337 protein-coding genes, 2 tRNA genes and 1 other RNA gene are annotated in these 409419 nt (G+C 62.0%); 155 read left to right on the top strand and 185 right to left on the bottom strand.

Features of this window, described 5'->3' with window-relative positions; translation table 11 throughout:
- Nucleotides 1–226: 226 nt before the first annotated feature.
- The 3 genes from JIN81_RS07850 to JIN81_RS07840 all read right to left on the bottom strand — a co-directional run bounded on the left by JIN81_RS07850 (nt 227) and on the right by JIN81_RS07840 (nt 2281).
- Nucleotides 227–820, bottom strand: coding sequence for a trimeric intracellular cation channel family protein (locus JIN81_RS07850; RefSeq protein WP_200278345.1), 594 nt, complete (start codon nt 818–820; stop codon nt 227–229).
- A 3-nt stretch (nt 821–823) separates the two neighbouring features.
- The gene (locus tag JIN81_RS07845) at nt 824–1876 is read right to left on the bottom strand and encodes a hemolysin family protein (protein ID WP_200278343.1); all 1053 of its coding nucleotides are present in this window, start codon (nt 1874–1876) and stop codon (nt 824–826) included.
- Nucleotides 1877–1942: 66 nt separating this feature from the next.
- The gene (locus tag JIN81_RS07840; RefSeq protein ID WP_200278341.1) at nt 1943–2281 is read right to left on the bottom strand and encodes a TraR/DksA family transcriptional regulator; all 339 of its coding nucleotides are present in this window, start codon (nt 2279–2281) and stop codon (nt 1943–1945) included.
- Between the two features lie 72 nt (nt 2282–2353).
- On the opposite strand from JIN81_RS07840, the gene JIN81_RS07835 reads away from it, so the two are divergent.
- Nucleotides 2354–2668 carry a hypothetical protein gene (locus JIN81_RS07835; RefSeq protein WP_200278339.1) on the top strand — a complete coding sequence of 105 codons (315 nt, stop codon included), beginning with the start codon at nt 2354–2356 and terminating at the stop codon, nt 2666–2668.
- Between the two features lie 97 nt (nt 2669–2765).
- Here JIN81_RS07835 and JIN81_RS07830 read toward each other — a convergent pair whose 3' ends face one another.
- Entirely contained in the window at nt 2766–4064 is a 1299-nt protein-coding gene (locus JIN81_RS07830; protein ID WP_200278336.1) for a glycosyltransferase family 4 protein, read from the bottom strand.
- Between the two features lie 76 nt (nt 4065–4140).
- Nucleotides 4141–6291 (bottom strand): glycoside hydrolase domain-containing protein, encoded by a 2151-nt coding sequence (locus JIN81_RS07825; RefSeq protein ID WP_200278334.1) that lies wholly within the window; start codon nt 6289–6291, stop codon nt 4141–4143.
- A gap of 134 nt (nt 6292–6425) precedes the next feature.
- Here JIN81_RS07825 and JIN81_RS07820 point away from each other — a divergent pair, with 134 nt between their 5' ends.
- Nucleotides 6426–7193: a glycosyl hydrolase gene (locus tag JIN81_RS07820; RefSeq protein WP_200278332.1), complete on the top strand. Its 768-nt coding sequence runs from the start codon at nt 6426–6428 to the stop codon at nt 7191–7193.
- A gap of 48 nt (nt 7194–7241) precedes the next feature.
- On the top strand, nt 7242–7460 hold the full coding sequence (locus JIN81_RS07815; RefSeq protein WP_200278330.1) for a hypothetical protein: 219 nt from the start codon (nt 7242–7244) through the stop codon (nt 7458–7460).
- A 118-nt stretch (nt 7461–7578) separates the two neighbouring features.
- Here the strand turns inward: JIN81_RS07815 and JIN81_RS07810 are convergent, their stop codons facing one another.
- Complete coding sequence (locus JIN81_RS07810) at nt 7579–8550, bottom strand: MerR family transcriptional regulator (RefSeq protein ID WP_200278328.1); 972 nt, start codon at nt 8548–8550, stop codon at nt 7579–7581.
- Nucleotides 8551–8739: 189 nt separating this feature from the next.
- Here JIN81_RS07810 and JIN81_RS07805 point away from each other — a divergent pair, with 189 nt between their 5' ends.
- Nucleotides 8740–9588, top strand: coding sequence for a sigma-70 family RNA polymerase sigma factor (locus tag JIN81_RS07805; protein WP_200278326.1), 849 nt, complete (start codon nt 8740–8742; stop codon nt 9586–9588).
- A gap of 187 nt (nt 9589–9775) precedes the next feature.
- Here JIN81_RS07805 and JIN81_RS07800 read toward each other — a convergent pair whose 3' ends face one another.
- From JIN81_RS07800 to JIN81_RS07790, 3 genes are all read right to left on the bottom strand, one after another.
- Nucleotides 9776–10807, bottom strand: a complete 1032-nt coding sequence (locus tag JIN81_RS07800) for a hypothetical protein (RefSeq protein WP_200278324.1) — start codon at nt 10805–10807, stop codon at nt 9776–9778.
- 205 nt (nt 10808–11012) lie between these two features.
- Nucleotides 11013–12809, bottom strand: coding sequence for a chloride channel protein (locus JIN81_RS07795; protein ID WP_200278322.1), 1797 nt, complete (start codon nt 12807–12809; stop codon nt 11013–11015).
- Nucleotides 12810–12904: 95 nt separating this feature from the next.
- Entirely contained in the window at nt 12905–14338 is a 1434-nt protein-coding gene (locus JIN81_RS07790; RefSeq protein WP_200278319.1) for a hypothetical protein, read from the bottom strand.
- A 60-nt stretch (nt 14339–14398) separates the two neighbouring features.
- Here JIN81_RS07790 and JIN81_RS07785 point away from each other — a divergent pair, with 60 nt between their 5' ends.
- Entirely contained in the window at nt 14399–14938 is a 540-nt protein-coding gene (locus tag JIN81_RS07785) for a septal ring lytic transglycosylase RlpA family protein (protein ID WP_200278317.1), read from the top strand.
- Between the two features lie 157 nt (nt 14939–15095).
- On the opposite strand, the gene leuD is transcribed toward JIN81_RS07785, so the two are convergent.
- From leuD to JIN81_RS07760, 5 genes are all read right to left on the bottom strand, one after another.
- A complete protein-coding gene (leuD, locus tag JIN81_RS07780) occupies nt 15096–15698 on the bottom strand; it encodes a 3-isopropylmalate dehydratase small subunit (RefSeq protein ID WP_200278315.1) in 603 nt (200 codons plus the stop codon).
- Between the two features lie 13 nt (nt 15699–15711).
- The gene (locus JIN81_RS07775; protein ID WP_200278313.1) at nt 15712–16206 is read right to left on the bottom strand and encodes a DUF2059 domain-containing protein; all 495 of its coding nucleotides are present in this window, start codon (nt 16204–16206) and stop codon (nt 15712–15714) included.
- Nucleotides 16207–16226: 20 nt separating this feature from the next.
- Complete coding sequence (locus JIN81_RS07770) at nt 16227–17174, bottom strand: TraB/GumN family protein (RefSeq protein ID WP_200278311.1); 948 nt, start codon at nt 17172–17174, stop codon at nt 16227–16229.
- Complete coding sequence (gene leuC / locus JIN81_RS07765) at nt 17171–18589, bottom strand: 3-isopropylmalate dehydratase large subunit (RefSeq protein ID WP_200278308.1); 1419 nt, start codon at nt 18587–18589, stop codon at nt 17171–17173. The genes JIN81_RS07770 and leuC overlap by 4 nt, the downstream gene beginning before the upstream one ends.
- A 263-nt stretch (nt 18590–18852) precedes the next feature.
- Nucleotides 18853–19008 (bottom strand): hypothetical protein, encoded by a 156-nt coding sequence (locus tag JIN81_RS07760; protein ID WP_200278306.1) that lies wholly within the window; start codon nt 19006–19008, stop codon nt 18853–18855.
- Between the two features lie 620 nt (nt 19009–19628).
- On the opposite strand from JIN81_RS07760, the gene lpxA reads away from it, so the two are divergent.
- Genes lpxA through JIN81_RS07745 form a run of 3 tightly spaced genes read left to right on the top strand, consistent with a single transcriptional unit; the run spans nt 19629 to nt 23386 of the window.
- Nucleotides 19629–20402: an acyl-ACP--UDP-N-acetylglucosamine O-acyltransferase gene (gene lpxA / locus JIN81_RS07755; protein ID WP_200278361.1), complete on the top strand. Its 774-nt coding sequence runs from the start codon at nt 19629–19631 to the stop codon at nt 20400–20402.
- A 25-nt stretch (nt 20403–20427) separates the two neighbouring features.
- Entirely contained in the window at nt 20428–21054 is a 627-nt protein-coding gene (locus tag JIN81_RS07750) for a hypothetical protein (protein ID WP_200278303.1), read from the top strand.
- Between the two features lie 4 nt (nt 21055–21058).
- Entirely contained in the window at nt 21059–23386 is a 2328-nt protein-coding gene (locus JIN81_RS07745; RefSeq protein WP_200278301.1) for a heavy metal translocating P-type ATPase, read from the top strand.
- A 118-nt stretch (nt 23387–23504) separates the two neighbouring features.
- On the opposite strand, the gene JIN81_RS07740 is transcribed toward JIN81_RS07745, so the two are convergent.
- Both JIN81_RS07740 and JIN81_RS07735 read right to left on the bottom strand, forming a co-directional pair.
- On the bottom strand, nt 23505–24167 hold the full coding sequence (locus JIN81_RS07740) for a vWA domain-containing protein (protein WP_200278299.1): 663 nt from the start codon (nt 24165–24167) through the stop codon (nt 23505–23507).
- A 120-nt stretch (nt 24168–24287) separates the two neighbouring features.
- Nucleotides 24288–25037 carry a PIG-L deacetylase family protein gene (locus tag JIN81_RS07735; RefSeq protein WP_200278297.1) on the bottom strand — a complete coding sequence of 250 codons (750 nt, stop codon included), beginning with the start codon at nt 25035–25037 and terminating at the stop codon, nt 24288–24290.
- A 126-nt stretch (nt 25038–25163) separates the two neighbouring features.
- Here JIN81_RS07735 and JIN81_RS07730 point away from each other — a divergent pair, with 126 nt between their 5' ends.
- Together JIN81_RS07730 and JIN81_RS07725 are read left to right on the top strand one after the other, a co-directional pair.
- On the top strand, nt 25164–27338 hold the full coding sequence (locus JIN81_RS07730; protein ID WP_200278294.1) for a GDSL-type esterase/lipase family protein: 2175 nt from the start codon (nt 25164–25166) through the stop codon (nt 27336–27338).
- Between the two features lie 61 nt (nt 27339–27399).
- A complete protein-coding gene (locus JIN81_RS07725) occupies nt 27400–27768 on the top strand; it encodes a hypothetical protein (protein ID WP_200278292.1) in 369 nt (122 codons plus the stop codon).
- 30 nt (nt 27769–27798) lie between these two features.
- Here JIN81_RS07725 and JIN81_RS07720 read toward each other — a convergent pair whose 3' ends face one another.
- Together JIN81_RS07720 and JIN81_RS07715 are read right to left on the bottom strand one after the other, a co-directional pair.
- On the bottom strand, nt 27799–28986 hold the full coding sequence (locus tag JIN81_RS07720; protein WP_234044568.1) for an AGE family epimerase/isomerase: 1188 nt from the start codon (nt 28984–28986) through the stop codon (nt 27799–27801).
- Nucleotides 28983–31727, bottom strand: a complete 2745-nt coding sequence (locus JIN81_RS07715; protein ID WP_234044567.1) for a sodium:solute symporter family protein — start codon at nt 31725–31727, stop codon at nt 28983–28985. Before JIN81_RS07715 ends, JIN81_RS07720 begins: the two co-directional genes overlap by 4 nt.
- A gap of 445 nt (nt 31728–32172) precedes the next feature.
- Between JIN81_RS07715 and JIN81_RS07710 the strand changes: the two genes are divergently transcribed.
- The 8 genes from JIN81_RS07710 to JIN81_RS07675 all read left to right on the top strand — a co-directional run bounded on the left by JIN81_RS07710 (nt 32173) and on the right by JIN81_RS07675 (nt 49062).
- On the top strand, nt 32173–33207 hold the full coding sequence (locus tag JIN81_RS07710; protein ID WP_200278285.1) for a substrate-binding domain-containing protein: 1035 nt from the start codon (nt 32173–32175) through the stop codon (nt 33205–33207).
- A 177-nt stretch (nt 33208–33384) separates the two neighbouring features.
- Nucleotides 33385–38148 carry a sialate O-acetylesterase gene (locus JIN81_RS07705; RefSeq protein WP_200278283.1) on the top strand — a complete coding sequence of 1588 codons (4764 nt, stop codon included), beginning with the start codon at nt 33385–33387 and terminating at the stop codon, nt 38146–38148.
- 130 nt (nt 38149–38278) lie between these two features.
- Entirely contained in the window at nt 38279–39445 is a 1167-nt protein-coding gene (locus JIN81_RS07700) for a sensor histidine kinase (RefSeq protein WP_200278280.1), read from the top strand.
- Between the two features lie 141 nt (nt 39446–39586).
- The gene (locus JIN81_RS07695; RefSeq protein WP_200278278.1) at nt 39587–39790 is read left to right on the top strand and encodes a hypothetical protein; all 204 of its coding nucleotides are present in this window, start codon (nt 39587–39589) and stop codon (nt 39788–39790) included.
- A 48-nt stretch (nt 39791–39838) separates the two neighbouring features.
- On the top strand, nt 39839–41002 hold the full coding sequence (locus tag JIN81_RS07690; protein ID WP_200278275.1) for a metallophosphoesterase family protein: 1164 nt from the start codon (nt 39839–39841) through the stop codon (nt 41000–41002).
- A 3-nt stretch (nt 41003–41005) separates the two neighbouring features.
- Complete coding sequence (locus tag JIN81_RS07685) at nt 41006–43693, top strand: AAA family ATPase (RefSeq protein WP_200278273.1); 2688 nt, start codon at nt 41006–41008, stop codon at nt 43691–43693.
- Nucleotides 43694–44341: 648 nt separating this feature from the next.
- Nucleotides 44342–45151 (top strand): SUMF1/EgtB/PvdO family nonheme iron enzyme, encoded by an 810-nt coding sequence (locus JIN81_RS07680; RefSeq protein ID WP_200278271.1) that lies wholly within the window; start codon nt 44342–44344, stop codon nt 45149–45151.
- 149 nt (nt 45152–45300) lie between these two features.
- Nucleotides 45301–49062: a beta strand repeat-containing protein gene (locus JIN81_RS07675; protein ID WP_200278269.1), complete on the top strand. Its 3762-nt coding sequence runs from the start codon at nt 45301–45303 to the stop codon at nt 49060–49062.
- 181 nt (nt 49063–49243) lie between these two features.
- On the opposite strand, the gene JIN81_RS07670 is transcribed toward JIN81_RS07675, so the two are convergent.
- Nucleotides 49244–50557, bottom strand: coding sequence for a hypothetical protein (locus JIN81_RS07670; protein ID WP_200278268.1), 1314 nt, complete (start codon nt 50555–50557; stop codon nt 49244–49246).
- Between the two features lie 669 nt (nt 50558–51226).
- On the opposite strand from JIN81_RS07670, the gene JIN81_RS07665 reads away from it, so the two are divergent.
- Genes JIN81_RS07665 through JIN81_RS07640 form a run of 6 tightly spaced genes read left to right on the top strand, consistent with a single transcriptional unit; the run spans nt 51227 to nt 61335 of the window.
- Nucleotides 51227–53503: a type I restriction-modification system subunit M gene (locus tag JIN81_RS07665; protein ID WP_200278267.1), complete on the top strand. Its 2277-nt coding sequence runs from the start codon at nt 51227–51229 to the stop codon at nt 53501–53503.
- 8 nt (nt 53504–53511) lie between these two features.
- Nucleotides 53512–54789: a restriction endonuclease subunit S gene (locus tag JIN81_RS07660; RefSeq protein ID WP_200278265.1), complete on the top strand. Its 1278-nt coding sequence runs from the start codon at nt 53512–53514 to the stop codon at nt 54787–54789.
- 3 nt (nt 54790–54792) lie between these two features.
- On the top strand, nt 54793–55974 hold the full coding sequence (locus tag JIN81_RS07655; RefSeq protein ID WP_200278263.1) for a DUF6161 domain-containing protein: 1182 nt from the start codon (nt 54793–54795) through the stop codon (nt 55972–55974).
- A 38-nt stretch (nt 55975–56012) separates the two neighbouring features.
- Complete coding sequence (locus JIN81_RS19295) at nt 56013–57572, top strand: anti-phage dCTP deaminase (RefSeq protein WP_200278261.1); 1560 nt, start codon at nt 56013–56015, stop codon at nt 57570–57572.
- 14 nt (nt 57573–57586) lie between these two features.
- Nucleotides 57587–60643 (top strand): type I restriction endonuclease subunit R, encoded by a 3057-nt coding sequence (locus JIN81_RS07645; RefSeq protein ID WP_200278259.1) that lies wholly within the window; start codon nt 57587–57589, stop codon nt 60641–60643.
- A 17-nt stretch (nt 60644–60660) separates the two neighbouring features.
- Nucleotides 60661–61335 carry an endonuclease/exonuclease/phosphatase family protein gene (locus JIN81_RS07640; RefSeq protein WP_234044566.1) on the top strand — a complete coding sequence of 225 codons (675 nt, stop codon included), beginning with the start codon at nt 60661–60663 and terminating at the stop codon, nt 61333–61335.
- A 666-nt stretch (nt 61336–62001) separates the two neighbouring features.
- On the opposite strand, the gene JIN81_RS07635 is transcribed toward JIN81_RS07640, so the two are convergent.
- From JIN81_RS07635 to JIN81_RS07620, 5 genes are all read right to left on the bottom strand, one after another.
- Nucleotides 62002–62394, bottom strand: coding sequence for a DUF4149 domain-containing protein (locus JIN81_RS07635; RefSeq protein ID WP_200278255.1), 393 nt, complete (start codon nt 62392–62394; stop codon nt 62002–62004).
- 117 nt (nt 62395–62511) lie between these two features.
- Entirely contained in the window at nt 62512–62832 is a 321-nt protein-coding gene (locus tag JIN81_RS18965) for a hypothetical protein (protein WP_234044565.1), read from the bottom strand.
- The gene (locus JIN81_RS18960) at nt 62819–63019 is read right to left on the bottom strand and encodes a hypothetical protein (RefSeq protein WP_234044564.1); all 201 of its coding nucleotides are present in this window, start codon (nt 63017–63019) and stop codon (nt 62819–62821) included. Before JIN81_RS18960 ends, JIN81_RS18965 begins: the two co-directional genes overlap by 14 nt.
- Before the next feature lie 586 nt (nt 63020–63605).
- Nucleotides 63606–63872: a TIGR03643 family protein gene (locus tag JIN81_RS07625; protein WP_325100861.1), complete on the bottom strand. Its 267-nt coding sequence runs from the start codon at nt 63870–63872 to the stop codon at nt 63606–63608.
- Nucleotides 63873–64324: 452 nt separating this feature from the next.
- Nucleotides 64325–64738: a VOC family protein gene (locus tag JIN81_RS07620; RefSeq protein WP_200278250.1), complete on the bottom strand. Its 414-nt coding sequence runs from the start codon at nt 64736–64738 to the stop codon at nt 64325–64327.
- A gap of 339 nt (nt 64739–65077) precedes the next feature.
- On the opposite strand from JIN81_RS07620, the gene JIN81_RS07615 reads away from it, so the two are divergent.
- Nucleotides 65078–65821: a hypothetical protein gene (locus JIN81_RS07615; RefSeq protein WP_234044563.1), complete on the top strand. Its 744-nt coding sequence runs from the start codon at nt 65078–65080 to the stop codon at nt 65819–65821.
- A gap of 152 nt (nt 65822–65973) precedes the next feature.
- Here the strand turns inward: JIN81_RS07615 and JIN81_RS07610 are convergent, their stop codons facing one another.
- Nucleotides 65974–66324: a hypothetical protein gene (locus tag JIN81_RS07610; protein WP_200278245.1), complete on the bottom strand. Its 351-nt coding sequence runs from the start codon at nt 66322–66324 to the stop codon at nt 65974–65976.
- Nucleotides 66325–66501: 177 nt separating this feature from the next.
- On the opposite strand from JIN81_RS07610, the gene JIN81_RS07605 reads away from it, so the two are divergent.
- The gene (locus tag JIN81_RS07605; RefSeq protein ID WP_200278243.1) at nt 66502–67176 is read left to right on the top strand and encodes an HAD family hydrolase; all 675 of its coding nucleotides are present in this window, start codon (nt 66502–66504) and stop codon (nt 67174–67176) included.
- Between the two features lie 72 nt (nt 67177–67248).
- Here the strand turns inward: JIN81_RS07605 and JIN81_RS07600 are convergent, their stop codons facing one another.
- On the bottom strand, nt 67249–68088 hold the full coding sequence (locus tag JIN81_RS07600) for an alpha/beta hydrolase family protein (RefSeq protein ID WP_200278241.1): 840 nt from the start codon (nt 68086–68088) through the stop codon (nt 67249–67251).
- Between the two features lie 74 nt (nt 68089–68162).
- Nucleotides 68163–68615 carry an FKBP-type peptidyl-prolyl cis-trans isomerase gene (locus JIN81_RS07595; protein ID WP_200278239.1) on the bottom strand — a complete coding sequence of 151 codons (453 nt, stop codon included), beginning with the start codon at nt 68613–68615 and terminating at the stop codon, nt 68163–68165.
- Between the two features lie 239 nt (nt 68616–68854).
- Between JIN81_RS07595 and JIN81_RS07590 the strand changes: the two genes are divergently transcribed.
- The gene (locus tag JIN81_RS07590; RefSeq protein WP_200278237.1) at nt 68855–71197 is read left to right on the top strand and encodes a S8 family serine peptidase; all 2343 of its coding nucleotides are present in this window, start codon (nt 68855–68857) and stop codon (nt 71195–71197) included.
- Between the two features lie 146 nt (nt 71198–71343).
- Here the strand turns inward: JIN81_RS07590 and JIN81_RS07585 are convergent, their stop codons facing one another.
- Both JIN81_RS07585 and JIN81_RS07580 read right to left on the bottom strand, forming a co-directional pair.
- Entirely contained in the window at nt 71344–72363 is a 1020-nt protein-coding gene (locus JIN81_RS07585) for an alpha/beta hydrolase (RefSeq protein WP_200278235.1), read from the bottom strand.
- A gap of 295 nt (nt 72364–72658) precedes the next feature.
- Nucleotides 72659–72733: transfer RNA gene (locus JIN81_RS07580), tRNA-Cys, on the bottom strand.
- A 183-nt stretch (nt 72734–72916) separates the two neighbouring features.
- Between JIN81_RS07580 and JIN81_RS07575 the strand changes: the two genes are divergently transcribed.
- Together JIN81_RS07575 and JIN81_RS07570 are read left to right on the top strand one after the other, a co-directional pair.
- Nucleotides 72917–74347, top strand: a complete 1431-nt coding sequence (locus JIN81_RS07575) for a class I SAM-dependent methyltransferase (RefSeq protein WP_200278233.1) — start codon at nt 72917–72919, stop codon at nt 74345–74347.
- A 98-nt stretch (nt 74348–74445) separates the two neighbouring features.
- Entirely contained in the window at nt 74446–75396 is a 951-nt protein-coding gene (locus JIN81_RS07570; RefSeq protein WP_200278231.1) for a thioredoxin family protein, read from the top strand.
- A gap of 124 nt (nt 75397–75520) precedes the next feature.
- Here JIN81_RS07570 and JIN81_RS07565 read toward each other — a convergent pair whose 3' ends face one another.
- Nucleotides 75521–76486 (bottom strand): 6-phosphofructokinase, encoded by a 966-nt coding sequence (locus tag JIN81_RS07565; protein WP_200278229.1) that lies wholly within the window; start codon nt 76484–76486, stop codon nt 75521–75523.
- 118 nt (nt 76487–76604) lie between these two features.
- Here JIN81_RS07565 and JIN81_RS07560 point away from each other — a divergent pair, with 118 nt between their 5' ends.
- Nucleotides 76605–77627, top strand: a complete 1023-nt coding sequence (locus tag JIN81_RS07560) for a hypothetical protein (RefSeq protein ID WP_234044562.1) — start codon at nt 76605–76607, stop codon at nt 77625–77627.
- Between the two features lie 26 nt (nt 77628–77653).
- Here the strand turns inward: JIN81_RS07560 and JIN81_RS07555 are convergent, their stop codons facing one another.
- The 5 genes from JIN81_RS07555 to JIN81_RS07535 form a co-directional block, all read right to left on the bottom strand.
- Entirely contained in the window at nt 77654–78925 is a 1272-nt protein-coding gene (locus JIN81_RS07555; protein ID WP_200278227.1) for a methyltransferase family protein, read from the bottom strand.
- Nucleotides 78922–79797 carry a hypothetical protein gene (locus tag JIN81_RS07550; protein ID WP_234044561.1) on the bottom strand — a complete coding sequence of 292 codons (876 nt, stop codon included), beginning with the start codon at nt 79795–79797 and terminating at the stop codon, nt 78922–78924. Before JIN81_RS07550 ends, JIN81_RS07555 begins: the two co-directional genes overlap by 4 nt.
- Nucleotides 79798–79979: 182 nt before the next feature.
- Nucleotides 79980–80345: a hypothetical protein gene (locus tag JIN81_RS07545; protein WP_200278223.1), complete on the bottom strand. Its 366-nt coding sequence runs from the start codon at nt 80343–80345 to the stop codon at nt 79980–79982.
- A gap of 108 nt (nt 80346–80453) precedes the next feature.
- Entirely contained in the window at nt 80454–81584 is a 1131-nt protein-coding gene (locus JIN81_RS07540; protein ID WP_200278221.1) for a hypothetical protein, read from the bottom strand.
- A gap of 65 nt (nt 81585–81649) precedes the next feature.
- Nucleotides 81650–82360 carry a class I SAM-dependent methyltransferase gene (locus JIN81_RS07535; RefSeq protein WP_200278219.1) on the bottom strand — a complete coding sequence of 237 codons (711 nt, stop codon included), beginning with the start codon at nt 82358–82360 and terminating at the stop codon, nt 81650–81652.
- 171 nt (nt 82361–82531) lie between these two features.
- Between JIN81_RS07535 and JIN81_RS07530 the strand changes: the two genes are divergently transcribed.
- The gene (locus tag JIN81_RS07530; RefSeq protein ID WP_200278217.1) at nt 82532–82831 is read left to right on the top strand and encodes a hypothetical protein; all 300 of its coding nucleotides are present in this window, start codon (nt 82532–82534) and stop codon (nt 82829–82831) included.
- 69 nt (nt 82832–82900) lie between these two features.
- On the opposite strand, the gene JIN81_RS07525 is transcribed toward JIN81_RS07530, so the two are convergent.
- From JIN81_RS07525 to JIN81_RS07505, 5 genes are all read right to left on the bottom strand, one after another.
- Nucleotides 82901–83293, bottom strand: a complete 393-nt coding sequence (locus JIN81_RS07525; RefSeq protein ID WP_200278214.1) for a (deoxy)nucleoside triphosphate pyrophosphohydrolase — start codon at nt 83291–83293, stop codon at nt 82901–82903.
- A 14-nt stretch (nt 83294–83307) separates the two neighbouring features.
- Nucleotides 83308–84030 carry a metallophosphoesterase family protein gene (locus JIN81_RS07520; protein ID WP_200278212.1) on the bottom strand — a complete coding sequence of 241 codons (723 nt, stop codon included), beginning with the start codon at nt 84028–84030 and terminating at the stop codon, nt 83308–83310.
- 152 nt (nt 84031–84182) lie between these two features.
- A complete protein-coding gene (locus tag JIN81_RS07515) occupies nt 84183–85103 on the bottom strand; it encodes a tetratricopeptide repeat protein (protein WP_200278210.1) in 921 nt (306 codons plus the stop codon).
- A 16-nt stretch (nt 85104–85119) separates the two neighbouring features.
- Nucleotides 85120–86022, bottom strand: coding sequence for an ABC transporter permease (locus tag JIN81_RS07510; protein ID WP_200278208.1), 903 nt, complete (start codon nt 86020–86022; stop codon nt 85120–85122).
- Nucleotides 86022–86873, bottom strand: coding sequence for an ABC transporter ATP-binding protein (locus JIN81_RS07505; RefSeq protein WP_200278206.1), 852 nt, complete (start codon nt 86871–86873; stop codon nt 86022–86024). The genes JIN81_RS07510 and JIN81_RS07505 overlap by 1 nt, the downstream gene beginning before the upstream one ends.
- A 218-nt stretch (nt 86874–87091) precedes the next feature.
- Here JIN81_RS07505 and JIN81_RS07500 point away from each other — a divergent pair, with 218 nt between their 5' ends.
- Nucleotides 87092–87901 (top strand): hypothetical protein, encoded by an 810-nt coding sequence (locus tag JIN81_RS07500; protein ID WP_200278204.1) that lies wholly within the window; start codon nt 87092–87094, stop codon nt 87899–87901.
- Between the two features lie 102 nt (nt 87902–88003).
- On the opposite strand, the gene JIN81_RS07495 is transcribed toward JIN81_RS07500, so the two are convergent.
- Nucleotides 88004–88510, bottom strand: coding sequence for a pyridoxamine 5'-phosphate oxidase family protein (locus JIN81_RS07495; RefSeq protein ID WP_200278202.1), 507 nt, complete (start codon nt 88508–88510; stop codon nt 88004–88006).
- 233 nt (nt 88511–88743) lie between these two features.
- Between JIN81_RS07495 and ahr the strand changes: the two genes are divergently transcribed.
- Entirely contained in the window at nt 88744–89754 is a 1011-nt protein-coding gene (ahr, locus tag JIN81_RS07490) for an NADPH-dependent aldehyde reductase Ahr (protein ID WP_200278200.1), read from the top strand.
- Nucleotides 89755–89776: 22 nt separating this feature from the next.
- Here the strand turns inward: ahr and JIN81_RS07485 are convergent, their stop codons facing one another.
- Entirely contained in the window at nt 89777–90787 is a 1011-nt protein-coding gene (locus tag JIN81_RS07485) for a transposase (protein ID WP_325100860.1), read from the bottom strand.
- 274 nt (nt 90788–91061) lie between these two features.
- Here JIN81_RS07485 and JIN81_RS07480 point away from each other — a divergent pair, with 274 nt between their 5' ends.
- Together JIN81_RS07480 and JIN81_RS07475 are read left to right on the top strand one after the other, a co-directional pair.
- Nucleotides 91062–92414: a CPBP family intramembrane glutamic endopeptidase gene (locus JIN81_RS07480; RefSeq protein WP_200278196.1), complete on the top strand. Its 1353-nt coding sequence runs from the start codon at nt 91062–91064 to the stop codon at nt 92412–92414.
- A gap of 36 nt (nt 92415–92450) precedes the next feature.
- Nucleotides 92451–95045, top strand: coding sequence for a protein kinase domain-containing protein (locus tag JIN81_RS07475; RefSeq protein ID WP_200278194.1), 2595 nt, complete (start codon nt 92451–92453; stop codon nt 95043–95045).
- Between the two features lie 14 nt (nt 95046–95059).
- On the opposite strand, the gene JIN81_RS07470 is transcribed toward JIN81_RS07475, so the two are convergent.
- From JIN81_RS07470 to JIN81_RS07455, 4 genes are all read right to left on the bottom strand, one after another.
- A complete protein-coding gene (locus tag JIN81_RS07470; protein WP_200278192.1) occupies nt 95060–95437 on the bottom strand; it encodes a globin domain-containing protein in 378 nt (125 codons plus the stop codon).
- 40 nt (nt 95438–95477) lie between these two features.
- Complete coding sequence (locus JIN81_RS07465; RefSeq protein WP_200278190.1) at nt 95478–96275, bottom strand: ABC transporter ATP-binding protein; 798 nt, start codon at nt 96273–96275, stop codon at nt 95478–95480.
- On the bottom strand, nt 96272–98104 hold the full coding sequence (locus tag JIN81_RS07460; protein ID WP_200278188.1) for a sulfatase-like hydrolase/transferase: 1833 nt from the start codon (nt 98102–98104) through the stop codon (nt 96272–96274). The genes JIN81_RS07465 and JIN81_RS07460 overlap by 4 nt, the downstream gene beginning before the upstream one ends.
- Before the next feature lie 101 nt (nt 98105–98205).
- Nucleotides 98206–98643 carry a universal stress protein gene (locus JIN81_RS07455; RefSeq protein WP_200278186.1) on the bottom strand — a complete coding sequence of 146 codons (438 nt, stop codon included), beginning with the start codon at nt 98641–98643 and terminating at the stop codon, nt 98206–98208.
- Nucleotides 98644–98767: 124 nt separating this feature from the next.
- Here JIN81_RS07455 and JIN81_RS07450 point away from each other — a divergent pair, with 124 nt between their 5' ends.
- Both JIN81_RS07450 and JIN81_RS07445 read left to right on the top strand, forming a co-directional pair.
- Nucleotides 98768–99142: a VOC family protein gene (locus JIN81_RS07450; protein ID WP_200278184.1), complete on the top strand. Its 375-nt coding sequence runs from the start codon at nt 98768–98770 to the stop codon at nt 99140–99142.
- Nucleotides 99143–99174: 32 nt separating this feature from the next.
- Complete coding sequence (locus tag JIN81_RS07445; protein WP_200278182.1) at nt 99175–100365, top strand: basic secretory protein-like protein; 1191 nt, start codon at nt 99175–99177, stop codon at nt 100363–100365.
- 49 nt (nt 100366–100414) lie between these two features.
- Here JIN81_RS07445 and JIN81_RS07440 read toward each other — a convergent pair whose 3' ends face one another.
- The 6 genes from JIN81_RS07440 to JIN81_RS07415 form a co-directional block, all read right to left on the bottom strand.
- Nucleotides 100415–101824 carry a sulfatase family protein gene (locus tag JIN81_RS07440; RefSeq protein ID WP_200278179.1) on the bottom strand — a complete coding sequence of 470 codons (1410 nt, stop codon included), beginning with the start codon at nt 101822–101824 and terminating at the stop codon, nt 100415–100417.
- A 59-nt stretch (nt 101825–101883) separates the two neighbouring features.
- A complete protein-coding gene (argB, locus tag JIN81_RS07435) occupies nt 101884–102762 on the bottom strand; it encodes an acetylglutamate kinase (RefSeq protein ID WP_200278178.1) in 879 nt (292 codons plus the stop codon).
- Between the two features lie 52 nt (nt 102763–102814).
- Nucleotides 102815–104188 (bottom strand): hypothetical protein, encoded by a 1374-nt coding sequence (locus JIN81_RS07430; protein WP_200278177.1) that lies wholly within the window; start codon nt 104186–104188, stop codon nt 102815–102817.
- A 64-nt stretch (nt 104189–104252) separates the two neighbouring features.
- Nucleotides 104253–105212, bottom strand: coding sequence for a phosphotransferase (locus tag JIN81_RS07425; protein WP_200278176.1), 960 nt, complete (start codon nt 105210–105212; stop codon nt 104253–104255).
- A 109-nt stretch (nt 105213–105321) separates the two neighbouring features.
- Nucleotides 105322–106209: a hypothetical protein gene (locus tag JIN81_RS07420; RefSeq protein ID WP_200278175.1), complete on the bottom strand. Its 888-nt coding sequence runs from the start codon at nt 106207–106209 to the stop codon at nt 105322–105324.
- Nucleotides 106210–106288: 79 nt separating this feature from the next.
- Nucleotides 106289–107215, bottom strand: a complete 927-nt coding sequence (locus JIN81_RS07415) for a nucleotidyltransferase family protein (RefSeq protein WP_200278174.1) — start codon at nt 107213–107215, stop codon at nt 106289–106291.
- Between the two features lie 217 nt (nt 107216–107432).
- On the opposite strand from JIN81_RS07415, the gene JIN81_RS07410 reads away from it, so the two are divergent.
- Nucleotides 107433–110444 (top strand): DUF7133 domain-containing protein, encoded by a 3012-nt coding sequence (locus tag JIN81_RS07410; protein ID WP_200278172.1) that lies wholly within the window; start codon nt 107433–107435, stop codon nt 110442–110444.
- 214 nt (nt 110445–110658) lie between these two features.
- Here the strand turns inward: JIN81_RS07410 and uvrB are convergent, their stop codons facing one another.
- Together uvrB and JIN81_RS07400 are read right to left on the bottom strand one after the other, a co-directional pair.
- The gene (uvrB, locus tag JIN81_RS07405; RefSeq protein WP_200278170.1) at nt 110659–112812 is read right to left on the bottom strand and encodes an excinuclease ABC subunit UvrB; all 2154 of its coding nucleotides are present in this window, start codon (nt 112810–112812) and stop codon (nt 110659–110661) included.
- Nucleotides 112813–112894: 82 nt separating this feature from the next.
- Nucleotides 112895–114277, bottom strand: coding sequence for an outer membrane protein assembly factor BamB family protein (locus tag JIN81_RS07400; RefSeq protein WP_200278168.1), 1383 nt, complete (start codon nt 114275–114277; stop codon nt 112895–112897).
- 188 nt (nt 114278–114465) lie between these two features.
- On the opposite strand from JIN81_RS07400, the gene JIN81_RS07395 reads away from it, so the two are divergent.
- Entirely contained in the window at nt 114466–115596 is a 1131-nt protein-coding gene (locus JIN81_RS07395) for a glycosyltransferase family 4 protein (RefSeq protein ID WP_200278166.1), read from the top strand.
- 453 nt (nt 115597–116049) lie between these two features.
- Nucleotides 116050–120387 (top strand): hypothetical protein, encoded by a 4338-nt coding sequence (locus JIN81_RS07390; RefSeq protein ID WP_234044560.1) that lies wholly within the window; start codon nt 116050–116052, stop codon nt 120385–120387.
- Between the two features lie 21 nt (nt 120388–120408).
- Here JIN81_RS07390 and JIN81_RS07385 read toward each other — a convergent pair whose 3' ends face one another.
- From JIN81_RS07385 to JIN81_RS07375, 3 genes are read right to left on the bottom strand one after another with little or no spacing between them, the layout of a single operon-like run.
- The gene (locus JIN81_RS07385) at nt 120409–121071 is read right to left on the bottom strand and encodes a DUF3109 family protein (protein WP_200278149.1); all 663 of its coding nucleotides are present in this window, start codon (nt 121069–121071) and stop codon (nt 120409–120411) included.
- Nucleotides 121064–122515: a GTPase/DUF3482 domain-containing protein gene (locus JIN81_RS07380; protein WP_200278147.1), complete on the bottom strand. Its 1452-nt coding sequence runs from the start codon at nt 122513–122515 to the stop codon at nt 121064–121066. Before JIN81_RS07380 ends, JIN81_RS07385 begins: the two co-directional genes overlap by 8 nt.
- Nucleotides 122512–123870 carry a DUF2868 domain-containing protein gene (locus JIN81_RS07375; protein ID WP_200278145.1) on the bottom strand — a complete coding sequence of 453 codons (1359 nt, stop codon included), beginning with the start codon at nt 123868–123870 and terminating at the stop codon, nt 122512–122514. Before JIN81_RS07375 ends, JIN81_RS07380 begins: the two co-directional genes overlap by 4 nt.
- A 65-nt stretch (nt 123871–123935) precedes the next feature.
- On the opposite strand from JIN81_RS07375, the gene JIN81_RS07370 reads away from it, so the two are divergent.
- Nucleotides 123936–124532, top strand: coding sequence for an NUDIX hydrolase (locus JIN81_RS07370; protein ID WP_200278143.1), 597 nt, complete (start codon nt 123936–123938; stop codon nt 124530–124532).
- Nucleotides 124529–125605: a DNA polymerase IV gene (gene dinB, locus JIN81_RS07365; RefSeq protein ID WP_200278141.1), complete on the top strand. Its 1077-nt coding sequence runs from the start codon at nt 124529–124531 to the stop codon at nt 125603–125605. The genes JIN81_RS07370 and dinB overlap by 4 nt, the downstream gene beginning before the upstream one ends.
- A 36-nt stretch (nt 125606–125641) precedes the next feature.
- Here dinB and rdgB read toward each other — a convergent pair whose 3' ends face one another.
- Entirely contained in the window at nt 125642–126253 is a 612-nt protein-coding gene (gene rdgB / locus JIN81_RS07360) for an RdgB/HAM1 family non-canonical purine NTP pyrophosphatase (protein WP_200278133.1), read from the bottom strand.
- A 78-nt stretch (nt 126254–126331) separates the two neighbouring features.
- On the opposite strand from rdgB, the gene JIN81_RS07355 reads away from it, so the two are divergent.
- Complete coding sequence (locus tag JIN81_RS07355) at nt 126332–126790, top strand: thioredoxin family protein (RefSeq protein ID WP_200278131.1); 459 nt, start codon at nt 126332–126334, stop codon at nt 126788–126790.
- Between the two features lie 32 nt (nt 126791–126822).
- Nucleotides 126823–127269 (top strand): thioredoxin family protein, encoded by a 447-nt coding sequence (locus JIN81_RS07350; protein WP_200278130.1) that lies wholly within the window; start codon nt 126823–126825, stop codon nt 127267–127269.
- An 89-nt stretch (nt 127270–127358) separates the two neighbouring features.
- On the opposite strand, the gene JIN81_RS07345 is transcribed toward JIN81_RS07350, so the two are convergent.
- Both JIN81_RS07345 and JIN81_RS07340 read right to left on the bottom strand, forming a co-directional pair.
- Entirely contained in the window at nt 127359–127907 is a 549-nt protein-coding gene (locus JIN81_RS07345) for an NUDIX hydrolase (RefSeq protein WP_200278128.1), read from the bottom strand.
- Between the two features lie 102 nt (nt 127908–128009).
- The gene (locus JIN81_RS07340) at nt 128010–129797 is read right to left on the bottom strand and encodes a fibronectin type III domain-containing protein (protein WP_200278126.1); all 1788 of its coding nucleotides are present in this window, start codon (nt 129795–129797) and stop codon (nt 128010–128012) included.
- 244 nt (nt 129798–130041) lie between these two features.
- On the opposite strand from JIN81_RS07340, the gene JIN81_RS07335 reads away from it, so the two are divergent.
- Nucleotides 130042–131877 (top strand): ankyrin repeat domain-containing protein, encoded by a 1836-nt coding sequence (locus JIN81_RS07335; RefSeq protein WP_200278124.1) that lies wholly within the window; start codon nt 130042–130044, stop codon nt 131875–131877.
- 84 nt (nt 131878–131961) lie between these two features.
- A complete protein-coding gene (locus tag JIN81_RS07330; protein ID WP_200278122.1) occupies nt 131962–133455 on the top strand; it encodes a HEAT repeat domain-containing protein in 1494 nt (497 codons plus the stop codon).
- Nucleotides 133456–133877: 422 nt separating this feature from the next.
- Here the strand turns inward: JIN81_RS07330 and JIN81_RS07325 are convergent, their stop codons facing one another.
- The 3 genes from JIN81_RS07325 to JIN81_RS07315 all read right to left on the bottom strand — a co-directional run bounded on the left by JIN81_RS07325 (nt 133878) and on the right by JIN81_RS07315 (nt 136959).
- Nucleotides 133878–134357 carry a VOC family protein gene (locus tag JIN81_RS07325; RefSeq protein ID WP_234044557.1) on the bottom strand — a complete coding sequence of 160 codons (480 nt, stop codon included), beginning with the start codon at nt 134355–134357 and terminating at the stop codon, nt 133878–133880.
- 282 nt (nt 134358–134639) lie between these two features.
- Nucleotides 134640–135875, bottom strand: a complete 1236-nt coding sequence (locus tag JIN81_RS07320) for a 3-keto-disaccharide hydrolase (RefSeq protein WP_200278118.1) — start codon at nt 135873–135875, stop codon at nt 134640–134642.
- Nucleotides 135876–135882: 7 nt separating this feature from the next.
- Entirely contained in the window at nt 135883–136959 is a 1077-nt protein-coding gene (locus JIN81_RS07315; RefSeq protein ID WP_200278116.1) for a Gfo/Idh/MocA family oxidoreductase, read from the bottom strand.
- 219 nt (nt 136960–137178) lie between these two features.
- On the opposite strand from JIN81_RS07315, the gene JIN81_RS07310 reads away from it, so the two are divergent.
- From JIN81_RS07310 to JIN81_RS07290, 5 genes are all read left to right on the top strand, one after another.
- Nucleotides 137179–137628, top strand: a complete 450-nt coding sequence (locus JIN81_RS07310; protein WP_200278114.1) for a type II secretion system protein — start codon at nt 137179–137181, stop codon at nt 137626–137628.
- A gap of 249 nt (nt 137629–137877) precedes the next feature.
- Nucleotides 137878–139575, top strand: coding sequence for a DEAD/DEAH box helicase (locus tag JIN81_RS07305; protein WP_200278112.1), 1698 nt, complete (start codon nt 137878–137880; stop codon nt 139573–139575).
- Between the two features lie 78 nt (nt 139576–139653).
- Nucleotides 139654–140955, top strand: coding sequence for a glutamate-1-semialdehyde 2,1-aminomutase (gene hemL, locus JIN81_RS07300; protein WP_200278111.1), 1302 nt, complete (start codon nt 139654–139656; stop codon nt 140953–140955).
- 4 nt (nt 140956–140959) lie between these two features.
- Entirely contained in the window at nt 140960–141523 is a 564-nt protein-coding gene (locus JIN81_RS07295; RefSeq protein ID WP_200278109.1) for a DUF1287 domain-containing protein, read from the top strand.
- A 1-nt stretch (nt 141524) separates the two neighbouring features.
- Nucleotides 141525–142193: a MarC family protein gene (locus tag JIN81_RS07290; protein ID WP_200278108.1), complete on the top strand. Its 669-nt coding sequence runs from the start codon at nt 141525–141527 to the stop codon at nt 142191–142193.
- A gap of 65 nt (nt 142194–142258) precedes the next feature.
- On the opposite strand, the gene trxA (JIN81_RS07285) is transcribed toward JIN81_RS07290, so the two are convergent.
- Complete coding sequence (trxA, locus tag JIN81_RS07285) at nt 142259–142579, bottom strand: thioredoxin (RefSeq protein WP_200278107.1); 321 nt, start codon at nt 142577–142579, stop codon at nt 142259–142261.
- 129 nt (nt 142580–142708) lie between these two features.
- Here trxA (JIN81_RS07285) and JIN81_RS07280 point away from each other — a divergent pair, with 129 nt between their 5' ends.
- The 4 genes from JIN81_RS07280 to JIN81_RS07265 are packed head-to-tail and all read left to right on the top strand — an operon-like array spanning nt 142709 to nt 146185.
- Nucleotides 142709–143629, top strand: coding sequence for a DUF6607 family protein (locus JIN81_RS07280; RefSeq protein ID WP_200278106.1), 921 nt, complete (start codon nt 142709–142711; stop codon nt 143627–143629).
- A 19-nt stretch (nt 143630–143648) separates the two neighbouring features.
- Nucleotides 143649–144338 carry a PEP-CTERM sorting domain-containing protein gene (locus tag JIN81_RS07275; protein WP_200278105.1) on the top strand — a complete coding sequence of 230 codons (690 nt, stop codon included), beginning with the start codon at nt 143649–143651 and terminating at the stop codon, nt 144336–144338.
- 18 nt (nt 144339–144356) lie between these two features.
- Nucleotides 144357–145376 carry a hypothetical protein gene (locus JIN81_RS07270; protein WP_200278104.1) on the top strand — a complete coding sequence of 340 codons (1020 nt, stop codon included), beginning with the start codon at nt 144357–144359 and terminating at the stop codon, nt 145374–145376.
- Entirely contained in the window at nt 145373–146185 is an 813-nt protein-coding gene (locus JIN81_RS07265; RefSeq protein ID WP_200278103.1) for a type IV pilin protein, read from the top strand. The genes JIN81_RS07270 and JIN81_RS07265 overlap by 4 nt, the downstream gene beginning before the upstream one ends.
- 4 nt (nt 146186–146189) lie before the next feature.
- On the opposite strand, the gene JIN81_RS07260 is transcribed toward JIN81_RS07265, so the two are convergent.
- The 3 genes from JIN81_RS07260 to JIN81_RS07250 all read right to left on the bottom strand — a co-directional run bounded on the left by JIN81_RS07260 (nt 146190) and on the right by JIN81_RS07250 (nt 148063).
- Nucleotides 146190–147056, bottom strand: a complete 867-nt coding sequence (locus tag JIN81_RS07260) for a helix-turn-helix domain-containing protein (RefSeq protein ID WP_200278101.1) — start codon at nt 147054–147056, stop codon at nt 146190–146192.
- Nucleotides 147057–147187: 131 nt separating this feature from the next.
- Nucleotides 147188–147355, bottom strand: coding sequence for a hypothetical protein (locus JIN81_RS07255; RefSeq protein WP_200278099.1), 168 nt, complete (start codon nt 147353–147355; stop codon nt 147188–147190).
- A gap of 21 nt (nt 147356–147376) precedes the next feature.
- Nucleotides 147377–148063 carry a hypothetical protein gene (locus JIN81_RS07250; protein ID WP_234044586.1) on the bottom strand — a complete coding sequence of 229 codons (687 nt, stop codon included), beginning with the start codon at nt 148061–148063 and terminating at the stop codon, nt 147377–147379.
- Between the two features lie 231 nt (nt 148064–148294).
- Here JIN81_RS07250 and JIN81_RS07245 point away from each other — a divergent pair, with 231 nt between their 5' ends.
- Nucleotides 148295–149647, top strand: a complete 1353-nt coding sequence (locus tag JIN81_RS07245; RefSeq protein ID WP_200278096.1) for an alkaline phosphatase PhoX — start codon at nt 148295–148297, stop codon at nt 149645–149647.
- A gap of 163 nt (nt 149648–149810) precedes the next feature.
- On the opposite strand, the gene JIN81_RS07240 is transcribed toward JIN81_RS07245, so the two are convergent.
- Together JIN81_RS07240 and JIN81_RS07235 are read right to left on the bottom strand one after the other, a co-directional pair.
- Entirely contained in the window at nt 149811–150173 is a 363-nt protein-coding gene (locus JIN81_RS07240; protein WP_200278094.1) for a DUF2237 family protein, read from the bottom strand.
- Between the two features lie 73 nt (nt 150174–150246).
- Nucleotides 150247–151461, bottom strand: coding sequence for an outer membrane protein assembly factor BamB family protein (locus tag JIN81_RS07235; protein ID WP_200278093.1), 1215 nt, complete (start codon nt 151459–151461; stop codon nt 150247–150249).
- Nucleotides 151462–151683: 222 nt separating this feature from the next.
- On the opposite strand from JIN81_RS07235, the gene JIN81_RS07230 reads away from it, so the two are divergent.
- The 26 genes from JIN81_RS07230 (at nt 151684) to JIN81_RS07110 (ending at nt 182005) form a co-directional block, all read left to right on the top strand.
- A complete protein-coding gene (locus tag JIN81_RS07230; RefSeq protein ID WP_200278091.1) occupies nt 151684–153717 on the top strand; it encodes a TonB-dependent receptor in 2034 nt (677 codons plus the stop codon).
- A 155-nt stretch (nt 153718–153872) separates the two neighbouring features.
- On the top strand, nt 153873–156116 hold the full coding sequence (locus JIN81_RS07225; RefSeq protein WP_200278089.1) for an outer membrane protein assembly factor BamB family protein: 2244 nt from the start codon (nt 153873–153875) through the stop codon (nt 156114–156116).
- A 127-nt stretch (nt 156117–156243) separates the two neighbouring features.
- Nucleotides 156244–157746 (top strand): outer membrane protein assembly factor BamB family protein, encoded by a 1503-nt coding sequence (locus JIN81_RS07220; RefSeq protein ID WP_200278087.1) that lies wholly within the window; start codon nt 156244–156246, stop codon nt 157744–157746.
- A 110-nt stretch (nt 157747–157856) separates the two neighbouring features.
- Nucleotides 157857–158420 carry an REP-associated tyrosine transposase gene (locus JIN81_RS07215; RefSeq protein ID WP_200278085.1) on the top strand — a complete coding sequence of 188 codons (564 nt, stop codon included), beginning with the start codon at nt 157857–157859 and terminating at the stop codon, nt 158418–158420.
- Between the two features lie 213 nt (nt 158421–158633).
- Entirely contained in the window at nt 158634–158858 is a 225-nt protein-coding gene (locus JIN81_RS07210; protein WP_200278083.1) for a DUF3311 domain-containing protein, read from the top strand.
- Nucleotides 158859–158943: 85 nt separating this feature from the next.
- On the top strand, nt 158944–160455 hold the full coding sequence (locus tag JIN81_RS07205; protein ID WP_200278081.1) for a sodium:solute symporter family protein: 1512 nt from the start codon (nt 158944–158946) through the stop codon (nt 160453–160455).
- Nucleotides 160456–160506: 51 nt separating this feature from the next.
- The gene (locus tag JIN81_RS07200; RefSeq protein WP_200278079.1) at nt 160507–161577 is read left to right on the top strand and encodes a hypothetical protein; all 1071 of its coding nucleotides are present in this window, start codon (nt 160507–160509) and stop codon (nt 161575–161577) included.
- A 113-nt stretch (nt 161578–161690) separates the two neighbouring features.
- Complete coding sequence (locus JIN81_RS07195; protein ID WP_200278077.1) at nt 161691–163142, top strand: aldehyde dehydrogenase family protein; 1452 nt, start codon at nt 161691–161693, stop codon at nt 163140–163142.
- Nucleotides 163143–163196: 54 nt separating this feature from the next.
- Complete coding sequence (locus JIN81_RS07190) at nt 163197–164309, top strand: iron-containing alcohol dehydrogenase (RefSeq protein WP_200278075.1); 1113 nt, start codon at nt 163197–163199, stop codon at nt 164307–164309.
- Nucleotides 164287–165489: an outer membrane protein assembly factor BamB family protein gene (locus JIN81_RS07185; protein WP_200278074.1), complete on the top strand. Its 1203-nt coding sequence runs from the start codon at nt 164287–164289 to the stop codon at nt 165487–165489. Before JIN81_RS07190 ends, JIN81_RS07185 begins: the two co-directional genes overlap by 23 nt.
- Nucleotides 165490–165715: 226 nt before the next feature.
- Nucleotides 165716–167038: a coproporphyrinogen-III oxidase family protein gene (locus JIN81_RS07180; protein ID WP_200278072.1), complete on the top strand. Its 1323-nt coding sequence runs from the start codon at nt 165716–165718 to the stop codon at nt 167036–167038.
- A gap of 72 nt (nt 167039–167110) precedes the next feature.
- Nucleotides 167111–169693, top strand: coding sequence for an FG-GAP repeat domain-containing protein (locus JIN81_RS07175; protein ID WP_200278070.1), 2583 nt, complete (start codon nt 167111–167113; stop codon nt 169691–169693).
- 120 nt (nt 169694–169813) lie between these two features.
- The gene (locus JIN81_RS07170) at nt 169814–170362 is read left to right on the top strand and encodes a hypothetical protein (protein WP_200278068.1); all 549 of its coding nucleotides are present in this window, start codon (nt 169814–169816) and stop codon (nt 170360–170362) included.
- Nucleotides 170359–171615 carry an NAD(P)/FAD-dependent oxidoreductase gene (locus tag JIN81_RS07165; protein WP_200278066.1) on the top strand — a complete coding sequence of 419 codons (1257 nt, stop codon included), beginning with the start codon at nt 170359–170361 and terminating at the stop codon, nt 171613–171615. Before JIN81_RS07170 ends, JIN81_RS07165 begins: the two co-directional genes overlap by 4 nt.
- Before the next feature lie 80 nt (nt 171616–171695).
- On the top strand, nt 171696–172223 hold the full coding sequence (locus tag JIN81_RS07160) for a hypothetical protein (RefSeq protein WP_200278064.1): 528 nt from the start codon (nt 171696–171698) through the stop codon (nt 172221–172223).
- A 29-nt stretch (nt 172224–172252) separates the two neighbouring features.
- Complete coding sequence (locus tag JIN81_RS07155) at nt 172253–173692, top strand: glycosyltransferase family 4 protein (protein ID WP_200278062.1); 1440 nt, start codon at nt 172253–172255, stop codon at nt 173690–173692.
- Between the two features lie 30 nt (nt 173693–173722).
- On the top strand, nt 173723–173983 hold the full coding sequence (locus tag JIN81_RS07150; RefSeq protein WP_200278060.1) for a ribbon-helix-helix domain-containing protein: 261 nt from the start codon (nt 173723–173725) through the stop codon (nt 173981–173983).
- On the top strand, nt 173980–174402 hold the full coding sequence (locus tag JIN81_RS07145) for a type II toxin-antitoxin system VapC family toxin (RefSeq protein ID WP_200278058.1): 423 nt from the start codon (nt 173980–173982) through the stop codon (nt 174400–174402). Before JIN81_RS07150 ends, JIN81_RS07145 begins: the two co-directional genes overlap by 4 nt.
- Nucleotides 174403–174409: 7 nt before the next feature.
- On the top strand, nt 174410–174532 hold the full coding sequence (locus tag JIN81_RS19290; RefSeq protein ID WP_267907969.1) for a hypothetical protein: 123 nt from the start codon (nt 174410–174412) through the stop codon (nt 174530–174532).
- A 9-nt stretch (nt 174533–174541) separates the two neighbouring features.
- Nucleotides 174542–174958 carry an acyl-CoA thioesterase gene (locus tag JIN81_RS07140; RefSeq protein ID WP_200278049.1) on the top strand — a complete coding sequence of 139 codons (417 nt, stop codon included), beginning with the start codon at nt 174542–174544 and terminating at the stop codon, nt 174956–174958.
- A 74-nt stretch (nt 174959–175032) separates the two neighbouring features.
- Nucleotides 175033–175239, top strand: coding sequence for a putative signal transducing protein (locus JIN81_RS07135; RefSeq protein ID WP_234044556.1), 207 nt, complete (start codon nt 175033–175035; stop codon nt 175237–175239).
- Between the two features lie 97 nt (nt 175240–175336).
- On the top strand, nt 175337–175879 hold the full coding sequence (locus tag JIN81_RS07130; protein WP_200278045.1) for a hypothetical protein: 543 nt from the start codon (nt 175337–175339) through the stop codon (nt 175877–175879).
- 48 nt (nt 175880–175927) lie between these two features.
- A complete protein-coding gene (locus JIN81_RS07125; RefSeq protein ID WP_200278043.1) occupies nt 175928–177136 on the top strand; it encodes a phenylacetate--CoA ligase family protein in 1209 nt (402 codons plus the stop codon).
- Nucleotides 177137–177252: 116 nt separating this feature from the next.
- Nucleotides 177253–177936, top strand: coding sequence for an ABC transporter ATP-binding protein (locus JIN81_RS07120; protein WP_200278041.1), 684 nt, complete (start codon nt 177253–177255; stop codon nt 177934–177936).
- Between the two features lie 174 nt (nt 177937–178110).
- On the top strand, nt 178111–181488 hold the full coding sequence (locus JIN81_RS07115) for an ABC transporter permease (protein ID WP_200278039.1): 3378 nt from the start codon (nt 178111–178113) through the stop codon (nt 181486–181488).
- A gap of 55 nt (nt 181489–181543) precedes the next feature.
- A complete protein-coding gene (locus JIN81_RS07110) occupies nt 181544–182005 on the top strand; it encodes a tetratricopeptide repeat protein (RefSeq protein WP_200278037.1) in 462 nt (153 codons plus the stop codon).
- A 39-nt stretch (nt 182006–182044) separates the two neighbouring features.
- Here JIN81_RS07110 and JIN81_RS07105 read toward each other — a convergent pair whose 3' ends face one another.
- From JIN81_RS07105 to JIN81_RS07080, 6 genes are all read right to left on the bottom strand, one after another.
- The gene (locus tag JIN81_RS07105; protein ID WP_200278036.1) at nt 182045–184198 is read right to left on the bottom strand and encodes a hypothetical protein; all 2154 of its coding nucleotides are present in this window, start codon (nt 184196–184198) and stop codon (nt 182045–182047) included.
- Between the two features lie 94 nt (nt 184199–184292).
- The gene (locus JIN81_RS07100) at nt 184293–186137 is read right to left on the bottom strand and encodes a sulfatase (protein WP_200278356.1); all 1845 of its coding nucleotides are present in this window, start codon (nt 186135–186137) and stop codon (nt 184293–184295) included.
- Between the two features lie 266 nt (nt 186138–186403).
- Nucleotides 186404–187843, bottom strand: a complete 1440-nt coding sequence (locus JIN81_RS07095; RefSeq protein ID WP_200278034.1) for an SDR family oxidoreductase — start codon at nt 187841–187843, stop codon at nt 186404–186406.
- Between the two features lie 57 nt (nt 187844–187900).
- Nucleotides 187901–188509: a nitroreductase family protein gene (locus JIN81_RS07090; protein WP_200278032.1), complete on the bottom strand. Its 609-nt coding sequence runs from the start codon at nt 188507–188509 to the stop codon at nt 187901–187903.
- A 96-nt stretch (nt 188510–188605) separates the two neighbouring features.
- Nucleotides 188606–188923, bottom strand: a complete 318-nt coding sequence (gene trxA, locus JIN81_RS07085; RefSeq protein WP_200278030.1) for a thioredoxin — start codon at nt 188921–188923, stop codon at nt 188606–188608.
- A gap of 307 nt (nt 188924–189230) precedes the next feature.
- Nucleotides 189231–189785, bottom strand: a complete 555-nt coding sequence (locus tag JIN81_RS07080) for a TetR/AcrR family transcriptional regulator (protein WP_200278028.1) — start codon at nt 189783–189785, stop codon at nt 189231–189233.
- 213 nt (nt 189786–189998) lie between these two features.
- On the opposite strand from JIN81_RS07080, the gene JIN81_RS07075 reads away from it, so the two are divergent.
- From JIN81_RS07075 to JIN81_RS07065, 3 genes are all read left to right on the top strand, one after another.
- Nucleotides 189999–193814, top strand: coding sequence for a non-ribosomal peptide synthetase (locus JIN81_RS07075; protein ID WP_200278026.1), 3816 nt, complete (start codon nt 189999–190001; stop codon nt 193812–193814).
- Between the two features lie 179 nt (nt 193815–193993).
- Complete coding sequence (locus tag JIN81_RS07070; RefSeq protein ID WP_200278024.1) at nt 193994–194869, top strand: alpha/beta fold hydrolase; 876 nt, start codon at nt 193994–193996, stop codon at nt 194867–194869.
- Nucleotides 194870–194987: 118 nt separating this feature from the next.
- Entirely contained in the window at nt 194988–195692 is a 705-nt protein-coding gene (locus JIN81_RS07065) for a carbonic anhydrase family protein (RefSeq protein WP_200278022.1), read from the top strand.
- A 63-nt stretch (nt 195693–195755) separates the two neighbouring features.
- On the opposite strand, the gene JIN81_RS07060 is transcribed toward JIN81_RS07065, so the two are convergent.
- Complete coding sequence (locus JIN81_RS07060) at nt 195756–196058, bottom strand: helix-turn-helix transcriptional regulator (RefSeq protein WP_234044554.1); 303 nt, start codon at nt 196056–196058, stop codon at nt 195756–195758.
- 83 nt (nt 196059–196141) lie between these two features.
- On the opposite strand from JIN81_RS07060, the gene JIN81_RS07055 reads away from it, so the two are divergent.
- Nucleotides 196142–197104: a sodium-dependent bicarbonate transport family permease gene (locus JIN81_RS07055; protein WP_200278020.1), complete on the top strand. Its 963-nt coding sequence runs from the start codon at nt 196142–196144 to the stop codon at nt 197102–197104.
- Complete coding sequence (locus JIN81_RS07050) at nt 197101–197421, top strand: P-II family nitrogen regulator (RefSeq protein ID WP_200278019.1); 321 nt, start codon at nt 197101–197103, stop codon at nt 197419–197421. Before JIN81_RS07055 ends, JIN81_RS07050 begins: the two co-directional genes overlap by 4 nt.
- Before the next feature lie 94 nt (nt 197422–197515).
- On the opposite strand, the gene JIN81_RS07045 is transcribed toward JIN81_RS07050, so the two are convergent.
- On the bottom strand, nt 197516–198589 hold the full coding sequence (locus JIN81_RS07045) for a baeRF10 domain-containing protein (protein WP_200278017.1): 1074 nt from the start codon (nt 198587–198589) through the stop codon (nt 197516–197518).
- Between the two features lie 292 nt (nt 198590–198881).
- Between JIN81_RS07045 and JIN81_RS07040 the strand changes: the two genes are divergently transcribed.
- Together JIN81_RS07040 and JIN81_RS07035 are read left to right on the top strand one after the other, a co-directional pair.
- Nucleotides 198882–199721 carry a hypothetical protein gene (locus JIN81_RS07040; protein WP_200278015.1) on the top strand — a complete coding sequence of 280 codons (840 nt, stop codon included), beginning with the start codon at nt 198882–198884 and terminating at the stop codon, nt 199719–199721.
- 165 nt (nt 199722–199886) lie between these two features.
- Nucleotides 199887–201824 (top strand): sugar-binding domain-containing protein, encoded by a 1938-nt coding sequence (locus JIN81_RS07035; RefSeq protein ID WP_200278013.1) that lies wholly within the window; start codon nt 199887–199889, stop codon nt 201822–201824.
- 23 nt (nt 201825–201847) lie between these two features.
- Here the strand turns inward: JIN81_RS07035 and JIN81_RS07030 are convergent, their stop codons facing one another.
- The 12 genes from JIN81_RS07030 to JIN81_RS06975 form a co-directional block, all read right to left on the bottom strand.
- Nucleotides 201848–202819, bottom strand: coding sequence for a KpsF/GutQ family sugar-phosphate isomerase (locus JIN81_RS07030; protein WP_200278011.1), 972 nt, complete (start codon nt 202817–202819; stop codon nt 201848–201850).
- Between the two features lie 55 nt (nt 202820–202874).
- A complete protein-coding gene (locus tag JIN81_RS07025) occupies nt 202875–204743 on the bottom strand; it encodes an ankyrin repeat domain-containing protein (protein WP_200278009.1) in 1869 nt (622 codons plus the stop codon).
- A 33-nt stretch (nt 204744–204776) separates the two neighbouring features.
- On the bottom strand, nt 204777–205118 hold the full coding sequence (locus JIN81_RS07020; RefSeq protein ID WP_200278007.1) for an SH3 domain-containing protein: 342 nt from the start codon (nt 205116–205118) through the stop codon (nt 204777–204779).
- A gap of 414 nt (nt 205119–205532) precedes the next feature.
- A complete protein-coding gene (locus tag JIN81_RS07015) occupies nt 205533–206909 on the bottom strand; it encodes an arylsulfatase (RefSeq protein WP_200278005.1) in 1377 nt (458 codons plus the stop codon).
- A gap of 143 nt (nt 206910–207052) precedes the next feature.
- Nucleotides 207053–207967, bottom strand: coding sequence for a Mul1B family putative transporter subunit (locus JIN81_RS07010; protein WP_200278003.1), 915 nt, complete (start codon nt 207965–207967; stop codon nt 207053–207055).
- A 23-nt stretch (nt 207968–207990) separates the two neighbouring features.
- On the bottom strand, nt 207991–210987 hold the full coding sequence (locus JIN81_RS07005) for a tetratricopeptide repeat protein (protein ID WP_200278001.1): 2997 nt from the start codon (nt 210985–210987) through the stop codon (nt 207991–207993).
- A gap of 131 nt (nt 210988–211118) precedes the next feature.
- Entirely contained in the window at nt 211119–211583 is a 465-nt protein-coding gene (locus JIN81_RS07000; RefSeq protein ID WP_200277999.1) for an ExbD/TolR family protein, read from the bottom strand.
- Nucleotides 211584–211622: 39 nt separating this feature from the next.
- Nucleotides 211623–212075 (bottom strand): ExbD/TolR family protein, encoded by a 453-nt coding sequence (locus tag JIN81_RS06995; protein WP_200277997.1) that lies wholly within the window; start codon nt 212073–212075, stop codon nt 211623–211625.
- Nucleotides 212076–212143: 68 nt separating this feature from the next.
- A complete protein-coding gene (locus JIN81_RS06990) occupies nt 212144–212929 on the bottom strand; it encodes a MotA/TolQ/ExbB proton channel family protein (RefSeq protein ID WP_200277995.1) in 786 nt (261 codons plus the stop codon).
- 122 nt (nt 212930–213051) lie between these two features.
- The gene (nth, locus tag JIN81_RS06985) at nt 213052–213705 is read right to left on the bottom strand and encodes an endonuclease III (protein WP_200277993.1); all 654 of its coding nucleotides are present in this window, start codon (nt 213703–213705) and stop codon (nt 213052–213054) included.
- A gap of 34 nt (nt 213706–213739) precedes the next feature.
- Nucleotides 213740–214399: a 3D domain-containing protein gene (locus JIN81_RS06980; protein WP_200277991.1), complete on the bottom strand. Its 660-nt coding sequence runs from the start codon at nt 214397–214399 to the stop codon at nt 213740–213742.
- A gap of 145 nt (nt 214400–214544) precedes the next feature.
- Nucleotides 214545–217205 carry a glycosyl hydrolase family 95 catalytic domain-containing protein gene (locus JIN81_RS06975; RefSeq protein WP_234044553.1) on the bottom strand — a complete coding sequence of 887 codons (2661 nt, stop codon included), beginning with the start codon at nt 217203–217205 and terminating at the stop codon, nt 214545–214547.
- Nucleotides 217206–217323: 118 nt separating this feature from the next.
- Here JIN81_RS06975 and rlmN point away from each other — a divergent pair, with 118 nt between their 5' ends.
- Together rlmN and JIN81_RS06965 are read left to right on the top strand one after the other, a co-directional pair.
- The gene (rlmN, locus tag JIN81_RS06970) at nt 217324–218406 is read left to right on the top strand and encodes a dual-specificity RNA methyltransferase RlmN (protein ID WP_200277987.1); all 1083 of its coding nucleotides are present in this window, start codon (nt 217324–217326) and stop codon (nt 218404–218406) included.
- A 77-nt stretch (nt 218407–218483) separates the two neighbouring features.
- The gene (locus tag JIN81_RS06965; RefSeq protein ID WP_200277985.1) at nt 218484–224036 is read left to right on the top strand and encodes a beta strand repeat-containing protein; all 5553 of its coding nucleotides are present in this window, start codon (nt 218484–218486) and stop codon (nt 224034–224036) included.
- Between the two features lie 78 nt (nt 224037–224114).
- On the opposite strand, the gene JIN81_RS06960 is transcribed toward JIN81_RS06965, so the two are convergent.
- On the bottom strand, nt 224115–225737 hold the full coding sequence (locus JIN81_RS06960; RefSeq protein ID WP_200277983.1) for a sialidase family protein: 1623 nt from the start codon (nt 225735–225737) through the stop codon (nt 224115–224117).
- Between the two features lie 202 nt (nt 225738–225939).
- Between JIN81_RS06960 and JIN81_RS06955 the strand changes: the two genes are divergently transcribed.
- Nucleotides 225940–226482: a hypothetical protein gene (locus JIN81_RS06955; protein ID WP_200277981.1), complete on the top strand. Its 543-nt coding sequence runs from the start codon at nt 225940–225942 to the stop codon at nt 226480–226482.
- Nucleotides 226483–226535: 53 nt separating this feature from the next.
- A complete protein-coding gene (locus JIN81_RS06950; RefSeq protein ID WP_200277979.1) occupies nt 226536–228164 on the top strand; it encodes a SpoIIE family protein phosphatase in 1629 nt (542 codons plus the stop codon).
- A gap of 11 nt (nt 228165–228175) precedes the next feature.
- On the opposite strand, the gene JIN81_RS06945 is transcribed toward JIN81_RS06950, so the two are convergent.
- Together JIN81_RS06945 and JIN81_RS06940 are read right to left on the bottom strand one after the other, a co-directional pair.
- Nucleotides 228176–228856 (bottom strand): response regulator, encoded by a 681-nt coding sequence (locus JIN81_RS06945; protein WP_200277978.1) that lies wholly within the window; start codon nt 228854–228856, stop codon nt 228176–228178.
- On the bottom strand, nt 228853–230784 hold the full coding sequence (locus tag JIN81_RS06940) for a sensor histidine kinase (RefSeq protein ID WP_200277976.1): 1932 nt from the start codon (nt 230782–230784) through the stop codon (nt 228853–228855). Before JIN81_RS06940 ends, JIN81_RS06945 begins: the two co-directional genes overlap by 4 nt.
- Before the next feature lie 379 nt (nt 230785–231163).
- Here JIN81_RS06940 and JIN81_RS06935 point away from each other — a divergent pair, with 379 nt between their 5' ends.
- The 5 genes from JIN81_RS06935 (at nt 231164) to JIN81_RS06915 (ending at nt 244006) form a co-directional block, all read left to right on the top strand.
- Nucleotides 231164–234187, top strand: a complete 3024-nt coding sequence (locus JIN81_RS06935) for a beta strand repeat-containing protein (RefSeq protein ID WP_234044552.1) — start codon at nt 231164–231166, stop codon at nt 234185–234187.
- 101 nt (nt 234188–234288) lie between these two features.
- Nucleotides 234289–235704 (top strand): glycoside hydrolase family 5 protein, encoded by a 1416-nt coding sequence (locus JIN81_RS06930; RefSeq protein WP_200277972.1) that lies wholly within the window; start codon nt 234289–234291, stop codon nt 235702–235704.
- Nucleotides 235705–235740: 36 nt separating this feature from the next.
- Nucleotides 235741–238161 (top strand): alpha/beta fold hydrolase, encoded by a 2421-nt coding sequence (locus JIN81_RS06925; protein ID WP_200277970.1) that lies wholly within the window; start codon nt 235741–235743, stop codon nt 238159–238161.
- 28 nt (nt 238162–238189) lie between these two features.
- Nucleotides 238190–241849 carry a hypothetical protein gene (locus tag JIN81_RS06920; protein ID WP_200277968.1) on the top strand — a complete coding sequence of 1220 codons (3660 nt, stop codon included), beginning with the start codon at nt 238190–238192 and terminating at the stop codon, nt 241847–241849.
- Between the two features lie 144 nt (nt 241850–241993).
- On the top strand, nt 241994–244006 hold the full coding sequence (locus JIN81_RS06915) for a beta strand repeat-containing protein (protein WP_200277966.1): 2013 nt from the start codon (nt 241994–241996) through the stop codon (nt 244004–244006).
- Between the two features lie 19 nt (nt 244007–244025).
- Here JIN81_RS06915 and JIN81_RS06910 read toward each other — a convergent pair whose 3' ends face one another.
- The 3 genes from JIN81_RS06910 to JIN81_RS06900 are packed head-to-tail and all read right to left on the bottom strand — an operon-like array spanning nt 244026 to nt 247276.
- Complete coding sequence (locus tag JIN81_RS06910) at nt 244026–244568, bottom strand: flavoprotein (RefSeq protein ID WP_200277964.1); 543 nt, start codon at nt 244566–244568, stop codon at nt 244026–244028.
- Nucleotides 244565–245161 (bottom strand): guanylate kinase, encoded by a 597-nt coding sequence (gene gmk, locus JIN81_RS06905; RefSeq protein WP_200277962.1) that lies wholly within the window; start codon nt 245159–245161, stop codon nt 244565–244567. The genes JIN81_RS06910 and gmk overlap by 4 nt, the downstream gene beginning before the upstream one ends.
- 6 nt (nt 245162–245167) lie before the next feature.
- A complete protein-coding gene (locus JIN81_RS06900; protein WP_200277961.1) occupies nt 245168–247276 on the bottom strand; it encodes a M3 family metallopeptidase in 2109 nt (702 codons plus the stop codon).
- 160 nt (nt 247277–247436) lie between these two features.
- Here JIN81_RS06900 and queA point away from each other — a divergent pair, with 160 nt between their 5' ends.
- A complete protein-coding gene (gene queA / locus JIN81_RS06895; protein ID WP_343217933.1) occupies nt 247437–248423 on the top strand; it encodes a tRNA preQ1(34) S-adenosylmethionine ribosyltransferase-isomerase QueA in 987 nt (328 codons plus the stop codon).
- A gap of 100 nt (nt 248424–248523) precedes the next feature.
- Here the strand turns inward: queA and yidC are convergent, their stop codons facing one another.
- From yidC to rpmH, 4 genes are read right to left on the bottom strand one after another with little or no spacing between them, the layout of a single operon-like run.
- Complete coding sequence (yidC, locus tag JIN81_RS06890; protein ID WP_200277959.1) at nt 248524–250380, bottom strand: membrane protein insertase YidC; 1857 nt, start codon at nt 250378–250380, stop codon at nt 248524–248526.
- 49 nt (nt 250381–250429) lie between these two features.
- A complete protein-coding gene (gene yidD / locus JIN81_RS06885) occupies nt 250430–250705 on the bottom strand; it encodes a membrane protein insertion efficiency factor YidD (RefSeq protein WP_200277957.1) in 276 nt (91 codons plus the stop codon).
- A 4-nt stretch (nt 250706–250709) separates the two neighbouring features.
- The gene (gene rnpA, locus JIN81_RS06880) at nt 250710–251039 is read right to left on the bottom strand and encodes a ribonuclease P protein component (protein ID WP_200277955.1); all 330 of its coding nucleotides are present in this window, start codon (nt 251037–251039) and stop codon (nt 250710–250712) included.
- Between the two features lie 44 nt (nt 251040–251083).
- The gene (gene rpmH, locus JIN81_RS06875) at nt 251084–251266 is read right to left on the bottom strand and encodes a 50S ribosomal protein L34 (protein ID WP_200277953.1); all 183 of its coding nucleotides are present in this window, start codon (nt 251264–251266) and stop codon (nt 251084–251086) included.
- A 196-nt stretch (nt 251267–251462) separates the two neighbouring features.
- On the opposite strand from rpmH, the gene JIN81_RS06870 reads away from it, so the two are divergent.
- Nucleotides 251463–251933 carry a GNAT family N-acetyltransferase gene (locus tag JIN81_RS06870; RefSeq protein ID WP_200277951.1) on the top strand — a complete coding sequence of 157 codons (471 nt, stop codon included), beginning with the start codon at nt 251463–251465 and terminating at the stop codon, nt 251931–251933.
- The gene (locus JIN81_RS06865; protein ID WP_200277950.1) at nt 251930–252169 is read left to right on the top strand and encodes a hypothetical protein; all 240 of its coding nucleotides are present in this window, start codon (nt 251930–251932) and stop codon (nt 252167–252169) included. Before JIN81_RS06870 ends, JIN81_RS06865 begins: the two co-directional genes overlap by 4 nt.
- A gap of 34 nt (nt 252170–252203) precedes the next feature.
- Here JIN81_RS06865 and JIN81_RS06860 read toward each other — a convergent pair whose 3' ends face one another.
- The 9 genes from JIN81_RS06860 to tkt all read right to left on the bottom strand — a co-directional run bounded on the left by JIN81_RS06860 (nt 252204) and on the right by tkt (nt 263413).
- The gene (locus tag JIN81_RS06860; RefSeq protein ID WP_200277949.1) at nt 252204–252887 is read right to left on the bottom strand and encodes a response regulator transcription factor; all 684 of its coding nucleotides are present in this window, start codon (nt 252885–252887) and stop codon (nt 252204–252206) included.
- On the bottom strand, nt 252884–254449 hold the full coding sequence (locus tag JIN81_RS06855) for a sensor histidine kinase (RefSeq protein ID WP_200277948.1): 1566 nt from the start codon (nt 254447–254449) through the stop codon (nt 252884–252886). The genes JIN81_RS06860 and JIN81_RS06855 overlap by 4 nt, the downstream gene beginning before the upstream one ends.
- Nucleotides 254449–255267, bottom strand: coding sequence for a hypothetical protein (locus JIN81_RS06850; protein WP_200277947.1), 819 nt, complete (start codon nt 255265–255267; stop codon nt 254449–254451). The genes JIN81_RS06855 and JIN81_RS06850 overlap by 1 nt, the downstream gene beginning before the upstream one ends.
- Nucleotides 255268–255353: 86 nt before the next feature.
- Entirely contained in the window at nt 255354–256160 is an 807-nt protein-coding gene (locus JIN81_RS06845; RefSeq protein ID WP_200277946.1) for a hypothetical protein, read from the bottom strand.
- Nucleotides 256157–257338, bottom strand: coding sequence for an NF038122 family metalloprotease (locus tag JIN81_RS06840; protein WP_234044550.1), 1182 nt, complete (start codon nt 257336–257338; stop codon nt 256157–256159). Before JIN81_RS06840 ends, JIN81_RS06845 begins: the two co-directional genes overlap by 4 nt.
- 58 nt (nt 257339–257396) lie before the next feature.
- Nucleotides 257397–258599, bottom strand: a complete 1203-nt coding sequence (trpB, locus tag JIN81_RS06835; RefSeq protein ID WP_200277944.1) for a tryptophan synthase subunit beta — start codon at nt 258597–258599, stop codon at nt 257397–257399.
- Between the two features lie 73 nt (nt 258600–258672).
- A complete protein-coding gene (locus JIN81_RS06830; RefSeq protein WP_200277943.1) occupies nt 258673–259104 on the bottom strand; it encodes a hypothetical protein in 432 nt (143 codons plus the stop codon).
- 73 nt (nt 259105–259177) lie between these two features.
- Entirely contained in the window at nt 259178–261238 is a 2061-nt protein-coding gene (locus JIN81_RS06825) for a sodium-translocating pyrophosphatase (protein ID WP_200277941.1), read from the bottom strand.
- A gap of 198 nt (nt 261239–261436) precedes the next feature.
- Nucleotides 261437–263413: a transketolase gene (gene tkt / locus JIN81_RS06820; RefSeq protein ID WP_200277939.1), complete on the bottom strand. Its 1977-nt coding sequence runs from the start codon at nt 263411–263413 to the stop codon at nt 261437–261439.
- 190 nt (nt 263414–263603) lie between these two features.
- On the opposite strand from tkt, the gene JIN81_RS06815 reads away from it, so the two are divergent.
- Nucleotides 263604–263678: transfer RNA gene (locus JIN81_RS06815), tRNA-Glu, on the top strand.
- 151 nt (nt 263679–263829) lie between these two features.
- The gene (locus tag JIN81_RS06810) at nt 263830–264753 is read left to right on the top strand and encodes an oxygenase MpaB family protein (protein WP_200277937.1); all 924 of its coding nucleotides are present in this window, start codon (nt 263830–263832) and stop codon (nt 264751–264753) included.
- Nucleotides 264754–264761: 8 nt separating this feature from the next.
- Here JIN81_RS06810 and JIN81_RS06805 read toward each other — a convergent pair whose 3' ends face one another.
- A complete protein-coding gene (locus tag JIN81_RS06805; protein WP_200277936.1) occupies nt 264762–265247 on the bottom strand; it encodes a hypothetical protein in 486 nt (161 codons plus the stop codon).
- A gap of 275 nt (nt 265248–265522) precedes the next feature.
- On the opposite strand from JIN81_RS06805, the gene carB reads away from it, so the two are divergent.
- Entirely contained in the window at nt 265523–268738 is a 3216-nt protein-coding gene (gene carB, locus JIN81_RS06800; protein ID WP_200277935.1) for a carbamoyl-phosphate synthase large subunit, read from the top strand.
- Nucleotides 268739–268805: 67 nt separating this feature from the next.
- Here carB and JIN81_RS06795 read toward each other — a convergent pair whose 3' ends face one another.
- Entirely contained in the window at nt 268806–269321 is a 516-nt protein-coding gene (locus tag JIN81_RS06795) for a gamma carbonic anhydrase family protein (RefSeq protein ID WP_200277929.1), read from the bottom strand.
- A gap of 194 nt (nt 269322–269515) precedes the next feature.
- Here JIN81_RS06795 and JIN81_RS06790 point away from each other — a divergent pair, with 194 nt between their 5' ends.
- Complete coding sequence (locus JIN81_RS06790; protein WP_200277927.1) at nt 269516–270334, top strand: hypothetical protein; 819 nt, start codon at nt 269516–269518, stop codon at nt 270332–270334.
- Between the two features lie 27 nt (nt 270335–270361).
- Here the strand turns inward: JIN81_RS06790 and rnhA are convergent, their stop codons facing one another.
- Nucleotides 270362–270829, bottom strand: a complete 468-nt coding sequence (gene rnhA, locus JIN81_RS06785) for a ribonuclease HI (protein ID WP_200277925.1) — start codon at nt 270827–270829, stop codon at nt 270362–270364.
- Between the two features lie 80 nt (nt 270830–270909).
- Nucleotides 270910–272106: a glycine C-acetyltransferase gene (gene kbl / locus JIN81_RS06780; RefSeq protein ID WP_200278352.1), complete on the bottom strand. Its 1197-nt coding sequence runs from the start codon at nt 272104–272106 to the stop codon at nt 270910–270912.
- Nucleotides 272107–272250: 144 nt separating this feature from the next.
- On the opposite strand from kbl, the gene JIN81_RS06775 reads away from it, so the two are divergent.
- From JIN81_RS06775 to JIN81_RS06765, 3 genes are all read left to right on the top strand, one after another.
- Nucleotides 272251–273099: a hypothetical protein gene (locus tag JIN81_RS06775; protein WP_200277923.1), complete on the top strand. Its 849-nt coding sequence runs from the start codon at nt 272251–272253 to the stop codon at nt 273097–273099.
- 73 nt (nt 273100–273172) lie between these two features.
- Complete coding sequence (locus tag JIN81_RS06770; protein WP_200277921.1) at nt 273173–273637, top strand: hypothetical protein; 465 nt, start codon at nt 273173–273175, stop codon at nt 273635–273637.
- A gap of 101 nt (nt 273638–273738) precedes the next feature.
- Entirely contained in the window at nt 273739–276549 is a 2811-nt protein-coding gene (locus tag JIN81_RS06765) for a DUF2339 domain-containing protein (RefSeq protein WP_200277919.1), read from the top strand.
- An 86-nt stretch (nt 276550–276635) separates the two neighbouring features.
- On the opposite strand, the gene JIN81_RS06760 is transcribed toward JIN81_RS06765, so the two are convergent.
- Nucleotides 276636–277865, bottom strand: a complete 1230-nt coding sequence (locus tag JIN81_RS06760; RefSeq protein WP_200277917.1) for an aspartate kinase — start codon at nt 277863–277865, stop codon at nt 276636–276638.
- Between the two features lie 99 nt (nt 277866–277964).
- Here JIN81_RS06760 and JIN81_RS06755 point away from each other — a divergent pair, with 99 nt between their 5' ends.
- Nucleotides 277965–278369 (top strand): iron chaperone, encoded by a 405-nt coding sequence (locus JIN81_RS06755; RefSeq protein WP_200277915.1) that lies wholly within the window; start codon nt 277965–277967, stop codon nt 278367–278369.
- A gap of 7 nt (nt 278370–278376) precedes the next feature.
- On the opposite strand, the gene JIN81_RS06750 is transcribed toward JIN81_RS06755, so the two are convergent.
- From JIN81_RS06750 to JIN81_RS06695, 12 genes are all read right to left on the bottom strand, one after another.
- The gene (locus JIN81_RS06750) at nt 278377–281187 is read right to left on the bottom strand and encodes a glycoside hydrolase family 97 N-terminal domain-containing protein (protein WP_200277913.1); all 2811 of its coding nucleotides are present in this window, start codon (nt 281185–281187) and stop codon (nt 278377–278379) included.
- Between the two features lie 85 nt (nt 281188–281272).
- Nucleotides 281273–284044 carry a hypothetical protein gene (locus tag JIN81_RS06745; RefSeq protein ID WP_200277908.1) on the bottom strand — a complete coding sequence of 924 codons (2772 nt, stop codon included), beginning with the start codon at nt 284042–284044 and terminating at the stop codon, nt 281273–281275.
- A gap of 104 nt (nt 284045–284148) precedes the next feature.
- Nucleotides 284149–285591: an anti-sigma factor family protein gene (locus tag JIN81_RS06740; RefSeq protein ID WP_200277907.1), complete on the bottom strand. Its 1443-nt coding sequence runs from the start codon at nt 285589–285591 to the stop codon at nt 284149–284151.
- Nucleotides 285588–286139: a sigma-70 family RNA polymerase sigma factor gene (locus JIN81_RS06735; RefSeq protein ID WP_200277906.1), complete on the bottom strand. Its 552-nt coding sequence runs from the start codon at nt 286137–286139 to the stop codon at nt 285588–285590. Before JIN81_RS06735 ends, JIN81_RS06740 begins: the two co-directional genes overlap by 4 nt.
- A 97-nt stretch (nt 286140–286236) precedes the next feature.
- Entirely contained in the window at nt 286237–287553 is a 1317-nt protein-coding gene (locus JIN81_RS06730) for a DUF1501 domain-containing protein (RefSeq protein WP_200277905.1), read from the bottom strand.
- A 13-nt stretch (nt 287554–287566) separates the two neighbouring features.
- A complete protein-coding gene (locus tag JIN81_RS06725; RefSeq protein WP_200277904.1) occupies nt 287567–289663 on the bottom strand; it encodes a DUF1549 domain-containing protein in 2097 nt (698 codons plus the stop codon).
- 117 nt (nt 289664–289780) lie between these two features.
- Nucleotides 289781–290629: an ABC transporter permease gene (locus tag JIN81_RS06720; RefSeq protein WP_200277903.1), complete on the bottom strand. Its 849-nt coding sequence runs from the start codon at nt 290627–290629 to the stop codon at nt 289781–289783.
- Complete coding sequence (locus JIN81_RS06715) at nt 290626–291504, bottom strand: ABC transporter ATP-binding protein (protein WP_200277902.1); 879 nt, start codon at nt 291502–291504, stop codon at nt 290626–290628. Before JIN81_RS06715 ends, JIN81_RS06720 begins: the two co-directional genes overlap by 4 nt.
- A gap of 12 nt (nt 291505–291516) precedes the next feature.
- Entirely contained in the window at nt 291517–292050 is a 534-nt protein-coding gene (locus JIN81_RS06710) for a type II secretion system protein (protein ID WP_200277900.1), read from the bottom strand.
- A 14-nt stretch (nt 292051–292064) separates the two neighbouring features.
- The gene (locus JIN81_RS06705; protein WP_200277898.1) at nt 292065–292688 is read right to left on the bottom strand and encodes a hypothetical protein; all 624 of its coding nucleotides are present in this window, start codon (nt 292686–292688) and stop codon (nt 292065–292067) included.
- A gap of 177 nt (nt 292689–292865) precedes the next feature.
- Nucleotides 292866–294404 (bottom strand): murein biosynthesis integral membrane protein MurJ, encoded by a 1539-nt coding sequence (gene murJ, locus JIN81_RS06700; RefSeq protein WP_200277896.1) that lies wholly within the window; start codon nt 294402–294404, stop codon nt 292866–292868.
- Between the two features lie 56 nt (nt 294405–294460).
- A complete protein-coding gene (locus tag JIN81_RS06695; RefSeq protein ID WP_200278351.1) occupies nt 294461–295450 on the bottom strand; it encodes an L-threonylcarbamoyladenylate synthase in 990 nt (329 codons plus the stop codon).
- 184 nt (nt 295451–295634) lie between these two features.
- Between JIN81_RS06695 and JIN81_RS06690 the strand changes: the two genes are divergently transcribed.
- The gene (locus JIN81_RS06690; protein ID WP_200277894.1) at nt 295635–297200 is read left to right on the top strand and encodes a beta-N-acetylhexosaminidase; all 1566 of its coding nucleotides are present in this window, start codon (nt 295635–295637) and stop codon (nt 297198–297200) included.
- 434 nt (nt 297201–297634) lie between these two features.
- Here JIN81_RS06690 and JIN81_RS06685 read toward each other — a convergent pair whose 3' ends face one another.
- The 6 genes from JIN81_RS06685 to JIN81_RS06660 all read right to left on the bottom strand — a co-directional run bounded on the left by JIN81_RS06685 (nt 297635) and on the right by JIN81_RS06660 (nt 304010).
- Nucleotides 297635–298951, bottom strand: a complete 1317-nt coding sequence (locus JIN81_RS06685; protein WP_200277892.1) for a pyruvate dehydrogenase complex dihydrolipoamide acetyltransferase — start codon at nt 298949–298951, stop codon at nt 297635–297637.
- Between the two features lie 143 nt (nt 298952–299094).
- Complete coding sequence (locus JIN81_RS06680) at nt 299095–299484, bottom strand: hypothetical protein (protein ID WP_200277890.1); 390 nt, start codon at nt 299482–299484, stop codon at nt 299095–299097.
- Nucleotides 299485–299685: 201 nt separating this feature from the next.
- A complete protein-coding gene (locus tag JIN81_RS06675; RefSeq protein ID WP_200277888.1) occupies nt 299686–301050 on the bottom strand; it encodes a sugar porter family MFS transporter in 1365 nt (454 codons plus the stop codon).
- A 154-nt stretch (nt 301051–301204) separates the two neighbouring features.
- The gene (locus JIN81_RS06670) at nt 301205–302191 is read right to left on the bottom strand and encodes an alpha-ketoacid dehydrogenase subunit beta (RefSeq protein WP_200277886.1); all 987 of its coding nucleotides are present in this window, start codon (nt 302189–302191) and stop codon (nt 301205–301207) included.
- Between the two features lie 45 nt (nt 302192–302236).
- Complete coding sequence (pdhA, locus tag JIN81_RS06665; RefSeq protein ID WP_200277884.1) at nt 302237–303319, bottom strand: pyruvate dehydrogenase (acetyl-transferring) E1 component subunit alpha; 1083 nt, start codon at nt 303317–303319, stop codon at nt 302237–302239.
- 43 nt (nt 303320–303362) lie between these two features.
- Nucleotides 303363–304010, bottom strand: coding sequence for a DUF6580 family putative transport protein (locus JIN81_RS06660; RefSeq protein WP_200277882.1), 648 nt, complete (start codon nt 304008–304010; stop codon nt 303363–303365).
- A 9-nt stretch (nt 304011–304019) separates the two neighbouring features.
- On the opposite strand from JIN81_RS06660, the gene JIN81_RS06655 reads away from it, so the two are divergent.
- The 3 genes from JIN81_RS06655 to JIN81_RS06645 all read left to right on the top strand — a co-directional run bounded on the left by JIN81_RS06655 (nt 304020) and on the right by JIN81_RS06645 (nt 307199).
- Complete coding sequence (locus JIN81_RS06655) at nt 304020–304409, top strand: cytidine deaminase (protein WP_200277880.1); 390 nt, start codon at nt 304020–304022, stop codon at nt 304407–304409.
- A 245-nt stretch (nt 304410–304654) separates the two neighbouring features.
- Nucleotides 304655–306523, top strand: coding sequence for a tRNA uridine-5-carboxymethylaminomethyl(34) synthesis enzyme MnmG (gene mnmG, locus JIN81_RS06650; protein ID WP_200277878.1), 1869 nt, complete (start codon nt 304655–304657; stop codon nt 306521–306523).
- A 166-nt stretch (nt 306524–306689) separates the two neighbouring features.
- The gene (locus JIN81_RS06645; protein ID WP_200277877.1) at nt 306690–307199 is read left to right on the top strand and encodes a hypothetical protein; all 510 of its coding nucleotides are present in this window, start codon (nt 306690–306692) and stop codon (nt 307197–307199) included.
- 279 nt (nt 307200–307478) lie between these two features.
- Here the strand turns inward: JIN81_RS06645 and JIN81_RS06640 are convergent, their stop codons facing one another.
- The gene (locus tag JIN81_RS06640; RefSeq protein ID WP_200277875.1) at nt 307479–307886 is read right to left on the bottom strand and encodes an acyl-CoA thioesterase; all 408 of its coding nucleotides are present in this window, start codon (nt 307884–307886) and stop codon (nt 307479–307481) included.
- A gap of 81 nt (nt 307887–307967) precedes the next feature.
- Here JIN81_RS06640 and JIN81_RS06635 point away from each other — a divergent pair, with 81 nt between their 5' ends.
- The 7 genes from JIN81_RS06635 (at nt 307968) to JIN81_RS06605 (ending at nt 317393) form a co-directional block, all read left to right on the top strand.
- On the top strand, nt 307968–309752 hold the full coding sequence (locus JIN81_RS06635) for a hypothetical protein (RefSeq protein WP_200277873.1): 1785 nt from the start codon (nt 307968–307970) through the stop codon (nt 309750–309752).
- A gap of 52 nt (nt 309753–309804) precedes the next feature.
- A complete protein-coding gene (locus JIN81_RS06630; RefSeq protein WP_200277871.1) occupies nt 309805–311583 on the top strand; it encodes a S16 family serine protease in 1779 nt (592 codons plus the stop codon).
- Between the two features lie 106 nt (nt 311584–311689).
- The gene (locus JIN81_RS06625) at nt 311690–313198 is read left to right on the top strand and encodes a trypsin-like peptidase domain-containing protein (RefSeq protein ID WP_200277869.1); all 1509 of its coding nucleotides are present in this window, start codon (nt 311690–311692) and stop codon (nt 313196–313198) included.
- A 52-nt stretch (nt 313199–313250) separates the two neighbouring features.
- Complete coding sequence (locus tag JIN81_RS06620) at nt 313251–314597, top strand: OmpA family protein (RefSeq protein WP_200277867.1); 1347 nt, start codon at nt 313251–313253, stop codon at nt 314595–314597.
- 17 nt (nt 314598–314614) lie between these two features.
- A complete protein-coding gene (locus JIN81_RS06615; protein WP_200277865.1) occupies nt 314615–314992 on the top strand; it encodes a hypothetical protein in 378 nt (125 codons plus the stop codon).
- A gap of 106 nt (nt 314993–315098) precedes the next feature.
- Nucleotides 315099–315923 (top strand): M23 family metallopeptidase, encoded by an 825-nt coding sequence (locus JIN81_RS06610; protein ID WP_234044548.1) that lies wholly within the window; start codon nt 315099–315101, stop codon nt 315921–315923.
- A gap of 60 nt (nt 315924–315983) precedes the next feature.
- On the top strand, nt 315984–317393 hold the full coding sequence (locus tag JIN81_RS06605; protein WP_200277861.1) for a hypothetical protein: 1410 nt from the start codon (nt 315984–315986) through the stop codon (nt 317391–317393).
- A gap of 23 nt (nt 317394–317416) precedes the next feature.
- Here JIN81_RS06605 and ffs read toward each other — a convergent pair.
- Nucleotides 317417–317511: signal recognition particle sRNA small type (ffs, locus tag JIN81_RS06600), an RNA gene on the bottom strand.
- A 409-nt stretch (nt 317512–317920) separates the two neighbouring features.
- Between ffs and JIN81_RS06595 the strand changes: the two genes are divergently transcribed.
- The 3 genes from JIN81_RS06595 to JIN81_RS06585 all read left to right on the top strand — a co-directional run bounded on the left by JIN81_RS06595 (nt 317921) and on the right by JIN81_RS06585 (nt 320815).
- On the top strand, nt 317921–319006 hold the full coding sequence (locus JIN81_RS06595) for an acyltransferase family protein (protein ID WP_200277859.1): 1086 nt from the start codon (nt 317921–317923) through the stop codon (nt 319004–319006).
- A gap of 80 nt (nt 319007–319086) precedes the next feature.
- The gene (gene tdh / locus JIN81_RS06590) at nt 319087–320115 is read left to right on the top strand and encodes an L-threonine 3-dehydrogenase (RefSeq protein WP_200277857.1); all 1029 of its coding nucleotides are present in this window, start codon (nt 319087–319089) and stop codon (nt 320113–320115) included.
- Nucleotides 320116–320257: 142 nt separating this feature from the next.
- Nucleotides 320258–320815: a hypothetical protein gene (locus tag JIN81_RS06585; protein ID WP_200277855.1), complete on the top strand. Its 558-nt coding sequence runs from the start codon at nt 320258–320260 to the stop codon at nt 320813–320815.
- Nucleotides 320816–320871: 56 nt separating this feature from the next.
- Here JIN81_RS06585 and nrdD read toward each other — a convergent pair whose 3' ends face one another.
- Together nrdD and JIN81_RS06575 are read right to left on the bottom strand one after the other, a co-directional pair.
- On the bottom strand, nt 320872–322662 hold the full coding sequence (nrdD, locus tag JIN81_RS06580; RefSeq protein ID WP_200277853.1) for an anaerobic ribonucleoside-triphosphate reductase: 1791 nt from the start codon (nt 322660–322662) through the stop codon (nt 320872–320874).
- A gap of 35 nt (nt 322663–322697) precedes the next feature.
- Nucleotides 322698–323183: a 4Fe-4S cluster-binding domain-containing protein gene (locus tag JIN81_RS06575; protein WP_200277851.1), complete on the bottom strand. Its 486-nt coding sequence runs from the start codon at nt 323181–323183 to the stop codon at nt 322698–322700.
- A 484-nt stretch (nt 323184–323667) separates the two neighbouring features.
- Between JIN81_RS06575 and glgP the strand changes: the two genes are divergently transcribed.
- From glgP to JIN81_RS06560, 3 genes are all read left to right on the top strand, one after another.
- Nucleotides 323668–325332 carry an alpha-glucan family phosphorylase gene (glgP, locus tag JIN81_RS06570; protein ID WP_200277849.1) on the top strand — a complete coding sequence of 555 codons (1665 nt, stop codon included), beginning with the start codon at nt 323668–323670 and terminating at the stop codon, nt 325330–325332.
- A gap of 365 nt (nt 325333–325697) precedes the next feature.
- On the top strand, nt 325698–326192 hold the full coding sequence (locus JIN81_RS06565; RefSeq protein ID WP_200277848.1) for a YciE/YciF ferroxidase family protein: 495 nt from the start codon (nt 325698–325700) through the stop codon (nt 326190–326192).
- Between the two features lie 60 nt (nt 326193–326252).
- Nucleotides 326253–326699 (top strand): DUF2383 domain-containing protein, encoded by a 447-nt coding sequence (locus tag JIN81_RS06560; RefSeq protein WP_200277846.1) that lies wholly within the window; start codon nt 326253–326255, stop codon nt 326697–326699.
- A gap of 132 nt (nt 326700–326831) precedes the next feature.
- On the opposite strand, the gene JIN81_RS06555 is transcribed toward JIN81_RS06560, so the two are convergent.
- The 3 genes from JIN81_RS06555 to JIN81_RS06545 form a co-directional block, all read right to left on the bottom strand.
- On the bottom strand, nt 326832–327644 hold the full coding sequence (locus JIN81_RS06555; RefSeq protein WP_200277844.1) for a TIGR03915 family putative DNA repair protein: 813 nt from the start codon (nt 327642–327644) through the stop codon (nt 326832–326834).
- A 14-nt stretch (nt 327645–327658) separates the two neighbouring features.
- Nucleotides 327659–328945: a putative DNA modification/repair radical SAM protein gene (locus tag JIN81_RS06550; RefSeq protein WP_200277842.1), complete on the bottom strand. Its 1287-nt coding sequence runs from the start codon at nt 328943–328945 to the stop codon at nt 327659–327661.
- Nucleotides 328946–329104: 159 nt separating this feature from the next.
- Nucleotides 329105–329284, bottom strand: coding sequence for a hypothetical protein (locus JIN81_RS06545; RefSeq protein ID WP_200277839.1), 180 nt, complete (start codon nt 329282–329284; stop codon nt 329105–329107).
- A 367-nt stretch (nt 329285–329651) separates the two neighbouring features.
- Between JIN81_RS06545 and JIN81_RS06540 the strand changes: the two genes are divergently transcribed.
- On the top strand, nt 329652–330707 hold the full coding sequence (locus JIN81_RS06540) for a lipid A deacylase LpxR family protein (protein WP_200277837.1): 1056 nt from the start codon (nt 329652–329654) through the stop codon (nt 330705–330707).
- Nucleotides 330708–330758: 51 nt separating this feature from the next.
- On the opposite strand, the gene JIN81_RS19445 is transcribed toward JIN81_RS06540, so the two are convergent.
- Together JIN81_RS19445 and JIN81_RS06530 are read right to left on the bottom strand one after the other, a co-directional pair.
- The gene (locus JIN81_RS19445; protein ID WP_200277835.1) at nt 330759–332948 is read right to left on the bottom strand and encodes an HAD family hydrolase; all 2190 of its coding nucleotides are present in this window, start codon (nt 332946–332948) and stop codon (nt 330759–330761) included.
- A 38-nt stretch (nt 332949–332986) separates the two neighbouring features.
- Nucleotides 332987–333763 carry an HAD-IIB family hydrolase gene (locus JIN81_RS06530; protein ID WP_200277833.1) on the bottom strand — a complete coding sequence of 259 codons (777 nt, stop codon included), beginning with the start codon at nt 333761–333763 and terminating at the stop codon, nt 332987–332989.
- 163 nt (nt 333764–333926) lie between these two features.
- Here JIN81_RS06530 and JIN81_RS06525 point away from each other — a divergent pair, with 163 nt between their 5' ends.
- The 4 genes from JIN81_RS06525 (at nt 333927) to JIN81_RS06510 (ending at nt 339142) form a co-directional block, all read left to right on the top strand.
- Nucleotides 333927–335852, top strand: coding sequence for a fructose-bisphosphatase class III (locus JIN81_RS06525; RefSeq protein WP_200277832.1), 1926 nt, complete (start codon nt 333927–333929; stop codon nt 335850–335852).
- 43 nt (nt 335853–335895) lie between these two features.
- The gene (locus JIN81_RS06520) at nt 335896–336348 is read left to right on the top strand and encodes a superoxide dismutase [Ni] (RefSeq protein WP_200277831.1); all 453 of its coding nucleotides are present in this window, start codon (nt 335896–335898) and stop codon (nt 336346–336348) included.
- A gap of 77 nt (nt 336349–336425) precedes the next feature.
- On the top strand, nt 336426–337133 hold the full coding sequence (locus JIN81_RS06515) for a hypothetical protein (protein ID WP_200277830.1): 708 nt from the start codon (nt 336426–336428) through the stop codon (nt 337131–337133).
- A gap of 101 nt (nt 337134–337234) precedes the next feature.
- Complete coding sequence (locus JIN81_RS06510) at nt 337235–339142, top strand: RecQ family ATP-dependent DNA helicase (RefSeq protein WP_200278350.1); 1908 nt, start codon at nt 337235–337237, stop codon at nt 339140–339142.
- Nucleotides 339143–339167: 25 nt separating this feature from the next.
- On the opposite strand, the gene arsB is transcribed toward JIN81_RS06510, so the two are convergent.
- From arsB to JIN81_RS06465, 9 genes are all read right to left on the bottom strand, one after another.
- On the bottom strand, nt 339168–340262 hold the full coding sequence (gene arsB / locus JIN81_RS06505) for an ACR3 family arsenite efflux transporter (RefSeq protein ID WP_200277829.1): 1095 nt from the start codon (nt 340260–340262) through the stop codon (nt 339168–339170).
- Nucleotides 340263–340283: 21 nt separating this feature from the next.
- Nucleotides 340284–340703 (bottom strand): arsenate reductase ArsC, encoded by a 420-nt coding sequence (locus JIN81_RS06500; RefSeq protein ID WP_200277828.1) that lies wholly within the window; start codon nt 340701–340703, stop codon nt 340284–340286.
- A gap of 21 nt (nt 340704–340724) precedes the next feature.
- Nucleotides 340725–341201, bottom strand: coding sequence for a DUF6428 family protein (locus JIN81_RS06495; protein ID WP_200277826.1), 477 nt, complete (start codon nt 341199–341201; stop codon nt 340725–340727).
- Nucleotides 341202–341220: 19 nt separating this feature from the next.
- A complete protein-coding gene (locus JIN81_RS06490; protein ID WP_200277824.1) occupies nt 341221–341517 on the bottom strand; it encodes an ArsR/SmtB family transcription factor in 297 nt (98 codons plus the stop codon).
- 73 nt (nt 341518–341590) lie between these two features.
- On the bottom strand, nt 341591–342301 hold the full coding sequence (locus JIN81_RS06485; RefSeq protein WP_200277822.1) for a sulfite exporter TauE/SafE family protein: 711 nt from the start codon (nt 342299–342301) through the stop codon (nt 341591–341593).
- 6 nt (nt 342302–342307) lie between these two features.
- Nucleotides 342308–342448: a hypothetical protein gene (locus tag JIN81_RS06480; RefSeq protein ID WP_200277815.1), complete on the bottom strand. Its 141-nt coding sequence runs from the start codon at nt 342446–342448 to the stop codon at nt 342308–342310.
- A complete protein-coding gene (gene ccoG / locus JIN81_RS06475; protein WP_200277814.1) occupies nt 342445–343857 on the bottom strand; it encodes a cytochrome c oxidase accessory protein CcoG in 1413 nt (470 codons plus the stop codon). The genes JIN81_RS06480 and ccoG overlap by 4 nt, the downstream gene beginning before the upstream one ends.
- A gap of 161 nt (nt 343858–344018) precedes the next feature.
- Nucleotides 344019–345497: a DUF1501 domain-containing protein gene (locus JIN81_RS06470; protein WP_200277812.1), complete on the bottom strand. Its 1479-nt coding sequence runs from the start codon at nt 345495–345497 to the stop codon at nt 344019–344021.
- 11 nt (nt 345498–345508) lie between these two features.
- Entirely contained in the window at nt 345509–348340 is a 2832-nt protein-coding gene (locus tag JIN81_RS06465; RefSeq protein ID WP_234044547.1) for a PSD1 and planctomycete cytochrome C domain-containing protein, read from the bottom strand.
- A gap of 122 nt (nt 348341–348462) precedes the next feature.
- On the opposite strand from JIN81_RS06465, the gene JIN81_RS06460 reads away from it, so the two are divergent.
- A complete protein-coding gene (locus JIN81_RS06460; protein WP_200277810.1) occupies nt 348463–349293 on the top strand; it encodes an AraC family transcriptional regulator in 831 nt (276 codons plus the stop codon).
- A gap of 6 nt (nt 349294–349299) precedes the next feature.
- Here the strand turns inward: JIN81_RS06460 and trmD are convergent, their stop codons facing one another.
- From trmD to JIN81_RS06445, 3 genes are all read right to left on the bottom strand, one after another.
- Nucleotides 349300–349971 carry a tRNA (guanosine(37)-N1)-methyltransferase TrmD gene (gene trmD / locus JIN81_RS06455; protein ID WP_200277806.1) on the bottom strand — a complete coding sequence of 224 codons (672 nt, stop codon included), beginning with the start codon at nt 349969–349971 and terminating at the stop codon, nt 349300–349302.
- A gap of 48 nt (nt 349972–350019) precedes the next feature.
- The gene (locus JIN81_RS06450) at nt 350020–351213 is read right to left on the bottom strand and encodes a zinc ribbon domain-containing protein (RefSeq protein ID WP_200277805.1); all 1194 of its coding nucleotides are present in this window, start codon (nt 351211–351213) and stop codon (nt 350020–350022) included.
- Between the two features lie 65 nt (nt 351214–351278).
- Nucleotides 351279–352361 (bottom strand): SPFH domain-containing protein, encoded by a 1083-nt coding sequence (locus JIN81_RS06445; protein WP_200277803.1) that lies wholly within the window; start codon nt 352359–352361, stop codon nt 351279–351281.
- A gap of 102 nt (nt 352362–352463) precedes the next feature.
- Here JIN81_RS06445 and JIN81_RS06440 point away from each other — a divergent pair, with 102 nt between their 5' ends.
- Nucleotides 352464–354314: an SLC13 family permease gene (locus tag JIN81_RS06440; RefSeq protein WP_200277801.1), complete on the top strand. Its 1851-nt coding sequence runs from the start codon at nt 352464–352466 to the stop codon at nt 354312–354314.
- A 15-nt stretch (nt 354315–354329) separates the two neighbouring features.
- Here the strand turns inward: JIN81_RS06440 and JIN81_RS06435 are convergent, their stop codons facing one another.
- The gene (locus JIN81_RS06435; RefSeq protein ID WP_200277799.1) at nt 354330–356324 is read right to left on the bottom strand and encodes a sialidase family protein; all 1995 of its coding nucleotides are present in this window, start codon (nt 356322–356324) and stop codon (nt 354330–354332) included.
- Between the two features lie 100 nt (nt 356325–356424).
- Nucleotides 356425–358266: an HAD-IA family hydrolase gene (locus tag JIN81_RS06430; RefSeq protein ID WP_200277797.1), complete on the bottom strand. Its 1842-nt coding sequence runs from the start codon at nt 358264–358266 to the stop codon at nt 356425–356427.
- 246 nt (nt 358267–358512) lie between these two features.
- Here JIN81_RS06430 and JIN81_RS06425 point away from each other — a divergent pair, with 246 nt between their 5' ends.
- Genes JIN81_RS06425 through JIN81_RS06415 form a run of 3 tightly spaced genes read left to right on the top strand, consistent with a single transcriptional unit; the run spans nt 358513 to nt 363773 of the window.
- Nucleotides 358513–359271 carry a hypothetical protein gene (locus tag JIN81_RS06425; protein WP_200277795.1) on the top strand — a complete coding sequence of 253 codons (759 nt, stop codon included), beginning with the start codon at nt 358513–358515 and terminating at the stop codon, nt 359269–359271.
- 39 nt (nt 359272–359310) lie between these two features.
- Nucleotides 359311–360987, top strand: coding sequence for a hypothetical protein (locus JIN81_RS06420; protein ID WP_200277793.1), 1677 nt, complete (start codon nt 359311–359313; stop codon nt 360985–360987).
- Between the two features lie 23 nt (nt 360988–361010).
- Nucleotides 361011–363773 (top strand): purple acid phosphatase family protein, encoded by a 2763-nt coding sequence (locus tag JIN81_RS06415; protein WP_200277792.1) that lies wholly within the window; start codon nt 361011–361013, stop codon nt 363771–363773.
- On the opposite strand, the gene JIN81_RS06410 is transcribed toward JIN81_RS06415, so the two are convergent.
- Nucleotides 363760–365073 carry a DUF5690 family protein gene (locus tag JIN81_RS06410; RefSeq protein WP_200277791.1) on the bottom strand — a complete coding sequence of 438 codons (1314 nt, stop codon included), beginning with the start codon at nt 365071–365073 and terminating at the stop codon, nt 363760–363762. The genes JIN81_RS06415 and JIN81_RS06410 overlap by 14 nt on opposite strands.
- A gap of 59 nt (nt 365074–365132) precedes the next feature.
- Entirely contained in the window at nt 365133–365969 is an 837-nt protein-coding gene (locus JIN81_RS06405) for an alpha/beta hydrolase (protein WP_200277790.1), read from the bottom strand.
- 138 nt (nt 365970–366107) lie between these two features.
- On the opposite strand from JIN81_RS06405, the gene JIN81_RS06400 reads away from it, so the two are divergent.
- Nucleotides 366108–366938 (top strand): hypothetical protein, encoded by an 831-nt coding sequence (locus tag JIN81_RS06400; protein WP_200277789.1) that lies wholly within the window; start codon nt 366108–366110, stop codon nt 366936–366938.
- A gap of 30 nt (nt 366939–366968) precedes the next feature.
- Here JIN81_RS06400 and JIN81_RS06395 read toward each other — a convergent pair whose 3' ends face one another.
- Together JIN81_RS06395 and JIN81_RS06390 are read right to left on the bottom strand one after the other, a co-directional pair.
- The gene (locus tag JIN81_RS06395) at nt 366969–368018 is read right to left on the bottom strand and encodes a ThuA domain-containing protein (RefSeq protein ID WP_200277788.1); all 1050 of its coding nucleotides are present in this window, start codon (nt 368016–368018) and stop codon (nt 366969–366971) included.
- A 41-nt stretch (nt 368019–368059) separates the two neighbouring features.
- Nucleotides 368060–368905 (bottom strand): protein-disulfide reductase DsbD domain-containing protein, encoded by an 846-nt coding sequence (locus JIN81_RS06390; RefSeq protein ID WP_200277787.1) that lies wholly within the window; start codon nt 368903–368905, stop codon nt 368060–368062.
- 93 nt (nt 368906–368998) lie between these two features.
- Here JIN81_RS06390 and JIN81_RS06385 point away from each other — a divergent pair, with 93 nt between their 5' ends.
- Nucleotides 368999–369523, top strand: coding sequence for a tyrosine-protein phosphatase (locus tag JIN81_RS06385; protein ID WP_200277786.1), 525 nt, complete (start codon nt 368999–369001; stop codon nt 369521–369523).
- 45 nt (nt 369524–369568) lie between these two features.
- Nucleotides 369569–370030, top strand: coding sequence for a hypothetical protein (locus JIN81_RS06380; RefSeq protein WP_200277784.1), 462 nt, complete (start codon nt 369569–369571; stop codon nt 370028–370030).
- A gap of 12 nt (nt 370031–370042) precedes the next feature.
- Here the strand turns inward: JIN81_RS06380 and JIN81_RS06375 are convergent, their stop codons facing one another.
- On the bottom strand, nt 370043–371236 hold the full coding sequence (locus JIN81_RS06375; protein ID WP_200277782.1) for a hypothetical protein: 1194 nt from the start codon (nt 371234–371236) through the stop codon (nt 370043–370045).
- Between the two features lie 132 nt (nt 371237–371368).
- Here JIN81_RS06375 and JIN81_RS06370 point away from each other — a divergent pair, with 132 nt between their 5' ends.
- From JIN81_RS06370 to JIN81_RS06360, 3 genes are read left to right on the top strand one after another with little or no spacing between them, the layout of a single operon-like run.
- Nucleotides 371369–371878, top strand: a complete 510-nt coding sequence (locus tag JIN81_RS06370) for a rhodanese-like domain-containing protein (RefSeq protein ID WP_200277780.1) — start codon at nt 371369–371371, stop codon at nt 371876–371878.
- 14 nt (nt 371879–371892) lie between these two features.
- Nucleotides 371893–372579 carry a response regulator transcription factor gene (locus JIN81_RS06365; RefSeq protein ID WP_200277779.1) on the top strand — a complete coding sequence of 229 codons (687 nt, stop codon included), beginning with the start codon at nt 371893–371895 and terminating at the stop codon, nt 372577–372579.
- Nucleotides 372576–374237, top strand: a complete 1662-nt coding sequence (locus tag JIN81_RS06360) for a sensor histidine kinase (protein WP_200277778.1) — start codon at nt 372576–372578, stop codon at nt 374235–374237. Before JIN81_RS06365 ends, JIN81_RS06360 begins: the two co-directional genes overlap by 4 nt.
- A gap of 85 nt (nt 374238–374322) precedes the next feature.
- On the opposite strand, the gene JIN81_RS06355 is transcribed toward JIN81_RS06360, so the two are convergent.
- A complete protein-coding gene (locus tag JIN81_RS06355) occupies nt 374323–374664 on the bottom strand; it encodes a hypothetical protein (protein WP_200277777.1) in 342 nt (113 codons plus the stop codon).
- A 67-nt stretch (nt 374665–374731) separates the two neighbouring features.
- On the opposite strand from JIN81_RS06355, the gene JIN81_RS06350 reads away from it, so the two are divergent.
- Nucleotides 374732–375301: an RNA polymerase sigma factor gene (locus JIN81_RS06350; RefSeq protein WP_325100858.1), complete on the top strand. Its 570-nt coding sequence runs from the start codon at nt 374732–374734 to the stop codon at nt 375299–375301.
- A 23-nt stretch (nt 375302–375324) separates the two neighbouring features.
- Complete coding sequence (locus JIN81_RS06345) at nt 375325–377433, top strand: vWA domain-containing protein (protein ID WP_200277775.1); 2109 nt, start codon at nt 375325–375327, stop codon at nt 377431–377433.
- Between the two features lie 40 nt (nt 377434–377473).
- Here JIN81_RS06345 and JIN81_RS06340 read toward each other — a convergent pair whose 3' ends face one another.
- The 7 genes from JIN81_RS06340 to JIN81_RS06310 form a co-directional block, all read right to left on the bottom strand.
- On the bottom strand, nt 377474–378202 hold the full coding sequence (locus tag JIN81_RS06340; RefSeq protein ID WP_200277774.1) for a methyltransferase domain-containing protein: 729 nt from the start codon (nt 378200–378202) through the stop codon (nt 377474–377476).
- Nucleotides 378203–378210: 8 nt separating this feature from the next.
- Nucleotides 378211–378594 (bottom strand): cupin domain-containing protein, encoded by a 384-nt coding sequence (locus JIN81_RS06335; protein WP_200277773.1) that lies wholly within the window; start codon nt 378592–378594, stop codon nt 378211–378213.
- Nucleotides 378595–378694: 100 nt separating this feature from the next.
- Nucleotides 378695–379909, bottom strand: a complete 1215-nt coding sequence (locus JIN81_RS06330; protein WP_200277772.1) for a M29 family metallopeptidase — start codon at nt 379907–379909, stop codon at nt 378695–378697.
- Nucleotides 379910–380010: 101 nt separating this feature from the next.
- Nucleotides 380011–381057, bottom strand: coding sequence for a 3-deoxy-7-phosphoheptulonate synthase (locus tag JIN81_RS06325; RefSeq protein WP_200277771.1), 1047 nt, complete (start codon nt 381055–381057; stop codon nt 380011–380013).
- A gap of 132 nt (nt 381058–381189) precedes the next feature.
- On the bottom strand, nt 381190–381609 hold the full coding sequence (locus JIN81_RS06320; protein ID WP_200277769.1) for a DUF2452 domain-containing protein: 420 nt from the start codon (nt 381607–381609) through the stop codon (nt 381190–381192).
- Nucleotides 381610–381728: 119 nt separating this feature from the next.
- Nucleotides 381729–382433, bottom strand: a complete 705-nt coding sequence (locus JIN81_RS06315) for a prepilin-type N-terminal cleavage/methylation domain-containing protein (RefSeq protein ID WP_200277767.1) — start codon at nt 382431–382433, stop codon at nt 381729–381731.
- A 201-nt stretch (nt 382434–382634) separates the two neighbouring features.
- The gene (locus JIN81_RS06310) at nt 382635–382901 is read right to left on the bottom strand and encodes a GlsB/YeaQ/YmgE family stress response membrane protein (RefSeq protein ID WP_200277765.1); all 267 of its coding nucleotides are present in this window, start codon (nt 382899–382901) and stop codon (nt 382635–382637) included.
- Nucleotides 382902–383009: 108 nt separating this feature from the next.
- On the opposite strand from JIN81_RS06310, the gene tilS reads away from it, so the two are divergent.
- The 3 genes from tilS (at nt 383010) to JIN81_RS06295 (ending at nt 386266) form a co-directional block, all read left to right on the top strand.
- The gene (gene tilS, locus JIN81_RS06305) at nt 383010–383957 is read left to right on the top strand and encodes a tRNA lysidine(34) synthetase TilS (RefSeq protein WP_200277763.1); all 948 of its coding nucleotides are present in this window, start codon (nt 383010–383012) and stop codon (nt 383955–383957) included.
- Between the two features lie 73 nt (nt 383958–384030).
- Nucleotides 384031–384903, top strand: a complete 873-nt coding sequence (locus JIN81_RS06300) for an alpha/beta hydrolase (protein WP_234044542.1) — start codon at nt 384031–384033, stop codon at nt 384901–384903.
- 25 nt (nt 384904–384928) lie between these two features.
- Nucleotides 384929–386266: a hypothetical protein gene (locus JIN81_RS06295; RefSeq protein WP_200277761.1), complete on the top strand. Its 1338-nt coding sequence runs from the start codon at nt 384929–384931 to the stop codon at nt 386264–386266.
- 67 nt (nt 386267–386333) lie between these two features.
- On the opposite strand, the gene argF is transcribed toward JIN81_RS06295, so the two are convergent.
- The 9 genes from argF to JIN81_RS06250 form a co-directional block, all read right to left on the bottom strand.
- Nucleotides 386334–387230: an ornithine carbamoyltransferase gene (gene argF / locus JIN81_RS06290; RefSeq protein ID WP_200277759.1), complete on the bottom strand. Its 897-nt coding sequence runs from the start codon at nt 387228–387230 to the stop codon at nt 386334–386336.
- A gap of 83 nt (nt 387231–387313) precedes the next feature.
- On the bottom strand, nt 387314–387685 hold the full coding sequence (locus JIN81_RS06285) for a four helix bundle protein (protein ID WP_200277757.1): 372 nt from the start codon (nt 387683–387685) through the stop codon (nt 387314–387316).
- A gap of 50 nt (nt 387686–387735) precedes the next feature.
- Nucleotides 387736–389004 carry an aspartate aminotransferase family protein gene (locus tag JIN81_RS06280; protein ID WP_200277754.1) on the bottom strand — a complete coding sequence of 423 codons (1269 nt, stop codon included), beginning with the start codon at nt 389002–389004 and terminating at the stop codon, nt 387736–387738.
- A 47-nt stretch (nt 389005–389051) separates the two neighbouring features.
- Complete coding sequence (locus tag JIN81_RS06275) at nt 389052–389954, bottom strand: DMT family transporter (protein WP_200277752.1); 903 nt, start codon at nt 389952–389954, stop codon at nt 389052–389054.
- A gap of 470 nt (nt 389955–390424) precedes the next feature.
- Nucleotides 390425–391423: a zinc finger-like domain-containing protein gene (locus tag JIN81_RS06270; protein ID WP_200277750.1), complete on the bottom strand. Its 999-nt coding sequence runs from the start codon at nt 391421–391423 to the stop codon at nt 390425–390427.
- Nucleotides 391424–392157: 734 nt separating this feature from the next.
- Nucleotides 392158–392463: a hypothetical protein gene (locus tag JIN81_RS06265; RefSeq protein WP_200277748.1), complete on the bottom strand. Its 306-nt coding sequence runs from the start codon at nt 392461–392463 to the stop codon at nt 392158–392160.
- A gap of 671 nt (nt 392464–393134) precedes the next feature.
- A complete protein-coding gene (locus JIN81_RS06260; protein ID WP_234044541.1) occupies nt 393135–394346 on the bottom strand; it encodes a DCC1-like thiol-disulfide oxidoreductase family protein in 1212 nt (403 codons plus the stop codon).
- Nucleotides 394347–394351: 5 nt separating this feature from the next.
- Nucleotides 394352–394837, bottom strand: a complete 486-nt coding sequence (locus JIN81_RS06255; RefSeq protein WP_200277745.1) for a hypothetical protein — start codon at nt 394835–394837, stop codon at nt 394352–394354.
- Entirely contained in the window at nt 394834–395634 is an 801-nt protein-coding gene (locus tag JIN81_RS06250) for a sterol desaturase family protein (protein WP_200277744.1), read from the bottom strand. The genes JIN81_RS06255 and JIN81_RS06250 overlap by 4 nt, the downstream gene beginning before the upstream one ends.
- Before the next feature lie 83 nt (nt 395635–395717).
- Between JIN81_RS06250 and JIN81_RS06245 the strand changes: the two genes are divergently transcribed.
- The 4 genes from JIN81_RS06245 to JIN81_RS06230 all read left to right on the top strand — a co-directional run bounded on the left by JIN81_RS06245 (nt 395718) and on the right by JIN81_RS06230 (nt 398206).
- Entirely contained in the window at nt 395718–396602 is an 885-nt protein-coding gene (locus tag JIN81_RS06245) for a LysR family transcriptional regulator (protein ID WP_200277743.1), read from the top strand.
- An 88-nt stretch (nt 396603–396690) separates the two neighbouring features.
- Complete coding sequence (locus JIN81_RS06240; protein ID WP_200277742.1) at nt 396691–397602, top strand: restriction endonuclease; 912 nt, start codon at nt 396691–396693, stop codon at nt 397600–397602.
- Between the two features lie 95 nt (nt 397603–397697).
- Nucleotides 397698–397913 (top strand): addiction module protein, encoded by a 216-nt coding sequence (locus tag JIN81_RS06235; protein ID WP_325100857.1) that lies wholly within the window; start codon nt 397698–397700, stop codon nt 397911–397913.
- The gene (locus tag JIN81_RS06230; RefSeq protein WP_200277741.1) at nt 397910–398206 is read left to right on the top strand and encodes a type II toxin-antitoxin system RelE/ParE family toxin; all 297 of its coding nucleotides are present in this window, start codon (nt 397910–397912) and stop codon (nt 398204–398206) included. The genes JIN81_RS06235 and JIN81_RS06230 overlap by 4 nt, the downstream gene beginning before the upstream one ends.
- A gap of 79 nt (nt 398207–398285) precedes the next feature.
- Here JIN81_RS06230 and queG read toward each other — a convergent pair whose 3' ends face one another.
- The 3 genes from queG to JIN81_RS06215 form a co-directional block, all read right to left on the bottom strand.
- Nucleotides 398286–399299 carry a tRNA epoxyqueuosine(34) reductase QueG gene (gene queG / locus JIN81_RS06225; RefSeq protein ID WP_325100856.1) on the bottom strand — a complete coding sequence of 338 codons (1014 nt, stop codon included), beginning with the start codon at nt 399297–399299 and terminating at the stop codon, nt 398286–398288.
- 23 nt (nt 399300–399322) lie between these two features.
- A complete protein-coding gene (locus JIN81_RS06220; RefSeq protein WP_200277740.1) occupies nt 399323–399874 on the bottom strand; it encodes a shikimate kinase in 552 nt (183 codons plus the stop codon).
- A 127-nt stretch (nt 399875–400001) separates the two neighbouring features.
- Nucleotides 400002–400448: a septal ring lytic transglycosylase RlpA family protein gene (locus JIN81_RS06215; RefSeq protein WP_200277739.1), complete on the bottom strand. Its 447-nt coding sequence runs from the start codon at nt 400446–400448 to the stop codon at nt 400002–400004.
- 195 nt (nt 400449–400643) lie between these two features.
- Here JIN81_RS06215 and JIN81_RS06210 point away from each other — a divergent pair, with 195 nt between their 5' ends.
- Both JIN81_RS06210 and JIN81_RS06205 read left to right on the top strand, forming a co-directional pair.
- Nucleotides 400644–401318 carry a hypothetical protein gene (locus JIN81_RS06210; RefSeq protein WP_200277737.1) on the top strand — a complete coding sequence of 225 codons (675 nt, stop codon included), beginning with the start codon at nt 400644–400646 and terminating at the stop codon, nt 401316–401318.
- A gap of 25 nt (nt 401319–401343) precedes the next feature.
- Complete coding sequence (locus JIN81_RS06205; protein ID WP_200277736.1) at nt 401344–401697, top strand: cupin domain-containing protein; 354 nt, start codon at nt 401344–401346, stop codon at nt 401695–401697.
- 10 nt (nt 401698–401707) lie between these two features.
- On the opposite strand, the gene JIN81_RS06200 is transcribed toward JIN81_RS06205, so the two are convergent.
- Both JIN81_RS06200 and JIN81_RS06195 read right to left on the bottom strand, forming a co-directional pair.
- Nucleotides 401708–403309 carry a serine hydrolase gene (locus JIN81_RS06200; RefSeq protein WP_200277735.1) on the bottom strand — a complete coding sequence of 534 codons (1602 nt, stop codon included), beginning with the start codon at nt 403307–403309 and terminating at the stop codon, nt 401708–401710.
- Nucleotides 403310–403352: 43 nt separating this feature from the next.
- A complete protein-coding gene (locus JIN81_RS06195) occupies nt 403353–404237 on the bottom strand; it encodes an alpha/beta hydrolase (RefSeq protein WP_200277734.1) in 885 nt (294 codons plus the stop codon).
- Nucleotides 404238–404355: 118 nt separating this feature from the next.
- On the opposite strand from JIN81_RS06195, the gene JIN81_RS06190 reads away from it, so the two are divergent.
- Both JIN81_RS06190 and JIN81_RS19440 read left to right on the top strand, forming a co-directional pair.
- Entirely contained in the window at nt 404356–404859 is a 504-nt protein-coding gene (locus JIN81_RS06190) for a PH domain-containing protein (protein ID WP_200277733.1), read from the top strand.
- A 32-nt stretch (nt 404860–404891) separates the two neighbouring features.
- Entirely contained in the window at nt 404892–405452 is a 561-nt protein-coding gene (locus tag JIN81_RS19440) for a sugar O-acetyltransferase (protein WP_200277732.1), read from the top strand.
- A 111-nt stretch (nt 405453–405563) separates the two neighbouring features.
- On the opposite strand, the gene JIN81_RS06180 is transcribed toward JIN81_RS19440, so the two are convergent.
- The 4 genes from JIN81_RS06180 to JIN81_RS06165 all read right to left on the bottom strand — a co-directional run bounded on the left by JIN81_RS06180 (nt 405564) and on the right by JIN81_RS06165 (nt 409271).
- Nucleotides 405564–406286 carry an AIM24 family protein gene (locus tag JIN81_RS06180; RefSeq protein WP_200277731.1) on the bottom strand — a complete coding sequence of 241 codons (723 nt, stop codon included), beginning with the start codon at nt 406284–406286 and terminating at the stop codon, nt 405564–405566.
- 70 nt (nt 406287–406356) lie between these two features.
- Nucleotides 406357–407619 (bottom strand): outer membrane protein assembly factor BamB family protein, encoded by a 1263-nt coding sequence (locus JIN81_RS06175; protein WP_200277730.1) that lies wholly within the window; start codon nt 407617–407619, stop codon nt 406357–406359.
- Between the two features lie 65 nt (nt 407620–407684).
- Nucleotides 407685–408704, bottom strand: a complete 1020-nt coding sequence (locus tag JIN81_RS06170; RefSeq protein WP_200277729.1) for an aldo/keto reductase — start codon at nt 408702–408704, stop codon at nt 407685–407687.
- Between the two features lie 123 nt (nt 408705–408827).
- On the bottom strand, nt 408828–409271 hold the full coding sequence (locus tag JIN81_RS06165; protein ID WP_200277728.1) for a ribosomal maturation YjgA family protein: 444 nt from the start codon (nt 409269–409271) through the stop codon (nt 408828–408830).
- Between the last annotated feature and the right edge of the window lie 148 nt (nt 409272–409419).

The raw sequence follows: 409419 nt of genomic DNA, 5'->3' as shown, positions 1-409419 counted from the left end.
TCGTCTCTCGCGCCGCTCCCTTTGGTGCGGCGGGGGGGAAACTACACGCCACCCCTCCCCGGTCAATACCTTTCGACACTTTTTTTGAAGATTTCCTCAAGACCCCTTCCCCGCGGCATTTGTAGAGCGCGTCTTGAGTCAGGAACCGGAAACCGCGACGCGCATTTCCTTCGGTCTTCCGAAACACCCTGTCCCGACACGCCATCGAAGCGGGACTCCGGAATCGCTACGCTTCGGATTGATGGATCGCGTAGCGAATGGCCAGCAGCCGGATGATCACGACAATTCCGGTGGTTGCAATCAGGGCGCTTTCTTCCGGCATGCCCAGGGCATCGAGCCCGAGAAGGGCGAGCCCTCCGACGATGCAGGCCGTCGCGTAGATCTCCTTCCGCAGCACCAAGGGGACCTCGTTCCGGATCACATCGCGGAGAAGCCCTCCAAAAGTCGCGCTGATCACGCCGAGGGCGAGAGCCGCCCACCCAGGCAGGTCGTGTGCCTGCGCGACGCGAATCCCGGTGACAACGAACAGCCCTAGCCCCAGGGCGTCCATTACCGAGACGGCACGGCGCATCCGGCTCCAGGCATTCGCCCCAACTACGGCAACCACCGTAGCTACGCCGGCCACGATGAAGTAGATCGGGTCCTTCAGGAAGGCCGGGGGCAGATCCCCGATGAGCAGACTCCGCAACATGCCTCCTCCGGTGCCCGTCACCAAGGCCACCACGAACATGCCGAACCAATCCATCTGGTTCTGGCGCCCCGCAATTGCCCCCGAAACGCAGAAGACGAAGGTCCCGAGGATATCCCAGAGAAGCAGCATGCCTTACGGGGTCTCGCTCTTCCCGTCCTCTTCGGTGCGGTCCGACCAGCGCTGGCGGGCAAGCTCCTGCATGTCCGTCACGGCGTCCTGTTCATCGACGATCTCGACCCCGACGATCGTTTCGAGCACGTCTTCCAGGGTTACGAGCCCCACAGTGGTCCCGAACTCGTCGTGAACGCTCATCATGTGGTGTCCACCTGCGATGAGCTGTTGGAACAGGATCTCGACACTGAGTTCACGCGGAATCGTGGGCAACGGGCGTTTGAGCGACTCCAACGGATCATCCTGATTCTTCAGGCAGCCGGCCAGCGCGTCTGCCCTCAGGATGAAGTAGTCGATCTTGTCCACATCATCCCCGTCGTACACGGGGATCCGGGAGAAAGGTTGGGCCGCGCAGGCTTCGGCAAACTCACACAAGGAAATCGTCCCGGGCATCGTGAACATGACCGGACGTGGGGTCATGATGTCGCTCACCGGAATCTCGCCGAGACGCAGCACATTGCGGACAACCTGACCCTCACTGGCATTCAGGACCCCTTCGGCTTCGCCCATTCGGGTGACGGCAAGGAGCTCTTCCCGGTGCATGGGCTCGGCATTGGCCTTCCCAAAAGTCAGAAGCCGGGTGATCTGGCGGCAGAACCAGACCAAGGGAGAGAGAATCCATTGAAGCTTCGGTAGAATCCAGGCGGTCGGCCCTGCCAGGGCGACGGAGTAGCGCGCCCCGATCGTCTTCGGGATGATCTCGGTAAAGACGAGGATGGCGAGGGTCAGGACCACGGAAAAGGCCGTGAGCCAGACGTTCCCGAACATCTTCTGGAACTGCGAACCCGCGCCCGAGGCACCCATGGTGTGGGCGATGGTATTGAGCGTCAGAATCGCGGAAAGCGGACGTTCGATGTCCGTTTTCAACTTCTCCATGGTGGGTGCCCACTTCGCGCCTTTGCGCTTTGAGGTCTCAATCACCGTCGGGCTCAGGGTGAGAAGAGTCGCCTCAAGGATGGAGCACAGGAACGAGAACCCGAGGGCGATGAGAATGTAGACGATGAGGAGGGTCATGAAGTATCCGTATAGTCCCCAATCCGGACCTCCCGTCAACGGGTGAGATGGCCCTTGTCGAAAACCTCACTCGATGACGCATCTTCCACACTGGAGGATCTCCGGCCGCGCCTTGAGCCGCTCCAGTTCGATCCAGTCCCCGCAGGCCGTGCAGAGCCCGTATTCCCCCAGATCCATCTTGCGCAGCGCCTCCCGCAGGCGGTGAATCCGCATCTCTCGCTGCCGACCGGCTTCCTTGGCGACCTCCTGCATCTGCATCGCATCCAATCTCGAGAGTCGACCAATCGCCTTGTCCGGGCTCACGGCTTCCCGGCTGGAGGCATCGGTCTGCTGCTCGGCTTCGAGTCGGGCAAGCTCTTCACCAGCCGAGATCTCCAAATCGATGAGGTCGTCGGTCTCCAGCATTCGGGAAGCTTATCAATCTCCAGGCCATCGACAAGTTCAGGAAGTCCTTGTCGAGGGTCGGAGCCTCCCGTCATGCTTCACTGGCCCATGCAGACCATCGTCCAGATCCCTGACAGCAGTTCACCCTGCACCATTCGTGAAGTGGTGCTCTCGTTGAAGAAGCAGAAGCTCGAAGTCCGTCACGAAGCCAAGAACTGGGGAGACTGGATCCATATCGATGGCAGCACCACCGTGATCAGCATTGAATCCATGCGTGGACTGACCAGCTCGGCCACGATCGAGCACGGCGAGGATGAACCCCATGATCCGCGCCTCGCCATCTTCGCCGCCTTCCATGCCCTCGGCTGGGTTGGAAACGATGAAGACGGAGAGTATCCGTTGGCCTAGCCCGGCAACACAACAGCCCGGCCGTGAGCGGACCGGGCTGCATTGAAAAACGACTCGGGCAAGACCCAAGGGGCGGGATCTCCCCGTGAAGCAACACTCAGGCCGCCTGCACCTTGTGCGATGCCCGCGAGACCAACCTCGCAAGAATTTCCTGACGGTCGAACTGGAGGGCGAACTGACGAGCCGCAGTGGCAAGCTCGGCGCGCTCCTCATCGGTCATCGCCGCCACCCGGTTGAGGCAATCGCGGAGTTCGTCCACGTTGCCGGCTCCATGCTCGAGGCAGTGGCCACCACTGGCCTCCGGGATCCCACCGGTTCGGGTTGTGATGACCGGACCAAGCCCACCGGCGAGCATCTTCTCCGCCACGGCGATGCCGAAGGTTTCGATGAACTCAGGCTTCGGCTTGCTCGGCAGACACCAGGTGTAACAACCATTCATGAGCGCTCCTTTTTCGTCATCACTGACGTCATCAAGCACCTCGATCCCGTCCAGTTCAGCAGCACGCTGTCGCATCTCATCCTTCGCCGGACCGTTGCCACAGATGATGAGCTTCTTCTTGCCGTAGAGTTCGCTCGTCGTCCACGCCTCGAGTAGATCGTCGACCCCCTTGGCAGGCGCAATGCGGGAAAGGAACATGGCGTATCCGTCGCGCTCGAGCCCGCGCTTGGCGAGGATGGCATCGACCTCGTCTCGCTTCATGTCCAACGAGGTGTAGGCCGAGGTGTCGATGGCGGGGAAACTGATGCCGACGCGACTCTCAAGTTGGCCGGTGAATTTCGTCCCCAATGCCTCATCGACCTGGCGCCCTGCCGCCACAATGAGATCCTTGGTGAAGCGGCTTACCGCCACCGGGTGATCGTGTTCGAGGAAGTTGGAAAGCACCATCTGCGCCGCGCCAGTCCGGCCTTCAGCGAGGGCGTTGTTGACCACATTGGTGATGTCCGAGCCAACTGCTTCCCCGACGGTGAAGACATTCGCCTCGCAGCCTGACATGCGGAAGCTGTTGACCGCATTCATCACCATCATGCCGTGGGGCACGAGATAGAGGTCCATGAGAAGCGTCTTGCCCGGGAGCTTGTGCAGGAGATCGACCAGGTGCCCGCCAATCCCAAGCCCGAGGCGACCATCGAGCACCTTGTAGTCGCCAAGCGGTTCCGGCCGGTCGACGAGAATGCCATTCGAGTAACGGCTGATGGTCTCGAGAGGTTTGAGTGGCAGACCGCTCTCCTGAAGCACGTCGATCGGATAGCTGACGATGTGAACCTCCTCGAGCCCCATCGCGACCGCTGCTTCCGCCAGGTTGCGGGCTTCGGTCGAGTGACCACAAATGATCGGGTCCGCCCGGACCAAGAACACTGCGCTGCGGATTTCGTCGTCGGTATAAGGGAATTCCATGGGTTGAAGATCGTGATTCAACCGCTCAAGAGGCAGTTTCCGTGCCAAGCACGTGGGCTCCGGAGTGACAATGCCTTCAGCTTTGGAAACTCGGGGGCCGATTCTTCTCCCCGAAGCCCGAAGGTTCCGGGCACATCTCCAGCACCAACTCCCCGCCCGTCAGGAACTCATCCATCTTCAACCACGCACGATTGAGCGGCTTTCCGTTGAGCATGGCACTTTTGATATGGAAATGCTCGGCCGCCTGTTGATCCGCCACGATCGAGAAATCCCCGCCCGGAAGATGGAAGGTCGCCCGGTCAAACAAGGGGGAGCCGATCAACATGACGGGCTGACCCGCAACCGGGAACAATCCCGTGGCGCTCCAAACGAACCAGGATGACAGACCACCCGAGTCGTCGTTCCCGGGAAGCCCACCCCGGCCGGTCGTGAACTCGCACTGCATCACCCGGCGCAGCACGGTCGCCGTGCGATCGTGTCGCCCGGCATAGAGATACGCGTAGGGAGCCTCCATGTCCGGTTCGTTGTTCAGTCCCTCGAACCGGAACACACGCTCTCCATGAGCGGCTTCCGCGAAGCCGAAGAACTTGTCCAGCAACCCAACAAAGCCCCGGTCCCCACCGGCGATCTCGATCCGCGATGCCATGTCCTGCACGAAACGGAACGAGTAGTTCCAATTCTCACCTTCATAGTAGGTCGAGTCTTCACGCAGCAGTCCCGTCTTCGCATCGAAAGCGTTCTTCCAGTGCTGAGACAGTGCCGAGGCGCGGTCGAAAACCAGTTGATGACCCACCTTCCGCGCCATCCGCGCCATGCAGAAATGCGCGTAGGAAATGTCCAGCGTGTGGGACAAGGGATCCACTTCACCAAAACGCGCATACTCGCCGAACCGCCCCTTCCGCCCCTTGCCGCTCTGACTCGTCTTCCACAGCAAGGACAGCACCCGGTCCCAATCGGCCTTGATGCCGCGCACCCGCGCATCCTCGAGAATCGCATGGCACAAACCCGTCGCCTGCTTGGTGAAGCGATCCGGAACGTTGTCCATCAGATAGCTCACCGGAAATCCCCCTTCCCGCTCGGCGACCTCACAGAGAAACTCCACGAAGGCCGCGCCCCGCTGAGGCCACAGGGACATCATCAGCGGGAGTTGCGTCTTGTAGAGGTCCCAGAGCGTCGACAGATCGAGGAAGAACGGACCATCCTCGCGGGTGAAAGGATTCTCATTCGTGAAGTCCGCCGGCTTGATGCACGAGTGGTACATCGCCGTGGCAAAGACCTCACGCTGCGCTGGCGTTCCACCTTCGATCTCGATCGACGACAAGAGTGACTCCCACTGAGTCGCTGCCGACGAGACCACCTCGTCCAACCCTCCGGCCACCGCCTGCGAGGCCCGATCACCATCCCGCAGCGAAAAGCCGAAACTCAATTCCATCGTCGGCACCCCATCGGTTCCTTCGAATGCGAATCCGAAGCTCGGCCGCTGCTTCTGCCGATCGAGCGTCAGCTCATAGTGCTCACTCTCGATCCGCCCCTCGTCCTCCCACAGATAGGCGCTTGCTCCATCCGCTTCACAGCGGAAATGGATCGGAATACCCTCCATCACCACGAAGCCTTCCACCCCGCCATCACACAGGCGGAACTCGGCACCCTGCGGATAGCTCGACATCTCGTCGATCAGCAACCCACCCGCCGACACATCCACAGCCACCGAGGGCCGCACACCGGATGAGAACCCGTAGCGATGCCTCACCCCCCGGGCGTCCGCCGCCACCTCGAAAGTCACATCCCTTTCCACGAAACGGCCACCATAGTAACCCGGCCAGGCTTTCTCATCCTCCAGTCCCTGACGATCCTGGCGCCCTTCGAGGCCGTCCTCACCAAGCGGGGTTGTTAGAAAGTAATTGTAGTAGCTCCGGATCCGCCCCGTCCCGCTCTGCTGGAAATGGGAGATCCCCAACGCCTCGTGCCGCTTGAATGCCACCGGCGGCGCATCGCCACTCAGGGACAGACCGTAGCGACCGTAACCGGTGACATACGCCCCGGAGTAGGCGCAGGCCGAAACCATCCCGAAAGGGAGCGTCGCACCGGGATGGGTGTTTCCGACCGGCGGCTTGGGCACCCACCATGTCGCCGCGATGCCGATGGGCTTGGGGAGATCGGCCTGCTCAGTGCCGAGAAACGGGTCGACCTCCCGCAGGCGGGGGCATTCATTCGGTGGTTCAAGCATTCGGTTCAGGGTTTAAGTGACTTACCCAGAGCAATCGGCGGGCCAACAAGGGTGCTTTGCGCTACAGCGAAAGCAAGTTCACGACTCGATGGCGCGTATGTGCCCGTGATTTCATCGGGATTCCCCCACCAGTCATGATCACACGACGCAGCTTCCTCGCCTCCTCCGCCGCCGCGCTCGCCACGGGCCCTTCCTTCGCCCTGACCAACAAGGCCTCAACCAAGAAGGGCTGGGCAGGCGGGGATGCCAACAAACACCGGCAGTTCGGCGTTCACTGGCACTACAACTGGACCCCGAACCGTGGCCACGCCACTCCGGAGTTCGTGCCGATGATCAAGGGTGCCTTCAACGTCAACGAGAAGCACTTCAACAAGATCCGCAGCTACAAGAACATCACCAGCCTCCTCGGCTACAACGAACCCGAACGGAAGAAGCAGGGAAACATCCCGCTCGACAAGGCCATCGCCCTGTGGCCCAGGCTGGTGAAGCTCGCCGAGCAAAAGAACCTGCGTCTCGGTTCACCCGCCCCCTCCTCGGACCAAGGCGGCATGAACTACCTCCACGAGTTCATGGAACAGGCCAAGCGCAAGGACCTGCGCGTCGATTTCGTCGCCGTTCACTGGTATCGGGGGCGGGATCCGGATGCCTTCGAGGACTTTGTCGATGACCTGGCCAAGGAATACCGCCTGCCCATCTGGATCACCGAATTCAACGGCTGGTCCGGCCCCGAGGATGAGAACCACGACTTTCTCAAGGAAGCGCTGAAGTTTCTCGAGAAAGAGCGAAAGGTTGAGCGCTACGCTTACTTCGAACCAGGGCGGGGCAAGCCACACAGCCTGTTCAAGAAGGACGGATCGCTGAGCCGCATGGGCGAGCTCTATCGCGACGCCGGCACCGCCTGATCGGCAATTTCATCGTCAGCCCGCCCCGATCCAGCCTAGCCTCACGGCATGCGACTTCAGCAGGGCCAGATCTGGCAAAAGGGGAACGATTACTACCGGATCGTCCAGTGGGCCCGTCATGCGATCGAGTACAAGCACATGACCGATCTGGAAACGAAGGAGGGGACCTTCCACGAACTGAGCAAGAAGGAGTTCTGTCGACTTCTCAAAGGCGCGAAGCTGCTCGAACCCGAAGAAAAGGATCCCGAGGCAGAGAGCACCCCCTGATATCGGGTCATCCGACCGTTCAGCAAGGGACCCCGCTGCGCTGCCGCGCTTCCTGCATCATCATTTGAGCTGAAGCGCGGCAGCGCCGCGCGCCCCCTTCACGGCCGCCGAGTATCACTCAATCCAGAGAGATCCCCTCGGCTTTCAGCAGGTGCTGAAGGGCATCCTCCATCGTTCGGCGCACCTGGGCCGTAGTACGATGGAGATAGGAGTGAACCATGGCATCCTCCGCATTTCGGTCTTCGCAGGCCTCGCTGTAGGCTTCGAACGCAGCCAGACTCTTCAGGAGTTCGGCAAGGTGGCGGGGGCATTCACAATTCACCGCGCTGTCGATCCGGGCCAACCTCGCCAGATGCTGCGCATCAAAGACCCGGTCCGGGATCGGCTCGGCATCCAATGGAGGCCCACCATGGGGACTCGCCTGCATGACCCGCAGTTGCAGGTAGCATTCACGACGGAGCCTCGCCGCATCGACCGGCCCGCGGAGCAAGCTGATCTTCGTGTCGGCCTTGATCAGATCCAGCTCATCCTTCCGCGATGCGAAGCGAAACACCACCAAGGCCCGGCCCGCACCGCTCCGCTGCATGAGCTCTTCCACGTGTCCCTTCGTTTCGGGAAACACACTGGCAGCATCGATCACGAGAAGGTCGGTCTGTGGCAAAGTGGATCGATGAAGTGCCTGATCAAGGTCGTCGATCAGCGGAACCAGCTCGAACTCACCGCCCCCGTCGCTTTCCAGAGCTGCGGCCAGCTCCGCTCCCACCACCAGCACCCGGTTCGTCTCGCGGGGCGCCTCCACAGAAGCCTCCTGCTCCGGCATGCCCACCAGATCCGCCTTCAGGGCTTCAAGCTGCGACAAGCCAAGATTCGCAATGCTGCTGATGCTGTGACCGGAGTCTGTCAGTTGCTTCATCAGCGCCAGACGCTCCACATCGGTCCGGCTGTACAAGCGACGGTTCGTATCGTTGCGCTTTGGAACCACAGCATCATACCGCTTTTCCCACATCCGAATCCCTTGGGCGGAGAGACCGGTGCGATGCACCACGGCTCCCATCCCGAAGACCTCCTCTGCGTCGTCCGAATTGCTCATGTGCCGAGCATAGATCGAAATCCCAAAATCAAAACAAAAAATAAACAAGGGTCCGTATTTTCACGGATTCTCCTCAAAGTTTACTTTTTGTGTTCTTTTTTCTTCCCCTCCCGCAAATCGATGATAGCCCTTGTTCAGTTTCAGCCATCCCTCAGGCTAAACAAACACTAAACCGAAACTGTCGAAACCATGTCTTCTTCTGAAATTGATAAGAATCTCCGGATCTACCTCAACGAGATTGCTCAAACGCCACTGCTGACGCCCGAAGAGGAGATCGAACTGGCAAACCGAATCCACGATGGCGACGAAAAGGCCCGTGAACACATGATCAAAGCCAACCTCCGGCTGGTCGTGAAGATCGCCCAGGACTACTCGGGCTACGGCGTCGCACTCGCCGACCTGATTTCGGAAGGCAACATCGGTCTGACCAAGGCCGTTGAGCGTTTCGACCCGACCCGCGGTGCCAAACTCAGCAGCTACGCCGCATGGTGGATCAAGCAGTCGATCAAGCGCGCCTTGGCCAACCAAGGCAAGACCGTCCGCCTGCCGGTACACATGGTTCAAAAGATCGCACGGATGCGTCGCATCGAGCGGATGATGGCAGAAGTTCTGGGTCGCCAACCGACCGACGAGGAACTCTCCGAGGAAACCGGCATCCCACGCCGGAAACTCAGCGCACTCCGCCGGGCCTCGCAGCGAACCACCTCGCTCGATGCTCCCATCAACGAAGGCGAGGCTGCCACCTACAGCGATACCATCGGCGACGAGAATGCCGCTTCACCGCTGGACGTCCTCAGCTTGAAGAACTCCGCTGACCAGCTCGGCGAATTGCTCGAACTGCTCGACGACCGTGAATCGCGCATCATTGACGCACGCTTCGGCCTGAATGGGAAAAAGCCGATGAACCTGGAGGAAATCGGACGCGACTTCGGTCTGACTCGCGAGCGGATCCGCCAACTCCAGAACAAAGCCTTGGAGAAAATGCGCTTCGCCCTGCACCGGAAGGACAATCCCCTTCCACGCGTCACCGAGGCGTAAGTCCAATGGCTTGAGGGAGCCACGAATCTTCCCAGGTCGGAGTCGGCAAGCCTGCTGACTCCGGCCTTTTTGTTTGTACCCATCCAACCGGCGTATCGATGGGGTGCTTGAGTGGAGTCACAGCAATCTTCAACTCCACAGCGCACTCCACTCCGGGGTTGCAGGAAAATGGTCGCCCTCACCCTTATCAATCCCACCCATAATCCTTCCTCCTCTGGATCACCGCGGCCTTCGCCTTCCGATCCCACTCAGAGCCATCCTCAGCCTTCAACCACCGATCAAAACCCTTTGCTTGCTCAAGACTGGGGGCTGTCAGCATGTTGTGAATCAATGCCGAGTCGGGCTCAACATGACCGCTCAACCATTCGAGGACGTCATCGTAGCGCGAATGGTAGGCAGGAATTTTCTCTGGCGTGTCCGGCCAGAAATGAAGCCAACCACTAGCAACAGCAGCCGGCCACTCGGCTTTCAACCCGTCCGCATGTTCTTCTGCCCACTTTGAAGCAGCAAGAGGCTCGGCTTTCGCCCATAGGCCAACCGCAAGCAAGGTCATCCCACTGGATGGGGAAACATCCACGTTGAACCAATGACCTCCCAAATAGTCTTCGAGAGACTTTCCTGGGCCGGTCTTCCACGCAAGGAATTCGGGTAGCCTCCCATCGGCCTCAGCCTCGGTCAGAATTCCATACACTGCAGCGGCCTCGAGTTCGCCACTCCACGGATGGCCAAGATGGTCTCCGCGCAACAATATCGCGCGTGCCACACGATCTGGGCGCCTCTCCATCCCGCGAAATATTGCCGAAGTATACATTCGACCAAAGTGCAGAGCTCCATCGTGCCTCTTGGTCCATATGGTCCCAAACACCCGATTGAGATCGGCAAGGGCCCGTTTGGGAGAGTTCTCGCCCAGGGCAGGAAAGAATTCTGCGCCGACCAGTAATCCGACCTCTCCAGCATCAATTGCCATCAGTGACCTCCACGAATTCTCCTCAATGAGTCGCTCGGCAATCATGCGCGCCAATGGCGCGCAACCTTCCAGCTCATCTTCCGGTCGCCCTTGAGGCTCACCCAAAGAGAGCAACGGAACCTCCCTCACTCTCATTGCTTCCCCGTCGAGTTCCCTAGAGACACGAACCAAGGATCGATATCCCATTCGCTGCACATCCTGCCGCAACTCGTGGAATGCCTGCTCGTTCAGCCGATGATCATCATCACTCACAAGATACCGAGCCGCCTCCCTAACCCGCCGCTCGGGTCCTGTGTTCACCCAATGGACCAAGGCTCCGCAGAGCATCACGACCAAGCCAACCGTCAGCCATGGTCTCCTGCGATCCCTCATACCCATTTCACCAAATGACACCGAAAGGGCTCTGCGCGCAAGGAAATCACTTCCCACTTTCTACTCGGCACTGCGGCGAAGCCGCCTAGCTCTCCGCGGCATTCTGCTGGCGCGCGATGTCATTGAGGGTCAGCCATCCGAGCATGCGGCGGGGGTCATTGGCGCTGACGACAGGGACCTGTTGGAAATCTCGGGCGATCATCCGGTTCGCCGCGTCCCGAATGGAAGTGTCCGGCGTCACACTGAGCAGCTGCTGACCTTCCAGCATCTCCTCAACTAACTGATCCCCTCCATTCTCCTCCAACTCGTGCCGCGTCACCACCCCGGCAAGCCGACCGTCATCAGCAACCACGGGGTAGGCATGATAACGCTTGTGGCTCACGCTGATGCGCTTCAGCGCCGAGTGCAGCGATTCCTTCGGGTCGAGGGCGAAGGTGTCGTGACTCATGATCGATTGCACCGGCAGCTTGCGATAATCCTGCGCACCCCGATACGCCGGCAGCCGCCTCAGCGTCACCCCGTCCTGCAGCAATAGCGCATTGTAGATGCTCACCGGCTGCAGCTTTTTCGCAATCTGCCACGCCAGCATGTTCCCCGCCATCAGCGGCAGGATGAGCGAGTAGTTCCCGGTCATCTCGAAAATGATGATCAGTGAGGTGAAGGGACAGCGCACGACCGCCGCAAACATCGCCCCCATCCCCAACAACACGCAGCCGCCGATCACCCGGTCGTCCGCGGGGAAGGCAGGGATCCACTCCCCCACATGCTGCACCTCGGCAAGCCCCATGCCGATCAATCCCCCGAGCATGCCGCCGAGAAAAAGGGTCGGGGAAAACAAGCCGCCCGAGCCACCCGACGCGTAGTTCAGCACCACAGCGAGGAATTTCATCACCAGCAGGGTGCCCAGAATCCCGACCGTCAGCTCATTCTCGAACGCCGCCTCCAGACTGTCGTAGCCGATGCTGAAGACCGAGTTGCGGGCGTCGCCCAGATGCTGGGTGATGTAGTAGGCCGCGAGCCCGAGAATCCCGCACGACAGGCCACCCGATGCCGGCCGAACCCACGCCGGGAGGAACTTCCGGTTCTTGAACCAGCCACGCAGCCCGAGCGTGCTGCGCACAAACAAGTGACCGATGAGCCCGGCACCCAGTCCGAGGGGCAGCGCCACCAGCATCCATGCCGAAGTCTCGTAGTCCTCTGCCAGCTTCGCCGTCAGCACCGGATCCTCGCCAAGCAGCGAGCGGGACACCGCCGCGGCAATCACCACCGCCACCACCATCCCGCCGAGCGCCTTCATCGAAAAGTTGTCCAGCAGCTCCTCGAACACAAAAGTCAGCGCCGACAAAGGCGCATTGAAGGCCGCCGCAATCCCGGCCGCCATGCCCACAGGAGCCATCGCCTGCACCCGCGCCGGATCGCGAAACGCCCAGCGCCCAATGCGTGACGAAATCGCCGTGCTGATATGTACCGTCGGCCCCTCACGACCCAGGCTGTTGCCCAGACCCACATAGAGCGAACCCAGCACGAACCGCCAGACCCCACTGCGGAACGAAATCTTGCCACCATCATTGTAGTAGGCCGCCTTGGTTTGCGGAATCCCGCTGCCCGCCGCCTCCGGCGCGAAAAACTGCACCCCGATGCCCACCGCCAGCCCGGCCAAGGTCGGAGCCGCCAGCAGGATGATCGCAAACTCGCGCGGATCGCGCGTCGATGCCTCGTGCCACAGCCAGTGGAACAAATGATGGATCGCATAGTGGAAGAGCACCGCCGTCAGCCCACACAGCAGACCGGCAAGCACACAGAGCGCGCCGAAGCGCTGCCCATCGCTCATCCGGCGCCGCATCCAATCCGGCAAGGTCCGCTTCTTCTTCTCGCCGCTCATCCGCTGCGAAGGCAGGTATCACGCCGTCAGCGGAAAGGCCAGTGGGGATGCAAAAGCAGTCCAACACCCTGAAGCATCCCACGGCAACCGGAAGGTCACTCCTTCTCCCGCTGTTGGCCATATAGCACGGAAGCCTTGAGGCTCACCTTCATGGCGACGCCGTCCACATGCTGGGATCCCAGATCCACCTCATGGCCTGCCAGGACGGTCGTCGCTCCTTTCCAAGAACTGCCTGGCGCTGGAACCAGCTCGTAACTGACATCCGCGATCTCACTTCGTGCCCCGAGAGTTCCCAAGATACCGATGCCTGAAGAATGCTCCTCGCCATCAAACACATCCAAACTTGAACGTTCACCCGACCGACTCCTAATCCCCACACCCCCGCCATTCCAATCAAGCTCCACCCAAAGATGAACTGGCGGACTGAATAAACCGGAGCTCAATATCTTCTCCACCAAGTCGTGGTCTGCGCGTGTGTTCACCATCACCAGCATGGAACCCGACCGAAAAAATCCGGCCATGGCCAGAGGATGAGAAAAACGAACACCGTTCGAACTCAAGATCCCAGCCGCATCCACGCCACCAAGCCCGGTGCCCCGGAGTGTGTCGGGAACCTCCAGCAACTTGATGGGCCGCCATTGCTCTTCTTCAGTCCGGCCGAATGGGAGTGCCTCAAGAAGACCAGGGGCCACATGGTAGCGTCTGAGCACGAGTCCATCCGGGAGCTCCACCTCCTTGGCCTCCCTCTCGGCCATCTCCCCTTCCGGGTGGAGTTTCTCCACCTTGCCATCGCGCTCCATCCAGAGCAGATCCTTCAGGGAGTATCCATCCATCGTCACCGGAGTGGCCGTTGCCATGATCTCCCATCGCTTTCCCGACTCATCCTCCCAGAAGCCCAAGGTCGTAGGCTCATCGCTGGCAAGGAGCACTCCACCCTCGAGTTTCAGCACGCGCCGCTCGTCCATGGGATGACAAAACTTCAGCCGAAGATCCACCCAATCAAACTCCCGCCGCGAACGCGCCTCGACTTCGATCGATACCGTCTCGACTACCCGCAATCCTTTTTCACCCGAGCGAACAAGAAGTTGATAGGATGAACCCGTATCTTCACTTGGTGATTTGAACACCACCTCACACCGAATCAAAATCGGCATCCTCTTCGACACCACAAGTCCTTCAATCAACCCGAGGTTCTCCCAGTCACCCTTGGCCACCAGCATCCGCGAGCGCTCATTCCACACCACCCAGTCTCCCTCAAAGGTCCGATCCTTTGACTCCGGGTGCGGCGCAAATGGATCGAGTTCACTCGTATTCTGATAGGGCAACACCTTGTTCAAGGCCGCCTTCACATCCACCAAATGATCTCCCTTCTCAAAGAAGGCCGATGCCTCCGGAGGCGCCGTGAGATCCCGGGTCGCGCCCTCCTGTGCCCAAGGCGAAATCAGCCAGTCCAACGGCACCCGCCAGCCGACAACCTCCGCCCCATGAGCGATCGCTGCCATCAGCCAGAGGACCAGAACACTTCTCATAGGGCAACGCTAGGCCATCACCACCCCGCAGCACAAGAACGGGCGTGCCTTCCTGCCGTCTTGAAATCGTCCCTCTTTTCCACGAAGCTCCCCGGCGTGCTCCGCATCCTCACCCTTTCCCTCATTGCGCTGGCCTTCGCCTCCTGTGCCCATCCGGGAAAATACGATGGCTACCAGACGCGCTCCTACACCGTGCGCGGGCAGACCTACCACCCGATGAGTGTGGACGAGGCGCTCTACCACAACGAGGTCGGCATCGCCTCATGGTATGACGAGTCCTCGTGGCTCGGACTGAAACGCGGCAACACCTCGCTCGGCGAAAAAGTCATGCCGTGGCACATCATCGCCGCACACAAGACACTGCCCCTGCCGGCCAAGGTCCGCGTCACCAACCTGGAGAATGGCAAGGACGTCGTCTGCCGGGTGAACGACCGCGGCCCGTTCATCGGCGACCGCATCATCGATCTGTCACCACGTGCCGCACGGAAACTCGGCTTTGCCGATCAGGGGCTCACCACCGTCGAGGTCGAGGTGCTCTCCGTCGGCGACGGAAAGCACAAGCGCAAGCGCAAGAAGAAGTGGTTCTTCGGCCTGTTCTAACACGGACCGCGGGCTTCAGCCCGCATCACCGTCCCCAAACCGAAGGCTCCAGCCCACATCCCATCTCCGGCCCGCGGGCTTCAGCCCGCTCCAGCACCACCACCCGTCAGCGTGACGATGACAGCACACGGTTGAGCAGACCCCAGGCTCACCAGACTCAAACGTAAGGAAGCGAGTCAGCCGTCGTCTGGATCTTCGAATCGTTGTCGAGGAGCTCCTGGATCGGATCCCAGCGACCGGCCGTCAGCGCGTCACGGGCGGACGCCGGCATCTCGCACGGGAAGCTCAGGCCGTTCGAAGAACGGACTTCGAGCGCCTCGACGTCCACCGTGACCTCGATCTGAGGGTCCGCCTCGATCGCCGCTTTCAACTGGGCGATGGCATCGGCGGATACGGTCACGCAGGGCATGCCGAGGGTCGTCGAATTGCCGAAGAAAATCTCCGCGAAGGACTCCGCGACCACGGCCTTGAAGCCATACTTGTTCAGCGACTGGGGCGCGTGCTCACGCGATGAGCCACAGCCGAAGTTCACGCCGGCAAGCAGCACCGAAGCACCGTCGAAACGGGGGTCGTTGAGCGGGTGGTCGGTCTTCTCGCCCGTCTCCGAATTGAAGCGGACATCGTAGAAGGCATACTCCCCAAGTCCGTCGAAGGTGACGCACTTCATGAAGCGTGCCGGGATGATGCGGTCGGTGTCGATGTCGGCGCCGGGAATGTGCACGGCGCGGCCGGTGACGGAGGTAACTTTTTCGAGTGCCATGATTCTGTCGGAGTTATTCTTCTGGAGCTGGTTCTTCGGCATCCGCCGCGAGGTGCTTTTCAATGATGGCACCCACATCTTGTTGAAACTTTGCCTGGTTCTTCTCGACCGCCTCCATGCCGATCTTCATCCCCTCCTCCATGATGACCGACTGCTCGGCGAGGATCTTGCGACCCAGCGGCGTCTTGTAGAAGGCGATCAGGTCAATCAGTTCGTCCTCGGTGAAGCGTTCCTCGTAGAGGGCCGCCACCTTGTCGACGACCTTGCCGTCGATGAAGGACTTCCTCATCATGTCCTGCGCCGCCACGGTGATTTCCTCGACCGCCGCCTTCGGAATCCCCTGAGCCTCGAGCTGGCCGATCATCAACTTGAAGGCCTTGAGCGCCGCCTCATCCGCGGTGCGCTCATACTCCATCACCTCCATGAGTTTCATCGCCGTGGAAGGCTCTTCATCCGCCCCCATCAGGGGCGATGCACACAGGACAAGGGCAGCGAGAAACAATTTCATGATGGTAGTGGGCGGATGGTTTACTCGGTGATCCGGGTCACCTTGTAGCCCTTCTTCGTCAGCAGGTTGCCAATGCTGTCCTTGCCGACGTAGTGCCCCGCACCCACGGCAAAGAAATGAGCCTTGGCCGGTTCAGCCTTGAGGCGTTCGACGATCCCATCCGTCATGCTGACGTTGCGGTCGTCAAGGAGCTGCTTGAGCAGGCGCTCGGCCAATGCCTTGTGCTCGCCCTTCGCCATCTCCGTGAAATTGCGTTCCATTTCCGCTTCGACCTTCTTCTCGTCGCCGCTCAGGTAGGCCTTCACAAGCTTGTCGATCGGGTCGTCCCCGCCAGCGCGTGATTCCTCCTGCATCCGCAGCCCTTCGGCGAGCAGCACGATCTGCTCTTCCTCCTCGAGCCCGTCGAAGATGCCGAACTGATCCATCGGCGTCTCCAGTGCTCCCATCGTCTTGCCTGCCTTCGAGGCGCGGTCCCAGACCACCTTGTCGAGGGGAGCGTCGCCGCTCATCTGGATCTTCAGCATGGGAATCATCACACCCACCGCCCAGGTCTTGAATGCCTGGAACGGCTTCGCATCCAGATCCGGGTTGATCGCCTTCAACTCGGCCTCGAGTTGCCCGCTCAGCTCCTCACCGATGGAGTCACTCAGGCGCTTGCCGTCATTGCGCACGAAGTGCTTGGCCAGACCCAGCTGACTGGCAGGGTCCATCGACACCTCGGTGTACACACTGTCGGATCCGTCCAGCGCCTTCGCCGCGGCCGGGTGCAGCTTTCCAAGTGGCCCCTTGCCCAGATGGATGGTCCCGAAGAGCCACGACGGCTTCTCCAGTCCCTTCCCCTCCACCTTCCAGAGGAGCGGTTTCGCCGGATGCTCCGCGGCCTCGGCCGCAGGTTCCTGTCCGCTGGCAAATCCGAGCGTGCAGGCAGCCAGGCCACCTGCGAGCCAATTGGAAAGACGTCGTCTCATGCAGCTTCAGTGGAAATCTCGAACACCTCACGGGCATCCGCCACTTCGCCCTTCACGGCGGCGGCCACAACCATCACGGGCGACATCAGCACCGTCCGACCCGTCGGCGATCCCTGACGGCCCTTGAAGTTCCGGTTCGAAGAAGAAGCGCACAGCTGATCCCCGACGAGCTTGTCGGGATTCATCGCCAGGCACATCGAGCACCCGGCGGCACGCCATTCAAATCCGGCTTCCTCGAAAATCTTGTCGAGCCCTTCCTGCTCGCACTGGACCGCCACGATCTGCGATCCGGGAACGGCAATGGCCTTCACCCCGGGTGCCACCTTGTGACCCTTCAGGTACTTGGCCGCTTCGCGGAAATCCGACAGGCGCCCGTTCGTGCAGGAGCCGAGGAAGGCCACATCGATCTTCACTCCCTTGATCGGCGTGCCGGCTGGGAGCTTCATGTAGGCCAGGGCCTCCTCGATCGTCGCCTTCTCCTCCGCATCCGCAGCCTGGGCAGGATCCGGAATCGACTCGGACACCGCCACACCGTGGTCCGGGGAGATGCCCCAGGTCACCGTCGGCTCGATGTCCGCGGCGTCGATCACCACACGGTCATCGAACTCCGCGTCGGCATCGGAAGCAAACGACAGCCAGCGTGCGGCCGTCTCGTCGAAATTCTCGGAATCCACATACGGGCGACCCTGCAGGTAGGCCACGGTCTTCGCGTCGGGATTCACATAGCCACAGCGGGCGCCACCTTCGATGGACATGTTGCACACGGTCATGCGCTCTTCCATCGTCATGCGGTCGAAGACCTCACCTGCGTATTCGTAGGCGTAGCCGATGCCCCCCTTGGCACCGAGTTGGCGGATGATGTGGAGAATCACGTCCTTGGCATAGACGCCGGGACGCAGGTCGCCATTCACCTCGATGCGGCGGACCTTCATCTTCTCCATGGCCATCGTCTGGGTGGCGAGTACGTCGCGCACCTGAGTCGTGCCGATGCCGAAAGCGATCGCGCCGAAGGCCCCGTGGGTCGCCGTGTGGGAGTCACCGCAGGCAATCGTGGTGCCCGGCTGGGTGATGCCCTGCTCGGGACCGACGACGTGGACGATGCCCTGCTTGCCGGAAGCGAGGTCGAAGTAGGTCACTCCGAAGTCATCCGCATTGTCGCGCAGCGCCTGCATCATTTCCGCCGCGAGAGGATCCGCCGGGCGGTCCTGGTTCTCGGTCGGAACGATGTGGTCGATCGTCGCAAAGGTGCGATTCGGAAACCGGACCTTCAATCCGAGGTCGCGCAGCATCCCGAAGGCCTGCGGCGACGTCACCTCGTGAATCAGGTGCGTTCCAATGAAGAGTTGCGTGCGGCCGTCGGCCAATGTGCCCACCGCGTGGGCATCCCAGACTTTTTCGTAGAGGCTCTTGCCCATGGTAATAGTCCCGCGTCGGGTTCAGCGGGGCGCGAAACTTGGTTCAGCCGCGGAGGAATGTCAAAGCGCGATCCTGACCGCAGCGCAGAGACCGATCCGGCCGCGCTCCGCATGGCTCCCGGCTCCGCCATTTCCGCCTGCCGGACCGAGCGCATGCCAGCCGCCCCTCATGGACGAATTCACCCCCGCCCCGACACGAAAAAGCACCGGGGGCCTGACGACCCCCGGTGCTCGGAAATTCGGTTGGTAGGTCTGAAAAAGACTTACTTGGTGTATTCCACCTCAGGAGCCGCAGGCATCTCTTGGAACTGAGGCATGTCACGGAGGCCTGGCGCAGCCGGCTCACCGGTGCAGCAGCAGGAAACACTCAAAAACGCGAAGGCGGACACACAGGCGGCGGCAAGAAGTCGGATGATCATTGGATTTTCAGTTCTTTGACAGGGAATGCTGTCGAAAATTCGGGGCGGACTGTCAAGCAGTCCGCCCCGCAATCGTGTATTCTGCACGAGCTAGGTCGAGCAGAAAAGAGGCCTTACTTGGCAGGTGCTACGTAGGTAGGAGCAGCTGGAGCAGGAGTGCTCTGGCAGCAGGAAGTGGCAAGGAAGGTACCAGCAGCAGCGGCAGCAAGGAGGGCGATCTTAGCAAATTTCATGATCTAGGTGTGTCGTTTGTGTTTAGTTGGTGTCCAGGGCGCATCAGCACAAGACGTGCCAACCCTAACCACCCCCATCCGATGCGCAAGGCTAAACCCAAGGCTGAAAATTCATCGTCTGGGACCGTTCCACCAGCCCCAGCTCGGCGCTCCTCCATGGTTTCGCGGGCCAGCCCGGTGCCCATCTTGACCGACCACGCTCCAAACGATTCACTGGGACTAACAATCCGATACCGTGCCCCCGATCCCCCACGTCCCGGCTCCCGAGTGACCCATCGGCTCGTGGCCGCCGAGCATCATGACCCCTGCAGGGATGGGTCCGGAATCATTCCGCCCGCCTTCACCTTCGGCTTGGCCAGAGGGCCCGGGGACGCCATGATCCGTTTCATGATTCACCCGACGGCGATCATTTCCCCCAAGGCCCAGCTCGGCGACGACATCCAGATCGGCCCCTATAGCGTGGTTGGTGATGACGTGGTGCTCGGCGACGGCTGCGTGCTCCACTCCCACGTGGTGATCGAGGGCCCGAGCCGCATCGGCAAGCGCAACGAGTTCTTCCCCTTCGCCGCCATCGGCGGAAAGACCCAAGACCTGAAATATGAATCCGAGCCGACCTACCTCGAGATCGGCGATCACAACGTCTTCCGGGAGAACGTCACCATCCACCGCGGCACACGCGCCGACACGAATACCCGGATCGGCCACCAAAACCTGTTCCTCTGCTACTCCCACGTCGCCCACGAATGCCAACTCGGCGATCACATCATCATGTCGAACAACGCCACACTGGCAGGTCACGTCACGGTCCATGACCACGCGATCATCTCTGGGCTTTCGGCGGTCCACCAGTTCAGCCGCATCGGCTGCCACTCGATGGTCGGCGGCATGACACGGGTCAATCAGGACGTCGCACCCTTCACCATCATCGAAGGCAGCCCGTCATCGACCCGCGGGCTCAACCAGATCGGCCTGCAGCGACGCGGCTTTTCCAAGGACGACCTGAGCGCCCTCAAGGTGGCCTACAAGAAGTTGTTCCTGAAGAAGGATGCCAACCTTTCCAACGCCGTCGCCGAGCTCAAGGAGTTGGACGCGGCCGCGAATCCCCACGTCCAGCACCTGATTGAATTCATCGAGACCACCGAGCGAGGGATCACCCGCTAGGATAATGCACGCAGGACCGAGCGAAGTGACTCTTCCATCCGCCCACCTGCAGCCGGACCGGTTGACAACCGTCGCGCACTCGGCCGCCTCGCCAACCCCGGCCGCCGGTGTCGATTCCCATGCCGCTGCCCGCATCCGCTCCGTCGCTGTGCCTGGGACCATCCTGCTTTCCATGGCGGTGCTGTTTTCCTCCTGCCTGAGCGACCCCTTCGCCCACCGATTCCTGAAAAAGGAGCCCGCTCTCGATGAAGCCGTCGGCACCTACCTGCTGACCGAAGCCTATGTCTCGATGATCGAAGCGGGTCTCGATGACAGGATCCGCTCACACGAGCCCACCCCAAGCATCGAGCTGCGCGACAACGGCACGGCCATCCTTCGTGATTTCCCGCTCTTCCACGAGCAGGCGAATGCCTTCGATTACGACTGGGTCGGCTTTCGCACCCTCGAGGCCCGCTGGGCCATCATCCCGGTCGGAGCCGTATCCAGCTCGGTCAATGATACGGCGGTTCCCGTATTTGGGCTGCGGCTCACCGATGCCGAAGAGCCGCTGGATTCCCCCACCTTCACCGGGAAGGAAGCCATCGATGGCATGATCTTCACCTTCTACGATGGGGACCAGGGACAGATCCTCGGATTCAAGAAGCACCATTAAAGCCATGCCCACCTGCGAACACTGCGGCACCGCCTTCTCCGCGACCAAGGAGAGCGACATCTATTGCTGCCGAGGCTGCGAGTTCGTCGCCAACATGATCCGCGAAAGCGGGTTCGAGCGCTTCTATGATCTCAAACAGGGACTCGCCACGGCGCCCGTCCGCAGCCGGCCATTCGAGCAGCATGACTTCGACTGGCTGGATGACCTGATCGAGAAGGGTGAGTCCTCACCCGGTGCCGCCAAGCTCGACTGCGCGATCGAGGGCATCTCCTGCGTGGGGTGCGTGTGGTTGATCGAAAAGCTCTTCGACAAGCACCCGGGCGCCATCCGCGCTGCCGCCCACCCGGCATCCGGGCGACTCCACCTCGAATGGCAGGCCGGCCACTGCGACCTGCGCGCCTTCGCCGAGGAGTTGACCCAGTTCGGCTACGTCATCGCCCCGGCCCGGCGCGATGCCCCCGATCAGGAAGGCCGACGACTCATCGGCCGCCTCGGGCTCTGCGGCGCCTTCGCGCTCAACGCAATGGGTTTCACCCTGCCGACCTATCTCGGCATGCCGGAGGACTTCGAGTTCGCCGGACTGTTCCGGCTCATTGCCTTCCTCTCCGCGACGCTCGCCATGCTCGTCGGGGGATCGTATTTCATCGACCGCGCCTGGCGCGCACTCCAGGCACGCAGCCTGCACATCGATCTGCCCATCGCCCTCGGTCTGGTCACCGCCTACTTCGGCTCCATCGCCGGATGGGCCTTGTCCATCCCCGGCCTGCACTACTTCGATTTCGTCGCCACCTTCGTCTTCCTCATGCTTGGAGGCCGCTACTTGCAAACGGCCGCCGTCGACCGCAATCGCCGCCGACTCCTGCGCTCGTCACCCCTCCCCCCATCGGTCCAGTCGGATGGGAAGGCCATCGCACTGGAAGCCATCCAGCCCGGGATGGAATACCGGATCGACCCCGGCCAGGCCGTCCCCGTGACCAGCGTGATCCGCGCCGAGCAGGCCGAGGTGTCACTCGAGTGGATCAATGGCGAAGCCGAACCGGTGCTCAAGCAAGCCGGCAGTCGACTCCCCGCCGGGGCCATCCTGCTCAGCCGCAGCGCGCTCACCCTCGCAGCAGCCGAGCCATGGTCGGACTCGCTGTTGTCCCGCCTCACCGCCACCGATACCACCGAACGCGGCTCCCCCATTCTCCAACAGGTCCTCCGCTACTACCTGATCGTCGTCCTGATCCTCGGCATCGCCGGCCTCGTCGTCTGGATCTCACTCGGCCAACCCGCACTCGGCCTGCAGGCGATGATCTCGGTCTTCGTCGTGTCTTGTCCGTGCGCCCTCGGTGTGGCGCTCCCGCTTGCCGATGAACTCGCCGCCTCGCGCGCGGAACGCCATGGCGCCTTCGTGCGCAATGCCACGCTCTGGGCGCGGCTCCGCCAGATCCGCAAGGTCATCTTCGACAAAACCGGCACCCTCACCCTCGAGCGCCCGGTGCTGGTCGATCCCTCGGTCGTCGATGGACTGGACGACGATGCCGCCCGCGCCCTCGCACAGCTCACCGTCGGCTCGCTTCACCCCGTCGGCCGCACGCTTCTGGAAGCGCTCGGCAACCGCGGTCAGCGCCTGCTTTCCAAGGGGGCGCTGCCTCCGCTGGAGGAGACACCGGGCCAGGGAGTCACCCTCACCGGAGAAGGCACCCGATGGTCGCTCGGCCGCGCCGGCTGGGCAGGTGATGCCGCCGATGGGTCCACCTCCCTCTGCCGGGATGGAGAACGCATCGCCGCCTTCCGCTTTGAGGACACGCTTCGCCCCGGAGCAATGGAAAGCCTCGACGTCCTCCGCCGCAGACGGAAAGAACTCTGGATTCTTTCCGGCGACACGCCGGACAAAGTGAGCGACCTCGCCGGGCGTCTCGGCATCCCCGCCACCCACGCCAAAGGCGGCCTTTCGCCCACCGAGAAAGCCGAGCGGGTACAACAACTCGACCAAGGCGACTCACTCTACCTCGGTGATGGCGCCAACGACTCGCTCGCCTTCGATGCCGCCACCGTCACCGGCACACCGGTCGTCGACCGCTCGCTTCTCGAAGCGAAGGCCGACTTCTACACCCTGGGCTCGGGACTTGATTTCCTCCCCGCCCTGTTTGCCACCGCAGACGCCCGCGCAGCCGGAGTCCGGCGCGCCTTCGCCTTCGCGCTGATCTACAATGCCGTGGCCGTCTCGATCTGCCTCACAGGAAGCATGAACCCCCTGCTCGCCGCCATCCTCATGCCCCTGAGCTCGATCGTCTCCGTCGTGCTCGTCGCACGCAGTGGCCGGCGGAACTTCTCCAGCCGCTCCTAGGGGAGTCATCGTACTTCAGGGCCGCCGGACACGGGAAAACCCGGTTCGCACGACTGCCATGGCTGCTCATGCACCCACGGTCAGCCGCCACGAACCGGGACGACACACCAAACAAATCCTAATCGCGTTCTTCCTCCTCGCCGGTGATGTCTTCCATCGGCTTGTGGAGGTCTTCGCTGTCCTTCGCGCTCCTCGTGTACTCACGGAGAGCACGGATCTTGCGCGACGAACTCCTGTAACTCGTGCGCAGGCCCTTTGCAGAGTGGTCGATGGACGAACTCATCTCGCGCGCAATGCCCATGCTGGCCGCGGTGGCGATCGCGTCCTCATTGGCCGCAAGGAAGATGAACTCCCATTGGTAGGTTTCCCGCTGGTGGGTGATCATCTTGTTGATCTGCTCCCGGGAATAGCGGCAGGACGAGTTCTCATAGCCATCGGTGAAAATGGCCACGATCACCTTCCCGGGGCGGCGCTCTTCGGGTTCCGCGGCAAGCTTCTCGCCGAGACGGTCAATCGTGAGGCCGATCGCATCGAGCAGTGAGGTCCCGCCACGCGGGACATACGTCTGAGTGTCCAGCTTGCGGACGTCCTGCAGGGGTGCCCGTTCGTAAGGAACGAGGAACTCATTGTCGAAGAGCACCAAGGAAAGGTTGGCGTCTCCGGGGGTATCGAGTTGATCGGAAAGGAACTCATTGAAGCCAACAATGGCGGCTTCGGTCATGGCAACCATCGAACCGGAACGGTCGAGGACATAGGCAATTTCAGTCAGTTGGGGATTCATGTATTCGGATCCAGGTTTGGGATTCACCTCCACCCTAACGGCGGGGGTGGGACATCGGCAGACCCACTCCATCCACAACCTGCCTACCGGCCCTTTTCGGGCTGCCGGGACCCGACCCGATCACCTGCCGTACTCCTGCACTTCGAAAGCCTCGGCATACCCCGCATCCAGTCCGGCCTCGCGCGCGATGTCCCGGTTCGTTCTGAGGATGCGTTCGTCGAGACCATAACCGCGCGACCGCAGATTCCGGGTTTGCTGGGACTCATGACAACGCAGCATCCCACCCTTCCACGCTGCTTCCTCATCCGAAAATGCCGTTACCAGATCCACCCGCATCCCCAGCGTCTTCGGGTCCTTCACCAGCAAGGCCAGCGTGGAGCCCCCCCGTTCACGCGCCCAGGCATCAAAGAACTGGAACGTCCGGCGATGATCCGCATTGCTGTCGCAGCCATGAGGCAGCACCACCGTGTCGGCATCCACCCGATCAAGGATGGCGCGCACACGCGACTCGTTGCTTTCATCGGCACGCATGTGCCCTTCCTCATCCTCATCGAGCCGGTGGAAACGCACCCGCTCGACCGCCAGCCCGAACAAGTGGCAACTCGCAAGCTGCTCCGCCTCGCGCGCCTCGGTCTTGGCCTCCCATCCATCCGCAAAGTCGTCCTCCACCCCACTCGCCCCGGATGTGAGCACCTCCAGGAAAACCTCCGCACCCGCTTCCTGCAATCGACGCAGGGTCACGGCCACCACATCGAGATCATCCGGGTGAGGGGCCAGCACCAGGCACCTTTTTACCAAGTCCCACGGTCCACGATCCCGCCCGAGGACCATGGCCCCACTCTCCAACGCATCACCCGCTCTCTCACCCATCCCCGAAACCCTCTCACGAATCCCCGCCGCGCGCAGCTCCCATTCCGCTGGTCGGATGAAACAACCACCGATTCCGCAGCCCCATTCCAACCCAATGGTCTAGACTCCCCCAAGACCTCGGCTTCCATGAATCCACTCACCCTTTCCCTCCTCCTCGCAACCGTCGTCGGCACGTCCCTCACGGCCGTGGCCGAAACCCTGCCCGCCCGCGCATTCACCGATCATATGGTGCTCCAGCAAGGACAGCCTCTTCCGGTATTCGGAACGGACCATGCAGGGCAGGCCGTCAAGGTCAGCTTCGCCGGACAGACCCAGTCGACAAGCACCGACAAGGACGGCCGCTGGAGGGTCGAATTTGCCCCGCTCCCGGCCAGCACCGTCGCCAGGGAAATGATCATTCAGGGAAGCTCAAGCGTCACCCTCACGGACATCCTCGTCGGCGAAGTCTGGCTCGCTGCCGGGCAATCGAACATGGATTGGAAAGTCCGACAGTGCTCGAACACTCCACACCCCGACAACTTCCCCCTCATCCGGATGGCGAACTGGACCGGCACTGTCGGCGCGGGTGCCTCGGACACCTATGAAGCGGAGGATCTCGACCAGCTCTCACCCGACACCTTCTATCAGGGATCCTGGACCACACTCGATGCCAGCCCGGTGGCCGACCAGTCGGCCGTCGCCTACTTCTTCGCCAATGCGCTCGCCCGTGAGCTGAGGGGACGGGGTCCGGAAAGCACCGACATCCCGATCGGCATCATCGACATCTCCTACGGCGGCACCACCACCGAGGCCTTCATCAAGCCCGAGGTGCTGCAGGCCAACCCCTATCTCGCCGCGGCATTCACCAACCCCCGTGAAGCCCGCACCCTCGGTCAGTGGGCGACATCAAGAATCCGCAGAAACCTCGGCAGCTACACCCACCGCGACCCCGCGCTCCCCCACCCCCACCCGTTCGCACCCGGATTTCTCCACGCCTCTGCGATGCCCCACCTCCAGCCACTCCGCATCCGTGGCGTGATCTGGTATCAGGGCGAATCAAATGCGGAGTTCAGCTCGGACGGATTCATGTGGAACGGCCAACGGCTTGCCGACTACCAGCATCAGGTCATGGCCACGCTGGTGAATTCGTGGCGCGATGAATTCCACCACCCGGACCTTCCCTTCTACATGGTCGAGCTGCCCCGGATCTCCGCACCGAACCGAATACTATGGCCATGGTACCGGAACGCACAGCAACGCACGGCCGATGAGATCGATCACGTCGAGCTCGCCGTCGTCACCGAATTCGGCTCCGCTGGATCGAACGTCCACCCCGGAAACAAGGAGCCGGTGGGAGAGCGCCTCGCCCGCATCGCACTCGCCGAACTTTACCGGGAAAGGGTCGCCCACCGCAGCCCCGTTTTCGTTGAACACAAGACGACCAAGGGAAAGATCCACCTGCGTTTCGATCACTCGGGTGGTGGCCTCGTCGACCGCGATGGCGGCGAACTCCGAAACTTTGAAATCGCAGGGGCGAACGGGAAGTTCGTTCCGGCCACCGCCACCATCGCAGGAACCTCCGTGACCGTCAGCTCGCCCGACGTCCCCGAACCCGTCGCCGTCCGCCACGCTTGGACGATGGATGCCGATGTCGACCTCGCCAGCAAGGAAGGCCTCACCGCCCGCTCCTTCCGCACCGATGCATGGCTCACCGCACCCGGACGCAGGATCCGGGTCGCCTGCATCGGCGACTCCATCACCTACGGAGCCGGCCTGGCCGACCCCGCCACCGAAGCCTATCCCGCCCGACTCGCCGGAATCCTCGGCGAAGCCCACGAAGTCCGCGGTTTCGGGAAATCCGGCTTCGGCATTCACCGCCCCGAGAAAAAATACGATCGCACCCGCGAATACCTCGACGCACTCAGCTACGCGCCCGACATCGTCATCTGCAACCTTGGCATCAACGACATCACCCAGTGGGGAACCTATCAGAAAGAGGACATGATTCGGGAATACCGGAAACTCATCGACGCCTTCGCCAGCCTCCCCACCCGTCCCTACATCATCCAGTGGAGCCCGCTTGCCCCCCTCTTCCCCGGGCAGAGATTCCACGCTGACCCCAACGTGGACACCCTCAACGAATGGCTGTCGGCCGCGGTCGCGCACACCGGCGTGGACACCATCGACATGTTCACTCCGCTGAAGGACCACCCCAAGTGGTTCCCCGACCACATCCACCCGAATGCCGAAGGATCGGAGGCCATTGCCAGGGCAGTGGCTCTGAAGCTGAAACAACTGGATGACGTACCCGCGGACCCATAGCCCACTCCACGCATGCACCATCCCATCTTGCCGCCGAGCCCGGGTACCCTACCCTCGTGCCATGACCCGGCTCTCCGACGCCCTCCGCATCCTTGCCGTGACCGGACTCGTGCTCACGACGAGCCAGTGCACCATGCACCGCACCGCCAAGTATGAGGAAGGCATGGCCGACCTTCGTCAGCAGGTGAAGATCGGAGACGACATCTTCGAAGCCGAGAAGCGGATCAAGGACCGCTATCACTACGTCACCGAACCTTACGACCCCACCAAGCTTGGCAAGGTGCTCTGGATGAACGTCGACTTCGGCCTCCAACCGACCTTCGTCGAAACAATCGCCTACACGGCTGACATCGAGCCCATCGGCGACAACAAACCGATCAGCGCCATCGTGGTTGCCGACCCTTCAGGGACCGTCACCGCCATCAAGTGAGCTTCTTTCGGCTCACACCCCGGCACTCGATCACTCCTCCAGCAGCTGCCAGCAGTACCACTGCATCCGCGGCAGGTGGAATGGCCCCTTGTAGTGGTTGCCCTTCATCGCGGTCGAGATTCGCCCGTCCCGATGCAGGTAGCCGAACCACTCCCCGTGCTCGGCATCGTGGAAAGTACGCTCGGCATAGTCGTGAATCATCCGGTGCCACTCGGCATACTTCTCGCGGCCCGTCATCCGGTAGGCGAGTAGCGTCGCGATGATCGCCTCGCACTGCGGCCACCAGAACTTCATGTCCTGCCAGTATTCCATCACCGGTTTGTCGTCCGGATCGCGGAAGTAGAGGATGCCTCCGTGCTCCTGATCCCAACCGCGCTCCCACATGTAATCCAGCATGCGGCACCCGAGGTCCTCCAGGTCCGCATCGCCACCGCGGCGCTTCGCTTCATGCAGGATGAACCACGCACCTTCGATCGCATGCCCCGGATTCAGCGTGCGTTCGGAGAAATGATCCACCACCCCGCCATCCGGCGACAACTGCTCGAACACACATCGCAGGTCATCCTTCACGAAGCCACGGATCTGCCCGACGAATCCATCGATCCGGCTGGCGGCATGATCATCCCCCACGGTGTCGCAGAGTTGCTGGGCGACATTGAGGAAGATCATCGGCACCCCGATCCCGATCGTCGGACGGGTATCGGTGAACTTCGGCTCCAGCGGGCGCTCGCCGTCCACATACTCCATGCAGCGGCGGAAAAGATCACGGGCATCCTGCGCCAGCGCCTCGTCTCCCGTCGCCTTCGCCGTCGCCGCGAAGGCCAGGATCGCAAAAGCTTCGGAGAAGAAGTAACGACGTTTCCTCAGCGGCTCGCCCTGACGGTTGACGAGGAAGAACATCCGCCCGTCGTCGTCGAAGCAGTGCTTCTTGAGAAACTCCACCCCGGACTTCGCCGCCTCCAACCACTCCGCACGCGGCTCGGTCGTATTGTAGAGCGTGGCCAGCATCCAGGCGAAGCGCCCTTGGAACCAAACCGACTTGTCGTCGTCGAGCAGGGTGCCGTCACGATCCCTCATGAGAAGGTAACCACCGTACTCCCGGTCCACGGAATCCGGCAGCCAGAATGGCAGCGTGTCATCCAACAACGACGTCCGGTAAAAGTCCCGGAGTCCGTCCAATTCTGCTGTACTGTAACCACTCATCACTTGCTCATTCATCCGTGCATGGACAGCCCGCGCCCGCGGTCGACCCCCGTCATCAGGCTCACCCCATACCCGACCACAAAACAGCAGCCGAAGCCGATGAAGGCATACAGCAGCCCGGAGACCGGAGAGCCGGAAAAGTAGAGCCCGAGGACGGTCGCGAAGCCGACCACCGCCCCGATCATGGCCCCGATCCCATTCGCGCGCTTGGTGAAGACCCCGAGCGCAAACAACCCACCAAGCGCCCCCGCCGTCAGTCCAATCAACTTGTTGAAGGTCTTGAAGGCGCTCTCGATGTCGGAGGTGGCCATGATGCACGCCACTCCAATCCCCAGCACCCCGATCAGAAACACGACCCACTTGGCCGCCCGGAGATAGGTGTCATCGCTTCGCCCCGGCCGGATCAGCCGTGCATCGAAGTCCTTGATCCACGCGGTCGCCACGCTGTTGAGCGAACTGGAAATGGTCGACTGCGAAGCCGCGAACACCGCCGCCACAATCAACCCGGACACCCCGACCGGCAGCTGCTGCATGATGAAGAACGGCAGGATGCTGTCGGTCTTCGGCAACGCCGGATCCAACTGCGCGGGATGGGTCTTGTAGAACGCGTAGATGGCCACCCCGAGCCCGAAGAACACCATCGACCCGAAAACCGACATCCACATTGTCGTCCACAGCGACTTCCTCGCGGCGCCAAGGTCGCGGGTGGTCACGTAGCGCTGCACCACATCCTGGCCGGACGTGTAAGGCACCAGCGAATTGAAGAAGAAAGCGACGAAGAGAACCACGGCACTCGTCGTACCATCGGCGATGTCGAAGTTCTTCCACTGCAGGTTCTCGAACAACTTGCTGTCGGAGTTCGCGATCGTCCAGACCTCACCGACCCCTCCATCCAGCCGCATCACGACCAGCGCAAAACACAGGATGGCCCCGCCCATCAGCACCAGCGCCTGGATCGCATCCGTCCAGACCACCGCCTCGATCCCGCCCATCACGGTGTAGATCACACACAGCACGCCGATCACAAGGATGGAGGGAATCACACCGATGTCGGACACCGCCGCCAGCGCCAGCGCCGGGAGATAGAGCACGATCGCGATCCGGCCGATGTGGAAGAGCACGAAGGACAGGCTGGCGAAGACGCGCGTCGCCACGTTGAACCGCCTTTCAAGGTACTCGTAAGCACTGGTCAGGTCGAGTTTGCGGAAGAACGGAAGGTAGCAGAACACCACCAACGGCACGACGATCAGAATCGGAAGCTGGCCGATGTACCAGGTGACATCGGTTTGATACGCCCGCGCCGGAATGCCCATGAAGGTCAGCGCGCTGAGCATCGTCGCGAAAATCGACAGTCCCGCCACCCACCACGGAACCCGCTGGCCGCCCCGGAAATACGCATCGGTGCTGCTGGCCGACTCCCGCTTCATGAACCAGTAACCCACCCCCACCATGCCGAGGAGATAGACCGCCACCACGGTCCAGTTGACCCACCCGAAATGCTTCGGCTGAGCCAGCGGCTTGCCGATCAGAACCTGGGGCGAACGGATGCCCGGCTTCACCTCACCGGTCGGCAGGATCACCTGACCCTTCCACGTGACCACCGGGGTCGTCACCGGCGCCCACAGACTCCCCGCCGGATTGCTTTCATGGTCCGGCCCGACCTGCTTCGCCATCACGCCGCCCGACGCCCAGGTGTCGGTGAGGGTATCGTAAACGAGCACATCCGCAGGGAACCCCGGATGCGCCGTACCCTGACCATTGATCTCCGGTCTCGCAGCCACCTGCTCCTTCAGAAAGTCCACCGGCACCCCACCGAGCACCGCCAGATGCGTGGCACCTACTTGAACCGCCGTAGATGGCGCCGCCGACAAACCATGGGGCAGGTCGGCAATCCGCCGCCAACTCATCCTGTCGGTATCGAGGGCGTAGCCGTCGGCGAGGAAATCCAGATCAAAGATCCGCTCGTCGGCCTGCTCATCGACAACCGCCGGATCAGCAAAATCCCTGCCGCCGATGAGAAACACGTCACCCCCCCGGACTCCCACCACCGGCAGCATCCGGCCGCGGGCAGGCACTCCGGCCGAGGCCTCGGGCCACGGCACGCTTTCCCACTTCCACGCATCCTGAGGCACACTGGTATCGAGCACCACGGCCGACTGAAGCACCTCGAAACCCGCCTCGGGATCCCCTCCCGGGTTCCCCACTCCGGCGAACACGAAAACCCTCGTCCCCACCACGACAGCCACACCATCGGTACGACCTTCCGGCAGGTCCGGTCCCTTCGTGAACTCGATCTCGCCATCCACATCACGCACGACGTGCACGGAAGCCAAAGCACGTTCCTTCCCGCTGGCCGCATCCACCTGCTTCCCCCCCATGAAAAGGCAGCTGCCATCGGGAAGATTCACCGACATCCCGTAGCCCACCGCCTCAGGCCATGGCTCGGACCACTTCCGCCAGCTCCCTCGAGTCCCAAGTGGCAGCACATGGATGCCATCGTGATACACCTTCCGACCACCTTCCCACGGCAGGCCATCGGGGAAATTTGCGCCCCCCACGACGATCAGCGAGGCGTCGTCCGCGTCCCCACCGAGCACTCCCGCATGCACCCCCGCGAAGCCATGCTTGTCGGGCATCGCAGGTAGCCGATCCCACTCGAAAAGCCCATCGCCCGCCACCGCCACGGTCATGCCAAGCAAGCACCACCACAGAACGGCTAGCCGACCGAGTCGGGGAAGGTTGTTTCTCTGGTCCATGGTCATCATCATGCCTTTGCACTCACATCGACGGCGATCCCATCGGGTCGAAATCCAGTCTGCCCGATTCCGGCACCGACTGCCAAGGACGCGCCCTCCCCACTGCTCCACGGGAAGCACACGCCCTTGGTTTCAACCAGCCATCCACACGCCCGGATCATCCGGCCATGGCGTCGCCGAAAGCAGCGGATGCCTCCATGGGAGTCACCGCCACCTCGTCCCCATCCATGGATTTCGAGCGCTTGCATTGCCGATCTGTGCAAGCCGTAGCACTCGGCCACTGGTCGGTGGTAATGTTTTCCCATGGTTGGCTCACCAGACCGGTTGGATGCCAACTGGTTGGTTCCATGGTTGCCGGGCCCCGAGCGAGCATGTATCCAATCGGATTGTGAGCGATGCGATGATCCCCCTCCGGAGCAGCTTGGTCGGCGAGTGCGTCCGGGTCATGAAATCCCGCATCGCCCAAGGCGATTGGTCCAATGACCTGCCCGGCGAGCGCCGGATTGCCGATACCCTCCAGGTCGGCCGCGACACCGTGCGACTGGCCCTTCAGCAGCTTGAGAAAGAAGGAGTGATCTCCCCGGCGGCGAAAGGCACCCGGAGAAAGGTGCTCATCCAGCAAGCCACCGACTACGACCCATCCACGCACGCCATCCGCGTCGGCCTGCTGTCGTCGAAGAATCTCGAGTTGCTCCCCCAGCCAACCCTGCTCGAAGTCGACCGGATCCGCATGGCTCTTGCCTCGCTCGGTGGCTCGCTCGCCGTCTTTTCCCCGTCATGGTTCCATTCGGCGCGGCCCGGCAAGCGACTGCGCGAGCTCCTCAAGGAAGAGCCCTGCAACGCGTGGATCCTTCACCGTTCCTCCGCCGCCATCCAGCGCAGCATGGAGCAGACCGGCACCCCCTGCTTGATCCGCGGCTACCCGCACGAAGGCATCACCCTACCCCATCTCGACATCGATTGGGCCGCCGCCGGACGTCATGGTGCTGGCGCGCTCTGGCGCCTCGGTCACCGACGGGTCGCCGTGCTCACACCCCCTGATGCGCTGATGGGCGTCCAGGCCGCCGTGCACGGGATTTCATCGCTCGGAGAGCCGGGTTTCGAAGTCGTGGTCGCCGAGGAGGACGGCACCGCCGAAGGCACGGCAAAGGTGCTCAACCGCGTGTTCCGGTCGAACAAGCCACCCACCGCCGTGATCGCCAGTCGCCCCCGGCAAACCGTCACCGCCCTGAGCTGGCTCAACCTCCAGGGCCTGCGCGTCCCCGAGGAGGTCAGCCTCCTCAGCCTCGGCCACGAACCCTTTCTCGACCACCTGCTGCCCGAGATCAGTGGCTACTGGACCTCCCCTGAAATGGTCGCCCGCCGTTTGGTCCGGCGCATCGAGGTCCTCTGTCAGGGTCATGGTCGCTCAGGCGGCAACCCATGGATCAATCCCGACTTCAGGAAGGGCAAATCCATCGGGCCAGTACGCACGCGCTGACGGACGCGGCCCGGCCGGCTAGCCGCCGTCCCACCCAGCTGGTTGGAATTACCAACCATGACTGTTTGCCTGCCGACGGCTGTTTCCACGCCTAGGTAAGGGGGAACCCCATGCCGTGGAGTCGCCTGCCGACCCGCCACGCCGTGTCAGCCGACACACTCCGCCCGATTTCCCCAGATGACGAATCTCACCCAGCCTTCCGGCACCATCGCCTCCAGCCTGCTTGCCACCGTGGTCCTTCTTGCCACCGCGGCTGCCGGTCCAGTTGCGAGTCCGGATGCCGCCAGCCTCCTCGCCACCGACGCCCCGGTGACGACAAATGTCCTCACCAACGACACCGTCGATCCCGGCGGGTCGCTGGAAATGCTCGGCCTCACCCGCACCACCGCCCACTACGATGCCGGCACCACCGGGTCACCCGCTGATCCCGCCACGCCTGCGGGAGGCTCGTGGACGGTGAACGATACCGAAGATGGCGACCCGAGCACCGGCAACCTCACAGGCACCGGGGTCGCCAACGACAATGGCAGCGGACTCGATGCATGGGTCGCCCGAGATCAAACCGGAGGCGGCGGGCAATTCCTACAGATCACCCACCCGCTCACCCCCACGGAGCTGAGCGATGCCACCAGCCACGGGTGGCACATGGATGCGGAGATCCGCATGGTCGACGACTACGACTCGGGCGTTTCCACGCTCATCCAGTTCGGCAATGGAACCCGCCGCTTCCTCGTCTTCCTCGATCTGGATGCCAATGACGACCTCACCGCCCTCCTCGTCGGCAGCGGAGGAGGAACGATCACCCTGACCAGCGGGGGAACCGGAACCGACAACTACCACAACTATAGTATTCTCTACGACCCCACCACCTCCACCGCCTCGTTTCTTGTCGACGGCACAAGGATGGACGGCGGCAATTGGTCGGGCGAGGCGAACGGCTTCTCCGGCGTCCAATGGGGAACCGGCTCGAGCGGAGGCCAGGGGGCCGCCGCCTACCACCGGGTGACCCATCGCGTCTTCTCACCCGCCCGCGTCCTCGATTCAGGCGCCATGGTTTCCCAATCGGGCGGAGAGATCACCTTCGACCCCGCCGGCGGATACGCCCCACTCGGTGTCGGGCAGTCCGCCAATGAACCCATCGCCTACACCGTGACGGATGGCAGTGGCGAAGCCTCGACCGGCCTGCTCACGGTCACCATTCAGGGCGTGAACGATGCCCCGCTCGGCGGCACCGACGAACTCGAACTCAATGGCACTTCTCCCCTGCTCATCTCCATCGACGACCTGCTGGACAATGACACCGACGTCGATGGCGACCCCCCGACGCTCATCGCCTTCGACACGTCGACCAGCAATGGGGGCAGCGTCACCGACAATGGCGACGGCACTCTGACCTACGCCCCCGCACCCGGATTCGCGGGCACGGATTCCTTCACCTACACCATCGAGGATGGCAACGGAGGCTCCGCCGTCGTCACCGTCGGGATCGCGGTCAATGGACGCACCCTCCGGATCTTCATCCTGACCGGTCAGTCAAACTCCCTCGGCACCCTGGCGACCAGCGATGCCACCATGCGGCGCGATGCCCCCGGCACCCACCCGGCCGAGAGCGCCATGAACGTGCCCTTCTTCTGGAACAACCGCGCCGACGGGACGCCCGCAGGCAGCGACGCCCTCGGTGACTCAGGTGGGGTCTGGGTCGACCTCGCACCCCAGCAAGGCGGCTACTACCCCAACAACGACGATCACTGGGGGCCGGAAATCGGATTTGCCCGGATGCTGTGGGACGCCGGCTACCGTGACTTCGGCATCGTCAAGGCCTCACGCGGAGGCGGCGGAAACAGCTTCTGGGTCAAGGGCTCCTCCGACTCCCACATGTACGATCACCTGGTCAGCACCGTCACCGCGGCCACCGCGGCCATCCCCTCCGGGTTCACCGACTTCACCATCTCCGGGGTCCTCTACCTTCAAGGCGAAAGCAACAACGCCATCGAAGCCGATGAAGCCGACAGCCGCTTCGACGACCTGCTCGACAACCTCCAGACCGACCTCGGCGCCAGCGCTCCACTGAACGGCGTCTTAGGCGAGATTGCTGGCGGCTCGAGCACCAACCGCAACCTCACGCGCAGCCGCCAGCAGACCCTTGCCAACACCCGGCCCGACATCGGCTACGCATCGTCGGCCGGCACCACCCAGCACGATGGGCTTCACTACACCGCCGACAGCCAGCTGCTCATCGGCGAGCGCATGGCCGCGGAAATGATCGGCACCGGAGCACTCGGCACCGAATCCCTGCCCGCATGGTCGGACCTCCATGCCTGGTACGTCTCCGATCACGGCACCCAAGCCGGCTCGGGCGACGTCATCGAACGCTGGGCCAGCCTGAACGACGGCAGCGCCGCGCGAGACCTCACCCGCACCGTCGCCGGTGGTCCATCCCAGCGCAGAGGCACCACAGAAAATGGCGAGCCGCGGAAAATCATGACCTTCTCCGGCACCAAGGACCTGTGGGCGTCGAGCAGCGAGTTCGGCACCCTTTCCAGCGGTCGCAGCATCACCGTGATGTGCCGCGTCATGAAAAGCTCCCAGGCTTACCTCTTCGACGGCACCACCAGCACGGGTCGCACCCGCGCAGGCACCGGCAACGACCAGTGGCAGATGGCTGTCACCACCACAGACTGGAACGAAACCGGGCAAGTCACCGCCCCGCTCGCCACCGGCCAATGGCAACGCCACGTCTTCACCTACGACGACTCCTCGGGATCCTCCGTCATGAGCCACTGGATCAACGGCACCCGGATCGCCACACCCACCGACACCGATACCACCGACCTGCGAGGACTCATCATCGCCTCCAATGGCGGCGGCAGCTTCCTCCATCTCGACTGCGAAATCACCGAGTTCGCCGTTTACCGGAAAGTACTAGACCCATCGGAAATATCCGCCATCGAGACCGCATGGCAGACACGCTGGGGCACTCCAACCGGCCCTCCCTTCGCGGTCCGCGTGCAGCAGACCCCGCGCGGCATCCCACGCTTCGGATCCCATCCGCTCCTGTTGATCGAAGTCGATGGCCCCACGACCGGCACCACCACCCTCGACAGCATCACCCTCACGCTCGCCCCCGGCACGCTCGATTCCTCCGCCGGACTCCGCGTGATCGATGGCGGCACCAACCCGTCCTTCGACGCCTCCGGGCCCGTGCTCGACTCCGCCGTGCCGCCGGCCACCGACACCCTGAGCTTCAACCTGAATGCGCCGCTCGACGAAGGCACCCACCACTTCTGGATCACCATCGAGCCCGAACGCTGGGCCGCCCTCGGCACCGAGCTCGATGCCCGCATCGATACCCTCACCTTCAGCGGGGAAAACGCCGGCACCCTCATCCCCGGCGACGGAGATCCCGTCGGAGTCCTCACTCTCGATCTCACGCCTTATTCCACCGACATCCGCACCCGCGGTGCCCATGGCTTGAATGCCAACTACCGCATCCCTGGCATCGCCACCGATGGCGACGGCGTGCTGCACGCGGTCTACGACAACCGCTACGGCTTCGGCGGCGACCTGCCCGGCGACATCGATGTCGCCTACAACCGCAGCACCGACGGAGGCATCACCTGGGAGCCCCAGAAGATCATCCTCGATTTCGATGCCAGCGTGCCCGGCTCACTGGGGAACGGCGTCGGCGATCCATGCATCCTCTGGGACCCGAATACCGATACTCTCTGGGTCGCCGCCCTGTGGTCATTCGGCAACAACGGCTACAATGGTTCCGGCCCCGGCACCGACCCCACCGAGACCGGCCAGTACGTCCTCACCAAGAGCACCGATGGCGGTGACACCTGGTCCGCCCCCATCAACATCACCGTCGATGTGAAGGAAGAACCCAACTGGAACCTCATCTTCCAGGGCCCCGGCCACGGTCTGGTCATGAGGGACGGCACCCTCGTCTTCCCCTCGCAGTACCGCGATGGAAACCTCGTCGGCGATGGCATCAACCAGGTCCGCTCGTGCTCCATCTTCAGCACCGATGGAGGTAAGACCTGGTCCTTCGGATCCGCCGTCCCTAGTACAACGGTCCAGACCAATGAGATGACCCTTTGCGAACTGGACGACGGGCGCATCCTCTTTTCCTGCCGCACCCCGTCCGGGGGAAATGGCCTGCGCGCCTGGGCCCACTACACCCCCGGCGGCGCCACCCCCATGCGGGACGGAACCTGGGGCACCACCGAGCTCGGCGTCGTCGATGACCTCTACCGGCTCCCGGCCGTCCCCGATCCCGTGGTCCAGGGCAGCGTCATCCAGTGGAAAAGCACCTTCTCCGGCGCGCCCAAGGAATACGTCCTCTTCGCCAACCCCGCCACCGGCGGACGCAATGGCATGACCCTGCGCCTGTCCACCGACGGCGGCATCACCTGGCCCGTCTCACGCCTCGTCTACGCCGGCCCTTCCGCCTACTCATCGCTCTGCATCCTGCCCGACAACTCGATCGGCCTGCTCTACGAAAAGGATAACTACAACACCATCACCTTCACCCGCTTGGAAGAGGCATGGTTGTTCGATCCGGATACCGATCGCGATAGCGACGGGCTGTCCGACAGCTGGGAAATCATCTGGGGCACCAACCCCGATGTCCCCGATGCCGATGACGACCCGGACGGCGACGGCAAGACCAACGCCGAAGAAAACACGGCCGGCACCGACCCGCTCGACAACGGCTCCTACCTGCACGCCACCCGCATCAATGGCGACGCCTCCTCCCTCACCCTCACTTGGCAGTCCGTGCCCGGCCGTGCCTACCGCTTCGAAGAAAGCACGGACCTCATCGACTGGACCGACCTCGGCACCACCGTCGTCGCCGACAGCCCGGAGAGCGAAGTGGACATCCTCGCCGACGGCTCCGATCCCCGGACCTTCTACCGCGTTCGCGCGCTCGATTGAGAGCCCGCCGCTGATACGCCCCCCTTGAATCTCGGAGAATCCTCCCAGTTCGGCCATCCCTGGATGGACCTGATGGCACACAATCCGACTCGACGCCTCACAATCAAGGGGATAGGAAGCGATCCATCAAATGAGCGACTTTTTCAGCAAGCTTCTGGATACCTCCGATTTCCCGGACCGCTGGAATTGTGGGAATTGGGATACTTTTCATGGCTGGCTCCATATCGGATCCGACCTCGCCATCTGGGCCGCCTACGGTGCCATCCCCATCGCGCTCGTCTCCTACGGCTGGAAGAAACGCGGCGAGCTCCGTTTCGGCCCCGTCCTGTTCCTCTTCGCCGCCTTCATCCTGAGCTGCGGTACCACCCACCTCATCGAGGCCATCATCTTCTACGAGCCCGTCTATCGCCTGTCCGGCCTGGTCAAGCTGATCACCGCCGTGGTTTCGTGGGCTACGGTGTTTGCCGTGGTTGGCCTTCTGCCTTCCGCCCTCAAGCTCCCCGGCCTGAAGGCCGCCAACGAACGCCTCACCGAGGAACTCGAGAAAAGACGCGAAGCCGAGCAACGCCTCGCCGCCGCCAACGACGAACTCCAGACCTTCACCTCCATGGTGACCCACGACCTGCGCAACCCCACCGGCAGCGCCCTGCTGATGGCCGAAGTTTCCCTCGAGTCGCTCTCGCGAAACAACGTCGAGCAACTCCGGGACCAACTTGAAGTCGTCGTCTCATCGCTGAAGCAGGTCGAGCACACGCTGTCGGAACTCAATCAACAAAGCCACGAACTCGACGGCATCGAGATGAAGGAACGTGTCGACCTGAACGAGATCGTCCAGCGTTCCCAAACCGGACTCAGCTCGACCATCGCCGCCTCCGGCGCCGTCATCAAGGTCGGCGAACTCCCCACCATCGAAGGGCGCAGCACCATGCTCGTCCACCTGTTCACCAACCTGATCGAGAACGCCATCAAGTACCGCACCGAGGACCTGCCCGTCGTCGAGATCGAAAGCATCGACACCGACCAGGGAAGCAGCATCCACGTGAAGGACAACGGTCGCGGCATCGACCCCGACGACCTCGGTCGGATCTTCGAGCCCAAGTACCGCGGAAACAACATTGAGGATGAAGCCGGCACCGGTCTCGGCCTCGCCTACTGCCAGCGCATCATGCTTTCCCATCAGGGCACCATCGAAGCCGCCTCCGACCCTGACGGCGGCACCCTTTTCACGCTCAAGTTCCCCCTCCCGGAAAACGTCTCGCCCCCACCCACCGGGGACAACGCCAGCCCTACGAGCTGAAGCCCACCCGGTCGGATCCGGCCGACCGGTGGCCCTCAGCAGCGAGGCACCGGGATTCAGGAAACGATGCATCCCCCGCATCGCCCTTCCCCATCCCCATCCCCCCATGCATGTCCCACCCTCGGGACCATCGTGCCCTCCATGCACGACGACCTCTTCATGTCCGAGCTTGAGGCCTTCCTCTTCTTCCACGGCGGCTTCGACTCCGAGAGCGAGTTTTTCGAACTCGCCGATTGCCCCGCTGGCGCCGCCATCGAGCCAATCCCGCTCAGCCCACCCCTGCTCGGCGAGCTGACGACCAACCCGCCACCTTCCCGGCTACCCAACCCGGACATTCTGCTCTAGCCTCCCGGGCAACGAGCCGTCTCTCACCTTCGATCCGTCCCTCCACCCATGCCCCTGACATTCCTCCACACCGCCGACTGGCAGATCGGCAAGCCCTTCGGGTCCATCACCGACCCCGAAAAGAAGGTCCGACTCCAGCAGCACCGCCTGCAGACCATCGAGAAACTCCGCTCCGCCATCGACACCCACCAGGCGCAACTCGTGCTCGTCGCCGGCGACCTGTTTGATTCGCCCAGCCCCACTCGCTCCACGGTTTCCTCCATGTTCAGCGCCATCGGCAAGCTCGAGGTCCCCGTCATCGCCATCCCCGGGAACCACGACTTCGGCGGCCCCGGTGGACCGTGGATCCAGGAATTCGTGCAGCAGGAAGCCGCAGCCCTCGCTCCCAACTTCCACATCCTGACGAAATCAGAACCCCTCATCCTCGACCAGGCCGTCATCCTCCCCGCCCCGCTCATGGAGCGCATGGAAACCGAGGACCCCACCCGCTGGATCCGGACCGCCTTCGACGACCACCAGCTCCCCGACGACCGCCCACGCATCGTCCTCGCCCACGGCAGCACCCAGGGATTTTCCTCCTCGGGCGATGAAGACTCCGCCGCAGTGTCCAACGTGCTGTCGCTCGAGCACCTGCCCATCGACGAACTCGACTACCTCGCCCTCGGCGACTGGCACGGCACCAAACAGATCTCTAACAAAGCCTGGTATGCCGGCACCCCCGAGATCGACCGTTTCCCCAAGGGCGACGACAACGACCCGGGCCACGTGCTCGTCGTGACCACCGAGCGCAACACCGATCCCACCGTCACCACCCTGCCGACCAGCACCGCCCGCTGGCACCACATCCGCTACCACTGCGACCTCGAATCCGACCTCGCAGGGCTCCGCGGCGAGTTCGAGGAAGTCGTTGGAACCGGCGCCGACGAAGCCCTGCTGCGGCTCGAACTCAGCGGCCAGCTCAGCCTCGAGCAGAGCCTCGAACTGCAGAACCTGTTGGAGACCTGGGATGCCCGGCTGCTCCGCCTCAAGCTCAGCAACCACGTCACCGAGTCCCCCTCCGACGAAGAACTCGAGAAACTCACCGCCCGCGCGGAAGACCCGCTCATCTCGCGAGTCGCCACCCGCCTGATGGAGGAGGCCGACGGAGATTCCGAAGAAGCCGCCGCCGCCCGCCTCGCCCTGCGCGAACTCTATCAAGCCACCCTCGCCTGAGCCATGCGTCTCCTTTCCCTCCACGTCCGCAACTACCGGGTCCACCTCGATCAGACCATCGAGTTCGATCCCGCACGCACCCTCATCGGTGGCCCCAACGAAAGCGGCAAGAGCACCCTCGCCGAAGCCGCTCACCGCGCCCTCTTCACCAACCACCGCTGGGGCGGCAAGATCCTCGACTCCATGCGCTCCCGCCACAGCAGCGAGCCACCGGAAGTGCGACTCCGTTTTCATGCCGATGGACAAGACTACGACCTCACCAAAGTCTTCGCCGGCACCACCAAAGGCCGCGCCGAACTCCGCGACGACCGCCAGAACCAATGGACCGGCAACGACGCCGAGGAAAAGCTCGCCCAACTTCTCGGCAACGAAGGCCCCGCCTCCAAGAAAGAGGCCGAATCCCAGTGGGCACACCTCTGGATCCGTCAGGGTGACTCCGCCGAAGACCCGTCCGAAGCCACCACCCATCAGAAGGACTCACTGACCGCACGCCTGCAGCAGGAAGGCGGCGCCGCCGTGCTCCAGTCGGACCGCGACAGCCGCGTCGCCAACGCATTCCTTGAAAAGGCCGACAGCCTCTTCAACCAGAACGGGAAGGCCAAAAGCCAGTCCCCGCTCGCCCAGGCCGAGCGCGCCCACGAGGAAGCCCGACAGCGCTTCGAACAAGCCCAGGCCCGCGCCAACCAGCTCCAACAGGCCGCCGCCGACCACCACTCGGCCCGCCAACGACTCGCCCAAGCCACCGCCGCCTTGCCCGAACTCGAGAAACAGCTGACCGAGAACCAGAAGCAACTCGCCCAGGCCGCGTCCCTCGAAGAACAGGACGAGAATGCCCGCAAAGCCCTCGAAGACTCCGAGCTGAGCCACAAGGTGCTCAAGGAAACCGACCTCAGGATCCGCGCGCTCGATGAAGAAATCGCCCAACAGTCGAAAGCCATCGGCCCCCGCGAGGAAGCGAGCCAACGACTGAACGAACAACTCCAAAAACTCGAAGCCGACCGCCAGAGCGCTGCCACCGCCGCCGACGAAGCCTCGCGAAAACTGCGCACCGCACGCACCGCCCTCGACATCGCCCAGGCCCACCGCCAGCGCATCGAATGCATCGCCGCCCAGCAGAAGGCCACCCGCCGACTCGAAGAAGCCGCGACCCTCGACACACAGCTCCAGGACCTCCGCAAACAACTCGCCCAGCTGCCCGCCATCACCACCGAGCGACTCGAAAAACTCCGCCAGCACAGCGCCCGATACGATCAGGCCAAGGCCGCGCTCGATGCCATGGCCACAGGCGTCGAACTCCTCGACGGCCCCGGACCCGCCCAGCTCGATGGCACCCCACTCGAAAAAGGAAGCCCACGCATCATCAGCACCATCGGCACCCTCGAAATCGCTGGCACCACGGTCCACATCCACCCCGGCGGAGGAAAGAACCTCGAGCAACTTCAGGAAGCCCTCAAGACCACGGAACAAACCCTCGCCGAGGCCTTTGCCACCCTCGGCGTCCCGTCCATCGAAGAAGCTACCCAGCACCTCATCAAGCGCGACAAACTTGAAAAGGAAATCGAAGCGCTCGCCACCAAACACGCCAGCCTCGAACCCACCGACACCAAACACGAGTCCGAACGACTCGCCGCAAGAAGGGTCGAAATTGACGCCCAACTCGAGCGCCTCCAGTCCCCATCGGAAGCCACCCCGCTTCCCGACCACGAAGCCGACATCGCCACCTTCGAAGCCGAGGCACGCAAGTCGATGGATGCCGCATCCACCGCCGAACAAGACGCCATCGGCACCCGCCATGGGCTCGAGAACCGACTCAAATCCCTGCGTAGCGAACAGCAGGAAACCGACGAACGCCTCAAGGCCGAGCGCCGCTCACTCGCCGAAGCCGAAGTCAAACAGAAGACCCTCGTCGAAGAGCACGGCAGCGCCCCTGATCGCACCGCCCGCCTTGCCGAGCTCCAACAGAAAGCCACACGCGCTCGCGAGCAGTTCAACGAGATCCACCGCCAGCTCAAAGCCCTCCAACCCGAGCAACTCAAGCACGACGAAGCCCGGCTGAATCGATCCATCCGCCAGCAGACCAACGTCCAGGCCAGCGCCCGCGAATCCCTCGCCGCCGCCCGGGCCACCCTGCAGAGCGACGGCTCCAGCGACCCCCACAGCGACCTCGCCGAAGCCCGGCAACAACTCGAAGCCGCCGCCGAAGACGAGCGCGCCGCCGCCCGCCGTGCCCAAGCCACCCAACGCCTCGCCGCGCTCTTCCGCGAAGAACGCCAACGACTGGCCGATCGATTCACCGCCCCCCTCTCCGCCAAAGTCGGCGACTACCTGAAGTGCCTGTTCGGCAGCGAAGCCGTCGCCGGTCTCAAGCTCGAAGACGGCAAATTCGGCGAGCTCGAAATCGGCCGACCCAACGGCCAGTTCGACTTCACCACCCTCAGTGGCGGCACCCGCGAGCAAGTCGCCGCCGCCATGCGCCTCGCCGTCGCCGAGCTCCTCGCCGCCGACCACGATGGCTGCCTCCCCATCGTCTTCGACGACTCCTTCACCCACAGCGACCCCGACCGCGTCCTCAAGCTCCAGCGCATGCTCGACCTCGCCGCCAGCCGCGGCCTTCAGGTCATCGTCCTCACCTGCACCCCCGCCGACTACAGCAGCCTCGGCGCCAGCGAAATCCAGCTTACCCAAGGCTGAGTGCCGACTTTTCGAAGGCCGAATGCCAAATTACCAATGCCAAAATCCCCCTCACCGCTCCCCGTCGCCACAGAAGACCGGACACCCGCAAACTCCCCACTTTTCACTTTTTACTTTCTACTTTCCACTCCTGCAAAGCGACCACCCAAACCCAACAAACCCAGCTGAGGCATAAGGCGGAACACCCGAGCTCAAATGCCAAAATCCCCCTCACCGCTCCGCGTCGCCACAGAAGACCGGACACCCACAAACTCCCCACTTCTCACTTTTTACTTTCCACTCCTGCAAAGCGACCACCCAAACCCAGCAAACCCACCTGAGGCAAAGGCGGAACACCCGAGCTCAAATGCCAAAATCCCCCTCACCGCTCCGCGTCGCCACAGAAGATCGGACACCCACAGACTCCCCACTTTTCACTTTTCACTTTCTACTTTCCACTCCCGCAAAGCGACCACCCAAACCCAGCAAACCCACCTGAGGCATAAGGCGGAACACCCGAGCTCAAATGCCAAATTCTCCCTCACCGCTCCCCGTCGCCACAGAAGACCGGACACCCACAGACTCCCCACTTTTCACTTTTCACTTTCTACTTTCCACTCCCGCAAAGCGGGCCTCCCCACTGAAAACCAGCAAACTTCCCCCGAACTCGTGAACCACCTCCTGCCCCTCCTCATCCTCACCACCATCGTCGTCGCAGAGGAGAAGAAGCCCGCCGCCGTCGCGGAGGAAAGGAAGCCCACCCTCTCCCCCGCCACCATCGAGCGCCTGATGAATGACATGGTCTGGGTCGAAGGCGGCAGCTTCACCATGGGGACCGATCTCGAAAGCGCCTCCAGCCACGAGAAGCCCGCGCACACCGTCACCCTGAGTGGCTTCCACATCGGCAAGCACGAGGTCAGCCAGGCGCTCTTCGAAGAACTCATGGGCTGGAATGTCAGCTATTTCCCCGCCCCCGACCACCCGGTCAACAACGTCAGTTGGTGGAACATCCAACTGTTCCTCGATCGGCTCAATGCCGTCACCGGTAAGACCTTCCGCCTGCCCACCGAAGCCGAGTGGGAATACGCCGCCAAGGGCGGTCAGAAATCCAAAAGCTATCGCTTCAGCGGATCAAACGTGATCGACGAAGTCGCCTGGTATGCCGGCAACAGCGGCAAGCGCCCCCATCCCTGCGGCAAGAAGAAGCCCAACGAGCTCGGCCTCTACGACATGACCGGCAACCTGTGGGAGTACTGCCACGATGACATCGTCACCAAGCCCTACCCGACCGTCGAACGCACCAACCCCGTGCAAGGGACCCTCACCAAGCCCTTCTCGACCCAGATGAAGGTCACCCGCGGGGGCGGCTTCGAGTACGAGGCCGACGAATCCGAAGTCTTCCGCCGCGATGGCGCCACCCCAAACGTCCGCCTCCCCGACATCGGCTTCCGCCTCGTCCGCGTCGGGGAGAAGAAGTAGCCTCTTGAACCAAGCACCTGCCTTGCTCAGCGGCCTTGGTAGGAGAAACGGAGCCAAGTTCAGGCTTAAAAATGACCGCTTCTCACCCGCCACTCCCCCCTCTCAATTCCAGCATTCCCTTTTCCCAATCCATTGGGTAACAGTGGGAAATGCGCACTCTCCCCACGCTCCCCCTCGCGGTGGTCGCTCTCCTTCCGGCACTCGCGCCCGCCGCCATCATCAATGCGACCTTCTCCGCCGGCGTCGACAGCGATTGGAGCACCCCGGGCAACTGGACACCCGTCGGCGTCCCGACCAACAACGCCACCGACCAATTCAACGTCTCCATCCCGACCGGCCAGCTTGCCAGCCTGAATACCAACCCGACGATCAATCAGCTCAACGTCGGCACCGGCGCCGCCCTGAACTGGATCAGCGGACGCTTCCTGACCTGTAGCGGAGACATCACCAACAGCGGGCTCCTTCAACTCATCGGCACCAGCACCAACACCCGCCTGACGGTCAACGACCCTTCCGACCACCTCGTCAACCTCACCGGCTCCGGCACCCTCCGCCTGACCGCGACCACCCAATCCATCACCGGCGTCGCCCCGACCGTCCTCTCGATCGGCTCAAACCAACGCATCGAGGGCTTCGGCACCCTCAGCAGCAACTCCATCGACCTCGTCAACAGCGGCACCCTTGCCGGGGACTCCGCCATCGCCCCCCTCGTCATCACGCCAAAGGACACCCTCCAGAACTTCGGCACCATCGTCGCCGAATCCAACGGCAAGCTCACCCTGAGCAGCGGACTCTTCACCGGTCCCGGTGCCTACCGCATCGACGATTTCGGGGCCCTCACCCTCTCATCCGTCACCCTTGAGGGCATCACCCTCTCCGTCACGAATACCGACGGCGACCTCTTCAACAACGTCGCCACCGTGGCCGGCTCCACCACCCTCAAGGAGTTCATCAACGAAGCGAAGCTCTCCAGCAACTTCGGCGTCCTCCTCGAACTGGGCGGCGACATCACGAACAACGGCATCATCGAGATCAACGGCGCGACCACCAACTCCCGCATCTCGATCAACGACACCGTGGATCAAAACGTCACCATCAACGGCACCGGATCCATCCTTCTCACGGAAGCCCAGCACCGCATTCAGGGCTCCAGTGGATCAACCCTCACCCTCGGCAGCGGCCAGACCCTCCGCGGCCTCGGCAACCTGGGTACGAACCTCGTCAATTTCGTCAACCAAGGCACCGTCGTGGCCGACCAAGCCGCAGGTTCCCTCGTCCTCGACCCCGCCCTCACCTTCATCAACAACGGATCGCTCCGCGCCGAGAGTGGGGGCATCGCCCAGTTCAATGGCGGCACCTACTCCGGAGCCGGTGCCTTCATCATCTCCGACAACTCGGAATTCCGCATCTCTTCCGGCACCTTCGAGAACCTCACCTTCACCTCCGACGACCTCGACGCCACCCCCGGGAACAACCTCATCTCCCTCACCGGCAGCGCCATCTTCGATGGCATCACCAACAACGCCACCATCGACATCACCTTCGGCCGCACGCTCACTTTGGTCGACGACTTCATCAACAACAGCACGGTGACCCTCAACGGCGCCACCACGAACAGTCGAATTTCCATCACCGACAACGACGATCAGGCCGTCCTCCTCGACGGAGCCGGCAGCATCAAACTCACCGACCTCGCCCAGAACATCACTGGCTCGAGCAGCCACTTGCTCACCATCGGCGCCAGCCAGACCATCCACGGCACCGGCAAGGTCGGCAACAACCAGCTCAACCTCATCAATCAAGGCACCATCACCGCCGACGTCCCCGGCGCATCCCTCGTCATCGACCCCGCCACCACCTTCGACAACTTCGGTACCGTCGAAGCCATCGGCGGCGGCGACCTGCTGTTCAATCCCGGGACCTACACCGGCACCGGAGCCTTCCTCATTCGCGACGCCTCCAGCTTCTCCCTCGCCGGCGGCACCTACACCCAGATCACCTTCAGCGCCGACGACCAGGACGCCATCGCCGGGAACAACGAACTCATCCTCAGCGGCTCCAGCACCTTCAACCAAGTCATCACCGATGCCGCCATCACCAAGCGGAGTGGAAGGGTCATGACCCTGACCGGTGACCTCACCAACAACGGCACCCTCACCTTCGAAGGCATCAGCACCAACGACCGCATCTCCATCACCGACAACGACGATCAGGCCGTCCTCATCGACGGCGCCGGCAGCATCGAGCTCACCGACATCAACCAGAACATCACCGGCACCAACAGCCACCAACTCACGCTCGGCGCCAACCAGACCATCCACGGCACCGGCAAGGTCGGAAACAACCAGCTCAACCTCGTCAATCAAGGCACCATCACCGCCGACGTCCCCGGCACCTCCCTCGTCATCGACCCCTCCACCACCTTCGAGAACTTCGGCACCATCGGAGCCGATCCAGGCTGCACCCTCATCCTGAACGCCGGCACCTACACCGGCGCCGGAGTCTTCCGCATCCCCGACACCGCCGGCTTCACGCTCGTTGGCGGCGGCATCTACGACGGCATCACCTTCTCCAACGATGGCAACCCCGATGACGACCTCACCAACAACGACATCAACCTCACCGGCACCGTCACCTTTCGGAACGTCACCAACCAGGCCACCGTCAACCTCGCCAACGCCACCAGCATCACCCTCGCCGATGACAACACCAACCACGGCCTCATCGAGCTCAACGGCACCAGCACCTTGACCCGGATCACCGTCAACGACCCCGTCGACCAATCCGTCCTCCTCGACGGCTCAGGCACGCTTCGTCTCACCGCCGACGAGCAGAACATCACCGGCTCCTTCGGCCACCTCCTCACCAACGGAGCCCTGCACACCATGGAAGGCTACGGCCGCGTCGGCACCAACATCATCAACCTCGTCAACCAAGGCACCATCCACGCCAACGTCTCCGGCGAAACCATCGCCATCGACCCCAGCACCAGCTTCTCCAACACCGGCACCCTCACCACCGACGCCGGCGCCACCCTCACCTTCATCGGCACCGGCCACGTCAACGAAACCACCGGCACCATCACCGGCAATGGCACCGTCACCACCACCTCCGCCGCCTCCTTCACCAACCACGGCACCATCGCCCCCGGCAACTCCGTCGGCTCCCTCACCATCGAGGACATGACCCACTCCGCCTCCTCCCAGTGGCAGTTCGAAATCGAAGGCACCGCCGGCCCGGGCACCGGGCACGACAGCCTCCACGTCGAAGGCGACCTCGCCCTCACCGGCCTGCTCATTCCCCAGCTCGTCGGACCCTTCATCCCCGCCCCCTCCGACACCTTCGTCATCATCACCGCGACGGGTGACATCACCGGCGACTTCACCGCCATCAGCCAGCCCGCCGGCATCGGTACCTGGACCGCCACCGTCGATGAAGTGAATGACCAGGTCATCCTCTCCTTCGTCGAGGACACCACCCTCGACTTCGCCGAATACCAAGCACTCTACTTCACCCCGACCCAGATCGCCAATGGCGATGCCGACCCGGATGCCGACTTCGATGGCGACGGCCTCACCACCTTCGTCGAGTGGATCTTCGGCTTTGATCCCACCAGCCCCGTCATCCCCGTGCCAACGCTCACCGTCGCACGCACCGGCAGCTTCATCGACCTCACCTACCCCGAGTCCGCCCTCTTGCCGGAGAATGCCTACGTCGTCGAAGTCGAGACCGACCTCGATCTCCAGAACCCGTGGACCCTGATCTCCGGGAGCGACTACACCCGCCACGCCGAGATCCCCTCGCCGGGGAATCCCAACATCGATCAAGTCACCCTCCGGACCAACACCCCCATCTGGTCCACCGATCCCAAACGCTTCTTCCGCCTCCGCTTCTCCGAACCGGTCGAGTAGCAAAACAAGCCGCTTCGGCGAACCCGTCCGCCGCCGCTTCTCCGAACCAGTCGAGTGAACGCATGCCCTCCCGCACGGTGCAAAGGCCCAATGCCCACACGGATCAAAGGCCCAATGCCAAGTCGCCCATGCCACCTGGCCGCACCAGCAAACTCACCACTTTTTACTTTCTACTTTCCACTCAGCTGACGCCCGGCGTCTTCGAATGCGCGTTCTGCGGGAAGTCGAAGGTCAAGACCAGCGGTTCACTGCCGAGGTTCTCGATTTCCACACCGCCACGGTCCAGCGCGGCCTGCGTGATGAATCCGATCTCGGGGTAGAGTTCGCCCAGCTTCATGTCCTGGTGATAGCGGACCTCGAGCTTTCCGACCCGACCGTTTCCGCCATTCGTGTGGAACAGCGCCGGGCTCTCCGGGCAGAAATTCGTCTTCGCGCCAGGGGCCAGCGTGAGGCGGAGAATGGAACACTTCTGGTCGCCGAGGACATCCCCGTAAACGATCCACTGCGCGTCCACGCCGTCGCCGGCGAATTCTTCCGCCGTGATCGCCGGACGCGCATTCTTCTTCACGAAGTCCGGATCCTGATTGGCCTCGAAGTCGAAGGTTTCCACCAAGAACTCCCAGTCCTCGTGCTTCGCCTTCGGATAGTCTTCCTCGCGGCAGGCATAGAACGCATCCGCCGCACCGATGCGGCCATCCAGCGTCCGGTCCTCGGCGAGGAAGTGCTCGTCCATCGTCACGTGCAGCTCGTGCGTGCAAAGGTCCGTCGGTGAGTGAAGCACGCCATTCGGCATCACGAAGCCGTTGTCCAGCTGCATCATCGTATGCGGCGAAAGATGCCGCACCCCGTTGTACTCGCCTTGTCCCCAGCGCTTCATGCAGGCCAGGAAATCATCCTTCGTCACGAACGGATACAGCCCCATCGCCGTGGTGTGATAGTGCGACGGATCCACTCCCGGATTGTCGAAGGAATTGATGTCGTACACCTCCCACTTCGCCCAGTGCAGGTGGTGCGGGATCGGATTCAGGTTGTCGAACTTCTTGGAAACGATCGGCCAGGTGATTTCACCAAACAAGGATTCGGACACCGCCATGATCTTCTCGCCCATGACAGCCTTCGGGTCGGCGGTGATCAGATCCTGCAGCGAGATGACCTGCCCGTCCGGCGTCAGCACGTGGGCTTCCCCTTCACGGAAGGGAGCCTTGCCCGTGCGGGTATCGATCACCCCCGTCACGATCGGCACCGTGCAGCACATCCAGATCTCATCCAGGCCGGTTCCGCCCATGTAGTCCGGATAGTACGACTTCGCATCCAGGCGGATCCGCTTCCCGGGCGTGCAAAACGTCCGACCCGCGTAACGGTGCAGCAGCTGCAACACCCCGTCGTTCTGGTTCAGGCAATCCTCGAGGATCGAACCCGGCCCCACGCTGGATCCATCGATCACATCCTGTTGCGGGTACTCGTGCAGCTGATCCGGAAGAATTGACGTGGACATGGAAAAATGGGTCTTGGGTAAGTGGGTTCGATAGCGCGATTTCCCATCGGTCGAAAGCCAACGAGACGGGCTGGAATTTCTGAAGATCCGGAAAGAATGTGGCAAGTGTGAATGACCCCGATTCGCGAGGGCCCCTGCGAATCCCGCCAAAATCGACCGGACGAGTTCCAAGTTCCAAGTTCCAAGTTCCAAGTGCCAAGTGCCAAGTGCCAAGTGCCGAGTGCCGAGTTCCAAGGGTTCAGGGTTCAGGGTTCAGGGTTCAGGGGTCAGGGTTCAGGGTTCAGGGTTCAGGGGTCAGGGTTCAGGGTTCAGGGTTCAGGGGTCAGGGGTCAGGGGTCAGGAGCCCAAATTTCCCACTTTCTACTTTATACTTTCCACCCCCGCGAAGCGGGTATCCCACTTTCCACTCGGTTGACGCCCTCACCCCACACGGCTCGGTCGGGCCTCCCGCCCACGTCACTTCGTTCCTGTCCATCACACCGACAAACCTTCGGTGTGATTCTCCCGCACAGCGGGCATCTTCCCCCGCAAAATCAGTGCACATCCACCCCCATTCTTGCCCTACCCCACCGAACTGCTAGAAATTCGTGCAACGCACCCCCCACCCTTGTCCGACCCGGGCCTGGACACTGCCCAAAATCCCCTCACACAAGCTTCCAGCCACCCCACATGGATCACGCCTCCCACAACAAAATCGTCTCCTTCATCTGGTCCATCGCCGACGACTGCCTGCGCGACGTCTTCGTCCGCGGCAAATACCGCGACGTCATCCTTCCCATGTTCGTCCTCCGGCGCATTGACTGCCTGCTCGAGGACACCAAGGACGCCGTCCTCGCCGAGGTGAAATTCCAGAAAGACGAAGCCGGCATGGCCGTCCTCGACCCCGATGGCCTCCGCGACGCCTCCGGCCAGGTCTTCTACAACACCTCCCAGTTCACCCTCAAGAAGCTCCTCGGTAACCCCTCTCAGCTCGAGGCCAACTTCAACCAATACCTCGACGCCTTCAGCCCAAACGTCGCCGAGATCATCGAGAAATTCGACCTCCGCAACCAGATCCGCAAGATGGCCGTGGCCGACGCCCTCCATGGCGTTATCGAGAAATTCGTCGCCCCCACCATCAACCTCTCCCACCACGACGTCGAGGGCCCCGACGGCCGCAAGCTCCCCGGCCTCACCAACCTCGGCATGGGCTACGTCTTCGAGGAACTCATCCGCAAGTTCAACGAAGAGAACAACGAAGAAGCCGGCGAGCACTTCACCCCGCGCGAAGTCATCCAGCTCATGGTCCACCTCCTCATCGAGCCCGTGAAGGACCAACTCCCGCCCGTCATCACCATCTACGACCCCGCCTGCGGCTCCGGCGGCATGCTCACCGAGGCCCAGGACTACATCAAGCTCCCCGACGGCCCCATCCAGTCCACCGCCGCCACCTACCTCTACGGCAAGGAGGTCAACCCCGAGACCTACGCCATCTGCAAGTCCGACATGCTCATCAAGGGCAACGACCCCGAGAACATCAAATTCGGCTCCACCCTCGCCACCGACGAATTCTCCAGCCTTCGCTTCGACTTCATGCTCTCCAATCCCCCCTACGGAAAGAGCTGGAAGACCGACCAGGGCCAGATCCTCGAGAAAAAGGGCTCAAAAACAGAAATCATCGACCCCCGCTTCGAAGTCCAGCTCCCCGACGCCTCCGGCGAAATCCAGACCGTCTCCGCTGCACCCGCCGTCGATGACGGCCAGCTCCTCTTCCTCATGGAGATGGTCAGCAAAATGAAGCGCCTCCAGGACGCTCCCCTCGGCAGCCGCATCGCTACCGTCCACAACGGCTCCGCCCTCTTCACCGGCAATGCCGGCGGCGGCGCCAGCAACATCCGCCAATACCTCATCGAGAACGACCTCCTCGAAGCCATCATCCAGCTGCCCAACAACATCTTCTACAACACCGGCATCACCACCTACATCTGGGTCCTCAGCAACCACAAGCCCGAGGCCCGTCGCGGCAAAGTCCAGCTCATCGACGCCTCCCAGCTCTACGAAAAGCTCCGCAAAAACCTCGGCGAGAAAAACTGCGCCTTCACCCCCGCCCACATCGCGCAAATCACCCGCGCCTACCTCGACCTCGCCGACACCGGCAAGGAAGCCGTCGACGGGCTCAAAGCCCAAGTCTTCGACAACCGCGACTTCGGCTACTGGAAGATCACCATCGAACGCCCCCTGCGCAAGTCCGCCCAGTTCACCGCCGAGCGCATCGCATCTCTCCGCTTCGACAAACGCCTCGCCGAGGAAATGCAGTGGATCTACCAGCAATGGGGCGAGCAGGTCTACGAACCCGGCTTCCTCAGCGCCAAGGAGCAAAAGGACGCCCTCGACGACTGGCTCGAGAAAGAAGAGATCGATCGCAAAGCCGCCGACAAAAAGAAGCTCCTCGATCCCAAATTCTGGACTGCCAAACGCGAACTTCTCCAGGCCGCCGAACAACTCCACCAACACCTCGGCGACGAGCTCTCGCACGACTTCAACCAGTTCCAAAAGGATGTCAAAGCCGCCCTCAAGGCGCTGAAACTGAAACTCGGCGCTCCCCAGTTCAAGGCCATCCTCGAAGCCGTCTCCTGGCGCGACCCCGAGGCCGTCCCCGTCCTTGCCAATGAGAAGAAAGGCGAAGCCGACGGCTACGAGCCCGACAGCGAACTCCGCGACACCGAAAACGTCCCGCTCAACTATGACGGTGGCATCGACGCCTACTTCCAGAGCGAAGTCCTCCCCCATGTCGAAGACGCCTGGATCGACGAGAGCAAGACCGTCATCGGCTACGAAATCTCCTTCAACAAATACTTCTACGTCCACCAACCGCTGCGCGACCTCGACGAAGTCGTGCAGGAAATCCGCGACCTCGAAGCCGAGACCGAAGGCTTGCTTGAGCAAATCCTCAGCTTCTCGAATTGAACCACCGGATGAGCGTCTACCCGAAATACGACCGCTACAAGGACTCCGGAGTCGATTGGCTCGGAGACGTGCCTGAGCATTGGGAGGTCGAATCACTTCGAGCGGCTGCCGAACTGTTTGTCGAAAAGAACCGTCCGGATCTTCCAGTTCTATCGGTCTATCGCGAATACGGTGTGATCCTCAAGGACTCGCGGGATGACAATCACAACGCGACCTCTCTCGACACCTCGAGCTACAAGGTCGTTCAACCCGGAGACCTCGCCGTCAACAAAATGAAGGCGTGGCAGGGTTCACTCGGTGTGAGCGAGCATCATGGAATCGTCAGCCCAGCCTACATCACCTGCCGTCTCAACCAAAAGAAGGTCAGCGGTCGCTATATTCACTACCTCCTTCGATCTAAGACGTTGGTCGGAGCGCTAGACTCAATTTCTTACGGTGTTCGGGTCGGTCAGTGGGACATGCGCTTCGAAGATTTCAAGAAGGTCGGCATCACCATCCCCCCCAAACCCGAACAAGACCGCATCGTCACCTTCCTGGATCGGAAGACGGCGGAGATCGACGCCTTGATTGCCAAAAAGCAGCGCCAGATCGAACTCCTCGACGAGCAAAAAGCCATCCTCATCAACCGCGCCGTCACCCGAGGCCTCAACCCCAACGCCAAACTCAAACCCTCCGGCATCGAATGGATCGGCGAGATACCCGCGCACTGGACAACAGAGCGGAGCAAACGCGTATTCGCACAGCGCAAGGAACTTGCACGGCCTGACGACATTCAACTCTCTGCAACACAGGCATATGGCGTCATCGGCCAAGATGACTACGAAAAGCGAATCGGAAGAAGGATCGTGAAGATCATGCTCCATTTGGAGAAGAGGAAGCACGTAGAACTAGACGATTTCGTCATCAGCATGCGCAGCTTCCAAGGGGGCCTCGAAAGAGCGTGGGTGAGTGGCTGCATTCGTTCCTCTTACACGATCCTTCGGCCCATCGCCGAGGTTGATGCCGGCTTCTTTACCCACTTCTTCAAGTCCCATAGCTACATCAAGGCTCTTCAGTCGACCGGCAACTTCATTCGGGACGGCCAGGACCTGAACTACGACAACTTTTGCGCGGTTGACATAATCCTGCCTCCGATAGCCGAACAGAAGGAGATTGGCTCAAAAATTCAGGAGTTTCTTGGCAAGACCGCAGAAGCAATCAGAGGCATCGAACGAGAGATTAACTCTCTCAAAACCCTCCGCAGCACCCTCATCGCCCACGCCGTCACCGGCAGAATCAAAGTCTGACCCATGTCCGAACAGAACGAGAATCTCATTGAGGTAGATTTGGGCAACGAAAACACGTTCGTCCTTCCAACACCCGAAGACGCACAAAGCTGGCTTGAGTCATATGAAGAGAAGTGGGGTTGGGCGCAGTCTCATCGACAGGGTGGCTCTCAACCGATCAATCAGGCAGCCCAACAGATTACGAACTTTATTGTAGGACTCCGGAAGCCTCTAACGCAACTGGAGGCAAACCCCCAGCAGTGGGCACAAACCAAGAAAAACCTAGAGAATCACTTTCGGGCTCATTGGACTAAGGGGTGGCAATCGGACTCTGACCCCAAAGCGCAGTTCGTTCTCGAAACAAAGAACTCTGTTGGCGACGTCCCCGCACTGATGACTCTGGCGTATTTTCTCGATCAGCCTTTCCAGCTAAGCCAGCTGGACAAGGGAGGCTTTATTGCCCTTCTCAACGCTGCCATTTTCGACAAGAAGCTGGCAGAACTAAAGCCATCCACGAAGGCGGCCATTACCAAGGGTATTGCTGCGCTTGAGGATGAACTCTCAAAGCTCCGTGAGCAACGGAAGGACCACGATGAATCATGGGAAACTCAGCTCCAGGCGATTACTGACACGCTCGGAAAACATGGCCAGAACCTCCAGGATTTACATGATACCCGGGCAGCATCTTTGGATCAGTTCGTTAATGAGACTAAGGCGGACATTGAAGCCTTCAAGAAAGCTCACCGCGAAGAAATCAATCTAAAGGAGCCTGTAACGTTCTGGGCAGGAAAGCAAAGCCGAGCCTTCTGGTCCTCGATTGTTCTCGCCGTTGTGTTCGCTGGGGGGCTCTACGGTGCCGGGCAGATCCTGGTGACTGAAAGCAAAGCGATCTACGAGGGTCTCAAGCTGGGAGATCCCATCGAATACTGGAGGGTGGCCGGAATGATCCTCTTGGGTGGTCTGGCATTCTGGTTCCTCCGGATTCTCTCCAAGATCTTCCTCAGTCAGCTTCACGCATGGTCCGACGCCCAAGAGCGCGTTGTCATGGTCAAAACATACTTGTCGCTACTCCAGGATGAAAAAGCTCTGGAGAGCAAAGACCGTCGCCTAATTCTTGAGGCGCTCTTCCGACCAGCTCCAAGTGGGATCATCAAAGATGATGGCGTCCCTCCGGCACTGTTCGATCTGATTTCCCGGCTTAAATAGTGGCTATCTGACTCTATTAACCTTCCTCTATCTTACTCGTGAACGCCGCCAATAGTGCTGAAATAATCTTAGCCTTCGTAGGGGGGGTAGGAGTAGACCTCACAATCGCTGAGGCGGCAGCAGAGACTCAGCTCAAGAAGTTCGGTTTTTCGGTAGAGACTGTAAAAATCACAAGAGATGTTCTCCCGCGGCTGGATAGCAAGGCCACGAGAGCATTCGATTCTGATTTCAAGAGAATCAACACTATGATGGACGTTGGGAATAGCGTCAGAAAGAAGTTTGGAAACGACATCTTGGCTTCTGGCGTAGCAAGTGAAATCGCTAAAATTCGAAAATCCAAGCCTGCCGCCAGAAGAGCAGTTCTGATTCACTCTCTTAAACATCCAGAAGAAGTTCGTAAACTTCGAGAAATCTATCCACGGAGTTTTTATCTTATCGGAATCCATGCACCGTTGGACGCCCGGAATACCCATTTGAAAGTTACCCGGAAGACCAGCTCTGCCGAAGCCGATGACCTAATTGATCGAGATCAGAAAGAGGAGCTTAAGCATGGGCAGCATGTGATCGACACCTTTCACCTTGCCGATTTTTTTGCAGGATGGGCAGGTGATGATGTCCCGACTGCATATCAAGAGTCATTTGATGATCTCCTAGGTGCTGGAGATTTCAAAGATGCTGCACCTAATTCGAAACGACTAAGCTCCAGCATCAATCGCTTTATCGAGGTGATCCTAGGGCACCCATTCAAGACCCCAACATTCGGGGAGTATGCCATGTTTATGGCATATTCGGCATCGTTGCGTTCGGCAGACTTATCGCGCCAAGTGGGTGCGGTAATCGCTAGCGAGCAGGAGATTTTGTCAACTGGAGCAAATGATTGCCCCTCATACGGTGGCGGCCTTTATTGGCCAGACATCAATCCACGCTCAGGCGAAATCACTGACTCTGAGAATGGGCGCGACTACATGCGTGGATTTGATTCGAATCGTCAGCAACAAGACGAGATCATTGAACGCATTATCGGCAGCGCTAAGGAAAAGATCAAAGACGAGTCGGCCATAAAAAAACTCCAAGATATTCTAGATCGGAGCGATCTGCGCAGCCTTACCGAATATGGGAGAGTGGTTCACGCTGAGATGGCTGCACTTCTTTCGTGTGCAAGACGAGGAGTTTCAACGTCAGATGCTGCAATCTACTGCACTACGTTTCCGTGCCATAATTGCGCAAAACACATAATTGCAGCGGGGATCAAAAAAGTGGTATTCGTCGAGCCTTACTTGAAGAGTAAGGCTGTCGAGTTCCATGACGAGGCCATCATTGTCACCCATCCTCAAGACAACTCATTCTCCAAGTCAGCGCCAGAAGGAGCGGGATCCCGAGTTCGGTTCGTGCCGTTTTTCGGAGTAGGTCCGCGCAGGTTTTTTGATCTTTTCTCCATGAAGCTGGGGTCTGGTCGAGAAATTGTCCGGAAGAACAGGAACGGGAAGAATGTCACTTGGGATGGAAAGACTGCGGTTCCACGAATAAACCAACAGGTTGAATCCTACTTCGAAAGAGAGAACGCTGCCAAACAGGCATTTGAGGCCAATTGCACCTAACAACGTGATAAAGAATGCCCACCGACACCACAGAAGCCGCTCTCGAAGCCTGCATCGAACGTTTCCTTACGGGCGAGGTCAGCACGCCCACCTCCAACGATGGCAAGGTCCAAGAAGCTCCCGCCACCTACCAGGCGGGCAAAGGCGTCGGCTACCTCCGTGGCCAGTCCTCCGACTTCAACGCCGAGTTCGCCCTCGACGAAGCCAAATTCTGGCAATTCCTTGAAGCCACCCAGGCCGACGAGCTCGCCAAGCTCACCTACAAGGCCGACTATCGCCGCCAGATCCTCGAGCGCCTCCACCGCAAGCTCAAGAAGGACGGTATCATCTCCGTCCTCAAGAAGGGCCTCGACGTCGACAACGCCCACTTCGACCTCCTCTACCGGCTCCCCTACAACGACCTCAACCCCGAGGTGAAGGCGAAGTTCGAGTCCAATCTCTTCTCCGTCACCCGCCAGATCTACTTCTCCAGCGCCGACCACAAGTCGGTCGACATGGTCCTCTTCCTCAACGGCCTGCCCCTCGCCACCCTCGAGCTCAAGAACCCGTGGACCGGCCAGAACGTCAACCACGCCAAGAAGCAATACCGCTTCGACCGCGACCCCAAGGAAACCCTCTTCCAGTTCCGCCGCTGCCTCGTCCACTTTGCCGTCGATCCCGATGAAGTCTGGATGACCACCAAGCTCGACGGCAAGTCCACCTACTTCCTCCCCTTCAACAAGGGCCACAACCACGGCAAGGGCAACCCGCCCAACCCCGACGGCCACAAGAGCGCCTACCTCTGGCAGGAAATCCTCACCCGCCAGAGCCTCACCAACATCATCGAGCACTACGCCAAGGTCACCGAGGAGAAGGACAAGAAGACCGGCAAGGTGAAGCAGACCCTCTTCTTCCCCCGCTACCACCAGCTCGAAGTCGTCCGCAACATCCTCGCCGATGTCCAGGGGCGCGGCGTCGGCCACCGCTACCTCATCCAGCACTCAGCCGGCTCCGGAAAATCCCACTCCATCACCTGGCTCGGCTACCAGCTCGTCGAGCTCTACGACAAGGCCGGACAGGACAACCTCTTCGACTCGGTCATCGTCGTCACCGACCGCCGTGTCCTCGACCGTCAAATCGACAAGAACATCAAAGCGTTCGCCGAGGTGAAAAACATCCTCGCTCACGCCGACAGCTCCGCCGACCTCCGCGCCCATCTCGAGAACGGCAAGAAGCTCATCACCACCACCATCCAGAAGTTCCCCTTCATCGTCGATGGCATCGCCGACATGAGCGACAAGCGCTTCGCCGTCATCATCGACGAAGCCCACTCCTCGCAGAGCGGCCAAGCCGCCGACAAGCTCAACATGTCCTTGGGCGGAAACACCAGCGACGAAGAACCCGAGGACTACCAGGAAAAGATCCTCGAAGCCATGGCCCGCCGCAAGATGGGCCAGAACGCCTCCTACTTTGCCTTCACCGCCACCCCCAAGAAGGCCACCTTGGAAAAATTCGGCACCCAGAACGCCGAAGGCGGCTTCGATCCCTTCCACCTCTACTCCATGAAGCAGGCCATCGAGGAAGACTTCATCCTCGACGTCCTCGCCAACTACACCACCTACAAGAGCTACTACGAGGTTCAGAAATCCATCGAGGACAACCCCGAGTTCGACACCGCCAAGGCCCAGAAGAAACTCCGCGCCTACGTCGAAGGCCACCAGGAGACGATTGATACCAAGGCCGCCCTCATGGTCGACCACTTCCTCACCCAGGTCGTCGCCACCAAGAAACTCCGCGGCGCCGCTCGCGGCATGGTCGTCACCCGCAACATCGAGAGCGCCATCCGCTACTTCACCGCCATCCAGCGTGAACTGAAGGAGAAGAACGCCAACTTCCAAGCCATCGTCGCTTTCTCCGGCAAGAAGACCGTCGACGGCATCGAGCACACCGAAGAATCCCTGAACGGCTTCCCGTCCAAGGACCTGCCGGACATGCTCTCCGGCAAATACGCCAGGGACAACCCGAGGAAAGAAGTTCCCACCTACAAACTCCTCGTCGTCGCCAACAAATACCTCACCGGCTTCGATGAGCCTCTCCTGCACAGCATGTACGTCGACAAGCGCCTGCAGGGCGTGCTCGCCGTTCAGGCCCTCAGCCGCCTCAATCGCTGCAACACCAGGATGCAGAAGCAGGACACCTTCATCCTCGACTTCTACAACACCGCCTCCGAGATCAAGGACGCCTTCGATCCCTTCTACACCGCCACCAGCCTCAGCGAACCCACCGACGTCAACGTCCTCCATGATCTCAAGGACGCTCTCGACGACTCCGGGCTCTACAGCGATGAGGATATCGAGACCTTTAACGAGCGCTTTTTCAACGGCGAAGATGCCGAGAAGCTCCACCCGATCATCGACGAGTGCGTCGACCGCTTCAACCTGATCGAAGACGAGGAGGACAAGGTCGACTTCAAGATCAAGGCCAAGCAGTTCGTCAAACTCTACGGCCAACTCGCCTGCATCATCCCCTTTGAGAACGCAGGATGGGAGAAGCTCTACTGGTTCCTCAAGTTCCTCGTCCCCAAGCTCAAGGTGGCGGAGAAGGACAAAGAGGAGATCGACGAGCTCCTCGATTCCATCGACCTCTCCACCTACGGCCTCGAGCGCGTCCACCTCAACCAGCACATCGGCCTCGACGACTCCGATACTGAACTCGAACCCGAGAACCCCAACGTCCGCGGCTACCACGATGACGGCAGCGAAGAATCGCCCCTCGACGAGATCATCCGCACCTTCAACGAGCGCTTCTTCGACGCCTGGGATGCCACACCCGAGGAACAACGGGTGAAGTTGATCAACATCATGGAGCACGTGAAGGCGAGCGATGACTATCAGCAGCAGGTCGTCGACAACCCTGATCAGCAAAACCGACGAATTGCATTGGAGAGCCTGATTTCGAAAGCAGTCAATCAAGAGCGAAAGAAGGATCTCGACCTCTACAAGATTTACGCCGGCGACACTGAATTCAAGAAAGCCTTCGAAGAGAGTATTATTCGAATCCTTTCGCTCCATGAGAAGAGCAAGCCTGCATGATCATTACTACGTGGAATATGAATCGAGGCAGCCGATCAAGAAAGCTGCCGCAGCTCGCCGCCTTGCAGTCGACTGTGCTCGCGCTTCAGGAGATCGGGAAACCAGAGGAACCGGTGCAGTCCGAAATTTGGACAGGAGAGAAGGACAACCAGGGAGTTTCTGTGAAGGCTGCTGAAGGTATCGAGGTCAGGTTAGATGAGACTTACAGTCCCGACTTCCCCGACACGCTGCCGACGGTGCTGAACGAAAAGTTCCAGGTGCTGGCCATTTGGTCCAAGCCAAGAAAAACCTACGTCCAGAACGTTCTCTCGATTCTCGATCAATTCGAGGAGTTCATTCATCGTCGTCCGACGGTGGTCTTGGGGGACTTCAATGCGAACCCGACATTTGACGCTGGCAATGCGAAGCACAGCAAGTTTCACCACATTGAGGAGAGAATGAACGCCGTGGGTCTCATCAGCGCCTACCACCAGTATTTTGGTGAGCCTTTTGGCGCTGAATCCAGAGCGTCAATCTACTGGATGTGGAAGGAGAACAAACCCTTCCATATCGACTACGTGTTTGTGCCGAAAACGTGGTCCCACCACATCACACGCGTGGATGTGGGCGACTACAACTCGTGGAAGTCTCTGAGTGACCATCGGCCACTGTCCGTAGAGCTCGGGACTCTTCCAGCCGAGGCGTGGCTCTAGTTGAAGCCGTCTTCAATTTAGGCAGTCCTTCCTGCTGTGCGGGGTCGGCCGGTCGGTCCTATAAATCGAGCACTCGCTGGGGACATTACTACCAGCGCCAATTTTCAAGCATTACGCTCCCTGAGGGTGGCGGCATTTGAGTGACCTGCGTGGTCGGCGGGCACACTGCCATCCATGGTTCCCGAAGGGTCGGCGGTGCGCGACTGGAGTCGCGCGCTCCGATTGAGGACGGTCGATCCTTGAATCGCGGCATTCTCGCAGGGGTCTCGCAGGGGTCTCGCAGTCGCAGGGGTCAGTCCCGTTTTTCAAGCGTTCAGGTCGCAGGGGTCTCGCAGGGGTCAGTCCCGTTTTTCAAGCGTTCGGAGTCGGAGGGGTTGATAATGCCGGCTAAAGCCGGCGCTCCGTTGAAGAAAGAGCCGTGGCGGGACACCACGGCAACGGACTGGAGCGGGACGCTCCAGTCACATGGCGCTTCGCTTGGCCCCTTAACCCCTCCCCCCCCTTGGCTTGGACGGCCCGATCAAAACGGCATTGGGGTCCGGCATTGCGGCATTGGGATCAGTCTCGATTTTCAAGCATGACTCTCCCTGAGGGTGGCGGCGTTTGAGTGGCGCGGTTGGTCGGCGGGCACTCTCTCATCCAAGGATCTTGAGAAATCGGCCAGCTCTACGCCCTCTTGTGCCAGCGGAAGGTATAGACGAGGTGCAGGATGAGGCAAAGGAAGGTCAGGCCGACGGTAAGGATGTGCAGGGCCTTCCAGAGGCCCAGGTTGTCTTGGTCCATGGCCGCATTGATGACGGGGACCATGAAGTAGCAGGTGGCCATGCTGAGGACTGTGGCGCCATTCACCAGCAACGCCGCTCTTTGCTTTCGCGTTGCCACCACCCCGACCAGTCCGAGGATACCGATCAGGGAGAAGAAGACCGGCCAGATGAACCGGAGGAGTACGGCCGCAGGTTCGACCGGCAGGGCGACGTTGATCGCCGGCGCTACCACCGCGGATTGGAATACGATGATGGTGGCGATGATGACCGAAAGGAAGCGTGCGAAGGGAGACATTTCTATGGATGAGGCCAATGAGTGCACCGAGCGCCGCGAAGGCCACGCAGGTTTCGTGCCGTCGGTGGCGAGGGTGCCCCGAGGGCTTCCGGTTGATGATGAGAGCTTATGAACCTCCTAGACCCGCCGGACGAGACCGAGGAGTGGAGTCAGTTGGATGGCGGGGCGGCCTTTCTTGAGGATGATCTTGCCGAAGGGTCGGCGCTTCAGTGCGAGGATGGTCGGGACGTCAAAGGACTGGAAAAGATTGGAGCCACCCGACAGCTGGTCGAGCAGATGCTCGACGTGGTGTCGGTAGCGATGCAGGTGGAAAAGCGTACGCCATCCACCGATGCGGATGACGACACAATCGTCCTGAGCATCGATTCCGACCTGATGCGGTCCAGAGCGGCAGTCGAGCTGCCCACGAATCCGCAGAGCTGGGCTACTCAGCCCCATCGCTTGTTCGGATTTTGAGGCTGCCGCTGACTTTCCAGAGCGTGTGGGTGGCGTCCGGGCCAACGCGATCAGGGACGTGGATCTCAAGGCCCTGGGCCTCGTAGGTGATCTCGGCGCCGCGGCCGGTCAGGCGATCATAGAGGGCAACTGCAAGGTCAGGCCAAGTTTGTGGGGTGGATTCATTCATAACGGGGAAGGAGTAGCACCGTTCAAGTTTGCCACAAGCGGCAGTCGACTTGATGCCCGGCGAGGGGATGGCCTCGGCGACCCGTGAGTGCCGAGTGAGAAGTTTGCCCCGCCGCAGCTTCTTGTCGTGCTGGAGTACTAGCGGAGGCGGGTGAAAGTGGCGGAGAGCGTGACACTCCCGCCCACGGATTCCGAGGGGTCGGCGGTGCGCGACTGGAGTCGCGCGCTCCTGAAAGGCCCGCCCGATTTGCCGGCGAGGATGAGGCGGTTGGCTGGGGGCCGGCCCCACTCCTCTACCCTCGGTTGCGGGTGACTCTGCCCAGTCTCATGCCGGCTGAAGCCGACGCACCGTTGATCAGAATGAGTCGCGGTGGGACGCCACGGCAATGAACTGGAGCGAGACACTCCAGCCACAGGACGCTTCGCTTGACCACTGACCCCTCGACCCCTCCATCCTTGCCTTCGCCGCTTACGGGTTTGGTCGATGCCGGCTGAAGCCGGCGCTCCGTTAGAGAAACCTCTCACAGGGAGTAGCCCCGTTCTTCAAGTGGGACGGCCAACAAAGCGCGTTCTCCGTGGCGAACCTCTCACCCATCGGGCGGAGTGGAGCCCCGCTGCCACTGCCGGAAGCGCTTTTCATGCTTCGTCTTGCGACCGCTGACGCGTTTGCGCCACAGTCGGAAGCTGGACGGTTTCAGTTCGCGGCGCATGAGCTTGATGATCTCCGCTTCGACGAAGCCCGTCTTTCGCCGGATCTCCTCAAAGGAGGTCCGGTCTTCCCAGGCCATGCGGATCAGCGCGTTCTTCTGCTCGGGAGAGAGCCGGGATCGGGAGGACTTCGTTGTCTTGGACACCTCGAACCATCGGACGGAGAATTTCTGAGGCCAACGAAATTTGCCAAGGTCGCTGCGGATCCGCCAATGTCAGCCGATAGGCCCTTTAAAGGTCGTGCTCGGCTTCTCGCGCCGCGGCCTCTTCCTGCTCCAGTTGCTCATACTGCTTCCGGCAATGGCCCGCCCACGAAAGACCGGCACCGAGAAGTCCGCCACCGATCGCAGCGACACAGAGCAACTGCCGCCGCGAAGTGGCACAGAACTGCTTCTGCTGCTGGAGGCTCGGTTTGATTTGGCGAGTTATGGATGTCGATCCTCTTCGGATCAGCCGTGCTGTGAGGCTTGGGAGATCCATCGACCCGGTCGATCTCATTCCCGCAGCACTCCAAGAGTGCTGAACCTCGGATCACCAAGCGCGTGCCATCCATTGCAAGGCGATGATCGGAGAGCCCGAGGATGGCTGGAAGGTCCCTTCAGCCCTTGAATCGTTCTTCTTCTTTCGAGAACGATTTGAACTCCAAAGGATTGCCGCTGAAATCGAGGACGAACATCGTCTTTTGTTCGCCCACTTGCCCTGCATAACGGGTCTGCGGCTCGACGATGAATTCGATGCCCGCGTCAGCGAGACGCTTCCGGACTTCTTCGAAACGATCGGATGGCAAGAGACACCCGAAATGAGGAATGGGAACTTTGACTCCATCCACCACCCCACAGTAATCAAGCGCCGGGCGATCCTGGGAGACGTGGGCGGACAGTTGATGCCCGAAGAAGTCGAAATCGATCCATCGATCGGTGGATCTGCCCTCGGTGCATCCGAGGAGCCCGACATAGAACTCCCTCGTGGACTCAATGTCGGCAACTTTGAATGCGTAGTGGAATGGAGTCATGCGATTTGGATCAGGTGAACCGAGGCCGGCTGCCAAAAGCTTCGCCGAAATCTGAAGGGGACTGTCGGAGAAGAGGTTTCGCAGGAGAAGCACTTTCGGATTCGGACAACGCTTTCCGGGTTCCTTTCGTCCGCCGGTCACGACTGATGGCCGTGACACACGCCGGCCTGGACTGGATCTCCTCAGGTTCAGTGCTCAGAATCCGGTCCGAGTGGAGGGGTCCGCGGGCGCGGGGAGCGGATCACATGGTGAGATTTTTCCAAAGGCACGGGCCGCTACCAGGCATGGAATCGGACGTTTCGTCATTGCTTCTGGAAAGGCGGATTCTAGTTTCGGGCGATGCTCTTCAGCCGTGCCATGATCTTCTGTCTCCTCGCCACCCCGATGATGGCGGAGAAGAAGGAATCTCTTTTCGAGAACTCGGTGGTTTCGAACGATTTGGAATTCATCCGGACCGATGATGAATCCGCACTGAAGGCGGTGAAACTGATCGGGCGTGAGCGGAAGGAGATGCCCGATAAGAGAAATGAGGATCTCTTCGCGGAGGGAGCGGCGGTGTATGAGGTGCTGTTCAAGGATGGCCTGCGGACTGAAATTTGGGCTCATCCTGATCTGGAGGATGAGGTGGAACTGAAGGAGTTGACCGCGCTGATCTCGGAAGGCCTGGGCAAGCTCCCCCGACTGATGCGGGCGAAGCTCTCTCATGTGGTGCTTCATGAGGGCGATGAGGTGGCCTTCGGTGAGGAGGTGGGACGCTTCTTTGTTCTGTATTCAAAGAACATCCGCAAGCGGGTGGAAACCCATGATCTGGAGGAAACCATTTTTCACGAAGCCTGCCATGCCACCTTGGAGAAAGAACATGCGCAGCATCAGGATTGGTTGGCGGCCCAGAAGAAGGACGCGGCTTTCATCACCAAGTATGCAGAGCGGCTTCCCTTGAAGGAGGATCTTCCGGAATCAGCACTTTTCGCCTACACCGTGCTCAAGCACCCGGGCCGATTGCCCCCTGGGACCGAGAAATCCGTGCGCGAATTGATTCCGAATCGCCTGCTCTACTTCGAGAAGCTGTTTCAGCTTCGTTGACGCCTTGCACGACGCAGGGGACGGCCCCGAACGGTGCGTTCCAGCCACGAGGTGACGCACAAACCGGATGACCCGGGAGAGTGTTCCCGCGGGTCTCATCGGGCCTTGCGGGATGCGGAGGTGCAAGGCCTAGATGAGGGTGGAGCGGACTCCTATTCGGAGAGAGCCTTGGCCTTGGCCTGTGCATAGGCGCTCTGCAGGGCCTCGGAGTTCTTGCTCAGGTCGGTCAAATCCATGCCATTGATTTCACCGAGCCCAATGGAGCCATCGGCAGTCATCAGGGTCACGATGCGGGAGGCTTGGGCAGGTGAAACCTCTTCGTCGAGTGAATGGATCTTCTTCACGGCCGAATCGAAGAAGCGGTTTCCGGTGGCAGGGGCATCCCCCGACGAAGCGGCCGCAGCGGGGGTGTCGGAAGAGGCGCCGGGGCCATCGGAGTCGGTCTTCTCGGAGCAGGAAACCAAGGCGGCGGCAAGGACAGTGGTAGCGGCAAGTTTCAACATCCCGGGAATATGGAAAATACGGCTCAGGGGTCAAAGGGGAATCCCCCCTTCGCCGCTCCCTGCGGTCCGAAACCCCATCAGCCTTGATCGAGCACCACCCGCTTCCCCCGCCCCATGATTTCGACAAAGGCTTTTCCGATGCCGCTCTCCCGATCACCCTCGGGCTCTTCCCACTTCATGAAGCCGAGCCAAATCCAAAACATCTTCTGGGACGTCGACGGTGTCCTCGCGGATCTCAACTACGCCTACTTCCATTTCCTAACCGGTCACCCGAACTACCGGGATCGCTACGCCGGTCTGAAATGGGAGCAGCTTCCCGAAGTGCTGCCCATCGTACCCGAGTATGGCGCACTGGAGCTGAAGACGCACCCGGAGCTCGGCGCGAAGATGGATCGCGACTTCTGTGCCGACCAGTCCTTCTTCCGCAATCGCCCGCTCTACCCGAAGGTGATCGAAACGCTCAAGCGCCTGAATGCCCAGGGCTGCCGCCAGTTCACCATGTCGGCGACCTTTGATGTCGAGGCGAAGACCGCATATCTCAATGACATCCTCGCGCCGGTGACCGACTTCCTCACCATCGAGTGCGTGCAGCACGGCGAGTTCATGCACGACACCGCCAAGGTCGACCGGCTAAGGGAGTGTTTTCGGAAGTATGAGCTCAACCCGGACGAGACCATCCTCGTCGACGACCGCATCTACAACCAGCATGCGGCGATCGAGTCGGGCGCCCACCCGGTCCGCCTACGCTGCGAATTCACCACCGACCTGCCTGAAGACCTCGCGTGGATCCCCGAGTTCAAGGATGTCGAAGCCGTCGCCGACTGGTTGTTAGGCGAAGAAGGAATCAACTAACAGAACGAAGGAACGAGCGCGCCGGAGGCTCATGGGATGGCGCGGACACGCGCTCGACCCGCAGGGTGGCGCTCAGAAGCCCGCCGCCTGCATCAGGAATTGCCGCAGCTCATCCGGTGGATGCAGCCCGTGCGGGTGATGCCCTGCCTCGGGTTTCTTCCACACCCGGACCGGACCACCGAGTTCCGCATATCGTTCGGCAAGCCGGAGACCATTCTCAGCGGCCGGCACGACGTCGTCCTTCAAGCCAAGCACCAGAGCCACGGGAACCTTCGCTTTGGCAAGGGGCTCGAGGCCATCGATCACCTGGGCATGCTTGGTCGCTTCCTCGTCGGTCAACTTCCAGACTTCCAGCAGTCGTTTCCAGTCGGCCTCGGAACGCTTCCCCGACGCAATGCCAGATGGCCAGGTCCGGAAATCACACACCGGATTGTCGCCATAGACGGCCGCCACCTTGTCCGGGTTCCGGCTCGCCCAGCGGAAGATCGGCAGGCCTCCGCGTGACATGCCCTCGAGCACCGGCTTGCTCGACAGTCCGGCTTTGACGAAATACGCATGGCAGCGGTCCCAGCGAGCCATTGCCTCATCACTCCCGTAGAGGTTGGTGACATCGCAATACACGACGTGCCAGCCGCGCTCGAGCAACTGCAGATCCAACGCCGGCTGATGGCCAAAGAAGCGGGCGCGCCAGATCCAGGGGCGGCCTTCGCGGACCACGCGCGGCACCACCACCTTCACGCTGCCCCCGGCATCCTCATGCATCAAGTCGTAGCGTGAATAGCCATGGAAGTCCCCGAGCTTGGCATCGGGAAGCTTCTCCACGATCGAGTAGCCCTGGTCCGCCGGCGCGACTTCCGCCATGGCGGAGATGGAAAGGGCGAGCAGAAAGCCGAGCGACGAAAAGCGGGTCATGAACGCTGAAACGGAGTGTTAGAGGTTCAGATTTCACCGGATGTCCCGGGAATGGGAAACCGCTGCCAAACGGATCAGCCTCGAACCCTTTCAAGACGAATGTCGAAGACCAGCGTGGCGTAGGGGCCGATCCGATCACCCGCTCCCCGTTTCCCCCACGCCAGATCCGGGGGCACGACGAAACGGAACCGCCCGCCCTCCTTCATCAGCGGCAAGCCCTCTTTCAGGCCGGGAATCGCTTCTTCCATCGTGAAGCGATCCGTATCCGGAGTGCGGAAGGTGTCCTTGATGACCGTCCCGTCCGCCAGCAGGATGCGTTGGTTGACCTCGACGGTGCTCCACTCCGTCGGGCTGGCTCCCTCGCCCGGATCCACGATCGAGTACTGCAGCCCGCTCTCCGTCTCGATGACGTTGGGCTTCAGGCGGTTCTTCTTCAGGAACTCCTCCGACTCCGCGCGGGTGTCCCGCGCATTGCCACGCGTCCGCTTCTTGCTCGAGCTTCGGTTCTTTTCCTTCCTACGTTTCATGGCGGGATGCTCAGACGGTTGAAGCAGAGTCGCTTCACAACGGCAATGCCACATGCCACAACCGGCCCCGGATCGCCTCCCCTGACTCACTCCGGAAATTTCCACTGTTCTCACTGCCGCAGGAAAGGGAGGATCGCGCTTGGTTGAAGAAGTCCCGGAATCTCCGAGATCCGCCTCGGGGACACACGGTTCCATTTCGAGAAGCCGCCCAAGGCATCCCCTCCCCTTCCCATCGCATCATGAATCCGATCCGCCTCTTCAGTACGATGGTGCTGACGCTCATCCCCTGCCTGCTACTTCCTGCCATGGCGGACGAAGAGACCCTTCGCTTGCCCTTGAGGGTGCACCTCGTGACCGACATCGAGATGGTGCGTGAGGTCGCGAAGCCGGATGGCACCACCCACAAAACCCGGATGGACATGCCGGTGACGGTGGCCGACGCGAAGGTCATGATGGCGCAGGTGAATGACATCTGGGCGCCGGCCGGCATCGAATGGGTGACCGATCCGGAGGCAGGCGGCGGCGGGATCATCAGGGAGAAGGCCGCGGGAGGTCGATTGCCACAGGAACCTCTCGACACGCTGGCGAAGCAGGTGGTGGCGAGGGAGCGTGGCAGTCAGGTGAACTACATGAGCGAGGTGTTCCCACGGCTCGCGGACCCGGCGAACAACGAAACGATCGGCGACGACGGCCGCTTCAACCGAACCAAGCCGGAGATGTATCATCTCTATCTCCTCCCTTACGTCGGCCAGACCTTGCAGGGCACGGCGACGATCTCCGGGAACTTCGCGATCGTCGGTGTATTCTCGGACAAGGCTCCGAACCGAAAGGGCTACCCGAAGCCGCGCACGCATGTCATCCCGGCGAAGACCCAGCCCACTCTAACCATTTCAAACTTCCCCAAGGCGGGCGCCCTTTCCGCCACGATAGCCCACGAGCTCGGCCACAACCTGAGCCTCCTGCATGTGGACGAAGGCATGAAGGACAACCTGATGAAGGGTCATGTGAAGCTCCGGCTCGGTCCCACCCAAATCACAAAAGCAAGGGCCCAGGCCATGAAGGGTCCGCGTCTCGGCAAGCTCGACGTCAGCCCGGGGTCCCCAAAACTCTCGATGGAGACCCTTTCAGGCGAAGGAGTGTGGATCTCTCCGCTCCCCCCCGGCTACCCGAGCCGGGGCGGACCGTTGCGCGTGACGGTGTGGTTTGAAACCCAGTTTCTCGGAGATGGCATGGGCTACGAGCGCAGGTCGAAGGAGTTTGCTGATGCAGGTCGGCGCGAAATGCGCACGCAGGTTGTCAAAGTCCTGAAGAACGAAAGCATGCGATCGCATCGCGAGGCGGATGCCGTGCTCCAGCGGTTGCTGAAGGACAAGACCATCGACGATCTCGATCGCCACTGGATCGTCAACGGCTTCAGTTGCACGATTTCAAAAGAAGACCTGCCCGCGCTGACCAAGGTCCCTGGTGTGCGCAAGATTTTCCTGCGCGCCGCAAGGACTCCGCCAAGCCCACCTCTACCCGAAGTGGCGCCCGTGCCGGATCTGCCGGGCCCCGACAAGCCATCCTACGAAAACCTTCCCTGGTACATCGAAAAGCTGAAGGCGGACCAGGTGTGGAGGGACTTCGGAGTGGCCGGAGAGGGCACCCTCAACGTGATCCATGACAGGAACTTCATTGCCTCCAACCATCTGGCACGCAGCATCTACCGGAATCCGGACGAGATCCCGGGAAACGGCATCGACGATGACCTGAACGGCTACGTCGATGACGTGCACGGCTACAACTTTGATCGACAATCCCCACAGCTCCACACCCAGTCGTTCTCAGGCGACCCGAAGGACCGGAGGGTTCTCCACGGCACAAGTTGCGCCAACATCGTCTGCGGAGCCGGCTCGGAGTCAGGCATTCCACAGGTCGGCGTTGCCCCGCTGGGGCGCTGGGCCGGCGTGATCAACCTCGGCGGGATCGAAAGATCCGTGGAGTGGGCCATCGAGCAGGGGGCCGACACCTACAGCATGAGTTTCTCCCGGCGAAAGCTCGGCGAATACCAATCCCACTGGCGGAAAGTGATGGAGCATGGAGCCTTCTGCGGAGTGTTCTTTGTGTCCGGTGCGGGAAATGTGGAACGGGGCGATGAGTCCCCTTTCCTCATGAACATCCCGCAGAACATTCCGAACGCGGTCTTCGCCGCTGCCGGAGTTCAGAAGGATCTGAGCAAGACGCCCTTTTCCTGCATCGGCCCGGTGGAATGGAATACCGAACACTATCAGGATGGCATCGTGCAGAAGCCCGAAGTGTGCGCGTTCAACATCGACGTGCCGTGCCTGCTTCCCGATGGTTCCGTCGTTGAAAATCTGCTTCGCGGCAACTCCTATGCGGGTCCCATGTTCTGCGGAACCATCTCCCTGATGCTCTCGGCGGATCCCGATCTCCTCCCTTGGGACTTGCAGGAGATCATCACGACCACGGCGACCGATGTCGGACCACCGGGAGTGGACCATGAGACCGGTCACGGACTGATCAACTGCCACGCCGCAGTGAAGGAAACCCTCAGGCGCAAAGCGCTGCGCAACTCGCGCTGAAAGGGGACGCAAACGGGCAAGATGACGCCCGCCATCAGAATTGGGGAAGTCGCAAGGAAATGCCAGGTCGGCGTGATGATCAGACGGTCGATCGTTGACCCGACCGGCTGATCAAGCACCGCAAATGCAAATCTCCGGCGAAGCACTCAGCGCTCGGCATCCAGTTCGGCGCAATGCTCACCGAGCCACGTGAAGGCCGCGGCGATGTGGGGAGCGTGGACGCCGTGCCCCCCATTGAATTCGACGTAGTTCTGCTTGCGGATTCCTTCCTTCTTCAATCCATCGAGCACTTGTTCAGCCGCAGAAGGTGGCGCCACCTTGTCGTTCTTCCCCTGACTGAAAAAGACCGCGACGTTGCCGCTGGCCTTGCGCGATGGAGACGTGGAACGATCCATTTTCGAGTAGAGTTCCTCATTGCATCCCGTCAGGAAAAGACCCGCGATACGACGGCTGCCGTACTCCTTGCTTCCCATGCATGCCAGCACCCCTTGCGCGGCCTTGGCACCCCCGGATGAACCACCCGCGGCAAGGTTCCACTCGACCGATGCAGGCCACTCCTCGTTCAGGACATCGAGGGCCGCATCGATCATCGTGATCCGCCACATCAAGCCGTAGTTCGGCGGACGACCCTTGACGCTGTCCGAAGTCATCACCACCCAGCCCTTCGCCGCTCCCGGGGCGCCAAAATGTCGGATCGAATTTGACTGCTTCGAGTTCTTCCCCGATGAAGTTCCGAGCGTGACCATGATGTTGTATTGCTTCGTTGGATCGAAGCCCTCGGGCAGGAAGATGTGGATGTTCGACTTGGCGGAGTGCGCCTTGTTCTTGTCGTCGAAGGGGTAGCTGCTCGTATCGAAAGGCACCACATTCAGCCCAGGTTTGACCGGCACCCCGAGCAGGGTCACCTGCCCCGCAGGCCCCTTCTTGGATTCGCCCTCCGTGGGCTCCTCAACCTGTTCCTTGATCCACTGCTGATCCTCCTCCGAGAGATCGGCAATCGCCATGCGGTGCTCCTTGTTCCGGATCTCGAGGACGACATGGGCATCCCCGTCCCTGCGCAGGAACTCCCCTTCCACCGACTGCCCCTTCTGATTGGTCCAGGTCCTCGCCGAAAGTTGCATTGTTAGAGAAATCAACAAACAAACATGGAGAGGGCACCTTTTCATGACGGTGAGCAGTGTGCAAACGACCTGCTAGGTGGCGCAATCCAATAATCCCCCTCGTATCCCAAGGGATGACCCAAGGTTCTCGACGACGGGTCGACGACGCAGAATCATCCCGGCGGCGGTCAGATCGATGTTCTCGATCAACGAGCCGGGTCCCTGGCAGCTCGGACGGCCCGGGAGAAGTCAGGAATGCAGCACGCCGGTTCCTGACCGAACCCGAGATCGTTCACCCATTCATGCACAGCAGGCGGGCACCCCGGCCCCATGAAACCCTGAAGAGTGGGAAACGAGCGGCTGGAGGCGGAGGCGGGAATCGAACCCGCGAATGTCGGTTTTGCAAACCGATGCCTTACCACTTGGCTACTCCGCCGTCACACGTTCCGCGTGCGGGGGGAGATTCACTACGCAGCGTCCGCGCGCCTGTCAATGCCCGGGTTGGTCCGTTTTCCTCGATCGGGTGTCCATTTCGGCCCCTCCGATCCGGGAACGGCGGGCCCATCATCACTGCGATCCATTCTGGCCATTCGCGCCACATCCATCGACATTCCCCGCCATGTCCGACCCCGTTCGCGAACTCTACTCCCAGAAACGATACCCTGCCCTCAGTCATCCTGAGGCACACCCGGGGGTGCTCTGCGCTTCGGCACGCTGCACGGGATTGGTGTCGCCACCGCTGCCCGAGCAGTGCCGGGTGCTGGATATCGGCTGCGCGTCGGGCCACCACCTGCTCGCGCTGGCCGAGCGATTCCCGGATAGCGAGTTCCACGGGATCGATTTCTCGGACTCGGCGATCCGCACGGCGCGACAGGCGGCGGAGGCGGTGGGGCTGAACAACGTGACCTTCGAGCATGCGGACCTGCGCGAGTGGCAGCCGGGCTCGTCGGCCTACGACTATGTGATCGCCCATGGCATGCTGTCGTGGATCCCGGATGAGGCGAAATCGGCGCTGATGGACTTGGTCGCCAAGTCGCTGGCTCCCCAGGGCATCGCCTACGTGAGCTACAACACACTGCCCGGCTGGGCCATGCGTCGGGAAGCGGCGATGATGCTGAAGGCACTCCCCCAGATCGGCCCCTGCGACGGGCTCGACGCCCAGCTCAAGCAACTCGCCGAAACCGCGGCGATGTCGGACAGCGCCCACGCTCAGGATCTGGCCGAGATTTTCCGCGACATGCGCCGAAAGGGGCCCGAGATCCTGGCCTTCGATGAGCTCGCCCCCTGCTGTGACCCTTTCCATTTCAGTGGGGTGCTGCACTTGGCCGGTCAGAAGAAACTCCGCTATCTCGGCGAATCGACCCTGCCGGGGAATCTCCCTCCCAACCTCAATCCAGAGGCACTGAGGACGCTCGAGACGCTGCAAGCCGATCCCGTCCTATTCCAGCAGACGCTCGATCTTCTGTCCGGGCGAACGCACCGCAGCAGCTTGTTCTGCCATGCGGATACGCAGCTCGACACCGGCACGACCACCTCGGTGGTACTCCATTTCGCCGCTCGCCTGCGGGTCTCATCGCTGCCGGAAAAGGCGATCCATGGGGAGATCGTCGGACATTTCCATGCCGCGCTGGCCGCCGCGTCACCGGCATCGCGGTCCGTCCCGGATCTGATGGAAGACTGTGCCCGCCGGCTCGGCCCTCGTTGGGAGCCTGAACAGGCATCGAAGGCGATCGCAGACTGGCTCTATCAGGCGGCGCGACTCGGTTGGGTCGAACTCCGCAGTGAGGAAGTCCACGCCGCCACCCACGCTCCGGCGCGGCCGTGCCTGGGTGCACTGAATCTCCACTTTGCCAAGCAGGGTGATCCGCTCGTCGACGCCTTCCACCAGACCTGCCGCTTCCCCGAAAGTCACCAGAAGGTCGTGAAGGCACTCGACGGAACGCACGGACACGACGAACTGCGTGCGATCGCCCGGGACCAGGCACCGGACTTGGATTTCGACCCGTGGCTCGCTCATCTGGCGACCCGTGGCCTCTTCCCACCAGCCTGATCGAGCGGTCATCGGCATTGGGTCGACACGTAATTCTGCGGACACTCCCGGGGCTTTTTCCCTCGACTTCCCGAATCCCGGCCCGACGCTTTCGGCCGATGAAAATGAACCAATTCTTCATGGCTGCAGGTTGTGCCGCCATGCTCAGCCCTGTCTTCGCCGGTGGCGATGGATGGACCTCTGACTTTGCAGCGGCCAAGAAGCAGGCAGCGGACGAAAAGAAGAGCTTGCTCGTCGATTTCACCGGGTCCGACTGGTGCGGCTGGTGCATCAAGCTCAACGAAGAAGTCTTCCAGCACGATCCCTTCAAGGAAGGTGTGAAGGACAAGTTCGTCCTGGTGGAGCTCGATTACCCGCGGGACAAGTCGAAGCTCTCGGATGAGACCAAGGCTCAGAACGAGGAACTGCGCAAGGAATACGCCGTGCAGGGCTACCCGACCATCCTCCTGATGGACGAGAAGGGCCGTCCATTTGCACGAACTGGATACCAGGCCGGTGGCCCGGAGAACTACGTCAAGCACCTCGATGAGTTGCTCGCCGCACGCACCAAGCGCGACGAGGCATTCGCCGCTGCAGAGAAGGCCGAAGGCACTGAGAAGGCCAAGGCATTGGTCGCGGCTCTGGACGCCATGGGACTGGACGATGCCGTCGTCTCCGCCCAGTACGGTGACGTCGTGGCAGCAATCAAGGAAGCGGACCCGGAAGATGAATCCGGTTTCATCAAGAAGATCGAAAGCAACAAGAAGTTCGCCGACTTCGAAGACTCACTCAACGCGCTGGCTCGCGAGAACAAGCACGAGGACGCGCTCGCGCTGACCGAGAAGGCGATCAATTCCGGTGACTTCGAGGGCGACAACCTTCAGCAGGCCACCATGATCAAGGGCATGATCTGTGCGCAAATGGGCGACTTCGATGCCGCTCTCGCCGCCCTTGATGCCGCCAAGGAAGTCGATCCCGACAGCGAGCTCGCAAGCCGGGTGGACACCTTCAAGGACCGCATCAATCAGATGAAGGCCGCCAAGGAGGCGGACAAGGAAGAGAGCGAGTAAGGGAGCCCTCGCCCCCATTCATTCCAAGCACGGTCGGACTGGTTCCGCCCGTGCTTTTTCTTGTCTGGATCAACCACCAGGCTGGCCAACGGTCGCAGATATCGAAGGACGAGCCCGCTTGGGATTACTTGCTCAGGTCGGCGCACATGCTCAGCAGCTTGGGATCGAGCACATACTTCGAATCACAGACCTCATTGATGGGCAGGTCACCGTAGTCGCCATCGCGATACACCATGATCGCATTGGTCTTCCCCACCTCCAGGGCCTCGATCGCACCAACCGCAAACTTGTGCGCCATCAGTCGGTCGCGGACCGTGGGAGATCCACCCCGTTGCACGTGGCCGAGCACCGTGAGGCGCGCTTCCATGTTGATCGAGTCGTTGATCCATCGGGTCAGGTAATCCCCCATCTGCGTGCCTTCCGCCACGATCGCGAGGACGTAGCGGCGGCCGTCAGCAATGTCCGCCTGCAGCCGGCTACCGATCGAGTCGAGATCGTAGGGCAGTTCGGGAGTCAGACAGATTTCCGCGCCACAGGCCAACGAGCTGACCATGGCGAGGTAGCCACAGTGGCGACCCATGACTTCGATCACGAAGGCACGGGAGAACGAGGTCGCCGTGTCACGGATCGAGTCGACCGACTGACGGATCATGTTCAGGGCCGTGTCGACGCCGAGACAGTAGTCCGTTCCGGCGATGTCGTTGTCGATGGTGGCGGGAATTCCCGCGAAGGGCACCCCGAAGTCGGCATAAAATTGGTTGAGTGCCCGGAATGATCCATCGCCACCGATCACCACCAGCTTCTCGATTCCACGCTTCTTGAGATTCTCGTAGGCCTTCTGACGGTGCTCGAGTTCGAAGAACCTCTTCGACCGGGCCGACCGCAGGATGGTGCCGCCGCGGTGGAGAATCCCGGATACCAGATCCCGCTCGGCACGGACGAATTGGTCGTCGATCAATCCACGCAGTCCATCATAGACGAGCCATGGTTCGTAGCCCCGCTTCGTGGCATACTCCACGACGCATTTCACGGCAGGATTCATTCCAGCGGCGTCCCCTCCAGAGGTAAATATGGCCAATCCTTTCTTCATCGCGCGCAGGGAACGGCAGCAGGCCGATTTGGGCAAGTCCCGCGTGCCTGAAGTTTTCAGCTGCAGATTGCAGCGCCCCATGCTCGCCAAACTCATCGGCGGCTGACATCTTCCAACCATGGCGATGATCTCCCGGCGCAAGAACCGTTACCCGGTTTCCCCGGCATTGGGGCAATACCTCTACCGCTTCGACCGCCTCCGCAACATCCCGCGCATCTACGAGGATCTGACCCGCTTTGCCGGCTCGATGCCCTACGAAGATCCCTCGGGAAAGGAAACCCTGTGGCTCACCGTGTTCTACGACCCGGAGCACATGCGCGAGCTGCGGCCGAAGCTCACCAAGATCTACACCGAGCTGAAGGTCAGCGGTCACGATACCCACCACGAACACCTTCAGGTCGACCGCATCGATTTCGGTGAGTTCGGCAACTCACGCCCCTTCCGCATCCGCATCACCAACCTCTACAATGACAACTCCGACTACTTCTACGTGAAGCACTCGGACGCCTCGCGGATCTACGGACTCGAACTGGAGCACATCCTTTCGCCGAACCGGATCAACTACCTGATCAATGAAGAGACGCTGATCGAGGAACACATCGCCGGAGTGCCCGGAGACAAATTCCTGAAGGACTACCTGAACGAACCCGAACTCAACCGCGTGCGGATCGCCAAGGAATTCACCAAGTTCAACGAGAGGTGCTTCATCCGGCTGCTTGGCGACATGCGCAGTGTGAACTACATCGTGGAAGTCACTCCCGACTTCGAGGAGGTGCAATACCGTGTGCGCCCGATCGACTTCGACCAGCAGAGTTACGAAGGCCGCGGGAAAACCTATTTGGCCTACCGCTTCGACTCGAACCGAACCGTCACACGTCTGGCATTCGAAGTCCTCAACCGGCGGTCGATCCAGCAGTATGTCGCCGAAGAGCATGCCCAGATGCGCCAGCGAGCCAAGGTCGAGCGGACCCGGCTCAAGGCGCTGCTGGGACTCATGAGCCGGGAGGAACTCGCACCCCGCGAGCATGTCGCGCGGCTCGCCCTGGATCTGTCAAAGTACCACCACGACGACGTCTACCGCGACTGCAAAACGATGGGTGAACTCACCGCGACCCACGTGTCGCACATGCTTGAGATCTGACCCACTTCCCTGCTACGGGTAGGCGACTAGGCATGATTCGTCGGGCAGGTCCTCGGGCCGAGCCCGGCGGCATCGAAGCAGCATTGGATCACCTGGCGCAGGCCGGGCGTTCCGAGGATGAGCCCGGCCAACGCCCATGGCAGCGCAAGGTGCTGCAGGGCCATGGCAAACGCAGACACTCCGGATTCCCTGCGCCCGGTGGCAGGATCCAGCCAGGTCATCCGCTGCAAGGGTTCGGCGGGCCAATCGCGGGCATTCCGAAGGCGGATCCGAACCGGATCGCGACGGGCAAACCACCCGCCCAGCGAAGCGCAGGGACCGCAGTCGAGATCGATCCAGAGTTCGCACTCCTCCTGACCCGCCGGCTTCCAGCGCGGTATCCAGCGCCTGACCCTGCTCCGATACACCTGCCATTCCCTGCCGAAACGCTCATCCATGTCGCGCGATTCCGACCAACGCGCGAATCCTTCCGAGTAGATGATTCCCAGACCGGCAACCACCAACGGCCACACGCTCCAAAGGTACGCTGCCTCTAGTAGGAGAAGCAGGGTCATCGAGATCTGCATCGGGTTGGCGACGAATCCGTAGCTCCCGTGGGTGACCAGGCGGACCGGCGGGTCCAGCGGCACAGGCGTGCCACCCCCGCCCCGGGCCAGATCCCGCATCGCGGTGAGCCCCGGCAGGGCGAAGAGCCATGCCGCCGGAATCCACATCGGCTCCGCGACCACTTTGCCGAGAACGGCCAGCGCACTGGATGACTCCAGCGTGGCGAGAAGCGGCAGACCGAGCAGGGTTCCACCGAAGCAGACTGCCAGCAATCCGACCCGTCCCTCCAGGTGGGTTCCGAGTTGCGTCCATCGGCACAAGAGCAGTCCCGGAAGCAGCAGGGTCGCGAACAGAACGATGTCGGCAATCCACCAAGAGGCGGAGAGCGTGACGACCGGCTCAAGCTGCGGCATGACTCCCAGATCGAGGGAAACCAACGCCATGACGGCAAGCGGCCAGCGGGCGCCGGCAGCGTGGATGGCGAGCGGGGCCAGCCAGCCCCAGGCGATGACCCAACCGAAGTAGAGGGACAGCGGCATGCCGGCCAGATTCGGACCCGCGGCCTGGTAGGACCACATCCCCAGCGCCCGCGCCCCGAGATCCAACCACGGCAACAAGGCGGCAATCCAAACCGTGGAGAACAGCAGTCCGATGGCGAGCCGACCTTGAGGCCTCAACCACAGGGTCAGCACCCCCGCCATGACCAGCGGGCCATAAAGCACCCCCACCTGAATGGCAGCCTCGCGGGTCATTGATAGGTCTCTTGCAGAAAATACTCGCCGGCCTTGCGCACGCCGTAACGTTCGATCGGTTTGAAATACCAGGCGGGGTCGAGCAGCCGTTCGTAACGCATGGTAAGTCGCACCCGGGTGCCACCCCGCTCCGGGATGAGCTCCCACTCGGCTTCCTGCCAATCAAGCCAGTGGGCGATGTGGCTGGTGTCGTCTTGTTTCACCACCCGCGCCCGACCCTCCCCACTGACCACCACTTCCGCTGTTAGATCGCCGGGCTTGCCTTCACCGCCGGCAAAGTGGATGCGCCAGTTGTCACCGACCTCCAGGCCGGTGCCGTCGATCTCCCTCGGCATCGGGAACCCCATCCGGAGGAACAAGGGCAGTCGGGAGAGATCGAAATCCGGGCCCACACTGAGCTCCTCCCACGCTTCCTCCGGCTTCATCGATGTCCACTGTTCCACCACGACCACCTCATCCCGTGGAAAGGACAACCAACCCGTGACGCCTTCCAGACTCATGAGCAGCAGCACGGGGAGGATCACGACGCGGAACCGGTTCATGTCCCGCTGCACGCGCGAGCGGTCCACGAAGATCCCGATGATGAACCCAATCGCATAGAAGAGCGGCGCCGCCATCACGATGCAGATGAATCCTTCAATGAACAAAATGCCCAGAAGGAGGAGGAACAGCGTGATGCCCCGCATGATCATCCCCGTCGCCGTCTTCGACGCGGGAAGATAGGCCAGCAGGACCGCAAGCAGGGTCGGCAGCCCGATGAACATGAGCGCTGTCTGCTCGTAGTGCGTTGCCACCAACAAGCGATACGCCAGCGAGACCACCGCGGTCGTGATGACCAGAGCAAGGTAGGGACCGACCTTTTTTCGTGGCATCGGTGGTTCGACCACAGGCTCTGGCGGAGTTTCCGGTTCCTCACTCATTTAATTTCTGAGTTTTCAGAAATCTCTGAAACTGTCAATGCTTTGCTCATGGGAGACCCGATGTCGGCTCATGCTTGAGATCCGAGAGCCCCGGCACGAGACAGGCGCCATGAGTTTCACCTCCGGTGAACTGGCTAGAAATCGAAGTCCCTTGCACTCGGCTTCACCAATAGGATCACGCCGAGGATGAGGGCCACCCAACCGTATCGACCGGGCGAATAGCGGCTGGAATAGGAGGTGCCACCATCGATGATAATCGCTGCGATCCCCAATAGAATGGCAATCGTACCGACCACCCGTGGAAGAAACTTCCCCAGCTTCGCCGGCTTCAACTCTTGCGCCGCCTTCACTCGAATCGAGATCCGCTCGATCCCCACATCGCCGAGAATGCCCTCCCACCCCTTGTCGTCGATTTCCCGGCGGACCACCTGCAGCGACTTACCCGCCAACAGCTGATCCTCCACCCATGATTCAAGTTCCTCGCGGGATGGAGTCTTCACGGAACGAGACTGACAGCCACAGGCCGCACCGACAAACCCAACCCATCTCCCAAGTGCCTGCACCGGTTCGGGTTCATCCCTTGCCACCGTACTCCCGCAGGACCGACGCTAATTCCAGCACTCCTCATCAAGCATCCACACGACGCTGGCCGACTGGATCTCCTGCTGCCTCAGCTTGAAGAGATTCTGGCGGGTTTGGACCTGGTCGAGCGTGACAAGCGATTGATCGGCGGTCGCTTCCAGCTTCGCGGCCTGAACCTGCGCTTGCTTCATCTCGCGCCAGCTGCGGATCAAGGTGCGGACTTCCTCGCGGACCGACTCCGTCTTCAGCCTGACATCCGGTTCACTACCCAGATCGATGTGAATCATCTCGGCCAACTTGTCGGTCACGAGCTTGGTTCCGGGCACCGCAGGCTTCTGTTGATCGTGCGCTTTCTGCAAGGCGGAGACGAGTTCCTGCGAACGGGTCAGCTTGCACCATCGCTGCCAATCGGTGAGGTCCGGCCTCTCCATCTTCCGGTACGTCGGAAGCCCGCTGCCGTCCTTCTTGAAATGCACGTCGTGATACTCCGCATTGAAAAAATCGCGGACCTCGGTGAGCCAGACACTGCGCGCCTGACGGAGCGAGTTCTGCCAGCTCTGACGCGCGGCCACGAGCTTCGGGTCCGCATCCTCAGGGAGTGGCTTTGCTTCACCGAGCTGGGCGATCTCCCCGTCGATCAACTCACCCGTCTTCAGGAGGCAATGGAGTTTGACCTTCTCTTTCCGCATGCGGACTTCGGCATCGAAACTCTCACAGGTCTTCTCCCAGGTATTCTGTTCGATCTGGTGGGACAGGTCCTTGAGCTTGCTGACCGAGCGGAGTTGCTGCGGTAGCTGGGTCACCGGAGTCTCGAGGCTCTTGAGCAGATTGTCGGGCTTGAGCAGGTCACCCAGAGACAGGTCCACCATGTCCTTCACCTGGTCGGTGAGTTCCTCGACGATCGGCGTGTGTTCCATCGCCTGCAGATAGCCGATTTCCGCCGAGCGGTATTCGAGATTGCGGGACTCCATCAGGTCCTCCGCCTCACTCCAACTGATCTCCACCGTCTCGAACGGTGATTGCGCCCTCACCTCGTCGGCATACCGCTTTCCCTCGACCCGCGCGTGCTCTTCAACCGAGCCAGTGACGTGCTGCGTCACACAGCCACCGGTTAGAACGACCACCGTGGCGATTGACGCCGGGAGCAAGGCATTCATCGCTTCCCGATACGGCCGGTGATCGGAGGGTCTTTCGGAAAGACAAAAGAGTCGTGACCGATGAATCAATCGGGCTTGATGAAGCGGAGACAGTAGTTGTCCTTGAATCCGGGAACCTTGAGCTTAGCGTCGAAGGTGAACCCGGCGTCTTCGATTTCCTTGCGAAAGACTTCCTCGCCGGCCCGGACATGGCCGAGCGTCCACTCACTGGACACTCCCTCGATGCGGATGAAGTCGATGAGAATGATGCGCCCTCCGGGTTTCATTGCCCGATGCAGGGAGGCAAGCGAGGTCTTCGGGTACTCGAAGTGATGATAGACATCGCAGATGAATGCCAGGTCGATGGATGCAGTCGGCAGGGTCACCGAATCCTCGGGGCAGAGGACGGTCGTGATGTTCTGCTGTTTCTCCTGCGCCGCCCGCGCCTGGATGTGCTCGAGGAAGCGCGCATTGATGTCCACGGCATACACCCATCCCTTCTCACCCACCGCCTTGGAGAAAAGCCGCGTGTAGAGCCCGGTGCCGGCCCCGATGTCGGCAACCGTCATGCCGGGCTGGATCTCGCAGATTTCCAGGACGTCCTTCCGGTTGTGGAATACTTCACGGGACTCGACCTCGAAGCGTTTCAGCCAATCGTCCACCTTGAGGTCCGGATCGAGATAGCGCTGGTTGATCCCCGGCTTGACGCTTTTCTCGCCCGTCGTCGGAGCATCCTGTGCGGTCACCGGCAGGATGAGGAAGAGGGCACTTAGACTCAGAAGGCAGGACCATTTCATGATCGGAACTCTGACAAGAAGCCGCGTGCGAAGCGAGCCACAAGTCAGCACCGACCACGAGCCACCGGACCTCCATGCTTGCCGTCCTGACCGCCGGATGATTCTCTCACCACCCCGGGTCCGTTAGATCCTGCATCGATGCGGATCGTGTCACCCGCCCGGGACTTGATCATGTTTGGAATCGTCATCACCGCCGCCTTGCTTTGCCTCATCATGTTTGTGCTCGCACGGCACGAGGCCGACTACTCCTTCCCGAAGGTGGCGCTGATTGCACTGGGACTGGGGCTTTCCAATTTCTGCCTCACGCTTCTGGCCGGAGACCTGATCGCCCTTGTCGTGGTGCTGGGGCTGATGGTGTGGGCGCTCCATCAGTTCTGCTACCTCCGATGGGGGATGGCCGGCCTGGTGACGGTCACCTATCTCGTCTGCCAGGTCGTGCTTGGTCTGGTCATCGGATGGCTGGCGAGCTAGGCGCACCGCCGTCCGGGGTCGGCCCAGGCCCCGAGCTTCGGACGGATCCTGTCGGAACCGGGTGAGGAACTATTCCGACTCGGAAGTCATCCACTCGGCAAGAATCGGCAAATCAGCGGCGGCGAGGTCCAACCGGGTCAGCTCCTCCGCGGTGCACCAGCGGAGTTCGGAGTGTTCTCTGGCGTCCAGACTTCCGCTCGCGATGCGACACCTCAGCGGGATGAGCTCAATCGGCCCCCGGCCGTAGTCGTGAACGACGGGAGTCAGCGCCTTGCCCACATCGACCGTCACCCCCAGCTCTTCCTGCAATTCTCGCACGAGGGCCCGCGCAGGGGATTCAGCCGCTTCGATCTTACCGCCGGGGAACTCCCACTTGCCGGCCAGGTGCTTGCCTTCCGGACGACGGCAGGCGAGCAGCCGACCCTGGTCGTCCTCGATGAGACCGGCAACGACGCGAATCATGATGAAACGCGGATTCAGCGCCCTTCGGCGATGCGCTCAGCGAGCATCTCGGGCAAGCCAGCCTCACGGATCTTCGCCTGGGTGGTGGCGATGTCGTACTCGAGACGGCGGAACACGATCAGTTTGTGCTCCAAATCGTAAATGGCATACGAGGCGCGCCAGTCGCCGTCACGTGGTTGACCGACAGAGCCCACATTGACGAAGTACTTCGAGCCATCCTCGATGGCGACGGATTCTGCGGCGACTTCCTCCACCTTGCTGCCCTTGATGTAGACGCGCGGCACATGGGTGTGACCGTGGAAACAGAGCTGGGTGAACTGGTAGGAGAAGTTCGACATCGCGTCGAAGCGGTTGGTCACGTAGTTCCAGTTCGACGGCTGGTCGAGCGTGCTGTGCACCACGGTGAAGTCTGCGATCTGGCGGACCATGCGCAGTCGGCGGAGCCACGTCCTCTGCTCCTCGGAGAGCTGCAGGCGCGTCCATTCCAAGGCCGCGGCCGCCACGGGATTCATGGTTTCCAAGGAGTGCTGCCCGGAGGCGTCCTCATCGTGGTTTCCCTTCACCGTCGGGCAATCGAGCTCGCGGATCCGCTCCAGACAGGCCGCTGGGTCGGCATTGTAGCCGACCACGTCCCCGAGACAGATGTAGTCGGTGCAGCCTTGATCGGCGGCGTCAGCCAGCACGGTTTCGAGGGCTTCAAGGTTGGCGTGGATGTCTCCGAAAATGGCTATGCGCATGGGACCGGCAGCGGACTCTTCAGACGGAGAAGCTGACGGAGCGGGAGCGTGGCTGTCGAGTGAAACCACGGGTGGAGCTGGAGGCGGTCCGCTGGGAGGCTGCATGAGTGTTTCGGAGGGTCGGGAAATTCGGTTTCAGGGAACGGCGTGGGCTACTCCTGGTTGAAGATGCTTCTCTCGGAGGGCACCTTGAGTTCGCGTTCGAGTCGACGGACCTCGGCTGCGACCCCGTTCATAGGGAAGCCTTCGCTGCTACTTAAGTAGTAATTTCCCAAAAGCTCGTACGCCCGCTCCGAATCTCCGAAAAGATCCAAAGCAAGCAGGTGAGCATCACGATCGGGTTGCTCGCGCATTTCCAAGGCAAACCGGAGCGACATCAAGGTCGGCACATTCCCGCCGGGCTCTTTCTGAAGTCGTCGAACCAAGGGCAGGGCCTCATCCACGCCATCCTCGGTCCGCGCCAGGGCATAGACGTAGGCCCGGGCCACGTAAGGCAGTGTGCCACCGATCTCCACGGCTTTCCCGTAGGCCTCGGCGGCCTTCTCATAGTCGACCAGCTTGTTCGGATCCGAATACAGCCAGCCGAGCTGCCGCCAGAGCAGGGCGTTCTCCGGATTCTGGCGGGTCCCTTCTTCGAGGAAAGCAGTTCCGCGCAGCACCCACTTGCGCCACTCGGCCTTGGCCCGGATCTCGGGAAGGGATGCATCGATCTGGTAGTGGGACGCGGCGTTGTAAGCCATGTGCCACGCGCCTGCATCCCAGTAGTAGGCCGAGTTCGGGGCCAGCTGGACGATGGTGTCGTAGGTGTCGGCGACCTTCTCCCACTTCTGCCCTTCGAAAAACCCGTAGGCGCGGAGGTTCAGTACGGTCGCCACCAAGGTCCGGAGACCACCCAGCGATACCGCCCAGAAACCCTGCCCGACCTTTTTCCGGGTCTCGAGGTTCAGCGGCTTCTGCAGGAGCGACTGCGCCCGGAGCTCCTCGGTCAACGCCTGCTCCACAGGCATGCGCACGATGCCCGCGACCAGCAACAGGCCGGCGGCAAGAAGGGTGCGACGAAGATTCGAAAACATGGCGCGACGATGAGGGTCAGAATTCCTTCCGCGAAAAAATCAGCCAGGACGCGAAGGTGTAGAGCACGAAGTAGAACAGGGTCACCGCGGCGACCTTCAACAATGAGGCCGCCGTCAGCAGCTTCCCTTCGATGACGGCATCGATGACGTTGTAGATCTGCAGGTCCGGCAGCACGATCGACATCACCGCGGAGCCCAAACGGCCGAGCATTCCCGTGCCGCTGAAGTAGAACTCACGCGCGTCGGCTTGGAAGAACCCGACGAAGAGCACCAGGAAACCCACGATGGCCGTAAACAATGTGCTGGTCGAAAAGGTGGAAAGGAGCAAGGCCACCGAAGCCATCACCACCGAACGCATGAAAACCACGGCTACCGCACCCTGGAGGTTCCAGGACGGCCCCAAGGCACGCGTTTCCTGCTCCACCTGGGCCATCATCTCCGTGGAGTAGCCCATGGCCTCTCCCATCTGCTGCTGGCTTTCCACGACCTGGTTCGTCCGCACCGTCAGGATCGCCGTCATCAGCAGATCCATCACCAGCAGGGAGACCAGAATGAGCGCCGTGATCCCGAGGAGCTTGCCGAGCAGGTAGTCGAGCCGCGGCACGGGTTTGGCGAGGATCGTGTAGAGCGTCCGGTCCTCCGCATCCTTTGGCAGGAGCAGGCCGGTCGCCACGATGGCCAGCACCAGCGAGAACATCGACATCAGCCCGATGCAGGTGTTCTTGATCGCGTAGAGCACCCCGATCCCTGCCGACTCCGGCGCTGAATGGGTCGGCAGATCGAGGAAGTTCGCAGCGATGGCGATGACGAAAAAGATGCCGAGGAAATAGAAGACCTTCATCCGCACCAGCTGGGTGAAGGTGTTTACAGCAAGCACCGCGATGCGACGCGGGTTCAGAGGTCGGTTCGGTGAGCCCATCAGTTCTTGCGGTCAGTGGTTTCGCGGAGAAAGAGTCGCTCCAGAGTCGTGCGGGGGCGCCCGGACCGGATCATCTCCCCACCGCCGCTCTCGGCGACGAGGCGGTTGATCTTTTCCAGCAACTCCGGCGAGGCATCCTTCAGGATCAGCTCGGTCTGGTCCTCGATCGCCAGCAACTCATCAAGCTGGCCTTCACGGATCATGCGCCCGCGGAAAATGATGCCCACCCGGTCACAGACTTCCTGAACCTGCTCGAGCAGGTGGGAACAGAGGAACACCGTGATGCCCCGTTTTTTCAGCGCAAAAATCAGGTCGCGAATCTGACGCGAACCAATCGGGTCGACCCCCGCCGTCGGCTCATCGAGAATCACCAACCGGGGTTCCTGCACCAGCGCTTGGGCCAGACCGATCCGCTGCAGCATCCCCTTCGAGTAGCCCCCGAGGCGTCGGTCCCGGGCGCTCTCCAGATCCACCAGATCCAGTAGCTCATCCACCCTGCTTTCGAGCGATCGACCGCGCAGGCCGCACAGTTTCCCGTAGAAGCGCAGGGTCTCCGCACCACTCAGGTGTTTGTAGAAATACGGGTTCTCCGGGAGAAATCCGACCTGCTCGCGCGAATCCACTTCCAGCGAGTCGGCCCCGAAGATCCGGCAGGTCCCCGAGCTGGGGGCCACCAGCCCGAGCAGCGCCTTCATCGTCGTGGATTTCCCCGAACCATTCGGCCCGATCAGCCCATACACCTCGCCGGGCTGGATGGTGATCGATACCCGGTCCACGGCACGCAGCGGCCGCCCCCCGAACTGAGGACGGAAGACTTTGACGAGATTCTCGATATCAACGGCAGGATCCATGATGGCTCGGCAGGATGATAGAAGCCGATCCCGAGCACTGGCAACAAGCTTCCAAAGCAGAGCAGAATCGCAGTGGATTTCCCCAATCGATCCGCGAAACACCCGCCAATCCAGAGCTGACTGGACGGCCCACGCACCACGCGCCTCCCCAACGGGGAATCCGTTTCGTGACAAACTTCGGATTGTCTTCGTCCGGCAAGACTGCGAATCTCAGCTTCATGATGAACAAAATACGCATGATTCTCGCGGCAGTGATCGCGCTCGTCGTGACCAGCTGCATCGAGCACCACGTCGTTCTGACCGTGAACAAGGATGGCAGCGGCACGATCACCGAAGAAACAACCATGGGCGGTGCCGCCCTCGGCATGATGGGCGCCTTCGGCGGAGAAGCCGCAGGGAACCCCATGGATGACCTCGTCGATGAAGAAGAGGCCAAGAAGAAGGCCGCCCTCATGGGCGAAGGGGTGACCCTCGACAAAGTGGAAGCCATCGACGCCAACGGTCGCAAGGGCGGCAAGGCCATCTACTCATTCAAGGACATCAACCAACTCAAGTATTCCTACGGCGACTCCATCAGCGAAATGGGAGAAGACGCAGCCGAGCAAGCCGGGGAGGAAGTCGAAAAGTCCGAGCCCATCGAGTTCTCACTCAAGGATGGTGTGCTGACAGTGAAGAACAAGGAAGCCGCCGAAGCCATCGCGGATGAAGAGGGAGGCGAGGAGGACGCCGCCGAAGAGGAGATGGACGAAGCCAGCCTGGCCATGGCCAAGCAGATGATGGGCGACATGAAGATGTCGTTCAAGATCGAGATCCCCGGCGGCATCGAGGAGACCAACGCCACCAACGTAGAAGGCAACACGGTGACCATGATGGAGATGCACATGGGCAAGCTCCTCGAAAACCCCGAGAACTTCAAAAAGCTCAACTCCGCCAAGCCCGGCAATGCGGCTGACATGCAGGAAGCCCTGAAAGGCATTGATGGCGTGAAGGTGGAGAGCAAGGAAGAAATCACCATCAAACTCAAGTAGGAGCACCCCGGTCGCTAGAACCCATCAAACGAATGGCGGAGCCGGTGAGCGGCTCCGCCATTTTCGTTGGGCGTTGAGTGGTCTTTGGAAAATCGGCCTGCCTCAGACCTTGAGGTCGCCCTCGACGCCAACCGTCGGCTCGTTCCCCGACACCGCGGCTCCGATGAGCTTTGCCATGGTAAGGAACTTGTTGTGCTTGGTGTCCCAGTAGTGGGCATTTTCGGGCTCCACGCAGATCAGGCTCAGGTTCGGATCCTCCTTGCCGCCGGGAAACCAATTGCTGACCAGTTGGTTCCAGAGTTCATCGACCTTCTTCGGATCACAAGTGATCGTCGCCTTGCCATACAAGGTCAGGAATTCAAAAGCGGACGGATTCGAAAAAATCAGGTTCACCCGCGGATCCGTCACGATGTGTTGGTTGTGTGCCGAGTCCGCCGCGCTGAAAAACCAGATGCGTCCATCCCGATCGGTCTGCTGCGCCTGCATGGGGCAAACGTGGAAGGGCACCTGGCCGAGCTGGGTCGCGAACATGCAGGTCGAGGCATCGTTCACGAGGCTACGGATCTTGTGAATGGCGTCTTGGTCAGTAAGATTATCGGTTTCGCTCATGGTTTGTCGTGTTTGGTGATGCCGGACTTGCTCCAGCACCCCTTCCCAAAATAGCTCGTCGCATGCCGGACGTTGGAATGCGGCTTCCAGCCGTTCGCCGAGCTTGAACCGCGGATTCTTGCATGCTCGGACGTTGCAGAATGCTCGCTTTCACCTGAATCCAACCCGACCGGACTGCCGGTGAGCACGCATTCGGCACCTTGCATTTCCGACAACCTGAGCTAGCAACCCGGATGGCCGATACATTTCACGCATTCGCAGCCCTCGAGCAGGGAAAGCCGTTGGAGTCGTTTGAGTTTGACCCCGGACCGCTCGGACCCGAGCAGGTTGAGATCCGCGTGGAATCCTGCGGCATTTGCCATTCGGACCTGTCGATGATCGATAACGACTGGGGCAATGCCCAGTTCCCCCTCGTTCCGGGTCACGAAGCGATCGGGATCGTGGAAGCCGCCGGTGATCAGGTGAAAGGCGTGAGAGTCGGTGACCGGGTCGGCCTCGGGTGGTTCTCGGAATCGTGCATGTCCTGTCAGCCATGCATGAGCGGCCGCCACAACCTCTGCGCCGATGCAGAAGGGACCATCGTCGGACGCCACGGTGGCTTCGCCGACCGCGTGCGGGCGCACTGGAGCTGGGCCATTCCCCTGCCCTCCTCACTCGAGGCAGTGAGTTCTGGTCCGCTCTTCTGCGGCGGCATCACGGTCTTCGGGCCGATTGCCCATTTTGGGATCAAACCGACGGATCGGGTCGGAGTCGTCGGCATCGGTGGCCTCGGACACCTGGCGCTGCAATTTCTGAACAAGTGGGGTTGCCATGTGACCGCCTTCTCGTCCTCCGAATCCAAAACCGAGGAAGCAAAAAAGTTGGGAGCTCACGAAGTAGTGAATTCCCGCGACTCCTCGGCCATGGAGAAGATCGCTGGCACGCTGGACTTCATCCTCGTCACCGTGAATGTCCCGCTCGACTGGGACGGCTACATTTCCGCTCTCGCGCCGGATGGCAGACTTCACTTCGTCGGAGCAGTCCTCGAACCTGTGCCCGTGCCCGTCTTCCCGCTGATCATGGGACGCAAGTCCGTGTCAGGCTCACCGCTGGGCAGCCCTGCAACCGTAAGGGAAATGCTCGACTTCTGCGGTCGGCACGAGATCGCACCGCAGATCGAGACCTTTGCCATGGCCGATGTGAATGATGCCCTCGAACATCTGCGCTCCGGCAAAGCCCGGTACCGGATCGTGCTGACCCGATAGACCCGGTCCTGGGGCGGTCCATCTACCCCACGCCGACGCGCAGGTCACGAGCAGTCCAGACTTCTCCCGAGAGCGCGGCCAGCGCTCCTCTCGGCTTGCGAGCGCCGCTCTTCCGATTGGCGCCGAAACGGTCCCGGCATTCGCGAAATACCTCATCCACAAACCCACGCCCGCCGATCACTGCACCATCGGAGAAGTACCTCACCCGGTGGCGGATGAGCTTCGAGATCGAAACATCACACCTTCTCGATTCCATCGCCGCCAATTCCCTTTCCGCCACGTCACGGTTCATTCCCTGGCGCTTCACCCTTCCATCCACCTTCACCTCGACCCCCTGACCTAACAAGATCGCCCGATACTCCTTGGCCAGGCCTCCCTGCGCCCACGCTCTGGCCGTTCCCGCATGGCCTTCGTGCCCGCGCAGGGCGCGCACCAAGCCCGCACGAGCCAACTGACCTCCTGCGACCGCCTCCGCATAGCTACTCCAACGGTAGTCCGCCGGGTCTTTGCAGAGCCCGGCACGCACCGGGTTGAGGTCGATGTAGGCCGCCATCGTCCGCGCCGCCACCCCGTCCTCGACCAGCACACTCTTGAACCGTTGTTCCCACAGCCGCCCAGTCCGCCCGTGAGTTCGATTGAACCAATGGCTGAAGCGCTGGAGCAGCGCCTTCATGAACTCGCTCAGGTCGTGCATTCGATAGGAATACTGACCGACAATTCGATCCGCCTCCGCATCGTCCCCAGCCTCCCGCGCAGTGCGCAACGACTCGCCGACAGCTTCCACCCGGGCTTTTGAATAGAGCACACCCAGTCGGCCAAGAAACATCTCGTCCGGAAGCCCGCCGTTCGGCATTGGTGGGACCTCCAGCAGAAGGTGGAAGTGATTGGACATCAAGCAGTAGGAGAGCACCCGACATCCGGTGAACTTCTCGATCATGCGCATGAACATGCCGAATTTTTCCTTCTCCTCTGGCCCGAAAGCCATCCGGCGATCCACCACACGTGAGATCAGGTGGTAGATCGCAGGTTTCACTTGCGAATCCTTCCAAGGAGCAATCCACCGCGGCTTGGCCATGTCCGGACCTTGCCATCGCCCGAGCCACCAGACAAGCAGAGATTCCTATAAAAGGTGTGTCCTTCTATAAGAATTCCTCTTTTGGAAAGAGCCGGAATGGATTTCGGGCGGCGGTGGCACTCGTGGGCTTGCCCCGGGAGGAGATTGCGCCGATTCTCTGGGTATCGAAGGCAAGCACCCCAATCCCTACTTTCAGCTCCGCCGTCGGAGGTTCTCCGAGCCTTTGCTGCTTTTGCTCATTTTTTTGCTCGGAGTCTGGCTTTGGGACAATCATCTGGGCAAACCTGCGCTGCCACCCGGTCAGTCCGCCAAGGCCGACACCTGGGAGCTGGCTTTCCGCAAGGCGGATCGAGATCTGCGGCTGGCTGAGGGAACCGCACACATGCCCTCTTGGGTGCAGCCTCTGCTAGGGATCGACAACCTCCAGCAGACGCTTGCAACGCGCATCAACGCTTTGGCGCCTCTGGTATATGGCCGGCACCGTCATGACGAAACGGATCCTCGTTCGACGGCCATGGCGGACGAAGGGGCGTTTGCGCTCGGGGTCATGATCGCGGTTCATGGTCAGGGCAATGCCGCCAACGGCCCCTTCCAGCAGTTGGGTATCCCTGGTGCTCCATCGACGGAGGAAATCATGTCCCGCATCATCGAAGGCCGCGAGCACTGGTGGGACCTCGCCTACCTTCAGGCATTGGAACTGCCGGCAAGTGAGGCGGAGGCAGGAGCCTTCGCCGCCCAATTGGTGGATGCCCGGACGCGTCATCTGGTCAGCAACACGATCAAGGCCCGGGGTGCAGTGATTGCAGTGACGCTTGGCGGCCTGATCTTTCTGCCCGGCACACTGCTGGGCTTCATGCGAAGCGATAGACCACGGGGGTATGTCGGGCGGTGGACGCTGTCATTCGGCCTAGGGGTGTTCCTGCTCGCCTATTTGGCCTACCTGGGATTCAGCCTCAGTTTCAGCCACAGCATTGATTGGATTTCCCGCATTCCGAGCGACGAGGGTGGCCCCCTGATGACCATGCCGGTATTCATCACATTGGATTCCCTGACGCGGTTTCTGCCCGCGCTGATCGCGCTAGGACTGCTTTTCCGTCGCTGCCGGCACGCGATTTCACGCCTTGGACTGGCTGGTCCACTTGATGGCCGCATGGTCCTCGGGGGCTTCGCGATCCTGCAGATCATTGAATTCGGCCTCCGGATGACCATCGACCGCTCCGGCACTCCGGACGCCACCGGTGGTCTGTCGATGATGGAGGTCGGGCCCTGGGGATTGGTGCTTGGGGTCGCTTCTGCCTGTCTGGCAGCACCGGTCGCCGAGGAAATCCTCTACCGCGGGGTCCTTTTCCGCTCTTTGCACAACCGGATGCGGCTAGCTCCCGCCGTGCTGATCTCATCGGTGGTGTTCGCGCTGGTCCACTTCTACACATTGCCGAGCCTCATCATGGTCGGCTGTGTGGGCGCGGTCTGTGCCTTGGGCTATTCAGCGAGTCGGTCGCTCCTGACGGCCATTGTCCTCCACGCACTCTACAATGCATCGATAAAAATTCCGGAATGGATCGTTTATCAGACAGCGCTGTCTTGATGATCAGGCGCGAATGCCCTTTCCTCCGCACAGCACATGACGCACGAGACTTTCCAGGCTCCAGAATTGGAGCACCTCGCTGAACTTCTACCAGCCTTCGACTTCCAGGCATTCATCGCCAAGGGAGGCATGGGTGCGGTTTACAAAGCCCGACAGCGGTCGCTCGAGCGCGATGTGGCGATCAAGGTGCTGCCGCGGGAACTCGGGGAGGACGCCGGGTTCCGCGCATCTTTCGAAGTGGAGGCGAAGGCGATGGCCCGCCTGAACCACCCGAACCTCATCAGTGTGTATGATTTCGGCGATGTCGACGGGATGCCCTACATCGTGATGGAATATGTCGATGGCAAGTCGCTCTACCACTCCGCTTGGAACAAGCAGATCGAGCCGAAGCAGGCCGTCAGCATCATCAAGGGCATCTGTGCAGGACTGGGTCACGCCCATGAAAACGGGGTGATTCACCGCGACATCAAGCCCGCCAATATCCTCCTGACTCCCAAAGCAGAGCCGAAGATCGGTGATTTTGGTCTCGCGCTTGCTGCGGAGCACGACGACTCGGGCGTCCTGATGGGCACTCCCGGCTACACGGCACCGGAAGTCATCGCGGACCATTCGAAGTTCGACCAGCGGGCTGACTTGTTCGCGGTCGGAGTCATTCTCCACGAACTGGTCACCGGCCAGCGCCCTGACCCGGAGGGCAAGACCCCGCGGAAGACTTCAGGAGACCCGAAGCTCGACGCCATCTGGAAGAAGGCCGTCCAGCCAAACCCCGCGCTTCGCTACCCCACGGCCGAAGCCATGGCCAAGGATCTCGACGAGTGGGCACAAAATGCCGCTGCTCGTGCGGCCAACCCACTGATGACGGGAGCCACGGCCGTTGCAGCACCCAAGGCACCTCAAAGCGCAGGTCCCCCACCGCCACAGGCGGATGGCACGCCCGCTCCCGTCCCGGAGGTGCAGATCTCGACCGGCTCCAGCTGGGGATTGGTGCGGAACCTTCTGATCATCGCGGTTCTCGTGGTGGCAATCGGCTTCACCTACAAGCTCCTGAAGGAGACGCGTGCCAAACGTCTCGTCGAAAAGGAACGCATCGAGCGTGAGCAATACGAAGCCGAGAAGCTTGCCGCTGCTCAGCGCAAGCGCGCCGAAGAGGAAGCCCGGCTCGCCGCCCTGCGCGAGCGCGACAAACCGAAACCAAAGCCGGACGGCACCGACAAGCCGGAGCCAGAGCCCGTCCCCGAGACGCCTCTCGAGTCCCTTGCCCGTCTTCAGGACGCCCTGTTCGATGGAAAACGCGACGAAATGCCCATTGGCACCACTCGCCGCGGAAGCAGCGACTATTTCGTCGTCCCCGAAGACCTGTCGTGGCACCAAGCCGCTGCCTACGCCGAACGCCACGGTGGCCACCTCGCGGTAATCACCTCCGACGAGGACATCAACTGGTTTGCCGAACTTCTTCCCCGGGACAGCATCGCATGGGTCGGTGCCGGACGTTCCTCCGGAAAATCCTGGATCCAGATCGATGGCTCTGACTGGCCGCTTTCCAAGAATCCAGGAGGCGTTGGCGACTACGCGGCCGTCGATGAGCTCGGATTGCTTCGTGCGCGCCCGGCGAAAGCCAAGTTCCCCTTCATCATCGAATGGCACCGGGATGGGTCGAACCCGGCATCCTTGGCATCCATTCTCCAGCGGACCCGTTCGACCTTGGACAGCCCGAACCCGGTCTATCCTCCCGGCACCAAATCCCTCGATGGTCGCCATTTCGCCATCATTTCCCGTCCCATCAAACGACGCGACGCCGCCCTGATGGCCGAGCAGTCAGGTGGCATCCTCGCCGTTCCCGCGACCCGCAACGAAGCCGACTGGCTGGCCGAAAAGGCGGTCGAACTCGGTGAAAAGCTCTCCTTCTGGATCGGCGGATCCCGTCAGGGTGCCGTGTGGAAATGGGACAGCGGCGAGCCGTGGGAATTCGCCAAGTGGGCCGAAGAGGCCGACCCGGAAGAAGGCGGTGAATCGCTCGCACTGCTGACGGGCGAAGGTTGGGAAGACATGGACCCCACCGAAAAGATCGACGGTTTCATCATCGAGTGGAGCACCGATGCCACCCGTGCCGATGAATCCAGCGAGGAGGAGCAAATGGCCAACCAAGAAGGCGGAAACAGCTTGGAAGCCTTGAACTCCATGGCCGCCACTGCCTTGGAACGGATCGGCAAGGAACGCGACGACAAGCTTGCTGCCAATGCACGCACCTTCAACTGGGACCTCGATGTCTGGTTCCGGGGGTTGAACAGCAGCGACACCACCAACTGGCAACCCCATGTCGATGCCCTCAAGGCACTCGTGGTCGACAACCGCGTGCCAGGGCCCGATGCCTTCGGAGAAGGCTCGGAAATCGCGCTGTCACCCCGCATGGGCGAGGTCTGCGACTACGGCTACAAGAAGCAAACCGAGATCGACTTGGAACACGAATCGGCGGCCGACCGCATCCGGGATGCCTACATCGACCGGGTCAACACCGCCGCTCAGGAAGCCCAGACGAAAGGTCAGGATGGCTTGGCAAACAACCTGCGTCGTGCAGGAGCCGCTGCGAGCGAAGACCTCGATGTCTGGATCGAGAGCATCGTCTCGGAGTGACGCTGGCGCGCCGCCTATTGGTTGCGCATGAAGTCCGCCACCTGGGCGAAGAACGCGCCAAGGGCCTCGCGGGTTTCGTCAGGCACCTTGGTTTCGATCATCGCGGCTTCCATCATTTCCAGCCACCGATCCCGCTCGGCTTCGCCGATGGAAAACGGTGCATGCCGCATCCGCAATCGCGGGTGACCACGCTTCAGCAAGTACGCCGACTCCCCCAACAGGCGGAAACATAGGAAATCGAGCAGGCGCTCCTCCGATCCTTCCCAATCATCCTCCGGATACATCGGCCCGATCAGGTCGTCCTCCTTCACGCGGCGGTAAAAGTCCGCCACCATGGACGTGAGACCCTCACGCCCGAGATCCCGCTTCACCTGTTCCTCGACGGTCGCCATGCCGCGGAATACCCCTTCGCCTCCGGATGCTCCAGAGTTTTCAGGAAGCTCCCCTCACATGGCACCACCCGCCGGACCAGCGCGCCCGCAGAGGAAGCCCGAACAATCCGCTGAGATGCTCGGAAGTCAGCCATGTCCTCGCCGGTCCATCAGCATGCACCCGCCCCTCCTTGAGCATCACCACGCGCTCGATCTCCGGGGGAATCTCACCCGGATGATGGGTGACGAGCACCAGCGTGTGCCCATCGCGAATCAATTCACGAAGGATGTCGCTGAGCTCCGTCGCTGCAGCGAAATCCAGAGCTGTCGACGGCTCATCGAGCACCAGCACACCCGGATCCGGTGCCAGTGCCCGGGCGATGAGAAACCTCCTCCGTTCTCCCGACGAAAGCGCACCGAACTCGCGATTCACCAGATGCCCGATCCCGAGCCGATCGACCGCCCGCGAAGCCGCGATCCGCTCGGTCTTCGAAAACCGCATGGTCCGAACCCGCCCATAGGCTCCGCGAAAGGCCGTCAGCACCACATCGAAGGCCAACTCTTCCGGATCGAAGCGAGCCACCTCCTCCGGCATCACCACCCCGATCCGCTCGCGAAGCTCGTCGATGCACCACCGTTCCTCACCAAACAGGCGACAGTACGACTCATCCCGTACTTCCGGGCGTAGCCCGCCAACCAGCAGTTGCAGCAAGGTGCTCTTCCCCGAACCATTCGGCCCGAGGATGGCGACACTTTCCCCCTGCCGGAAGCTCAGCGAAACATCGTCCAGCGCCGCGACTTCCGCCTCCTCGCCGCGCCACACGTGGACCCGTTCCAGTTCGAGAAATGGATCACTCACAGCTCGCCGCTTTTGATCCTCTCCGCGAACCGCTTCACATAGGCCCCTGCCTTGCGATCCTTCAGAGTCTCGTTCACCCAGGCTTCCGGGATGTCATCGATTGCATCCACCCTCATCAGCGCATTGATCAGGTATTGGAGTGAGTATTCATGCGTCTCGGACATCAGCTCCTTGAGCATTGCGGCACGGCCTTCCTTCTCTTTGCCCATCCGGCAGAGCGCCTCGGCAGCCGTCACCCGGTTGACCGAGTGCTCGTCACGAAGGCCCGTCAGAATTGCCTCCAAACCGGCCTTCTGACCCGCGATCTGAAGCCCTTGCAGCGCCCAGTAGCGTTTCACCGGGTCATCCGACGAGGCGAACTCCATCAGCGCCCCGACCTCTCCCAGATCAGCGCGACTGGCGAGGAAGGCCAGATCAAGCACACCTTGAAAATCGAAGCCGCTGCTGCGGACAAAGTCGGTGATCGGCTTCCCGCCGGCCAAGGCCGCCCACATCGGCTCGGGCACCAGCCCGGTGTCCTTCACTTCGGTCATTTTGCCCTTCAGCCGGGAGCGCATGGCGACGAGCCGCTCGGCATGCGCAGGATCCGCCGCCAGATTCCTCACCTCCCACGGGTCCGACTTGAGATCGAACAACTCCTCCTCCACCTGCGGTGCTTCCCACATCGCCTTGTGAACGCCATCCAACTCACCGTCCTGCCACGCCTTCCGGTAGGCGACCCAGCTGGGCATGGAAAATTGATAGAAGCTGTATGGCGCCGCCGCCAGTTGAGGCGTAAACCTCCGAATGTACTTCCATCGCCCGTCGGTGATACCACGGCGCATGCCGTAGAGCTCATCAAAACGGTCCGCATAGAGGAACACCATGTCATCCTCCGGCGCAGCCTCCCTGTGCTCTCCGAGAAACGCACGTCCCTGCATCGCATCCGGCTTCTCCAGCCCGATCAGCGACAGCAGCGTCGGCGCAAGATCCACGAAGGCCACCGGTTCATCGACCTTGCCGCCCCTCTTGAACGGAGTCAGATGACCCCATTTCGAGGGCACATGCACGACCATCGGCACACGCACGCCGGTTTCCTTGATGTAGCGCTTGCCCCGCGGCGTCACACCGCCGTGGTCGGAGTAGTAGAAAACAATGGTGTCCTCAGCCAAACCCGCCTTCTCCAACTCGTCGAGCAGTTCACCCACCTGGCCATCCATGGTCGTGATCTTGTCATGATACGCCGCGATGTCCTTCCGCACTTCCGGCAGGTCCGGAAGATACGGCGGCACATCGACCTCGGATGCCGCCAGCCGCCTCGGCTCCTTGCCCCGCTTGTTGGGGAACAGCGAACTCTCATGGCTCACCGTTAGATTGAACACCGCCATGAATGGCTGCCCTTCCGCACGATTCTTGTAGTGTGCCTTCCCGCTGCACTCATCCCAGATCGCGCGGTCATCGCCCTTGAAGTTGAAATCGGTCTTCGAGCGGTTGGTGCAGTAGTATCCCTGCCCCCGGAGGTAGGACACATACGACTTGAAGCGCTCCGGAATCGGATGCCGGCTGCGCATGTGCTGCGTCCCCTGGGTCACGGCATAGGCGCCATTGAGGATGGTCGAGCGAGCCACCGCGCAGACCGGAGCATTCGAGTAGGCGTGCAGGAACAGGTGGCCTTCGTCCGCAAGCGCATCGATCCGTGGCGTCTTCGCCTGCTCGTTTCCATAGCAGCCGATCCAGTGGGCCGAGTTGTCCTCACTCGTGATCCAGAGGATGTTCGGTCTCTCGGGCTTGTCCGCACCGAGTAGGGTCAGATTCAGCGAAATACCAAGCAGCAGCAGAGGTCGAAGCATGCCTCTCCATACTTCGTTCCCAGAACGTTTCCTACACGAATCCACGGAGGTCTGCGACATGCTCGCAGTCCCCTTCCGAACCGTCGTGCGATCGGGCTCTGCTACTTCTCAGGCGCGGGAACGACCAGCGTGGGCACCAGCGCCTTGCGGACCATGCCTTCAGCCACCGAACCGAGCAGCAGCGAAGCGACCATGCCATGGCCGTGGGAACCCAGCACCACGAGATCCGCATCCGTTTCCTTCACGTAGTCGGAGATCGCCGCCATGGGGCTGCCCTCCGCCAACCGCGAAGAAGCGCCGGGCGTTCCAGCCGCCAGCTCTTCCAAACGCTTGGTTGCACGCTTCCGCGCCTCCTCCTGAAACACATGCATGGCCGGGAACTCGTCCGGCGTGAAACCATAAGCCGTGTAGGCCGGCTCAGGTTCGAGCACATGCACCAAATGAAGCTCCGCACCGAAGGCTTGTGCCTGCGCCGAAGCCATCTCCACGACCCCTTGGGTCGAGTCCGAAAAGTCCACTGCAGCGATAATTTTCTTCATGATGGAAACCCTAGCACCCGATTCACGGTTTGACGACCCTTCGAAAAGGCATGCGCGTGCAATCGCAAATCATGCGCGATTCGCCCATGACAGGCGCCGAAACCCACTCCAGACTACGCCCGACATGATCAAGTTTCTCCACACCCGCATCCGCGTCCAGGACCTCGATGCCACCATCGCCTTTTACGAAAAGCTCGGATATCAGGAAAAGGAAAGGAAGACCTCGCCACAAGGGAACCAACTCGCCTTCCTCGAACTCCCCGGCAACGACTGCTTCCTCGAACTGACCTGGTCCGCCGACTACAAGACGACCTGCCCGGAAGACCTTATGCACATCGCCCTCGGCGTGCCGGACATCATCGACTACTGCGACAAGGTCGAGAAATCCGGCATCGAGATCTGGCCCGACGGCTGGCGCGAAAAATTCAGCTCCGGCGAGCGCAAGATGGCCTTCGTCACCGACCCCGACGGCTACGAGGTCGAGATCCTCGAACGCTGATGGGAGCCACCGGGCCCGTGAGTCGACCTCCCATGCTCCGACTCCTCACGCTGCTCTGCCTCGCGGGTCTGGGACTTGGGCTCAGCGCCGATGCCCTGTTGTACACGCTCGACGGGTCGAAGTCCGGCCCGCTCCCCGCGCTCACTCCCGGACTGCACAGCGACTACGCCGAGGGAACATGGAGCAGGCTGCCGCGTTTCCACACGCTGGACGGCATGAGCCATGGAGTGGTGAGTTCACCCGACCTCTCCATCCGAAAGCGCGACGACCATTTCGCCTGCCGCTTCCACGGCATCCTTCACGTCACCGATGCGGGCACCCACCAATTCACCCTCACCAGCGATGATGGCTCCAAACTCCGGATCGCAGGGGAAACCATCATCGATCTCGACGGCCTTCACAGCGCGACGGCGAAATCCGCGACCGTTGATCTCAAGCAGGGATTCTATCCTTTCGAGCTGAGCTACTTCGAGGCAACGGTCAGTGAGAAGCTTGAGCTCAACGTGACTTTTCCCGACGGCCGCCGCGGCCCCATCCCTCCCCAGTTGCTGCTGCATCCCGCCGACCGCGCCTTCTCGGCCGGCGAAAAAACCCTCCAATCCGAAGTCGTTCACCACAAGGAACCCTACCTGCTCAGGCTGAAGGTCGACTTCAGTGCGGCCCGCGACCTCGAGCCGCTGATCGGTCGCATCCATGAGGCCTTCACCTCCAGTTGGGCGCCGACTCTGGACCTGCTCGGCCAGCACAGCGACGCAGCCTCCAAGGTGGTCCATGTGACCTTCAAGCCCGGCATCAAGGCCCCCGCCTACGCCGAAGGGCGCAACATCACGATTTCCACCGCCCATCTCCGCCGCAACCCCGAAGACACCATCGGTGTCTTCATCCATGAGCTCAGCCACGTCCTTCAGGACTACCGGGGTCGGGGGCCGGGATGGTTCACCGAAGGCTCCGCCGACTACGTCCGTTTCAAGCTGAACCCCGACGACGCCTGGGCCCGTCACTGCCGGCGGAACATCCAGCGCGACAACCCTTTCGGCAGTTACTGGCCGTCCACGGCCTTCCTGCTCTACCTCGAAGCGACCTATCAGAAGCCGATTGTGAAGGCGGTGTCGCAGAGCATCATCGCCGAAAATTACCAGCCGGGCATCTGGCAGGATATCACCGGCAAGTCCCTTGAGGCACTGGCGGCCGAATACGCCAAGAGCAGCTGGACACCGGAGTAAGGCACGCGGGCCTCCAGGCGCCCACGCAGCAGACCACGCCGGCCGGGCTTCACTTCCGACCACCGCCCGATGCCCTGCAAGCCTCGAGCAGGGCGGTGAGTTCCTGAACTACCTCCGGGTGCTTCGCCTGTAGATTCGTCGTCTCGCCCGGATCGTCCTTCAAGTTGTAGAGTTGGATCCGGGCCGCGCTCTTCGGCATCCTCGTGCGCCCTCCCGAGCCCTTGCCCACAATCAACTTCCAGCCCCCCTTCCGCAGTGCAAACATGCCACTGCCCGAATGGTGGATGGTGAACTCCCGCAGCGCCCCGCTCTGGTGTTTTCCTTCGAGCACGGGCATGAAATCCACGCTGTCCTCGGCAGAACCCTCCGGCAGGGAAAGGCCGGCGGCAGCCACACAGGTCGCCATGATGTCGGTGGTGCAGATCACCTGATCCGAGACCTGACCACCCCCAATCTTCTCCGGCCACGAGATCATGAAGGGCACACGGTGTCCGCCTTCCAGCACGTCCGTCTTCTGACCACGAAAGTCCCCGTTCACCCGATGTCCCTTCTGAATCGTCTCATAGGCCTCCGGCACGGCGAATGATGCGTTGTCACTGGTAAAGACCACCATCGTGTTCCGCTCCACACCCGCCTTCTTCAAGGCCGCCATCACGCGCCCGACCGCCCAGTCGGTTTCCACCACGTAGTCGCCGTACTGTCCGATCCCGGAACTCCCCTGAAAGTCCTCGTTCGGAATGACCGGCTTGTGAGGTGAAGGCAGCGGCAGGTAGAGAAAGAACGGAGCGTCCTTTCCCGCCTCCTTCACGATGAATTCCTCGGCCTGCTCCGCGACCAGCGGCAGATAGTCGATGTGCTTGAACTCCGACGAAATCGCGCCACCACGGATGTAATCGAGTTGCTTCTTCACCGCCTCGAACTCCTCGTCCGGCTTCTGAATGAAGCGGTCATCCTTCACCAAGGCATACGGCGGCATGTCGAGCGACGCCGTGATCCCGAGAAAGGTATCAAAGCCCACCGTCGTCGGCCCCCGCTCGATCTTCCCATCGTAGTCCCACTTGCCCCCCGACTTCGCGATGTTCATCCCGAGGTGCCACTTGCCGATGCATGCCGTCCGGTATCCCGCTTCCTGCAAGACCGAGGCAACCGTCGCCCGGTCCTCCTCGATCAAGGCCTGACTGTAGCCATTCAGAACCCCACGCTTCAGCCGGCTGCGCCAACAGTAACGCCCGGTGAGCACCCCGTAGCGCGTCGGCGTGCATACCGAGGCATTGCTGTGCCCGTCCGTGAACCTCATCCCCGCCGCCGCCAGCGCATCGAGATTCGGTGTCTTGATCTTACCCTTGTCATAGTAGCAGGAGACATCACCCACGCCGAGGTCATCGGCGAGGATCACCACGATATTCGGCTTCGCCTGCGCAAGCGCAGCTCCGAGGAGAATCGTCAGGAGAAATTTCATCTGGCTGATCAAACGTCCACGCCCGGCCGGGCCTGTCACCCACGCCGGATCCGCGAGACTCATCTCGTCACTTCCGTGCCGATCCCGTAGTCGGTGAAAATCTCCAACAACAGGGCGTGAGGCAGCCGCCCATCGACGAAGTGGACCTTCCGGACTCCGGCATTCAGCGCATCCAGCGCACTCTTGATCTTGGGAATCATCCCACCTGAGATCGTGCCATCCTCCAGCAAGCCATCGGCCTGCTCGCGGTTCACCGATTTGATCAGGGTGTCCGGATTGCTCGGATCCTTCATCAGGCCCGGGACATCGGAGAGATAGACCAGCTTGGTCACACGCAGTTCCTTGGCCAACGCGGCCGCTGCGAGGTCGGCATTGATGTTCAGCGGGCGACCGGTCGCCAGCTCGGCCGCCAGTGGCGAGATCACCGGAACGATCGCCGCATCGTGGGCCGCCGCCATATGCTCAACGCGACAGCCCAGCACTTCTCCCACGCGGCCGATATCCGCCGGGTTGCCCTGGTCATCCTTGACCCTCATCTTCTCACCCAGAAACACATCCGTCCCCGGAATTCCCGTCGCCTTGCCACCGAACTCGCGGATCATCTGGACCAAGCCCGGATTGATCTCGTTCGACAGCACTTTTTCCACGATCGAGATCGCCTCGTCCGTGGTGCGCCGGAAGCCACCGACAAACTCGGCCTCCAGGCCCGCCTCTTTCATCGCGGCCGAGATCGCCTTGCCGCCGCCATGCACCACGATCGGGTTGATGCCAGCCACTTCGAGGAAAACGATGTCGCGCATCACCTTGCGCACCAGATCGGGATCCTCCATGGCCGAGCCCCCCATCTTGATGAGGAAGGTTTTCCCGCGAAACGCCTGGAGATAGGGCAGGGCTTCAATCAGGGCTTCGGCTTTGTCGATCGGTTGTTGGAGACTCATGGCGGACGGGCGACATCATACGGTCCCCACCCGCCGCTGGGAAGCCTCGGCCTCACCGACGCTTCTTGCGCCGCTTCTTCGGACGCTTGGACTCATCCGGCTTGGCCACCTTCGTCGCCATGCTCGCCTGCTGGCTGGAATCCACCACCTCCACCCGCTCGCGCGCGGCCAACCACACCGAAGCCACCACCGCCCCGATCGGCATCGACAACCACACCAGTGGCATCGGTCCGATCTGCGCGAAATGAATCAGCACCGCCAGCACCACGGCCAGACCAACCGTCCAACAGAGCGCGACCACCACGGAGCGCTTCACGACATGCCGCGACATCGTCGCGCCGATCGCCAGCGCGAGCAGCGAAAGGATTCCAACCAGAATCCGGCGATCCACCACCTTCATCTGATGACTCTCCGTGCGCACCGGGGCTCCACGAATCGCCGCATCGACCCGTCCCAGCCGCTCGGCCCACTCGCGGTCGGCCTTCCCTCCGAGAAGACGTTCGTCCGTTAGAATCAATGTGGCCCCCTCGCGGGCGAAATCCTCCGGCAGCGTATCGGCAATCACCGCCGTCGCCTTCAAGGCCTCGCGCTCCGGCGCCACCTCCGGGAGATCCAGCCGACCGCGGAAATCAATCGGGATGCGCGGCCCATCGGTTCCCAAACGGATGAAGCGCCCCATGTGGACGTGGACCTCATCGAAGCTCAACCCCCGCCTCGCCACCTCCACCGCCAACGGAAGCGCGAACACCACACGGTCCGACCAGCGCGCCAGCAGATACTCGCGCTCCGCATCCGGCTCCTCGGTCTCGATCCCCGTGAACCCCGCCAGGCTCCTGTCGCCACCCATCTCCGGAGCCACCCCGCGGATCCCGTTGACCACCGGCAGCTTCGTGCCATCGCCGATCACCTCCGAATAGGCCAGCGACGCCCGTTGGAACGGAGCGGCGACCGGCGCCGGCGCCGTGCTGTCCTTCAACCGATACCCGAGCACCAGCCCATCCATCCGATCCATCACCCGCCTCATCGCCTCGACCGCCAGCGTGTCCGGATCATCCCACTGCAGCGGGTATCCCACGCCCATCGCCTTCACCCCACGCTCCTGCAGGCGCGCCATCAGCACCATCACATCCGCCGGGGGCGGCGGCACCTGCTCGAAAAACCCATCCTCCTCGTCATCGAGAAACAAGGCCTGCAGCGGAGCCACCTCCGCCGCGACCTCGAACCGCTCGATCATCCGCGGGTCATCCGCACTGCCGGTCCCCGCGACTTCACCCGGATGACCGGACAGCCACCCGAACAAAGCCAGATCCAGACGCTGCAGGATCTCCACCTTGAACGACACAGCCATGAACACAGCCAGCCCCACCGCCAGCGCCATCATCGAGGCGAGGAAGGAAGCCAGCCGGGTCTTGCGCTCCGCAGTCACCCGCGCAGCGAAACCCAGCGAGCGCGCTGTGAAAAGTCAAAGCGCACGCCACGCTCCACGCAGCTCATCGGTAGGCCGCCGCCTTTTCCAGGAATGGCTCGAGAAGCTCCCCGTAAGCCGTGCCTTCGGACACCTCCGCCAGTAGCTTGGCCGCCACCGGCACGTGGGGCTTGTACCACTCGTCCTCACGATTCCAGATGATGTTGCCGAAGGCTCCCATCGCCTGCATCAGCCGCTGGATCGCCACCTCTTGGAACAACTTCTCCACCGGCCGCTCTTCCGACACGTCCTCCCACAGCGCCAGCAGTTTTTCCCGATCCTCCTTCGAGTGATCCATGTAGGGATCATAGATCAGCGAAGCGAGGTCATACTCCTGACGCCCGCGGCGCATCCCCTGGAAATCGATCCAGTAGGCATCCCCCTCCACCAGCATGAAATTCTGGGACTGGAAATCACGATGGACGAGATGCTTCGTCGCCCCGCCGAGCCGCTCCGCCAGATCCCTGAACTCCGGCGACTGCCGGATCGCCGAGGCGTCCATATTGAGGAGATCCCCGGCGAGGTGGTCGCAGAAATACTCCTGCTCCCAGCGATACATCGCCGCATCGAAGTTCGGGTTGAACTCCGCATCCCGGCCGAGCCGCGAGTAGTAGAGCTTGTCGAGCTGTTGGAAAATCGAGCGGTAGTACGGCTCGCGCACCTCCCATGGCTCATCCTTCAGCGAGAGCAGGTTCTCATCGCCCAGATCCTCCACCAGCACCACCCGCCACTTCAGGTTCTCGTGAAGGATGCCCGCCACCTTGATACCCACCTTCTCGAGGAAATGGGACACCGGCGGGTAAAAATCATTGTCCGGGCGCTCATCCGTCCAGTGGATGCCGATGAAGGGCTCATACTCCTCCGTCGTCACCCGGACGATGGTCCGCCCCGAGGCCCCACGTTGGATCGGCTCCAGCGTGACCTTTTCCATCGGATCGAACTCCAGATACTGGCGAACGGTAGTGAGAATCGAATCGGCCGACATCGCGGCGGGAGAATCCAGCCGCACCCCCTCAGGGGCAAGGGGAAACTACCTCGCACCAAGCCCCTCGAGATAGCAAGTCGGCTCGCGGCCCCCTTGGCAGGATTCCTCCTCAGCGCACCCGCCGGCGAATCAACCCCAGAACACCGAGCGCTCCGAGCAGGGTCACCGATGGCTCAGGCACGGCAGGCAAAGCAGTGGCCGTGTCCTCGAGCCGGACGTTGTCGAAAGCCAACTCGCCCTCATCCAGATCGACAGGGCCTACCAGCCCTCCTCCGCCCCCGAAATTTCCTGCGGATCCCTCGATCTTGAACACGAAGAGATCACCCACACCGGTAGTCCACTCGCTCAAATCCGATTCAAAGCCGAACGTGGTCAGGGGCCCACCATTGAATCGATAGGCCGAGTTCGTCTTCTGAGTCGTCGCATCGTAGCTCAGGATAATCGTCGCAGTGGAGGCGGTGCCATCTCCCACCGGAACGATCGGATCGTTGATGTTCCCACCAGAATCCTCACCACCGGGGGCGCCCGGGTCGAGACGGTCCGCAGAGCGCACGGCCTGCGTGGCACCGCCAAAATTGATCGCCGCCAAATTTACCTCCAGACGGTCTCCATTGTCGTATGCACTCGCGATCTGCACGGTCAGGGCAGCACCATCACCATCCCCAAATCCCGAAGACAGGTCGCTCAGATCCCCGATGTTCATCGTAACCGTGAGCGTCCAATCGCTGGTTTGTGGGAGCGTGCTGATTGCCTGCAAACGGGCTATCGGACGAACTCCCGTTACCGATCCAGCCGTCACGAAGCCCAAGGCTCCGTCCGCCGTGGTTTCGAATGATCCGGAATCCTCTTCAGACAGGGAACCGAGATCCCACTTGGTTCCGTCGATCGCCCCCGAACTGAAGTCATCCTCAAAGACCACAGCGGCCGGGGAGAACGATCCAAAAAGGAAGGAACAGGAGACGATGGGCAGCATGTTGGAACAGTGGGAGGAAATCATGGCCGGGAAAACTCTTGGGAGAGCTGTGGACTGGCAAGCATCAAGCGCGCCAACCCGAGTCATCAATCCCATCGCCACCTCACATCCTCACCTCACCCACCAGCGACTCATCCGCGCCGACATCGGCACCCGGCCACACGACGGAATCCCGCACCACCGCGCCGTCAGCAATCGTCGCCCGCGGACCAATCACGCTCCGCTCGACCTGCGCGCCCGCGGCGATCACCGCATCGACATGCACGGGATCTGCCAAGCCCAGTTCCCGATGAGCCGTCAGGTAGCTCGCCGGATCCCCGAGGTCGAACCAGATACCATCGTCGATCACAACACACCCCAGCTTGCCCAGCTTGATCAGTTCGAGAAACGCAGGAATCACCGAGACCTTTTCCCCTTCAGGCAGGAACTCGAGCAGCTCGGGCGAAAAGCAGTAGAGCCCGCTGAACACATGAGAGCCGTCCGCATGCCCGAGCATCCTGCGGATGTCCGTCACGCGCCCGTCCACATGCGCGATGTGCTTCGCCACCCCCTCGGAACGGAGGGCCAGGGTCGCGATGTGATCCGACGCCTCATGCGCTTCGATCAGCCGACCCAGCGGCATCGACGAATAGATGTCACCATTGTGCACCAGCACATCGTCGTCACCAATCCACGAGGCGATGTTCTTGATCCCCCCGCCGGTCTCCAACAGCTCCGCTTCGTGGAAAAGATGAACCGGGCAGTCCTCCCAGGATCCCACCATCCCGCGCTCCCCATTGGCCCCCACGAGCTCGCTCTCCCGCCAATCCCCGATCCCCAATCCTCGATCCTTCGCCTGCCACGCCTCGGGCAGGTGATGGGTGTTGATCGCGAATTCACGGACTCCCAGCTCCCTGCACGCCACCATTCCCCACTCCACCAGCGGGCGGTGAAAGAGAGGCACCAAGGGCTTGGGCAAACGTTCGGTGAGCGGTCGGAGGCGCGTTCCCAGTCCCGCGCCAAGCATGAAGGCCTTTTGAATCACGCGCATGGTTTCTGGCCATCCAGCCAGACCGACAAGGGAAATCACCACCCACCTCACCGGCCTTCCCTGCGAATTGCCGGATCCCGCAATCCCCATGCCCAGCGTGATTGCGGCCCCGGCTCATCGACCGCCCCCGCCGGATCTGCGCCTCCCCAGCCCGCCTCGCCCGGAAATTTTCCGAGATATTCGGCATTTTCCGACGTATTTCCCCCGCTCTTCCGCCATGACCCGACGACTTTTTGCCACCCTTTCGACCGTCTCCGCCGCCTTCGCCCTCCCCGAAGGCTTTGAGATTCAGGAATTTGCCGGCCCGCCGAATGCCGACTACCCCGCTGCGATCACCGTCGCTCCGAATGGCGATGTCTACGTGTCCTCCGACCAGAACGGCTCCCTCGGGAAGAAGGAAGGCATGGGGCGCATCATCCGCTGCCGGGATACCGATGGCGACGGCAAGGCCGATGACTTCATCCATTTCGTGCCCGATGTCGACAGCCCCCGCGGCGGCCACCTCGTCGGAGACACCCTGTTTCTCATCCACCCACCCTACCTCTCCACCTTCCGGGATACCGATGGCGACGGCGTGGCCGACGAGAAGAAGCAGCTCGTCAAGGGCTTCGGCGGCGGCATCGAACACCCGCGGGGAGCCGATCACACGACCAATGGCGTGCGCATGGGAATCGATGGATGGCTCTACGTCTCCGTCGGCGACTTCGGCATGGCCGATGCCGTCGCGGCCGATGGGACCCGATACACCCTGCACGGCGGCGGCGTGGTCAGGCTGCGCCCGGACGGGTCCGAAATGGAGCCCTACGCACTGATGACGCGGAATACCTGCGACACCGCCATTTCCCCCCAGCTCGATCTGTTCAGCCGCGACAATACCAACGACGGCAAGGGCTGGAACACCCGCTTCCACCACTACACCGCCCTGGCCGACCACGGCTACCCGCGCCTCTACAAGAATTTCGCCGACGAAGCCATCGCTCCCCTCGCCGACTACGGGGGCGGTTCCGGCACCGGCGCCCTGTGGCTCAGCGAACCGGGATTCCCCGGTGAGTTCGGCGACATGCTATTCTCCTGCGACTGGACCACCGGCAATATCTACCACCACCCCTTCGAGCGCGAAGGAGCATCCTTCAAGATCAAGCAGGAGGTCTTCCACAAGCTCCCCCGCGCCGTCGATATCGATGTCGATGGTTTTTCCAGACTCTACCTCGCCGACTGGCGGAACGGCCGCTTCAACTACAATGCCAAGGCCGAGGTCGGCATGATCCAGATCGTCACTCCGAAAGGAGGCACGCCCGCGAAATACGAAGACGTCACCAAGGCGAGCGACGAACGACTCATTGAACTCCTCGCCTCACCCAGCGGCGTCCAGCGCCTCGAAGCCCAGCAGGAGATGCTCGGACGCGGCCAGAAACCACTCTTTGCCGAAAAGGTCTTCGAGCTGGCCAAGGACCGCTCCAAGGATGCCGCCGCACGCGTTTGCGCCATCTTCACCTTCAAGCAACTCTACGGTGCGGATAGTACCCGCTACCTTGCCGAGCTGATCGAGGATGAGAGTGTCCGCGAGTTCGCCCTGCGCGCCATGACCGACCGCCGCAGCCAGCTTGATGGCGTGCCGCTGAAACCCTACGTCGATGCCCTCACCGACAAGAACCCGCGCGTCGTCATCCAGGGCCTGATCGGCCTCGAGAAGCTCGGAGCGAAACAAGCCGCTCCCGCCATCCTCGCCGCCTCCGCCGACTGGCAGGAAAAAGGCGTTTCCCCCCGCCTCCGCCACACCGCCATCGCCACGCTGGCATCACTGCAGAACATCCCCGCCATGCTCGAGGCCGCCACCGACACCAGCCAGCGGCTTGTCGCCCTGCGCGCCCTGCAGCGCATCCACCAGCCTGAGGCCGTCAACGGCCTGCTCGAACTCGCCGGCTCCACCACCGACCTCGAACTGCGCTTCGACACGCTCATCGCCCTCGCGCGACTCCATTTCGAAGAGAAACCATGGGACCTGAAATCATGGTGGGGGACCCGCCCGGACGACCGCGGTCCTTACTTCGAGCTCGTCACCTGGGACTCCTCCGAGCGCATCCGCGCCGCTCTGGAAAAAGGCTTTGGCATGATCCCGGCCGAGCGCCAGACGGGGTATCTCGATGCCCTCGCCCGCAATCGCATTCCCGTGTCGGAACTCAAGCTTGCCGGGCTCGACCCCATCCTCGCTGCCCTCGGCATGAGCGAACTCGGCAAGAAGGAGCTCCAACTCCTGACCGAAGCCGCCAAGGACCCCAAGCGCAAGGCCGAGCAACGCGTCGCCGCATACAAGGCGCTCAACCGCGCCGGTGAGACCGAGGCCATGCCATCGCGCCTCGCCGTCCTCGCCACATGGTCGGAGGATGACAACGCCCCCGGCGAAGCCGCCGAGCTCATCAATGACTTCATCAATGAAACGCAGCGTGGCGAAGAAGTGAATGCCCTGCGCAAGATCGCTGCCAAGCAGAACGACGCCGTCAGCCGCATCGCCTGGAAGGCACTTCTCACCGTCATGAACAGCCCGCTGGCAAAGGACCGCTGGAAGGAAAGCGTGCGCAAACTCGTCGATGAGAACCCACGTGAAGTCGGCTTCTTCCTCGCCATCGCCGATCTCAAGTTGAGCGGATTCGAGAAGCAGATCGAGGTTGGCCTCGGCTTCGACAACGATGAACTCATCGCCGCCGCCACCGCCGCCCGCGACGCCACCACCGGCGGCGCCAAGGGAGGCAAGAAGGTCGCCGAGCTTCCGGCGGAGGAAGTCCTCGCCACCGTGATGAAGACCAAGGGCGACGTCTCCGAAGGCGAACGCCTCTACACCTCCCAAGGCTGCATCGCCTGCCATGCTGTCGACCTCACCGCCGAGCAGAAGGGCCCCTACCTCGGCACCGCCGGTTCCAAGTTCACCCGGGACTACCTCATCGAGTCCGTCCTCGATCCGAACAAAGTCGTCGCCCAAGGCTTCCAGACCAGCGTCTTCACCATGAAGGATGACTCCGTGCACATGGGCTTCGTCACCAATGAAGCGGACGGAAAGATCGAAGTCCGCAACATCGCCGGCCAGGCCACCACCCTGAACCGTGCGGACGTGAAGAAGGACGAACACCTGCCCCAGTCGATGATGCCACCCGGCCTCGCCGGCACCCTGACCGTCGAGGAATTCACCTCACTCATCGACTACCTCGGATCGCTCCGAACTGAGGAGAAATAGGCGCTCCGGGAAAAGAGACAAAGGACCGCGCGGCGCTGCCGCGCCCGACCCAAGAACGTACTCCACTGGCACACCAAGCAACCCCCACCCGGAAAGCCGCGAGCCAGAAAACATCGGCCACTCCCAACCGCTCCGGGAAGCCGACCGCCAGCCCGGCTTCACCGCACGGCAGTGCAGCGCGGCAGTGCAGCGCGGTCCCTTCGTGGCCTCCGCGTCACTTACGGGACCTGCCATACTTGACCTTCTTTTTCTTCGGAGCGTCGTCGCCATCCTTGAGCTGGGCGATCTGGTCGCGCAGATGCGCCGCCCGCTCAAACTCCAGCTTGCCCGCCGCATCGCGCATCTCACGCTCGAGGTCCGCGATCACCCGGATCTTGTCATAGACCTCCTCGTCATCAGCCACCAGTGAACGACTCATCTTGTCGGCCTCCTCGCGCTGATTCGAGTAAAGCTGAAGGCTCTCCTGCACCGCACGCTTCACGCTCTGCGGTGTGATGCCGTGTTCCTCGTTGTGCGCCATCTGGCGTTCGCGACGGTAGTCCGTCACGTCGAGCAGCCGCTGGATGGAATCCGTGACCTCATCACAGAACAACACGCACTCCCCACGCACGTGGCGCGCCGCCCGCCCCGCCGTCTGGATCAGGCTAGTCTCGTTTCGAAGGAACCCCTCCTTGTCCGCATCCAGAATGCACACCAGCGACACTTCGGGCAGGTCGAGCCCTTCACGCAGCAGGTTGATGCCTACCAGGATGTCGAACTCGGCCGCACGCAGCTGGCGCAGGATCTCCACCCGTTCGACCGCATCCACATCGGCGTGAATGTAGCGCACCTTCAGCCCCACACCCTTGAGATACTCACTCAGATCCTCCGCGGTCTTCTTGGTCAGGGTCGTCACCAGCACCCGCTCCCCCTCCTCCACCCGCTGGCGGCACAGCTCGATGGTCTCATCGATCTGACCCCTCAGCGGCCGCATGGTCACCACCGGGTCGAGCAGTCCCGTAGGGCGGATGATCTGCTCGACGATCATCGGTCTGCCGGGCTCGCCCGCATCGAAGGCTTCCACAGGCTCCGCACTGCCGCTCGGATGAAGGTTCATCTTCCGCGGATCGAACAACTTCTCCCCATTCCGCTTCACCGGGATGAAACGGTTGTTGTCCGGACGGGAATTCACCAGCTCGAAGGCGCTCGGCGTGGCCGACACATACACCCTCTGCCCGGTCATCTTCATGAACTCGTCAAATCTCAGCGGACGGTTGTCCAGCGCACTCGGCAGCCGGAACCCATGATCCACCAGCACCGTCTTCCGGCTACGATCTCCCTCGTACATCCCGCCGATCTGGGGAATCGTCACATGGCTCTCGTCGAGCATCGTCAGGAACCCGTCCGGAAAGAAATCCAGCAAGGTGTAGGGGCGCGCACCCGGAGGACGCCCTGTCAGATGCCGTGAATAGTTCTCGATCCCCTGGCAGAAACCCATCTCGCGCATCATCTCGATGTCGTAGTCCGTCCGCATCCGCAGACGCTGGGCTTCGATCAACTTCCCCTGCGACTCGAACTCGGCGACCCGCTGATCCGCCTCCTTCCGGATCTCGACGATCGCCTTCTTCATCTTGTCCTTCGAGGTGACGAACTGCTTGGCGGGGAAGAACGTGTGCCGGTCGACCCGCTCGATCACCGTGCCGGTCAGCGTGTCGACGGTCGAAATGCGGTCCACCTCATCCCCGAAGAACTCCACACGCACCGCGGTCTCGTCCAGATACGCCGGATGCACCTCCACCACATCACCGCGCACCCGGAACTTGCCACGCCCGAAGGCGATGTCGTTGCGCTCGAACAACAGGCCCACCAGGCTTTCCAACAACTCGTCGCGACCAATCTGCTGACCCACCCACACCGGCACCATCATGCCCTCGTAGTCCTCCGGAGAACCCAGACCGTAGATGCAGCTCACCGAGGCGATGACGATCGTATCCTCCCGCGTCAGCAGCGAGCCCATCGACGACAACCTCAGGCGTTCGATCTCATCGTTGATCGACGAGTCCTTCTCGATGTACGTGTCCGTGCGCGGGATGTATGCTTCCGGCTGGTAGTAATCGAAGTAGCTGACGAAGTACTCGACCGCGTTGTTGGGGAAGAAATTCTTGAACTCCGAATACAGCTGCGCCGCGAGCGTCTTGTTGTGGCTCATGATCAGCGTCGGTCGGCCGATCCGCTCGATCACGTTCGCCATCGTGAAGGTTTTCCCCGATCCCGTGACACCCAGCAGCGTCTGGTGGTTGTTTCCGGCCTCAACCGATCTCACCAACTTCTCAATCGCCTGCTCCTGATCCCCCTGGGGCCGGTAGTCACTGACCAGTTCAAATGCCATCCACCCCGCTTGTAGCCGCGGATGCCCCAACCCGCAAGTGGCACCGTGGCCCGCCCCACCCGGGCTGCCACCGCCTCACCATTCAATCACCGGCCCCTTGGGCACCCGGGTCCGCTTTCCCGATGGCCATCATCGATCCCCTCGTCCGGAAATAGAGCACGCCTTCACGAATCGCAGGCGTTGCGAGGCAGCTTTCGCCCATCTCATTGAGGGCCACCCGCTCATACTCGTCCGCCACCTTCACCACCCAGATCTCTCCGAATTCCCCGACAATGTAGAGGTGCTTGCCATCCGATACCGGAGACGCGGTGAAACCATTCCCCTGCAGTCGCTCGCTGAAGACAATGGAACCATCCTTCGCGTTGAAACAGGTCAGGACGCCACGATCACTGCACGCAAACAACCGCCCGTCGATCAGGATGGGTGTCTGCATGTAGTTGCCCCGCCGGTGATGCACCCAGGCAATCCCGTCGTTCGTCTCTTTGATGTCCGGTGGGGTGATGTCGCCCTTGGCGGACAAGCGAACCGCACGCATCGGCCGATAGATGCCGTGCGCGCTGGTCAGATAAACCAGACCCTCACCCACGATCGGAGTCGGCACAGGAATGTCTCCGCCCCCATTGAGCTTCCAGATCTCCTCACCCGTCTTGAAATCGTAGCCGCCCGTGTGCCGCCATCCATTCACCACAATCTGGGTGCCCCCGGGCGAGGGGGCAATGGCGGGCGTGCTCCATGTCGGCACGTCGTGACGAGCCGTCTTCCAGAGCTCCTCGCCCGTCTTCAGATCATACACCGCCAAAAAGGCATCCTTCTGCACATCGCATTGCACGATCACCTTGCCCTCGTGAATGATCGGAGAACTCGCAAATCCCCACTGCGAGGTCGGAACCTTGAAATAACCCGCATCCATCGCACCGAGGTCCTTCTTCCACACCAACTCACCCTCCATATCGAAGCAGAACAGACCTTCCGAACCGAAGTAGGCCACGATGTATTCGCCATTCGTCGCCGGGGTTGAGTTGCACTGCGTCGCCTTCCTGTGCCGTTGGCTTCTCGGCACCGCCTGGTGACCTTCCTTGTCGAAGACCACCTGACCCGTGGCCCGATCCAGGGCGATCAATCGCCAATGGTGCACTCCCTTGTCCTCGGTCGAGGAAATGTCCCCATACAGCCCGATCTTGAGCTCAGGGTCGCCCGGCGCCACCACCGTCGTGAGATAGATTCGGTCCTCCCAGATGATCGGGGCCGAGTGAGCCAGCCCGGCAACAGGCACCTTCCAGAGGATATTCTCGCCGGTCTCCACGTTCCACCTTGTCACCGTCGGAGCGCCCTCCACCAGCCCGCTCGCCGCCGGCCCACGGAACTGCGGCCAGTGGTCGGCCGCATCCCCAGCGGCCGCCAGCATGACCCATGCCCCGAGAACCATCTTCCATGGGCGAATGCGCTTCCGATCCCCTTTCGTCATCCAACACCCTAGGCTCCACCGGGAACACTCTGTCAAGTCAGGCAGGCAGCGGGTCGACAGCCGCCCATCTCCTGCCTCAACTCCTTCCGGCCAACCCCAAGTGACCCGGCAAGGCCCGGAATGCGGATGCCGATCCCACCAACTCGGTGATTGTCCGATCGGGCGATTTGCTCCATCCATGCTCCAGCGTGACCCTCCTTTTTTATGACGATCGACCGCTCTTCGGAGGGCACGAGGCGATGACCCTGCTGGGTCTCGCGGCCCTGCTGAAGGACCCCGATCTCACCATTCACTTCATCGCCTGCGACGAGAACACCACCCTGCTGAAGAAGCTCGCCGAACTCAAAGCGATCTATCCGAATCTCAAGATCGAGCCAACCGAGGAGAGCGTTTCGAACTTCGAGGCGCTGCGCCACTTCCTCTTTCGTGGACGCATCGCCGACCTCGCCGCCGAGATCCGGCGCATCAATCCGGATGCCGTGATTTCCGTCCAAGGCGGCCTCGAACCTTCGTCCCTCGGCATCCTCGCCGCGCGGAAATGCGGCATCAAGGCGATCAGCTACCTCGCGATGCCCCACTCCTACCAGACCATGGGTGCCAAGCTCGGCCGCCTGCTCGACTGGGGCACCCCCAGCCTCATCGAGCGTCCCGATGCCTTCATCACCATCAGCGAGGAAATGGCCACCCACCTCAGGGCGCGCGGCGCCAAGGTGCCCGTCGAAGTCGTCTTCCCCGGGGTCGATACCGACTACTACCAGCCCGCATCGCGCCACACCTGCCGTGAAAAGCTCGACCTGCCCCAGGATGTTCCCGTTTTCGCCTGCGTCGGCCGCATCGATTTCCAGCAGAAGCAGCAGGACCGCCTGCTCCGCGCCCTGGCACGACCCGCCCTTGAGGAATGCCACCTCGTATTCGGTGGCGACGGCCCGGACGCCCCGACGCTCGACTCCCTGATCCAGTCGCGCAAGGTGGCTCACCGCATCCGCCGGATCCCGTGGGCAGAAACCGCCGTCCTCTATCCCGCCGCCAATGCCGTGGTCATCCCGTCCCGCTACGAAGGAGTCCCGCTGGTCATGCTGGAAGCCCTCGCCTGCGGCACCACCGTGCTCGGCAGCGACACCGATGGCATGCGCGAGATACTTCCCGACGACTGCCGCTTCGATGCCGGATCATCCGCCGCCGTCGCCGGTTTCCTACGTCAGTGGATCGATGCCGGCATGTCCGAGCCGCCTGCCGAGCTGAGCGATCGCGTGCGTCGAGAAATGAGCCTCGAGGCCTTCCAGGAGTCCTTCCGCCACACCCTGCACAGGCTGGTGTGAGAGCGCGAAGCCGGGGGTGACCGGGCTCGATTCACCCCACACGAACGACTGCCCGCTCCAGTTATCCGCAGGGATCATACATCTCGGTTAGATTGAGCGTGACGAATTCGTCACACTGGAAGCACCGTCAAGATAGTCCGATAGCGACCTCTCTCCGCCGCTGGGAGTGGCGGACGTCGCGAGAGAAGCCGACGGGGACCTATGCGATACTAACAACCGGCAGAACGCCTGTTGATGCCCGACCCAAAAGGGCATTTCGCATCCAACCCGCATCAACCCTCCTCTTCCTTCAGTGCAACTTGCATGAGCACACCAGTGCAACATGAGACTGCCCGAAAACGGCTTGGGAAACCTCCGCGCTGCGAAGATTTTCCGGAGCAAAAACAGCGCTTGACCAGATCTGTTCGAAATCGAGAAAAGGGCCCATAGGCCGATGCGACCCATGCATGGAGCATGCGATTCGATTCACTCATCGGGCCTCTTCTCCCCCTAACACAAATGCGCCACTTCCGTATCCTTGTTGTCGCCCTTCTTGGTCTCCACTCCAACATCGCCCTCAGCCAGTCATGGCAAACCGCAGGCAATGGACCCGCCAGCGGATTCGCCGACATCAAGCGCCTGACCAATGGTGATATCCTCGGGACCAGCACACGTTCCGAGTTCGTCTTCACCCCCAGCTTCCGCATCGACTACTTCACGGACGTCTACAGGTCGACCGATGACGGAGCCAGCTTCACACGGATTTCCGAAGCCCTCTTTACGGGGCTCTTCTCCACCCCAAAGATCTGGGAGTTCGACGGCACGGTATTCATCACCCATGAGACTCAGTTCGGGGCAAGCCCAGTGCCCGCATGGTTCGCTTCATCCTCGGATTCCGGGGCGACCTGGACACTCAGTGGCAGCGGTGGCGACAATCTCCGCTGCACCCGGATCCAGAAGGACGGCGGCACGATTTTCGCGCTGGGGCAGCAGGCGAGCTACACCTCCACCGACGGCGGTGTCACCTGGACCAACACGGGAAACAACAGCAACTTCCCGGACTATGCGGAAGTGGGATCTCGGCGATTCTACCGGACCACCCAAGGTCTGAAATACTCGGACGACCAAGGCACCACGCAAACACTCGTACTTCCGAGCTATAGCCCGAACGGCGAGTTCGTGGAATTCGGTGGTTCCCTCTACACCCACTTCATCAATGACAAAGCGCTCTACGTTTCTGCCGACAATGGACTGAACTGGAGCACCGTCGCAACCATCCCCGGATACCCGGACTACCGGATTTCCAGCCTCTTCATCTACGACGGTCGGCTGGTCGCCACCATCACCCACCAGTTCTCCGGCGAACCCCCTCTCGTTCTTTTCACCGAGGACGCCCAGACATGGGCAGTGCTTGATGTTCCTTCAGGACCAGCCGGCTTCGACGAGACCTTCGTGGCAGGCGACCATATCGTGAACCGGGAATTCGGCACCGTCCGCTACCTCGACGCCCGCAATGAAACCGGCCCGCCTGTCTTCATCACCGAACCCCAGAGTTCCGTCATCGGTGTCGGCACCAGCCAAACCTTGTCGGTCTTCGCCACGGGACAAGGCCCACTCACCTACCAATGGTATCAAGGAGCCAGTGGCGACACCTCCCTGCCCATCAGCGGAGCCACCCAATTCATCTACCAGACCGACCCCCTGACCGAGCCCACCGATTTCTGGGTGCGCGTGACCGGCCCGTCGAGTTCGACAGACAGCGCCACAGCCACGGTGACCGCACTGGAAATCTGGACGGAGCTGACCGACTTCATCAGTCTGCAGACCACCAACTTCCGCGGTCCTTTGATCACGCCGCAGGGACTCACCGTCATCCAGCGCTACGGCAACCCCAATCAGGTCCACAAGTCGACCGATTCCGGCGACAGCTGGACGGCCACCGAAGGCCCGCTCGGCATGTCGACCCTGTTCACCAACAACGCCACTGCTCCCATCGTTTACTCGGACGGGCAGTATCTAACGGCGATTTCATCGTCCGGAACCCCCACACCCTCTAGCTTTGCCACATCCACGGACGGGATCAACTGGACCGAAACCGCCAATTTCCCCGTCAGCTCGAACCCGGCCGATATCCTCAAGGACGGCAACAACATCTACATCGCCGATCAGTCGAGCAACTCCGGCGGATTCTTCCGGTCCACCGATGGAGGCCTGACCTTTACCGCACCCGCCAGCGGACTGGCCCACTACGGAAGCCGCGAAATCATCAAGACCAGCAACGGGACTCTGGTCATGTCGACCTACAACCGGGCCGTATCAACTTCCACCGACAATGGAACCACATGGACCCAACGCTACTTCGTCGGTTCCGACGCGTTTTCGAACCCCTCCGACCTTCATCTGCACAATGGCGTGATCTACGCCACTCTTGACCGCGCCTTCAGCAGTACTGTCGGGCGCGGACTCTGGAAGAGCACCGACCATGGCACGACCTGGAGCCAAGTCGCCTTCCCCAACACCGAGTTGGAATCGGTGACCGTCGTGGACGACAAGCTCATCGTTTCAACGAAGTCCACTCCGCCCGTGCTTCATGTCTCGGAAGACGGCGGCGCCACTTTCGGAGCACTCACCAATACCGGTCTGGAGGGAGTGGACCCCGGCAAACTGACCAACGACGGCGAGTTTGCCTATCTGGCAACCAACACCCGATTGTTCCGCCTCCGCGTGGCCGCAGCTTCCGGTGAGCAGGTCACCATCGTGACCCAACCTCAGGACGCCACCGCATCCGTCGGTGCCGGCGCGACCCTCTCGGTGGTCGTTCAGGGTGACGGCCCGGTCACCTATCAGTGGTATCGCGGACAGATCGGCGCAGCCATCCCGGTCGGGAGCAACAGCCCGACCTATGTCACCGATCCGTCCATCGACTACACCACCACCTATTTCGTGTCCGTCACCAACGGCTTCGGTGACCCCGTGATCAGTGACGGAGTGACCGTGACGGTGGTGCCTCCTCCAGCCATCGTGAACGATCTCAAGAATGGGGCCTATTTCGTCGGGACCAGCCCGGAGTTCGGGCCGACCTTCTCGCTACTCACGCCAGTCGACACCACCTATCAGTGGTATGAAGGCCCCTCGGGAGACACCTCCAAACCCATTGCAGGAGCCACCACGGCAAAGATCAACGCCTCGCTGATTCCAGCAGGAGCGCAGGTCTGGCTCCGCGCCACGGCTGCGAGCGGCACCGTCGATTCCGCCGCCGCCACCTTCATCCCAATCGAGCAGTTCTCCGGAGTCCTGGACCTCATCAGCCGGGACCCCAACGGCCGAACTTGGGATGAAGCCGCGAACTCCCACCTGTCCGAGGACGGTCAATTCGCATTCTTCGGATCCAATGACCCGGGCGAGGGGAACTCGAGGCATCCACTGCCCTATGTCGCTCCTGAGTTCATCGATGAGACGCTAGGTGGGCAGTTTGGTTTTGGGAACGCGGACGACATCAGCAACGACGGACGCTACCTCCTCTTCAGTCGGGAGTGGGTCCACGACATGAACACCCAATCGTCGAGCCCGGCATTCAACACCACCGGGGGCGGGGACTTCTCCAACTCACAGGCGTGGCAGATCAGCAGCACGGGAAGGTATCTCCTCTTCTCAAGTTCGGACAGCAACCTGATAGCCAACGACAACAACGGCCGGATCGACTTGTTCCTGCACGACCGCAGCAACGGCGACGTCGTCGGACTGACTCGCTTCCCCGATGGATCCGGCAACCAATCCATCAATGCCACAGCGGGTGGCGCGGAGATCGATGCCAATGAACAATCGGTCTTCTTCAGTCACTTCGCCACCGATCCGCTGATCCCGGCCGAGAACGCCAACCTCTATGTCTACGACATCGGAACTAGCTCGCTGTCCGTTCCATCACCCCTGCAGGGCAAAGGTCCGTATGCCACGTTCCGTGATGCGAGCAGCAACGGCCGCTTCATTCTTTTTGGATGGAATCCTGCCCTCCAGGCTTTGCGTCCGGGCGAACCCATCGACAGTGGCGCTCCTCGTCACTGGCTGTACGTCTATGATCGTCAGGATGACGAACTCAGCTTCGTGGATACCCCGTTCGGATCCGAATACATGACCGACCTGACGGTGAGCAACGATGGCAGGACCGTATCATTCATCCATGCCCCCTCGCTAAAACCCTATGTGTCCTCATGCGCGACCGCTGGCGGTCCATGGGCCACCAAACTCCTGATCTCGCCCCCAATGCCGAGCGGAAACACCGCCGACCTTCAGATGAGCGACGACGGGAGCTCCTTCATCTTCGTCACCCTCCTCTGGTCCCTCCAGACCCCACAGTACAGCACGGGATCGGGAGGGGAACTGAACGAAGCCAACCTGATGTACTTGTCCGGTTTCGCCTCAGGCGGCCCAAGCTTCAGCGACTGGGCAGCCACAGAGTTGGCCAGCTTCCCGGCGAACCTCCGTGGCGAGGATGATGATGCCGACGGCGATGGCGTGCCGAACGTGATCGCGTGGCTGAGTGGACGGACGGCGGCAAGCCAGCCAGGGCCGGCACTTCTCACTCAGCGAGCGATCAACGGCGACGTGACGGTCACCTTCCGACAACGCGCCGACACCGCCCGTCGGCTTATTCCCCAGTTCAGTTCCACGCTTCAGGCTGGTGACTGGCAGGACATCAGCGCCAATGAGGTAAGCCGCGTGGAAGTCGAACCCGGTGTCTGGGAGATCACCGTCTCGGCACCACCAAGCAGCCCGAGTGACCCGAAATTCTTCCGCCTTGCCTCGTCCTCCTGACCAGAGCGATCCGGTCGCCGGCTAGCTGAGTTCGGCGACCAGGTCCCGGTCTCCCAGCTTGCCGAGCAGATCCAGCTCACCACGCAGCGCCTGCCAGGCGGGCGGACCCTCCTCAGGGGATACCCCACAGGGGGTGAACGAACCAAACCCCGGATAGCCGGGACGAGAGGCTGGGTCACGCTCCGGCTGTGCGAGCGTGATGACGGGGCGTCCGTCCGGTTGACGACGGATCAGCAGCGGATGGAGCCAGCACGAGACCGGCTTCCACCACCACGGGTGATGACCCCGATCGACGCTCAGGCGCTGCAGGACACATCGATGTTCCCCATCGAGAAAGACACAGCGGGTCTTCGGAAAGTGGGCGGGAAAGCCCTCACCCAGTTCCGAGTCGTCGGCGTCGATCGTCCGGGTCTTCATCCGGCCATCACGGGACTCCTCCCACGAACTACGTGACCAGCCGTACTTACTGAGCAGATCGGCATTCCCCGTCAGGGCACCATCGATCCCCTCACGCTCCTCATCACAGAGATACACGCCGTCGTGGCAGCAGGTGGCACGGCAGCGGGTGAGGTCGCAGACCTTCAGCGGACGCTGGAACACTTCGTGATCCAACCGGGCTTCCCGGACCTGTCGGCCGAGTTCCAGTTCGAGACGTGGAAAGGCGGTGGAGGAGGAATCAGACACCGTCCTCGACCTCCTCGAGCGCTTCCACCAGAGCCGCGTAAACCTCCGTCTCCTTTCCGCGGTCGGGTTTGCCTTTCAGGCAGGAGTTGAACCACTTCTGCAACAAGGTGCGGCGCTCGGACGGAAACTGTCGGACCAGGCTGTCATCATCCCCACCTTCGAGTGGAGCCGCATCGCGCCGGCCATGCGCACGGGTGATGATGCCACGGTAGCGGACGAGCATGGAATCGAGCAGCACCCAGGGGAAATTCGGGCTGGCAGGCGGACCGACAATGAGCGTGCGCCCACCGCCACTCCTCCACTTCATGCCGCCATCCAGCTTCACCTTCAACTCCGGCAACTGCCCGCCCTTCAGGAAGGCCGCCGTGCCACCGCCAAGCGCGCCGAGGACCGTGCCCGCGCCAAGACTGTGCACTCCGACCCCCAGATCGAAGGCAGCGCCCGCAAGACCTCCCGCCGCCGCTCCGGCCGCCGTCAGCTGCCAGCGGTTCAGCCCCCACTTCTTCCACGTTTCCGCCGTCGCCAGATCGAGCCCCCGGTGGTTCACCGGGTCCACGTCCGCCTCCAGCAAATGGTGCCGGTAGGTCTTCAACCAGCGGTCGAGACACTTCGACTCCAGCTTGGCCAGCTTGTCGTAATACTCCTCCATCAGCGCGGACTCCTTCCGCTCACGGCGGGCGGGCACGCCAAGATCGCGCTCATCGAGACCATCGGTCACCCGGAGCTTCAGCGAGTCCTCGAGGAAATCCATGAGCGCCTCGACCGCCTCTTCCTGACGCTGACCCCACTCCACCTCCATCGCCTTCAGCACGTGCTCGATGCGGTCGCCGTGACGTTCCTCGATCTGCAGCAGGGCTTCCAGCAATCGACGGCGTTCATCGTACCTCGCCTCATGCGCATCGAAGGTGCGGACCAGGTTGAAAGCCGTGCCGAGTCGCTCGCGCCATTCCTCCTCGTGAGTCGTATCGTCGCTCTGCGCGTTCAGCAGCGCCAGCCGGGGTCGGCCGCTCCAGCGCAGGATCTCGATCTCCGCCAGGAAGGAATCGCGGACCGGCTTCGAGGGGTCCACGACATACAGGATGCCCGCCCCCCGGGCCACCGGCTCCAGCAGGCGCACCTCATCAGGAAAATCATCACCGCATTCCTCGACGAAGCGGCGAATCTCGTCCGGCCCCGGCACCCGGTCACCCGCCATCTCCTCGATGACCTTGACCGCCTCGACCGGCTGCTGGAATCCGGGCGAATCAAAGAACCGGATCCACTCCTCGTCATCATAGATGACAGGAAGCGCCTGCACCGAGGTGGTTTCACCCGGCGTCGCGGAAACGCGCAGGACGTCATCATCATCCACCTCCAGCAGCGTCGCCAGAGTCGACGACTTGCCCGCATTCACACGCCCGACCACCACAAAGGACGGCACCTGATCACTCCACCAGTCGCTCATGATGCTGCGTAAAAGATCAGTTCGAGTTCCTCCGCCTTGCGCTCATCCACGAAGCGCTCCCACTGCGCCCGCTCCTCATCGGTGACCGGCTGCATGCCCTTGTCGGATGGATTTCCCACCAGCAGCACCACCCGCCGGCCTTCCGCGCGGGACGCCACTTCCGCCAGCGCGCGCTCCATCTGCCGCGGCGCGAGCGACCAGCCCTCCGCCAGCACCACGATGCCCGCAGGTGACTTCGCCAGCGCACCCTTGGCTGCTTCCTCGCGGTCGGCATCCAGTACACCGATGCTTTCCCACGCCGTCGGGTTCATGCGCAGGCGACGGAGCAGGAATGGACGTAGCGACTCCTGATCCGGCTCCCCACTGCCCACACTGAGCACCAGCGCACCATCGACCGGTCCCTTCGGCTCATCGCCGCGGCGCACCTCGGTGAGACCCCGCCAGAGTTTGCGGTGGTGCGGAGCCTGAAAGGCCAGATTGCCGAGCAACTGCCGCTCCTTGAATCCCGCCCAGATCGATAGGATCACGCGAGGAAGAAAACCCCAGACGAGCAGCGCCATCAGCAGGAACGGCCACCAGCCCAGACCGGTCTCCATCCAGTCCGAGGACGACCTCGATCCAGCCACATCCGGAAGCCCCAACCGCCACGACCACGGCAGCGCCATCACCTCCACGCCCTTCACCAGCGCACCTTCCATCGCCTGCTCCGTCGTCGTTTCCCAGAAAAACCCGACCTGCTTGAAAAGCACCATCGCTCCCAGGCCGACAAATGCTCCGCCATGGAAATCCGCCGCGACCCGCTGCGACAACTTCGCGATGTGCCAGCCGATCACCCGCCCCAGCTCGCCGCTGCGCCGGATCTTGTCGACCACCTCACGCGCCTCATGGCCCACGAACTTCATCGACAGATGCTCCACGGCCTTGCCCAGCAGACCGATTCCCGGCAGCCGCCCGCGGAACAACCAGCCGATCACCCCGAGCAGCATCAGCGCCCACGGCACCCACAGCGTCACCGCCATCAGCCAGATCACATTCACCCCGCCGCTCGACCGGTCCAGCGTCCCCCACACCGCACCCGCACCCGCCACGCCCGCGAGCAGACCCAGCAGCATCCCCGCCAGCCCCATCGCCGACACCCAGCGCCGGCCCGGCCCCTCGACATTCCGCGCCTCCAGCCACTCCCGCATCACCGCCGCACGCGCCGATGAGTCGACCCGACGGCGCGTCACCTTGCCGTCCCACGACGCCATCGCCGTTTCAAAGTCGATCAACTCCGCGAGCGACCATCTTTCCTTCCTGCCGGGCACGTCCCGACTCTCTGCATCCTCCGCGGTCTGGCAAGCCCGGTCCGCCATCCATTCCGGACGAACTCCACCGCCCCGGCCTTTTCAGACCCAGCAAGCTCGGCCAAAGTCCCACCATGCACGACCTCCTCGCCCTCAGCCGGGAAATCAAGGGCCTCGCCGAGACCGGACTGCGCTACGGCGACAGCATCTACGACCGGGAGCGCTACGAACGCCTGCACGAGATCGCCAGCGAACTCCTCCAGAGCCAGCTCCCCGACTTCCGCTGGCCGCTCGAGATCGGCTACCCCACCCCCAAGCTCGACGCCCGTGCCGCCGTCATTCACCAGGGGAAAATCCTGCTCGTGAAGGAAACCGCCAACCACCTCTGGACCCTCCCCGGCGGCTGGACCGATGCCGGACACACCCCAGCCGAAAACGCCGTCCGCGAGACCTTTGAAGAGAGTGGCTACCGCGTCCAAGCCACCAAACTCATCGCCTGCTGGGACAAGACCCGCCACGGCCACCCACCCGAGCCCGAATACGCCTACAAGCTCATCTTCGCATGCACCCTCCTAGGGGGCGAAGCCACCCCCTCCCACGAGACCGAAGCCATCGACTGGTTCGCGCCCGACGCACTGCCCGACATGTGCCCCCATCGCGCCTCGCCCGAATACGTCGCCCTCGCCTTCCGCCACCTCGCCGACCCCACCCTGCCGACCGAGTTCGATTGAGCCACGACCCACCATCCGGGGCCACCGATGCCCCCCCGCGGAAGATCATCCACATCGACATGGATTGCTTCTACGCCGCCATCGAGGAGCGCGAGAATCCCGAACTCCGCGGCAAGCCCGTCGGCGTCGGCGGCTCATCGCGCCGCGGTGTGCTCACCACCGCCAACTACGAAGCCCGCCGCTTCGGCTGCCGCTCGGCCATGCCCGTCTTCAAGGCCCTCGAAGCCTGCCCCCACCTCGTCCTCGTGCCCGTCCGCTTCGACCTCTACCGGTCCGAGTCCGCACGCATCCGCGCCATCTTCGGTCGCTTCACGGAAAAGATCGAACCCCTCTCACTCGACGAAGCCTACCTCGACGTCTCCCACCTGAACTCCTCCGCCGCCGCCATCGCCCGCGAAGTCCGCGCCCAGATCCACGAAGAAACCCGACTCACCGCCTCCGCCGGCATCGCCCCGAACAAGCTGCTCGCCAAGATCGCCAGCGACTGGAACAAGCCCAACGGCCAGCATGAAGTCCGCCCCCAGGACATCGCCTCCTTCATGCACGGACTCCCCGTTGGCAAACTCTGGGGGATCGGCCCGAAAATGCGCGCCAAACTCGCCGCCCTGAACATCCACACCTGCGGCGACCTCCAACAGTTCAGCAAGATCGAGCTCGCCCGACGCTTCGGCTCGTGGGGGCTCGAGCTCCATCAACTCTCCCGCGGCGAGGACGTCCGCGAAGTCCGCACCGAGCGCGTGCGCAAGTCCCTCTCCAGCGAAAAGACCTTTTCCGAGAACGTCGTCACCCTCCCCTCCCTGCGGCCCGTCATGCACGCCATGCTGGAAGGCGTCCGCGAAAGCCTCGGCCGCAAGCACTCCGATCGCGCCATCCGCTCACTCGTCGTCAAACTCAAGTTCGCCGACTTCAGCCGCACCACCGCCGAGCGCAGCCACCCCTCGCTCGAACCCACGATCTACGATCAGCTCCTCGAAGAAGCCTGGCACCGCGGCGAGAACAAACCCGTCCGCCTCCTCGGCGTCGGCGTCCGCTTCAGGGACCCGGAGGAGAAACAACAGCTCGACCTGTTCTAACAGAAAACTCCGTCATGCGGACCACCAGCGGCAGTCTCACGACTCCGCCGCAGCCGTGTGTTGCTCCAGCCAGTCCACCACCTTGCGCAGCGCCCGCGCACGGTGGCTCAATTCATTCTTCCGCTCGATCGCCAGCTCGGCGAAGGACACATGGTGACCCGTCGGCATGAACAGCGGGTCATAGCCGAATCCGCCGTCGCCGTGCGGCTCCTTGAGGATCTTCCCCTCCACCTTTCCCTGGAAAGTCTCCAGCACCTCCCCGCCCTCCGCGAGGACCATGATGCAGCGGAATCGAGCGGATTGCCCCCGCCGACCCACCATTTCCTTGAGCAGCCGTTCGTTGTTCTTCGCGTGGTTGCCCTCCTCGCCCCCGTAGCTGCTCGAGTACACCCCCGGCGCACCGCCGAGCGCATCCACCTCCAGCCCCGAATCATCCGAGAGCACCAGACCGTCGATCTCCTTGCTCACCGCCACCGCCTTGAGTGTCGCATTCTCCAGAAAGGTCGTGCCCGTCTCCTCCACCGGCTTCAAATCCGGGAAATCCGTCGCATCGAGCACCTCGTACTTATCCCCGATCATCACCCGAATCTCCTCGGTTTTATGGGGATTCCGGGTCGCAATCACCAAACGCGGTTTTTTCGCATTCATGCCCTTATTGCTAACCACTCACACGACTACATCCAAGAAATTTGAAATAAAACACGCCCCCGGAACGCCTAACCCTCGATGAAAGCAATCACTCACCTCGCCGCCTTTGCTCTGGCCGGCACCGCACTGATCAGCACCGCCTTCGCCAGCACGCTCGAAGGCTGGAGCACCGATCTCGAAAAGGCCTTCGAAGACGCCAAGAAGCAGGACAAGCCCGTTCTCGTTGAATTCACCGGCTCCGACTGGTGCCCTCCATGCATCGCCATGCGCAAGAACGTCTTCTCCAAGAAGGAATTCGTCGATGCCGCCTCCAAGGACTTCATCCTCGTCGAGCTTGATTTCCCGAAGGGCGACAAGGAAGTGAAGGAGAAGAACCAACCCTACGCCAAGAAATACAAGATCGAAGGATTTCCCACCGTCATCCTCTTCGATTCCGACGGCAAGGAATTCACCCGCTTCTTCGCCTCCCAGTACCCGAGCACCGAAAAATTCCTCGGTCACCTGAAGAAATCTTTGGAGAACAAGGATCTCGACTAAATTGAGCGGAACCTCAAACCAACTGATACCTGATGAAAACCATCCTCAAAGCATTCGCCGTTCTCGCCGCCAGCCTCTCCTTCGCCGCCGCAGGTGAATGGAGCACCGATTGGGAAGCCGCCAAGGCTCAGGCCAAGAAAGAGGACAAGCCCATCCTCATCAACTTCACCGGCACCGACTGGTGCGGCTGGTGCATCCGCCTCGAAAAGGAAGTCTTCTCCAGAAAGGAGTTCAAGGACTACGCCAAGGACAACCTCGTCCTCATGGAAGTCGACTTCCCACGGAAGAAGAAGCAGTCCGACGAAGTGAAGGCCCAGAACAAGAAGCTCGACAAGGAATTCGGCGTCGAAGGCTATCCCACGATCTACCTTCTCGACTCCGACGGTAAGAAGATCTCCGACGACATCGGCTACCGCGAGGGCGGCCCCGAAAAATACGTCGAACACCTCAAGAGCCTGATCAAGGACAAGGACGCCTGATCCCGGACTCGAGGAAACCATTCAACCACCCCGCCCCGGTTCATTCCGCGGCGGGGTTTTTTGGGCCCGCGCCCGGACAGCGGGGCCACTCAGAGACCGAGGACCTCGCGATGCTTCGCCACCATCCGCAGCATCGAGGCCTCAGTCGTCAGCGACGCCACCTCGTCCACATCCACCCAGCGAAGATCGTGGGACTCCTCGCTGACCGTGTAAACCGTGCTGCCGAGCGGACGCAGCAGGTAGCGGACATCGTAGTGCAGGTGCTCCGGTTCACCCTTGCGCGCCGGGATCGGATGGATGTCCAGATCGAAGATCCCCGGAACCACTTGTTCGAACTCCTCCATCCCCGACTCCTCCTGCGCCTCCTTGTGCGCGACCGCGACCACATCCGGATCCCCATCGGCATGGCCACCCAGCTGGAGCCAGCAGTCGAGCTTGCGGTGGTGCGTCAGCAGCACCCCCCTCCCGTCCGGCGCCACGATCCAGGCCGACCCCGTGATGTGGCCCGACGGAGTGGTCCGCTCGAAGCAGCCGGGCTCCGCCTTCACGAAATCCACGAACCGATGGATCGTCGGGCCCTCAGCCGGATACCGGCAAAGATAGCTTTCGAGTTGATCAAGGAGAGGCTGGCGCGACACGAGGCTACCATGATCCGCCACAGACCGTTGGCAAGCGTCACACGCAGAATCCCTCCCGTAAGGAGGGCGGACCATCCTGTCCGCGTAGCAAACCTCTCCTCCTCAATCCGCCGCCGCCGTCTTGAACCGGAAAGTCCGGGAACTCCACACGCGACTCACCCGGCTGTCGACGAGGATTCGGACGAAGTAAGTGCGGTCCGGTTCGAGGCCCTCGAGAACCACCTGGTTGGCACCCTGCTTCACGGAAGACAACTCGACCGCGTTCGACCAGGTGGCGGCATTGACCGCATGACTCAGCTCGGACTTCCGCTCGGTCCCATGAAGCTTGCGTGGCGCGAAGGTGAGCGCATCGCTTTCCCCGAAGAACACGGTGCCACCCGTCAGCTCGTCCTCCGACTTCACGGTGAACCCAACCGTCACCCGATCGGTACCCACCTCATCGACCTTCACGACCTCCACCTCGATGGGCATCCGGAAGAGGAGATCCGTGCTCTCGTCCGTTAGAAAGCCAGGAAGCTCCCGCGGCTCGGGGGCACGCACGTGCGAAGCATCGTGCCGGTAGAACCGGATGCCTCCGCATCCCATGGCGAACTCACCGTCCTCGGTGGTGTACCACCGTTTGTTCACCGCCACGTCACCCGACCTCCCGGCACCTCCGGGGCGATACTCATCGAGCGCGATCCACTTCTTTCCGTCCCACGCCCATCCCCGGCGCCGGACCTCGCGATAGACATCGCCCGAACGCTGGAGCTGGGGTGGCCCCGGAACCTCACAGAAAGACCCCAGACGAAGCCGCTTCATCGGCTTCCCGCCATGCCACTTGTTGCCTGCCGCGAAGAACTTCCATTCCTCGCTCGGATGGTCGTAGTAGTAACCGTAGTAAGTGTCGTATTCCTTGCCACTCTCGACCCGGAGCGCCTGGACCACCTCTTCCGGCCGATCAGGCATCGGCTGCCATCCCCGGGGCTTCACACCGCTTCCCTCATGCCCGAAACCGCTGAACTCACCATCCGGGGAGCCCACCCCGAGCAAATGCGGCATGATCTTCAGGTCACCCGCCGCGTTCGGCTTCCCCCACATCGAGAAATTGAAGGACCCCGTGCTGCGCCCTTGATCGTCGAAACTAGTCCCATAGTAGCCGAAAGGCGTCGTGATGGGTGAGTAGCTCGAAGCCGGGATCTCACTGCGCGTCGAGAAGACCAGCAATTTCGTATCACTCCCCTCGCTCGTATCGTAGTTCCCATGCGCCGCCGCCGGGCGCCAACGCGCCCTCAACAGCGACGCCCCCTCCACCGCCGGACCGAAGACCTCGATGCGATGCAGATCACCCACTTTCCTTCCCGCAACTTCCTTCGCCTGCAGGGACAGCAGGTATGCGCCCGGTTCATCCACCTGGAAACGCAGCTCCCATGGCTGGCCCTCACCCGCATCGGAAACCGCCGTAGTCACCATCTTGTGCTCGGACCCCAGACTGGCCTTCACGATCGACCCTGCCTGGGTCACCCCGAGGTGGGCGCTGAGGAAAACCTCACCGGGCTTCTTGATCAGAACATGCCAGCGAAGGGAATGACCACCCCCCCGCCAATCCAGTGAGGCAAAATTCGGCGCAATCAACTTGGCATCCCCCACCTTCGGCAGATCGGACACTCCCCGCGCCGTCGCCACACGACCGCTGAAGAAACCATTGCTCGCCGTAAGCACCAGCTTCCCATTCACGGCCGGCTGGGCCAGATAGCTGAACTCCCTGCCTTGCTCGTCACGACCACCATCCACCATCGCCGGCTCTTTCTCCAGTTGCCCGAAACCCTCAGGTGGCTCCGGAAAATCCCCGGCCCACGCGAGTGGCATGGGCAGCAAAATCGAGGCGAGAAACGAATGGATACGTATCATGTCGGGATGGAGTCGGACCGGGGAGGTTGGCTTGCGGAAACGGTTATACTCACGGCCCGCCCCGAGTGTTTCCGGCCCTTGGCATCTTTTGACAAACAAGTGGGCGGGACCCGACTGCCTCTATCTTCCAGGGATTTCCCAGAACACCTGATCAAACTCCGAATCCGGGAACTGCTCCCCGAAGATCACAAACCTCCGTGGGTTTTTGCTGCAGGGTCGCCCGGATCGTGGAAAAAATTCCCCCATGCCCCGACTCGAAGACATCCATCGTGCGGCCCGACGCGGCGATCTCTCGAAACTCGAGCAATGTCTCCGGGCTGGCACCGCCATCGACCTTCCCGATGGAGTTGAGGGTCACACGCCCCTCATGCATGCCTGTCTCAGTGCGGAGGCCGGGCTCGATGCCGTGCAGTGGCTCATCGATCATGGAGCGGATGTGAACGCGCTGACCACACCTCCGCCCGACCCCATGGAGCAACTGGGCGAGGACCTGCAGAAGGAAATGCAGGAATCCATGGCGGAAACCCTGCAGGAAATGGGTGAATCGATGGACATCGATCCGGACATGATGGACCTGCTCAAGGACCCGTCCGCTTCGCGCTTTCGTCCCACCCCGGAACCCGTTCTTTCCGTCGTCGCTCAGAAGGCATCCATCGAGAAACTCAAGCTTCTCCTCCGGGCCGGGGCCGATGCGTCCTTCCGATCCGCGAACGGCTACACCGCCTTGATCAAGGCCGCTTGCAGCTGCCGGGAAGATGCCATGACACTTCTCCTCGAAGCCGGAGCTCCCACCGATGTCGTCAGCGACTACGGGGAGTCCGCCCTGTCGCGCGTGTCGGGGAGCAGTCGTTTCGACCTGGTCAAGCGACTCCTCGATCACGGTGCGGACCCCGCACTTCTCGACTGGACGCCCTTGATGCGGGCCACCGTCTTCGGATCCCTCGACGAGATGAAGACCCACGTCGATGCCGGGGCCGATCTGGAAGCCGTCGACCGAGGCAATCGTAGTGCTCTCGTCCTCGCCATCTCGAAGGGAGACTTCGAGAAAGCCGAGTGGCTCATCAGCCAGGGCGCCGAGCTCAACCATCGGAGCAACACCGGAAGATCCATCCTTCATCTCGTCGTCGAAGTAGATCAGGAGGAGGCGCTCCAGTGGCTGCTCGACCGCGGGTTTGATCCGAACGAGTGCGACGACTTTGCCGGCACGCCCCTGATGACGGCGGCCGACTACGGAGCGACCCGATGCTTTCGCCTCCTCACCGAAGCCGGTGCGGATTGGAAAGCCAAAGACCATGTCGACGAGTCGGTCATTCAGAAAGCCACCCACCCTGAGATCGTTCGCATCCTGATCGACGGAGGAGAAGATGCGGCTCAACTGGAAACCGAGGTGCTTCGCAACTTCATCGGGCTGGGCACCTCCGAGGAACTCGATGTCACCCCCCGCGAGTTCAAGAAGGGCCGCAAACGGCGCTTCGGGAAGAAGAACCCCGAGCCCATGGACATCCCCTTCTGGGACGCGATGGTGCGCTGCGGCTGGAACGCGTATCAGGCCAACGACCAGTTCGGACTCTCCTCATTTGACAGCGGAGAAGCCACCTGGTGCCACGATCGTTCCTGCATGTCGTTGACCTGCCTCCCCGACGGACGCTTCGTCCAGATCGCCGGCGAACACGAGGATGGCTATGACCCCGACTTCTGCATCTACAACGATGTGATCGTCCATGACGGCCAGGGCGACTTTCAGATCCATGCCTATCCGGAAAAGGTCTTTCCCCCGACAGACTTCCACACCGCCACCCTCGTCGGCTCATGGATCTACCTGGTCGGAAACTTGAGCTACCCCGAACATCGTAAGTCGACCGCCCAGGTGAAGCGCCTCCACATCGAGTCCTGGAAGATCGAGTCCGTCGAAACTCAGGGTGACGACCCCGGCTGGATCCACAATCATCAGGCTCAACTCATCGATGGCAGGATCCGCATCCGTGGCGGCAAGGTCCGGTGCGAGGAGAGCAGTGAGTTCGTGGCAAATCCACGAGTTTACGAACTCGACCCCGGAGATGGATCGTGGCGCCGGATCTAACATACCGGGCCATCAAACCCTCTCCGCCCTGAATTGCCGGGTTTTCCTTCCCCGGTCCACGAAGCCGGCCTAACGATATGATCCATGAACGAAGGCAACCCTTGGAAGAAACTCCTTTGGCCCGGCATCCTGCTGACCATCCTTTTGCTTCGCCTCGAGGGTCGATGGGAAAGCACCTTCTACAAGTTCACCCTAGCCTACGCGGTCATCTGGACCCTGTTCGTCATCACCAACATCCTCCTCAAGGGAAAGCTGACCGCTTGGATGGACGAGGATGCGCCACCGGAAGTTCCTGCGGATTTTCATCAATACTGCCTCAAGGCGAAGGTCTCTCCGAACCTGAAGCTCCTCCTATCCCACCTGCTTGAAGGTGGCTCCCGCCATGATGACGAGGTCGAGGAACTGGATACGGATCCAAAGATCGCCTCCATGGAGGACGCCCTCGCCCTGTGTGCCGCCTATCGCGATGCCACCACACCCGATGCCGCCTACCAGATCGGTTCATCCTTCCAGAAGCCAGGATCCCAGGAAGCCTATGCGGTGTTTCATGAACTGGGCATGCCACTGGTGAAACACCGGTTGGAAGCGGCACTTGCCTCGAACGAGGAGGATCTCGGCGACCTCGAAGCCGTGATGATGGTTCGCCATCTGGTTGCCTATGGCCACGCGAACTCCTTTCCGGTGGTGGAAAAAGCCGCGCAGGATCCACGCTTGAACGAATCGTTCATGTGGGAATCGGTGTTCCGCTCCATCGACCCGGACGACGAGGACATTCCCAAGTTGATCACGCGCCTGAGCCAGCATCTTCCCACGGGGTTCGCCGCGGTTTCGTTCCTCGACTGGGCCAACCAACAGAGGATCCAAGGCAAGATCAGGACGCATCCATTCGATCACGCGCAGGGCATCGCCCTGCTTCGCGGGTATCTGCAGGATGAGGATCCGGAGCGAGCCAGCTATGCAGTCAGCGCCACTGCCGCCCTGCCCTTCCTCAGTGATTCAGCGGCCCTACTGGAGCTGGCCTCCGCCCACCGGGATAAAAGCGTCCGCATCGAGGCCGCGTGGGCGCTGGCCAAGCAAGGACGGGAAGAAGGGATCCGCCAATTGGCATCCTACTGCGAGGACTGGAGGACCCGAGCCGACGCCAGCGACTACCTGAGGGAACTTGAGCGGCCCGACGCCATCCCGGAGGCCGTCCGCGACCCAAGGGAGATGGCTCTCGGTGTTGCAGCGCGCTGGCTCTCCCATCCGAACGAGTTGGCCGAGCTCCCCGACACTCTGGAGATCCACGATCATCGGGAAATCCTCTGGCCACCCACCAACGAGAGGATCCCGGTGACTCTGCTGAAGTGGACGCTCAAGGAAGACGAGGGCATCATGATGGTCGGCTCCGTCACTTGGTGCTTCTTCATGTCGCTCCCGGAAACCCGCGACCCGCTTCCCATTTACGGACGGCATTGCGTCTGGGAACTCGAACATGAAAACGACCCCCGAATCGAGGGACGGAAGGATGATCCATCGCTGGGAGCCGAGTTGCTTCAGGCTGCCAATCCCGGTGTGAACTGGGCACCGACCGGCTGAGCACTCCTGAAGAAGCCAGCCCGACTGGCGATCAGGTCAGCCAGGTTCCGATCCGGATCTAACGACTCCTCTCTCCGTAGAGAAAGATGCGGCTGCAACCATCGCACATGTACGCGCAGACATTTCCACTGCGGGCTACATTCCTGCGAGTCATTGATGCCTTGGCTGCGGGATGTGCATAGCCCAGTGTCACATGGGCCCCTCCCGGAGTCGTGGAATCCAATATCCTCACTCTCTTCAAATCCGCGCCGCAATCCGGACATTTCTGCGTTCTCTTGGGAATCTCCATGGTGGTTGGTCTGGGGGGCTACGCCCGCGTCACTCGTCAACCGCCGGAAGGCAGCCGTGCAAGGACAGTGGGTTGTGGGTTTGCGTCGTCCGAGAACTTCGCTCCGAGCGGATCATTGGATCGGGTGCAGGGTTCAAACGACAAGGCTTCCATCCGGATTGAACTCCCAACTCTCGGCCCAGGCCACCTCCCAGAGGTGACCGTCCGGATCCGCAAAGTCGCCGCTGAATCCACCCCAGAACGTATCTTCCGGTTCCTTCTCGATCGTGCCACCCGCTCGTTCCGCTAGAGCCAGCACCTCCCTCACCTGATGTTTCTCGCGGGTGTTATAGGCAAGACCCACACTCGGCATGAGGCTTCGGTCAAGGGCTCGACCCGCATCGATCTCCCTCTTCAGATTTTCCGCCTTCAGGTTCTCGTATGGGTAAATGCAGAAACAGAGCCCATTCAGTTTGAACCCGACCCATGCATCCTCCGGCTTGCGAGTGGTCGGGAAACCCAGACCCTCCGCATAGAACCGATACGACCGGTGGATATCGCGGACACAAAGCCCGACGATGCTGATTCTCGGTTCCAGCTTGTCGATCGGCTTCGTCATGTTCACTGCAGGCATCAAGATCAGCGGCATCCACCCTCATGGCAGCGCTCCACTTCTCCTTTCCTCGATGGTAGCCAGCCATGCCTGTTACCGGCAAGGCCGGAGGACAGGCAGCCGATCTCTTCGATCCTGCTTCCGGAATTCCGTCCACTTCACCCGAGCCCGTCCTACGCGCCCCATTTTCCGTCGGATGAGTCGTTCCAACCCGTGACGGACGGAGCCATGTTGTGGACAGAAAAGCGCCGTGCCCGGTTTCCCGGACACGGCGCTGATAGAGAGACTGACCAATCGCAGTGATCAGTCTTCGCGGATGTAGACATTCGCGAAGTCGATCGCGGCATGGTGATGCTGGAAGCCGATCGGACCCTCGGCATTCATGCCGGGAAGCTTGGCGTCGATGATCACTTCCTTGCCGTTCAGGCTGACGTTGAGGGTTTCACCCTTCACCGAGATGAGCATGCGGTTCCAGTCGCCGATCGGATGGTCGGCCTTCACCTTCGGGGTCACGCCGGCACGCACTTCAGCGCTCTGTTTGCCATCGGTGCGGTAGCCATAGACCTCGCCGGAACCGACCGGCCAGTTCCACAGGTTGACCTGGCTCTTGCTGGAGCCGCGCACGTAAATACCGCTGTCGAGCTCCTGCACGTCGACCTGCTCTCCCGTCGGGTTGCCATCGGCGCCGAGGATGGGGCGCTTCTTGATCGGGCCGGGCATCGTCCAGCGCCAGTCGAAGGCGAGAGTGAAGTCCTTGTAGTTCTTCTCCGTCCACAGGTCCTTGTTCTTGCCGTCGTACTTGAGGATGCCGTTGATCGGAATCCAGTGCTCTTCGCCACCTTCGGGCACCTTGAAGCCCTTCAGTGTGCGCCCGTCAAAGAGCGGCCGGAATCCGGCTTCAACCGCTCCGGTCACATTCGCATGGGGCGAGAGCTCGCAGATTTTCAGCGCGCGATACGCCACGGCATCGCCATGACCGCAGAAGGTGATGTGTCCGCTGTTGCGCTTGGCTCCTTCGTGCTTGGGAAATTTCTTCCGCAGTTCCGAGAGCTTGGCCTCGGTGATCACGGTGCCGTTCAGCTCCACCTTGATCTCATCGCCGTTCACGGTGACACGTTGCAGGTTCCATTCGCCCACCGGCTTGAGGTGGCCCTTCTTCGCCGGGACCATGGTGTAGATGGAACCGTGGAACTGGTAGTCCTTGAGGTCCTTGTACTTCTCAGCGGTGTCGTCCAATACCTGGATCTCCATGCCGGTATAGGCGGGATTGCCGGTGCCGGAGTAATGGATGCCGAGGCCATTGTTGCCACCCGGCGGCAGCTTGAACTCAAAATCGAGGACGTAGTTGGCGTAGATCGCCTCCGTCATCAGGTTCTTGCCCTGGGGAGTGCAGACGATGGCACCATCCTTCACTTCGTAGCCCTCACCGGTCCAGCCGGTCAGGTCCTTGCCATTGAAGAGTGGAACGAATTTCAGCTTCTCCGCCGCGCCGAGCGAGCCGACGCACAGAAGAAGTGCGATTGTGATTACGGATTTCATAGTAGTGTTAGAGTTCGATGGTTTTGCCGGTGCGGAAACTTTCGTCGGCGGCCGCGACGATGCGCATCGAATTGATCGCATCATCCATGTGATCCCCGAGGTCCATGTCTTCGGTGATGGCCTTGAGCAGATACTCCTGCTCGCGCTTGCACAGTTCATCGTGGTCGGGCTCATCGCCGGTCTCGGTCCACGTGTCCTTTTTCGCAAACTGCCCGTCCGCGTCGAGTTCGGAGAAATGGCGGCGCAGCGTGTTCGTCTTGGTGTGGGCGTCGACGTCGGACGACGCCCCTTCGCCGGCGGCTTCCCGTGCTTCGATGGTGACACAGCCCTTCGGCCCGACCACGTCCTTCACGAAGAAGGCGGTCTCGGACATCATCGGTCCCCATCCCGCCTCATACCAACCGACCGAACCGTCCTCGAAGGTCACCTGGAGGTGACCGTAATTGATCCGGCCTTCCGGAAGTTCGTCAGTGAGCCGGGCTCCGAGACCCGATACCCGCACAGGCTTCGAGCGGGTCATCTGGCACATGACGTCGACATAGTGCACGCCGCAGTCGACGATGGGTGAAATCGAGGACATGAGGTTCTTGTGGGTCTCCCAATTGGCGCCGAAGGACTGCTGATTGAGATTCATCCGCATGACCAGCGGCTTGCCGAGGTCCTGCGACATCTCGATGAATTTGATCCAGCTCGGGTGATGGCGGAGGATGTAGCCGATCACCAGCTTGCGCCCGGTGGCGCGGGCCTTGGCGACGATCCTTTCCGCCTCGGCGACGGTTTCCGCGAGGGGCTTCTCGATGAAGACGTGGCAACCGGCGTCGAACGCCGCCTCGGCGTAGTCGGCGTGGGTGTCCGGGTAGGTGGAAATGCTCACCACATCGGGCTGGGTCGCGGCCAGCGCCTCGTAAAAATCGCCGAACTCGTCATATCCGCCACCCAGCTCGGAATTCAATGCACCCCGGCTCTCAGGCGAGCGGGTGACAATGCCACAGATCTCAAACTCGGGGATCTGGTGGTAGGCAAGGGCGTGGGAACGACCCATATGGCCGGCACCAACGCAGAGGACTCGGATACTATTGCTCATGATTAGGGCGGGAAAACGGCGAAAGAAGACGGTTTATTTCGCCTACAGGCAAGTTTCTATCGTTTTCTGGGGCATGCTGGTCTCCCCACTCCGGTCAGGCAATCACTTCCCTTCCCCGACGCCCGGCGAACGCCATCCGCTCCACCCTCCACGATCGCGTGATGGGCGACCCACGCTTTCGTGCTACTTTCGCAGCTCACCCCCCCACACCCCCCGAACATGAAAACCGCATCCCCCCGGCGGCGCATGGATCGGCCCGGCCTGACGCTACTGGAGATTACAGTCGTTCTTGCCGTGCTGCTTGCCATGACGACCGTACTACTGATTGGCGCCCGCGCCTGGAGCCGTGGCTCCGACCGTGCCGCCTGCATCATGAACATCCGCAATGTGCAGATGAGCGTGCGTTCCTACCAAAACCTCTACGGTTTTGCGTCCGGAACCATCCCCCGTGCCGAGCGAGGCAGTCAGTCGATCGCCGACCACCTGCTTCACAAGGGCTACATCGACAGCACGACCCATGAGATGCTCAAGGGCATTCAGCCCTGTCCAGGAGGCGGGCTCTATGAGCTTGCCCACGAGGATGTCTTCCCCACACCGGGTGAGCTCTACGTGACCTGCTCGCTGGAAACCAGGCAGCAGCACCAGCTTCCGAACGATCGGGACTGGTAATCGCCCAAATCTGGCGTCATCGGCCCCCCGTCGGCTTGTCCGGCAGGGGGTCCTGTCGCGTAGGCCGCGAACTCCCGGGCCGTCGACGACGAATTCCCGCGGGGTCCGGCGGGGGCTTGATCCCCTCAAAACCCAGGATTCCGCCGACCCGGCTGGAATTCGCTGCTTGCCAGACCGCCGGAATCCATCACCTTCCGCCTCCGCCGCTGGCCCTTGGTTCTCAACCCCATCCGCCCGGCCCTTTGTATCATGGACACGCCTCCTTTCGCCGAACTGGGACTTCCCGACGACCTTCTGGCCTCCGTCGAAGCCCTCGGCTACGAACGCCCCTCTCCCATTCAAGCCATGTCCATCCCCGTCGCTCTCGAGGGAAAGGACATCATCGGACTCTCCGAAACCGGCTCCGGCAAGACCGCGGCCTTCGGCATCCCCCTTCTCGCCAAGATCGATCTGAAGCGCCACGAAACGCAGGCCATCATCCTCTGCCCGACCCGCGAGCTCGCCAACCAGGTGTGTGAGGAAATCCACCGCCTCGGAGCCAAGCTCGACCGCCTCAGCGCCGTGCCCGTCTACGGCGGTGCCCCGATCGACCGCCAGCTGCGCGCCTTGCGCAAGGGAGCCCACGTCGTCGTCGGCACACCCGGCCGCGTCCTCGACCACCTCAAGCGGGGCTCGCTCAACCCAAGCACGATCCGCACCGTCGTGCTCGACGAAGCCGACCGCATGCTCGACATGGGATTCCGGGATGAAATGGAAACCCTGCTCGCCGACATGCCCCAAGATCGGCAGACGCTGTTCTTCTCGGCGACCATGAACCGCCAGGTGACCCACTTCATCGAACGCTTCGGCAACAGCCCGGAAACCATCCAGGTCAAGCAGAAGGCGATGACGGTCAGCTCCATCGACCAGTCGTGCTACGAAGTCCGCCAGCGCTCGAAGGTGGAAGTGGTATCCCGCATCCTCGACATCGAGCCGGCGCGTCTGAGCATCATCTTCTGCAACACCAAGCGCTCGGTCGACGAATGCACCGAAGCCCTGCTCGCACGCGGCTACGCCGTGGACCGCCTGCACGGCGATATCACCCAGCAGATGCGCGAACGCGTGCTGCGCCGCTTCCGCGATGGCATCGTCGAGGTTCTCGTCGCCACCGACGTCGCTGGACGCGGGCTCGACGTGGACGACATCGATCTGGTCATCAACTACGACCTTCCACAGGACCCTGAAGACTACGTCCACCGGATCGGCCGTACGGGACGTGCGGGTCGCAGTGGCCGCGCCGTCAGCTTCGCCTTCGGTCGCGACCTCCACCGCATGGAGACCATCGAGCGCTACACCCGCCAGCCGGTGAAGCGCGAGCGGGTACCGTCCCAGGAACAAGTCGAAGGCAAGGTCGCCGACCGACTTTTCGAACAACTCAAGGAACGCCTCGCCAAGGGAGACTTCAAGTCGCACGAGGCGCAGCTCGACCGTCTGCTCGAGCAGGGCTACACGCCGACCGACGTCGTCAGCGTGCTCTTCACCGCACTCGGCGAAGAAGGTGGCCGGGAGTTCAGCAAGATCCAGGAGGATCACGAGGAACCCGGCCAACGCCGTCAGCGCCGTGAGCATGAACCCCGTGACCGTGGAGGCCGTGGCGATCGCGCACCACGGGAACGTGGACCGCGCCGCGATCACGACACCCCGCACGACAATACCGGCATGGTCCCCCTCTTCCTCTCCGTCGGGAAACAACAGGGCGTGAAGGTCGGCGAAGTCATCGGCATGCTCTACAACGAGTCCGGTGTGCCCCAAGGGAGCATCGGCCACGTCCGTCTCTTCCCACGCAACTGCCGCATCGAAGTGAAGGCAGAGGTCGCCGATCAGATCATCGAGTCCGTCCGCGGAACCACCCTGCGCGGCAAGCGCTTCATCCTCGATCACGATCGTGGCCCCAAGGGGCGGGACTGATCCCCCTCCCCATCCGGGATCCCTCGCTGGAGTTTCCACTGGCTTGCATCGCGGTGCCGACCGGCGCATCGTCGCCGCGTGACCGAAAACGGCCCTCTTTCCCGCAAACTCTTCGCCGCCGCCAAGGAAGTCATTCCCGGCGGCGTGAACTCTCCCGTCCGCGCCTTCCGCAATGTCGGCGGCGAGCCTTTCTTTGTCCGCAAGGCCAAGGGCAGCCGCATCGAGGATGTCGATGGCAAGACCTACATCGACTACATCGGCTCCTGGGGGCCGAACATCCTCGGGCATGCCCCGACGGTGGTCACCAACACCATCCACGAAGTCGCCAAGAGCGGCGTTTCCTTCGGCATCCCGAATCCCTTCGAGGTCGAGATGGCCCGCAAGGTCACCGACTGGGTGCCCTCGGTGCAAAAGGTCCGCATGTGCAACTCCGGCACCGAGGCCACCATGTCCGCCATCCGTCTGGCACGCGGCTTCACCAAGCGCGACCTGATCGTCAAGTTCGACGGTTGCTACCATGGTCATAGTGATTCCCTTCTCGTCGCCGCCGGATCCGGGGCACTCACACACGGTGAGCCGGACTCCGCTGGCGTCCCGTCCGACTTCGCACGCAACACCATCGTCCTCCCCTACAACGACCCCGAAGCCCTCGAGGCCGTCTTCAAGGAGAAGGGCGAGCTGATCGCCGCCATCATCGTCGAGTCCTACCCGGCCAACGCCGGCTTCGTCCTGCCCAAGCCCGGCTACCTCGACCTGCTCAAGAGCACCTGCGAGGCTCACGGGTCCTTGTTGATCTTCGATGAAGTCATGACCGGCTTCCGCCTCGGCAAGGCCGGTGTGCAGGGCCTCGAAAACCTCACGCCCGACCTCTCCTGCTTCGGCAAGGTCATCGGCGGCGGCCTGCCGGTCGGCGCCTTTGGCGGGCGCGCCGACGTCATGGACATGCTCGCTCCCGACGGCCCGGTCTATCAGGCCGGCACCTTGTCGGGGAACCCGCTGGCCATGGCCGCCGGGCTCGCCCAGCTGAAACAGCTCGGCGGCACCGACGGCCTGCCCAACGGCTACGACCGGCTCGACGTGCTCGGCGCACATTTCGAAAAAGGCCTGCGCGGCGTGATGGAAGCGCGCGGCATCCCCCACCGCATCAACCGGGTCGGGTCGATGTTCTGCCTCTTCTTCACCGACCGCGAGATCGTCAATGTCGACGACGTCATGAAGCAGGACCTCGAGCTCTTCAAAAAGCTCTTCTGGGGCTGCCTCGACAAAGGGATCTACCTCGCACCGAGCCCGTACGAAACCGGCTTCCTCTCCTTGGCCCACACCGAAGCCGACCTCGACGACACCGTGCAGGTGATCGATGAGGTGCTGAAGGACATCTAGATCGATGCGTACCCTGCTGGTCATCCTTTCCCTCAGCCTGTCGGTCTTCGCTGACACCGGCACGAAGATCGTGGACGCGGCACGGGCACGGGTCGGAGTGACGACGAGCTACGACCCCGCCTACGTCAGCCTGAAGTATCCGGGAGGCGATGTGGAGAACGACCGCGGCGTGTGCACCGACGTGGTGGTTCGCGCTCTGCGCAACGGGCTGTCCCAGGACCTGCAGAAACTGGTCCACGAGGACATGCGCTCGAACTTCGCCAAATTCCCGAAGATCTGGGGGCTGACGAGGACCGACCGCAACATCGACCACCGCCGGGTGCCCAACCTGGGGACCTATTTCAAGCGGCGCGGTCTGTCACTGCCGGTCACCAAGAAGCCCGGCGACTACCTTCCGGGCGACCTCGTCACCTGCACGGTGCCACCCAACCGACCTCACATCATGGTCGTGAGTGACAAGAAGTCGGAGGACGGCACCCCGCTGGTCATCCACAACATCGGCCGCGGGACCCGCGAGGAAGACCGCTTGTTCGACTTCCCCATTACCGGACACTACCGTTGGAAATAGCATGGACCTCGCCCTCATCTCCCACTTCGCGGGTGCCCTGTTCGCGATCATGAACCCCTTGGGGAACCTGCCGGTCTACATCAATGCAGTCGCGGGCGAGCGGCTTGGCGCCCAGCGCTACCTCGCCCTGTTCCTCAGCGTGTTCATTGCGGTGGCCCTGCTCGTCTTCTTTTGGTCGGGAAGCGGGTTGCTTCACTTCTTCGGCGTGTCGCTCCCCGCCTTCCGCATCGCCGGCGGCATCCTTCTCCTGCTGACCGGCATCGGCATGGTGCGTGGGCAGGATGGCAAACGGGTCGAGCAACTGGCGGAAAAGGTCACCGAGGAAAGCGACCTCGAAGCCGCGGAACATCGCTTCCGCAACCTTCTCATCCCCGTGGGAGTCCCGCTCTTCGTCGGCCCCGGATCCATCGGCACGGTCATCCTGTTCGCCGGACAGGCGAGCAACCCGACCGAGCGCCTCGGCATGTCCGCGGTGATCCTTGGCATGTGCCTGCTCACCTTCATCCTCCTGCTCGCGAGCGAGCGGATCGGCAAGCTGCTCGGACCCATGGGACTGGAAATCGCCGCGCGGCTGATGGGCCTGATCCTTGCCGCCATTGGCGTGCAGTTCATGCTCGCCGGGCTCGGCGACGTGACCACCGGTTGGATCGATCCGGCCGCCCTCGACTGAGATTTACGAAAAAGGCCGATCACCCCGAAGGATGACCGGCCTGTGAAAAATCCTGAGGGTTCGACTCAGGCGAGGGACTTCAATTTCTCGGCGAGCTGCTCCTTGGTCACGGCGGCCCCGACGATCTGGTCCTTCACTTCGCCCCCCTTGAAGAAGAGGAGGAGCGGGATGGACTTCACGTTGTACTTCACGGCGAGGTCGCGGGCTTCATCCACGTTCACCTTGCCGACCTTGGCGGCGTCTCCGATTTCCTCGGCGACCTGATCGATGACTGGGCCGATCATCTTGCACGGGCCACACCATTCCGCCCAGAAGTCCACCAGGACAGGGACGTCGGAATCGATCACTTCGCTTTGAAAATTTGCTTCGTTGAGTTGCAGAGCCATGGGCCGACGATGGAGAGCCCGAACCGTTTGTCAAGTGGCAGCCCGCCGGGCCCTTGCGCAATCCGGCGCTCATATCTCGCAAGCGGGCGTTAGTCGCGGGCGGCGGCCCTCTGCGAGATTCCCGCCCTCATGAATGCCACATCCCTGATCCTCCTCGGACTCGCCCTGCCCGCCGTCGCCGCCAACCCACCGGCACAAGACCGGGAAGCCATCCTTGCCATGGCCGGCACCCACAAAGTCACCTTTCGCTTTGAAGAAACCGCCCAGGTCGCCCCGGACTACACACTGAAGAACGGCTTCTATGAGGCCGACGCCACGGAGGTGGTCGAGGTGGTCGAAGACACCCCGACCCGGATCACCCTGCAGCACCTGCTGGTGGTCGGCGGAGAAGACAAGGAACCCACCGTGATCAAGCACTGGGCCCAGATCTGGACCTGGCAGGACACCGAGATCCTCGACTACTGCGGCAGCGATGACATCCACGAGTGGAACAAGGTGACCCTCAAATCAGCGGAGGTGGAAGGCACCTGGAGCCAGTTGGTCACCCAGGTCGACGACACCCCGCGCTACGAGAGCTTCGGCCGCTGGACCCACGATGCCGGCGAGTCCTCATGGCAGAGTGAACCGACCCGACGTCCGCTCCCCCGCCGCGAATACACCAAGCGCGACGACTATGACTACCTGCTCGTCACCAACCGCCACACGCTGACCAATCGCGGCTGGGTCCACTTTCAGGACAACCGGAAGGTGGTCGATCGCGACGGCGAACCTCGCACCGTGCTGTGCTTTGAGACCGGCTTGAACCGCTACGTCCGCGAGGAAGACCCGAAGGCCGAGCTCGCCCGATCATGGTGGAACGAACACGGCGAGTTCTGGGGTGAAGTCCGCGAGTTCTGGGAAACCTCCGGCGAACAGGCACCGCAGTCATTCGCCTACACGACGAGCAAGAACGGCGAGTCCCTCTCAAAATTGCTGAAACGCATGCAAGAGAAGCCCCCTGCCCCGGAGGAAATCAGTGCCGCCCTCCAGCCCTACGTCATCAGCAAGTAACACCCGACCTCCCGACATCATGATCCGAAGCACCGTGGCATTGATCGCCACCGCCACCCTGAGTCACGCCGCCATCACCGTCAGCCTTCCGGGAAACCAGGAGAGCTCCGGCTGGGACCAGCTGAACAACACCAACACCTACTGGGCCGACAACGGCTACACCACCAGCTACCCCGGAGCCACCCCGTGGCCAGGATCCATCGCCGCAAACATGACCGGCTCGATCGGCAGCGCGACCTTCGCCAAGCTCTCGGGCAACGGCTACTTCGCCGGCTCCTCGATCTACGACGGAGGCGGCGCGGGCACCTACTCGCTGTCGGACGCCTCCCCCCTCGCCGGTCTGGCCACCGTTGTTTTCCAGTTGGACGTCGGGACCCCTGTCGGCGTCACACCCGTGCTGAACTTCAATGGAGGATCCCAAGCACTCGCCGCCGATTTCAGCACGATGGTTGCAGGGGGTTACTCCACCATCAACTTCACCACCGGACAGTCATTTCCCACCTCGAATTATGCGTGGCAATGGGACCTTACCGGCCTGGCAGTGAGTTCCTACGAAATCGTGTGGGGCAGCAACACCAACAACCACCTGACCCAGTACGAAGTCAACCTGACCACCGGAGACAGCTTTGCCCAGGTCGTGCCCGAGCCCTCGGTCGCCCTGCTCTCCCTCGCCGGTCTGTTCCTTAGCTTCCGTCGGCGCAGGAACTGACCATCCCGATTCGGAACCATGCGACTTCCATGTCTCGTCAGTGCCGCTGCCTCCTCCCTGGCAGCAGCCGCACCCCAGACCATCCCCGAGCCCTCGGCCGACCGCTGGATGTATCCATCCAACGGTACGCCGGGAACCCGGGCCCAGGCCTCGACCTTCAGTGCCCTGCCCTCCTCGGGCGGCGTGGAGGACCGCTGGGGGTTCTTCCTCATTCAGTTCGACACCTCCTCGACCATTCCCGCTGGCCTGTCACCGGAGAGCTACCGGATCCGGTCGATCACCCTGACCGCCACCATCGGTCAGGACGAAACCTTCGACTACGACCCGACCCCTGATCCACTCACTAGCTACGGCACTCCCAGTAGTATTGCATCGACACCGGATGCCGACATCGGACGCCCCGTCGAACTCCACGGTGCGGGATTCCGCAATGGCTTCGCTGCCGGCACCTTTCTCGAGACCAGTCCCTACGGGGTGCCCGAGCGGAATGCCTACCCCCTCGGATTCTCCGGCGACGGCACCCCACGCGACGTCAGCTGGAATGTCACCGATGGCTTCGAGCCCACGCCTTGGGCCACCGGCACCACCTCCGACGTGGAGCCCGGCGATCTGGTGCCCATCGATACGGTCTTCGATTTCCAGATCGACACCTCCCTCCCCGGCGTCACGCCCTACCTCCAGCAAGCGCTGTCCGAGGGTGCGCTGTGGTTGACGATCTCCTCGCTCCACCCGGCCATTCAGGAAGGCGGTGAATTGGCCGCCTGGTTGACCCGGGACGACGCCCTGCACCAGATCTTCGGCGGCTACGCGCCAAGCCTCACCCTCGAAGTCGATCTGCGGGTGCCGCTCACCCTGAGCCGCAGCGGCACCACCAACCACCTCACCTGGCCGACCTTCGACGGCTTCGATGCCGAACTCCAGGCAAGCCCCGACCTCGACTCGTGGACACCGATTCCACACGGCGATGGTTCCGCGACGGAAACCACCGCCGCATCCAAACGCTTCTACCGCATCCAGATTCTCCCATCCACTCCATGAAACACTCACTCAAGGGCTTCACCCTCGTCGAACTCATGATCGTCATCGTGCTGGTGATCACCCTGAGCTCCCTCGGCTTCGCCGGCTACACCAAGGTCATGGACAAGGCGCGCATGACGACCGAGCTGAACGCCGCTCGGAATCTCGCCACCGCCTACCTCACCCATGCTTCGGACCATTCCGGTCGCCTCATGCCCGGATACCGGAGTGACCCGGAGGCGACCAACCTCGACGGGGAAATCCTCCACCACCCCATCAACGCGAGGTACCCCTGGCGCCTCACACCCTACATGCCGCAGCCCGAAGGCATCCTGCTCTGCAATGGGCACGAGCGATTCCTCGAAGCCGACAACAGCGACTACCTCGTCAGCGTTCGCCCGAATCTCGGCATCAACGCCGTTTACGTGGGGGGTCACTACGGATCGGGTTCACCCCTGCGCCCATCCCCCAGACTCGAAGCCGCCCTTGGGAAATACTATGTTTCACGTATATCCCAGGCCGTCGAGCCAGCCAAGCTGGTCGTGTTCGCTTCCGCGCGCCATGGCGGGGGAGACGACGGAGTCGGAAACTTCGAGGTGCGCGCACCCAACACCCTGGCACCCGATTGGTCATCGGCCGGGTTCGACCCCAAGCTGGCGGCATCCGACCACGGATTCGTCGACTTCCGATGGGACGGCAAGGCGGTGGTCGCCATGCTGGGGGGCAACGTCGAGCTGCTCGATGAGGAAGAACTCCGGGACATGCGACGCTGGTCCAACCAGGCGGCCCGGGCGAACGACCCGGACTTCGTCGTCAGCGTGGACCGCTGAAGCGTCAATCCCCACCCGGACGCGGATCGCCCCGCCACTCGCGCGGGCTCTTCCCGGTCACCTCGCGGAAGGCCTTGGCGAAGTGGCTCAGGCTCTGATAGCCGACTTCCAAAGCAGCATCGGTCACGCTCTCCCCCGCCCTCAGGCGGTCGCAGGCATGCGAGATCCGGAGGCGACGCTGATGCTCGCGCAAGGTCATCCCGGTTTCCTTCTTCACCAGCCGACTGAGGTGGGTGGGTGACACGCCGCACTGCTTGCCCAGGGCCTTCAGATCGAGGCTCTGATCGAGCTGCTGGCGGAGCACGAGAAGCGCCCGCTCCACCCCCTTCGCCCGCCCGACGCGCTGGCAGAAGCCGGCTCCCGGATCCCAGCGCTGGCGCCGGAATAGACGGAGCGCCGCCCATTCAAGGACGCGCGATTCGACCAGCAAGGGCCCCCCTTCGTCGTCGGGCTTCAGGATGCTGAGACGATCCGCCAGATTCTTCTCCGGCCCCGTCATCAGACCTGCGAAGGCCATCCTACCACCGCCGGTCAACCAGCTGGCGAAATCCGGGTGGATGCGTGAGATCCCATCTCCGATGCGACGGGCCAGCCAAGCCCTCGAAATGACAACCACTTCCACCTCGTGTTCTCCCGGGAGGCGCGTCCAGCGCCAGCGCTCGGACTGGTCCTCGCCAAAGATCGCATACATGCCCGGGCGTAGGAACATCCGGTCCTCCTTCCCCCAGATGATCCCCTCCCCACTACGATTGAGCCACAGCCACACCTCCCCATCCACCCGGGCCTGCCACTGGCTCGCTCCCTTCGTCACCCGCCCGCGCATCCGCCAGCAGTCCAGTCCTCCCATGCCCATCCATCGCTCCCAAATCATGTCGCTGCCGCTCTTTATTGCGACAGCATCTCATTTGCAACTGGTGATTCGTCGGATGATGGGATGTCCGGGCAAAAAAAGAGCGCCCGACCCTGAGAGGGATCGGACGCTGAGAGATCAATCGGGTCGATTTACTCGCTTTCTTCAGCGGGCTCCTCATCCACGGGTTCATCCGCGGCTGGGGCTTCGACGGGTGCCGGGGCTCCGGCATCTTCCATGCCGGTCGGGACCGTGCTGGTCTTGAAGGCAAGGAACGCAACGGCTCCAGCGAGCAGAAGGGTAATGATAGGTGCAACCATGATGAAATTCAGTTGGATGGTTTAGAACAAGCGGCCCCAATCGGCGTCGCGCGGCGCACCTTGATCATCCTTGGTGAGCCAGACGTTGGCGGTCATGAGCTGGATGGCGATCACCGCAGCAGCGCCGAGGAAGCCGAGCACGGCGAGGGCGCTGACCAATGGGCTGGCGCCGCTTTCGTCTTCTTCCTCGCTCACCGGCATGGTCGCCATTTGCGAAGCCGCAGGCGCTTGGGTGCCGAGTGGCTGAGTCGGAGGATTCAGCTGCACGGTCGCTTTGGGAAGCGCGATGGTCGGACCGGGAGCTGGGGCGCCACCTGGAGCCGGGGCGGTTGGTGCACCGGGCTTTGCAGGAGCGGTCGCCGGAGCATTCAGCTTGATTGTCGGAGCCGGAGCAGGAGCACCGGTCGTGGTGCCCGCAGCGGTCTTGAGAGGAATGGTAGGAGCGGGTGCCGGCGCCTTTGGTGGACCCACCGTCGCTACAGGGGCCGTAGGGGTCGGAGGCTTGGGTGCACTTGGTGCAGCCGGAGCGCTCGGAGTCGGCGGTTTCGGCGGGCCAGCCACGGTTGGCTTCGGCGCGGCAGGAGCCGGAGGAGCGCCTGCAGGCGATGCGGCGGGAGCGTCAGCGGCCTTGAGGGTCACACGGACGGTTTCTTTTTTAAGTGGCACGCTCGAAGTCTGCTTCGAGGGCGGGTTTTCGTTATCGCTCATACTGACAGGAAGAAGGGAGTAGGGATTTTGTGTAGGGAGGAAAAAACACTGGCGCCGGGGGCGTGTCAAACCTCCATCTCACAAGGGAAAAACACGTAATCACAAGGTGCTCACATGCTGACCACGGGAAATTCATGCCTCTCTGACGATTTCGTGAGCCAGTCTGGCGATTTCGCCCGATAGGAGGGGTCGACTCCCCTCGTTCAAAACAACATCTTCTCGCCCGTCACCATGATCAGCCGTCGCCGCTTCCTTGCTACCACCAGCCTCGCCTTTGCCAGCCTCCAGCAGTACTCCCGAGCTGCCGGGACCGACCGGGTGATCTCGCCGCTCGGGCCGCTGAAGCCGGATCCCGCCGGCCTGCTCGACCTGCCGGAAGGATTCACCTACCGCGTGATCTCGCGCGCTGGCCAGACCATGACCGACGGTTTGAAGACCCCGGGCAAACCGGATGGGATGGCTGCATTCGCCGGCAAGGACGGCAAGGTCGTGCTGGTGCGCAACCACGAGCTAGCCCTGGCCATGACCCGCCTCGGTCCCTTCGAGAACAACCTGAAGCTGCCGTCATCGATCGACCCCACACTCAGCCACGACCCGGGCGAGGGCGGTCGTCAGCCCCACCTCGGCGGCACCACCAACCTCGTCTTCGACCCCGCGACCGGCGAGACGGTGGCCGAATTCCTCTCGCTTACCGGCACCGATCGCAACTGCGCGGGCGGGCCGATGCCATGGGGCTCCTGGATCACCTGTGAGGAACCCGCGGATCTGAATACGCCGCGCGGACGCAAGCACGGCTGGTGTTTCGAGGTGGAGGCGACCGAGACGCCCGGATTGCAGAAGGCGGTCGCGCTCAAGGCGCTGGGACGATTCCGCCATGAAGCCGTTGCCCTCGATCCCGCCACCGGGATCCTCTACCTGACCGAAGACCGGACGGACGGCCTGCTCTACCGCTTTGTCCCCGAAACCCCCAGGGACTTCACGCGCGGGCAACTGCAGGCGCTGGCGGTCATCGATCGACCCAGCGCGGACCTGCGCAACTACAACCCGGCGGCCACTTGGCCGAAAGAAGGCGAATCGATGAAGGTGACTTGGATCGATGTCGACAATCCCGAAGCCCCCCTCGACGACCTCCGTTTCCGCGGCTTTGAAGCGGGCGCAGCACGCTTTGCCCGTGGCGAGGGCATCCACTTCAGCGACGAGGGCATCTTCATCTGCTGTACGGATGGCGGTCCGGACCGGCGCGGTCAGTTGTTCCGCCTTCATCCATCCGGGTCTGCCGAAAGCCACGACCGCCTCGAGCTCTTCCTGCAGTCGACCGCAGACGACATCCTGACCAATGGCGACAACCTTTGCCCCGCGCCTTGGGGGGGTGTCGTCGTTTGCGAAGACCTCGTCGACAGCTCGTTCGCAAGCCATACGCACGTGCGCTGCGTCACTCCCGAAGGGAAAATCCACACCCTCGCCCGCAACGCGAAAAACAACTCGGAGTTCGCCGGTTGCTGCTTCTCACCCGACGGCAAGTGGATGTTCGTCAACCTCCAGGGAATGGGCCTGACCTTCGCGATCACCGGCCCGTGGACCTGACCTCATTTTTCTTGGCTCCACCGCGACCGCACCCTACAACCCCGCCGCCATGACCCGCTCGCAAATCGAACTGAGCATCAAGCTCTTCATTGTGCTCCTGATCATCGCCTTCATCGGCTCGTTCACGCACGTGATGCGCATGCTCGGCTGGGCCTGATATTCCTCAGCCCTGCCACGCCCGCTCACGCAGCGTTTCCAGATCCAGGAATTCGACCACCGATGCGTGGGTCGCTTCCAGCACGACGGGCGGCGCACTGCCTGATTTCAGCGCTTCCTTCCAGCGCTCCAGGCACAGACACCAGCGGTCCCCTGCCTTCAGCCCGGGGAATCCATACTCGGGGCGCGGAGTCGACAGGTCGTTGCCCATCATCTTGGTGAACTCGAGGAAGTCCTCGGTCATCACCGCACAAATGGTGTGCATGCCCGGATCCTCCGCCGAGGTGTGGCAGCAGCCGTCGCGGAAATAGCCCGTCTTCGGGTTGCCGGAGCAGGTCTGCAAATCACCGCCGAGTACATTTTTTGCCATACCTGCAACAAAGAGCCAATCGGTCGAGGCGCAAGGGAATCCCGCACCTCACCGGGGAAGGAAGCACGACCCGCTACTTCACCTTCACGCAGACCGCTTCGCCCTTGTTGGTGCGGGCAAAGACAAGGCCATCCGCATAGGCCACCGGAGCCCAGCACTTGCCGTCCTGGAGAATCCTCGCCCGTCCCAGCTCCTGCCAGCCTTTCAGGGAAGGCGTTCCCGCGATCAAATCCCCGGTTTCGGCGAGGATGACCATCTGGTCACCCACCATCAACGAACTGCCTCGGGTTCCCGGCATCTTTTCACGCCAGTGGATCTTGCCACTACCCAGCTCCATCCGGATCAATTCTGCGTCGATGTTCTTGTCACCGAACACCCCCACGATGTCGTCCCCGATCCTCACGCTGTTCTGGAAGATCATGCGCGTGTCCTCTTCCTTGTGAAGCACCTCCGGGCTATCACCCGACACATCGATCACCACGTAGCCCATGCCGTAGCCTGAGGCGAGGAACATCTTGCCGTCATGGAACTGCGGGTTGCTCGCATTGACGTCATAGGACGTCCGCCATGTGAAGTTGAAGAGCGGCTCACCATTGTTGTCCAAATCGTAGGTCACCAACTCGCGCCCGTGGAAGACCGCCACCGCGTGCTTGCCCTGATACTTGAAGAATACCGGCGCCGCGTATCCCGCCTTCGTCTTGCCCTTGCCGAACTTCCAGCTGACCTCACCGGTCGCCTTGTTCAGCACATAGACCGCCGCATCCTTCGCGCAGGGCAGGCAGTAGAGCTCGTCACCCCGGACGATGGGTGCCGCCGCGAAACCCCATGACGGCGCCTTGCCCCCGAAATCCGTCTGGTAGTGCTTGTGCCACTTCACCGAGCCGTCCTTCAGCGAGAGACAGAACAGGTTTCCGGTGCGACTCAGCGTGTAAACCCGGCCCGCATCAATCGTGGGCGTCACACTCGGTCCGCCATCGTAGAACTTCGGGTTGAGTTCTTCCGCGTACTCATACTTCCACTCGAGCTTTCCGCTTCTGGCATCGAAGCACCACACGACGTCCTTGTCGCCCGTGTTGCCCATCACCACCGCCTTGCCCTCCGCGATGGCAAAGCCCGAGCAGCCCTTGCCGATATCCGCCTTCCAGACTTCCTTCGGCGCGAATGACTTACCTAGCGAACCCTCCACCTTGGCCTCCCCACCCGGCCCGAGGTAACGAGGCCAGTCGCCGGCATGCGCCGATGCCACCACTCCAGCTCCAAGCAGGCAAATTAGTGCGGAAATTTTCATGATCCGAGAGACTAGCCCACTCCCTCCTCCGCGCAAGTCCCCCGGTCCACCCCCGTCTCCCGTTCCCTCACGAATCCTCGTGATGACACAACTCGAAAGAATAAACCCCTCCCCTCAAGTATCGCATCGGCTGCGACCCGTCGTGGACCCGTCACATCAAGGGAGTTGACCCCTTGCCGACCCGCTCCAAACTGCCGCATCCATTTTTCTAACCAACCCAACATGCTACAGACCTCCCGACACGCCCTGCTGCTCCTCGGCCTCACTGCCCCGACCCTCCTCGCTCAAGACCTCGAGTCGCTCGATCCCACGATCGTCGATGCCGAGCGGGTGAACGATGATCCCGCCGCCGTCAGCGTGCTTTCCAGGGACTCCCTCGACCTCTTCCAGACCGAATCCTTCGCCGACCTCTCAGGTCTTGTCCCCGGCTTCCACGTCGTCGCCGCCGACTCCCGGGGCTACGGCCAGGTCGTCGCCATGCGTGGTTCGACCAACACCCTCTTCTTCGGCCCGCCCGCACTGGGCATGACCATCGACGACCTCCCGCTCGGCGATGCCTACACCTACCCCTCCGAGATGCTGCAACTCGACGAAGTGCGCGTCCACCGCGGCCCTCACGGACCCTACTTCGGGCGGAATGCACCCGCCGGCATGGTCGAAATGCGCACCCCGGGGTTCAACGACACCTTCCAGAACTCGCTCGAGGCCGAATACGGATCCTACGACCGCTTCGCCCTGCGCGGCGCCTCCTCCGGCCCCATTGGCGAGAACTTCGGCTACAGCGTGCGGCTCTTCCATGACCAGCGGGACGGATTCATCCGCAACCCCCTGCTCGGCACCGAAACCGACGATCGCAGAGCCACCGGCGGATTGTTCAACCTCTACTGGCGCCCTGACGACGACACCGAACTGCGCCTCCGACTCTTTGCCGAGAAAATTGACGACGGCTCGCAGCGCCTGAGTTCGCTCTTCTCTCCCGACCCCTTCACCGTCTTTTCCGACAACCCGGGCGTCACCGACCTCGAGCGCTATCAGCTCTCGCTCCACACCCGCAAGACACTCAACTCAGGCACCTTTGAGAGCATCCACGGCTATCAGTTCTGGGACCTCGATCCCTCCACCGTCGATCTGGATCTCAGCCCCTTCGGACCGGGCAACGGATTCAGCGACGCCCGTTCGGCCATCCAGCAGAAGCAGGACCTCGTCTCCAACGAATTCCGCTTCAGCTCGCCCGACGACTCGAACATCCGCTGGCGCACCGGGCTCTTCCAGATGTGGATCGACAACCGCGGCACCGCCGAGCGCCAGCTCTTCCCCGGCTTCGTCGAAACCACCCGATTCGACATCGAACAGCTCAACCTGGCCGGCTACGGAAACCTCACCTGGCAGGCGACCGATGCCCTCGCCATCGATGCCGGACTGCGCGTCGACTACCACGAATCCGAAATCGACCGGATCCAGCGCGCCCCCTTCCAGACCGACGACATCGTGCGCGGCAGCCGCGATGAATGGTTCGTCTCGCCGGCCCTCGGCGTGACCTACAGCGTCCATCCCGCCGTCGACCTGTTCTATCGCAGCTCCATCGGCAACAAACCCGGCGGATTCTCCGCCTACAGTGACAACCCGCTCATCGCCGAGTTCGACCGTGAGACGAATTGGTCCAACGAAATCGGCCTTGAATACGACTGCCCCGCCTACAACCTGCGCTTCGGCGTCCGCGGATTCTGGGACCAGATCGATGACTACCAGTTCAACCAGGGCGTTCCCCGTTCGACCGACTTCGTCGTGCTGAATGCCGATGAAGTCACCTCACGCGGCGTCGAGATCGACGGCGCATGGGCCCCGGTGGAAGGACTCACCTTCCGCGGTAGCTTCGGCTACGTCGATGCCGAGTTCGACCGCTTCAGCGACCCCTTCACCGGCGCAATCTACGACGGACGCAAGGTCCCCTTCGTTCCCGAATACACCGGCAGCTTCGGAGCACGCTACGACTTCCAGAGCGGATTCTACGTGCAGACCTCCGTCCGGGCCGCCGGCACCACCCGGTTCGATGCGGCCAACAACACCACCTTCACCCAGGATGCCTACGTCACCTGGGATGCCGAAGTCGGATACATTACCGAGCACTTCAGCGTAGCCCTCTACGGCCGCAACCTCCTCGATGAAAACTACTACACCTTCATCAACCCGCAGATCTTCGCCGGCTCACCCGGAGACCCGCAGCAGTTCGGAATCCGCGTCCGCACCATGTTCTGATCCGGCGGGCAACACCCCGCCGCCGACATCGAAGCTACCCACCACCCCGACTTTCCAGTAAGTACCCAGCAGGTCCCTCGAACCCGATCCGCATCTTCCTTCCCATCGTCAGATCCACGTCGGGTGGAGACCCACCCCAGTTCCAACCTCTCACCATGAAACTCACGCCCATCCTTCTCACTCTGTCACTCATCGGCGGTGCCTGCGCCGACGTCACCGGCTGGCTCAACTGGCGCGGCCCCCTTCAAACCGGAGCCTCGCTGGAAAAGAACCTGCCATCCGAACTCAAGCCGGGCGACGAGCTGTGGACCTATGACATCCAGGGTGCCGGCACCCCGACCATTGCCGATGGCCGCCTCTACGCCTTCGGCTTCTACGGGGAAGCCTTCGGCAAAAAGGGAGAGGACGTGCAGGAGGCCCTGATCTGTCTCGACGCCAATACCGGCAAGAAACTGTGGGAAAAACGCTTCTCCGACTACATCTCGGACGTCGTTTACAACCGCTACGGCATCGGCGCTCCCACCGTGGATCCGGAAACCGGAAACGTTTACCTGCAGCTGTCCAACGGCCGCTGCGTCGCCTTCACCCGTGATGGGGAACCCCTGTGGGAACTCTCCCTCATGGAAGACCTCGGCCGACTGACCTTCCCGAACGGACGCTCCGGTGGACCCGCCGTGTTCGAACACCTCGTCATCTTCCACTGCGTCACCGCCAACTGGGGCACCACCGGTCCCGCACAGGACCGCTTCTACGCCTTTGACAAGATCAGCGGAGAACTCGTCTGGTATTCCTCGCCCGGCGTCCGGCCCGTCGACTCCTCCTTCTGCATGCCCGTCTTCGGCAAGCTCGGTGGCCACGACGTCTTCTACGCCGGCACCGGCTGCGGCAATGTCGTCTGTGTCGATGCCCGCACCGGCAAACCGCTGTGGCGCTACCAACTTTCCAACGGCGGCGTGAATTCCCAGATCCTGCTCAACGGCGACCAGCTCATCGCCGTCCACGGCAAGGAGAACCCCGGCCAATCCTCCAAAGGACGCCTCGTCTGCCTGAACCTGCCCAAGGAATACCCGGCCGAACAACTCGTCCTCGATGAGTCCTCCGTCGCATGGAAGAACGACGACCACGTCGCCTTCACCTCCTCCCCCGTCCTCGCCGAGGGTAAGGTCTTCACCACCATCGCCGTGGGCGAACTCCTCTGCGTCGATGCCAAGTCCGGCAAGACCGTCTGGAAAAAGAAACTCGCTCCCGACCAGATCCACGCCTCCCCATCCTACGGAGACGGCAAGCTCTACGTCCCCATGTTCGACGGCGAGTTCTACGTGCTCGATCCCGAAGACGGCGACGCCAAGGAACTGACCAAGGTCAACCTCGGTGAGCCCTGCCTCGGCGCACCCGCCATCTGGGGGGGGAAGATCTTCCTCTTCACCAAGAACAAACTTCACTGCTGGGGCACCACCGATGGCGAGTTCGTCGACGCGCCCGCCGCCCAGGATCCCGCCGAGCCCGGCGAAATCACCCAACTCCAGATCGTCCCCGCCGAGTTCGCACTCACCGCCGGATCATCCCAGGAGTTCACCGTTTACGGGCTCGATGAGTTCGGCCGACGCGTGAAGGAAGTCACCCCCGATCAGTGGGAAGCCTTCATCCCGCCCACCGCCAAGGTGAAGGCCAAGGTCGACGCCACCTTCAAGGGCAACACCCTGACCGCCGGCCCGGATGCCAAGCTCTCCGCCGGCGCCTTCAAGGCCACCGTCGGCGATCTCTCCGCCACCACCCGCGGACGCGTCGTCGCAGGACCGGGATACAAGGCCGACTTCGAGAACGTCGACCTCGTCATGGATTCCCCCGAAGGCGAAAAGGTCAACTTCCCCCCACTCCCATGGCTCGGTGCCCGCATCAAATGGTACACCCTCGAGAAGGATGGCTCCAAAGTCATCGCCAACCGCCTCGACAACGTCCTCTTCCAGCGCACCACCAACTTCTTCGGCAATTCCGACCTCAAGGACTACACCCTGCAGGCCGATGTCATGACCGACGGCAACCGCCGCATCATGTCCACCGTCGGACTGGTCAATCAGCGCTACCTCATCACCCTCGTCGGCAACTCACAGATCCTCGAAGTCTCGTCCAACCACGAGCGCGTCAAGCAGTCGGTGAAGTTCAAGATCAAGCCCAACACCTGGTATACGCTGAAGACCAACGTGAAGCGCAATGACGACGGCACCGGCACCGTGTTCGCCAAAGCCTGGCCGCGCGGCGAAGACGAGCCCGAAGCATGGACGCTCGAGGTGCCCGTCAAGCACTGCCACCCCCACGGAGCCCCGGCCGTTTACGCCTTCTCTCCCCAATCCCAGAAGCGCGTCTACATCGACAACCTCAAACTCGAAGCCGGCAGCTGAGCTCCCGAGCCACAATCGGACCGCGAGCTTCAGCCCCCAAAACCGGACCGCGAGCTTCAGCTCGCCTCAGCCCCCAAAACCGACACTTTCCACCTTCCTCTACCTACCAACCTCGAGACCCATCCCAATGAAACCTCACCTCCTTCTCCTCGCCCTCACCCCCGCCCTGCTCGCCGAAGACTGGCCGATGTGGGGCCGTGATGCCTCCCGGAACATGGTCGGCAACGCCAAGGACCTGCCCACCGAGATTGCCACCGGCGAAATCGATCCCGACACCGAAGAAGTCGACCTCGCCACCGCCAAGAACGTGCTCTGGGCCGCCAAACTCGGCTCCCAGACCTACGGCAACACCACCGTGGCCGACAGCAAGGTTTACGTCGGCACCAACAACGAATCGCCACGCGATCCCAAACAGAAAGGCGACCGCGGCGTCCTCATGGCCTTCGACGAGAAGACCGGCAAGTTCCTGTGGCAACTCCTCATCCCCAAACTTGGGGCCGGCAAGGTCAGCGACTGGGAATATGTCGGCCTCTGCTCGTCACCCTGCGTCGTCGGCAACAAGGCCTACCTCGTCACCAACCGCGGTGAGGTCATCTGCCTCGACACCGCCGGCATGAGCAACGGCAACGACGGCCCGTTCAAGGACGAAGCCAAGTATTCCACCGCCGACCCCGCAGCCCCCTACGAGCCCGGCCCCGAGTCCGCCGACATCCTCTGGATCTACGACATGCGCGAAGAACTCGGTGCCTTCCCCCACAACGTCTCGTCCTGCTCACCCATGGTCGTCGACGGCATCCTCTACACCGCCACCTCCAACGGCGTCGACTGGTCGCACACCAACATCCCCGCCCCGCTCGCGCCCTCACTCGTGGCACTCGATGCCGAAAAGGGCACCCTCCTCGGTGAGGAAATTTCCGGTGTCTCCGAACGCGTGCTCCACGCCTCCTGGTCCTCCCCCGCCTTCGGCAAACTCGGCGACAAGGACAAGATCGTCTGGGGCGGTGGCGACGGCTTTGCCTACGCCTACGATCCCAAGCCCGTCATGGACGAGGAAGAAGAGATCGAAATCCTCAAGGAAACCTGGAGCTACGACGCCAATCCACCCGAATACCGCACGAAGGACGGCGAGCCGATCAAGTACGCCACCTTCCGTGGACCGAGTGAGATCATCGGTACCACCATCGTCGTCGATGGCCACGTCTACATGGGCATCGGCCAAGACCCCGAGCACGGTGACGGAGTCGGCATGGTCAGTTGCCTCGATGCCGAAGGCAAACCCGTGTGGACCTACAAGGACGTCGGGCGCACCATCTCCACCCCGAGCGTCCACGACGGCCTGATGTACATTGCCGAATACGACGGCGACCTCCATTGCCTCGATGCCAAGACCGGCAAGCACCACTGGAAGCACGAAACCTTCTCACGCATCTGGGGTTCCACCCTCGTCGCCGACGGCAAGGTCTTCCTTCCCACCGAAGATGGCGAAGTCCACGTCCTCGCGACCGGCACCGAGAAGAAGGAGCTCGGACTCTACGAATTTGAAGCGCCCATCTACTCCAGCCCCGTCGTCGCCAACGACGTCCTCTACATCGCCACCATGACCCACCTCTACGCGATCAAGAAAAAGTGATTTGGAGTGCGGTGGCAGAGCCCCGCAAGGGCGGCGACACCGCTTTCCGAGGCATCACAAACAGGGGCATCGCTCATCGCAGCCGACACCATCAGTCAGCGTCCGTCGCCATGAAACGATCGATCGACTGGCCCCACGCACCTCCACACCGGCTCGGATCCAACCATCCCTACTTCGTCACCGCCGCCACCCACCGGAAACAGCACTTCTTTCAGTCCTACGAGCGTCTTGATGTCCTTCAGCGGGGTCTCATCAAACTGACTCATGAACATGGCTGGCAACTCTCCGCTTGGGCGGTCTTCTCAAACCACTACCACTTCATCGCGAGCCCCCCTTCCGAACAGGCAGCTTCACTTTCAAACATCATCTCTCGCCTGCACTCGAGGACCGCAGCGTGGATCAACCGATTGGACGAAGCCCCAGGCCGCAAAGTTTGGCACAACTATCACGACACCATCCTGAGCTTCGAGAGATCCTACTTCGCCCGACTCAAGTATGTTCATCACAACGCCGTCCACCATGGGTTGGTGGTCAAACCCGAGGACTACCCATGGTGTTCGGCCTCATGGTTCTCGCGCGAAGCCAAACCATCATTTGTGAGGACCATCGAAAGTTTCAAAACCGATCACTTGAACATCCAAGACAATTTCGACCCCCTCCCGACCGACCTCTAGGAAGCGCAACGCGCTTTGGAGTGCGGCGGCCTGACGCCGCTTTTCGAACCACCCCAGCACCCCGCCTTCTCCACCAACCTCCATCCACTCCAAAACCTCCGCACCATCCCCACTCGTAGCCCCCGCATTCCCAAGCCTCCGCACTCGCAAGCTCGTCCACCAAAGCGGCGTCAGGCCGCCGCACTCCAAAGCCTCCGGCTAACCAAACAAACCATGAAACCCGCCGTTCTTGTTTCCACCATCGTGTTCATCGTCCTCGCCGTCCTCCACCAGGACGTCTGGAACTGGGACAATGCCAACCTCGTCTTCGGATTCCTTCCGGTCGGGCTGGCCTACCATGCCGCCTACTCCATCGTCGCCGCCACCTTCTGGGCCATCGTCATGAAGATCGCCTGGCCGACTCGCCTCGAAGAATGGGCCGACGAATCCAACGACTGACGTCTCGCGCGCCGACACCACCCGGCACGCTCCCGCATTCCGCTCTCCACTTCTCACTTCCCACTCCGCCGCAGGCGGCAAAAGCATGACCAGTCTCATCATCATCGCGCTCTATCTCGGCACCCTGCTGACCTTCGCGCTCGGATCGAAGAAATTCTTCCGCGGCACCAGCGCCGACTACTTCGTGGCCAGCCGCTCCATCGGCCCCTTCATGCTCCTGATGTCGGTCTTCGGCACCACCATGACCGCCTTTGCCCTAGTCGGCTCGACCGGCAAGGCCTTCGAGCTGGGTGTCGGCACCTACGGCCTCATGGCCTCATCGTCCGGGCTCATCCACGCCGCCTGCTTCCTGATCATCGGCATCCGCCTGTGGGCCATCGGCAAGCGCCATGGCTTCGTCACCCAGATTCAATTCTTCCGCGCCCGCTTCGAATCAACGGCATTCGGCTACCTGCTTTTCCCCATCCTCGTCCTGCTGGTCATCCCCTACCTCCTCATCGGCGTCATCGGAGCAAGCAAGACCATGATGGGCCTGACCGGGCCGAAAGGGCCCAAGGCCGGGATGTTTCCCGAGCTCTTTGAAGCCACCAACGGCGCCATCCCGCCGTGGATCACCGGCGCCATCATCTGCCTCGTCGTCCTCGGCTACGTCTTCGCCGGTGGCTCCCGTGCCGCCGCCTGGGCAAACACCTTCCAGACCATTGTTTTCATGATCATGGGCGTCCTCGCCTTCACCCTGATCTCGAACAAGCTCGGCGGACTCGGCCCCGCCATCGAGCAAGCCAAGGCAAGCCACCTCGTCCGCACCCCGAGTGAACACGCCGGCGTCAATCCGGTCACCTTCCTGACCTACATGTTCATCCCCCTGAGCGTCGGGATGTTTCCCCACCTCTTCCAGCACTGGCTCACCGCCCGCAGCGCGAAGTCCTTCAAGCTCACCGTGGTCGCCCACCCGCTGTGCATCATGATCGTCTGGGTCCCCTGCGTGCTCATCGGCGTCTGGGCCTCAGGCGTGCTGCCGGAGTCCGCCACCCCCGGTGCCGTGCTCGCCATCATGGTGGGCAAGCTCATCGGTGATCCCATCATCGTCGGACTCGTCACCGCCGGCATCCTCGCCGCCATCATGTCCTCGCTCGACTCGCAATTCCTCTGCCTTGGTACCATGTTCACCAACGACGTGGTCCTTCATGGCTCGAAGAAACAGCGCACCGACAAGCAGATCCTCTTCATGGCCCGCGCCTTCATCGTCGGCATCGTCACCCTCACCTACATCCTGTCGCTCGTCCTGTTCGAGCAGAACGTCTTCGACCTCGCCGTTTGGTGTTTCTCCGGCTTCGCCGCGCTCACCCCGCTCGTCCTCGCCGCCCTCTACTGGCGACGCGCCACCAAGGCCGGTGCCTACGCCAGCGTAATTGCCACCACCGCCACATGGATCGTCTTTTTCGTCATGTCCGGCTTCGGCGGCGAATTCACCGTCCTCGGCGGCGTGATGCCAGCCGCCATCTGCTGGCTCGCAGGTGCCGTCGCCATGATCGTCGTCTCCCTCGCCACCAAACCACCGGCCGAGGAAACCGTCGCCAAGTTCTTCCCGAACTGATCTCCATTTGCGCGCTCGCGTCTCCGCGCCTCCATTCCCCACATCCGTCCCATGTCTTCCACACTTACCACCGACGAAGCCACCGCCGCCCTCGATGCCCACACCCGCGAGATGGTCCAGTGGCACTTCTCCCCGGAAACCGGCTGCCCGTACTGGCTCGAGAAAGCGAAGTCGCTCGATTTCAATCCGCTCACTGACGTCACCTGCTTCGCCGACCTGCTTCAGTTCGACCACTTCGACGACGAAATCCTGCGCAAGGAGGACCCTGCCCGCTTCATTCCGAAAGCCTTCGCTGGCCGGCCCTACAACGTCTTCGAAACCGGCGGCACCACCGGCATGCCCAAGCAGCGCATCGGCTGGGAAGACTACAAGACCGACTATACCGAGTTCTCCGAACACTACGGACCCGACTTCTTCCCCGCCGGCGCCAACTGGCTGATGGTCGGCCCGACCGGCCCGCGCCGCCTGCGCCTGGCCATCGAGCACCTCGCCAACATCCGCGGCGGCGCCTGCTACTTCATCGACCTCGACCCACGCTGGGTGAAGCGCCTCATCGGCATGGGCGAAATGAAAATGGCCAAGGCCTACCAAGAACACGTCATCGACCAGGCCGCCACCATCATCCGCCACCGCGACATCGGCTGCCTCTTCACCACCCCGAAACTCCTCGAGTCCCTCGCCGAACGCATGTCGCTTGCCGACGCCGGCATCGGTGGCGTCTTCGCCGGCGGCACCACCATGACCCCCCAGTATGTCCGCTTCATCGAAGAGGAAGTTCTCGAAGGCAAAGTCAACTTCGCCCCCACCTACGGCAACACCCTGATGGGACTCGCCATCAGCAAGAAGCGTGGCCCCGGCGAATACTCGCTCACCTATCACGCCCCGCAGCCGCGCGCCGTGCTCCGCATCGTCAACCCCGACGACACCGCCCAGCTCATGGACTACGATGAATACGGCCGCGTCGAACTCACCACCATGACCCAGGAGTTCTTCATGCCCCGCTTCCTCGAACGCGACGAAGCCATCCGCAGAAAACCCTGCGACGAATTCCCTTGGGATGGCGTCGGCGACGTCCGCCCCTTCCAATCCGGCTCCAAGACCGTCATCGAAGGGGTCTACTAATCAGGAGCGCGGGTTTCCAACCCACTTCCATCCAACTCGCGGCTCAGCCGCCTGATCCTCCACTTTCCACTTTTTACTTCTCACTCGGCACTGCCGCTCCGCGGCCTCCAACCATGAACATCCCCATCCTCCGCCTCGGTGAAAGCTACGAATCGCTCGACCTCGTCGAACTCGATCTGGGCGCCCGTGGCACGCTCACCACCCACACCGCCAACCCCGGCCTGATCCGGCGTGACCTGCTCAAGGTCGCCAAGGCCAAGGCCGCCCTCGACGCCATCCCCGCCGAGACGCTGGCCGACTACTGCGAGCAAGCCGCCGAACTCTTCCTCCATGCCGACCTGCCATGTGGCGATGCAATGCAATCGCCACAAGACTACATCGAGTCCCTCTCCGCCCTGACCCGCCTGCCGCACACCCTCGTGCGCATGAACATGGGCAAGGTGCATGCCGCGATGTCCGAGATCCGCACGGTCATCGGCGGCCTCACCCGACAACTCCCCCTCGAGATCTTCGACAAAGGCCTCACCTCCATCGGACCGCGAGCTTCAGCTCGCCCCGGAGAATCCAGCCTCACCATCAACTATTTCCCCGCCACCACCTCCCTCGGCGTCTCCCTGCCGAGCAACGCACCCGCCGTCAACTCGCTCTGGATTCCCGCCCCGGTGATGAAGATCCCGGTCTTCCTCAAGCCCGGCCGCGAAGACCCCTTCACCCCGCTGCGCATCGTCCAGGCCATGATTCAGGCCGGCTTCCCGAAGGAGGCCTTCGGTTACTACCCGACCACCCACGAAGGCGGCGACACCATCGTCACCCACTGCGGGCGCGGCATCTCCTTCGGCTCCGACGTCACGGTGAAAAAATACGCACCCTACGAAAGCGTCTCCGTCCACGGCACCGGCCGCTCGAAGATCCTCATCGGTGAGGACATGATCGAACGTTGGCCCGAATTCCTCGACGTCATCGTCCAGTCCATTTCCGCCAACGGCGGCCGCTCGTGCATCAACACCTCGGCCATCCTCGTCCCCAGTCACCGCGACGAACTCGCCGATGCCATCGCCAAACGCCTCGCCGAGATCAAGCCGCTGGCCCGCGACGACGACAACGCCCTTCTCTGTGGCTTCGCCAACCCGGCCATGGCCGACGGCATCGACGAACTCATCACCGCCCAACTCAAGGAGGACGGCGCCGAGGACCTCACGGCCAAACACCGCGACGGCGACCGCAAGGTCGAAGCCTTCGATCAGTTCTATCTCAACCCGACCCTCGTCTCCTGCACCGACAAGGACCACCCGCTCGCCAACACCGAGTTCATGTTCCCCTACGCCAGCATCGTCGAGATGCCGCAGAGCGAAATGGTCGGCAGCATCGGTGAAACCCTGGTCGTCAGCGCCTTCACCGAGGACCAGAACTTCATCAACGAACTCCTGCTGAGCCCCGACATCGAGCGCCTCAACCTCGGAGCCTATCCGACCAACCGCGTCCAGTGGGAACAACCTCACGAAGGGAACCTGTTCGAATTCCTCTACCACCGCCGAGCCATCCAGGGAGACGTCGCCATCGCGTAAGCGTCTTCCACTTTTTACTTCGCACTCGGCACTCCCGCGCAGCGGGCATTTTCCATGACCTCCTTCGACGCCCGACCCTCCCCCCGCCTCCTCTTCGGACCCGGGCGTCTCACCGAACTTCCGGAGGCGGCCAGGTCCCTTGGGGCCTCCAACATCCTGCTCGTCACCGACCCCGGCATCCTCGAAGCCGGCCACGCCCAGCGCGCCGTCGACTTGCTGGAAGCTGTCGGCTTCAAGGTCACCGTGTATGGCAAGGCCCACATCAACCCCTCCGAGTCCGACATCGAGGCCTGCCGGATGTTCGCCGCCGAGGTCTCGCCCGACCTCATCATCGGCTTCGGCGGTGGCAGCAGCATGGACACTGCCAAAGGCTGCAACTTCCTCCTCAACAACGGTGGCCGCATGAGCGACTACAAGGGCTACGGCCATGCCGCGAAACCCCTGCTTCCCTTCATCGCCGTGCCCACCACCGCCGGCACCGGCAGCGAGTGCCAATCCTTCGCCGTCGTCTCGCGCGATGGCTCCCACGAAAAGATCGCCTGCGGTGACCCGAAGGCACTCGCGCGGATCGCCATCCTCGATCCCGAGCTGACCATCTCCCAGCCACCGGCAGTGGCGAACCTCACCGCGCTCGATGCCCTTTCCCACGCCTTGGAGACCGCCGTATGCACCAAACGCAACCCCATCTCATCGGCCTACTCACGCGAGTCCTTCCGCCTGATTGCCTCATCGATTTCCTCCATCCTCGACCGCAGTGCCACGCTTGAAGAACGCAGCCGCATGCTGCTCGGCGCCGCCATGGCCGGATCCGCCATCGAGAACAGCATGCTCGGTGCCGCCCACGCGACGGCCAACCCGCTCACCGCCCTTTTCGACATCCCCCACGGCCATGCCGTGTTCCTGATGCTGCCTCACGTCATCCGCTTCAACTACGAGGAACCCTCGGCCGCCGCCATCTACGACGATTGCAGTAAACACCTCGGCCAACCCCTGCATGACTGGCTCGAACCGATCAGCCGCGTCCTGCCCGCGCTCGACGACCGGGACTGGCGCATCCCCGAGCTGACCGCCGCGGCCATGCCACAATGGACCGGCCAGTTCAATCCGCGACCCCTGTCCGAAGAAACCATCACCGCCCTCTACCATGCAGCGCTCACCAAAACGTGACCGTGGCTGGAGCATCCTGCTCCAGTCCGTGACCGGAGCATCCTGCTCCGGCATCCTCCTGCTCGCCTCCTGCGACAAGTCGGCGGCCCCGCCCACCCCTGACGACGTCCCGCCCGAAACCACAACGGAAGAGGCTTCGATCAACTGGCCCGTCACCCGCGGAGCGCCTTCGCTTCAAGGATACGTCGATACCAAGGCCCCCACCGCACCCCGGATCGAGTGGACCTTCGAGCTGCAGAGCCCCAGCCAATCCGAGGCCGCCGTCCTCGACGACACCCTGGTCGTCGGTGACCTCATGGGCACCGTCTACGCCCTGAGCCTGAAAGATCAGAAACCACTTTGGACCTTCGAGACCGAGGACACCATCGAGGCCGCGCCGACCATCCACGACGGCCGGGTCTTCATCGGCTCCAGTGACCAGCAATTCTATGCGCTGGATCTCGCCACCGGCGAAAAGCAGTGGTCGATCGAAGGCAACGAGAAATTCTCCTCATCCGCCAACCTCCTCGAAACCGCGGAAGGCATCCGCCTGCTGGTCAATGGCTACGACGGCACCACCCGCTGCCTGAACCCCGAAGACGGCACCGAGGTCTGGACCTACGAAACCCAGGATTACATCAACGGCACCCCCGCCATCATCAATGGCCGCCACGTCGCCTTCGGCGGCTGCGACAGCGTGCTCCATGTGCTGGACGCGTCCACCGGCACCTCCGCAGGACAAATCCTCACCGACGCCCAGATCACCAACAGCGTCGCCACCTACGGCGACATGATCTACGCCGGCAACTACGCCAACCAGGTCGTTGCCGCCCAGGTCGGCAGCAAGGAACTCAAGTGGATCTACGAAGGCGAGGATTTCCCCTTCTTCACCGCACCCGCTGTCGACGATCAGCACGTCTACATCGGCTGCCGCGACAAATCCCTCCACGCCATCGACCGCGAGACCGGGAAACAGGTCTGGACCTTCCCCACCGGCGGTCGCGTCGAATCCTCACCCATCGCGTTTCAGGACGCCATCGTGTTCGGTTCCAGCGACGGCCGGCTCTACGCCGCCGACCCCGCCACAGGAAAGGAACTCTGGCAGCTCGACCTTGGGGAGAAGCTGACCGCCTCGCCCGTATTCGCCCAGGACCGGCTCATCATCGCCGGCGGTGGCGGAACGGTCTTCGTGATCCAATAAGCGGGTCGCATGCGGCCCAGCCGCTCCGAGATAGGGTGGTCTGGCGCCGTTTTCCGAGTCAGCCCTTCACTTCTCTCGAAAAATCCAGCCCTGCCTCACGTAGCAACTCAACGCCATCATCCGACCGCCCGACCCGCCCTGAATGCGGTGTCAGGCCACCACACTCCAAATATCCAGGCTCCCGCCCTTTGCGTCCTGGCGGTTCCTCTGTAAGCTAGCTCCCATCATGCCCGATTCATCCACCACCAGCAAAGCCACCCGCGCGGGCAACTACTTCATTTCGAACTACCCGCCCTTCTCCTTCTGGAAGGAAGATCAGGAACAGATCGTCCTCGATGCCTACGCCACGCCCCATGAAGGCGAGCCCCCGGCCCTCGGACTCTATCACCACATCCCATTCTGCCGGAAACGCTGCCACTTCTGCTACTTCCGCGTCTACACCGACAAGAACGCCGATGACATCAAGCACTACCTCGATTGCACCGTGCGCGAGCTGGAAACGATGTCGCGCAAACCCCTCATCGAGGGCCGCAAACCCCACTTCGTCTACTTCGGTGGCGGCACGCCGTCCTATCTGTCACCCAAGCAGCTGACCGAGCTCACCGACCGCATGAAGGCCCTCCTCCCATGGGATGCCGCGGAGGAAATCGCCTTCGAAGCCGAACCCGGCACGCTCAACCCGAACAAGGTCAAGGCGATCAAGGACATCGGCGTGACCCGGCTTTCACTCGGCATCGAGAACTTCGACGACCGCATCCTCGAGATCAACGGCCGCGCCCACCGCACGAAGGAAGTCTACCGCGCCTACGAGCGCATCCGCGAAGAGGGCTTCGACCAGGTCAACATCGACCTCATCGCCGGCATGCTCGAAGAGACCGAAGAGAACTGGCAACGGAACATCGAGAAGACCCTCGAGCTCCAGCCGGACAGCGTCACCATCTATCAGATGGAGGTTCCCTACAACACGGGCATCTACAAGGACATGAAGGCAAGTGGCAGCCTCGTCGCGCCCATCGCCGACTGGGAAACGAAGCGCCGCTGGGTCAAGGACGCCTTCGCTGCGCTCGAGGCCGATGGCTACACCATCAGCTCCGGCTACACGGCTGTGAAGAATCCGGAGCGCACCAAGTTCATCTACCGCGACGCCCTCTGGGGCGGGGCCGATCTGCTGGGCATCGGTGTGGCATCCATCTCCCACGCGAAAGGCGTGCACTATCAGAACCTCACCGAGATCGAGGACTACGACAAGGCACTCGATGCCGGCCAACTTCCCATCAAACGCGCCCTGCAGACCACCGAGGAAGAACGCATGATCCGTGAGTTCATCCTCCTGATGAAACTTGGCCACGTGAAGACCTCCCACTTCACCGACAAGTTCGGCGTCGACATCCTCGACAAGTTCTCCGGCCAGCTCGCCGCGATTCAGGAAGAAGGACTGCTCACCGTGGAGAACGGCGAGATCCTCCTCAATCGTGACGGCCTGCTCTGCGTCGACAACCTGCTGCACGACTTCTTCCTGCCGCAGCATGTGACGGACCGAATCGTTTGACCTGATTCATAATTCACGACATCGGATCAATCCGATCTTCTCAAGCCGCGGGGACTTCTTATGGTTGGGTTCATGAGATCTTCCCCCCTCCTCATTGCCTTATTCGCCCCGCTGACCGCCTTTTCCCAAACCTTCAACTTGGTTTGGAGTCTGGACATCCCGGTTGCCAACACGTTGGGAACCGACCTCGCTGATATCGATGGCGACGGCGATCTGGACGCCTATCTCGGTAGTGGTGTCGGAAACAGCGTGCTGGTGGTCAACGACGGCAACGGCCAGTTCGAACTGCTTGCCGGGCAACCCACTCTACCCAGCGAAGGGTCTTGCGCCTTTGGAGATATCGATGGGGACGGCGATCAAGATCTCATCGCCGGAAGCTTTTTCGGGCCGTGCAAGGTATTCCTCAACGATGGAAGCGGCGGGTTCACCGATTCAGGCCAGGCCGTTGGCACCAATTCCGTCAGGGAAGACCTTCTCCTTCTTGATCTAGATAATGACAGTGATCTCGACTTGGTGATTCCGACCAATACCTCCACCGATCCGAATGAGATCTGGCTCAATGATGGAAACGGAACGTTTTCAGACTCCGGCCAGAACCTTGGGGAATTCTTCACCATCTCGGCGGCAGCCGGAGACTTGGACGGCGATGGCGACCCCGACCTCATCATGGGGAACAACGGAACCAACACGGTTTGGTTCAACGACGGCTCGGCCAATTTCACTCAGGGAGCGAGCCTTCCCTTGTTTGGCACCACCCTCGAACTGAAGCTCGCTGACCTCGATGGCGACAACGATCTCGATGTCTTCGTGGTCAACGGAAGCATCAGCGGGCAACTCAACCACGTCCACCTCAACAACGGATCCGGTGTTTTCACCAATCTGGCTCAACCCAATTTCGTTTCGGACTTCGGCACCGCCCTCCATCTGGACGACTTCGATGGCGATGGAGATGTCGATGCCTATGTCGCTCGAAACCGCGCTCTAACCAATCAACTCTGGGTGAACAATGGCTCGGGTGTTTTCTCTTTGGACGACAACGACCTCGGTCCCGGAGGAGCCTTTGATCTTGGCATCGGTGACCTCGATGGAGACCTGGATGAAGATATCCTCATTGTCTGCGACGGGGCCGCTCCGCGGGTGCTTCTCAGGGAGCCCATTGGCTCGGGTGGACCGCTTGTGCTGTCACCCACGGCCGTCGCTGGGTCCCAGGCAGCCTCAGCGACCGAAATCGACTACGATCTTGATGGGGATCTCGACGTCGCTCTTGGAAACATCGGCGGCACCCTCACCTTCCTCGAAAATGATGGAAGCGGCAGTTTTTCGGATCCGGGAACGGTCCTGAATTGCAACCCCGGCAATACCCCCATCCGAATTCTCTCGGCTGATCTGGACGGGCAGAATGGCCCCGACCTCGTGGTGTTCTGCTCACAGTACAGTGGTCAGGCCGATGGACAGGATGAGATTTTCTTCAACGACGGCTCGGGCAACTTCACGGCAGCCGCAGAGTTTCTCGATAGTGAATTGAATGGCTCCATTGCGATTGGAGACGTCGATGGCGATGGCGACCCTGACATCATCACGATCAATCAGACGAGCTTCAGCTCGGTGGGTCAGAACAGCCTTTTCATCAACAATGGCAGCGGCTCCTTCGCGCGGTCCGATGCCTTCGGCCAAGGAAACCAGCGGGCGGTCGCGCTTCTCGATGTGGATGACGATTCGGATCTCGACGTCTTCATTGGTGGAGTCGATTCGAGCACTCCTGCCGATGACACCGATGACTCGCTTTGGCTGAACAACGGGAGCGGGGTATTCACCGACTCGGGGCTGACGCTCGGTGGTGGCAGCCCCACAAAGGCCATCGCCGCGGATCTGAATGGGGATGGCAATGACGACCTTTTCGTCATCGATCGAATCGGAGGAAACCGGCTTTGGTTGAGCAATGGGGCGGGGAACCTGAGCAGCACCGGCGTGAACATCGGATCCGGCTTTGCGACGGATGCAGAGCCTCTCGACTACGATGGGGATGGCGACCTCGACTTGTGGTTTGGTGCAGGAGGCTTTTCTCCAAGTCCGGACTCGGTGCGGATCAATGATGGCTCGGGTTCGTTTTCATTTTCCTCCGACACGTTCCCAGCGATCAGCACCTCGGAAGTCATCGCACGCGATTTCACCGGGGACGGAACGATTGATGTGTTCGTGGCGAGCAGTCGTGGGCGCCACCAACTCTACTCAGCCGACACATCACCCGTGTCGATCTGGGCCAACGGCTTCGGACTCACCGGAGCCGACGCCTTCTTCTCAGCGGATCCGGACGATGATCTCATCCCGAATTTCCTCGAGATGGCCTACAACATGAATCCCTCGGTAGCGGATGCGACAAGGCTCTCACCCACAGGTGTCTCGGGTCTGCCTCGCCTCGAGTACAAGGTGAACACCGGGCTCTTCGAAATCACCACCATCCGGAGAAAGAACGCAGCCTTCCTCAACTACTTGCCGAAGAGATCTCCGGACCTTGCCAGCTTCTCGACTCCTCCGTCGGTGACCGAAAATGTCTCAAACATCGATGCGGACTATGAACGCGTGATCTTCTCGTTCCCCGCACCTCCGGGCGCCTCGAGCTACTTCGGCCGTCTCGAAATCGAGTACGATCCGTAAAGGTCACCCTCTGCCATCCGTAAAGCTCATCCTCTGCCTCACCCGACTTGCTCAAGTCGACGGTGCGATGGTTCACGGAACCATGGCAACAAGGCTCACCCGACCACTCCATCCACCACCATGAATCCAGAAGAACCGAAGTTCCCACACGAGCTGGCCTTCATGATCGGCAAGTCGCATATTGCGGGGAAGGCGCTCCACTGGCTGAAGCCCGGCGACGTCCCCCAGCCATTCCAGAAACTCCTTGTCCACGATCAGGACATGACATCCAAACTCGCGGCCTTTCATTCCGATGAAATTCGGCTGGAAGTGCTCAAGAGCGAGCAGCATGACCTCGTTCACCTGCGGGAAGTCGTCCTGCATGCCGCGACCCATGGCACGCCGGTCGAATATGGCGTGATCGAGATCCTGCTCGATGCCTTTCCCCCAGACGTCCATCAGGACATCCTCGAAGGCCAGACTCCTCTCGGAACGCTCATCATCCAATCGGCGCTTCCTTTCCGCAGCGAGCCACAGGGCTTCTTCTCGATCGCACAGGATGCCGTGGCCGACATTTTCCCGAAATCTCCCGGTGGCGAAAACCTCTATGGGCGCTACAATCACCTGATGCGCAATGACGACGGTTCCTGCCTTGCCCGCATCATCGAAATCCTTCCCTTGGCACCATGAACGACTACGACGCGATCATCATCGGCGGCGGCCCGGCCGGCACGACCTCCGCGACCCTCCTTGCAGAAAAGGGACACCGTGTCCTCATCCTCGAGAAGGCCACCTTCCCGCGCTACCACGTCGGCGAGTCCCTCATGCCCTTCTGCTACTTCTCCCTCGAGCGCCTCGGCGTGGTGGAAAAGATGGATGAGATCGGCTACCAGCAAAAGAAATCGGTTCAGTTCGCCACCACCGACGGACGCATTTCGGCTCCCTTCTACTTCTTCCAGCACTTCGACCACCCCGCCGCCACCACGTGGCAGGTCGAGCGTGAGCACTTCGACCTCATGCTCCTCGACAATGCACGCTCCAAGGGCGTCGAGGTGCGCGAAAGCACGACCGTGCTCGACTTCCTCAAGGATGGAGAGCGCGTGGTCGGCGTGAAGGCCCGCACCGGCGACGAGGATGCCTTCGAAGTTCGCGCCCCCATCACTCTCGACTGCACCGGACGCGATGCCCTCTTCCAGCGCAAGCACGGTTGGCGCAAGCGCGATCCGATGCTCAACAAAATCTCCATCTGGACCCTCTTCAAGGATGCCAAGCGCGATCCCGGCCTCGACGAAGGCGCCACCACCATCGCCTACCTCCCGGAGGGCGGCTGGTTCTGGAACATCCCACTGCGCAATGGCATCGTCAGCTCCGGCATCGTCGCCGAGCGCGACTACCTCTACAAACCCGGCGAAACCCGCGACCCCGCCGAAATCTACGCCCGCGAGACCGAGAACAACGCCTGGATCAAGGACCACCTCGATCCCGGCGAACAGTTCGGTGAATACTGGATTGCCGGCGAGTATTCCTACCGCGCCGAGCACTGCGCCACCGATGGCCTGTTGCTCGTCGGTGATGCCTTCGCCTTCCTTGATCCCGTCTTCTCCAGCGGCGTCTTCCTCGCTCTCAAGTCCGGTGAAATGGCGGCCGATGCCACGCACGCGGCTCTCGAGAACGGCGACACCTCCGCGTCCGCCTTCACCCAATACGGCGAAGATCTCTGCGGCCACATCGAGACCATGCGCAAGATCGTCTATGCCTTCTATGACCCCGAGTTCAGCTTCGGCAAACTGATCCGCAAGCACCCCGACCTGCGCCCCAAGCTCACCGACCTCCTGATCGGCAACATCGACGGCAAGGACTACACCGACCTCGCCACCGCCATCGAGGACTTCGCCAAGCTCCCCGAGCCCCTCGACTACGGCCGACCTGTCGCCACCGTCTAAGCTCACTCAACGTAGGCCGCAAGCTTTGGAGTGCGGTGGCCTGCCACCGCTTTAAGGCCTACCCCAACGGCCCAGAGATCATGAACTCCCGTTCCCTCGCGAACCTCCTCTTGTTTGCAACCGCGACTGTCTGTTCGTGCGAGAAACCGGAGTCGGAGCTATCAGCCGAACAAGAAGCCACCGCACAACCCGGAGACGTCGTCATCGCCAAGCTCGACTCCATCATCATCCCAGTGATCGATTTTGAAGACACTAGCATCGAAGAAGCGATCGACTACCTTCGTGTCCGGAGTTTGGAGTTGGACAGGAAAGGAGACCCAAACTTGCGGGGTATTCCGATGCTCGTTTGGAAGTCTCGCACGGAAGGCAGCAATTTTGATGACGACCTCTCCATCAGTGACGAAGCCCTTTCCACGGGAATTGAGAATTATCATGCCCGTGACGTGTCCCTCCTCGAGGCTCTTAGAGAGTCGTGTCGGCTTACCCGCCTAGACGCCTACCTCACCTCAGTTGGAATCGTTATATGTCCCGAAGGCACTCCTCCTTTTCCCAACGAAAAAGCCGAAACGGGTGAAGTTTTGAGAATACTAACCGATGACTCGCCCTGAACACTGAAACCCAGCACACTCCTCGTTCAGTGAACATCGCCATCCTCACTCCCGGCACCGGCAGCTACTACTGTGGCGCCTGCATGCGCGACAACGCCCTTGCCAAGTCGCTGCACGCCGCCGGACATGAGGTGTCCCTGCTGCCGATGTATCTCCCGCTGCAGCTCGATGAGGAGCAACTCCCCACCGCCGGCAGCCCGATCTTCTTCGGCGGCATCAATGTCTTCCTCCAACAGAAGCTGCCCAGACTCCAGCTTCCCCGCTTTCTCCACAAGCTGCTCAACAACACCTCACTCCTGCGCTCCGCCGCCAAACGCAGTCACATGACTTCGGCGCGCGACCATGGCGAAATGGCCCTCGAGATGCTGCGCATCGAGGACAGCCCCTTCGGCCAGGAAATGCAGCAACTCATCGACTGGCTCGCCCGCGAGAACCCCGACATCCTCGTGCTCGGCACCGCCTTGCAGGCCGGCATGATCCGCACACTGCGCCAGCACCTCGACGTGAAGATCATCTGCTCCTTTCAGGGCGAGGACAGCTTCCTCGACGGCCTGCCGGAGCCCTACAAGACGGATTGCTGGAACGAACTAACAGCACGTCTCCCCGACGCCGACCTGCTCATCTCGCCAAGTCGCTTCTACGCCGACCTGATGCGTTGCCGACTCGATCTCCCCCACCAAGCCATCGAGGTCCTTCCCAACGGCGTCGCCCCACTTCAATCGGACCGCGAGCTTCAGCTCGCCCCGGAACCCCCGCCACCCAGCCACGCCGCGCTGCCGCCAGAGCCCCCTCTTTCCACCTCCCCGTCCGCCGAAGCCTCGGCGAAGGAGGATCACTCGCCTGCCCGCCATGGCCCGGAGGGCGACGGCGGGGCACTCGGCACCGACGCGAAGCGGCCCGTCATCGGCTACTTCGCCCGCATGATCCGCGAAAAAGGCGTCCACCACCTCGTCGAAGCCTTCATTCACCTGCGCAAGAAACTCGACCACCCGGACGCCCGCCTGCACATCGCCGGTGCCGTAACCGCCGGCGACGAAAAGCTGGTCGCCGATCTGAAGCGACAACTCGCCGACGCCGGCCTCACCGATCAGGTCACCTGGTCGCCCAATGTCTCGCTTGAGGAGAAGCAGCAGATCCTCCACGGCTTCACGGTTTTCAGCGTGCCCGCCACCTACCCCGAAGCCTTTGGCCTTTATCTTATCGAAGCCCTCGCCGCGGGCATCCCCGTCGTCCAACCCGACGGCTCCTCCTTCCGCGAAATCATCGCACAAAGCGAGGCCGGACGCCTGGTCGAGCCAAACCAACCCGTGGCACTGGCAGAGGCATGGAACGAATTGCTCTCCCAGCCCGACGAACTCGAGCGCCTCGGCACCAACGGGCGACGCGCCGCCAACGAATATTACAGCGTCGAAGCCATGCGCGACCGCTTCCTCGCCCTCGCCGAACCCCTCGTCGACCCGGGTAGTTGACTTCTGCCATTTTGAAACTACCATCCGATCATGGCTGAGACTCTTTCCATCAAGGTGTCGTCTGAAGACAAGGCGCGGTTGAAGGTGCTCGCCGCGGCAAGGAATGTCCCGATCTCGGAACTGATCCGGGAAGGCCTGCACAAAGTCCTGTCGGAGACCGGAGATTCAGAGCGCCCCTCTTGCTACGAACTGTTCGCCAAGGACTTGGAACAGCTATGGGCCGGCGATGGCAGCGGGATCACCGATCTCTCAACCAACAAAGAGCACATGGAAGGCTTTGGCGAATCATGAACTCGCTGATCGCCGATACAGGCCCCATCGTCGCGCTGCTCAACCCATCCGATGCCCACCACGCCTGGGCCAAGGAATGCTTCAAGGCCCTCGACCCCCCCCTCCTGACCTGCGACGCCGTGCTTTGCGAAGCTTTCTTCCTCCTTCGGCGCTTCACACCCGGGAAACGTGTGCTGCTCAAGATGATGGCTGGTGGCGGCTTCACCTTACAACGGCCGGCCGAAGAGCCACTGGATCGGGTGGCAAAGCTATTGCAGAAGTATGAAGACACCCCAATGGACTTTGCAGACGCTTGTCTCGTCGACATGGTGGAAACCCACCGCGAGACGAAAGTCTGGACCGTCGACTCAGACTTCCGAGTCTACCGCCTGAGCAACCGCCGCATGGTCCCGGTGCTTGCTCCTTGGTCACAATCATGAGTTTCCCATGGCCAAACGAAAACCCGCCCTGAAGAATGACCCGCCCAACTGGGACCTCCCCATCGGGGTGACCTGGATCGCGGCTCCATTCGTCATCGCCGGGGTCCTTCACCTCCTCAACTTCTTCTGACCCGCCTCCATGTCCACACCCGCCCACCAGATCAAACGCCGCGTCGAATTCTACGAAACCGACATGGCCGGGATCGTGCACTTCACGAACTTCTTCCGCTTCATGGAGGCCTGCGAACACGACTTCCTGCGTACTCTCGACCACGAACTTCACGGTGTGGTGGAAGGCCTCGAAACCGGTTGGCCCCGCGTCAATGCCACCTGCGACTACCGCGCCCCCGCCCGCTTCGGTGACGAACTCACCGTGAGCCTCTTCGTCGAAGAAGTCCGCAACCGCTCCGTGCGCTACCGCTTCGACATCACCAAGGGCGACACCCTCGTCGCCGAAGGACGACTCTCCGTCGCCCACGTCGCCATGACCGAGGACGGCATCAAGGCCGTCCCGCTTCCCGGCGAACTCAAAGAGAAACTCGATGACTTGAAGTGATTTGGAGTGCGGTGGCTTGCCACCGCTTTGCGAGCTACCTCCAGCAGTCCACCCAGCCATTCACCGTCACGCCCATGAGAATGCTCTACAAAAGCCATCGTTCTGAAATCATCGGGCTCTACCAATCCCATCTCGAGACGCTAGGAATCGAGACCATGCTGAAGAACCAATTCACCGAAGGCACCTGGTCCACCGATCCTGATTGCCCGGAACTCTGGGTCCTCGACAGCCAACAGTATGAACAAGCCGTAGTGGCACTCCAACAACTTGGTGTTTCCTGACCCTTCCCAATCCGCCTAATCCTTCTCCCATCATTCATCACCTCTAGCACGAAAGCGGTGGCAAGCCACCGCACTCCAAATTCCAATGACCAAAAACATGAACTGGCTCTACTTCGCACTCATCACCGTCGCCTGCTGGGGCCTCTACGGCATCTTCCTTCACCAGGGTCAGGTCGGCATGGCGGACAAGGAACTCGGCCGTTACAAGGCCTTCCTCTTCGTCGGCATCGCCTACTTCCTCATCGCCGTGCTCGCGCCACTCGCCATCCTGCTCATGAAGGGTACCGATTGGGCAATGCCCGCCAAAGGCATGTGGCTCTCCCTCTTCGCCGGCGTGCTCGGTGCCGTCGGCGCCTTCTTCGTCCTCGTCGCCATGGGCTCGGGTGCGAAGGCCGGCATCAACCCCGGGGTCGTCGCCGTGCTCGTCATGTCGACCATCTTCGCCGGAGCTCCGATCGTGAATGCCGTCGTCGGCATCATGATGCACCCACCCAAGGGCGGTTTCTCGGCCATCCCGGTTCCCTTCTACATCGGCATCCTGATGGCTGCAGCCGGTGGCTTCATGGCCACCAAGTTCAAGCCCGCGCCAGCACCTCCGGCAAAGCCGGCACCTGCCATCGAGGCGTCAGCCAAGCAATAGGCACTTCCTACCTTTTACTTTCCACTCGGCACTTCGACGAAGGCGGCCATGTCCACCCAGCTCACCCAGCTCAACGAACTCCTCGCCGCCATCCTGCCGGCGAACCGCTTCTACGCCGCCAAGCTCGGCGAGTGTGGCCCCTTCGAGAGCCTCGAAGAGTTCAGTCGCTCGGTTCCCTTCACCACCAAGGACGAGCTCGCCGCCGACCACGAAGCCCACCCGCCCTACGGCACCACCCACAGCTTCCCGCTCGAGACCTACCACCGCTACCATCAGACCAGCGGCACCCGGGGAAAGCCGCTGATCTGGCTCGATGATGCCGACAACTGGACGTGGATCCTCGACAACTGGGAATGGGTCTGGCGCGGCGCCGGGGTCAACCCGGGCGACACCGCCTTCTTCCCCTTCTCCTTCGGCCCCTTTCTCGGTTTCTGGGCCGGCTTCGAAGCCGCCACCCGCATGGGCGTGCGTGCCGTGCCCGGCGGCGGGCTCTCGTCGGAAGATCGGCTCCATTTGCTGAAAAGATCGCAGTCGACCATCCTCTGCTGCACGCCCACCTACGCCCTGCGCCTCGCCGAGGTCGGCGAGAAGACCGGCATGCCCGTCAACTCGCTGGGCGTTGAGAAAGTCATCACCTGTGGAGAACCCGGCGGCAGCATCCCCGAAGTGCGGGCAAGGATCGAAGCCGCCTGGCACGCCCGCGTCTACGACCACCATGGTATGACCGAAATCGGCCCGGTTTCCGTCAGCTCCGAATCCGACCCGGACCTGCTTCTACTACGCCATGAGTCGTACTTCTGCGAGGTCATCGACCCCGACACCGGTCAGCCGGTCGCCGCAGGCGAAACCGGTGAACTGGTGCTCACCACCCTCGGTCGCCATGGTTCCCCGCTTCTCCGCTATCGCACCGGCGATCTGGTGAAGCCCGTCCCGCACGGCGAACACTTCGCCCTCGAAGGGGGCGTGCTCGCCCGCTGCGACGACATGGTCGTCATCCGTGGCATCAACATCCACCCCAGCGCCATCGATGCCGTCGTCCGCTCCGTCGAAAGGATCGGCGAGTACCAGGTCGAAGTCGACCAGCGCACCGCCCTACCCGAACTTCGGATCTCCGCGGAAGGCCCGGAAAAAACCATCACCGAGCTTCAACAACGCCTGCGCTCCACTTTCAGCCTGCGCATTCCCGTCACCCTTGCGCCCGCCGGATCCCTTCCTACCTTCGAAGTCAAAGCCAAGCGCTGGACCATCATCAAATAGCGTGACTGGAGCATCCTGCTCCAGTCAGTGGCCGGAGCGTCCCGCTCCGGTGCCAAATACAGACGGACCAAGATGGTCCGCACACCTACTGGAGCAAGATGCTCCAGCCACATGCCATGATCTCCGCCCAACAGATTTCCAAGTCCTACGAAACACCCGGCGAAACCGTCGAAGTGCTGAAAGGCCTCTCGCTCGAACTCGCCGACGGCGAAGCCGCCGCCATCACCGGCCCATCCGGCTGCGGCAAGACGACCCTGCTCAACCTCCTCGGCGCTCTCGACCGACCGACCTCAGGTTCCATCGACATCGGTGGCCAGAAAATCGCTGAACTCAGCGACGAGGAAGCCACCCACTTCCGCAACCACTCGCTCGGCTTCGTCTTCCAGCAGCACTACCTGCTGCCCCAGCTCAGCGTGCTCGAGAACGTGCTCGTGCCCCGCCTCGCCGGCGACTGGCAGGAGTCCGAAAGCGACACCACCGACCGCGCCCGTGACCTGCTCGAGAAAGTCGGACTTGGCCACCGCCTCAACCACCTCCCATGGCAACTTTCCGGCGGAGAAAAGCTGCGCACCGCCGTCGCACGCGCCCTCGTCAATCAGCCCAAGCTCGTCCTTGCCGACGAACCCACCGGATCGCTCGACCCCGCCTCCACCGACACCATCGCCGACCTCCTGCTCGAGCTGAATCAGGACCAGAAAACCACCCTCCTCGTGGTCACCCACAACCACGCCCTCGCCCACCGTATCGGCCGGACCCTCGAGCTCCGCGACGGAGCCCTTTGGAGTGCGATGGCAAAGTGAGGGACGAACGTCGACACCGCTTTCGAGCCAACCCACCGACCCCATGAATTTCTGGACAGTGATGAGCCCTCAAAGCAGCGACATCAGAGCCACCCAAGACCCGGCGGCGCAGCCGCCCAGCGTCCCACTTTTCGCTTTCTACTTCTCACTCGCCACTCCCGCGAAGCGGACCACATGAACTCACTCCAATTCATCCTCCGCGGGCTCAAGCACCACCGCACCGGCTACCTCGGCGTCCTGCTCGGCTCCGCGCTGGGAACCATGGTGCTGCTCGGTGCGCTCTTCGCCGGGGACTCAGTGAAGTCCACCTTGCGCCAGATCGCCGAAGAACGCATCGGCAAGACACGCAACGTCCTCGTCGGCGGCGAGAACCTGTTCCTCGCCGAGCTCGCAAGCGAAGTGGGAAAGGACACCGCCCCCGTCCTCCAGATCCAAGGTCAGGTCAGCGAGCCCACCGGACGGACCATCGGCCAGACCGACATCTTCGGCATCAACGAGCGCTTCTGGGACTTCTCCATTTCCAGCGACAAAGGACCCACCCCACGAATCAGTGAGAAGGCATGGCCGATCAACAAAGAGCTCGCCGACTCGCTCGACCTCGGAGTCGGAGACACCCTCATCGTCCGCCTCCGGAAGCCCTCCCTCGTCACCGGCGACGTGCCGCTGGCCGACAACGATGACGAGATCATCACCCTTCGCGGCGAAGTCTCCCACATCCTTGAGGACGGGGAAATGGGGCGCTTCAGCCTCGCTCAGAGCCAGCTGAACACCCCCAAGGTATTCCTCCCCCTGCCCGCACTCGCCGAGGCCATGGAACAGCTCCCGGCCCGCGCCAACCTCCTCCTTTCCCGCGACCCGATCGACCCCGCCACGTTTGAAAAGCGCGTCCGATCCTCCATGAGCCTCGCCGACTACGGCCTGTCCATCGTCGACGCGCCCGAGAACGGCCACCTCGCCATCCGCAGCGAGCGCATCTTCCTCAGCCCCACGCTTGAAGCAAAGATCCGCGCAACCTTCCCACGGGTCCGGCCCACCCTCACCTACCTTGTCAACACCCTCGCCGCCAACGAACGGGAGACCCCCTATTCCATGGTCACCGGCGCCGACCCGACCCTGGCCACCTTCGTGCCGGACGACCTCAAGGACGACGAAATCGCACTCAGCTCATGGGAAGCCGAGGATCTCGCCGCCCAGCCCGGTGACACCGTGCGCATCAGCTACTACGTCCTTGGTAAGAACAACCGGCTCACCGAAGAGCACGCCGAGTTCACCGTGCGGCACATCTACCCGCTCGAGGGCGCCGCCGCCGACAAACAATGGACCCCCGACTTTCCCGGAATCACGGAAGCCGAGACCAACGCCGACTGGTCCAGCGGACTACCGCTCGACATGAAGCGCATCCGCGACAAGGACGAAACCTACTGGGACAATCACCGCGGCACCCCCAAGGCCTTCATCACCCACTCCGCCGCCGCCAAGCTCTGGCAAAACCGTTGGGGCTCCGCCACCGGACTCCGATCCGCCGTGTGGGACATCCCGCAGGAGCAGATCGAAACGAAGCTTCTCAACGTCTTCGAACCCCTTGATGCCGGACTCCACACCCGCGACATCGCCAGCGAGAGCACCGCAGCAGCTTCCTCACCCGTCGACATCGCCAGCCTGTTCCTGAGCATGTCCTTCTTCCTCATCGTCGCCGCCGTGGCCCTGACCGCCATGCTCTTCCGCTTCAACATCGAGCAGCGCAACACCGAGTCAGGCCTGCTCACCGCCGTCGGCATCCCGGCCAAGAAGATCCTCCGCTGGCGACTCGGCGAAGGGCTCGTCATGGTCACGCTGGGCGCCCTGCTCGGCGCCGTCCTCGCCTTCGCCTACACCCGCGGCCTGCTCCTCTTCCTCGAGAAAATCTGGAATTCGGGCGGAGAGCGCCTGTTCCAATTCCACGCCTCGCCCGCCTCCATCGCCGGCGGCGTGATCGGCTTCGTCATCCTCATGATGGCCACCATCTGGCTGGTCACCCGCAAGCAGGGCAAACGCTCGGCCTCCCTCCGCCTGACCTCCGGCAGCGAGGAAATCCCACCCACCAGCCATCGCAAACGCCCGCGCCTGATCGCCCTCATCTTCGCCCTCATCGGCATCGGCTCCCTCGCCGCCTCCTCCCAACTCGGCCCCTCCTCCGCCTTCTTCCTCTCCGGCTTCTGCTTCCTCATCGCCGGCCTCGCCCTCTGGAAATCGGTTTTCCAACTCACTTCACGACCCAAGTCCTCCAATCACGGTCCCACGCCAGAACCCGAGCACCAGCCGGACCGCGGACTTCAGTCCGCCCCACCATCCAAGCCACCCAACAACGCAGCGCAGCCGTCAAATCCCTCACTTTCTACTTCTCACTTTTCACTTTCCACTCCAGCGCAGCTGGCCAAGACCAACCTCGCCCGCCGACCCACCCGCTCCCTCGTCGCCATCGGCACCCTCGCCTCGGCCATCTTCCTCGTCATCTCCGTCACCTCCTTCCAGAAACACGGCGCCGGCGAATGGCAGGACCCCACCAGCGGCACCGGTGGCTACGGCGTCTGGATCGAGACCGCCAGCCCCCTCATCCGTCAGGCTTCCGGCCAATTCGAATTTGAGAGCGATGACATCAACACACTCCTACCCGTGCGTGTCGGCACCGGCGATGACGCCTCCTGCTTCAACCTCAACTCCGTCGCCAAGCCCCGCCTGCTCGCTGTCGACACCACCCAGCTCGAAGGCCGCTTCTCCATCAAGTCCACCGCCGAAGGCATCGAACCCAGCTGGGCAGCGCTTCGAAACACGCCATCCCCATCGGACCGCGAGCTTCAGCTCGCCCCGGAGTCCGAGCAGGCAATACCGCTACGAGCCTTCATTGACGAAACCACCCTCCTCTGGGTCCTCAAGAAGAAGCCCGGCGACCTCATCGAGTACACCGACGAATTCGGTACGCCATTCACCGTAGAAATTGCCGGCACCCTCACCGAGTCCGTCTTCCAGGGCAGCTTCATCATCGACGAAGCCGCCTTCGTCAAACGCTACCCGTCCTCGCCCGGCTACCGGATCTTCCTTGCCACCACCAGCAAAGCGCCCGCCGAAGCCAGGGCCGATCTCCAGCGTTCCCTCACCGACCTCGGCGCGACCATCAGCCCCACCGCCGAGCGCATCGCCGCCTTCCACAGCGTCGAGAACACCTACATCTCCATCTTCAACGTCCTCGGAGGACTCGGCGTCATCCTCGGCAGCGCCGGACTCGGCCTCGTCACCGCGCGCAACCTCGCCGAACGGAAGGATGAGTTCGCCATGCTCCACACCATCGGCATCTCCCGCCGGATCACCCGCTCGATCATCACCCGCGAAGTCCGCAGTCTGATCCTCGCCGCACTCCTCATCGGCCTCATCGCCGCACTCATCTCCATCCTCCCCTCACTCCCCCAACAACCCGCTCCGGGCATCACCCTCGCCTGGATCGCCGGACTTGCGCTTCTGACCACCGCCTGCGCCACTCTCAGCGCATGGCTCGCCTATCGCAGCCAGAGGAACTAGGCAGATGCCCCGTACTTGACCGACCCCTTCATCCCACAGACTGTGGATCCGATCGATGAACGAACAGGTGGCAAAACAGGTTCTGGCCGTGCAGGGCTATGTGGAACTCGGACTCCTCTCCGATGCCGAAGAGGAGCTGAACTCGATCGACCCGAATCTGGACGTCGCGGGCATGCTTCGCTGTGACCTCTACTCACGCCAATCGAAGTGGCCGGAGATGAGGGAACTGGCCGAGCGACTCGCCCGCCAATCACCGCAGAACTCCCAGTGGTGGATCAGCTGGGCCTATGCCGTGCGACGCATCGAGTCGGTGGATGCCGCCCGTGAGATCCTCGTCGAGGCAAGAGAGTCTCATCCCGACGAGCCGATCATCGTCTACAACCTCGCCTGCTACGCCTCGGTGTCGGAGAACTACGATGAAGCCCGCGAACTACTCGACCAGGCCATCGCCCTCGACGCCGTGTGCAAGGAAATGGCGGCCAAAGACGACGATCTGAAGCCCCTGTTTCAGGAGTGAACCAAGTTCAGGCCCACCCCTCTTGCCCGGGAGCCAATCCTACTTCATCACCGGAGTCGTGAACTCGGTCTCCGCGTGATGGACCCCGAAGCCCACATGGCTGATGCTGGTGAAGGATTCGGAAAATGCCGTGCGGATCACCTTGTCTCCTGCCGACAGCTTGGCCTCCCTACGGTCGAGATCGACGTCCAGCCGGTATTCCGTTTCCGCATGGAAAGTCGCCTCGACCCTCTTATCGTTGCCCCAGGTCGCATCGTTCTCAAACAGGGTGATCTCGTTGGAACCCAACCACGCCCCTCCACACAAGGCGGCGACGGCATCCTCGTCACTGGCAAGCAGAAGGAAGCCGTTCTTCTTCGCTGATTTTCCCGCGGGCTTCATGCGCCAGGTGAAACTCACCGTCCCCGTGGTCACCGGTTCATCGAGCTTGCGCAGCACCCACTGCCGTGGGCCATCCGAACCGACCCGATAGCCACCATTCACTTTGCGCAGGGTCGCCTCGCCTCGATAACCATCCACCTTCGTCTTTCGTGCTGCCACTCTCGCCTCCTCCACCGCCGGGCGGACCTCGGGCAGATAGTCCTCACCGGCAACCGGTAGCTCCTTGCCCTCCAACCGGATGACAAGACCCGGAGCCGACAGATCACCTTCGGACCCGGCCGCCGTGCCGATCTGCTCCAGAAGCTTGCCGGGAAGCACCAGTCGGCTTCCTTCCGTCACAACCTTGGAGCGGATGTCCACTGCCTCATCCGCGAGCAAGTCTTGCGCCCACACATGCTCCAAACCCGTGAGCGGTCCTGCAAACTCAAGCGTCAAAGACTCGTAGTGCCCGACGATGCCAATGGGCTGGGAAGCATCCTTGATCCTCACCGTGACCCTTGCCCGCGGCTCGAACCACTTCTGGTCCGGAGCCACCCGACCTTCGACGGCAATGCCGGTCGGCCCGTTCGGGTAGGTCGTGGTGCACACAAATGGCGGCGGGCCGTCGCAATCCACCACCGCGAGCGGCATGTTCCGGGCCATCACGGCCGGAGCACTCTGGCTGACCATCTTGCCGTAGGTGTTCGACGCCCAGGTATCCCATTCGGTGAACTGGCATCGATCGATCAGTTCGGTTTCCGAGGAAAGATAGACGCCCTCACCCGCGGGGAAAGCCGGAGCGATCCGCGCCCATCGACCGAAGCGGTCCACTTCGTTGATCCGCTTCTGCATCGTCCTCGGACCCGACAGCTGGTGGTGTAGGTCGCGTCCCTTATAGGTCCGCTCGCCCATCTCGGGATGGCGTTTGCTGGCCACAAGCACGCCCAGGCCGACGGCCACATTGCAGTCGTCCTGCACGTTGAGAACCGCCCGGTACTCCGGCTGCTGCTGGGTTTGCTTCAGGATATCATGGGTCCTCCTCAGCGTGGTGGAGGTCATCAGCAACGGCGAGGCATCGTAAGTACGAAAGACATCGGAGTGCTTCAGGCACTTGAGCATCGGTTCCCTCAGGCTTCCTCCAAAGTCATAGACCGAAGGATAGGCGGGCAGATCACGATCCCACTTCGGGTTGAGGTTCCCTCCCGCACCCGTCACGTACTCGAGGACCAGTTCGGGGAAGATCTCCTGTTTGGCCTGGTACGAGTGGAAGGCCGCCGTGTCACCGCCGTCGATCTTCCAATAGCGGATGTCCGCATCCTTCGACCACTCGACGAAGGTGCGGGCCTGATCGGGCGTGATGTTCCCGCGAGTCCAGATCCCGAGGGAGTTCCAGCCCTCCGCCTTGATGTCCTCGTTGAAACGCTTGAGGAGTTCACCCGGTTCAAGACCCGCATATCGCGGAAAATCCTCTTCCTCCGCCACAAGATTGAAGAACGCCGGACCACCTGCAATGCGCTTGGATGGGTCCTTCGTCTGCCAACCGTGATCAATCAGGAAAATATAGTCCTGACGGCTGTTCGGAAGATACGTAGTGGCCCATCCATCCTTCGGATTGAACAAGGTGTGCTCATTGAGCTCGTCACGAGCAGCCGCATTCGTGACTCCCTTGAGCGATTTGAGATCCGAACCACGACCAATCCAGTAGTTCTGCGCATACCAGGTGCACCAGTAGTTGGGTGCCGACGAAGGGTCCTCTGGAACAAGTCGCGGCGGCGCGGCAGCCAGGGAGGCAAAGAGTCCGATGAGAAGCATCGAGATGATCAGCGATTTCATGGGCATGGCTTGAATGACTGAACTTCGTTTCGTTCAAGAATCGACGCTTGGATCGGCATGGATTGAAGCTCCGTATCCGAAATCCGCTTCGGGATCATCTGGCGCTCACCTTGAGCGCCGAGGCCGAGTAATGAACCCGATCCCGGGAAATCGTCTTCATATCCGGAACCTCGGGGTAGCTCGTGAGAAACCGATGCTCGTCGATCAGGTTGATCAGGTAATGGGTCGTCCCTTCCGGAAGCTCGGCAGTGACCTTCAATCCGTCCTCGAGCGTCGCGGGCATGCGGAACCATTCCTCGTAGCGTTCCCCGCCGTTGAGCGTGTAGAGGAGGTCGGCTTCCACCACCTTCGATCCCTGTTCCTGGTAGGAAAAGCTCACCTTGCTCCCGGAACGGCTCTCCGACACCACTTTCGGCACCTGTTTCTTGTGCGGCAGGGCATGCTTGGTATGAGGGTTGTAGTAGGGAAAACTTGCCTTCATTTCCGCCAGCGCCGCATCCAGCCTGGCCGCCATCTGCTCGACCTTCTCGGGAGCGGACTTCGCCAGATCATTCGACTCCTCGATGTCCTCACGCTGAGGCTTTCCATCGATGGTGCGGTAAAGCCGGAACAACTGATACGGTTCCGCCGCCGGGTTGGCCACGTGGTCGTACTTGCGGATCAGCTTCCAGTCCCCCACCCGGATCGTGCTCTCCATCGCCACGCTGTGCGGGAAATGCCAGACCATCGTGTCGCGAACCTTGCCGTCCGCATCACGCACGAGCTCCGGGTCACCCGGATCCTTCACCAGCAGGGGCTTCAGGTCACATCCATCCAGAGGCTTGTCCTTCGGTGGCTTCGCGCCCGCGAAGGACGCGATGGTCGGATAGAAATCCAGACCGTTGATCATCACCTCCGACTGCACACCCTCATCGATTCCCGGACCGGCCATGATCAATGGCACCCGCGTGCCACCCTCACGGGCCGAGATCTTGCCGCGGTCCAGCGGTGCGTTGTCGGTGATGATCTCACCGGGGTGACGTTCCATCCCTCCATTGTCGGACGTGAAGATGATGTAGGTATTCTCGATCAGCTTGTGACCCGGCCAACGGGGGTCTTCCGTCGTCGCGAGATGATCGATCAACTGCCCGACGTAGTGATCCAGTTGCTCGACCATCGCACAGTAGAACGGGTTGTTCTGCCCCTCCACCTCCCACTTGTCCGGATCCGTGGGAAACGACACATCGAGCTTCTTGCAGTATTTCTCGAGCAAGGCCTTGCTCCGCGTATGGATGGGCGTGTGGACCAGCCAGGTGGCGTAGTAGAGGAAGAACGGCTTGTCCTGGTTCTTCCTCACGAACTCCAGCGCATCTTCCGTCGTCTGATCGATGGGAAATCCATCCTTCCCCAAGCGGTGCGGCATCTCGCTGGTGGGCGTGTCAAAGCCGGTCAGGCGGTTCTTCGTCGGGATGGAAGTACCGCGGTGCGACCGCGTGAAGTCAAAGCCCTGGTCCTCGGGCTGCGGGTAGGCATGGTGATTGATCGCCATGTGCCACTTGCCGCTGTGTCCGGTCACGTAGCCCTGCTGCTTGAGCAGTTTCGGCAGGGTCAGCTCATCCGCAGGCATCCGCCCGCTGTACCACGGCGGCATCAACCGATGCTGTGCCACGCTGTAGGGCGTCGGCGGGCCGCCTCCCACGACGTGGGTCTTCTGCGCCCGCGCCGGGTGGACACCGCTCATGATCGCACAGCGGCTGGGCGCACAGGTCGGTGCCGGCGAGTAACCTTGCCAGAACATCACCCCGCGCTTGGCCAGCGCATCAATGTTCGGGGTCTCCATCGGCGAGGGTTCGTCGACATCGTAGCACTTCACATCCTGCCATCCGAGATCATCGGTTAGAATCAGGACGAAGTTGGGCTTCTCGGGACGTCCATCATCGTTGCCATACGCAGGCCCCATCAGCACCGCAGCCGCGGCAAGCAGCACCAGAGCGACACCGAACCGCTGCGGTCGGTTTCTTGTCGGACGGGCGGCAGCGGTCGGATCAGCGGAGCTCATCGGGGGTTTCATGGGTGGATGGGCATGGAGCTCAGCAACGGCTTGCCGCCACTCTCCTGCCCACATGGAAACGGGCTCTCCGCGGTAAAGCTTACAATTCCGGGCAAGCTGGGAATGACATCGACCGGCACCCCCAATCGCCACGCCAACCGACCGCTTCGCCCTCGCTAGCGCAATTTTCCCGCCGCAAGGCGCTTCGCCATCTGCGGGAAAAGAATCCAGTGCGCCGGAAGCACCGCAAACCAGTAGAGGCGACCCAACAGGCCTTGGGGCCGGAAGGTCGCGGTCTGGACGAGTTCACCCTCGCTGATCCGGAAGTCGAGCCACCCTTCTCCAGGCAGCTTCATCTCGGCATAAAGAATCAATCGCCCGGCCACCGGGTCCGACAGAACCACCCGCCAGAAGTCCAGCGCATCACCGGCCCGGAGTTCACTCGGATGCCTTCTGCCCCGGCGCGTCCCGATCCCTCCGGTGAGACGGCTCATCCACCCCCTCAGTTCCCACGCCCAATTCATCGACGGCCAGCCATTCTCGCCACCCAGCGACCAGACCGCCCGCTTGACCTCGTCTTCCCCGGTGGTGAGCGGCACCTTCTGCCGGTCTGCATACACCCCATGCTCGGGGACCCTGATCGCATCAATGAAGCGTGGGTCCAGCGAGCCACCGACCAGGGAGTTGAACCACGTCGATGGCACCCGGTTCTGCGCGATCCTCGACAGCGCCAGATCCACGGCCTCCTCGTAGGAGCACAGATCGACTTCCACCAGATCACGAATCCGGTGCTCACCACACACGGTTTCATGTTTCATGGAATCCACCAGTGCCTGCGCGAGGCCGAAACGGGTGGAGGTCATCAGGTAGAGCCACCACGACGACAGTCGGGGGCTGAGGAAAGGCACCGGAACGAAGTGGCGCTTCAATCCGCGCACCTTCGCATAGCCCGAGAGCAAATCACGGTAACGTAGTACTTGAGGGCCACCGATGTCAAAGGTGGCATTCTCGGTTTCCGGCACGGCGAGGATGCCGGTCAGATAACCGATCACACTGCGGATCGCGATCGGCTGACAGCGGGTGTTCACCCACCGCGGACAGATCATCACGGGAAGTTTCTCCGCCAGATCACGGACGATCTCGAATGACGCGGATCCCGAACCCACGATGATCGAGGCCCTCAATACGGTCACGGCAGCACGCCCGCTCTTCAGCACCTCCTCGACACCGCGCCTCGATTCCAGATGCTTCGACAGCTTGTCGGATCCTCCACCCAGCCCACCGAGGTAGATCACACGGCGACACCCGCTCGCGTCCATCCAGCCCACGAAATTCCTCGCCGCCTCCTGCTCCTGCACGGCGAAGTCGCCCGCCCCGCCCATCGAATGCACGAGGTAGTAGGCCGCATCGATCTCCACAGGCAGCCGCGGCAGCCCATCAGGCTGAAGCAGATCCCCTTCGATGATCTGAAGCTGCTCGCCAGATTTGGAAAATTCGTCGACCGGGAAACGGCGACGATCCCGAACCATGGTATACACCGTGTGTCCCGCTTCCAGAAGCGCGGGAAGCAAGCGCAGGCCGATGTAGCCGCTCGCACCTGTTAGCAAGACATTCACACGATCAGACTCGGTCAGCCGCGCGCAATGTCGAGAGGAGATGTCCGCGGTGCCGATCTACGCTTCGAAGCGGTCCTGAATCACCACCTTGCTGTCGGGAAGTCGCGCGCCACGTGGCCACGCCGGCTTGGTTTCCTTGCCCACCGCGATCATGAAGCTCAACGCATGATCATCCGGAAGCTGGATCAGCTCGGCAACGGCCTCGGGATCGAAGCCCACCATCGGGCACGAGTCGTAGCCCATCCCCTTCGCGGCAAGCATCAGGGTCATCCCCGCGAGAGCGGACGAGCGGATCGCCTCATCGCGGATGAGTTGGTCCTTCCCTTCGTAGAATGGGCGGATGGCCGGACCGAGGATGTCCTGCACCTCTTGCGGCGCATGGGACCAATAGACCGCAGGATCCTCTTCATGCGCCTTCAGGTCGGCACACATGATGAACAGGACCGAAGCATCCGTCACCTGCGCCTGATCCCACGCCACCGCACGGAGCTTTTTCCGCAGCTCGGCGTCCCGGACCACCACCAGACGGTAGTTCTGCATGTTGAATGAGGACGGGGCCAGTTTCGTGAGTTCGATCAGACGGGCCAGATCGCCCTCAGGCATGACATGCTCCGGATCATAGTGCTTCACGGAGCGACGGTTCTCGATGGTTTCCAAGGTATTCATGATGTGAGGCCAATGGGGCAACGGATCCATGGAGGCGCAAGGGAAAAGGATCTCCCGATGGCAACCAGACCATCGGAAGACCCTGGAGGAGGAAGCTCAGGCCGCATGCAGCGCAGCCGTGATCCGCTCCTTGGACTGGACTCCTTGGAGACGCTCCACAAGTTCCCCATTCTTGAAGACCAGAAGCGTCGGAATGCTGCGAATCTGGTAACGCACCGCCAGCTCCTTGGCCTCGTCGACATTGACCTTGGCGACGACCGCATTCCCCGCCTGCTCGGAGGAAATCTCATCGATCACCGGCCCAAGCGCCTGGCAAGGGCCGCACCAGGGCGCCCAGAAGTCGACCAGCACCGGCTGGGTTCCCTCCGCGATGAGCTCATCAAAATCCTTCGTGTTCAGTTCGTTTGCTTTCATTTCGTTTCGTTGGGTTGGGTGATTTCCACCGGGGCCTGCCCCGATGACTCGGCGGCAAGCTCCTGCTCATATCTTGCACAAGGCGCACAATGACCTCGCTCATCCGCCCAGCCGGGATGCTGGGCCTGAATGCTCAAATGGACGTTCCGTCTCGCTTCCGCGAAACCCGGGGAGCTCTGCTTGGTTTTCATGGTTCCTCAAATTCAACCCACCTACCGGCAGGCTTCAATCATGAGAGACCAGACCGGTCTGTCTATTCCGAGAAATGAACAAAATTTTGGATCTCAGGAAGCGTCCAAGGCCTCGATCAGGTCCACCCACCCAACAGCAGCGCCGCCCTCTTCGCCTTCTTCACCGGCCACAGTGCCCTCACATTCTGGGCTTCGGTGGCCGCCCCCGTGTGAAGCAGGAACCAAGCATCCCCCAGGTGCTTGGCCTTCTTCTTGCCTGATTCGTGCTGGGAGGCCAGTTCCCGCCAGAACGCCCTGGCCTGAGCGCGATACGTCTCGACCGGTCCCCGCAAACCGTGGTCTGGCTGGGTCATCGCCGCCGTCACACAAAAGGGACAACCGGGAAAATTCTCCTGCTTCAACCAGTCCTGTAGGCCATCGAAGCGCTCTTCCAAGCGCTCCTTCACCGGTCGTGGATCAGCCAGCAGATGTTCCTGCGATCGGGCCGACTTCTCGGCCTGATCCTGCAGCCAGGCGGCGCACAGCATCTCCTTGCTCGGGAAATGCTGGTAGAAGGTCGCCTTGGCCACATCCGCCTTGGCGATGATCTCATTGATGCCCACACACTCATACCCACGCTCGCCGAAAAGGGCGGCCGCAGCGTTCAACAATCGGTCACGGGCAGCAGTCATGCCACCATGACAGACCATCCTGTCTGGCATTCAAGTCAACATTTCCACAACCCCCCCCAGCCTCCGGAGTTGCTCTGGCCGGCGGCATCCAAGGCCCTCGTTCAGGCACGTCGGCGCCTTGGCTCGCGATCCCACGCGCCGACACGCGATAACGGAATCCTCAGCATCACCCAATGGGGCTAATGTGTAGCGTTCCCCCACCCTTTCACCCCCATGCCCCCGTCCCAAAGCAAGGTTCAGATCGCCCCACTTGCGTGCTCGATGCTGCGCAAGCCAGCCGCTTCCGGCCAAGCCATCCAGCAAGTCGTCGTCCGAACGAACGGCGCGGTTTCGGCCCCCCGTCTCGCCCGGGCATGGGAGGAATGCGTGGCCTCCATGGAAGTCCTCCGCTGCGGCTTCGACTTCAGCAGCGGCTCTCCTGAACTCATCGAGCGCGTGGTCAGGAGCCCGATGGAATTCTGCACCGAAGAGGTGGACTTGGAGGCATGGCTTCAGGACGATCGGCGACGACCCCTCGACTTGGCAGCCAGCGTGCCGTGGCGCTGCCACTATCTCGAGCGCGAGCAGGTCTGGGTCTGGACCGTCCACCATGCGCTACTCGACGGGCGCTCCCTCACAGCCATCACCAAAGCCTTCCTGACTGAGGTCGAAACACCCGGTTCCATCCGGGAACATCCCACCAAGGTGTGGCAGGAACCGGATCCAAGCGCCCGTGCGGCGGCTTGCCGCTATTTCAAGGACCTCGCCAGACAGATTGACGACCTTCGGCCCGAGTTCCCGGGTGATGAGCATCATCCATCGCGGGTTTCCCGCGTGATGGGAGCTTCCATCCTGAGGCTGATCACCGAGCGGGCGGAGGAACTTGAGGTGACACCTGCCTCGGTCGTCACTTGGGCGTGGGGTCAGGCCGTCGCTCTTACCTGCGGTGCCTCCACCGTCGCCATCGGGCAAGTCCGGTCCGGCCGCCCCCAACCCGGACGCATGGGGTTCTCGATGAATACCCTGCCTGTCGTCATCCCCCGGGAACGCGCCGGCACGGAGTCACTCGGCGAAGTCCATGCCCAGCTGCGTGGACTTCGAGCATTCGAAAATTTCGCCTCCGATCAGCTGGCCGAGCTCGGCTGGGAACTGGCCGACGGACCATGGCCCGGTGGAGTCGTGATGGTCGAGCGAGGCACCTTCGCCCACCAGGTCCAGCCGCCGGAGTGGGTCGAGTCGATCGAAATGCTCGAGGAAAGCGGCGAACCCTTGCTCGCTTCCGCCTACCTCTCACCCCAGCTGCAGCTCGAAGTCGAGTTTGATGGCCGGTCGGTCGGCAAACAGGGTGCATCCGTGCTGCTCGGGATTTGGAGCGAGATCCTGGTCCGCTTCGCCACCGTCCCGGAGCAACCCCCGGTCCAACTTCCCCAGGGCATCCTCCTCCAAAGCGCAGCTCTTGAGAGCTCGGAGCCGAGCGTGGGCCACGAGCATCTCGCCGTGGCATGGCAACGGGCAGCCCGCACCTATTCCGACCGAACCGCCGTCCAGACCGAGGATCTGAAGATCACCTATGCCGAACTCGACCAGCGTGTGGAGCACCTCGCGGCCCGCCTCGAAATCAGCGGCATCGTCGCCGGCTCCATCGTCGCAAGCGAGCTCAAGGATTGCGCCTTCTTCCCTACCGTCCTGCTGGCCTGCGCCCGGATCGGCGCGATCCATCTGCCCCTCGATCCCGACCTGCCGCTGGAGCGCCGACGGGCCATGGTCTCCGATGCCGCCCCCGCGATCATCCTCACCGACCTGCCCGTCGAGGGCGGACGGCACGGACTGAGAACCATGAGTCTGGATCACCAAGCCTCCTCTCAGGTCGTTTCATTACGTCCCGAGGATCCGCGAAGCCCGCTCACTCTGCTTTACACCTCAGGTTCCACCGGGAAGCCCAAGGGCGTGATCATGACCCACGGCGGAGTGTGCAATGAAGCCCATGCCATCGCTCGCGAGGCCGGCTTGGCTCCGGGCGAAAAACTCCTTCAGTTCGCCTCGCCCGGCTTCGACGCCTCGCTGGAGGAAGTCCTCTCCACCCTGCTTGCCGGTGCCACCCTCATGCCGCGGCCGGAGAAACTCAAAGCCGATTTCCTTGCCCTCCAAGACTACATCGAAGCCTACGCCATCAGCGTCCTCGACCTGTCGACCGCCCATTGGGCCGCGTGGTGCGCGTGGATGAAATTCGAGGGACGATCCATCCCGACCTCGATCAAGACCACCATCATCGGGGGCGAACGCGCGACCGGCAGCGCCGTCGAGGACTGGTTCGATTGCGGCGGACGGAGTCACCTTCTCCTCAATACCTACGGCCCGACCGAGGCCTCCGTGGTTGCCAGCGTCGAGCGCATCGACCGCAGCTGGAATGGCTCGGGAGATCCCACCATTGGACGACCGCTTCCCGGTGTCCACGTCCGGATCGGCGATGCGGAAGGAAATCCCATCCCCCCTTTTGCCGCCGGCGAACTGTGGATCGGCGGGGACTGCATCGGCCCCGGCTACTGGCAGGATCCTGAGAGAACAAAGGAAGCCTTTCATCAACGCGAAGGGCTCTCATGGTATCGGACCCGTGACCGGGCCTGCTGGGAGCCGACCGGACACTTGCGCTTCCTCGGCCGAGTCGACGACCAGCTCAAGATCCGCGGCAACCGGATCGAACCCGCCGAGGTAAGCCGCGAACTGGAGAACTATCCCGGCATCTCCGCCGCCCACGTCGGCCCCGTGCAAGGCCCCGACGGAAACCTGGCCCTCGCCGCGTGGATCCGCTGGGCCACCCCGCCGACCGAGCGCTGGCCGGCAAAACTCCGCGAGCACTGCCGAGCCCGCCTGCCCGCCGCATCCATCCCCACTCGCTGGGCAGAAGTGTCCGAGTTCAAGCTCACCGAGCGGGGCAAGATCGACCACCGCAGCCTGCCGGATCCAAACCTCACCGCCAGCAGCCACCTCAATGACGAAGCCCCCGAAACCCCGACCGAAATCCAGCTGGCGGAGATCTGGAAGAAACTTCTCGGGCTTTCGTTCATCAGCCGGGACGAATCCTTCTTCGAGCTCGGAGGAGACTCCATCAATGCCCTGCGGATGTTTGCCGAGGTATTCCGCCAGTTCGGACGTCGGATGCCAGTCTCGACCCTGATCGAAACACCATCCTTGCGCGGACTCGCAGCCATTCTCGAGCAAGGTGGATCGCCGGACCCCGGTGGGCCCCAACTCCAGACCATCTCTGAAGGAAACACCGAGCTTCCCCTCATCTGTCTTCACGGCGGAGACGGCGGAGTCGTCTTCTACCGCCGCGCGGCACGTGTGATCTCCACCGACCGGCGGATCCTCGCGATCGAGTCGCCGCTGCTATCCATCGATGGCTCCTTGCCCGAGCGATCGGTCGAGGAAATCGCCCAATCCTACCTCGAGGAAATCCTGAAGGATCAACCCTCCGGTCCCTATCGGCTTCTGGGCTATTCCTTCGGCGGCCTGCTAGCCTACGAAGTCGCACGCCTCCTCCTCGACCGCGGCGAAGAAGTCGCCTTCCTCGGCATGGTCGACACGCTGAATCCCACCGTGCCGACGCCGGCCTACAATCTCCTCGAACGAGCAACCCGCTGTTGGGAGACCTCGCCCGACCCCAGCTTCCACGGTCGGCTTCTTCGTCTTGCCAGCCGCGCCAGCGAAGGACTGGCTACCCATCTGAAGGTGCGAAGTGAAGAGCGCGAACTGCTTCGGGCCACCGAGAGCGAGCCCTTCAGCCCCCTCCGTGCCCTTCAGGTCCGCGCCGTCCACGAACGGGCCGGTAGAGCCTTCGAACCGAAGCCGATCGAAACCACCCTACACCTGTTCCGAGCTGGCATTCCAAGCGACAAGCACTTCATCCCCGACGACTACGGCTGGTCGCGACTCGTGCCACGGCTGGTCGCCCAGAACGCAAAGGGCTCCCATCTCACCATGTTCGATGATGAGAACTTCCCGCACCTCGCCACCCTGTTGTCATCCGCGCTCTCGCCAGCGGCGCACTGAAGCTCATTCCCGAATTCCTCCTCGGTCCGATCCGCGCCCGGCTCAAGACCGAGCAAACCCCCACACCTTCACCGCAGCCTTGAGAAGGTCAGGCCTCCCTACCTGCACCCCGACCGATGGTTCGGGAAAAAGAATCGATGTGCAATGAGGCGATGGAGCCCCCAGGGTAGGGGCGAAACATGAACGAAGAAGAGCACGTCCAGATCGCCGACGGACGAACCATCAGCTACGCCGAATACGGTGACCCAAAAGGCCGCCCGGTGTTGTTTTTCCATGGCTGGCCAAGCAGTCGCTACCAGGCCGCCTATCTCGATCCCCTCGCCCTCGAACGTGGACTGCGAATCCTTGCCCCGGACCGCCCGGGAATCGGAGGCTCCACCCCCGTGCCCGACCGGCACTTCGAAGATTGGCCGGCCGACGTCGCCGCCTTCGCCGATGCCCTCGGGATCGGACGCTTCGCCATCTTCGGGATCTCCGGTGGCGGCCCATACACCCTGGCCACCAGCGCCACCCTCGGCGATCGGGTCATCCGCGCCGCAGTTGCGTGTGGAGCTCCGCCACTCGGCGAAAAGGACGACCGCGGCCACATGCACTGGGCCTACAAGACCCTCGCCTCCTCGCGCAGACTCCGCCGAGCCATGCTTCCCGCCCTCCTTCCCTTCAGCCGCTGGATGGTCGGACGCGGCGCCACCCATGCGCCGATGTCCTGGATGCTGAAGAGCGTGCCCCACCGGGACCGGGAGGCCCTGTTCTCACAAGGTGGCTGGGACATGGTCACCCGAAGCTACCTTGAGGCCATTCGCAACGGCCCCGACAGCGTCCTCAGCGAAGGAGAGCTCTACCTCAGCGGTTGGAATTTCGACGTCTCCTCCATCCGCGTTCCCATCCGCTTCTGGCACGGCAAGGCGGATGCCAACCTGCCCTGCCATGTCGCCCAGCGACTCGCCGAGAAAGTCCCCGGCGCCGAAGGCTGCTGGGTCGAGGGTGAAGGCCACTATTCCCTCGCCGTCTTCCACTCCGACGAAATGCTCGATTGGCTGGGCAACACCAGCTGACCGGACCTTTCCGGGAAAAACGAATCCATATTCAAGAAATCTCTTGCACGAACTTGATTGCAGGTATCATGTTGCGCCCAACAGCGGATCTCAACCGCAAACCAACAACCTGAAATCAATGAAACCAACCCTCATTCACTCTGTCGTCATCGCATCCCTCGGACTGGCTGCGCCGCTCGCCCTCGGCGAGTCCATGCCTCCCACCGCCGAAGAGCAGAAGGCCCTCACCCCGAAAGCAGTGCTCGACGACCTGATGGCCGGCAATGCCCGCTACGTCGCTGAGACCCCGGAAGCGTCCGATGTTTCGGACCGCATCGACGCCGGCACCAAGGGCCAGTGGCCGATGGCCTACGTCCTCTCCTGCGTCGACTCCCGGGTTCCCGTCGAACAGGTCTTCGACCAGGGAATCGGTGACGTGTTCGTCGGCCGCGTGGCCGGCAACATCGAGTCCACCGAGCAACTCGGGTCCATGGAGTTCGCGACCGCAGCCGCTGGGTCCAAACTCATCTTCGTCCTGGGCCACGAAGCCTGCGGTGCCGTCAAAGGCGCCTGTGACGGTGTGAAACTCGGCAACCTCACGGACCTCCTCGCTGAAATCCAGCCTGCGGTCGATGGGGTGACCGGCGTCGAAGGCGACCGCAGCTCGAAGAACAAGGAGTTCGTCGACGCTGTCATCGAGAAGAACGTTCAGAAGACCATCGCCGACATCCGCGAGCGCAGCGAGGTGATTGCAGACCTTGAGAAGAAGGGCTCTGTGATGATCGTCGGAGGCATCTACTCCCTCGAGACCGGCAAGGTCACCCTGCTTGAGTCAGACAAGTAATCGTGTGTTGGAACCTACATCTCCTGTCTGATTGAAAAAAGCCTCCCGGTTCGCCGGGGGGCTTTAACTCAGGAGATCGAGCAGTTCGCCGATGTTGTGGCGATTCTCGAGAGGGTGGCGCAGCCGCGCCCGCCTGCGAATCGAGTAGGTATTCCTCCGCCCCTCCTTCTTCACCTTGAGAATCCCCTCGGCGGTAAGCTCCGCCAGGATGCGCTGCACCGCCCGTTGCGTGATTCCGACTTCATCCGCAAGATCCCGGATCCGCATTGACGGTTCCCGGGAGAGGACCACAAGAATGTGCATGTGGTTCGTCAGGAAGGTCCAGCCGATCTGGCTCCCTTCATCTTGCGAGGCTCTACTTTGCATGAATTCTAAGTCACGAGAGATTAGGCATCAATCAATCGGCCATGTGACCCTCTCCGTCAAGTCAATCTCCACCCTCTGAACCATTGGACCTTCTGACCCAAAACCTGATTTCCCCCGTCGTGCTCGCCTTCGTCCTCGGCATGATTGCCCGCTGGATTCGGAGCGACCTCGAGATCCCGAGTGCCATCTATCAAGGCATGTCGATCTACCTGCTCTTCGCCATCGGGTTGAAAGGCGGAGTGGCTCTCTCCGAGACCCCGGCCTCGGAACTCGTGCTTCCACTCGGACTCACCCTGGCGCTCGGATGCCTGACTCCCCTCTCGGCATTCTTCTTCATGCGTTGGTTCGGGAAACTCGGAAAGGTCGATGCGGCAGCCACGGCAGCCCACTACGGTTCGGTCTCGGCAGTGACGTTCATCGCCGCCATCGAGGCCGTCAAACTCTCCGGCATCCCTTCGAATGGATACCTCCCTGCCCTGCTGGCCGTCCTTGAAGTGCCAGGGATCATCATCGGTCTGCTCCTTGCCCAGAAGAGCCAAGCAGGCGGCATGAAACATGCGCTTCGCGAGGTGGTCACCGGCAAAAGCATCTTCCTCATGGTGGGCGGTCTCGCCATTGGCGCAGCCTGCGGTCAAGCGAAGGTGGACAGCGTGGCTCCCTTCTTCATCGCACCGTTCAAGGGCGTGCTGTGCCTGTTCCTGCTCGAGCTCGGCATGGTCGCCGCCAGCCGGGTGCGGGATCTGCGCAGCACCGGCCTGAGGCTCGTCATCCTCGGCTGCTTCCTCCCTGCCTTCCACGGCGCCATCGCCACAGCCTGCGGGGTCTGGATCGGCATGGCTCCCGGCGGTGCGGCGATTTTCGGAGCGATGGTCGGCAGTGCGTCCTACATCGCCGCCCCCGCCGCCGTACGGATTGCCTTGCCGGAAGCCAGCCCCGGCATCTATTTGACGCTGTCACTCGGAGTGACATTTCCCTTCAACCTGAGTGTCGGGATCCCGATCTTCATCAAGCTTGCCGAAACCCTCTCCCACGCACCGACTCCATGAAAGTTCCTCTCAGCCTCCTGACCATCGTCACTGAAGGGCTACTGAAAGAGCCCATGATCGAGCTGCTTCGTCGACATGGCGCCACAGGTCACACCATCACCCGCGCCGATGGCGAGGGATCCCGCGGGGTCCGCGCCAAGGATTGGGAAGGACCGAACCTCAGGTTCGAATGCATCCTCTCCCCGGAGGCGGCCGACGCCGCACTCGACGAGGTGAGTGAACGCTACTTCGAGAACTACTCGGTGATCGCTTGGGTCACCGAGGTCAAGGTCGTGAGGAGCACCAAGTTCTCCTCGAAAGACTCTGCGGAGTCCTGACCCATCTGCCCCTTCACGGGAACAAGGAAAGGCCGGGAAAGCTCCAGCTTCCCCGGACTTGGTTTTTGCAACACTCCGCTCCGTTCCGGAGACTTCAAACAACCGGCTCCAGCTCGGGCTCTTCCACCTCCGCGGAATCGTAGTTGGGCAGGAGATAGCGGAGCAGCGCCCCGGCGCCCCCATTGCGCTCCAGCAGTTCGCAGTTCTGCACGGTTTCGATCGGCACTCCCCGCTGGCTCGCCAGGCGAACCAGATCCTCCTGGTCCTGCTTGAGCAAGCTGCTCGAAACGACCAGGCATTCGACCCGGCCCTGACCGAGGGCGCGACGAGTCGCCTCCACGCCGACGACCGCCAGCCCGCCAGCCCGCACCGAGCTGACCAACAACTGGACGGTCCCATGGGATTCCTGCGCCTCGGCTTCGAGGAATGAATTCACTGCTTGAGAGATCACATCCTTGAGGCGTTGGTCACTGATTCCCGTTTTGATTTCGCCGATCAGCTTGTGCTTCAGATGGCTTGGCAGTGCATCCGTCAAACGGTTCACGTAGCGGGCATCGCCCGCGATGATCAGCGAGTTGTGGCCCCGCTTCGCCATCAGGCTTTCGATCACCGCAATCTTGTCCTTGAGGAACCGACGGTTTCTCTCACGGCGGTGGCTGGCATAGTGTTCCCGGGTCCACTCCCTTCCGATCCGCTCCCGCAGCGACGGACGCTCGGTGAGCAGCTCGACCGACTGGCTTCCGAGGTTCACTTCGATGATCCGCGCCGACTCCGCCGTCGTCAGTGCCACCACGAACCGATTGAAGCGATCCTTCAACTCCACGAGGGGATAGATCACCGCCAACTCGTCGACGTGGTAGCGGCTCTCGAGCGGCACCTCGAACTCCATGGGGAGGAAAAGCGGATGTTCGCCCCAGCGGCAGAAAACCGCCGCGGAGAGACCTTTCGCCTTCATCAACCAGGACTCGATCTCCTCGGTGGCATCATCGAACTCCTGCCGGCGAGCCCCGGAAAAGGTCTGCCGTGTCAGTTCCGTCCAAGCCTGGAAGTCCCGCAGTGCCGAGGCGTTCCCCTTGCTCAGATCGAAGAATGCACTGACCAGCGGCGACCCACAGGTCGGGAGGCTGGCCAGGGCAATCAGATGCTTTCTCAATTTTGCGTAGTTCATGTGCTTGTTGGTAACGGCTCATTTTTACATGCATTCTATTTCGTGCAACTTGTTTCTGTTTTATTCGTCCGATCTGCAACGGGGCGCTCCAAGCTCCCGCTGCCCGTGCATCCTTCCGCACTCCCTGGGGGGCCTTGCCGGAGGTTCATCACCGACCAGCAAAACCCTCCCCATGTGGAAGGGTCGAATCGGGGTCACCCCTTTGACCACGAGGCAGAAACCAGCCTCCTCATTCGGAGCCGTTGCCGGCTTTCCGCTCGACACCGGACAGCCCAAAAACAAGCATTTCTCAGTGAAGCGATTTCTGCATCCGATTGCCGGCTGCCTCGTCCCGCTCGCTTGCCAGGCCGATGTGAGTTCGACCTACTACAGCGAGTTTGACGGGCAGTCGATCGACATCGATGGCGATGGCGTGCCGGACATCGCCTCGACCTTCTTCAGCTTCGAGGAACAACGTTTCTACTTCACGCTCAACCTGGACTACACCGACATTCCGGGGACTTTCGCCACGGCAAATGGTCAGACATTTGCAGGAGTGCATTCCGCCTCCGCTCAAAGTCGGGACGCCTTGCGCTCGGCCGCAGGATTCGAGATCGATTTCGTTCCACCGGAGAATCTCCAAAGGGAGGAACGCTGGCCGATCGGCGGCTACGCCGGCGCGTCCGCCGAGGCCCCCATTACCGCGCTGTGGTACTACACCAACCAAGGGCGGGGAACCGAGCCCTTCCACCTCGTCGGCGTCATCCTCGACGCCACCGAGTATTTCTCGGACGATCCGGTCCCCTTCATCCACATCCACTACCACTATTACGGTGAGGTGGTCGAGCGGGGCGCTCCCTTCGTTTGCTCACTGGCTGAAACCGGCTTTTCAACCGAACTCGACGAGGCCTTCAAGGCCGAAGCCGAATTCGAAGGTGCCCGCAGGGTCCGGTTCTTCATCCCGAGCGGACGATCGGGATGGCTCTACCAGCTCTATCGCCGTGGCCCTACCGGCTCTGTTGAGATGGTCAAGGAGGTGACCGGCGACAACAAGGGCTTGATCCTCGAGTGGGACGACCGATCGCGAAATGCGAGGAGCGCATTCTTCTGGATCAAGGAACAGAGCGACGTCGCACTGACTCCGGGATTCTGAAGCAGCGATCGTTGCTGGGAGCAATCCGGGACCCATCACCCGACCCCGAATCGGGGTAAGACCCGAGCGGATCCGGCAATCTGTCTGGATCCATGATGCCTGCAATCCTCGAACTCGACGCAACAACAAGGACCCGCACGACACTTTGGTTTGAATGAATCGCCGGTGACGGACAGTTTTCTCACCGTGAAGTGTCTGCTGCCCCTCATCCTTTCCCTGTCTGCCACGGCCAATGACCTGGCCGACACGCCGGAGTTTGCCCATGCCATGGGCATCGAAACGAGGACACTCAACGGGCTGCCGGTGGTCTTCCACTACGATCGCATTCGACCCGATTTCGAAGACCGGGCGGACAACCCGTTCAGAGTCAGGAAGTCGCTCGACGGCCCGTGGGAGTTCCGCTTCGACCCTGCCAACACCGGGCTTCAAGGGAAGGAAGCATGGACGCAGGTCAGCGTGCCCCACTGCTGGGACAACATGCCGGGCGGACGGTTCTGGGACTGGTCGGACCGGACTGCGAACAATCCACCCATGTATGATGGGGCCGCCTGGTATCGGCGGGATTTCGAACACAAGGGCGAAGAGGGAAAGGCCCACCGACTGGAGTTCCTCGGGGTGCCCCACCGGGTCCGCGTCTTCCTCAACGGGCAATTGCTCGCACGCCACGAAGGAGGAGGCCAGCCGTTCTCGATCGATGCCACCCCGGCGCTCCTGGATGGCACCAACACGCTGGCAGTCCAGATCATCCGGCTTCCGAATTTCCGGCCGAAGAAGGACGAGAGCGGCTTCGACGAGATCGAGTATGTCCACACGCGCCATCCGAAGGCCCCCGACAACTGGCCCTATGCCGGCATTCCCCGCTCGGTGTCACTGATCAGCGAGAACCCACTGACCATCCGCAAGGCGCAGATCAGAACCCGGGACGGCAAGCTGGAAGCCGCCGTGTGCGTGAGCAACCACGGTCAGCAGCGCCGAGCTGGTCAGGTCCGCATCGTTTCCGCCGCCATCGCCCTCCCTGCCCCAAAGGCATTCGACCTCCAGCCCGGTGCCCACGCCGTCATTCGGTTCAGCACACCGATCAAACCGGGTGCCGGACTCTGGGCTCCCGGCGCTCCGAACCTCCACCAACTTCTCACCACGCTCGAGATCGACGGCTCTCCCGCCGATCAACTTCAAACGACCTTCGGCATCCGCAAGTTCGAGATTCGGGGGAACACCTTCGTCCTCAATGGGAAGCCCGTCTTCCTGAAGGGAGTCGCGTTCTATGAGGAACACCGTAGCCGGGGAAATGCGCTGACACGGCAGGACCACGAGGACTTCTTCAAGCTCACCCGCGATGCCGACGCCAATTTCATCCGCCTCCACGTCGCCGAGCGCCACCCTTGGACCTACCAGATGGCGGACCGCGACGGCATCATGCTGTGCGGGGAATGGGGAGGATTCTGGTACAAAGAGAAGTCGATGGACCAGCAGACGAAGGACCCGAAATCGATCTACCAATCGCTCGGTCGCTGCGCGCTGTGGGATCTCATGAACCATCCATCGGTCGTCATCTGGGGAACCCACAACGAGAGCCACCAGTTCTGCCCGGAGTACGAGCCTTTCGTCGAGATGGGCAAGGAGCTCGTCCGCCAGCATGACTGGCATCAGCGCCCGATGACCTGGGCCGCATGGCACCCGCACAAGGGTTCACCCCACTTCGAACATTCGGATGCCGTCGGCTTCAATGAGTACCGGGGCGCCATGGATCCCTTCGAAGATCTCGATCCCGACCTGAAGCGGGTCACAAAGGAGAACCCCGGAAAACCGCTCATCATCATGGAGAACGGCGGCTGGTCGGTGCTGGGCAAACGAGGCCGCAAGAACCAGAAGGGAACCGAAGACTGGCACGCCGACCTACTACGCCGCCAGTACGAGGTCCTGAACCAGCACACCCCGCCGCTCTCGGGCTACACCTACTGGCTTCTCGTCGACTACCGCTCGCGCAAGACCTACACCGGAAACAAGCGTTCCGACGGCTGGTCGCGCATGGGCATGTACGACGAGTTCGGCAAACCGAAGCTCGTCCGCGATGTCTTCAAGGATCTCTGGAAAAGCCGCTGAAACCTCCGGCCCGGCCATCCGGGTTAGACGATCTTCAGTCGCGCCAGGTCCTGGGTATCGACCAGACCGACCGGCTTCCCTTCCTCATCGAGGACGACCACATCATCGACGCGGTGGGCGCCGATCGTCTTGACCGCCTCCGCGGCAAGCGCGTCGGCCTGCACACTGATCGGGTCACGGGTCATCAGCTCCGCCACCTTCTTTCCGCCGACCATGGGGTCCGACTGGTAGCTGCGGGCGAAGTCACCGTGGGTGAAGATCCCACCAAGAAATCCGCCGGCGGCAAGGACCACACATGCACCCGAGCGGGCCCGGGTCATCGCCACCAGGGCATCCTGCACCGTGGCATCGGAGTCCACGCTGGCCATGGACTCGCCGGACCTCATGATGTCCGACACCTTGGTGAGCAGCGCGCGGCCCAAAGCCCCACCGGGGTGGAAACGGGCGAAATTTTCCTCGGTGAAACCCCGCGCCTGGAGCAGCACCATCGCGAGGGCATCACCCATGACCAGCATTGCGGTGGAAGACGATGTGGGAGCCAGATTCAGCGGGCAGGCTTCCCGGTCCACCGAAGTATCCAGGGTCGTATCGGCATGGCGGGCCAGCGTGGAATCCGGCTTGCCGGTCATCGCGATCAACTTGACGTCGAAGCGCTTGATGTGCGGCAGCAGATCGAGCAACTCCGCGGTCTCTCCGGAGTAGGAAAGCGCAATCACCGCATCCCCGTCGGAAACCATGCCCAAATCCCCATGCAGGGCATTCTGCGAGTTCAGCACCACGGCCGTCGAGCCGGTCGAATTCAGCGTGGCGGCAATCTTGTGCCCGATGTTTCCCGATTTGCCGATCCCCACCACCACGACCTTGCCATGTTCGTCGAGCACCGTCTTGAGCATCGCCACGGCCGAAGCAAAGGAATCATCCAAAGAACCACTCATCGTCCTGAGGGCTTCCGCTTCCATGTCGATGACCTGCCGGCCGTGCTCGATGGGGTTCATGGGGCGATCATCCGCTTCGGGGACGGTTTTCGCAAGCTCAGCGGCATGCCGCGGATCAAGGAACGATGGTCACCCGGTCTCCCAAGCGCGTCAGCTGGAACAACCTGGAAGCCGATCCGGAGGGGACGCGGATGCAGCCGTGCGATGCCGGCCGGCCGGGCACATACCCTTGGTGAAACCCGAAGTCGCTGCAGCTCAGCCGCTGGAAATACGGCATGCTCGATCGATAGATGGTCGATTGCCAGTTCCGGTAGCGGTTGGTGATCGCGAACTCACCCGTCGGCGTCTCATAGCCTTTCTTGCCCGTCGAGATCCGGGTCCGGAAGACTTCCTCACCCGTCTCGCCGAAAACCACCAACTCCTGATCGGAGAGATCGACCACCACCCTGCGCTCCTCGACATACGGATCCTTGCCGAGGAGAAGGCGCATCATCCGCACGTCCTCGTGACGGGCCGCCAGGTTGATCGGCCAGATTGCGGTGCGGCGCGTCCACACGTTGGACTCCGCTCCATGCTTCAGCAGGGTTTTCACGGTTGCGATCGAACCTGAGTCCACCGCGAGCATGATGGGCGTGATCCGCTGATCCTTCCTGAGTAGCCACCGCATCGTCGCCCCCCTCACCTTCTTGAGAAAGCCCGGTGAATGAGGCCCCTTGAGCTCGGCATTCGGCGGCGCACCCCACTCCAGCAATCGCCGCACCGTCTCCGTCCGCCCTGAAACGATGGCGAGCGGCAGGGGCTCGGCCCCCATCGAAGCCAGACCACGCGGATGAGCCCCCGCACCAAGCAGATCAAGCGCCATGGCATCCCCACCCTCCTCGATCGCCCGTCCAAAGGGAGTTCCGAGAAACGGTGCGCGGGATGGATTCACCGACGCCCCATGGGCGAGCAACAAGCCGACGACATGGTTCCGGCCACTACGGCAATGCTCGTACAACATCCCATCCGGAACGCCGGTGTAGCCAAGGAAGAGATGCAGGAAACCGGTTTCATCGTCCACGGCCGCGCGTCGCACCAGGCAGGTCGCCCCTGGCACCGCCGGGCGGGCCCCGAAGCGAAGCCACATCCTGCAGGCGCTGAAATCCCGTGCCAGATAGGCTTCCCGCAAGGCATCATTGAGATAGCCCTCGTCGACGACCGCACCCACCTCGACGAGCTCGCGCGCAAGAACTTCCCTGCCCGATTCCAAGGCACGGACGACCGGACGAATGCCGTCCCGGTCGGGTGCATTCGGATCCGCCCCGGCAAGCACCAGTGATTTGGCGAGATCCTCCCATCCGTTTCGCAACGCAAGAATCAAGGTCGACTCCCCCGTCGCGTCGATGGAACCGCAATCGGCTCCCAGCGAGATCAATTGGCGGACCAGATCCTTGTGCTTCACGGCAATCGCCAGATGCAGAAGGGGAGTTCCCGCTTCATCCCTCCCATGAGGATCCGCGCCCGCCTTGAGGAGAAGCTGGATGTCATCCGTCCGCCCTTCCCGGATCGCCCAGGGCAGAAGCCGCTCACCTTCCGGTGTGAAACCATCCGGCTTCGCACCGCGCCCGAGCAGGTCGGCCGCCAGAGCGGGCTGTCCGGAAGCCAGGGCGAGAGAGACCACGGTGCAGCCGTTTGCAGTCTGATGATGCAGACCCGCACCATGATCGATCAGAAGCTCCACCATCCGCGGATTCTTCTGGATCACCGCGAGATGGAGCGGCATGCGACCGAGCCGGTCGCGTTGCTCGGCGTAAACTCCGGCGCGAAGCAGCAGGTCGAGGTGTTCCAATTCCTCCTCCTCCGCCGCACGCAGCAAACTCAGCCCGCTGATCTCCACACCCCGGGCCTGCAGTTCCTTGATCGCCCCGGCCTTGTCCCCATCACATGCACACACCCCCCAGACGAGGACGAACAGGCTCAGGAAATGGAGAAAACTTCGAAACACCGTGCCACGGACTACCACGGTGCCGTTCCCGAATCAAACCGCCGTCAAAAGATACTCGGCCACCCAGCCTTCGTTTCCCTCACCATTGCGGCACCAGTGCCATCCGTGAATCTGCCGGATCGACTCGAGTTGGTCGCCGCGGCGGACGGTAAGCACCGTCGGGTCGAAATCCTCGATCACTGCGAAGCGACCTTCGCCAAGCGGTTCCAGAATCTCCTCCGGCACGTATCCTTTGCGCCCAGCGGAATCACTGGCCCACACCCAGCCGGGCCACGCCCGGTCCACGGGTCCGACCGTCACCTCACCTCCCGCCGACAAGCGGAGCGGATTGATGTCTTTTTCCTCGTAGTCGGCATTTGTCACATAACTTGGCATGGCAGTGTAGGGGCTGGCTTGGGAGTTGGGAGAAAGCTACGCCTCAATGGGTGAAGTTCCAAGCGAGGGCGGAGGCATCCACTTTGAGATTTTGATTATCAGAGACTAAGAACTCGCCCGCTTCCAGTATTGCGGCCATCGGCGACCCGATGAGGCCAAGAAATCGATCGATTTCGTCCAAAATCGATCCGTCTCGAAGAGAGTTGGCATCCCCAGTGCTTAATTTCGGGTGTGGATGGTTCCGTGACGGGCCGGGGAGTTTCTCTGGGTTTGACCCTCGACCCGTCACGGTGATCCACGACCGGGGAGGGATTTCATGGGTTTTTTCTCTCCCCGGTCGTGGTGATCCTCCGCTCTTTTTCAAGAGCGTCGAGACCCCGCCGAAGAGGTTCGATCGAACCTGCCGTTCCGCCCTTACTTCGACAGCTTGTCCAAGGGCGCCATCGGAAACCTCTCTGCCGGTTCGCGGTGCTGGTTCATCCACTTTACCATGTCCTTCACCCGTTCAGGGTGCTTCGCCGCGAGATCCTTCTGCTCTCCGATGTCCTGCGACAGATCGAAAAGCTGCGGCTTGCCGGGATTCTTGGCTCCCAAGTCATACTGAACGAGCTTCCACTTCCCCTGGCGCAGGGCGCGTCTGCCCTTGCGCTCATGAAATTCCCAGTAGAGCGACTCATGCATCTCCTGCTCACCCTGCCCTGTCAGCGTGGGAGCGAACGAAATTCCCTCGATCTCCGAAGGGGTCTCCACCCCTGCCAATTCACATGCGGTCGGCAGCACATCCCAGAAGGCGAACGGAGCCTCGGGCGCTCCGGGCTTCTTGATGCCGGCCGGCCAGTAGGCCACCAGCGGCACCCGGATGCCTCCCTCATACAAATCCCGCTTTCCACCGCGCAGCTCACCATTTGAATTCAACAGCTTCGGATCATACCCGCCTTCGAAGTGGGATCCGTTGTCACTGGTGAACATCACGAGCGTATCTTCCTCCACTCCCTTCGCCTCCAGGGCCTTCATCACACGGCCGACATAGGCATCCAGTTCCATCACCATCGCAGCGTAGTTCGCCTTCACGCCTTCCACGTTCGAGTAATGATTGCTGTTCCGGAAATTCACATCGTTCTTCATGTCCAACTCTTCCGCTTTCCCTTCAGGAGCCAGCAGGGAGGCGTGCGGGATCGGAAACGAAAGCAACAGGAAGAAGGGTTGGTCCTTCGGCTGTTCGCCGATGAACTTCTCGGCTGCCTTCATGTAAAGCTCCGCGTCGTAATGCGGCCCTTCATGCAACTTGTTGCCCTCCAGCATCACCTTCTCCGTCTGGTCGTAGACGAACTTCGGGTAGCGGAAATGACCGTCGCGATGATCGGTGGTGCCATAGAACACATCGAAGCCTTTCGAGAGGACGACCTCGGGAGTCTGCGTGTTGCCGGTGATGCATGACTTCCCGATCATGGCCGTCCGGTAGCCGGCGCCCTGAAGCAGGGTGCCCACCGTGATGTCCTGCGGGTCGGGCCTCAGCGCGAACGGGCCATTCCCCCGGATGAAGGCGTGTCCCGGATCCCGCCCGGTCATCAACGAGCAGCGGGCGGGCGCACACACCGTCGCACCCGAATAGAAGTCGGTGAATCGGAGGCCCTTGCTGGCGAGCCCGTCCAGAACCGGGGTCTCGAAGAACTTCTGGCCATTGCAGGAAAGGTCACCGTAACCGAGATCATCCGTGATGATGAACACGATGTTGGGCTTCGCCATCGCAGCGATGGCAGTCAGGGCGAGGAAAAGGAGTGAGCGCTTCATTTGAGTGGAGCTACGCTGCCGGATATCCCGTCCTGTCGCCAACCTCAATTCACACCCTCTGGGAAGCATGCCTGCCAAAGGCACGAAAAAGCCGGCTGCAGGTCGATCCCCACAGCCGGCGTTTTGAAAAGAAGCAGGACGTCTCAGTCCTTCGGCTTGTACTTGAGCAAATCCTTGTATTCGCCCGGCAGCGCCTTCCCTCCTCCGAGGGTCAGTTGATACAGCGAGGCAAGCGAGGCAGCCTCGGCCAGACGAAGCGCACCACTCGACTGGTCATCCTCGTCGGGAGTGCCGTGGAGCTTGATCGCCAGCTGAACCGATTCGTCCTGAGTGTAGAGACGCAGGGCATTGAGAGCCGACTCATTGGTGATCACTTCGGAAGCACCCGTGTCGGCGGTCATCCCGATGTTGTAGGCATTGATGGCGGGAATCGGCTTCTTCTGACCTTCGAGTGCCAGACCAAGCATGTAGCCAACCTGTGCGCGCTGCCCACCGGGCATCTTCTCTTCCAGCTTCTCACGGCAAAGGAGCTCCAAGCGGGACCAGTCCTTGGTGCGAACAGCGTCCCAGAGTGTGTAGATCTCCATCTGCTGCAGCTGGTGGGGCCGGGTCAGACTGTCGCGATCGACCGGCAGGAACTTGTCCTGGACCTCCTTCAGCTCATCAAGCTTGTTGAGCTCGAGTTCGTAGTAAGCCGCGAGCGACGAGTGGTTGTTCGGGATCTCCTGCAACTTCTTGTAGGTCTCCCGCACCGATGCGAACTTCGTACGAGCTTCCTCGTAGTTCCGGGCCTGGAAGAGCTCCATGGCTTCGGTGTACTCGGCAGGCTCCATGAGCCAGATCGCAGCAGGCGCCGAGATCAGTTTCTTGACGGTATCCACCCCCTGTTCGGTGGCGAAGTAGATGAAGTGGGTCGTGTTCGCATCGGCGATCCAGACCTGTTCGAACTCCGAAGGGCTGTTGATCAGGAGGGCTTCCTGCTGGAAGCGCCCCTGGGCCTGGGCCGAGGTCGCTGCCAGCAACGTGGCTGCAAACGCAGGTGCAATGATTGATTTCATGGTCTTGGTTGGCAGTTGGGTTTTCAGCGGCTGGCGGCTTCGGCTTCGAGCTGCTCCTTCGATTTCACTTCAGGGTTGGCGACGTACTGTTCGACGAGTTGTTCGACTTCCTTCCACATCGCGACTTCTTCCGGGCTGGCCTTCGCCTTGTCACCGACGACGATCCCGCGGGTCTGGTCGATGTAGGTCCGTCCCGCATTGTAGGCGCCCTGGCGGTCGGAAACTTCGTCGCCCGCCATGTTGCGGTCCCAGACGAGTTCCATGTAGCGCTTCATCGCCGGAGCGGAGATCCGGATGGCACCCTTGTAGGTGTTCCAGACGTTGACGTAGGAAGCGATGGCATCGTTCACCATGCCCAACTTGTCGTAAGCTTCGGCGAGCAGCATGGCGACCTCCATCTTCTTCTGAGCGTAGCCCTTCTCACGATCGAGATAGAGGCGGGCGTTCTCCTTCGCCTTCTCGTAGTCGCCCATGGCCATCTCGGTGACGATCATCTTGTAGAGCGCACGATCCTTGTCGGAGCGTTCCTGCGAGTCGTTGAGCACGCGCTGGAAGTCCTTTATCGCTTCCGCCTGCTGGGCCTTCGAACCGAGTGCGTTGACCGCGCCACGACCGAACAGCGCAGGGAACTTGTAGGACTTGTCGTCCTCACGGTTGAGCGCCTCGGTATAGTAGGGCAGGGCTTCGCGCGGGCTGTTGGTCTCGCGGATGAAGTCACCCACGCGGACGAGGATGTAGTTCGACAGGTCGTTGAGATCGAACTCGTTCTTGAGGTCGCGGAAGAGGACCTTGATGCCGGCCTCGGCCTGGATGCGCTTGGCTTCGTCGTCGCCCGCCTTCTTGACCTGATCCTCGAACACGCCGATGACCGCGATGCGGAGCAAGGCGCGCGCCGCCTTGTTGGAGGCCTTGATACCGGGGAAGCTGTAATAGTGCTCCTTGAGCTCTTCCGGGCTGTGGCTGTCGAGGTAGACTTCGGTATAGGAACCGATCGCTTCTTCAAGGCCGGCCGCTCCGGGGATGGAGGCCATCTCGGAAATCACGTCACGCAGACGGTTGAGGGCTTCCTCACCGCGACCGGCGTCCTGCAGGGCATACACCTGTCCCACGGCCACCTGGGCCTTGTAGGGCGAGTCGCTGCCATACTGCTTCCAGAACTTGTCGGCGTAGGGAACGGCGTCCTTCAGACGGTTCGGAGAGTCCTTTTTCTTCGGCTTCTCACCGAGCATGGAGACGAGGTAGTTGAGTGCTTCGCCCGCCACGATGTCGTTCTCACGACGTTCGGCGAGTGCCAGAGCCTTGATGTAGTACTTCTCGGCTTCTTCCTTGTCGCCCTCGGCCTGGAGCACGTTGCCCTTGAGATTCAGGGCCATGTCCATGATGTCGGCATTCGGGAACTCGGTTTCCAGACGATTCAACTTCTCGAGGGCCGCTGCGTTCTCATCGAGCGCGTAGTGGCAGTTCGCACGGTCATAGAGCGCGAAGGCGAAGTAGATGTTCTGCGACGGATCGGAATGCTTCTCGAAGAATTCGTCGAGCAGCTTGGCCGACTTGCCCCAGAACTGGAGACGGGAAAGGTTCGATGCCTGGAAGTAGAGCGCGGCCTGTTCGAACTTGCTCTTGGGATAAAGCTCGGCGTGCTGGTCGAGCAGCGGTTGGGCTTCGCGGTACTGACCGGTGTAGTAGTAGCTGCCGCCAAGGACGTGCAGGCAGATGTCGTGTGCTTCGGTCTCCTTCTTGAGCTTGGGAAGCATCTCCACGGCGATCTCGATGCAGGTCTCATATTCACCACTGTAGAACAGCGAGGTCAGCATCAGGCGGCGGACCGCCGGCACATGCTTCGAATCCGGGAAGGTCTTGAGGAAGAGCGAACCGTATTTCTCGGTCGACATCACTTCGCCCACGATCGATGCGGTACGCACCAGGTTGTAAAGGTGGCTCTCACGCTTCTTGCTCTTGGGGTAGAAGAGCTCGAGTTGGGTGTAGCAGGCATAGGCACCGCGGACGTTGCCCTTGTTCTCGTGGAGGAAGGCGGTGGCGCTGAGCTGGACGACTTCGTTCGGGTCACCCTTGGAGATGGATTCCTCAAGCGCCTTCTTCGACTTCTCCAGATTCTCCTTCCGGATCACGCGCAGGCCATCCTTCACACCGACCCGGCCACCGAGGTTGTCGAGGCGGGACTTGGTGTCCTCGAGCATCACCTGGGTCGAGGGAATGAGCTGGTACAGGACGAAGGCACTGGACTCCATCTCGGCGTTGTAGGCCTTGCCGGCGAGACCAAGGAACAAACCGGAATAGGCCTGCATGTCATATGGCTCGATGATGAGATCGGAGCGGTTGTTTTCGACGAAGGAGAGCAGGGCCTTCTCATCGCGCTTCTCGATCACGGCGTCCACGAGGACCTGGAAGGTCGCAACGATGCCGGCTTCAGGAGTCCGGTAGGCGACCTTGTTCTTCAGGGCGGTTTCGAAATGCTGCACCCCTTCGGAAATCTTGCCGAGCTTCAGGTGGCAGATCGCCATGTTGATGTAGTAGGCGCCGGGTTCGAAGGAGTCGCGTGTCTTGTCGCGCTCTTCGAGGAATTTCTTGTACATCCGGATCGCGGTCGCCCAGTCTTCCGCTCCCTTGGCGGCATGTCCCCAGTAAAGGAGGGCCCGCTTGTTGTAGATGTTGCCACCGCTCTCCGCGCCGGCTGCCTTGTTGGAATACTTGCGGTAGCAGGTCTCGAAGGACTTGGCGGCGGCATCCCACTGCTGAAGCTTCAATTCGCAGTAACCCTTGCGGTACCAGGTCACACCAAACTGCGGCCCGTAGAGGGTCATCGCGTTCTTGTCGAAGCGGTCGGTGCAGGTGGTGAGAAGCTTGAGTGCTTCCTGCCACTGTGCGTTCTTCATGTGGTCAGTCGCCTTTGCATTCAGCGACTGGGGGGTGGCATCGAGTTGCGCGCTCGCCGGACCGATGGCGGTCAGGGCGAGGCAGACTCCCAAGAGGGGCGTGAATATGCGCCGGATGAGGTTCATGACTGGAGGTTTCGGTTTTGGTAGGTTGTAGGGTAACACGAGAGCGCCGACTCACGCATCCCGCAAGGGGCAACGGGTCGGCGCTTGCATTTCTTAGGTCGAGCAAGTCGGTGCATGGAGCACCTGTTTTCTCATGGGTCGACCAGGTCGGTGAAGGTCACTTTGGAAATGCCGACACCGGTAAGGGCGTTGAGAACATCGATCACACGCTGCTGGGCAGCACCGCCATCGACATAGATCTGGACCAACGGCTCACTACTGGCCGACTTGGCACTGTCGGAGTAGGACTTGAGGTCGGCGAAGAGCATGGGCACGTCGCGGGAGTCCGGATCACTGTCCATGGGAATCTGGGCGGCGCCGGCACCCACGAAGATGGCACCACTGGCATCGATCTTGATCAACTTCGGTTCGATCTCCGGAGGCGTCTCACTGGGAGCCGCCGCTGGCAGGGTCATCGGCACGTCCTGCTCACGGGGTTGAATGGTCGTGGTGACCAGGAAGTAAATGAGCAGGAGGAAGGTCGCATCAATCAGGGAGGAGATGTCCAGCTTGGGCTGGTCTTCCTCCATCGCTTCATCGCGTTTGTGGCGGGACATGGTCGGAAAAGGTAGGTTTTGAGTTTTTCAGGCCGGGGCTCAACGCTTCTCGAAGCCGTAGGTGGCGAAGAGAACCTGGTCGACGCCGGCCTTCGCCGACACCCGGATGACCTGACGGCAGTACTTGAAGACTGCATCCTTGTGGCCCCGGATGTGGAGCTTCGGTGAGTAGCCCTGCTGGTCGATGATGTCCTTCTGCTCCTTCACGAGTTCGAAGATGTCCTCATCCTCGTTGAGCTGTTCGCCCTTCTCGTTGAAGAACGATCCGTCGTCATAGATGTTGATGACGATACGGCCGTTACCATCTTCGGCGCGCTTCGAGTGACTCGCGATCGGTGGCTCAACCTTGGGGTCCATCTTCACGATGATCATCGTCGCGTTGACGAGGAAGAAGATCAGCAGGAGGAAGACCATGTCGATCATCGGCGACATGTCGATCTCCAGACCATCGCCTTCATCGGCCATGGCGCCACGCAGTTTATTGGAAGCCATATGTTTCGTTCGGTGAGAGGTTCAAGGGTGGACGATCCAGAGTGCCGGACCGCCCGCTTTCACCGGAATCAAACGGCCACACCCTCAGGAATCTTGGCAAGATATGCGTCCTGATTGACGGTCTGCACGGAAGCGTTGATGAGGTCTTCTGCAGCGTGGTGGCAGTCGGCCACGAGATTGTTGAAGCGGTTCTTGAAGAAGAAGTAGGCCAGCAGCGAAGGAATCGCGGTGATCAGACCCCACATGGTGGTCAAAAGGGCCACGGAAATCGAACCAGCGAGCTGGGCAGGATCGGCAGCTCCGGACTCAGCAAGAATGCTGAACGCCTGGACCATACCGATCACGGTTCCGAGGAGACCGAGCATCGGGGCGGCTTGGGCGACCAGCGAGATGTAGTTGATCCAGGTCATGCCCTTGCGGTTCTCATTGATGGAGAAATCGGCGATGGCGTCTTCGATCTTGTCACGGCCCAGGTCTTCCGGACGGGTGGCGTCGATGTTCGGCAGCGAGTAGGCCATCATGCGGCCGAGGTAGGATGGATGGGAGGCGGCGAGCTCGATCGCAGAGCGCACGCGGCAGTTGGCCATGTGGTCCATGAGCGCCATCTTCAGATCATCCGGGCAGAACTTCGCCTTGGTGAGGTTGATGAAGTTGAAAACGCAGAGGGCGATGAGTGCCAGGACCGCGAGGCCGATGAAGAGCATCGTGGGACCACCATCGAGAACAAATTTCTGAAGGGCGTTCTTCTCACCGGGAGCCCCATCCTGAGCGAGGAGCGTGGGGGCGCTGGCAAGAACCGTGGTGGTAACGATGGCCGCGATGCGGCTCGAGCGGTTAGCGAGTTTTTGGATCATGGTAGGAGATGGGTAGCTCAACTTAGAGGGTCGGCATTCTCGGAATCAGGCCTTGCCCGGCAAGGAAAGATTTCAAAAACAAACGGATAATGGTGATGAAAATCTTAGGTGCAATTCCTGAGTCAGGACTTTGTCACTACCACAGGCGCTTTTCTCCGGGGAAAAAGCTCACGACACAGCATGCACACGGTTCCATCGCATCCGCGGGCCGTACAGTGTTCCCGTCCGTAGAAGATGATTTGGAGATGCAAAGCATTCCATCGATTTCGCGGAAAAAGCTTCTTCAGATCCTTCTCGGTCTGGTCGACATTCTTGCCATTGGTCAGCTTCCACCGCTGGGCCAACCGGTGGATGTGGGTGTCCACCGGGAAGGCCGGTACGCCGAAGGCTTGCGCCATCACCACCGAGGCGGTTTTGTGCCCGACGCCGGGCAGGGCCTCGAGCGCGGCGAAGTCGGCGGGGACTTCACCGCCGTGGGACTCGATCAGGATGCGGGAGAGTTCGGAAATCGCCTTCGATTTGCGCGGTGAGAGTCCGCAGGGACGGATGATCTCGCGGATCTCCTCCACCGGCACCTCCATCATGTCCCGCGGGTTGTTCGCGCGGGCGAACAGGGCGGGAGTGATCAGGTTGACCCGTGCGTCGGTGCACTGGGCCGACAGCAAGACGGCGATCAGCAGGCTGTACGGATCAAAATGATCCAGAGGGACGGGCGTCTCCGGGTAGAGTTCGTCCAGGCGTCGATCGAGATGAGCCGCGCGCTCGGCTTTCGTCATGCGAAGGGAGAGAGTGAAATCGGACGGAGGCGCATCAGCGCATCACCGTGGCCTGACCACTGTTCACCTTGCGCTTGATGCTCGTGTACATCTGACGGCAATGGCTGTGTCCGGTGCGGCCCGAGAGCAGCTCTGCACTGCGGGCATAGCTTCCCCAGCGGACGACGGAAATCTCCACGTTGCGGCGACCCCAAGCACGCATGTGCGACTTGCTCGGTGTGTAAATGTCGATCGTATTGGTGCCGACCAGAGCCGAACCGTAATCATCGACCACGAACAGTGGCTTCATGCCCTTGATGCGGAAGGTGGTGCCGATCGGATACACCGACCAATCCGCCGCAGCGCTGATGACGTTGCTGGAGTAGCGGAGAGGGGTGCCTGCGGCATTCATCGAACCGTACTCAAGGTGGTCGGACTCGCTGCAGGTGTAGGCCGTGGTGCGCACGTGCCGGACTCGCTCGTTCGAGTAGTAGGGCATGCCGTGCTTGTCCTTCCGCTTCTGGTGACCGGCGGCGATCACACTCGGTGAAGGATGAGCGGTCGTGTAGGGGCCTCGAGCGGTGTAGTGGTTACCGGTGGTGCCTGTGGAAGCGCCGCCACGCATGGCGCGCTCTTTGGAAACCACCGCCACATCATTCCCACAACTGGCGAGAAGCATGGCGACAAGGGCGGGGGAAAAGAAACGGAAGAGCATATGCAGATCGTTAGGAATCCTTAATAATCAGGACCTTTTAAGGTCGCGCGACGGTTGTTTTACGGATCAAGCTGTCGTCCGGCAAACCAAAATTTGGCGTGTTAGGTCGCCTGGCCGTTGCAAAACAGCGGAAAACCAAGGCCCTTCAGGGCCTGCCGACGGTATGGGGCTGCCCCGCGATCAGCTCAACTTTTCTCACTTCAGCTTCTCCGGGCAGCTGGATTCGGACGGTTTGGGACACGGAACTCGTCAGTGAAGCGGACTTCAGCGTGCCCGCCTCCCAATCGAGATTCACCACCACGTCTCCTCGTGCCCGCAGGCCCTTCGCGGATCCTGCTGGGTAGGCTTCCGGCAGCGCCGGCAGGAGCGAAATGACCCCGGCGTGACTCTGGAGCAGCATTTCGATCATTCCCGCGGTGATGCCGAAGTTGCCGTCGATCTGGAAAGGCGGGTGGGTTGTCCAAAGGTTGTCGAGGGTGTTGTAGGCAAGCAACCCGGCGACACAACCATGGGCGCGGTCCGGCTGACCAAGCCGCGACCACAGCGCGGTGCGCCAGGCCCAGGTCCACGAGCGGCGGCTGTCACCGACTTCGCCCCGCTTGGTCAGCGAGACGCGGGCGGCCTCTGCCAACTCGGGGTGATCCTGCAGGGTGATCTGGTTGCCCGGATGCACGGCGAAAAGGTGGCTGGTGTGGCGGTGGTTCCCTTTTTCCAGCTCCGGTTTCTCTTCCATCCACTCCATCAGCTGCCCCCAGCTCCCGATCTTCGGGCCGTAGAGTTTGTCGAGGGTCTCGCGCAGGCGGGCCTGCAGAGCTGGGTCGAGTTCCAGGATTTCAGCGGCAGACAGGGTGCTGGAAAACAAGTCCCACATGAGCTGCTGGGCATGGGCGGTGCCATCCTCGTGCGGTCCGTGTTCGTGGGACCATGCATTCGGCACGACCAACTGGCCGTCAGGAAGCTCCTTGAGTCGACCCAGCCAGAACAGGCTGACATCCCGCATCCACGGCCACGCGGTCTCCTTGAGGAAATCCTCATCGAGCGAGAACTGGTAGTGTTCCCAGAAGTGCTGCGAAAGCCAAGCGGTGCCCTCGATATTCCAATTCCAGCCCGTGCCGCCGAACGGATTGATGCTCATGCGCGTGACGAAACCCTCGGTGTCCGCCCCATACTCAAGAGCCGTGTGTTCCCGATAGACCGGTGCACCGGCGGTGAGCAGGTCGAAGAGCGGATCGGCCAGCTCAGGGAGGTTGGCGGTTTCCGCGAGCCAATAGTTCATCTGCAGGTTGATGTTCGAGTGGTAGTCGCTCGCCCAGGCCGGCTTGTTGCTGTTGCACCAGATCCCCTGCAGGTTGGCGGGCAGGGTTCCCCGGCGGGAACTACCGATCAGCAGGTAGCGCCCGTATTGAAACAGCATGGCCTCAAGCTCCGGGTCGAGACAGGGCCGCGGCAGGTCGCGGGCCTGGTCACGGTAGGCCTTGATCCTCAGATTGATCGGCTTGCCGGCCACCTCAGGCGCACTCGCCCCCAAATCGAGGCTCACCCGGTCGAACAAACGACGGTGGTCAGCCTCATGCTCCGCACGCAATTGCTCCCACGACTGCGCCGAGGCCTTGGCCAGACGCTCGTCCACCACTTTCATCGGGTCGCCCTTCATCCAACCCGCCTTGCGGTCCATCACGTAGTTCGTATCTGCCGCGAGCAGCACCAGCACCTCATCGCATCCCTCGATCGAGAAACGACCGTCCTTGGAGGTCGAAGTTCCACCCTTGGCAATCACCTGCAGCCGCGCCGCGTAGCGCAGACCGTTGGGCAAGGTGCCGATGAGCTTCAGGCCATCCCGAGTCGACTCGCTCTTCTCCCATTGAGGGTGCGCTCCCTTGAAACGAAGATTGCCGGTGAGCTTGCCCGCTTGGTCCGCTCCGAGGCGCCATGCGACGACTCCCGCCGGATGGGAAGCGATCGCTTCACGGGTGAAGGTCACACCACCCTCAGACCATTGGGTCGTGTGGCGCGCGAGGCGGAGGTCGAGCTGACGACGGTAGTTCTCCGGCACGGCGGACCGAGCTGCGAGAGGGATCCCCTTCAACTGGATCTCAGCGACCTGGAAATGGGTCGTGTTTTTCCGCGGAGTGAAGCTGAAACGCACGTAGCGATGGGATGCCGGCTTGCTGATGCCGTAGGTCGCTGACTTCCCCCGTCCATCAATCGGTGCCACCTCACGCTGCTCATCGAGCGTTCTCCAAACCTTGCCATCATCTGAACCGGCCACCGTCCACGCCGCCGGATCCCGCTTCGGCATGTCGTTGCCACTCACGAATGCATACCCGCTCAGTTCCTTCGCCTCTCCAAGGTCCGCCACCCAGACGAGCGGCTGGTCATGATGAATCACACACCACTTCGTCCGGGGATCGCCATCCACACTCTGGGCCACCGATTGGTCCGGCGCGTTCGACGTTCCCGGTCCATTCTGGGAACGAACGGTCACCGCCTTGTCGCCACCCGCCTGCTCGAAAATCACCGAGCCGAAATTCTGATACGTCCCGAAGGTGTTCGGCCGCGCCTGGTCACCCAGATCGTAGCTGCCGCCCGGGTTCTCGTCGCCCGTCCACAGGGAATCCACATTGAACTGCATCTCCGCCGTTGGAACCCCTCCCATCAGCACCGCCCCGAGGGCCCCGTTGCCGATCGGCAATCCATGGCGCTCCCAATGGGCCGACGGCTCGTCAAAGCGCAAAACCAGCGGCCTTTCATCTGCTGAGGACTTCAGGGAAACCAAGGCAGGCAGGAGCATCCAGAGTGTCTTCATCACGGCCGGACCATGGGCAAACCGTCCGGCCAAGACGACCGCAAAAATGCCACGGACCGCAGAATCAATCCGATCCCCGCACTTGCAGTGACGCGCGGGAAATCCGAGCGTCCCCCCGATGCAAGCTGCGCTGACCGGACTCAACCACGACCAACTCGCCACCCTCATGGACGAGTGGGGACAGCCGAAGTTCCGCGTCACCCAGGTGCTCGACTGGATCTGGAAGAAGAAGGTCACAAGCATCGAGGAAATGACCAACCTTCCCGCGGCCTTGCGCGACAAGCTCGCCGAGACCCACCGTCTGGACGCCCTCGAGCACAGCACCACCCAGGGAAGCGCCGACACCACCCGCAAGTTCCTCTTCAAGCTCCACGACGGCCGCTACGTCGAGTCCGTCCTCATCCCCGCCAACCCGGCGCTCTACGGTGAGAAGTCCGACCGACGGACGCTCTGCGTGTCCTCCCAGGTGGGCTGCGCCTATGGCTGCAAGTTCTGCGCCTCCGGCCTCGCCGGATTCTCCCGCAACCTCGAGCCCTCCGAAATCGCCGGCCAGGTCCTGATGGCCGAGCGCCTCTCCGGCGAGCGTGTCGACAACCTCGTCTTCATGGGCATGGGCGAGCCCTTCGCCAACTTCGACCGGTTGATGGCCGCCATCGAGATCATCACCGCCCCATGGGGCCTGCATCTCGGAGCCCGCCACCTGACCATCTCCACCTCCGGACTGGTGCCCCAGATCCAGAAGCTTGCTGAGCACCCGCAGCAAATCCGGCTGGCCATCTCACTGCACGGCGCCACCGACGAAGTGCGCGACAAGATCATGCCGGTCAACCGGAAGTGGAACACCGAAAAGCTCTTCGAGGCGCTGAACTACTGGAACTCTCGTAAGAAGCAGCACCTGACTCTGGAATACATCCTCATCGAGGACATCAACGACGACCTCGAGCAGGCCCGCATCCTCGCCAGCCACGCGCAGAAGCTGAAGGCCAAGGTGAACCTGATCCCCTACAACACCGTCGACGGCCTCGACTGGGTGCGCCCGTCCGAAGACCAGTGCCGGGCCTTCCGCGACGTGCTCAAGAACGCCGGCGTATCCGCCACCCTGCGTCTGGAGAAGGGCCACGACATCGATGCCGCCTGCGGTCAACTCCGCCTCAAGCAGGAGACCGAGGAAGGCATCATCGAGGCCCCGGTGAAAGGTTGATCGTTCCGAGCGTCCGCCGCCCGGAAAATCCAGCTTGATCAAGCACGATTTCGGTCGTTTCATGATGGGTAAGACCCATGAAAACCCATCAACGATCCCTCATCGTGGTGGCCACCGTTCTGGCGGCCACTCAACCCGTCTCCGCCGGCCTTTTCGCCAAATTCCATGGCAAGGATGGTGACTTCCTGACCGACGAATCAACCAATGGCCGGAACCTGACCGAAGTCTTCGAAGGCAGTGGCGAGGTGCGCTACCACCCCGCGGGATTCGCGAAGTTTCCGGGAACCGAAGCGCCCAACCGCGCATGGCTCGAATGGACCGGTGGCGGGGGTGCCGGCGCCTTTACGATTTCCTTCTGGGTCCGGCTTCCTTCATGGAACCAAGGGTTTTTCCAAGGACTCTACACGAATGTGGAGCCCGGAAGCTTTGACTACCAGATCGACCTCAATGGCGACACGGTGCGCGCCCTGTCCGACCCCGGCGTCAATATCTCGGGTTCCACCCTCGGTAATGCGGTGGACACCTGGTACCACATCGTTCTCCGCAAAGGTGGCGGAGGCAATCAGTCAAAACTCTACGTGACGCCGATCGGAGCCGGATCGGTGAACTTCATCGGCGATGATGCCCTCAACCTCGGCGGCCTCCAGGCCATGCGGCTCGGCGTCAACCGCAACAGGGACTCGCTTGCCGAAATGGATCTGGCGAATGTGCAGATCTACGATGATGCCACCGTCGATCTGAACACCCTCCTCGCGGAAGGCCCCGACCTGAATCCCGTGCTCGAGTGGGATCCTGCCGACGATGATGACGGCGGCGCAGGCGACTGGGACGTGACTGCGACCCATTGGCAGACCACGACCGCCGAATCGCCCAACACCACCTGGGCCCCCAATGACGGGACGGTGGACGCAGTCTTCGATGGTGCTGGCGGCGCGGTCACGCTCACCGCTCCGGTCAGTGCGAACACCATCACCGTGCTCAGCCCCGGTCACATCTTCGGGAGTGCAACGGCGGCCGACACCCTGTCGGTCACGACAAGCATCTCGAACAACGATCTCGCCGTCTTCGCGAACGATTTCGCCGGTGCCGATGCCATCAGCAAGACCGGCAGTGGAAGGCTGACCCTGAGCGGAGATGGAACCGCCTTCACCGGGTCCTTCACCACCAACGGAGGAGAGATCTTCGTCACTTCCCCGAACTGGTCTTCCACGGACTTCTTCACCGTGGATGGCCTGCTTCGGATCGACTCGGCAACTACGGTCTCCGTCAATTCGGTATCGCTTGATACCGGCCTGAGGATCGACAACGGCTCCACGCTGGATGTCGTCAGCGGATCATTCAACCAAGTGGGTAGCGGCGGATGGACCTCAACGGAGAACGGAGACCTTGGATTCCTCACGTCCTCAAGCGGCGCGTTGAACTTCGCCTACCCGGATCCTGTCGGAGGAGGCATCCAGATGGGGGTTATTCTCAGTGACTTCGATGGCTCGACGCCGTTGACGGTCAACGTCACCGGCAACTCACCCACGGCCTTCAGCCAGCTCCAATTCCTGCGCGAGAACACCTACACCGGGGGCACGAACCTCGACGACATCCGGGCTGTAGCCACGGAGACATCCTCTTTCGGAACAGGAACGGTCAATGTGCTGGATGGTGGTCAGGCATGGCTGCAGATGGGCACGGTCGCCAATGACTTCACCATTGTTGGAAATGGTTGGGAAGAAGGACCTGAACCCTTCGGTGCCATCCGCTTCAGCACCGGCAACGACATCACGGGAACAGTGACCGTGGACGCTGCAGGAGCACGTATCGGCGGATCTGGAGCGAATTCGGCCCTGTTCTCGGGTACCCTGCTCGGCTCCGGCAACCTCGAGCTGAACAATGCGGTGAATGCCGCGATCGATTCGACGCTGACCTTCACCGGAGATGGCAGCGGCTACACCGGAGAGCTCCAGGTCAGCCGCGGCTTGCTCATTCACAACGGCACGCTGGGTGGTGACCTGTTCGTCGACGACCTCGGGGCGGTCGCCGGAGACGGCTCGGTCAGCGGGCTGTTCACTCTCGGTGCCACCGGAGGCGCCACGATCTTCGCTGACGGTGGAACGGGCATCACAACGACCGACCTGGCACTCAACGGAGTGACCACCGTGGACTTCTCCCGTTTCCCCGAAACCACCGGACCCATCTCCCTCTTCAACTACACCGGCATCCTGATCGATGACGGCGCGCCGGGAGACGTCACCGACAACCTGGCCGTCGCCAACATCGGCAACTTCCGTGGGCCCGTCGTCTTCACCGACAACGCCATGAACATCGAGGTCGAGCTGAACCGCAAGGCCCTGACCTTCGCCGGCCCGGACGGAGCATGGGACATCAACACCAGCTTCAACTGGACGGACGGCGTCGTGAGCGAGCGCTTCTACAACGGCGACTCGGCAAGCTTTGATGACACCGTGGACCCCGGGTTTGCCGGGACGGTCAATCTCACCGGGCTTCCGGTTCCTTCCACCATCAACGTCAACAACAACACGGTGGACTACGACTTCGCCGGTGAGCTCGGCGCCGAAGCGGGAGGACTGACGAAGGACGGCACCGGCACGCTCACCCTCTCCGCTCCGGATGCCAACATGCCCTACGCCGGGGCCATCACCATCAACAACGGCACCGTGGAACTGGCAGGAGACACTCAGGCACTGCGGAACTCCGAAGGAATCACCGTGAATGCCAACGGGACCTTCCGTGTTGCCGCGGCAAACGCAGGACAGGACAGGCTCCCACCCATTCTTCTCTCGGGCGGCACACTGGAAACCAATGACGCCAACGTCTTCCTCTTCCCCGAAACTTCGACTCTGACTCTGGCCGCGGGAACCGACAACACCCTGACGGGCACCGGGACCCTCCTCACCTTCACCAATCCGATCGAAGGTGACGGCAATCTGATCAAGGATGGCACGGGCACCCTCGACGCCACTTCAGGCGATGGCGTCAGCCTCGCGCATACCGGCACCACGACCCTCAACGATGGCAGCATTGTCCTCGGCGGTGACAATACGGCGGCTTCCGAAACCTGGACGGTAAATGGCGGACGCCTGGCCTTGTTGACCGACAGCGTCGCCCCGATCGAGAACCTCCCGGCCACGGCCACCGTGGCCATGACAGGCGGAGAACTCGATGCGTCCGGAAACACCGAGACCCTTGATACGCTGAGCATGGACTCCACCTCTGGAGTGCCCGTGCTCACCGTTGACCCCGCCACCAGCGCGCTCACAGCAGACACGCTCACCCTGATCGGCACTGACAACCGCGCCCGCCTTCCACTCGGCCTCTCTAGCCCGGGTCCACATCCGGTCGTCAGCTACGGCTCGACGCTCAACGGCACCGCCGGGACGAATCTCATTCTCGATCCCGACCTCTATCGCGCCGGGACTTGGAATGACAACGCCGGCACCCTCGAAGTCACATTCAATCCAGGGGCCGTCAACTGGACCGGCGGAGACTCGGTATTCTGGGAAGTCGCGGGTCCTGACCTGAACTGGGACGGTGTGAACCAGATCTTCTACAACCTCGATACCGTCACCTTCGGCGATCTCGGCGCGGGCACCGTCACCGTCAGCGACCTCGATGGCGACCCGGTCGTCCCCGGTGGCATGACCTTCACCAATACCGTGGGGAATGACTACGTGATCGACGGCAATGCCATCGGCGGCATCGGCGGCATGGCCGTCAATGGCGGCGGAAGCGTGACCTTGCTGAACTCCAGCACCTTCACCGGATCCGTCGACGTCACCAACGGTTCCACCCTCGCCCTGTCCTCGCTTCAGGCAGACGCCGTGTCCGACCTCGCGCCCATCAATGTGTCAGGAGGATCGCTTCTCCAGATCGGCGATACCAACGCCATCCGCCGCGAGAATCCGATCAGTGCCGGTGGAACGAATGCAGCCATCCTCATCGATGCCAGTACCCTGACGCATACCGACGGCAACCACTCCCACATGCCCGACATCACCCTTCGCAATGGTTCCGTCTGGTCCGCGACGAGTGCGGGGTCGTTCAACAACGAGAACACCTTCCTTCGTGGCGTGGTGACCGTGGACGGCACGGCAACCTCCACCATCGGGCCGTTCACCTTCGGCATCGGACTGGATGGACTGCGCGACTTCATCGTGGACGACGTCACCGGCGACGAAACCGCAGACCTGATCATCAGTGGCAACCTGCAGAATCCCAACGCTGGCACTGGCGGGCTGAGGAAGGTGGGATCTGGGACGATCTCGATGGAGACCGCCCACAACTACACCGGTCAGACCCGGATCACCGATGGCGTTGTGACGGTGAACGGCACCTCCCAGCTCTATGCGACCGGAGCCTTCTTCGGAAACACCGACACCACTTACGTCTTCGTAGAGGGCGGTATGTTCGAGACCGACCGATTCAACTACGGAGCGAGCAATGCCCTCAGCGAACTGCGCAACAATTACTACTCCGTCCTGGTGGATGGCGGCACGCTTCGATTTGTCGGGGCTGGTCCTGCCAATGAAGGCCTGCGAGCCTACAGCATCGGTGCCGGCGGTGCGACACTCGAGGTGGCCGCGGGAGGCTTCTACCGCAAGTTGGCAGGGACCGCTCCCAACCAGAACATCATCTCCAACGACACCGGTGGCTCACTCACCCTCACAGGCGAAGGCACGGGCGTCATCGACGATGATCTGGGTAGCTTCGGAGCAGACTGGAGCACCACGGTCCTCACCAAGAGCGGAACGGGAACTTGGTTCCTGAATGGTGCCAATACCTACGGTGGCGACACCATCGTCAACGAAGGCCTCCTCGGTGGCAACGGCTCGGTGAGCTCAAATGTCACCGTCAACTCGGCAGGTGGTATCGCCCCCGGCGCCTCAGTCGGAACCTTCAGCATCCTCGGCGACCTCGACCTCTCTGGCGCAGCGGCGGGAAGTGGAGTGCTCGACTTCGAGCTCGATGCCATCGCGGCGAGCGACCTGGTATCGGTCACCGGGGTCACCACCATCGGCACTGGCCTGCTTGGCTTCTCCGACTTCGTCTTCACCAATCTCGGTGGTCTTGAAGACGGCACCTACACCCTGCTCAGCTCGGGTAGCATCGTCGGCACCCTCGATGGCGCCGACCTGAGTGGCAACATCGGCCCAGCCACCGCCACCCTGCAGATCACGGGCGGCGACCTTCAGCTGGTCGTGTCCGGCGCATCCACGCCGTATGAAGCCTACGAGACGGCGAACAACATCCTCGGTGCGGGTCCCGAAGTGGACTCGGATGGAGACGGCATCCCGAACGGCATCGAATTCGTCATCGGCGGCATCTCCGACCCGGCGCTTAACAGCAACGATCGCGACAAGCTGCCCACCACGGCTCTCGATGGCACCTACCTGACCTTCACCTTCCGCCGCACCGCCGAATCGGCTGCTTCGCTGCCCTTCGCGGAATACGGGTCCACCCTGAGCGGTTGGAATGCCGCCGAAGATGGCACCGACGGCGTGATCATCACGGAAACGCCAAACGGATTCGAAGCCGGAGTGGATCAGGTCGATGTGCAGATCCCACGAGCGCTCGCCACCGGTGAAAAGCTCTTCGTCCGCCTTCGGGTCGACATTCCTTGAGCCATTCCGAGCACAATCAGCCCGACCGGGATCCTCCCTGGTCGGGCATTTTTCTACCCACTGAGCCCGAATGACGGGTCAGTTCACCGGCTTAAAGGGAATCGCCAGGCGGTCCTCCCCGTCGGTGAGATCCTCCAAAGTGAAGCGTGCGAAACGCACGGCCTGATAGCCCGGTTCATAGAGCACGCCAATCGTGCCGTCCTTGCAGATCGTCAGACTCGAGTAGGCCGCTGGACCGGGGTCGATCACCTTGCCCTTGCTCCATGTCTTCCCCTCGTCGTAGCTGATCTTCACCACGAGGTTCTTGCGGCCGCTCGCCGAGTTGGCGTGGCACAGCAGAAGCCGGTTCTTCTTGTAGCCTCCCTCGATCGACGTGTAGCGGAGGATGCTGCCATTGCAGCCCGGGTCCACCTGGGTGGGATCGATCTCGAAGTCCCAGCTCTTCCCTTCATCGGCCGAACGGTGCACGCCGCGGAAGCCCTTGCCGTTGAGGCGGGCATTGACCATCAGCGTTTCATCCGCCAGCTCGATCACCTTCGACTCGTTAGCCGGCTGGATCGGCGTGTCGATCAATGACCAGGTCTTGCCGTGATCCTTGCTGCCGAACAGGTGCATGCCGTTCTTCAGGTTCACCAGCGTGTGGAGCAGGTCGCCATTGCGGCGCTGGATACCCCGGCCGGAAGTGATGAACTTGAAGTCCATCTTCCACTCCGGCTTGGAGATGTCGTCGGTGATGTCGCGCGGCTCACTCCAGGTCCTGCCGTGATCCTTCGAGCTCTGCACATGCAGGCGGAACTCCTTGGGGGCATTGATCTGGTCCATGAAGTTGTAGAAACAGAAAATCTCGCCGGTCTCACGATCGAGGATGAAGGATGGGTCCGAGGCCGGCTTGCCGACCGATTCGTCACCGTAATCGATGATGGTCTCCATCGGCCCCCAGGTCTTGCCGTTGTCGGTGCTGCGCTTGAAGACGATGTCGATGTCCTTCACCCAGATCAGGTCCCCACTGCCATTCCGACGGGCATCCACACTGGCAAGGAGATCGCCATTGGCCGCCGTGATCAGTGCGGGAATGCGAAAGGTGTGGGTGTCCTCCGTTCCCGAAACGAAGATGTCCTGCTTCTCTAGTAGTTTCGCGATCGGGTCGCTACAGATCTCCGGAGCCTTCGACACCTTTTCCGGCTCGCCCTTCAGGAGAACCAGGTCGTCGATGAGCACCCCCGCACTCTCGGGAGCCGTGCACACGAACCGCAAGCCGCCGATGATCTCGTTCGGCAACTTCAGACTCACGTCGGAATGGAATCCACGACCGACCACCACCACCTGATCGAGATTCCCGACTTCCTTCCAGTTGCCATTCACCTGGGCGAGCACGCGGAACTCGAAGGGATCCTTCGCCGTCCAGCGCTCAGCCTTGAAGGTCACGCCCCGGCTGTTCTGAAGGTCACCGGAAAGCACCATCTCCAAGGTATTGCCCTCCCCACCCGCCAAGTGCAGCGCCTGCTTCCCGCTCGCCGCGAATTTCGAGGTGATCGACGCCTGACCCTCGGATTGCCACTCGACCTGATCGTGTTTCTGTCCATCCAATGCCCCCTGCTTGAGACCCTCAAAAGAAGTCTTGTAGAGCTCGGGCGATGCCGCTTGGACGTTCAGCGCGAACGCGATGCCGAGGACGGTGGTGATCGTTGGAAAAGCCTTCATGTTGGATGGCGAGAACATCGCGGCATTTGCCAGGAATGCGAGCGCCCACCACTGGTTGGCTTCCCAGACCATCCCGACCGCTACTCCCCGGCCCCTCCGCCGTTTCCGGCCACCTGCGACCACCCGAGTCAAAGTCCCCGATCCCTTCGGCGAGGTCGAAAAGACTTTGCGCTTTGTCCGTCTTCCCGGTTGGATGGCTCTGATGAAATCGCTGCTGCTTCTCGCCCTGGCCTTGCTCACATCCTTCCTGGCCTCCTGCTCCACCCAATCGTGCTGGTCCGGCGGCATCCCGCTGCGCGACATCGAGGAGCGCGCGCGAACCCAAGCATACATCGATTTTGGCGACACCTCGAATGCGAAGGTCTATCTCGGGCTCGCCCATCCGGAAGCCAAGACCGCGACCTACAACCGGCAGGTCGAGAAGGGTGGCTGGATCGAGATCGAGGACTTCAAGTTCTTCGATGAGCCCCTCGATATCCCACGGGACCACATCGAGAAGGTGCTCGCGCTCTACGGTGAGCCGGACTCGCACCAGGCGTGGGGACCGAAGGAACGATGCGCCGGCTTCCACCCGGACTACGCCATCGTTTGGTCATCCGGAGGCACCCGCCGGGTGCTCCAGCTCTGCTACGGTTGCCACGAATGGAAGTTCTTCGGCCCGGGTGGCATGCTACTCACCGACATCTCCGAGAAGGCCTATTTCGGACCCCTCACCCGCAAGTGGCTGAAGAAGGCGAAAGAGTGAAGATCAGGAAACGCATTGCTCCCAAGCCAACTCGCTGATTGATTAACCCTCTGATGAGCCAGCCAGACGACAAGGCGCCAACGGGTCAATCCGAGGAACTCGGGCGCACGGAGCTTGCACTCAAGGCTTCCAACGAAGGCATCTGGGACTGGTACACCGACGAGACCCGCATCTACTACTCGCGCCGGATTCTCGAGTTTCTCGAATGCGGCGAAGGCAGCGCACCGAACCTGTTCCTTCCGCCCCACGAAGTGGTGCACGAGGAAGACCAGGAGGCCTTCGGCCGCGCCCTGCGGGGAGCATTTGATGCGGGGGGACCCGAGCTGCTCGCGATTGACTGCCGCCTGCGGACCGGCAGCGGCGGATGGGTCTGGCTGCGGATCCGTGGATCCGTCGTGCGCGATGGCAAGGGGCACACGACGCGTATCGCCGGCTCGATGATCGACATTTCCCGGCGCAAGGCGGCGGAAGCTCAGATCGAAGAGGACCGGCACATGCTGAGGATGCTCATCGACCACGTGCCGCTGCAGATCTACTTCAAGGATACGGAATCCAAGTTCGTGCTGGTGAACCGGCAGATGGCTTCCTGGAACGGCAAGCGGACGCCCCAACAGGTCATCGGAAAACACGACCGGGATTTCTTTGCCTACGACCACTGGAAGGAAGCGGCGGAGGATGAACTGACGGTGATGGAGACCGCCGAGCCGATCACCGGAAAGCTAGAGCGCGAGGTCCGCGATGATGCCAAGGACACCTGGGTGCTGACCTCGAAGTTTCCGTGGCTTGATCGGAATGGATCGATTTGCGGGACCTTCGGAGTCTCCAGCGACGTGACGGATCTGGTCGAGGCCCAGCAGAAGGCCGCCCACCTCGCCGAGGAACTCAGCCGCCGGAATGCGAGCTACGAGGAGGAAGTCCAGCTCGCCCGCGAGATCCAGCAGGCTCTGGCATCGACCCGCTTCCCGAATGTCCGCACCAAGGACCACGAACTCACCTTCGGCTCACGCTACCTTCCCATCTCGGGCTTGGCGGGGGACTTCTTTGAAGTCGTGCGGATCGAGAAAGGCGTGGCCGGTCTGTTGATCTGCGACGTGATGGGCCATGGGGTGCGGGCTGCTCTGGTCGTCGCCATGCTGCGCGGCCTGCTGGAGAAACAGCGGGAAAGCGCGGGCGAACCGGGGACCTTCCTCTCGGGCCTGAATCTCGGGCTGGCTTCCATCCTTGAGCGTGCGGATGCCACCATGTTCGCCACCGCCTTCTACGCCGTCATCGACCTGAATGCCGATGAACTGCGCTATGCCTGCGCCGGTCACCCCGCAGCGCTCGCCAGCGGGCCGGACGGTGTCCAGTCGCTCGCCGCAGCCCGCGACGAGCGGGGCCCGGGCTTGGGCATCATTCCAGCGGCTGAATTCCCCACCTCCACGCTGTCGCTGGAGCGGGTCGAGCGGCTCATGCTATTCACCGACGGCCTGCTGGAAGCGGAGAACGGCGAGGGCGAACCCTTCCTCGAGACCCGACTGATCAAGAGCATGTCCGATGGCAAGGAGCGCCCGCTCCAGGCGATGCTCGACGGCGTGCTCAAGGACGTCCTCGACTACTCGCAGAACCACAGCTTCGACGACGATGTCTGTTTGCTCGCCATGGAACTGCAGAAGCAGGAGTCCCGGCCGGTATCCTCGTGAAGCGATGGCCGCTAGACCATGCCGTCGCGAAGCGCGCGGGCGACGGCGGCCGAACGACTGTGCACTCCGAGCTTCTTGAAGGTGTGGCGCGTGTGGGAGTCGATGGTGTGGATGCTGACATCGAGCTTGGAAGCCATCTCCTTGGCGGTCAGGCCATCGACCATCAGCGCGAGGATCTCCGATTCGCGAGGTGACAGCTTCACCGGCTGCGATTTCTTCGTGAGGGTGGCGAGAAGCTTCACCACGCGCGAGGCGACCTTCGGCGACATCGGCGAGCCGCCCTCGGCCGCCTCGTGGATGGCGGCAACGATCTCCGGGGGGCGCGCCGTCTTGAGGAGATAGCCACATGCCCCCGCACTGATCGCGGTGCCGATCTTCTGCTCATCCTCGAAGACGGTGAGCAGGACCACGCGGCAGTCCGGAGCGAGCGCGAGGACGTCGTGGATGGCATCCAGGCCACTGCGCCCCGGCAGCCCGACATCCATCAGAAGGACATGAGGCGGCTGACCTGCCGTCGATTCGACCCGCAGTGAGGCGAGCATCGTCTCGGCATTGCTGAAGCTATGCTGACAATCGATCCGATCCGCCTTGGTGCACAGCCTGTGCAGGCTCTTTCGCAGCAAGGTATGGTCTTCGACCAGCCAGACACGCACGGGTGGCACCCCATCTTCAGCTCCTTGGGGATCACTCATGACTGCTTCTTGGTTTTGTGTTTCCTCCACCTTCGCCCGCGCGGCACATCCAGCGTCACCACCGTCCCCTTTCCGGTCGAGGAAACAAGTTCCATCGTGGCGTGAATGTCGGCGGCCCTCTCGCGCAGATTGATCAAGCCATATCCCCCGCTGACGGCGGACGTGTCGAAACCCACGCCGTCGTCCGAGATCTCGACATGCAGCCCGGAGTCATTCGGTTCGATCAGAAAGCGGATCCTGGACGCCCCGGAGTGCCGACAGGCGTTGTGGAGTGCCTCCTTGCAGAACAGGTAGATCTCCCGACGGGTCTCCAGATCCGGTTGAACCAGCCAGGATTCGTCGTCGAGCCGGCACTCGAGTTCCACGCCGCGGACGACGCGTTCCGCCATCTCTTGGAGGACGGGAAGCCAGTCGTTCTCCGCCCCCCGATGCCGCCCCCCGAGGAGCTCCACGAGATCCCGCATGGAATCCGCGCTTTCCCGCGCGACGAGCTCGATCTCCGCGAGGTCACCGCGCATCTGTGCTTCGTCGGTCCCACCCTCCAGCGCGAAGGAGGAGATCAGCGCAATGCTTCCCAGGTTCGATCCCAGCTCATCGTGGAGATCGCGTGCCAGACGTTCCCGCTGGCGCTCGCGATGGATGCGTTGCTTGCGTTTTCCACGCCAGCTGATGAGCCCGCCCGCGACGATCAGGCAGATGATCGTCCCGATGCTGCCGTGAATCAGGAACTGCTGACCTTGATCGAGCAGCATGGTTTTCCTGATATCGATGGCGGCGAGCCGGTCCTCAACCACCCGGCGCCGCTCAAGCCCGTCGACCCACTCACCCAATTCCAGCAGGCGTCCATCACCAGCCAGCCCATCCGTCAGCGCTTCCTTCGACCAGCCATCACCCTCGATGGAATCACGCGAAATCACCTTGGCCCCCTGAGCCACCTGGCGCCCCCCCTCGTAGGCCCTGATCTCCCCGAGCGCGAAAAAATACTCTCCCGCGCTTTCCCTCAAGCGCGTGCCAACCACCGAAATGTAGCGCACGGGCTGCCCATCCAAGCGGATGCACTGGAGGTTCTGGCCGGGTAGATCCAGGTTCTTCGTCGTCCCGTCGAAGACCAGTTGCTGCTCCCCGAAGGTCTCGTCCATCGTGGTGATCACCGCATAGCGCGAGGGAAACCCGAGATTGAACGAACCCGGCACCCCGGGTTTCCACACCGGAGCCAGCTGGATCTCATCCAGATTGAAGGCTTCACCAAGATCCAGCACGACCAGCTTCTCATCGGTCCTCTCCTTGGTTCCCGAGCTCCGCCAGCCGGCCATCACCTCCGGCATGGGGGCCACGGGCAGCCCGAGGGGTGTGGTCATGTCAGTGAGATTGTCCGATGACCAGGTGGGCCGCATCTCACGCGAACTCGAGGCATCCACCCGTCCGCCGAACGCGACATTCCGGGTGCCCGCAAGCACCATCATTTCCGCCAAGGCCAGGGCCTCGGGACCACCCTCCCGCCATGGCTCGGTGGCCGTCAGTCGGATACTCGCGATCTTCACGCCTTCAGGGCAGGCCACCTTGAGCGGATAGATTCCGGGATTCGGGAAATCCTGGGCCGTTTCGTCCATCAACAAGTGGACCTGACCCTCGTGATCTCTGGCTTCGAGCTGGAACCGGCTGGGAAACCCGTAGCCCGGCACCGCTCCCCTCGCCCCTTTCCCGAGCATGGGAAACAGCACGACGAAGTCCGCTTCACTTGGGGCCCCAAGCGTCAGTTCCACCCAGGGATCCTCCCCTTCTCCGACCCTCCCCGTCTGGAAACCACGCCGCATTCCACTGTTGGTGCCGGCGGGGAAAGGAAGCGTCCCGAGCTCCGCCGTGAGCTCCTCCCTCTCGGCGATCAGGGTCTTCAACTCCGCGTTGGCCCAGATCGTCAATTCGTCCACCCAGGCCGGACCTTCCGCACGGCAAGGGCACAGCCCTGCCACCCCTATTCCGAGGGCCAGACTCCGGACCCATGCCCCTTTCACTCCCATTTTCCGAGGCTAGCGCCAGCCACAGCCCGGTAGCAACCACGGACCCATGGCGTCTGACATCACGAATTCTCGTGAGGTGACACCCGTGGCCCCCCCGCCGATCGTAAAGGTTCGAGTGTTGGATTGCCTGCAGCGGTACTCCCACACCGCCCCGACCGTCTCGGTCGCCGTGTTATCCCAAGCGCACTGAACCAACCCTACCCTATTTATGATTGCTCGACACCACTCCGAACCACCGTCCCCCTCGATCGCACCGACTTCAGCCCGCTACCCAATGGCATTCTGCGCGTTGATCGCATGCACCAGACTGGCTTCCGCTGCCGAACTGGTGAAATGGGACATCCCGACCGGATCGGTCGCAACCGTGCCGCCCCAGTCGACCGTGGCGGGCCTCACCGCCACCAACCTGACGCCCGTCGGCTGCCAGAACCAAAGCAACAGCGGTGCCTGGCGGGTCAACAACTTCAACGGAACCGATGACTACATCGAGTTCACCCTGACAACCGACTCGGCGAGCACCGTCACTCTGGAGTCCCTGATCTTCACCGCCCGGGCCCGCGCGGCCTCCGGCTCCGGAGACGACGGCGAATGGACGGACCCCGAGCTGATCCTGGAATACAGCACCTCAAGCGACTACTCCTCGTTGACAAGTGGCGGCACGCTGGATCTCGGACCGACCCTACTTGCCGGAGATGAAGGCACCGACTTCTCATCGCTCGAAGCCACGTTCTTCGGGACCGACCTGGTGATCTCACCGAGCACGACCTACTACTTCCGCCTGCGTGCCTCCAATGCGACCGGCCTGAGAATCAGCCGGAACCAGCTCTACTTCAACTCGACCGATGACATGGTCATCAATGGATCGGTCGCATCCGCAAGCAGCGACCTCCTGTGGGCCGGAGCCGACGGCGCCAACTGGAACACCACCGAGCTGAACTTCACGAACGGCGGATCCCCGTCGCTCTTCACCACCGGAGACCAGGTCACCATCGACACCGCCGGCGGCATCGTCGTCGATGCCGGTGGCGTGGAACCCAGCAACCTGATCGTCACCACCGGCTCCGGGCTCGTCACCCTCAGCGGGGGCTCCGTGACCGCCGCGACTCTCAGCAAATCCGGCAACTCCGATCTTTCGCTCAGCGGGACCAACAGCTTCGTCGGTGGTGTTTCGATCACCGATGGCAGCATCATCCCGAACAGCAACGACTCGCTCGGCTCGGGAACGATCAACATGGACGGCGGGGAAATCAACACCCCCTCCTCGGTGACGGAGATCGCCAACGTGATCGAAATCGGAGCCGCTGGCGGCACCCTTGATACCGACGACAATGTCACCTTCTCCGAGGCCTTCTCCGCGACCGGCGGCGCCGTCGAAGCCAGCCACCGATTGCTGAAGCGAGGCAGTGGCACGCTGACCCTCAGCAAGACCGGCACCGCCTTCGGGTCCCAATCCAACGTCGGTGCTGCGGGAACTTCACTGGAACTCGACATCGTGGCAGGCTCCGTGGTCTTCGAAGGAAACGGATCACGCTTCCTCGGCGGCACCTGTGACTGGGATGCGCCGGTCACCATCAACGGGGGCCTCGTGATGCTCCACGGATCGACCATTGAGGGAACCGGAACCATCTCCATTCCATCCAGCTCGACCCTCGAAGCCCGCTTCAACCGCGGCGACTCCTTCGTGGAGAATGACATCCTGCTTTCCAACTCGGCCGATCTCTCACTCGACTGCCCGACCGGCACCACGAGCCTGAACATCGATGGTGAGATCGACGGCGACGGCAACATCGTCACGATCGGCAACGGCATCGTCCGCCTGACTTCGGACAACGACTACACGGGCACCACCACGGTAAGTACGGGCACCCTCGTACTGGACGGTTCGTTCTCCAATGGTGGCCAGCTCGGATCAGGCGATGTCTCCATCGCCGCAGGTGCCACGCTCAGCGTCGACCGGGGCGGTGAAGTGGACCTGACCAACCTGATCACCGGAGACGGAACCCTGATCCTGACCGGCACCTACGAAGTCTTTGGTGGTGTCTCATCGCGGATCACCCTCGGAGGGGCCAACACCTACACCGGAGCAACCGAAATCCGGGGTGGCACTGTTGAAGTGCCCGTCCTCGCCGACGGCCTGTCGCCGAGCAGCCTCGGTGCCGCCGACGTGTTCCCGTTCTCGCTGCTGCTTCAAGGCGGAGCGACCCTCGACTACACCGGACCCACCGCTTCGACCAACCGCGAGTTCCGCCTCGGCCCCGGCGGTGCGACGATTGCCGCCAACGGCACCGGCCCCCTCTCCTTCACCTCGACATTCGCCATGGTCGGAGAAGGCACGGGAGTCGCCGAACGCACCCTGACCCTGAGCGGCACGGCACCCGGCATCAGCTCCTTCGGAATGGTGATCGAAGACGGCATCAACGCCATTCACAATGTCGTCAAGGCTGGCCCCAACACCTGGGCACTCACCGCCGACAACATCTACAGCGGCACCACCACCGTCACTGAAGGGATTCTCCGGATCGACGGAAACAATCTCGGCCTCGGAGCCATCACGATCCAGGACGGTGCCGCCCTCGGCGGAACTGGATCCAGTGGAGGCGTGGCCACCATCGAGTCCGGTGGTGGTCTGGCCGTCACCATCTCGGACTGGACCGGCGTTGCCGGAGTCGGTTTCGACCAACTCGCCCTGGAAGCACTCGACGCAGGTTCCGTGCCGATGACCCTGACCATTGACAGCACCGGCCTCGCCAACTTCGTCGATGAAGCCAAGAGCTTCACCATCCTCACCACCTTCAGCGGCATCACCAACTTCACCTCCGGCAATGTCACCATCAGTGCACCCGGCTTCCCCGGAGTCGGTAGCTGGACGCTGAGCGAGTCCGCCGGATCGCTGGTCCTCGACTACACCGCCACCCCGGCATCCGACTATGACGATTGGGCCGGGCCAGCCGGATTCAACCTCGTCGAAGGCCCCACCGGTGACGACGATGGTGATGGTGTGAGTAACGAAGACGAATACGCCTTCGGTCTGGATCCCACTGACGGAAGCTCGGTCAACCCCATCGCCGTCGCACTCGACAAGACGGCCGGCACCTTCAGCTACACTCGTCGTGATCCGGCGCTCGGCACGAACCTCAGCTACGCCGTCTGGACCTCCACTGATCTGGACGATTGGATTGAAGACGACACCGCGGTCCAAACGCCCGGAGTCACCGATGGCGACGGCAACCAAACGGTCGGCGTTACCCTGACTGCGGCACCCACCGCACCGGCCTTCTTTGTCCGTGTGATCGCCACCGAGATCCCGGAGTAAGGCGACCTGGTATTCGTTCAAATCGACCTCAAGGGGTCCACGAGGCGGGAGCGGCTTCCTTGGAGGCCGTTCCCCGTGGACCCCACCCTCTGCCACCACCCGTGAGAGACCCGGAATCCACAACGAGACGAGACCGCAGCAGCGCTCCCCACCTGTTCGGAGCGGCTTGTCTCGCCGTTGCCTCACTTTCCACCCTTTCCGCTGACCTTCCGGACGTGGTCGAAGTCGCCCGTTCACCGGACCGTCCGTGGTCGAAGCAACCGACCCGCACCCTTTCCCAGCTCCCGACGATCCCACTCGATGCCGATGGCAGCCCGTTCGGAGGCTACTCGAAAGCCAGTGAGCAAGGGACCGGCTTCTTCCGCACCACGCAAAGAGACGGTCGCTGGTGGCTCGTCGACCCCGAGGGGCACCTCTTCCTTCACCGCGGAGTCACCTCCGTCCGCCAGATCCGAAGCACGCCGGCGAGAGAAAGCCTGCTCGCCCAGTTCGGGTCCGACAAGAATTGGGCGAGCGCCACCTGCGAACTGCTTCGCGACCAGGGGTTCAACGGTCTCGGTGCCTGGTGCGACGAGGAGAAGCTCCAGCCATCCAGTTCGAACATGGTCTACACGCAGCTGTGGAACTTCATGTCATCCTACGGCAAGAAACGCGGCGGCACCTATCAGAAGTCGGGCCATACAGGCTACCCGAATGGATGCCCCTTCATCTTCGACCCCGAGTTCCCTGAGTTCTGTGACAAGCACGCCAGCCAACTCGCGACTTCGAAGGATGACCCGTGGTTGCTCGGCCACTTCACCGACAACGAGCTGCCATGGAACCTCGACCTGCTCGAAAACTACCTCGACCTGCCGGAACGAGACCCCGGACACCGCGCCGCCATCGCGTGGCTGAAGGAACGCCATGGACCCAAGGCGAGGGCGGCTGACATCACCGACTCCGATCGCACCGACTTCCTTGCCTACGCCGCCGACACCTACTTTTCCATCGTGTCCAAGGCCATTCGCAAGCACGACCCGAACCATCTCATCCTCGGCTCCCGCTTCCACGGACGTGCCTTGAGAATCCCGGAGCTCTTCGAAGCCGCGGGCCGGCACGTGGACGTCATCAGCGTGAACTACTATCACGCCTGGACTCCCGACCCGAAGCTGCTCGCCACCTGGGCAAAGCGATCGGGGCGGCCCATCGTCATCAGCGAGTGGTATGCCAAGGCGCTCGACAGCAACCTGGCGAACACCAGTGGGGCCGGCTGGCTCGTCCGGACCCAGGCGGATCGTGCGGCCTTCTATCAGAATTTCACCCTTGGTCTTCTCGAGTCAAAGGTCTGCGTGGGCTGGCACTGGTTCCGCTATTCCGACAATGATCCTGAGGAAAAGGGAACGGACCCGTCGAACCGGGATGCCAACAAGGGAATGGTTTCGAATCGCTACGTGCCCTACGATACCCTGTTGGACGGAATGAAGGACATCAACGAGCGCACCTTCGGCATCATCCGACACTTCGACTACGAAGACTGACAACGGTCTCCCACGTCCACCACCCACCAGACATCCATGATCCGTCTTGCCCTCGTCCTCGCGACCTCATTTGCCGGCATCCTCCACGCTGCGAAACCCTTTGATGCCACTCCACCGGATGGCGTCACCATCCAGCGGGACCTCACATTCCTCGCCCCCGATCGCGGTGAGAAACTCGATCTCTATCAGCCCACCGAACGCGGCAGCGAGCCCGCGCCTGCAGTGGTGATCATCCACGGTGGAGGCTGGACCAGCGGTGACAAGGCGCGGGAGCGCGAGTTCGTCACCGGCACCACCCTGGCCAAGGAAGGTTACGTGGCGATCAGCATCAACTACGAGCTCAGTGCCGGCCGGCGCTGGCCCAACAACCTCCACGATTGCAAGAATGCCGTGCGCTGGCTGCGGGTGAATGCCGGCAAGTTGAACGTCGATCCCGACCGCATCGGTGTGATCGGTGGATCGGCCGGCGGACACCTCGCCCTGATGGTCGCCTACACCGCCAACCATCCGGAGCTCAGCCCGAAACAACCGTATCCGGGCGTTTCAGACGAGGTGCGTGCCTGCGTCGACATGTACGGCATCACCAACCTGCTGACACGCTGCGTGACCGAACCCGACGGCACTCCGACCGACGAACTCAAGGACCACCGGCTGTTCAAGGGTGACCGCCAGAGTGCCGCCGACCTGTGGCGACTCGCCTCCCCGGTCACCCACGTCACGAAGGACTCCCCCCCCACCCTGATTCTCCACGGAACGGCGGACACCACCGTGGACCGTGCGCAATCCGAGGAACTGCACCGGACGCTGCAGCAAGCCGGAGCCACGAGCACGCTCCGCATGATCGATGGCGCGGGCCACGCCTGGCCCCTCAAGAACAAGGATTTCGACCTCCGAAAGGATGTGCTTTCGTTCTTCAACACCCACCTCGTGGCCTCGGAAGGAACCGAGCGGGTGTCGCTCCCACGGTCCGCACGACCCAATGTGCTCTTCATTTCCGTCGACGACCTGAATGACTGGGAGGGCGCCATGGGCGGCAACTCGCAGGCAAAGACACCTCACATGGACCGGCTGTTCGGCCAAGGAGTCCTGTTCACCAATGCGCACTGCTCGCAAGCAGTCTGCACCGCCTCGCGCAACTCGCTGTTGAGCGGCCTGCACCCCACCACCTCCGGGTGGTATGCATCCACCTCCGCCATGCGTCGTACTTACGACGAGGTGATGGGATCCCACAAGATGCTCCCGCAGCATTTCAAGGACAATGGCTACCACACCATGGCCGCCGGCAAGGTGTTCCACCAGGGCGTCTCCGACTACAAGGAACGGACCAAGGACTTCTGGGACGTGACCGCACCGGGCTACAAGGTTCCCAAGGAGTTGATGAAGCGCGGATCCGGATACGGCGGCAGGCACTTCTATCCCTTTCCCAAGGAAGGCAGCCGGATCAGCAACCGCTTCGGTCCCGACGTCGACGGCAACTCACTCTGCGCCGGACCGCTCGACCCCGAAGACATGCCCGGCGGGAAGATGTTCGATGAACTCATCGCCGAGTGGGCGGTGGACCAGCTGGGAGAAAACTACGAGGAGCCGTTCTTCATGGCCGTGGGTTTCGTCCGTCCCCACGTGCCCTTCACCGCACCGAGGAAGTTTTTCGACATGTATGATCCGGCGACGATCCAGATCCCGGAGGTGCCCGAGACCGAGATGTCGGACATTCCAATCATGGGGAAATCCATCGCCTACGGGACGATTCAGGGAGGCGACCACCACGCGGTCCTGACCATCGACGACGACTACTGGAAGGAACTCGTCCACGGCTACCTCGCCTGCGTTTCATTTGTCGACGAGCAGATCGGCAAGGTGATCACCGCTCTCGAGGACAGCCCCCATGCTGACAACACCATCATCGTCCTGTGGTCGGATCACGGTCAGCACCTCGGCGAGAAACACACTTGGCGGAAGCAGTCGCTGTGGGAGGAAGCCACCCGCGTCCCCCTGTTCTTCAAGGCGCCGGGAGTTTCCATCGCCGGCAAGACCAGCCCCCAAGTGGTCAGCCTGCTCGACATCTACCCGACGCTCGTCGACCTCTGCGACCTCCCGCAGGCTCCCAAGCTGGACGGGCAGTCGCTTGTTCCGCTGCTCAGGAATCCCTCACTGACCAGCAAGCGTCCGGTCCTGAATACGTGGTACTACGGCAACCATGCGATTCGCAGCAACGACTGGCGCTACATACGCTATCGTGATGGGAGCGAGGAATTGTACGACCACCGGAAGGACCAGGGTGAACACCGGAATCTCGCCAAGGACCCGGAATACGCCGCGATCATCGCCGAACACAGAAAGTTCCTGCCCACCAAGGAAGCGCTGCCTGCAGGCGACTCCGAGTGGGAAGGCGACAAGCTGGACCGGAGGGTGAGGGAGTGGCAATCCGACGACTCCATCCCCGATTGGCTCCGATAGCCCCTGCCCAATTTCCAACCTACCCTGTATGAATCGACTTCTCTCATCCCTTTCCTTCGGCCTCGTGCTGATGACCCCGCTCACTTCACATGCGCTCGAACCGGGCGACGTGATGGTGGTGGGATACCAATCAAGCGGCACGGACGCGGTCTCGTTCGTGACCTGGGTCGAGCTGGCGGCTGGAGAGTCCATCACGATCCTCGACGCTGAATACAGCGCGGCCACAGGAACCTATGACAGTCCTTCCACGATGGTATGGACGAACGACACGGGTTCTCCCGTCGCTCCCGGAACCGTGATCGTGGTAACCGACACGGCAACTCCAAGCGCCAACATCGGATCGGCTTCGGGAAACCTGGGGTTAACCAACCAAGGTGAGCAGTTCTTCCTCATCCGGGGCACGATCAGCGGTGGCAATCTGGTGGGCGACCTGCTCTTCGGGGTCGACTACGATGCCTCCAGTGGAAGTGGCTGGGATGGAGGTGGCGAGTCCGATCTTCCAAGTGGGCTGGGCACGAACCATCTGTTCCTTGATGGCGAGACATCGAATGAGTTCACATCCTCAAGGACGGGACAGGATCTCGCGACCTTCAAGAATCAGGTGCTCAACCTCTCGAACTGGGGAAGCCTCGCAGGAGCCTCGTTGGACAGCACCTCCTTCCAGCCGAACTCAAGTGCCCCCGACTACCTCCCCGGGGATCTCATGTTCGTGGGATGGAATACCACTTCACCGGACTCGTTGAGTTTCGTCACCTGGGTCGACATCCCGAACGGGGAGTCCTTCCTCTTCATCGATGCCGAGTACGATGGTGGTGGTGATGGAAGCGGCAAAGGCATTGGTGGTGGCTCCTATGCGAGCCCGAACACCATGACATGGACCAACACCGAAGGCGTGGACCTGCCCGCAGGGACCGTCGTCGTCGTCACCGACATGGCGAATGGATCGTCCACCGCCAATGTCGGAACCACGACCGGCGGCTTTGCCCTGACGAACCAGGGAGAACAAATGTTCATTGCCCAAGGTTCCCTGCTGAACAGCGGCGGCAATGACTACTTCGAGGGCGATTTGATCTTCGGGGTCGACTTCGAAGGCGACGTGGGCTGGGGAGAAGCCGGTGAGTCGGAACTTCCCGGGACACTCAACGTCCCTGGCGGCAACCTCAGCTTCGGCGACCAGCCAGCCCTCGAATACTCCGGCACACGAAACGGTTTACCGGTGGAGGACTATCCGGTTCTGGTTCTCAATGCAGCGAACTGGCAGGCCCTCTCGTCGAGTCCCTCCGGCGAGTCGTTCGTCGAAACCGTGATTCCCCCCGTCGTCGTTCCCGACGAGCTGGGCCAGGTGAACGAGGGACTTCTTTTCCATGCCCGGCGGATGAATGGTGGCCAGCCCATTCTTGATGAGACATGGAGCCTGGCACAAGGCGCCAGCAGCGGTAACTCCGACAACCTGAACGGGGCATTCTGCATCCGGCTTCCGGACGACTTACCAACCGGCCAGCGGGTGCATCCCAGCGCGAAATACTATCTCTACTTCGCGGACCATGCCGGGACCTACATCCGGATGGCCTGGGCGGCGGACCTCGAGGGCAGCTGGACTGGCTACCGCATGGATCAGGGCATCTACTCGTCGGGAGACCGGGGGGTTCTGGACCTCGGTAGCGATGGTGAGATCGATCTGGGGGGCTCTTCGGTTCAAGACCACATCGCTTCCCCCCAGGTTTTGATCGAACGCGACGACTCAGACCCCCAGAACCCGGCGTTCCAGTTCGTGATGTTCTACCACGGAAGGCGGGATGATCCGAACAATGGTCCTCAGAGAACCTTTGTCGCCACCTCATCGGATGGACTCAATTTCAATCAACCGTCCGGTGGCGACAGCCGACCCGGACAGTCGGGCCACGGCACCCGTGACTTCTCCCACGGCGACAGCTACTTCCGTGTCTTCAACGAGGGTGGCCGATACTACGCCTTCTCCAACACCGGTGATCTGTTCGCTGTCGATGAAAACAGCCCTGCCGATCTACTAAGCCCATCGTGGTCGAAAGGGCCCCAGCCTTTCATCACCGAAACCGAAAGCCGCGGATGGGTGGGCTGGAGTGATCCTCCCGGCAGCCAAACGATCGGGGATCTCCGCCCACGCCACTTCGGTGTGCTCAAGCGCAACGGAATCCTCTACGCGTTTCTGACCAACAAGGCGGCAAGCCCGGAACAGATTCAGGTCTCGACCTTCAACTTCGCCGACCTTCCATCCGGCACAAATGACTCTTGGAGGGACTGGAAAGGAGCTTTCCCAAGCCAGGAATTGATCGCTCCAGAAGAGAACTGGGAGGGAGGAGACCTCCCCATCGACATTTCCCGACTGGGTTCGGCCACCGGTGTCCGCCAGTTGCGCGATCCCGGCATTCTTGAGGACCTTGATGGGCGGACCTACCTGTTCTATTCGGGCAGGGGCGAGGAGGCCATCGGTGTGGCCCAGCTGGTCAGCCGCCCGGTGGTCCGTGAACTGAATGGAGTCACCGAAGTCACCACCGGAGCCGATCACACCTTCTCCGTGACCACGGATGTCGACGTTTCGGCATCGATGAGGAGGATCTCGAAGACGACGCCGATTGCTCTCTCCTTCGGAGCCGAAGACAGTGAACCCGAGGAGCTGGTCTACGCCGGGAATGGCCTTGCCCACGAACAGACAGACACGGTGAATGCGGGTGCGAAGTCGTATCGTCTGGCACACGATTCCAGTGGCCAAAGCACCACTCTCACCTTCCCGGATACCTACTACGCCCGCCCGGGCACCACGCTGGCATTCAACAGCCGCATGGGCAACTCAAGCACCGGCCAGTTCGCCGAGGTCCAGATCTCGTTCGACGGCACCACGTGGCAAACCCTCTGGATTCAGCAGGGCGGAACCGAGGAGTCCATCTTCACCAAAGTGAATGTGGGCATGGATGACGTGAAGGGCCGCATCTTCCAATTGCGGTTCCGCTACATTCACGAAACCGTCCGCAATCCGAGCTACGAATCGGGCACCTCGTCGAACAGGGGCTGGTTCTTTGATCAGATCGTGGCGACCGGGCTCGAGACCGTGACCAACATCCACGAGTCGGCCTTCACCGCGGGCAGCTTCACCTTGGCGGAAATCACACCGATCCTGGATCCCCACCTCACCGTCGAGGCGGGAGGTGAGGAGGATCGCTTCCTGATTCAGGTGGCCGGCCTCCATTCTGGGACCGGCTTCAGTGAAGCCATCGGCTACGGCAAGCCCTACGTCGTGCGGGTGCGCGACAGCTACGAGGACTTCCTCGCGGAGAATTTCATCCCTGATGGCAACGGACAGTATCCGGCGGACTCGGGTGAGCATGAAGACCCGGATGGCGACGGCTTCGTGAACCTGGTTGAGCACGGCTTCGGCACCGACCCGAACGTGGCCAACGTCCAGCCCGTCCGCATCGCCAACACACCCGGCATCGGCCCGGATCCGACAATCGCCTTCAGCTGGAATCCGAATTCAGCCTACGGCTACGAACTCCAAATGAGCACCACCCTCAATGGTGACTTCGTACCCATCCCCTTCGTGGAAACGCTGACGCCCAACGGCGATCTCGTTGACGTCGAACTCAAGCCCGATCCATCGCTCTACCCCTTGGGGGACAAGGCATTCTTCCGACTCAGCATTCCAAGCCCGTGAGAAGCTCCGGCCCACATCACCCGATGGCCTGAATGGCAAACCGTCAACTCACTCTGTCCGCGGACCCTCACGAATACTCGTGAGGCGACACCTCGTCCGTTCGCCCCTACATTCACAACCAAAGTCGCCAAGACTCCCCTCAGCATGTACCGCTCCCATACCTTTCCCCTGTCCCTCGCCGCCTCGCTCATCGGCTTATCCCACGCTCAAGACCTCTACTGGAGCGGCGATGGCGGAACCCAAGGAGGGGGTGACCCACAGGACATCACGGCGTACCAGTGGAACAACTCGGACAACTGGGCAACCAACCTGGGTGGAACCCCTTCCGGGTCCGCACCATCCAATACGGATCATGTGGAATTCACGACGACCGATGAACTCTCGGAGAGTTTCATCGTCCACCTGAACAACAACAACCGGGACGTGGGGATCGTATCCGTGCGATCCACCGGAAGCCTCCAGTTCATCCACGACAACAATCCTAGCAGCCCGAACTCCGCAAGCTTGGGGATCACCGAACGGTTCACCTCCCAAGTGGGCGCTGGTCCTGTAACATTCGGCACCCTCGATGACACCATCGTCTCAGGGTCTGACACCATCGCTGATTACCAGAACATCAGTGTGGAAGCACTTTCCAATGCCCTGGAAATCGAGAACAACTCGAGCAACGCCATCACCTTCGATGGCGTTCTTCGCGCTGACTCCAGTGTCTCTGGAGCAGCCACGATCACGCTTTCGGGCACCGGATCAGGAGGATTCGTTTTCAACAACGACATCGACAACACCACGGGCAGCGGAACGGCGGTCGTCAACCTTGTCGTCAATACGGCCTCCAATACCGTAACCGAACTCAACGCGAGCAGCGACTACAGCGGCGGCACCTCGATCCTCAGTGGTATCGTAAAGCTGGGCCATGTCTTCGCCCTTGGAGACAGCGCGGGTGGAGCCGCCGGGGAAGGAGTCATCTCATCCCTCACGGGCACCCTTGACGTCAATGGTCTCGACATCGCCAACCCACTCGCCAACGGGTCCTCCGGAACGATCGACGATGGAACCATCACAAACACCGGCGGCAGCGCCAATCTCACCGGCATGGGCAACTTCATTGCCTTTGGCAGCGCCGGTGATGAACGGAACATCAACATCGACGGCACCGGGGAAATCATTCTCGGGCAACAGATCGCTGGTCGATACTCCATCACGAAGGATGGCTCGAACACCCTGCGTCTGACCAATGGCAGCAACAGCTACAACCAAGGAACCACCCTCAACGGCGGTGTCCTGATCGTTGAGGACGATTCCGCTCTGGGGTTCGGCACCCTGACCATCAACGGTGGCACCTTTGCCGCTGACAATACAACGGTCGAACTCGCCAACAACGTCGTGGTCAACGCTGATTTCACAACGGGCGGCTTCGGGTCACGGACGGAGTTTAATGGCGATGTCGACCTCGGGGGTGACACGCGAGCCATCACTCTCGAAAGCACCACCGGTTTCAACGGAGTCATTTCAAATGGTGGTGTCGAGATCATCGGCGACAGCGCATCCCGCACCGTCACCTTCACGGGTGAAAACACCTACAGCGGACCCACCATCGTCACTTCCGGCACTCTCGTGGTGGATGGCAGCATCGAGAACAGCACGATCAGCGTAAGCGCCGGAGCCACTCTGGGCGGAAGCGGAACCGTGGGCGACGTGACCATTGCGACCGGTGCCTTCCACAATCCTGGCAACAGCCCGGGCATCATGGGCACCGGAGACTACAATCTCTCCGGCAGCGTCATCATCGAAGTGATCGGGTCGACTCCCGGGGTCGGCGGTCACGACCAGATCGATGTCACCGGCACCGTCGATATCACGGGCGGCACCCTGGTCGATCAATTCACTGCGGGAAGCTTCGTGAACGGCGACATGCTCTTCATCCTCGTGAACGACGGAACGGATGCGATCACAGGAACCTTCACGGGTCTCGCCCAAGGCGATACGGTCACCAACTACGACGGTCTCGACTGGGTGATCAGCTACAATGCCGACAGCGCCGGCTCGACCTTCACCGGCGGCAATGACATTGCCCTCATGGCCGTGCCGGAACCAAGCATCTCGGTGCTCTTCGGGAGCCTTGGCGTGCTCGCCATCCTGCGCCGCCGCAGGATGTGATCGGCTGTCCTGGCCGGCTTCAAAGTCGAAGCGACAGCTCGCCGATCGCGGCGAGGATGTCGCCGACTTCGGACATCCGCCCAAGCCCCTGGTAGCCGCAGGCGAGTTCGCCTTCGGCGGGGCCGACGAAGTGGCAGCCGTCCTCGGCAAGCCGGGTGACGTTCCTGCGGGTGGCCGGATGATCCCACATCTTGCCATTCATCGCGGGAGCGAGCAGCACGGTGGTGGTGCGTGGCAGCGCGAGGTAGATCGAGCTCAGTGAGTCGGGCGCCAGACCATTGGCGAAATTGGCGAGCGTGTTGGCCGATGCCGGGGCGACCACGAGCAGATCGGCATTGTCCGCCAGATCGATGTGACCCGGCTTCCAACTCTGCTTCTCGTCCTCCAGGCCGACGAGCACGGATGTCCGGGTCAGGGTCTGGAGCGTCAGCTGGGTGATGAATTCCGTCGCCGACGGTGTCATCACCGGATGGACGTCATGACCGGCCTTCACCAACTGCGACGCGAGATCCGCCGCCTTGTAGGCAGCGATCGAACCGGTGATGCCAAGGACGATGTTCATGAATCCAGGCGGGAAACCCGCAAACGTTCGGCGACCAGCAGCGCCTTGAACCGGCTGTAGTCCTCTTCCCGGGTGGCCGAGAGCAGGCGGTAGCGATACTCCGGCCAGTGGGCCATTTCCTCGATCGCATTCTTCAACCGCAGGGCGATCACCTCCTCACTGTCGGTGCCGCGGCCAGTCAGGCGGGCGGCGAGCTCACGCTCGTCGGGCGGCATGACGAAAAGGTCCACCAGAGCGCGCTGGATCGCGGGGTCCTCGCAACCGCGGACCTGCGCCGCGCCCTGCACGTCGATATCCATCACGACATCCTTGCCGTCCAGCAGCCGGTCGATCACCTCACTACGAAGAGTGCCGTACTTGTTGCCGTGGACCTCGGCAAACTCGAGGAATTCACCCGCCCCGACCTTGCGGTCGAATTCATCGGTCGAAAGGAAGTAATACTCACTGCCGTGCTTCTCGCCCTCCCGCGGATCGCGGGTGGTGCATGAGACGGAGAACTCGGCCTCCCCCTCGCCTTCGAGACGACGGCAGAGGGTGGACTTGCCCGAGCCCGACGGGCCGGAAACGAGAAAGAGAATGCCGGTGCGCTTCATGACGAATCAGGCGACGTTCTGCGAAAGGCCGGAACGGACAAGGAGGGGTTCAAGCTCGGGGTCGCGCCCCATGAAACGCCGGAACAACTCGTCCACGGGATGGGAGTTGCCCTTCGAGAGGACATGCTCGCGGAAATCGCGGCCGACGGCTTCGGAGATGACTCCATCCGACTGGAAACGGGTGAAGGCATCGGCATCCAGCACTTCCGCCCACTTGTAGGAGTAATAGCCGGCGGCATATCCGGTGGGCGAGCTGAACAGGTGGTTGAAGCGGCGTGCCATGCTCGGCGATTCGGTCTTCATCGGTGCCTTGTAGCCGTCGAGGATCTCCGCGTCCACTTCATCGAGGTCCCGGCCGGCGTAGCGACCCGGATGGAGGTGGAGCTCGAGGTCGAGCTTGCCGAACGCCAGTTGGCGCATGAAGGCGGTCGCACTCATGTAGTTGCGGGCGGCGATCATCCGCTCGAAGAGCTCGTCGGGGATCACCTCATCCGTCTCGTGATGGCGGGCGAAGAGGTTGAGCGACTCCCGGTCCCAGCAGAAGTTCTCCATGATCTGGGAAGGCAGCTCGACGAAGTCCCACGGCACGTTGGTTCCCGCCAGTGCGCGCACCGGCACGTCGCTGAGCAGGCCGTGGAGCAGATGCCCGAACTCATGGAAGATCGTCTCCACCTCGCGGTGGGTCAGAAGCGCCTGCTTGCCGTCCACCGGTGGGGTCATGTTGCCGATGATCAGTCCGAGATGGGGCTTGCGCCCGGCACCGTCCACCGGTGGCAGCCCGGTTTCCAGGCAGTTCATCCACGCGCCACCGCGCTTCGACTCACGCGGGTGCCAGTCGGCATAGAATGATCCGAGATGTTCGCCGCTCCCGGCATCCCGCATGTCGTAGAACTTGACCTCCGGATGCCAGACCTCGATGTCTGCCGCACAATCCGGCCTCATACCAGGTTCATAGTATTTGGATTCCTTCTCCTCGATGCTGATCCCGAAAAGCTTGGAGCACAGCTCGAACATGCCGCCCATCACCCGGTCGACCGGGAAATACGGGCGAAGCGCCTCATCATCGAGGCTGTACTTCTCCTTGCGGCACTTCTCCGCCCAGTAGGAGAACTCCCAGGGTTCGAGCGCCTCGACGGCCTCACCCGTCTTCTCCGCCTTGTACGCGCACAGGTCCTTGTATTCCTGCTGGAACGGGCCGGCGATCTTTTCGTGCAGGTCCTCGGTGAAGCCCAGAGCGGTCTCGCCATTGCGGGCCATCCGGCGCTGCAGCGTGAGATCGGCGAAGTGCTTTTGTCCGAGAATCTCGGCCTTTTCCTGACGCAGCTTGAGGATGTTCCAGATCAACGCGGTGTTGTCGTATTCTCCTTCAGCGCCGACCTTGGTCGATGCCTCCCAGACCTGACGCCGGATGTCATCGTCGTCGACGTGCTGGAGGACGGGATACATCGATGGAAACTGAAGGGTGAATCGCCACGCCGGTTTTTCTTCGCTGCCGAGTCCCTTGGCCTTCGCATTCGCGAGGGCGGCCGCCTTGGCGGAATCGGGAAGCCCGGCGAGTTTTGCTTCATCCTCGATGACCAGTTCCCACGCGTTGGTGGAGTCGAGCACGTGCTCGGAGAACTTCTTGGTCAGCTTCGACAGCTCGGCCTGGATCTCGGCGACCCGTTCCTTGTCTTCCTTGCCGAGGTCGGCACCGGCCTGGGTGAAATCGAGCATGGTCTCCTCGACGTGACGGCGACGGACCGGGTCGAGCTCGTCGGCTGCCGCGGACTGCCCGAAGGCGCGGAGGATCGCCCACAGCCGGGGGTTGAGTGGCACGGAGGAATAGAAGTCGGACACCTCGGGGAGCATCTGGTTGAGCGCCTCACGCTGAGCAGGCTCATCGCGCACGGAGTCGAGGTGGTTCAGACGCCCCCACCCCCGCTCAAGCAGCTCGCTCGCCTCCTCAAGGGCCCCGAAGGTTGATTCATAGGTGGCGCGCGCCGGGTCCTGATCGCAGATGGCTTCGATCCGCTCCTTGGCCGTATCGAGGGCATGGCGAATGTCGGGTTCCACGGCTTCCGGGACCAAGGTGGACCATTTGACGTGTAGGGCGTCGTCGAGGAATGGATGCATGGCTGTTACCTAAGGTATCCTCCCGGAAAGTGAACCGGAAAGTCCACCCGCCGCCGGATGTCGAGGGAAGGCCAGCGACGCGAGCCCGCCCCCACATCCGCTCGGCGGACGAATTCGCGTGATCTTGCGCGACAGATGGACGATGGATCTGGCCGTGAGCCTGCGCACCGCCGATTTTCACTACGACCTGCCCGATGAGCTGATTGCTTCCCGCCCGCTGCCCGACCGTGCGGCCTCGCGGATGATGGTGGTGCACCGCGACACCGGGGTCATCGAGCATCGCATGTTCCGCGATTTTCCGAGCTTTCTCAAAGCCGAGGACCTGCTGGTTCTCAACGACACCCGCGTGATCCCCGCGCGGGTCTTCTCGGACGACGGGAAGATCGAGCTCCTGTGCCTGGACCGGCTGGCGCCCACCGAATGGCGCTGCCTCGTCAAGCCGGGCAAGAAGATGAAGGTCGGCCGCAAGGTCACGGTCGGCGCGGTGGAAGGAGAAGTCATCGAGGTCTTCGACAACGGCGACCGGCTCATCCGCTGGCAGGAAGAGGTGGACCTGGACGCCCATGGCCACCTCGCCCTGCCCCACTACATGGGACGTGCCGATGAAGACGCCGATCGCGAGCGATACCAGACCGTCTTCGCCCGCGAGGAGGGCGCCATCGCTGCTCCGACCGCGGGACTTCACTTCACGCCTGAGATGCTTGAGTCCATCGATCACACCTTCCTGACCCTCCATGTCGGCGTGGGGACCTTCCGGCCGGTCAGCGTGGAGAACCCGGAGGAGCACGACATGCATTCCGAGCGCTACCACCTGTCGAAGCAGAGCGCCGAGCGCATCAACGCGGCGGGTCGGGTCGTCGCCGTCGGCACGACGGTCACCCGCGTCCTGGAAACCCTGGCCAACCGGGATGGAAGCGGCCGCGTGAAGGCGGAGGACCAAGGGGGCGAAACGGACATCTTCATCTACCCACCCCACGACTTCGGGGCGGTCGATGTGCTTCTGACCAACTTCCACCTGCCGGAGAGCACCTTGATCATGCTGGTCAGTGCCTTGGCCGGGAAGGACCTCGTGATGGAAGCCTATCGCGAGGCGGTGCGGGAGCGCTACCGATTCTACAGCTACGGCGATTGCATGCTGGTGCTCTAAGCCCCCCAATCGCGATCTTTTCGACGAAAAAGCCACATGGGTGGCTGACCCATGTGGCTTTCAAAAAACGGGATGGATTGGCGCCATCCGCGACCTGCGCTCAGCCGCCGGTGCGCGGGCCACGCTTTTTCTTCGGGCCTTCTTCAGGTTCCACGACGCGGCCTTGGGCCTGACGCATCTTCTGCTGTTGCTCGGCGGCGGCGGCCATGCGTTCCATGAATGACTTCTTGCCCGGCTTCGTGGCCCTCGCCTCCAGTTCCGGTTCCGGCATCCGCTTGGTGATCCAGGTCTGCACGATGGAGAAGAGGTTCGAGGTGGTCCAGTAGAGGGCCAGGGCCGAGGCGTAGTTGTAGCAGAACACCAGGAACATGATCGGCATGAGCTTCATGATCGTGGCCTGGGTCTTGTCGGCGGACGTATTCGGCATCATCGCCATCTGGGCGAAGCTGGTCACCCCCATGAGGATGGGGAGGATATTGATCGGAAATCCGAGCAGGTGGCCGATGGTGTCCGGCTGGGACAGGTCATCGACCCAGAGGAATCCGTGGCCCCGCAGCTCCGCGGCATTCTGCAGCATGCGGAAGAAGCCGAAAAAGATCGGGATTTGCGCCAGCATCGGCAGACAGCCGCCCACCGGGTTGATGCCGTAGGTCTTGTAGAGCCCCATGACTTCCTGCTGCATCTTGGCAGGGTCGTCAGGATACTTCTCCTTCAGCTTGTCCATCTCCGGCTTGAGCTTGGACATGCGCTTCATCGTCTTGTTCGACCGCGCGTAGAGCGGCCACATCAGGGTGCGGACGACGATGGTGACGATGACGATGGCCCAGCCCCATGACCATGGACCGGAGATCTTCGCGACCCAGTCGTGGATGTGGACCAAGAGGAAATTCATGAAGCGGCTGAAGATGGTGAACCAGCCGTAGTCCATGATGTCGCCCATGCCGTTGCCCATCTGGCGCAGCATGCGGTTGTCGCGCGGGCCCATGAAGAGCTGGAAGTTCAGCGACTGGCGAGCTCCCGGCGCGAGTGCCTGCGCGGGCAGGACCATTCCGGCGCGCACGGCGCTCTGGGTTCCTTCGGCACGTGGCACGCTGACCTGCGCGACCTTGCCCCAGACACCACCGGTGCTCGGTGTCTTGTTCCGCATTACAGTGGTGAAGAACTGGCTGGAGACACCCGCGTATTCGATCTCGTCGCCGGTTTCGAGGATCAGGCTCTTGGCATCGGAGAACCACCCCCCCTTGAACTTGGTGGCCTTCACCGTGTCGAGCGTGCCGTCATTCCGCCAAATGAAGCTCGGTGGGGAGAAGCGGGATTCGCTGGCTTGCAGGGGTGCGGCGCGTCCGAGATACAGGCTGAAGCGGTCCAAGGGAATCTGGGCCTGAGCGTCCCTGGAATTCTCCACATCGACCTGGAGATCGAGCGTGTAAGCGGCACCCGGCAGCTCGGGGTCGATCACCGACCAGGTCTTCTTGACGATCAGGCCGGACGGATGGCGAGCGGCGAACACGGCGCGTTTGCCGGCTTCAGACTCGTCTTCGAGGTAGCTGTAGTTCACACGCTCCATGCCATCCGGGCCTTCGGCGAGGGCGCCGACGGCGTGGGAGTCTCCTTCGTTGAGGATGACGTGCTGATCGGGTGCATCCACCACTTCCTGATTGAGGAGCTCGGCGGTCTTCACACCACCACCGAGGGTGGTCAGGGTGAAGATGGCTTCAGGTGTCTCGAGCGTGTAGGTCTCGGACTTGATGATGTCCTCCGGAGCGGGAGGCATTTCTTCAACCACTCCGGGCTTTTCGGGTTCACCTTGGGAGACAGCCTGTTCAGCGGCCAGTGCCTTGCGTTCTTCGGCGGCGATGCGGGCCTTCTCTTTCGCTTGCTGGGAACCAAAATAATAGTTCACCGCGAGGAGGACGGCGCAGACGACGACAACAATCCATGTCTTACGATCGTACATGAGGAAGTAGTGGGAGTGGAAAAATTTGAGGGAAAATCAGTGGGTGGGCCTACTTGGGCGGGCCGGGTCGGTCGCCTCCCTTCGGCGGCGGGACGGGGTCATAACCGTGCCCGCCCCATGGATGACAGCGCAAAATCCGGCGGAGCCCGATCCATGAACCTTTCCACGGCCCGTGGGCCTCGACGGCCTGAAGGAAATACGCCGAGCAGGTCGGCTGGTAGCGGCAGCCGCCGAATGGCCCGGAGATGGCATGCAGGACCGGACTGAGGAAGCGCTGGTAAAAGCGGATCCCGAGCCGGATGAAGGAGCTGACAAGCTGGCGCATGGCATCATTCAGAATCCAGGAGGCCGAGACGGCGGGCTTGCTTGAGCCAATCCTTCTCGAGTTCGGCGAAGCTGGCATCGGCCGCGCCACGGCGGGGAATCGTGACCAGATACCGCCGGGGGTTGGCCAATTCGTCGCCGTGGCGTTGGAGGATCGCGCGGAATCGGCGACGCAGCAAATTGCGATCATGGGCCTTGCCCACCTTGCGGGTGGTGATGAATCCCACCATGGGATGCGGGAGCGCCTCGTCCTCGAGGGTGCTCAAAATGAGAAAACGGCCGGCTTTCGACCGACCGTTCTTGCGGACCCCATGAAATTGGGACCGCTGCGTCATGCTGTGCTTCCGCGAGAGGCGCATGGCCCGGAAGCGTTGCAGGATTACACTCCGTGCTGAGTGACGTGGCGCTCGAACTTGAGTTCGGCACCCTTGGGAAGCAGGCGCTTGCAGCCCTTCCGGCGACGGTTCTTGAGAATCCTGCGACCAGCTTTGGTCGACATCCGTGCGCGGAATCCGTGTTGTTTCACTCGGCTGCGACGGGAAGGTTGGAAAGTGCGTTTCATGGCAGGAATTAAGGGAAAAAGTCCAGTGCGCCCGGTGGCGCGGGCGGGCACTCTAGGGATAGCGCCTCCCTTGTCAATCCACCATTGTGTGGGTTTTTTAGAAAATTTTTAGGCCGGATTTGATGAATTTCCGTGTCTCGGTAGTCCGGCGCGTGGCACGATGTGCGCCGCAATGGAAGCAAGTCCCACCCCATCCATGCCCGTGACCGACGAGCCACGCCTGGAAACCGCGACCATCGAAGACCTCCCGGCCTTGGTAGATCTGGTCATGGAATTGTTCCGCATGCAGGGAGACTTCAACCCGGATGCAGCCGCTCAGGAACGTGGCTTGGCCCTCATCCTCGAGCAGCCTTCGCGAGGACGCATCTTCGTCATTCGCAACGGCCACCGCCTGATCGGCATGGTCAACCTGCTGTTCACGATTTCCACGGCCATGGGAGGATTCGTGATTCAGATGGAGGACGTGATCATCCACCCCGACCATCGCGGTCAGGGATACGGCAGCCGCTTGCTTGAGCATGTGATCGAGTTCGCTGAGGCAAAGGACTTCAAGCGGATCACCCTGCTCACCGACAAGATCTCCGCCGAGTCGCAGAACTTCTTCCGCAAGTACGGCTTCGACTACTCGAACATGATCCCGATGAAACGGATCATCCAATCGTCATGATGGCGGTGGTCAGCGAGGCGGATGGTTTTGCGATCGCCATGATGGTGATGCTGACTCTCGCACTGGGCTCGGTGCTGATGATCCTGATTCGCATCGCCCGTCATGCCTCCAAGCAAAGCGACGACCTCGATGACCTGATGGAGGGGTCCGACAAGGAACCGGTGCCTCCATCCGGCAAGCAGAAGAAGCCCGAGCGCGAAGCCTGGGAAAAGGAAGCGGACTGGTGGAAGAAGTGAGGCGGAATCCCGTCATTCAACCAGCCGCCCGGTCTCACGATAGGTCCGCGGCACTCCGATAGCCGACTCCCCTCACCGTCTGGATGAGCTTGGGAACGGAAGGATCGACCTCGATCTTCTTTCGCAGCAGGAAGATGTGCTGATCCAGCGTCCGGGAGTCCGGGAAGTAATCGACCCCCCAGCAGGTATCCAGAAAGGCGTCGCGTGAGACGGGTTCGCCGGCATGCTTTTGGAGCAACTGGAGGATGGAGACCTCCCGTGGTGTCAGCTCGATAGTTTCCCCGCAGCGCTCGGCCAACAGCGAGCGCGGATTTACGGTGAGGTCGCCGAGAGAGAACTTGGCCGACTGATCCCTTGGCGCACTCCTTCGCAAAGCCGAACGGATCCGCGCCATGACTTCGCGCCGGGTGAAGGGCTTGCGGATGAAGTCATCGGCACCCAGATCCAGACCCACCACAATGTCCATCTCCTGATTCTTCGCAGAAAGGAACAGAATGGGAATTTCACGGTCGCTCGATCTCACACGACGGCAGACTTCGAAGCCATCAACAACCGGCATCATGATATCGAGGCAGAGGAGGTCCGGCTTGCCGTCACGCCATAGCTCAATCGCCTCCCGTCCATCCGCCGCCCGGAGCGTGGAGAATCCCTCGCACTCGATGCAGGTGGCTAGCGCGTCGAGCGTGAGGGGGTCGTCTTCGGCGATGAGAATGGTCATGCGGCGTCAGTTTGAGAAGACAGGGCGAGGCATGGGCGCACGGGAACCCTCAGTCGAAAGACGGCACCCTGCTCACTGGTGAGCAGCTCAAGTGTTCCGCCCATGCGGCGGGCGAGATCTCCACTGATCGCAAGGCCCAAACCTGTGCCGCTCGATCCTTCGTTGGTCGAATCGACGACCCGCTCGAACGGTTCGAAGATCCGCTGGCGGGCGGCCTCGGGAATGCCGGGACCATGATCGCTTACTTCGAGAACAAGCATGCCGGCGCGCAGCTCGCTTTCGATTCCCACCCAGCCGCCCGCTGACGCGTACTTTTCGACATTGGACAGCAGGTTCCCGGTGATCTGGGTAAGGGCATCGGCATCGAGCAAGCCTGGCTCACCCGCCCGGAGGATCTGCGAGTCGATCTCGATCCCCCGCCGTTCCAGCGCGGAGCGGAAGCCATCCAGCGTGCGTTCCACGACCTCCCCGGGGACGCAGCGGACCGGCTTGAGTTCCAGAGTGTCGCGCTCGTGTCGGGAAAAGGTCAGTACATTGGCCACCAACCGGGCCAGACGTTCGATTTCCTCGCCGACGAGTCCGAGCCGATGCCGCGCTTCCTCTGGTCGGCTGGCCATGGCTTCACAGGCGAGATCAAGATTGAGCGAGAGGCTGGTGAGGGGTGTGCCGAGGTCGTGGGAGACACGGTTGACGAATGAAACCCTTTCGGCTGCCTGCTTGAGTGTACGCTTCTGTTGAAGAAAGAGCAGCATGCCGGAAACCACGAGCGCGACGGCGAAAACGGTGGCGACTGCCAGAGTGGCGGCATCATGGCTACGGGTGACCACCAGCCCATCCCAGGCGCGGATTTGCCAGTCCCCGCTGATCGTTCGCGTCGGCAGGATCAGAGCCGATGGACCATGAGTTGACGAGCCGATGGACGCAATGGCAGGCCCCTGCGGCGGCTCGATGCTCACCCGTTCGCCGGCCTCCCGCAGTGGCGTGAGTGGCACCTGGAGCCAATCGGCCAGGTGGGCGGTGGTGCGCTCGCGGACCTCGGCAAGGTCCACGAAAACGGCGGTCAGGAAACCGGGCTCGGGACTGCGACAGTAGAGCCGTAGATCCGGATCGGAAGTCGCGTGCCAGAAGCCGCCTGCGGAGGGTTTGCCGTCAAGCAAGCCAGCATCCAAGACGACCGCAGTGGAGCGATCCAGAGGCCTCTTGCGGCCTTCCAGTTCGACCTCCGGGAGGCGACCCTGGGTGAGCGAAGGCGAGATCGTCCGGTCCTTTCCATTGGCTGGGAAGATCCGGATCAATTTCACTCCAGTGAGGGTTGAGGCTTCGGCCTCGACCTTGCGGTCGTCAAGGTAGAGGGCGCGTCGGGTAAGCTCATCCAGATGCCCCATGTAGAGGGCATCCAGTCTCACCATTTCGGAGCGAAACGAATCCGCGAGATCAAGCAAGCGACCGCGGTCGGCCGGAGTGCGGGACTCCACATCACGACGTGCCATTCGCTCGCCGCCGACCATCACAAGGACGGCGGCAGCCAGCATGGGAACAATCGTGATGAAGGCGGGACGCATCAGGGCTTTGCCAGAGATCCGGTTACAAAAGCAAACCAGACGCGGTTTGCCGAGTCGGGATCCACCCTCGAGGTCGGTGGACGATTGACCGTGCCGAGCAGGAAGGGTCGATTGAGTTGGAGCGTGACACCGGTGCTGATCCGCTGGCTTTCAAAAACGGGCATCCCGACCGTGGAGAGCCCCTGACCCGAGGTCGTTTGGTCCACCAGAGCGACGTGCTCCGGCGCCAGGATGAGATCCAAGAGCTCCCCGTCGGCAGCGAGGGTGCTCTCCATTTCCATCGTGACGCCGGTATTGCGGGTTTCGAAAGCCGTGGGAGTCGCAGGGGTCCGGACGCCTTCAAGTAACTCCGGATCCGGTGCGTTCAGGAGCTTCTCCGTATCCGGGGTCGGATTCCCCACCCCCTTCTGCGTGGGAGGCACAATCGAAACTCCCACCGTGTTGGGTAGCTCCGGCGGCTCGAATTCCGTCGGGTAGATCTGCTCACTCACACTCTCCGTCGTCGACCTCTCTCCAGTCCTGCCACGCAGCAGGGTGAAGGATTCCTGTCGGACCTTCTCCTGATCCAAGGCGGACAGGATACGGTCATAGAATTCAGCGTCCGCGAGCTGTTCGCGTCGCATGCCTGCCGCCATCGACAAGGGCATCGAGAAGGTCTCGTAGCAGATCGAGATGTTTGTTGGTACGCTTGCCTGCTCGACAGAAATTTCTGCTGGAGCGCCGCGCGTTGGAGCTTCGCGGTAAGGATCTGCGGGTGTTTCCTGACCGAGCCCCGAGACCGTGGTGAATGCGGTAACAACCCATGTTTTGTATTTCATATCGGACCGAAGCTAGCAAACGCCCACGGCGGTCGTGTCAAAGGATTGTCAAAAGCGAGATCCTGCCACCACGAGCTCAACCGGCTTCAGTACTGGGTGCTCCAGCTCAGGCCGAGCAGGCGCTGAAGTTCGAATTGCCCCAGATCGGCATTCCATCGGACTTCGACGGTCACCGGTACCCGACGTCCTTCGACCAGCTGTGTGACCTCGCGCGTGAGCTCCGGCCGCAGCGCCAGTGGAAGGCTCTCTGAAAAATCCCGGTGCTCCATGCGGACGAAGCGGCGCGGCCCGACGATGGATTCGGGTGGTGTGAGCGACTCAGGGAGGGCGGCGAGGTACACCCGAAGCACCTGCGGCTCAGCGGGCTTTTCCTCAACCAATCGGGGCCAATCCATCGTGCCATAGGCACTCAGGCTTTCCCAATCGACCGCATAGCGGCGGCCGGTCCACACCATGGCGACAGCATAGCGGCGACCTTGATAGTCCTCGACCTCGATGAGGATCATGTTTTGGGCTCCCTGCCGGACGGCTCTGCCGGGAAGGGCCCGCCCCATGGTAGGAAGGGAGTGAGCCCGGGAGTCATAGTAGTCCCGCATCATGGGGCCCACACGCTCGGGATCACGGACATGCTCGATCCGGGTTTCGAGGTCCGGGGCTTCCACGAAGGCACGCCATGCCTCCATGGCCTGGGTCAGGGCCTGCTCATCAGCGGGTGCCTCCTGCCATGACTGCCTCTCCACAGCAGCAGGTGGCGGCTCGGGCCGGCGGATGAGAAGCCATCCGGCGATGAGGCCCCAGATGCCGAGGACGGCAATGAACACAAAGAGGAGCTTGAGGATGGGATGGGTCCCCCGCCCTGCGTCGCCGGCTTCGAACCCGGGTTCCTCATTCATCGGCGGCGTCTCCACATGAGGAAGCCATACAGGGTGAGCCACAAGGTGGATGGCTCGGGAACGAAGGCGATGTCGAAGCCAATGACGTCCAGCGCCCGCAGATCCAAAGCGCTCAGACCGACCACCTGCTGATTCGCCAGGGTGGGATCCATGATACCGACGAGGGCGCCCGTAATGTTGTTGTCCTTCCAGTGACTGGCCTGCCGACCGTCGCCGGTGAATGCACCCGTGGACATGCCGCCTTCCATGTCCAGATCGGTGAAGACGGCTTCGACATCGGGCTCAAGCGTGCGCGTGGCCGTGGTGAAGGCAGCTTCAGTCCCCGGTTCACTGCCGTCCGCAAAGCGGAAGAGGTCCAGCAATCGAGGGGCGATGATGGCGGGATCTTGTTCGGTGGGAGGGACCACCCCGGGGCCGCCGGCAAGGAAGTCCACGGTATCGGTAGCGGAGGTGAAGCCGAGGGAGTGGCCGATCTCGTGAAGGGCGACGGTTTCGAAGTCGATCAGGTTGGAGCCAACGCCGTCGGAATTGTCGTAGTCGAAGGCGAAGTTGGTGCTGAAGTTGATGGTCGCGTCGTTCGCTCCGAACTGGGTGTCGAGGCCGGTGAAACCAAGGGCCTTGAGCGTTGCCTTGTTCGCCGTGAGGCCATTCGACCGCAGAAAACCAGTGGGTAGGCTGAAACTGGACTGGGCGAAGGTAGGTAGGCTGGACACGATGCCATCGTCCAATTCCGCACCCGCGTCGAGGACCATGGCATTCGTCAGGGTGTCGTAACCCGCTGAGAGCAGGACGGACCCGGCGGAGGCGAGGACGCCCGGGTCGAGGTCTTCCAGCCCGACGCTGAGATTCACCGTGATGGGATCGGAAATGAAGGCTTCCCAGGTTGCGGCTGCGCGCTCGAAAGCGGCCAGGGCCGGAGCATTCCCGGCGAGGGTGGCATTCGGGTTGAGGATGATGTCAAAGGCTCCGCTTGAGGGTGCCACGGACAGGGCGGTGGGGAAGGACGAACCGGGGCCGGTTTCGACTTCGAAGTGGGCATCGGCACCACCCGAACCGCAGGCATGGCAAGAGCAGAATACCGTGTGCTGCGGCGTGTCGATCCGGGTGAAGAGGTCCGGTTCGCTCGCAGCCAGTGGCAAGGTCGCCAAACTGAAGCAGGCGGCGGCTTTTGTTCTCATCAACATGCGGTGGGACATGATTCGGGGATCCTAAGCACCGCTGAAAGTGAATGCCAAATCAAGAGTCGTCCCCGAGCAAATACTTGGCGGCCTGTTCGACGTCCTTGTCGCCACGACCGGAAAGGTTGGCGATCAGAATGGAATCCTTCGGCAGGCTGCCAGCGATCTTCGAGACATAGGCCATGGCGTGGGAGCTCTCCAGCGCCGGCAGGATGCCTTCGACGTAGGCCAGCTCACGGAATGCACTGAGCGCTTCATCATCCGTGGCGTAGGTGTATTCGGCCCGACCGATGTCCTGCAGGTAGGCGTGCTCGGGGCCGACGGCGGCATAATCCAGACCGGCACTCACCGAGTGGGTCAGCTCGATCTGGCCGTCGTCGTTGGCGAGGAGCCACGTCTTGGTGCCTTGGAGGACACCCAGTTTCCCCCCTTGGAAGCGGGCCGCATGGCGTTCCGGGATGATCCCGTCACCGCCGGCTTCGACGCCGACCATGCGCACATTTTCATCCTCGATAAATGGGTGGAAGAGTCCGATCGCATTCGAACCGCCACCCACACAGGCGACGAGAAGGTCCGGCAGGCGGCCTTCTTTTTCGAGGATCTGCTCACGGGCCTCCACCCCGATCACGCGGTGGAAATCCCGCACCATCATGGGGAACGGGTGCGCTCCGAGAGCCGAGCCAAGAATGTAATGGGTGTGGTCCACCGTGGCGACCCAGTCGCGCATGGCCTCGTTCACCGCTTCCTTGAGGGTGGCTTGACCTGCGGTCACGGCACAGACTTCGGCTCCCATCAGGCGCATGCGTGCGACGTTCAGCGCCTGGCGTTCCATGTCGACCGCTCCCATGTAAACCACGCACTCCATGCCGAAGCGGGCGCAAACCGTGGCGGTCGCAACCCCGTGCTGACCGGCTCCGGTCTCGGCGATGATGCGCTTCTTGCCCAGCCGCTTGGCGAGCAGGATCTGCCCGATGGCATTGTTGATCTTGTGCGCTCCCGTGTGGAGCAGGTCCTCACGCTTGAGGTAGATTTTCGCCCCGCCCAGCTTCTCGGTCCATCGCTCGGCGAAGTAGAGCGGGGTCGGACGGCCGCAGTAGTTGTGCAGCAGGTCGTCGAGTTCGGCTTGGAATGCCGGATCCTGGCGAGCCGCGTCGTAGGCCGTGGTGAGTTCCTCGAGCGGCGACATCAGGGTCTCCGGCACGAACATGCCGCCGAATTCTCCGAAGTGACCGGTGGCGTCAGGCAGTGGGCTGGTGGGCATTGCGCCGGGACAAAAGCACAGCAACGCCACCGAAGCAGTCGAAATTTTTGTAAGTTGCCCCGGCCGGGGGGGGTCAGAACCCGCCGCGCTCGTGGTGGCTGCCCGGTTTGCGCAGCAAATCAAAGGGGGTACCGCAGTACATGCAGCGGAAACGATTGCTGAAAGTCAGCTGGAGCAAGGCGGTCGCGCCGAAATTCAGCGGCTTGAGCCGGACCGCCTTCCGATGCTTCGCCGCCCTCGTGTCCACCAGCGGCGTTCCCTTGCACAGCGGGCAGGTGGCGGCGCGGCGGAAAATGTAACCGATGCCCCAGGTCGCCCCCACCAGCGCGAGTGCCCCAAGCAGCCACATGGCCACCTTGTTGTCCTGGGTACGGATCAGGATGAAGATGAGTGTGAGGGTCGCGACCACCGCCATGTAGTGGATGAAGGTCACGATCATGGCGGCAACGTAGGCCCGCTTGAACGGCAGCGAGCGAGCGCCATGGCTGTGCTTGTGTAGGGTCATCGAAACAGGATCCGAACCCTGCTAAGCTCAGACCGTGCCGTTAGAACGGAGATGCACCCGGGCTGTCAATCCATCAGTGATTTGCCGCCTCGAAGATGATGGGGATGATGAGAATCGCGAGGATGTTGACCACCTTGATCATCGGATTCACCGCCGGGCCCGCCGTATCCTTGTAGGGATCGCCCACGGTGTCGCCGGTCACACTGGCACGGTGGGCCAGTGAGCCTTTTCCTCCGTGGTTTCCGTCCTCGACGAATTTCTTGGCGTTGTCCCATGCGCCACCCGAAGAGGTCATGGCGATGCCGACGAAGAGCCCGGTGACGATCGTGCCCACCAGCACGCCGCCGAGGGCTTCGGGGCCCATGAAGGCCATGACGACCACGAAGATCACCGGCAGCAAGGCCGGCAGGACCATCTGGCGCAGCGCCGCCTTGGTGACGATGTCCACACAGTGCTTGTATTCCGGCTTGTCCGTCCCATCGAGGATGCCGGGGTGCAGACCGATCTGGCGGCGGACTTCGTTGACCACCGCGCCGGCCGCCGAGCCCACCGCATCCATCGCGTAGGCGGTGAAGGAAAAGGGCAGCAGACCACCGACGAACAGGCCGATCATGACCCTCGGATCCATCAGGTCGAAGGCGAACTCCCGCCCCAGATGGGCGTTGAGCTCATACACGTAGGATCCGAAAAGCACCATGGCCGCGAGCCCGGCCGAAGCGATCGCATACCCCTTGGTCACCGCCTTCATCGTGTTGCCGACCGCATCGAGCTCGTCGGTGATCTGCCGCACCTTCGGGTCCAGACCACTCATCACGGCGATGCCGCCCGCGTTGTCCGTGATCGGGCCAAAGGCATCGAGCGAGATGATGATGCCCGACAGGCTGAGCATGCTCACCACCGCCACGGCGACGCCATAGAGGTCCGCCTGAGAGTAGCAGATCCAGATGGACCCGACGATGCACAGGACCGGAGCCAACGTGGCATGGTGCCCCGTGCTGATGCCCGCGATGATGTTCGTCGCATGCCCCGTCTCGGAGGCCTTCGCGATCCGGCGGACCGGCCTGTGGGCCGTGGAAGTGAAGTAGTTGGTGATCCAGACCGAGGCGAAGGTCATGGCGATGCCGACCAGGATGCAGAAGTAGAGTTGGGTCGATCCCACCGACTTGCCGGCGATCTCCATGGCGGTCGGGAACATCGCCTGAGTCGCCGGGAAAAGCATGATGGCCGAGACCAGTCCACTCACGACCACCCCACCCACAAGCGACCTCGTCGGATTCAGACTGGTGAAATTCACAAAGGCGACCCCGAGCAGGGCCCCGATGATGGAGAGACCGCAAATGACAAAGGGAAAGACCATCGCATTGGCGTAGCCCCCAGCAGTGAGGAACCCGACCAACACGCCGCCGATCAGGCTCACCGCGTAGGTTTCGAACACATCCGCCGCCATGCCCGCACAGTCGCCCACGTTGTCGCCCACATTGTCGGCGATGGTCGCCGGGTTGCGCGGATCATCCTCGTGAAGATTCTGCTCCATCTTGCCAACCAGGTCCGCACCCACATCCGCAGCCTTCGTGTAGATGCCGCCCCCGAGGCGCGCGAACACACTGATCAACGAACTTCCCAAGGCGAGGCCAACGAGTGAATCGATCGCCACCTTCGGGCTGCCGCTGACTTTCAGGGAAATCAGGTAGAAAGTCCCGACCGAGAGCAAACCGAGACCGACCACGAGCAGCCCGGTCACCGCGCCGCCATTGAAGGCCACCTGCAACGCGCTGTGGGAACTCACCGACGCAGCCTGCGCCGTCCGCACGTTCGCCCGCACCGCCACGATCATGCCGATGTAGCCCGCCGCCATCGAGCATACCGAACCCACCACGAAGCCCACCGCGGTCGGCGTGTCCCGCAGGAACCAGATGCCCACGACCACCACCACGGAGATCAGCGAAACGGCAACCACCTGCCGGTGGAGGTAGGCCGACGCACCCTCTTGGATCGCTAGGGCGATTTCCCGCATTTTGCTGTCCCCCGCATCGGCTGCGAGCACGAAGCGGATGAGAAAAAGGGCGAAGATGAGACCGACGGCACCAAGGACGATGGAGAGGACCACGCCGTGGTCGCTGAGGAGGGTTTGCATGGGTTTGGGATGATTGTGGGTAGGGTTCTATCACAGTGCCCAATCTGCTAGGGGTGACAAGTCGAATCGGGAGGGGCCGACACCCACCCGACCCACGATGGAACCGCCCGACACCCGGGCACGAAAAAGCGCACCGCCACAGGGACGGTGCGCTTGGGAGATTCGTAGGAACACAGGGCTCGGCCGAGCCCTCAGCCATCAGCTCTTGGCTGCGGCGACCACATGGTCGGCCGTCATGCCGAGTTCCTTCATCACCACGCCACCCGGGGCGCTGATGCCGAAGCGGTCGATGCCGAGCACCTTGCCTTCGCTGCCGACGTATTTCCACCACAGCCCGCTGACGCCAGCTTCGATGGCTACCCGCTTGGTGCAGCTCTTCGGCAGGACCGCTTCGCAGTAGTCCTCGCCCTGGCGGTCGAAGCGCTCGAAGCACGGGATCGAGACCACGCGCACTCCGTCGCCGAGTTCCTCGGCTGCCTTCAGGCAGTGCTGCAGCTCGGAACCACTTCCCATCAGGATGGTGGTCAGCTCGCCCTTCTCCTTCTTCACCACGTAGCCACCGCGGATCACGCCATCACGGCGTTCGGAGTTGGAAAGACCGGGAATCGCCGGCACACCCTGACGGGTGAGGATGAGCGCGGTCGGTCCGTCGGTGCGCAGCATCGCCGCGGCGAAGGCGCCGGCGGTTTCTTCCGCATCGGCCGGACGGATGACATCGACATTCGGGATCACGCGCAGACCACTGACGGTCTCGACAGGCTGGTGGGTCGGACCATCCTCGCCGACGCCCACGGAGTCGTGCGTGAAGATGTAGGTGACGGGCAGCTTGGCCAGACCCGCAAGGCGGATCGCCGGGCGGAGGTAGTCGGCAAAAACGAGGAAGGTCGCGCCACTGGCACGGAAGATCCCGTCGTAGGCGATGCCGTTGCAGATCGCGCCCATCGCGTGCTCACGGATGCCGAACCAGATATTACGTCCACCGTAGTTGTCGGGACCGAAGTCGCCGCCGTCCTTGATGTAGTTCTTCGTCGACCCGTAGAGGTCGGCCGATCCGGTGATGAACTGAGGGACTTCCTTCGCCACCGACTGGATGACGGTGCCGCCGGATGCACGGGTGGCTCCACCTTCGTCTTCGGCGAAGGCCGGAATGCGGTCAGCCAGGTCACTCGGGATCTCACCGGTGACGCCGGCGCGCAGTTCGGTGGCGAGCGCAGGATTCGCCTGAGCCCACTCCTCGTAGTTGCTCTGCCACTTCAGGAACTCACTCTTGCCCGCGTCAGCGACGTCGGCAAAGTGCTTCCGGACCTCATCCGAGACGTAGAAGGTCTCGGCAGGAAGACCGAGCCCGGCGCGTGCCGCTTCAGCAAACTTGGCTCCACCTTCACCGTGGGCACCGGCCGTGCCGGCGACTTCAGGGATGCCACGGCCGATCTCGGTCTTGGCGATGATCACCGATGGCTTGCCCTTGCTGGCCTTCGCCGCGGTGATGGCTTCGTGGATGGCGGCGAAATCGTGGCCGTCGATGGTCACCGCATTCCACTGCTGTGACTTGAAATAAGCCTCGGCGTCCTCGTCCTGTGTGCGATCCGCCATGGCGTCGAGGGTGACGTCATTGGAATCATAGATGAGGATGAGGTTATCGAGCTGGTTGTGACCGGCGAAGGCGATGGCTTCCTTGGCCACACCCTCCTGGAGACAGCCGTCACCAAGCAGGGCGAACACGTGATGATCGAAGATCGTGTGGTCCACGGTGTTGAACTTGGCGGCGGCACGCTTGCCGGACAGCGCGTATCCCACGGCATTGGCGACACCCTGACCGAGCGGGCCGGTCGTGGCCTCGACGCCGGGGGTTTCGTCAAACTCGGGGTGACCCGGAGTGATCGAGTGGAGCTGGCGGAAATTCTTCACCTCCTCCATCGACAGCGCGTAGCCCGCGAGATGCAGCCACGAGTAAATGAACATCGAGCCATGGCCGGCTGAGAGGATGAAGCGGTCGCGGTTCAGCCACTTGGGTGCTTCCGGGTTAAAGCGCAATCCGCCACCAGCGAAGAGAACGGAACCAATCTCGGCACAGCCGAGAGGCAGGCCGAGGTGGCCGGATGAGCAGGCGTGGACGCCATCGATGGCGAGGCCGCGGGCTTGGGCGGCAGCATTGGACAGGATGTCGGTATTCATGAGAGCTTGTTCGATTTGTCGGACAGGTGCGGCAGCGTAGGGGGCCGCGAACCGCTTGCAAGCCGCCTTTCGGGCATGAATCGGGGTACGAGTCATCCAAATCATGAAAAATTGGCGAATTTGTTCTTGTCAGCCGTCGATCTCTTACTAGTTTTCCCGCCCAGTCCGCTCCGGCGGGCAGACAAACATTGACCCGTTCGTCTAGTGGTTAGGACTCCGGATTTTCATTCCGGCAACAGGGGTTCGACTCCCCTACGGGTTGCCACTTTCCCATGAAAAAGCGCACCACACGGTGCGCTTTTTCGCGTTCGGTGGTTCGCGGACCCGGAGACAAGCAGCCTGGCGGGGATTTCGCCGGGTCCGGGCCGAAGCAGGTCTTGCGCTTCCGGGTTCCGGCTGCAGCTTGGCCTCACGGCATGGTGGCAAGCATTCAACGATGGGTAGGTCGACGTTTCCGGGCACTGCTCTGTGGGAATCCCAGCGGGGAAGTCCCGTGGTTGGGCGCGGTGGCCGAAGGCGAAGGTCCCGGGCTCTACCAACCCGACGAAGCGCCATGGGTGCTCCATGCCGACATGGCAACGCTGGTCGGAGGCATCCGTGCTCTTCTCGTCCAGGCACTCCATCCGGGCAGTCTCGCCGGAGTACGCCAGCATTCCCGCTACAAGGATGACCCCCTCGGCCGCCTCGCCGGCACCATTCGCTGGCTGACCGTCACCACCTTCGCAGCGCGGGAATCCGTGCTGCACGAAGCCGGTCGCGTACGGGGGATGCACGGCAAGGTGCTCGGAACCTACCGGGATGCCAGAGGAGTCGAGCGGGAGTACCGCGCCTCCGACCCTCACCTTCTGCTATGGGTCCACATCGCATTCATGGAATCGTTTCTGCGCACCCATGAAGCCTACTCAAGTGTCGCCATTCCCGGAGGGGCGGATGCCTACGTCCGGCTCTGGGGACGATCGGTGGAACCACTCGGGCTCGATGAAACCCCGCAGGATGAAAAGGAGATGATGGCGGTGGTGGAACGCTTCGACGACGAGCTGGTCGTCACCGACGAGACCCGCGAGGTCATCGACTGGATTCGCCGTCCGCCCCTTCCTCTTCCATCCCGCATCGTTTACCGGCTCCTGTTTCAAGCGGCCTACCAGACGCTGCCGGAGGCGCACCAACAACGGATCGGCGTCCCGCGATGGCCACGCTGGCTGGTGGTGAAGCCGACCCGGTTCTTCCTCAGATCACTACGCTGGTGGATCGGCACCGAAGACCCGCTTCAGGATGCCGCCCTGGCACGGCTGCAGCGGAGCGGACACGCCCCTCAAGCAAGCCCCGGTCCCGAGCGCTGACACGGGACTCAGCTTCCGGTGCGCGCTTTTTCCGCAGCCTCGACACGCTTGCGGATCGTGGAAAGCATCCGCTCGTAGCCGGATTTGCCGACCAGGTGGGGCTGCTTGACGTTCTCCCCATACACGGTGCTCTGTTGGACGAAGTACACATTGCACACCAGCAGCGTCTCGGCTCCACGGGGGCTGACCTGCACCTCCGGCTCGATCATGACCGGATTGGCGTTGAAATTGCCCCCCCAGGTGATCTGGGCCGAGCGGCTGCCCACCTTCTGGAAGTAGAGGGTGGACCCCTTCCCTCCCCTCGACGAAAACCCCGCTTCGCTGAATACGGCGGTGGTGGTCGAGCGAATCAGGCTGAGGTCCGAGCTCTTGATGCGCGTCGAGGCGTAGTTGCCGCTGGTTTCAGATCCCAGCCCGACCGCGCTGCCGCAGGAACTGAGCATCGGAACGGCGAGAACGAGGGCGGCAAGAAGGCAGGCAGAAATCGGTTTCATGAGGATGGAGGGCTCCGGGACCCTTGAGGGTTCCTAGCACTCCGGGGTCGGCGGGGTCAAGGTGCCGACCGGAAAGGGCCCGTGCTGAGCCTCCGCGACCTCGAGCTCGATCCAGCGCGAGAGGTGGCTGGGAATGACGATTCCGCACCCGCCACCCACCTCCATCCCGCCGCCGTCTTCATCCGGTCCTTTACAACGAGCCCGGACCCTGCCAAATACCCCAAAATTTAGCCCGCAACCGCCCATCCCGGGCTCCGTCGGGCCCCCTCTCTGCCATGCCTAAAGACACCTCGATCCAAAAAATTCTGGTCATCGGATCCGGCCCCATTGTCATCGGACAAGGATGTGAATTCGACTACTCGGGCGTTCAAGCCTGCAAGGCGCTGAAGGAGGAAGGCTACACCGTGGTGCTGGTGAACTCGAACCCGGCGACCATCATGACGGATCCGGAGTTTGCCCACAGGACCTACATCGAGCCCATCACCCCGGAAGTGGTCGAAAAGATCATCATCCGCGAGAAGCCAGATGCCCTGCTGCCGACGCTCGGCGGCCAGACGGCGCTCAACTGCTCGATGGATCTCTTCAAGTCCGGCACGCTGGAGAAACACGGCGTGAAGATGATCGGCGCCAATGCCGAGGCCATCGACAAGGGCGAGGACCGCCAGCTTTTCAAGGACGCGATGATCAAGATCGGCGTGGACCTGCCGCAGTCCGGCACCGCCCACACGATGGAGGAAGCCCGCGAGGTGGCCAAGCAGATGGCCGAATACACCGGCAAGAAGTTCCCACTCATCATCCGCCCCGCCTTCACCCTCGGTGGCCAGGGCGGCGGCATCGCCTACAACCGCGAGGAATTCGAGGAGATCATCACCCGCGGGCTCGACCTCTCGCCGGTGACCGAGGTGCTCATCGAGGAAAGCCTGCTCGGCTGGAAGGAATACGAAATGGAAGTCATGCGCGACTGCGCCGACAACTGCGTGGTCATCTGCTCGATCGAGAACATCGATCCCATGGGCGTGCACACCGGGGACTCCATCACCGTCGCCCCGGCCCAGACCCTGAGTGACCGCGAATACCAGATCATGCGCGACGCATCCTTCGCCGTGATCCGCGAAATTGGTGTGGAAACCGGCGGCTCGAACATCCAGTTCTCCATCGACCCGGTGACCGGCCGGATGATCGTCATCGAGATGAACCCGCGGGTCTCCCGCTCGTCCGCCCTGGCCTCCAAGGCCACCGGCTTCCCGATCGCCAAGATCGCCGCCAAGCTCGCCGTCGGCTACACGCTCGACGAACTGCCCAACGACATCACCCGCGAAACGCCGGCCAGCTTCGAGCCGACCATCGACTACGTGGTGACCAAGCTGCCACGCTTCACCTTCGAGAAGTTCCCTACGGCAAATGCCGTACTGACCACCCAGATGAAGGCGGTCGGCGAAGCGATGTCCATCGGCCGCACCTTCAAGGAGTCGATGCAGAAGGCGCTGCGCTCGCTCGAAACCGGTCGCTGGGGCTTCGGCTTCGACTCCAAGGAACCCGGCGAGGTGACCCGCGAGGAAGTCGAGCGCGAGCTGGCCGTTCCGAGTGCCGAGCGCATCTTCTGGCTGCAGACCGCCTTCAAGACGGGCTGGACCATCGACGAGGTGTTCGAAACCACCGCGATCGACCCGTGGTTCCTGCATCACCTGAAGGAGATCGTCGACGAGGGCATGAACCTCGCTTCGCTCGACCTGAAGAATGCCAAGCGACTCGGCTTCTCCGACCGCCAGATCGCGATGGCGCGCGGCACGCACGAGGACGAGGTCCGCGCCGAGCGCAAGGCCGCCGGCCTGATCCCCACCTACCGCCTGGTCGACACCTGCGCGGCCGAGTTCGAGGCCTACACGCCCTACTTTTACTCCACCTACGGTGACGAGAACGAAGCCCGTGAGACCGACAAGAAGAAGATCATCATCCTTGGTGGCGGTCCGAACCGGATCGGCCAGGGCATCGAGTTCGACTACTGCTGTGTGCATGCCGCCTTCGCGGTGAAGGAGCTCGGCTACGAGGCCATCATGGTGAACTCGAACCCGGAGACGGTTTCGACCGACTACGACACCTCGGACAAGTTGTTCTTCGAGCCACTGACGCTCGAGGACGTGCTGAACATCTGCGATCAGGAGAAACCGCACGGCGTGATCGTCCAGTTCGGTGGCCAGACGCCGCTGAACCTCGCGGCCGACCTCGAGCGCCACGGCGTGCCCATCATCGGCACCTCACCCAAGTCCATCGAACTGGCGGAAGACCGGAAGTTCTTCTCCGCACTGCTCGACAAGCTCAACCTCAAGCAGGCCGAAGCCGGCACGGCGGTATCCGTCGATGAAGCGGTGGAGATCGCCAACCGCATCGGCTACCCGGTGCTGGTGCGCCCGTCCTTCGTCCTCGGTGGACGGGGCATGATGATCGTTTACGAAGACAGCGAGCTGCGGAAGTACATGCAGGGCGCCGTCGATGTCTCGCCGGACCGCCCGGTGCTGGTCGACCGCTTCCTCGACGGCGCGGTGGAGATCGACGTGGACTGCATTTCCGACGGCGAGCAATCGGTGCTCGGCGCGATCATGCAGCACATCGAGCAAGCCGGCATCCACTCCGGTGACTCGGCCTGCTGCATCCCCGCCTACTCGCTCTCCGACAAGATCAAGGCTGAGATCGAAGTGGCCGCCAAGAACCTGGCCCGCGAACTCGAAGTGCGCGGCCTGATGAACATCCAGTTCGCCGTGAAGGACGAAGAGCTCTATGTGATCGAGGTCAACCCGCGCGCCTCGCGGACGGTGCCATTCGTCTCGAAGGCGACCGGCGTCCCCTTGGCCAAGTACGCCGCCCAGATCATGGTCGGCAAGACGCTCAAGGAGCTCGGATTTACGGAGACCGTCGTACCTGAGCACTACTCGGTGAAGGAAGCGGTCTTCCCATGGAGCCGCTTCCCGGGCATCGACATCGTGCTCGGTCCGGAGATGAAGTCCACCGGCGAAGTGATGGGCATCGATGCCGACTGGGGCATGGCCTACGCGAAAAGCCAGACGAGTGCCTTCAACCCGCTGCCGACGGAAGGCAACGTGTTCCTTTCCGTCAACGACCGCGACAAGCCGCGGGCCGTGCCGGTGGCCAAGGAACTCGAAGAGCTCGGATTCACCATCTGGGCGACCGGTGGCACCTACAAGCACTTGAAGACCGAGGGCGTCAGCTGCCAAAGCCTGTTCAAACTGCATGAAGAGCGTCGCCCGAACGTCCTCGACATGATGAAGAACGGCGAGATCGCCTTCGTCATCAACTCGCCGAGCGATGAAGCCGCCCGTGCGGACGAGGTGAAGATCCGCTCGACGGCGATCGCGATGAAGGTCTCGCACGCCACCAACCTCTCCGCGGCCGAGGCCTGCGTGAAGGCGATCCGGTCCCTCAAGGATCGCGAACTCACGGTGCAGACCCTTCAGGAATTCCACCCGAGCGCCTGAACCTCAAGGTCCGATTGAGGGACTACGGCACGGAGACGCGCGACCGACGTCGCGCGACCTCCGGGACTCAGAATTCCCGCGCCATGAACTTGCGCGACTGGGCGACGTATTTTTCCGCCCAGTGCTTCACTCCCTGCTGTTCGTCGAGTGAGAGCGTCCGCACTACCTTCGCCGGCGTGCCGAGAACCAGCGACCCGGGCGGCACCTCGGTGCCACCGGTCACCACGGCACCGGCGCCGATGATGCTACGCTCCCCGATCACCGCGCCATCGAGGACAATCGCACCCATGCCGATCAGGACTTCATTCTTGATCGTGCAGGCATGAATGATGGCCGAATGGCCGACCGTCACCAGCTCACCGACGTAGCAGCCGTAGTCATCGGCGAGATGCACGACGGCGTTGTCCTGAATGTTCGAACGCGGACCAATGACGATCTCGTTGATGTCTCCACGAAGGGTGGTGTTGTACCATGCACTGCTTTGCTCATGCATCGTGACTCGGCCGATCAGATCCGCGCTCGCGGCGACGAATGCGGTGGGATCGATTTCGGGATGAAACTGTTCGTAGGGTTCGATGGCCATCGCGAGGATTCTGCCGGCATGCGGAGAAACCCGCCAGATTGGATTCCCTACGAAGACCAGAATCGGTGAAACCGAACACCCGTTTTAGGTGAAACCTTTTTCACCGGGTCGGAAACACCCCCTTGACGGAACACCACGATGGCGTTTCTTTGCAGCCCTCGGGGGGTGTTCCCCGCGAAACCTTCAAAAACCCTATGCGTGAATCCTTGGTCGTGATCGGATTGGTGGTGCTGGCCCTCGGCCTGCGCTCCTCCAGAGCGGCATTTCCACGCAAGATGGGGGCTTTGACCTTCCTCGTCGCCGGCTATCTGCTCTTCGGGTTTCTCTTCGACTGCTGGTGGTGCGGGCTGATCGGTGTCGTTCCCTGGTTCTTCCTTCCTTGGTTCGAGCTGCTCACACGCATCCGCAGGATGCGCCTGCCGACCGAGAATCGTCTGCGTCACCGCCAGGTTCCCGACCCGGCGTTTTTCCCCAATGCACCCGAAGCCGCCATGGGCATGGAGGAAGAGGGATTCGAGCACGTCGATGACTGCGGTTGGGAGTGGGCCGGCATGCAGCAGCATTTTCAGATCTACTGGCACCCCGAAGAACGGGCCGAGGCCACCGTCTGTCTGTGCGAGCAGGGAAACGTCGCATTCGCCTTCATTTCAGTGACCTCCCGCGATGAAGAAGGGCGCATCTTCCGCACCACGAACTTCCCGTTCTCGCCGACCTTGAAGTGCTTGCCGACGATGCACTGGAACCACGTCCCCTGTGAACGCAACGCGTTCGACCAGATCCTCGAGGACCACCGCCAGTTCCTGCGTAAGCTGAAGATCCATCCCGACTCCCTCCGCGTCCCTGATCCCGACGAAATCGAGCACGCGATCGAGGCGGAGATGCAGGAGCAGATCGAGCACAACCTCAAATCGGGTGTGATCCAGCCTTCGGGCGATCGCCATTTCAAGTACTCCACGCGAGGGTTGTTCTTCCTCTGGGGCCAGTTTGTGAAGGACATGGTGCGCCTGTGCTGAGCACGCGCCGAGGTCCGACTTCACCACTCAGTTCCCCTCGAAGCCATCATCCGGTGGTAACCCGGGAGCTTGGGAGGCCGTCACCGCCAGTTCATCGCAGCGTTCGTTCTCCCTGTGACCGGCGTGCCCCTTGAGCCACTTCCACTCGACCTCGTGCGCTTCCGCCGCCGCATCGAGACGCTCCCACAGGTCCCGGTTCTTCACCGGCTGGCGATTTGAAGTCACCCATCCCTTGCGCTTCCACCCGCGCAGCCAACCCTTGGTCATGGCATCCACCAGATAGCGGGAGTCCGACCAAAGGCGCACGGAACAAGGTTGGGTCAATGCCTCCAGGGCCACGATCGCCGCCAGCAGTTCCATCCGGTTGTTCGTCGTCCGCGCAAATCCCTGCGACAGCTCCAGCCGATGCTTCCCACTGGTCAGCACCACGCCGAATCCTCCCGGCCCCGGATTTCCACGGCAGGCGCCGTCAGTATGCACATCAACTTTCTTCAAGGCGCGTCATCAGTCGGTGGGAATCCGTTCAAGGACAGCATGGAGTTCGTCATCACAGCGAACTCCAAAAGCCCACCCACTCAAATCACTCCCAGCTCCTTGCCCGTCTTGACGAAGGCTTCGATGCCCTTGTCGAGCTGCTCGCGGGTGTGGGCCGCGCTGATCTGGGTGCGGATGCGTGCGGTGTCCTTGGGCACCACGGGGAAGAAGAAGCCGATGGCATAGACACCGTGATCGAGAAGCTTGTCGGCGAATTTCTGGGACAGGGCGGCGTCCCCGAGCATGACCGGTGAAATCGGGTGGTCCTCACCGGCGATGGTGAAGCCGGTGCCCGCCATGGCATCGCGGAAGTACTTGGTGTTCTCCTTCACGCGGTCGGCAAACTCGGTCGAGGCCTCGAGCATCTCGAAGACCTTGACCGAAGCGGCTGCGATGGGCGGAGCAATCGTATTGGAGAACAGGTAGGGGCGCGAACGCTGGCGCAGCAGGTCGATGACTTCCTTCTTGCCGGAGGTGTAGCCGCCGGAAGCACCGCCCAGGGCCTTGCCAAGCGTGCCGGTGGTCAGGTCGATCTTGCCGAACAATCCACAGTGCTCGTGCGTGCCACGGCCCCGCTCACCGAGGAAACCCGTCGAGTGGCAGTCGTCGAAGTGGACAATGGCGTTGTACTTGTCCGCGAGGGCGTGGACCTTGTCCAGCTGGCCGATGATGCCATCCATGGAAAATACGCCATCCGTAGTAATCAACTTGAAGCGCGCTCCGGCGGCATCCGCTTCCTGAAGCTTCGCTTCCAGATCGGCCATGTCGTTGTTGGCATAGCGGAACCGCTTTGCCTTGCACAGGCGCACGCCGTCGATGATGGAAGCGTGATTGAGCGAGTCGGAGATCACGGCATCCTCGGCGGTGAGCAGGACTTCGAAGAGCCCGCCATTCGCATCGAAGCAGCTCGGGTAAAGGATGGTGTCCTCGGTGCCGAGGAAGCGGCTGATGGTTTCCTCCAGCTTCTTGTGCAGCGTCTGGGTGCCGCAGATGAAGCGCACACTGGCCATGCCGAATCCCCAACGATCGAGTGCCTCCTTGGCCGCACCGACGACTTCCGGGTGGTCGGCCAGTCCGAGGTAGTTGTTGGCGCACATGTTGATCACCTCGCGGCCATCCTTCAGGCGGACGGTTGAGTTCTGGGTCGAGTCGATCAGGCGCTCGCGCTTGTAGAGCCCGGCGGATTCGATCTCGGCGAGCGTTTGATCAAGGTGTTCGTTGAAGGACGAGGGAAACATGAGACGGGGATACTGGATTCGGAATCGGACGATGAAAACGGGGAAATGCGCGGAGCGCTTGCGGATATGCGCGGGCAGTTTCCAGACGGAAATCATGAATAGTCCTTCTCTTCATCACGTTCCATCGATGTTACCCACTGAACCATGAAGATTCGGACGATTTCGATGATGATCCCGCTCGCCGCGTTCCTCAGCGCCCAGGAGCCTGAGCCCACGGCTTCCAACTCTGGAGGCGTGGCCGTGGCCGATCCGGACATCGGAGCTTCCGAAGTGCGGGATCAGGATCCCTTTGCCGATGTAGGGCATGCCTCGGGCTACGGTCTGGACCGCGTCCCGGAACAACGTCTCGCCGAAGCACGCGAAACGCTGAGGCTGAGGATCGAGGTGTGGGAATTGAACTCGAGGGAAATGGCGATCCGTCTGGATCAGCTCGAAGGGAAAGAGGCCGTCGCAGCCTGGCGCCGGGAACTGCTGCCCGGACCAGCCCGCCTGGTACACGCACCGGTCCTTTCCCTTGAAGCGAAGTCCCGAAGCAGCATCGAGAGCATCGTGGAGCAGATCTATCCGACCGAGTATGAGCCGCCCGAAGTCCTGCCCGCGGAAGCCATCGAGCCACTCCTCGAGTCCGACAAAAATGGCTCGCTGTCCGAGGTCATCGGCAAGCTGGCCACCGCTGCCACCCCGACCGCCTTCGAAACCCGGAACACCGGCCTGAGTGTCGAGGCGGAGATTCACCCGGTATCGGTCGACGACGGCTCGTGGGATCTCTCCCTCTCTCTGGAAGATGTCCAACAGACTGGAAAGGCGAACTACGGGGATGAGGAACTTCATCTGCAGATGCCGGTCTTCACCCTGTTCCGGGCTGGCGGACTCCTTCGTGTGGAAGCGGGACACTGGCAGGTGCTTTCCGCTGCAACCGCACCGCGAAAGGCGGAGCAGGCTGAGTCCGACCAAAGCTGGCTGGTCCTGCTGAGAATCGATCCCGCCAGGTAGCGGACCTTGCTTCGGCCGTGCCCGTGCCTCTTCCATCCTTGAGAGGCGCCGGGAGAAGCGCTACACGGGTGGAATGAAAACCAGCGTCCTCCTCCTCACGCTCCTTCCCTGCCTGGTCGGGGCCAAGCCGATCTCCTTCGAGGACCGCCCGGCAGGTTCACGACTCAAGGTCACCTTCGAGTCCCAGGGGTGTTTCCACAACTCGACCACCTACTTCGAGTTTCGTGGAGATAGCGTGCAGGTCTGGGAGCTGACCGGTCAGTTCGACCAGGGAAAGCCGGCCAAGAAGGTGAATCTCGGCACCGTGAAACTCAGCAAGGCCGACCTTGAGGGGCTCGAGTTGCTACTCGACTACTACCAGGCCGGACCGGAGGGAGGCTGCACGACTCAGGACACCATCCAGCTCAAGCTGGAGAAGGACGGAAAGGTCATCGCCACCGAGAAGCATGTCGACGGATCATGCGCGGCCTCCGAGGTGAAAGGCGTGCTCTCCCTGTGGGAACTCCGGACGCGAGCGAAGGAGGCGATCGATATCTGAAGAAGACGGTTGGCTTGGCCGGTCAGAAACATCGATTCTGCCGATGCCGATTCCTTGATTATCGATGCCCCGGATTGATGGGAATCCGATAGATTCCGCGGATGGCCCCCAGTGATCCACAGCGGGCGGAGTTGATCCGCCTGCGAGAGCGCCTCGAACAGATCGAGCTATCCCATACCCGGGAGATCGAATCACTGCGGGATGCGATCGCCGACCTCGAGCGGCGCTTGACCGTGGAATGTGAGACCGAACGGGCCCCCGTGCCGCCACCGCTGCCCGTGCCCGCCGAGCCGGTGGAGCCAGTGGAAGTCGTGCCCCCCATCCACGAGGCACCCGCGATCGAGGAAGAACTTCCCGAGGATGAAGACGTGGCTGCGATCGTCGCGCCACCCCCTGTCGCACCTGCGAAGGGAGAGATGGAGCTGCAGATCGGCAGGATCTGGCTGGTGAGAATCGGCGTGGTCCTCCTGGTGACCGGGCTCGTCCTCCTTGGCAACTACGCCTATCAGAACTGGATCAAGGAGCTACCCGCCGCGGTCCGGCTCGTCGCCTTGTATGTCTCGGCGCTGGGTCTGTCGGCCACAGGCTGGTGGTTGGCCAAACGCGACCGCACGGAGAAGTTCGGAGAAGTCCTCCTCGCTGGAGGGATGGCCTTCTTCTACTGGTGCACCTTCGCCAGTCACCAGGTGGAGCGACTCCGGGTGATCGAGTCACCCGTGGTTGCAGCGCTGCTTCTGTTGGGCTCGGCGGCTTTAATCGTCGGCACTTCCATCCGCCGCAAGGCACCGCTCACGGCAATGATGGGCCTGCTGATGTCAGCCTATGCCACCACGCTGCAGCCGGTCGGATGGCTGGCGGCGGTGTCGAACGTGTTCCTCGCAGCTGGCGGAGTCTATCTGATGCGGCGGCCCGGTTGGGGGGCGCTGGGGTGGGTCGGCATGGTCGGCATCTACGCATCCTTCCTATGGTGGAACCTCGCCGGAGCCGCCGGTGGCGAGTTGCATGTCTCGGGCATGTTTTTCGTCGCCGCGAGCTGGGCCATGTTCGCCCTGCCGGGTGTCATCGGCATGGCCGGACGTTTCGAAGGAGCCCTCTCTGCGCGTGGAACGGCATGGTTCGTCGGGATCAACAACGCTGCCTGCTTCGGGTTGATTTCGCTGCAGTGGTTGATGCTCGATTTCGATGCCTTCTGGCGGGTTCCCGCCGTCTTCGGGCTGGTTCTTGTGGCCTTGGGAGCACTTTCCCGCAACCGGAATGCCGGGAGCAGCACGCAGCTCAGCCAGGGACTCGGGCTTCTGACCCTCGCTCTGATCCTCAGGCTGGAGGGCTACCAGATGGCCGTGGGGCTGGCGCTGGAGTCGGTGGCATTGGCCGTCGCCTTCTGCCGATTCCGCCGGCTTCCCGAGCTCGCGTTCTCCATGCTCGCCATGGTGCTGTCCGTCCTCTTGGCGTTCATTCACCCGACGACATCCACCCTGTCGTTCGGCCTGGTCGCCCTGCTTCTCACCGTGACCACCGGGCTGTGGTGCTGGGGAAAACGAAACCTCAAGGCCGAGAGCCCCATCGCCATCCTGGCCAATGTCGCCGCCGTCTCCGGGCTCGCGGCGGCGAGTGCCGTCGCATTTCTCGGCTGGATCCTCCGACTCGATCCCATCTGGCAGACCGGCCTGACCGCACTCATCTCGCTGGGCTTGTCCTGCGGCTATCTGCTGGCCGGCGGCAGGCGTTGGCTGCCCGCACTGCGGGAAGCATCCGCCGCCTTCGCGGTCGTCACCGTCGTCCTGATGCCATTGCATGTCCTGACGGTCGGGTCGTTCTCATTCTCCGCGGTGGCCATTTGCGCTGCTTGCTCGGCCGCCCTGTGGGAGCGCCGGTCGGGGCTGCCCGGTGTGCACCCTCTCACCTGGCTGCACGCCCTGAGCTTCCCCCTGGCCATGAGCTTTTCGATTCACGAGTGGGACCTCGGCAGTCAACTCAGCCTGATCCTGATGTCGGGTGCCGTGCCCGGCATGGTGCTTGCGTTTCGATGGGTCCGGCTTCGGAGCCTCGAGGTGGGGGCATCCTTGATGCTCCTCCTCTCACTGCTGTTGATGCTCGATCTCGGTTCCAACCAGGCCGGGTATGGATTCCTGACGACAGCCTCCGCCCTCTTGACGCTTACCGCGGCAGCCTACCGCGAAAGGCCGGGCTGGGTCGGAACCAAGTCCGTCCATGGGATCACGCGGAGCACGGCCCTGGTGGCCTGGCTCTGGGCATGGACAGGCATGTTCCCGCAGGGATGGATCGATCTCATCCCGCTGACCACGCTCGCCATCTGGCTCACCGTCCACCGACTTGGATTCAGGCAACGCCTGCCCGAGGTCGGGCTGCTCTCGTTCGTATCCGTCGTCGGCTTCATCGGGGCACTTGCCACCGCGTCGTGGGACCAGGAAGCCATGCCATCCATTGCCCACGGATTCGGGTTCGTCGCAAGTCTGGGGGTGGCCACCTTCCTGCGTGTGATTCCGGTCACCCTGCCCCGCGAGGTCCGGCGGCTCATTCAGGCAGCATTCGCCGTGGGCGCGGCAGTCTGGACCACCCAGGCCCTCGCGGTTCATCTGGGCTGGCAACCCGTCGCCATCCTCTGGACACTACTAGGCTTCACGTACGTCTGCGTCGGACTGTGGCGCTCCATGGCGACCCTGCGTCACATCGGCTTTGCCCTGCTCGCGCTCGCACTCGCCAAGCTATTCCTTGTCGATGTCTGGGCCTTCGAGACCTTCATCCGGGTGATGGCATTCATCGCCCTTGGGGTGGCGCTGGTCACACTCGGGTTCTTCTACAACCGCTTTGCCACCGTGCTGAAACGGCTTCTTGCCGATGAGGAGGAATCAGATCGACCCACGGTCGAAGAACAAGGCCCGACGCCGTAGACCTCATCCCCGGAAAAGAAAACTCCGTGTCGGCTGGCAAGCCTGACACGGAGGAAAGAGGGTCGGACCTTGCGCTGCGGCAGCCCTCAGGCCACGGGTGGCTTGTCGAGCTGGAAGGCATCGTGGACGGCGCGGGCGGCGTCTTCGATGCGTGTTTCATCGACCGTCACGGCAATCTTGATTTCCGAGGTGGAGATCATGCCGATGTTGATGCCTGCCTCACCCAGCGCGCGGAACATGGTGGCGGCCACGCCCGAGTGGGAGCGCATGCCGATGCCGACCGAGGAGAGCTTGGCGATGCCGGCTTCGGTCTCGACCTTGGCGTCGGGCCCGATGCTCGCGAGGAGTGGCTTGAGCGCGGCCTGGGCACGACCGAGGTCGTTCGAGTGCATCGTGAACGAGTGCCGTGCGAAGCCGTCACTGGCGATGTTCGAAACGATCATGTCGATGTTGATCTCCGCATCGCCGAGGGCGCACAGGATCTTGGCGGACATGCCGGGTTCGTCCGGGATGCCGGTGATGGTGACGCGGGCTTGGGAGCGCTCGATCGAGACTCCGCGGATGACGACGTTTTCCATGGTGGGATGTTCTTCGAGCACGATCGTGCCCGGGTTGTCATTGAGGGATGAGCGGACTTCGAAAAGCACGCCGTATTTCTTGGCAAACTCGACCGAACGCGACTGCATCACTTTGGAGCCGGACGACGCCATTTCAAGCATCTCGTCATAGGAGATCTCGGGGAGTTTGCGGGCATTCTTCACGACCCGGGGGTCGCAGGTGTAGACGCCATCGACATCGGTGAGGATCTGGCAGACATCGGCCTTCACCGCGGCGGCCACCGCAATGGCGGTCAGGTCGGAGCCTCCACGGCCAAGCGTGTGGATCATGCCATCCGGGGTGATCCCCTGGAAGCCGGCCACGACGAGGCATTTCCCCTGCTCGAGTTGGCTGCACATGAAATCCGGCTGGATGTCCTCGATGCGGCCACGGGTGTGGCTGCCGGTGGTGCGGATGCCCGCCTGGCGACCGGTCACCGACATGGCTTCGACGCCGAGTTCATTCAGCGCCATGCTGAGCAGAGCGATCGATTGTTGCTCGCCGGTGGAGAGCAGCACATCGAGTTCCCGCTCCGGGGGATTGGCGGTGAGCTCACCCGCCATGCCGATCAGCTTGTCCGTCACGCCGCCCATGGCAGAAACGACCGCGACGACCTGATTGCCATCGTCACAGGTCCGCTTGATCCGCTGGGCGACATTGCGGATGCGATCGATGGTGCCAACGGAAGAACCGCCGTATTTTTGAACGATGAGGGCCATGGCCGGGGGCGGGAGTGAAAGAGACCTCGGAGCGCTTGGCAAGAACGGGATGAGGCAGCACTGACTGGACTTGAACGGAATCCCGTCCAAACTGGCGGGATGAAGGCTCCGGACGCCATCACAACCCCTGCCGACTACCTTGCGTGGGTGCCGGAGAAGCGACGGGAGGCGATGACGACCATGCACCAGCTGATCCGCCGCACCGCCCCCGACCTGGAGCCCGTCATCGTCTACGGGATGATCGGTTACGGGCTCGAGCCCTACCGCACCCAGAGTGGCTGCAGCGGTGAGTGGCCGAGGATCGCCCTGGCCAGCCAGAAGGCCCACATGAGCTTGTATCTCTGCGGCGAGGGGGAGAATGGCTGCTACCCAGCCGAGGAGGCAAAGGAGCGCCTGGGCAAGGTCTCGGTGGGCAAGAGCTGCATCCGCTTCACCAAACTGGAGAATCTGAACCTGGAAGTGGTCGAGGAGCTTGTCGCCAAGGCGGCAGCGCCGCGAAGCTGAGCATCCTCTATTCGACCGGATCGATCCACCAGACCTGACTCGGAACGTGTGCCTTCTCCCAGAGGTGGGTGGCGGCACCATCGGCGTAGCTGCCGCCGATGACATCGAGCAAGCGACCGCCATCGGCGTTGACGATGTGGTAGTAGCTGCCTGCCACGTGTTCCAGCCGCCACCGCTGCAAGGCATCCTTGCGGTCGGTCTCAAGACGGACCGGTGCGCCATTCTCGTTGCCTTCGGCAGCCAATACCAAGTCACCCATGACGATCCGCCACTGGTCACCCTCGGCGGGTTCGAGCATCCATTGCTGGCTACCCTTGCTGATGTCCTTCTGCTGAATGGTACCGTCGACCGAGGTCAGGGCGCGATCGCTGTGCTTGGCGCGCAACCGGAGCGGCGTGGCTCGAGGTGGTGTTCCGGCATCTCCTTCGGGCAGCTCGAGCGGGTCGCCCGCAGGGTGGATCTCGATGGCCGCACCACCGCCGGCCCTCAGGTTCAACTCCAACAGATGGGGTGACTTGAAGGTGATCTTCGTGATCTCCATCGCGTGTGGGTTGCTGCGGTAGTCCGCATCCGCCGCATCGGCGTACAGAATGGCCTCGTAGTTGCTCCCGGGGTCAAGGATGCCCCCCAGGTCGACCTTCAAAGTACGAGGGTTCTCGTCGTTCACCGCACCCACATACCACCGCTTGCCCTTGCGACGGGCGGTCACGATGTAGTCTCCGATTCCGGCATCGAGGATGCGCGTCTCGTCCCAGTCACCCACAGGAACCCGGCGGATGAAGGTGGCCGCGGCTTCGCCCTGGTAGCACTGGTAGTGGTCGGCGGCCATCTGCAACGGGCTCCACAGGACCACGTAGAGCGCGAGCTGGTTGGCTCGGGTCGAGAAGGGTTTGTCGGGCTGGAACGCACAGTCGAAGAGCCCCGGGGTGTAGTCCATCGGGCCGCCGAGGATGCGCGTGAAGGGGAGGATGGTGGTGTGGCGTGGAGGGTTGCCAACGAAGCTGTTGAACTCGCCACCGCGGGCTCCCTCACGGGCGACGAAGTTCGGCCAGGTGCGCGACAGGCCGGTGGGTTTGATCGGCTCGTGGGCATCGATCATGATCTGGTACTTCGCGGCGAGTTCGATGATGCGCTGATAGTGCCGCACCATGTATTGCCCGTGGTGGTGTTCATTGCCCGGCGGCGTGTCGGTGTAGACCGGTTTGTCCCCCGTGACGTATCCGGTCTTCACGGTGTTGATGCCGAGCTTGCGGTAGTAGTTGAAGGCCGCTTCGGCCTGCCGCTCGTAGTTCGGGATGTCTCCCCCGGTTTCATGATGGCCGACCAGACGCACGCCCTTGGAGCGCCCGTATTTCACGACCTCGAGGATGTCGAAGTCATCGGTCGGGTTGGTGAATTCCATGTTCCTCCATCCCGGGATGCCGCCCGACCAGCCCTCACACCAACCTTCGACGAGCAAGCCGGTGGCACCCACCTCGGCGCAGGCGTCGATGTATCGTTTTGCTCTCTCCGTGGTGGCGCCGTGCTGGTCCGGGTCATCGTGGTCCCACGTCCAGGTGTTGGTGATCATCCCCCACCAGATGCCCATGAACTTGGAGGGCTCGATCCATGAGGTGTCGGTGATCGCCGAGGGTTCATTCAGGTTGAGGATGAGGGACGATTCGATCAATCCGCCCGGGCGTTTGGCGAGCTGGATGGTGCGCCATGGCGAACGCATCGGCGTCCGGCCCTTGACGCGGATGTCCGAGTCGAACCAAGGCACCAGATCCGCCTTGGGAGACAGGTTGGAGGCGGCGTCCGCGCTCTTGAGTTTCATCCCCGCCCAATCGACCAATGCGGCTTCATGAATGCTGACATAACTCCCCTGGGGAGTGCGGAACGTCGCCGGTGTCTGCATCCCCTCGGGCGCGGCTTCGGAAAGCGGCGTCTCACGATAATCGCGTTCGTAGGTGTCGGGAAGATCCTCGCACCACCATGCATCCGCCTCCGCCGCGAAGTGAAAGGTGGTGCGTTCCTCGGTGATCGCAAAGGTGCTCAGATTCGGTTGTTCGGGCAGGATGTAGCGGAAGGCGACGCCATCGTCATGGGCCCTGAAGACAAGGATCATCCGGCGTTGGGTGGTGGCCGTTTCTTCGAGCTCGATGCTCAGCTCCTCACCGTGATCCCGGATTTCCGACTGCTGGCCCCACACCGGCTTCCATGTTTCATCGATGCTCCTGCTTTGGCGACGGATGACCTTGAAAGGTCCGGTCAACGGAGGACGATCCTTGAAGACAAGGCCCAGCGGAGATGGGGAAAGGATCAACTCGTCTCCGAAAGTAAGCGAGTACTCCGGTCGTCCATTCGCCAGGGAGAAGTGGATCCGGCACCGGCCATCCGGTGAGCTCAGCGTTTCATGATCCGTTCGCGTGACGATCTCCCACTGCGCACTCCACCAGTCCGGACGAGGTTCGTCGCCCACCTGAATGCCGCCTTGGCGATTCTCGGTATGAAGCATGCCATGCTCCGCCGACCGTAATCTCACCCATCCCTCCTCGACCTGCTCGACCGACAGGGTCGCTGCCTGATCCGGGTCGACGGCCCGGGGTGTGCCTTTCACGAAGCCGAAGGCCTTGCCGCTTGCTTCATGAATCAAGTGCACGGATTTGCCATCCTCCCGGATCGTCCATGTTGCCTTCCTTGCATCCGTGGTGCAGGCCATCGGGTCTCCACCGGCTCCGAGGTAGTGCATCCCGTCCTTCGGGAAGCGGTTACGGATTTCCACCGGATCGGCAAACAAGGTCGAACCGGCAGCCAGGAGCAGCAGGATGGATTTCATGATCGTGGAAATGAATGAGGCCCGGGTCGCCGGGACTCAAGCGAGTCCCGGCACCGGGCCATCTGGAGGAGAAGGATTGGAAGCCTCAGGGAGTGACCTCCTCGACACGGTAGAAGCGCTTGTCGCCGACGGGAAGGTCAACGACCAGCGTCTGCGTCGTGCCGCTGGCGAGGAAGGATGCGGCGGGAGTCACCGTTGTTGTCACGGCTCCGAATCCGCTCAAGTCGGCAGACTCACGAAGGACATACTGTGTCCCGTTGGTCAGACCTCCCACCTCGATCTCCAGCTGGGTTCCTCCATTGATCAGGGTGGTCGACTTGATCGAGAAGTCCGCGTTCGGGGTGGTCAGGGCGACCGGGAAGAACTGGTCCTGATCGATCAGGTCAAACTCGACCACCGAAGGATCACCAAGGTTGTTGGTGCCGAGCCCCACCCCGTCCAGGTCGACCGGTAGTCCGCCGAGGATTTGGTTGGAGAGGAACGAGTGGTTGTCGTTGTTGATCGCCGCCATGACCTTCATCGGTGCCACGGGCGAACCCAGGTCGACGAGGTCGATGCAAATCTCGATCCCGTGGATGGCTGCAGCAGCCGCAGCCTGATCGGCAGCTCCTGTTCCACCACCGACGCCCCCGGTATTGGAGTTGTTGTAGGCCACGTTGATGGGCAGCGTATTCACTCCTACGCCTGTCGTACCAAAACCCTCGGTGCCCTGATTCAACACGGCTTCGTAGGCGGTCCACACACCGGCTCCAAGGTCAGCGAAATCAACGTCGAACTTGCCGAGGCCACGCCTCAGGATGATGTGGTATTCCGGGGTGAATTCCGTATCGAACAACATGTCATCCATGGCACTGGCGCCGTCATTCCCCGCGGAAATGAAGGTGTTGTCAGTCACGTCGTCGGTCGAATCGATGAAGATCTCCAGCTTGTTGAAGTTGTCACCGAGATTGCCGGTCAGCATCAGGTAGAGCTTTCCATCGACCACCTTGCCATAAGCGGCATTCAACTCGTTGATGTTGTCTCCGAAATTGGTCTGGATCGTCTGGCGCGCGAGGAAGCTGCCATAGAGGGAATCCTTGGTCCCGTCGACGAGGGGCAGTCCGTTGCTGGCGGACGAATCATTGATGTCCGTCGGGTCGGTCCCTTGGAAGATCTCGATGTTGTCGTTCTCCCCGTCTCCGTCGCTGTCGACCTCGTTGGGGTTGGTTCCGGGGTTTCCCGCACCGTTGAAGGTTCCCGAGTTGCTCTCGATCCCGTCTGACAGCGTATCATCATCGCTGTCTGCATCGAGCGGATCGGTGCCGGTCTGGGTGCCGCTCAACCAGGTTCCCGTGTTGTTTTCCCAACCGTCCTCAAGGCCGTCGCCATCGGTATCCGGATTGGTCGGGTCGGTGCCGAGCGCGAACTCCTCCGAGTTGTCCAGATTGTCGGAGTCGTCGTCATCTCCTCCGCTTGCCAACCCGTAGGCAGCGAGAAAGCTTGGGAGATCCGGGAAGGTCGCGCGGGTGACCGAGTAGGTCAGATTGGCGGTATCGATGGCAAAATCATGGATGCCGCTGAGTGGTACGCTGACTTCGATGTCACTGCCGTTGCGGACGACTTGGTTGGGCGAGCCGTTGGCTCCCCATTGCCAGTGATCGGGATCCGCCCAGTCGAGACCATTGGTGAACTTGAAGCTGTAATTCCCGGTGGGGCTCAACTGGATGCGGTGCATCCATTGATACTGCTCGGTCAGACCCGTCCCGACCGGAGTCATGAATCCATCCGTGCCGAGTGGATCCAAACCGTTGCCGGTGGGATCGAAGGAAGGTGTCAGGAAGGTGCCGGCAAGCACGACATCATCATGGTTGAACTCGTTCGGGTCGGACAGATAGCCCAGGGCGGTTCCGTCGACCTCGACGCCGTCCAGGTACCCGTCGTCATCAGTATCGTCGTCGGCAGGAAGGGATCCCGTATCAAGCACGGACACGTAGGTGCCTGTTCCGGTTTCCACATCGTCATCGAGGTTGTCGCCATCCGTGTCCGGATCGTTCGGATTCAGGCCGAGATCGGCATCGAATTCCTCACGGTTGGTCAGATTGTCCATGTCCGGATCGTCGTCCTCACCCTGATCGCCGGGAGCGAGGCCGAATCCCTGAATCCAGGTCACGAAGGGGTCGGTTCCCGGCATGGTGAACTCAAGGGCCGGGTTGGGCGCACCACCTACGGCATCCGTCGTAAAAGAATCGGGCCAGTTGCCGATCGAGGTCGCGGAGGCGGACAGGCTGTCGACGGCACCGTCTCCACCACCGCCACCGGAGGTGTAGACGTCAAAGGCAAAGACCTCGCCCGGGCCGAGGTCGAGATTGGCGGTCGGCGTGACGATCTCGACATACTTTCCAGCCGCATCGGGCGTGACGGTTCCGTTCGTCCCGTTCAGCGATCCGGTCTGGTTCCAGCTTGCCCCGGCATAGGTCCAGATCTGGCCGTTGCCACCGGTCACTGATCCGCCGTCGTTCACCCAGCAACCGATCCATCGGGTCATGCCGGGAGTGAATTCGATCGGGCGTCCCCAGCCGTTGCCGGAGGTGTCGCCGCCGCCTGCCGACCGAATGCCGATCATGTAGTTGCCCCAGTTGGTGGCCACGGGGTCCCCATCGAGGTTGATGCGGAAAGTGATCTCGTCCTCGGCGGCATTGACCGTCACATCGACGGAGGTGATGTCGAGGTGAGGGTAAGGGTTTCCCGGCACGGCGACTTCGCCGGTGGCATCGGAATAATTCTGCGTGGTCTGCGCGATGGCGACGGACGCAAGGCCCAAAGTCAGGGCGGTGGTGGTGAGCCGGACACGGGCAGCGGCTGCTGGGTTGCTTTTCATGGGCTGGGTTCGATACGGGTTTGGTCTGGGAGGGACTCCCTCGATCCCGAGTGATCCTTCCCTATGTAGGAATGGCCATGTGGCCAGATGGGTTTATCGATGATTCACGAACCTGGCACGGTGGCCGATTCGGAGCTGAGTACCCTAAGCTTGATTCGGCGGATCGCAATGTCGCCGCGGACATTGACGTCGGGGCCATCGCCGGCAGCGGATGCTGGCTTGCCAGCGTCCACGGCGGCGTCAGCCTGGGAACCATTTGCGATGCGGACGCGATCAAACTGAAGGCCGGGGGCGATCCACTCGGATGCCAGTGCGGGCCCGGACGTGTCGGTGCCTTCGAAGAGCTGGGCAAGGCCACTGCGATAATCGTAGCGAAGGGTAACGGTCGTCTTCCCTTCCAGCAGCGGGCAGGCGTGGCGGGCACTGTATCCAGCCGGATGCAGGGCCCAGCCTTCTTCAGGACCATTCGGGTCCCCGACGAAGATCCGTTCCTCGTCTCCGGTGAACAAGCTGACGCCGGCCCATCCTGCGGAGTGGAAGCCCGCGGTATCGGGGTTCTCGGTTTCGAGGGTCAGGAGCAGGATGTGGGAAAGCTCATCGAGCGGCGGACCGGAAATGCCGGCAAAAGCGGTGTGGCGGACATTGCCACTGGTATCGAGAACCCCATTTTCGATCAATGGCCCGCCGTACTCGACCTTCCATGAACCCACTCCATGATCCGGGTTCTTACCCGCGAGGGGCGTCAGATCGGGTTCACTGAAGTCTTCCTCGAACACGGTGACCGCGCTCGGGAATCGAGTCGCGAAGGAATGGGAGGTTTTGACCAGGGTGACATCCTCCGTGCTCCACAGCGCCGAGGTTCCGGCATCCACGGTCTGGCGGGAGGCGGGCCCATTGGTCATGGTGACCTCGCCCTTCAGGACATGGAGTTCTTCGCGACCGGCGTGATCCACGAGCATCCCGAACTCGGCACCTTGGGATTCGGCTTCGAGGTGCTGGGTACGACAGGCGACCGACCGGCTTCCGCTGTCGAACCAAGCTCGGCCTTCAACGAGGCGGAACCGATCCGGTCCGAGATATTCGAGGCGGCCGGGACCCTCGAAGTATGCTTCACCACCGGACTCGAACTGGATCGAGGCGGATCCATGGCTGAGCTCGATGCGTGATCCGGGCAGCAGGCGGGACAGGTTCCGCTCGGCCAACTCGTGAACGAGCTGGCCGTGCGACTCGGGGCCGAACTCGACAAGCGGTCCGGTCACGGGCTCTGGGGAGAGAGCAGGTAGGGTGATGGCTACGGCGGCGGCGGCTGCCGCCACTCCGATCCAGGCGATGCGACTGCGGCGGGTGGCACGCGGCAGCGGCGCCGTATTCGGCTCGGATTGGGAAAATTTTTCCTCAAGCAACCCGCCTATCCGGCTGTAGCTGCGGTAGAGGGCACGCAGCTCGGGCTCACGGCGCAACCGGTCTTCGAATGCCTGGAAGCGGCGTGCGTCGAGCTTCCCATCGAGGATGGCTTGGATGGTTTCTTCGTCGGTGCGGAGACTCATGGGGAGACGTGTTGAAGTTGTCGGTCGACGCAGCGGCGGAGGCCCGCCCTGATCTTGAAGAGACGTGCCTTGAGGGTGCCCGCGCTGCGGTTCAGCTGGCCGGCATATTCCTCGAGAGTGACGCTTTCACAGTAGCGTTTCTGAACCAGCTCGCGGTCATGGGCGCGGAGCTTCGACAGGCAGACCTCAAGGGCGCGGAAGGACTCGTCTTGATCGAGATCGTCATCCTCCGCTTCGGCGGCAAAGAGCTCGGCCACATCCTCGCTGAAAACGAGCCAGCCGTTGCGCTTGAGCTTCTTCCGCTGGTCCATCACGTGGTTCCTCGCAATGGCGAAGGCCCACGCCTTGAAGTTGGTTCCCAGCTCGAAGACCTCCTTCTTTTTCCACAGCGTGATGTTGGTCTGCTGGAGAATGTCGCTCGCTCCGGTGAAGCCGGGCATCAACGACCGGATGTACGCCAGCACCGGCCCTTGGTGGGCCGTCAGCAGACGTATGAATTCCTGATCGCGCTCAGCGGGGTCCATCGCAGGGGAAATGGCCGGTTTCACCCGGAGGGTTTACCGAATTCTCCAAGGAATGCCAGATTCCATGACCGGCCGACGGCCCGGTGGAATCAACATCACCCTGCCGCGCAACCGTGTCGGCTCAAGTGAAGATTTCGGTGATTGGCTTGCCATCGAGCCCACCCATCCGGAATGGACGTTTGGTCGGCGACATCACCGGCAGATCGTGCGGAAGTCCCATCGCAAAGGCGATCGTCGCATTGAAGTCCTTCGCATTGACCGGATTCTCGATGACTTTCGATGCCGTCTTGTCGGTCGCACCATAAACCTGACCGCCCTTGATGCCACCGCCTGCCATGAGCGCGGAGAAGGCCCTGGGGTAGTGGTTCCGTCCGGCGTTCGGAGTGATCTTCGGCGTCCGCCCGAACTCGGTCGCCACGACGACGAGGGTGGAGTCCAGCAGGCCACCGGCCTTCAGGTCGGTGAGGAGGGCCGACAGCGCCTGATCCAGCACCGGGATCTTGTCTTCCATCTGGCTGAAGTTGTCGGCGTGCCAGTCGAAGCCACCATATTCGACCTCGACGAAGCGCACGCCCCGCTCGACGAGGCGACGGGCAAGCAGGACGCCCTGACCGAATCGTTCGGTCCCGTAGGCGGCCCGCACATCGCGCGACTCCTTGGAAAGGTCGAAGGCTTCGAGATCCTTCGAGTGCATCAGGGTCACCGCGGAGTCATAGACTTCGTTGTAGGCGCGCACCGACTTCTGGCCTTGGTGGAACTTGGTGTCGAAATCGTGGTCCAGCTCCTTACGCAGATCGATCTGCCGCTCCAGCGAGGCGTCGGTGGTATCTCCGCGCCGTTTCACGTTCTTCAGCCCTTGAGCGGGATCTCCGATGGGAAGCGGGGCGAATTGAGGCTCGAAAAAGCCGCCGCCCGGATGTCGGTTTCCACCCCCGACGAGGACAAAGGACGGCAGGTCGTCATTCGCCTTGCCTGCCAGCTTCGACACCCACGCGCCGGAGGACGGGTGGCTGATGGTGCCGCGCGGGGCATAGCCGGTGTGCATCATGTACTTCCCTTGGGCGTGGGCACCCTGGTTGGTGCTCATTGAGCGGATCAGGGCGATCTTGTCGGTGTGCTTGGCGAGCATCGGCAGGCAATGACCGAGCTGGATGCCATCGACGTTGGTCGAGATCGCATCCACCGGACCGCGCACGTCCTTCGGGGCATCCGGCTTCGGGTCGAAGGTGTCGATGTGGGTCATGCCGCCCGACATGTAGAGGTAGATCACGTGCTTTGCCTTTCCGCCCCCTGCCTGGAGGATGGAAGGATCCGCCGCCATGGCAGGCGTGTCGAACAGGCGGGCCATCGATCCGCCGATGGTGAGCCCGAAGCAGGTGCGTGCCGTCCGGCTGAGGAAATCGCGGCGGTTGAGCTCGTTGAGTTGATTGGGATTCATGGTCGGCGATGGGTTATTGGATGAAGAGGAAGCGGTTCGAGGTGAGCATGGCGCGGGTCAGGTCGCGCAGCTGGGTCGGGTTTTCCGCCATCGGCGCGTAGCGGGATCGCTCGGCTTCGGTCGGCATTCTGGAAAGCAGGGTCAGGAAGAGGTGGTCGATGCGCTCCTCGCTGCTCGCGCATTTCATGAGCTCACGGGCAAGCCGGCTCTTCTTGCCCGAAACGATGTCGGTCTGCGGATCATTCAGCAGGGCAAGCGCCTGGGGAACCGTGGCTGTCGTGTGGCCGGACGATGGCGTCTGCCGGTCGGAGCCGCCGAACTCGCGCACCAAGGAGCCGAGGCCGAAGGGTGCCGGGTACTCGGAGGCACGCAGCGGGCCGCTCTTGTTCCCCCCACCGTTGACCCGCAGATTACGCATGACCGGCATCTCCATCTTGCGGGCCTTGCTCAGGCGTTCCTTGGCGTCCGCGATCGCCCGTTGAGCGTCCTTTCGCTGCTGCGGGTTCTTCGCTTCGGCCAGTTTTTTCTGTGCCTCGCGGACATCGGCCTGAGCCTTGCGTTTCGCTTCCTCTCCCTGCTTGGCGGACTCGGCGAGGACCAGCAGGTCACGTGGTGGAGCATTGAGGAGATTGGAAATCCGTTCCTGATAATCGTCCCAGGTCCGCTGGAATTTCGAGGAGCCCGCATCACTGATCTCGCCATTCCGCAGCACCAGGAATGAATCGAAAATCTGCTCGGCGCTCATGCGGGTCAGGACCGGTCCCCGGAAGGCGAGGGGCACCCCCATCGCCGGTTCTTCGGTCAGGCACTCGCGCTGGAAAAGCCGGGTGTGGAACAGGATGCGGAGGAACTCGCGCAGGTTGTAGTCCGTGCCCTTCATCGTGGTCTCGAGGTAGGCCAGCACTTCGGGGTGACGGGTCTCCGAATCGTCACTCCAGTCATCGACCGGATCGACGAGGCCGAAGCCGAAGGTCCGCTGCCACATCCGGTTGGCGATGACTTTGGTGAAGTACGGGTTCTCCGGCGAGGCGACCCATTCCGCGAAGACATCGCGTCGGTCTTCCGGAGCCACGTTCTTCAGCTTGGTCCCGAAGAGAGTCTCGGCGGGCACTTTGTCTCCCGGCTTGGCGTCCTTGTATTGGTAGTCGCTGGGCAGCTTGAGCAGGGTGTCCGGGTTGTCGAAGACCGCGTTGCGGTTGAAGTCACTGAACAGCGGACGAAACGTCCCCGCGACCTTCTTGATCTGGTTCTGATAAGCCTGCTGTTGTTTGCGCAGCTCGCGTTTGGCCTCCTCACGCTTCCGCGCTTCCTCGCGGGCGGCTGCCTTCTTCGCCTGCTCGTTGGCCTGGTTCTTTTTCTTGTTCGGGCCGAAGCTGGCCGGAGAGGGTTTCGCTTTCGCGTTCGCCGGTTGCTTCACCATGGCCATCGCCGCCTTGCGCGCCGCATCGGCCGCCTCGCGACTCCGGTACTGGAAGCCGCCTCCGAAGGCCGCCATCTGGTAGTAGTCGTACTGACTCCAGTCGTCGAACGGGTGGTCATGGCACTGGGCGCAGCCGATCTGGCGACCGAGGAACACCTGCATGGTGTTGCTGAAATTGTCCAACTGCATGTTCCGGTCACGCAGGTAGTAGCCGACCGCCGGATCACTGCTGGTATGACCGGTCGAGGAAAGCATGGCGGACACCATTTCGTCCCACGGCTTGTCCTCGGCGAGCGATTTCCTCAGCCAGACATGCCAGCCGAGCCCGAACTGCTCCTGATTCGTCTGCAGGCGGAGCAGGTCCGCGGTCCAATTGAAAAGATGGGAGTCGAAGCCCGGGGAATCCACCAGGGTATCGATCAAGTCGTGCCTTTTGTCGTCGGATGGGTCATCGAGGAAGCGGGTCGTCTCGTCGATGGATGGAATGCGGCCGATGATTCCCAGGTAAGCCCGGCGCAGGAAGGTCGCATCATCGATGCGCCCAGTGGGCTTCAATCCTGCCGCCTTCAGGTCGTCCTCAAGCAGTCGGTCCACCCGCGCCGCCGCCTGCCGTACCGTGGTGTCCGAGATGGGTGCCGCCGCCGCGACGAAGGCGAGGGCTGGGAGCAGAAGAAGGTGCAGGGCTTTCATGGAATGAGATGGATACCATGAATCCTGCCAAAAAGTTGCGTTTGGACGATGTTTTTTCGCCGCGGCCAGATTGGGGTGATTCCGGCACAAACGGCCGATGACACCCGGCCGCGGCCCTCAGGTCTTGAAATCCCGGAGTTGGAACGCGAGGTAGCCAATCAGGAAGAAGGTGAAATTCAGCCCACCGAGGAAGGCATAAGCTTCGATCAATTTCGGCCAGGACACGTCATATTCGAAGAGGTAGACCCAGCAACTCATCCGCCAGGTGATGAAGTATTCCTGGAAGGGCCGGAAGAAGGGGAAATTCTGCAGGATCATGTCCACGAACAGGATCGCCAGCGTGACGATGGTCGCCGCGGCCGGCTTGATCCGGAAGCAGGAGAACATGAAGGCCAACGAACTGAGCGTGATCATGCTGATCCCGATCCCGGTCGCGCCCGATGCCAGGCGCAGCATGCCCTCCGTCCAGTCACCATAGGCGGCGAACACCTTCATCTTCGGTTCGGAAACGAACAGCCCCCCGTCCCAACCCACGGCCGCCCCCGCCATCAGGTAGCCGCTGATGCCGACGAAGAACACGAAGGTGAAGGTGTAGATCGAGACGGCCGCATACTTCACCAGCAACAGCCGCAGTCGGCTGATGGGACGGGCAAGCACCAGGCGGAGGTTCCCGTCCTCGGTCTCCTTTGCCACCACGTCGCCGGCGACCAGCGCGAAGAAGATCGAACCGAGCAACGCCATGCTGATGATCATGACCAGGAAGGTCAAAGTAAGGGAACTGTAGTAGAAGTCGGACTCGAGCCCGTTCCGCTCCATCAGCTGGCGCATGTAGCGTTGTCCATCGGTGAACCGGTAGACGACCACGATGAGCAGCTCCATGATGAAGAAGGCCGCGTAGCCCATGTAGGTCCGCGGGCGGGCGAAGAGCTTGCGGAGTTCCCCGCGGAGTTGTCCAAGGAACATCATCGGGTGATTTCGAGGTAAAGGTCTTCGAGGGAATGCCTGACAGGAGCGAAGGAGGACACGCGGACTTCAAGTCCCACCAGGGCGGCCACCATCACAGCGGGATCCAGCTCGGGAGGCATCGAGATCCGACCGTCGGACAGGATCTTGCAGCCTTGGAGTTCGAGGAACTTGGCAGCCTTCGGCCAGGGGTCCACCTCCAGCTCGAAGATCTTCTCCTCGCTCTGCAACGACGCCACACTGCCTTCATACACGCGCTTGCCCTTCTTCAGGATGGCGACGCGGTCACACATCTGTTCGACCTCGGCAAGGAGGTGGGAGTTGAAAAGCACGGTCATTCCCCGCTCACGACGGAGGCCGAGGATGAAATCCCGGAACCACTTGATGCCTTCCGGATCGAGCCCGTCGGTCGGCTCATCCAGCAACAGCACGCGGGGCATGGGCAGCAAGGCCTGGGCGAGGGCCAGGCGCTGGCGCATGCCATGGGAGTAGGTCCGGACTTTCGATCCGATGCGTTCGGTCAGGCCGACCCGCTCGATGGCATCCTCCGCAGCCGCTTTGTCAAAGGGCCCGGAGTAGCTGCTCAGGATGCGCAGGTTTTCCCATCCGCTCAGATACTCGTAGAAGCAGGGGCTTTCGAAGATGGAGCCGACGGCGCGAAGTGCCTGCGCCCGCTTCTGCTGGACCGAGACTCCTCCGATGCGGGCCTCTCCGGAGTCCGGTGCGACCATGCCGAGGATGATCCCGAGCGTGGTGCTCTTGCCGGCGCCGTTGTGACCCAGCAGGCCATAGATTTCTCCTTCTTCGACGCGGAAGGAGACTCCTTCGAGCGCCGGCTTTCCGGCGAATTTTTTGTGCAGTGATTCGAGTTCCAGCATGGCGGCAGATGATCAGGGGGAGACCGCGAAGCTCACGCGGTTGCCGGTGGTCATGTTGGCATACAGGAAATTCGATCCGGTGTCTGCACCCGGATGCCATGCCTCCTTGTCGATGACCAATGGGATGCGACCCGGGTCATCCGTGCCGAAGAATTCCAGTTGGGTCCGGCGCAGCCCACTCTGCGTGCTGTTCCAGATGTAGCTCGATCCGGTGGCGGCGAAGACCTCGCGGTCCGCCGGGCAGCGGAAGACCTCCTCGGTTTCAAGGTACTGGTCGAGCGTGTTCTCCAGCACCGGGATGTCCTCGTCGCGCGAACGTCGACCGGTTTCCAGCATCGGCATGACCTGCGAGTTGTCCTGAAGGTAGGATTCGAGGCCCAGCCCGATCTGGCGGAGGTTCGAGAGGCAGCCTGCCTTGTGCGATGATTCAAGTCCCTTGCGGACGATGGGGAAGCCGATGCCGGCCAACGCAGCCACGATCAGGACCGTGACGATCAATTCCGTCAGGCTAAATCCTGGAGCGGCGATGCGGGTGGCGGCTTTCATGCGTCGGAGATTGGTTACTGGGGAGGCCCGAAGTCGTGGGCGCGGAGTCCTTTCACCACGCCGTCCATCGCTTCCATCAACGGGGCGAGGTCGAGCTTCGTTTCGGCACTGGTTTCCTCGAAGTAGGCCTTCATCCCCTCCGAGGTAATCTGGTTCAGCAGTTCGTCACTCAGCTCCCGGGTCCGTGACATTTCCTCGGCAGTGCGTCCGGATTCGATGTCACGCAGGCCGTCCTCCACGATTTTCTTCCGCTCTTCGGGCGGCATCCCGTCGAGGGCACGCAGCATGGTTTCCATCGTCTTGGCCACGGTCAGTTTGACGAAGCGGTCCTTCTCCGCCGGTGCCAGCTTGCGGAAGAACTCCTCGCCGGTCCGGTTGTCCCGGGTTCTTTCCCGTTCGGCGAAATCTAGGCGGTTGATCATGTCGACAATCTCGAGGAGTTGATCTTCCCGATCCTCCAACGAAGCGCCCGCCGGAACCCCCGTCGACCAATCCCCGAAGTCCGCTTCGGCGATCGTCTGCGAGATCTTCTCGGCAGTGATTCTCTGGGATCCAGCCACAGCTCGCACTCCGATCACGACCGCCCATGCGACCGCGAGTAGAATCGCTGCCTGAATCAGAATTCGTTTCTTCCCCATGCTGCTAGGAGGCTACGATCAATTCACTTTCGCGCAAGTGCCGGAAATCGCGCGTGGTGTCGATGAATCGCCGGGACTGCTGAGCTTTGCGGAGTGCTCTGGATGAGCGGGAGCTGGAGGGTTGCTCGGAAAGCGGTGGCCGGCCACCGCACTCCAAAGACTCGCTGCGCTCGTCGGTTAGCGACGGAAGCCGGCCTTGAGCTCGGTGATGGAGGTCGCCTTGAGCGCCAGGGCGAGCAGGGCATAGGCACTGAAGCCGACACCGACGAGGAGCAGCATGGCCACGATCCGCTGCCACTGGGCGCCGTCGAACCAGCTCTCCATGCCAAGGTCCGCAAACCACACCACGGCTCCCATCGCCGCGGCGGCGAAAAAGGTGCGGACAAGTTGGCCCCTGCGCTTCGGACCCAGCCCCATCTTCCCACGGAGGCCGATCACAAGAAGCAGCACGTTGACCCAGCCGGCAATGGAAGTGGCGATTGCGATGCCGACGAAGCCGTAGAACCTGAACAGCACCAGACTGGCGATCACATTCACCGCCACCGTCGCCCCGGCGATGAACATGGGTGACTTCGTGTTCTCCCGTGCGAAATACCCCGCTTGTAGTACTTTTACCAATACGTAGGCGGGAAGACCCACCGCAAAGGCGGCGAGGGTGCGGGACACATGGAGGGTGTCCTCGGAGGTGAATTCGAGCCGTTCGTAGATCGGACCCACGAAGGCCTGCGGCGTGCAGACGAAGGCCACGGCGGCCGGCAGTGTCAGCAGCATGGAGAAGAGCACGCCCTTGCCGACCGCATCGTTCGCACCGAGCTCATCCTGCGTCCGCAGGAGCCGGGTGATCTCGGGAAGAAGGACGACGCCGAACGCCGCACCGATCATCCCGTTCGGCATCTGGAACAGGCGGTCGGCGTAGTTCAGGCTTCCGATCGCGGATTCCTGCGAGGACGCGATCGCGGTGCCGATCACGAGGTTGATCTGCTGAATGCCCGCGGCGAGGACGCCGGGCCCCATCAACCGTCCCAAGCGACGGATGCGGGGGCTCATGGTCGGTTTCACCGGATAGAGTCGAACTCCCTTTCTCCAACAGGTCACCCACAGAAGGGCGAGCTGGGCGAAACCTGCGGTGCAGACCGACCACGAAACCAAACGTCCGATCTCCTCGAGGTTCCCCTGCAGATGTGCCATCGGCACCACCACCCCGAGAACCAGAAGCATGAGGACGTTCAGGAGCACCGGCGCGAAGGCCGGCATGGCGAAGATCCGCATGCTGTTCAGGACTCCGCTGAGGTGGGCGGAGAGTGCCATGCACAGCAGGTAGCTGAACATGATGCGCGCGTAAGCCACGACCAGCTCGAAGGTCTCGGGTCCGGCGAGCGGCACCAGGACCTTGGCGAACCACGGCATGCCGGGGATCAGAATGACCGTGGCAATCAGCAGGATCCCTCCCAACCAGGAGAACGCATTGCGCGCAAAGCGATGGGCCGTCTCGATGTTTCCTTCGGCAAGGTCGCGACCGAAGAGCGGGACGAAGGCGGAGTTGAAAGCGCCCTCCCCGAAAATCCGGCGAAACATGTTAGGCAGGCGCAAGGCCGCATAGAAGGCATCCGTCACGATGCCCGTCCCGAGAAACGCCGCCATGAAGATCTCCCGGACGAGCCCGAGGATACGGCTCATCATGGTGAAACCACCGACGGTGGAGAGGGCGCGGAGCATGTTGGTTGAACCGTGGGTCGTTTGAATGCGCGGGCAATGAAGTCCCGATGAAGAACCTACCCGTTGGCCGACGCGCGACGCAACCGGTCCATGATCGCCTGACCGAGACCGGTTTCGCTCACCGGTTCGGAGACGATCGCATCGAGCCCAGCTTCATCGAGCACGCGCATGATGTGGAACAGGCGCACCGAGGCTTCGGGAAGCTTGCCGCTGCCCGGGCTGAGTGCTTCGACCATCGCCCACTCGTGGGCATCGATGTAGCCGGCCTTCGGATCGCCCTTGTAGCTGAGCAGTCCGTAGCGTTTGCCCTCTTCGGGCTGAAAGTCTTCCGGCTTGTCGAAGAGAAGCAGCGGCGTGGTCGGCGCGTAGTGGCTCTCCAACTGCCCGGGGGCCTCGGGGTCGGTGGTCACGCGCTTCTTCTTCAGGATCACCTTGCCGAAGTTTTGCAGTTCCTTCTTGGTCACCGGTCCGGGGCGCAGGATGTGGATGGTCGGCCGTTTCTCACCGGCTTCGATGCGGACGATGGTGCTTTCCAAGCCATCGCGGCAGGCGCCGCCATCGATGATGAGCGGAATGCGACCGCTGAGTTCCTTCATAACGGCCGAAGCGGAGGTCGGCGAGATGCGGCCGAAGCGGTTGGCGCTGGGCGCGGCGATCGGGCGGCCGAGTTTCTTGCCGATGGCGCGGAAGATCTTGTTGCCGCTCTGACGCACCGCGACGGTGTCGAGCCCGCTGGTCACCAGATCGGGCACCTTGTCGGTCTTCGGCAGGATGATGGTGAGGGGTCCCGGCCAGAACGCGGAGGTGAGTTTCTTCACCGTGGGTGCGATGTCCTCGGGGATCTGTGCCACTTCTTCCAGATCGGTGTAGGCACCGATATGGACGATGAGCGGGTCAAAGCTCGGCCGCTCCTTGGCGGCGAACACCTTGGCCACGGCATCGGCATTCAAGGCATCGGCTCCGAGGCCATACACCGTCTCGGTCGGCAGGGCGACGACTTCACCGCGCTCCAGCAAGGCGGTCGCCTCACGGACCGCATCGTCCATCTCCTGATCGTCGGCACATACAACGCGGGTCTCTTCCACGCCCCGTGGCATAGACGCCCGGCCCCACTCCGGCAAGCCGCGACTCTGCGTGGAGCAGCTTCCTTGGCACTGGACGCGATGGGAGGGTTTCGGCACGGTGTGCGTCATGAAGACTGGCATTTTGGTCGCTTTATTCGGGGTTTTCATGAGTTCCCATGTCGCGCAGGCGGCCGAGCTGGCGGTGATTCCCATGCCGCTGGAAGTCACCACGACCGAGGATGTGTTCGTGCTCGACCCGGGCGCCTACGTACACACCTCGATGTCGGTCCAGAAGGAGACCATCGCCGCGCTGTCGAAGGCTGCGGGCTTCGAGCTGGCCCTCGCGCCCATGGATGTCGCGTGTGCAATCCAGTTTCTCAGTAATGACCCAATCCCGCGGGAGCTGCCAAAACCGGAAGGTGAGGGTTACATGATCCGGATCCGGCCGAAGACGCTCATCGTCCACGCCGCCACCCCGGAAGGCCACTTCTACGGTCTGCAGACGCTGATCCAGATGCTCGAAGACGCAGGGTCCAAGGAGGGGTCGCTTAGTCTGCCGTGCGGCATCATCCGCGATCAACCGCGATTCGGATGGCGCGGCTTCATGCTTGATGAATCCCGCGAGTTCACCGGCGAGGCCGGGGTGAAGAAGCTGCTCGACGAGATGGCTCGATTTAAACTGAACCGATTCCATTGGCACCTCACCGACTCGGCTGGCTGGCGAATCGAGATCAAGAGCTACCCGAAGCTGACCGAGATCGGCTCCCGTGGATCCGAAAGCGACCGACGCCCGGATGCGCCCCGCCAATTCTACACCCAGGATCAGATCCGGAGCATCGTCGACTACGCGAAGGCCCGCCACATCACCATCATTCCGGAAATTGACATGCCCGGCCACGCGGACGCGGCTGTGCTCGCCTACCCCGAGCTCGGTGGCGGAGGGTATCTGAAGAAGGGAAGCACCGACAAATGGCCGAACTTCACCTTCAACCCAGCCAAGCCCGCCACCCTGGAATTCCTCGACACTGTGCTGGGCGAAGTCGCCGAGCTTTTTCCCGATGCCGGGGTGATCCATTTCGGCGGCGACGAGGTCCACTTCGGGTGGAAGAAATGGAATGAACTGCCGGACGTGAAGGCGCTGATGAAGAAGGAAGGATTCACCACCCTTGCCGAGGTGGAGGCCTGGTTCAATCGACGCATGGCGTCCAGGATCCGCGACCTCGGCTTCACCGTCGGTGGCTGGGACGAGATCGCCGCCCGCGAACTACCGACCGACCAGACCCTCATCTTCTGGTGGCGGCACGACAAGCCGGGCATCCTGTCCAAGGCACTTGCCGACGACTACCCGGTGGTGCTGTGTCCCCGGCGTCCGATGTATTTCGACTTCGTCCAGCATGAGTCCCACCAGAGCGGCCGACGCTGGGGTGGCTTCAACCCGATCGATGATGTCTACCATTTCCCGGACTCGGGGATCGATCCAAGCGTAGCAGCGAATCCCCGCATCCTCGGCATCCAGGCATGCCTGTGGACCGAGACCACCGTCACCCAGGAACGTCGCGACTTCATGACCTTTCCGCGTCTGCTCGCGCTTTCCGAGGCAGCGTGGACGAGCCCGGCGCGGAAGAACGTGGATTCATTCATGAAGCGACTGCGGAAGGAACTGCCGAGGCTCACCGAACAGGGCACCCACTTCTACGATCCCTTCAAGAAGACCCCCGAAGTGACCCGGTAGACTGTGGGTGGATTGGGAATAACCCGGAGTAACTCGTGGAGAACGCCGAGGGGCAGAATCCCCATCCGGGCTTATCGGGAGTTTCCCAAGGCTTCTCCCGAACTTGTTGCAGCCGTGGAATGCTAGAGCCCCTAAGTGGAACATGGATTTCGCCGGGTTATCCACATGCTTAAGAAGAAGAATCTCTTTGGTTAAAAAAGAGAACCTCCTCTAACGATGTGCACAACCCGGCCACCTGCCTGCCCTTCCGGACCGCACCCATGCCATCGGTCTGATCCAGCCATCGCGCAAGTGGAGATCGCCAGATTCGCGCGGCAGGATTCGGGACCACGACGTCCGCCACGGTGGGAGCCACCCAGCTTGCCATGAGGGCACGAAAAAGGCGGCAGGGTCGATGGACCTTGCCGCCTTGTGAGAATCGATTTCCGAGGGCCTCAGATCAGCATCAGGGCCGGCTGCTCGAGGAGCTTCTTGAGCTCGGCGAGGAAGGCGGCACCCACGGCGCCATCGACGACACGGTGGTCGCAGCTGACTCCGACATTCATGCGCAGGCCGGGGACGATCTGTCCGTCCTTCACGACGGGTTTCTCGATGGCCGAGCCCACGGAGATGATGAGCGACTGAGGTGGGTTGACGATGGCATCGAAGCTCTCCACGCCCCACGCCCCGAGGTTCGACACGGTGATGGTGCCGCCGTCGAATTCGTTCGGCTTGAGTTTCTTGTCGCGGGCACGCACGGCCATGTCCTTCACCTCGCGCGAAATCTGCAGCAGGGACTTGGTTTCGGCCTGCTTGATGACCGGGGTGACCAGCCCGTCTTCTACGGCGATGGCGACGGACATGCCGACGCTGGCGAACTGGACGATGGAGTCGCCAGCGAAGGAGGCATTCACGGCCGGCACGGCTTGGGCGGCGTTGATGGCGGCCTTGAGCACGAAATCATTCACCGAGTACTTGTTGCCGTGGGTCTGCTCGGCTTGGGCATTGATCTGCTTCCGCAGTGCCATCAGCGGTGCCACGTCGACTTCCACGTGGAGGTAGAAGTGAGGGATGGTTTGCTTCGAGGTGAGCAGACGCTCGGCGATGATCTTGCGCATCGAGGAGAGCTCGACGATTTCGTCCTCTTCCTTGGCGTTCGGCTGGATCGCCTGAGCGGCGGGTGCAGCAGCAGCCGGGGCGGGCGTGGTCGCGCGGGACTTGGCTGCAGCGGCGAGACCGGCAGCGGCGCTGGCCTGGCTGGATGGCTTCGAGGCGCCCGAGGCAGCGGCTTCCACGTCGGCACGGACGATGCGTCCCCCCGGGCCGGAGCCGGTGACGGTGGTGATATCGACACCTTTTTCGTCGGCGATCTTGCGGGCCAGAGGTGAAGATTTCAGACGCTCTCCGTCGGCGGACTGGGGAGCCGACGGGGCAGGCGTCGAGGAAGCGGGAGCGGTTTCGGGCTCAGCAGAGGCTGCTGGGGCCTCTTCAGCGGCCGGCTTGGCTTCGGCGGGCGCTGTTGCGGCACCGGCGTCGTCGCCATCGAGCACGGCGAGAACGGAGCCGATGGGCGCCTTGTCACCTTCCTGCACGAGCACTTCGGTGAGGGTTCCTTCGTCGAAAGCTTCCATTTCCATGGTTGCCTTGTCGGTCTCGACCTCAGCGATGATGTCGCCGATCTCGACCTCGTCGCCGACTTGCTTGTGCCATTTGATGAGGGTGCCCTCGGTCATGGTGTCCGAGAGCTTGGGCATTTCGATATTGATGGCCATGGATGAAGTAGGAAGTGAGAGAGGGTTGGCGGTGAAGCTGGGCCCAAGCGGGTCGCTTTTCCAGTGTTTTTGCGGTCAATGGGGGAAAGAAAAAAGCGGAGCGCCCTTTCGGGTGCTCCGCTTTGGAAATCAATTCGTCCGGTTCAGGTTCCCGGAACGATGTTCTTCATCGTCGGGATGAGACCCATATGAGGGCTTCCGGATGGTGGCTGGGCAGTCGCCATTTTCCGTGCAGCTTCGGTGCTGGATCCGCAGCAGCCCTTGTCGAGGCAGTAGAAACGGACGCACTTCGGGCAGCTTACGTAGACCTTGCGGGTCTTTTCCTTGTAGCGTGGAACCTTGGTTTCGGTGACTTCGACGAGGCCGCTCTTGGCATCGATCACCTTCTCTTCACGGATGATGTCATACCCGCAGGTCTTGGCCTTGTAGGTTTCTTCGTAGGTTCCGGCGACGCCTGGCAGGCGTCCACCGCAGCCGCATGAGGAAAGGAGAGTCGCAATGAGGACCGGCAGGAACAGGATCAGGTTTTTCATAAATGATGTCAGTTAGAAGAGGCAGCAGCAGGAAGACAGGGCTGCACAGGCAGCTGCCACAATAATCACGCGGAGGGTAAGCGTCATATGGGGGCCAATGCTAGAGACGGGTGCCCGACTGGCAACGAAAAATGTTGGCTGGAGCGGCATGCTCGAACTGAAATTGCCGCGATGTGATTACGGTGTCGTGACTTTGCTCGCTCAGGAGTGCACGCCGAGCTTGCGTTCGACCTCTTCGAGCGGGACTCCTTTGGTTTCGACGACCATCAATTTCACCCAGATGAGCTGGAGCACCATCATCCCGCAGAAGAAGCCGAATACGATGCTCGGCTCGAAGGCGGTGACCATCCGCGGGAAGAACATGGTCAGCAGTGCGGCGAAGATCCAGTGGGTGAAGCAGCCGAGTGACTGACCGGTCGCACGGAACTGGTTGGGAAAGATTTCCGAGATGAACACCCAGATGACCGCCCCCTGGCCGACGGCGTGGGCGGCGATGAATGCGAAGATGCAGTACGGGACGATGGCAAAATTCTCCGAGGAGAAGGCCCAGGCGCACATCCCCAGTGAGGCAATGTATCCGATCGAGCCGATGTAGAGCAGCGTGCGCCGGCCGAGTCGGTCGATCAGCCACAGACCGACGAAGGTGAAGATCAGGTTGGTGACACCGATGCCGACGGACTGAAGCAGTGCCGCCTTCTGGCCGAGGCCGGTGAGTTCGAAGATGCGTGGAGCGAAGTAGAGGATGGCGTTGATCCCCGAGAGCTGGTTGAAGAACGCGATCAGGAAGGCGAGGAGAATGGGGATCTTGAGGCGTGCCGACCAGAAGCCGTGGGTGGATTTCTCGGTCTTGGCGGCTGCTTCGCTGATCTCGTCGACGAGGGAATCGAGTTCCTGTTCGCTGGCCGACGGCTGGATGAGCTTGAGGACGGCGCGGCCTTCCTCCTTTCGTCCGGCACGCGAGATCAGCCAGCGGGGGCTTTCGGGAAGGGTGAAGCAGAAGCCGAAGTAGAGGATGGCCGGGATGGCTTCGATGCCGAGCATCCAGCGCCACGCGACCTCGGTGGGGAAACTACGGGCAATCAAGTAGTTCGACAGGAAGGCGACAAGGATCCCGAACACGATGTTGAACTGGAACATGCCGGCAAGGCGTCCACGACTCCCGGCGGGTGAGATCTCCGAGATGTACAGTGGCGAGGCCACCGTCGAGATGCCGATGCCGAGTCCACCGATGAAGCGCGCGATCATGAAGGAATTCACGTCGCCGGCGATGGCGGACCACAGGGCGGAGACGAGGTAGAGCAGGCCGATGGAGATGAGCGTCTTCCTCCGTCCGAAGTGATCCGTCGGGTAGCCGCCGATGAGGGATCCGACCACGGTCCCCCAAAGGGCGGCGCTCATGGCGAATCCGTGGGCACCGGCTCCAAGCCCCCACAGTTCCTGGATGGTCTTCTCGGCACCGGAGATGACGACGGTATCGAAGCCGAACAGAAAACCCGCCAGGGCCGAGGCCAGCGACCAGAAGAAGACCTTGGCGGTCGGCGAATCAGAGGAGGCGGATGACGTCATCCGTCACCCATGCCCGAAATGTCCCGTGATGGCGAGACCTCAAGGTGCTGACCCTGTTGACGCTGTCCAACAGATCAACTCCCCCGCCTTCCCTTGTTAGAGAAAGCGGTGGTGTACGTGTGCCCGGCTGTGCGGGCGTCACCCGTCGGGGTGCTCAGCGCATCGAGAGGACCTTGTCGAAGATCCGCTGTGGATTCGGCAGTTGGTCGTTCTCGAGGTGCGGGGAGTACAGGGCCGGTGCGTCGATGGTGGTGACGCGCTTCACGGGGGCGTCGAGGTAGTCGAACGCCTGATCCTGAATGATGTGGGAAACCATCGCGGATACACCGCCGAAGCCCTTTGACTCGTCGACCAGCAGGACGTTGTTGGTCTTGCGCACGGTGGCGAGGATGGCCTCGGTATCGAGCGGGCGGATCGAGCGGAGGTCGAGGACTTCCGCGGAGATGCCTTTTTCTTCCTGAAGCCGCTCGGCGGCCGCGAGGGCGTGGATGACCGAGCGTCCGTGGGCGATGATGGAAAGATCGCTGCCTTCGCGTTTCACATCGGCCTTGCCGAGCGGCACCACGTGGTCGCCGTCGGCGGGATCCGGCACTTCGCCTTCCATGCCGTAGAGAAGTGTGTTCTCCATGACGTAGACCGGGTCGTTGTCGCGGATGGCGGCCTTCATCAGTCCCTTGGCGTCGGATGGCGTTGCAGGAGCGCAGACCTTGAGGCCGGGGAAGGCGGCGAAGAGGCCTTCGGGAATGTGGGAGTGGGTGGCGCCGACGTTGGTGCCACCGTTGGCGGGTCCACGCATCACGATGGGCACGTTGATCAGGCCACCGGACATGTAGCGCACGCAGGCGGCGTTGTTGACGAGCTGGTCGAAGGCCACCGAGTGGAAGGACCAGAACATGAGTTCCATGACCGGGCGGACGCCGAGCATGGAGGCACCGATGCCCATGCCGATGAAGCCGGCTTCGGAGATCGGTGTGTCAACGATGCGCTTGCAGCCCCACTTCTCCCACAGGCCTTCGGTGACCTTGTAGGCGCCGTTGTACTGGGCGACTTCCTCACCCATGATGACGACGTTCTCGTCGCGGGCGAGTTCTTCATCAAGCGCTTCGCGAATCGCGTGCCGGTATTGAAGTTTGCGTGACATGGAAATTTTCTGGAAAGGGTATGAACTACTACGTTTGCCGTAGAATTAGTCGTTGAAGAAGTGCTGGCCGACCTTGGAGGCCTCGGTGTCGTTGTCGGTTTCCCAGTAGACGTCATCCATGATCTCCTCGGCCTTGGGTGCGGGTGATTGCTCGGCGAACTCGACGGCTGCCGCGGCTTCCTGCTTCGCCTCGTTGTCGATCTGCTTGGCGAGTTCCTCGCTGAGGACGCCCTCGTTCAGGAGGCGGCGCTCCCACAGGCGGATCGGGTCGTGGTTCTTCTTGTAGTTCTCGATCTCTTCCGGCGTGCGGTACTTCTTGGCGTTGGCATCGGCAACACTATGACCGTAGTAGCGGTAGGTGGCGATCTCGAGGACGGCGGGCTTCTGCTGCTTGCGTGCCCGTTCCATGGCGATGTGTGCCTTGGCACGGACCTGATAGACATCCGATCCATCGACGAGGTCCCAGTCCATGTCGTAGGCTTCGGCGCGCTGGGCGAGGCATCCGCGGTAGGCGGATGACCGCTTCTGCGAGGTGCCCATCGAGTAGCCGTTGTTCTCGATGATGAAGACGACGGGGATTTCGAAGAGGGCGGCGATGTTGAGCGATTCGTGGAAGGCTCCCTGGTTGACGGCTCCGTCGCCGAGGTAGGTGAGGGCGCAGCCTTCGAGTCCCTTGTATTTCAGGCCGTAGCCGAGTCCGAGTCCGAGAGGGGTCTGGCCGGCGACGATGCCGTGTCCGCCCCAGAAGTTCTTGTCCGGCGCGAAGAAGTGCATCGATCCCCCCTTCCCCTTCGAGCAACCGGTGGCCTTGCCGTAGAGTTCGGCCATGCACTCGTTCATGCTCATGCCGACGGCCAGGGCGTGGGCGTGGCAGCGGTAGGCGGTGATGTTGTGATCGTTTTCGCCGCAGAGCGAGAGGGTACCGACGGCGACAGATTCCTGGCCGATGTAGAGGTGGAGGAAGCCCCCCATCTTTCCGGCACTGAAGCTTTTGAGCGAAGCCTGCTCGAAGCGGCGGATCCGGGTCATCTTGCGGAACAGCTCGATCTTGTCCTCAGGGGTGAGGCTTTGATTGATCGGCGAGCTCGCGAAGTCGAGTTGCGGGGTGTCGGCGGAAGCAAAGGACATGGTCGGGGCGGGAATAGGGCCTGTTGGGGATCTTGGGCAAGTCTTATCGGCTTGTTGCCACGGGGGTCGGTGATGTCACCGCAGGCCACTTTAGGCAGGTCAGCGCAAAGGCAAGGGTGAAGAGGAAGTTCGAACAAATCATGTTTCGAAGGAAGACCCAGCTGGGGACCGGAGAATTGATCGGGCCGGACCAGAGAGATTGTTCGAGACCAAGGAGGTTCTTGGGATACAGCGGGTAGCTCAGCCAGGCAGCGATGCCGGTGACGACATGGAAGAGGATGGCGGCAGCGATGCCGGCGCCGAGCATGGGCATGACCTTGGGGTGCTTCCTCATTGGAAGGGCGAGGGCGCCGATTGCCACCAGTGTCAGGAAGGCGGTGATGACCGCTCCGGTGTCAGTGAGCGGATTGGATCCTTGGAGGAGGGAGGCAATGGGGTTGCTGAGCAGCCATGCGGCGATGGGAAGGATCCACGCTTGCGTGCCACGAAGGAAGACGATGCTGCACAGGAAGACCGCGGGAAGCGGCGAGAAATTCATCCATTCTCCGGCCGCGCTCATCAGTCGGAATCCAATGAGCAGCAAGAGCATGACGAGGGCAACGGGCCAAGTGTGTCGCATGCCCCCTTCCCTGCCTGATCGAGCCCTAATGAGCGAGCCGAAAATGTTGCCATCGGGCAGGGAAAGGATCATGGCTAGACCATGCAGTGGGAATGCTGGACGAAGATGGCGTGGAAGGTGCGGGAGAAGGCCTATGCGCCGTACTCGAAATTCGCCGTTGGAGCCGTGGTGGTGGCCAGGGATGGGTCGGTATTCGAGGGGTGCAACGTCGAGAATCTGTCCTATGGCCTGACCCTGTGCGCTGAGCGGGTGGCGCTGGGGGCGGCGGTGGCTGCCGGGGCGAGGGAGATCGAGGCCGTGGTCGTGGTGGCAGATACCCAGCAGCCGGTTTCGCCCTGTGGTGCCTGTCGCCAGGTGCTGGCCGAGTTTGGCGATCCGGAGGTTCTGCTGGTGGGACAGACCGGTTCGGAGAGCTTCCGACTGAGCGAACTGCTTCCCCGCGCGAAGACGGGCATTCTGGATCAAGCTTAGGGTTGCGGCCCAGCAGGAGGCGAATCGGGGCCGTGTTCCACGTGGAACAGTCGTGAGGGTTTCCCCTGCCCGCTTGGAAGGCCCACCCCGTGCGCCTACCCTGTAGCTTGGGGGAATGGACGGTTTCCTCGGTTGGGGGTGGCTCACCCATGGATGGGCGGGAATCGGGGCAATCGGCGGCATTCTCCACCCTGCGGGAAGTCTTGTTTCCTAGAGGAAGCCTGCTAGCGTCCCGCGCTCCCACGATGTTCCGCTACCCGAAAGAATACGATGTGCTGGTGATCGGTGCCGGCCACGCTGGTGTTGAAGCTGCCTTGGCGGCTGCCCGTCTGGGTGCTGAGGTGGCAGTGCTCACCCAGAACCTCGATACCATCGGGCAGATGTCGTGCAACCCGGCGATCGGTGGCTTGGCCAAGGGCCATATGGTGCGGGAGATCGATGCCTTGGGCGGAGCGATGGGCCTGAATACCGACGCCACGGGAATCCAGATGCGGATGCTGAATGCTTCGAAAGGGCCGTCGGTTCGGGCGCCGCGAACCCAGTGCGACAAGAAAGCTTACCAGTTCCGGATGAAGTGGGTGCTGGAGTCGACGCCCGGGGTGGAGCTTCATCAGGGGAATGTGGCGGAGTTGATGACCGAGGGCGACCGAATCATCGGGATCCGGACTTCTCTGGGGATGGAGATCGGTGCCCGCTCGGTGGTGCTCTCCGCGGGGACTTTCATGCGGGGCCTGATGCACGTCGGCCTGAAGAATGAGAAGGGCGGTCGCATGGGCGATGCCATTTCGACGGTGTCGGACTCCCTGAAGGCACTGGGGTTCCACGTGGAACGTTTCAAGACCGGTACTCCCTGCCGCCTGCACGGTCGGTCTCTGGATTTCTCCAAATGTGAGCGTCAGGACGGCGACACGCCCCCTCCTCTGTTCTCCTTCATGGCGGATACGCTGGAACGTGTCCCGGGTGAGGCTTTCACGCTGAATCCATGGGGAGACTCAACGTTCCACGTGGAACAAGCGCCCTGCTGGATCACCTACACCCACCCCGGCACCCACGACATCATCCACGCCAACCTCGACCAGTCGCCCATGTATTCCGGCGTGATCGAAGGCGTGGGTCCCCGCTACTGCCCGTCCATTGAGGACAAGGTGGTGCGCTTCGCGGAAAAGGAGCGCCATCAGGTGTTTCTGGAGCCGGAGGGTCGACAGACCCACGAATACTACGTCAACGGTGTGTCGACCTCCCTGCCCTACGAGGTGCAGCTTGATTTCCTGCGCAGCATCCCCGGACTGGAACGATGTGAGATCCTCCGTCCGGGCTATGCCGTGGAGTATGACTACTGTCCGCCGACCCAGCTGCATCCGACGCTGGAGACCCAGCGGGTGGAAGGCCTCTACTTTGCCGGTCAGATCAATGGCACCTCAGGATACGAAGAGGCGGCTGGCCAAGGCCTCCTCGCGGGCGCCAATGCCGCTCTCAAGGTCCAGGGGAAGGAGCCGCTCATTTTGCGTCGCGATCAGGCCTACCTGGGCGTGATGGTGGATGATCTGGTCACCAAGGGCTGCACCGAGCCGTATCGGATGTTCACCAGCCGGGCGGAGTTCCGCCTGCTCCTCCGTCAGGACAACGCCGACCTGCGCCTGACCCCGCTGGCTGAAGCGGTCGGGCTGGCCTCAGGCGAACGCACGGAGCGAGCCCGCCACAAGCAGTCCGAGCTGGCCCGCGCCAAGGCCTGGGGCCGGAAGCTCAACCACGAGGGCGTGAAGCTCGATCACTGGTTCCGACGGGGCGAAAATCGCTGGGATCAGCTGCCAGCCGAGATTCTGAAGGAGTTCCACGTGGAACTTTGGCCGATGATCGAGACGGAACTCAAGTACGAGGGGCACCTTCAGCGTCAGCATCTGCAGGTGGAGAAGATGGCTCGTCAGGAGTCGAAGCGGATCCCTGCGGGCCTCGACTACCACGCCATTGGTGGCCTCAAGATCGAGGCTCGGCAACGCTTCTCGGACCTCCAGCCAGCGACCTTGGGTCAGGCGGGTCGGATTCCGGGGATCACCCCGGCAGATGTGGCGGTGCTCGCGGTGTGGCTTGAGAAATCGAAGTCGGTGGAGTGCTGAGCTCGAGACCGATCAGCTTGGATCGGACCGAGGGGTCAGGGGGCAAGTGAGACGCAGCTTGGGCTTTGGCGGCCGACCCTTCTGAGATCGGAGTGGAGGGAAGCTGGCCGAGGCCAGTGGCTCGATGGCTGGACAGTTGCAGACTTGAAAGGTAGCTACTCAACCGATGATCCGGCCATGGTATCGCTCACGGCTGTTCTGGCTGGCTAACTTCGGGCTGATGTTCCTGCTGTGGTGCTGGTGGGACTCGATGCAGCACGGCACTTGGGTGGGCCTGAGGAAGGATGCGACGCCGTCCGGCGTGTCCGGGTTCTATCTGACGAGTGGATTTTCGGAGCTCAGCTTCAACTCGTATGATGATCCCTTCGTGCCATCGGGCTCGCCTCCTTTGGAATTCGGCCGGTTCTCCATTGCCAGCTTCCTGCAAGGCTCGGAGGCCCATGCGGAGTTTCTCGGGCGCTGGGAGAATTGGTTCAGGCCCGCGATGGGGCGGACGCCTTATGGGTCGGTAGATCCGTTTGCGTCGCCTGGGTCACCACCGATCGACCCGTACCTTGCCTACTGGTTGTTGGTGCTGGGTTATCTCGTGGCCTGCTCGGTTTTGCTGGTGGCGTGGCAGCGATGGAAACGGAAGAGGCAGCTCCGGCATCAGGAAGCAGTGGAAGCTGACGAGTAGTTTTGGAGGGTGGTCCAAGGAAGGGACCGCGCGGCGCTGCCGCGCATCTTTCCGATCTGGATGTTGGTTGATGCCTGCCGGGGAGATGGATTCCGGGCGGAGCTTGTCCTTGGTGGCGGGAGGTTGAGGTTGGGTTGGGTCGGGTGAACTTGCTGCATGCGCAGCAGCGCTGCGCGGTCCTCTTCCCTCTCCATCTCGCTTGGCCCCTGGCCCCTCAACCCTCGGCCCCTTGGGGGTGGCGCGCTGCCCAAGCGCCTCAAGGCAGACAACTCGGTCTACTCAATAGTTCCACTCCTTGGGCAGTCTAACTGGCTTACCATCAGGCATTTGCACTAGTGCGAGAGATTGTTTGCAGGTGATCAGGAGGTCGTCGTTGCTCTCGCGACGCACTTCGAAGTGGCACCAGAAGCGGGCGGCCCCGACTTCGCCAAGGCTTCCGTGGATGAGGAGCCAGTCGCCGAGCTTGGCGGGTCGGCGGTAGTCGATCTCGGTGCGGGTGACGACGGGGAACAGGCGGGTTTCCGACATCGATGCGAGATCCATGCCCATCTTTGAGGCAAGCCGGGTGCGGCAGGTTTCGATCATCCGGAGGTAAGCGATGTTGTGGACCACCTGGCCGCAGTCGGTATCGAAGAACATCACTTCTTCCCGGGTGGTCAGTTGGGGGCGGTCGGTTTCGGGGTTCATGGGCAAGAGATTGACGAAGGATGCGGGTCGCTTGCAATGCCTGCTTGTCGGTGGACGTATCGGGTTCCTACGATGTCTGTGATGCGACGCCTCCTTTTCCTCCTGCTGGCCATGGCCGGCTCGGCCTGTGCTGCCTTTGTCCCCCCGTCCGAAGGGCCGGTCCCCTTCCGTCGCGACAAGCTGCCGGTGGATGTCGACACGATGACGAAGCTGTCGCGTCAACTGGTCGTGCTCGCGGGTCAGATGGATCCGGACCAACCGGCGAATGCCCGAACGGTGGCGCAGCTCCTCGCGCTGTCGCAGGCGCTTGACCCATCTAACAACCAAGTGCGTGATTTGGTGGACCAGCTCAAGGATGGTGGCGAGGTGCCGCGCGGGGAGGAGCGCGAAGTGGATCTGGCGCAGGCACGTGCGTGGGACCTGTTAGGTTGGTTGGAGCAACCGGAGGCGGGTGAGGACGGCCAGGCGCTGGGGGCCTGTCTGAGCGATGTCCTGGTGAAGGTGGACCCGCAGCATCCGGTGGCGCTGAAGCGTGGGGACGCGGGCGAGCGCGGGGCGTGGAAAGACTGGGTGGCGGGTTTGAACCGGTTCGGGAAGGAGAAGGAACCGGATGTGGTTGAAACGGATACCGGCAACGAGCCGGACATGTCCGGTGGGGATGAGGGTGAAGACAAGGAGCCCGAGCAGCAGGTGGCAAAGATCCTTCTCAGTGAAGTGACCTGCTCGATGCCGGTCCGCTACTACATGACCGAGGAGAAGAAGTCGTTCACGCGGCCGGTCGAGTTCACGCTGAAGACCTGGGCGAAATCGGATGGCAAGAAGATGGTGGTGGAGCTTCCGGGTGAAGACTGGAATTCCGCTTCCAAGAGGTCGAATGAGGCGCTCTTCGAGTTTCTGGAAGCTCGTCATGGTAGTCTCCCGGATGGCTTGTCGATGAGCCTGAATCTTCCGAAGGGCGTCGCGATGAATATTTCCCGCAATGCGGGTGCCCTGAGGGGCTTGCTGGTGGTGATGGCCAATGCGGCGTTCACCGGGGTTCCGCCGGATGGCATGGTGTTCGCGGCGATCGACGACGACAAATCCCTCGCGGGTCCGAACCGCTTCTGGGAGACCATTCGGGCGCTGAGTGACGCCGGCGAAGATGACAAGTCGGGCGGGCGTCTGGTGATTCCGAATGCCATGCGCGAATACCTGCCTCCCCTGCTGACGCTGGGGAAATCCGACTTCTTCTTCCGCTATGAAGTGCTGCTGGCGGACGATGTGGATGATCTGCTCAGTCTGAGTTCGAGTCAGCCAAGCGAGGAGCTGCTCACGGCGCTGAATGGCTTCAAGATGATCAGGGATGCGAAGGGGACGCGATCGCTCGGTAGCTTCGTCAGTCACTCATCCACCCAGCAGCGCCTTGGGCAGATTGTCTCGGGATTCCCGCAGCATGCCTCGGCCCGGATGCTGGCACTGCGTGGAACCTCGAGCTGGCCGAAACGTCTGGACCGCAAGATCTACGCGATGGAGCTGCGCTCGGCACTCAGGCCGATGGGCAAGGTGCTGGAGGATCGCTGGGATTCGATGTCGAACTCGGCGCTGTCGAAAGCCGAGGGAGAGTGCCGCGAAATGCTCGAGGACGTGGAGAAGCTGTATGGGTCCGTGTCGGATCGATCCGAGCTGCACGATCCTGCCTACAGTGCGGCCAAGAGCCTTTCGAGTCTCGCTGCGGATTTGAAGAGAATGGATGAGAGCGATCGGGGGAAAATCCCATCCCGAGTCCGGGCGACTTATCTTGATTATGTCGAAACGATGGCCCTGCTGACCGCGGCGGCGGGCGACAAGGATGAGTACCCGCTGCCCGACCGGGAACGATCCCGCTGAATCTCTGAGCTTTGATCTTTCCATCTGTGATGGTGGGAGGTAAGCGGAACGCATGATTCCGCGTGTTTTCTCTGTTCTCGTCCTTGCGCTGGGCCTCCTGTGGGGAGGGTTGGCTCACGCTGATGCCTACCGGCCGCCTGATCTCGAAAAGGAGATCTTCGACACGAAGGCCGTCGAGCTGGACCGCTTCGATCGTTCCGGTGCGGTGAGTGCGCTGGTCTCCGTAGCGCGGGACTTCGACGAGGAGGATGAAGTCGACTTCGAGCTCCGGGCGCACGCCTTGGCGATCGCGGCTCGCTTGGATTCCGACAACGAGAAGGTCGACAGCACCCTCGAACAACTCAAGGACAAGCAGGAGACGATTTCTGAATCCGCCGACAAGAGCCGTGTCAGTCGTCGACTGGCGAGTGCGGTGCGCGCCTTGGTCCGCAAGAAGGACAACGAGGATAATCTAACGTGTGCGGCCTACATCTCCGACATCGGTTATCGGCTTGATCCGGAAGGCGACTACGCGTCGAAGCACGAGAAACAGCGCGACGAACTGGAGGATGACGGCCACAAGGCGGACTGGAAGGACATGCTCGGTCGCCCGATCCACAAGGCCCGCAATCCGTGGGAGCAGGAGGAAACGGTTTTTGAGAAGAAGGAAGTCGAGATGCCTGGCGGCAAGGGCGAGCGCTTCGCGCAGTCGCAGAGTCGTGTGAACGGCCTGGTGGTCCGCCAGCTGGGAAATGGCAATCTGGCAGGTTCGGCCTCCACGGTGAATGCCACGGCCTTGCGTGAGGACGATGTCGACGACCTCCTCTTCACCTTCAACCAGGACGTGGGTCCGATGATGGGTGGCTGCCTTGAGGAAGTGATCAAGTTCCTCCGCATCCGCTACGACAGTGAGCCGGAGAAGATTCCAAGCGGCTACAAGATCGAGCTCGGCTTCCAGGACAAGTATGTGCTGAAGGACGGCCCCTCGGCGGCGACAGTCTTCACCCTGCTCCTCGATTCACTCTTCTCGGGTGAGAAGCTCGACGAGCAGTTCGCCTGCACGGGTGACATGACGGCGGATGGCATGGTCCAGAAGATCGGTGGTGCCGCAGCCAAGATCCGCGGAGCGACGAAGCGGGGATGCAAGATCGTCGGCATCCCGATCGACAACGGCAAGGAGATCGGTGATGTGCTTTTGCTCGATGGCATCGAGCAGCTGCTTGATATCCAGATCTTCACCTTGAAGACCTTCGATCAGGCCTATGCCATTTCGAGGGCCGAGAAGTCCGCCGAAGTCACCGAGACCCTGGAGCTATTCAAGGCGGTCGCCGATGTGGTGCGTGATCAGGGCGAGGAGGTCCTTGCCAATGCCGAGGTGCAGAAGCGTCTTGAAACGGTCATCGAGCGCATGCCGAACCACCTTTCCGCCAAACTCCTGCTCCAGAAGGGCAAGGATGAGCACTCCAAGGTGCTGACGGTTGGAGGCACCCTGAACCAGATCGAGATTGCGACCTCCGCCACCCTGCGCACCGTCGGCCGGGCGGTCTTCACGAGTCGTTTCAATGACGACGATGAGGACGAGGGCGACGAGTTCGACTTCGACAAGGAAGCGGTCAATGACGCGAAGGAAGCCCTCGAGGTGCTTGAGACGCTTGAGGAAGCGATCGACCCACGACTCAAGAAGTATCACAAGTCCGTGGTAACCATCTGCAAGTCGGTGGCCGATGGGCCGGGTGATGACGAGAAGGCGAAGGCCTATGGAAACCGTCTGAAGGAAGAGATGGAATCGATGCAGGCGGTCTACAAGAAGCTCGTGTCCGACCCGGAGATTCTGGAAGACATGGGCGGCTGATCGATGGCTCGACCCGGATGACGAATCGCTTCGTCCTCTGGATTTACTTGCAAATTCCTCCGGTTCGGGGCCCAGTCGCAAGGCTGAGCCCCGAACTTTTTTGCCCATGAATCAAGGTTTTCGACGACTGCTGTCACTGGTGGTGGTGTTCTTCATCGCCTTTGCGGTGGTCTTTCTGATCCGCAACGGCACCGATGGGGTGCGCCGCCTGTTCAAGGCGGGGGAGGATGGTTCCGGCTTTCGCCCGGAAGCCTTCACGCTGCCCGAGCGTCCACCCTTGGAGCTCGGCGAGGTCGAGCTCCTGACGCGGCTCAACGAGGAGTGCGCGCTTCTGACCGCCGCCGTGGTTCCCTCGGTCGTCAGCATCGACACCTCCGGGGTGCGTTCACAGCTTCTCTTCGATGGCTATGGCCGCCAACTCGTCCGGCCGGTGCCCACCCAGGGTCAGGGCTCGGGCGTGATCGTGACTCATGAAGGTCACTTGGTCACCAATCACCATGTGGTGAAGGGCCAGCAGCAGATCCAGGTCACACTGCATGATGGGCGTGCCTACACGGCCAGTCTGATCGGGGATGACCCGCTGCTGGATGTGGCGGTCCTGAAGATCGATGCGGAGGGGGAATTCCAACCACTCAAGTTCGGCGATTCCGACCAGGTGCGGCGCGGGCAGATGGTGTTCGCGATCGGCAATCCCTTCGGTCTTGGTGAGACGGTCACCCAGGGGATCATCTCCGCGCTCGAGCGGTCGCTCTCCGATACCCAGCGCGATCTGTTCCAGACCGATGCGGCCATCAACCCCGGCAACTCCGGTGGGCCGCTGGTGAATCTGCAGGGAGAGATCATCGGCATCAACTCCGCGATTTATCGGCCGGATGGAATGACCTCCGGATTCCAAGGCGTGGGCTTTTCCATCCCATCGAATGATGTGAAGGAGGTGCTCTATTCCATCCTCGAGCGCGGGCGGCCGATCCGCGGCTACCTGGGCGTGCGCATGCTGGATCTGAATCCCCGCATCAACCAGATGCTCGACTACGATGGGACGGGCGCGGTCATTGCCGGCGTGGGTGAGGGTTCACCGGCCGAGTTGGCAGGGCTGAGACCGAAGGACGTGGTGGTGAGTTTCGGCGGCAAGAAGATCTCAAACATGGCGGAGATGTTCAACCGGGTCCAAGGATCCCGGGTGGGCGAAACGGTGGAGATCGAGATTTGGCGCGATGGTGAAGCCATGACCCTTCAGGCCACGATCGCCGAGGCGGTGGCCGAAGTGGCGGCGCCTGAGCCGAAACAGGAACCCGTCCGTGACCCGAAGGAAATTCTGGCGGCTGTCGGCGTCTTCGCGACCGAAGTCAGCGGGCCGGGCGAGGGCGTTGTCGTTCGTGCGGTCACGCCTGGATCACTCGCAGCGGATCGTCTGGAAGTGGGCGACCGCATCGTCTCGGTGAACCGCACGCCAGTGACCAATGTGGAGGCCTTCAATCTTCAGCTTGCCGCTTCGGCGGCGGCTCAGGTGACGGCGCTCGAGCTCCTTCGCGATGGCCGACCGGTGCGGGTGCTGATCCCGCCGGTCCCCCGCCAGCAGGGCTCGGCCGACGCCACCTCTCGTCGGAAACGATAAACCACGACCCGTTCCTCCGTTCTCATCTGCGGCGGGACACCCCGTCTGACCCATGATGTCCCGTTCCCAACTCCCCATGATCCTGGGCGCGCTCGCCTTGGGCGCGCTGGTCACCTTCCTGTATCTCAACCGCCACGCGAAGCCGACCCCCGAGCCGACGGCTCCCGTCGTGGAGGAGCCGGTCCGCGTCATCGAGGAGCAACCTTCCCCGATGCCTGAAGTCGATCCCATCCCGGAATTGGCCGAGACCGAGGGCGACGCCCCGTCGTCGCCTCTGGAGGCGCTGGAGAATGCCGGCCTGGGTGCCCGCAAACGCAATCCGGCTGAACTCATGAACGAGATCAGCGAGGCGCTGGAAGCCGGCGATCTCAAGCGCGCCGGCGGCCTGATCGGTGAATCGGCGCTGACGCCTGAGACCCGCGCCCGTCTGGCTGCCCTGGCCGAGGCCGGGCCGCTGCGGTTCCAGCACCCGGAGCCAGCCCGGGAAGTGGGTGAGATCGCGCTCAATGAGCACTCCCGCTGGGCGCTGCACCTCGACGGAGCGGAGCCGGGTCGCGACCGATTGTTCTTCGATCTGCTGCGCAAGGACGGCACCTGGGGGGTCGATTCGATGGCCCTTCCCCCTGCCCCAGGCGAAGTCGCTCCGAAGGCGCTGCATGTCGATGCTCTGGGCATTGCCGATGCCTTCCTGCAGGCCACCTTCCACCAGCAGTTCGAGCTGGCGAAGGCGTTCGTGGACACCACCCGCGTCTCCGATGCCAAGATCGCCGGCCTGTGCATCCTGTTTGAAGAGGGCAACTACCGGATGCGGCCCCAGAAGCCTCTCCGCGCCATGTTCCAGCGTGAGCAGGACGCCGGGTTCCTTGCCAATGTGCTGGCGGGTGACGGGTCGGAGCTCGCCCAGTTTTCCATGACCCTGCGTCGCGGTGATGCCGATGAGACCTGGCGCGTGACCGAGATCAATCTGGATCAACTGCTCGCTGACTATGCCCGCCGGGTCGCTGGGGGCGACGTTCACTACACCCCGCTGCTGAAGAACCCGAAGGGCGGCGATACGCTGGTCCTCTACTTTGATTTCGATGCCGCCGGGCTCACCCCGCGAACCGAGCGCCAGCTGGAAATCGTGGCCGACCTGCTGCGTCTGGACACCGAGAAGAAGCTGACCATTTCCGGTCACACCGATGCCCTCGGCACGGAGGACTACAACGAGAAACTCTCGTCGGAACGCGCGCTGAGCGTCCGTGACTTTCTGATCCGCTGCGGTGTCGAACCAAAGCAGATCGTGACCGTCGGAGAAGGCCAGACCCAACCGCGCCGGCCGAACTTCACCGAAAGTGGTGAGGACAACCCCGATGGCCGCCGCGCCAACCGGCGCTCGGAAATCTATCTGGATTTCTGACCGCCATGAGGGAGTTGATGAAACCGAGAGTGCTTGTTGGCGGGCTGTTGTGGGCCCTCGGGCTCTTCTTGGTTCAAATTTCGACGACCACCCTGTTCCGTGGTGCCGAAGCCGCGACCCGCTATCGGGATGCCCTCGCCCCGCATGTGCATGAGCCATCCGGGATCATCTCCGGGACCATCGATGGCGAAAGCGATCGGGACATCCGCATTCCGTGGGAGACGGGAGGCAGCCTCTGGGTCGCGCAGCGGAGCATGGATGGGCAGCTTCTGGATCCGAATGCAGCGAGGTGGCTCAACTACCTCGGCGTGGGCGTGTTCATCGCAGGGCTGGCCCTGTTGCGAAAAGGTGCGGGTGACCCCGATGAGAAACGCGAACCAAAGCCGTCCCCGTGAACCTGGGGAATCGCATATGATCTTGTCCCATTTCAAATCGGTTTCATGGTGGGGGTGCGTCGGGTGCGATCTGCAGCGTTCCTGAAACTACTAGTTTTATCGTAATTTGAAGCTCTTCAATCCAGTCACGATTTCCTTGATCCTGCTCGGTGGTCTCATGATCTTCGTCGCGATCTGGCGGGGTCCCTCGCATGATCTTCCCGCCATCGAGTCACTGGCGAACTACCAGACGGCGGATGCCCCCCTGCTCCTGCCGGAGGACGGCCAGCCACGGCACCGGCTCCATCAGCTCAGTGCCTGGGACCGGGTGAAGCTGCCGCGGGCGGCCCGCTTCGATTCCCCGATGGGGAGCGAGACCGGTGGGCTCACCTACAATGCGCAGAAATTCTGGGAGATGAATGACAAGCGCGGCGGCCACCACACTGGCGACGACCTGAATGGCATCGGCGGGATGAATTCGGATCTCGGTGACCCGGTGTTTGCGACGGCGGATGGTCTCGTGCTCTATGCCGGTGAGCCTTCACCAGGCTGGGGAAAGACCCTCGTGGTCGGCCATCACACGACGGATGGACGCTCGCTCCACAGCATGTATGCTCACCTCGACCAGATGGATGTGGCGGTGGGGACGACCGTGGAGCGGGGTCAGCGGATCGGCAAGGTCGGGACGGCCAATGGTTACTACCCTGCCCACCTTCATTTCGAGATGCGCGAAAGCGACGGGGTGGACATCGGAGGAGGCTACAGCATGCTGCCGCTCAACCGCTTGAATCCCAGCGAAACGATCGTCGCGCTGCGGGGTGCCCCGGAGGATCGCCCTGCGCCATCCATCCTCCCCTACGCGATGGACAAGGACAGCCCGTGGAACCGTCTCGAGCTTTCGCCCGAGGATGCCGCCCGTCTCGGCGAGATCTTTGATGGGAACGGCAAGTGATTCCGCGGAGTTTCCCGCTGCGAAAGAAAGATCGGGACCCGGGTGACGCTTGCCCGGCAGATGACATGGGGAATCAAGATGGTCTGCCTGCTCGCCTTGGCGGTTTTCGCCAGCGCGGAGGATGGTGCGGTGAAACTGGAGCTCACTCCGGAGCAAGCCGACGGGTTTCTCAGCGTGGAGCAGCGTCGCCTGCTTGGTGATTGGCTCGCCCACCCAGATCAGGCGTGGCCCGGCGATGACAGCTGGCCTGCACTCACCAATGCGGATGATGTCGCTCGGGCCCGCGCTGAATTGTGGTCGATGCTGCGCGAGTTCCGCCGGAAGGATCCGACCGCCGAGGAGTTGGGCCCCCTTCCTCCCACCTTGGCCGAAGTCGTGGCCCAGGCGAAGGACGGAAAGGGTGGCTTGGAACCCGGGGTGCTGAGCCTCGGAGAACACCGCATGCCATTCGTCGTCCTGCGCAAGGAGACCGAACCGGTTCCCGAGCAGGGCCGGGCACTGTATTTCTGCATGCACGGCGGCGGACAGAACAACAAGGCCGAGGGCCCGCATTCATGGGCGGTGAACAGCCGGGAGTGGCAGTCCCAGGCCGGCCTTGCCGCTCAGGTGTACGAGGGTGAGGGCCTGTTCTTCATCCCTCGCATGGCGGATGATCGACTGGGCCGCTGGTGGCACGCGCATGTGCAGGACGCCATCGACATGGTCGTGGAACACGGCATCCGCGAATGGAACGTCGATCCCAACCGCGTTTACCTGATGGGCGTCTCGGAGGGGTGCTATGGCACTCAGATCCTCGGGCCGTTCATGGCGGACCGATTCGGTGGGGCGAATGCCATGGCCGGGGGCGTCGGCAAGGACGTGCCCGCCGAGAACCTGCGCAATCTCGCCTTCCGCACCGACGTTGGCGAGAACGACACGACCTTCAACCGGGTGGGCCTGGCCAAGGAGTTCCACCAGCGGATGGATGAGTTCAAAAAACTGTACGGCGGCTACGAGCACGAAGTGAACGTGCAGGTGGGGAAGGGCCACGGCATCGACTATCGGCCCGGCAGCGAGTGGATGATTGCGCATCGGCGCGAAGCCAGACCGGACACGGTGGTCTGGACGTCCAGGAACCTCGGTGGGAACCGTCGCAGTGCCTTCTATTGGCTGGGTCTGAGCGACGCCGGCATCGAGGGGCGCATCCCGATGGCGGCGCGGCTGAACAAGGACGCCAATCGAGTGGACCTGAAATGGCCCGCGGCCGAGACCGAAGCCGATCTCGACGAGGTGGCCGTGCGCGTCCTGCTCGATGACCAGATGCTCGATCTCGGCAAGCCCGTGAAGATCGCAGTGAACGGCGAGCCGGCCTTCTCCGGGATTCCTGAGCGAAAGCTCGAGACCTTGGCGAGAACGCTCGTCGAGCGGGGTGATCCCACCATGGCCTTTCCGGTGGAGATCGTGGTCGAACCGTCGAGCCCCGAGCAGTGACCTGCCCACACGGGCAAAAAAAGTGCTGCCAGGGAACCGCGGCAAATCCGGACAAACTACCGTTGCTCCGATCAAGGCCTGGCGGGGTTCGTCTGCCGAACCTCCACGGCCCCTGACAGCGGCGGAAGTAAACGAGCGGGAAGCCCGCGGCGCAAGCGGATTTGTCAGCCCCCGGCGTCGGGACCTACGCAGGCCACGAATGCATCTCCCGGAAGGCGCGTGAACGCATCCCCCGGTGAGTCAAATCGCGTCGGAATACCGGGGCAGAGCGGGAGACCGCGAGGCTCAGGCCGGTGCTCGGTCCCGGAGTGCGCTCGGCTTGCTGCATGAAATGACCAGCAAACCGGAAACTGTTAGAAAAGCAGATGATCTACTACGGTTGCTGGAGTTCATCCGGGTCGGGCATTCTTGAAGTCGTCGACCGGTGGATCGCCGCCGCAACCTGATACGTCCCCCCTGCCCCATTCCAGTTCCGGATCCACCCTTTGCGCGATCCGGGCTTGCCTCTTGGGCCGATCTGACTCGGCATGGCATTCCTCATGGGAGCGACCCGGAATCATCAACTCGACGGCTGGCGCGCCATCGCCGTCGTGGGTGTGATGTGGCTCCACTGGGCGATTCCCAAGTGGCGCGGGGGCATTCCGTTCGAGATCGGGCTCTATTTCTTCCTGACGCTCACCGGATTCCTCATCACCCGCATCCTGCTCAGGACCAGGGAGCAGGGCGAGGCCAGCGGACAGCCATGGATGCTCCGATCCTTCCGCGACTTCCAATGGCGGCGCGCCCTCAGGATCCTGATCCCCTGCTACGCGGCCATGCTCTTCGGCTTGCTCGTGCGTGCCCCGGATCTAACGGCCCATCCCTGGGTTTACTTCCTCCACGTGTCGAACTTCCACATCGCGTGGCTCCCGGAGTGGCCCTTCGGGACCTCCCACTACTGGACGCTCGCCATCCAGCAGCAGTTTTACCTGCTGTGGCCGCTGGTGATCTTCCTGACCCCGCGCAGGCTGTTGGGTGCCTCGCTGTTCATGCTGGCGGCCCTGGCTCCCCTCTCGCGGGTCATCCTTCAGCATCGATTTCCCGAGATCCATCACCCGGGGGCCATCACGCTCTGCGCGCTCGACTATCTCGCCGGCGGATCGCTCCTCGCGCTGGCGATGCACCGCGGGATGAAGACCGATGACCGGCGCTTGAAGGGCGCCTCGTGGATCTGCCTTGTCGCCTACGCGGTGCTCTACACGCTCGACTGGAATGGTCGCCCGGTCCCGGGCCTGCGTCACCTCCAGCAAACGTTCCTGACGGTCTCGATGGCCGGGCTCATCGCCGCGACCCTGCACGGCTTCCGCGGCTGGCTGGGTCGCTTCCTGACTCACCCGTGGGTCCTCCATGTGTCGAAGCTCAGCTACTCGCTCTACCTCTTCCACTGCCTCGTGCCCATGGGCCTCGGCTTTGTCGTGCCGATGCTGTGGGACATCGATGGGACCCTGGGCACCGCGACCCGCCTGCTCTGCTTCTTCCTCACCTCCTGGGGTGTCAGCTGGCTGAGCTGGAAATACATCGAGCAGCCACTGGATCACATCCGACGACGCCCGAATTCCGAGAAAGAGGCGTGAAAACTCACCTTTCTGCACAATAAAATTGATCGATAACCGTCGGGTTGTCCTTCAGCATCAGCCCATCTCAGGAAGTCGCCATGAAAGCACTCGTCAAAGCCACCGCCGGTCCCGGCCTCGATCTGCAGGATGTTCCCATGCCGGATGTGGGTCCGAATGATGTTCGCATCAAGATCAAGAAGACCTCCATTTGCGGGACCGATGTCCACATCTGGAAATGGGACGCATGGGCCGAACGCACGATCCCGGTGCCCATGCACGTCGGTCACGAATTCTGCGGCGTGGTGGAAGCCGTGGGCAGTGGAGTCACCGGCATTACTCCCGGTGAGCTCGTCTCGGGCGAAGGTCACATCGTCTGCAATCATTGCCGCAACTGCCTTGCCGGTCGCCGCCACCTCTGTCCGAACACGCTTGGAGTGGGAGTGAATCGGCCCGGCGCCTTCGCCGAGTACCTGTCGATCCCGCAGCAGAATGTTTACAAGGTCGACCCATCCATTCCGGAGGATGTCATCTCGCTCTTCGACCCATTGGGAAATGCGGTCCACACCGCCCTTTCGTGGGACCTTGTGGCCGAGGACGTCCTGATCACGGGAGCCGGCCCGATCGGGTGCATGGCGGCCGCCATCTGCCGCTTCGCCGGTGCCCGCCACGTGGTGGTGACCGACGTGAACCCGTATCGTCTCGATCTCGCGAAAAAACTCGGTGCCACCCGTGCCGTGGACGTGTCCAGGGAATCTCTAACCGATGTGACCCGTGAACTGGGCATGAAGGAAGGCTTCGACATCGGACTTGAGATGTCCGGTCACCCATCGGGCCTGAACGACATTCTCGAGCACAGCTCGAACGGCGCCCGCGTCTCCCTGCTTGGCATCTTCCCTGAGAAGGTGGGTATCGACTGGGACAAGGTGATCTTCAAGGGACTCATCCTGAAAGGCATCTACGGTCGCGAAATGTTCGAGACCTGGTACAAGATGGGCAGCATGGTCCGCGCAGGTCTGGACGTCTCCCCGGTCATCACCCACCGCTTCCCTGTGGAGCAGTTCAAGGATGGCTTCGAGACCATGATCTCCGGCCAGTCCGGGAAGGTCGTGCTCGATTGGGAAGCCTGATCACACAGGCGGTGGCCCATTCGCGCCTGATTGGTGCTGACCGGCGATCTTGTCGGAGTGGGTGCTGTTGGGTAGATTGGTTCCTCCGAGTTGGGCTGGGCACCACGAGGGTGGTCCAGCAGTGCTTGGAGTGTGCACGACCATGGCCCAGCTGAAATTCCCTGAGATTGATGCCCCGCCCCGGTCCGGGTTCCGGAATCTGAATGGGGATGGTGGACGAACGGAGCTGTGGATCAGTCTCCCGATCCTGGTGGTGATCACTGCCATCAGTTGGGGGTCCAGCTGGGTGTCGCGCGACACCGACCCTGGATTCAATTGGATCGGGTGCCTTCTGGTGGTCGCGCTTGCGTGGTACTCGATGCGGCTCTTCAACGTGACGATTGTCGAGCACTCGGAGGACGCGCTTCGCATCCAGCGGCGCGGCAGGAAGCATGTGATCCCCTACTCCGATGTGCTGTCGGTCCGCGAGTCTGGACGGTTTGCCGGAGGTGGCGCGGTCCTTGGCACCACTCATGCGCGATACGTCACGGTGACGCTGAAGCGGGCATATCCGTTCGGACGATCATTCTATTTCTATACGAAGAACGAGTATGGCGACTTCGACGGTCTGTCCGGCCCCGCCAAGCTGATCCAGAGCTACGCGGCCTCCGCGCAGCTCCAGGAAGACCGCCGGGATGCTGCGGCGGAGGATGGTTCGTGACGGCGACTGTCTTCCCGCTCCTACTACGTCGGCTTGGGAGGTCGATGAGGTTTCGATCAATGTCCTCGATGGGAGACCGAACTCCCCCGCCCCATTTTCTGATAGGCTCTCCGTTGGTGTTCCTGGCGGCGCTCTCCGGACCAGCTGGAGACGCGCTTGAGGTAGCCGATGATGCGGGTGGCGTGATCGATGTCGGCGGAGCCGCAGGCGCTGCATTGCTGGCGTGTGAGCTTGTCGATGTGTCCGCACTCGTTGCAGCAGGTCACGCGGACGTTGGTGCAGAAGTAGTTGCAGCCGGTTCGGATGGCCGCCCGGATGAGCTTGGCAAAGGACTCTTGGGTGGCGTAGCTCTCGAGATTCAGGTGCAGCGCGGAGCCGCCGTCGAGCCAGCGCGTGACGCGGTCGCCATGGAGGATGAGTTTGTCGAGGATGTGGATGTCATCGCGCTCGACCGGGTAGAAGTAGGAGTTGTAGCAGTCGCGCGGCACCTCGTATCCCGCCTCGCGGTCCCACCGTGCAAACTTCACCCCGAGGTTCTCGGCGGGGACGAACTCGGTGTTGAAGCGGCATTGGTAGGTCTTGGAAGCTTCGCGGTTCATGCCATTGATCCGTCGGAGCTGGGACGATACCCAGTCGATGTAGTCTGGGTTGTTAGAAGGATCCATGCCGAGGAATTCGGCGGCCTCGACCATGCCATTGACGCCGATGGTGAGGTATTGTTTTTCGGGAAGGATGCACTTGGCGGTGTAGATGGGCAGGAGTCCGGCCTGATCAAACTCGGTGAGGATCTCACGCCGGGCCACGAGGTAGCGGTGAAGCAGGTCGACCTGCTCGGAGAGATCGCGGCCATCCTGGACGAGGCGGTTGAAGTTGATGGTCATGACCTGCATGGATCCGGTCATGACCCCGCCGGCGCCGAGGGAGAATGAGAAGTCGTTCTGTTCATCGAGTGCATTCCGCAGTCGGCAGCAGGACGAGAGCGAGTCGACGCTGTCGCTGGTGTAGATGAAGAAGGAATTCCCGCGTGCGAGCTCGTCGGCGAGAAGGTCGGCAAACCCTTCATCCCGGGGCTCTTCGCGGTCGTGGACGAGCGCGGCGGTGACGACGGGAAAGGTCAGCAGGGTGCGTTCGCGTTCCTTGTTGAACCAGTTCAGGAAGAAGGCCTGGAGGCGTTCGACGCTTGGCCAGGACGGCTTCCCTCCGTCGGGGAAGACGAAGTCGCCGAACATGCCTTCGAAGTAGTGGGAATCGAAGATGGAGATGTTCCAGAACACGCTTTGGTAGCTGCGGGCGGCGGCGGGTTGATTGAGCGCGTAGACGACGTGCTGGAGGTGGTTGGCGATCTCCTCGGGATGGGTGTCGAGGTAGTTCTCGCCGTAGTCCTTGCGCGCGAAGTGGTCGAAGCAGTTGAGGAACTCGACGGTGGCGCAGGCGCCGGCGAGGTTGGCGGAGACGGCGAAGACGAGGTTGATGAAGCTGCCGCAGAAGGATGCGAGATGCTTGGGAGCCTCGCTTTCACCGCCGAGTGGGACCAAGCCGTGCTGGAGCATGGGGAAGAGGCTGATGCTCGCGCAGTAGGGCATGAAGGGTGCGGTCTCGTCGTGGGTGTAGATCTCGTGGCGTTCGAGCTGTTGGAGGTAGCGGTCGGAGGTCTCCTGGTCGAATCGCTCGACGAGCTTGCGCTGCATCAGGGCTCGGTGGATGCGGATGTTCTCCTGCTTGTGGATCTCCGAGGCGAGGACGGCGGCATTCTTGCAGCTGACGTTGGCATTCGCGTCGACGAGGCTGCCGTCGGCGGAGTTGTTCGCGGCGATGTAGTGATCGATGAAGTCGAGGGGTGTTTGCATGGGTGAGGATGGGTGGGTGAGGGGAGGATGAGGATTCAGGCGGCGGCGCGGAGGCGCTCTGCGACGTTCTGGAAGCGATGGGTGAGGTCTTCGCCGGTGCGGAGGTCGAGGAAGCGTTGGTTGGTCTGCGGGTTGTCGAGCCCGCCGAGTGCGGCGATGTAGGGTCCGAGCTTGAGGAAATCGAGATGCACGGCGATGGCGTCGTCCACCTGGGTGGAGCCGGTGTAGAGGCAGGTCCTGTAGCCGTGCCGACGGGCGGTCCGGAGACGGTCGATCAACTCGTCGGCCTGCCATTCGCCGCCGAGGAAGCACACGCAGCTGGCCAGCCCGGCGTAGCGCTCGAGGAGCGACTGGAAGCTGGGGGCATTGAGAATCCGGCCTCGATCCGCATCGCGCAGGTCGGCGGAGTGGCATCCGGGGCAGCTCAGTGGACAGCCGGAAATGGTGAAGATCAGGGCGATTTCATCGGGCACTTCCAGAGTGCCGACGGTGTGGGCGGCGTAGCGAAGGGGTGAGGACACAGCAGCCACATGCTCCGCATATTCTGCTCCTCAACTCAAACATGTTGTATGGAAATGTTTATAATACACCACATGTGGACAAATGAAGTGCTGCTGAGTGGCTCTCGTGATTCCGGGAATGCTTGGATTTGTGGGCATTCCGGGCAGCCGAGCAGGGGTTCGGGCGGGTGGTCGGTTCCCACATCTTGAGGTCGGTCTGATGGGAGGGAAGCAGCCGGGAGGGCGGGGGTGGGACCTGTTCGGTGATGGGGCGGGAGGGAGCGCTGATCCCTTCCGCGGCGTGCGTGGGGGTGCCGTGGCTGATTTTCCCAATCACTCGGCATTCTACGTGCATCGGATGCGAGGACTCGACAAGTCGTCCAACTTTCGGCACGGCTGACGCGCCCGGTGGCTGAACGAATCGCGAAGAACGCAAAAAATCGCCCCAACGTTTCTGCTCCGGCGGACATACACGTCCACACATCCTACCCAACCCACTTCCCTTATGTCTCAATCCTTTCTACCAGAGCCCTACGGTCACCCTTACGAGATCGACCCAAAGTATGCGAAGAGCGCTGTCTACTTCTGCTGCGAGTTCGCCATTGATCAATCATTCAAAATCTACTCCGGAGGCCTTGGCTTCCTTGCCGGTTCGCACATGCGCTCGGCGGCCGCGCTGAAGCAGAACCTGCTCGGCATCGGCGTGCACTGGACCTGTGGCTACTACAACCAGACCCGCGGTGAAGGCCGTGAGATGGCCGTGCAGTTCCGCCGCAAGGAGTATGCCTTTCTGCAGGACACCGGCATTCGTTTCCAGGTGCCTGTGTATGGCAAGCAAGTCTGGGTGGGAGCCAAGTTCCTCCCGGGTGAGATCTTCGGCACCGTGCCGATGTTTTTCCTGACGACCGATCTGGATGAGAATGATGCCGATGACCGCCAGATCACCCAGCGGCTTTACGACAACGACCCTGGACGACGCGTCGCCCAGTACATCGTCCTCGGTGCGGGTGGAGCCCGCCTGCTCGAAGAGCTGAAGGTGGATCCCGATGTCTGGCACCTGAATGAAGCGCATGCCCTCTCCGCGGCATTCCGAGTGCTCGAGCAGCACGAGGGAGATGCGGAGGAAGTCCGCAAGCGGTTTGTCTTCACGACCCACACACCGGAGGAAGCCGGCAATGAGAAGCACGACTTCAATCTGCTGAAAAATGCATCATTCTTCGGTGGGCTCGATGAGCAGACGGTGCGCGAGGTCACCGGCATTCACGATGGCATCTTCAATCATTCGTTGGCGGCCCTGCGGATGAGCCGCAAGGCGAACGGGGTGTCCAAGCTGCATGGCGAGGTGTCGCGCAACATGTGGGGCCACTATGAGAACATCTGCCCGATTGGTCATGTGACGAATGCGCAGAACGCCCGTTACTGGAAGGATCGCGGCCTTGAGCGCGCCCGTCAGAACAACGATGTGGAGTTTCTTCGCGATCGCAAGCGGGAGCTCAAGGACCAGTTGTTCCGCCTGGTCGCGGATCAGACCGGCAAGCTCTTCAGCCCCGACGTGCTGACGATCGTATGGGCCCGGCGTTTCGCCGGCTACAAGCGCGCCGAACTGATCACCCGGGATGTGGCGCGCTTCAAGAAGCTGATCACGGCGAGCGACCGTCCGGTGCAGATCATCTGGGCCGGCAAGCCGTATCCGTTCGACTACGGGGCGATCGAAACCTTCAACCACCTGGTCCGTCTGACCCGGGATTACCCGAATGCGGCGGTGGTCGTCGGCTACGAGCTGGAGCTTTCGCGCCTGCTCAAGTGCGGCTCCGACCTGTGGCTCAACAACCCGGTGGTCACCCGCGAAGCTTCCGGCACCTCGGGCATGAGTGCCGCGATGAATGCTTCCGTAAACATCTCGACCTTCGATGGTTGGGTGTGCGAGTTCGCAAAGGACGGACACAACTCGCTGATCGTGCCACCTGCCGACCCGAGCTTGTCCGAGCACGACCGTGATCTTTACGACATGAACGGGCTCTACAGCCTGATCGAGGACAAGGCGCTTCCGATGTACTACGACCGTCCTGACGAATGGAGTCAGCTCGTGCTCAACAGCATGGCGGATGTGGTTCCGTTCTTTGATTCGGACCGCATGGCGGACGAGTATTACGAGAACATTTACTCCTGAGCAGACATGCGCGATGCGGTGGACGGCTTCGTCGTCCGCGCATGGCGTGCCTGATCGGAGTTGGCTGGAAGCCATCCGGCTCCTTGGAACCGACTGCATGATTTCCTCCGGCGTGGGTCTCTTTGAGGCTCCCACGCCGGAGGCTTCTTGTTTTCGGACCACTGGGTGAGGCAATGCGCCGGATCGGTTGCGCCGGGGAGCGGCGAATCCCTTCATCCTGCAAGGGGACCTGTGCAGAATGCAGGGAAAGGCGGGCGATGAAGCGAAATCGGGGGTCTTCCTGTTAGTGCCACCAACCACTGGTTCTCAGTGGGTTGGAAGTGAATCGATGTGGTTGGTCCATCCCTTGCGATAAGGGAGGTGAGATGAAACTAGACAACCTCCACAAACTACTGATTCACGAACTGAAGGACATTTACAGTGCCGAGACCCAATTGTTGAAGGCGATCCCGGTGATGGCCGATGCAGCCAATGACCCGGATCTTGAGAAAGCTTTCCGCAAGCACCTTGAAGAGACCGAAGGACAGGTGAAGCGCTTGGAAACGGTTTTCGAGTCGCTGGATTTCCAACCGGGCGGCCACCGTTGTGAGGCGATGGCAGGCCTCATCAAGGAAGGCGAGGAGATGGTGAAGGCCGATGCCGAGCCGGAAGTCCGAGACGCTGGACTCATCGCTGCCGCGCAGCGTGTCGAGCACTACGAAATGGCCGCCTACGGTACCGCCGTCGCCCTGGCCGAGAAGTTGAGCAAGCACGACATTGTCGAAACCCTGCGCAAGTCGCTTGAGGAGGAAGGCAAGACCGACCGCGACCTGACGGCCCTGGCCGAACGGGTCATCAACTTCAAGGCGATGGTTGCCTAACAGGAGATTGGAATCCGCCCGACTAGAAACCTAGTACGAAACACAAAACTGAAAATTACCATGAACACGAATACCAAAAACAACGAGAAATGCATCGACGTCTGCAACAGCCTGCTCCGCGGGGAGATCTCGGCCGTCGAAACCTACAACAAGGTCATCGAGAAATATCGCGGGGAGGACGAGATCCCCGAGCTGATCCGGATCAAGCGTGAGCACGAGAGCTCCGTCAGCCGTCTTCGGGCCAACGTGGTCGAGATGGGTGGCACCCCGTCGGAAGATTCGGGTGCATGGGGAAGCCTGACCAAGGCCATCACTTCGACCGCGAACCTGTTTGGCGAGGAGTCGGCGATCAACGTCCTTCGCCAGGGCGAGGAGCATGGACTGAACGATTACGAGAAGGCGCTTGAGAACGGGGATGTGATGCCATCGTGCAAGGACATGATCCGTGACGAGTTGCTGCCGCGGGTGCGCGAGCACATCGGCAAGCTCGAAGTCCTCGGATCCTGATCCCTTCGCAAGCTTTCGGGGCGGTTGGTTGCAACTACCCCGGGGGGACCTCACCCCTCTGCCCTTCGGGGCAGGGGGGTGAATGCGTGTACGGGGGCAGGACAGGCATCATGACGGGGCCTTCCTCCGGATCTAAGAGCCGGAAGGTGGCCTTGGCGTCTTGACGGTCGGGGGCCTGCTGATCATGCCGTGGGTTCTCGCCTGGGCCTGCTTGACCAGGTCATTGATGAGTTCCGCTTCAGGCAGGTTCTTCCAGTACTTCTTGGGCATCTCGGACTGCATTGCGTTGAGTTTCAGCCGAGCGGGATTGAAGATGCTGGAGTAGTAGGTTTTCCAGAACTCCTCGAGGGCATCCTCGGTAGGTGCTTCCGAAGCCGGAACTCCGTCGGTGAACCGGAGCTCACGACCGTTCCAATGCGCGCAGCGGTCGGGCGTCATGATGGACCAATCGAAGGAGGCGAAGCGCTTGGCAAAGAAGGGGGCGGTCAGCTCGACGATGTGGTGCTCGGGTTCGAACCAAGCGGAGAACTGTTCGCGTCCGCTGTCGAGCTCGCCCATTTTCCGGAAGCGGACGAAGGCCTTCATCTTGTGGCGGTCGCGGCTCACGGCCTTTGCACGTTGGTTGAGGGTCCGGACGAGGGGGTCGGCCGCTTGGTCGAGCAGGCGGCTTTTTCCCCCGATCGTCATCCGGTAGGCCGTCTGATAGAGCAGTGACCACCGCAGCGGGTCGCGGTGGCAGGCGACCATTTCAGCCAGCGGGAAGAATGCCCTGGGGATCCGGGGTGCTTCGCCGGGGGGGAGCCCGTCGAGATCTCCCGAGAACAGGGGTGGGGTACCAGACCCATCGTACCAGAGGATGTCCTGCGGGTCGATGCGGGCGGACAGGAGCCGGCGGGCGGCGGTCCGCCACGAGGCGAAGCATGGGTCGATGGAATAGGTGTTCATCCGCGACCGGTGGGTCAGATTTCGCCGGTTCGTGCGCTGATGGCGGCGAGCGGGTCATGAGCGGGGGCGCCCAGATCGAGCTCCAACTGTTCCGGTGGGGGGAGGAAGCGCAGGCGCAGGCGGTCGCCCTCGAGAAGCGATGGCTGGGGCGAGTAGTCGCAGGTGACCAGGAAGGGCGAGCACTTCTTCAGGGAAACCCCGAGGCGGCCCAGATCCCCAAGGCGCAGCCGGCCATGGCGACGGGCCGAGAGGATGCGCATGACCGAACGGACTCCGATGCCGGGGATGCGGAGCAGCATTTCACGTGGTGCGCGGTTGACGTCGACGGGGAAGTGTTCGCGGTGGCGCAGCGCCCATGAGAGCTTGGGGTCGAGATCGAGGTCGAGGTTAGGTTGCTCCCGGTGGATGATCTCGCCGACCTTGTAGCCATAGAACCGCAGGAGCCAATCGGCCTGATACAGGCGGTGTTCGCGGACGAGGGGAGGGGCCTTGAGGGGGAGAGCCGGCGAGGAGGAGGGGATGGGGCTGAATGCCGAGTAGTAAACGCGTCGCAGTCGGTAGTTCGAATACAGGTCGTGGCTGCGGTGGAGGATGTCGTGGTCGCTGGCACCATCCGCCCCGACGATCATCTGGGTGCTTTGGCCGGCTGGCGCGAAAGCGGGTCGGCGGCGATGCTGTTTGCGCTCGTCGCGCGCGGCGTCGATGCGTTCGCGGATCCCACCCATGGCATCACGAGTGCGGGGCAGGTTCTTCTCGGGCGCGAATTTCTCGAGTCCCTTCTGGGTGGGGAGCTCGATATTGATGCTGATGCGGTCCGCGTAGCGGCCGGCCTCCTCGATCAATTCCTGGGAGGCCTCGGGAATGGTTTTCAGATGGATGTAGCCGCGGAAGTCGTGGTCCTCGCGAAGGCGCCGTGCGACTTCGATGACCTGCTCCATGGTGTGGTCCGGATTGCGGACGATGCCCGAACTCAGGAAAAGTCCCTCGATGTAGTTGCGTTTGTAGAAGTCGAGGGTGAGCCGCACGACTTCATCGGGGGTGAAGCGGGCCCTGGGTGTATCGCTCGAGCGCCGGTTGATGCAGTAGAGGCAATCGTAGATGCAGGCATTGGTAAGGAGGAGCTTGAGCAGGGAAATGCAGCGGCCGTCCGGCGCGTAGCTGTGGCAGATCCCGGCACCGCCGGAAGAGCCCAGCGCCTTGTCGCTGCCGGATGAGTCGCGTCGTTTCGTGCCGCTGCTGGCACAGGAGGCGTCGTACTTTGCCGCGTCCGCCAGAATGGCGAGTTTTCGTTTCAGATCCATCAGATGAACAGTGTTCGCAAGAACATACACGGTTCAGTGACGGATGGTCAGGAGAATTTTGGCAAGTTAGTGTGCGAATCCTTGCACGGGGGGGAGGGGATCGAGGGCACCGGTCGCCGGCGGCCACCGGTGGTCAGCACGGACGCCCGGAGGCGTTGATCAGGCCTCGTGGGTATCCTGAATCTCAGCGCGCATGCGCTGCTCGGAACCTGCGGCGCGGATTCCTTTCTCGAAGAGTTCCTGTTCGATGGACTGCTCCGTTTCATAGCCAGTCATCTGCTTGGCAGGTTCCTGATGCACTTCGGGGTCGGTCACATGGACGATACGTTCGATGTTCATAGCATCTGCCTACTTGCACGGGATGTGCCCATTGCTCCCGAGGTCTCCAACCTTCTGGAAATCAGGGGATCGCCATGTCTGAGTCGGTATATCGAGGCGAAGGAATGGTGCATTGTGCAACGGTTTGCGCGATGGTCCGGGGACAATTGCAAGGCTGGGCCATTGGTTCATGGCTGGGGGGTGCTGAAATGCTGTGAATTTCACGTGGCACGGAATCCGCGAAAGGGTTGCTCTCCTCCAGAACCACCCTCTTATCGAAATGTCCATGCACCGCCGCTTTCAGTCCTTGAAGGACCATGCCACCTGTTCCCATGTCCTTGCGACGCTCTCTCGCCCGGGCCTCCGGCGTCGCCACGCCATGAGGAGCATGACCGTCTTGCTGCTGTCGGTGGTGGGAATGGGAGCCATGGCATGTGCTCAGGATGCGCTCAGTGATCCATCGGATGACTCTTACCTGACCTTCTATCTGGACAACGATCTGTTTGGAGGCACCGACCGGGACTACACGAATGGGGCGCGCCTGTCCTACATCTCGGGCAGCAAGAAGGTCACGGAGCTGGGTCCTTTCCAACAGGCGCTGCGGAAGTTGTCGGGTGACCCGGAGAGTTTCCGACTGTTTCAAGCGGCCACGGGTTTCGAGGATCCGAAGAAGATCCGCTACAACTACGGGTTCTCGCTGACTCAGCTGATGTTCACGCCGGATGACCCGAAGCCCTATGGCCAGCCACCCTTCCAGCGCCAGTACGCGGGTTGGTTGGGTCTGGGTTTTTCACTCCATGTGAAGGACGACAGCGTGCTGAACTCGATTGAGTTCACGGTCGGGATGGTGGGCGAGGACTCATTTGCCGAGGCGTCCCAGGATTTCATCCATGACCTGAGGGACATCGAGAAATTCAATGGCTGGGACAGTCAGATTCCGAATGAGCTGACCGTGGATCTGAGCTTCGTTCAGAAGCGTCGTGTCGATCTGGCGCGTTGGGGCTACCGGGCATTCCGTTTTGATGGCCTGACGGAGTGGGGTGTTCGTCTGGGAAGTTTCCGGACGGGAGCGCATCTGGGCGGCCTGTTCAGGTTCGGCTACAACCTGCCACCCGACTTTTCTGATCCGCGGCTTTCGCCGAATGCCTACTCGCACCGTTTCTTCGGTGCCGGGTCCGGCTACAGCGGCAACTGGTCGGTGTACCTCTTCAGCGGAGCGACGGCGCGTTATGTGGCATTTGATGCCAGTCTCGATGGCCCCTTGTTCCAGGACTTCTCGACGAGCACGAACCGACGCCCTCTCGTGGGAGAGGTGTATGCGGGTTTCGGAGTGCGGTATCAGCGTGTGGAGATCAGCTATGCCCACACGTGGCGCACGGAGGAATACACGACCCAGCGAGGTGTGGCCGACTTCGGTTCGCTGGCCTTCCGGGTGCAGTTCTGACGGCTGGAGGCGCGCGGGCCGCAAGGGGCCCACGGCTCCTGGTGACCTGAGCTAGGGGTTGATCTCGATGGCGGGAACCTGCTCGTCCTCGCTGGTGTAGCTCTCGTCGGGCAGGGGGGGTGGGGTTCCCTCATCGGAGCCGTAGAATTCGATGCCTTCGAAGAATCCGGCCAGGCCGGGTTGCTTGCAGCGGTAGAGGCGTGGCCGGTCGCGGAGACGCCGCAGGATGGGATCGGCATCCGAAGCGATGGCCGAGAGGTTGCGACCGCGGACGACCGAGGCGTCATTACCATAGGTGCCGTAGCAGTAGACGCTGGCGGGGTTGATGCCCCACTTCATCTGCAGGTAGCGCAGGGCGACGTCCTTGCCTGAGCGAATCGGCAGGATGTCCACGAAGCAGCCGGAGCTGATCATGACTTTCGCGGAGATCCCGGCTTCACGCAGCTGGCGCTGGATGGTGGTCCGACTTGGATGGTCATCGCCTTCGAGGGTCATGGAAATCTTCAGCTCGTGCTGTCGGTCCTCCGGTTGAAGAGCCAGGCCGGGCAGCTGGAGAGCGGCTTCCAGGGTGGCTTCGCGGTCCCAGCGATAGCGTGCCTGTTTTTCCCAGACCTCATCCTTGATCGGGGTCTTCCAGCCGTAGTGGATCTCGGACCCGAGGCCGGTCACGAGGATGGCGGGGCGGGGCATGTCGAGCCTTTCGACGACTTCCCGGCTCTCATCGTAGGACAGCCCGGTGGCGAAGATCATGCCGTGGTCGCCGTTGCGGAAGAACTCGCGCCAGCGGTCGACGAGTTCGTCCGACTCATTCTCCAAGGCGGGTGGCAGGTCCATGACCACCCAGCTCTCACTGCGGGTCAGCAGCTGGCGGGAGCCTTGCTCGTGGATCCGCGGTTCTTTCGGGAGGATGCGGGAAAGCTCTTCCAGGTAGGTGTTCACGTGGGCGTCCCAGCTGTAGAATTCACGCACGTTCCGGCCTCCGGTCTCGGCGAGTTCCTTCTGGTGGGTGGGATCGCTCAGGATGGCCTCGATGGCCTTGCCGATGTCGGCGGACTCGACGGGGTTCACGAGGGTGCCGTTCTTGCAGTTCGCGAGGATGTCCCGGGGGCCTCCATCGTTGGTGGCCACGAGTGGCAGCCCGGCGGCGGCTGCTTCGAGAAGGGTCAACCCGAAGGGCTCGGTGAAGGCGGGATTCACGAACACGCCACCCCGCTGCGCCGCCCACCGGTAGAATTCCGGCACCTCATCGGATGCGTGTTCCTTCGGCACGGCACAGACGCCGTAGAGGTCGTAGTCGTCGATCAACTGGAGGAGTTCACTCCACACCTTGCGTGCGCCGGACGGCAGTTGCTTGAGTGTCTGACGGGTGCCGCCGACCACGATCAGGTTGGCATTCTCCCGCAGCCATTCGTTTTCGCCGAAGGCGCGGACGAGGCCGGTGAGGTTCTTGCGTTCGTCAGCGCGGGCAATGGTGAAGACGGCGGGTTTCGAGGGGTCGGTGAGGAAGCGGTTGAGCTTGGCATCCACGGAGGCGAGGGCTTCCTGGTTGCCATCACCGTCGAAGCGGCTGAGGTCGACTCCCGGCGGGATGACGCGCATGGATTCCTCGGCGTAGCGTTCGTAGAGTGAGTATTGCTCCTCGACCTCCTGGCGGGTGCTGGTGCAGACCATGGATGCGGCTTCGAGGCTGAGTTCTTCGGCTTCGATGCGAACCGCCAGGTTGTAGCGCTTCTTCATCTTCTCGGGGTCGATGCCGCCTTCCTCGAGGCGCTGGAGTTTGACGCGGCCGAGTGAGTGACCGGTGAAGACGAAGGGACAGCCGAGTGCGGCAGCGACCTGTCGGCCGACGTATCCCGCATCGGCGTAGTGGGCGTGGATCAGGTCGGGGACCCGGCGTTCACTGCGGAGCCACGCGAGGGTGCCGTCGATGAAGGCATCGAGGTGTCTCCAGAGGACCTCCTTCCGCAGGTAGCGGCGGGTACCGGCCTCGATGCGGCGGATGGACGCGCCGTTGCCGAGGTCTTCGTGGGCGACGGAGTAGTCGTCGCTGACTTTGGTATCGAAGACGCGGCGGGTGACGAGGGTGACCTTGTCGACTTGCTCGGAGCGTGCGAGCGCCTTGACGAGTTCGAGGACGTAGAGGCACTGGCCACCGGTATCGGCATCGCGGCCGAGTTCGAGTTGCTGGCCACGGATCAGGCCGTGGAGGGAGAAGTGGAGGATGTCGAGATTCTTGCGCACGGTGGGTTTGGGAGGTTGGGAAATGGGCTGGTGGGCTTTCAGTCCTGACCGGTGGTGGAGTCGGCAGGGTTCGGGAAGACTCCGTATTGTCGGAGCCCTTCGATCACACCTGCCGTGCATTCGCCGCTCGCGGTGAAGGCACCGATGCCTTCGATGGCTTCCAGCAATTCGGGTTCGGCATTGGCGGGTGCGATGCCCCGGACGCCCGGCACCAAAAACATGGATGAATCATTTCCGGTGTCGCCGGCGACGACGGCTCGATCGAGCTCGATATCGTGCGTTTTGCAAAGCCAACGGAGCGCATTGCCTTTGTTCGCGGCTTGCGGGAGGACGTCGAGATCGCGCTTGGAGGAGTAGACGACCTGCGCCTTGAGGCCGGCTGTCGCGAGATCCTTGCGGAGTTGGTCGAGGTCTTCCTCCGAGGCATCATACCAGAACCAGCTGCTCTTCCACTGGTGCTGTTGGATGGCGGGCTGTTCTTCGATGCCGGGGATGGACTGGACGATGCGCTGCACGTCGGCGCGGACCCAATCCTCGCTCAGACTGCAGGAAAACTCTTCGAGCGTCGTCTCGCTGGCCGGATGATAGATGATCGTGCCGACGCCGCCGATGTAGTAATCCGGCGTTGGCAGCCCGGCTTGCTCGATCTTCTCGATGGCATCATTCACCAGGCGGCCGGTGCTGTAGACGAGAAGGGGCTTGGCTTCGTCGAGTGCTTCCCAGGTCTGGCGGAAGCGGGCGGTGTCCTCTGGGCGGCCCAGCAGGGTCCCATCCAGATCGGTGCAAAAGATGGCGACTGGTTTGGTGTCTGGCATGTGCTGTCATTTCTAGCATCAACCGTGCAAAGGTCCAAGGAATCCCCGGAAGCGGCGGGGATGGAGGCGGATTGATGGGGGGGATGAACCGCTTTCAGGTTGGCAGGGCGATGGTGTCACATTGGCGACTTGGAACGTGGGGGAGGAAGGGGTTGGCTGGGGCATGTCCGATTGGGTTCAGCGGGTCCTGGCAGAGAGGTTTCCGACGATTGATGCGGCGGTGTCGGAGATTGCCGCTTTGAAAGCGCAGCTAGGATTGCCGAAGGGGGTGATCCATGTGATTTCCGATGTCCATGGAGAGGCGAAGAAGCTGCGCCATGTGATCAACAACGCTTCGGGCCGGTTGAGGCCGGTGGTCGAGGATCTGTTTGGCGACGCGTTGGATGAGTCGGCGTTCCAGGAGTTCCTGCACGTCCTCTATTATCCGTCGGAGATCCTTCATCTGAAGTCCGAGGAGCTCACGGATGAGGAAGCGCGCTATCAGTGGGTGTTGCAGACCTTGCAGCGTCAGTTCGACCTGATCCGGGTGATGATCCGAAACCGGCGCCGCAAGACGATCAAGCTGATCGCGCCGAAGGAGCACCGCGAGTTGTTCGAGGTGCTGTTGAATTTCCCGGCGGGCGGGCACGCTGAAGCCTTTTTGGAAGTCCAGCTGCGTGAGCTGGTGAAGCGGCGGTTGGGCTTCGGGGCGATCCGCAGTGCCTCGCGTTTCATCCGCAATCTGACGGTGGAGGAACTGATCGTGGCCGGCGACCTCGGCGACCGGGGGCCACGGCTCGACCGGGTGGTGGACTACCTGATGCGCCAGCCGAATGTCTCGCTGGTATGGGGGAACCACGACGTCAGTTGGATGGGTGCCTGCCTCGGTCACGAGGCCTTGATCGCGCTCGTCCTGCGGATTTCCCTGCGCTATCGGCGCCTCTATCAGCTTGAGGAAGGCTACGGGATCCTGACCAAGGCGCTCGAGCAGCTCGCGGTCACGGCCTATGGCGATGATCCGGCGGAGCACTTCGTGTCGAAGCGTGATGGGGAGCGCGACGCGCTGTTGATCGCCCGGATGCAGAAGGCGGTGGCGGTGCTGGAGTTCAAGCTGGAAGGCCAGATGATCGAGCGTCATCCGGAGTGGGAGATGGACGATCGCAACCTGCTCAAGCGGGTCGACTTCGAGAAGGGCACGGTGCGCCTGGGCAAGGAGGACTACCCGCTGCGCGACACCTACCTGCCCACGGTGGATCCGGCGGATCCGAACCGGCTCTCGGCGGACGAGCAGCACTGCATCGACCGCCTCAAGGAGTCATTCATGGATTCCGCCCGTCTTTGGGAGCACACGAAGTGGATGGCCGAGCGGGGGCAGATGTCGCTGGTCCGGGATCGTGCGGTGATTTTCCACGCCTGTCTGGCGGTCGATGAGGATGGGAACTTTCTGCCGCTCGAGATCGACGGCGTCGAGTGCCGGGGTCCCGAGCAGTTCGATGCGCTGAGCCGGGTGATCAAGCGGGCTTTCCGCGCGGGCACCCAGGCCACCGAGGAAGACAAGGACTGGCTCTACTACCTGTGGGCGGGGCCGAAGTCGCCGCTCTTCGGCAAGGACCGGATGGCGACCTTTGAAACCTATTTCGTGGCGGACAAGAACACGCACAAGGAGATCAAGAACCCGTGGTTCCGCTGGATCAACGATCACGATTTCTGCGACCGGATCTGCCGTCAGATGGGTGTCGAGGAAGGGGGCATGATCGTCAATGGTCACGTCCCGGTGAAGGTCGAGAAGGGCGAGAGCCCGCTCAAGAAGGGGGGCAACGCGGTCACCATCGACGGCGCGTTTTCCGAAGCCTACGGGGATCGTGGGTTCACGCTGATCCTCGGGCCGGAGGGTGACACCCTGGCCGAGCACCATGCTTTCCCGGATCCCGTCGCGGCGGTGCGCGAAGGGGGGGACATGATCCCCGAGCGGCACGTGCTGAGGGAGTTCGACGAGCCGCGATGTGTCGGCGATACCGAGCGGGGCGACGACCTGCGTGCGCAGATCCGCGCGTTGGAGGAACTGGTCGAGGCATACGAAACCGGGACGATCCTGGAGAAGGGGATGTAAGTGGCTTGCGTCCGGGGAGATCCGTTTTAGCCTCCTCAGCGTGATGAAACATCTATTCCTCTCCGCCCTCATTGCTTTCGCCGCCGCTGCTCCCCAGGCATCCGCCCACTGCCAGATCCCATGCGGGATCTATGATGACAACAATGTCATCGGCTCGATGCACACCGACTACGAAACCATCGCCAAGGCAGCCAAGGAGATCGACACCCTCAGCAAGGATCCTGCTGCGAACGCGCACCAGCTGACGCGCTGGATCATGAACAAGGAGTCCCATGCGCAGGCCCTGCAGGACAAGGTTCTCAACTACTTCCTCTCCCAGCGCCTGAAGGTCGATCAGCCGGACAAGGAGACTTATCTGAAGAAGCTTCAGCTGTGCCACGAGGTCATCGTGACTGCCATGGCCTGCAAGCAGTCGACGGACGAAGCGAACATCAAGAAGCTGCACAACCTGCTCCACGACTTCGAAACCGCTTTCGGCACGAAAAAGGAGAATTGATCGAATAATCGGGCTTTCCCGGGCGTCTGGACAGGTAAGGCTCCCGCATTCGGCGGGAAGCTGCTACCCTGTTTCCCATGTTTGCTCGAATTATCGCGTTTGTCTTCGTGGCCGCCACCCTCGTGGCGCCGGCCCAGTCGCGCCGGTCGCTCCTCGATTCGGACCCGGACGTGATCTACCTGGAGGAGCACGTCGATAAGCCGATCGAGCTGATGATCATCAAGGACGCGCCGATTTTCGGCGACAAGGAAGGCAAGCGCCGGCTCGGGGAGGTGAAGGCCGAGCAAAAGGTCTTCCTCCAGGCGATGACGGACAAGGCATACCGCGTGAGCGCCAAGACCGGAGGCAACAAGGTCACCGGCTGGGTCGCTCCGTGGGCATTCGCGTCGAAGGACCCGAAGTTCGTCGAGAACCTCAAGAAACTCTACACCCGCCAGATGGAGGTCTCCGCCTTGATCGAGGAGGGACGCCCGGCCATCGGGATGACGGTCGATGAAGTGAGCAAGGCGCTTGGCAAGCCGACCAAGACGACGGCCCGTCAGACGGAGAAGGGGCGCACCGGGATTTGGGAATTCATCGCGTATGAGGAGATCTCGCACTACAACTACGTGCGCGATCCACTGACTGGCAGGACCTTTCGTCAGCTCTCGCACGTGACCCGCGAGGAGCGGGGAAAGATCGTGGTGGAGTTCGAGAACGAAGTGGTCACTGCGATCGAGGAAACCGAGACCAATGATGGCGGGGGCGTGAAGATTATCGTGCCGCCGATCATCTTCGGCTGGTGAGTCGCATGGATGTGATCTCGGGTGACGGGATTGCTCTGGATTCTCACTGCAGGTGAGGTCGCTCCTTGGCAGCCGTGGATGGTCCGGCCATCCTCCCGGGCATGCCGCAGGGGGTGCTGAAAAAGTGGTTTGGATTCGATCGGTTCCGTGATGGTCAGCGGGAGGTGGTCGATGGGCTGTTGGAGGGGCGCTCGATGCTTGCCGTCTTTCCGACCGGTGGCGGGAAGTCGCTCTGCTACCAGCTTCCGGCCCTGATGCTGGATGGGGTGACTCTGGTCATTTCTCCGCTGATCGCCCTGATGAAGGATCAGGTCGATGCCTTGAAGGCGAAAGGGGTGGCCGCGGCCCGTCTGGATTCCACGCTGTCCACGGAGGAGTATGCGGAGGTCATGGAAGGCCTGAGGAAGGGCAGCCTGAAGCTTCTCTACGTCGCTCCGGAGCGCCTGGCCAACGAAGGATTCCGCCAGCGTCTGGCGCGCCTGAAGATCGGCATGGTGGCGATCGATGAAGCCCACTGCATTTCCGAGTGGGGGCACAATTTCAGGCCGGACTACCTGAAGCTCGCGAAGCTGTGTCGTGACCTGAAGGTGCCGCGTGTGCTCTGTCTAACGGCCACGGCGACTCCGGGGGTTTCGGAAGACATCCGCCGGGAGTTCGCCATCGCGGAGTCCGATCACGTCCAGCTTTCCTTCCATCGTGACAACCTCGACCTCAAGATCAGCCCGCTGACCGCCGCGGAGCGGAAGCCGTGGCTGCTCAGGAGGCTCGGCGAGCTCGAGGGGGCGGTGGTGGTGTATGTGACGCTCCAACAGACCGCGGAGGAGGTGGCGACCTATCTGAAGAAGCACGGCGTGTCCGCCCAGGCCTATCATGCGGGGCTTCCCCCTGAGTTCCGCGAGGCGGCTCAGGAAAAATTCATGGCTGGGGAAACCCGGGTCATCGTCGCCACCATCGCCTTCGGCATGGGGATCGACAAGGCGGACATCCGCGCGGTGTTCCACTACAACCTGCCGAAGTCACTGGAGAATTATTCCCAGGAGACCGGCCGGGCGGGACGGGACGGGAAGCCATCGATCTGCGAGATGCTCGCCTGCGGGGATGACCTCGTCACGCTGGAGAACTTCATTTTCGGCGACACGCCGACCCCGGATGCGGTGAAGCATCTCGTCGACCACACCCTGAGGCTGGGCACCGAGTTCGATGTGTCGGTGTATGAACTCTCCGGGGTGAATGACATCCGTCCGTTGGTGGTGAACACCCTGCTGACCTATCTGGAACTGGAAGGCCTCATCGCCGCGACCCGGCCGTTCTACTCCACCTATTCGGTGAAACTCCTGCGTGACTTCGACAAGATGCTTCTTGGCTACGATGATCGCCGTAAGAGCTTCCTGAGGAAGATCTTCGCTGCGGCGAAGGAGGGGCGCAGCTGGTACAACTTCAAGGTCGACGAGGTGGCGATGGAAACCGGCGAAGACCGGAACCGGATCGTGACCGCCCTGGTCTATCTCGAGGAGGCCGGCGATGTGGTGCTGAAGAAGTCCGGCGTCCGCCAGGGATACCGACTGCTCAGGGACGACGTGAATCCGCGGCTGATCGCGGAGCGGCTGGACGAGAGGTTCCGCAAGAGGGAAGCGGCCGACCTCGACCGCTTGCACGGGGTGGTGGATCTGGCGGAGACCGACCGGTGCCTGACCGGGTTCGTCACGGAGCACTTCGGGGAAGTGCTCGCGGAGCCCTGTGGTCACTGCGACCGCTGTCGCGGGGTGAAGCCAGTTCCGGTTCCGCGCTCGCCGGTCGAGGAGATCGACGAGGAAAGCCTCGCGGCCGTGCATGCCCTGCGGCGCGAGGGACATGCCTGCCTGAAGGGGAGCCGGCAGCTCGCGCGTTTCCTGTGCGGGATCTCAAGCCCGGCGGTGACCCGGGCCAGGCTGACCCGTCACGATGCCTTCGCGCTGCTTGAGAACCACCCCTTCGAGGATGTGCTGACCATGGTGGAAACCCTGGTGTGAGCTCCGCGGCGGGAATCGGCGGCGATCACTCTGTGCCGCCGAACCAGCCCTTGGTGCGCTGGCACACACGGACCAGGAAGAGCATGAGGGGCACCTCGATGAGTACGCCGACCACCGTAGCAAGAGCGGCTCCCGACGACAGACCGAAGAGCATGACCGCGGTGGCGATGGCGACTTCGAAGTGGTTGGATGCGCCGATCATCGCGCTGGGCGCGGCGTCCTCGTAGCTGAGCTTCATCCACTTCGCCGCCGCGTAGGTGAGGGCGAAGATGAGCAGGGTCTGAAGGGTCAGCGGGATGGCGATCCACAGGATGGTGAGTGGGTTGGCGAGGATGGTCTCACCCTTGAAACTGAAGAGCAGCACGAGGGTTGCCAGCAGGGCGGTGATGGAGACCGGTGTCAGGTGGTGGAGGAACTTCTCCCGGAACCATGCTTCACCCTTCGCGCGCATGATCCAGCGGCGGGAGAGATAACCGGCGACGAGGGGAAGCGCCACGTAGATGGCGATGGAAAGCAGCAGTGCCTGCCAGGGAACGGGCATGTGGTTCACGCCGAGCAGCCAGCCTCCGAGCACGCCGTAGAGCAGCAGCATGGTGAGCGAGTTGATCGCCACCATGACCAGCGTGTGCCCTTGGTTGCCCCGCGCGAGGTGGCCCCAGACGAGAACCATGGCCGTGCAGGGCGCGATACCTAACAGAATGGCTCCGGAGATGTAGGAGCGGTAGAGTTCGACGGTGCTGCCATCCTTGACGACTTCGGTGCCGGGAAGCATGTCCTTGAACCAGACACCGAGGAACAAGGTGGCGATGCCCAGCATGGTGAAGGGCTTGATCGCCCAGTTGACCACGAGGGTGAGCAGCACGGGCTTCGGGCTGCCTGCGGCTTTGACGACTTCACCAAAGTCGATCTTCACCATGATGGGGTACATCATGAAGAAGAGGCAGATGGCGATGGGGATGGAGACGACGGGAGCGCCGTTCACGTTCAGCGACATCGCATCCAGCGAGTGGGCGAGGTCGGGAGCGAGCTTGCCGAGGGCGATGCCGCCGACCATGCAAAGCGCGACCCACAGGGTGAGATGGCGTTCGAAGACGCTCATCGAGGATTTGTCCAGAGACATGGGAAAGGACGGGGTAGGGGCTCAGGCCTGGTCGAGGCGACCGTCGGCGTAGGCGGTGAAAACGCGCTGGATCTCGTCCCGGACGCGCCGGAAGACTTCGAACTGTTCTTCTTCCGATCCCTCGGCGTGGGCCGGGTCATCGAAGGGGTAGTGATGTCGTTGCATCTGGCCGGGGAAGGTCGGGCAGGCCTGGTCGGCGTTGCCACACACGGTGATCACGGTGTCGACGTCACGGGTGAGGAAGGTATCGAGGTGCTTGGACGTGTTCGCGGAGATGTCGATGCCGATTTCCTCGAGGGCACGGATGGCGAGCGGGTGGACGTAGCCGGCGGGGTTCGAGCCGGCGGATGCGACCTCGAAATCGGGTCCGAGGGCCTGTTGGAGGATGCCCTCCGCCATGTGGGAGCGGCACGAGTTCCCGGTACAAAGTATGAGGATCATGGTAGATGGTGGGGGAGGGGCTCAGCAGCAGCCGCTTCCGGGTGTGCAGGCATTGTCCTGTCCTGGAATCGCGGGCATGGAGAAATCGGGCAGGCAGAGGTCCTTGGCGAGGCAGTCGGTGTGCTTGAGTTCGGTGTGGAAGCTCAGCATCTCGAAAGTCACCTCGCATCGCGTCAGTGGCAGCTGGGTCAGGACGGGTGCCTCGTGCTCGATCTCGACGGGGAGTTCGCGCGATGGCAGGAGGCCGTGGGCACGTTCGAAGATATCGAGCAGTTTCGAGGCCTTGAGCCGGTGGTCGGTGTCGTCGGCCACCCAGGTCTGCAAGAGGCATGATTCGTTGCTATGACGTTTGCCGCCACAGTCGATGAATGATTTCGCAAGATGGCCGACCTCGGTGATGTGGAAGTGGGCAGGCACGCTTGATCCATCCGGCAGTACGAAGGAAACGCCGTGGTCGGGATGGTCGCGGAGGAATTTGAGGAATTCAGCTACGTTCATGAAGATGGTGGATTGGAGTTCAGCAGCAGTTGGAGTCGTCGCAGGCAATGGAATCGATGCAGCTCAGGAAGGTGGGGAGGCATTCGCAGGCGAGCCGGTAATGGATGTGCAGGCCGTCCTTCTCGCAAGCGAGCCAACCGGCCTTGCGCATCAGGGTGAGGTGCTTGGAGACGGTCGAAAGGTCGGCATCCGTCAGGGCATGGATTTCCGAGACACAGAGCGGCCCGCTGGCCAGCGCCTCGGCGATCCGCAGCCGGGTCGGGTGGGCCAGCGCCTTGATCGCGGCAACCCGGGGGTCCTGAGTGGTGGCAGGCATTACTTGGCAAAAATGCCAAATAGTTGGGATTTGGCAAGTCCGATGATCCCATGGAGTTAGATCGAGCTGGGGTTCAGTGGCAGCACGATGGCAGTTCCTCGACTTCTCCGGCGGGCTCGGGGCCACCGGCCCAGGTGGGCAGGGTGTCGTGGAGGCGCCATGCGAGAAGCAGGGCGGTGACGAGTGCGAGTCCGCGCTGGAGGCGGGCCATGCGGATGGGGGTGAGCTTGAGCCGGAGGCGATGGAACTGGTGCTGGGCGAGCCATAGCAGTGGTACGGTCCCGAGTCCGAAGGCCAGTGCGGCTTCGGCACCGCGGGCGGCCGAGCCGGAGGCCATCAGGGCGATGAAGACGGCATAGAGGGGACCGCAGGGGAGGAAGGGGGTGAGCAGGCCCATGGCGGTGGCGCCGCCGTAGGAGGAGAGTCCGCCGACCTTCATGCGCGCCCGGGCGGTGAGGCGGTTGAGGATCCTGGGTCGCGGGATCTTCTTATCCAAACCGGATGCGAGCAGCAGCAGCGCCGCCACGAGTGCCCATGGCAGCATCACGGCGGGCGAATCGAAGAACCACTTCAATGGCTGTGAGCCGATGGCGCCGCAGATGCCACCGATCAATCCGTAGGCGGCGAGGCGGCTGGCATGATACAGGGAGGCGGCGGTCAGTCGTTCGCCTTCGGTCTTGGCCAGGGTGCCGACGCCGCAGGCGATGGGGCCACACATGCCGGCACAGTGGACGCTGGTCGCGAGACCGACGGCCAGGGCTCCGAATGTGGTGGTGACTTCCATGGTGGGTCAGGGGCTCTCTTCCGCCGGGTTCGCGGGGTTCACCTCGATCTTCTCGGGTTGGTTCTTCACGGCGAGGGTGATGAGGACCGACCAGGCACCGATGAGGAGGAGGAATGCGAGGATGACGAACAGCCAGACTTTCTTCATGGCGAGTCGAGGGTTTCAGGGTTGGGTCCGAGGAAGGCGGCGCGCTGTTCGATGACCACATCACCCGGTTCCCCGATGATGCGGAAGGTCAAAGTACTACGTCCTTGGTAAGAATCGATGGGTGAGATCGCCACGAACTGCCGGGTGACCTCGCCGCGCGGCCCGATCGGGATCTTCTGATCGCCGCCACTGAGGATCATGCCGGCCGGAGGATCGATCAACTGCACGGTGTAGGTGGCGTCGACGTTGCGTTTGTTGAGGAAACGAAGCTGGTAGAAGTTCCGCACGCCGGCGGCATCCGCCTGGAATGGCTGACCGGCCATGGCGACCTTGCTGACCTGGGCGGTGTAGGGGCGGGCGTTCCTGCTGGCGGTGAAGGCGAATGCGCACAGGCCGAGGAGGCCGAGTGCGGTGTAGGCGAAGACGCGTGGCCGCAGGAACCGGTGCTTCTTGCCGTTCAGTCCGTTGAGTGAATCGTAGCGGATCAGGCCTTTTGGACGGTCCACCTTGACCATGATCTCATCGCAGGCATCGATGCATGCGGCACAGCCGATGCACTCCATCTGCAGGCCGTTGCGGATGTCGATGCCGGTCGGGCAGACGGTGACGCAGCGTTTGCAGTCGATGCAGTCGCCCTCGGCCTTGCCCTTGGCACCCCGTGGTTCTCCACGGGTTTCGTCGTAGCCGATGTTGATGGTATCGTCATCGGTCATCGCGCTCTGCAGTCGGCCGTAGGGGCACATGATGACGCAGAACTGTTCGCGGAAGTATCCGAAGCAGAACCACAGCACGGCGGTGAGGAAGATGACGATGCCGAAGCTGGTGGCGTGGGCCAGGGGGCTCTGCCCCATGTACTGGTAGAGGCGCTCAAGCGAGACGAAGTAGGAGATGAAGACGTGGGCGATGAGGGTGGCACACAGCGCGTAGAGGGAGTGCTTGATCACGCGCTTGATGATCTTTTGGGTGGTCCACGGGGCGGCAGCGAGTTTCTTCCGCGCGGGGGCATCGCCTTCCACGATCCGCTCGATCCGGCGGAAGATGTGGTCGAGGAACACGGTGTAGGGGCAGGCCCAACCGCACCAGAGCCGCCCGAGGAGGGCGGTGACGAAGAACAGGGTGAAGCCGAGGCCACTGATGCCGAAGAACATGACCCAGAGGTCCTGGGGAACGAGGGTGAGTCCGAAGACATGGAACTGGCGGTTCTCGACGTCGAAGAAGACGGCGGGCGCGCCATTGATGGGAATCCATGGCAGGAGCACGTAAACGGCAATCAGGAAGAATCCGAAGATGCGTCGCCACAGCGTCCATTTCCCACGCACGTCGGCGGGTTGGAGGAAGTAGCGCGAGCCGTCCTCGTTGATCGTGGTGACCGAATCGAGGTTGGGGCGCTTGGGTGCGTTGGTGGCCATGGAGAGGGTAGAAGATCGTTCACTGACCGCGAAAAAACTCCGCAGCCCCTGCTCAGGAACGAGCGGATCTTGCGGAGTCGGCATCGAGGCCGGGATCCCTGGAAGGGGATAGCCGTTCCGCGTGGATGAGGCAAGGTCGCCAGCCGGAAGTGCAAGGGACCTCAGGCGATGATGTCCTTCACGACCCGGGATGGCTTGGTCACGTTGCTGAGGCGCTGGTCGAGTCCTTGGAAGGGGTGGGTGAAGCGCTTGTGATCGAAGCCGAGCAGGGTCATCAGGGTGGCGTGGAAGTCATGGGCGCTGACCTTGTCGACGGTGGCTTCGTAGCCGATGGGGTCGGTCTCGCCGTAGCTGAGGCCGGGTTTCACGCCGCCGCCGGCCATCCACAGGGTGTAGGCGGACGGGCTGTGGTCGCGGCCGACGTTGGTCATTTCCACGCCGCCACGGTTTTCGCGCATGGGGGTGCGGCCGAACTCGCCGGACCAGATGACCAGGGTTTCCTCGAGCAGGCCGCGTTGCTTGAGGTCCTTCAAGAGGGCGGCGATGGGTTGGTCGATTTGGCGGCACTTGTCGGCGAACCCCTTGCGCAGGTCGGTCTGGTTGTTGGTGCCGTGGGAGTCCCAGCCCCAGTCGAAGAGCTGGATGAAGCGGACGCCCCGCTCGGCGAGTCGGCGGGCGAGCAGGCAGTTGTTGGCAAAGGACTCCCGGCCGGGTGAGGTGCCGTAGCTCTGGTGCACGGCGGGATTCTCGGAGGAAATGTCGAAGGCGTCGGAGGCATGCATCTGCATGCGGAAGGCCATCTCGTACTGCGCGATGCGGGTGAGGGTCTCCGGGTCGCCGACTTCGGCGGAGACCTGGTGATTGAGCGAGTTCAAGGCATCGAGCGTGTGGCGGCGGAGGTTCCGTGACACGCCGGGGGGATTGCTCAGGTAGAGGACGGGGTCACCCTGGGAGCGGCATTGCACGCCCTGGTAAACGGAGGGGAGGAAGCCGGCACCCCATGCCGACTTGCCGGCCGAGGGGTTCTTGCCACCGGAGGTGAGCACGATGAATCCGGGAAGGTTGGCATTCTCCGAACCGAGTCCGTAGGTCGCCCATGCTCCGGCGGAAGGGGAGCCGGGATTCTGCGACCCGGTGTGGAGCAGGAGCTGGGCGGGGCCGTGGTTGAACTGGTCGGACCACATCGACTTGATGAAGCAGATCTCGTCGATGACGCCCTCGAGGTGGGGCATGCGGTCGGAGATCCACTGGCCGGACTCTCCTGCCTGGTGGAACGGGTACTGGGAGCCGAGCATCTTCGGCACTCCCTGGATGAAGGCGAATTGCTTCCCTTCGAGGAACTCCTGCGGGCATTCCTTGCCGTCGAGTTTGGTGAGCTCGGGCTTGTAGTCGAAGAGCTCGAGCTGGCTGGGAGAACCGGCCATGTGCAGGTAGATCACCCGCTTTGCCTTCGGCGCAAAGTGGGGGACGTCCGGGGCCAGCGGGGCGGCGGGGTCCTTGTGCAGTCCGCCGGCGGCAAAGAGCGGATTGCTTTGGGACGCCATCCACAGGCCACCCAGACCGATCGAGCACTTCGAGAGGAAATGTCGGCGGGTGAGGTGCTGGAGTTGGTCGTGCTGGAGTTGTTGGAAGAGGTTCATGGCGGGAGTTCCTAGCGGTTCAGCGCGAGGTCGGAGTTGAGTAGGGTGTTGGCGACCATGACCATGGCGGCCTGCTCGGGCGTGGGGGCGAGCTTCGTGGAGTCTTCCGGGGTGGCGGTGAGTTCCTTCACGAGCTGCCCGTGGAGGGCGATGAGGGTGTCCAGCGTGGCAGGTGCCGGCTGGTCGAGGGTGAGCTCCCGATACGCCCAGATCAGCTGGCCGGTCAGGTCGGGTGCGGCTTTTCCAATCCGGTCGGCGAAGGCCTGGGCGAACTCGATGTGGGCGGGGTCATTGAGCGTGACCAGGGCCTGGAGGGGTGTGTTTGTCGCGATGCGACGCGCACTGCAGAGGTCCCGCGAAGGCGCATCGAAGGTGAGGAACCCGGGGAAGCCGGCGGTGCGGCGCACGTAGGTGTAGATGCCGCGGCGGTAGCGGTCCTCACCCTGCGAGGTGGTCCACTGCTCACCGCTGTAAACCGTGCTCCACACGCCGTCCGGCTGCGGGGGGTAAACGGGTGGGCCAAACTGCTTCGACGAGAGGAGTCCGGAAACCTTGAGCGCCTGATCGCGCACCATTTCCGCGGTGAGGCGCTGGCGTGGTCCGCGTGCGACGAGCTGGTTCCTCGGGTCCTTCGCCATCAACTCCGGCTTCGCCTTGTGCGATTGACGGTAGGCCGCGGACAGCACGAGTTCCTTGAGGAAGGGCTTGATGTGCCACTGATGATGATCGCGCAGGCGCAGGGCGAGATGGTCGAGCAGCTCGGGATGAGTCGGGAGGGCGCCGGAACTTCCGAAGTCCTCCAGCGTTTCCACGATGCCGATGCCGAAGAGTTCGGCCCAGAGCCGGTTGGCGAGCACCCGTCCGGCCAGTGGGTTATCCTTGCCGACGAGCCACTTCGCCATGTCCAGGCGGTTGGTCGGGTTCTCGGGACCATCGAAAAGCACGGGAATCGCGGGCTCCATGATCTCATCGAGACTCATGCGGTTGCCGCGGATGAAGAGACGGGTCGGACGTGTGGCATCGGTGTCCCGTTCCTGCATGGTGGGGATCGTGCGGCCCTTGATGGCGGCGTACTGAGCCTTGATGGCATCCAGTTCCTTCCATGCCGCGGCCCGCGGTTCCGCCTTCACATGGTCGACGAGGGACGGGTCGGTGGTGAGTTCCACGGTGAAGCGGCGTAGCACGGTGTTCTGGTTGTCGCCGTTGCACGAGGCGGAATGGTGGATCTCAAGTACGAGCGTTTCATCCGGTCCGGGCACGACGGGTTCGGCAGGTACGATCCATGCCGTACGTGGCTGCTTCATCATCGGATACTCGCCGAAGCCTGCGCCTCCACCGCGGAGGGATTCGTTGGGGTCCCACTGCCCGGCGAGGAAGTCGGCGATGACTTCGCGCATGGCGATCTCGCGGGCTTGTCCCTCGCCATCGACAAGTCGGGCCACGAGGCGGCCTATGACGGCGCCCTGTTCGTCCCATTTCTTCGGGTCATCGCTTTCCGGCAGGATGCGGATGCGCATGGCCGAGAAGGGCTGCGCCTCGGCCTCGATCTGGAAGTGGGAGCGGGTCGGGTTGGTGCCGGAGCTGATGAACTCACCCTGCGGGTTCTGCGCCAGTTGCCCGGTGTCGGGGTGGGCGCCCGTCTTGGTGGCGGTCAGGGTGCGCCAGTCGCCGAGGGTCTCCGCCACCTCCCGCGCCGTGCGGTTGATCTCGGTGCGTTTGGTCCGGATCGCCCGCTCGAGTCGGACCACTTCGGCCTGCTGTTCCGGCTTGTCGGCCACCTTGGTGCGGGGGAAGTCGTTGTTGATGTCGACGTCCTCGCTGTTGTTGAAGAAGGCGAGGAAGCGGTAGTAGTCCTCGTGGGGAATCGGCTCGTAGGGGTGGGCGTGGCACTGGACGCAGCTGAAGGTGGTGGCGTTCCACGCCGTCCAGGTGGTGTTGACGCGATCGATGACGGCCTCCATGCGCCATTCCTCGTCGTCGGTGCCGCCCTCGGTGTTGTTCTGCGTATTGCGGTGGAAGCCGGTTGCGATGAAATCGTCGGGGCCCGGGTCGGGGAGGAGGTCGCCGGCAAGTTGTTTGGTACTAAATTCATCGTAGGGCATGTCCGCATTGAGCGCACGGATCACCCAGTCCCTCCAGGGCCAGATGTCGCGGTGCGGGTCCTTTTCGAATCCGGTGGTGTCGGCATAGCGGGCCAGATCCAGCCACATGGATGCCCACCGCTCGCCGAATGCGGGGGAGGCGAGCAGGCGGTCGACGGTGGCTTCCATTGCGGCCTCGCGGTCGGTGGCGGCCGCTTGTTCGAGCGAGTCGAGGTCCCCGGGGGTCGGTGGAAGTCCGGTCAGGTCGAGTGAAGCGCGGCGAAGCCACTCGGCCAGGCTGGCTTCCGGGGACGGTTCAAGTTCCTCCGCCTCCAGCCGGGCGAGGATGAAGTGATCGGCCTTCTGCTTCGGCCAGTCCGAGTTGCGGACGGGGGGGAGTTCCGGTTCGGTCGGCTTTTCGAAGGCCCAGTGGTCTCCCCACTCGGCACCCTGTTCGATCCAGCGGGTGAGGGTCTCGATGTCTTCCTTGGGAAGAGGTTTCGGGTGGTGATCCGGCGGTGGCATCCGGTCGTCCGGGTCCGATGTCAGCAGACGGCGGATCATCTCGGAGGCCCCGGGGTCGCCGGGCACGACCACGGGTTTGCCCGATTCGCCTTTCCCGAGGACATCCTCGCGGTAGAGGAAGGATACCTCCCCGGCCATTTTGACCCCGCCATGGCAGGTCGTGCAGTTCTTGGTCAGCAGCGGGCGGACATCGCGATTGAAGTCGACCTCTTCGCCGACGAGCACGTCGGTCCCCATGAGGGAACACCCCAAGAGTGGCAGGAATCTGAAGACGGTGGGCATGAGTGGGACATCATACGTGCGGAGCTGGCCGAAACTCAATGGAATGAATTGTATGAAATGGGTAATACTTGTGAAAAATGGTATTCCAGTCGAAGGTGAGCTCGATGGATCGGAAGTGGAATCGTCTCTTGTCGCATTTGCGTAGTCCGCTTGGCCAACTGGTGGAGGTGGGGGAAGTCCGTGCATCGCAGGGCGGCATGGCCCGGTTTCGCTACCTGCAGCGGTATGCTCTGGTTCTGATCACCCGGGGCGAAGGCATTTATGAGGACGAGAATGGCCGTGAGCGGAGCCTCGTCGCGGGAGATTGGGTGCTGGTGCTACCCGAGCTGGGCCACTCTTACCGCCCTTTGGTGTCCGGCGGTTGGGACGAGTTCTACATCATGTTTGAAGGCCCGGTCTTCGATCTGTGGCGGGAGGAAGGACTGATCGAAGTCGGCCGCGTTTCGGGTCGTCTCGGCGACACCGCCGGCTGGATCGAGCGCCTCCTCGGTGAGGTGGTGGATGCCGATACCGGGACGAGCACGCGCCTGTGTCGATTCCAAGCACTGCTGGCGGAAGTCCTTGAGGGGAGTGTGGAGAACTGGACACCCGTGGTCGATGGGCCCCGGTGGTTTGCGGATGCGTGTCGGCTGCTTTCCCAGCCGGAGGCGAAGGTCCAGGCGGTGGCGGCCGAGCTGGACCTGCCGTATGAAACCTTCAGACGCCGGTTCCGGCAGCATGCAGGCATGCCGCCTCATCGCTACCACCGCCAGCAGGTCATCAATCGGGCCGCCCATCTACTGGAAACCACGCAGATGAAGTCCGCCGACATTGCCGAGGCCATGGGTTTCTGTGACGAGCCCCATTTTTCGCATGCCTTCCGCCAGTACACCGGGCGCGCTCCGAGCGAGTACCGCAAGCGGCACTGACAGGTTCTAATCGAGCAGGTCAGGCCGGTTGGCCCTGGTGCGCTCGAGGGCCTTCTGCTTCTTCCACTCCGCGATCTTCGCGTGGTGGCCGGAGAGCAGGACGTCGGGCACCTTGAGGCCACGGAAGTCGGCGGGTTTCGTGTAAGCGGGGGCTTCAAGCAGGTTCGGATCCGAGAAGGATTCCTCTTCCGGCGAGCGCTCGTCACCAAGGGCCCCGGGGAGCAGGCGGACGATCGAATCGGTGACCACCGCGGCGGCGATCGCGCCATTCGTCAGCACGTAGTCACCGATCGACAGCTCGAGGTCGATGAGTTCCTCGATGACGCGGTGGTCGACGCCTTCGTAGTGGCCGCAGACGATGAGCAGGTGGGTGTCGCTCGAGAGCTCGGCGGCGACCGCCTGCTTGAAGACCTTTCCCTGGGGCGTCATCAGGATGACCTTGGTGTCCTCTTTCCTGAGTTCCCCGATGGCGTCAAAGAGCGGGCCGGGAAGCATCAGCATGCCCTGGCCGCCGCCGCACAGGTAGTCGTCGGTGCGGCGGTGCTTGTCCTTCGCCCAGTCGCGCAGGTTGTGGGCGCGGATGTCGACGATCCCCGCCTGCCGGGCACGCGAAATGATGCTCTCGCTCAGTGGGGCAAGCGCGATTTCCGGGAACAGCGTGAGGATGTCGATCTGCATCGTGTCGGTGGGCCGAGCTAATCCTGAAGCCCGCGGTGAGGCAACCCATCAGCGACTCATCGCGAAAAGGATGATGGCGATGACGATGAGGGCGATGAGGACGACGAAGGCAATCTTCCACGCGGACTTGGGGAAGTGGGCGTAGGTGGTGCCGGTGACGGCATTCATGGCGCCCTGGTAGGTTTGCCCCTTGTATTGATAGGCGATGAGCCAGATCGGGGCGAGGATGTGCTTGAAGGTCTTGCGGGAATACTGCGGGTGGATGCGCAGGTTCCGGTAGGTGTCTCCGGGGACTTCGCGGGCGCACATCTCACGCAGCATGCCTTCCATGCTGCCGAACCCGGTGCGGGCGGCCTGCAGCAGGGGGACCTGGTAGTGCTCGACATCCCAGCCGGACACGTAGCGGGTTTCGTAGGGCACGAGGTCCTTGGTCGGGTAGGGTTCGAGCCGCTGGAGGATGCCGGGGTCGATCCCGCGTGATCCGGAGACGGTCACGTCGTCGAACCAGGTCGAGACATGCCCGCTGGCGGGGCGCCACCGGGTCTTCCGCTCACGGTAGGTCTGGGTCTTGCCGTCCGGCCCGCGTCGGGTACGAGTGACGTAGTAGTAGGTACCGCTGTCCGCCGTCCACGGGCATTCGGCCGCGGCATCGAAGGTCCAGTACGGGAGGTAGACGCCGTGGATCCGATCGACGAGATTGCGCTTCTTCAGGTCGTTGGGTGCGAACCATTTCGAACCGAGGAATTTCTTCAGCGCATGATAGGCCTGCTCCTTGGTGAGGCTGGCGGGCAGGAGGGACTCGGGTTTGACGGGTGCCTCGATGTCCTCGTAGGCGAGGAGCTCGGGGGAACCGCAGAAATCGCACGAGCTGGCGACGTTCTCGGCGGTGCGGGTCAGCACGGCGTGGCAGTGGGTGCACTGGACGCGCCGTTCCGCGGTGTCGAGGGTGTGTGCCTTGTCGCCGAGCTGGGCGAGCATGGCATCCAGATCGTGCTCCGTGATGTCCGGCAGGGGCGGCGGGGCGACCCGGTCGAACTCGGTGCCGCAGTAGGGGCAGATGAGCTTGCGCTTTCCGGGATCCCACTCTCCCTTGCCGCCGCATTCCGGGCAGACGTGGCGTTCGAGTGAGCGCACGTCCGCCGCAGAGCCCTGCAAACCGGGCATCGGTGGAGGGACTTTTTGCTTCTCGACGACGATGGGGGAGACGTCGTCCTCCGGGAGCTCGGGTGGCTGGGAGACCATGGGTGAAGGGGCCGGGGCGGGGTGGGCACCGGCGGCGGACTGGAGCGGGGCGCTCCAGCCACGGCTCAGCCGGCGAGGAAGCTGTCGAGTGCGGCGCGTGTGATGCGGTGGGCCGAGCCGATCTTCTTGGCGGCAAGGTTACCGGAGGTGATTTCAGCCATCACATCGGCCTCGGTGACGCCGAGCATGCGGGCGACCGTCGCGGGATCGAGGATGTCGGGATTCGGAGCCACGGGTGCGGGTGAGGTGGCGGCACCGACCTGACCGGGCTGGGCCGGAGGGGATCCGGCCATGCCGGAGGTCTTCATCATTTCCTGGGCCATGGCGAATCCGATGGCCATCTCGCTGGCCATGCCGGCAGCACCACCGCCGCCGCCTTCTCCGGAGGCCATGCCCTGACCCATCTGATATTTGACGTAGTCGTTGAGGTTGCCGATGGCGGACATTGCCGAGCGTTTGTCGATGGCTTCCTCGACTTCAGGGGGAACGCTGACGTTTTCGACGATGAAGGAGTCGATCTCGAGGCCGTATTTCGACCCCATGGCTGGGTTGATGAGCGGCAGCAGGGCGTCGCCGAGCTCGGAATAGCGGGTGGCGACATCGAGGACGGGCACGCCGGCGCTGGCCAGGGCTTCGGAGAAGATGCTGACGATGCGGGAGCGCATGGTGTCGGCGAATTCATCGACCCGGAAGTCGTGGTCGGATCCGGCGACCTCCTTGAGGAAGGTCTGCACGTTGGTGACGCGGAAGTCATAGGTGCCGAAGGCGCGGGCGCGCACGATGCCGAAGTCCGGATCCCGCAGCATGATGGGGTTGGAGGTGCCCCATTTGTTGCCGGTGAAGAGGCGGGTATTGACGTAGTAGAGGTCGGCCTTGAAGGGCGACTGGAAGCCGTATTTCCACCCCTTGAGGCGTGTTAGAACCGGGATGTTCTCGGTATTGAGCGTGTGCTTGCCGGGGCCGAAGGTGTCGCCGAACTGACCGAGGTAAACGAACTGGGCGGTCTGGCTTTCGCGAACGATGAGCTGGGCGCCGTTCTTGATTGCGGCGTCGTTGTCAGGGAAGCGCCAGGCGATGGTGTCCCGTGAGTCGTCCGTCCACTCGATGATTTCGAGCAGCTCGCCTTTGATGAAGTCCATGATTCCCATAATTCGTGCGTCTTTGAGGTTGCCATCGAGATTCACGGAGGGCTCTGGCGAAGGCAATGAGAAAACGGGGGCGAATGTGGAACGCTTGGACACAATTCGATCTTGGTTCCATGGCCGGGACGGCAGATGCTGATTCCCGTGCCCGCTGACATGCAGCAATACTTTGTGTTCGGACTCGTGCTTGCGGTGTTCGGAGCCTTCCTGTGGGGAAAGCTGTCGGTGGAATTGGTGGCACTTGGTGGCGCCGGCTTGCTCCTGATCACCGGGATCCTGGACCGGGATGACATCCTGCAGGCATTCTCCAACCCGGCCCCGGTCACGATCGGGGCGCTCTTCATCATCAGTGCGGCGCTGGAACGGACCGGCCAGATTGCGAAGCTGGGACGGCTCTTCAATGTCGTTGCCAAGGGCAGCGAGCGGCGGGCCTTGGCGGCGCTGCTCATCGTCTGTGCGGTGTGCTCTGCCTTCGTGAACAACACGCCCCTCGTGGTGATCCTGCTTCCGGTGATCCTCGGGTTCTGCCGCGACAGTGGGGCCAAGCCCTCCAGGCTGCTGATTCCGATGTCGTATGCCACGATTCTCGGCGGGGTCTGCTCGATGGCGGGCACATCGACGAACATCCTGGTCGACGGGATTGCCCGGGAACAGGGGGTTGCGGAGTTCAATCTGTTTTCGATTGCTCCGTTGGGCATCGTCTTCGCGCTGGTCGGGGGTTCGTATCTCTGGTTCTTCGGCGCGAAGTTGCTGCCGGCCCGGGACACACTGGCGACCCTGCTGGACGCCACGAAGGGCAGGGAATTCCTCATTCAGGCGGCGGTCACGGAGAACTCGCCGCTGATTGGAAAGCCGGCGGTGGACGTGCTCGAGGGCCGGTCGAGGAAGCTCAAGATCATCGAGGTGAGGCGGCGGGGAAGGATCCTCGAAGACGCGTTGGACAAGATCACGGTTGAAGAGGGCGACCGGATCCTGATTCGGACGGGCACCAAGGGGGTGGCGGAACTCCACCGCTCGGACGACGTCAATGTCGGCCTCGGAGAGAATGATCTGGCACCGATGGAGAAACGGGAAGCGGTGCTTCTCGAAGGCATGATCGGGCCGAACTCGTCGCTGGCGGGCAAGAGCCTGTCGCAGATTGCCTTCCGCCAACGATTCGGTGCCCTGATTCTCGCCATCCATCGCGAGGGGCAGAACATCACCCGCGATTTCGAGACGCTGCGCCTGGAGTTCGGCGATACGCTGTTGGTTGAAGGTTCGCGTGAGGGCATCGAGCGCCTGAAGGCGGAGCGGGATTTCATCACGCTGTCCGAGCCCACTCCGGAGAATTTCAATCTGAAGAAGGGGCCTTTCGCATTGATGGGCATTCTTCTCTTCATCTTCCTCGCTTCCTTTGACTTTGCCTTGATCGGGTTGCCCGGAATGCAGTTCGACACCTTTTCCGCAGCGTTCCTTGCCGCGCTCTTCGTCCTTCTAACAGGGTGCCTGCGGCCGCGGGAGGCCTACGATGCCGTGGAGTGGAAGATTCTGCTCCTGATCATCGGCATGCTCGCGATCGGCACCTCGATGGACAAGACCGGCGGGGCAACGACCCTCGCGAACGGGGTGACCGAGCTGCTGGGTCCGCTGGGTCCGTGGGGCATCCTTTGCGGGGTCTATCTGCTGGCCAGCATCATGACCGAGATGGTCTCGAACAATGCCGTCGCGGTGGTTCTGGCACCGATCGTCATCCGGATCGCGGAGGCCATCGAGGTGTCACCCATTCCCTTCCTGGTGGCGGTGATGTTTGGTGCGAGTGCCTCATTCGCCACCCCGATCGGCTATCAGACGAATACCTATGTCTTCGGTGCCGGTGGCTATCACTTCAAGGACTTCGTGAAGATCGGCGTGCCGCTCAACCTTCTGCTCTGGGTCGTCGCGTCCTGTCTGATTCCCTTGCTGTGGCCTTTCCATCCGTGATGCGGAGGCGGCGGGTCAGCGGAGTAGCTCGCTGAGCGGTATGCGTTGGAAGACCAAGTCCGCCTGAGATGATTCGTAGAGGATGCCCAGCGTCTGGTCATCGATCATGACGAGCGAGGAATAGGCGCCGCCTTCTTCGTCGAGGACCAGACGATGGGCTTCAGGCCAGGTGACCCCATCGTCGAAGGACAGCTGAATGGTCATGTCCTTCCGGGCATGGCGGTTTCGCGGGTTGGAGAAGATGAGGACGTGTCGGCCATCCTCGAGGATGTGGGAGATCATCGAGGCCATGCAGGTCGGCTCGGGAAGGGCGCCGTGGTCGGCGGAGTGGACCGTCCAGGTTTTCCCGAGATCCTTGGTGACACCCATGGCGCGGCCATTGGTTTCGGACTTGTCGCGGTGGTTCCGGTTGTCGCGCATGTTGAGGAGAAGCGAGCCATCGGAGAGCTCGGCGACCGCACATTCGGTGGTGTTGTCACGCGCGTGTGTGGAGACTGTCCAGGTTGCCCCGCGATCCTTGCTCCAGGTGATGTTCGAGAAAGGTCTGCCTTCCGCATCGCGGCCCTGGGTCGGCATCACGAGGGTTCCGTCCTTCATGGTGATGCCGTTGCCGGGTGCCGGGGCGAAGAGATACCAAGCCGGATCCTTGAGCGTCTCGGTGAGGTTCTCAGGCGGGCTCCATGTCACTCCGTGATCCTTTGATCGGATCATCATGAATTGTGAACTACGATGGATATCGTGGCCGGGCTCGGACCCGTTGCCGGTCCACTGGTGGGTTCCGGGTTTGCCGTGGGTCCACATGGCGGTGACGAAGACCTCACCGGTTTCCTCGTCCACGAGGATGCCTGGATCGGAGCAGCCGTTCTCCTTCTGCGGTTTGCCGCCCCATTCGCCCATGTCCATGATGGGCACGGGATCCGCCCAGGTGATGCCGCCGTCGGTCGAGCGCGAAAGCCCGATGTCCATGTGTTCCTGCAGGTCGCGCCGCGAGTTGTAGCGCATGTCATAGACGGCGAGCAGGGAGCCATCCTTGGCGCGGGCGATGGCCGGGATGCGGAAGGTGTGGCAGTCGAACTGGCCCTGTTTGTGGATGGGATAGGCGAGGCGGATGGTTGATGGCTCGGCGGGCTGCAGCTTGAAGATGCTTCCATCGGCGAAGCGAACCGCGGTGCAGGACAGGGTCAGGGCATCGCGTGTGTCGGTGCCTGGCTGGACGGCGGCCTGCAGTTCAAGCGAGTGCCGACCTTGCGGCAGCCGAACCGTACCGCTCAGTCCTGTGGACGTCATGTGCGTCATGACGGGTTTCCCCTGATGGATGAGTTCAAGGGAGTGGAGGCGTTCCGTGGGCAGGTCGCCATGGCAGTCGATGTCGATCTGGTTGAGCACACGCTCCTCGTCGAGGACGAGGATGAAAGTGAGCACCGGGTGGGCTTCGCCGTCGGTCAGCAGGGGGGTCGTCCGGTGGCGTGCATGGAGTCCTGGCTGCATGATGTCGAGTGAGCCGCTGACTCGGAATCGGTGGACTTGGGCGCGGCTACGCATGGGGCGGATGGCAATGGTCTCCAAGGGGCCACGGAGGTTCTTCATGGTGAACACCTCCTGATGGTTGATCGAGACCGTGAACGAATCGTCATCGGTCCGCTCGGCGTGGAACAGGAAGGGCTCGCCGGGCTTGATGAATTTCGAGGTGGGTTCCAGCAAACGGATGTTGCCAATGGCGGGCCCTTCGGCGAACAGGGTTCCCTTGTGTCCGTTGAAGCCGAAGTTGAGTTGCTTGCCGAAGCGGACGGACGAGGCGCTGCCGGACAATCGGTCGAGGGTCAGATTCGCCTCAACCGAAAAGGGTCCGTCGAGAACCCGCAGTGGGGCCTGCACTTCCTGGCTTTGGTCACGCAGGGGGCCGGGCTGCTGCCAGGTCCGGTCCGCCGCATGGGAGAGGAGGCTGGATAAAACGATCCAACAGGCTGTCTGGAGCAGCGGAGGACAACAGGATGAGAGGGATGGGAACATGATGGGACGTGGAGATGGCCTGAACGTGGACAACCAAACGTCCGGCGCGGGCCATTCCATGCATGAAAATCGTGAACCGGACCGGGATTCTCGTCTGCTTTCAGTGCGACTTGGGTGGGGTTGCTTCCACTCCGGGTCGGCCGCGCGCCCCATTGAGCCAATCCCGGATGATGGGCCATTCGATCTCAGCGAGTGACCTGACCCTCAACCAGGATTCCTCCTCGCTGTTGGTCGCCGGATGGCTGACGACATGGATGACGTGCATTCCTGCAGCGTTTCCGGCGCGGATGCCTGCGATGGAGTCTTCGATGACGAGACAGTCTTCGGGTTGCTGGTGCAGTCCCTCGGCGGCCCTGAGGAACAGGGCGGGATCGGGCTTGGCGGAGGTCACTTCATCACCGGCGATGGTGAAGTCGAAGAAGGTCCAGAGTCCGCTTTCGTTCAGGCAGCAATCGACTTCGGCGCGGTCACTTGAACTTGCGAGTGCCATCGGGGCGCCTTGCTGACGGAGGTTCGTGAGCAGCTCCCTGACACCGGGGAGGGTCTTGAGACCTTCCCTCTTCATCATGCGGTGCCAGTAGTCCTTCCACTGGGTTCTGAAGCGTGCGGGTTTGAATCCGGTGGGTGCTTGTTCGATCAGGCAGGCTTCGATGTGGGAGTTCGAGGTGCCGGCGTAGTGAGTGAAATAGTCGGCCCTGCTCAGTTCTCCTTGTTGGTCGGCGTAGGCCTGCTGATAGGCCCGGAAGTAAAGTTCCTCGCTGTCGAACAGGGTGCCGTCCATGTCGAAGATGACTGCTCCGGGCGTCGAGGCCCGGCTTGATGGTGCTGACTTGGAGATCCGGGCGCGGTAGTCGGATGGCCGCTCGCCGGTCTCGGTCTGGAAAAACCGGCTGAGTTGGTGAGCCGAGGTGAACTTCATGGCCTCGGCGATTTGCCCGAGCGTGAGTTCGTTCCGCAGGAGCAGGCGTTTCAGGTGGATGAGCCGGGTCGACTTGATTTCCTGTTTCGGGCTGTGGCCGAGGGCTTCGGCGAAGCGGTGTTTCAAGGTGGTCATGGACAAGCCGCTGCGTTCGGCGAGTTCGGAGACGCGAATGGGATCATGGGGTGCCTGATGTCGGATCCAGCTGACCAGATCGAAGATGATGGGATCCTCGATCGAGAGTGTGTCACTCGATTCCCGGGCAATGGTGGGACCGATGGGCACGATCTGTGAAGGGGTGTCACAGGCGCCTCCCTCCAGCTGGGCGTGGATGCACTCGGCGGCCTTGAATCCGATGGCCCTGCCGGGATGCTCGATGCTGCTGAGGGCCGGAAAGGTCGAATAGCAGTAGGCGTGATCATCCCCGTAGCCGATCACGGCGAGGTCCTGGGGCACACGCATGCCGAGCAGGTCGGCGGCCTTCAGCGCGACGGCCCCAAGAGAATCGTCGGCGGTGAAAAGCCCACATGGCTGGGGGAGTGTCTCAAGGAATGCCATGACCTCGGTCTGGATCTGGCGCCAGCTTTCAGGTTTCCAAAGCGGGCGTCCGCGCAGGTAGTGGACGGTGGGCTCGAGGGAGTAGCGGGAAAGGTACTCGGAGAACCCTCTCAGTCTCTGGCGGGCGTAGGTGCGCAGTCCGGGTGCGAAGATTTCCTCCTGGTAGTAGGTTTCTCCCCGAGCGAGGAAGGCGAGGTCGTCAAAGTTCCTTTCGATCAGGTGGGCGGCGGCGGCGCGTCCGATCTGTGCGTTGTCCGGCACGACCCGTGGGAAGCCGCCGTCGGGGCCTTCACTGCTGGTGATGACCACTGCGATCCCGCGCTTCCTGAATGCCGCGAGCTCGGCCTCGGTGGCGCGGAACAGGATCAATCCGTCTCCCTGCCAGTCCGCATCGATCCGGGTGGCTTCCATTTCGCCGTACGAATCATTCTCGGTGATCAGTCGCCACAGTTCGTGCCCCCGCATGAACTCAACCACCCCCCGCATGGCCTGGGATCCGTACGAGGACCACTGCGGGTATCGGATTCCGATAAGGGGTCTGCTTCGAGCCATCATGGTCGCTCGAACACTCTGCCCATGTCGATCCGGCGTTCGTCAATCTCGAAGGGGCGAATCGAAGACGGCGCCGGCCGACCCGGCGTTTTTGCCACCCATTCCGTCGTTTTTGACTCTTACGGTGCGATGAAGGGCTGGAGGAGGGTTCATGCTATCGTGAAAACTCCTGCTCCCTCCTTCCTCAGCACCCTGCTCATTCGAGCATGCTTATTGACCCTTGTGCATCCGGCTGCCCATGCGGCGACCTTGACGCTGAATGCAACGACCTTCCGTCCTGGTGATGCCATCACGGCTTCATTCGCGGATCACAGTGGTGGTTCGAGCACCGACTGGATCGGGGTTTACCCTGATGGAGTGGTCCCCACCGGGGATCCGGCGGCGACAAGCTGGGGCTATGTGGACGGCACCCAGGCATCCGGTTCGGCCGATCTGGACGCACTCGCGACGGGAACCTTCGAGCTGAACAATGCCTACCTCGGCAACTGGACGGTCCATTTCCTGTCGAACAATGGATATGGTGCGGTCGCTGGAACCGTGGGCGGAGTGAATTTCACGGTTGCTCCGTCCCTGGGCATCGGACTTGTAGCCGACAAGGCGAGCTATGAGGCTGGGGAGACGATCCGCTTCGATTGGTCCGGCAACGATGGTTTTGTGAGCACCGACTGGATTGGCATCTATCGGGACGGCGAAACTCCGGGTGTCGAGTTCTCGACGGCTTTTCAGTACACCTCCGGAACCGACGGAAACCTCAGTGGTTTTGATTCGCTGAGTGCCGGCGATTACGACGCCTATCTTCTGGCGAACGACGGATACACCGTTCTCGCGGAAACTTCGTTCTCAGTCGTTCCGGAGCCCTCCACCTTCCTTCTCTGCGCGTCCGGCCTTCTCCTCGTGCGGCTTCGTCGTCGCGCCTGAAATGCCGAATACTCTCTAACAAAATTACCCACGTCGACCATGAAGCCATTCGTCATCTCCACACTTCTGGGAGCTGCATTGCTGCTCCCAAGCCACGCCACCACCGTTCTCGAAGGGAGTTGGACGGGCTCCAATCAGGATGTCCCGGCAAACTATGGCAGTAATGTGGCGGCAGCGGTTCCGGGTATCTCGGTGGCTGCCGGTGCTTCCGGAGTGGTGGGCACTCCGGACGTCGCGGTCACCTGGTCGCCCCTCGGGGACTCCGGATGGCAAACCTACACCAGTTGGAATGGTCGTGGTGACGTGTTTCAGCTGAATGGTACGGCGGCATCGATTGAGTTCGCTCCGAAGACCGGAACCTTCGTCGAAGTCACGAGTGTGGATCTCGACGAATGGGCTGGTGGTGGCGGGGTGGTTGTCGACTGGCAGCTTGAAGGGCCGACAAGCGGGATCCTGGCGAGCGGAACCTGGACCGGGAACACTGCTGGCATCCGCGAGACCGTAGCGATCAACGAGACCGGTGCGGTGGACGAAGTCCTGACCCTCTCCTTGACCCAGACCGGCGGTCTCCAGGACTATCTGGCGATCGACAACGTGACCTTTGATCAAGGGCCGCGGGTCCCGGAGATCGTTTCCTTCGCGAGTGATCTTCAGTACATCGATGGAACGGATCTGACCCTTTCCTGGGAAATTGCTCAGAGCTCGCCAACGCTGACCGTTTCGCTGGATGATGGATCGGGTGCCGTCGATGTGACGGGTTCGACCGATCTGGGGACGGGACTGGGTTCCATCGTTCTGTCCGGAGTGACCCAGAGCACGGTCTTCACGCTCCAGCTTTCAACCGGGTTGGAGCAGGAGCTCGCACTGCTGACTGGCGAAAGCCTGTCGCTGACCTCCGATTCCGATTTGGTGGTGGGGCCGGACTTCATGGTGACGCTTCAATGGGAAGTCAGCCCGCCCGGCGCGACGGTGACCCTTTCCGATGGGACCGGTTCCGTGGATGTGACTTCCGATACCGATCCCCTGACGGGGCTTGGATCGACTTCGGTGATGGTGCCGGCTCCAGTGACCGACTTCAGCATCGAGGCGAATGCCAGTGGCCAATCGGTGACCAAGCGAGTCCTTCGTGCCGCGGAAAATACCGCCGCCTTCTCGATCGATAGCGCCAGTGTGGTGGGTGGCCAGACGCTCACGGTCAGCTGGACCGGAGCTGCGGCCGGGCCGACCGATTGGATCGGGGTTTACCGGATGGAGGACAGCCCGGGCACGGACTTCTCGACCCAGTGGAGGTATTTGAACGGCACCCAGTCCGCGGGTGCCGGCCCGGTCGATGGTTCCGTCGAATTCACGCTTCCTCTGGGAGACTACTACGTCGTCCATATGTTGAATGATGGCTACGAGATCGTCGGTGGTCCTCTGACCTTCAGCGTGGTGGAACCGGTGGAAGAGGTCATCAAGGTGGTTTCCGTGGTCCGTGGCAACGATCCGGTGGACGGCGAGATCCTGACACTCGAGTGGGAATCAAAGGCGGGCATGGAATATGATATCTATGCTTCGGACACCCTCGAGGGTGACCCTGTCTTCGATTGGGAGATCGTTCAGATCGCCTTGGCGAGCGACGGGGACGGAACGACCACCTTCACTGAGGATCTGCCCGAGCCCACTCCCGTCCGCCGATTCTACCGTGTGTATGAAATCGAGGCTCCTGCCCCTTGAATGCCGACGGTTCCCCAAACCTCATGAATCGATCCCAATTCCTGCGCCTCAGCAGCTTTGCCGCCGTAGGTGCCTCTTTCCTGCGTCCCGGTTCCGCATTCGGAGCCATTGACTTCAATTTCAGCGGCACGCCTGCCGGGCTGCGTCCGTATCTCCACGCTCCGCGCCCCGACTCGATGCGGGTAAGCTGGTGGACGGACAGCGATGCGGACACATTCATCGACTACGGTGTCGATGGTGGGCCCCTGAACCAGACCGTGACGGGAAGTCGGACGGTCATGGGCTCCGGCTACCACTATCATGCGGGCCAGATCACCGGGCTTCAGCCGGACACCTACTATGAATACCGGGTTCGAACGGAGAACGTCACTTCCGCCACGTTCCGTTTCCGCACCCCGAAGCCCCTTGGAACCTCGACGGGCAGATTCCGTGTGCTCGTTCTGGGGGACAACCAGATCATCGATCCGAGCCAGCGAAGGTTCGAGCGGCTTGTCGAGCGGGCCAAGAAGAAGGTCGAGGACCTCTACGGGGTTCCCATCGAGGAAGCGATCGACGTGGCCATCATGCCGGGTGATCAGGTCGATGTGGGAACCCTGAATCACTATCGGAACCTGCATTTCGAGTTCAACGGATGGATCTCCCCGTACATTCCGATCATGACGACGATCGGGAACCACGAAACCTATCAGGACCCGGGCCTTGCCAACTACAAGACCCTGTTCACCTATGATGATTTCACCTGCGCCGGAGTGAGCAGCCCCGATCCCGAGGTCTACTATGCGTATCAGCTGGCCAACGTCGCCTTTGTCCACACCTCGAGCGAGCACACCGGAGCCACGCAGACCGGGTGGGTGCAGAACCTCGTGGATGCGGCCGAAGCGGACTCCGGGATCGACTGGATGATCAGCCTCTGCCACCGCCCCTACCAGGCCGAGCAGTACATCGGCGACATCTCCGGGTGGTTGAGGAATACCGCGATGCAGGTCTTCGCCCAGACCGGGAAGCACGTGCTGAACATCGGGGCGCACCACCACATTTATGCGAGGGGACAGACGCGGGATTGGCCGATCTACCACATCATCTCCGGCGGGAGCTCGTGGGACCAGTTCTGGGGGCAGTCGAACGAGGCGGACTACGACGATGTGCAGAAGACCCTGGCGCATTGGGCCTGGCAGTTGATCGAGTTCGATCTGGATGCCCGGACGATGAATGTGAAGTGCTTTGCGGAGGCGAACGTGAAGTTCCCCACTGCGACCCGCTGGTCCTACAACAGCCTTCTGGTCGATGAGTTCAGCCGCAAGCTGGGTGTCGCCGCGCCGGGCAAACCCAGCCTGACGAATTCGGAGCCTGCTCCGATCACCCTGCCCCTCACTCTTCAGAGTGCGGCATTCTCGACTTCCACCTCGGAGGTGCTCAACAGCACCTGGTTCCAGGTGGCGACAGATGCGTCCTTCCTTGATCTCAAGGTGGATCGCCTGAGGGATGTGGAGAACATTTATGGAGATACGGGAGCTCCGGACTACACGCCGATCGATACCCATGACGGGGTGGACATCCTCCAGTACGAGTTGCCGGTGGACTCCCTCGCTGACGGAACGTACTTCGCCCGCGTGCGTCACCGGGACTCGAACGTGGAGTGGTCGGAGTGGTCCACTCCACTGGAGTTCGAGGTGACGGGAAGTGGTTTCACCGGAGATCCAGAGATTTCCATCGAGAAGAAGGTGTATGCCCTCAATGAGGATGTGCAGGTGAATTACAGTGGCGGCCCCGGCCTTGCTCAGGATTGGATCGGTATTTACCGAAAGGGGGATACGCCGGGCTCCGGCACGGCTTCGACGGCGTGGTCCTATGTCGATGGATCGAGCGGGGTGCTGAACTTCACCCAGAACCTTCCGGAAGGGGAATGGTATGTGGCCTTCTTCACGGACGATGGCTACGCGGAGATCGCACCACGGGTGCCGTTCTATGTGGGCGATGAACCGACGCTGACGCCGAACAAGGAGTCGTTCGACGAGGGGGAAACGGTGGAGATCTCGTATGCGGGTGCACCCGCAGGAGACAGCGACTGGATCGGAATCTACCGGGAAGGCGACACGCCCGGGACAGAGTTGTCGACCGACTGGGACTACCTGAATGGAACCCGGACACCGGGAACCGCAGGTGAGGCGGGCACCCTGTCATTCAATGGTTTGCCGAAGGGATACTACTTTGCCGACTACTTCCTCAACGGCGGATACACCGGCATTGCCCAGCGGGTGCGGTTCTCGGTGGGCACGGAGATCTCACAGGTTTCCATGGCTTCCGCGACGGTCCGACAAGGTGAGGACTTCACCGTTGATTTCACGGACGGACCGGGAACTCCGAAGGACTGGATGGGAATCTTCAAGCAGGGGGAAACGCCGGGTGAGGACGTCTTGACGGCCTACCTCTATGTGGATGGAAACACGACGGGCAGCGTCACCTTCGAGTTGCCTGAACTTCCGCCGGGAGACTACTTCCTGGCCCTCTTCATCAATGACTCCTACACCGAGGTCTCGAATCGCTTCCTGTTCACGGTGACTCCCGAAGTTCCCTTCCGAATCGAGCAGTCGGCGCTCGATGGGAGTGAGATGAAACTTTGGTGGCAAAGCGAGAGCGGCGTGCCCTATCAGATCCAGCGTAGCACCGACCTGACGAACTGGGTTGATGTGCTCGAGATGGTGGGAACGGGTTCCCTGATGCAGGCGGCGGTGGCGGTCGATCTGGGGGTTCGGGCAAAGGAGTACTTCAGGATCACGCGTCCGTAGCTGGCTCCGGCTCCGGCTTCTGTCCGAGGAAGTAGATCATCGCGCCCGCCATCAGGGGGATGCCGACGGCGGCCATGCCATAGGTGAAGTTCATGAAGAAGTCCAAGCGGCTCTCGTCACCTGCGAAGAGGTCCTTGTACAGCTGCACACCCACTGATCCGGTGTACCCCAATGCGTCGGCCACGTAGATGGCGAATACTGCCGTGCCTTGGAACCGGGTTACCGCGATGGTGCGGTCAAACAACAGGCTGCCGAAAGGAACGTAGGCGAGATAGGCACCCAAGCCGCTGGCGATCATCCACATTTCACCACTGATCTCCCGGCTCTGATAGAGCCACGTCGAGCCACCCATCATGGCCAGGCCTGAGATCATGATGCCGTAGCTCACTGCGAGCGCGGTGCGGTTCTTGCGGATCAAGAACAGCAGGGCCATCACGATCATGACAAAGAAGGCGATCGGGCGTTCGGTGCGGGAAAAGGCGGCGGCTTCCTCGATGCCCATCTGCATGAACAGGTCGGCCTGATAGTTGTCACGGAAGTCGCGGTAGGCAGTCAGGAACAGGTAGGCGATGCAAAGCAGGATCATGCCGGGAAAGAAGCGCCGCATGAAGGCCCAGCGGCGTTCCCGGTCCATCGGTTGGCGGCGGATGCGCAGGGCTTCGTCCTCGGCGCTGGGAGCGGGAAGCAGTGACAGCAAGCCGACCGATGCGAGGAAGGGCAGAAGGAACAGGGCACCGGTGGCGAAGGGCATCCAGAATTCCGACACGCCCGATTCGATCAGCCAGCGGCCGACCCGTTTCACCTCGCCGCTGGACAGGATGTAGGAGCTCGAAAGGCCGGCGAGCAGGAGTTCCGAGGTGCTGCGCCCCTCGAGGTATCGAACGATGAATCCCCAGATCACACCCAGCGGAATCCCGTTCAGGAAGATGGCGATCACCTTCAGCGGCAGGGGAAGGGTCGCGAATCCCAGAAGGGCAAGCATGCCGAGCAGGACGGTGATGATCAGTGCCTTGGCGAGGTCTTCGCGGCGCAGCTCCGCACACAGTCGGGTGCCGATGAACTTCGACACGCAGTAGCCGAAGATCTGGGCAATGACGAACAAGGTTTTGGGTTCCAGCGTCCGGCCATCGAATGACAGGAAGAGTGGCACCCCTTCGAAGGTCGCCGCACTGAAGGGTTTCCTGAAGGCGTAGGTACAGAAGTAACAGGCGAAGGCGGATGCCGTCGCGAAGAGGACGAATGTCTTTGGGTGACTGGCGAGATGCGCCGTGATCCGGCTCCGCTCCGATCGATCTGCCATTGTTGTATTGATAGGCTCCGGCAGCCTTGGATACCAGCGCCGTCTGCGGGCAGAACCCCTCAGTTGGTGTCGACCGGCTTGATCCAGCCGAGATCGACGAGGAACTGGTCGGCCTCCGCGAGCGTTTCGTCGTAGGTCTGTCCGCGGTTGAAGAAGCCGTGACCTGCTCCCGGATACACGACGAGCTTGCAGGGACGGCTCTCTTTTTTCATGCGTGCCTCGAAGACCTGAACGGAGGAAAGCAGGACGGTGGTATCCTTGTCTCCGTGGAGGATGAGGGTGGGAGGGGTGTGTGTTCCGATATGATGCGAAGGTGAAAGGTCCTCGGCTTTCCCGACGCCGAGCCGCCCCTTGACTCCAAAGCCTTTCGCCTTCCACCCGTCGAGATCCGCCAGGGTCAGAACTGGGTTGAAAAGGATCATGGCATTGGGGCGCTCATCGGAGCCGAAGCCGGTGAGGGTGCCGGTGGTGGCGGCGACGTGACCCCCAGCGGAGCCCCCTGCAGCGGCGATCCGTTCCGGGTGGATGCCGAGCCGCTTCGCATGCTTGCGCACCCAGGCGATGGCCGCCTTCCCGTCCTTCACGCATTCGACGGCAGGCGTTTGGTTCCGGCTCTTCACCCGATAGTCGGCGACCATGGCGATCATGCCGCGCTCGGCGAAGTGCTTTGCCTGGCGTTCGAACTGGGCGGGAGAACCACTGTTCCATCCGCCTCCGAAGAAGAAGACAATGGCCGGTTTCGGATGCCCTTCTTCGGCTTTGCCAAAGAACCACAACCGGAGCTCGGTATCACCGACGGTCCTGTAGACTTCACTGCGGACCCCCGCGAACTCAGGGGGATAAGTGAATGCAGTGGCGTGAGCGGTGAAGAGGATCAGGAAAAGAAATCGAAGCATGCTGGGAGTGAAACGTGTTCGGCAGTCGCTGGCTATCAGTCGCTTGAAATGCGACGATCGGATTTCGGTGACAGCGGTGGCTCAGTCGGGCCATTTATGGGCTTGCTAGGCCGGGGGAATCGCAGTGGTTTTCCGGCCATGAAGCGGAGTTGTTCGACCCTCGTATTTTCGTTGTTTGCTCTGGTTGCCGGTGCGGCGGAGGTCAGGTGGGCTGCCACCGGAACGGTGGGGTCCGTCTCGGGTACTGGTTTTGCTGGCACGGGGGTGACCGCCGGCGATGCGGTGGAACTGGAGATGACCTACGACTCGAATGCCGAGGTGAAGGCCCTGTCGTTTCTGCCGATTCTTGGTGCGCTTAACGGACGAGCCCAGTTCATCGGGGACATCGACCTTTCGGTTCGCGTTCTCATCAACGGGCAGGAATGGAGCGGTGAGCTGCCGACGACCGTTGGTTCGCTGAATGTTTTGTCGTCCAATTGCTGGGACTTCGCCAGCAACCCCGATGTCTTCAGTGTGGACCTTGATACTGAAGCCGGCGGCACTTTTCCCAGCTTCCCCGTCAATGAAGAGGGACTATCCAAGGAGATCAAGCTGGAGTTCGCCGACCGAACGTCCCCAGCCGAACTCTTCGAAGTGCATGTGCTCCCTGACAACCTGAGTCAGGTTTGTGAGATGACTTCCGCAACGGGTTCGGTCTCAGCTGGCACCTCCACGATCGCCTTCACTCTCGACCCGGAAACCGTGAGGATCACCCTTCCGCCGGTCCAGGCTTCGATCTCAAAGGTCGAGGGGGGCATCCAGATGACCTGGGATAGTGAAGTGGGGAAGAGTTACCGTCTTGAGGGCACCTCGGACCTGAAGGTCTGGAGCATCGAGGGGGTTTACGGCGGGACCGGTCTGCCGCTGCAGCCGATCTTCAATCCGTTCGGCACCTACGACAAACGATTCTACCGGGTGGTTGAGCAGTGATTCTCGAGGTCGGGAATCATCCACCCTCGGTTACTTTGCAGGCTTCGCCGGGTTCTTGCGGGGCTTGTTTGGCGCGCTATTCGAAGCCGGCATGATCGGGCTTGTCCATTCGGCGAGGTCGGCTGGCTTCACGCCCTTGACATGCCCGCCGAAGGAGAAGCGGCTTGGCTTGAACGGGCCGACAAAGGCGATGTTCATGTCGGGTTGGATCGAGGCCTCCTTGCCGCTGGCCCAGAAGATGCCGTTGATCAGCAGTCGACGATAGCTGTCGTCGAGGAGATCGAGCGAGGCACCCTGGGTCGAGTGGAAGACGCGATGCTTCCCGCCGTCCTTCGATTCGTAGTGCCGGGTCCAGGTTGACGGCATGGGTGGTTTCTTGGGGTCAGCCTTCGAGTCAGGATCCATGGACACCAGGGGTTGGGAGTTGGTGAGGACGGTGAAGCCATCACGAACTTCACCGACATAGCCGCCGGCGTGGCAGAATGCGTGGTCCTTCACGCCGCGCAGAATGACGTGGTCCTTCTGTTCGGGAACGATTTCGATGCGGGTCCCCTGTTTGTGGTTCTTCCCGTAGTGGCCGACCCATGTGTTGCCCAGCACCTGGTGGCCGAAGCCTTTCTCGTAGCCGGGAACCTTGGACCGGTAGTCGTATTTGGCATACTTCGATCCAGCGGGAATCTTGAAGGCGTGGGAGGCGGTGCGCATTCCGACCACGGGTCCGCCCCGCTCGAGATAGGCATCGAGGTGGGCCATCTGGTCGTCCGGAAGATTGAGGAAACGGGTGAAGATCACCAGCAGATCCGCGTCATCAAGAGCTTCCATGCCGGGGATGTTCGATGCTCCGGCCTCGATCTCGCCGTTCTTATCCAGACCGAAGAGCACCGTGCACTTGAATCCATGATGCCTGGCGAGAATCCGTGCGAGGGCGGGGCAGGTTTCCTCGGTCCGATATTCATGGTCACTCGCGAGGAAGACGATGTGAGATCCCTTGCCGGGTCCGGACCCGCCTTCGTAGACGAGGGGGTTTGCAGTGAGGGATGCGAGCAGTGCGAAGAAGACGATGATGGTGGAGCGGAACATGAATGAAGAATGGATGGATGTTTCTGGTTTGGAAGACCGGGCTACGGCTTCGGCAAGGTGGGTTTTTCGTCCTTCTTCAGGTCGATGCAACCCAAGGTGACGGATCCATCGTTGCTCTGCACTTGGAAAACACCGGGAAGGACCTTCCGCGTTTCGGGACTGAACTCGCAGCGTTTCATGGCGAGTGACAACCCGCCATCGCGCGTGAGCGTGAGCGTCTGCGGTTGGTCCGATGAGATCTGGCCGTCACTGGAGAAGAAATAGACGCTCTCGATCGGCTTTTGACCGGAGGGTGGTTGGAGGTGGATGGTGATGCCGGTGCCTGATGCGTCCGACTGCCAGGTTCCCGCCCAGTTGGCGAGCGGTCGGGGTAGTTCGGATCGGGCCGCTTCGAATCGAGGGTCATCCGGACCATCTCCGGAAGCATCGCTTTCTACGGGAAGTGTAGTGGAAAGTGTCCTGCTGCCCGGATGGCATGAGGCCGCGCAGGCCATCCACGAGGCGGAGGCACGGAAGGTGCAGCTTGCCATGTCCAGCGACTCCGGCGGAGTCACTTCGACCATGAGCAGGACGTCACGCTCGTAGCCGTGGGCGGGGTGTCCGGCCATGTCCACCTTCTCGGGGGTCGGCCATTGGATGGGTCCGGCCTGGAAGCCTTCCGGCATGTCCCACTCGATGCTGGTGGGGACTCCTACGATCCCCGGGTTCTGCCAGTAGGTGTGGAAACCTTCGTGATGATGAATCGCGAGACCCAGCGTGAAGGGCTTGCCGGGTTGAATGGACCGGGATTCCGCGATCAGTTCGATGTCGATGCCACGGGTCGGTGGCTCCGCGCCTGCGGTGAGCAGGAGCAGCGGTGCCAGGCATGAAGGAGCGCATCGAGTCATCGCGGAGGGGATACTACGCGATCTCTGCCGCGAAATCATCATCCAATCCCTTGATGGTTGATTCGTGGGGCCCGAAGGATCAGCGTTTCCCCCGTGATCCTTGTCCGCTCCCGAGCTTTCCTCGCCGCCGTCCTGGCGCTGGCACTGGCCGCCTGCTCCGGGGTGAACCAACTGCATCGAGTGGACGACAGGGTCTGGCGGTCAGGTCAACCGACGGCGGAGGAGTTCGACCAGATCGAGCAGGAGAAGCGGATTCAGAGGGTTCTGAACCTGCGCTTCTTCCACTCCGACGATCGCCTGGCGCCCGACTGGGAGCGGCACCATGTCCGGATGAATGCAGGGACGGTGGGTGACGACGAGATCTTCGAGGCACTGCGGGTGCTGACGACGGGGGATGGACCAACCCTTGTCCACTGCCTCCACGGATCCGACCGCACCGGGGTGGTCGTTGCCGCCTACCGGATGGTCGTGCAGGGGTGGTCCCGTGATCGGGCGATGGAGGAGTTCACGGATCCTGAGTATGGCTACCATGAGTTCTGGTATCCCAATCTTGAAAAATATCTGCAGGAATTCGACATTGAGGGCGTGCGGGAGCGGCTCCGGGATGCCAACGCCTGACGGTGGCTTGAAAGCCGCAGTTCCCGAAACCAGTAGTTGTCCATCATGAGCCTTTCACGCCGCGCCTTTCTCGCTCAGTTGCTTGTTGGCACCACCCTTGTGGCGGTGGGCCGGCTGCAGGTCGATGCAGCCACGCCAAAGCGTAGGAACCAGAACAAGAAGCGTCCGCTTTCCAAGAAGGGGAATGCGGCAGAGCTGCCGGTGGTCAAATCGGTGGGTGAGAATTCCATCACCGTGGGCGACAAGTACTACATCCTGTCGGACTTCGCCGAGGTGATCGTGGATGGGGAGGAGGCCACCTTGAAGGATGTGAAGGTCGGGATGCAGGCGATGGTGACGGGCGGCGTGAAGGAGTACGGCGACACGCGGGCCGAGACGACTTACAAGGCGACACGCATCGTCGCCCGCGGTGACAACCAGCTTCAGAAGAAGGCGAAGGAGGCGAACAAGAAGGCCGCCGAAGCCGCCCGCAAGGCCAACCAGCGGAACAAGAAAAAGAAGAAGTGAGCGGTCGCCGGGTCAGTGCTTTGCCTGTTGTTGGAGGGCTTGAACGCGCTCGAGGTAGGCAGCACCGAAGCGATCCGAGAGGGTGAGCATGTTCCATGCGTTCTTTTCGTTGTCATCCTTGGAATTGGCTTGGCTGAGCCAGAGGGCTTCCTGCCGTGGGCGGATGATCTCGGACCGACCGACAAGGACGCGAACGGTCTTTTCCGGAGCAGGGCTGACCTCGAGGGGAAGGATGGCCTCGGTGCGTGCATCGGGGAGCACCCAGAAGACCCGCAGGCCGGGTGCGGCGAAGTAGCTCTTCCACCACGTTTCGACCATGGCGCGGGATTCTGATTTGAGGAGCCCCTGTTGAGCGAGATTCCTGCTCAGGCTCAGGTAGAGCTCCGAGTCGAAGGTTCCTTTGCCTTCGCGTGATAGATCGGCTTCGCTGAAACGGATGGTCTCTCCCTTGGCCAAGCCCTTGTGCTCGGTCCACCAATGGGTGCCGTTCGCCTGGCGCTCGTAGATGAGGAGATAGGGGATCGCGCCTTCGGTGTCATTGGTGAGGCTCAGGGTTTCGTCCTGGGAAACGCGGGTCGTCAGTCCGGGAGTGAAGCTTCCGAGTCCGCGGTAGAACAGGAAGCCTTCCGTCGCTCCGCTGGAGTCGCGGACGACATTGGCTTCCGGGATGCGGGCCCGGGTCCATTGCAGGAGGTCCTCCGATTTGAAGAGGATGGTTTCGCGGCTCTCTTCGGGAGACAGCACATCGATCTCCCACTCGATCGATCCGGTGTAGGGTTTGGCGAAGTCGAGGTAGCGCGGGCCTGCAGCCGACCCGGGATCGGGGAAGCGGATCGACTCTCCGCCCGAGCGCTCGGGATACCACTGGCTGATGGTGCCTCCCTCGAAGCCGACTTTGACTTTCGCGGTGAATGCCTCATCGGAGTGGAAGTAGATGACCGGGGTCTCCATCTTCACCTTCACGTTGCGTGCCGGGACCGGCATGCGCTTCATGAAGACATTGGCGAAGGCCGGATGGTGGTTCATGAATCCGGGGTGGTGACGGACGTAGCTGGGCAGTGCCTCTTCTTCGCGCTCGAGGCCGGTCAGCAGGACTCCGTCGGATCCGGCGACGGTGGTGAAGGTGCCCCACTCGTGGAGGTCGTAGGCGGACAAGTTGCAGATCGAGAGAGCCGCGGCGGTTGTTAGGAGGATTCGTGTTTTCATCACATCGGGCATGGTGGGGGCGAGACGTGTGATGCACAACCTGTGAACGAGCGCTTTACGTTGATTTTACCTGGGTGAATTTACGGGCTCTTTACGGACTGGATCCGCCGTGTCGGATAGGATGCCGGGGTGATGAAACGCAAACTACTTATCAGTCTTCTCGGGACGACGTGTCTTCTGGCCGACGAGGGAAACCCGGCCATCGACTTCCTTGGATTCCAAACCGTCACGGCGGAAGTGAAGGAGCTGCGGGAGCAGCGCAGGATCGATGAGTCCGAGTTCATCCGGATGTCGAAGGAGGAAGGGACCATCATCCTCGATACACGATCGCGCGGGAAGTATGAGAAGCTGCATGTGAAGGGGGCGGTGCATCTGAACTTCTCCGATTTCACCGAGGCCTCGCTGAAGGAGGTGATCCCGAGCAAGACGACCCGGGTGCTGATTTACTGCAACAACAACTTCGACAAGGAGCCGGTTCATTTCGCGAGCAAGTTCGCGCCGGTCGCCCTGAACATCCCGACCTTCATCAATCTGCATGCCTACGGCTACACCGAGGTCTATGAGCTGAAGCCCTTTCTCGACATCAACACCACGAAGATCCCGTTTGCGGGAACGTCGGTCTTGAAGAAGGAGGGAAAGTAACGTCGGATGGTCCCGTGGGAGAGACGACCATACTGGTGATCGAGGATGATGCGGCCGTGCGTCAGGGGGTCGTGGACGCCCTGGAGCATGCCGGTTACCTGACCCTGTCGGCAGCGGATGGTGCGAGCGGGATGGAGCTGGCATTGCGCGCCAACTACCGCTTGTTGCTTCTCGACCTCGTGCTGCCCGGGCGCGACGGGTTCTCCATCCTCGAGGAGCTCAAGCGGGCAAGGGCCGGTCAGCCGGTCATCATCCTGTCGGCCCGCGGTGAGGAGAACGATCGGGTGCGCGGGCTGGAGCTCGGGGCCGACGACTACGTGATGAAGCCCTTCAGTGTGCGTGAGCTGCTGGCACGGGTGGAGGCGGTGCTGCGGCGGACCTGTGAAAGGGCGGCTCCGGAGGACCGACGCAAGGTTCCGGGAGGCGAGGTGGATTTCGCAGCCAATCGGCTGGAGTTTCAGGATGGGGGTGAAGAGGAACTCTCCGAGCGGGAAGCGGGGCTGCTGCGCTACATGCTGGAAGCGGGTGGCCGTGTGGTTTCCCGGGATGAGATCCTGCGCCATGTCTGGGGGTTGGACCCAGCGAGGACGGAGACGAGAACCCTGGACATGCATGTCATGCACCTGCGGACCAAGCTGCGTGATCGCGAGCAGGCTTTCCTGATGACGGTCCGTGGAAAAGGATGGAGGCTGAGGTCATGAAATCCGGCGGCCGATCCAATCGAACCGCCTGGTTGCTGTTGCTTGCCTGCGGTGTCCTGATCATCGGGGCGATGGCCTGCCTGACTCACGGTGTGTTGGAATCGGAGCGGGAGCGTTCGCTGGCCATGGCGCGGGCTGACCTTGAGGAGCGGATTCGTCTTTCTCTCTGGCGCATGGACGGTGCGGCCTCGGCCGTGACGATCGAGGAGAACCAACGGGTGATGAATCCGGCGGGGAACCAACTGCCGAATTCCTTTGCGCGGGTCAGGTTCCAGCTTTCTCCCGATTGTCGGGCGATCCCGACGGAGCCATGTAGCGATGAGCAGTTGGCGGAACTCAACCAACTTCTCCAGGCCGATGAGGACCTCATTCCACGCTACCAGCTGATGTGTCAGGCGGTGCACAGTGGGGCGCAGCAGTGGAGCGCGAATGCCTACATCGCGGGCAATACGAAAGACCCGGAAGGCGAGCGAACGAGTCTGCAGTACCAGCAGGAGCTGAGCATGAAGGAGCGGGCGGTGCGGGGCAAGACGGTGAATGCCGCCGTGGAGAAAGCCGGGCTGGCGCAGCAGTTGGCGGCACCGGGGCCCGATCAACCGCTCGCGGCATTCGCGACGGCCTTTCAGCCGGCGTGGATCGGTCAGGAGGCATTCCTCCTGCGTGAGGTGCAGGGCGACGAGCCGATGAAGAAGATCGAAGGGGTGTGGCTGAAGACTGCTGAGTTCAAGGAACTTCTGTTAGGCGAGATCCGGGATCTTCTGCCACGCGCGGACCTTGAGCCGATGAAGCCGATGGAAGCCGCCGGGAATGCGCTGGCTTTGGCATCGTTTCCGTGGCGGCTGGTTCCGGGGGAGTCGGCAGCGGCGACCACGGAGATCCGGGGAGCGGTCACTCCGTTGCTCGCCGCCGGATGGGTGGTGATGCTGGTGGCACTGGCAGCGGGTGCGTTCATGGTTCACGGGATCATGAAGCTGAGCGAGCGTCGAGCGTCGTTCGTCTCTGCGGTCACCCACGAGTTGAGGACTCCGCTGACGACCTTCCGCCTCTACTCCGACATGCTGGAAAGCGGTGCGGTGACCGAGGAGAAGAAGCGGACGACCTATTTCCGCACCCTGCGTCGCGAAGCCGATCGGTTGTCGCACCTCGTGGAGAATGTGTTGGCGTTCTCGCAGATCGAGCGGCGCCCGACGAAGCCGAAGGCCGAGACGCTGGAGGTCGGGGGGTTGGTCGATTCGATGCGCGAGCGGTTTGAAGAGCGCCTTGCCGGTGCCCGCATGACTCTGGTGGTGGATGTTCCAGCTGGTTTGGAGGCGGCCGGTAGTGCCACCGCCATCGAGCATGTGTTGTTCAACCTCATCGACAACGCGGCAAAGTATGCGGCCGGGGGTGATCCGCCCGAGGTGCGGTTGGCTGCGAAGCCAGCCGGTGAAGCGGTGGAGATCTTGGTCTGTGACCATGGACCGGGCATTGACGAAGCGGAGTTCAAGGAGGTCTTCCGGGCTTTCCACAAGTCAGCCCAGGCCGCTGCGGAATCCCGCCCTGGAGTCGGTCTGGGGCTGGCCCTCTCGCGTCGCCTTGCCCGTAGCATGAATGGCGATCTGCTTTGCCGGAGTTCGGCTGAAGGGGCCTGCTTCGTGCTCAGGCTGCCGGCTTCCTGACGCTTGGTTGTGCGATGAAGAAGGATGCTTGGCTGACTGCGGACCGCCTTGCGCCGATGTGGCAGCTGCTTGGCTGATATCCACGCTACGAGGAAAGCTCGTTGGCGCGCTCGGCCGGATCATCCCTCCACATGAACAAGGCCTTGAGGACATCCTTCACCTCGGGCTTGAGTGTATGCTCTTCGCGGCTGATCTGGACGGCAGCCTTATCGAAATCGCGATCATCCGGCATCTCAGAGCCATCCGGGGAGTAATCGGCGCCAAGCAGCGTGCGGATTTCCTGATGGACGGCCAGGAGTTGTCGGGTGGGTTCGACGAGCGGATTCTCGTCCCTTGCTCCCGCCAGTGTCGTGCGGGTCAGGGTTTCGGCATTCTGGAGCCTTTCCTGCAGTCGGCGGAGGGTCGAATCGGAGAGTAACTGGTTCATGAGGCAGGGTCGCACGGAAACCCATCCCCGCAAGGGAATCGCGGACGGGAAGAAAATCTGAAGATCGATGTCACAATCCGGGCGGCTCACATCAATGGTGGGTGAAGATGCCATGCAAGCTGCCACTGTGATAGAGTTCCCCGCGATGGACCGAAGCCGATTTGCCGATTTGATTCGAGCGCACCACCGAGGCCTCGTTGCCTACGCGACCACCCTCGTGAAGTCCGAATCCGCGGGAAGAGACCTCGTTCAGGATTCCTGCGTCGCCGCCTGGCGGAGTTTGGACAAGTTCGATGTGAGCCGTGATTTCTCCACGTGGATGCGGGGAATCGTCCGCAACAAGTGGAGGGAGCATTGCCGAAGGCACTCGAGGGAGGTCCATCTGGATGAAGATGAGCTCTCCCGTCTGGAACATGTGTTTCAACCGGCTGCCGATGACAACGGCCTTTTTGCGAGGCTTGCTGAATGCCGGTCGAAGCTGCCGGAAGCCATGGCCGAGACCGTGCGTCTCGTTTACGATGAAGGTCGTACTTCTGATGAAGCCGCGGAGCTGATGAATGCCAGCGCCGCCGCCCTGAGAAAGAGGCTGGAGCGGGCGCGGGATGCCCTGCGCGAATGCATGAGCCGAGAAGCATGAACCCCAACCAAGACCAATTTGAAATGAAAGCGGAAGATGATCTGATGGATGCACTGCTCAAGGAGCAGGCAAGGAACCGGGATGCGGACGAGCAATTGCTCGAGGGCATCGAGAAGGCGATCGATGAGGACGCTCCCAAGGCCCGGAGACGGATACCCGCATGGGTGCCGCTCTCGGCAGCGGCGGCGGTCGCGATGGGTGGGGCATGGGTTCACTACAAGAACCGTGCTGCCGCTCCGGAGGTGGCCTATCATCATGTCACCGAGCAAGAGGATCGCACCCGGGCGCTTCCAGGTCCGCGGGGCAAACTGCCGGCAGAATCCGCTGCCGTGGAGTCGCGCGAGTTGGATACCTTCGCTGTTGAACCGGAGAGCGGTATGGCGGCGTTGGATCGTTTGGAGAAGGCCGACACCTTCGTCGCCGAAGAGCACACTCCAGGGATGGATGTGCCGGCGGATTCCGGCGCGATCAGCCCGCCGGCACCTCCGGCTGTGGTGAAGCCAATGCCGGCCCGTGCTCCCCAAGGGGGATCCGTTCCTGCCGATGGGTTGGCGAACGAAGCCCCATTCGCGAAAACCGACACGACCGGCAAAGCCGGGAACATTCAATCGCGCAGTCTTTCGACAGGGCGGTCGATGCCCCAACCCAGAATGGTCCCTGTCCCGGAACCGCGACCTCCACTGGGTGAAGGCATCCTCGATCGTGGTGGCAATACCGAGCGCTACGGGCAGTTGGTGGATCAGCCGTGGAAGTCGGCTTTGGATACGCCGCTATCGACCTTCTCGATCGATGTGGACACGGCGTCCTTCACGAACCTGCGCCGCGCCATCCGGGAGGGGCGCCGGGTCCAGCCGGATGCGGTAAGAATCGAGGAGTGCATCAACTACTTCGACTATCGTTATCCAGCTCCGGAAGGGGAAAGGCCGTTTGCGGTGGATACCGCCATCACTACCTGCCCGTGGGCACCGGAACACTTGCTGGCCCGGGTGGCTCTCAAGGGCCGGGAAGTGGAGATGAATGCGCGCCCTGCCTCCAACCTGGTCTTCCTGATCGATGTTTCGGGATCGATGCAGTCGCCGGACAAGCTCCAACTCCTCAAGCGCTCGATGAAGATGCTGGTGAAGAGCCTCGATGAGCGCGACCGGGTCGGGATCGTCGTCTATGCCGGCACCGAGGGGGTGGTTCTGCCACCCACGCTTCTGGACGAGGATGGAAAACGGCAGGCGCTCTCGGCGATCGGCAAGCTGGAATCCGGCGGCTCGACCAATGGTGGCGCCGGACTGCAGCGGGCCTATCAGATGGCACTCAACCACAAGCGCGACGGTGGAGTGAACCGTGTGATCCTTGCCACCGACGGAGACTTCAATGTGGGAGTCACCGGGCAGGGAGAGCTCGTGAAGCTCGTGCAGAAGCGCGCGGCGAAGGGGGTCTATCTGACGGTGCTTGGCTTCGGCACGGGAAATCTGAACGACGCCCTGATGGAGCAGATCAGCAACGACGGGAACGGGAACTACTTCTACCTCGATGGCAGGGGTGAGGCGAAGCGGGTGCTGATGAACAAGCTGAGCGGCACGCTGGTGACCATTGCCAAGGACGTGAAGATCCAGGTCGAGTTCAATCCGGGGAAGGTGGCCGCCTATCGCTTGATCGGCTATGCCAACCGGGTGCTGCGGGACCGGGATTTCAACGACGACAAGGTGGATGCCGGAGAGATCGGTGCAGGCCATACCGTGACCGCCATCTATGAGATCGTGCCCGCAGGGGTGGATGCCCCGGATACGGGGGAAGTCGACAAGCTGAGATATCAGCGGAAGCCAACGGAAGAACCCGAGGTCGAGCTGGTGGAGAGTGATGACTGGTTCACCCTGAAGCTCCGCTACAAGCACCCTGAGGGCGACAAGAGCAAGCTCATCGAGAAAGCTGTCAAGGGCGAGGCGGTCGAGGTCTCGGAGGCCGACAAGGATTTCCAGTTGGCTGCGGCGGTCGCGATGTTCGGGATGAAGCTCCGCAACTTCGGGGAACTGGAGGATTTCAGCTGGGATCAGATCGCGGAGATCGCGAGGCCTTCGCTCGCCGACGATCCGGATGAACAACGCTCCGAGTTCGTCAAGATGCTGAAAGGGATGCAGTGAGTCACGGCACGCCCTCTTCCACCCGGGAGAGGGTGTGTCCCTATTTGCGCTTCCAGCGGGTCACTTGCGAAGCGGTCCATTGGAACTTGCGGGATGTTTCGCGGATGAGGAAGGGCTCGTCTGCTGAAGATTCGAGCAGGAAGGCGTGGTCGAGATGCTTCTGGAGCCACTCCAGGGTCGAACCCTCGGGCCAGAACTCCGGACGGGTGAATTCGCCCAGCCAGGTGCAAGGGGTGGCAAGGACGAGTTCGCCACCACTCACGAGCAGGTCGGGCAGTCGCTCGAGGAGCAGCCGGGGTTCGGTGAGACGGCAGATCAGGTTGGCGGCATGGAGGCGGTCGAAGCGGCCGAGGTCGGCCCGAAGGAACATCGCGTCGCCTTGTTCGAAACGCACCCGCGCGGGATCCACTCCCTCCGGCAATCTCGCTTCGAGTGCGGTCTGGAGGTGTGCTTCGTCAATGCGCTCGTAGTCGAGTGGCCCGTGGCGGAGCGAGTCGGCCGCCTGCACGAAGGAATGGGAGAAATCGATTCCGACCACCTCACGGCAGCTACGGGACATCTCGTAGGAAGACCGGCCGACCGCGCATCCGAGATCGAGGGCACGGCTGACCTCACCATCGGAGAAGTGGCCCGGGGTGCGGACCGCGAAGTCGAGTGCGGCTTCCATTCCCTGCGGCGCGTGCTCCGGGAGGATCTCGGACGGACGGCCGTAGTGGAAGAGGAGGTATTCGGACAGCAGCTTCCTGCTCTCGTAGGGGTTGTCAGGCATGGAGGGAGTCAGTGAACGGGAGGCGATGCCGCATCGGCATCCGCTTCATCGTAGAAGAAATCGTCGTCGTCGTGTTTCGGGATGGGAAGGTTGATGACCTTCAGTTTCCCGACGGCGCGATGCCGGCAACCGGGGCGGATCATGACGGCACTGAGTGGCTTCACCGGCACCATTTCTCCATCGAGCTCGAGGAAACCCTCACCTTCGAGCACGAGGTAGATCTCGGTGGTCTTCTTGTGGTAGTGGGTTGTCGGCTCATCCTTGACTTCGAGGTAGTGGGCGGAGGCCGGGGCATCGTCCAGATCGACAAATGCCCTCCGGGTGGTTCCGCAGCAGCATTCGACGGGGTCGAGGGCAGGGAAATCGACGAGGTGATAGCGTTTCTCGCTCATGATGGGATTCACTTTGGGCGGCTCCTGTCGTGGAGCCAAGCGAAAGCCGGAGCCCTGCGGCTCCGGCTTTGTCATTAAGTTTCTGATTCGCCCGCAGTGCTCACCCGCGATCGGATGCGAGGGCATCCATGATGTACCGGGACGGGCGGAAGTTCTCGATGATGACTTCCTGCTGGTCACCGCGGTTCATCCGCACTTCCTGGATGTTGAAATTGGGAGTCTTGTGCGGGGCGAAGAGGATGTCGTCGTGGGTCGAGTTCTCGTGCTTCTTGAACATGTCCGGCACGATGTCGCCGCCGAGATGGTCATCCCGCCCGGTGGCGAGGTGGCAGGTGCCGAGCACTTTCTCATCCTGAATGTCGGCACCGGAAACGGGCAGCACTTGGGTGCCGAACCCGAGCTCGCCGAGGGTGCCGGTCATCGGGTCGTCGGCGAGGCGCGCGTTGTGCTCGTCGATGGTGGCCTGGTTTCCTTCGATCAACTCGGACTTGATGATGTTCCGGTCCTCCACGGTGAGGACGCCGAGAGTTCCGTCCTCATACTTCATTGGGAAGTGCCCGCGGGCATCATCCGGCACGAAGTAGACTTCGCCGGCGGGCAGGTTGGCCACATCGGGAGTCTTGCCCTTGCACAGACCGTGCGACTTCTGGGCTTCCTGTTGGGAAAGCCCCAGCCACGCGGTGAGGATGCGTCCATCTTCGAGTGCGAAGTCGATTTCCATGCTGTCGGCCTTGGTCATGGCGAGGCGGATGCGTTCGGCATCGGCGGAAACCTCGTCGTAGTTCACGGCGAGGCCGGAGCTCAGGATGATGTCATTCAACCCATGCAGTGTGGCGCCGCGGAAACCGAATTCCTTGCACTTGGCGGTCAGTGGTGCCGTGGCCGAGAAGGTGGAGATGCAGAGGACGATGTCATACTTGCTGTAGATGTCCTGATCGAGCGAGAGCTGCCTGCCTTCGGTATTCCAGACCTCATCGGCAAGGTCGAGGTTCGAGCCATGGGTGCAGCGGTAGGCGAACATCTCGCCACCGTGCATGCCGAGAGCTTTCATGGCTCCACCGTGGAGTGCTTCGTAGAATGCCTCGTGTGCCTTCTTCTGAACGGGGAAACCGTCCTGCTTGAGGAAATTGAAGTCCTTGATGAGTTCGGCGGGCTCATCGAAGTCGGTTAGAATGCAAACCCGGCATCCCTCGGTGGGTTCGAAAACCGTGCTGAGTAGGTTGACCAGATCGAACGGCGGGAATTCGCGGTTCTCGGGATTCAGAAGAATTTCTTCCTCCAAATAATCGGGGAGGGAGGCAAGTGCGCTAGACATAACGCCCAATCGTAGGAGTGGACCCTGACCGTGCAAGCGAAGTTTTGTTCAGATTTTGGAGTGCCGGAATTGCTGCGTTTCCGGGGACTTTCCCGAACTTTTTACAAGGCCTCCGCTGCTTCGTGGAGCAAGGCTTCCGTGGTTTCCCAGTCGATGCACTTGTCGGTGATGGATTTGCCGCGGACCAGTTGGTCGAGCGGTTGGGGGAAACTCTGGTTGCCGGCGACAAGGTTGCTTTCCAGCATGGCACCGATGATGGAGGTGTCCCCGGCGGCACGCTGGCGGACGATGTCGCGGAAGACATCCGGCATGCGGGTGTCGTCCTTGCCGCAGTTCGCGTGGGAAGCATCGACAACGATGGCGGGCGGAAGCTTGGCGGCTTCGAGCGCATCCCGGGTGGCCTTGATACTGCTTTCGTCGTAGTTCGGTCCGTCTTCACCGCCACGCAGGATGACGTGGCAGTTGGGGTTGCCGGTGGTGGTGACGGCGGAGGCGACACCCTGATCGGACACTCCGAGGAATGTCTGTTCGCGGCTGGCGGCCTTGACGGCGTTGATCGCTGCGGTGAGTCCGCCTGAGATGGTGTTCTTGAAGCCCACGGGCATGGAAAGACCGGAGGCCATCTGGCGGTGGGTCTGGCTCTCGGTGGTACGTGCGCCGATGGCGGACCAGCTGATCAGGTCGGCGATGTATTGGGGGGTGATGGGATCGAGGAGCTCGGTCGCGGTGGGCAGGCCGAGGTCGATGACCTGGCGCAGGAAGCCACGCGCCTGACGGAGGCCTTCGGGGATGTTGTCGGAGCCATCGAGCTCTGGATCCATGATGAGCCCCTTCCAGCCGACGGTGGTCCGGGGTTTCTCGAAATAGACCCGCATGACGATGCAGAGCTTGTCGCTGAGGCGCTCGGACAGGGCGGCGAGGCGCTGGGCATACTCGAGGCCGGCGTCGGTATCATGAATCGAGCAGGGACCGACGATGACCAGCAGTCGGGGGTCGTCGCCGAAGAGGATGGAGCCGATGGCTTCCCGGGATGCGGCGACGATGTCTGCCTGGCGCTCGGAGCGTGGAATCTCGGCCTGCAGCAGGGCGGGAGCGGGGAGTGGGACGTTCCGGGCGACGTGAAGGTCGGAGACGCGGGAGGTGGTCATGAGGAAGACTGTCGGGTGTTGGGGCCCGATGATCAAATCTCAATCGTGCGATGCCGCCATCGAGACCGGCTCGATCGGCGGTAGCGACGAGGGCTGGGCTGACGTCCCTACGCCGGGGAACGCGCGGTGGCTTCACTGGGGTTCCTCGACCTGGGTGCCGAAGAAGCTTCGGGGGTCGATGTCGTCGGCGGTCTCGATGAGCTGCCATTGACGATCGACATTCAGCCGGAAGCTGGCGAGGTGACGCATCGGCCACTCGTTCGGCCCGATCATGGAGAGCACGCGGCGGCCGCGGGTCTCGTAGAGGTGGTAGCTTTCACCGACGACCGGCTCGAAATGGATTTCCGCCTCGTAGACGAGTTTGTTCCAATTGAAGTGGTCGATGGCGGCCATGTAGGACTCACGCAGCTCGACGAGCTTCTGTTGGAGGTCGCGCTCGACCTGGGAGATCCCCCGCGCCTTGAAGTTGCTGAGGTCCGTCGGGACGATCGGCGGGCTCAGCGTGGAGGCCGGGTAGGGCAGGTAGGCCAAGGCATTTGGAGCGTCCGACATGGTGCTATTGGTTCGACCACGCCCCGGGGATGGGCAAACAAAAAAACCGGAAGGCCACGAAGGACCTCCCGGTTGGGTTGGGTTTTTGGGTTGAGTTTGGGTTTTTGAGTGGTCTCGGATCAGCCGCCGCGCTTGCCGGGTGCCTTGAGGGTCGGGGTCGTGTTGGTTCCCCAAACGGTCTCGTCACCGGTTTGCTGGAGCGTCTTGCCGCCACCGACGGTGACGTTCTTGTCGCTGTCGCGGATCTGGAGCGCCTTGGCACTGTTGTCGAGGCGCAGGATCACGGCCTTGTCACCGTATGGGTCGGCATCGAACTCCCACTGGGTGGAAGCATCGAGGAGCGGGGTCACGAGGACCGGGCGGCCAGGATTGCCGGAGGTGTTCTGGGCGGTGGTGGCGTCGAGCATGACGTAGCCGAATCCGACTTCGCCGGCTTCGAGGGCATTGCTCGCGTTGATCACGTTGTCTGGCTTCCGCGTGTAGGCGGTCTTGGTGAAGAAGATGTCTTCAGACTGGATGCCGTAGGCAATGAGCTGACGGAAGTAGTCGTTGGAAGTATCGCCGGACAGATTCAGGTCGGTGCCGGTGGATGCTGCCACTTCTTCCGCCGTGTCGTTGTCGGGGAAGGAGCCGTATTCCTGGTCGAACTCAAGCAGGGCGAGGCCCACTTGCTTGGCATTGCTGATCGCTTCCGTGCGTGCTGCCGCCTTTTGCTGGCGCAGGATCATGGGAGCGGAAAGGCCCGCGAGGGCCGCGATGATGACGATGACCACCAGCAGCTCCACCAGAGTGAAGCCATGAGGTCGCATGGTCTTGGTTTTCATGTTTTCGTTATGTTTATGTGTTTTGGGGCGGATTTATGGGTGCCCCGTTTTTTATGCACCTTGTTAACCAATTGGTTTCACAAGGGGTTCCGTCCAAGCTACCTCCGCCAGCAGGCCACTCAAGAAGAAAGATGAAAGATCCGCGTGCGTAGTTCTACGCGGGGTGAATTCCTTTCATTGGCGCGACCGCGGAATCGGGAATCAGCGTCTCAGCCACTTCCAGATCGAGAGCACGATGATGGCGCCGACGGTCGCGGAGAGGATGGACTTCGGCCCGGGGAGCCAGGTGCCGGGATCGGAGGGTGGGAGGAATCCGATGCGCTCGGCGATCCATCCGCCGACGAAGGCGCCGATGATGCCGAGGATCATGGTGGGAATCCAGCCGCCCCGCTCTTCTCCGGGGACGATCGCGCGTGCGATGGCGCCTGCGGCGAGCCCGAGAATGGCCCATGCGATCCAGTGTTCCATGGGGTGAGGCTAGCGGGGCGATGGGGATGCGGCACGCAGATTCTGGCTGGCAGGTGGCCAAGGGATTTATGGCTGTATGGAACGGCGTGTCGGAGGCAGGATGGAGCCGTGCTGGACGGGGATTTTGGATGGCTGAAGGAGGCTTCGAAACGCCGCCGCTACCTCGTCGGGGTTTCGGGCGGGGCGGATTCGGTGGCCTTGCTGCATTTGTTGCAGCGCGAGGGTTTCCAGCGCCTCGTCGTGTGTCATCTCAACCATGGCCTGCGGCGCCGGGCGGCGTCGGCGGATGCCCGGTTCGTGGAACGCTTGGCGGAGCGCCTCGGATGTGAGTTCAGGGGGGGGCGGGAGGATGTCGGGCAGTGTGCCGAGATGTGGGGCTGCTCGGTGGAGACGGCGGGACGCAGGGCGCGACATGCGTTTTTCGCGGAATGCGGCCGCAAGACACGGTGCCGGCGGTTGCTTCTGGCCCACCATGCCGACGACCAGGCGGAAACGGTGCTGTGGAATCTACTGAGGGGGAGTCGGGGTGCCAGCGGGATGAAGGTGGAGCAGTCGTTGGCGATGGCCGGGCTGTCGATGCAGATTTCCCGACCCCTGCTCACGGTCAGTCGGGCGCGGCTTCGCTCGTGGCTGGAGTCGCAGAACCTGAGCTGGCGTGAGGATGCCACGAACGCGGAGCCGATGGCGGTGCGCAACCGGCTCCGCAACGAAGCGCTGCCCTTGCTTGAGGAGATCGCCGGGCGCGATGTGCTGAGCTCGCTGCAGAAGGCCGCGGAGTCGGATGCCGAGCTCCGGGAGATCGAAACCTGGGCGGTCGAGCAGGCCGAGGTTCTGGATCCTCAGGGCCGCATCCACATCAGGAAGCTGATGTCTCTGCCACCGGCGCTGAGGTGGAGCTGTGTCTTCGATTTCCTCAGGAACCACGGCGTGCAGGATCTCGGCCGCGGAGTGGTCAGCCGTGTTCTTGAGATGCTGGTAGCCGACGGGTCGGCCTTCCTCAATCTCCCTGGCGGGGGAAGGATGCGGCGCCGGCAGGGGCGGATGTTCATCGAGTGATCGGGCGTGCGCACGAATTTCCGATGGTCGCCCGGGATTCGCCGCGTAGAAGGGGGCGATGAAGCATGTATGGATGGTCTTGTGTCTGGTCGTCGGAGTGGCGGCGGAGGAATGGAAGCCGCTGTGGGAGGGGGATGCCCCCGGAGCGCCAAGGCCGCCGAAAGGCACCGAGACGATTGGTGATGGCTGGCGCTACGGGCATATCGAGCAACCCCAGTTTGTCTTCTATCCGGCTCACGAGGAGAAGCGCACCGGTCAGGGGGTCGTGATCCTGCCGGGCGGCGGCTATACGATTCTCGCGATGGACCACGAGGGCCACGACTACGCCAAGTGGCTCAACGAACGCGGGATCAGCGCGATGGTGGTGAAATACCGGGTCAGCGGTGATGCCAAGCACGGCTATCAGTATCCGGTGCCGTATCTGGATGCCCGACGCGCGATCCGCACGATGAGGGCGCATGCCGGGGAGTGGGGGATCGACCCAAAAAAGGTGGGCGTGATGGGTTCATCGGCGGGCGGCCACCTCGCCAGCCTATGTGCGACCCAGTTCAAACGGAGTTTCGAAGCTGAGACGGACGACGAGATCGACCAGCAGGACTGCCGTCCGGATTTCGCCATCCTCATCTATCCGGTCATCACGATGGGCCCCGTTGCGCATGGTGGATCGAGAAATCGCCTTCTTGGGAAGAACCCGGAGGCTGCAATGCTGGAGGCACTTTCAAGCGAGAAGCAGGTGACGAACGAGACGCCGCCGTGTTTCCTGCTGACCACGTCGGATGACGGCGTGGACTGCCGCAACAGCCTACTCTTCGCCGCGGCCTGCCGTGAGCACAAGGTGCCGGTCACCCTGCACCTCTTCGAGTCCGGTGGCCACGGCTACGGACTGAAGGGCAAGGGAACCGTCAAGGGCTGGCCAGCGTTGCTGGATGCGTGGTTGAAGCGGTAGGGCAAGTTTGAGACGATGTCGTATCATGGCCGCATATTTGAAAGGTCTCGGATTGCTCTTGATGGGGGGAGTGATTGGCTTTGCTGTCCGATCGGTCGTTCCGAATGAAGCTACGAAGCGGCAGCTGGTGACTGAGACTCCCTCTTCGTCTACAGGGAGCAAACGTTCGTCTTCCGAGCGTCTGGAGAACGACATGCTTGCGTTCGTATTGCGAGGTCGGAAAGTGAGAGAACTGGATGTCGATGAAGTGATCGACCTCCTGAATCAGCAGAGGGAGATCGCGGGATCAGAGGAAAGTGATCCCCTTGAAGCTACGGCCGCGAGCTTCCGAGTTCATCTTTTAGCCACGAGCCTCGAGCAGCACCAGTTGGAACCTGTGCTGGATGCGGTCCACAAACTAACCAGCGAGGGCTATCATCATCAGTTCGGTCACGACAGCCTTGAGTATTCATTGCTGCAGCGAATGATTGAACTAGATGGTGTCCGCGCGAGGCAATGGGCTATCGAGCACGCTCGCAAACCGCTGTATGCCGAGATCCTTGGTGATGTGGACGCAGAAGAGGCGATTACCTTCATGTCGTCAGAGGACGCTGGAGAAAATGGGTGGGGTCGTGCTTCGGTGCTTGCTGGCATCCGTGCTGCAGAAAGGGGAGTAGGAGAGTTCCTGAAGGTGGAACCACTGATTCGAGACAGCGATATATCCGATGTACTGAGGGCCCTGCCTGCTTCAAGGTGCCAAGAATTTGCTGAGCTCTTTATCGAAAGAAGGGATACAACCAAGGGTGACTCGTCGAATCTCATCGACGTTATGAGGCGGTGGGCAATCGTTGATCATCTCGCAGCCACGACGTGGTTCTGGTCTCAACCTTCGCTTGAAAATGATGAGCAGATCATTCTTGGCATGTTGAGCAACTTGCTCGCCAATGCTTCGGCTGCTGGGCTGGAATTTGCCGAGCGAACTTTCTCGAAAAACGAAAGCAAGGCGCGGCGCTGGTTCATCATGATGGTGAACTCCGGGAGGAGCCACGAGACATGGCCGGAACTCTCAAAGAGGTTGCCAGCTGGCAAAGAACCAAGTGCTGAGAGTTTTTCCGAGCACTATCGTTTTGGTCGGGCTCCGGAGGTTGGCGTGATGCTAGCCACAGCGAACTGCCTTCAGGTTGCTGAAGAAAAAGAAGCCTATGTGCTTGGTGTTTTGAACAACGTTCGTGGCAGCTTGAAGTGGTTGGAGGGCGTGCGTCCTGAGGAAATCGCAACGATTGTCGAAGGGATCGAACAGTTGAAGCTTTCAGACGACGTCCATGGCAGGGTCATGGAGCAGTTCGATCTCCTCCTCGCCCCGAGCGGAGCAGCGGGCGATTGAGTTTGGCGGCCGGAGCAGGATGCTCCGGCAACGGACTGGAGCAGGATGCTCCAGCCACATGGCTGACTTATCTTGCGATGGCGGCGAGGACGGCCTTCTGGGCGTGGAGGCGGTTCTCGGCTTCCTGGAAAATGGTGTCGGCGTGGAGCTCGAGCACTTCCTCGGTGATCTCCTTGCCGCGGTAGGCGGGCAGGCAGTGAAGTACGATGTGCTCCGTAGCTGCATCTTTCAGCAGGCCGGCATTCACCTGGAAGGGTCCGAAGGCGGCTTCCTTCTCGGCCTGGCCTTCCTGGCCCATGGAGAGCCAGACGTCGGTATTGATCACGTGGGCACCAGCAACCGCCGCTGCCGGATCGGAAGTCACGGTGACACCGGGGCAGTCGAGTTTCTCAAGGAATCCGGCGGGAGGGGCGTAGGCATCCGGGCAGGCGACGGCGAATTCGAAGCCGAGGCGTTTCGCCGCCCACATCCATGAGATGGTCATGTTCGAGTAGCCGTCGCCGACGAAGGCGATCTTCTTGCCCTCCCAGGTGCCGAGCTTTTCCTGGACGGTGAGCAGGTCGGCGAGGATCTGGCACGGGTGCTCGTCGTCGGTCAGGGCGTTGATCGTCGGGATGCCCGAGTAGTTGGAGAAATCCACCACGTCCTGTTGGTCGAACGTCCGGATGATGCAGCCGTGGACCATCCGGCCGAGCACGCGCGCGGTGTCCTTGATCGGCTCGCCCCGGCCAAGCTGGATGTCGTTCTTCGAAAGGAACATGGGGGCGCCGCCGAGCTCGCGGATGCCGACTTCAAAGGAAACCCGGGTCCGGGTGGAGGCCTTGGTGAAGATGAGGGCCCAGGTTTGGCCGGCAAGCGGTTGCACCTGCGGTTTGCCCCGGTTGGCCTTCAGTTCAGCGGCGGAAGCGAGCAGCGCCTGGATTTCCCCAGCGCTGAGTTCTTCGATGGAAAGGAGGTGATTCATGATCGTGTCGGTAAGGCCGGTTCAGGGGCCAGGGTTTGAGGGGTCAGGGGCCAAGCGAAGTGGCGGTCCCGGGTGCAAGGTGTTCAGCTTGTTATCTTTCGTTCGAGAGCTTCGATGAGGCCATTGAGCATGCGGCCAATCTCTGCTGATTTCTCAAGCAGCGAATCGTGGACGGAGTCCGGAATGTAGTCGTAGCGGCAGGCGAGGGTGAGTTGCGTTTCCAATTCGTTGAGCGAGCCTTTGGCGATGCCTAGGAAATGGATGTAATCACCAGTGGTTCGTCGACCATTTCCCTCCGCGATATTGGAAGGCACGGAGGTAGCCGAACGGTTGATCTGGGAGGTGAGGGCGAACATCTCCGCTTTTGGGAAACAGATGGCGATGGGATGCACTTCGACGGCGAAGTCCATGGCCTTCTGCCAAACCTTCAGTTCGCGGTAGTGTTTTACGATCATCTCAGTTCATCAGGTTGGTGGTTGGGTTGCCTCGCTTGATCCCTGACCCCTCAACCCCTGACCCCTCCTGCCGGATTAGCCGGTGAGCTCAGACACTGATCCAGGGAAGTCCTCACCAGTTCGAGCGCTTGCGCGACTTCGGTTTCGGTGACGTTGAGGGGAGGTAGAAGACGCAGGGTGTGCGGCCCGGCGGGTGGGGCGAGCAGTCCTGCCTCGAGGAGGAGGGCGGAGAGATGAATGGATGGCAGTTTGCCTTCCGGAATGTTCATCTTCGAGACATCGAGTCCGATGCCGATCAGCAGGCCGAGCCCGCGGACTTCGGTGACGAGCGGATGGTCCCAGGCGGCGATGGTGTCGCGGATCTGCCGCGCGCGTTCGGTGACGTTCTGTTGGATCCCATCGCTGAGCACTTCCTTCAGCACGGCGAGGGAAGCGGCGCAGGCAAGCGGGCTGCCACCATAGGTGGTGCCATGGGAACCCGGACCCATCAGTGATGACAGTGCGGTCTTCCCGCCGTCGACGGTCCGGTCGGACAACCAGAACGAACCGATGGGGAATCCACCCCCCATGCCTTTCGCCCAGGAAATGCCGTCGGGCTCGACTTCGGGCGCAATCTCCCGCCAGGCCATGGTGTCGCCGCAACGCCCGAAGCCAACCTGGACCTCATCGAGGAGCAGGAGGAGGTCGTGCTTTTCACACAAGGCTTTGGCACCCCGCAGGAATTCCGGTGTGGCTGGAATCACGCCGCCCTCGCCCTGCACGGGCTCGAGCAGGATGGCGACGGTTTCCGGGGCGATCGCGGCTTCGAGTGCCGCGAGGTCGTTGAAGGGGAGATGCCGGAACCCGGTGGGCAGTGGTTCGAAACCTTCCTTCACCTTGTCCTGTCCGGTCGCGCTGATGCCACCAAGTGTCCGGCCGTGGAAGGACTGGGAAAAACTAAGGATCTCGTACCTTGGCGATCCGTTCGGCTGGGGCCGGGCATGACCGAAACGCCGGGCGGACTTGATCAGTCCGTCATTCGATTCGGCCCCGGAGTTCGAGAAGAACACTTTGCCGGGAATCCGGACGTGGTCCTCGACGATGACCCGGGCGAGATCCTCCTGCTGCGGGATGCCGTAGAGATTGCAGCAATGGATCAGGGTGGCGGCCTGCCGGGTGATGGCGTCGACCAGGCATTTCGGGGAATGACCGAGGGTGTTCACGGCGATGCCGGAACAGAAATCGAGGTATTCCTTTCCGCCGTCATCCCACACGCGGGTGCCCTCGCCGCGGACAAGCGTGACGGGAAAACGGGCGTAGGTAGCAAGGATATGACTCATGGTTTCGTGGGGCGTTGGTGCCGCTTCGCGGAATGGAAGTGGCGGGTTTATGCTGATTGGCGGTTGGATGCAAGCCGGGTCGATGTCTTCGGCCGCCGCACCACCTGCCAGGTGGCCAGCAGGGTGAGCACGGCTCCGGCGATGCCGACGGAGGTGAAGGTTTCGTTGAAAAGGAGATAGCCTCCTGTTGCGGTCAGCAGGGGCAGAAGCATCTGCATCGATGACCCGCGGGCAACCGAAAGGGTCCGGTAGCTGTAGGTCATGGCGAGCTGCGCGATGGCGACGATGATCGCCGCGCCGATCATCAGGCCGATGACGCCGGGGGAGAGCGTCATCGTGGGAGCGGCTGCCGGCCACAGGGCGAAGGCGAAGCTGGCCAGGCATTGGGAGGCATAGATGGAGGACGTATGTTCCCGGTCGCGCAGCAGGCGGATCAGGGTGACCACGCCACCCGCTGCCACTGCGCCGGCAAGAGCCAGCAGGTCGTAGCCCCCGATGCCGCCATCGAAGTCCGAACCAAGGAAGATCACGAGTCCGACGAAGCCCGCAATCATCCACAACCACGACCGGAGCGTCAGATGTTCCTTCAGCCACCACGCGGCGAAGAGCGATCCGAACATCGGGTAGCTCAGGTTGATGATCACGGCCCTTCCGGCACCGAGATGAACCACGGTGATGTAGAAGGCGAGGATGCCGAAACCGCCCAGCAGTCCGCGGAAGGCAAGCAGCGGCCGGGTGAAGAGGTGGGAGAGCTCAAGCCCCCGGCCCCAGCCAAACATGGCGATGACCACCACCATGCCCACCGCCCCGCGGAAGAGCGAGGCAACCCAACCGTCGGCCGCGGGCACGTGCATGTGAATGCCGCGGATGAGCAGGGCATTGACTGCGAACAGCAGTACGGAGCCCAGCATCAGGCCGATGCTGCGGGATTCGGAGGGTGGTGCGGTCATGATGGGAAACGCGCCTGATCAAGAACTCCGGAAACAAAAAAACCGGCGAACCTGAGGTAGCGCCGGAGTGGAGTTGGAGAGAAGTTGATTGATCCATCACACACCACCACCGGCCGCCTGCCAAATGGCAAGCGCGCGAAGTCGGAGGCTGTGGCGTTTGATGTTCAAGAGGCCGGGTTGGTAACAGGCAGTCCGGCAATGGGAAGCAAAATGTGGATGGGGTCCGTTCTCGAGAATGTTGGGGGTCGCTGGGTAGTGGCTCGGATGGGCCCCGTGGAGCGTGATTGTCGGGCACAACGGGTCTCCAATCCTCAGCCCAAGGTATTGCCTTCGGAATCGTGCTGTGTTGGGAGGACGGTGAAAGGAAGAAGCGCCGGGAAAAGCTCCCACCCGGATGCCCGATCGTGATGATGCGAATCAGGGGGACGGCCACGAGCAACGCACTGCCATTGGACCCGCCCAACCAACCGCTAGCTTAACAAGTCGAGCAGGATGGCAAGTGGAACAGTCAGGCCCAGAAATGCGGCGGCAAGAGCCACCAGAAGGGCGACGAGGCTGGCCAGTGATCCACGGAACAACCCGAGACGCAGGGTGGGGACCAGCCGTTCCATGTTCGCCGCACCGGAGACTCGTTGGTAGAACGCGTCGCGCATCACGAGGACGATGAGGGCCAGAAGGAAGACGACCCACGTTGCAAGTATGTGCTCTCCACTCGCCGAATGCCATGCACGAACCCTCGCTTGATGGATGTTTGGCCAGGCGAACCAATGAAGCATCGGGTTACGGCCGGCAACGATCGTGTGGATCAACGAAAGGCAGGGCACGGCGAGCAAGAGGATACCGGCCCGGAAGGCAGCCGCTTCAAGATACAGGAAGCGTCGGATCAGGAGGGACTGCCCTTGGAGCAACTCTGCATTCACATCGCCATCGTCGAGACCCTCGGCCTCGTGGAAGGCGGTCCACGCGTCATCGAAGCGGCGTTCGGTGTAAAGTTCCCGCGCTCGCGTCAGAGCTGTGCCGGCGTCATCACGCATCGGGTTTCGAGTCGGGTAGACTTCGCCGGTGTCGCGATTGAAGACGAATTGGTAGGATCGATCTGCAACCTTGTAGGTGACTTCGACCAAGCGGTGGCAGATGAGGCTGCAGCGGTGGCGTTTGATTCGTCCCTTACATGCGCCAATGGATTCTTCCAACTTCTTGCCCACCCAGTGTCCAAGCTCACCTGTCAGGTCGTCGATCGCTGCCAATGCGGCGGTGTCCTCCAACTTGAGTAATTCGCGGCCCTGATCGGCTCTTTCGCGGTGGTCAAGAAACAGTCTTTTGATGGAAGGTGAGGAGCAGCACACGTCCTTGAAATCCTCAACCGTGACTTCACGGATCAGTTCGAGGTAGTGCAGCAGGCGTCCACTTCCCTTGCAGCTACTACAGGTGATCTTGCCCTTTCCGGAGCAAGGTTTGCAGACGATCACGCCACTGCCTGCACAAGGTGGGCATGATTGCCTGCCGTTACCCCCGCAGCGCCGGCATGTCACCTTACCGTAGCGGCAGGACTTGCAGTTGTAGCGTACTGTGACCGAGGTGGGACATGGTGTTTCGATGATCCCATAGGGCCCTTGCGTGCGATAGGTTCCCAAGCCCCCACATTTTGGGCAGATTTTATCCTTCGTGTATTCGCCCCTGCCGCCGCAGTCGCCACATGTTGTTTTTCCATGACCACGGCAAGCGCTGCATGTGCCTTGTCCTTTTCCCCCACATGAACCACACCTCTCCTTGCCCTTCCCGTCGCAGCTGCCGCACCTTGATTCACCGGCTCCATCGCACGGCGCACAACCTTTCATTGCCCGTGAGCCGGGGACCTCCATGGATCCACGTTCCTTCTTCCAGGGGAGTACGGGTGGTAGCGTGAGTTCCCAGAGGTCGACCTCCTTGGGATCTCGGACGCTTGTCTCAAGCGGCGGCGGGCCCTTGCCGGGGACGATCCTTGGGTGAATCGTCCGGTTCTCATGTTGGATCCCCTGCGAGAGTTCAAAGAAACCCCATTCGGAGACTTCCACAATTTCCGCCATGGAACCGAGCTCTTCAAAGCGACCCGATCCGCGACCGGAACTCCAGGTATTCATGACCCCGGCGATCTCCGAGCGAGTCCCTTCGTCGAGCTTCCAGCTCTTGCGAAGGCTTGCATTACGCGTCTGATTGAGGTCGCTCATGAATCCTCAACTTCACATTCAACGGTCCACTCATTTGGATTTCGGAACCAGGCGTAGAAGACGAGCAGTGCTGCCATTGCCGCGGCCAGCAGTTGAATCAGCCATGCCCCACCAGTTGCGGTCTCGATCAGGAACTCCGTCCATCCTTCGGAAGTCGAACCTGATTCCGCCACCCGATCGAGGACATCGGGATCACGCATGCTGATCAACGAATCCACTTCGTAGCGACGGTGAAATGCCCACCCCGAAAGCACGTACAATAGCGAATAGGGAACGAGAACGATGAGTAGCGGGATTTTCATGGCTTTGCTCATCCAGCGTTCGGTCTGCCTTTTGCGTCGCTTTGGCATAGGATGAAATGCGGCATTTCAGGGGATCTGGTGGTGTTACTGCATTCAGTCTGCCAAGACGGATAGAAAAACTGCGCAGATATGAGTGCCGCACCTAGCAGGCTGAACCAATCTCCGGACATTGACGATGCGCGGTGCTGCAACTGGTCAGGTATGCCGGGCAACCTGGGGAAATGAAGCTGATATTGGTCGTCATCAAGCGTGTTCTTGAATGTGACTTGATCCAGGTCGTTGATGCCACTTCGCGAGAGCGGGAGCGATCCGTGGTTGGCGCTGCTTCGAGAGAACTCGATCGCAGTCACTGCTCGACCGGCCAGACTGTCCGCCCCCCGGATGACTACCACCATTCCCCCCGGCCTCGCTTCCCGGCCCCATACCATCATGCTGATCTCACTCGCCTCCAATCCTCCCATCACGCCTGCCAGGCACCCAACAGAATGGACGGAAGCTGAAAGTTTCATCCGGGACGTCTAATCCTCTCACTGGATATGGAAAGCATGATTTCCCCAAATGATCTGCCCTTGGATCAACTCCGTTTGGGTCGGCGGTGCTAGCCCGACGAGCTGTTGAAGGAGTTGATCCAGGAGACCGAGGGCCGTTGCATGCAATTGTCCCGATGCGAATCAGAGCAGTCGGCGCTTCAAGGCGTCGGACGGCAGGGCACAGGCGTTGCCTTTGCCAAACCATCCATAGCGGCGTCTCGCGATGAAGTTGTAGGCGGCATCCCGCATTGGACGGGGCAGCAGCCGGCCGGCGATGGCCATGGCGCGCCAGTGACCACCGAGGGTATCGAGAATGGCGAGGACGGCGTTGGAACGTTCGAGGACCTGATCGCCGGTATCGATGAGCATGCTTTCCAAGGCGGGCCCGTGGTCATCGGCGATGCCGCAGGCTCGCTCCATCTGCTGACCCCGTTCGCTTTGCAGCGGGGTGAAGCGCAGTTGATCGGCGCGGTCCTCATCGGCGAGGAAACGGATCGTGCCGGAGCACATCATGCATTCGCCATCGAAGGCAATCACGCGCGGTGAGGTGGCTCTGCTGGGAAGCCAATCGGGATCGAAGGTGAAGAGGTGGATCATGAGCATGCCCAGGCTGAGGTCGGCGAAATCGACGACGCCAAGAATGCCGATGTGCATGAGCACCATGGATAGCCAGATCCACGGGCGGCTTCGCGACCAGAGGGCGAGCGGGAGGAACAGAAGCTCGGCGGCAAGGGTGCCCCAGGTCATGAGCGAGAGGATGCCATCGGGCAGGGTGAGCATGAGCTCACGGATCCACCCGGGACGCGACAGCGGGTTCTCCAACAAGTGCTGCATGGCCGAGCCATCGACCCAACTCGGTGAATTCAGTTTGGTGAATCCGCTGAAGCTGTAGCCGGCGGCCATCAGGATCCAGCCGGTTCGGAAGACCCACTTCGGCATGGCCCAGGCGGTGTTTCTTTCTCCCCGGCTCCATGGTTCGCCGGAGGGAATGAGCAGGCTGAGGATGAGCAGGAGCCCGACGTAGGGGATGGACGGGTTGCTGATCAAGTTGTTCCGGTGGAACAAGGCGGTGAAGCCGAACCAGATCAGGATGGCGGCGGGCTTTCGCCACAAGCCGGTGGTGAAGAGGACGGAAAGCAGGGCCAGAACTACGAGGAATGCCGTAATCATGCCGTCGGACAGCGGCAGGTCGAGCGGGTTGGGGAAGATGCCGTGGGCGGGATTCAGCGCCGGATCGGGCATCAGGCCGTACGCTCCGAACAACTCACCCGACCAGGGGATGAGCTGTATGAAATGCACGGTCAGATAGCTCCCGAAGAGGATTCGGAAGAATGTGAACTGCCAGGGAGACATGGTTTTCATCGGATCTCGGTCAGTTCGCCGTGCGTGTTGCAGCTCCACGGTCCGTGGGGCTCGTCGGGGCGGGGCGTGATGATGACCCTGAGGTCGGTCAGATCCGCGGGAATGTCCAGTTCGCGTCTCAGGTCGGAGTCCGGGCAGAGGGCACTTGAGATCAAGGATGCACGGAGATCGTCGGGCAGGCGTGGAGCGAAGGCGAGGGTCGCGCCGTGGACGTTGCGGCGGTTGTAGGGGCCTTTGATCCGGGCGTAGCGCTCGGGATCGAGCGGACAGGTCCACCGGGTGCCATCGGGTCGCACGCCTTCCAGATGGAAGCTCGCGGCGAAGGCCTCATAGCCGTCGGCCTCACAGAAAACCTTCGGGAAGGGGGCGACGCCGCTGGCCAGGCCGATGCCGCGGAGGATGCGGGAGCCGGTGAGGTATCCGAGCATCTGGGTGGAGCCGATCCCCAGCACGGCGATAGCGAGGAGGTTCGATGGGTTCATGGATTCGAGGGGCGGATGTCTTTCGATTTGAAGCAGGCCCAGCGTTTGCGGCAGCCGAAGCAGGTCGGCGGGAGGGCGTCGGTCTGGTGCACATCCCGGAAGGCGAGCATCTCGCCGAAACGCTGCTCCCGCTCGGGATCGAAACCGCAGCGCGGCGGCGACTTCTTCGGGTTCTTCAGGGTGCCGAACATCCAGTCCCAGAGGGGCAGGTCGGCGTAGTTCTGGCTGTGGTGCTGGAACTGGTGGTGCACGCGGTGGCTTTCCGGCCGCTGGATCAGCCAGCCGATCCAGCGGGGTGTGTGGAGGTTCCAGTGATAGAAGTATTCCGCCACGGCGGTGAAGGCGGTGTAGATGGCAGCGGCCTCGATCGAGAGTCCGAGCAGGGTGTAGACGATGAGGGCACTCAGGACCGAGTTGATGAGGATCTCGACCGGGTGCTTGTAGAAGCTGGCGAGGACTTCGATGCGTTGGGGCGAGTGATGGAGCTGGTGGCAGAGCCGCCAGAAGAAGGTCGATTCGTGGCGCAGGCGGTGCCAGAAGTAGTAGATGAAGGTGGAAACGAAGTAGGCGATTCCAGCCGCTGCCCATGGCCCCATTGATTCGCTGAGTTTGAAAAGGGACACCGAGGCGAGCCAGCGGTCCCAGGTCAGTCCGGCGGCGATGACGATGCCGATCTGCGCCAGATTGACGAGCACGATGCGCAGCCACCAGAGCCGGACCGTCGGGAGTTGTTGGCCGGGCCAGAGGCGTTCAATGACGACCATGAGGCCGGCGATGAGGATGAGTAGCCAGAGCATGGATCACACCATGCCGCGAAAGCTGGCCCGAGCGTGAGTTGATTATCTTCTTGGAAACATCGACAAAAACGATAAATAGCGGAATGCCCCAGCAGCTTCCGAACCTCCACCACCTCGAGCTTTTTTATCATGTGGCCCGGGCGGGTGGCATCACGGCTGCCGTGCGATCCATGCCCTATGGCATCCAGCAGCCGGCGGTGAGTGGCCAGATTTCACAACTCGAGAGCGAGCTGGGTGTGCGTCTCTTCCAGCGTCGGCCATTCAAGCTGACACCGGCCGGGCGTGACCTATACGAGTTCGCGGCGCCCTTCTTCGGGGGACTGTTAGAGGTGGCTGAGCGAGTGACCGGCACGGCAAGCAAGCATCTCCGCATGGCAGGTCCGACGACGGTGATCCGTGAGTATTTGCCGGATGTGCTCGAGTCGGTGCGCAGGATGCAGCCGGAGTTGGAGTTGAGTCTCCGCGACGTGGCGCAGAAGGAAGCGCTCGAACTGCTGGAGCGTGAGGAGGTGGATCTGGTCGTCTCGGAGATGGATGGTAGTCCGCCGAGTGGCACGCGCAGCGAGGTGTTCCTTTCGCTCCCGCTAGTGCTGCTGCTCCCTCCCGGGATGAAGTTGCCGCGGTCCGGGCTCAAGGCGCTGTGTGGGAAGTTTCCGCTCATCCGCCCTTCGAATGACTCCGCGCTGTCGCGTCTCTTTGCCAAGGGGTTGACCCGGAAGAAGCTGAACTGGCCGGCGAGCATCGAGCTGGGCTCCATCGACTTGATCAATGCCTACGTGGGCCGTGGTTTCGGTGTCGGGGTGGGCGCCCACATCCCCGGGATGAAGATCCCGAAGGGAGTCACCGAGATGCCGCTCAAGGGCTTTCCTGAATTGAAGGTGGCGGGAGTCTGGCGTGGCAAGCCGGGTGTGCTGGCGACGGCGGTGCTGGATGGCCTGAGGAAGCAGGCGGCGAAGATGAAGGCTTGAGGGTAGGCGACACCTTCATACTTGTGGATGAACGATGTTACCTCCAGCTTGCACGAGCATCTAGCAGCCAACCAATTGAACGAAGCCAATGCCCATTCCTGATTTTCAAACGATCATGCGTCCCTTGCTAGCTGCGCATGAAGACGGTAACGAACATATCAACCGGGATCTGGTTGGTAAGTTGGCTGACCAGTTCAACCTGACTGAGGAAGAGCGACGAGAGATGCTTCCTAGTGGCGGAGCTCGATTGTTTGATAATCGAGTAGCGTGGGCGAAAACTCACATTTCACAGGCAGGTCTGCTAGATTCCCCTCGTCGCGCTGTTTCCGTAATTACTGAGCGTGGCAGGCATGTGCTCCAAGAGTATCCTGAGCGAGTCGACCTGAGAGTGCTTGGAACGTTTGAAGACTACCGGGAATTCAGAAACCGCAAGAGAACGAGGGATGATGCGAGCGAGGGCGATGACGATGCACCGGAGAGCCAGACTCCTGAGGAATCTTTGGAGAATGCATACCTGAAGGTGCGTCAGCAGATCGAGTCGGAGTTGCTGAGCCTGATCATGGATAACCCGCCAGATTTCCTCGAACGAGTCGTTGTGGATCTGGTCGTAAGGATGGGGTATGGCGGTAGCCGGAAGGATGCAGGGGAAGCCCTTGGCCGTTCAGGCGATGAAGGTATCGATGGTATCATCAAAGAAGATCCGTTGGGTCTGGATATCATCTATCTTCAGGCGAAGCGCTGGGAGGGAACTGTCGGGCGTCCAGAGATCCAGAAATTTGCCGGGGCGCTTCAAGGTCAACGTGCTCGGAAGGGAATCTTCATTACGACATCCGGATTTTCTGCTGAAGCGCTCAGCTACGTTTCGATGATCGATTCCAAGATCATCCTGATTGATGGAGCCCGCCTCGCGAAACTGATGTTCGATCACGGCATTGGTGTATCGAGTGCTTCGACATACGATGTGAAGAAAATCGACTCCGACTATTTTGCCGAATCTTGAGGGAAAGGGGCTGCCTCGGTTTGATGCGCGGCTGGCGCCACGCGGTCCGGATGAGGTGCTTGAGGTCTGAGGTTTCCGATGATAGCTTCGCGGACGTGAGTGTGGAAGAAGAGGTGATGCGGCTGCCCAAGGTTGAGAAGCTGAGGTTGATGGAGGCACTGTGGTCGGATCTCACCTCGATCGGCGACGGATTTGAATCGCCATCTTGGCACGAGGCTGCGCTCCACGAGACCGAGGGACGGTACAAATCTGGAGAAGAGCAGCGAGTCGATTGGGCGGAGGCGAAGCGTCGTCTGAGGAGTCATTCATGAGGATCAGCCTTCTTGAGTCGGCAATGCTCGACCTTCAAGCCGGGAGAGATTTCTACGAGAGCCAGGAGCCTGGTGTCGGCGACTACTTTCAAGACTGCCTCTTTTCAGATATCGACTCGCTCGTTCTTTACGCCGGAATTCATCGGGAGGTGTTCGGCTTTCACCGATTGCTCTCAAAGCGTTTTCCTTACGCGATCTACTACCGCATGGACGAGGACATGGCGGTCGTTTACCGGGTGCTCGACTGCCGTAGGGACCCTTCCCTTCAGCAGGAGTCTCTGGAAGACGATTAGATCTCTTGGAGGAAGAAGCAGGCGAGACTGCCTCGGTTTGGTGCGCGGCCGGTGCCACGCGGTCCGGGGTGAGGCGTGGTCAATGAGATGCCCGTTTCTTGATCTCCCCGATGGCCCAGGTGGCGTGCTCGGCGACGAGGGGGTCTTCATGCTGGGCGGCCCGTTCGAGGGCGGGGAGGTCGTCGACGGTGCCGGTGTTGCCGAGGACGACGCAGACGTTTCGCTGGAAGCGGGGGAGCTTGATGCGCTTGATCGGGTTCTTGCGGAAGACGGTGCGGAATTCCTCGACGGTTAGATCGAGGAAGTCGCGGGTCGACTTGTCGAAAATCTCTTCGCGGGCGTGGAAGCGGGACTCTCGGGAGAGTTTGGCAAAGCGGTTCCACGGGCAGACTTCGAGGCATTCGTCGCATCCGTAGAGCCGGTTGCCGATGGCCTTGCGGAACTCCATCGGGATGGCTCCCTTGTGCTCGATGGTCAGGTAGGAGATGCAGCGGCGGGCATCCACGCGGTGCGGTTCGGTGATGGCATCGGTGGGGCAGGCATCGATGCAGCGGGTACACTTTCCGCAGTGGTCTCCGAAGGGTTCGTCGGCGGGCAGGTCGAGCGTGGTCAGGAGTTCGGCGAGGAAGAACCAGGTGCCGAGGTGGCGGTGGATCTGCACGGTGGACTTGCCGTTCCAGCCGAGGCCGGCGTCGCTGGCGAAGTCGCGTTCGAGGACGGGGCCGGTGTCGACGTAGTAGCGTTGGGTGCCGCCGAGTTCGACCATGGCGGCATTCATCTGCTTGAGCTTCTTCTCGACGAGGTCGTGGTAGTCCTCGTTCCACGAGTAGCGTGCGATGCGCCAGCCGGTGTCCGGATTCGGGCCGGGGTAGTAGTTGATGGCGAGTGAAACGACCGAGCGGCAGCCGGGGAGGACCTCGCGGGGATCACAGCGGCGTTCCGGGGTGCGCTCGAGCCAGCCCATCTCGCCGTGGCAGCCGTCATCGATCCACGCCTGGAAGGAGTCGGCGTGGGTGGCGGTGCCTGCTGCGGCGATGCGGCAGTCGTCGAAGCCGAGCTCGGCGGCGAGCTGTTTGATGGATTCGGCGGACACGGGGTCGGTCGGTATCGCTGTCGTCAGGCGCCGCTGGAGAAGTGGTAGCGGGCGCTTTCGAGAATCCCGCAGGCGATTTCCTCGGCGTCGAGGTCCCCGGAATCCAGGGTGAGATCCGAGCAGTCGGAGTAGAGCGGTTCGCGCTCGGTCAGCATGGTTTCGATGACCTGTTTCGGGTTCTCGGTCTTGAGCAAGGGGCGGTCGTGGTTGCGCGCGGTGCGTTTGTAGATCTCGTCGGCGGAGACCTGCAGCCAGACGACGTAGCCGAGTTGTTTGATCAGCCTTCGGTTCACCTTGCGGGTGACGATGCCACCGCCGGTGGAAATGATGCGCCTCGGGGCATCGGGAGCGGACAGCTCCTGCAGCACGGCGGCTTCGAGTTGGCGGAAGTAGTCTTCGCCGCGCTTGGCGAAGATGTCGTTGATCGGCATGGAGGCCTTGGCCTCGATCAGCTCGTCGGTATCCACGACCGGGTAGCCAAGCAGCTTGCCGAGATGTCGGCCGATGGTTGACTTCCCGCAGCCCATGAAGCCGATCAGGATGATGTTCTTTGGTAGGGTTTCGCCCAAGCTCATGGGACTAGGTTAGTCCGGCGCAGTGGAAGTTCGATGCAAAAGGACCTGCGAGCCCCACTTGATGTCCGTACATGAAAACGGCTGCCCCTCGTGGGAAGGGCAGCCGTGAAGGATTTGAGCGGGTTGCTCAGGAAACTTCCTCTTCGTCCTCGCTGTTCTTCTCGAGCACTTCCACTTTCACGCGAACGATGCCGCGCTTGTAGAAGTCGAGGCGCTTGGCGACGCCTTCGGTCACATCGATGATGCGTCCGTGGATGTAGGGGCCGCGATCGTTGATGCGGACCACTTCGGACTTGCCGTTGTTGAGGTTGGTCACGCGCACCTTGGTGCCCATGGGCAGCGTCTTGTGGGCTGCGGTGGGCGCGTGGTTGCAGAGTGTCTCGCCGCTGGCGGTGTGGGTGCCGCCATTGCAGCGGATGCCGTACCACGATGCCTTGCCGTGGTGGATGGAGCGGATGTTCCACTCGCTCTTCTCGGCGGTCTTCTTGTCGGTGTTGTTACCGAAAGAGGCGCAAGAGCTCAGTGAGAGGGCAATGACGAAGGCCAGAAGTTGAGGAATGGTGGTCCGTTTCATGGGTCGATCGTGGTGGTGCCACCCGATTCCGAGCGGCGGGGGCCCCTACGACAGTGGTTGGAGAGATGCAAGCAAAATCAGGAGGATTTTTTGAAAGAATGAGGCGGCCATGCGTGATGCTTCGGAAAACTTTAGTTAGGATTCATTAAGTTTTTGGGTGGTCATGAACCCGCATTCTTTGCTAGTCGACTAGGGATGGTGGCTGACTGGATTCCTTCTAGCTGTGACCGCTTTACGGCGGCCGATTTCAGTTTTCTCTCCCAGCAACTGGCCCCCGGCGAAGCGCATCGCCATCTATGGACGCTATGGGAAGATCCCCAGGCGCTGCGGGAGCTTCTCGATCTGAAACCCGTGTTGCGTGGGTTGTTGGATTCGACCGGGGCGATCTCGGTATCGCCGGCCTTCTACTTTTATGTGCTGGTGCGTCATTCGTTTCTCGAAGCGGGGATCGAGGATGCGGGTCTGGCGGATTTCGTGGCAGGCGTGATGACCGAGCGGGTGAGTGCGGTGAAGGGGGATGCTCTAACAGGAGTGCCATCCGGACTGACGCATGCGGCCGACTTCGTCGCGATCCTCGAGAATGCGACGGGCCGTCTTCGCTTCCACCTGCAGATCGCGGCGGGCAACCAGTTCCTGGTGCTGACCGGGTTGTTTCCCGGATTTCTCCAGCGGAGGTGCGAGCGTGGCGGGGCGCCGGGGATCGAGTTCTACGAGCAGTTTGCGAGTCGGGTGTACAAGGATGCGTCGGAGAACACGGCCGCTCCCCGTGGGGTGCCACGCAAGTTGTTCGGCGAACTTTCCGAATGCCTGCCGCAAGCGAGGCAGTCGCTGAACCGTCTGGCGGAGGAGTTTGTTTTTCTTGGCGACTGAGTGATGGAGGTTCAGGGATGGGCCCATGGAAATACGTGCGCTCTCTGATCAGCAGCCTTTCACCACCAAGGATGGCTCGACCATCCGCAGCATTCTGGATCTGGCCAATGCGCCGGTGGAGAAGCAGAGCCTCGCCGAGGCGACGATCCCTGCGGGCGGAGCGACCGAACGTCACTGGCACAAGGACAGTGAGGAGTTCTACTTCATCCTCGAGGGTTGTGGGTCGATGGAGATCGACGGTGAGGCGCGCGATGTCGGCGTGGGCGACGCCATCCTGATCCCGGCGGGAGCGTGGCATCAGATCACCGCGGTGGATTCACTTCGTTTCCTTTGCTGCTGTGCGCCGCCCTACCGCCACGAAGACACCTACTTCGAGTAGCCGCCGGGCCTCACTGTTTGGTGGCCTCGTGCTTGCCGTTCTGGTGCAGGATGAGTCCACGGACCTCCTCGTTCGCGTCGCGCTTGAACTCGAGAGCGGCTTCGGTGACGAGGTATTGGAATCGGTCTTGCTCGGTCATGAAGACCGGAAAGGCGGGTTGGTTGGTGAGTTGGGCGAAGAGGGTGTCGCCTCTTGCGGTGATCTTGAGCACGCCGCCGAATCCGAGTTTGTAGTTCCCTTCGTAGGCGGCGAGTTGTGCGGCCTTTGGGAAAAGAATCGACGGCGGTGTCTCGGCCGTGCGCTTGGCCTCGATCTCGCGGCCGTTCTGAAACAGGGTCAGGCCGATGGGTTTCTCGTTCCCGGGGTTGAACTGTAGTTCGGCATCCACGCCACGGTAGCGAAAGCGTGTGGGGGTGAGGGGATCGAGGGCGATGAAGGGCTGGCCGGTCAACTGCGCCATGAGGAGTTCGTCCCGGCGAATGACGGTGAACTTCGAAGCGGGGCCGATCTGATAGATTCCGACGAGTCGGTCGAGGGCGGCCTTGTCGACTTTGATGGTGTCGACCGCTTCCTGTTCGGAACGATGGTCCGCCGCGTTGAGGAGGGCGGCGGGTGCGCTGTCGCTGTGGTTGATGAGGATGGCGTGGACGAGCTTGTCTTCTGGCAGGATCTGGAGATGGCTGCGGTAGCCGCCGGTGCCACCGGAGTGCGAGAACTCGGGCTTCCCGTGCAGTTGGCGAACCATGATGCCCAGGCCGACGGGGCCTCCCAGTCCGTGGGCCCGGCTGTGGATGGTGGTGACCTCGCGGATGGCCTTGGCGAAGGGGGTCTGATCGGGATGGATGAAGGCTTCTCCGAAGCGGAGCAGGTCGGACGCGGTGGAGTAGAGCGCCCCGGCGCCGGCGAGCGCACTGAATCTCCAACGGTGGCCGGCTTCCGATCCGGAGCGGGGCGGCATCAAGCGGCCCAGTTGCTCGGCGGAGGGGTGCTGGGTGGTGTCGGTAAGTCCAAGCGGGCCTGCGATCTTCTCCTGCACCAGCTCGTTCCATGTCTTCCCGTATGCACGGGAAAGGAGGTCGCCGAGAAGTCCGAACCCGAGATTGGAATAGGAGGCGTCGTAGGGTGGCTCACCTTCGAGCGATGCCGTCTTCAGCCAGGCGTCCAGCTTCTGGCGGTCGTAGTCGGCGTAGGGATCGTCGAGGACATCGAAGGGATACCGGGTCGGAAGTCGGGGCAGGCCGCTGGTATGGGTGGCGAGCTGGAGCAGGGTGATGCGGCCGACCGCGGGGTCAGTGAATGAGATGTCTGTTAGGTCGCTGAGGGTATTCTGGTAGCTGAGCTGTTTTTCTTCGACGGCGATGGCCAGCAGGAGACCGGTGAATACCTTGCTGATCGAGCCGATCTCGAACAGGGCCCGCTGGGGATCGCCTTCTTCTCCGGGCGCTTCGCCGTGGAGGGTGAAGCGTCGGGATCCGGCACGGCTTTCGCCATGGACGATGCATGCACCGGGGATGGCCTTGGCGGCCTGCGCGGCCGCGGCATCGATCCCGGATTCCGCCGCGGGGCAGAGGGGCGAGAGCGCGAAGAGAAGGAGGAGTGGAATGCGGGTCATGGTGGGTGGGTCGGGCCGGGCAAGGGGTTCCCGCACCGTGGCGCTACTTGGATGGGGGGCCGTTGCGCAGTTTGCGCCGCGGTGGTGCGGGCTCCACCGGCAGGCCGAGGAACCGGGCGGCGGCCTCGGTGGTGGCATCGCCGGGTCGGCCGAAGTCGCGGTTGATGGTCATGTGCGTCTTGCCCCAGACGGGAACGACTTCAGCAGTGCCTCCCTTGCTCTCCAGTGCTCTGGCCAGGCCTTCGGACTGAAGTTTGGAGTCGATCCGGTTCTTGACGTGAAGGATGAGAAAAGGCGGAGGCTTGCGGTCGACCTTGAGGGTGGGGGAGGCGTCGCGCTGCACGGCGGGATCGAGCGTAAATGCCTCTGCATACATGCCCTCGACGCGGGCGAGCGGTGTGCCGGTGCGCATCTGGCGGGGGACGTCGTAGCCTGCGCCATCGATGAGGATGGCGCCCTGGATTGCGGAGGGTTTCGCCCCGGCTTCCCGCAGGCGTTTCTGATCCACTGCCGCGAGCGCGGCGAGGTGAGCTCCGGCCGAGTGGCCGAGCAGGTAGATGCGTCGAGGATCTCCTCCGTGCCTGGCGATGTGTTGCTGGATCCAGGCAATGGCGGAGCAGACGTCCTCGATGTGGGCCGGGTGCCTGACCGCGGGGGAGAGGCGGTAGTTCACGGAGGCGACGATGTAGCCGTGCTCGTTGAACCAGCGGGTTTTCGGCTGCACGAACGAGTGGTTCTTCTTGTCTCCGATCGCCCAGCCGCCGCCATGGATGGCGATGACGACCGGATGGGGCGCTTCTCCCTTGTCCGGCAGGTAGAGATCGAGCTTTTGCAAAGGGGTGGCATCCTTCAGGTAGGGGATATCCTTCAGCTCCGCGGGCTGCGCGGCGATCAGGAGGAGGGGGAGTAGCAGGAGAATCGCTTTCATGAGGGATGGAACCCGTCGGGTGGTGGATGGTTGCGACGGCCCGCGAGGCTCACGAGCATTCCACATCCGGATGATTTCTACACTGGCAGGATGGATCACGCATCCTCAAGCTTCATGCATGAGTGAAAATGTGCTGTGGAAGGGGCGTCCGTCGCAACTGCTGAACCTCGGAACCTACCTTGTCGGGACCCTGTTGATCGTCGGCATCGGCATCGGCGGGACCTTCTTCCCGCCGGCCTGGTTCGCAGGGATCATCCCGCTGGTCTGGATGCTCTGGAAATTCCTCACCGTGCGATGCCGCGTGTATGAACTCACCAACGAGCGCCTTCGCCTCTACACCGGTGTGCTGAACCAGAAGATCGACGAGCTCGAGCTTTACCGGGTCAAGGACACGACCATGGACAAGCCGTTCATGCTGCGGATTTTCGGCCTGGCCACCGTGCATCTCGACACCTCCGACCGCTCGCACCCGAAGGTCGAGCTTCACGCCATCTCCAACGCCGTGGAGCTTCGCGAAACGCTGCGCGAACAAGTCGAGCGCCTGCGCGATCTGAAGCGGGTCCGCGAAGTGGACTTCGAGGAAGGTGGCGAAATGGAGGGTGACGATTTCCACAGCGATTGATCCCTCATCGAGGATCACCGAGCGGGAAAAAAATGATGCTGGCGGGTGAGGAATACCACCCGCGAGATCCTGAGCTGATCGCCCTGTACTGGCGGGCCGCCGAGACTCTTGAGCGATTCAATGGCTCAGCGGGCTCGAAGGACCGCATGGAGATCCTTCGCAGCCTCATGGCAGGCATCGCTGAAGATGCCTGGATCGAGCCGCCGTTCTCCTGCGAGTATGGCAGGCATTTCACCATCGGGGAGAGAAGTTATCTCAATGTGGACTGTTTCATTCAGGACTGCGCCGAGGTTCGCATCGGGTCGGATGTCCTGATCGGCCCGGGCGTCCGCCTGTGCACGGCGAGCCACCCACTTGACCCCGGACAACGTGTCGTTCCCTCGACGGGTCCGGACCATGCTCCATACCGCACATTCGCCTCGCCCATCACCGTCGGGGATCGGGTATGGATCGGGGCCTCGGTCACTGTGCTGGGCGGAGTCACCCTCGGTGAGGGTAGCGTGATCGGAGCGGGAAGTGTGGTCACTCGTGATATCCCTCCCGGGATGCTCGCGACCGGGGTGCCGGCGCGGGTCACGCGCGCGGTGACATGACACCGCACCGCGTCGTCCTTGCGCGGTGCTGGCGTCTCACGATGGCGGAGATGGATTGTGTGAATCACATTTCCAAGGCTGCCGATCCGGCTCCACCGGCGGCCTGTGCCTTCAACCCTGTGGCTGGAAGGCGACTTCCTCGTAGGGCTGGATGACGACGAAGCCTTCGCCCTGGAAGCACATCTGGAAGGACTCGCCGGAGGCACGGCCGATGAAGGTCCGGAGCGAAATGTCCTTCTTGAGTTCGGGCATCAGGTTGCCGCTCCAGGCGACGGTGGCATTCGGATCGGTGAAGACGGGCTTGCCAGGTTCCACCTTGAGGGTCACCGGTTCGTAGTGGGTGGTCAGGGCGACCATGCCGCTGCCGCTGAGGTGCACGTTGAACAAACCACCGCTGACCATGGCGGCGACCCGCTTCATCATGCTGATTTTGTGGGTGAGCGTCGGCTCGAAGGCCAGCACGTCGTTGCCGTTGATGAAGATGCTCTCGTTCTGGAGGTTGATGATGCTGACCTTCTTGCCGGCGTCCGCGAGGTAGAGTTTCCCCTGGCCGTCGGCGTAGGTGATGCTCATGCCTTCACCGGAAATGGCCTTCTTGAGCAGGTTGCCCATGCCCTGATCCATCATCTTCTCGCGGGTGAACTTGATCTGCCCGTGGTAGGCGACCATCGACCCCATCTTGGTATTGATGCGGCCGTTGAGGTTTACTTCGAGCAGTCGCTCGGTCTCCTTTTCGAACAAACCATGGCCCTTGTCCTGTTGGGCGGTCGATTGGACGAATTCAGCCAGCGTGTAGCTTGGCGAGGCGGCGGGGATGGGTGGTGGATTGCTCATGGTTCCCGGGAGTCTGGAGAGATTCGACGATGGATCTAGTAGGAAAGTCGTGCCTGTTTGGAATCGCCAGTCACTCGAAGCACCAGAGGTGGTCGTGACTGCGGACCAGAAGCCGGGACCCGACGGCGATCGGAGTGGCAACGAGGGTCTCGCCCAGCTTGTTCTCGGCCAGGTCGGTGAGTCCGTCGTCGGTGAGGGTGCCGCTGAAGAGCGACCCGTCGGAGCGCGCGGCAAACAGCTTGTCCCCGGCAATCAAGGGGGAGGAGTAGTAAATCGCGGCTCCCTTCGGGAACTTCGTCTGCCACTCGACTTTTCCTGATTTGGGGTCGATGCAGCTGACCATGCCGCGGTCCTTGCCCTTGTCGTTGAGCACGTAGAATTTGCCATCCTTGGCAGCGGGAGTGCAGGAGTCCGCACCGATGCCCTTGTGCGTCCACAGCCGGTGGGTCGCGGTTGTGTCACCTTTTCCGCCCAGCTTCACGCCGGCGATGAAGTCCCCGCGCCCGAACGGCACCAGTGCGATGCCGTCGGACTCGACGGCGGAGGCGATGACCCGCCAGTTGCTTTTCTGACCGGGATTGAAATCCCCGTGTTTCCAGAGTTCCTCGCCGGTGGTGGCGTCGTGACCGCTGAGGTGGTCGCACCCCCAGGTGACGATGGTTTCCCTGCCGTCGATCTCGGTCACGAACGGGGTGGTGTAGGCATCCTGGGCTTCGGCCGGAGCCGGGTAGTCACGCGCCGTTTTCCAGACCTCCTTGCCGCTCTTCTTGTCGAATGCCAGCAGGAAGGACGGGTGCTTGTTGTGAAGCAGGGCGACGACGACATGGCCGCCGGCGAAGATCGGTGAGGTGCCGAGGTCCCACTTCAGGCCATCCGCCGAGTAGCTCTCGTGCAGGTTTTTCTGCCACACCTCCTTGCCGTCCTTCGTCAGCGCGGCAAGGGTTCCCGACTTGAAGTAAACGAAGATGTGCTCGCCGTCCGTGATGGCCGAAGGATTGCACCCGCTCCCCGCATTCCGGTGGCGGATTCCGGCCGCCTTGCCCAGCGTGGTCCGCCACTGTTCCTTGCCCTTGAGGTCGAAGGCGATGACCCCGTCCTTGCCGTCGATGTCGCAGGTCAGGACGATCCGGCCATCGGAGACGATGGGGGTGGAGCATCCGCGACCGGGAAGCGGTGCCTTCCACGCCAGGTTCTCGTCGGGCGATTGGGAACTCGGCGGAGTGGCCTGCGGGGCGATGCCGGTGCCTTCGCTGCCACGCCAGTTTTCCCAGTCGGCAGCATGAAGAGCCGAGGCGGTAAGGAGACTTCCAAGGAGAATGGCGGAGCGGATCATTTCGTGGATACGGGGCAGGGGGCTTCGGGTTTTCGGAAAGTGTGCTCGCCGGGGGGGTGAGGGGGTCACCCCATCGGGTAGAGGATCTCACGGCTGACCTCATCGATGGCGTCCAGCGTTTCCTGGCTCAGCTTCAGCCCGGCGGCGGCGAGGATGGGGTCGAGTTGATCTTCCTTGCTCACTCCGACGATGGTGCTGGCCACGAAGTCGTGCTGCTTGCTCCACGCCACGGCGAGTGTGACCGGGTCGATGCCTGCCTCGGCCGCGATGCCCATGAAGCGCTCGGTGGATTCCACGCTGCGCGGATTGACGAAGCGGTTGGCCATCGCCTTCTGGCGGGGGCCGCCGTTCTCGATGTAGTCGCTGAACCTCGCCCCCTCCGGAGTGGCTCCACCATTGTACTTACCACTCAGGACTCCTCCCGCGATCGGGCTGTAGGGGAGCAGGCTGACCTGTTCCCGACGACAGATGTCAGCCAGCTCGTCTTCGAATCGGCGGTTGTTGAGCGAGAAATTGTTCTGGATGGTGTCGTAGCGGGTCAGGCCCTCGCGGTCCGCCGTCCACAGCCCCTTCATCAGGCCGTAGGCGTTGTCGTTGCTCGTGCCGATCGCGCGGATCTTTCCTTCCCTCACCAGTTCATCGAGTGCCTCGAGCGTGTCTTCCGCACGCATCCCATGGTCGGGCCAATGAATCTGATAGAGGTCGATGTAGTCGGTCTGGAGTCGGCGCAGGCTGCCTTCCACGGCGACGCGGATGTGGCGGCGGTCGAGTGCCGCCTTGCCATTGCGGATCGGTGGGTTGAACCAGCCGTGAGCGGCTCCCGCGATTTTGCTGGCGATGATCACGCCGTCGCGCGGCTTCGTCTTCAACCAACGGCCGACGATGGCCTCGGTGTCGCCGGCGAGCTCGGCGCTGGGCGGCACCGGATAGATCTCCGCGGTATCGAAGAAGTCGACCCCGGCATCGAGGGCCCTGTCCATCACCCGGAAGCCCGTGGCTTCGTCCGCCTGAAGCCCGAAGGTCATGGTGCCCATGCAGATTTCACTCACCACCAGGCCACTGGTTCCAAGACGTCGCTGTTCCATGGCCACGACCCTGCCGCAGGACTCCCCGGGTGCAAGCCCTGAGGCTGGCTGTCGTCGCGTGACCGAGGGTCGGGTCATCCCATCAGTCGGGGGTGGCTAGCAGGCCTCGATCGCTCCGCTGGGTCAGTTCTCAGCGCTGACCGCTTGTGAAGCCGTCTCGCCCCCGGAGGCAGTGGGCCCGCCCTCGCTGGTCATCGCCCGGTCGAGCCCTGCGGCCGCGGCGATGCCGACCGCATACCGGACCAGGTCGATCCACAGGAATCCGTGACCCAGGACCAGAGCTCCGAGCCAGTGCGCGCGGGCCTCGATCATCACCGGATGCTGGATGAGCTGACTGAATTCAATGCCGAAGGCGAATGCCGTGGCGGACGCCGCGAGCAGCGGGATCGTCAGACGGGGGAAGAGGAAAGCCAGCCCCCAATAGACCATGGCCGCCCAGAGTGCATCACCCGCGTGGGCTTCCACGAACCCCGGAAGCCCCGGAACCATCCGACTGGCCAGGCCCAAGCCGATCAGCGCAACCACCATGAGGCCGCAGCGGATCCGGGAACGTGGGCGTGATCTCATCGAAAATCGAATTTTGGTTGGGTTCAGGGACTGAGGGGTCAGGGACTGAGGGGTCAGGGGCCAAGCGATGCCAGCGAGTAGGAAGCCAAAACCGGACCGCGTGACGCTGTCGCGCATCCCCAAAAGCAAGCGGAGCCTCTCCCCACTT

The organism is Haloferula rosea (genome assembly GCF_016595525.1).
Classification (GTDB): Bacteria; Verrucomicrobiota; Verrucomicrobiia; order Verrucomicrobiales; family Akkermansiaceae; genus Haloferula; species Haloferula rosea.
Note: the sequence above shows the minus strand (reverse complement) of the source record. Positions and strands in the feature narration are given on the sequence as shown.

Excerpts from the sequence above, each read along its gene's own strand:
- JIN81_RS07850 (WP_200278345.1), bottom strand. The coding sequence starts at position 820 with ATGCTGCTTCTCTGGGATATCCTCGGGACCTTCGTCTTCTGCGTTTCG.
- JIN81_RS07845 (WP_200278343.1), bottom strand. The coding sequence starts at position 1,876 with ATGACCCTCCTCATCGTCTACATTCTCATCGCCCTCGGGTTCTCGTTC.
- JIN81_RS07840 (WP_200278341.1), bottom strand. The coding sequence starts at position 2,281 with ATGCTGGAGACCGACGACCTCATCGATTTGGAGATCTCGGCTGGTGAA.
- JIN81_RS07835 (WP_200278339.1), top strand. The coding sequence starts at position 2,354 with ATGCTTCACTGGCCCATGCAGACCATCGTCCAGATCCCTGACAGCAGT.
- JIN81_RS07830 (WP_200278336.1), bottom strand. The coding sequence starts at position 4,064 with ATGGAATTCCCTTATACCGACGACGAAATCCGCAGCGCAGTGTTCTTG.
- JIN81_RS07825 (WP_200278334.1), bottom strand. The coding sequence starts at position 6,291 with ATGCTTGAACCACCGAATGAATGCCCCCGCCTGCGGGAGGTCGACCCG.
- JIN81_RS07820 (WP_200278332.1), top strand. The coding sequence starts at position 6,426 with ATGATCACACGACGCAGCTTCCTCGCCTCCTCCGCCGCCGCGCTCGCC.
- JIN81_RS07815 (WP_200278330.1), top strand. The coding sequence starts at position 7,242 with ATGCGACTTCAGCAGGGCCAGATCTGGCAAAAGGGGAACGATTACTAC.
- JIN81_RS07810 (WP_200278328.1), bottom strand. The coding sequence starts at position 8,550 with ATGAGCAATTCGGACGACGCAGAGGAGGTCTTCGGGATGGGAGCCGTG.
- JIN81_RS07805 (WP_200278326.1), top strand. The coding sequence starts at position 8,740 with ATGTCTTCTTCTGAAATTGATAAGAATCTCCGGATCTACCTCAACGAG.
- JIN81_RS07795 (WP_200278322.1), bottom strand. The coding sequence starts at position 12,809 with ATGAGCGGCGAGAAGAAGAAGCGGACCTTGCCGGATTGGATGCGGCGC.
- JIN81_RS07790 (WP_200278319.1), bottom strand. The coding sequence starts at position 14,338 with ATGAGAAGTGTTCTGGTCCTCTGGCTGATGGCAGCGATCGCTCATGGG.
- leuD (WP_200278315.1), bottom strand. The coding sequence starts at position 15,698 with ATGGCACTCGAAAAAGTTACCTCCGTCACCGGCCGCGCCGTGCACATT.
- JIN81_RS07775 (WP_200278313.1), bottom strand. The coding sequence starts at position 16,206 with ATGAAATTGTTTCTCGCTGCCCTTGTCCTGTGTGCATCGCCCCTGATG.
- JIN81_RS07770 (WP_200278311.1), bottom strand. The coding sequence starts at position 17,174 with ATGAGACGACGTCTTTCCAATTGGCTCGCAGGTGGCCTGGCTGCCTGC.
- leuC (WP_200278308.1), bottom strand. The coding sequence starts at position 18,589 with ATGGGCAAGAGCCTCTACGAAAAAGTCTGGGATGCCCACGCGGTGGGC.
- JIN81_RS07760 (WP_200278306.1), bottom strand. The coding sequence starts at position 19,008 with ATGATCATCCGACTTCTTGCCGCCGCCTGTGTGTCCGCCTTCGCGTTT.
- lpxA (WP_200278361.1), top strand. The coding sequence starts at position 19,629 with ATGATTCACCCGACGGCGATCATTTCCCCCAAGGCCCAGCTCGGCGAC.
- JIN81_RS07745 (WP_200278301.1), top strand. The coding sequence starts at position 21,059 with ATGCCCACCTGCGAACACTGCGGCACCGCCTTCTCCGCGACCAAGGAG.
- JIN81_RS07740 (WP_200278299.1), bottom strand. The coding sequence starts at position 24,167 with ATGAATCCCCAACTGACTGAAATTGCCTATGTCCTCGACCGTTCCGGT.
- JIN81_RS07735 (WP_200278297.1), bottom strand. The coding sequence starts at position 25,037 with ATGGGTGAGAGAGCGGGTGATGCGTTGGAGAGTGGGGCCATGGTCCTC.
- JIN81_RS07730 (WP_200278294.1), top strand. The coding sequence starts at position 25,164 with ATGAATCCACTCACCCTTTCCCTCCTCCTCGCAACCGTCGTCGGCACG.
- JIN81_RS07725 (WP_200278292.1), top strand. The coding sequence starts at position 27,400 with ATGACCCGGCTCTCCGACGCCCTCCGCATCCTTGCCGTGACCGGACTC.
- JIN81_RS07720 (WP_234044568.1), bottom strand. The coding sequence starts at position 28,986 with ATGAATGAGCAAGTGATGAGTGGTTACAGTACAGCAGAATTGGACGGA.
- JIN81_RS07715 (WP_234044567.1), bottom strand. The coding sequence starts at position 31,727 with ATGGACCAGAGAAACAACCTTCCCCGACTCGGTCGGCTAGCCGTTCTG.
- JIN81_RS07710 (WP_200278285.1), top strand. The coding sequence starts at position 32,173 with ATGAAATCCCGCATCGCCCAAGGCGATTGGTCCAATGACCTGCCCGGC.
- JIN81_RS07705 (WP_200278283.1), top strand. The coding sequence starts at position 33,385 with ATGACGAATCTCACCCAGCCTTCCGGCACCATCGCCTCCAGCCTGCTT.
- JIN81_RS07700 (WP_200278280.1), top strand. The coding sequence starts at position 38,279 with ATGAGCGACTTTTTCAGCAAGCTTCTGGATACCTCCGATTTCCCGGAC.
- JIN81_RS07695 (WP_200278278.1), top strand. The coding sequence starts at position 39,587 with ATGCACGACGACCTCTTCATGTCCGAGCTTGAGGCCTTCCTCTTCTTC.
- JIN81_RS07690 (WP_200278275.1), top strand. The coding sequence starts at position 39,839 with ATGCCCCTGACATTCCTCCACACCGCCGACTGGCAGATCGGCAAGCCC.
- JIN81_RS07685 (WP_200278273.1), top strand. The coding sequence starts at position 41,006 with ATGCGTCTCCTTTCCCTCCACGTCCGCAACTACCGGGTCCACCTCGAT.
- JIN81_RS07675 (WP_200278269.1), top strand. The coding sequence starts at position 45,301 with ATGCGCACTCTCCCCACGCTCCCCCTCGCGGTGGTCGCTCTCCTTCCG.
- JIN81_RS07670 (WP_200278268.1), bottom strand. The coding sequence starts at position 50,557 with ATGTCCACGTCAATTCTTCCGGATCAGCTGCACGAGTACCCGCAACAG.
- JIN81_RS07665 (WP_200278267.1), top strand. The coding sequence starts at position 51,227 with ATGGATCACGCCTCCCACAACAAAATCGTCTCCTTCATCTGGTCCATC.
- JIN81_RS07660 (WP_200278265.1), top strand. The coding sequence starts at position 53,512 with ATGAGCGTCTACCCGAAATACGACCGCTACAAGGACTCCGGAGTCGAT.
- JIN81_RS07655 (WP_200278263.1), top strand. The coding sequence starts at position 54,793 with ATGTCCGAACAGAACGAGAATCTCATTGAGGTAGATTTGGGCAACGAA.
- JIN81_RS07645 (WP_200278259.1), top strand. The coding sequence starts at position 57,587 with ATGCCCACCGACACCACAGAAGCCGCTCTCGAAGCCTGCATCGAACGT.
- JIN81_RS07640 (WP_234044566.1), top strand. The coding sequence starts at position 60,661 with ATGAATCGAGGCAGCCGATCAAGAAAGCTGCCGCAGCTCGCCGCCTTG.
- JIN81_RS07635 (WP_200278255.1), bottom strand. The coding sequence starts at position 62,394 with ATGTCTCCCTTCGCACGCTTCCTTTCGGTCATCATCGCCACCATCATC.
- JIN81_RS18965 (WP_234044565.1), bottom strand. The coding sequence starts at position 62,832 with ATGGGGCTGAGTAGCCCAGCTCTGCGGATTCGTGGGCAGCTCGACTGC.
- JIN81_RS18960 (WP_234044564.1), bottom strand. The coding sequence starts at position 63,019 with ATGAATGAATCCACCCCACAAACTTGGCCTGACCTTGCAGTTGCCCTC.
- JIN81_RS07620 (WP_200278250.1), bottom strand. The coding sequence starts at position 64,738 with ATGACTCCATTCCACTACGCATTCAAAGTTGCCGACATTGAGTCCACG.
- JIN81_RS07615 (WP_234044563.1), top strand. The coding sequence starts at position 65,078 with ATGCTCTTCAGCCGTGCCATGATCTTCTGTCTCCTCGCCACCCCGATG.
- JIN81_RS07610 (WP_200278245.1), bottom strand. The coding sequence starts at position 66,324 with ATGTTGAAACTTGCCGCTACCACTGTCCTTGCCGCCGCCTTGGTTTCC.
- JIN81_RS07605 (WP_200278243.1), top strand. The coding sequence starts at position 66,502 with ATGAAGCCGAGCCAAATCCAAAACATCTTCTGGGACGTCGACGGTGTC.
- JIN81_RS07600 (WP_200278241.1), bottom strand. The coding sequence starts at position 68,088 with ATGACCCGCTTTTCGTCGCTCGGCTTTCTGCTCGCCCTTTCCATCTCC.
- JIN81_RS07595 (WP_200278239.1), bottom strand. The coding sequence starts at position 68,615 with ATGAAACGTAGGAAGGAAAAGAACCGAAGCTCGAGCAAGAAGCGGACG.
- JIN81_RS07590 (WP_200278237.1), top strand. The coding sequence starts at position 68,855 with ATGAATCCGATCCGCCTCTTCAGTACGATGGTGCTGACGCTCATCCCC.
- JIN81_RS07585 (WP_200278235.1), bottom strand. The coding sequence starts at position 72,363 with ATGAAAAGGTGCCCTCTCCATGTTTGTTTGTTGATTTCTCTAACAATG.
- JIN81_RS07575 (WP_200278233.1), top strand. The coding sequence starts at position 72,917 with ATGTCCGACCCCGTTCGCGAACTCTACTCCCAGAAACGATACCCTGCC.
- JIN81_RS07570 (WP_200278231.1), top strand. The coding sequence starts at position 74,446 with ATGAAAATGAACCAATTCTTCATGGCTGCAGGTTGTGCCGCCATGCTC.
- JIN81_RS07565 (WP_200278229.1), bottom strand. The coding sequence starts at position 76,486 with ATGAAGAAAGGATTGGCCATATTTACCTCTGGAGGGGACGCCGCTGGA.
- JIN81_RS07560 (WP_234044562.1), top strand. The coding sequence starts at position 76,605 with ATGGCGATGATCTCCCGGCGCAAGAACCGTTACCCGGTTTCCCCGGCA.
- JIN81_RS07555 (WP_200278227.1), bottom strand. The coding sequence starts at position 78,925 with ATGACCCGCGAGGCTGCCATTCAGGTGGGGGTGCTTTATGGCCCGCTG.
- JIN81_RS07550 (WP_234044561.1), bottom strand. The coding sequence starts at position 79,797 with ATGCCACGAAAAAAGGTCGGTCCCTACCTTGCTCTGGTCATCACGACC.
- JIN81_RS07540 (WP_200278221.1), bottom strand. The coding sequence starts at position 81,584 with ATGAATGCCTTGCTCCCGGCGTCAATCGCCACGGTGGTCGTTCTAACC.
- JIN81_RS07535 (WP_200278219.1), bottom strand. The coding sequence starts at position 82,360 with ATGAAATGGTCCTGCCTTCTGAGTCTAAGTGCCCTCTTCCTCATCCTG.
- JIN81_RS07530 (WP_200278217.1), top strand. The coding sequence starts at position 82,532 with ATGTTTGGAATCGTCATCACCGCCGCCTTGCTTTGCCTCATCATGTTT.
- JIN81_RS07525 (WP_200278214.1), bottom strand. The coding sequence starts at position 83,293 with ATGATTCGCGTCGTTGCCGGTCTCATCGAGGACGACCAGGGTCGGCTG.
- JIN81_RS07520 (WP_200278212.1), bottom strand. The coding sequence starts at position 84,030 with ATGCGCATAGCCATTTTCGGAGACATCCACGCCAACCTTGAAGCCCTC.
- JIN81_RS07515 (WP_200278210.1), bottom strand. The coding sequence starts at position 85,103 with ATGTTTTCGAATCTTCGTCGCACCCTTCTTGCCGCCGGCCTGTTGCTG.
- JIN81_RS07510 (WP_200278208.1), bottom strand. The coding sequence starts at position 86,022 with ATGGGCTCACCGAACCGACCTCTGAACCCGCGTCGCATCGCGGTGCTT.
- JIN81_RS07505 (WP_200278206.1), bottom strand. The coding sequence starts at position 86,873 with ATGGATCCTGCCGTTGATATCGAGAATCTCGTCAAAGTCTTCCGTCCT.
- JIN81_RS07500 (WP_200278204.1), top strand. The coding sequence starts at position 87,092 with ATGATGAACAAAATACGCATGATTCTCGCGGCAGTGATCGCGCTCGTC.
- JIN81_RS07495 (WP_200278202.1), bottom strand. The coding sequence starts at position 88,510 with ATGAGCGAAACCGATAATCTTACTGACCAAGACGCCATTCACAAGATC.
- ahr (WP_200278200.1), top strand. The coding sequence starts at position 88,744 with ATGGCCGATACATTTCACGCATTCGCAGCCCTCGAGCAGGGAAAGCCG.
- JIN81_RS07475 (WP_200278194.1), top strand. The coding sequence starts at position 92,451 with ATGACGCACGAGACTTTCCAGGCTCCAGAATTGGAGCACCTCGCTGAA.
- JIN81_RS07470 (WP_200278192.1), bottom strand. The coding sequence starts at position 95,437 with ATGGCGACCGTCGAGGAACAGGTGAAGCGGGATCTCGGGCGTGAGGGT.
- JIN81_RS07460 (WP_200278188.1), bottom strand. The coding sequence starts at position 98,104 with ATGCTTCGACCTCTGCTGCTGCTTGGTATTTCGCTGAATCTGACCCTA.
- JIN81_RS07455 (WP_200278186.1), bottom strand. The coding sequence starts at position 98,643 with ATGAAGAAAATTATCGCTGCAGTGGACTTTTCGGACTCGACCCAAGGG.
- JIN81_RS07450 (WP_200278184.1), top strand. The coding sequence starts at position 98,768 with ATGATCAAGTTTCTCCACACCCGCATCCGCGTCCAGGACCTCGATGCC.
- JIN81_RS07445 (WP_200278182.1), top strand. The coding sequence starts at position 99,175 with ATGCTCCGACTCCTCACGCTGCTCTGCCTCGCGGGTCTGGGACTTGGG.
- JIN81_RS07440 (WP_200278179.1), bottom strand. The coding sequence starts at position 101,824 with ATGAAATTTCTCCTGACGATTCTCCTCGGAGCTGCGCTTGCGCAGGCG.
- argB (WP_200278178.1), bottom strand. The coding sequence starts at position 102,762 with ATGAGTCTCCAACAACCGATCGACAAAGCCGAAGCCCTGATTGAAGCC.
- JIN81_RS07425 (WP_200278176.1), bottom strand. The coding sequence starts at position 105,212 with ATGTCGGCCGATTCGATTCTCACTACCGTTCGCCAGTATCTGGAGTTC.
- JIN81_RS07420 (WP_200278175.1), bottom strand. The coding sequence starts at position 106,209 with ATGATTTCCTCCCACTGTTCCAACATGCTGCCCATCGTCTCCTGTTCC.
- JIN81_RS07415 (WP_200278174.1), bottom strand. The coding sequence starts at position 107,215 with ATGCGCGTGATTCAAAAGGCCTTCATGCTTGGCGCGGGACTGGGAACG.
- JIN81_RS07410 (WP_200278172.1), top strand. The coding sequence starts at position 107,433 with ATGACCCGACGACTTTTTGCCACCCTTTCGACCGTCTCCGCCGCCTTC.
- uvrB (WP_200278170.1), bottom strand. The coding sequence starts at position 112,812 with ATGGCATTTGAACTGGTCAGTGACTACCGGCCCCAGGGGGATCAGGAG.
- JIN81_RS07400 (WP_200278168.1), bottom strand. The coding sequence starts at position 114,277 with ATGACGAAAGGGGATCGGAAGCGCATTCGCCCATGGAAGATGGTTCTC.
- JIN81_RS07390 (WP_234044560.1), top strand. The coding sequence starts at position 116,050 with ATGCGATTCGATTCACTCATCGGGCCTCTTCTCCCCCTAACACAAATG.
- JIN81_RS07380 (WP_200278147.1), bottom strand. The coding sequence starts at position 122,515 with ATGAGCGACTGGTGGAGTGATCAGGTGCCGTCCTTTGTGGTGGTCGGG.
- JIN81_RS07375 (WP_200278145.1), bottom strand. The coding sequence starts at position 123,870 with ATGGCGGACCGGGCTTGCCAGACCGCGGAGGATGCAGAGAGTCGGGAC.
- JIN81_RS07370 (WP_200278143.1), top strand. The coding sequence starts at position 123,936 with ATGCACGACCTCCTCGCCCTCAGCCGGGAAATCAAGGGCCTCGCCGAG.
- rdgB (WP_200278133.1), bottom strand. The coding sequence starts at position 126,253 with ATGAATGCGAAAAAACCGCGTTTGGTGATTGCGACCCGGAATCCCCAT.
- JIN81_RS07355 (WP_200278131.1), top strand. The coding sequence starts at position 126,332 with ATGAAAGCAATCACTCACCTCGCCGCCTTTGCTCTGGCCGGCACCGCA.
- JIN81_RS07350 (WP_200278130.1), top strand. The coding sequence starts at position 126,823 with ATGAAAACCATCCTCAAAGCATTCGCCGTTCTCGCCGCCAGCCTCTCC.
- JIN81_RS07340 (WP_200278126.1), bottom strand. The coding sequence starts at position 129,797 with ATGATACGTATCCATTCGTTTCTCGCCTCGATTTTGCTGCCCATGCCA.
- JIN81_RS07335 (WP_200278124.1), top strand. The coding sequence starts at position 130,042 with ATGCCCCGACTCGAAGACATCCATCGTGCGGCCCGACGCGGCGATCTC.
- JIN81_RS07330 (WP_200278122.1), top strand. The coding sequence starts at position 131,962 with ATGAACGAAGGCAACCCTTGGAAGAAACTCCTTTGGCCCGGCATCCTG.
- JIN81_RS07325 (WP_234044557.1), bottom strand. The coding sequence starts at position 134,357 with ATGCCTGCAGTGAACATGACGAAGCCGATCGACAAGCTGGAACCGAGA.
- JIN81_RS07320 (WP_200278118.1), bottom strand. The coding sequence starts at position 135,875 with ATGAAATCCGTAATCACAATCGCACTTCTTCTGTGCGTCGGCTCGCTC.
- JIN81_RS07315 (WP_200278116.1), bottom strand. The coding sequence starts at position 136,959 with ATGAGCAATAGTATCCGAGTCCTCTGCGTTGGTGCCGGCCATATGGGT.
- JIN81_RS07310 (WP_200278114.1), top strand. The coding sequence starts at position 137,179 with ATGAAAACCGCATCCCCCCGGCGGCGCATGGATCGGCCCGGCCTGACG.
- JIN81_RS07305 (WP_200278112.1), top strand. The coding sequence starts at position 137,878 with ATGGACACGCCTCCTTTCGCCGAACTGGGACTTCCCGACGACCTTCTG.
- JIN81_RS07295 (WP_200278109.1), top strand. The coding sequence starts at position 140,960 with ATGCGTACCCTGCTGGTCATCCTTTCCCTCAGCCTGTCGGTCTTCGCT.
- JIN81_RS07290 (WP_200278108.1), top strand. The coding sequence starts at position 141,525 with ATGGACCTCGCCCTCATCTCCCACTTCGCGGGTGCCCTGTTCGCGATC.
- trxA (WP_200278107.1), bottom strand. The coding sequence starts at position 142,579 with ATGGCTCTGCAACTCAACGAAGCAAATTTTCAAAGCGAAGTGATCGAT.
- JIN81_RS07280 (WP_200278106.1), top strand. The coding sequence starts at position 142,709 with ATGAATGCCACATCCCTGATCCTCCTCGGACTCGCCCTGCCCGCCGTC.
- JIN81_RS07275 (WP_200278105.1), top strand. The coding sequence starts at position 143,649 with ATGATCCGAAGCACCGTGGCATTGATCGCCACCGCCACCCTGAGTCAC.
- JIN81_RS07270 (WP_200278104.1), top strand. The coding sequence starts at position 144,357 with ATGCGACTTCCATGTCTCGTCAGTGCCGCTGCCTCCTCCCTGGCAGCA.
- JIN81_RS07265 (WP_200278103.1), top strand. The coding sequence starts at position 145,373 with ATGAAACACTCACTCAAGGGCTTCACCCTCGTCGAACTCATGATCGTC.
- JIN81_RS07260 (WP_200278101.1), bottom strand. The coding sequence starts at position 147,056 with ATGATTTGGGAGCGATGGATGGGCATGGGAGGACTGGACTGCTGGCGG.
- JIN81_RS07255 (WP_200278099.1), bottom strand. The coding sequence starts at position 147,355 with ATGGTTGCACCTATCATTACCCTTCTGCTCGCTGGAGCCGTTGCGTTC.
- JIN81_RS07250 (WP_234044586.1), bottom strand. The coding sequence starts at position 148,063 with ATGAGCGATAACGAAAACCCGCCCTCGAAGCAGACTTCGAGCGTGCCA.
- JIN81_RS07245 (WP_200278096.1), top strand. The coding sequence starts at position 148,295 with ATGATCAGCCGTCGCCGCTTCCTTGCTACCACCAGCCTCGCCTTTGCC.
- JIN81_RS07240 (WP_200278094.1), bottom strand. The coding sequence starts at position 150,173 with ATGGCAAAAAATGTACTCGGCGGTGATTTGCAGACCTGCTCCGGCAAC.
- JIN81_RS07235 (WP_200278093.1), bottom strand. The coding sequence starts at position 151,461 with ATGAAAATTTCCGCACTAATTTGCCTGCTTGGAGCTGGAGTGGTGGCA.
- JIN81_RS07230 (WP_200278091.1), top strand. The coding sequence starts at position 151,684 with ATGCTACAGACCTCCCGACACGCCCTGCTGCTCCTCGGCCTCACTGCC.
- JIN81_RS07225 (WP_200278089.1), top strand. The coding sequence starts at position 153,873 with ATGAAACTCACGCCCATCCTTCTCACTCTGTCACTCATCGGCGGTGCC.
- JIN81_RS07220 (WP_200278087.1), top strand. The coding sequence starts at position 156,244 with ATGAAACCTCACCTCCTTCTCCTCGCCCTCACCCCCGCCCTGCTCGCC.
- JIN81_RS07215 (WP_200278085.1), top strand. The coding sequence starts at position 157,857 with ATGAAACGATCGATCGACTGGCCCCACGCACCTCCACACCGGCTCGGA.
- JIN81_RS07210 (WP_200278083.1), top strand. The coding sequence starts at position 158,634 with ATGAAACCCGCCGTTCTTGTTTCCACCATCGTGTTCATCGTCCTCGCC.
- JIN81_RS07205 (WP_200278081.1), top strand. The coding sequence starts at position 158,944 with ATGACCAGTCTCATCATCATCGCGCTCTATCTCGGCACCCTGCTGACC.
- JIN81_RS07200 (WP_200278079.1), top strand. The coding sequence starts at position 160,507 with ATGTCTTCCACACTTACCACCGACGAAGCCACCGCCGCCCTCGATGCC.
- JIN81_RS07195 (WP_200278077.1), top strand. The coding sequence starts at position 161,691 with ATGAACATCCCCATCCTCCGCCTCGGTGAAAGCTACGAATCGCTCGAC.
- JIN81_RS07190 (WP_200278075.1), top strand. The coding sequence starts at position 163,197 with ATGACCTCCTTCGACGCCCGACCCTCCCCCCGCCTCCTCTTCGGACCC.
- JIN81_RS07185 (WP_200278074.1), top strand. The coding sequence starts at position 164,287 with ATGCAGCGCTCACCAAAACGTGACCGTGGCTGGAGCATCCTGCTCCAG.
- JIN81_RS07180 (WP_200278072.1), top strand. The coding sequence starts at position 165,716 with ATGCCCGATTCATCCACCACCAGCAAAGCCACCCGCGCGGGCAACTAC.
- JIN81_RS07175 (WP_200278070.1), top strand. The coding sequence starts at position 167,111 with ATGAGATCTTCCCCCCTCCTCATTGCCTTATTCGCCCCGCTGACCGCC.
- JIN81_RS07170 (WP_200278068.1), top strand. The coding sequence starts at position 169,814 with ATGAATCCAGAAGAACCGAAGTTCCCACACGAGCTGGCCTTCATGATC.
- JIN81_RS07165 (WP_200278066.1), top strand. The coding sequence starts at position 170,359 with ATGAACGACTACGACGCGATCATCATCGGCGGCGGCCCGGCCGGCACG.
- JIN81_RS07160 (WP_200278064.1), top strand. The coding sequence starts at position 171,696 with ATGAACTCCCGTTCCCTCGCGAACCTCCTCTTGTTTGCAACCGCGACT.
- JIN81_RS07150 (WP_200278060.1), top strand. The coding sequence starts at position 173,723 with ATGGCTGAGACTCTTTCCATCAAGGTGTCGTCTGAAGACAAGGCGCGG.
- JIN81_RS07145 (WP_200278058.1), top strand. The coding sequence starts at position 173,980 with ATGAACTCGCTGATCGCCGATACAGGCCCCATCGTCGCGCTGCTCAAC.
- JIN81_RS19290 (WP_267907969.1), top strand. The coding sequence starts at position 174,410 with ATGGCCAAACGAAAACCCGCCCTGAAGAATGACCCGCCCAACTGGGAC.
- JIN81_RS07140 (WP_200278049.1), top strand. The coding sequence starts at position 174,542 with ATGTCCACACCCGCCCACCAGATCAAACGCCGCGTCGAATTCTACGAA.
- JIN81_RS07135 (WP_234044556.1), top strand. The coding sequence starts at position 175,033 with ATGAGAATGCTCTACAAAAGCCATCGTTCTGAAATCATCGGGCTCTAC.
- JIN81_RS07130 (WP_200278045.1), top strand. The coding sequence starts at position 175,337 with ATGAACTGGCTCTACTTCGCACTCATCACCGTCGCCTGCTGGGGCCTC.
- JIN81_RS07125 (WP_200278043.1), top strand. The coding sequence starts at position 175,928 with ATGTCCACCCAGCTCACCCAGCTCAACGAACTCCTCGCCGCCATCCTG.
- JIN81_RS07120 (WP_200278041.1), top strand. The coding sequence starts at position 177,253 with ATGATCTCCGCCCAACAGATTTCCAAGTCCTACGAAACACCCGGCGAA.
- JIN81_RS07115 (WP_200278039.1), top strand. The coding sequence starts at position 178,111 with ATGAACTCACTCCAATTCATCCTCCGCGGGCTCAAGCACCACCGCACC.
- JIN81_RS07110 (WP_200278037.1), top strand. The coding sequence starts at position 181,544 with ATGAACGAACAGGTGGCAAAACAGGTTCTGGCCGTGCAGGGCTATGTG.
- JIN81_RS07105 (WP_200278036.1), bottom strand. The coding sequence starts at position 184,198 with ATGAAATCGCTGATCATCTCGATGCTTCTCATCGGACTCTTTGCCTCC.
- JIN81_RS07100 (WP_200278356.1), bottom strand. The coding sequence starts at position 186,137 with ATGGGGCCTGCGTATGGCAACGATGATGGACGTCCCGAGAAGCCCAAC.
- JIN81_RS07090 (WP_200278032.1), bottom strand. The coding sequence starts at position 188,509 with ATGAATACCTTGGAAACCATCGAGAACCGTCGCTCCGTGAAGCACTAT.
- trxA (WP_200278030.1), bottom strand. The coding sequence starts at position 188,923 with ATGAAAGCAAACGAACTGAACACGAAGGATTTTGATGAGCTCATCGCG.
- JIN81_RS07080 (WP_200278028.1), bottom strand. The coding sequence starts at position 189,785 with ATGACTGCTGCCCGTGACCGATTGTTGAACGCTGCGGCCGCCCTTTTC.
- JIN81_RS07075 (WP_200278026.1), top strand. The coding sequence starts at position 189,999 with ATGCCCCCGTCCCAAAGCAAGGTTCAGATCGCCCCACTTGCGTGCTCG.
- JIN81_RS07070 (WP_200278024.1), top strand. The coding sequence starts at position 193,994 with ATGAACGAAGAAGAGCACGTCCAGATCGCCGACGGACGAACCATCAGC.
- JIN81_RS07065 (WP_200278022.1), top strand. The coding sequence starts at position 194,988 with ATGAAACCAACCCTCATTCACTCTGTCGTCATCGCATCCCTCGGACTG.
- JIN81_RS07060 (WP_234044554.1), bottom strand. The coding sequence starts at position 196,058 with ATGCAAAGTAGAGCCTCGCAAGATGAAGGGAGCCAGATCGGCTGGACC.
- JIN81_RS07050 (WP_200278019.1), top strand. The coding sequence starts at position 197,101 with ATGAAAGTTCCTCTCAGCCTCCTGACCATCGTCACTGAAGGGCTACTG.
- JIN81_RS07045 (WP_200278017.1), bottom strand. The coding sequence starts at position 198,589 with ATGAACTACGCAAAATTGAGAAAGCATCTGATTGCCCTGGCCAGCCTC.
- JIN81_RS07030 (WP_200278011.1), bottom strand. The coding sequence starts at position 202,819 with ATGAACCCCATCGAGCACGGCCGGCAGGTCATCGACATGGAAGCGGAA.
- JIN81_RS07020 (WP_200278007.1), bottom strand. The coding sequence starts at position 205,118 with ATGCCAAGTTATGTGACAAATGCCGACTACGAGGAAAAAGACATCAAT.
- JIN81_RS07015 (WP_200278005.1), bottom strand. The coding sequence starts at position 206,909 with ATGAAGCGCTCACTCCTTTTCCTCGCCCTGACTGCCATCGCTGCGATG.
- JIN81_RS07010 (WP_200278003.1), bottom strand. The coding sequence starts at position 207,967 with ATGAAATCAATCATTGCACCTGCGTTTGCAGCCACGTTGCTGGCAGCG.
- JIN81_RS07005 (WP_200278001.1), bottom strand. The coding sequence starts at position 210,987 with ATGAACCTCATCCGGCGCATATTCACGCCCCTCTTGGGAGTCTGCCTC.
- JIN81_RS07000 (WP_200277999.1), bottom strand. The coding sequence starts at position 211,583 with ATGTCCCGCCACAAACGCGATGAAGCGATGGAGGAAGACCAGCCCAAG.
- JIN81_RS06995 (WP_200277997.1), bottom strand. The coding sequence starts at position 212,075 with ATGGCTTCCAATAAACTGCGTGGCGCCATGGCCGATGAAGGCGATGGT.
- JIN81_RS06990 (WP_200277995.1), bottom strand. The coding sequence starts at position 212,929 with ATGATCCAAAAACTCGCTAACCGCTCGAGCCGCATCGCGGCCATCGTT.
- nth (WP_200277993.1), bottom strand. The coding sequence starts at position 213,705 with ATGACGAAAGCCGAGCGCGCGGCTCATCTCGATCGACGCCTGGACGAA.
- JIN81_RS06980 (WP_200277991.1), bottom strand. The coding sequence starts at position 214,399 with ATGCTCTTCCGTTTCTTTTCCCCCGCCCTTGTCGCCATGCTTCTCGCC.
- JIN81_RS06975 (WP_234044553.1), bottom strand. The coding sequence starts at position 217,205 with ATGAAGACACTCTGGATGCTCCTGCCTGCCTTGGTTTCCCTGAAGTCC.
- rlmN (WP_200277987.1), top strand. The coding sequence starts at position 217,324 with ATGCAAGCTGCGCTGACCGGACTCAACCACGACCAACTCGCCACCCTC.
- JIN81_RS06965 (WP_200277985.1), top strand. The coding sequence starts at position 218,484 with ATGAAAACCCATCAACGATCCCTCATCGTGGTGGCCACCGTTCTGGCG.
- JIN81_RS06960 (WP_200277983.1), bottom strand. The coding sequence starts at position 225,737 with ATGAAGGCTTTTCCAACGATCACCACCGTCCTCGGCATCGCGTTCGCG.
- JIN81_RS06955 (WP_200277981.1), top strand. The coding sequence starts at position 225,940 with ATGAAATCGCTGCTGCTTCTCGCCCTGGCCTTGCTCACATCCTTCCTG.
- JIN81_RS06950 (WP_200277979.1), top strand. The coding sequence starts at position 226,536 with ATGAGCCAGCCAGACGACAAGGCGCCAACGGGTCAATCCGAGGAACTC.
- JIN81_RS06945 (WP_200277978.1), bottom strand. The coding sequence starts at position 228,856 with ATGAGTGATCCCCAAGGAGCTGAAGATGGGGTGCCACCCGTGCGTGTC.
- JIN81_RS06925 (WP_200277970.1), top strand. The coding sequence starts at position 235,741 with ATGATCCGTCTTGCCCTCGTCCTCGCGACCTCATTTGCCGGCATCCTC.
- JIN81_RS06920 (WP_200277968.1), top strand. The coding sequence starts at position 238,190 with ATGAATCGACTTCTCTCATCCCTTTCCTTCGGCCTCGTGCTGATGACC.
- JIN81_RS06915 (WP_200277966.1), top strand. The coding sequence starts at position 241,994 with ATGTACCGCTCCCATACCTTTCCCCTGTCCCTCGCCGCCTCGCTCATC.
- JIN81_RS06910 (WP_200277964.1), bottom strand. The coding sequence starts at position 244,568 with ATGAACATCGTCCTTGGCATCACCGGTTCGATCGCTGCCTACAAGGCG.
- gmk (WP_200277962.1), bottom strand. The coding sequence starts at position 245,161 with ATGAAGCGCACCGGCATTCTCTTTCTCGTTTCCGGCCCGTCGGGCTCG.
- JIN81_RS06900 (WP_200277961.1), bottom strand. The coding sequence starts at position 247,276 with ATGCATCCATTCCTCGACGACGCCCTACACGTCAAATGGTCCACCTTG.
- yidC (WP_200277959.1), bottom strand. The coding sequence starts at position 250,380 with ATGTACGATCGTAAGACATGGATTGTTGTCGTCGTCTGCGCCGTCCTC.
- yidD (WP_200277957.1), bottom strand. The coding sequence starts at position 250,705 with ATGCGCCAGCTTGTCAGCTCCTTCATCCGGCTCGGGATCCGCTTTTAC.
- rnpA (WP_200277955.1), bottom strand. The coding sequence starts at position 251,039 with ATGACGCAGCGGTCCCAATTTCATGGGGTCCGCAAGAACGGTCGGTCG.
- rpmH (WP_200277953.1), bottom strand. The coding sequence starts at position 251,266 with ATGAAACGCACTTTCCAACCTTCCCGTCGCAGCCGAGTGAAACAACAC.
- JIN81_RS06870 (WP_200277951.1), top strand. The coding sequence starts at position 251,463 with ATGCCCGTGACCGACGAGCCACGCCTGGAAACCGCGACCATCGAAGAC.
- JIN81_RS06865 (WP_200277950.1), top strand. The coding sequence starts at position 251,930 with ATGATGGCGGTGGTCAGCGAGGCGGATGGTTTTGCGATCGCCATGATG.
- JIN81_RS06860 (WP_200277949.1), bottom strand. The coding sequence starts at position 252,887 with ATGACCATTCTCATCGCCGAAGACGACCCCCTCACGCTCGACGCGCTA.
- JIN81_RS06855 (WP_200277948.1), bottom strand. The coding sequence starts at position 254,449 with ATGCGTCCCGCCTTCATCACGATTGTTCCCATGCTGGCTGCCGCCGTC.
- JIN81_RS06850 (WP_200277947.1), bottom strand. The coding sequence starts at position 255,267 with ATGAAATACAAAACATGGGTTGTTACCGCATTCACCACGGTCTCGGGG.
- JIN81_RS06845 (WP_200277946.1), bottom strand. The coding sequence starts at position 256,160 with ATGAATGAGGAACCCGGGTTCGAAGCCGGCGACGCAGGGCGGGGGACC.
- JIN81_RS06840 (WP_234044550.1), bottom strand. The coding sequence starts at position 257,338 with ATGAGAACAAAAGCCGCCGCCTGCTTCAGTTTGGCGACCTTGCCACTG.
- trpB (WP_200277944.1), bottom strand. The coding sequence starts at position 258,599 with ATGCCCACCAGCCCACTGCCTGACGCCACCGGTCACTTCGGAGAATTC.
- JIN81_RS06830 (WP_200277943.1), bottom strand. The coding sequence starts at position 259,104 with ATGACCCTACACAAGCACAGCCATGGCGCTCGCTCGCTGCCGTTCAAG.
- JIN81_RS06825 (WP_200277941.1), bottom strand. The coding sequence starts at position 261,238 with ATGCAAACCCTCCTCAGCGACCACGGCGTGGTCCTCTCCATCGTCCTT.
- tkt (WP_200277939.1), bottom strand. The coding sequence starts at position 263,413 with ATGAATACCGACATCCTGTCCAATGCTGCCGCCCAAGCCCGCGGCCTC.
- JIN81_RS06810 (WP_200277937.1), top strand. The coding sequence starts at position 263,830 with ATGGTGGCAAGCATTCAACGATGGGTAGGTCGACGTTTCCGGGCACTG.
- JIN81_RS06805 (WP_200277936.1), bottom strand. The coding sequence starts at position 265,247 with ATGAAACCGATTTCTGCCTGCCTTCTTGCCGCCCTCGTTCTCGCCGTT.
- carB (WP_200277935.1), top strand. The coding sequence starts at position 265,523 with ATGCCTAAAGACACCTCGATCCAAAAAATTCTGGTCATCGGATCCGGC.
- JIN81_RS06795 (WP_200277929.1), bottom strand. The coding sequence starts at position 269,321 with ATGGCCATCGAACCCTACGAACAGTTTCATCCCGAAATCGATCCCACC.
- JIN81_RS06790 (WP_200277927.1), top strand. The coding sequence starts at position 269,516 with ATGCGTGAATCCTTGGTCGTGATCGGATTGGTGGTGCTGGCCCTCGGC.
- kbl (WP_200278352.1), bottom strand. The coding sequence starts at position 272,106 with ATGTTTCCCTCGTCCTTCAACGAACACCTTGATCAAACGCTCGCCGAG.
- JIN81_RS06775 (WP_200277923.1), top strand. The coding sequence starts at position 272,251 with ATGAAGATTCGGACGATTTCGATGATGATCCCGCTCGCCGCGTTCCTC.
- JIN81_RS06770 (WP_200277921.1), top strand. The coding sequence starts at position 273,173 with ATGAAAACCAGCGTCCTCCTCCTCACGCTCCTTCCCTGCCTGGTCGGG.
- JIN81_RS06765 (WP_200277919.1), top strand. The coding sequence starts at position 273,739 with ATGGCCCCCAGTGATCCACAGCGGGCGGAGTTGATCCGCCTGCGAGAG.
- JIN81_RS06760 (WP_200277917.1), bottom strand. The coding sequence starts at position 277,865 with ATGGCCCTCATCGTTCAAAAATACGGCGGTTCTTCCGTTGGCACCATC.
- JIN81_RS06755 (WP_200277915.1), top strand. The coding sequence starts at position 277,965 with ATGAAGGCTCCGGACGCCATCACAACCCCTGCCGACTACCTTGCGTGG.
- JIN81_RS06750 (WP_200277913.1), bottom strand. The coding sequence starts at position 281,187 with ATGAAATCCATCCTGCTGCTCCTGGCTGCCGGTTCGACCTTGTTTGCC.
- JIN81_RS06745 (WP_200277908.1), bottom strand. The coding sequence starts at position 284,044 with ATGAAAAGCAACCCAGCAGCCGCTGCCCGTGTCCGGCTCACCACCACC.
- JIN81_RS06740 (WP_200277907.1), bottom strand. The coding sequence starts at position 285,591 with ATGAGTCTCCGCACCGACGAAGAAACCATCCAAGCCATCCTCGATGGG.
- JIN81_RS06730 (WP_200277905.1), bottom strand. The coding sequence starts at position 287,553 with ATGAATCCCAATCAACTCAACGAGCTCAACCGCCGCGATTTCCTCAGC.
- JIN81_RS06725 (WP_200277904.1), bottom strand. The coding sequence starts at position 289,663 with ATGAAAGCCCTGCACCTTCTTCTGCTCCCAGCCCTCGCCTTCGTCGCG.
- JIN81_RS06720 (WP_200277903.1), bottom strand. The coding sequence starts at position 290,629 with ATGATGTTCCTTGGACAACTCCGCGGGGAACTCCGCAAGCTCTTCGCC.
- JIN81_RS06715 (WP_200277902.1), bottom strand. The coding sequence starts at position 291,504 with ATGCTGGAACTCGAATCACTGCACAAAAAATTCGCCGGAAAGCCGGCG.
- JIN81_RS06710 (WP_200277900.1), bottom strand. The coding sequence starts at position 292,050 with ATGAAAGCCGCCACCCGCATCGCCGCTCCAGGATTTAGCCTGACGGAA.
- JIN81_RS06705 (WP_200277898.1), bottom strand. The coding sequence starts at position 292,688 with ATGGGGAAGAAACGAATTCTGATTCAGGCAGCGATTCTACTCGCGGTC.
- murJ (WP_200277896.1), bottom strand. The coding sequence starts at position 294,404 with ATGCTCCGCGCCCTCTCCACCGTCGGTGGTTTCACCATGATGAGCCGT.
- JIN81_RS06695 (WP_200278351.1), bottom strand. The coding sequence starts at position 295,450 with ATGGACGATGCGGTCCGTGAGGCGACCGCCTTGCTGGAGCGCGGTGAA.
- JIN81_RS06690 (WP_200277894.1), top strand. The coding sequence starts at position 295,635 with ATGAGTTCCCATGTCGCGCAGGCGGCCGAGCTGGCGGTGATTCCCATG.
- JIN81_RS06685 (WP_200277892.1), bottom strand. The coding sequence starts at position 298,951 with ATGGCCATCAATATCGAAATGCCCAAGCTCTCGGACACCATGACCGAG.
- JIN81_RS06680 (WP_200277890.1), bottom strand. The coding sequence starts at position 299,484 with ATGAAAAACCTGATCCTGTTCCTGCCGGTCCTCATTGCGACTCTCCTT.
- JIN81_RS06675 (WP_200277888.1), bottom strand. The coding sequence starts at position 301,050 with ATGACGTCATCCGCCTCCTCTGATTCGCCGACCGCCAAGGTCTTCTTC.
- JIN81_RS06670 (WP_200277886.1), bottom strand. The coding sequence starts at position 302,191 with ATGTCACGCAAACTTCAATACCGGCACGCGATTCGCGAAGCGCTTGAT.
- pdhA (WP_200277884.1), bottom strand. The coding sequence starts at position 303,319 with ATGTCCTTTGCTTCCGCCGACACCCCGCAACTCGACTTCGCGAGCTCG.
- JIN81_RS06660 (WP_200277882.1), bottom strand. The coding sequence starts at position 304,010 with ATGATCCTTTCCCTGCCCGATGGCAACATTTTCGGCTCGCTCATTAGG.
- JIN81_RS06655 (WP_200277880.1), top strand. The coding sequence starts at position 304,020 with ATGCAGTGGGAATGCTGGACGAAGATGGCGTGGAAGGTGCGGGAGAAG.
- mnmG (WP_200277878.1), top strand. The coding sequence starts at position 304,655 with ATGTTCCGCTACCCGAAAGAATACGATGTGCTGGTGATCGGTGCCGGC.
- JIN81_RS06645 (WP_200277877.1), top strand. The coding sequence starts at position 306,690 with ATGATCCGGCCATGGTATCGCTCACGGCTGTTCTGGCTGGCTAACTTC.
- JIN81_RS06640 (WP_200277875.1), bottom strand. The coding sequence starts at position 307,886 with ATGAACCCCGAAACCGACCGCCCCCAACTGACCACCCGGGAAGAAGTG.
- JIN81_RS06635 (WP_200277873.1), top strand. The coding sequence starts at position 307,968 with ATGCGACGCCTCCTTTTCCTCCTGCTGGCCATGGCCGGCTCGGCCTGT.
- JIN81_RS06630 (WP_200277871.1), top strand. The coding sequence starts at position 309,805 with ATGATTCCGCGTGTTTTCTCTGTTCTCGTCCTTGCGCTGGGCCTCCTG.
- JIN81_RS06625 (WP_200277869.1), top strand. The coding sequence starts at position 311,690 with ATGAATCAAGGTTTTCGACGACTGCTGTCACTGGTGGTGGTGTTCTTC.
- JIN81_RS06620 (WP_200277867.1), top strand. The coding sequence starts at position 313,251 with ATGATGTCCCGTTCCCAACTCCCCATGATCCTGGGCGCGCTCGCCTTG.
- JIN81_RS06615 (WP_200277865.1), top strand. The coding sequence starts at position 314,615 with ATGAAACCGAGAGTGCTTGTTGGCGGGCTGTTGTGGGCCCTCGGGCTC.
- JIN81_RS06605 (WP_200277861.1), top strand. The coding sequence starts at position 315,984 with ATGACATGGGGAATCAAGATGGTCTGCCTGCTCGCCTTGGCGGTTTTC.
- JIN81_RS06595 (WP_200277859.1), top strand. The coding sequence starts at position 317,921 with ATGGCATTCCTCATGGGAGCGACCCGGAATCATCAACTCGACGGCTGG.
- tdh (WP_200277857.1), top strand. The coding sequence starts at position 319,087 with ATGAAAGCACTCGTCAAAGCCACCGCCGGTCCCGGCCTCGATCTGCAG.
- JIN81_RS06585 (WP_200277855.1), top strand. The coding sequence starts at position 320,258 with ATGGCCCAGCTGAAATTCCCTGAGATTGATGCCCCGCCCCGGTCCGGG.
- nrdD (WP_200277853.1), bottom strand. The coding sequence starts at position 322,662 with ATGCAAACACCCCTCGACTTCATCGATCACTACATCGCCGCGAACAAC.
- glgP (WP_200277849.1), top strand. The coding sequence starts at position 323,668 with ATGTCTCAATCCTTTCTACCAGAGCCCTACGGTCACCCTTACGAGATC.
- JIN81_RS06565 (WP_200277848.1), top strand. The coding sequence starts at position 325,698 with ATGAAACTAGACAACCTCCACAAACTACTGATTCACGAACTGAAGGAC.
- JIN81_RS06560 (WP_200277846.1), top strand. The coding sequence starts at position 326,253 with ATGAACACGAATACCAAAAACAACGAGAAATGCATCGACGTCTGCAAC.
- JIN81_RS06555 (WP_200277844.1), bottom strand. The coding sequence starts at position 327,644 with ATGAACACCTATTCCATCGACCCATGCTTCGCCTCGTGGCGGACCGCC.
- JIN81_RS06550 (WP_200277842.1), bottom strand. The coding sequence starts at position 328,945 with ATGGATCTGAAACGAAAACTCGCCATTCTGGCGGACGCGGCAAAGTAC.
- JIN81_RS06545 (WP_200277839.1), bottom strand. The coding sequence starts at position 329,284 with ATGAACATCGAACGTATCGTCCATGTGACCGACCCCGAAGTGCATCAG.
- JIN81_RS06540 (WP_200277837.1), top strand. The coding sequence starts at position 329,652 with ATGACCGTCTTGCTGCTGTCGGTGGTGGGAATGGGAGCCATGGCATGT.
- JIN81_RS06530 (WP_200277833.1), bottom strand. The coding sequence starts at position 333,763 with ATGCCAGACACCAAACCAGTCGCCATCTTTTGCACCGATCTGGATGGG.
- JIN81_RS06525 (WP_200277832.1), top strand. The coding sequence starts at position 333,927 with ATGTCCGATTGGGTTCAGCGGGTCCTGGCAGAGAGGTTTCCGACGATT.
- JIN81_RS06520 (WP_200277831.1), top strand. The coding sequence starts at position 335,896 with ATGAAACATCTATTCCTCTCCGCCCTCATTGCTTTCGCCGCCGCTGCT.
- JIN81_RS06515 (WP_200277830.1), top strand. The coding sequence starts at position 336,426 with ATGTTTGCTCGAATTATCGCGTTTGTCTTCGTGGCCGCCACCCTCGTG.
- JIN81_RS06510 (WP_200278350.1), top strand. The coding sequence starts at position 337,235 with ATGCCGCAGGGGGTGCTGAAAAAGTGGTTTGGATTCGATCGGTTCCGT.
- arsB (WP_200277829.1), bottom strand. The coding sequence starts at position 340,262 with ATGTCTCTGGACAAATCCTCGATGAGCGTCTTCGAACGCCATCTCACC.
- JIN81_RS06500 (WP_200277828.1), bottom strand. The coding sequence starts at position 340,703 with ATGATCCTCATACTTTGTACCGGGAACTCGTGCCGCTCCCACATGGCG.
- JIN81_RS06495 (WP_200277826.1), bottom strand. The coding sequence starts at position 341,201 with ATGAACGTAGCTGAATTCCTCAAATTCCTCCGCGACCATCCCGACCAC.
- JIN81_RS06490 (WP_200277824.1), bottom strand. The coding sequence starts at position 341,517 with ATGCCTGCCACCACTCAGGACCCCCGGGTTGCCGCGATCAAGGCGCTG.
- JIN81_RS06485 (WP_200277822.1), bottom strand. The coding sequence starts at position 342,301 with ATGGAAGTCACCACCACATTCGGAGCCCTGGCCGTCGGTCTCGCGACC.
- JIN81_RS06480 (WP_200277815.1), bottom strand. The coding sequence starts at position 342,448 with ATGAAGAAAGTCTGGCTGTTCGTCATCCTCGCATTCCTCCTCCTCATC.
- ccoG (WP_200277814.1), bottom strand. The coding sequence starts at position 343,857 with ATGGCCACCAACGCACCCAAGCGCCCCAACCTCGATTCGGTCACCACG.
- JIN81_RS06470 (WP_200277812.1), bottom strand. The coding sequence starts at position 345,497 with ATGAACCTCTTCCAACAACTCCAGCACGACCAACTCCAGCACCTCACC.
- JIN81_RS06465 (WP_234044547.1), bottom strand. The coding sequence starts at position 348,340 with ATGGGGACCGACGTGCTCGTCGGCGAAGAGGTCGACTTCAATCGCGAT.
- JIN81_RS06460 (WP_200277810.1), top strand. The coding sequence starts at position 348,463 with ATGGTATTCCAGTCGAAGGTGAGCTCGATGGATCGGAAGTGGAATCGT.
- trmD (WP_200277806.1), bottom strand. The coding sequence starts at position 349,971 with ATGCAGATCGACATCCTCACGCTGTTCCCGGAAATCGCGCTTGCCCCA.
- JIN81_RS06450 (WP_200277805.1), bottom strand. The coding sequence starts at position 351,213 with ATGGTCTCCCAGCCACCCGAGCTCCCGGAGGACGACGTCTCCCCCATC.
- JIN81_RS06445 (WP_200277803.1), bottom strand. The coding sequence starts at position 352,361 with ATGGGAATCATGGACTTCATCAAAGGCGAGCTGCTCGAAATCATCGAG.
- JIN81_RS06435 (WP_200277799.1), bottom strand. The coding sequence starts at position 356,324 with ATGTTCCCATCCCTCTCATCCTGTTGTCCTCCGCTGCTCCAGACAGCC.
- JIN81_RS06430 (WP_200277797.1), bottom strand. The coding sequence starts at position 358,266 with ATGCGGGGGCACGAACTGTGGCGACTGATCACCGAGAATGATTCGTAC.
- JIN81_RS06420 (WP_200277793.1), top strand. The coding sequence starts at position 359,311 with ATGAAGCCATTCGTCATCTCCACACTTCTGGGAGCTGCATTGCTGCTC.
- JIN81_RS06415 (WP_200277792.1), top strand. The coding sequence starts at position 361,011 with ATGAATCGATCCCAATTCCTGCGCCTCAGCAGCTTTGCCGCCGTAGGT.
- JIN81_RS06410 (WP_200277791.1), bottom strand. The coding sequence starts at position 365,073 with ATGGCAGATCGATCGGAGCGGAGCCGGATCACGGCGCATCTCGCCAGT.
- JIN81_RS06405 (WP_200277790.1), bottom strand. The coding sequence starts at position 365,969 with ATGCTTCGATTTCTTTTCCTGATCCTCTTCACCGCTCACGCCACTGCA.
- JIN81_RS06400 (WP_200277789.1), top strand. The coding sequence starts at position 366,108 with ATGAAGCGGAGTTGTTCGACCCTCGTATTTTCGTTGTTTGCTCTGGTT.
- JIN81_RS06395 (WP_200277788.1), bottom strand. The coding sequence starts at position 368,018 with ATGTTCCGCTCCACCATCATCGTCTTCTTCGCACTGCTCGCATCCCTC.
- JIN81_RS06390 (WP_200277787.1), bottom strand. The coding sequence starts at position 368,905 with ATGACTCGATGCGCTCCTTCATGCCTGGCACCGCTGCTCCTGCTCACC.
- JIN81_RS06380 (WP_200277784.1), top strand. The coding sequence starts at position 369,569 with ATGAGCCTTTCACGCCGCGCCTTTCTCGCTCAGTTGCTTGTTGGCACC.
- JIN81_RS06375 (WP_200277782.1), bottom strand. The coding sequence starts at position 371,236 with ATGAAAACACGAATCCTCCTAACAACCGCCGCGGCTCTCTCGATCTGC.
- JIN81_RS06370 (WP_200277780.1), top strand. The coding sequence starts at position 371,369 with ATGAAACGCAAACTACTTATCAGTCTTCTCGGGACGACGTGTCTTCTG.
- JIN81_RS06360 (WP_200277778.1), top strand. The coding sequence starts at position 372,576 with ATGAAATCCGGCGGCCGATCCAATCGAACCGCCTGGTTGCTGTTGCTT.
- JIN81_RS06355 (WP_200277777.1), bottom strand. The coding sequence starts at position 374,664 with ATGAACCAGTTACTCTCCGATTCGACCCTCCGCCGACTGCAGGAAAGG.
- JIN81_RS06350 (WP_325100858.1), top strand. The coding sequence starts at position 374,732 with ATGTCACAATCCGGGCGGCTCACATCAATGGTGGGTGAAGATGCCATG.
- JIN81_RS06345 (WP_200277775.1), top strand. The coding sequence starts at position 375,325 with ATGAAAGCGGAAGATGATCTGATGGATGCACTGCTCAAGGAGCAGGCA.
- JIN81_RS06340 (WP_200277774.1), bottom strand. The coding sequence starts at position 378,202 with ATGCCTGACAACCCCTACGAGAGCAGGAAGCTGCTGTCCGAATACCTC.
- JIN81_RS06335 (WP_200277773.1), bottom strand. The coding sequence starts at position 378,594 with ATGAGCGAGAAACGCTATCACCTCGTCGATTTCCCTGCCCTCGACCCC.
- JIN81_RS06330 (WP_200277772.1), bottom strand. The coding sequence starts at position 379,909 with ATGTCTAGCGCACTTGCCTCCCTCCCCGATTATTTGGAGGAAGAAATT.
- JIN81_RS06325 (WP_200277771.1), bottom strand. The coding sequence starts at position 381,057 with ATGACCACCTCCCGCGTCTCCGACCTTCACGTCGCCCGGAACGTCCCA.
- JIN81_RS06320 (WP_200277769.1), bottom strand. The coding sequence starts at position 381,609 with ATGTCGGACGCTCCAAATGCCTTGGCCTACCTGCCCTACCCGGCCTCC.
- JIN81_RS06315 (WP_200277767.1), bottom strand. The coding sequence starts at position 382,433 with ATGAAAACCAAGACCATGCGACCTCATGGCTTCACTCTGGTGGAGCTG.
- JIN81_RS06310 (WP_200277765.1), bottom strand. The coding sequence starts at position 382,901 with ATGGAACACTGGATCGCATGGGCCATTCTCGGGCTCGCCGCAGGCGCC.
- JIN81_RS06300 (WP_234044542.1), top strand. The coding sequence starts at position 384,031 with ATGGTCTTGTGTCTGGTCGTCGGAGTGGCGGCGGAGGAATGGAAGCCG.
- JIN81_RS06295 (WP_200277761.1), top strand. The coding sequence starts at position 384,929 with ATGGCCGCATATTTGAAAGGTCTCGGATTGCTCTTGATGGGGGGAGTG.
- argF (WP_200277759.1), bottom strand. The coding sequence starts at position 387,230 with ATGAATCACCTCCTTTCCATCGAAGAACTCAGCGCTGGGGAAATCCAG.
- JIN81_RS06285 (WP_200277757.1), bottom strand. The coding sequence starts at position 387,685 with ATGATCGTAAAACACTACCGCGAACTGAAGGTTTGGCAGAAGGCCATG.
- JIN81_RS06280 (WP_200277754.1), bottom strand. The coding sequence starts at position 389,004 with ATGAGTCATATCCTTGCTACCTACGCCCGTTTTCCCGTCACGCTTGTC.
- JIN81_RS06275 (WP_200277752.1), bottom strand. The coding sequence starts at position 389,954 with ATGACCGCACCACCCTCCGAATCCCGCAGCATCGGCCTGATGCTGGGC.
- JIN81_RS06265 (WP_200277748.1), bottom strand. The coding sequence starts at position 392,463 with ATGAAAATCCCGCTACTCATCGTTCTCGTTCCCTATTCGCTATTGTAC.
- JIN81_RS06260 (WP_234044541.1), bottom strand. The coding sequence starts at position 394,346 with ATGTCTCCCTGGCAGTTCACATTCTTCCGAATCCTCTTCGGGAGCTAT.
- JIN81_RS06255 (WP_200277745.1), bottom strand. The coding sequence starts at position 394,837 with ATGAACCCATCGAACCTCCTCGCTATCGCCGTGCTGGGGATCGGCTCC.
- JIN81_RS06250 (WP_200277744.1), bottom strand. The coding sequence starts at position 395,634 with ATGCTCTGGCTACTCATCCTCATCGCCGGCCTCATGGTCGTCATTGAA.
- JIN81_RS06245 (WP_200277743.1), top strand. The coding sequence starts at position 395,718 with ATGCCCCAGCAGCTTCCGAACCTCCACCACCTCGAGCTTTTTTATCAT.
- JIN81_RS06240 (WP_200277742.1), top strand. The coding sequence starts at position 396,691 with ATGCCCATTCCTGATTTTCAAACGATCATGCGTCCCTTGCTAGCTGCG.
- JIN81_RS06230 (WP_200277741.1), top strand. The coding sequence starts at position 397,910 with ATGAGGATCAGCCTTCTTGAGTCGGCAATGCTCGACCTTCAAGCCGGG.
- JIN81_RS06220 (WP_200277740.1), bottom strand. The coding sequence starts at position 399,874 with ATGAGCTTGGGCGAAACCCTACCAAAGAACATCATCCTGATCGGCTTC.
- JIN81_RS06215 (WP_200277739.1), bottom strand. The coding sequence starts at position 400,448 with ATGAAACGGACCACCATTCCTCAACTTCTGGCCTTCGTCATTGCCCTC.
- JIN81_RS06210 (WP_200277737.1), top strand. The coding sequence starts at position 400,644 with ATGGTGGCTGACTGGATTCCTTCTAGCTGTGACCGCTTTACGGCGGCC.
- JIN81_RS06205 (WP_200277736.1), top strand. The coding sequence starts at position 401,344 with ATGGAAATACGTGCGCTCTCTGATCAGCAGCCTTTCACCACCAAGGAT.
- JIN81_RS06200 (WP_200277735.1), bottom strand. The coding sequence starts at position 403,309 with ATGACCCGCATTCCACTCCTCCTTCTCTTCGCGCTCTCGCCCCTCTGC.
- JIN81_RS06195 (WP_200277734.1), bottom strand. The coding sequence starts at position 404,237 with ATGAAAGCGATTCTCCTGCTACTCCCCCTCCTCCTGATCGCCGCGCAG.
- JIN81_RS06190 (WP_200277733.1), top strand. The coding sequence starts at position 404,356 with ATGAGTGAAAATGTGCTGTGGAAGGGGCGTCCGTCGCAACTGCTGAAC.
- JIN81_RS19440 (WP_200277732.1), top strand. The coding sequence starts at position 404,892 with ATGATGCTGGCGGGTGAGGAATACCACCCGCGAGATCCTGAGCTGATC.
- JIN81_RS06180 (WP_200277731.1), bottom strand. The coding sequence starts at position 406,286 with ATGAGCAATCCACCACCCATCCCCGCCGCCTCGCCAAGCTACACGCTG.
- JIN81_RS06175 (WP_200277730.1), bottom strand. The coding sequence starts at position 407,619 with ATGATCCGCTCCGCCATTCTCCTTGGAAGTCTCCTTACCGCCTCGGCT.
- JIN81_RS06170 (WP_200277729.1), bottom strand. The coding sequence starts at position 408,704 with ATGGAACAGCGACGTCTTGGAACCAGTGGCCTGGTGGTGAGTGAAATC.
- JIN81_RS06165 (WP_200277728.1), bottom strand. The coding sequence starts at position 409,271 with ATGAGATCACGCCCACGTTCCCGGATCCGCTGCGGCCTCATGGTGGTT.